433 protein-coding genes, 1 tRNA gene, 3 pseudogenes, 1 riboswitch and 1 other annotated feature (2 of these 439 cut by a window edge) are annotated in these 461,373 nt (G+C 36.8%); of the genes and pseudogenes, 376 read left to right on the top strand and 61 right to left on the bottom strand.

Translation table 11 applies throughout. The features are described from left to right. From KHA96_RS07075 to KHA96_RS07050, 6 genes and pseudogenes are all read left to right on the top strand, one after another. Positions 1 to 812 carry the 3' portion of a DUF4003 family protein gene (locus tag KHA96_RS07075; protein ID WP_213128540.1) on the top strand. It extends 151 nt beyond the left edge of the window, so the window shows 812 of its 963 coding nt (coding positions 152-963); its start codon lies beyond the left edge, outside the window; it ends in the stop codon at positions 810 to 812. A 21-nt stretch (positions 813 to 833) separates the two neighbouring features. Continuing rightward, complete coding sequence (locus tag KHA96_RS07070; RefSeq protein ID WP_213128539.1) at positions 834 to 1,253, top strand: DUF1801 domain-containing protein; 420 nt, start codon at positions 834 to 836, stop codon at positions 1,251 to 1,253. Positions 1,254 to 1,270: 17 nt separating this feature from the next. Next, positions 1,271 to 1,681 carry a metallothiol transferase FosB gene (fosB, locus tag KHA96_RS07065; protein WP_213128538.1) on the top strand — a complete coding sequence of 137 codons (411 nt, stop codon included), beginning with the start codon at positions 1,271 to 1,273 and terminating at the stop codon, positions 1,679 to 1,681. Between the two features lie 15 nt (positions 1,682 to 1,696). Further along, complete coding sequence (locus KHA96_RS07060) at positions 1,697 to 2,149, top strand: GNAT family N-acetyltransferase (protein ID WP_213128537.1); 453 nt, start codon at positions 1,697 to 1,699, stop codon at positions 2,147 to 2,149. Between the two features lie 2 nt (positions 2,150 to 2,151). After that, a pseudogene (locus KHA96_RS07055) lies at positions 2,152 to 3,015 on the top strand (serine/threonine-protein kinase). A 2-nt stretch (positions 3,016 to 3,017) separates the two neighbouring features. After that, entirely contained in the window at positions 3,018 to 3,554 is a 537-nt protein-coding gene (locus KHA96_RS07050) for a GNAT family N-acetyltransferase (RefSeq protein ID WP_213128536.1), read from the top strand. Between the two features lie 67 nt (positions 3,555 to 3,621). On the opposite strand, the gene yhfH is transcribed toward KHA96_RS07050, so the two are convergent. Further along, positions 3,622 to 3,750: a protein YhfH gene (yhfH, locus tag KHA96_RS07045; protein WP_213128535.1), complete on the bottom strand. Its 129-nt coding sequence runs from the start codon at positions 3,748 to 3,750 to the stop codon at positions 3,622 to 3,624. A 146-nt stretch (positions 3,751 to 3,896) separates the two neighbouring features. Here yhfH and KHA96_RS07040 point away from each other — a divergent pair, with 146 nt between their 5' ends. The 6 genes from KHA96_RS07040 to KHA96_RS07015 all read left to right on the top strand — a co-directional run bounded on the left by KHA96_RS07040 (position 3,897) and on the right by KHA96_RS07015 (position 9,304). Continuing rightward, a complete protein-coding gene (locus KHA96_RS07040) occupies positions 3,897 to 4,634 on the top strand; it encodes an MBL fold metallo-hydrolase (RefSeq protein WP_213128534.1) in 738 nt (245 codons plus the stop codon). A gap of 12 nt (positions 4,635 to 4,646) precedes the next feature. Next, entirely contained in the window at positions 4,647 to 5,636 is a 990-nt protein-coding gene (gene lplA / locus KHA96_RS07035; protein WP_213128532.1) for a lipoate--protein ligase, read from the top strand. 118 nt (positions 5,637 to 5,754) lie between these two features. Continuing rightward, positions 5,755 to 6,531 carry an enoyl-CoA hydratase-related protein gene (locus KHA96_RS07030; protein WP_213128531.1) on the top strand — a complete coding sequence of 259 codons (777 nt, stop codon included), beginning with the start codon at positions 5,755 to 5,757 and terminating at the stop codon, positions 6,529 to 6,531. A gap of 280 nt (positions 6,532 to 6,811) precedes the next feature. Beyond that, positions 6,812 to 7,534: an AzlC family ABC transporter permease gene (locus KHA96_RS07025; protein WP_213128530.1), complete on the top strand. Its 723-nt coding sequence runs from the start codon at positions 6,812 to 6,814 to the stop codon at positions 7,532 to 7,534. Continuing rightward, positions 7,531 to 7,842 (top strand): AzlD domain-containing protein, encoded by a 312-nt coding sequence (locus KHA96_RS07020; RefSeq protein ID WP_213128529.1) that lies wholly within the window; start codon positions 7,531 to 7,533, stop codon positions 7,840 to 7,842. The genes KHA96_RS07025 and KHA96_RS07020 overlap by 4 nt, the downstream gene beginning before the upstream one ends. 193 nt (positions 7,843 to 8,035) lie before the next feature. Next, on the top strand, positions 8,036 to 9,304 hold the full coding sequence (locus KHA96_RS07015; protein ID WP_213128528.1) for a M48 family metallopeptidase: 1,269 nt from the start codon (positions 8,036 to 8,038) through the stop codon (positions 9,302 to 9,304). Positions 9,305 to 9,358: 54 nt separating this feature from the next. On the opposite strand, the gene KHA96_RS07010 is transcribed toward KHA96_RS07015, so the two are convergent. Next, a complete protein-coding gene (locus tag KHA96_RS07010) occupies positions 9,359 to 9,586 on the bottom strand; it encodes an IDEAL domain-containing protein (protein WP_213128527.1) in 228 nt (75 codons plus the stop codon). A 205-nt stretch (positions 9,587 to 9,791) separates the two neighbouring features. On the opposite strand from KHA96_RS07010, the gene KHA96_RS07005 reads away from it, so the two are divergent. The 8 genes from KHA96_RS07005 to rbsK all read left to right on the top strand — a co-directional run bounded on the left by KHA96_RS07005 (position 9,792) and on the right by rbsK (position 16,530). Beyond that, positions 9,792 to 10,358 (top strand): competence protein ComK, encoded by a 567-nt coding sequence (locus KHA96_RS07005; protein WP_213128526.1) that lies wholly within the window; start codon positions 9,792 to 9,794, stop codon positions 10,356 to 10,358. 160 nt (positions 10,359 to 10,518) lie between these two features. Further along, the gene (locus tag KHA96_RS07000; RefSeq protein WP_213128525.1) at positions 10,519 to 11,523 is read left to right on the top strand and encodes a LacI family DNA-binding transcriptional regulator; all 1,005 of its coding nucleotides are present in this window, start codon (positions 10,519 to 10,521) and stop codon (positions 11,521 to 11,523) included. Positions 11,524 to 11,560: 37 nt separating this feature from the next. Then, the gene (locus tag KHA96_RS06995; RefSeq protein ID WP_213128524.1) at positions 11,561 to 12,523 is read left to right on the top strand and encodes a nucleoside hydrolase; all 963 of its coding nucleotides are present in this window, start codon (positions 11,561 to 11,563) and stop codon (positions 12,521 to 12,523) included. A gap of 20 nt (positions 12,524 to 12,543) precedes the next feature. After that, positions 12,544 to 13,146: an ECF transporter S component gene (locus KHA96_RS06990; protein WP_249315308.1), complete on the top strand. Its 603-nt coding sequence runs from the start codon at positions 12,544 to 12,546 to the stop codon at positions 13,144 to 13,146. 70 nt (positions 13,147 to 13,216) lie between these two features. Further along, positions 13,217 to 13,960: an energy-coupling factor transporter transmembrane component T family protein gene (locus tag KHA96_RS06985; protein WP_349305695.1), complete on the top strand. Its 744-nt coding sequence runs from the start codon at positions 13,217 to 13,219 to the stop codon at positions 13,958 to 13,960. Continuing rightward, on the top strand, positions 13,957 to 14,823 hold the full coding sequence (locus tag KHA96_RS06980) for an energy-coupling factor ABC transporter ATP-binding protein (protein WP_213128523.1): 867 nt from the start codon (positions 13,957 to 13,959) through the stop codon (positions 14,821 to 14,823). The genes KHA96_RS06985 and KHA96_RS06980 overlap by 4 nt, the downstream gene beginning before the upstream one ends. Beyond that, the gene (locus KHA96_RS06975) at positions 14,816 to 15,637 is read left to right on the top strand and encodes an energy-coupling factor ABC transporter ATP-binding protein (protein WP_213128522.1); all 822 of its coding nucleotides are present in this window, start codon (positions 14,816 to 14,818) and stop codon (positions 15,635 to 15,637) included. The genes KHA96_RS06980 and KHA96_RS06975 overlap by 8 nt, the downstream gene beginning before the upstream one ends. Before the next feature lie 5 nt (positions 15,638 to 15,642). Then, positions 15,643 to 16,530 (top strand): ribokinase, encoded by an 888-nt coding sequence (gene rbsK / locus KHA96_RS06970; protein WP_213128521.1) that lies wholly within the window; start codon positions 15,643 to 15,645, stop codon positions 16,528 to 16,530. Positions 16,531 to 16,704: 174 nt separating this feature from the next. Here rbsK and KHA96_RS06965 read toward each other — a convergent pair whose 3' ends face one another. After that, positions 16,705 to 17,121, bottom strand: a complete 417-nt coding sequence (locus KHA96_RS06965; RefSeq protein WP_213128520.1) for a YhjD family protein — start codon at positions 17,119 to 17,121, stop codon at positions 16,705 to 16,707. A gap of 174 nt (positions 17,122 to 17,295) precedes the next feature. Between KHA96_RS06965 and KHA96_RS06960 the strand changes: the two genes are divergently transcribed. From KHA96_RS06960 to KHA96_RS06945, 4 genes are all read left to right on the top strand, one after another. After that, positions 17,296 to 19,278, top strand: a complete 1,983-nt coding sequence (locus tag KHA96_RS06960) for a S9 family peptidase (protein WP_213128519.1) — start codon at positions 17,296 to 17,298, stop codon at positions 19,276 to 19,278. 158 nt (positions 19,279 to 19,436) lie between these two features. Next, positions 19,437 to 22,085, top strand: coding sequence for an alpha-L-rhamnosidase (locus tag KHA96_RS06955; protein ID WP_213128518.1), 2,649 nt, complete (start codon positions 19,437 to 19,439; stop codon positions 22,083 to 22,085). 319 nt (positions 22,086 to 22,404) lie between these two features. Then, positions 22,405 to 22,581 carry an alpha-L-rhamnosidase-related protein gene (locus tag KHA96_RS06950; RefSeq protein WP_213128516.1) on the top strand — a complete coding sequence of 59 codons (177 nt, stop codon included), beginning with the start codon at positions 22,405 to 22,407 and terminating at the stop codon, positions 22,579 to 22,581. A 159-nt stretch (positions 22,582 to 22,740) separates the two neighbouring features. Beyond that, a complete protein-coding gene (locus KHA96_RS06945; RefSeq protein ID WP_213128514.1) occupies positions 22,741 to 23,151 on the top strand; it encodes a hypothetical protein in 411 nt (136 codons plus the stop codon). An 804-nt stretch (positions 23,152 to 23,955) separates the two neighbouring features. On the opposite strand, the gene KHA96_RS06940 is transcribed toward KHA96_RS06945, so the two are convergent. Beyond that, the gene (locus tag KHA96_RS06940) at positions 23,956 to 24,873 is read right to left on the bottom strand and encodes a LysR family transcriptional regulator (RefSeq protein WP_249315307.1); all 918 of its coding nucleotides are present in this window, start codon (positions 24,871 to 24,873) and stop codon (positions 23,956 to 23,958) included. A gap of 325 nt (positions 24,874 to 25,198) precedes the next feature. On the opposite strand from KHA96_RS06940, the gene KHA96_RS06935 reads away from it, so the two are divergent. The 19 genes from KHA96_RS06935 (at position 25,199) to addA (ending at position 52,586) form a co-directional block, all read left to right on the top strand. Further along, positions 25,199 to 25,981: an alpha/beta hydrolase gene (locus KHA96_RS06935; RefSeq protein WP_213128513.1), complete on the top strand. Its 783-nt coding sequence runs from the start codon at positions 25,199 to 25,201 to the stop codon at positions 25,979 to 25,981. 178 nt (positions 25,982 to 26,159) lie between these two features. After that, positions 26,160 to 27,554: an acyclic terpene utilization AtuA family protein gene (locus KHA96_RS06930; RefSeq protein WP_249315306.1), complete on the top strand. Its 1,395-nt coding sequence runs from the start codon at positions 26,160 to 26,162 to the stop codon at positions 27,552 to 27,554. Beyond that, positions 27,523 to 27,657 (top strand): AtuA-related protein, encoded by a 135-nt coding sequence (locus KHA96_RS23475; RefSeq protein WP_481748213.1) that lies wholly within the window; start codon positions 27,523 to 27,525, stop codon positions 27,655 to 27,657. Before KHA96_RS06930 ends, KHA96_RS23475 begins: the two co-directional genes overlap by 32 nt. A gap of 281 nt (positions 27,658 to 27,938) precedes the next feature. Further along, the gene (locus KHA96_RS06925) at positions 27,939 to 29,423 is read left to right on the top strand and encodes an ABC transporter substrate-binding protein (RefSeq protein ID WP_213128511.1); all 1,485 of its coding nucleotides are present in this window, start codon (positions 27,939 to 27,941) and stop codon (positions 29,421 to 29,423) included. A 287-nt stretch (positions 29,424 to 29,710) separates the two neighbouring features. Further along, positions 29,711 to 30,580 carry an ABC transporter permease gene (locus KHA96_RS06920; protein WP_213128723.1) on the top strand — a complete coding sequence of 290 codons (870 nt, stop codon included), beginning with the start codon at positions 29,711 to 29,713 and terminating at the stop codon, positions 30,578 to 30,580. A gap of 18 nt (positions 30,581 to 30,598) precedes the next feature. Beyond that, complete coding sequence (locus KHA96_RS06915; RefSeq protein WP_213128509.1) at positions 30,599 to 31,486, top strand: carbohydrate ABC transporter permease; 888 nt, start codon at positions 30,599 to 30,601, stop codon at positions 31,484 to 31,486. A gap of 123 nt (positions 31,487 to 31,609) precedes the next feature. Then, positions 31,610 to 33,169, top strand: a complete 1,560-nt coding sequence (locus KHA96_RS06910; RefSeq protein ID WP_213128507.1) for a carboxylesterase/lipase family protein — start codon at positions 31,610 to 31,612, stop codon at positions 33,167 to 33,169. A gap of 96 nt (positions 33,170 to 33,265) precedes the next feature. Beyond that, a complete protein-coding gene (locus KHA96_RS06905) occupies positions 33,266 to 33,574 on the top strand; it encodes an AtuA-related protein (RefSeq protein WP_213128506.1) in 309 nt (102 codons plus the stop codon). Positions 33,575 to 33,613: 39 nt separating this feature from the next. Beyond that, positions 33,614 to 34,792 carry an acetyl-CoA C-acetyltransferase gene (locus KHA96_RS06900; protein WP_213128504.1) on the top strand — a complete coding sequence of 393 codons (1,179 nt, stop codon included), beginning with the start codon at positions 33,614 to 33,616 and terminating at the stop codon, positions 34,790 to 34,792. Positions 34,793 to 34,812: 20 nt separating this feature from the next. Further along, a complete protein-coding gene (locus KHA96_RS06895; protein ID WP_213128502.1) occupies positions 34,813 to 35,502 on the top strand; it encodes a CoA transferase subunit A in 690 nt (229 codons plus the stop codon). Positions 35,503 to 35,537: 35 nt separating this feature from the next. After that, a complete protein-coding gene (locus KHA96_RS06890) occupies positions 35,538 to 36,197 on the top strand; it encodes a CoA transferase subunit B (RefSeq protein ID WP_213128501.1) in 660 nt (219 codons plus the stop codon). Between the two features lie 20 nt (positions 36,198 to 36,217). After that, entirely contained in the window at positions 36,218 to 37,954 is a 1,737-nt protein-coding gene (locus KHA96_RS06885) for a CocE/NonD family hydrolase (protein WP_213128499.1), read from the top strand. A gap of 33 nt (positions 37,955 to 37,987) precedes the next feature. Further along, positions 37,988 to 39,643: a CocE/NonD family hydrolase gene (locus tag KHA96_RS06880; RefSeq protein ID WP_213128497.1), complete on the top strand. Its 1,656-nt coding sequence runs from the start codon at positions 37,988 to 37,990 to the stop codon at positions 39,641 to 39,643. Between the two features lie 374 nt (positions 39,644 to 40,017). Next, the gene (locus KHA96_RS06875; protein ID WP_213128496.1) at positions 40,018 to 41,145 is read left to right on the top strand and encodes a Gfo/Idh/MocA family protein; all 1,128 of its coding nucleotides are present in this window, start codon (positions 40,018 to 40,020) and stop codon (positions 41,143 to 41,145) included. Between the two features lie 23 nt (positions 41,146 to 41,168). Continuing rightward, on the top strand, positions 41,169 to 41,993 hold the full coding sequence (locus KHA96_RS06870; RefSeq protein ID WP_213128495.1) for a sugar phosphate isomerase/epimerase family protein: 825 nt from the start codon (positions 41,169 to 41,171) through the stop codon (positions 41,991 to 41,993). 15 nt (positions 41,994 to 42,008) lie between these two features. Beyond that, entirely contained in the window at positions 42,009 to 44,246 is a 2,238-nt protein-coding gene (locus tag KHA96_RS06865) for a glycoside hydrolase family 3 protein (RefSeq protein WP_213128494.1), read from the top strand. A 207-nt stretch (positions 44,247 to 44,453) separates the two neighbouring features. Continuing rightward, entirely contained in the window at positions 44,454 to 45,062 is a 609-nt protein-coding gene (locus KHA96_RS06860; RefSeq protein ID WP_213128493.1) for a TVP38/TMEM64 family protein, read from the top strand. Positions 45,063 to 45,340: 278 nt separating this feature from the next. Further along, a complete protein-coding gene (gene addB, locus KHA96_RS06855) occupies positions 45,341 to 48,856 on the top strand; it encodes a helicase-exonuclease AddAB subunit AddB (RefSeq protein ID WP_213128492.1) in 3,516 nt (1,171 codons plus the stop codon). Further along, positions 48,834 to 52,586 carry a helicase-exonuclease AddAB subunit AddA gene (gene addA / locus KHA96_RS06850; protein ID WP_213128491.1) on the top strand — a complete coding sequence of 1,251 codons (3,753 nt, stop codon included), beginning with the start codon at positions 48,834 to 48,836 and terminating at the stop codon, positions 52,584 to 52,586. The genes addB and addA overlap by 23 nt, the downstream gene beginning before the upstream one ends. Positions 52,587 to 52,858: 272 nt before the next feature. Here the strand turns inward: addA and KHA96_RS06845 are convergent, their stop codons facing one another. The 6 genes from KHA96_RS06845 to KHA96_RS06820 all read right to left on the bottom strand — a co-directional run bounded on the left by KHA96_RS06845 (position 52,859) and on the right by KHA96_RS06820 (position 54,812). Beyond that, on the bottom strand, positions 52,859 to 53,077 hold the full coding sequence (locus KHA96_RS06845) for a spore germination protein (RefSeq protein WP_213128490.1): 219 nt from the start codon (positions 53,075 to 53,077) through the stop codon (positions 52,859 to 52,861). 5 nt (positions 53,078 to 53,082) lie between these two features. Beyond that, positions 53,083 to 53,490 carry a spore germination protein GerPE gene (locus KHA96_RS06840; RefSeq protein WP_213128489.1) on the bottom strand — a complete coding sequence of 136 codons (408 nt, stop codon included), beginning with the start codon at positions 53,488 to 53,490 and terminating at the stop codon, positions 53,083 to 53,085. A 5-nt stretch (positions 53,491 to 53,495) separates the two neighbouring features. Then, on the bottom strand, positions 53,496 to 53,684 hold the full coding sequence (locus tag KHA96_RS06835; RefSeq protein WP_213128488.1) for a spore gernimation protein GerPD: 189 nt from the start codon (positions 53,682 to 53,684) through the stop codon (positions 53,496 to 53,498). Between the two features lie 5 nt (positions 53,685 to 53,689). After that, positions 53,690 to 54,289 carry a spore germination protein GerPC gene (gene gerPC, locus KHA96_RS06830; protein ID WP_213128487.1) on the bottom strand — a complete coding sequence of 200 codons (600 nt, stop codon included), beginning with the start codon at positions 54,287 to 54,289 and terminating at the stop codon, positions 53,690 to 53,692. Positions 54,290 to 54,309: 20 nt separating this feature from the next. Further along, positions 54,310 to 54,495 carry a spore germination protein GerPB gene (locus KHA96_RS06825; protein ID WP_481748222.1) on the bottom strand — a complete coding sequence of 62 codons (186 nt, stop codon included), beginning with the start codon at positions 54,493 to 54,495 and terminating at the stop codon, positions 54,310 to 54,312. A gap of 95 nt (positions 54,496 to 54,590) precedes the next feature. Then, positions 54,591 to 54,812: a spore germination protein gene (locus tag KHA96_RS06820; RefSeq protein ID WP_213128485.1), complete on the bottom strand. Its 222-nt coding sequence runs from the start codon at positions 54,810 to 54,812 to the stop codon at positions 54,591 to 54,593. Positions 54,813 to 54,913: 101 nt separating this feature from the next. On the opposite strand from KHA96_RS06820, the gene KHA96_RS06815 reads away from it, so the two are divergent. The 5 genes from KHA96_RS06815 to KHA96_RS06795 all read left to right on the top strand — a co-directional run bounded on the left by KHA96_RS06815 (position 54,914) and on the right by KHA96_RS06795 (position 61,115). Next, entirely contained in the window at positions 54,914 to 56,155 is a 1,242-nt protein-coding gene (locus KHA96_RS06815; RefSeq protein ID WP_249315305.1) for a DUF418 domain-containing protein, read from the top strand. Next, a complete protein-coding gene (locus tag KHA96_RS06810) occupies positions 56,136 to 57,029 on the top strand; it encodes a fumarylacetoacetate hydrolase family protein (protein ID WP_213128484.1) in 894 nt (297 codons plus the stop codon). Before KHA96_RS06815 ends, KHA96_RS06810 begins: the two co-directional genes overlap by 20 nt. Before the next feature lie 113 nt (positions 57,030 to 57,142). After that, positions 57,143 to 57,514: a YisL family protein gene (locus KHA96_RS06805; protein ID WP_213128483.1), complete on the top strand. Its 372-nt coding sequence runs from the start codon at positions 57,143 to 57,145 to the stop codon at positions 57,512 to 57,514. Positions 57,515 to 57,655: 141 nt separating this feature from the next. After that, entirely contained in the window at positions 57,656 to 59,689 is a 2,034-nt protein-coding gene (locus KHA96_RS06800; protein WP_213128482.1) for an EAL domain-containing protein, read from the top strand. A 34-nt stretch (positions 59,690 to 59,723) separates the two neighbouring features. After that, complete coding sequence (locus tag KHA96_RS06795) at positions 59,724 to 61,115, top strand: alpha-amylase family glycosyl hydrolase (protein ID WP_213128481.1); 1,392 nt, start codon at positions 59,724 to 59,726, stop codon at positions 61,113 to 61,115. Between the two features lie 190 nt (positions 61,116 to 61,305). On the opposite strand, the gene KHA96_RS06790 is transcribed toward KHA96_RS06795, so the two are convergent. From KHA96_RS06790 to KHA96_RS06775, 4 genes are all read right to left on the bottom strand, one after another. Then, positions 61,306 to 62,166 carry an SDR family oxidoreductase gene (locus KHA96_RS06790; RefSeq protein WP_213128480.1) on the bottom strand — a complete coding sequence of 287 codons (861 nt, stop codon included), beginning with the start codon at positions 62,164 to 62,166 and terminating at the stop codon, positions 61,306 to 61,308. A gap of 201 nt (positions 62,167 to 62,367) precedes the next feature. Beyond that, positions 62,368 to 62,859 carry a YajQ family cyclic di-GMP-binding protein gene (locus tag KHA96_RS06785; RefSeq protein ID WP_213128479.1) on the bottom strand — a complete coding sequence of 164 codons (492 nt, stop codon included), beginning with the start codon at positions 62,857 to 62,859 and terminating at the stop codon, positions 62,368 to 62,370. Positions 62,860 to 62,941: 82 nt separating this feature from the next. Then, positions 62,942 to 63,076, bottom strand: coding sequence for a DUF3941 domain-containing protein (locus KHA96_RS06780; protein WP_213128478.1), 135 nt, complete (start codon positions 63,074 to 63,076; stop codon positions 62,942 to 62,944). Between the two features lie 61 nt (positions 63,077 to 63,137). Beyond that, on the bottom strand, positions 63,138 to 63,998 hold the full coding sequence (locus KHA96_RS06775; protein ID WP_213128477.1) for a DegV family protein: 861 nt from the start codon (positions 63,996 to 63,998) through the stop codon (positions 63,138 to 63,140). Positions 63,999 to 64,137: 139 nt separating this feature from the next. Here KHA96_RS06775 and KHA96_RS06770 point away from each other — a divergent pair, with 139 nt between their 5' ends. After that, positions 64,138 to 64,998, top strand: coding sequence for a YitT family protein (locus tag KHA96_RS06770; protein WP_481748212.1), 861 nt, complete (start codon positions 64,138 to 64,140; stop codon positions 64,996 to 64,998). Between the two features lie 274 nt (positions 64,999 to 65,272). Here KHA96_RS06770 and KHA96_RS06765 read toward each other — a convergent pair whose 3' ends face one another. Together KHA96_RS06765 and KHA96_RS23235 are read right to left on the bottom strand one after the other, a co-directional pair. After that, complete coding sequence (locus tag KHA96_RS06765; RefSeq protein ID WP_213128476.1) at positions 65,273 to 65,473, bottom strand: DUF3813 domain-containing protein; 201 nt, start codon at positions 65,471 to 65,473, stop codon at positions 65,273 to 65,275. Positions 65,474 to 65,486: 13 nt separating this feature from the next. Continuing rightward, on the bottom strand, positions 65,487 to 65,615 hold the full coding sequence (locus KHA96_RS23235; RefSeq protein ID WP_283248440.1) for a hypothetical protein: 129 nt from the start codon (positions 65,613 to 65,615) through the stop codon (positions 65,487 to 65,489). A 181-nt stretch (positions 65,616 to 65,796) separates the two neighbouring features. Here KHA96_RS23235 and yjfP point away from each other — a divergent pair, with 181 nt between their 5' ends. From yjfP to clpB, 3 genes are all read left to right on the top strand, one after another. Further along, positions 65,797 to 66,567, top strand: coding sequence for an esterase (gene yjfP / locus KHA96_RS06760; RefSeq protein WP_213128475.1), 771 nt, complete (start codon positions 65,797 to 65,799; stop codon positions 66,565 to 66,567). A gap of 83 nt (positions 66,568 to 66,650) precedes the next feature. Next, a complete protein-coding gene (locus KHA96_RS06755) occupies positions 66,651 to 66,959 on the top strand; it encodes a metal-sulfur cluster assembly factor (protein WP_213128474.1) in 309 nt (102 codons plus the stop codon). A gap of 108 nt (positions 66,960 to 67,067) precedes the next feature. Then, positions 67,068 to 69,674 carry an ATP-dependent chaperone ClpB gene (gene clpB, locus KHA96_RS06750; RefSeq protein ID WP_213128473.1) on the top strand — a complete coding sequence of 869 codons (2,607 nt, stop codon included), beginning with the start codon at positions 67,068 to 67,070 and terminating at the stop codon, positions 69,672 to 69,674. Positions 69,675 to 69,928: 254 nt separating this feature from the next. On the opposite strand, the gene KHA96_RS06745 is transcribed toward clpB, so the two are convergent. Continuing rightward, entirely contained in the window at positions 69,929 to 70,114 is a 186-nt protein-coding gene (locus KHA96_RS06745; RefSeq protein ID WP_213128472.1) for a YjzD family protein, read from the bottom strand. Positions 70,115 to 70,293: 179 nt separating this feature from the next. Between KHA96_RS06745 and KHA96_RS06740 the strand changes: the two genes are divergently transcribed. From KHA96_RS06740 to KHA96_RS06715, 6 genes are all read left to right on the top strand, one after another. Next, complete coding sequence (locus KHA96_RS06740) at positions 70,294 to 70,896, top strand: hypothetical protein (protein WP_213128471.1); 603 nt, start codon at positions 70,294 to 70,296, stop codon at positions 70,894 to 70,896. 236 nt (positions 70,897 to 71,132) lie between these two features. Beyond that, positions 71,133 to 72,065: a beta-ketoacyl-ACP synthase III gene (locus KHA96_RS06735; RefSeq protein WP_213128470.1), complete on the top strand. Its 933-nt coding sequence runs from the start codon at positions 71,133 to 71,135 to the stop codon at positions 72,063 to 72,065. A gap of 41 nt (positions 72,066 to 72,106) precedes the next feature. After that, positions 72,107 to 73,342: a beta-ketoacyl-ACP synthase II gene (gene fabF, locus KHA96_RS06730; protein WP_213128469.1), complete on the top strand. Its 1,236-nt coding sequence runs from the start codon at positions 72,107 to 72,109 to the stop codon at positions 73,340 to 73,342. A gap of 133 nt (positions 73,343 to 73,475) precedes the next feature. Beyond that, entirely contained in the window at positions 73,476 to 74,270 is a 795-nt protein-coding gene (locus KHA96_RS06725; protein WP_213128468.1) for a DUF2268 domain-containing putative Zn-dependent protease, read from the top strand. Between the two features lie 261 nt (positions 74,271 to 74,531). Further along, complete coding sequence (locus KHA96_RS06720) at positions 74,532 to 74,786, top strand: YuzI family membrane protein (RefSeq protein WP_481748211.1); 255 nt, start codon at positions 74,532 to 74,534, stop codon at positions 74,784 to 74,786. A gap of 56 nt (positions 74,787 to 74,842) precedes the next feature. Then, the gene (locus KHA96_RS06715; protein ID WP_213128466.1) at positions 74,843 to 75,592 is read left to right on the top strand and encodes a YjbA family protein; all 750 of its coding nucleotides are present in this window, start codon (positions 74,843 to 74,845) and stop codon (positions 75,590 to 75,592) included. 90 nt (positions 75,593 to 75,682) lie between these two features. On the opposite strand, the gene trpS is transcribed toward KHA96_RS06715, so the two are convergent. Next, a complete protein-coding gene (gene trpS, locus KHA96_RS06710; RefSeq protein ID WP_213128465.1) occupies positions 75,683 to 76,672 on the bottom strand; it encodes a tryptophan--tRNA ligase in 990 nt (329 codons plus the stop codon). A gap of 279 nt (positions 76,673 to 76,951) precedes the next feature. Between trpS and KHA96_RS06705 the strand changes: the two genes are divergently transcribed. The 5 genes from KHA96_RS06705 to pepF all read left to right on the top strand — a co-directional run bounded on the left by KHA96_RS06705 (position 76,952) and on the right by pepF (position 83,310). Next, entirely contained in the window at positions 76,952 to 78,148 is a 1,197-nt protein-coding gene (locus tag KHA96_RS06705; RefSeq protein WP_213128720.1) for a putative glycoside hydrolase, read from the top strand. A 359-nt stretch (positions 78,149 to 78,507) separates the two neighbouring features. After that, entirely contained in the window at positions 78,508 to 78,903 is a 396-nt protein-coding gene (gene spxA / locus KHA96_RS06700; protein ID WP_213128464.1) for a transcriptional regulator SpxA, read from the top strand. A 495-nt stretch (positions 78,904 to 79,398) separates the two neighbouring features. Then, positions 79,399 to 80,061, top strand: a complete 663-nt coding sequence (gene mecA, locus KHA96_RS06695; protein ID WP_213128463.1) for an adaptor protein MecA — start codon at positions 79,399 to 79,401, stop codon at positions 80,059 to 80,061. Between the two features lie 69 nt (positions 80,062 to 80,130). Continuing rightward, on the top strand, positions 80,131 to 81,423 hold the full coding sequence (locus KHA96_RS06690; RefSeq protein ID WP_213128462.1) for a competence protein CoiA: 1,293 nt from the start codon (positions 80,131 to 80,133) through the stop codon (positions 81,421 to 81,423). 66 nt (positions 81,424 to 81,489) lie between these two features. Then, positions 81,490 to 83,310, top strand: a complete 1,821-nt coding sequence (pepF, locus tag KHA96_RS06685) for an oligoendopeptidase F (protein WP_213128461.1) — start codon at positions 81,490 to 81,492, stop codon at positions 83,308 to 83,310. A gap of 814 nt (positions 83,311 to 84,124) precedes the next feature. On the opposite strand, the gene KHA96_RS06680 is transcribed toward pepF, so the two are convergent. From KHA96_RS06680 to KHA96_RS06670, 3 genes are all read right to left on the bottom strand, one after another. Next, the gene (locus tag KHA96_RS06680; RefSeq protein WP_213128460.1) at positions 84,125 to 84,961 is read right to left on the bottom strand and encodes a ClpXP adapter SpxH family protein; all 837 of its coding nucleotides are present in this window, start codon (positions 84,959 to 84,961) and stop codon (positions 84,125 to 84,127) included. A gap of 484 nt (positions 84,962 to 85,445) precedes the next feature. Beyond that, entirely contained in the window at positions 85,446 to 86,111 is a 666-nt protein-coding gene (locus KHA96_RS23230; protein ID WP_349305694.1) for a lytic transglycosylase domain-containing protein, read from the bottom strand. Then, complete coding sequence (locus KHA96_RS06670) at positions 86,108 to 86,701, bottom strand: CYTH domain-containing protein (RefSeq protein ID WP_213128459.1); 594 nt, start codon at positions 86,699 to 86,701, stop codon at positions 86,108 to 86,110. Before KHA96_RS06670 ends, KHA96_RS23230 begins: the two co-directional genes overlap by 4 nt. A 387-nt stretch (positions 86,702 to 87,088) precedes the next feature. On the opposite strand from KHA96_RS06670, the gene yjbM reads away from it, so the two are divergent. From yjbM to KHA96_RS06655, 3 genes are read left to right on the top strand one after another with little or no spacing between them, the layout of a single operon-like run. Continuing rightward, positions 87,089 to 87,742, top strand: a complete 654-nt coding sequence (yjbM, locus tag KHA96_RS06665; protein ID WP_213128458.1) for a GTP diphosphokinase — start codon at positions 87,089 to 87,091, stop codon at positions 87,740 to 87,742. A 24-nt stretch (positions 87,743 to 87,766) separates the two neighbouring features. Next, positions 87,767 to 88,567 carry an NAD kinase gene (locus KHA96_RS06660; protein ID WP_213128457.1) on the top strand — a complete coding sequence of 267 codons (801 nt, stop codon included), beginning with the start codon at positions 87,767 to 87,769 and terminating at the stop codon, positions 88,565 to 88,567. Further along, on the top strand, positions 88,557 to 89,471 hold the full coding sequence (locus KHA96_RS06655; protein ID WP_249315296.1) for an RluA family pseudouridine synthase: 915 nt from the start codon (positions 88,557 to 88,559) through the stop codon (positions 89,469 to 89,471). Before KHA96_RS06660 ends, KHA96_RS06655 begins: the two co-directional genes overlap by 11 nt. On the opposite strand, the gene prpE is transcribed toward KHA96_RS06655, so the two are convergent. After that, a complete protein-coding gene (prpE, locus tag KHA96_RS06650) occupies positions 89,452 to 90,192 on the bottom strand; it encodes a bis(5'-nucleosyl)-tetraphosphatase PrpE (protein WP_213128456.1) in 741 nt (246 codons plus the stop codon). The two genes, KHA96_RS06655 and prpE, sit on opposite strands and share 20 nt — an antisense overlap. A gap of 124 nt (positions 90,193 to 90,316) precedes the next feature. Here prpE and mgtE point away from each other — a divergent pair, with 124 nt between their 5' ends. The 4 genes from mgtE to KHA96_RS06630 all read left to right on the top strand — a co-directional run bounded on the left by mgtE (position 90,317) and on the right by KHA96_RS06630 (position 95,275). Beyond that, positions 90,317 to 91,690, top strand: a complete 1,374-nt coding sequence (mgtE, locus tag KHA96_RS06645) for a magnesium transporter (protein WP_213128455.1) — start codon at positions 90,317 to 90,319, stop codon at positions 91,688 to 91,690. Between the two features lie 33 nt (positions 91,691 to 91,723). Beyond that, positions 91,724 to 93,577 carry a monovalent cation:proton antiporter family protein gene (locus tag KHA96_RS06640; protein ID WP_213128454.1) on the top strand — a complete coding sequence of 618 codons (1,854 nt, stop codon included), beginning with the start codon at positions 91,724 to 91,726 and terminating at the stop codon, positions 93,575 to 93,577. 246 nt (positions 93,578 to 93,823) lie between these two features. Then, a complete protein-coding gene (gene fabI / locus KHA96_RS06635; protein ID WP_213128453.1) occupies positions 93,824 to 94,606 on the top strand; it encodes an enoyl-ACP reductase FabI in 783 nt (260 codons plus the stop codon). Between the two features lie 123 nt (positions 94,607 to 94,729). Beyond that, entirely contained in the window at positions 94,730 to 95,275 is a 546-nt protein-coding gene (locus tag KHA96_RS06630) for a CotO family spore coat protein (protein WP_213128452.1), read from the top strand. Between the two features lie 39 nt (positions 95,276 to 95,314). Here KHA96_RS06630 and KHA96_RS06625 read toward each other — a convergent pair whose 3' ends face one another. Continuing rightward, a complete protein-coding gene (locus tag KHA96_RS06625; RefSeq protein ID WP_249315387.1) occupies positions 95,315 to 95,818 on the bottom strand; it encodes a CotY/CotZ family spore coat protein in 504 nt (167 codons plus the stop codon). Between the two features lie 78 nt (positions 95,819 to 95,896). Here KHA96_RS06625 and KHA96_RS06620 point away from each other — a divergent pair, with 78 nt between their 5' ends. From KHA96_RS06620 to KHA96_RS06580, 9 genes and pseudogenes are all read left to right on the top strand, one after another. Next, positions 95,897 to 96,310 carry a DUF1360 domain-containing protein gene (locus tag KHA96_RS06620; protein ID WP_249315295.1) on the top strand — a complete coding sequence of 138 codons (414 nt, stop codon included), beginning with the start codon at positions 95,897 to 95,899 and terminating at the stop codon, positions 96,308 to 96,310. Between the two features lie 392 nt (positions 96,311 to 96,702). Beyond that, positions 96,703 to 97,176: a sporulation protein gene (locus KHA96_RS06615; RefSeq protein ID WP_213128450.1), complete on the top strand. Its 474-nt coding sequence runs from the start codon at positions 96,703 to 96,705 to the stop codon at positions 97,174 to 97,176. Position 97,177: 1 nt separating this feature from the next. Further along, the gene (gene spoVAC, locus KHA96_RS06610; protein ID WP_213128449.1) at positions 97,178 to 97,654 is read left to right on the top strand and encodes a stage V sporulation protein AC; all 477 of its coding nucleotides are present in this window, start codon (positions 97,178 to 97,180) and stop codon (positions 97,652 to 97,654) included. Next, a complete protein-coding gene (gene spoVAD, locus KHA96_RS06605) occupies positions 97,654 to 98,670 on the top strand; it encodes a stage V sporulation protein AD (RefSeq protein WP_213128448.1) in 1,017 nt (338 codons plus the stop codon). The genes spoVAC and spoVAD overlap by 1 nt, the downstream gene beginning before the upstream one ends. Before the next feature lie 27 nt (positions 98,671 to 98,697). Continuing rightward, on the top strand, positions 98,698 to 99,054 hold the full coding sequence (spoVAE, locus tag KHA96_RS06600) for a stage V sporulation protein AE (RefSeq protein ID WP_213128447.1): 357 nt from the start codon (positions 98,698 to 98,700) through the stop codon (positions 99,052 to 99,054). A gap of 142 nt (positions 99,055 to 99,196) precedes the next feature. Next, a pseudogene (locus tag KHA96_RS06595) lies at positions 99,197 to 99,295 on the top strand (YjcZ family sporulation protein); the annotation flags it as partial. Between the two features lie 122 nt (positions 99,296 to 99,417). Next, positions 99,418 to 99,669: a sporulation-specific transcription regulator SpoVIF gene (spoVIF, locus tag KHA96_RS06590; RefSeq protein WP_213128445.1), complete on the top strand. Its 252-nt coding sequence runs from the start codon at positions 99,418 to 99,420 to the stop codon at positions 99,667 to 99,669. Between the two features lie 101 nt (positions 99,670 to 99,770). After that, a complete protein-coding gene (locus KHA96_RS06585) occupies positions 99,771 to 99,986 on the top strand; it encodes a hypothetical protein (RefSeq protein WP_213128444.1) in 216 nt (71 codons plus the stop codon). A gap of 28 nt (positions 99,987 to 100,014) precedes the next feature. Then, entirely contained in the window at positions 100,015 to 100,914 is a 900-nt protein-coding gene (locus KHA96_RS06580) for an MBL fold metallo-hydrolase (protein WP_213128443.1), read from the top strand. A gap of 195 nt (positions 100,915 to 101,109) precedes the next feature. Here KHA96_RS06580 and KHA96_RS06575 read toward each other — a convergent pair whose 3' ends face one another. The 3 genes from KHA96_RS06575 to KHA96_RS06565 all read right to left on the bottom strand — a co-directional run bounded on the left by KHA96_RS06575 (position 101,110) and on the right by KHA96_RS06565 (position 102,897). Then, entirely contained in the window at positions 101,110 to 101,535 is a 426-nt protein-coding gene (locus tag KHA96_RS06575; protein ID WP_213128442.1) for a GNAT family N-acetyltransferase, read from the bottom strand. Between the two features lie 2 nt (positions 101,536 to 101,537). Continuing rightward, a complete protein-coding gene (locus tag KHA96_RS06570; RefSeq protein WP_213128441.1) occupies positions 101,538 to 102,053 on the bottom strand; it encodes a YjcG family protein in 516 nt (171 codons plus the stop codon). Between the two features lie 124 nt (positions 102,054 to 102,177). Then, positions 102,178 to 102,897, bottom strand: a complete 720-nt coding sequence (locus tag KHA96_RS06565) for an alpha/beta hydrolase (protein ID WP_213128440.1) — start codon at positions 102,895 to 102,897, stop codon at positions 102,178 to 102,180. Between the two features lie 183 nt (positions 102,898 to 103,080). Between KHA96_RS06565 and KHA96_RS06560 the strand changes: the two genes are divergently transcribed. The 4 genes from KHA96_RS06560 to KHA96_RS06545 all read left to right on the top strand — a co-directional run bounded on the left by KHA96_RS06560 (position 103,081) and on the right by KHA96_RS06545 (position 107,044). Further along, the gene (locus tag KHA96_RS06560) at positions 103,081 to 104,109 is read left to right on the top strand and encodes a TAXI family TRAP transporter solute-binding subunit (protein WP_213128439.1); all 1,029 of its coding nucleotides are present in this window, start codon (positions 103,081 to 103,083) and stop codon (positions 104,107 to 104,109) included. A gap of 99 nt (positions 104,110 to 104,208) precedes the next feature. Beyond that, entirely contained in the window at positions 104,209 to 104,724 is a 516-nt protein-coding gene (locus tag KHA96_RS06555; protein ID WP_213128438.1) for a DUF1850 domain-containing protein, read from the top strand. Continuing rightward, on the top strand, positions 104,708 to 106,654 hold the full coding sequence (locus KHA96_RS06550; protein WP_213128437.1) for a TRAP transporter permease: 1,947 nt from the start codon (positions 104,708 to 104,710) through the stop codon (positions 106,652 to 106,654). Before KHA96_RS06555 ends, KHA96_RS06550 begins: the two co-directional genes overlap by 17 nt. A gap of 318 nt (positions 106,655 to 106,972) precedes the next feature. Beyond that, positions 106,973 to 107,044, top strand: a tRNA-Val gene (locus KHA96_RS06545). Between the two features lie 410 nt (positions 107,045 to 107,454). Here the strand turns inward: KHA96_RS06545 and KHA96_RS06540 are convergent. Further along, positions 107,455 to 107,697 (bottom strand): hypothetical protein, encoded by a 243-nt coding sequence (locus KHA96_RS06540; RefSeq protein WP_213128436.1) that lies wholly within the window; start codon positions 107,695 to 107,697, stop codon positions 107,455 to 107,457. Positions 107,698 to 107,862: 165 nt separating this feature from the next. Then, positions 107,863 to 108,852 carry a prenyltransferase gene (locus KHA96_RS06535; RefSeq protein WP_249315291.1) on the bottom strand — a complete coding sequence of 330 codons (990 nt, stop codon included), beginning with the start codon at positions 108,850 to 108,852 and terminating at the stop codon, positions 107,863 to 107,865. A gap of 135 nt (positions 108,853 to 108,987) precedes the next feature. Between KHA96_RS06535 and KHA96_RS06530 the strand changes: the two genes are divergently transcribed. The 3 genes from KHA96_RS06530 to KHA96_RS06520 all read left to right on the top strand — a co-directional run bounded on the left by KHA96_RS06530 (position 108,988) and on the right by KHA96_RS06520 (position 112,781). Continuing rightward, positions 108,988 to 110,295, top strand: a complete 1,308-nt coding sequence (locus tag KHA96_RS06530) for a uracil/xanthine transporter (RefSeq protein WP_213128435.1) — start codon at positions 108,988 to 108,990, stop codon at positions 110,293 to 110,295. Between the two features lie 11 nt (positions 110,296 to 110,306). After that, the gene (locus KHA96_RS06525; RefSeq protein WP_213128434.1) at positions 110,307 to 111,059 is read left to right on the top strand and encodes a (S)-benzoin forming benzil reductase; all 753 of its coding nucleotides are present in this window, start codon (positions 110,307 to 110,309) and stop codon (positions 111,057 to 111,059) included. Positions 111,060 to 111,323: 264 nt separating this feature from the next. Beyond that, positions 111,324 to 112,781: an RNA-guided endonuclease InsQ/TnpB family protein gene (locus tag KHA96_RS06520; RefSeq protein WP_213128433.1), complete on the top strand. Its 1,458-nt coding sequence runs from the start codon at positions 111,324 to 111,326 to the stop codon at positions 112,779 to 112,781. A 44-nt stretch (positions 112,782 to 112,825) separates the two neighbouring features. Here KHA96_RS06520 and shc read toward each other — a convergent pair whose 3' ends face one another. Continuing rightward, positions 112,826 to 114,676, bottom strand: coding sequence for a squalene--hopene cyclase (gene shc, locus KHA96_RS06515; RefSeq protein ID WP_213128715.1), 1,851 nt, complete (start codon positions 114,674 to 114,676; stop codon positions 112,826 to 112,828). 185 nt (positions 114,677 to 114,861) lie between these two features. On the opposite strand from shc, the gene KHA96_RS06510 reads away from it, so the two are divergent. The 8 genes from KHA96_RS06510 to KHA96_RS06480 all read left to right on the top strand — a co-directional run bounded on the left by KHA96_RS06510 (position 114,862) and on the right by KHA96_RS06480 (position 121,410). Next, positions 114,862 to 115,923 (top strand): DUF2515 family protein, encoded by a 1,062-nt coding sequence (locus KHA96_RS06510; protein WP_213128432.1) that lies wholly within the window; start codon positions 114,862 to 114,864, stop codon positions 115,921 to 115,923. Then, a complete protein-coding gene (locus KHA96_RS23470) occupies positions 115,856 to 116,311 on the top strand; it encodes a CBO0543 family protein (RefSeq protein WP_481748210.1) in 456 nt (151 codons plus the stop codon). The genes KHA96_RS06510 and KHA96_RS23470 overlap by 68 nt, the downstream gene beginning before the upstream one ends. Positions 116,312 to 116,447: 136 nt before the next feature. Further along, entirely contained in the window at positions 116,448 to 117,299 is an 852-nt protein-coding gene (locus KHA96_RS06505) for a basic amino acid ABC transporter substrate-binding protein (protein WP_213128431.1), read from the top strand. A 130-nt stretch (positions 117,300 to 117,429) separates the two neighbouring features. Beyond that, on the top strand, positions 117,430 to 118,089 hold the full coding sequence (locus KHA96_RS06500) for an amino acid ABC transporter permease (RefSeq protein ID WP_213128430.1): 660 nt from the start codon (positions 117,430 to 117,432) through the stop codon (positions 118,087 to 118,089). After that, positions 118,086 to 118,808 carry an amino acid ABC transporter ATP-binding protein gene (locus KHA96_RS06495; protein WP_213128429.1) on the top strand — a complete coding sequence of 241 codons (723 nt, stop codon included), beginning with the start codon at positions 118,086 to 118,088 and terminating at the stop codon, positions 118,806 to 118,808. Before KHA96_RS06500 ends, KHA96_RS06495 begins: the two co-directional genes overlap by 4 nt. Before the next feature lie 93 nt (positions 118,809 to 118,901). After that, positions 118,902 to 119,846, top strand: a complete 945-nt coding sequence (locus tag KHA96_RS06490; protein ID WP_249315289.1) for an AEC family transporter — start codon at positions 118,902 to 118,904, stop codon at positions 119,844 to 119,846. A gap of 191 nt (positions 119,847 to 120,037) precedes the next feature. After that, positions 120,038 to 120,694 carry a hypothetical protein gene (locus KHA96_RS06485; protein ID WP_213128428.1) on the top strand — a complete coding sequence of 219 codons (657 nt, stop codon included), beginning with the start codon at positions 120,038 to 120,040 and terminating at the stop codon, positions 120,692 to 120,694. 14 nt (positions 120,695 to 120,708) lie between these two features. Next, a complete protein-coding gene (locus tag KHA96_RS06480) occupies positions 120,709 to 121,410 on the top strand; it encodes an SDR family oxidoreductase (protein WP_213128427.1) in 702 nt (233 codons plus the stop codon). Positions 121,411 to 121,646: 236 nt separating this feature from the next. Here the strand turns inward: KHA96_RS06480 and KHA96_RS06475 are convergent, their stop codons facing one another. Next, complete coding sequence (locus tag KHA96_RS06475) at positions 121,647 to 122,834, bottom strand: ROK family transcriptional regulator (protein WP_213128426.1); 1,188 nt, start codon at positions 122,832 to 122,834, stop codon at positions 121,647 to 121,649. A gap of 183 nt (positions 122,835 to 123,017) precedes the next feature. Between KHA96_RS06475 and xylA the strand changes: the two genes are divergently transcribed. Further along, positions 123,018 to 124,343 carry a xylose isomerase gene (gene xylA / locus KHA96_RS06470; protein WP_213128425.1) on the top strand — a complete coding sequence of 442 codons (1,326 nt, stop codon included), beginning with the start codon at positions 123,018 to 123,020 and terminating at the stop codon, positions 124,341 to 124,343. A gap of 256 nt (positions 124,344 to 124,599) precedes the next feature. After that, complete coding sequence (xylB, locus tag KHA96_RS06465) at positions 124,600 to 126,099, top strand: xylulokinase (RefSeq protein WP_213128713.1); 1,500 nt, start codon at positions 124,600 to 124,602, stop codon at positions 126,097 to 126,099. 28 nt (positions 126,100 to 126,127) lie between these two features. Here the strand turns inward: xylB and KHA96_RS06460 are convergent, their stop codons facing one another. Further along, a complete protein-coding gene (locus KHA96_RS06460; protein WP_213128424.1) occupies positions 126,128 to 126,559 on the bottom strand; it encodes an OsmC family protein in 432 nt (143 codons plus the stop codon). A gap of 70 nt (positions 126,560 to 126,629) precedes the next feature. Here KHA96_RS06460 and KHA96_RS06455 point away from each other — a divergent pair, with 70 nt between their 5' ends. The 5 genes from KHA96_RS06455 to KHA96_RS06435 all read left to right on the top strand — a co-directional run bounded on the left by KHA96_RS06455 (position 126,630) and on the right by KHA96_RS06435 (position 134,764). Next, positions 126,630 to 127,685 carry a M42 family metallopeptidase gene (locus KHA96_RS06455; protein WP_213128423.1) on the top strand — a complete coding sequence of 352 codons (1,056 nt, stop codon included), beginning with the start codon at positions 126,630 to 126,632 and terminating at the stop codon, positions 127,683 to 127,685. 314 nt (positions 127,686 to 127,999) lie between these two features. Continuing rightward, positions 128,000 to 129,580 (top strand): peptide chain release factor 3, encoded by a 1,581-nt coding sequence (locus KHA96_RS06450; RefSeq protein WP_213128422.1) that lies wholly within the window; start codon positions 128,000 to 128,002, stop codon positions 129,578 to 129,580. Positions 129,581 to 130,092: 512 nt separating this feature from the next. Continuing rightward, positions 130,093 to 130,374: an alpha/beta-type small acid-soluble spore protein gene (locus tag KHA96_RS06445; RefSeq protein WP_213128421.1), complete on the top strand. Its 282-nt coding sequence runs from the start codon at positions 130,093 to 130,095 to the stop codon at positions 130,372 to 130,374. Between the two features lie 246 nt (positions 130,375 to 130,620). Further along, complete coding sequence (locus tag KHA96_RS06440; protein ID WP_213128420.1) at positions 130,621 to 133,710, top strand: efflux RND transporter permease subunit; 3,090 nt, start codon at positions 130,621 to 130,623, stop codon at positions 133,708 to 133,710. 78 nt (positions 133,711 to 133,788) lie between these two features. Continuing rightward, a riboswitch (yybP-ykoY riboswitch) is annotated at positions 133,789 to 133,958 on the top strand. Between the two features lie 32 nt (positions 133,959 to 133,990). Beyond that, complete coding sequence (locus KHA96_RS06435) at positions 133,991 to 134,764, top strand: TerC family protein (protein ID WP_213128419.1); 774 nt, start codon at positions 133,991 to 133,993, stop codon at positions 134,762 to 134,764. A 207-nt stretch (positions 134,765 to 134,971) separates the two neighbouring features. Here the strand turns inward: KHA96_RS06435 and KHA96_RS06430 are convergent, their stop codons facing one another. Continuing rightward, positions 134,972 to 135,172 carry an alpha/beta-type small acid-soluble spore protein gene (locus KHA96_RS06430; RefSeq protein WP_213128418.1) on the bottom strand — a complete coding sequence of 67 codons (201 nt, stop codon included), beginning with the start codon at positions 135,170 to 135,172 and terminating at the stop codon, positions 134,972 to 134,974. A 201-nt stretch (positions 135,173 to 135,373) separates the two neighbouring features. Between KHA96_RS06430 and KHA96_RS06425 the strand changes: the two genes are divergently transcribed. Then, a complete protein-coding gene (locus tag KHA96_RS06425) occupies positions 135,374 to 136,729 on the top strand; it encodes a TrkH family potassium uptake protein (protein ID WP_213128417.1) in 1,356 nt (451 codons plus the stop codon). Between the two features lie 39 nt (positions 136,730 to 136,768). Then, positions 136,769 to 137,755: a diaminopimelate dehydrogenase gene (locus KHA96_RS06420; protein WP_213128416.1), complete on the top strand. Its 987-nt coding sequence runs from the start codon at positions 136,769 to 136,771 to the stop codon at positions 137,753 to 137,755. A gap of 31 nt (positions 137,756 to 137,786) precedes the next feature. On the opposite strand, the gene KHA96_RS06415 is transcribed toward KHA96_RS06420, so the two are convergent. Both KHA96_RS06415 and KHA96_RS06410 read right to left on the bottom strand, forming a co-directional pair. Continuing rightward, the gene (locus KHA96_RS06415) at positions 137,787 to 139,544 is read right to left on the bottom strand and encodes a B12-binding domain-containing radical SAM protein (RefSeq protein WP_213128415.1); all 1,758 of its coding nucleotides are present in this window, start codon (positions 139,542 to 139,544) and stop codon (positions 137,787 to 137,789) included. A gap of 291 nt (positions 139,545 to 139,835) precedes the next feature. After that, positions 139,836 to 140,873, bottom strand: a complete 1,038-nt coding sequence (locus KHA96_RS06410) for an acyltransferase family protein (RefSeq protein WP_213128414.1) — start codon at positions 140,871 to 140,873, stop codon at positions 139,836 to 139,838. A gap of 426 nt (positions 140,874 to 141,299) precedes the next feature. On the opposite strand from KHA96_RS06410, the gene KHA96_RS06405 reads away from it, so the two are divergent. From KHA96_RS06405 to KHA96_RS06390, 4 genes are all read left to right on the top strand, one after another. Further along, positions 141,300 to 141,554, top strand: a complete 255-nt coding sequence (locus tag KHA96_RS06405; RefSeq protein WP_213128413.1) for an aspartyl-phosphate phosphatase Spo0E family protein — start codon at positions 141,300 to 141,302, stop codon at positions 141,552 to 141,554. Between the two features lie 66 nt (positions 141,555 to 141,620). Next, complete coding sequence (locus KHA96_RS06400) at positions 141,621 to 142,397, top strand: sugar phosphate isomerase/epimerase family protein (RefSeq protein ID WP_213128412.1); 777 nt, start codon at positions 141,621 to 141,623, stop codon at positions 142,395 to 142,397. 73 nt (positions 142,398 to 142,470) lie between these two features. Next, a complete protein-coding gene (locus tag KHA96_RS06395) occupies positions 142,471 to 143,349 on the top strand; it encodes an SMP-30/gluconolactonase/LRE family protein (protein ID WP_213128411.1) in 879 nt (292 codons plus the stop codon). Between the two features lie 76 nt (positions 143,350 to 143,425). Next, entirely contained in the window at positions 143,426 to 144,205 is a 780-nt protein-coding gene (locus tag KHA96_RS06390; RefSeq protein ID WP_213128712.1) for an SDR family oxidoreductase, read from the top strand. Between the two features lie 526 nt (positions 144,206 to 144,731). Here KHA96_RS06390 and KHA96_RS06385 read toward each other — a convergent pair. Then, positions 144,732 to 146,855: an ATP-dependent Clp protease ATP-binding subunit gene (locus KHA96_RS06385; RefSeq protein ID WP_213128410.1), complete on the bottom strand. Its 2,124-nt coding sequence runs from the start codon at positions 146,853 to 146,855 to the stop codon at positions 144,732 to 144,734. 218 nt (positions 146,856 to 147,073) lie between these two features. On the opposite strand from KHA96_RS06385, the gene KHA96_RS06380 reads away from it, so the two are divergent. Beyond that, positions 147,074 to 148,123: a YkvI family membrane protein gene (locus KHA96_RS06380; RefSeq protein ID WP_213128409.1), complete on the top strand. Its 1,050-nt coding sequence runs from the start codon at positions 147,074 to 147,076 to the stop codon at positions 148,121 to 148,123. Between the two features lie 19 nt (positions 148,124 to 148,142). On the opposite strand, the gene KHA96_RS06375 is transcribed toward KHA96_RS06380, so the two are convergent. The 3 genes from KHA96_RS06375 to KHA96_RS06365 form a co-directional block, all read right to left on the bottom strand. Further along, positions 148,143 to 148,844, bottom strand: coding sequence for a hypothetical protein (locus tag KHA96_RS06375; protein WP_213128408.1), 702 nt, complete (start codon positions 148,842 to 148,844; stop codon positions 148,143 to 148,145). Positions 148,845 to 148,923: 79 nt separating this feature from the next. Further along, positions 148,924 to 149,535, bottom strand: coding sequence for a CPBP family intramembrane glutamic endopeptidase (locus KHA96_RS06370; protein ID WP_213128407.1), 612 nt, complete (start codon positions 149,533 to 149,535; stop codon positions 148,924 to 148,926). 64 nt (positions 149,536 to 149,599) lie between these two features. Then, entirely contained in the window at positions 149,600 to 149,791 is a 192-nt protein-coding gene (locus KHA96_RS06365) for a YkvS family protein (RefSeq protein ID WP_213128406.1), read from the bottom strand. 317 nt (positions 149,792 to 150,108) lie between these two features. On the opposite strand from KHA96_RS06365, the gene KHA96_RS06360 reads away from it, so the two are divergent. The 11 genes from KHA96_RS06360 to KHA96_RS06310 all read left to right on the top strand — a co-directional run bounded on the left by KHA96_RS06360 (position 150,109) and on the right by KHA96_RS06310 (position 160,864). Continuing rightward, positions 150,109 to 151,050 (top strand): AAA family ATPase, encoded by a 942-nt coding sequence (locus tag KHA96_RS06360; protein ID WP_213128405.1) that lies wholly within the window; start codon positions 150,109 to 150,111, stop codon positions 151,048 to 151,050. Beyond that, the gene (locus tag KHA96_RS06355; RefSeq protein WP_213128404.1) at positions 151,047 to 152,237 is read left to right on the top strand and encodes a DUF58 domain-containing protein; all 1,191 of its coding nucleotides are present in this window, start codon (positions 151,047 to 151,049) and stop codon (positions 152,235 to 152,237) included. The genes KHA96_RS06360 and KHA96_RS06355 overlap by 4 nt, the downstream gene beginning before the upstream one ends. After that, the gene (locus KHA96_RS06350; RefSeq protein WP_213128403.1) at positions 152,210 to 153,472 is read left to right on the top strand and encodes a hypothetical protein; all 1,263 of its coding nucleotides are present in this window, start codon (positions 152,210 to 152,212) and stop codon (positions 153,470 to 153,472) included. Before KHA96_RS06355 ends, KHA96_RS06350 begins: the two co-directional genes overlap by 28 nt. A 132-nt stretch (positions 153,473 to 153,604) precedes the next feature. Next, positions 153,605 to 153,871, top strand: coding sequence for a phosphocarrier protein HPr (locus KHA96_RS06345; protein WP_249315288.1), 267 nt, complete (start codon positions 153,605 to 153,607; stop codon positions 153,869 to 153,871). After that, positions 153,871 to 155,586 carry a phosphoenolpyruvate--protein phosphotransferase gene (gene ptsP, locus KHA96_RS06340; protein ID WP_213128402.1) on the top strand — a complete coding sequence of 572 codons (1,716 nt, stop codon included), beginning with the start codon at positions 153,871 to 153,873 and terminating at the stop codon, positions 155,584 to 155,586. The genes KHA96_RS06345 and ptsP overlap by 1 nt, the downstream gene beginning before the upstream one ends. Positions 155,587 to 155,877: 291 nt before the next feature. Continuing rightward, a complete protein-coding gene (locus KHA96_RS06335; protein ID WP_213128401.1) occupies positions 155,878 to 156,267 on the top strand; it encodes a VOC family protein in 390 nt (129 codons plus the stop codon). A 90-nt stretch (positions 156,268 to 156,357) separates the two neighbouring features. After that, positions 156,358 to 157,032 (top strand): GntR family transcriptional regulator, encoded by a 675-nt coding sequence (locus KHA96_RS06330; RefSeq protein ID WP_481748209.1) that lies wholly within the window; start codon positions 156,358 to 156,360, stop codon positions 157,030 to 157,032. Positions 157,033 to 157,054: 22 nt separating this feature from the next. Further along, complete coding sequence (locus tag KHA96_RS06325; RefSeq protein WP_213128709.1) at positions 157,055 to 157,900, top strand: SDR family oxidoreductase; 846 nt, start codon at positions 157,055 to 157,057, stop codon at positions 157,898 to 157,900. 152 nt (positions 157,901 to 158,052) lie between these two features. Then, complete coding sequence (locus KHA96_RS06320; protein ID WP_213128400.1) at positions 158,053 to 158,838, top strand: SDR family oxidoreductase; 786 nt, start codon at positions 158,053 to 158,055, stop codon at positions 158,836 to 158,838. A 25-nt stretch (positions 158,839 to 158,863) separates the two neighbouring features. Then, positions 158,864 to 159,733, top strand: coding sequence for an NAD(P)-dependent oxidoreductase (locus KHA96_RS06315; RefSeq protein ID WP_283248438.1), 870 nt, complete (start codon positions 158,864 to 158,866; stop codon positions 159,731 to 159,733). A 219-nt stretch (positions 159,734 to 159,952) separates the two neighbouring features. Next, a complete protein-coding gene (locus tag KHA96_RS06310) occupies positions 159,953 to 160,864 on the top strand; it encodes a chemotaxis protein (protein WP_213128399.1) in 912 nt (303 codons plus the stop codon). A gap of 493 nt (positions 160,865 to 161,357) precedes the next feature. Here KHA96_RS06310 and KHA96_RS06305 read toward each other — a convergent pair whose 3' ends face one another. Beyond that, positions 161,358 to 161,810 (bottom strand): YkyB family protein, encoded by a 453-nt coding sequence (locus tag KHA96_RS06305; RefSeq protein ID WP_213128398.1) that lies wholly within the window; start codon positions 161,808 to 161,810, stop codon positions 161,358 to 161,360. Between the two features lie 212 nt (positions 161,811 to 162,022). Between KHA96_RS06305 and KHA96_RS06300 the strand changes: the two genes are divergently transcribed. The 15 genes from KHA96_RS06300 (at position 162,023) to KHA96_RS06230 (ending at position 180,878) form a co-directional block, all read left to right on the top strand. Further along, positions 162,023 to 162,241, top strand: coding sequence for a hypothetical protein (locus KHA96_RS06300; protein WP_213128397.1), 219 nt, complete (start codon positions 162,023 to 162,025; stop codon positions 162,239 to 162,241). Between the two features lie 344 nt (positions 162,242 to 162,585). Then, a complete protein-coding gene (locus KHA96_RS06295; RefSeq protein WP_213128396.1) occupies positions 162,586 to 162,840 on the top strand; it encodes a YkuJ family protein in 255 nt (84 codons plus the stop codon). 120 nt (positions 162,841 to 162,960) lie between these two features. Then, complete coding sequence (cbpB, locus tag KHA96_RS06290; protein WP_213128395.1) at positions 162,961 to 163,407, top strand: cyclic-di-AMP-binding protein CbpB; 447 nt, start codon at positions 162,961 to 162,963, stop codon at positions 163,405 to 163,407. Between the two features lie 83 nt (positions 163,408 to 163,490). Continuing rightward, positions 163,491 to 164,360 carry a LysR family transcriptional regulator gene (locus KHA96_RS06285; protein ID WP_213128394.1) on the top strand — a complete coding sequence of 290 codons (870 nt, stop codon included), beginning with the start codon at positions 163,491 to 163,493 and terminating at the stop codon, positions 164,358 to 164,360. Positions 164,361 to 164,418: 58 nt separating this feature from the next. Continuing rightward, the gene (locus tag KHA96_RS06280) at positions 164,419 to 166,785 is read left to right on the top strand and encodes a hypothetical protein (protein WP_213128393.1); all 2,367 of its coding nucleotides are present in this window, start codon (positions 164,419 to 164,421) and stop codon (positions 166,783 to 166,785) included. Continuing rightward, complete coding sequence (locus KHA96_RS06275) at positions 166,785 to 167,717, top strand: ABC transporter ATP-binding protein (protein ID WP_213128392.1); 933 nt, start codon at positions 166,785 to 166,787, stop codon at positions 167,715 to 167,717. The genes KHA96_RS06280 and KHA96_RS06275 overlap by 1 nt, the downstream gene beginning before the upstream one ends. Continuing rightward, the gene (locus tag KHA96_RS06270) at positions 167,714 to 168,559 is read left to right on the top strand and encodes an ABC transporter permease (protein ID WP_213128391.1); all 846 of its coding nucleotides are present in this window, start codon (positions 167,714 to 167,716) and stop codon (positions 168,557 to 168,559) included. The genes KHA96_RS06275 and KHA96_RS06270 overlap by 4 nt, the downstream gene beginning before the upstream one ends. A 5-nt stretch (positions 168,560 to 168,564) precedes the next feature. Beyond that, positions 168,565 to 170,091 carry a hypothetical protein gene (locus tag KHA96_RS06265; RefSeq protein ID WP_213128390.1) on the top strand — a complete coding sequence of 509 codons (1,527 nt, stop codon included), beginning with the start codon at positions 168,565 to 168,567 and terminating at the stop codon, positions 170,089 to 170,091. A 5-nt stretch (positions 170,092 to 170,096) separates the two neighbouring features. After that, entirely contained in the window at positions 170,097 to 171,098 is a 1,002-nt protein-coding gene (locus KHA96_RS06260; RefSeq protein ID WP_213128389.1) for an AAA family ATPase, read from the top strand. After that, positions 171,095 to 171,964, top strand: a complete 870-nt coding sequence (locus tag KHA96_RS06255) for a DUF58 domain-containing protein (RefSeq protein ID WP_213128388.1) — start codon at positions 171,095 to 171,097, stop codon at positions 171,962 to 171,964. Before KHA96_RS06260 ends, KHA96_RS06255 begins: the two co-directional genes overlap by 4 nt. Before the next feature lie 9 nt (positions 171,965 to 171,973). After that, positions 171,974 to 173,752 (top strand): vWA domain-containing protein, encoded by a 1,779-nt coding sequence (locus KHA96_RS06250; protein WP_213128387.1) that lies wholly within the window; start codon positions 171,974 to 171,976, stop codon positions 173,750 to 173,752. Continuing rightward, positions 173,736 to 176,492, top strand: coding sequence for a VWA domain-containing protein (locus tag KHA96_RS06245; RefSeq protein WP_213128386.1), 2,757 nt, complete (start codon positions 173,736 to 173,738; stop codon positions 176,490 to 176,492). The genes KHA96_RS06250 and KHA96_RS06245 overlap by 17 nt, the downstream gene beginning before the upstream one ends. Positions 176,493 to 176,612: 120 nt before the next feature. Continuing rightward, positions 176,613 to 177,065 (top strand): TlpA family protein disulfide reductase, encoded by a 453-nt coding sequence (locus KHA96_RS06240; RefSeq protein WP_213128385.1) that lies wholly within the window; start codon positions 176,613 to 176,615, stop codon positions 177,063 to 177,065. 224 nt (positions 177,066 to 177,289) lie between these two features. Further along, entirely contained in the window at positions 177,290 to 179,044 is a 1,755-nt protein-coding gene (locus tag KHA96_RS06235; RefSeq protein WP_213128384.1) for an ABC transporter ATP-binding protein, read from the top strand. A gap of 7 nt (positions 179,045 to 179,051) precedes the next feature. Then, positions 179,052 to 180,878, top strand: a complete 1,827-nt coding sequence (locus KHA96_RS06230; protein ID WP_213128383.1) for an ABC transporter ATP-binding protein — start codon at positions 179,052 to 179,054, stop codon at positions 180,876 to 180,878. A gap of 694 nt (positions 180,879 to 181,572) precedes the next feature. On the opposite strand, the gene fdhD is transcribed toward KHA96_RS06230, so the two are convergent. Together fdhD and KHA96_RS06220 are read right to left on the bottom strand one after the other, a co-directional pair. Beyond that, positions 181,573 to 182,394: a formate dehydrogenase accessory sulfurtransferase FdhD gene (gene fdhD, locus KHA96_RS06225; protein ID WP_213128382.1), complete on the bottom strand. Its 822-nt coding sequence runs from the start codon at positions 182,392 to 182,394 to the stop codon at positions 181,573 to 181,575. A gap of 12 nt (positions 182,395 to 182,406) precedes the next feature. Next, entirely contained in the window at positions 182,407 to 184,758 is a 2,352-nt protein-coding gene (locus KHA96_RS06220) for an FdhF/YdeP family oxidoreductase (protein ID WP_213128381.1), read from the bottom strand. Between the two features lie 157 nt (positions 184,759 to 184,915). Here KHA96_RS06220 and KHA96_RS06215 point away from each other — a divergent pair, with 157 nt between their 5' ends. The 8 genes from KHA96_RS06215 (at position 184,916) to KHA96_RS06180 (ending at position 191,561) form a co-directional block, all read left to right on the top strand. Next, on the top strand, positions 184,916 to 186,067 hold the full coding sequence (locus KHA96_RS06215) for an MFS transporter (RefSeq protein WP_213128380.1): 1,152 nt from the start codon (positions 184,916 to 184,918) through the stop codon (positions 186,065 to 186,067). An 88-nt stretch (positions 186,068 to 186,155) separates the two neighbouring features. Further along, the gene (locus KHA96_RS06210; protein ID WP_349305691.1) at positions 186,156 to 187,013 is read left to right on the top strand and encodes a CvfB family protein; all 858 of its coding nucleotides are present in this window, start codon (positions 186,156 to 186,158) and stop codon (positions 187,011 to 187,013) included. Positions 187,014 to 187,362: 349 nt separating this feature from the next. Further along, complete coding sequence (locus tag KHA96_RS06205) at positions 187,363 to 187,710, top strand: lmo0954 family membrane protein (RefSeq protein ID WP_213128378.1); 348 nt, start codon at positions 187,363 to 187,365, stop codon at positions 187,708 to 187,710. A 27-nt stretch (positions 187,711 to 187,737) separates the two neighbouring features. Beyond that, positions 187,738 to 188,400 carry a PspA/IM30 family protein gene (locus KHA96_RS06200; protein WP_213128377.1) on the top strand — a complete coding sequence of 221 codons (663 nt, stop codon included), beginning with the start codon at positions 187,738 to 187,740 and terminating at the stop codon, positions 188,398 to 188,400. A 78-nt stretch (positions 188,401 to 188,478) separates the two neighbouring features. Beyond that, positions 188,479 to 189,195 carry a cell wall-active antibiotics response protein LiaF gene (gene liaF / locus KHA96_RS06195; RefSeq protein ID WP_213128376.1) on the top strand — a complete coding sequence of 239 codons (717 nt, stop codon included), beginning with the start codon at positions 188,479 to 188,481 and terminating at the stop codon, positions 189,193 to 189,195. Further along, positions 189,192 to 190,217, top strand: a complete 1,026-nt coding sequence (locus KHA96_RS06190) for a sensor histidine kinase (protein ID WP_213128375.1) — start codon at positions 189,192 to 189,194, stop codon at positions 190,215 to 190,217. Before liaF ends, KHA96_RS06190 begins: the two co-directional genes overlap by 4 nt. A gap of 16 nt (positions 190,218 to 190,233) precedes the next feature. Further along, positions 190,234 to 190,872 (top strand): response regulator, encoded by a 639-nt coding sequence (locus tag KHA96_RS06185; protein ID WP_213128374.1) that lies wholly within the window; start codon positions 190,234 to 190,236, stop codon positions 190,870 to 190,872. A 29-nt stretch (positions 190,873 to 190,901) separates the two neighbouring features. Then, positions 190,902 to 191,561 (top strand): potassium channel family protein, encoded by a 660-nt coding sequence (locus KHA96_RS06180; RefSeq protein WP_213128373.1) that lies wholly within the window; start codon positions 190,902 to 190,904, stop codon positions 191,559 to 191,561. 468 nt (positions 191,562 to 192,029) lie between these two features. Here KHA96_RS06180 and KHA96_RS06170 read toward each other — a convergent pair. From KHA96_RS06170 to KHA96_RS06160, 3 genes and pseudogenes are all read right to left on the bottom strand, one after another. After that, positions 192,030 to 192,533 (bottom strand): annotated as a pseudogene (locus KHA96_RS06170) (transposase); the annotation flags it as partial. Between the two features lie 377 nt (positions 192,534 to 192,910). Continuing rightward, positions 192,911 to 194,578 carry a ribonuclease J1 gene (gene rnjA, locus KHA96_RS06165; protein ID WP_213128372.1) on the bottom strand — a complete coding sequence of 556 codons (1,668 nt, stop codon included), beginning with the start codon at positions 194,576 to 194,578 and terminating at the stop codon, positions 192,911 to 192,913. Beyond that, the gene (locus KHA96_RS06160) at positions 194,575 to 194,793 is read right to left on the bottom strand and encodes a DNA-dependent RNA polymerase subunit epsilon (RefSeq protein ID WP_213128371.1); all 219 of its coding nucleotides are present in this window, start codon (positions 194,791 to 194,793) and stop codon (positions 194,575 to 194,577) included. The genes rnjA and KHA96_RS06160 overlap by 4 nt, the downstream gene beginning before the upstream one ends. 391 nt (positions 194,794 to 195,184) lie before the next feature. Here KHA96_RS06160 and KHA96_RS06155 point away from each other — a divergent pair, with 391 nt between their 5' ends. Next, entirely contained in the window at positions 195,185 to 195,979 is a 795-nt protein-coding gene (locus KHA96_RS06155; protein WP_213128370.1) for a Cof-type HAD-IIB family hydrolase, read from the top strand. Between the two features lie 38 nt (positions 195,980 to 196,017). Here KHA96_RS06155 and def (KHA96_RS06150) read toward each other — a convergent pair whose 3' ends face one another. After that, a complete protein-coding gene (def, locus tag KHA96_RS06150; protein WP_213128369.1) occupies positions 196,018 to 196,572 on the bottom strand; it encodes a peptide deformylase in 555 nt (184 codons plus the stop codon). 141 nt (positions 196,573 to 196,713) lie between these two features. Between def (KHA96_RS06150) and KHA96_RS06145 the strand changes: the two genes are divergently transcribed. From KHA96_RS06145 to KHA96_RS06115, 7 genes are all read left to right on the top strand, one after another. Next, entirely contained in the window at positions 196,714 to 197,364 is a 651-nt protein-coding gene (locus KHA96_RS06145; protein WP_213128368.1) for a YkyA family protein, read from the top strand. 402 nt (positions 197,365 to 197,766) lie between these two features. Then, a complete protein-coding gene (gene pdhA / locus KHA96_RS06140) occupies positions 197,767 to 198,882 on the top strand; it encodes a pyruvate dehydrogenase (acetyl-transferring) E1 component subunit alpha (protein WP_213128367.1) in 1,116 nt (371 codons plus the stop codon). A 3-nt stretch (positions 198,883 to 198,885) separates the two neighbouring features. Next, positions 198,886 to 199,863, top strand: coding sequence for an alpha-ketoacid dehydrogenase subunit beta (locus tag KHA96_RS06135; RefSeq protein ID WP_213128366.1), 978 nt, complete (start codon positions 198,886 to 198,888; stop codon positions 199,861 to 199,863). Positions 199,864 to 199,912: 49 nt separating this feature from the next. Continuing rightward, positions 199,913 to 201,229 carry a dihydrolipoamide acetyltransferase family protein gene (locus KHA96_RS06130; RefSeq protein ID WP_249315384.1) on the top strand — a complete coding sequence of 439 codons (1,317 nt, stop codon included), beginning with the start codon at positions 199,913 to 199,915 and terminating at the stop codon, positions 201,227 to 201,229. Positions 201,230 to 201,233: 4 nt separating this feature from the next. Continuing rightward, on the top strand, positions 201,234 to 202,646 hold the full coding sequence (lpdA, locus tag KHA96_RS06125) for a dihydrolipoyl dehydrogenase (protein ID WP_213128364.1): 1,413 nt from the start codon (positions 201,234 to 201,236) through the stop codon (positions 202,644 to 202,646). 139 nt (positions 202,647 to 202,785) lie between these two features. Beyond that, positions 202,786 to 203,028, top strand: a complete 243-nt coding sequence (locus tag KHA96_RS06120) for a hypothetical protein (protein WP_213128363.1) — start codon at positions 202,786 to 202,788, stop codon at positions 203,026 to 203,028. Between the two features lie 75 nt (positions 203,029 to 203,103). Continuing rightward, positions 203,104 to 203,940, top strand: coding sequence for a polysaccharide deacetylase family protein (locus KHA96_RS06115; protein ID WP_213128362.1), 837 nt, complete (start codon positions 203,104 to 203,106; stop codon positions 203,938 to 203,940). An 826-nt stretch (positions 203,941 to 204,766) separates the two neighbouring features. On the opposite strand, the gene KHA96_RS06110 is transcribed toward KHA96_RS06115, so the two are convergent. Next, positions 204,767 to 206,239, bottom strand: coding sequence for an aminotransferase class I/II-fold pyridoxal phosphate-dependent enzyme (locus KHA96_RS06110; RefSeq protein ID WP_213128361.1), 1,473 nt, complete (start codon positions 206,237 to 206,239; stop codon positions 204,767 to 204,769). A gap of 141 nt (positions 206,240 to 206,380) precedes the next feature. Here KHA96_RS06110 and KHA96_RS06105 point away from each other — a divergent pair, with 141 nt between their 5' ends. The 3 genes from KHA96_RS06105 to KHA96_RS06095 all read left to right on the top strand — a co-directional run bounded on the left by KHA96_RS06105 (position 206,381) and on the right by KHA96_RS06095 (position 208,004). Next, positions 206,381 to 206,659: a UPF0223 family protein gene (locus KHA96_RS06105; protein WP_213128360.1), complete on the top strand. Its 279-nt coding sequence runs from the start codon at positions 206,381 to 206,383 to the stop codon at positions 206,657 to 206,659. Positions 206,660 to 206,868: 209 nt separating this feature from the next. Then, entirely contained in the window at positions 206,869 to 207,063 is a 195-nt protein-coding gene (locus tag KHA96_RS06100) for a hypothetical protein (protein ID WP_213128359.1), read from the top strand. Between the two features lie 161 nt (positions 207,064 to 207,224). Beyond that, a complete protein-coding gene (locus KHA96_RS06095; protein ID WP_213128358.1) occupies positions 207,225 to 208,004 on the top strand; it encodes an inositol monophosphatase family protein in 780 nt (259 codons plus the stop codon). A 24-nt stretch (positions 208,005 to 208,028) separates the two neighbouring features. On the opposite strand, the gene KHA96_RS06090 is transcribed toward KHA96_RS06095, so the two are convergent. Continuing rightward, on the bottom strand, positions 208,029 to 208,214 hold the full coding sequence (locus KHA96_RS06090; protein WP_213128357.1) for a YlaF family protein: 186 nt from the start codon (positions 208,212 to 208,214) through the stop codon (positions 208,029 to 208,031). Positions 208,215 to 208,331: 117 nt separating this feature from the next. Here KHA96_RS06090 and typA point away from each other — a divergent pair, with 117 nt between their 5' ends. Further along, on the top strand, positions 208,332 to 210,170 hold the full coding sequence (typA, locus tag KHA96_RS06085) for a translational GTPase TypA (protein WP_213128356.1): 1,839 nt from the start codon (positions 208,332 to 208,334) through the stop codon (positions 210,168 to 210,170). Positions 210,171 to 210,261: 91 nt separating this feature from the next. Then, positions 210,262 to 210,636: a YlaH-like family protein gene (locus tag KHA96_RS06080; protein WP_213128355.1), complete on the top strand. Its 375-nt coding sequence runs from the start codon at positions 210,262 to 210,264 to the stop codon at positions 210,634 to 210,636. Positions 210,637 to 210,946: 310 nt separating this feature from the next. Here KHA96_RS06080 and KHA96_RS06075 read toward each other — a convergent pair whose 3' ends face one another. Continuing rightward, the gene (locus KHA96_RS06075; protein WP_213128354.1) at positions 210,947 to 211,147 is read right to left on the bottom strand and encodes a YlaI family protein; all 201 of its coding nucleotides are present in this window, start codon (positions 211,145 to 211,147) and stop codon (positions 210,947 to 210,949) included. A gap of 65 nt (positions 211,148 to 211,212) precedes the next feature. Further along, complete coding sequence (locus KHA96_RS06070) at positions 211,213 to 211,821, bottom strand: YhcN/YlaJ family sporulation lipoprotein (protein ID WP_213128353.1); 609 nt, start codon at positions 211,819 to 211,821, stop codon at positions 211,213 to 211,215. Between the two features lie 181 nt (positions 211,822 to 212,002). Between KHA96_RS06070 and KHA96_RS06065 the strand changes: the two genes are divergently transcribed. Further along, positions 212,003 to 213,331: a PhoH family protein gene (locus tag KHA96_RS06065; RefSeq protein WP_249315287.1), complete on the top strand. Its 1,329-nt coding sequence runs from the start codon at positions 212,003 to 212,005 to the stop codon at positions 213,329 to 213,331. 43 nt (positions 213,332 to 213,374) lie between these two features. Here KHA96_RS06065 and KHA96_RS06060 read toward each other — a convergent pair whose 3' ends face one another. Beyond that, positions 213,375 to 213,869 (bottom strand): peptidyl-prolyl cis-trans isomerase, encoded by a 495-nt coding sequence (locus KHA96_RS06060; protein WP_213128352.1) that lies wholly within the window; start codon positions 213,867 to 213,869, stop codon positions 213,375 to 213,377. A gap of 211 nt (positions 213,870 to 214,080) precedes the next feature. Between KHA96_RS06060 and KHA96_RS06055 the strand changes: the two genes are divergently transcribed. Continuing rightward, a complete protein-coding gene (locus KHA96_RS06055; protein ID WP_249315285.1) occupies positions 214,081 to 214,380 on the top strand; it encodes an Fpa/YlaN family protein in 300 nt (99 codons plus the stop codon). Between the two features lie 113 nt (positions 214,381 to 214,493). After that, positions 214,494 to 215,717 (top strand): FtsW/RodA/SpoVE family cell cycle protein, encoded by a 1,224-nt coding sequence (locus KHA96_RS06050; RefSeq protein WP_213128350.1) that lies wholly within the window; start codon positions 214,494 to 214,496, stop codon positions 215,715 to 215,717. Between the two features lie 415 nt (positions 215,718 to 216,132). Here the strand turns inward: KHA96_RS06050 and KHA96_RS06045 are convergent, their stop codons facing one another. Next, complete coding sequence (locus tag KHA96_RS06045) at positions 216,133 to 217,101, bottom strand: COX15/CtaA family protein (protein ID WP_213128349.1); 969 nt, start codon at positions 217,099 to 217,101, stop codon at positions 216,133 to 216,135. A 453-nt stretch (positions 217,102 to 217,554) separates the two neighbouring features. On the opposite strand from KHA96_RS06045, the gene cyoE reads away from it, so the two are divergent. The 7 genes from cyoE to KHA96_RS06010 all read left to right on the top strand — a co-directional run bounded on the left by cyoE (position 217,555) and on the right by KHA96_RS06010 (position 224,406). After that, entirely contained in the window at positions 217,555 to 218,469 is a 915-nt protein-coding gene (gene cyoE / locus KHA96_RS06040) for a heme o synthase (protein ID WP_213128348.1), read from the top strand. Between the two features lie 90 nt (positions 218,470 to 218,559). Further along, positions 218,560 to 219,645 carry a cytochrome c oxidase subunit II gene (gene coxB, locus KHA96_RS06035; RefSeq protein ID WP_213128347.1) on the top strand — a complete coding sequence of 362 codons (1,086 nt, stop codon included), beginning with the start codon at positions 218,560 to 218,562 and terminating at the stop codon, positions 219,643 to 219,645. 27 nt (positions 219,646 to 219,672) lie between these two features. Continuing rightward, positions 219,673 to 221,541, top strand: coding sequence for a cytochrome c oxidase subunit I (locus tag KHA96_RS06030; RefSeq protein ID WP_213128346.1), 1,869 nt, complete (start codon positions 219,673 to 219,675; stop codon positions 221,539 to 221,541). Further along, a complete protein-coding gene (locus KHA96_RS06025; protein WP_213128345.1) occupies positions 221,541 to 222,167 on the top strand; it encodes a cytochrome (ubi)quinol oxidase subunit III in 627 nt (208 codons plus the stop codon). The genes KHA96_RS06030 and KHA96_RS06025 overlap by 1 nt, the downstream gene beginning before the upstream one ends. 6 nt (positions 222,168 to 222,173) lie before the next feature. Further along, complete coding sequence (ctaF, locus tag KHA96_RS06020) at positions 222,174 to 222,506, top strand: cytochrome c oxidase subunit IVB (protein WP_213128344.1); 333 nt, start codon at positions 222,174 to 222,176, stop codon at positions 222,504 to 222,506. A gap of 463 nt (positions 222,507 to 222,969) precedes the next feature. Further along, positions 222,970 to 223,881 carry a cytochrome c oxidase assembly factor CtaG gene (gene ctaG, locus KHA96_RS06015; protein ID WP_213128343.1) on the top strand — a complete coding sequence of 304 codons (912 nt, stop codon included), beginning with the start codon at positions 222,970 to 222,972 and terminating at the stop codon, positions 223,879 to 223,881. Positions 223,882 to 223,944: 63 nt separating this feature from the next. Then, complete coding sequence (locus KHA96_RS06010) at positions 223,945 to 224,406, top strand: DUF420 domain-containing protein (RefSeq protein WP_213128342.1); 462 nt, start codon at positions 223,945 to 223,947, stop codon at positions 224,404 to 224,406. A gap of 291 nt (positions 224,407 to 224,697) precedes the next feature. Here KHA96_RS06010 and ytvI read toward each other — a convergent pair whose 3' ends face one another. Together ytvI and KHA96_RS06000 are read right to left on the bottom strand one after the other, a co-directional pair. Continuing rightward, complete coding sequence (ytvI, locus tag KHA96_RS06005) at positions 224,698 to 225,756, bottom strand: sporulation integral membrane protein YtvI (RefSeq protein ID WP_249315283.1); 1,059 nt, start codon at positions 225,754 to 225,756, stop codon at positions 224,698 to 224,700. 116 nt (positions 225,757 to 225,872) lie between these two features. Beyond that, positions 225,873 to 226,232, bottom strand: a complete 360-nt coding sequence (locus KHA96_RS06000; RefSeq protein ID WP_213128340.1) for a YugN family protein — start codon at positions 226,230 to 226,232, stop codon at positions 225,873 to 225,875. 253 nt (positions 226,233 to 226,485) lie between these two features. Here KHA96_RS06000 and KHA96_RS05995 point away from each other — a divergent pair, with 253 nt between their 5' ends. The 10 genes from KHA96_RS05995 (at position 226,486) to coaD (ending at position 233,527) form a co-directional block, all read left to right on the top strand. Further along, the gene (locus KHA96_RS05995; RefSeq protein ID WP_213128339.1) at positions 226,486 to 226,920 is read left to right on the top strand and encodes a CBS domain-containing protein; all 435 of its coding nucleotides are present in this window, start codon (positions 226,486 to 226,488) and stop codon (positions 226,918 to 226,920) included. Between the two features lie 37 nt (positions 226,921 to 226,957). Next, complete coding sequence (locus tag KHA96_RS05990; RefSeq protein WP_249315281.1) at positions 226,958 to 228,115, top strand: CAP domain-containing protein; 1,158 nt, start codon at positions 226,958 to 226,960, stop codon at positions 228,113 to 228,115. A gap of 104 nt (positions 228,116 to 228,219) precedes the next feature. Continuing rightward, positions 228,220 to 228,618 carry a YlbD family protein gene (locus tag KHA96_RS05985; protein WP_213128338.1) on the top strand — a complete coding sequence of 133 codons (399 nt, stop codon included), beginning with the start codon at positions 228,220 to 228,222 and terminating at the stop codon, positions 228,616 to 228,618. 96 nt (positions 228,619 to 228,714) lie between these two features. After that, positions 228,715 to 228,951 carry a YlbE-like family protein gene (locus KHA96_RS05980; RefSeq protein WP_213128337.1) on the top strand — a complete coding sequence of 79 codons (237 nt, stop codon included), beginning with the start codon at positions 228,715 to 228,717 and terminating at the stop codon, positions 228,949 to 228,951. A 57-nt stretch (positions 228,952 to 229,008) separates the two neighbouring features. Further along, positions 229,009 to 229,383 (top strand): hypothetical protein, encoded by a 375-nt coding sequence (locus KHA96_RS05975; protein ID WP_213128336.1) that lies wholly within the window; start codon positions 229,009 to 229,011, stop codon positions 229,381 to 229,383. Between the two features lie 53 nt (positions 229,384 to 229,436). Next, positions 229,437 to 229,883 carry a YlbF/YmcA family competence regulator gene (locus KHA96_RS05970; RefSeq protein WP_213128335.1) on the top strand — a complete coding sequence of 149 codons (447 nt, stop codon included), beginning with the start codon at positions 229,437 to 229,439 and terminating at the stop codon, positions 229,881 to 229,883. Positions 229,884 to 229,910: 27 nt separating this feature from the next. After that, a complete protein-coding gene (locus KHA96_RS05965; RefSeq protein ID WP_213128334.1) occupies positions 229,911 to 230,186 on the top strand; it encodes a YlbG family protein in 276 nt (91 codons plus the stop codon). 496 nt (positions 230,187 to 230,682) lie between these two features. Further along, the gene (locus KHA96_RS05960) at positions 230,683 to 232,071 is read left to right on the top strand and encodes a stalk domain-containing protein (protein ID WP_213128333.1); all 1,389 of its coding nucleotides are present in this window, start codon (positions 230,683 to 230,685) and stop codon (positions 232,069 to 232,071) included. Between the two features lie 368 nt (positions 232,072 to 232,439). Beyond that, a complete protein-coding gene (gene rsmD / locus KHA96_RS05955; protein WP_213128704.1) occupies positions 232,440 to 233,045 on the top strand; it encodes a 16S rRNA (guanine(966)-N(2))-methyltransferase RsmD in 606 nt (201 codons plus the stop codon). A 2-nt stretch (positions 233,046 to 233,047) separates the two neighbouring features. Beyond that, positions 233,048 to 233,527: a pantetheine-phosphate adenylyltransferase gene (coaD, locus tag KHA96_RS05950; RefSeq protein ID WP_213128332.1), complete on the top strand. Its 480-nt coding sequence runs from the start codon at positions 233,048 to 233,050 to the stop codon at positions 233,525 to 233,527. Between the two features lie 23 nt (positions 233,528 to 233,550). On the opposite strand, the gene ylbJ is transcribed toward coaD, so the two are convergent. Further along, entirely contained in the window at positions 233,551 to 234,768 is a 1,218-nt protein-coding gene (gene ylbJ, locus KHA96_RS05945; RefSeq protein WP_213128331.1) for a sporulation integral membrane protein YlbJ, read from the bottom strand. Between the two features lie 88 nt (positions 234,769 to 234,856). On the opposite strand from ylbJ, the gene KHA96_RS05940 reads away from it, so the two are divergent. Then, positions 234,857 to 235,642 carry a patatin-like phospholipase family protein gene (locus KHA96_RS05940; RefSeq protein ID WP_213128330.1) on the top strand — a complete coding sequence of 262 codons (786 nt, stop codon included), beginning with the start codon at positions 234,857 to 234,859 and terminating at the stop codon, positions 235,640 to 235,642. Between the two features lie 20 nt (positions 235,643 to 235,662). On the opposite strand, the gene KHA96_RS05935 is transcribed toward KHA96_RS05940, so the two are convergent. Together KHA96_RS05935 and KHA96_RS05930 are read right to left on the bottom strand one after the other, a co-directional pair. Further along, entirely contained in the window at positions 235,663 to 236,871 is a 1,209-nt protein-coding gene (locus KHA96_RS05935) for a nucleotidyltransferase (RefSeq protein ID WP_213128329.1), read from the bottom strand. 113 nt (positions 236,872 to 236,984) lie between these two features. After that, positions 236,985 to 237,227 carry a hypothetical protein gene (locus KHA96_RS05930; RefSeq protein ID WP_213128328.1) on the bottom strand — a complete coding sequence of 81 codons (243 nt, stop codon included), beginning with the start codon at positions 237,225 to 237,227 and terminating at the stop codon, positions 236,985 to 236,987. 233 nt (positions 237,228 to 237,460) lie between these two features. On the opposite strand from KHA96_RS05930, the gene KHA96_RS05925 reads away from it, so the two are divergent. The 3 genes from KHA96_RS05925 (at position 237,461) to KHA96_RS23225 (ending at position 238,905) form a co-directional block, all read left to right on the top strand. Then, positions 237,461 to 238,003 carry a YceD family protein gene (locus tag KHA96_RS05925; RefSeq protein WP_213128327.1) on the top strand — a complete coding sequence of 181 codons (543 nt, stop codon included), beginning with the start codon at positions 237,461 to 237,463 and terminating at the stop codon, positions 238,001 to 238,003. A 32-nt stretch (positions 238,004 to 238,035) separates the two neighbouring features. Continuing rightward, positions 238,036 to 238,209, top strand: coding sequence for a 50S ribosomal protein L32 (gene rpmF / locus KHA96_RS05920; RefSeq protein WP_213128326.1), 174 nt, complete (start codon positions 238,036 to 238,038; stop codon positions 238,207 to 238,209). A 123-nt stretch (positions 238,210 to 238,332) separates the two neighbouring features. After that, positions 238,333 to 238,905 carry an RsfA family transcriptional regulator gene (locus tag KHA96_RS23225; protein ID WP_213128325.1) on the top strand — a complete coding sequence of 191 codons (573 nt, stop codon included), beginning with the start codon at positions 238,333 to 238,335 and terminating at the stop codon, positions 238,903 to 238,905. A gap of 50 nt (positions 238,906 to 238,955) precedes the next feature. Here KHA96_RS23225 and KHA96_RS05910 read toward each other — a convergent pair whose 3' ends face one another. Continuing rightward, the gene (locus tag KHA96_RS05910; RefSeq protein ID WP_213128324.1) at positions 238,956 to 239,399 is read right to left on the bottom strand and encodes a DUF4064 domain-containing protein; all 444 of its coding nucleotides are present in this window, start codon (positions 239,397 to 239,399) and stop codon (positions 238,956 to 238,958) included. Positions 239,400 to 239,507: 108 nt separating this feature from the next. Next, positions 239,508 to 239,981 carry an N-acetyltransferase gene (locus KHA96_RS05905; RefSeq protein ID WP_213128323.1) on the bottom strand — a complete coding sequence of 158 codons (474 nt, stop codon included), beginning with the start codon at positions 239,979 to 239,981 and terminating at the stop codon, positions 239,508 to 239,510. 181 nt (positions 239,982 to 240,162) lie between these two features. Here KHA96_RS05905 and KHA96_RS05900 point away from each other — a divergent pair, with 181 nt between their 5' ends. From KHA96_RS05900 to pyrE, 45 genes are all read left to right on the top strand, one after another. Further along, positions 240,163 to 240,378 carry an acyl-CoA carboxylase biotin carboxyl carrier protein subunit gene (locus KHA96_RS05900; protein ID WP_213128322.1) on the top strand — a complete coding sequence of 72 codons (216 nt, stop codon included), beginning with the start codon at positions 240,163 to 240,165 and terminating at the stop codon, positions 240,376 to 240,378. A gap of 734 nt (positions 240,379 to 241,112) precedes the next feature. Next, entirely contained in the window at positions 241,113 to 242,645 is a 1,533-nt protein-coding gene (locus KHA96_RS05895; protein WP_213128321.1) for an acyl-CoA carboxylase subunit beta, read from the top strand. Positions 242,646 to 242,715: 70 nt separating this feature from the next. Continuing rightward, positions 242,716 to 243,615 carry a 2-dehydropantoate 2-reductase gene (locus KHA96_RS05890; RefSeq protein WP_213128320.1) on the top strand — a complete coding sequence of 300 codons (900 nt, stop codon included), beginning with the start codon at positions 242,716 to 242,718 and terminating at the stop codon, positions 243,613 to 243,615. Beyond that, positions 243,615 to 244,010: a DUF3397 domain-containing protein gene (locus KHA96_RS05885; RefSeq protein ID WP_213128319.1), complete on the top strand. Its 396-nt coding sequence runs from the start codon at positions 243,615 to 243,617 to the stop codon at positions 244,008 to 244,010. Before KHA96_RS05890 ends, KHA96_RS05885 begins: the two co-directional genes overlap by 1 nt. A gap of 84 nt (positions 244,011 to 244,094) precedes the next feature. Further along, on the top strand, positions 244,095 to 245,723 hold the full coding sequence (gene bshC, locus KHA96_RS05880; RefSeq protein WP_213128318.1) for a bacillithiol biosynthesis cysteine-adding enzyme BshC: 1,629 nt from the start codon (positions 244,095 to 244,097) through the stop codon (positions 245,721 to 245,723). A gap of 289 nt (positions 245,724 to 246,012) precedes the next feature. Beyond that, on the top strand, positions 246,013 to 246,444 hold the full coding sequence (gene mraZ, locus KHA96_RS05875) for a division/cell wall cluster transcriptional repressor MraZ (protein ID WP_213128703.1): 432 nt from the start codon (positions 246,013 to 246,015) through the stop codon (positions 246,442 to 246,444). A gap of 33 nt (positions 246,445 to 246,477) precedes the next feature. Then, positions 246,478 to 247,410: a 16S rRNA (cytosine(1402)-N(4))-methyltransferase RsmH gene (rsmH, locus tag KHA96_RS05870; protein WP_213128317.1), complete on the top strand. Its 933-nt coding sequence runs from the start codon at positions 246,478 to 246,480 to the stop codon at positions 247,408 to 247,410. A gap of 38 nt (positions 247,411 to 247,448) precedes the next feature. Further along, complete coding sequence (ftsL, locus tag KHA96_RS05865; RefSeq protein ID WP_213128316.1) at positions 247,449 to 247,811, top strand: cell division protein FtsL; 363 nt, start codon at positions 247,449 to 247,451, stop codon at positions 247,809 to 247,811. Then, on the top strand, positions 247,808 to 250,030 hold the full coding sequence (locus KHA96_RS05860; RefSeq protein WP_213128315.1) for a penicillin-binding transpeptidase domain-containing protein: 2,223 nt from the start codon (positions 247,808 to 247,810) through the stop codon (positions 250,028 to 250,030). Before ftsL ends, KHA96_RS05860 begins: the two co-directional genes overlap by 4 nt. A gap of 668 nt (positions 250,031 to 250,698) precedes the next feature. Further along, entirely contained in the window at positions 250,699 to 251,961 is a 1,263-nt protein-coding gene (gene ltrA / locus KHA96_RS05855) for a group II intron reverse transcriptase/maturase (RefSeq protein WP_213127439.1), read from the top strand. 257 nt (positions 251,962 to 252,218) lie between these two features. Continuing rightward, positions 252,219 to 254,132 (top strand): stage V sporulation protein D, encoded by a 1,914-nt coding sequence (locus KHA96_RS05850; protein ID WP_213128314.1) that lies wholly within the window; start codon positions 252,219 to 252,221, stop codon positions 254,130 to 254,132. 171 nt (positions 254,133 to 254,303) lie between these two features. Continuing rightward, positions 254,304 to 255,755: a UDP-N-acetylmuramoyl-L-alanyl-D-glutamate--2,6-diaminopimelate ligase gene (locus tag KHA96_RS05845; RefSeq protein WP_213128313.1), complete on the top strand. Its 1,452-nt coding sequence runs from the start codon at positions 254,304 to 254,306 to the stop codon at positions 255,753 to 255,755. 4 nt (positions 255,756 to 255,759) lie between these two features. Further along, positions 255,760 to 255,969: a hypothetical protein gene (locus tag KHA96_RS05840; protein ID WP_213128312.1), complete on the top strand. Its 210-nt coding sequence runs from the start codon at positions 255,760 to 255,762 to the stop codon at positions 255,967 to 255,969. Beyond that, on the top strand, positions 255,966 to 256,940 hold the full coding sequence (gene mraY, locus KHA96_RS05835) for a phospho-N-acetylmuramoyl-pentapeptide-transferase (protein ID WP_213128311.1): 975 nt from the start codon (positions 255,966 to 255,968) through the stop codon (positions 256,938 to 256,940). Before KHA96_RS05840 ends, mraY begins: the two co-directional genes overlap by 4 nt. 1 nt (position 256,941) lies before the next feature. After that, entirely contained in the window at positions 256,942 to 258,303 is a 1,362-nt protein-coding gene (murD, locus tag KHA96_RS05830; RefSeq protein ID WP_213128310.1) for a UDP-N-acetylmuramoyl-L-alanine--D-glutamate ligase, read from the top strand. Between the two features lie 79 nt (positions 258,304 to 258,382). Further along, a complete protein-coding gene (spoVE, locus tag KHA96_RS05825; protein WP_213128702.1) occupies positions 258,383 to 259,483 on the top strand; it encodes a stage V sporulation protein E in 1,101 nt (366 codons plus the stop codon). Positions 259,484 to 260,333: 850 nt separating this feature from the next. Next, positions 260,334 to 261,440, top strand: coding sequence for an undecaprenyldiphospho-muramoylpentapeptide beta-N-acetylglucosaminyltransferase (murG, locus tag KHA96_RS05820; protein WP_213128309.1), 1,107 nt, complete (start codon positions 260,334 to 260,336; stop codon positions 261,438 to 261,440). 32 nt (positions 261,441 to 261,472) lie between these two features. Further along, on the top strand, positions 261,473 to 262,249 hold the full coding sequence (locus tag KHA96_RS05815; RefSeq protein ID WP_213128308.1) for a cell division protein FtsQ/DivIB: 777 nt from the start codon (positions 261,473 to 261,475) through the stop codon (positions 262,247 to 262,249). Next, entirely contained in the window at positions 262,227 to 262,937 is a 711-nt protein-coding gene (locus KHA96_RS05810; RefSeq protein WP_213128307.1) for a DUF881 domain-containing protein, read from the top strand. Before KHA96_RS05815 ends, KHA96_RS05810 begins: the two co-directional genes overlap by 23 nt. Further along, positions 262,934 to 263,659 (top strand): DUF881 domain-containing protein, encoded by a 726-nt coding sequence (locus KHA96_RS05805; RefSeq protein WP_213128306.1) that lies wholly within the window; start codon positions 262,934 to 262,936, stop codon positions 263,657 to 263,659. The genes KHA96_RS05810 and KHA96_RS05805 overlap by 4 nt, the downstream gene beginning before the upstream one ends. Position 263,660: 1 nt before the next feature. Continuing rightward, the gene (locus KHA96_RS05800; protein ID WP_213128305.1) at positions 263,661 to 264,017 is read left to right on the top strand and encodes a small basic family protein; all 357 of its coding nucleotides are present in this window, start codon (positions 263,661 to 263,663) and stop codon (positions 264,015 to 264,017) included. 129 nt (positions 264,018 to 264,146) lie between these two features. Beyond that, complete coding sequence (gene ftsA, locus KHA96_RS05795) at positions 264,147 to 265,436, top strand: cell division protein FtsA (protein ID WP_213128304.1); 1,290 nt, start codon at positions 264,147 to 264,149, stop codon at positions 265,434 to 265,436. Positions 265,437 to 265,473: 37 nt separating this feature from the next. Then, on the top strand, positions 265,474 to 266,607 hold the full coding sequence (gene ftsZ / locus KHA96_RS05790) for a cell division protein FtsZ (protein WP_213128303.1): 1,134 nt from the start codon (positions 265,474 to 265,476) through the stop codon (positions 266,605 to 266,607). A 387-nt stretch (positions 266,608 to 266,994) separates the two neighbouring features. Continuing rightward, the gene (gene spoIIGA, locus KHA96_RS05785; RefSeq protein ID WP_213128302.1) at positions 266,995 to 267,921 is read left to right on the top strand and encodes a sigma-E processing peptidase SpoIIGA; all 927 of its coding nucleotides are present in this window, start codon (positions 266,995 to 266,997) and stop codon (positions 267,919 to 267,921) included. 32 nt (positions 267,922 to 267,953) lie between these two features. After that, a complete protein-coding gene (sigE, locus tag KHA96_RS05780) occupies positions 267,954 to 268,679 on the top strand; it encodes an RNA polymerase sporulation sigma factor SigE (protein ID WP_481748208.1) in 726 nt (241 codons plus the stop codon). Positions 268,680 to 268,953: 274 nt separating this feature from the next. Beyond that, positions 268,954 to 269,730, top strand: coding sequence for an RNA polymerase sporulation sigma factor SigG (gene sigG / locus KHA96_RS05775; protein ID WP_213109599.1), 777 nt, complete (start codon positions 268,954 to 268,956; stop codon positions 269,728 to 269,730). A 758-nt stretch (positions 269,731 to 270,488) separates the two neighbouring features. Then, positions 270,489 to 271,751, top strand: coding sequence for a group II intron reverse transcriptase/maturase (gene ltrA, locus KHA96_RS05770; RefSeq protein ID WP_213127439.1), 1,263 nt, complete (start codon positions 270,489 to 270,491; stop codon positions 271,749 to 271,751). A gap of 145 nt (positions 271,752 to 271,896) precedes the next feature. Beyond that, positions 271,897 to 272,172: a YlmC/YmxH family sporulation protein gene (locus tag KHA96_RS05765; RefSeq protein WP_213123140.1), complete on the top strand. Its 276-nt coding sequence runs from the start codon at positions 271,897 to 271,899 to the stop codon at positions 272,170 to 272,172. A gap of 115 nt (positions 272,173 to 272,287) precedes the next feature. Continuing rightward, entirely contained in the window at positions 272,288 to 272,959 is a 672-nt protein-coding gene (locus KHA96_RS05760) for a YggS family pyridoxal phosphate-dependent enzyme (protein ID WP_213128300.1), read from the top strand. Between the two features lie 17 nt (positions 272,960 to 272,976). Beyond that, entirely contained in the window at positions 272,977 to 273,426 is a 450-nt protein-coding gene (locus KHA96_RS05755) for a cell division protein SepF (RefSeq protein WP_213128299.1), read from the top strand. Between the two features lie 5 nt (positions 273,427 to 273,431). Beyond that, entirely contained in the window at positions 273,432 to 273,692 is a 261-nt protein-coding gene (locus KHA96_RS05750; protein WP_213128298.1) for a YggT family protein, read from the top strand. Between the two features lie 18 nt (positions 273,693 to 273,710). Continuing rightward, on the top strand, positions 273,711 to 274,487 hold the full coding sequence (locus KHA96_RS05745) for a YlmH family RNA-binding protein (RefSeq protein ID WP_213128297.1): 777 nt from the start codon (positions 273,711 to 273,713) through the stop codon (positions 274,485 to 274,487). 96 nt (positions 274,488 to 274,583) lie between these two features. Then, positions 274,584 to 275,093, top strand: a complete 510-nt coding sequence (locus tag KHA96_RS05740; protein ID WP_213128296.1) for a DivIVA domain-containing protein — start codon at positions 274,584 to 274,586, stop codon at positions 275,091 to 275,093. 43 nt (positions 275,094 to 275,136) lie between these two features. After that, positions 275,137 to 275,365 (top strand) — a binding site (T-box leader). 162 nt (positions 275,366 to 275,527) lie between these two features. Then, positions 275,528 to 278,287, top strand: coding sequence for an isoleucine--tRNA ligase (ileS, locus tag KHA96_RS05735; RefSeq protein ID WP_213128295.1), 2,760 nt, complete (start codon positions 275,528 to 275,530; stop codon positions 278,285 to 278,287). Between the two features lie 652 nt (positions 278,288 to 278,939). Continuing rightward, positions 278,940 to 279,416: a signal peptidase II gene (lspA, locus tag KHA96_RS05730; protein ID WP_213128294.1), complete on the top strand. Its 477-nt coding sequence runs from the start codon at positions 278,940 to 278,942 to the stop codon at positions 279,414 to 279,416. Next, positions 279,403 to 280,314 carry an RluA family pseudouridine synthase gene (locus KHA96_RS05725; RefSeq protein ID WP_213128293.1) on the top strand — a complete coding sequence of 304 codons (912 nt, stop codon included), beginning with the start codon at positions 279,403 to 279,405 and terminating at the stop codon, positions 280,312 to 280,314. The genes lspA and KHA96_RS05725 overlap by 14 nt, the downstream gene beginning before the upstream one ends. 195 nt (positions 280,315 to 280,509) lie before the next feature. Further along, complete coding sequence (gene pyrR, locus KHA96_RS05720) at positions 280,510 to 281,055, top strand: bifunctional pyr operon transcriptional regulator/uracil phosphoribosyltransferase PyrR (protein ID WP_213128292.1); 546 nt, start codon at positions 280,510 to 280,512, stop codon at positions 281,053 to 281,055. Between the two features lie 139 nt (positions 281,056 to 281,194). Beyond that, positions 281,195 to 282,082, top strand: a complete 888-nt coding sequence (locus KHA96_RS05715; RefSeq protein WP_213128291.1) for an aspartate carbamoyltransferase catalytic subunit — start codon at positions 281,195 to 281,197, stop codon at positions 282,080 to 282,082. A gap of 11 nt (positions 282,083 to 282,093) precedes the next feature. Then, positions 282,094 to 283,374, top strand: a complete 1,281-nt coding sequence (locus KHA96_RS05710; RefSeq protein ID WP_213128290.1) for a dihydroorotase — start codon at positions 282,094 to 282,096, stop codon at positions 283,372 to 283,374. After that, positions 283,371 to 284,471: a carbamoyl phosphate synthase small subunit gene (locus KHA96_RS05705; protein ID WP_213128289.1), complete on the top strand. Its 1,101-nt coding sequence runs from the start codon at positions 283,371 to 283,373 to the stop codon at positions 284,469 to 284,471. Before KHA96_RS05710 ends, KHA96_RS05705 begins: the two co-directional genes overlap by 4 nt. Further along, positions 284,455 to 287,670, top strand: a complete 3,216-nt coding sequence (gene carB / locus KHA96_RS05700) for a carbamoyl-phosphate synthase large subunit (protein WP_213128288.1) — start codon at positions 284,455 to 284,457, stop codon at positions 287,668 to 287,670. The genes KHA96_RS05705 and carB overlap by 17 nt, the downstream gene beginning before the upstream one ends. Beyond that, complete coding sequence (locus KHA96_RS05695) at positions 287,667 to 288,449, top strand: dihydroorotate dehydrogenase electron transfer subunit (protein WP_213128287.1); 783 nt, start codon at positions 287,667 to 287,669, stop codon at positions 288,447 to 288,449. The genes carB and KHA96_RS05695 overlap by 4 nt, the downstream gene beginning before the upstream one ends. Then, positions 288,446 to 289,387, top strand: a complete 942-nt coding sequence (locus KHA96_RS05690) for a dihydroorotate dehydrogenase (protein WP_213128286.1) — start codon at positions 288,446 to 288,448, stop codon at positions 289,385 to 289,387. The genes KHA96_RS05695 and KHA96_RS05690 overlap by 4 nt, the downstream gene beginning before the upstream one ends. Next, a complete protein-coding gene (pyrF, locus tag KHA96_RS05685; protein ID WP_213128285.1) occupies positions 289,359 to 290,069 on the top strand; it encodes an orotidine-5'-phosphate decarboxylase in 711 nt (236 codons plus the stop codon). The genes KHA96_RS05690 and pyrF overlap by 29 nt, the downstream gene beginning before the upstream one ends. A 3-nt stretch (positions 290,070 to 290,072) precedes the next feature. Next, positions 290,073 to 290,696 carry an orotate phosphoribosyltransferase gene (gene pyrE, locus KHA96_RS05680; RefSeq protein WP_213128701.1) on the top strand — a complete coding sequence of 208 codons (624 nt, stop codon included), beginning with the start codon at positions 290,073 to 290,075 and terminating at the stop codon, positions 290,694 to 290,696. A 210-nt stretch (positions 290,697 to 290,906) separates the two neighbouring features. Here the strand turns inward: pyrE and KHA96_RS05675 are convergent, their stop codons facing one another. Further along, positions 290,907 to 292,619: an Rqc2 family fibronectin-binding protein gene (locus tag KHA96_RS05675; protein WP_213128284.1), complete on the bottom strand. Its 1,713-nt coding sequence runs from the start codon at positions 292,617 to 292,619 to the stop codon at positions 290,907 to 290,909. Positions 292,620 to 293,258: 639 nt separating this feature from the next. On the opposite strand from KHA96_RS05675, the gene KHA96_RS05670 reads away from it, so the two are divergent. The 15 genes from KHA96_RS05670 to spoVM all read left to right on the top strand — a co-directional run bounded on the left by KHA96_RS05670 (position 293,259) and on the right by spoVM (position 309,272). Then, positions 293,259 to 295,940, top strand: coding sequence for a cation-translocating P-type ATPase (locus KHA96_RS05670; protein WP_349305686.1), 2,682 nt, complete (start codon positions 293,259 to 293,261; stop codon positions 295,938 to 295,940). Positions 295,941 to 296,271: 331 nt separating this feature from the next. Beyond that, the gene (remA, locus tag KHA96_RS05665) at positions 296,272 to 296,532 is read left to right on the top strand and encodes an extracellular matrix/biofilm regulator RemA (RefSeq protein ID WP_213123159.1); all 261 of its coding nucleotides are present in this window, start codon (positions 296,272 to 296,274) and stop codon (positions 296,530 to 296,532) included. Positions 296,533 to 296,544: 12 nt separating this feature from the next. Beyond that, entirely contained in the window at positions 296,545 to 297,159 is a 615-nt protein-coding gene (gmk, locus tag KHA96_RS05660; RefSeq protein ID WP_213128282.1) for a guanylate kinase, read from the top strand. Next, a complete protein-coding gene (rpoZ, locus tag KHA96_RS05655; protein WP_213128281.1) occupies positions 297,160 to 297,369 on the top strand; it encodes a DNA-directed RNA polymerase subunit omega in 210 nt (69 codons plus the stop codon). Between the two features lie 345 nt (positions 297,370 to 297,714). After that, a complete protein-coding gene (gene coaBC / locus KHA96_RS05650; RefSeq protein ID WP_213128700.1) occupies positions 297,715 to 298,923 on the top strand; it encodes a bifunctional phosphopantothenoylcysteine decarboxylase/phosphopantothenate--cysteine ligase CoaBC in 1,209 nt (402 codons plus the stop codon). Further along, complete coding sequence (gene priA, locus KHA96_RS05645; protein ID WP_213128280.1) at positions 298,920 to 301,325, top strand: primosomal protein N'; 2,406 nt, start codon at positions 298,920 to 298,922, stop codon at positions 301,323 to 301,325. The genes coaBC and priA overlap by 4 nt, the downstream gene beginning before the upstream one ends. Before the next feature lie 23 nt (positions 301,326 to 301,348). Continuing rightward, entirely contained in the window at positions 301,349 to 301,834 is a 486-nt protein-coding gene (gene def / locus KHA96_RS05640) for a peptide deformylase (RefSeq protein ID WP_249315272.1), read from the top strand. After that, on the top strand, positions 301,831 to 302,784 hold the full coding sequence (gene fmt, locus KHA96_RS05635) for a methionyl-tRNA formyltransferase (protein ID WP_213128279.1): 954 nt from the start codon (positions 301,831 to 301,833) through the stop codon (positions 302,782 to 302,784). Before def (KHA96_RS05640) ends, fmt begins: the two co-directional genes overlap by 4 nt. After that, entirely contained in the window at positions 302,777 to 304,138 is a 1,362-nt protein-coding gene (rsmB, locus tag KHA96_RS05630) for a 16S rRNA (cytosine(967)-C(5))-methyltransferase RsmB (RefSeq protein WP_213128278.1), read from the top strand. The genes fmt and rsmB overlap by 8 nt, the downstream gene beginning before the upstream one ends. Beyond that, the gene (locus tag KHA96_RS05625) at positions 304,135 to 304,884 is read left to right on the top strand and encodes a Stp1/IreP family PP2C-type Ser/Thr phosphatase (protein ID WP_213128277.1); all 750 of its coding nucleotides are present in this window, start codon (positions 304,135 to 304,137) and stop codon (positions 304,882 to 304,884) included. The genes rsmB and KHA96_RS05625 overlap by 4 nt, the downstream gene beginning before the upstream one ends. Then, a complete protein-coding gene (pknB, locus tag KHA96_RS05620; protein WP_213128276.1) occupies positions 304,884 to 306,833 on the top strand; it encodes a Stk1 family PASTA domain-containing Ser/Thr kinase in 1,950 nt (649 codons plus the stop codon). Before KHA96_RS05625 ends, pknB begins: the two co-directional genes overlap by 1 nt. Before the next feature lie 57 nt (positions 306,834 to 306,890). Beyond that, positions 306,891 to 307,772, top strand: a complete 882-nt coding sequence (rsgA, locus tag KHA96_RS05615) for a ribosome small subunit-dependent GTPase A (protein WP_213128275.1) — start codon at positions 306,891 to 306,893, stop codon at positions 307,770 to 307,772. A 2-nt stretch (positions 307,773 to 307,774) separates the two neighbouring features. Next, positions 307,775 to 308,431: a ribulose-phosphate 3-epimerase gene (rpe, locus tag KHA96_RS05610; protein WP_213128274.1), complete on the top strand. Its 657-nt coding sequence runs from the start codon at positions 307,775 to 307,777 to the stop codon at positions 308,429 to 308,431. Beyond that, positions 308,432 to 309,091 carry a thiamine diphosphokinase gene (locus KHA96_RS05605; RefSeq protein ID WP_213128273.1) on the top strand — a complete coding sequence of 220 codons (660 nt, stop codon included), beginning with the start codon at positions 308,432 to 308,434 and terminating at the stop codon, positions 309,089 to 309,091. It abuts the gene before it with no gap. Positions 309,092 to 309,191: 100 nt separating this feature from the next. Further along, positions 309,192 to 309,272, top strand: a complete 81-nt coding sequence (gene spoVM, locus KHA96_RS05600; RefSeq protein ID WP_213128698.1) for a stage V sporulation protein SpoVM — start codon at positions 309,192 to 309,194, stop codon at positions 309,270 to 309,272. Positions 309,273 to 309,436: 164 nt separating this feature from the next. Here spoVM and rpmB read toward each other — a convergent pair whose 3' ends face one another. Beyond that, entirely contained in the window at positions 309,437 to 309,625 is a 189-nt protein-coding gene (rpmB, locus tag KHA96_RS05595) for a 50S ribosomal protein L28 (RefSeq protein WP_213123172.1), read from the bottom strand. A gap of 269 nt (positions 309,626 to 309,894) precedes the next feature. Between rpmB and KHA96_RS05590 the strand changes: the two genes are divergently transcribed. From KHA96_RS05590 to cotE, 121 genes are all read left to right on the top strand, one after another. Further along, on the top strand, positions 309,895 to 310,257 hold the full coding sequence (locus tag KHA96_RS05590) for an Asp23/Gls24 family envelope stress response protein (RefSeq protein ID WP_213128272.1): 363 nt from the start codon (positions 309,895 to 309,897) through the stop codon (positions 310,255 to 310,257). 16 nt (positions 310,258 to 310,273) lie between these two features. Then, positions 310,274 to 311,941 carry a DAK2 domain-containing protein gene (locus KHA96_RS05585; protein ID WP_213128271.1) on the top strand — a complete coding sequence of 556 codons (1,668 nt, stop codon included), beginning with the start codon at positions 310,274 to 310,276 and terminating at the stop codon, positions 311,939 to 311,941. Between the two features lie 90 nt (positions 311,942 to 312,031). Next, complete coding sequence (sdaAB, locus tag KHA96_RS05580; RefSeq protein ID WP_213128270.1) at positions 312,032 to 312,694, top strand: L-serine ammonia-lyase, iron-sulfur-dependent subunit beta; 663 nt, start codon at positions 312,032 to 312,034, stop codon at positions 312,692 to 312,694. A 35-nt stretch (positions 312,695 to 312,729) separates the two neighbouring features. Then, the gene (gene sdaAA, locus KHA96_RS05575; protein WP_213128269.1) at positions 312,730 to 313,617 is read left to right on the top strand and encodes an L-serine ammonia-lyase, iron-sulfur-dependent, subunit alpha; all 888 of its coding nucleotides are present in this window, start codon (positions 312,730 to 312,732) and stop codon (positions 313,615 to 313,617) included. Next, on the top strand, positions 313,610 to 315,658 hold the full coding sequence (recG, locus tag KHA96_RS05570; RefSeq protein WP_213128268.1) for an ATP-dependent DNA helicase RecG: 2,049 nt from the start codon (positions 313,610 to 313,612) through the stop codon (positions 315,656 to 315,658). The genes sdaAA and recG overlap by 8 nt, the downstream gene beginning before the upstream one ends. 1,242 nt (positions 315,659 to 316,900) lie before the next feature. Further along, the gene (gene fapR, locus KHA96_RS05565) at positions 316,901 to 317,482 is read left to right on the top strand and encodes a transcription factor FapR (protein ID WP_213128267.1); all 582 of its coding nucleotides are present in this window, start codon (positions 316,901 to 316,903) and stop codon (positions 317,480 to 317,482) included. Beyond that, positions 317,479 to 318,468 carry a phosphate acyltransferase PlsX gene (plsX, locus tag KHA96_RS05560; RefSeq protein WP_213128266.1) on the top strand — a complete coding sequence of 330 codons (990 nt, stop codon included), beginning with the start codon at positions 317,479 to 317,481 and terminating at the stop codon, positions 318,466 to 318,468. The genes fapR and plsX overlap by 4 nt, the downstream gene beginning before the upstream one ends. Before the next feature lie 2 nt (positions 318,469 to 318,470). Continuing rightward, positions 318,471 to 319,418: an ACP S-malonyltransferase gene (fabD, locus tag KHA96_RS05555; RefSeq protein ID WP_213128265.1), complete on the top strand. Its 948-nt coding sequence runs from the start codon at positions 318,471 to 318,473 to the stop codon at positions 319,416 to 319,418. Continuing rightward, a complete protein-coding gene (gene fabG, locus KHA96_RS05550) occupies positions 319,415 to 320,158 on the top strand; it encodes a 3-oxoacyl-[acyl-carrier-protein] reductase (protein ID WP_213128264.1) in 744 nt (247 codons plus the stop codon). The genes fabD and fabG overlap by 4 nt, the downstream gene beginning before the upstream one ends. A gap of 92 nt (positions 320,159 to 320,250) precedes the next feature. Further along, positions 320,251 to 320,484 carry an acyl carrier protein gene (locus KHA96_RS05545; RefSeq protein WP_213123182.1) on the top strand — a complete coding sequence of 78 codons (234 nt, stop codon included), beginning with the start codon at positions 320,251 to 320,253 and terminating at the stop codon, positions 320,482 to 320,484. A gap of 455 nt (positions 320,485 to 320,939) precedes the next feature. After that, positions 320,940 to 321,629 (top strand): ribonuclease III, encoded by a 690-nt coding sequence (gene rnc, locus KHA96_RS05540; RefSeq protein ID WP_249315379.1) that lies wholly within the window; start codon positions 320,940 to 320,942, stop codon positions 321,627 to 321,629. Between the two features lie 32 nt (positions 321,630 to 321,661). After that, positions 321,662 to 325,228 (top strand): chromosome segregation protein SMC, encoded by a 3,567-nt coding sequence (gene smc, locus KHA96_RS05535; protein WP_213128262.1) that lies wholly within the window; start codon positions 321,662 to 321,664, stop codon positions 325,226 to 325,228. 19 nt (positions 325,229 to 325,247) lie between these two features. Then, positions 325,248 to 326,243 carry a signal recognition particle-docking protein FtsY gene (gene ftsY / locus KHA96_RS05530; protein ID WP_213128261.1) on the top strand — a complete coding sequence of 332 codons (996 nt, stop codon included), beginning with the start codon at positions 325,248 to 325,250 and terminating at the stop codon, positions 326,241 to 326,243. Between the two features lie 108 nt (positions 326,244 to 326,351). Next, entirely contained in the window at positions 326,352 to 326,684 is a 333-nt protein-coding gene (locus KHA96_RS05525) for a putative DNA-binding protein (RefSeq protein ID WP_213128697.1), read from the top strand. Between the two features lie 11 nt (positions 326,685 to 326,695). Then, complete coding sequence (gene ffh / locus KHA96_RS05520; RefSeq protein ID WP_213128260.1) at positions 326,696 to 328,042, top strand: signal recognition particle protein; 1,347 nt, start codon at positions 326,696 to 326,698, stop codon at positions 328,040 to 328,042. Positions 328,043 to 328,136: 94 nt separating this feature from the next. Further along, complete coding sequence (gene rpsP, locus KHA96_RS05515) at positions 328,137 to 328,409, top strand: 30S ribosomal protein S16 (protein WP_213128259.1); 273 nt, start codon at positions 328,137 to 328,139, stop codon at positions 328,407 to 328,409. An 11-nt stretch (positions 328,410 to 328,420) separates the two neighbouring features. Further along, positions 328,421 to 328,654, top strand: a complete 234-nt coding sequence (locus tag KHA96_RS05510; RefSeq protein WP_213128258.1) for a KH domain-containing protein — start codon at positions 328,421 to 328,423, stop codon at positions 328,652 to 328,654. Between the two features lie 502 nt (positions 328,655 to 329,156). Continuing rightward, complete coding sequence (locus KHA96_RS05505) at positions 329,157 to 329,549, top strand: YlqD family protein (RefSeq protein WP_213128257.1); 393 nt, start codon at positions 329,157 to 329,159, stop codon at positions 329,547 to 329,549. A 2-nt stretch (positions 329,550 to 329,551) separates the two neighbouring features. Beyond that, positions 329,552 to 330,070 (top strand): ribosome maturation factor RimM, encoded by a 519-nt coding sequence (rimM, locus tag KHA96_RS05500; RefSeq protein WP_213128696.1) that lies wholly within the window; start codon positions 329,552 to 329,554, stop codon positions 330,068 to 330,070. After that, positions 330,070 to 330,789, top strand: coding sequence for a tRNA (guanosine(37)-N1)-methyltransferase TrmD (trmD, locus tag KHA96_RS05495; RefSeq protein ID WP_213128256.1), 720 nt, complete (start codon positions 330,070 to 330,072; stop codon positions 330,787 to 330,789). The genes rimM and trmD overlap by 1 nt, the downstream gene beginning before the upstream one ends. A 918-nt stretch (positions 330,790 to 331,707) precedes the next feature. Next, positions 331,708 to 332,052 (top strand): 50S ribosomal protein L19, encoded by a 345-nt coding sequence (gene rplS / locus KHA96_RS05490; protein WP_213123191.1) that lies wholly within the window; start codon positions 331,708 to 331,710, stop codon positions 332,050 to 332,052. Between the two features lie 143 nt (positions 332,053 to 332,195). Continuing rightward, positions 332,196 to 332,738 (top strand): signal peptidase I, encoded by a 543-nt coding sequence (gene lepB / locus KHA96_RS05485; protein WP_213128255.1) that lies wholly within the window; start codon positions 332,196 to 332,198, stop codon positions 332,736 to 332,738. Between the two features lie 20 nt (positions 332,739 to 332,758). Next, positions 332,759 to 333,616, top strand: coding sequence for a ribosome biogenesis GTPase YlqF (ylqF, locus tag KHA96_RS05480; protein WP_213128254.1), 858 nt, complete (start codon positions 332,759 to 332,761; stop codon positions 333,614 to 333,616). 42 nt (positions 333,617 to 333,658) lie between these two features. Continuing rightward, on the top strand, positions 333,659 to 334,435 hold the full coding sequence (locus KHA96_RS05475) for a ribonuclease HII (RefSeq protein WP_213128253.1): 777 nt from the start codon (positions 333,659 to 333,661) through the stop codon (positions 334,433 to 334,435). 24 nt (positions 334,436 to 334,459) lie between these two features. Further along, positions 334,460 to 335,728, top strand: a complete 1,269-nt coding sequence (locus KHA96_RS05470; RefSeq protein ID WP_213128252.1) for a hypothetical protein — start codon at positions 334,460 to 334,462, stop codon at positions 335,726 to 335,728. After that, entirely contained in the window at positions 335,725 to 336,018 is a 294-nt protein-coding gene (locus KHA96_RS05465; protein WP_213128251.1) for an EscU/YscU/HrcU family type III secretion system export apparatus switch protein, read from the top strand. The genes KHA96_RS05470 and KHA96_RS05465 overlap by 4 nt, the downstream gene beginning before the upstream one ends. Positions 336,019 to 336,094: 76 nt before the next feature. Beyond that, positions 336,095 to 337,255 carry an ADP-forming succinate--CoA ligase subunit beta gene (gene sucC, locus KHA96_RS05460; protein WP_213128250.1) on the top strand — a complete coding sequence of 387 codons (1,161 nt, stop codon included), beginning with the start codon at positions 336,095 to 336,097 and terminating at the stop codon, positions 337,253 to 337,255. Positions 337,256 to 337,291: 36 nt separating this feature from the next. After that, on the top strand, positions 337,292 to 338,194 hold the full coding sequence (gene sucD / locus KHA96_RS05455) for a succinate--CoA ligase subunit alpha (RefSeq protein ID WP_213128249.1): 903 nt from the start codon (positions 337,292 to 337,294) through the stop codon (positions 338,192 to 338,194). A 182-nt stretch (positions 338,195 to 338,376) separates the two neighbouring features. Beyond that, the gene (gene dprA, locus KHA96_RS05450) at positions 338,377 to 339,141 is read left to right on the top strand and encodes a DNA-processing protein DprA (protein ID WP_213128248.1); all 765 of its coding nucleotides are present in this window, start codon (positions 338,377 to 338,379) and stop codon (positions 339,139 to 339,141) included. 425 nt (positions 339,142 to 339,566) lie between these two features. Then, positions 339,567 to 341,642: a type I DNA topoisomerase gene (gene topA, locus KHA96_RS05445; protein WP_213128247.1), complete on the top strand. Its 2,076-nt coding sequence runs from the start codon at positions 339,567 to 339,569 to the stop codon at positions 341,640 to 341,642. A gap of 599 nt (positions 341,643 to 342,241) precedes the next feature. Further along, entirely contained in the window at positions 342,242 to 343,147 is a 906-nt protein-coding gene (gene xerC / locus KHA96_RS05440) for a tyrosine recombinase XerC (RefSeq protein WP_213128246.1), read from the top strand. A 24-nt stretch (positions 343,148 to 343,171) separates the two neighbouring features. After that, positions 343,172 to 343,714, top strand: a complete 543-nt coding sequence (hslV, locus tag KHA96_RS05435) for an ATP-dependent protease subunit HslV (protein ID WP_213128245.1) — start codon at positions 343,172 to 343,174, stop codon at positions 343,712 to 343,714. 68 nt (positions 343,715 to 343,782) lie between these two features. After that, on the top strand, positions 343,783 to 345,171 hold the full coding sequence (gene hslU / locus KHA96_RS05430) for an HslU--HslV peptidase ATPase subunit (RefSeq protein ID WP_213128695.1): 1,389 nt from the start codon (positions 343,783 to 343,785) through the stop codon (positions 345,169 to 345,171). A 105-nt stretch (positions 345,172 to 345,276) separates the two neighbouring features. Then, positions 345,277 to 346,056, top strand: coding sequence for a GTP-sensing pleiotropic transcriptional regulator CodY (codY, locus tag KHA96_RS05425; protein WP_213128244.1), 780 nt, complete (start codon positions 345,277 to 345,279; stop codon positions 346,054 to 346,056). A gap of 196 nt (positions 346,057 to 346,252) precedes the next feature. After that, positions 346,253 to 346,642, top strand: coding sequence for a flagellar basal body rod protein FlgB (flgB, locus tag KHA96_RS05420; RefSeq protein ID WP_213128694.1), 390 nt, complete (start codon positions 346,253 to 346,255; stop codon positions 346,640 to 346,642). Positions 346,643 to 346,649: 7 nt separating this feature from the next. Then, positions 346,650 to 347,099 (top strand): flagellar basal body rod protein FlgC, encoded by a 450-nt coding sequence (flgC, locus tag KHA96_RS05415; protein WP_213128693.1) that lies wholly within the window; start codon positions 346,650 to 346,652, stop codon positions 347,097 to 347,099. 21 nt (positions 347,100 to 347,120) lie between these two features. After that, the gene (gene fliE, locus KHA96_RS05410) at positions 347,121 to 347,429 is read left to right on the top strand and encodes a flagellar hook-basal body complex protein FliE (RefSeq protein WP_213128243.1); all 309 of its coding nucleotides are present in this window, start codon (positions 347,121 to 347,123) and stop codon (positions 347,427 to 347,429) included. A 58-nt stretch (positions 347,430 to 347,487) separates the two neighbouring features. Next, positions 347,488 to 349,068 carry a flagellar basal-body MS-ring/collar protein FliF gene (fliF, locus tag KHA96_RS05405; RefSeq protein WP_213128242.1) on the top strand — a complete coding sequence of 527 codons (1,581 nt, stop codon included), beginning with the start codon at positions 347,488 to 347,490 and terminating at the stop codon, positions 349,066 to 349,068. A gap of 12 nt (positions 349,069 to 349,080) precedes the next feature. Beyond that, the gene (gene fliG / locus KHA96_RS05400) at positions 349,081 to 350,088 is read left to right on the top strand and encodes a flagellar motor switch protein FliG (RefSeq protein ID WP_213128241.1); all 1,008 of its coding nucleotides are present in this window, start codon (positions 349,081 to 349,083) and stop codon (positions 350,086 to 350,088) included. Continuing rightward, on the top strand, positions 350,081 to 350,848 hold the full coding sequence (gene fliH / locus KHA96_RS05395) for a flagellar assembly protein FliH (RefSeq protein ID WP_213128240.1): 768 nt from the start codon (positions 350,081 to 350,083) through the stop codon (positions 350,846 to 350,848). Before fliG ends, fliH begins: the two co-directional genes overlap by 8 nt. After that, positions 350,848 to 352,173, top strand: a complete 1,326-nt coding sequence (fliI, locus tag KHA96_RS05390; RefSeq protein ID WP_213128239.1) for a flagellar protein export ATPase FliI — start codon at positions 350,848 to 350,850, stop codon at positions 352,171 to 352,173. The genes fliH and fliI overlap by 1 nt, the downstream gene beginning before the upstream one ends. After that, positions 352,170 to 352,616, top strand: coding sequence for a flagellar export protein FliJ (gene fliJ, locus KHA96_RS05385; RefSeq protein WP_213128238.1), 447 nt, complete (start codon positions 352,170 to 352,172; stop codon positions 352,614 to 352,616). The genes fliI and fliJ overlap by 4 nt, the downstream gene beginning before the upstream one ends. A gap of 8 nt (positions 352,617 to 352,624) precedes the next feature. Beyond that, positions 352,625 to 353,221: a MotE family protein gene (locus KHA96_RS05380; protein ID WP_349305683.1), complete on the top strand. Its 597-nt coding sequence runs from the start codon at positions 352,625 to 352,627 to the stop codon at positions 353,219 to 353,221. Between the two features lie 29 nt (positions 353,222 to 353,250). After that, on the top strand, positions 353,251 to 354,507 hold the full coding sequence (locus tag KHA96_RS05375) for a flagellar hook-length control protein FliK (protein ID WP_213128237.1): 1,257 nt from the start codon (positions 353,251 to 353,253) through the stop codon (positions 354,505 to 354,507). Between the two features lie 7 nt (positions 354,508 to 354,514). After that, positions 354,515 to 355,144: a flagellar hook assembly protein FlgD gene (flgD, locus tag KHA96_RS05370; protein WP_213128236.1), complete on the top strand. Its 630-nt coding sequence runs from the start codon at positions 354,515 to 354,517 to the stop codon at positions 355,142 to 355,144. Positions 355,145 to 355,161: 17 nt separating this feature from the next. Continuing rightward, complete coding sequence (locus tag KHA96_RS05365; protein WP_213128235.1) at positions 355,162 to 355,551, top strand: TIGR02530 family flagellar biosynthesis protein; 390 nt, start codon at positions 355,162 to 355,164, stop codon at positions 355,549 to 355,551. Positions 355,552 to 355,638: 87 nt separating this feature from the next. Next, on the top strand, positions 355,639 to 357,006 hold the full coding sequence (locus KHA96_RS05360) for a flagellar hook-basal body complex protein (protein WP_213128234.1): 1,368 nt from the start codon (positions 355,639 to 355,641) through the stop codon (positions 357,004 to 357,006). 54 nt (positions 357,007 to 357,060) lie between these two features. Further along, positions 357,061 to 357,267, top strand: coding sequence for a flagellar FlbD family protein (locus tag KHA96_RS05355; RefSeq protein WP_213128233.1), 207 nt, complete (start codon positions 357,061 to 357,063; stop codon positions 357,265 to 357,267). 4 nt (positions 357,268 to 357,271) lie between these two features. Further along, a complete protein-coding gene (gene fliL, locus KHA96_RS05350) occupies positions 357,272 to 357,697 on the top strand; it encodes a flagellar basal body-associated protein FliL (RefSeq protein ID WP_213128232.1) in 426 nt (141 codons plus the stop codon). A gap of 38 nt (positions 357,698 to 357,735) precedes the next feature. Beyond that, positions 357,736 to 358,737, top strand: a complete 1,002-nt coding sequence (fliM, locus tag KHA96_RS05345; RefSeq protein ID WP_213128231.1) for a flagellar motor switch protein FliM — start codon at positions 357,736 to 357,738, stop codon at positions 358,735 to 358,737. Beyond that, positions 358,727 to 359,896, top strand: coding sequence for a flagellar motor switch phosphatase FliY (gene fliY / locus KHA96_RS05340; RefSeq protein WP_213128230.1), 1,170 nt, complete (start codon positions 358,727 to 358,729; stop codon positions 359,894 to 359,896). The genes fliM and fliY overlap by 11 nt, the downstream gene beginning before the upstream one ends. Before the next feature lie 18 nt (positions 359,897 to 359,914). After that, positions 359,915 to 360,277, top strand: coding sequence for a response regulator (locus KHA96_RS05335; RefSeq protein WP_213128229.1), 363 nt, complete (start codon positions 359,915 to 359,917; stop codon positions 360,275 to 360,277). Between the two features lie 9 nt (positions 360,278 to 360,286). Continuing rightward, complete coding sequence (locus tag KHA96_RS05330) at positions 360,287 to 360,967, top strand: flagellar biosynthetic protein FliO (protein WP_213128228.1); 681 nt, start codon at positions 360,287 to 360,289, stop codon at positions 360,965 to 360,967. Further along, positions 360,960 to 361,628: a flagellar type III secretion system pore protein FliP gene (fliP, locus tag KHA96_RS05325; RefSeq protein WP_213128227.1), complete on the top strand. Its 669-nt coding sequence runs from the start codon at positions 360,960 to 360,962 to the stop codon at positions 361,626 to 361,628. Before KHA96_RS05330 ends, fliP begins: the two co-directional genes overlap by 8 nt. A gap of 41 nt (positions 361,629 to 361,669) precedes the next feature. Then, positions 361,670 to 361,939 carry a flagellar biosynthesis protein FliQ gene (gene fliQ / locus KHA96_RS05320; RefSeq protein WP_213128226.1) on the top strand — a complete coding sequence of 90 codons (270 nt, stop codon included), beginning with the start codon at positions 361,670 to 361,672 and terminating at the stop codon, positions 361,937 to 361,939. Between the two features lie 4 nt (positions 361,940 to 361,943). After that, entirely contained in the window at positions 361,944 to 362,720 is a 777-nt protein-coding gene (gene fliR, locus KHA96_RS05315; RefSeq protein ID WP_213128225.1) for a flagellar biosynthetic protein FliR, read from the top strand. Continuing rightward, positions 362,717 to 363,799: a flagellar biosynthesis protein FlhB gene (gene flhB / locus KHA96_RS05310; protein ID WP_213128224.1), complete on the top strand. Its 1,083-nt coding sequence runs from the start codon at positions 362,717 to 362,719 to the stop codon at positions 363,797 to 363,799. The genes fliR and flhB overlap by 4 nt, the downstream gene beginning before the upstream one ends. 87 nt (positions 363,800 to 363,886) lie before the next feature. Then, on the top strand, positions 363,887 to 365,869 hold the full coding sequence (gene flhA, locus KHA96_RS05305) for a flagellar biosynthesis protein FlhA (protein ID WP_249315378.1): 1,983 nt from the start codon (positions 363,887 to 363,889) through the stop codon (positions 365,867 to 365,869). Further along, positions 365,866 to 367,014, top strand: coding sequence for a flagellar biosynthesis GTPase FlhF (flhF, locus tag KHA96_RS05300; protein WP_213128222.1), 1,149 nt, complete (start codon positions 365,866 to 365,868; stop codon positions 367,012 to 367,014). Before flhA ends, flhF begins: the two co-directional genes overlap by 4 nt. Next, positions 367,011 to 367,862 (top strand): MinD/ParA family protein, encoded by an 852-nt coding sequence (locus KHA96_RS05295; protein WP_213128221.1) that lies wholly within the window; start codon positions 367,011 to 367,013, stop codon positions 367,860 to 367,862. Before flhF ends, KHA96_RS05295 begins: the two co-directional genes overlap by 4 nt. Before the next feature lie 27 nt (positions 367,863 to 367,889). After that, entirely contained in the window at positions 367,890 to 368,486 is a 597-nt protein-coding gene (locus KHA96_RS05290; RefSeq protein ID WP_213128220.1) for a chemotaxis protein CheB, read from the top strand. Positions 368,487 to 368,499: 13 nt separating this feature from the next. Then, positions 368,500 to 370,542 (top strand): chemotaxis protein CheA, encoded by a 2,043-nt coding sequence (locus KHA96_RS05285; protein WP_213128219.1) that lies wholly within the window; start codon positions 368,500 to 368,502, stop codon positions 370,540 to 370,542. Positions 370,543 to 370,560: 18 nt separating this feature from the next. Continuing rightward, complete coding sequence (locus KHA96_RS05280; RefSeq protein WP_213128218.1) at positions 370,561 to 371,031, top strand: chemotaxis protein CheW; 471 nt, start codon at positions 370,561 to 370,563, stop codon at positions 371,029 to 371,031. Beyond that, positions 371,021 to 371,659: a chemotaxis protein CheC gene (locus KHA96_RS05275; RefSeq protein ID WP_213128217.1), complete on the top strand. Its 639-nt coding sequence runs from the start codon at positions 371,021 to 371,023 to the stop codon at positions 371,657 to 371,659. Before KHA96_RS05280 ends, KHA96_RS05275 begins: the two co-directional genes overlap by 11 nt. Continuing rightward, positions 371,652 to 372,146, top strand: a complete 495-nt coding sequence (locus tag KHA96_RS05270) for a chemotaxis protein CheD (protein ID WP_213128216.1) — start codon at positions 371,652 to 371,654, stop codon at positions 372,144 to 372,146. Before KHA96_RS05275 ends, KHA96_RS05270 begins: the two co-directional genes overlap by 8 nt. Positions 372,147 to 373,204: 1,058 nt before the next feature. Beyond that, positions 373,205 to 373,960, top strand: a complete 756-nt coding sequence (locus KHA96_RS05265; RefSeq protein ID WP_213128215.1) for a FliA/WhiG family RNA polymerase sigma factor — start codon at positions 373,205 to 373,207, stop codon at positions 373,958 to 373,960. A gap of 15 nt (positions 373,961 to 373,975) precedes the next feature. Continuing rightward, complete coding sequence (locus KHA96_RS05260) at positions 373,976 to 374,287, top strand: hypothetical protein (protein ID WP_213128214.1); 312 nt, start codon at positions 373,976 to 373,978, stop codon at positions 374,285 to 374,287. Between the two features lie 8 nt (positions 374,288 to 374,295). Continuing rightward, positions 374,296 to 374,775: a DUF6115 domain-containing protein gene (locus KHA96_RS05255; RefSeq protein ID WP_213128213.1), complete on the top strand. Its 480-nt coding sequence runs from the start codon at positions 374,296 to 374,298 to the stop codon at positions 374,773 to 374,775. A 145-nt stretch (positions 374,776 to 374,920) separates the two neighbouring features. Beyond that, positions 374,921 to 375,640, top strand: coding sequence for a 30S ribosomal protein S2 (rpsB, locus tag KHA96_RS05250; protein ID WP_213128212.1), 720 nt, complete (start codon positions 374,921 to 374,923; stop codon positions 375,638 to 375,640). Positions 375,641 to 375,758: 118 nt separating this feature from the next. Continuing rightward, positions 375,759 to 376,640 (top strand): translation elongation factor Ts, encoded by an 882-nt coding sequence (tsf, locus tag KHA96_RS05245; RefSeq protein WP_213128211.1) that lies wholly within the window; start codon positions 375,759 to 375,761, stop codon positions 376,638 to 376,640. A 104-nt stretch (positions 376,641 to 376,744) separates the two neighbouring features. Then, positions 376,745 to 377,470 carry a UMP kinase gene (gene pyrH, locus KHA96_RS05240; RefSeq protein WP_213128210.1) on the top strand — a complete coding sequence of 242 codons (726 nt, stop codon included), beginning with the start codon at positions 376,745 to 376,747 and terminating at the stop codon, positions 377,468 to 377,470. Next, a complete protein-coding gene (gene frr, locus KHA96_RS05235; RefSeq protein WP_213128209.1) occupies positions 377,470 to 378,027 on the top strand; it encodes a ribosome recycling factor in 558 nt (185 codons plus the stop codon). The genes pyrH and frr overlap by 1 nt, the downstream gene beginning before the upstream one ends. A 177-nt stretch (positions 378,028 to 378,204) precedes the next feature. Continuing rightward, a complete protein-coding gene (locus KHA96_RS05230; RefSeq protein WP_213128208.1) occupies positions 378,205 to 379,002 on the top strand; it encodes an isoprenyl transferase in 798 nt (265 codons plus the stop codon). After that, positions 378,999 to 379,784, top strand: coding sequence for a phosphatidate cytidylyltransferase (locus tag KHA96_RS05225; protein WP_213128207.1), 786 nt, complete (start codon positions 378,999 to 379,001; stop codon positions 379,782 to 379,784). Before KHA96_RS05230 ends, KHA96_RS05225 begins: the two co-directional genes overlap by 4 nt. Before the next feature lie 28 nt (positions 379,785 to 379,812). Continuing rightward, positions 379,813 to 380,958 carry a 1-deoxy-D-xylulose-5-phosphate reductoisomerase gene (dxr, locus tag KHA96_RS05220; protein ID WP_213128206.1) on the top strand — a complete coding sequence of 382 codons (1,146 nt, stop codon included), beginning with the start codon at positions 379,813 to 379,815 and terminating at the stop codon, positions 380,956 to 380,958. A gap of 53 nt (positions 380,959 to 381,011) precedes the next feature. Further along, positions 381,012 to 382,274: an RIP metalloprotease RseP gene (gene rseP, locus KHA96_RS05215; RefSeq protein WP_213128205.1), complete on the top strand. Its 1,263-nt coding sequence runs from the start codon at positions 381,012 to 381,014 to the stop codon at positions 382,272 to 382,274. Positions 382,275 to 382,501: 227 nt separating this feature from the next. Further along, the gene (locus KHA96_RS05210; protein ID WP_213128691.1) at positions 382,502 to 384,205 is read left to right on the top strand and encodes a proline--tRNA ligase; all 1,704 of its coding nucleotides are present in this window, start codon (positions 382,502 to 382,504) and stop codon (positions 384,203 to 384,205) included. Positions 384,206 to 384,253: 48 nt separating this feature from the next. Next, the gene (locus tag KHA96_RS05205; RefSeq protein ID WP_213128204.1) at positions 384,254 to 388,570 is read left to right on the top strand and encodes a PolC-type DNA polymerase III; all 4,317 of its coding nucleotides are present in this window, start codon (positions 384,254 to 384,256) and stop codon (positions 388,568 to 388,570) included. Between the two features lie 333 nt (positions 388,571 to 388,903). Then, complete coding sequence (gene rimP, locus KHA96_RS05200; protein WP_213128203.1) at positions 388,904 to 389,371, top strand: ribosome maturation factor RimP; 468 nt, start codon at positions 388,904 to 388,906, stop codon at positions 389,369 to 389,371. Between the two features lie 40 nt (positions 389,372 to 389,411). Then, complete coding sequence (gene nusA / locus KHA96_RS05195) at positions 389,412 to 390,539, top strand: transcription termination factor NusA (protein ID WP_213128202.1); 1,128 nt, start codon at positions 389,412 to 389,414, stop codon at positions 390,537 to 390,539. Positions 390,540 to 390,551: 12 nt separating this feature from the next. Beyond that, positions 390,552 to 390,833: an RNase P modulator RnpM gene (gene rnpM, locus KHA96_RS05190; RefSeq protein ID WP_213128201.1), complete on the top strand. Its 282-nt coding sequence runs from the start codon at positions 390,552 to 390,554 to the stop codon at positions 390,831 to 390,833. Between the two features lies 1 nt (position 390,834). Beyond that, on the top strand, positions 390,835 to 391,140 hold the full coding sequence (locus KHA96_RS05185) for a YlxQ family RNA-binding protein (RefSeq protein ID WP_213128200.1): 306 nt from the start codon (positions 390,835 to 390,837) through the stop codon (positions 391,138 to 391,140). A gap of 15 nt (positions 391,141 to 391,155) precedes the next feature. Further along, positions 391,156 to 393,483, top strand: a complete 2,328-nt coding sequence (gene infB / locus KHA96_RS05180) for a translation initiation factor IF-2 (protein WP_213128199.1) — start codon at positions 391,156 to 391,158, stop codon at positions 393,481 to 393,483. Next, positions 393,480 to 393,758 carry a DUF503 domain-containing protein gene (locus KHA96_RS05175; protein WP_213128198.1) on the top strand — a complete coding sequence of 93 codons (279 nt, stop codon included), beginning with the start codon at positions 393,480 to 393,482 and terminating at the stop codon, positions 393,756 to 393,758. Before infB ends, KHA96_RS05175 begins: the two co-directional genes overlap by 4 nt. 15 nt (positions 393,759 to 393,773) lie before the next feature. Next, positions 393,774 to 394,115, top strand: a complete 342-nt coding sequence (rbfA, locus tag KHA96_RS05170; protein ID WP_213128197.1) for a 30S ribosome-binding factor RbfA — start codon at positions 393,774 to 393,776, stop codon at positions 394,113 to 394,115. 120 nt (positions 394,116 to 394,235) lie between these two features. Next, positions 394,236 to 395,141, top strand: a complete 906-nt coding sequence (truB, locus tag KHA96_RS05165) for a tRNA pseudouridine(55) synthase TruB (protein WP_213128196.1) — start codon at positions 394,236 to 394,238, stop codon at positions 395,139 to 395,141. 18 nt (positions 395,142 to 395,159) lie between these two features. Then, on the top strand, positions 395,160 to 396,101 hold the full coding sequence (ribF, locus tag KHA96_RS05160; protein ID WP_213128690.1) for a bifunctional riboflavin kinase/FAD synthetase: 942 nt from the start codon (positions 395,160 to 395,162) through the stop codon (positions 396,099 to 396,101). 117 nt (positions 396,102 to 396,218) lie between these two features. Then, entirely contained in the window at positions 396,219 to 396,488 is a 270-nt protein-coding gene (gene rpsO / locus KHA96_RS05155; protein WP_213128195.1) for a 30S ribosomal protein S15, read from the top strand. 425 nt (positions 396,489 to 396,913) lie between these two features. After that, the gene (gene pnp / locus KHA96_RS05150; RefSeq protein WP_213128194.1) at positions 396,914 to 399,031 is read left to right on the top strand and encodes a polyribonucleotide nucleotidyltransferase; all 2,118 of its coding nucleotides are present in this window, start codon (positions 396,914 to 396,916) and stop codon (positions 399,029 to 399,031) included. Between the two features lie 327 nt (positions 399,032 to 399,358). Next, entirely contained in the window at positions 399,359 to 400,357 is a 999-nt protein-coding gene (locus KHA96_RS05145; RefSeq protein WP_213128193.1) for a polysaccharide deacetylase family protein, read from the top strand. Between the two features lie 56 nt (positions 400,358 to 400,413). Beyond that, a complete protein-coding gene (locus KHA96_RS05140) occupies positions 400,414 to 401,652 on the top strand; it encodes a M16 family metallopeptidase (RefSeq protein WP_213128192.1) in 1,239 nt (412 codons plus the stop codon). Positions 401,653 to 401,745: 93 nt separating this feature from the next. Continuing rightward, the gene (locus KHA96_RS05135) at positions 401,746 to 401,988 is read left to right on the top strand and encodes a YlmC/YmxH family sporulation protein (protein WP_213128191.1); all 243 of its coding nucleotides are present in this window, start codon (positions 401,746 to 401,748) and stop codon (positions 401,986 to 401,988) included. Positions 401,989 to 402,537: 549 nt separating this feature from the next. Next, positions 402,538 to 403,437, top strand: a complete 900-nt coding sequence (gene dpaA / locus KHA96_RS05130; RefSeq protein WP_213128190.1) for a dipicolinic acid synthetase subunit A — start codon at positions 402,538 to 402,540, stop codon at positions 403,435 to 403,437. After that, positions 403,437 to 404,030: a dipicolinate synthase subunit B gene (gene dpaB / locus KHA96_RS05125; RefSeq protein WP_213128189.1), complete on the top strand. Its 594-nt coding sequence runs from the start codon at positions 403,437 to 403,439 to the stop codon at positions 404,028 to 404,030. The genes dpaA and dpaB overlap by 1 nt, the downstream gene beginning before the upstream one ends. 164 nt (positions 404,031 to 404,194) lie before the next feature. Beyond that, positions 404,195 to 405,259, top strand: coding sequence for an aspartate-semialdehyde dehydrogenase (gene asd, locus KHA96_RS05120; RefSeq protein ID WP_213128188.1), 1,065 nt, complete (start codon positions 404,195 to 404,197; stop codon positions 405,257 to 405,259). Beyond that, a complete protein-coding gene (gene dapG, locus KHA96_RS05115) occupies positions 405,256 to 406,491 on the top strand; it encodes an aspartate kinase (protein WP_213128187.1) in 1,236 nt (411 codons plus the stop codon). Before asd ends, dapG begins: the two co-directional genes overlap by 4 nt. A gap of 19 nt (positions 406,492 to 406,510) precedes the next feature. Continuing rightward, positions 406,511 to 407,386, top strand: a complete 876-nt coding sequence (gene dapA, locus KHA96_RS05110) for a 4-hydroxy-tetrahydrodipicolinate synthase (RefSeq protein ID WP_213128186.1) — start codon at positions 406,511 to 406,513, stop codon at positions 407,384 to 407,386. A 131-nt stretch (positions 407,387 to 407,517) separates the two neighbouring features. After that, positions 407,518 to 409,188, top strand: coding sequence for a ribonuclease J (locus KHA96_RS05105; protein ID WP_213128185.1), 1,671 nt, complete (start codon positions 407,518 to 407,520; stop codon positions 409,186 to 409,188). 109 nt (positions 409,189 to 409,297) lie between these two features. Beyond that, positions 409,298 to 410,053 (top strand): ClpP family protease, encoded by a 756-nt coding sequence (locus KHA96_RS05100; RefSeq protein ID WP_481748207.1) that lies wholly within the window; start codon positions 409,298 to 409,300, stop codon positions 410,051 to 410,053. After that, on the top strand, positions 410,050 to 410,262 hold the full coding sequence (locus KHA96_RS05095; protein WP_213128184.1) for a YlzJ-like family protein: 213 nt from the start codon (positions 410,050 to 410,052) through the stop codon (positions 410,260 to 410,262). The genes KHA96_RS05100 and KHA96_RS05095 overlap by 4 nt, the downstream gene beginning before the upstream one ends. A 267-nt stretch (positions 410,263 to 410,529) precedes the next feature. Next, positions 410,530 to 411,876 carry an MATE family efflux transporter gene (locus tag KHA96_RS05090; RefSeq protein WP_213128183.1) on the top strand — a complete coding sequence of 449 codons (1,347 nt, stop codon included), beginning with the start codon at positions 410,530 to 410,532 and terminating at the stop codon, positions 411,874 to 411,876. A gap of 358 nt (positions 411,877 to 412,234) precedes the next feature. Next, entirely contained in the window at positions 412,235 to 414,544 is a 2,310-nt protein-coding gene (locus tag KHA96_RS05085; RefSeq protein ID WP_213128182.1) for an FtsK/SpoIIIE family DNA translocase, read from the top strand. 150 nt (positions 414,545 to 414,694) lie between these two features. Beyond that, entirely contained in the window at positions 414,695 to 415,783 is a 1,089-nt protein-coding gene (locus tag KHA96_RS05080; protein ID WP_213128181.1) for a BMP family lipoprotein, read from the top strand. Positions 415,784 to 415,913: 130 nt separating this feature from the next. Next, positions 415,914 to 417,449: an ABC transporter ATP-binding protein gene (locus KHA96_RS05075; RefSeq protein WP_213128180.1), complete on the top strand. Its 1,536-nt coding sequence runs from the start codon at positions 415,914 to 415,916 to the stop codon at positions 417,447 to 417,449. Continuing rightward, a complete protein-coding gene (locus KHA96_RS05070) occupies positions 417,442 to 418,482 on the top strand; it encodes an ABC transporter permease (protein ID WP_213128179.1) in 1,041 nt (346 codons plus the stop codon). The genes KHA96_RS05075 and KHA96_RS05070 overlap by 8 nt, the downstream gene beginning before the upstream one ends. After that, a complete protein-coding gene (locus tag KHA96_RS05065) occupies positions 418,483 to 419,442 on the top strand; it encodes an ABC transporter permease (RefSeq protein ID WP_213128178.1) in 960 nt (319 codons plus the stop codon). It begins immediately after the preceding gene. Positions 419,443 to 419,601: 159 nt separating this feature from the next. Continuing rightward, the gene (gene yfmF / locus KHA96_RS05060; protein ID WP_213128177.1) at positions 419,602 to 420,882 is read left to right on the top strand and encodes an EF-P 5-aminopentanol modification-associated protein YfmF; all 1,281 of its coding nucleotides are present in this window, start codon (positions 419,602 to 419,604) and stop codon (positions 420,880 to 420,882) included. Continuing rightward, positions 420,879 to 422,168, top strand: coding sequence for an EF-P 5-aminopentanol modification-associated protein YfmH (gene yfmH, locus KHA96_RS05055; RefSeq protein ID WP_213128176.1), 1,290 nt, complete (start codon positions 420,879 to 420,881; stop codon positions 422,166 to 422,168). The genes yfmF and yfmH overlap by 4 nt, the downstream gene beginning before the upstream one ends. 48 nt (positions 422,169 to 422,216) lie before the next feature. Further along, entirely contained in the window at positions 422,217 to 422,939 is a 723-nt protein-coding gene (gene ymfI / locus KHA96_RS05050; RefSeq protein ID WP_213128175.1) for an elongation factor P 5-aminopentanone reductase, read from the top strand. A gap of 83 nt (positions 422,940 to 423,022) precedes the next feature. Then, positions 423,023 to 423,280 carry a DUF3243 domain-containing protein gene (locus KHA96_RS05045; RefSeq protein ID WP_213128174.1) on the top strand — a complete coding sequence of 86 codons (258 nt, stop codon included), beginning with the start codon at positions 423,023 to 423,025 and terminating at the stop codon, positions 423,278 to 423,280. A 206-nt stretch (positions 423,281 to 423,486) separates the two neighbouring features. Beyond that, the gene (locus tag KHA96_RS05040) at positions 423,487 to 424,275 is read left to right on the top strand and encodes a YmfK family protein (RefSeq protein WP_213128173.1); all 789 of its coding nucleotides are present in this window, start codon (positions 423,487 to 423,489) and stop codon (positions 424,273 to 424,275) included. A 9-nt stretch (positions 424,276 to 424,284) separates the two neighbouring features. Beyond that, on the top strand, positions 424,285 to 425,175 hold the full coding sequence (locus tag KHA96_RS05035) for a helix-turn-helix domain-containing protein (protein ID WP_349305680.1): 891 nt from the start codon (positions 424,285 to 424,287) through the stop codon (positions 425,173 to 425,175). A 68-nt stretch (positions 425,176 to 425,243) separates the two neighbouring features. Next, positions 425,244 to 425,822, top strand: a complete 579-nt coding sequence (gene pgsA / locus KHA96_RS05030) for a CDP-diacylglycerol--glycerol-3-phosphate 3-phosphatidyltransferase (protein ID WP_213128171.1) — start codon at positions 425,244 to 425,246, stop codon at positions 425,820 to 425,822. Between the two features lie 26 nt (positions 425,823 to 425,848). After that, on the top strand, positions 425,849 to 427,087 hold the full coding sequence (locus KHA96_RS05025; RefSeq protein ID WP_213128170.1) for a competence/damage-inducible protein A: 1,239 nt from the start codon (positions 425,849 to 425,851) through the stop codon (positions 427,085 to 427,087). A gap of 415 nt (positions 427,088 to 427,502) precedes the next feature. Then, the gene (recA, locus tag KHA96_RS05020; RefSeq protein ID WP_213128169.1) at positions 427,503 to 428,552 is read left to right on the top strand and encodes a recombinase RecA; all 1,050 of its coding nucleotides are present in this window, start codon (positions 427,503 to 427,505) and stop codon (positions 428,550 to 428,552) included. A gap of 247 nt (positions 428,553 to 428,799) precedes the next feature. Next, on the top strand, positions 428,800 to 430,365 hold the full coding sequence (rny, locus tag KHA96_RS05015) for a ribonuclease Y (protein WP_213128168.1): 1,566 nt from the start codon (positions 428,800 to 428,802) through the stop codon (positions 430,363 to 430,365). An 84-nt stretch (positions 430,366 to 430,449) separates the two neighbouring features. Further along, positions 430,450 to 431,244, top strand: a complete 795-nt coding sequence (locus KHA96_RS05010) for a TIGR00282 family metallophosphoesterase (protein ID WP_213128167.1) — start codon at positions 430,450 to 430,452, stop codon at positions 431,242 to 431,244. 574 nt (positions 431,245 to 431,818) lie between these two features. Then, positions 431,819 to 432,079 carry a stage V sporulation protein S gene (gene spoVS, locus KHA96_RS05005; RefSeq protein WP_213123282.1) on the top strand — a complete coding sequence of 87 codons (261 nt, stop codon included), beginning with the start codon at positions 431,819 to 431,821 and terminating at the stop codon, positions 432,077 to 432,079. A gap of 194 nt (positions 432,080 to 432,273) precedes the next feature. Beyond that, complete coding sequence (gene miaB, locus KHA96_RS05000; RefSeq protein ID WP_213128166.1) at positions 432,274 to 433,818, top strand: tRNA (N6-isopentenyl adenosine(37)-C2)-methylthiotransferase MiaB; 1,545 nt, start codon at positions 432,274 to 432,276, stop codon at positions 433,816 to 433,818. A gap of 1 nt (position 433,819) precedes the next feature. After that, complete coding sequence (locus tag KHA96_RS04995) at positions 433,820 to 434,248, top strand: YlbF/YmcA family competence regulator (RefSeq protein WP_213128165.1); 429 nt, start codon at positions 433,820 to 433,822, stop codon at positions 434,246 to 434,248. A 202-nt stretch (positions 434,249 to 434,450) separates the two neighbouring features. Further along, a complete protein-coding gene (cotE, locus tag KHA96_RS04990; protein WP_213128164.1) occupies positions 434,451 to 435,008 on the top strand; it encodes an outer spore coat protein CotE in 558 nt (185 codons plus the stop codon). A 58-nt stretch (positions 435,009 to 435,066) separates the two neighbouring features. On the opposite strand, the gene pulA is transcribed toward cotE, so the two are convergent. Further along, entirely contained in the window at positions 435,067 to 437,145 is a 2,079-nt protein-coding gene (gene pulA, locus KHA96_RS04985; protein ID WP_213128163.1) for a type I pullulanase, read from the bottom strand. A 251-nt stretch (positions 437,146 to 437,396) separates the two neighbouring features. Between pulA and glgB the strand changes: the two genes are divergently transcribed. The 16 genes from glgB to glnA form a co-directional block, all read left to right on the top strand. Then, positions 437,397 to 439,316: a 1,4-alpha-glucan branching protein GlgB gene (gene glgB, locus KHA96_RS04980; protein ID WP_481748221.1), complete on the top strand. Its 1,920-nt coding sequence runs from the start codon at positions 437,397 to 437,399 to the stop codon at positions 439,314 to 439,316. Continuing rightward, complete coding sequence (locus KHA96_RS04975; protein WP_283248435.1) at positions 439,313 to 440,464, top strand: glucose-1-phosphate adenylyltransferase; 1,152 nt, start codon at positions 439,313 to 439,315, stop codon at positions 440,462 to 440,464. The genes glgB and KHA96_RS04975 overlap by 4 nt, the downstream gene beginning before the upstream one ends. 4 nt (positions 440,465 to 440,468) lie before the next feature. Then, positions 440,469 to 441,575 carry a glucose-1-phosphate adenylyltransferase subunit GlgD gene (gene glgD, locus KHA96_RS04970; RefSeq protein ID WP_213128161.1) on the top strand — a complete coding sequence of 369 codons (1,107 nt, stop codon included), beginning with the start codon at positions 440,469 to 440,471 and terminating at the stop codon, positions 441,573 to 441,575. A gap of 30 nt (positions 441,576 to 441,605) precedes the next feature. Next, a complete protein-coding gene (gene glgA / locus KHA96_RS04965) occupies positions 441,606 to 443,030 on the top strand; it encodes a glycogen synthase GlgA (RefSeq protein WP_213128160.1) in 1,425 nt (474 codons plus the stop codon). 16 nt (positions 443,031 to 443,046) lie between these two features. Further along, complete coding sequence (locus KHA96_RS04960) at positions 443,047 to 445,464, top strand: glycogen/starch/alpha-glucan phosphorylase (protein WP_249315265.1); 2,418 nt, start codon at positions 443,047 to 443,049, stop codon at positions 445,462 to 445,464. 412 nt (positions 445,465 to 445,876) lie between these two features. Next, positions 445,877 to 448,438 carry a DNA mismatch repair protein MutS gene (mutS, locus tag KHA96_RS04955; protein WP_213128158.1) on the top strand — a complete coding sequence of 854 codons (2,562 nt, stop codon included), beginning with the start codon at positions 445,877 to 445,879 and terminating at the stop codon, positions 448,436 to 448,438. A gap of 1,070 nt (positions 448,439 to 449,508) precedes the next feature. Next, positions 449,509 to 451,374 carry a DNA mismatch repair endonuclease MutL gene (gene mutL / locus KHA96_RS04950; protein WP_213128157.1) on the top strand — a complete coding sequence of 622 codons (1,866 nt, stop codon included), beginning with the start codon at positions 449,509 to 449,511 and terminating at the stop codon, positions 451,372 to 451,374. A 14-nt stretch (positions 451,375 to 451,388) separates the two neighbouring features. Next, on the top strand, positions 451,389 to 451,643 hold the full coding sequence (locus KHA96_RS04945) for a hypothetical protein (RefSeq protein WP_213128156.1): 255 nt from the start codon (positions 451,389 to 451,391) through the stop codon (positions 451,641 to 451,643). Positions 451,644 to 452,199: 556 nt separating this feature from the next. Next, positions 452,200 to 453,693 (top strand): glycerol kinase GlpK, encoded by a 1,494-nt coding sequence (glpK, locus tag KHA96_RS04940; RefSeq protein ID WP_213128155.1) that lies wholly within the window; start codon positions 452,200 to 452,202, stop codon positions 453,691 to 453,693. A 41-nt stretch (positions 453,694 to 453,734) separates the two neighbouring features. After that, positions 453,735 to 455,375, top strand: a complete 1,641-nt coding sequence (locus tag KHA96_RS04935; protein ID WP_349305678.1) for a glycerol-3-phosphate dehydrogenase/oxidase — start codon at positions 453,735 to 453,737, stop codon at positions 455,373 to 455,375. Between the two features lie 64 nt (positions 455,376 to 455,439). Continuing rightward, positions 455,440 to 456,372, top strand: a complete 933-nt coding sequence (gene miaA / locus KHA96_RS04930) for a tRNA (adenosine(37)-N6)-dimethylallyltransferase MiaA (protein WP_213128154.1) — start codon at positions 455,440 to 455,442, stop codon at positions 456,370 to 456,372. 29 nt (positions 456,373 to 456,401) lie between these two features. Continuing rightward, positions 456,402 to 456,629, top strand: coding sequence for an RNA chaperone Hfq (gene hfq, locus KHA96_RS04925; protein WP_213128153.1), 228 nt, complete (start codon positions 456,402 to 456,404; stop codon positions 456,627 to 456,629). A 317-nt stretch (positions 456,630 to 456,946) separates the two neighbouring features. Beyond that, positions 456,947 to 457,888 carry a stage V sporulation protein K gene (gene spoVK / locus KHA96_RS04920; RefSeq protein WP_213128152.1) on the top strand — a complete coding sequence of 314 codons (942 nt, stop codon included), beginning with the start codon at positions 456,947 to 456,949 and terminating at the stop codon, positions 457,886 to 457,888. A 118-nt stretch (positions 457,889 to 458,006) separates the two neighbouring features. Further along, a complete protein-coding gene (gene hflX / locus KHA96_RS04915; RefSeq protein ID WP_213128151.1) occupies positions 458,007 to 459,257 on the top strand; it encodes a GTPase HflX in 1,251 nt (416 codons plus the stop codon). 15 nt (positions 459,258 to 459,272) lie between these two features. Then, positions 459,273 to 460,544, top strand: coding sequence for a methionine gamma-lyase family protein (locus KHA96_RS04910; RefSeq protein ID WP_213128150.1), 1,272 nt, complete (start codon positions 459,273 to 459,275; stop codon positions 460,542 to 460,544). Between the two features lie 119 nt (positions 460,545 to 460,663). Further along, positions 460,664 to 461,373 carry the 5' portion of a type I glutamate--ammonia ligase gene (gene glnA, locus KHA96_RS04905; RefSeq protein ID WP_213128149.1) on the top strand. Its footprint extends 628 nt past the window's final position, so 710 of the gene's 1,338 nt are visible here — the first part of the coding sequence; its start codon is at positions 460,664 to 460,666; the stop codon falls past the right edge of the window.

Here is a 461,373-nt window from a genome sequence, read left to right as displayed (position 1 = left end):
TTGCTGAAAAAATTAAGAGTCGCGCTGGATACTTTTCCTATATGAGATCCGAATCAAGATATACAGCGGCAGCGATCTTGGAAGTGAATTATGATGATCCTGAAAGCAAAGTCTCCTCTTTATTTGAGCTTTATGAAGAAATGATTAAAGAAAAATTTAATAGAGGAATTTTTACGTATGTCTCTGCTTCAGTATTATTACAAATAGCTGGCGATCATGATTATCATTCACTTATTTTGAAAGCAAGAGAAACCTATGATGCCATGAAAAAAGAACACCCTTTTTTAACTTCCGCTGAAGATTACCCACTTTCGGTTTTGCTTGCTTCGGAAAAAAGTGAAGATATCATTCAACGCAATGAATATTTTTATAATAAACTTAACCAAAATGGATTTTACAAAGGGAATAATTTACAATTCCTAAGCCATATTCTTTCTTTGAACAACGAGGAGCCAGAAACATCCATTTTAAGCAGAGCGATTTTTGTTTTTGATTCCTTTAAGGATAAAGGTATTAAACAAAAAGTAATGTATTATCCGGTTATGGGGATGCTTGCTTTATTGCCTGAAGATGAAATAAATATGGACATCATTACGAGTGTTTTTGATCGTCTTAACCAAGAAAAGCATTTTAAATGGCAAAAAGATATTAATCTTATTCTTGCTGTGAGCTTCTATGTAAAAGATAAGTTGAAACAACCTGGATTGACTGAAACGAGTTTATATACGACGATAGAAACAATATTGCAGGCTCAACAGGCGGCAATGGCGGCCTCAGTAGCAGCTGCGGGAGCCGCGTCTAGCAGTAATTAACTTGAAAAGGATGTGAACTTTATGTATGAATTAAAAACAAAAGAAAATGAGAGCAGTGTTATTGAGTTTATTGAGAATGTTGATAATCCGAAAAAAAGAGAAGATGCGTATAAGTTATTAGATATTTTTACGGAAACGACGGGGTATAAAGCGAAAATGTGGGGACCAAGTATTATTGGGTTTGGCTCTTATCATTATAAATATGAATCAGGACATGAAGGAGATGCACCCCTAGTCGGTTTCTCTCCCCGAAAAGCGAAAATCAGTTTATATTTTGCGACTGGCGATGCAGAAAGGGATGCACTATTAAAGGAATTTGGCAAACATACGTCAGGGAAGGCTTGTGTGTATATAAATAAAGTGGCAGATATCAATGTTGACGTATTGATAGAGTTAATCAAGCAATCAGTTACATTTTTACAAGAAAAATACCCAAATTAATAAGGTGAGGTTTAAAGGTGTTAAATCATTTATTGTTCTCTGTTTCTAATTTAGAAGAATCTATTAAATTCTACGAAAATGTTTTAGGTGCAAAGCTTCTTGTTAAGGGGAGGAGATCTGCTTATTTTGATTTGAATGGGATTTGGTTAGCTCTAAATGAAGAAAAAGACATTCCCCGTAATGAAATTAGTTATTCTTACACTCATATAGCCTTTTCAATAGAAGAGTCCGAGTACGATTGTATATATGAAAAACTAAAAAAATTAAAGGTAAATATTCTTCAAGGACGTAAAAGAGATGAAAAGGATAAAAAATCGATATATTTTACTGATCTAGATGGACATAAGTTCGAGTTTCATACAGGAACATTGGAAGATCGGATGAATTATTATCGACAGGACAAAGCCCATATGGAATTTTTTGTGTAGAGAGTGGAGGGAAACATGGAAATTTCGGAAAAAGTGATCACGATTAATGAACTGGAACTTTGTACAAAACTGTATACTCACGTATTCAATCAAGCTCCATGGTTTGATGAATGGACGGTAGAAAGTGCAAGTGAACGCTTAATGGATATACTGAAACATCACGGTTTCTGGGGAGTAGGTGTAATGGACTCGCACGGTCATCTTCTCGGATTTTTAATGGGATATTCAGAAACGTGGTGGGATGGGAAACATTTTCAAGTTATTGAAATGTGTGTAAAAACGGAAGAGCAAGGAAAAGGGATTGGTTCTCGTTTACTTTCATCACTTGAAAAATATTGCAAAGAATGTGGAATCAACCGGGTATATCTTTTGACTGGCAGCGGAGGGCAGGCGGAGAATTTTTATTTGAAAAATGGTTTTTACGCCAATCCAAGAATGATCATGATGTCAAAAATGTTAGGGGATTGAACATGCCTGTTACTATTCACTTAGGGAAAGTGTCTTTTCAATTACAAGAAAATCATCAATTTGATTGGATTCACGATTTAGGTGAAGTATTTGCTGTTTTTGATCAGCAGGACTCAGGAAATATATGTTTTGGCATCGAAAAAGATAGTCAGAGAAAATTTGTAAAATATGCTGGAGCAAGAACAATGGAATATTCGGGAGATCCTGCTGAGGCTATCAATCGCTTAAAGAAGTCGGTTGTACTTTATAAAGAACTGATCCATCCCAATCTAGTAAAGTTGGAGAATCATATTCCAGTTGACCATGGGTATATGCTAATATTCGAATGGTTTGAAGGAGAATGTCTTCATTCACACTGGTCATTTCCACCACCAGCAAAATATGAACACCCACAATCCCCATTTTATCGTTTCAAACAGCTGACACTGAATGAAAGATGCGCTTCCTTACAGGGAATTTATGATTTCCATGTGTATGTTGAAAGGAAAAGCTTTGTTGCTATTGATTTCTATGATGGGAGTATTATGTATAATTTTAAAACGAATACTACGAAGATTTGTGATATTGATGTTTATGAGCGTAAGCCCTTTACTAATACGATGGGTAGGCTTTGGGGGTCTTAAAGGTTTATGTCACCTGAAGAATTTGAACTCGGTGCAGTGATAGATGAGAGGACGAATGTTTTTAATATGGGAGCGGTTGCCTTTTGTTTACTCGGTGGTGAACTGGATCGTTCTTTCGATAAATGGGAAGCTAGCAAAGGATTATTTGAAGTTGCATCGCGTGCGGTTGAAAAGGATCGAAATAAACGTTACGGATCGGTGGAAGAATTTTTCTTAGCCTGGAATAAGGCGTTAGGGGCGTAAAGATGTTATTTCAAAATAGTGGATTAGTCGTACGAACTATAACATTAGAGGATCACCTTTTATTGGTAAAATGGCTGTCAGACCCTATCATTCTTGAATTCTATGAGGGTCGTGACAATCCTTTTAATGAGGAAAAAATTTTAAAGAAGTTTTATAATCGAAATGACGAAACTTTCCGTTGTATTGTAGAGTATGAAGGAATTCCGATTGGCTATATTCAATATTATCTATTGGATAATGAAGATAAAGAGAATTACGGATTTTTTGAGTCACAACTCATATTTGGCATGGATCAGTTCTTTGGTGAGCCGAATTATTGGAACCGTGGGTTCGGCCAGCTTTTAGTCCGGTCCATGGTGCAGTTTTTAATTGAAGAAAAACAGGCTGAAAAGATTGTAATGGATCCGCAAACATGGAATGAGAGAGCAATTCGCTGCTATGAAAAATGTGGATTCAAAAAAGTAAAGCTCCTTCCAAAGCATGAACTTCATGAAGGAGAATTGAGAGATTGTTGGCTGATTGAATATAATTCAAATTAAGACGTTAAAAGAATTATGAGTAAATAAAACCCCTTGTGAAAACGATCATAAGGGGTTCGTTGTTTTTCTATTTAATTTCGCTGCAATTGTCACACTTCGTACCATAGCATTCATGTTGTTCTGTGATTTTTTCTCCACATTCTGTACATTTTTTAGCAGGAAGGTTTTTAAAAAATTCTACGACGTTTTCTAGCATTCTCTCCACTCTCCCTTGATGTTTGTTGCAGTACTGATTCTTGTTATTAACATTGTATTATAACAGTTTAGTGGGTGTCAATCCTTTTGTTAAATATGAAAAAATAAAGTATAGTTATAAGTAGTTTGGATAAAGGAGATATGCTTATGGAGATAACGGTTATAGGGCATTGGGGCGGTTATCCTAAAGCAGGGGAAGCAAGCTCCGGCTACTTGCTTACCCATGACGGATTTAATCTTCTCATAGATTGTGGAAGTGCTGTACTATCACAGCTGCAATTGTACATAAAGCCTGAGGAGCTAAATGCTGTCATTCTTTCACACTACCATGCTGATCATATTGCAGATATTGGAGTACTCCATCATGCACTGTTAATCAGTAAATATGTGAATGGATATAACAGCAACTTGCCAATATACGGTCATACTTACGATCAGGAAGGGTTAAAAGTCTTAACATATAAAGATATTACGACAGGTATTGCTTACGATAAAAATGATCAAATACATATTGGTCCATTTAAACTAGAATTTTTGAAAACGAAACACCCTGTTCCTTGCTTTGCAATGAGAGTAACTTGCAATGATAAGACACTTGTTTATACTGCTGATAGTGCGTATTTTGAAGAATTGATCGGCTTTTCCAAAGACGCTGATATACTGCTTTCGGAGTCCAATTTTTATAAAGGTATGAATGGAGCAGCCGCAGGTCATATGACGAGTGAGGAAGCCGGAAAGCTTGCTGAAAAAGCAAATGTGAAAACATTAGTCCTCACCCATTTACCGCACTTCGGTGATCTTAACCAATTAAAAGCTGAAGCTGCTGAACAATTTAAACAGGAAATCATACTAGCATCTAAAGGATTGAAATTGTCTTTAAATTGAGGAGGAAAAGTGATGAAGTTTATTGATAATCAGGGGATAACTGATCCAAGGATTAATTTGGCAATTGAAGAACATGCTTTGAAAAATTTGGATGTGAATGAGTCATATTTATTATTTTATATTAATGAACCTTCCATTATTATTGGTAAAAATCAAAATACGATTGAGGAAATAAATACTGAATATGTAGAGGGAAATGGAATTCATGTTGTGCGTAGACTATCCGGCGGTGGTGCAGTTTATCATGATTTAGGAAATTTGAACTTTAGTTTTATTACGAAAGATGAAGGTGACAGCTTCCTAAATTTTAAAAAGTTTACTGAGCCGGTTGTTAAAGCATTGAATAAGTTAGGCGTCCATGCAGAATTAAAAGGACGTAATGATATTCTTGTCGGCGAAAGAAAAATTTCTGGAAATGCGCAATTCTCTACTAGGGGCAGAATGTTTAGCCACGGTACTTTAATGTTTGATTCTGAGATTGAAAATGTTGTTTCAGCTTTGAAAGTGCGTAAAGACAAAATAGAATCAAAAGGGATTAAATCTATTCGCAGCAGGGTGGCAAATATTTCCGAGTTTTTAGAAGAGAAGATGACAATTGAGCAATTTAAAGTGGAATTGCTCAGATCTATATTTGAAGGCGTAGATCCTATACCTGAATACAAATTAACGGATGATGACTGGAAACAAATTCATGAGATCTCAAAGGTACATTATGCAAATTGGGATTGGAATTATGGAAGGTCGCCTCATTTCAACATTCAGCATTCACATCGCTTCCCAGTTGGTCTTATTGAATTCAGACTTGATGTGGATAAAGGGCAAATTCAAGAATGTAAAATATTTGGAGACTTTTTCGGTGTAGGGGATGTTAGTGAAATTGAAAATCGTCTAACAGGTGTACGTTACGAGAAATCAGATATTTTAAATGCATTAGAAGATGTAGACATTCCACACTATTTTGGTAACGTCACTAAAGATGAGATTATCAATTTGATTTATTAAGAAATATATGAAGGATGGAAGGGCCAATTTTTCAGGTCTTCTATCCTTTTTAATTAAGCATTCCGATTTCGGAAATTGCGTATATATTAAAAAATACGCTTTTGAGAGAGGGACTGCCTTGGAAACAGTAAAGTTAGAATGTAATGAACATCTAGCTGTAGTGACATTAAATCGGCCTGAATCATTAAATGCTTTCAATTATGATATGTTGCTAGAATTATCACGTACTGTCGATTTATTAAAAAGCTCTCCAGAAGTGCGCGTAATCATTTTTAAAGGCGCTGGAGAAAAATCGTTCAGCGTTGGGGCAGATTTAAAAGAACGGAAAACTCTTACTGAACATGAGGTGAAACGCAATGTACAAATAATAGGGGACGTATTTCTGGCTATTGAAACTCTTTCACAACCGACAATTTCAGCTATAAGTGGATACGCATTTGGCGGGGGTATGGAATTAGCATTGGCATGCGATTTTCGTTTTGCCGCTGACCACTCAATTATTGGGCTGACTGAAACGAGCTTAGCGATTATTCCTGGAGCTGGTGGAACTCAGCGGCTACCGCGAATAATCGGAGAAACGAGAGCGTTAGAGTTGATTTTAACCGCAAAAAAGTTGACGGCTTTTGAAGCTGAAACATATGGAGTTATATTAAAAGCAATAAAAAAAGAATGCCTTATGGAAGAGGTACAGGAATTTGCATTTGAAATTTTGAAAAACGGTCCGATCGCCGTTCAACAAGCTAAATATTCGATTAAAGCTGGGATGAATACAGATCTTCTATCAGGCCTTGAAATTGAACGTAGAGCATATGAAAATACTATACCTACAGAGGATAGGATAGAAGCGTTACAAGCTTTTAGTGAAAAAAGAAAACCGATTTTTAAGGGGAAATAAAGTTCAAAGAGATATGCTAAATGCATTCTTTTTTTAGTTTGACTTTATTCATTTGGCTAGTAAAGACATATTTAATGTGGGAGTGGGCAATTTGACAGCTTCATTCGAACGGAACTGGCGCATTTCATATTGCCGTGGCCACATTAAATGCTCGAATCATATAAAAGCAAGAATTTTACTAAAGAGACAAAAGCTATTTGCATCCCCTTGATCTTGCCGAAAGAACAAATCATGCTTATAATTGAAAAAATTAACTATAGTAACAGAGGGGGATTTAGGGATGGAAGCTTCGGTGCCAAAAGTGAAATATACAGAATTTCGCCGGGGGCTTCAAGAAGGTATGAGTATTGCTATTGGCTATGCTCCTATTGCATTGACGTATGGCTTGCTCGCAAAAACAACTGGTCTGACATTGTTCGAAACAGTCTTAATGAGTTTGGTTTTATATGCAGGAGCATCTCAATATATTGCGTTAAACATGTTTGCGCTTGGAACTGGTGCTGCAGAAATGATCTTAACGACTTTTATTGTCAATATAAGACATTTCCTCATGTCAGCCTCACTCAATGAAAAAGTTGAAGCAGAGGTCCCATGGAAAAAAGCGATTTATGCATTTGGGGTAACGGATGAAACATTTTCTGTTGCTGCTACTAAAACTGAAACAGTTTCGACCGGCTATATATTAGGTCTTAATTTTATTGCATATACAAGCTGGGTTATATTTTCTGGTTTAGGTTTTGGGGTAGGTGCAGGTCTTCCTCAAGTCTTACAGGAAAGTATGGCTATTGCACTTTATGCAATGTTTATTGGTTTATTGGTACCTTCCTTGAAAAAAAGCATGAAAGTGGCTAGTCTTGCGGTGCTAGCTGCGATTTTTAACAGTATTTTCGTTTTTTCCGAATTGATAAGTAAAGGTTGGTCTATTGTTGCTGCGACCCTTTTATCTGCTATTTTAGTGGAAGCTGTAGAAACCATTAAAAGGAGAGGGCGTGGAGAACTATGAGCAGCTCGATTATCGTTTTAACAATCATTGGAATGGGGTTAGTCACATATATACCGAGAATGGTGCCTTTTGTCATGTTTCAGGGAAAAGAGCTTCCGCCATTTATACAAGGAGTATTAAAAAATGTTCCATATGCAACACTTGGAGCATTAATATTTCCTGCTGTGTTCTTTATTCAGGAAGGTGACATCTTGTTTGGAGTTGTCGGAATGGCGGCAGCGTTTCTGATTGCATTTTTCGGTGTAAATGTCATCGTAGTCGTCCTTGGAGCTATCGCTATACTTAGTGCATATTCTTGGTTTTTCTAATTTCAAATTATAATGGGGCAGCGCCACTTGATTGATCAAGTGGCGTAAATTTATTTTATTTTAAGTGTTACAATAATTAATAATGTAGGGTATCAGATAAATACTACTATTAGGAAAAATATTCTTTCAGTTAGTTCTATTTTAAAGATTTTCTTTCTACATATAATAAGAGATGGACAGGGGGGATATTTCATTGATTAGGAAATGGGCGATACGAGCTATTATAGCCTATCTTTTATTTGGATTAGCTATATTTTTGTATTTATTTTATTGGGCGGACACATCAATTCCAGAAGCTTTGAAAGGAACAAAAGCAGATCCAGCCACTTTCCTAAATGGAAGGGAGTTAGAACTTAGCGAAGAATATTCGAGAATCCGTAATTTAATGTTTTTCTTAGCGACTCCTTATGAATGGCTATTTTATTATCTAATTTTGATATTGGGAGTATCAGCTCTATTTGAAAATTCTGCGAAGCATATATCCAAATTTTCTATAGCTAGGACTGCTATTTACTTGTTTTGGCTTTCCCTTGCATCATTCGTTGTGATGTTCCCACTTAGCTATTTATCTTACACGATATCCAAATCGTATAATATCTCTACACAGCTTTTCCCTGGGTGGATGAAAGATAAATTGATTGATTTTTGGGTGGAATATGCAACAATGCTTATCGTTATTACCGTTTTATATGCATTAATGCGGAAATATAAAAGACGCTGGTGGCTTGCTGCTTGGGTTGTATCCATACCTTTTTCAATATTTATGATGTTTATTCAACCAGTTGTGATTGATCCGCTGTATAATGATTTTTATCCTTTAAAAGACAAGCATCTTGAGGCAAAAATATTGGCAATTGCAAAAGAAGCAGATATACCAGCTGAACATGTGTATGAGGTAGATATGTCTACTAAAACAAATTCTTTGAATGCATATGTGACCGGTGTAGGTTCGAATTCTCGAATCGTTCTATGGGATACTACATTGGAAAGGCTGTCTGACGAGGAAATACTTTTTATTATGGCTCATGAAATGGGGCATTACGTTGAGAAACATATTTATAAAGGAATTGCGGGATACTTACTTCTCTCTTTTGTTGGCTTGTGGTTAACTGCAAAATTAATGGAGAAATGGATTTCTCGACGTGGGAAAGAATGGAAGGTTGAAAAAATAACAAATATTAGTTCACTCCCAGCATTTCTTCTAATTACATCCATGCTACTATTTTTTGCTAGCCCTCTTACAAACTGGGTATCACGATATCAAGAAATGAGGGCAGACACATATGCGATAAAAATGACGCAAGATAAAGGGGCGGGGATTCAAACGTTTCAAAGTTTGACAAAAGCAGGTTTGAGCCAAGTGAATCCTCCCGCTTTAGTTAAAATATTTCGTTACGGCCACCCAACCATGCTTGAAAGAATAAAAATGATCCAAGAATATAAATTAAATGATCCTAAATAGTGAAGAACAGTAGACGAAAAAAATCCCCCTTTTACGAAAGGGGGATTACCATTTTCATTGACCCAAAAGATCAACTAGTTCTTTTGAGAGCTTTATAAAAGTTTCTTTATCATGTAGATCAAGCGCACGGTCAATATCTTCGCGAAGGCGTTTCTCATGCCTTTGCAAAAGTAAACCGTTTAGGAAAAACTCTGCATACCATTCCATCGCATCTGTTTCATTTTTATTCTGGGTCATCGTATACTCTTTAAGCAGTTCCTGATAAGATTTCCTCTTTTCCATCGATGATCACCTCTGAAACTTTTTTTAATTATACCCGTAATGGGCACAAAAATCAACTGAACAGTGTAAATTTTCTGATCAATAACTAATGTTAGTAATTTATAGATTATTTTATATTGTTTTCTGATTTTTTTAAAAAGTAGTGACATTTGAACTAGAATGTGATATGGTTAATTTGTCATATTTTAGGGAGGGAAGTAAAAAAATGTTAAAACAGGAATTATTGATGGAAGAGTATGAAATTAATCCTTACACGATGATGATCAAGCCGTACATAAAGGATAATGAATTACACTCAGAGATTTATGAAGTAGATGATCATTTCATTGTTCCTGAAAAGCCACTGGATATTGTAAAAAAAGGTTGCAAGTATTTCGGAAGCTCTTTTGACGGCAGAAGAGATGGAACGAAATCACTCATAATGGTTACCCACAAAGCGCCTATCATCATTGACCCCTACACCTCAATTTATTTTATTCCAACTACATCACCGACTAGACCAGACTGTATATGGATATCACATGATCATATTTCTTCTAAGCACAAAGGAAAAAATAACAATACTATAGTTAGTTTTCGTAATAATCAAAGTTTTGAAATTCCTGTTTCTTTCAGTTCCTTTTCTAACCAGCTATCTAGGACTGCTCAACTTCGAATTAGTTTTCAACAAAATATTGAAAGAATGGAGATGTATTCACCACGTCCTCCAAAGCCCTTGAAGATGAAAACAGCAGAAATGAAGAAAGTTTATAGAATTAATAGAAAAAAGTAATTTAGGTTTAAGCTTGTTAAGAGCATTATTTCTTAACAAGCTTTTTTTATATATAGAAAAAAATATATTGACATTTGAAAGCGATTGCAATATTCTATTCATTGAGAAAACGTTTTCGTAAAACGTTTTCTCTAGTGATTCAATTGTAGGTGGAGAATAAATGAAAAGATGGACTATTAAAGACATTGCGAAAAAAGCAGGCGTTTCGATTACTACTGTTTCGCGGGTGCTAAATCAAAAAGAGGAGGGAATGTCCACACAGACACGTGAGAAGGTATTGAAAGTAATGAAGGAGGTGGATTTCCAGCCAAATCAATTTGCCCGTGGTCTTGTAACCAAAAGATCTAAAACATTTGGATTAATAGTACCAAATATATCAAATCCATATTTTCCTGAATTATGCCGAGGCGTAGAAGATGAGGCGAATGAAGGGGAATATAGCTTAATTATATGTAATTCCGATGATCAGACGGATAAGGAGAAGCGTTATTTGCGTCTTTTAGAAGAACAGCAGGTTGATGGAATAATATTTTCCGCAAAAGATCATTTAGATGAATCAGATGAAGAGCAATTAGCCCGTGCAAAAATTCCTTTTGTTCTTATAGATAGAGGAAAAGAGGAGAAAAAGCATGTGGGGGTGTTTTTGGATAACGATAAAGGTGGATATTTAGCTGGTAAACATTTAATAGAGCTGGGGCATCGCAGTATTGCATGCATTACTGGTCCAAAGTCTATTACTCTTGCAAATGAACGTCTGCAAGGATTTAAAAGAGCCCTGAATGAAGCTGGGGTTGATCTATTGCCATCGCAAATTATTGAAGCTAATTTCCAAATGGAAATGGCATATCATAAGTCTAAAGAAATTTTGAATAAAAGAGAAGTAACGGCTATATTTGCCAGTAATGATATGATGGCTTGCGGTGTTTACCAAATGGCACATGAGCTTGGGATTCGTATTCCGATTGATTTATCTATTGTAGGCTTTGACGATATACCATTAATATCAGCGTTAATTCCGAAACTAACAACAATTCAGCAGAATACGTATGAAATGGGGAGGGAGGCAGTGAGGGTATTATTCCGAAAAATAGAAAATATGGAAACGAAGTCAGTTATCTTTAGTCCGAATCTGGTAGTACGTGATAGTACTGCACCCATTCAATAATACAACTTGGATGTAATTTACTAGAGGAGTGAATTCGATGAAAAAAGTACCGGTAATCATTGATTGCGACCCAGGAATAGACGATGTTATGGCCTTGCTATTGGCTTTTTCCCGTGAAGAACTGGACATTAGGTTAATAACGACTGAACCAGGTAATCAAACTCAAGCCAAAACGATCTACAACGCTAGGGCTTTTACAAGCTACATGAAACAACACATTGAAATCGCAAGAGGATTGGACCAGCCCTTTTTCCGAGAGCTTGAAGTTGCAGAATATGTTCATGGAGAAAGTGGACTTGGAGATGTAACACTCCCAGAGCCCGACGTATTTGAAAGTGATAGAACCGCAATTAATGCCTTAAAGGATGTCCTTTATGAAAGTGAGGAACCTGTCGTTCTAATAGCTACTGGCCCACTTACAAATATAGGGGCCTTGCTGTTGGCCCATCCAGAAGTAAAAGAAAAAATTAGCTATATCTCATATATGGGTGGTGCTGCTGTTGCCGGGAATATGACTCCTTTTGCCGAATTTAATGTATATGTAGATCCTCATGCAGCTGATATCGTTTTTCGCTCAGGAATACCGATTGTAATGAGTGGGCTAGATGTTACTCATAAAGCATATGTCAATATGGAAGAGTTAGAAAAAATTGAAAGCATGGATACTGATTTATCACAAAAAATTGCTTCGATGCTTCGCTTTTATATACAAACAGCCAAAAACAACGATTTCCAAGAAACGGATTTTGAAAATGGTATTCGTTTACACGATCTTTGTGCTGTATCTTATGTTGTCACTCCGGAGCTTTTTGATGGGGATGATTGTTTTGTAGCCATTGAAACGGAAGGACGCCATACTGCTGGTGCTACTGTTGTGGATTACATGCAGCGATCAGGAAAACCTCATAATGTGAAAGTTTTGCACTCTGTAGATCGTGAAGCTTTCGTAAATCAATTTATGGAAGCGATTGAAAAAATGAGCCGTCATATCGGCCTATAAATATAAAAAGGTGGCGAACAATGATGAAACGTAGTTTTAAAGATGATTTCAATATGATGTCTATGCTCCTTATTCCAATCGGCGTTGCGATAAACATTGTCGGTTTCCAAATTGCAAACGTTTTAAGGCTTCCTATTTTTCTGGATACGATTGGAACGATTCTAATCGGGGTTGTTGCTGGTCCATGGGTTGCGTTGCTTGCTGGATTAATTACTAACCTGATCAATGGTATTTTTAATCCTGTTTATTTTCCTTATGCCATCACATCCGTTGCAATTGGATTAGGGGTAGGATTTTTATCGAAAGCAGGAATGTTTAAAAACATTATAAAAACAATTATTTCAGGTATCATCATAACCTTTATCGCTGTTATTGTTTCTGCTCCTATTACGGTTCTTGTATTTGGTGGAGCTACTGGAAGTACATCAGCCATTCTTACAGCAACACTTCTTGCTTCAGGACAAGAAATTTGGGGGGCAGTATTTGCTTCATCCTTTGTCTTTGAAATTGCAGATAAAATAGTATCAGCTCTCATTGTTTATTTTATAGTAAGAAAAATGTCCGACCGCTACCTATCAAAAATGAATTATGGATTACTTTATATGAAACGCGGCGGAAAATAATTGTTCCATCCATTCTTTCCGTTCTTCTCTTCGGAGCGGAAAGAGCTACTTTTTCTAGGGAGGGTTCACAGTGCAGAAAAATTTCATCCAGCAGCTGCATCCAATGACTAAATTCTTCTTTGCATTGTTTCTATCAGCTGCTGTTCTTATAATTCCGGGGCATTTATTTTCTTTCTTGGGCTTTGTTATCTTGCTTCTTATCGCTGTTGCAGCAGGTGTTGCAAAAGAATTTTTGGGTACAGTCATGAAAGCTTTGCTATTTTTACTGGTCATTATTTTCCTTATGCAGCTCTTTTTCTATCCAGGCGATCATGTGCTTGGACAATGGGGGATTTTTAAGTGGACAGAGGAGGGCTTAAATTACGGTTTAACGCTTAGCTCTAGGATTCTTGCAATGGGTTCAGCATTCATATTATTTTTCCGTTTGACCGAAGTGCGCGACTTCGTAAAATCACTCGAAGACGCAGGTCTACCTCCAATGGGGGCATATGTTGTTTTATCTACTTTGCAAATTATTCCGGAAATGCGACGTCAAGCAAACACAATTATGGATGCCCAAAAAACGCGTGGTGTGGAAACGGAAGGGTCCTTATTGATTAGGGCGAAAGCATTTATCCCAACTCTAACTCCTTTAATATTATCATCTATATCAAGTACGGAAGAACGTGCGATTACTTTAGAATCAAGAGCATTTTCCGCTCCAACTAAGAAGACAAGCTTGCATAAGCTAACGAAAAGTGCAGCCGACCGAATACTACCATTCGTCTACATCATCATCTTGGCTGGATTGATATTATGGAGGATACTCACATGAAATCTATCATTGAAATGAAAAATGTCTCATATCGATATCCGGTCAGCGATGATCAGATTATAAAAAATGCGTCTTTTACAATTGAAAAAGGGCAATTTACAGCCGTTATCGGTAATAATGGTTCCGGTAAAACAACACTTTGTAATATCATACGTGGATTCATTCCACATTTTTACAAAGGGGAGCTTGAAGGAGAAGTTATTGTTGACGGAAAAAATATTGTGGATTACCAATTAGGCCAATTAGGAGGAAAAATTGGCTATGTATTTCAAAACCCATTCATCCAAGTATCCGGGGTAAAAGATACGGTTTTTGATGAGATAGCGTATGGACTCGAAAATTTAGGTGTGGAAGAAAACGAAATTCGAGATCGTGTAAGAGAAATATTACAGCTTGTAAAAATCGAGCATTTGCAGGATAAACATCCGATGGGGCTCTCAGGTGGCCAACGTCAACGTGTTGCTCTAGCCTCAATCATTGTGATGAATCCTGATATTCTTGTGATTGATGAGCCAACATCTCAATTGGACCCAATTGGGACTGAACATGTATTTGATATTATCCGCCTTATGAAAGAAAGAGGAAAAACGATTATTTTAGTAGAACATAAAATGGATTTGATTGCTGAATATGCAGACAATCTTATTGTCCTTCACGAAGGAGAGCTTGTTTTACAAGGGCCAACTAGAGAGGTCTTTGCAGATCCGCGATTTGGAGAATATAACATTCAATATCCTCACGTAACCGAGGTGGCCCTTCATTTACAGAAAAACGGTGTTAAGCTAAATTATGTTCCAATTCTTGATGAAGAATTGCCTGAAAGTATTGGTTTGACAAGTTTGGAGGAGAGTGCTCATGACTGAACTTCAATTGAAAAACGTTAGCTTCGCCTATCCCGATGGAACAAAAGCATTGGAAGACTTAACGCTTACCGTTCCATCAGGTCAACGTCTTGCCATTGTTGGGCAAAATGGAGCAGGAAAAACGACAGCGGTAAAGCTGATGAATGGCTTATTAAAGCCAACAGAAGGAACAGTTCACGTAGGAGACTGGAATACAAAAGACCATACTACTGCTCAAGTATCACGCAAGGTTGGTTATGTATTTCAAAACCCGGATGATCAAATTTTTCATAATGATGTAGAATCGGAAGTTCAGTTTGGACCAAAAAATATGGGCTTTGATCCTGAGCGAGTGGAGAAGTTAACAGATTGGGCCATGAAATTATGCGGGATTAGTAATGTTGCTGATGAAAATCCTTATAATCTGCCATATTCTGTTCGTAAATTTGTTACAATTGCTTCAGTCTTGGCAATGGATTCCGATGTGATCATTTTGGACGAGCCGACTGCTGGACAAGATCGAGTAGGATTAGATTTATTAGGTAAACTCCTCGATGAATTGGAGAAAAAAGGAAAGACCGTAATTACGATTACGCATGATATGGAATTTGTCACGGAATATTTTTCTCGAATTGTTGTAATGGCCAATCGTAAAATTATAGCAGATGATGATTCAGAGCATATCTTTTACAATCCGGCGATATTGGAAGCAAGTATGTTGAAACCACCTGCAGTTGCAAAGATGGCGAACTTATTGGGCTTGGAGAAAGGTATTTTGACAAAAAGCCAATTATTATCCCTAATTAAAGAAAGAGAATTAACGAGAGGACGATAACGGCCATGGATATTTCATTAGTAGGTAGCGTTAATATGGATCTCGTATATCGTGTTCCGTATGTTGTGCGTGCGGGAGAAACACTTCATAGTACGTCATACAATGTTCATTTTGGCGGGAAAGGTGCCAACCAGGCGGTAGCAGCGAGCCAATTAGGAGCTAATGTTCATTTTATCGGAAAAGTTGGCGCAGATGATCTCGGCGATCAAGCGATAAAGAATTTAAAGGATAGAGGCGTTTATATTGACTCCATTCAAAAAGAAGGTGTGACTGGGCAAGCGATTATCCAAGTGACAGATGCAGGAGATAACGCGATCGTTCTGTTTCCTGGAGCAAATTTTCTAGTTACACGTGAACAAATTGAACAAGAAGCTGATATCATTGCATCAAGTAAGGCGCTCCTTCTTCAACTGGAGGTTCCACTGGATACAGTTGAGAAAGCAGTGAATATTGCAGCTCAACACGGAAAAATAGTTATTCTTAACCCAGCACCCTCGCAAAAATTGCCAGATTCATTATTAAAGAATGTTACTGTTTTAACGCCAAATGAAACAGAGCTTGCACAGTTGACTGGTATTGAAGCGACGACGGAGGAAAATTTACGTGCTGCATGCAGCCAATTACTGGACAAAGGTGTCGGAACGGTAGTTGTTACACTTGGATCCAAAGGATCTTTCTATATGAATCGTGAAGAAAGTGGTTGGGTACAAGCCTTGAATGTTGAGGCGGTTGATACAACTGGAGCGGGTGATGCATTTAATGGAGCATTCGCTGTAGGTCTTTGTCAGGGGAATACGCTTCGAAATTCAATTGAGTTTGCTACGAAGGTTTCCGCTTTTGTTGTTACTCAGATGGGGGCACAGCCACTTATCCCACATTCAATTATGGAATAAATCTCATAGATCTTCGTATTTGTTGCGAAGGAGATAAGGATAAAATCCTTATTTAAAAGAAGTCTTTCATTGTCTAGCTCCAGGCGCCCCAGCGACTAGCAAACTTTCAGCTTCTTCCTGCGATAAGGAAGCCAGGCTCTTTCCTCGCCGTGTTTCCTTTATCTCGTCGGATGTTTAAAAAGTTTGTACGTCGCTGAACGGGCGCCTTGCGCTTTTCTTATCGATGTGTATATTTTTAAACCTCCCAAATAAATAATATCGCAACAATTCTTCGGTCTTGTTCTTTAACCTCGGATTAAAGTAATTATGCTCCTCTTCATATCCTTTATAAATAAATACAAACATTGTAAAGGCATCATCTGATTTAAGCCGCTCCACTTTTATATTGTTTTTATGCAAATAGCGCCTTACTTCAACCAAGTCTTTTTGAATCGCCTTCATTGTTTCTTCAATCCACTCTAAATAAGGTTTTTTTAATTTAAAGGAACTTGCATTCACTACCATTAAATCTCGGTTTAACACTGTAAGCAACATAGGAAGATATATTGCCTGTTCAATAATATCCCGATCACCAGTTGGAATTCTCGTCATTTAGATGCCTCCTAAACGGAACGTGTGTTCCCTTATATAATACTAAGAAAAAATTCGTATAGCAAGATGAAAATCGTGACAGTATGAAAATTTTCCCCTTCGCGAGCAGGAAAAATACTTAGGGGGTCGAAATATTGTATAATAATGAGGATTAACAAGAAAGGGCGATAAAAAATGACAAAAGGAATTAAACCAGAAGATTTATATGAGTTAAAATCAGTTGCTGATCCACAGCTATCCCCAAATGGAACCGAAGTTGTGTACGTCAAGACACATATTGATAAAAAGAAAAAGGACTATGTTTCTAACTTATTTTACATAAATTTAAATGAAAAAATACCTCAACAGTGGACATTTGGAGGTGATAAAACAAGTTCACCTGTTTGGTCTCCAGATGGAAGCAAAATAGCGTTTGTCTCTACAAGAAACGGCAAACCACAAATTTTTGTTCTTTCTAAAGCAGGGGGTGAGGCAAAGCAAATCACTGACTGTAAAAATGGTGCTACGTCACCTGTTTGGTCTCCGTGCGGAAAGAAAATTGCTTTTTCTGTAAAACTGGGAAAAGACGAAAACATTTTTGATAAGGTAGAAAAAGATAAGAAAGAAGAAAAAGAACTAAAACCGCTTGAAATAGAAAAAATGAAGCATAAATCTGATGCTGCTGGATTTATGGATATGGAGCAATTTTCTCATATTGCCGTAGTTAATTTAGAATCCGAAGAATTAGAGCTTATTACCGAAGGAAAACATAATTTCCAGCTTGGTACATGGTCACCCGACGGAAAGTATCTTACTTACACTGCTGACTTAACAGAGGATCTGGATTTTTCATTTATGAGTGATATATATTTATTAGATTTAGAAACGAAAGATGCTCGCAAAATTACGGAAGGTTCGGGTATGTTTTATCAAACATCATGGTCGCCAAACAATCGTTATCTTGCTTTTGTTGGAAGCGAAAGAGAATTTGAGAATGCGACACATGCAAAACTCTGGATTTATGATTTGGAGAATGACAGCAAAACATGTGTAACAAGTGATTTTGATGCGCCAGTCGGTGATTTTGTTGTGGGAGATTTCCTTCAAGGTGCAGCAGCTCCGCGCGTACAATGGCTGGAGGATGGTAATAGCTTTTATTTCCAGGTGTCAGATAACGGAAACACCACTATTTATTTCGGAAATCTTTTTGGAGAATTATATCCAGCAATCAACGATAATCAATATGTTTACGGCTTTTCACTTGATGCCAAAAATGATAAAGCGGTAGCAGCTATCAGCACTCCGACAAATCCAGGTGATTTATTTTATGTAAATTTAAAAACTGGCGAAAAGGAACAGCTTACTAATATAAATGAAGAATTTTTAAAAACGAGAGAATTATCTGTTCCAGAAGCTATTGATTTTGAAGGGGCAGATGGCTGGAAAGTAAGCGGCTGGATTATGAAACCAGTTGGATATGAAGAAGGAAAAAAATATCCACTTATTTTAGAAATTCATGGTGGTCCGCATGCTATGTATGCCAACACGTATTTTAATGAATTCCAAATCCTTGCTGCTCAAGGCTTTGCGGTTCTATACACGAATCCTAGAGGAAGCCACGGTTACGGTCAGAAATTTGTCGATGCAGTTCGTGGGGATTATGGCGGCAATGATTATAATGACTTAATGGCTGCTGTCGATTATGCATTAGACCAATATGATTTTATTGATCGAGATCGTCTCGGTGTAACAGGTGGCAGCTATGGCGGCTTCATGACAAACTGGATTGTCGGCCATACGAATCGCTTTAAAGCAGCAGTCACTCAACGTTCCATTTGCAACTGGATTAGTTTCTACGGTGTAAGTGATATCGGCTATTACTTTACGGATTGGCAAATCCTAGCTGACCTAGATGATATTGAAAAGCTTTGGAATCATTCACCACTAAAATATGTGAATAATGTAGTGACTCCACTTTTAATTTTACATGGCGAAAAGGACTACCGCTGTCCGATTGAGCAAGCTGAGCAATTATTCATCGCCTTAAAACATCGTAAAAAGGAAACAAAATTCGTTCGTTTTCCTGAATCCAATCACGAGCTTTCAAGGAGCGGAAAACCAACATTAAGAATTAATAGGTTGGAATATATTAGAGATTGGTTTGTAAAATATTTATAAATATAAAATGATTGGCTTAAGAAGTGAAAATACTTCTTAAGCCATTTTTATTTTACATGTAAAACAAAGATAAAAATACATATACAAAAGTAAACAAAAAATGGTACATTTATATCAGGTGTATTTAAAAGTATCATCAAAATAGGAGGGAGAATACTATGTTTACAATTTCAGATGTTCGCTCTGAGTACAAGATAAATCCAATTGGAATTGATGTGAAAAAACCGCGGATTAGTTGGAAACTACGATCTGATCAAAGAGGAGTTGTGCAATCTTCCTACCAGATTCAAGTTTCAGATGATCAAGATTTCGTCAACCTGCTTTGGGATTCTGGTGAAGTAATGTCCGAAGAGAGCATCCATATTGAATTAAAGGATATACATGTTACACCACGAAAGCGTTACTACTATCGTGTACAAGCTAGTAATAAGCAAGGGGAAAGAACGGGCTGGTCAGAAACTTGTTTTTGGGAAACGGGATTGCTTAATAAGGACGGTTGGATGGCTGATTGGATCAGTGCGCCGAATGATTTGAAATTAGTTGATGATACCCAAAGTCCAATATTGCGCCGAAGCTTTAGTATAAATGCTCCGATCGCTTCTGCACGTATTTATGCAACCGCTTTAGGTATATATCATTTGCATTTAAATGGCCAAAAAGTAGGAGATGCGTATTTCACCCCCGGTTGGACGAATTATCATGAAAGACTGCAATATCAAACTTATGATGTAACCGCTTTACTTAATAGTAGGGAAAATATTATTGAAGCTTTACTAGGAAATGGATGGTATAAGGGAGAACTTGCTTGGTCTGGAGCACATTCTCATTATGGGAGCCGTCTTGCACTTCTATTTCAAATGCACATTACACTCGAAGATGGGACAGAAATGATTATTGCTTCAGACGATCAGTGGGAAGCTGCAGCAAGTCCAATTCTCATGTCTGAGATTTATCATGGTGAAACATATGATGCTCGTCTAGAACTAAAAGAAGAGATTTGGAAACGTGTCGAAGCCATTTCATATACAAAAGATATTATTGTTGCTCAAGAAAACGATGATGTTCGAAAAATAGAAGAAATCAAACCAATAGCACTCATCACGACTCCTAAAGATGAAGTTGTCCTTGATATGGGACAAAATATGGTCGGATGGCTGCGCCTTTCTATACGAGGAGAAGCTGGCCAAGAAGTAAAGTTAGTCCACGCAGAAGTGCTGGATAAAGACGGAAATTTCTATATGGATAATATTCGTACGGCTAAACAAACGAATCATTATATTTTAAAGGGTGGGGAAAAAGAGACATTTGAACCCTATTTTACGTTCCAAGGATTCCGATATGTTCAGTTGATTGGATTTACCGAGGGCCAGCTTAATTTGGATGATTTCACCGGAGTGGTTCTCCATTCTGAAATGGAACCTACTGGCAGCTTTGAATGTTCTGACCCACTGATTAATCAGTTGCAACATAATATTTTGTGGGGATTAAAAGGGAACTTTCTTGATGTGCCTACAGATTGTCCACAGCGTGATGAAAGGCTTGGATGGACAGGTGATGCACAAATGTTTATCCGAACCTCAGCATATTTAATGAATGTTGCTCCTTTTTTCACTAAGTGGCTAAGAGATTTAAAAAGTGATCAAGCTGATGATGGTGGAGTTCCTTTTGTTGTACCGAATGTTCTTGGAAAAAAAGGCAATCAACAATTTCCGCCTCCATTCAGTTCAGCAGCTTGGGGAGATGCAGCTGTCATTTGCCCATGGACTATTTATCTCGTTTATGGGGATCAGAGATTGCTAGAAGAACAGTATGACAGTATGAAAGCTTGGGTTGAATATATACGCAAGCAAGGGGAAAACGAATTTTTATGGAATACCGGCTTTCACTTCGGAGATTGGCTTGCTCTTGATTCAAAGCCAGATAGTTATGTCGGGGCAACAGATCGGGATTATATCGCCACTGCTTTTTATGCATATTCTACTTCCTTGCTTCAAAAAACAGCTCAAATTCTTGGGAAATCTCATGATGCGGAACTATATGCTATGCTTCACGCAAATATAGTAAAAGCTTTTAACGAGGAATTTGTCACACCAGCTGGCCGCCTTTCAGTGCCAACGCAAACTGCGCAATTACTTGCTTTAATGTTTGAATTAGTAGAAGGAAAAGCAAAAGTAAGGGCAGTGGAGAAACTAATGGACTTATTGAAAGAGAGTGATTTCCATTTAACAACAGGCTTTGTAGGAACGCCTTACTTAAACCATGTATTAAGTGAAAATGGCCAAAATGAAGCTGCATATAAACTGTTATTTCAAAAAGATTATCCATCATGGTTATACCAAGTCACAAAAGGTGCGACTACAATTTGGGAGCATTGGGATGGTATTAAAGAAGACGGCAGTTTTTGGAGTGCAGACATGAACTCCTTTAACCATTACGCTTATGGGGCTATTGGAGATTGGTTATATCGCAAAGTAACAGGAATTAATATGGATGAACAGTACCCTGCTTATAAGAAGAGCATCATTAAGCCACTTCCAGGAGAAGGTTTATCGTATGCTAAAGGGAAACTAGAAACAATGTATGGCACGATTTTCTCAAGTTGGAAAAAACATGAGGATGGAACGATGGAAGTGGAAGTGACGATTCCGGCTAATACAGCGGCTGAAATTATTTTGCCTAATGCCTCCCGGAAAGAAATATTTGAAAGTGATCTGCAGTTAGAGCAATCTAAAGAGCTTGCTGCAACAGTAGATAGTGGACAAGTAAAGGTATTAGTTGGATCTGGAAAGTACCGTTTTGCATATTAACTATTGAAGATCCCAAATTGTAATGCACATCGTAACTTGTTAATTTGTCATAATTACGATGCGAAAGAGAGTTTCAATATGTTTTAAAGTAACCTACCAATTATTTTAGGTGTGATTACTTTTTTATAAAAAGAAAACCGTAATCTAGATACGTGGTTCCGGAAACTTTTTTAATCTTATTAACATAGATTTTCGTTGCCATCCGTTCCCATCAGGTACCGTTAAGAATTGTCAGAAGGGCATAGATTTTTTTGAATATTACTATATGAAATTATGTTTTAACTAGGGAGGTATTAATCTTATACAGGTCTAAGACAGATTGGTAGAATTAATTAAGCTGAATAATGATCGAATAGATACTGGAGTTTTATCCGTCCCATATATAATGGATGTTCTTTGTGAAAATGGATATGAACATATTGTCTGTAAGCTTCTCCTGCAAACTGAATGTCCATCTTGGCTATATGAAGTACAACATGGTGCCACAACGATTTAGGAATCATGGGAAGCGGTTAAACCAGATGGTACTGTGGGATCATTTTCTTTTAATCATTATGCATTCGGCTGTATTGGAGATGGGCTCGTTCGCTATATTGGTGGTCTAACTCCGGTGGGGGCGTTTGGGCAGATGTTAGATTTTAATTTAACTTAATGAATGAAATACACGCAGCAAATTGTATTCAAATCGAATATTTCTTTATGGATAATTCCTGAAAATGTCTATAAAATAATGCGAGTGAGTCTTGCTGAACTCGCAGTTAATGTAAAACCTTACAGAGAAATTGGGGCTTGTTTAATTCAAAAAATGAGTGATTTTAACTTTGTGACAGTTCTTATCTCCCATCGGCACCAAGGAGAAGTGTGGTACTCAGGTAACTCACCAATTGTAAGCCTTTTACTTGATGAGCATCAATATGGTTGGGTGATGAAGCCTGCCCCAAGGGAAACTAGCGATATGCGATATGTCCATTACCAAAAAGAGAGAATGGTACGCTGGTATCATTTTGTCGACTCCGCATTTACTTTACAAGATATGTACGCAAAATTAAAACTTCATTATGGATAAAATAAGAAAGTGGTGATTTCCATCTTACGGAAATCATCACTTTTTTGATTCTATAGGTAAATACATGAATTTCTTCACACTAATTCCGTATTCTCAAACATTTTCATTCAATCGTTTTCCTTACTTTCAATACTTTGAATTTTCCTAACAACGGTCATTTCTGCAATTTTTTCCTTTTTTACATCAATTGTCGTCAATTCAAGATGATTGATTTGGGAGTCCTAGATATTATCGAACCAATTGGGAAACATCCTGTGTAGGCGGTAATGTATATTGAAACTTCTTAGTAAGAACTATAACTCGTTCCTTTAATGCTATTTTAAATCCACTCTTCTTATATCAAAATTGTAAAAACGAATGTCTGACTCAACATATCCAATTTTAGTTTTGTCCTCTATCCAACAGGTAATTTGTCGCATTGAAAGCGTGTAGAACATATTCATTACAATAAAATCATATTTTCTGTTTCAAAGCACGTATCGTAACTACTAGATTCGTTTTTTTTCTGCAATACTATTAATTTGGCGGAATGACAAATTGGCGCCAAGTAATATCATTCCTTTAATAGGTTGATCACTTTCTAAGTCCATTTTGATTCAAGTAATTTTTGAAGTAAGAATTTCCCCCGTCTCTTTATCAAACGTTATTGGAGAAATATATCGGTAATTTGTAGATATATATAAGGGAATAGATCGACATGAACCGAGCACGTGTCGATCATGGGTGAGTTTATAGGTTAATGTGAAAAAATCAATGCAAAAAAACTCGAGTGGCGACAGGCACACTTAAATCTTTTATCCTTTTTTAGGAAAATCCTTTATTTTGAATAGCCATTTTCAAAACTTTAATAAATTCTTTAGAAGCCTTGGACATATGTCGATTTTTTAATCGAATCCATCCAAATAAGAGAATTAAATCATTATTTTGTATTTCCAAAGGAATAATGTCGCCAGACTGAACATATGCGTTATTCATGATGGAGAAATTAGGATAAAAACCAATAGCGACTCCCTCGGTAATTAACTTTTTAGTTGTCTCTGTTTGGCCAGTTGTTAACATTATATTGAAATGGTCAGTATTTAACAATTTTTTCAGATATTCATGTTGTCGAAAATTCTCTATAAATGTCACAATCGGTTCTTGAGCGATTATTTCTACCGGCATTGGATTAAAAAGGGGGACAGTAGAGTTCTTGCCAATGCAAACCATATAAGTGCCAGTTAGTAAATGACGAAATTCCACTCTGTTATCTAATTGATCACCAGGCTGAGAGGAGATTAATCCAATATCCACTCGATTAGTAATTACATCTTGCATAATTTGTTTAGAACCGTCCTCATTTACCTCAATACGAACATATGGATGCTTTTTCTTATAAATTGACAGTACATCACTAAGGAATGCGTTGGACATACTGGGAATGGTAGCTATCTTTAAACTCCCATTCAATATATCGGTTTGTGCTTGAGCTTCATCATAGATGTCTTGGATTAGATTAAGGGTACTCTGTGTTTTTTTTAATAGCGTCCGACCTATTTTTGTTAGTTTCACTCCAGAACGTGACCGTTCAAATAACTTCACATTTAATTCATCCTCCAAATTAGAAATGGCTTGGCTAATACTTGGTTGAGAAATATGAAGATTCTTAGCAGCAAGAGAAAATGATTGGTATTTAGCTAGTTCTACAAAGTATTTTAGCTGTTCGATTCTGATAAATATCATCCCCTTTCTATAGGCTGTGCCTATATTAATATTAACATACTGTATTTTACATTTCTATTACCTATATATAAAATCAAATTAAGTTGTTCATACAATACTTAGTTAAAACTTCATTATTCAGAAAAGATTGAAAACCACCAAAACAAATGTATTTAAATTTCCATTTTGAAAGGAGGTAATAATATCCTAGTGTCAGTTAACTAAAGGATCATATGCAAAGAGAGAATTAGTATTATCAATTCTATTATCTTAGGGATGGAAATAACAACGATTTGATAGAAATGTAATTAGTATAATTCTTTTATATTAAAAGGAAATTTAAAAAATGGCTTTAATAAAATGTAATTTTTTCTCGGATGCATTGGGAATGAGCACTTCTATGACTGTAATTTTACCACAACAAACAAATAGTCAAGTGGGGATGAATGGTGTAGCAAAAAGAGACAGTCATCCTACGCTTTGGTTGCTTCACGGGGGATCGGATGATGATTCCATATGGAACCGCAGAACCTCAATTGAAAGATATGTATCTGACCTCGGGTTAGCTGTTGTTATGCCGGATGCACATTTTAGTTTCTATACGAATATGGCTTATGGAGGTAAGTATGGAACTTTCTTGATGGAAGAGCTTCCTAAAATTGCTAGATCCTTGTTTCCATTGTCGGAAGCCAAAGAGGATAACTTTGTAGCTGGATTGTCGATGGGTGGATATGGGGCGTTCAAGTGGGCTTTAAGCAAACCAAATCAATTTGCAGCTGCAGCAGGTCTATCTACGGCTAATTTTTCCTCATCGAAAATCATGCAAGAATGGAATTCACCAGATTTTTTAAGGCTAGTATTTGGAGAAGAACCACAGGAAGGAACTGAAAACGATTTATGCCATCTTATAGAACAATGCGATAAATTATCGGAAAGCAAGCCAAAATTTTACCAAAGCTGCGGAAAGGAAGACCACCTATATAAGTATAATCTTGATCTTAAGGAAGCATTTATGAATACAGATCTTGATTATACTTATACTGAGGAATCTGGAGTCCACGATTGGGCATTCTGGGATAAGACCATTCAGGATGTTGTTCGTTGGCTTCCACTAAAGCAGCTGGATTAATAGTCGGAGAAGAAATAAAAAGAAATCACAATTTGGTTCCAACCATCAACATCCCATTTATATTATGGGAATGTTCCGGTAATGATGGGCCTCAATTAAGGGGAACAAGATAGGGTCGTTCAGTAGCCTGCATTAAAGTTTAAAAATGGATTAGTCAGCTTAGTAGGAGGGCGTATCCTTGAAAAAAATAAGGATTGGATCGGGTGCTGGATATGGTGGAGACCGTATTAAACCAGCAATAGACATAATTGAAAACGGAAATTTGGATTATATTATTTTTGAGTGTTTGGCAGAAAGAACAATAGCGTTGGCACAATTAGAAAAATTAAAAGATCCAAAAAAAGGATATAATGATTGGCTAGAATATAGGTTTTCTAAAATCTTACCTATTTGCCTGGAAAAGAAAGTGAAAATTATTACAAATATGGGTGCAGCTAATCCCAAATCAGCCGCAGAGAAGATCAAAGAAATAGCCGTTCAATTAAACATACCATATGTGAAAATTGCGGTGGTCTTAGGAGATGATGTTTTTCATTTAATTGACCAATATTTGGAACAATCTATTATGGAGACTGGGCAATCCGTTAAATCGATAAAATCCTCTATTATATCAGCAAATGCATATATAGGCGCAGGTGGCATTGTCAAAGCGCTGAAAAGCGATGCAGATATTATTGTTACGGGAAGAGTTGCTGACCCTGCTTTAGTTCTGGGTCCGCTAATGTTTAAGTTTGGCTGGAAAAAAGATGACTATGATCTATTGGGCAAGGGAATTATGGCGGGGCATCTACTGGAATGTGGTTGCCAAGTAACGGGAGGGTATTTTGCAGACCCTGGATTAAAGGATGTTCCAGAAATATGGAACTTAGGGTATCCAATAGCGGAAGTTGATAAAAATGGCAATATAACGATATCGAAACTGAAAGAAACTGGGGGTATTGTTAGTTCAGCTACAGTAAAAGAACAAATCTGTTATGAGATTCATGATCCTGCTAATTATTTAACACCAGATGTTATAGCAGATTTTTCTAAAGTGCAGGTTATGGAGACAAAGAAAGACGAGGTTCTTGTAATAGGAGCCACTGGTAAAAAGAGAACAGATTATTATAAAACAAGTATAGGGTATCGTGATGGTTTTATTGTGGAGTGTGAGATTAGCTACGGGGGATCTGGAGCTTACGAAAGGGCGAAACTAGCAGGTCAAATCATTGATAAAAGACTAACAATGAATGAAATTCCCGTTGAGGAACTAAGGGTAGATTTTATTGGTGTGAATTCCTTATATAGGGATTCCCTTTCAAATAAAATCAATAGTGAGTTTACCTGTCATGAAGCAATGGATGTTCGTCTTAGGATTGCCGGGCGTACAATGTCAGAAATTGATGCACAGCGGATTGGACATGAGTTTGATTCATTAATGACTAATGGCCCTGCTGGGGGAGGTGGAGTGAGGATAAATGTAAGACAAGTGATTGCTATTGGATCAATTCTTATTCCACAGACAGATATTGATATCAATGTCTTATATATTGAGGTGAAAAATGATGAGACTAAGAAATGCAGCTCATTCTAGAACAGGTGATAAAGGCAACATCTCAAACAAATCTCCTATCATGTATGATGCAAGATTACGAATATGTCAGAAAATAAGTAACTGCCATAAAGTAAGAGAATGATTTTCAGGGAATGTGTAAGGTGACGTAATTCTTGAGGAAATATCAACGCTTTGAGCGCATAGTTTCGTAATACATAATGCTTTATCCGGTGTTGTAACACGTTCTTTAAGTTTGGCTGCTCACAAAAAAAGTGTAGTTCGGCTTTATTTGATACCTGAAAAATAGAAGGGGTGATGCTTATTTATAATGGAAATGTAGGGGTTATATCAATAAATAAATTAAGAGGTTAAGGGAATTGATTTTTTTAATTCCAAATCTATTAAATTAACAGGGGGAGAATCATGTTTAATAAATCAAAATATTCTTACTTGTTTCTAACAACCATTTTACTCGTTTCTGTCATTATTGCAGGTTGTTCTGGAAGTGGTAAATCAAAAAGTAGTTCTTCTAAAGGTGGAGATGGAACCTATAAAATTACGATGGCTTACCTCGATACTGGAACACAAGATGATTTAAAGCTAATAGAGGAAGAAATTAGTAAAATTACTAAAGAAAAAATCAATGCAACTGTAGAACTTTTACCGACAGGCTTTGGAGTATGGAATGAGCAAACAAATTTAATGTTGACCTCTGGTGAAAAGCTAGATCTTATTGTCACTGGAAGCGTATTCAACTACAATACTCAAGCAGTTAAAGGACAATTAGTTCCTTTAGACGATTTATTACAATCTTATGGTCAAGGAATATTAGAGGTTTTTCCAGATCATATATTAGATGCAACTAGGGTTAATGGAGAAATATTTGGAATCCCATCAATGAGAGAGTGGTCCGCTGACTTTGGATTCATTATGAGAAAAGATCTTGTGGATAAACATAATATTGATTTGTCCAATGTAAAGACGTTCGAAGATTTAGGAGAAGTCTTTAGAGTTATTAAAGAAAATGAACCTGACATTATTCCTTCTGGAAGTTCTCAAACACCTGTTTCTTTAGCTATAGCCACCAAGTTTGATAACTTCGGTAGCAGTGTAGGTGCTCTTGATTTGACAAAAGAAGGGGATTGGACGGTCATCAATCAGTTTGAACATCCTCTTTATGAAAGTGCTGTCAAAAAAGCTAGGGAATGGTATCAAGCTGGCTATACGCCTAAAGATGCAGCTACCGCTCAAGAACTAGGAGCGCCTCAAGTTAAGAACGGTAAAGCATTTGGGTATATCAATAACACGAAACCAGGTTTTGAAAGGCAAGAATCGATTATCACTGGTTATGAAATGGTTGCAGTGAGGACAACAGATAATTTTCAAGCAACAGGGAATATAACAAGTTTTATGTTATCAATCGCTAAAAATAGCCAAAATCCTGAAAAAGCAATGGAATTTTTAAACTTATTATACACTGATGCAGATATTATGAATTTACTTACCCTTGGAATTGAAGGAAAACACTATCAAGAAACTACAGATGGCTTTGTTAATTTAATTCCAAATTCAGGTTATTCTTTAGATCAGTGGCAGCTTGCCAATAACTTTATTACAAAGATTAAAGAAGGTCAGCCAGCAGATTACTGGGAGCAAATGAGCGCATTTAATGATACAGCTAGGCAATCACCCGCTTTTGGATTTACCTTTAATGCAGATCCTGTTAAGACAGAAATTGCTACTGTGTCTAACGTTATTGAACAATATCAAAAAGCCTTAGAAATGGGAACATTGGATCCTGATAAAAGCTTACCAGAGTTTCATGGAAAGCTAAAAGCTGCCGGCGCGGATAAAATCATTGCAGAAAAACAAAAACAACTGGATGAATGGAAAGCGAATAAGAAGTAGTTTTATAGAGAACTAGTTTTATGCTAGTTCTCTATAATCCCGAATAAGTATTCCGGAGTTTGGATGCGTTCACAGTAATGGAATAGTATACATTAAAAGTCGTTTTTTAGATAGTAGCAAAGTTACAACTTTATAAAAATTCATATTAGTAACAAATATGCATTTATAAGGAGGTTAGAACATTGGCACAAGAAGCTACAATAAAAAAAGTGCAGAGTGATATTAAAGTAATACCACGTGCGAAGAAGAAAAAAGTTAATTTTAAAAAACATCTTCCTATTTTTATTATGATGGCCCCGGGGTTAATCTATCTACTCATTAATAACTATTTACCGATGTTCGGATTAGTCATTGCGTTTAAGGATATTAACTATTCAGTAGGAATATGGGCAAGTGAATGGGTCGGCCTTGATAACTTTAAATATTTATTCACGACTCAAGATGCCTGGATTATTACCCGAAATACAATCCTATACAATGGCGCATTTATTATTATTAATACAGTAGTCGCTGTAGCCGTAGCTATCATGTTAAATGAAATTAAGAATAAGTTTGTTAAAAGTTTTTATCAAAGTGCCATTCTTTTACCTTTTTTAATTTCTATGGTTATTGTAAGTTATTTGGCATTTGCGTTCCTCAGTACAGATGTAGGATTTTTCAATAAAACAATTTTACCAATGTTAGGTTTGGATGAAGTATCTTGGTATACGGAATCAGGGGTATGGCCATATATTTTAACGATTGTAAATATGTGGAAGGGTATAGGGTTTTCGAGTATTATCTTCCTTGCGGCCATTGTCGGTATTGATCATGAGCTTTACGAAGCTGCAACATTAGATGGTGCAAGTAGATGGCACCAAATTCGTCATATTACGATTCCGTTAATTATGCCAATCATCATTATGTTAACATTACTTGGGATTGGAAAAATCTTCTACTCAGATTTCGGTCTCTTTTACCAAGTACCAATGAATTCTGGAGCCATTTATGATACGACTAATGTAATCGATACGTATGTATACCGCGGACTTATGCAATTAGGTGATATTGGGATGTCAGCTGCTGCCGGCATGTACCAATCCATTGTTGGATTTATCCTGGTATTGTTATCAAACTGGCTTGTTCGAATGAAAGATAAAGATAGTGCATTATTTTAAAATCGAGGTGAGATGTTAATGGCAACTTCTGATCGGATAACACAAGTCGTGTCTCATGTGGTCTTAATCATACTTGCTATAGCTAGTATTATTCCTTTTATTATCTTAATCTCTTCTTCGCTTACTAGTGAACAAATGATATTAAAGGAAGGATACAATTTTTGGCCAGCTGAATTTAGTACGGCAGCATATGACTATTTAATGACTAACTTTTCCAGTATTGCACGTGGATATGGAATTACGATTTTTGTAACTATTACTGGAACAGTATCAAGTTTGATTATTACTTCTATGCTTGCGTATGGTCTTTCTAGAAAAGATCTTCCATACCGTAATACGTTATCATTTATCGTCTTCTTTACATTATTATTTAATGGTGGTTTAGTGCCAACTTATCTAGTGTATACACAAATATTTGATGTAAAAAATACAATTTGGGCATTGATTGTACCAGGATTATTAATGAATGGATTTAACGTTCTATTAATGAGGTCATTTTTCATAATGTCAATTCCTGAACCCGTTATTGAATCAGCGAGAATCGATGGTGCAGGGGAATTCCGAACATTTGTTTCAATCGTACTACCACTTTCTTTACCAATTTTGGCAACGATTGGCCTTTTACAAACGATTGTTTACTGGAATGATTGGTTTAATGGTTTGATTTATTTAACAGATCCAAAATTGTTCAGTATTCAAAACATGCTTAACAGGATGATGCAGGATATTCAATTTTTGGCAAGTAGTGATTTAGGATCCAACGCAAGCCAAGCCGCGTCTGAGATTCCAAGTACCGCCGTCCGTATGGCGATTGCGGTTATCGGTATATTGCCCATTATCGTTGCCTATCCATTCTTCCAAAAGTATTTGATAAAAGGGATCCAATTAGGTGCAGTGAAAGGTTGACTATATATTAATTACTTGAATCTTGCATATATTAATAAATTATATTTAAAAATGGACAATAGTTATTCTTACATTTTATGTAAGAATAACTATTGTCAAATAAATTAATGGAGGAATTTAACGATGGTAAAAAAATTTGCATATGATGATGTGGCTCTTGTACAAACAAAATCCGGAAAATTGAAAGGGTATTTATTCGATGACATGTACATTTTTAAAGGCATTCCTTACGCGGAAGCAAAGAGATTCCAAATGCCAACACCAGTCACTCCTTGGGAAGGAGTAAAACAAGCCACTTCATATGGCTTAGTATCTCCATTGCTTACAAGAGACACTCCAACTGGTGAACTTCTAGTACCACACCGATATTGGCCACAGGATGAAAATTGCTTGAATCTAAACGTTTGGACAGAAAGCATAGATACTCATGCTAAAAAACCTGTAATGGTCTGGTTACATGGTGGTGGTTATTCAGCAGGATCTTCTATTGAACAAGTAGCTTATGATGGCTTTAATATGAGTCGTCACGGTGATGTAGTTGTTGTATCGGTCAACCATCGATTAAATGTTTTAGGATATTTGGACCTTTCTCCTTTTGGTGAAAAGTATAAAAACACAGGCAATGCTGGTCATGCCGATCTTGTAGCAGCATTGCAATGGGTTAATGAAAATATTGCAAATTTTGGTGGTGATCCAGAAAATGTTACAATTTTCGGTCAGTCTGGTGGTGGTATGAAAGTCACTGGTTTAATGCAAATTCCGAGTGCAAACGGTTTGTTCCATAAAGCGATTGTGATGAGTGGTGTTTCTGATGGAAAGCTTTTACGTCCAGGTAAAGGTGATGGTACAAAAATCGTCAATGCTTTACTAGAAGAATTAAAAATTTCAAAAAATGAAATAGAAAAACTAGAAACCATTCCATATCATGATTTAGCACAGGCATATAATAAAGTAAGTCCCCAAATAGCACAAGAAGGTGATTATGTTGGTTGTGCACCAATCAAAGATGACTTCTATATGGGTGAACCACTGTTAAGCGGCTATACCGAACATGCAAAAACAATTACACTTATGGTAGGCTCTGTTTATGGTGAGTTTTCTTTCGCACCTTTGCCATTTAATAAACAAGAGTTAACAGACGAGGAAATGAGAACAATTGTCGCTAAAAAATTCGGTGAACGTTCAGAAGAAATAATAGACTTGTTTGTCAAGGCATACCCAGACAAGAAGATAATAGATTTACTGTCATTGGATCGCGTTTTCCGCATCCCGACAAAAGCATTAGCTCAGTTACATGCTACGGATGGAAAAGCACCTGTATACCTATACAATTTCACCTTGGACTTTCCTTATGAACATGGAAAAACTGCTTGGCATTGTGCAGATATCCCATTTGTCTTTCATAATACGGATAAAGTGGAAGTATGTAATATTCCAGGTGTGTCTGATAAATTGGAAAAACAAGTATTCAATGCATTTGTTAGCTTTGCCCGCAATGGTAATCCTAACCATGATAGTCTACCAAATTGGCCAGCCGTCACGGTTGATAATGAGCCAACAATGATCTTTGACCGTAACTGCGAAGTTCGTAACAATTATGATCATGCACTATTTGCTCTATTCGAAGAGGCTTTACCGCCATTTTCTCTTGCAGAGTTGTTTCAGCAAGATATTCAACACTGATCCTTAAAAAATCACACAAAACCAGTCTTTCATTGACTGGATGATTTCCACAACAGTAAATGGATATCAATGTTCTACACGTTGAGGTGAAAAATGATGAAATTAAGAAATGTAGCACATTCTAGAACAGGAGATAAGGGTAACATTTCTAATATATCTCTAATCGTTTATGACATGAAAGACTACGAGTTTGTCAGAAAACAAGTAACTGCCGAAAGAGTGAGAGAATGGTTTTCGGGGATTGTGGAAGGTGAGGTAATTCGTTATGAAATACCATCGATTGGAGCACTTAATTTCGTCATGCATAATGCATTATCCGGTGGTGTAACACGTTCTTTAAGCTTGGATGCTCACGGAAAAAGCCTTAGTTCCGCTTTATTGGATATGGAAATAGAAGAATGTTAAAAAATTGCATATAAAAATAAAGATAAGAGGTTTTTAAAAATGGAGGTTGCAATTGTAAGTGCTGTAAGAACTCCCATTGGTAGTTTTCAAGGTTCACTTAAGGACATCTCTGCCATCCAATTAGGAGCCATTGCCATAAAAGAAGCGATTCAAAGAGGTAACATAAAAGATTCCGAAGTTGATGAAGTTTTGATGGGTAATGCTATTCAAGCCGGTCTTGGACAAAATCCAGCCAGACAATCTAGTGTATTAGCTGGGATTCCATTCAGTGCGGCCGCAACTACCATTAACCAAGTATGTGGTTCCGGTCTTAAGGCTGTACACTTAGCCTGCCAATCGATTATTTGTGGAGATAGTGAGATAGTTGTTGCTGGTGGGATGGAAAATATGAGTCAAGCACCATATTTATTAAAAAATGCCCGCTCTGGATTTAGAATGGGGGATCAGCTTACCGTGGACAGTATGATTAATGATGGATTATGGTGTGCCATTAATGATCAACATATGGGAATCACTGCGGAAAACATTTGTGTAAAATACGGTTTTACTAGGGAAGAATTGGACCAATTTGCATTGGAAAGTCAGAAGAAAGCGGGTATGGCAAATGAACAGGGGCGTTTCAAAGATGAAATAATACCTATCGAGATTCCAACAAGGAAAGGTGATCCGATTCAATTTGATGCAGATGAACATCCCCGTGCTAATGTTACATTTGAAGGGCTAAAACGCCTAAAGCCCGCTTTTAAGACGGATGGATTTGTAACAGCGGGTAATTCTTCGGGGATTAATGATGGTGCTGCGGCATTGGTTCTCATGAGCAGAGAGGCTGCGAAGAAAAGGGGGCTTAAACCATTAGCCATTATTCGTGCTAATGCAACTGCCGGCGTAGATCCAGATATTATGGGGACTGGTCCTATTCCAGCAACTGAAAAAGCATTAAATAAAGCCGGACTACATATGGAAGACGTAGATGTAATAGAGGTCAATGAAGCTTTTGCAGCACAAACTCTCGCTTTTTCAAAACACTTTTACGTGGATCCTTCGAAATTAAATGTAAATGGTGGAGCGATTGCTTTGGGGCATCCGATAGGAGCAAGTGGAGCAAGAGTTCTGACGACCCTTATTTATGAAATGATACATGGAGATGCTAGTCTTGGCTTAGCCACGCTTTGTATTGGGGGCGGCCAGGGAATTACCACTATCATTGAAAGAGTATAAACCTGAAAGGGGTCTTATAGGTGAAGCCGATCTTTCATTCATTTTTAGAGTCAATTGAAGATATTCAGGATGGTTCAACTATTATGGTCGGGGGATTCGGTTTAGTAGGGATCCCAGAAAATTTAATTTTGGCTATGGCTGAAAAAGGAGTAAAGGACCTTACCGTCATTTCAAATAACTGTGGTGTAGATGATTGGGGATTGGGTTTACTTCTTAAGAAACGCCAAATAAAAAGAATAATAGCTTCATATGTTGGTGAAAACAAAGAGTTTGAAAGGCAACTTTTAGCTGGGGAAATAGAGGTAGAACTAATTCCACAGGGCACTCTTGCAGAGAAAATTAGAGCCGGTGGAGCGGGCATTCCAGCTTTTTATACACCGGCTGGTGTGGGAACACCTATAGCCCATGGAAAAGAGATCCGTAACTTCAACGGAAAGGAATATATGTTGGAAGAATCGTTGGTAGCGGATTTTAGTTTGATTAGAGCATATAAGGCAGATCGATACGGGAACCTTCTATTTCATAAAACCGCTCAAAATTTTAATCCAATGATGGCTACAGCAGGAAAAATAACAATTGCTGAAGTAGAGCAGTTGGTAGATATCGGTGAAATTGAGCCGAGCCATGTACATAGTCCAGGGATTTTTACCCAGAGATTGATCGTAGGGAAACAGGAAAAAAGGATAGAAAGGCGAACTTTACGACCATAGATTTTCTGAAATTTATAAGGAAGGACGGGGTCTTAATGGATATTTTATCTCATAGAGAGCGGATTGCCATTCGTGCTGAAAAAGAAATTGAAGATGGCTATTACGTCAACCTAGGTATAGGAATGCCAACGCTTGTTGCAAATTATATTAATGAAAAGAATGTCATGCTTCAATCTGAGAATGGATTGCTTGGAATTGGCCCTTACCCAACTGTGGCGGAAATAGACCCGGATTTAATAAACGCAGGAAAGGAAACAGTTACCACTGTAAATGGGGCTTCGTATTTTTCTAGTGCAGATTCCTTTGCCATGATTCGCGGAGGACATATTGATATAGCCATTCTTGGTGCCATGGAAGTGTCCGAGTCGGGTGATTTAGCAAATTGGATGATTCCTGGAAAAATGGTTAAAGGTATGGGTGGCGCGATGGATTTAGTTCATGGTGCAAAGCGTGTAGTAGTTATTATGGAACATGTCAGTAAAAACGGCTCACCTAAAATAGTGAATCATTGCACATTGCCACTAACCGGTAAAAGAGTCGTGAATAGAATTATTACTGACAGGGCTGTGATTGATGTAACAAGCAACGGTTTGGTTTTGTCCGAGATTGCAAGGGGTTACAGTATTGAGGATATAAAGAAAATAACTGAACCAGAATTACATGTCAATGAAAATATATTATTTAACGCCTTTTAATGTTAGGAAGGGTGAGTTAAATGGAAAAGGAAAATATAAAAAATAATGATTATGTTCAAGATTTAATTTTTCAATTAGAAGTTATAGAATCGGAGCTTGAGACGACACATTCTTTTCACAGTTTAATAGAAACCATGGTAGAAATGCGTGATGGAATTAAATTATTTACAAGGGTTTATTTTCCTAGTGGACAAGGACCATGGCCGGTAATTTTAGAAAGAAGTCCCTACCCTCAACAAAAGGAATTTTTAGCAGTTACAAGTAAGCAATTCACCAAGTATGGATTTGTGGTTGTAAGCCAGGAATGCCGTGGAAAAGGTGATTCGGAAGGTATTTGGACACCATTTGAAAATGAACGGAATGACGGCCTCGATACATTACAATGGATTATCAAGCAAGAATGGATGAACAGTAATATTGCCATGTATGGGCACTCATACGGGGGGTTTGAGCAATGGATTCTTGCCGATCAACTGCCAGAAGAGGTCAAGACACTTTTTATAGGAGTCTTTGGAACTGAACGATATGCTCAAATGTACATGAATGGAATGTTTCGACACGAAATATATACATCTTGGGCTGTAGAAAATTCAGGTGTTTCGATAGAGGGTAAATTGGGTGATATCTATCAAAATGCCTTAAAGATTAGGCCGCATATAGATATGGACATCCAATTATTCGGAGAAAAATTCCAATGGTATAGGGAATGGATAACGAACGTCGGCAAAAATTCCAATTATTGGGAGCAGGGAATTTGGAATTTATTAAGTAAGATTCCGAAAAAGCTTAAGGTTCCGCTATTTTTAGTTGGTGGTTGGTATGACCATCACTTGGACGGTATGGTCAAGGGATATCAAAAATTAAGTGAAGATGTTAAGAATAAAAGTAAGTTTGTTATAGGTCCATGGATACATACTTTAAAGCCAGGCGGGGATTTAGAATATCCTAATTCAAATTATAATAGTTTTAAAGAAGCAATAAAATGGTTCAATCATCACTTGAAAAAAGAAGATTACAGCGAACCAAAAGGGGTGGTAGAGACTTACGTTATAAGGAATGCACAATGGAAGGATTGGGAAGGATGGCTGAAATCATCACACCACCTAAAATTTTATCTGGATGGGGGAAAGTCCTATGGGGCAAATAAATTAGCTTTAACTAATGACTCTCCAGAACCTTCTCATTTATCATTTCAATATGATCCAGAGATGCCAGTGAAAACAAGAGGAGGGGAGGCTCTATTGGCGTGGATTTCCCCGGATTTTAGAGGGTACCCTCCCTCTAGTGTATTACAAGAGCCAATAGGAAAAAGAAATGATATCTTATCTTTTGTTTCAGAGGCTTTGGAAAAAGACATGATTATTTCAGGCTCAGTGAAAGTTCATCTAAGTGCTTCAACGGACGTAGAAGATACTTCCTTTACAGTAAAACTGATGGAAGTGTTTCAAAATGGTGAGGCGTATAACATTCGCGATGGGATTACAAGTATTAGGTACAGAAATGGATCTGAAAAGCCTCAAGGTTATCAACCGGATAGCATCGTTGAATTGGAGATTGAGCTATGGGCGATTACATGGGCCGTGAAGAAGGGATCAAGGTTACGTTTAGATATTTCCTCTTCAAACTTCCCTGCTTATCATATTCATCCAAATAAAAAGGGAGAATGGGCAGAAGAAGGGGCGACGATAATTGCAAATCAAAAAATATATGTTGGTAAGGGATTTCACTCTTATGTAGAAATACCAATTACTAATTAAAATTAAATAAAGTAGCTAAAATGGGGTGCATTTATGATATTTGAGACTTGGAAACATTTCTTTATTCCAGTGAGAGATGGGATTAAATTGTCTACCTATGTTCAGTTTCCAAAAGGGCACGGTCCATGGCCAGTAATTCTAAGTCGAACCCCTTATTCAAATATATTGCCAGTATGGAAGGATATTCAAAACAAATGGGCAGAGCATGGGTATGTATTTATCGTTCAGGAATGTAGAGGAACAGGCAAATCAGAAGGTGAATGGACACCATTTATTTATGAAAAAAATGATGGATTAGATACGATAGACTGGATTATTAAACAAGATTGGATGGACGGAAATATTGCAACGTATGGCGCTTCTTATTCAGGGGTTGTCCAATGGATGATGGCGGAGGATCTTCCGACCGAAGTTAAGACAATGTTTATTTCTGTAACTGGTATTGAAAGATATCGACAAAATTATATGAATGGAATGTTTAGGCATGATATTTATACCGTCTGGGCAATCGGAAACTCAGGAATACAACCAAAATATCCGCATAAAAACCTTTATGATGAAGCATTAAAAATAAAACCGCATATTGAAATGGATTATCAATTATTTGGTAAACAGCTTCCGTGGTATCGCGATTGGGTAACGAATATTGACTCCCAAAGTTCGTATTGGTCAACGGGACTTTGGGCTGAATTAAAAGAAATACCAAGGAAAACAAATATCCCTATTATGATGGTTGCCGGATGGTTCGATCATAATTTAGATGCTTCCATTCAAAGCTATAAAAAGCTACCACAATCAATAAGGGATGACAGCATTTTTATTATAGGGCCTTGGGTTCATACTGAAGGTGTGTCGGGAGATTTGTCATATCCAAATCATGATAAATTTGGAGAGCAACAGTTTGATGCAGCTTTGCAATGGTTTAATCACCATTTAAAAGAAAAAGAATTTGAAATGGCCAAAGAAAGATTAATCACTTATACAATCGGGGAAGGAAACTGGCGGTCGTGGAGTGGATGGATGAAAGAGGAGAATTCTGTCTGTTTCTACCTTAAAGAAATTAATGGTAAAGTAGGAGAACTAACTCTTAATAGTAAATTAAGCGCTGGAAAAGTTACTTATTATTATAATCCCGACAATCCAGTTCCTACTAAGGGTGGGGCTGCAATCATGTCTTATTTAACAGGTAATCCAAATGCCGCGCCCCCAGCGAGTGTAATACAAGATAAAATGGGTACAAGGGGCGATGTAATTTCATTTATATCAGAGCCACTTGACGAAGATTTAGAAATTGCAGGTAAAATTCGTGCAAATCTATTCGTTAGTTCCAACGCAGAGGATACATCCTTCACAATAGCAGTAATGGAAATGTTTCCGGATGGAACATCGTATAATATAAGGGATGGAATTACTTGTCTGCGATACAGAAATAATAAACATTATCACTATAATCCTGAGGACATAGTTATGGTGGAAATAGATTGTTGGCCCATTACATGGACAGTAAAAAAATGCTCACGCTTAAGAGTGGATATTTCATCATCAAATTTTCCAGCATATCACGCACATCCGAATATAGCAGATGTATGGGCTTGTCAAAAAGAAACAAAGATAGCTAAACAAGTCATTCATTTTGGGGTTAACTATCCTTCATGTATAGAAATCCCTGTTACACATAGTGGACTGTAGATGTTAGTCGAACAAATCAGTATCCTTTGCTGATTATCTGTTACCTGTAAGGTCTGTTTTACTTTTTTAGTTAGATATTCCAAGAGGTCTCGATTTGCCATTCTCTTCAATTTTTTAAAAGGTATTCCGTATTGCTAATTTTTTGCTAGAATTTCAGTTTCAACTTAAGACAAGGTATTGGATCGACCAGATCTCCTTGTCCTATATTTACGCAAAAGATGTAACTTTAAAAAAATCTTCGAAAAAGTAGGAAATGTGGAAACGTTCGTTCGTAATAGGGAAAAACTTTGCTAAAAATAAATAGAATATTTAGAGTATAATTGGTACAATTACATTACAGAAATAGTATTTTAATATAAAAATGGAGGTATCATATGAATAAAGTCAAAGTCGGTGTCATCGGCTGTGGTATGATCAGCGCGATATATCTTAAAAATTGTACACAAGTGTTCAACAATATTTTAGAAGTTGTAGCAGTAGCAGATTTAGTTCCAGAACTTGCAGAAAAACGAGCAGAGGAGTTTAATGTTCCTATTTCCTGCACAGTGGAAGAATTACTGGCTAATCCAGAAGTTGAAATTGTGATTAATTTAACAGCTCCAGCAGCGCATGCTTCGGTTAACATGCAAACGCTTAACTCAGGTAAGCATGTATATACAGAAAAGCCATTTGCACTTAATCGTGATGACGCGGATGAAGTTCTAAATCTAGCAAAATCAAAAGGTTTGCTTGTAGGCTGCGCGCCAGACACTTTCTTAGGTGCTAGCGTTCAAACTTGTATCAAGCTTATTGAAGATGGGGAAATTGGACAACCATACGCCGCAAATGCATCTATTATTATGGGAAGTGCCGCTGATGGTATGCATCCTAATTTCCAAAATTTCTTGAAGCTCGGCGGAGATCCAATTATGGATATGGGACCGTATTATTTGACCGCTTTAGTAGCGATGCTGGGACCTGTAAAAAGAGTAACCGGATCTGCACAAAAACTTCATGAAGAGGTGACCATTACGAATGAAAAATCTCCTCGTTTTGGAGAAACATTCCCAGTAGAAGCACCTACAAATGTTGCGGCTACTTTGGATTTTCATAGTGGCGCGGTTGCCAATGTTCAAGCTGCAAAGGAAAGCTTTGGCTATCGTCCAAGGTTGGAAATCTTTGGAACGAAAGGTAATTTGACTGTTCCTGATCCAAACTTTTTTGGTCCGATTCCAGGTTTCATTGGGGATGTAACCATTCAGTACTCAAATTTTGAAACGAAAACAATTCCGCTAACGCATGGTTTTAGTGAGGATAGTAGGGGAATTGGAGTTGCTGATATGGCCTATGCCATTCAATCAGGTAGAAAACATCGGGCAAGTGGAGAGTTGGCTAGACATATATTAGATATTTCATTGAGTATTTTTGAAGCGTCCGAGAGCGAAAAACATATTTCTATTCAATCTACGATTGACCGTCCAGCTGCATTGCCAATTGGTCTTAAAGATAACGTATTAGATTAATAATTTGAGAGGATGATCATTGTATGAAAAAGTTTCCTATAGGCGTTCAACCTTACACGATTCGTGAGGCAATGAGTAATGATTATGTAGGTTCTATTAAAAAGGTAGCTGAAATTGGCTACAAAGGGATTGAACTTGGTCCCCCGCCAGAAGGTATGTCAGTTGCAGAACAGAAATCACTATTAGATGGATTAGGACTTAAAGTCGTCGGTACTCATGCAGGTTTTGATACATTAGATTTTGAAGTAGATAAAATTGCAGACTATCTTGAAGAAATGAATGCCGAAAAATTTGTTACGATATCGATGATTTTTAAATCCAAAGAAGATGTCTTAGAAAAAGCGGAAAAAATGAATGAGGTCGGAGAACAGTTCCGTAAGCGAGGAGTCACTTTCCTATATCATAATCACCATTGGGAATTCTTTAAAGTTGATGGAGAATATGTATTAGATATCTTGCTTCGTGAAACAGATCCAGCGCTCGTGCAAACCGAATTGGATACATACTGGATAAGAAGAGGGGGAGAAGATCCCGTTCAATATCTCCGCAGATTAAAGAACCGTGCACCGTTGCTCCATATTAAGGATATGAAAGCTGGAGGAGAACAAATCTCTACAGGGTTTGGTGAAGGAATCTTAGATTTAAAAGAATTATTTGCTCAAGGAGTGAAGGAACCATTTGCTGAAATCGGGGAAGGTATTCTTGATTTTAAAGCAATAGCTAACGTTGCAGAGGAAATAGGCACGAAGTGGTTAATTGTTGAACAAGATGAAAGCGATAGAGATCCATTTGAAAGCTTAAAAATGAGCTATGAAAATCTAGTTAATTTAGGATTAATAGAATCATAAGAATGGAGAAATCTTATGGCGATAAAATATGTTAAAAATGAAGGCGGACCGACTCTAGGATATTCAACGGAGTCGGGTGTCCACATTTTAGAGGTGGATGGCAAGTATTTTAAAGATTTAAGCAAAGATGGAAAGCTTGATAAATATGAGGATTGGCGTCTTTCAGCTGAAGAACGGGCAAAAGACCTTGCTTCCAAAATGACAATTGAACAAATTGCTGGGTTAATGCTTTATAGCAGTCATCAAGCCATTCCTGCATCGAAAGGCTTTTTCCCTGGAACATTTTGTGGGAAATCATTTGATGAAAGCGGTGCTAATTCTTCCGATTTATCCGATCAACAAAAAGATTTTCTTATTAACGATGATTTGCGACATGTATTGATTACAACTGTGGAAAGTCCAGAAGTCGCAGCTAAATGGAATAATAACGCGCAATCTCTTGTTGAAGGTATTGGATTAGGCATCCCAATAAATAATAGTTCGGACCCTCGTCATGCTTCCATTGCAAGCGCTGAATTTAATGCAGGTGCTGGCGGCGCCATTTCAATGTGGCCGGAAACACTTGGATTAGCGGCAACCTTTAATCCGGATGTAGTTAAGGAGTTTGGGGAAGTTGCTTCCAAGGAATATCGAGCTCTTGGAATCACAACTGCATTATCTCCTCAAATCGATCTTGCAACAGATCCAAGATGGATGCGGTTCAATGGAACATTCGGAGAAGATCCAAAACTTACTACTGATTTAGCACGTTCTTATGTAGATGGTTTTCAAACATCCGAAAAGGAGAACGAAACTGCTGATGGATGGGGCTATGATAGTGTAAATGCTATGGTGAAACATTGGCCGGGAGGGGGCTCCGGGGAAGGCGGCAGAGATGCCCACTGGGGCTTTGGAAAATATGCTGTTTATCCAGGGGATAATTTCGATGAACATTTAATCCCTTTTACTGAAGGGGCATTCAAATTATCTGGAAAAACGAAGATGGCATCAGCAGTTATGCCTTATTACACAATTTCATATGAACAAGATCACGAAGCAAAAGAAAATGTTGGGAACTCGTATAATAAATACATCGTTCAAACTCTACTTCGTGAAAAATACGGTTATGAAGGAGTCGTTTGCACGGATTGGATGATCACAGCAGATGAACCACCAACAGTTGATACTTTTTCCGGAAAGCCTTGGGGTGTAGAACACTTAAGTGTAGCTGAACGTCATTATAAAGTATTAATGGCGGGCGTCGATCAGTTTGGTGGAAATAATGAGGCTGGGCCGATTATTGAAGCGTACAAAATGGGTGTAAAAGAATATGGCAGCGAGTTTATGCGTAAACGTTTCGAACAGTCTGCTGTTCGACTCCTATTAAATATTTTTCGGTTAGGCTTATTTGAAAATCCGTATTTACTACCGGAAAAGAGTGCTGAGATTGTTGGAAATGCAGAATTTATGAAAAAAGGCTATGATGCTCAATTAAAATCTTTAGTTTTATTAAAAAATCACGAAAATGTGTTACCACTTCAAAAAGGCAAGACCGTTTACATTCCAAAACGTTATATTGCTGAAGGCAGAAGCTGGTTTGGTCATGTTATACCTGAAAGGCTGGAGTATCCAATTAATTTGGAAATCGTGAAAAATTATTATAATGTTACGGATAATCCAGATGAAGCAGACTTTGCTATTGTTGCAATCTCAAATCCTGAAGGCGCTGGCTACAGCAAGGAGGATTTTGAAACTGGGGGGACTGGCTATGTTCCAATCAGCCTGCAATATAAGCCTTATAAAGCGGTATATGCACGGGAGAAAAGTATTATAGGCGATCCGAGGGAGGTTCTAGATCGAAATTATCGTAATAAGTCGTTCACACCACCTAATACAACGGATCTTGATTTAATATTGGAAACAAAAAAAGCGATGAAGGGAAAGCCAGTCATTGTTTCGCTTCTACTTTCAAAACCTGCTGTTGTTGAAGAGTTTGAAAAAGAGGTTGACGTGATTCTTGCTAATTTTGGCGTTCAAGATCAAGCGCTGCTAGACATCATCAGTGGGAAGAGTGAACCATCGGGGCTTCTGCCATTGCAAATGCCAGCCAACATGAAAACGGTTGAAGAACAATTTGAAGATGTTCCACATGATATGGATTGCCATACCGACTCCGAGGGAAATATATATGAGTTTGCCTTCGGTCTCAATTGGCAAGGAATCATAAATGATGGACGCACAGAAAAATATAAGAAGGAAAAAATAGAAAAATAGATAAGTCTACGAAAGGTGCATTTCTTTTATGAAGGAAAAATTAAAAGAGGTGCATCTTTTAATGCTTTCCATCTAGTTGTTTATGACCGATTATAAATGGGTATTCTGTAACAATGGATGAAGAATTACCCCTATATATTGTGATATAATTTACATGATTCAAATAGGTTTATTCTTTATCCCGATAGTGCGAATTGAGGAATGCTCATGGATTTTTTTTCATTTAAAGAATGGTTTACACTGGAGAACATAGTTGATTTAATTGATAAATACCGCTCGTTTGGTCCCCTCCCAAGTATTGCTTTACCATTATTGGAAGCTTTTCTACCATTTTTGCCTTTATTTCTATTTGTCATGGCTACTGCTAATGCTTTTGGGTTAGGATGGGGTTTCTTCTTTTCTTGGTTGGGAGCTTCAATCGGTGCTTTACTAGTTTTTTTACTTGTACGGAGATATGGAGACGCCCGTGTTTTTCAATTTTTGCAAAAGAACAAGAAAGTCCATAGCTTAACAGTATGGGTAGAAAGACGAGGATTCGGTCCATTATTTCTATTATTATGTTTTCCCTTTACACCGTCAGCGATTGTTAATATTGTTGCCGGGCTTTCGAAAATCAATATTTATCAGTATATGCTTGCCGTTATTGGCGGTAAAGCTGTAATGATCTTTACATTAAGCTTTATTGGATATGACGTTGTTTCATTGATTAAACAGCCAATTCGAACAGGGATTGTTTTACTCATAATCTTTATTCTTTGGTATGCCGGAAAGCATATTGAGGGCAGAATGAAAAGTAAAGCCCATACTCGAGGATGAAAAGTTGCCTATCTTATTGGGTGGCTTTTTTTATTTTTAATGTCTTTGAAGGAAATTTCTTATTCGCTTGCCAGGGTCGCTTATGAGGCTCCTCTTATTTCCTTTATCCCAGACAAAGGTCGAAAAAGGCATACACGCACTTTCTTATATTTTGTCGCTGATGTCGCTTCCTGCGGATCATTACCTCGAAGACTAAAAGCTTTCGTTTTCCTTGGGATCGTATGTTCGATATGGTATAATAGGTATAGATTGTATCTACTAAAAAGGGGTTGGAAAAATTGTCGCTTCGTTTCGTCATTGGGCGATCTGGAACAGGGAAAACCACTTTGTTCTTAGATGAAATCAAAGATAAACTGATTAACCAGCCTGATGGTCACCCTGTTCTTTATATTGTTCCAGAACAAATGACGTTTTTATCGGAATACCGCTTAGTGAATACACCTGGATTGTCAGGGATGATTCGGACACAGGTGTTTAGTTTTACGCGGCTAGCTTGGAAAATCCTCCAAGAAACAGGTGGAGCAAGTAGAAATCATATATCCAGTATTGGTTTAAATATGTTAATTCGAAAAATCATCGAAGATAATAAAGATGAGCTAAAACTTTTTAAAAAAGCTGCAGATAAAAAAGGTTTTATAGAGCATATTGAAAGGATGCTTACGGAATTTAAGCATTATTGTATTTTACCTGAGGATCTTCATAGATCCTGGGCAGAGCTTTCTTTTAAATCATCCACTCGAGCACTAGCAGATAAGCTGCATGATCTTGAACTAATCTATGGTAAGTTCGAAGAAACGCTAATTGGCAAATACACAAATTCAAATGATTATTTACATTTACTTGCCGATTCTATTAAAAATTCAAGTTATTTAAAGGATGCAGAAATTTATATAGATGGATTCCATAATTTCACCCCGCAGGAAAAAAGAGTTATTGAACAACTGTTGAAACATTGTAAAAGAATATCCGTCGCTCTTGTTTTGGATCGTCCCTATAAACATGGTGCAAAGCCGGATGAACTTAATTTGTTCAGATTAACTGGGGAAACGTATTCCGATTTATTTGAAATGGCTCGTGAAAGCAGCATCACGTTGGAAGATGATGTATTTCTTGCCGATACACCAAGATTTCAAGATGAGGGTTTACAGTATTTGCAAGCTAGGTTTGATAAACGTCCGATTAAATCCTTGCATCACAAGCCGGCAATTGAAATAAGAGCAGCGGCAAATAGACGTGCAGAAGTAGAAAGTATTGCAAGAGAAATCCGCAGACTTGTAAGGGATGAAGAATATCGTTATAACGATATTGCCGTTTTAACGAGAAATGGACAAGAATATCAGGAAACGATGGAAACCGTTTTTCATGATTATGAGATCCCTTTTTTCATTGATCAAAAACGCCCGATGTTAAATCATCCACTCATTGAATTAATTCGCAGTTCACTTGATATTATAAAAACGAACTGGAGATACGAGCCAGTATTTCGAGCGATAAAAACAGATTTGCTTTTTCCATTAGGTTTCGATATAGAAATGCAAAGGGAAAAAATGGATAGGCTCGAAAATTACGTACTTGCCCACGGAATAAAAGGTGATAAATGGATTGATAAAAAATCATGGCGCTATAAACGATTTTTCGGTCTTGAGCTTGAAGGTTCCGCGCAAACAGATGCTGAAAAGAAGATGGAAGCAGAAATAAATGAATCTCGAAATCTAGTCGTAGTACCTTTATTACGATTGTCTCGAAGGATAAAAAAAGCAAAAAATGGTCGTGAACTATGTGAAGCCGTATATTTAGCGTTGGAAGAATTAGATATTCCAAACAAACTAGCAGAAAAAAGTAATATTGCCGAGGAAAGAGGGCAATTGGTCGTTTCAAGAGAGCATGATCAAGCTTGGGATGCTGTTATAGATTTACTTGATCAATTCGTTGATGTGATGGGTAACGAGTCAATCTCAATTGAAACGTTCATTGATATTCTCGATTCTGGTTTGGAAACTGCAAAATTTTCATTGATACCGCCCGCAATCGATCAAGTGTTTGTTGCCGATTTAGAATTATCACGACTTTCCAATGTCAAAGCTGCCTTTGTCATTGGCCTAAATGAAGGAGTCATACCAGCTAAACAAATGGACGAAGGTACACTATCAGATGAAGATCGCAGTGAATTAAATGGAATAGGACTACTGCTTGCTCCAGGTGCTAAAAAGAAACTATTAGATGAAGATTTTGTCGCCTACAGGGCTTTTACAATTCAAGAACGGCGCCTTTATTTGTCATATCCACTTGCAAATGAAGAGGGAAAAGGATTGTTGCCCTCATCTTATATTAAAAGAATAAAAGAGATCTTTCCGGAAATAAATGAAATCAATGAAGTAAATGAACCAAGCGAACTTTTAATGGATGAGCAATTTTCATATGTTTCACATCCAAACACAGCAATAGCCTATTTAACGACACAATTGCAATTAATAACACGTGGATATCCTATCGCTGATTTTTGGTGGGATGTTTACAATTTTTATATGGAAAAACCAACTCAAAAGCAAAAAGCTAAAAGGATTTTGTCTAGCTTATTTTATACAAATGAAACGAAAACACTATCAGAAAACACAAGCAAAGAATTATATGGAGATGAAATGCTCGCCAGTGTATCAAGAATGGAGCTTTTTCATGGCTGTCCATTTTCTCATTTTACCTCACATGGACTTCGCTTGCGTGAAAGGGAGATTTATCGGCTGGATGCACCACATATTGGCGATTTGTTCCATGCTGCCCTTAAGTGGATTGCTGAAGAAGTAGATAGAAAAGAACTTTCATGGTCTAGACTTACAAAAGAGCAATGTGAATGGCTTGCCAAGAAGGCTGTGGAACAATTTGCACCAAAACTGCAAAATCAAATTCTGCTTAGCTCAAATCGACATTTTTATATAAAAAGGAAGCTGGAGCAAATTATCGGGAGAGCATCCTATACACTAAGCAGCCACGCGAAAGTAAGTGGATTTTCACCAGTTGGTCTAGAGCTTGATTTCGGACCGTTTAAACAGTTGCCCCCACTCGCATTTACGTTGAAAAACGGGGCAAAAATGCAGCTTCAAGGTCGAATCGATCGAGTGGATAAAGCGGAAGACGAAAATGGAGTATATTTGCGCGTCATTGATTATAAGTCCAGCTCAAGGGATTTAGATTTGAATGAGGTTTATCATGGTCTTGCATTACAAATGCTCACATATTTAGATATTATAATTACGCATTCAAATAAATTGATCGGTACAGAAGCAACACCAGCTGGAGTTTTATATTTCCATGTCCATAATCCAATGATTACGAGTGAGAAATTACTGACATTGGAGGATATTGAAAATGAAATTTTGAAGGAATTTAAAATGAAAGGTCTATTGTTAGGCGACCCCGATATTATTCGTCTAATGGATAATTCATTGGAAACAGGAACTTCAAACATTATATCGGCAAGTATAAATAAAGATGGAAGTTTGTCAGCAAAATCGCAAGGAAGTTCAGCTAGTGAAGAAGATTTTAATACATTAAGAAGATTTGTTCGTACTCTTTATCAAGAATCTGGGAATCGAATTATTCAAGGTGATGTTAATATCGATCCGTATAAGCTTGGAGACCGAACTCCTTGTCAATTCTGTTCGTATAAATCTGTTTGTCAGTTTGATCAATCATTAGAAAATAATCGTTTTCGCATTATTCCTCAGCAAAACTCTCAAGATGTATTTGCTAGGATTCGAGAGGAGGGAATTAACTTTGAAAACAGTCATTCCGATTAAGCCAGAGCATGTAACATGGACAGATGATCAGTGGAAAGCTATTATGGCCAAAGATCAAGATATTTTAGTGGCAGCCGCGGCGGGATCAGGAAAAACGGCCGTTCTCGTAGAACGGATCATTCAAAAAATATTGGCCAATGAAAATCCTCTAAATATTGACCAATTGCTTGTAGTGACGTTTACGAACGCATCTGCTGCAGAGATGAGGCATCGAATTGGTGAGGCACTTGAAAAGGCTATAGATCAAGATCCATTATCTACCCATTTACGTAGGCAGCTCAGTCTGTTGAACAGTGCTGCAATCTCCACTTTGCATTCATTTTGCCTTAATGTTGTAAGAAAATATTATTATATGATTGATATTGATCCTGGTTTCAGAATTGCTGATCAAACGGAAGCGGACCTGCTTCGTGATGAAGTTCTCGATGAACTATTCGAAACCGAATACGGAAAACAAGGAAATGAACCATTCTATCAGCTTGTTGATACATTTTCGAATGACAGAAACGATAGTGCATTACAAGAGTTAGTTCTTAAGCTTTATGACTTTTCAAGATCACATCCAGAACCCTTTTTGTGGCTCGATCAAATAGTGGAAATGTATGATGTGACGGAAAATACGAATATAGAAAGCCTTCCTTTTATCGATATATTAAAATTCGATATGCAGCTTCAATTATCCGGTGCGAAAGAATTGCTTGAACAAGCGTTAAATATATCGAAAACTCCAGGAGGACCTGCTCCACGGGCAGAAAACTATGTAGCAGATCTAACAATTGTAGAGAGGATGGAGCATGCAGCGCTTCAAAGTTGGGATAATCTATATGAAACAATGAATAACTGGAGTTTTTCGAGAGCCAAAGCATGCAAAGGTGATGAATACGACCCAGACTTAATAAAAGAGGCTGACGATTTAAGGAAAGCTGCCCGGGGAATACTGGACAAGCTGTCCAAGGAACTATTCTCTAAAACGCCTAAAAAGTTTTTAAAAGATATGCAGGAAATGAAACAAGTTCTTGCTGCATTAGTTGATGTCGTGAAAAAGTTTTCACATATTTTTGAGGTAGGAAAAGCCGAAAAAGGACTAGTCGATTTTTCAGATCTTGAACACTTATGTCTTGAGATTCTAATAAAAAAAGAAGAAGGGACGAAAGAAATTGTCCCATCTGAAATAGCATTGAGCTATAGAAATCAATTTAAAGAAGTTCTTGTAGACGAATATCAAGATACGAACATGGTTCAAGAAACTATTATTAAGTTAGTATCTACTGATAGTGAGTTTGATGGTAATCTTTTTATGGTTGGAGATGTGAAACAATCGATTTACCGCTTTCGTCTTGCTGAACCAAATTTATTTCTCGGTAAATATTTGCGTTTTACGAGTGAAGGAGAAAATACAGGTCTCAGGATTGACCTTTCCCGCAACTTCCGCAGTCGAGCAGAAGTGCTGGATGGTGTGAACTTTTTATTTAAGCAAATCATGGGAACCAAAGTTGGGGAAATTGAATATAATCGCGATGCCGAGCTCGTAAAAGGCTCTGGATATCCAAATGATGAGCCATTTCCAATCGAAGTTGCCATCATTGATCAATCAGAAGAGGAATCATTACAAGAGGAAGACACAGCAGAGAACGTTTTGAGTCAAAACGAATTAGAGCAAACGAAATTGGAAGCTCGCTATATGGCGGATACAATTAGGAAAATGATCGATGAAGAGAATCCTATTTACGAGTTAAAAACAAAGAGTGAACGCCCAATTCGTTATAAGGATATTGTAATATTAGTTCGTTCCCTTAGTTGGGCGCCTGATATTATAGAAGAATTCAAGCACGCAGGAATACCAGTACATGTTAATTTATCCACTGGATATTTTGATGCGACTGAAGTAGCGATTATGATGTCCTTGCTAAAAATTATTGATAATCCTGATCAAGATATACCCCTTGCTGCAGTGCTTAGATCTCCAATCATAGGCTTATCAGAAGATGAGCTGGCTCATATCCGATTGCAATCTAGGAAAGGCAGCTATTATGAAGCAGTAAAAGTATTTATATCAAACATTCCTGATCATGAATTTAGTGAGGCTTGGGAACAAGTTTCTGATTTATTTAATAAACTGCATGAATGGCGCAGCATGGCGCGAAGTGGAGCCTTATCAGAGCTGATTTGGCAACTGTATCGCGATACTGGATTTTATGAATTTGTTGGCGGGCTTCCAGGTGGAAAACAGAGACAAGCTAATTTAAGAGCCTTTTACGATCGAGCTCGTCAATATGAAAATACTTCTTTTAGAGGGCTATTTCGTTTTCTAAGATTTGTTGAAAGAATGCGAGATAGAGGAAATGATTTAGGAGCGGCGCGGGCTCTTGGAGAACAAGAAGATGTCGTTCGGATTATGACGATTCACTCAAGCAAAGGTTTGGAATTCCCAGTTGTTTTTGTTGCGGGTACTGCAAGAAAGTTTAATATGAGAGACTTATACAGCAGCTTTATGTTTGATAAGGAGTTTGGATTTGCTTGTAAATATGTGAATCCTCAAAAACGTATTTCATATTCATCACTTCCACAGCTCGCTTTTAGAAGGAAGAAAAAGATGGAGCTGCTTTCCGAAGAAATGCGTGTACTTTATGTTGCATTGACAAGGGCAAAAGAGAAGCTCTTTTTAGTAGCTTCAGTTAAAAATATAGAAAAAGAAAAGAAAAAATGGATAAAAGCGGTGAATCAATCAGGCTGGCTTTTATCAGACCATGATCGAGCACAAGCAAATTCGTACCTTGACTGGATCGGTATGGCACTTATAAGACATGAGGATGGAGCCATTATTCGTGGAACGCGAGAGGGACAGTTGAATAAAGAATTTGCAGATCATCTATCACGATGGAAAGTTGAAGTGTTAACAAAATTCCAATTCGATGAAGATATAGAGAATGACCATAATGAAAGTGATAGTTGGCGGGAAAACATTAAGAATGGAAATACAATCGAGAGTGAATCTCCCCTTAAAGACGAAGTAAATTCACGACTTTCATGGGAATACGAATATCCATTGTCTACAAAAAGGATGTCAAAGCAATCCGTATCCGAGATTAAAAGAATGTTTGAAACAAGAGATGAAGCAAGTGCTACTCAATTAATGAAAAGTGATAGTAAATTTCAATATGATCGGCCAAAGTTTATGAGTGAAAAAGGCGTCCTCTCATCTGCGGAACGAGGAACTGCAATGCATACGGTTATGCAGCATATTCCGTTAGGTGAGCATCCGACATTAATATCGATAGAAATGTTATTAGAAGATTTGATTCATAAGGAAATTATAACTCCCGAACAGGCCGAAGTAATTTCAAGTGAACAAATCGTTCAGTTTTTTGAAAGTGAAATTGGGCAAAAAACAATTTCAGCTAAAAAAGTTCATCGTGAAGTTCCATTTACAATGGGGATTTTAGCGCGAGAAGTTTATGCTGATTGGGATGGACTTGATGAAAAAGTGCTTGTCCAAGGAATCATCGATTGTATTATTGAAGAACAACATGGGGTTATTTTACTCGATTATAAAACAGATGCGATCCAAGGCAGGTTCCCTAATGGCTTTTCACAGGCAAAAAAGATTCTTTCAAGACGTTATGAAACACAATTGAATTTTTACGAGCAAGCCATTGCTGAAATATGGAAGAAGCCAGTAATTGGAAAATATTTATATTTCTTTGATGCTGGTGAATTTTTGAAATTATAAAAGAAAAGCGAATTCGTCTTGAGTATAAACGTACTGCCTTGAAGAAAGCGGGTATTCTCTTTCCTTTTTAGGCTTTTGACTTTGATAATGAAAACATGATGTGACCAATAAGTCGAATCTTGCTTCCTTAGCAATGGGAAAGGACAAGAAGGTAAAAGTCGTCGATAGCGTTGGAATCGGACAGCGTAAGTCTAATTTCGAAAATAGCTGGTGAATAACTCATTGTATTTTTTCTTTTAAGAAAAGCTGAGTCCAATCAAATGGACTCAGCTTTAATTATTACCGAGTGTTGGTTGATCAACTAAGTTTGAATCGACAACTGGATTTACGCTAGCTCCATTTAAGGTAATAATAAACCCACCTGTATTTCCCGAACCTGATCCTTCACTAGTCTTAGAAGCACTTTTTGGAGAAATCACTGCTGTATCCCCAAAATGAACTACTCCACCGCCAACATTAATAATTTGAAGTGGTCCTATTATAGCCGGCATTAAAATCAGTCCCTTCGTACTTCTACTTTCGTTTTAGGGCGCATCGCCTGACCAGTAAGCTGACGTATATGGTCTACCCTTGACTCTTTATGGACGTGTTCTGTATTTCCGATTTGCACAACGCTTGCTGTGGATATCCCCTTTATGGAAATCCTTCCGACATATATATTAGGATTTTCGTGATATTTCCTAATATAAGGCGGGGGTATCGGAAGTGGAGGGATTGGAATTTGCTCAAACCAAACGCGAGGCTTGTAATCTGCTTCCTTCCCAAAATAAAGTTCTTGCTGACGTTGAACCGCAAGGGCTTTTGTTGATGACCGTATTAGAACAGAATCACCTATTTCCAATACTGCGTCTGAAAGAATGCTATAAACAAGTATATGCTGAACTACAGAATTTCGTCCCCACATTTATATCACCCCGATGTAATAGGGACTGAAATGGGTTGGAATGGTCCTATGATAAGGGATTCTGCTGGCGTGTCAAATGTAGAGGCTAGTTGAATTGTGTTTGCATCGCCAACTAAAAGTAACGAGGAGGTCGTTACCCCGATAACGTGAATTTCTCCAACTTTCAATTCCCGGTTAATGACATTGAGTTCCATAGCGATTATTTTTCTTCCTTTCTATTATGAGGCATCTGTGCTATGAAGGTGTAAACACCATTGTTTATATCAGCAACAATTGTTTTGTACATTTTTTCAAAGAGTTGTTCTTTCGTTAGTTCTTCATCCGTCCTTGTAGTGAAAAAGTGAAGATAATGTTCGGCGCGAGTCGGTAATTGTTTAAGTATGTCTTCTTTTATTAAATTGAAATAGGGCTGCTCCAACTGAATGCCGATTTGGCTTTCTGAATCGTGAATAATTCTTTCGAGTTGCTGATTAACATATTGATTCAACTTTTCAAGGACTTCTTTTTTCATCTGATCGTCCTCATCTGTTTTTTTATTCCTCATATTCGGTACTACAGAAAAATCATCGATATTATTTAAATCTGCCGGATTCAACCCAATATTTAATGTACCCTCCAATGTTTCCACTTTTAATTGATCAAATTTGTATTCCAGTCTTTCAACTGTAACAGAAGGCTTTTCTTGTAATTTTTTTATGTCTGCGGATAATTGAGCCATGGTTGTTTGCAAGCGATTGATTTCCTGCTGTTGCCAAACGACATACTCATGTAATTGTTTAAGAAATAATGTAAGATCCATGTCATCTCCGCCTTATGATTTTATAGTGGTACTAGGATTGGGTGTTCAATTGCTTCGCCAAGCGCTGTTTCTTTTTCTTCTGCAATGGTAGAAGGAGCAGCGCCTGTGAAACCACCTGTATTAAATAAATTAGAAGCCTCTGTAATAACTCCTGTTGTTCCGATTTGCAGAACAGAGGAGTTTGTAATACCGCCAATTTTTATCATATTGATATGAATCGATTGTTGAACATTTATAACCAATGATGATCCCTCCTATTGGAAGTATCTTTTGCTGACATTACTGTCGGCCCATTTACCTTTTATAATGTAAACCCTATTCCTTGATCCACCAAATCTGCGTCAAATGTATTTGTGGATGATAATTCATTAATGACTTTAACTTGATCCGCTGTATTAAACGATCCTGCTCCAGCAAAGACCTTTGTGGAAGATATAGGGTGGATTTGAAATACATCTCCTATGTTAAAGACACCTGAAGAAGAGATGCTCACAACCTGAACGGCTCCTACAAATGCTGGCATAGCCGTTCACATCCTTTGTTTAAAAATATTATGGAGCCAATCATACTTTATCTTATGAAAAGCAAAAGGATTTGTGATTAAATAGCCTAGAAGTTACAATAATGAAGGGAAACAAAAGGGACGTAGGGGAGAAGGAAGTTATGAAACAATCATTTGGGCCAATTCGCCCGGAAGAACGGATTCACACATTAGATGTACTTAGAGGATTTTCCTTGCTGGGGATATTACTAATTAACATGATAAGTTTTCATTCACCATTTAGTTATTACAATCCGTATGAATGGTGGCAATACGAGGACGCGACTGTATATATGTGGCTGGATATATTCGTTCAAGCTAGCTTCTATCCTATATTTGCGATGATGTTTGGCTACGGAATGGTCATCATGCAAGATAGAATAAAGGAAAAAGGTTATTCCTTTTGGAAAATTAGTGTTAGACGATTAATTGTATTGCTGTTTTTTGGGGCTTTTCATGCTTTTTTAATTTGGTATGGTGACATTTTAATAACATACGCGACAATGGGACTTATTTTACTTTTATTCTTAAGATTATCAGGGCCGATGTTATTGGGACTGGGGGCAATTCTTTATTTATTGCCGCAGCTGTTTTTTGGTGCTTTAATTATGCTTGCCACTTTATTTGGTTCTGACTCTCTTGCTGATTTTGTCGACATCGTGAATTTACAGCAGTCTTCTGAAATTTATGCGAATGGGTCTTTTTGGGAGATTACGAGACAACGCATCGCTGATTGGTCAATGGGTAATGGACCAGGAGAATTTTTTCTATACATATTTATGATACTGCCTTTAATACTGCTTGGCGCTGGGGCAGCTAAATTGAAATGGTTGCAGAAGTCGAAAGATCAAAGAAAAAAATGGATGATCATTCTAGCTATAAGCTTGCCAATTGCATTAATTGTAAAATTACTGCCGTTTTTGATTGAGCCTTCTATAAGCATTCAATATATTCAGGACATGATTGGAGGACCTTTATTAGGCATAGCATACATAGCCATCATCGTCCTGCTTATGACGTATAACCCTATAGTAAAATTATTAAAACCATTAGCGTCTGCTGGTAGAATGTCCATCACCATCTACGTAAGCCAGTCTATTATCGGAACACTGATCTTTTACAATTATGGACTCGGTTTATATGGTCAAATATCGATGGCGACGGGTACTTTGCTTGCTTTTGCTATTTATGTCATACAAGTGATTATTGCGGAAATATGGTTAGCAAAGTTCAAGTATGGCCCAGTAGAAAAATTGTGGAGATTTTTAACATACGGAAGACAAAAGAAAGAATGGAGTGATAAAAATGAAATTCGTAACGTTTGAAATAAATAACGAGGAAAGATTTGGCGTAGTTGATGGCAACTCGAATGTATTGGACCTTATTTCTATTTCTAAGGGTAGTAGCATACCATGTCCAAAATCTTTACTTGATGGGATTGTTGAAGGTGAACAATTTATTCAAAGTGTTGAAAAATTAATGGAATGGGGAAAAAGTGCAGGAAATGAATCGTATTCCATCCCTTTTTCTGAAATAACGTGGTTGGCCCCAATTCCAAAACCGATAAAGAATATTATGTGTGTCGGTAAAAATTATCGGGAACACGCTATTGAAATGGGCAGTGAAGCGGACATACCAGAACATGTCATGGTATTCACAAAGGCGCCGACAACTGTTATCGGCCATAACGATTTTATCGATGCCCATTCAGAAATTACGGATCAATTGGATTATGAAGGTGAATTAGCTATAATCATTGGCAAAAAAGGCAAGAGCATTTCACAAGAAAATGCACTGGATTATGTTTTTGGTTATACCATTTTAAACGATGTGACCGCAAGAGACATCCAACAGCGCCATAAACAATTTTTTATAGGAAAAAGTCTTGATTCATCGTGTCCAATAGGCCCTTGGATTGTTTACAAAGACGAAATTACTAACCCGAACCACTTACATATTACAACAAAAGTGAATGGAGAAATTCGTCAAGACTCCAATACTGAGCATTTTATTTTCCCTGTAGAAGATGTGATTTCCGTTCTTTCACAAGGTATGACGCTTGAGCCTGGAGATATTATTGCAACTGGAACTCCAGCAGGGGTTGGAAAAGGCTTTAGGCCGCCACGATTTTTAAAACAAGGGGATGAAATAGAAATAGAAATAGAGAGTATAGGCAAATTGAACAATATTGTGAAATAGCAACATTATAGCTGTGGACTTTAAGAAAAATATGGTAAGATGAGAGAAATATTGTTGACTGAATAAAAAAGAGTAAGCATTGGATTCAGAGATTAAATAAGGAGGAAGATTATATGTTTGATAATACTCATGCACATATAACAACATGGGCAATTGCCATCATATTATTCATTGTTGCAGTCTTTTTGCACAAAGCAGGCAATAAAAAAGCAACGAATATAGTGCAAATGATATTACGCGTCTTTTATTTATTAATTATTGCTACTGGTATAACATTATTTGCAAGACATAGTAGCTATGATCCCGCTTTATATGGAGTAAAGTTTCTTTTTGGAGTTATTGTGATTGCTATGATGGAAATGGTTTTAATCCGTTTGAAGCTAGATAAAAAAACTGGATTATTCTGGTCTATATTAATTATTTCATTTGTGATTACATTCTATTTAGGTGCAAAGCTACCGCTTAACTGGAACTGGTTTGCTTAATAAAATGTATTAAAAAATGTAAAAGCCAACTAATTGGTTTTTACATTTTTCTTTTGATGACATTAATGCGTTTCTTCATTAAAATAAACAATAGGGTCATGCCTGATTATGTCGAAAATGATAGCGGTGGTGAAAGGCAATTTGATTAAATCATATACCTACACATATAAAGACAAAAATGATTTACTTAGTTTTATGAATATGAATAATTTCGCAAGCAATGAATTATTCGTTATTAAAGCTCATTTACCAGATTGGCCACGTACAGAAATCAATCAATTGAAAAAGTTTCTTCTAAATTTTTTACCAAATTCCGTTTTTATCATAGTAAATTCAATAAACAAAGAAGAAGCTTCATTGACATTTAATCATTATGGTTCGATTGCTGGGTCTATTAATAATGATAAAGTCGATCATTCCGAAAATGACTCGCAAATGGCTGACTTACTTAATCTAGCAACCAATCAATATATACATTTATCAAAAAAATATGATGAAATAAAAGAATACTTTTATTCAATTGTTGAAAATATCCCTGATATTATTTTCACTACCGATTTAAATGGATGCTTTACAAGTGTAAACGATGCCTTTAAGAATACATTCGCATTAGGAATGGATGAATTAAAGGATGAAACGGCACTTACATACGTCTCATCCAAAGAAATTCCGATAAAAAGATATTTTATACGCGCAATTAGAGGAATTCCTGTTCAATTTGAGCTGAATCTTAAAGTGAAAACAGGTGATTTGGCAACTTTTATTATGCATATGATTCCAATCACTGTTCGGAATAAGACAGTGGAGATTTTTGTTATCGGGCGAAATATTACAAAACAGCGAAAAATAGAAAAAAAGATGGAGAGAATTGCCTATTATGATGGTGATACTGGCCTTCCCAATCGTCTAAAATTTGATGAGACGCTTCAAAAAAAAGTAAAAAAGGCAAAAAAAGGGAATGAGCAATTTTTAATTATGTTTTTAGATTTAGATCGTTTTAAAACAGTTAATGATATGCTCGGGCATAAATCGGGAGATAAAGTATTAAAAGTTATCGCTAAGCGGATTTCTTCCGCTATACCAAAATCCGCCTATTTAGGAAGATTTAGTGGCGATAAATTTTCGATCGTTTTACCGGAAGGTACAAAATCCGAAGTGGCGATGGGGATCGGACAAGATATATTGCAATCAATTCAAATGCCTTTGCATTTTGAAAATCAAGAGCTGTATGTTTCAGCAAGTATTGGAATTAGCTCATATCCATCAGATGGCAGTGATAATGTAGAATTACTGAAAAATGCGGATGCAGCATTGAATCGAGCAAAACAACAAGGCGGGAGTTCCATTGTTTTTTTTGCAGGAGAAATGAATAAAGAGACATGGCAAAGAATAGAGATTGAGCGCAGTTTACGAAAAGCACTTGAAAATAATGAGTTTTTTATTGCGTATCAGCCAATTATCGATGCAAAAACAGGCAAATTATCAACCTGTGAAGCATTGCTCAGATGGGACCATTCCGAATATGGATTAATTCCGCCCATGCAATTTATTCCTATCGCTGAAGAAATAGGTTTGATTCACTCATTTGGAAACTGGGTTTTAAAAAATGCTTGCAAGCAAACAAAAAAGTGGCAGGAAATGGGTATGAAAAGTTTAAGCGTCTCTGTCAATGTTTCAGCATTTCAATTCCAAAATAGACATTTTATCGATGAAGTTAAGTCAACACTTGTTTATTCAGGACTTGAAGCAAAATATCTGCACTTGGAATTAACAGAAAGTGCCATGCTAAACCATACGATGGAAGCAATTAATACGATGCATATATTAAATGAATTAGGTGTTAATATTTCGATCGATGATTTCGGAACAGGATATTCTTCTTTAAGCTATTTAAAACAATTGCCCATTCATCGCTTGAAAATTGATCGCTCTTTTATTAATCATATTACAACTGACTCACCAGAATATGCGATAGTGAATGCTATCATGACGATGGGGCACGGTTTAGGGTTGAATGTCGTGGCCGAAGGAGTCGAAACAAAAGAACAATTGCACTTATTGAAACAGCTAAAATGTGATTATATACAAGGATATTTAATTGAAAAACCGATGCCGCCAAATAAATTTGAAGAATGGTATTATCAATCGGATTTATTGTCAAAGCTATATCATTAATCTTGTTTTTCTTATTGTCAGGAGGCAAAAAAAATTGTTTAAAAAAGCATTATGCTTATTATTTATTTCGTTTTTTCTACTTTCCACCATTACTGTACATGCTAATGAACAAGAAACGCGATCATGGAAAGATGAAAATATATATTCTTTGATGGTTGATCGCTTTTATAATGGTGATTATGAAAATGATTCTAGTGTGAATTTGAAGGATCCCCTTAGTTATCAAGGAGGAGATTTTAAAGGAATTATAGATAAGCTAGATTATTTACAGGAAATGAATTTTACGACCATACAGCTTTCGCCTATTTTTAAAAATAAAGAGGATGGCTATCATGGTGAATGGGTTAGTGATTACTATAAAACAAATGAACATTTTGGATCAATTGAAGAATTTAAACAATTAGTTGATCGTTTTCATAAAAAAGATATGCGCGTTGTTTTGGAATTCCCTATTCAAAAAGAATTAAACGCTAAAGATATTGTCGATATAGCAGATTGGTGGATTTCTGAAACGAACATAGATGGATTTAAAATGACAAATATTGATGCAAAGCCATTAGAAATTTGGAAAGAAGTCACTTCTGCTATTTTGAACTTGAAGGATGATTTTTACTTAGCGGGAGCGGCTCTTAACTTAAGTGCTGAAGAGATGAACGAATATTTTCAAGCTGGATTTATAAGTATGTCAAATGTTTCCTTAGTTGAGCCTCTTAGAAATGCGATTTCTAAACCTGATGTTTCATCTGCCTCATTATTTGAAACACTTGAACAAGATAGCAGCAATGGACTTAAAGAAGCTTTTTTTGACAATCAAAATACTGATAGATTTACTCAAGAAATGGTTAATAATAACACATATCCTGTTACAAGATGGAAGCTAGCCCTTGCGTTTTTATATACACAACCTGAAATTCCGGTAGTTTATTATGCGACAGAAATTGCAGTAAACGGCGGGAAATCTCCAGACAATACACCAATGATGAATTTCAGAACTGAAAAGGACATTATTGATTATATATCCGATTTGGGAGGAGTCAGAAATCATCAAAAGGCTCTTACGAGAGGGACGATAGAGGTATTGTATGAAGAAGATGGCATGACGGTTTTTAAACGTCAATATAACTCAGAAATAGTAGTGGTAGCTATAAACAATACTAGTACAGATCAAAAAGTGACCATTCCTGAGGATAAAATTGAAAAAAATAAAGAACTTCGCGGATTACTTGATACAGATCTCGTTCGAGTTAATGAAAATGGTGATTACCATATTGTGTTAGAACGAGAAACCGCAGAAATTTATAAAGTAACAGAAAAAAGCGGTTATAATATTCCATTTATTTTATCGATTTTCGCAGTGTTTGGGATATTCGTTCTTTTTATGTATATAACGTGGAAGCGCGGAAGAAAACTAAACCCGCAAAAATAAAAAAATGAAACCGGCCATTGCTATGGCGGTTTCATTTTTTTCGTCTAGCTCCAGCGCCTATCGACTAGCAAATTTCTTGTCCTTCTCTTTTGCGTAAGTCACCATTGGCTCGTTCCTCGCCGTGTTTCCTTAATCTCAGTCGAAGCCTTGAAGTTTGCACTTCGATGAACAAGCGCTTCCGCTTTTGTTGCTATCCATTAATGACTTCTCCCCCATTAATATGAAGAATTTGTCCAGTGACATAACTTGAATCGTCGGATGCTAGATAAACATATCCAGGCCCTAGTTCGGAAGGTTGGCCAGGTCGACCTAATGGCTGGGTTCCGCCAAACTTGCTGACCTTTTCTGCTTCAAACGTAGCAGGAATGAGTGGTGTCCAAATAGGACCTGGTGCTACACCATTGACTCGAATGCGCTGCGCAGCAAGTGATTTTGATAAAGATCTAGTAAAGGAGACAATCGCTCCTTTTGTCGCTGAATAATCCAACAACTCAGGGCTTCCTGCATAAGCTGTAATCGAAGCTGTATTAATGATGGAACTTCCAGCTTGCAAATGCGGTAGGGCTGCTTTAGTTAAAAAGAAAAAGGCATATATATTCGTACGAAATGTTTTCTCAAGCTGCTCTTCGCTAATATCAAGAAGGCTCTTTTGAGGATGTTGTTCGCCTGCATTGTTAACAAGTATATCGATCTTATTGAAATTACCCATTACTTGTTCAACTACATCAATGCAATGCTGTTCTTGTCCAAGATCCCCGCGTATTAATAAACATTTTTTGCCTTCATTTTCGATTAGCTGTTTCGTATTTTCCGCGTCTTCATCTTCTTCAAGATAACAAATGGCAACGTCGGCTCCTTCTTTTGCAAAATGCAGGGCGACTGATTTTCCAATACCGCTATCTCCACCTGTAATGATGGCCACTTTACCTTCTAGCTTTCCACACCCTTTATAAGTGGATTTAATCGCTTCTGGCTCGGGATTCATTAATGTTTCCAAACCCGGCTGCTGTACTTGTTTTTGCTTTGGCATCGTTTGTTTTTCATTACTCATGTGATCACTCCTTTAGAAAAAAATAAAACGGGCATATCATTGATATACCCGTTCACTTATATTTTATTCTTTTTTAAAATCGATAATCAGGAACTCCGGGGATCACTCCTTCTAGCTCCAGTGCCTATTGACTAGCAGACTTTTGTCCTTTTCTTTTGCGTAAGGGGGTCATACTCGTCCCACACGTCTGCTTTTGATTTTTTATCGATAGTTTACAAATTGAACTTCTATTGGGAGCTCTGCGGAACGTATCACACTGATAATTTGCTGCAAATCATCGCGATTCTTTCCTGTAACCCTAATTTGATCTTCTTGAACTTGGCTTTTTACTTTCAGACCGCTGTTTTTTATAAGAGTATTAATTTTTTTAGCATTCTCTTTATCGATCCCTTGAACAATTTTTGCTCGTTGGCGGACTGTACCGCCAAATGCATTTTCCATCTTACCGTAATCGAGGTTTTTAACAGGAACTTCTCGTCTAATTAATTTGCCGATAAACACATCTTTTAGTTGGGACATTTTAAATTCATCATCGGAAATTAATACAACTTCTTCATTTTCCAATTTAATATCACTCTTACTGCCTTTAAAATCATAGCGTGTTTGAATTTCTTTTAAAGCAATATTGATCGCATTATTTACTTCTGATAAATCAACTTTTGAAACAATATCGAAAGAATTTTCTTTAGCCATTTTTACCTCCATTGCACCATTTTTTCTCATTATAGTTGATTTGCAACGTTCCAACAAGGTTAGAGAAAATGGCAAAAAGAAATTAAAGATGATCGGTTTTCTTTGAAAATTTATATTTTCCAGCTTGCAGATTTTTTTCTCTCAAAATGTTCTTTTCTTCTCGTGAAGCTTGTTTATCACTTGGCTTCTTATCATTATCAGATGTATTGTATCGCATATTTTTTCTCCTTTCTAAATAGGGGTTACTGAATAGTATCCCCGCTTCGGGAGAAAAAATATTATACCTGTTTCTCATTTAAGAAAAAAATGGCTAGCGTCCCTGGTCCAGCATGAGCTGCAATGACAGAACCGATAATATTAATGTAAAAGCTTTTAGTCCCAAATCTTTCTTCTATCATTTTTTTTACTTCTAAAGCCAGCTCTTCATCATCACCGTGACTTATTCCAATCGTTTGGCTGCTAAGATCGGCCCCCCGTTCCTCCATTACTTCAAGAATTCTTTTAATTAGTTTTTTCTTTCCACGAATTTTTTCGATTGGTACGAGTTTTCCTGCTTCTACATGTAGAAGGGGCTTAATATTAAGCAAACCACCAAGAAAAGCAGATGCTTTAGAAAGACGTCCGCCTCTTGCGAGGAAATCCAAATCCTCCACTGTAAATAAATGTTCCATATGTTGGCATTGGAATGTAATGCTTTGAATTAATTCTTCTTTTGAAACACCATTTTTCACTTGTTCGACTGCAGATAATATAGTTAGACCATAACCTAAAGAAGCACATTTAGAATCAATGATTGTTAAGTCAAAATCAGGGTATTCTTCTAGTACTTGTTCACGTATCATGGCAGCTGTTTGGTAAGTACCTGATAGTTCAGACGAAAAAGCAATATAAAGTCCTGATTCACCTAACTTCGCCAAATTTGTAAAAGCTTCCTCAAATTGTTGCGGTGATGCTTGTGATGTTTTTGGCATTTTTCCAGCACGTATTTCTTCATACACTTTTTTTGGCTGAATGGTTAATAAATCTTTATACTCATCATGATCGATATGTACTTGGAGAGGAATTAATTGAACGTCATTTTCTTGAAAAAAAGATAACGGTAAGTCTGAAGCACTATCAGCAAAAAGTTTAATTGACATAAAAATCACCTTTCGTGGGAAAATAATGTAAAATTCATGCGACCAAAGATTATTCAGAAAATTGTCCTATATTTTAAGTGTACCGGCTTTATAAAAAAAGCACAATCTTCTATTGCAGTAAAAAGGAGGGAGAGGAATAATGATGAATAAACAATTCTCTATTATGACTCATACTAAAATAACTATAACTGTTTTAATTGGGGCATTTTTGAACGCTGTAGCATTAAATTATTTTTTAATCCCTGCAGGTGTATATGCAAGTGGGGTTACGGGAGCAGCCCAGCTAGTATCCAATATTTTAACGGATTTTACACCTCTACATATTTCAACAGGGATTCTCATCCTATTATTCAATATTCCGGTAGTTATATTAGGTTGGCTAAAAGTAGGAAAATCCTTTACAATGTACAGTTTTATTTCAGTCTTATTTATGACGATTTTTTTAGAGGTTTTTCCAATAAAAGATGAAACAAATGATATTTTGCTTTATGCCGTTTTTGGTGGTGTGATAGCAGCGGTTGGAATTGGAATTACGTTAAGGGTAGGGGCTTCAACTGGTGGATTAGACATTATTGCCATGGTGCTTTCACGTATGAAAGATAAACCGGTAGGTATTTATTTCTTTATTATTAATGCTGTCATTATTGTGACTGCAGGAGCTATTTATGGGTGGGATAAAGCACTTTATACACTAGTTTCTTTATATGCTTCTACAAGAGTGATTGATGCCATTCATACGCGTCATCAGAAATTGACAGCCATGATTGTAACAAAAAAATCACGTGAACTAAAAGAAGCTATTCACGCAAGAATGGTAAGGGGAATAACGTTAGTTCCTGCGAAGGGAGCTTTTTCCAATGAGGAAAAAGAGATGATGATGATCGTCATTACACGTTATGAATTATACGAACTCGAACTAATTGTGAAGAATGTTGATCCAAAGGCTTTTACCAATATAGTAGAAACTTCTGCCGTATTTGGATTTTTTAGAAAGGAATAAAACCAAAAACGGAACGCCTTTCATCGAATAAGACTGGCGATATGAAAAAAAGGTGAGAAAAGGGGGATGTCTGACATACAGTAATCCTTGTATGTCACAAACCCTCGTGGAGAGTATTGTGAGGGCCAACTATAAGCTAATAAACAGAGACTATAAAAATCCTGCTTTTTGTTCACATTACCATTAGAATATGACCTAGAGGGCTAGAGCCTGCAACTGGACAGAAACATAAATAAATTAAAAACGGGAGCATAAACACTCCCGTTTCGATTGTTTATTTTAATCGATCCAGCACAGCTTGGTATTCACGAAGCTGCTCTTGCTCGGCGAACGTCGTATTGGCATAAGCAGAGGAAAGGGCGTTTTTCGCTACTTGCAGTGCCTTTTCTTTTTCTTCTGTTGAACCTCCAGTAAGGAAGAGTTCTTCAGCGTGTTCAACAAAATCCCTTGCTTCTTGGAAGAGTCTGTTTCCCACTACTCAAAACCTCCTAGAGTTCATCATTTCTTTTCATTTCCGCTTCTTCAAAGGTCGAACGATATGGAAAACGTTCTGCATGTTTTTCTATCGAGTTTTTACCATGTTGGACAAAACGTTTGGATTTACTTTTTTTACCCACACGTATCACCCCAAATTTAGAATTGGAAAGGAACGTCGTCTTTACGTTCAAAGTTATTGTTTGTCAAAGACCCGTGAAAAACACGTGAAAGAATTGGAAGCTCAATCCGGAATTTTGAAATTCGCCAAAAAAGAGTGCTAAAATATAGGAAGAAATAAAAAGAGGAAAAGGGGTTAGCATCATGATAGAAATAAGGAAAGAAAAAGTAAATGATATTCCGTTATTACATGTCGTAAAAAGCGGAAACGAAGAAAAGATGCTGCCGCTTATTTTTTTTGTCCATGGATTTACTTCTGCTAAAGAGCATAATCTTCATTATGCATACCTTTTAGCTGAATCAGGTTTCCGTGTCGTACTTCCGGAAGCAAAGTTTCATGGGGAAAGAGATGCTGGACATAGTGAAGAAGAAATAATGCTTCATTTTTGGGATATCGTCATCAATACGATAACTGAATTAGAAATAATAAAAGATGACTTTATTAATAAGGGAAGAGTGGATTCCAAAAAAATTGGACTAGCCGGTACGTCAATGGGAGGGATTGTTACATTAGGGGCACTCACTCAATATGAATGGGTTAAGGCTGCAGTTTCTTTAATGGGAAGTCCACATTACGAATCATTTGCACGTGCTCAAATAGACCATCTAAAAAAAGCGGATCCGAATTTGTCTCTTCCAAATGAAAAATTGGAAGAAATGTACACGGCTTTACAGAAATATGATTTAAGCCATCAATCGGAAAAGCTTAGAGGAAGACCGCTTTTGTTTTGGCATGGAAGAAAGGATCCAGTTGTCCCATTTCAGCCTACATATAACTTTTATGAAAAAATTAAGAAAGAATATGAGCAGCATCCATCTGATTTAAAATTTATCGTTGATGAAAAGGCCGATCATAAAGTGAGCAGAGAAGGTTTATTGGAAACGGTGGAATGGTTCAAAAAACATTTGCTTTAAAATAAATCATTTCAGTTTGTTTTTTTTCCTTGTTTGGTATGATAGTAAGAGAAGCAATTTATTTTGAAAAGGAGTGTGTTCAAATGGATGAGGCTTTGAAAGAGAATATTTATGGTGCTCTTGAACAAGTGATTGACCCCGAATTGGGGATTGACATAGTAAATCTTGGTTTAGTCTATGATGTTGATCTTAATGATGAAGGCGTAGCGAAAGTTACGATGACGTTAACATCTATGGGCTGCCCACTTGCACCTGTTATTGTTGATCAAGTTCAGGCTGCTCTCGCGGATTTGCCTGAAGTAAAACAAACTGAAGTTGACATTGTTTGGAATCCACCTTGGACAAAGGACAAAATGTCACGATATGCGAAAATTGCCTTAGGCGTAACATGATAAAGGAACGCAGTTATTTGATTATAATTTAGGGAAAATACATAGCGGAATGCTCCTTGAAATAAAGAAGCCTTCCGCTATTTTTAATAGTAATAAGGAGGCGTGTCAATGGATTTAAGTAAAATGACTATGACCATGCAGGAAGCATTTGCTGAAGCTCAGCAAACTGCAATAAGGCTTAATCATCCTGAAATTGATATTATTCATATTTGGAAAACATTATCAGATCGAAATGATAGTCTCCTTAATAATTTATATGAACATTTTGGGTTGGGAAAAAGTGCTCTTCAATACGAAATAAACCACTTGATAGAAAAAAAACCACAAGTGACGGGAGCAGGAGTTAAAGGTGGACAATACCTTAGTTCAGATGTGCAAAACCTCATAAATAATGCAGAGAAAGAAAAAGGATCCTTTCATGATGAATATTTATCTGTAGAGCATTTTGTTCTTGCATTAATGGATCAAAATAGTAATGAACTTGCGATGTTTTTAGTTCAACACGGGTTGACAAAAGAGAAATTACGTGCCGAAGTTGAAAAAGTTAGAGGGGGACAGCGTGTGGTATCGCAAAATCCGGAAGCTACATATGAAGTACTAGAAAAATACGGTAGAGATTTAGTTGCGGAAGTAAAATCCGGTAAACTTGATCCGGTCATTGGAAGGGATAATGAAATAAGAAATGTAATAAGAATATTATCCCGGAAAACTAAAAATAACCCTGTGTTAATTGGTGAACCGGGGGTAGGGAAAACAGCCATTGTTGAAGGCCTTGCACAAAGAATTGTTAGAAAGGACGTCCCCGAAGGATTAAAGGACAAAACTATTTTTGCATTGGATATGGGCGCTTTAATTGCTGGTGCTAAATTCAGAGGAGAATTTGAAGAAAGGCTGAAAGCTGTTTTACAAGAAATAAAGAAGAGCGAAGGAAAAATACTTCTATTTATTGATGAAATCCATACAATTGTAGGAGCTGGAAAAGCAGAAGGGTCCATGGATGCAGGCAATATGTTAAAGCCGATGCTTGCACGGGGAGAGCTTCATTGTATCGGTGCAACTACACTTGATGAATACCGATTATATATTGAAAAGGATCCTGCACTCGAAAGAAGATTTCAAAAAGTATTAGTGCCTGAGCCGACTGTGGAAGATACAATCTCCATATTACGTGGATTGAAGGAAAGATTTGAAATTCACCATGGAGTAAATATTCATGATAGAGCACTTGTCGCCTCTGCCACTTTGTCAGATCGCTATATAACAGATCGATTTTTACCTGATAAAGCAATTGACCTTGTTGATGAGGCTTGCGCAAATATTCGAGTTGAAATTGATTCTATGCCAAGTGAATTGGACGAAATAACGAGAAGAGTCATGCAACTCGAGATTGAAGAGGCTGCACTTCAAAAAGAAGATGATGAGGCGAGTAAAGCTAGGCTTGAAATTCTTCAAAAGGATTTAGCTGATTTAAAAGAAAAAGCGAATGAGATGAAGTCTAAATGGCAGTCGGAGAAAGATGAAATTTTAAAAATAAAAGAGAAGCGGGAAGAATTGGAGAAACTGCGCCGAGAATTGGAGGATGCAGAAAATCAGTATGATTTAAACCGGGCTGCTGAGCTTCGTCACGGAAAAATTCCAGCAGTTGAAAAAGACTTGAAGAAGCTTGAAGAAAACTTACAAAAGCATCAAGAAGATGAAAATCGTTTAGTAAAAGAGGAAGTAACCGAGGATGAAATAGCAGATATTGTTTCTCGTTGGACAGGGATTCCCGTCATGAAGCTAGTTGAAGGGGAACGTGAAAAGCTTTTACGGCTTGAAAGTATTTTGCACAAACGGGTAATTGGCCAAGATGAAGCAGTAGAACTTGTTAGCAACGCAGTGCTTCGTGCAAGAGCGGGTATAAAAGATCCTAACCGTCCTATCGGTTCATTTATTTTCCTCGGTCCTACAGGTGTCGGGAAAACGGAACTTGCAAAAGCATTAGCAGAAACATTATTTGATAGCGAAGAACATATGATCAGGATTGACATGTCTGAATATATGGAAAAACACACTGTATCTAGGCTAATTGGTGCCCCCCCTGGATATGTAGGATATGAAGAGGGTGGACAGCTTACAGAAGCTGTACGAAGAAAACCGTACTCTGTCATTTTGCTTGATGAAATTGAAAAAGCTCATCCCGAAGTGTTCAATATTTTACTGCAAGTACTGGATGACGGTAGAATTACAGATTCCCAAGGAAGGCGAATTGACTTTAAAAATTCAGTTATCATAATGACATCTAATATCGGTTCTGCCTTTTTATTGGAACGTGAAAAAAGTGAAGAACATATTGATGAACAAACAAAAGAGCTTGTAATGGCTCAATTAAGAGCGGCGTTCAAACCAGAATTTTTAAATAGAGTGGATGATATAATACTGTTTAAGCCTCTTACTATTGAAAATATCAAAGGCATAGTAGGGAAGCTGGCAGAGGAATTACAGCATCGATTAATAGAACAAAATATTCATTTGACGATATCAGACGAGGCAAATGAATTTGTTGCTCAGGCGGCTTATGATCCAGTATACGGTGCTCGTCCGTTAAAAAGATATTTACAAAGCCATATAGAAACAAAACTGGCGAAGGAAATTATTGCTGGTCAAGTTCATCCGAATGATACGATTATCATTAGTGAGGAAAATGGAGAACTCTCTATTTCAGTACAAAAGTAAAATAAAAATGGGAAAGGTGCTAATGTACCTCTCCCATTTCTCATTGATAAGGAAATTATAAATTTGGAAACTTTGTGGATAACTTTCTAAGAAATTAGTTATCGTCTAGCCCGAGCACCTATCGACTAGCAAACCTTCTGTCCTTTTCGCATGCGTAGTCAACATCGCCACATTCATCGCCTTGTATCCTTTATCGCAAGTCTTATGCCCTGAAGTTTGTACGTCGATGAACAGGCGCCTCTGCTTATGTTCTTTTAATGTTCTTCACTAATAGTAACTGTAGGTAAAACAGCAGTTACAATAACCATTAATATAAATGCGCCAATTCCTAATATGCTACCGGTCTTAAAATCATAAGGAACGGATAACATGGAACCTGCCACATACGTCAACATATGGATAAGAAGAAAAGTCCAAATAAATCCCCATACATATCTCATAAATTGTTCACCCCAATTCAATATGAAGTTTATGTAAAAGTAATTCACTTCATGTATATACCTATCAAATCATACCATACAAATTAGTAATGTAAAAGTGATAATTCTGTGATTTTGGTAATACTCTAAGGCACTTGCATAGGATGTAAGTAAGGGATTTTAGAAAGGAGATGGACGATTTGAAATCCGCGGTAGTATTCGGGGCAAGACAGCTTCTTGGTTATGAATTTTGCGTTCAGCTGCTTGAGAAAGGATATAAAGTATTGGCGAAAGACTTTGCTAAATGGCAGAACAAGGAACAGGAAGAAAAATGGTTATTTATAGGTAGAAATGCCAATTTGCAATACGAACAAATAGAAGAAAATTCCCTTGGTAAAATATATGAGCCTGTACACTATTTTTTTATTCCACTTCCTGACTTTTACTCCAAAGATTTTCCTGATATTCATCATCATTTTATTCACATAATAAAAACACTTACTCTAGATGAATTATTTACCCAATCAATATTTGTTATGATACAACCATCGGCCATAGATAAAGGAAATTCAAACTTTTGTTCCAATATAGAAAAGCTTAAAACTGACATAAGGGAAAGAGGAAATAAGCTAATCGAATATTGTATGCTTAATAATAATGTAAATAAGAAAGAAACTCGTCTTTTTTTTAATTCTAGCACGAATGATAAATGGAGGGGGTTGGATAATGAATTTTCCTCCGTCTCCATCACTAAAGAGATAATTGAGCATATTGAGAAAAAAATGGATGAATTGTATATATAAAAATATAGGTTATAATTGTTATACTTTTCAGTCATTGAGTCTTAGGTTAAAATGTAAGTAATGTTTGGAAGGGGAGGATGTATGGACAAGTACTTTCTACATACATAATGATGGAAATCAATCCAACGAAAATAAATCAATCCCGATTTACAAGAATTCTCCCTGATGTTATAATTAGCACCAAGTCTTAATATATGATAATAATTTTTTATTCTATGAAAGTAGGGATAAGCTGCATGAGTGCTGGAATAATCGGGGTTGGAAAATATGTTCCTGAAAAAATCTTAACGAATCTAGACTTGGAAAAAATGGTGGATACTTCTGACGAATGGATCAGGACACGTACAGGCATCGAAGAAAGAAGAATCGCATCCGATGATGTAGATACATCTGATATGGCGTATGCAGCTGCAAAAAATGCGATAGAGAATGCAGGATTATCACCTGAAGATATTGATATGATATTGGTTGCAACAGTTACTCCTGATCAGCCATTTCCTACTGTATCGTGTATGCTGCAAGCGAAATTGGGCTGTACGAAAGCTTCTGCAATGGACCTAAGTGCTGCGTGTGCAGGCTTCATGTATGGAATGGCTACAGCAAAACAATTTATTGATAATGGTGCTTATAAAAATATTTTAATTGTTGGCGCTGAAAAGCTGTCAAAAATTACAGATTGGAATGACCGCAACACTGCCGTATTGTTTGGTGATGGTGCAGGAGCTGTTGTAATGGGGAAAGTTTCGGATGGTAGAGGTGTTCTTTCATTTGAATTAGGTGCAGATGGATCTGGTGGAAACTATCTTTATCAAGAACAATTCATTATGATGAATGGTAGAGAGGTTTTTAAATTTGCAGTAAGACAAATGGGAGAGTCTTCCGTAAATGTTTTAGAAAAGGCAGGGCTTTCAAAAGATGATGTTGACTTTTTAATCCCACACCAAGCTAACATCAGAATTATGGAAGCTGCTAGACAGCGATTAGATCTTCCTGAGGAAAAGATGTCTAAAACAATTCATAAATATGGAAATACTTCATCTGCCTCCATTCCTATAGCACTTGCAGATGAATTAGAAGCTGGAAAAATTAAAGATGATGATATAATTGTTATGGTTGGCTTTGGCGGTGGACTAACATGGGGTGCCATTGCTATGAAATGGGGACTATAATTGTTAAACCTTCTTTTTTTATTTAAAGGAGCTGATAAAGCATGAAAAAAAGAGTTGTAATAACAGGAATCGGTGCTGTATCACCACTTGGTAATGACGCGGCTACAACATGGAAAAATGTATTAGCAGGAAAATCAGGAGTAGGACCATTAACAAGATTAAACCCTGAAGAATATTCAGCTAAAGTAGCTGCAGAAGTAAAAGACTTTGATATTGAAAACTATATCGAAAGAAAAGAAGCGCGGAAAATGGATCGCTTTACCCATTATGCCGTAGCTGCTGCTATGATGGCAGTTAAAGATGCTGAATTGAAAATAGACGATACAAATGCGGATCGAATCGGAGTTTGGATAGGCTCAGGTATTGGCGGTTTGGAAACATTCGAAAATCAGTTTGAAATCTTTCAAAAAAGAGGATATCGACGTGTAAGTCCATTTTTTGTTCCAATGATGATCCCAGACATGGCAACGGGGCAAGTTTCCATCTATCTTGGTGCAAAAGGCGTCAACTCTTGTACAGTAACTGCATGTGCAACTGGCACGAATTCAATTGGAGATGCATTTAAAGTTATCCAGCGCGGAGATGCTACGGCAATGATAGCTGGTGGAGCTGAGGCGCCGATCACTCGCATGTCTGTTGCAGGTTTCTGTGCAAATACGGCTTTATCCACAAATCCTGATCCGGAAACTGCAAGTAGACCATTTGACTTGAATCGTGATGGTTTCGTTATTGGTGAAGGAGCCGGAATCGTTGTTCTTGAAGAACTAGAGCACGCTTTAAGCCGCGGAGCACATATTTATGCAGAAATTGTTGGCTATGGATCAACTGGTGACGCTCACCATATTACTGCACCTGCACCAGGTGGTGAAGGTGGAGTGCGTGCTATGAAAATCGCCATTAAAGATGGCGGACTTGAACCAAAGGATATTGACTACATTAATGCACATGGTACAAGTACTCCATATAATGATAAATATGAAACAATGGCTGTGAAAGAAGTTTTCGGAGATCATGCTTATAAATTAGCGATGAGTTCCACTAAATCGATGACTGGACATTTACTAGGAGCAGCGGGTGGAGTTGAAGCTATTTTCTCTGTAATGGCGTTAAAAGAAGGGATACTTCCTCCAACGATGAATTATGTAACACCAGACCCAGACTGTGATCTTGATTACGTTGTCAATGAAGCAAGAAAAGCTGATATAAAGGCAGTACTAAGCAACTCACTTGGGTTCGGCGGACATAACGCTACAATTGCATTTAAAAAATATGAGTAATTACAAAGACGCTGAAGCTAGACGGAGCGGAAAGAAGACACGATCTTAATGATCGTGTTTTCTTTTTTTACCTTTAAAAATCATGTACCTCCCTCTTTATTGTTTAATAACATAACAAAAGGAGGCGGTAATTATGGGGGTAATTGAAACCGATAAATGGCTTGAGAATTACTTTAATCAGCCTTGGGAAATGGGAAGGATGGCAAAACCGGAAGTGCAGGATGCAGAAGACTTTTATGAGTATTTAACACAATTCGGTATGTACAGACCATCACGTAATGCATTTCACATATTAAATAGGCTTAAGGAAGAGGAAGTTTGGAAGAAAATAAACAATATATACTTAAAGTATCGAAGAAAATGGAAAGGTCCAGCAGTGGATGTATATATATTTCCAATCAATCAACAAAATTCTTTGTTTAGACGGAGAAATAATGGTCGTTCAGGGTTGGCATTCCATAATAAATTGTTTCTTTTCATTTCTGAAGGGCTAGATGAAAATGAATTAGAAGCACTTTTTGTTCATGAATATCATCATTCCGCTAGATTAAGCAAACTTAAAAAGAACGAAAGTGATTATACTTTGCTCGATTCAATCCTGTTTGAAGGGTTTGCTGAACTGGCTGTACTCAACTGTTGTGGATCAGAATACTTAGCGCCATGGACAAAGCTGTATACGAAAGAGAAATTGAGAAGTGATATAAATCGAATATATGAACCAAATTTTCATCTAACACGCAAAGACCGTGAACATGATGAACTGCTATTTGGGAGAAGAGGAGTGCCTTTCATGTTAGGCTACGCCGTTGGATATGAATTGGCGAAAGGTTATGTAAAGAGAAACAATGTAACAATGTTTGATACATTTACTGTTCCGTCCAAAAAAGTTTTATTCAATAATGAATTTTTTGAACTGCCTTCCAGTTAACGGGAGGCTTTTTTAAAGCATGTCCTATTGGAGTTATACATATAATCAATAAAGACTGTATTCGTAAAATTGTTGTTCTTGTAAAAGCGCTGGAGCCGGCTTTTACCCTGTTGCGTTAGTTTAGTGCTACTAAGAATGAAGTATGTAGCTCTTTTCTCAACAGTATACGAAATTTTAGGTTGTTGAATCCATTTTTTATTATTAAAAACTGTATAAAATAGCGAAATGGTTGAGAGTTTCTATAAAAAGGCGAGCTAATGAATGATAAGGATGTGCCAATCTATGTTGTTTAGGGGTTTCATGCTAATGCTCGGATTTGGCTTTGCCGTATCAGGTGGTGTGAGCTTAATCGGATATTTAAATTTAGTTACAATGGGAAGAAGCTTTAGTGATTATGTCTTCTTTATATTAAGAAGACCAGAATGTTATTTACTGCCGATAGGATTAATGATGATAGCGGGAGCTATTTTTTATAGTAACGAGAAAATAAACAGTCACAATGATAAAGAGGAATAAATTGACTGCACCCTGCCTATACTGATTGACAAAAGGTTATGAAGTGAGGGATTAGGATGCTATATCTTCATGATGTATGGGTCAATTGGTTTGAAGGGGAGGAGAACGGCTATAATGTGTGTCATTTTCATGAATGGCGAAGAGGAGAAGATGTAATCGAACTCCTTGATCAAGTTCCACTATTGTTGATAGAGCCGGTCCTCTTCCACTACATAGAAAATAATTTGGCTGAACTGCCGCAGACCCTATTAAATGATGTTTATAAAAAAGCATACTTAAGAAAAAATCATGAGCGGGTACAATTAGAGTATTGTTTTGTCGTAACAGATGGAAAAGGAATTATGGCGGTTGATACAATAGGCTATTCTATACCACTTCGCAAAAGTAGATTAATTCCGCGTCAAGAACAGTTGGTTTATGAAATGACGATGAAAAATGAACCGTTTCCTTATAAGTTTAACAAAGAAAATATGGATAAAGAACACCATATATTGTCGCCAGAACCGGAATTAATGTATGGCTTGACAAGAAAAGAACGTCAATTAAAACACTTAATGTTTATGGCCTTAGACCAGCTTTACACTTCGAAAAATACTCCTGAAATACGTTATTGGTACACTGAATGGGCACCTAACAAATACAATGTGATCCAGACGATGGAATTTGAAGAAGTATGGAACTATCTATACGAGGAAACAAAGATTGGCTGGTCGGAAAAACATTTAATGCTGTGCGAGAATCTAATAAAGGGTCAGCCATTTTTTGAAAAGCTTTGGGAAATGGAATACGATTCAAAAGTGAATTAGATTTTGGAAAAGAGCAAGATCCCGCTTCATAATTGAAGGGGTTCTTGCTCTTTTAATGTATTTATTTCTGCTGTCATTCCACTTATATTATTACTTCCTTTTCCTACCCAATCCCATAGCGTTTTCCATTTTCTTCAACATTTTATTAGCTTTTCTAGAGGCTTTCTCTGCACCTGCATCAAGTATGTCGTCAAGTTCCTTAGAATCAAGCAATTCCTTGTAGCGTTCTTGTATAGGAGACAGAGCATTAATAACAACAGCAGCCAAATCCGCTTTGAAATCCCCGTACCCTTTTCCTTCGTAGTATTGTTCCAGCTCAGGAATTGGCTTATTTTCTAAAATCGAATAAATCGAAAGTAAGTTTGATACCCCTGGTTTATTCTCTTTGTCATGTTTCACAATTCCATCGGAATCAGTGACAGCACTTTTAATTTTCTTTTCAATTTGATTAGGTTCATCCAGCAAAGTAATAAATGCCCTCTGGTTTGCATCGGATTTACTCATTTTTTTCGTTGGTTCTTGCAATGACATGACCCTTGCTCCGACTTTTGGGATTCTCACTTCAGGAACTGTGAAAATATCATTATAACGATTATTAAATCGTTCAGCTAAATCTCTCGTAAGTTCTAAATGTTGCTTTTGATCTTCCCCAACAGGAACTAGATCGGCTCCGTATAATAGGATATCGGCAGCCATTAAAGGAGGATATGTTAATAATCCTGCTGAAACTGCATCTTTTCCAGATGACTTGTCTTTAAATTGAGTCATACGCTCTAATTCACCAATGTACGCAATACATTGAAGCATCCACGCAGCCTGTGAGTGTGCAGGAACTTCTGATTGAATAAAAAGAGTTGCTTTTTCAGGATCTAGTCCAGCAGCAATATAAAGTGCGGCCAACCTTTTAATATTTTTTCTTAATTCCAGTCGATCTTGGGGAACTGTAATAGCGTGTTGGTCAACAACACAAAAATAACAATCGTAATCATGCTGCAATTCAATAAACTGCTTAATGGCTCCTATGTAGTTTCCAAGGGTAATAACTCCACTTGGCTGGATACCCGAAAATATCGTTTTCATGGCGAAAGCCTCCTTTATAAATAAAAAACCATTCGTCCCAAAATAGGATGAATGCTAAATTGAGATAAGATGAATTACGAAAATGACTTCAACTAATTATAACCGCACAAAATATGACAATCAAGCCGGGTCGAAAGAATCAACTTTATAATAAATCCAAGAACATGCGATAAAACATTATCAATTAATATTAATCCTTGTTAAAATAAAGGAGGACAAAAATACTTATATTATGACAAGAACCGCATAAGGGAGAGAGATACGTTGAAATGGTTTAAAATGATGACAGTTGCGGGACTTGCAGCTTCGTTATTATGGCAGCTTCCTTCAAGTGCTGCATTTGCAGATGATCTTGAAAAAGTACATCCTCATATTGCTAGACAGCTGTCTGTTGAGAAAAAGACATTGCAAGATATTCTACCGCGTTTTACCTTTAATTCAGGACGCCATTTCGAATATCCTGATGCAGTTAGAGGAATATATGTGACGGGTCATTCCGCAGGTGGAAGCAAGTTTAATGATTTGGTCAAATTAATTGATTCTACGGATCTAAATGCAATGGTTATTGACGTGAAGGACGATTGGGGTCAAATTACATATAAACTTCCAAAAGACTCTCCATTCGCTCATCTTGGTCAGAATTATATTCATGATCCGAAAGAAATGCTGGATGTATTGGAGGAAAAACAAATATATCCAATCGCTAGAATAGTAGTTTTTAAAGATTCTACATTACCAAAAACGAGGCCAGATCTATCCTTTAAAGATGGTAAAAAAATTTGGGTAAATGGAAGAGGAGAATCATTTGTCAACCCATTTTTGAAAGAAGTATGGGATTATAACGTTGACATTGCTATTGAAGCAGCTAAACTAGGCTTCCAAGAAATTCAATTTGATTATGTGCGTTTCCCAGAAGGATTTGAAAATCGAGATACTCAGTTGAAATATGGACTTGGTCACTATAAAGATTCAAAGGAAGACAATGTACAGAAACGTGTTCACGCTGTAACAGATTTTGTGGCATACGCTAAAGAGAAATTGGCACAGTACGGAGTAAAGGTATCAGTTGATATTTTTGGATACACTGCTACTTTGCCGGAAGCTCCTGGAATCGGACAAAACTTCTCTAAAATATCAGAAAATGTTGATGTCATTTCTTCAATGATTTATCCAAGCCATTGGACATCCTATTTTGGTATAACTAAACCAGATTTAGAACCATATAAGCTCGTACGCGAATATGCGAAATTAGAAAATGCAAAGCTAAAAGAATTGAAAAGCCCTCCCGTTTCACGTCCTTGGCTCCAAGATTTCACGGCTTCTTATTTAGGTGCTGGAAATTATCAAGTTTACGGAAAAGAACAAGTAGAGGCACAAATTAAGGCTTTATACGACGAAGGAATTGATGAATACTTGCTTTGGAACGCGGGTAATAAGTACTCACCAAACGTTGATTATACTCCTGAAAAAAAATAAAGCCGAATTGATTTCGGCATTTTTTTTTCTATTTAGGGAACGATAATACGAGGACTGCAAGAACAAATAAAAAAGAATTCAATTTTTTTGTTTAAATTTTGTTCGGTGGTGGTATAAGAAATTATATAAAAAGAGGGACTATAACAGCATTACATATTTCATAGTAACAGATTTAGAATTTCCTTAAAAAACCTATTCATTCTGCTAGTAATAGTGTATAATACATTAGAAGGGTTGTTTCTATATAATCATTTTTTTAGAATGAAAACCGATAAATATTGAAACATGATTCTAAATTCTGTTATATAAGGGCACTTTATAAAGAATTTAATTCTTAAAAAAGGAGTGTGATTTGTATTATGGTAACATTGTACACATCACCTAGTTGCACATCATGTAGGAAAGCAAGAATCTGGCTCGAGGAACAAAGCATTCCATATAAAGAGAGAAACATTTTCTCAGAACCGCTAAGCTTGGAAGAAATAAAGGAAATCTTAAGAATGACAGAAGATGGGACAGATGAAATCATTTCAACTCGCTCTAAGATATTCCAAAAGTTGAATATTGACTTGGATTCACTTCCACTTCAACAATTATATGATTTGATCCAAAAAAACCCTGGACTCTTAAGAAGACCAATTATATTAGATGAAAAACGCCTTCAAGTTGGATACAATGAAGATGAAATTAGACGTTTCCTTCCTAGGAAGGTAAGAACATATCAGTTGCGTGAAGCACAGAAAATGGTAAATTAAGCCTGCTGCATATATACTTATATGGAAAAGTGGCTGTTCCTAAAGCCTGCAAGGCAAAGGGACAGCCTTTTTTCTGTATCCTTTCTAAATTATCGAATATCGACAAGAGAACTACCAAACATCTTCCCTAAGATAGGCCTATTACGATTCGTCCTAACGGACTCATCGTGTTTCCTTTATCTCAGGCAGAGTCCCGGTAGTTCGTACTTTGATTGGAAAGGTGCCTGTGCTTTTCTTTGTCCAGCTTCAGCGCCTTCGTATTTCATACAAAAATTTAGAAAATTGGCTTGATTTTAATGTGTATGTTAGATAAAATAATCGAAACATTAATAAAAGCGCATTGGGTATATGACTATTTTTTAATTGGGAATATCTTTTGTTTCCAATTTAGCAGAACTTATCATAAAATATGAGTACAAGGAGAAAAGCACTAAGTACTTTGAGTACGGGATGATGATCCCTTCACCACCCAAAAACAGAAGGGAGAGTTGATGTATGGAAATAGAACGTATTAACGAGCATACAGTAAAGTTTTACATTTCATATGTTGATATAGAAGAGCGTGGCTTTGATCGGGAAGAAATATGGTACAATCGCGAAAGAGGCGAAGAACTATTTTGGGAAATGATGGACGAAATTCATCAAGAGGATGATTTTGTACCCGATGGGCCTCTTTGGATTCAAATACAAGCATTAGATAAAGGACTGGAAGTTATCGTAACAAAGGCCCAGCTATCAAAAGATGGACAAAAATTGGAGCTTCCTATACCGACAGATAAAGGTGACATGCACGTAAATGAAAAAATAGAAGAATTTTTAGATCAGCATTTTCACATCAAACATTATGAGGAAAAAGCAGATGAGGAGACTGAACTGGAATTCGTTCTATTATTTAAGGATTTTGAGCATTTATTAGCGCTATCCAAAGTGCAGGACGTTACTGATATGGAAACAAAACTTTTCGCTTATGAAAATAATTATTATCTATATGTAAAATTCCCTGAGGATATATTTGATGAAGAACAAATTGAAGATATATTAAGTGTTCTCCTTGAATATGGTACGGAAAGCAATTACACCATTTATCGTATTGCTGAATATGGTAAAAACATTATTGATCATGATGTTTTTAGCACACTTCGTCAATATTTTCAATAAGGTGACTGATTTCATTATTAGGAATCAGTCTTTTTTTGTTTTTTATTTATTAAAAGGATTTTTCCTTGTATGTATAGAAGTAGTACTGTGAAAGGAAGTGGTGTATTGTTAACAGCTTTAAATCAAGAAGGGAAATATATTACCCTTGTTCAATCTTTTTATAACAAAGAGTTTTTAGAAAGATTGCGCAGCCACGTTTATTTTTGTCCTCAATGCCATGAACCTCTTATTCTCAAAGCAGGTAATATTCGCATTCCCCATTTTTCGCATAAGAAGTATTCAGTATGTACAAGCTCCCAGAGTGAGCCAGAAAGCATCCAACATTTACAAGGAAAAAAATATTTGTACAATTTTCTATTACAGCAAGGGCTCAGTGTTAAGATAGAGCATTATGTATCAGACATTAAACAGCGTGCTGATCTTTTCGTACAAACTCATTCACAATCTTATGCAATTGAATACCAATGTTCTCCTATAGAAAGAAGTTTATTGAATAAGCGAACGAAAGGGTACGAAAGTATAGGGATTATTCCAATATGGATTATTGGGGGAAAACCATATCAAAAAATGCAAAAAGGACTTTTTACTCTAACTGATTTTCATTGGTCGATGGTTAGGCAGAAGATAGGATATGGACATAATTTATTCAGTTTTGATTCAGAAAGACAAAAATTTTATCTCCTCTCACAAATTACCTCTATTACATCCAGAATAGTTTCTGCCACATTAAGATCTCGCACAATCAATACTTCCAGTCTTCCATTACATTTTCCACATTCCCAAAAAAGAATGAATCAATTGTCATGGATGAAGCAAAAAAGAAAATGGCTTCAAAAAAAAGTTCAATACGGAAACCTTGTACATGATCATTTTCTTAAAAATATTTATACATCTGGATACAATCCATTTTTGCTGCCCCCTATATGCGGACTTCCAGTTCCTTTTATGGAATGCTTTTATTCTCATCCACTTGAATGGCAGTTTTTAATTTTTGAAGATTGTTTAAGTAAATTACAAACGGGCACACGCATTTCCTTAAAATATATAAAACAAAAGGTAGAGGCGAGGATAAATTCGGGGTTGCTATATACTAGATTTTTTCCTTTAGATCGCACTATTTCTTGGGAAAACGCTGTCGAACATTATTTTTTGCTTTTAACAGAATTGGAATATTTCACGAAATTAGGCGAAGACTTATTTAAGGTGGAGAAGCAAGTCAAAATTCCAGTTTCTATAGAAGAGGCAATGCAGTGGGAGGAAATAATCTTTGGAGTCATAGGCGATTTTAATTCGAGTGTATCGAAAATAGATGAATCTTGTTTCTTTTTTGAAGGTCTGGCAGGATTCACCAAAATTAAGTAGAATATGTATTAAGGGCTTACCTTTCGTTTAACGAAAGAAATAGTTGAATATGAATGGAGGATGGCAATGGCCAATGAAACAGCAGTAAAAACACTTCCTAATCGGTCTGATATAGCAGAGGAAATGACATGGAGACTGGAAGATATTTTTCCATCAGATGATTCTTGGGAAAAAGAATATGATGATATTAAAGAAATGATAAAAGAAGCCGACCAATATAAAGGCAAGTTAAGTGATAGTGCGGATCAATTATTTGAAGCACTTCAATTTCAATCTAGAGTATCGGAACGGATGGGAAGACTTTATACATATGCACATATGCGTTATGACCAAGATACTGGAGATTCTCATTATCAAGGATTTAATGCACGTGCTGAAAGTCTTTATTCTGTTCTAGCGAGCGAATTTTCTTACATTGTACCTGAAATTTTAGATATGGAAGAAAGCAAAGTTACTCAGTTCTTAGAGGAAAATACAGACCTTGCTTTATACAAAAAGGCTTTGGAAGAAATCAATCTGCAAAGGGGCCATGTATTAACAGCTGAACAGGAGGCATTACTTGCTCAGGCTTCTGAGGTGCTAGGAGCTTCTAGTACTACATTTGGAATGCTAAATAATGCTGATATAGAGTTTCCTGTTATTAAAGATGAGGATGGGCAAGAGGTTCAAATTTCTCACGGAAACTATATTCGTTTTTTGGAAAGCTCCGATAGAAGAGTTCGTGAAGATGCCTTTAAAAAGGTATATGAAACTTACGGAAAGTTCAGTAATACATTTTCAAGTACATTAAGTGGGGCAGTAAAGAAAGATAATTTTTATGCGAAAGCTCGAAATTATCAATCTGCGAGACATGCCGCACTATCAGCTAATAATATTCCGGAAAGTGTGTATGACAATTTAGTCAATACAATCAATAAGAATTTACATTTATTGCATCGTTATGTGAAACTACGCAAAAAAATACTTGGTGTTGATCAGCTGCACATGTATGATCTGTATACACCTTTAGTAAAAGATGTAAAAATGGAGATTCCTTACGATGAGGCAAAACAATTGGTTATTGACGGTCTTGCTCCGCTTGGAGAAGAGTATGCCAATATATTAAGAGAAGGTTTCAAAAATCGATGGGTGGATGTATTAGAAAATAAAGGGAAACGCAGTGGCGCTTATTCATCAGGTGCTTACGGCACAAATCCGTATATTCTAATGAATTGGCAAGACAATGTGAATAATTTGTATACACTTGCCCACGAGTTTGGCCATAGTGTCCATAGCTACTATACAAGAAAAACGCAGCCTTATCCGTATGGTGATTATTCTATTTTCGTAGCTGAAGTAGCCTCTACATGTAATGAAGCGTTACTCGGCGACTATATGCTGAAACGGACAGACGACAAGCAGGAACAGCTCTATTTGCTAAATCATTATTTAGAAGGCTTCCGCGGTACTGTCTTTCGCCAAACAATGTTTGCTGAATTTGAACATCTTATTCATCAAAAAGCTCAAAATGGCGAAGCATTAACTGCAGATATGCTTACAAAAGAATATTATGCATTAAATAAAAAGTACTTCGGAGAAGAAGACATTCATATTGATGAGGAGATTGGATTAGAATGGTCGCGAATCCCTCATTTCTATTACAATTACTATGTATATCAATATGCTACAGGCTTTAGTGCGGCTGCTGCGCTATCCAGTCAAATTCTTGATGAAGGGGAACCTGCCGTTTCAAGGTATTTAGATTTCTTAAAAGCTGGAAGCTCTGACTATCCTATTGAAGTATTGAAAAAAGCCGGAGTCGATATGACGACTGCTGCACCAATTGAAGCAGCCTGCAAAGTATTTGAAGAAAAGCTTGCTGAAATGGAGCATTTATTAGCTGAATAAAAAGCCAAATAAGAAGCTGCCCTCTTTTATTAGGAGCAGCTTCTTATAGTTTCTATCTAGGTACACGTGTATGGACTAGTAAACCTTTTGTCCTTTTTTCTTACGTTATCAACTTAACTTGTTTTGTCTAACTAACTATTTTTCCAACGATGCTCTGTTTTTAATGAAAGCCTCGAAATTTGTTTCTGCCATTTAAAAACATCAATAATGTAAGCAATGCCAAAAAAAGTAAGGGAGAGGTGATGTATATTGGGATTAAATTCATTAAACCAAGAATATTAAAGAAAAAGCAGACAACGATAAAAGCTACCAACAAGAAAATGACAATTTTTCTCAAGGCCCCACCATCTCCTTTCCCGCAGGATTTATTAACTTATATGCAAATAACTAATATAACATTCTCATTTGTTACCAAAAGTTAGAAGTGCCTGTAAAGGGAAATACACACTTTTAAGCGAACAAACGAGATATAGGAAACATAGTGAAAGTAGAAGGCGCGTGAAGGAAGAGAAGGAAGAAAAAGGGAGCAACATACTGTTATTTCGCCAGCTTTAACACATCCATATATGTCGCCAAGCTTTCCTTACCGGACTAGGACACTCTAAATAATAAGTCGCCGCCTTTTGGCTTTTGGTTTCTAGCTCTAAAGGCTGTTCTAGAATCTTTGGCATATGAAGCTTGACGAAATTGATCTATCGTAGAAAGAAATTGAAAGTTTGATAATCGCTGGAGGGAAACAATTTCTTTAAAAGTGACCCGCAAAGATATTTTCTAAGAAAAAATACCAGGCGCGTAACCTGGCATTTTACGTATTCTACAGACCGCCCGAAGTATATTTCCAAAAGGGTCCATTTTTCGCATGAATTTTTTGGACTTTTTGCTGCAATTGTAATTTCTTCAATTGCTTTTCTATTTGTTGGACGGGTACATCATAAATCATGGCTAAGTCTTTTGATGCCATAATTGGATGAGTAGACAAAAATATCTCTAATGGGGGTTTTTCAGCTGGTTTAGGATGACGTTCCAACATTTCTGTTAAAAGTTGGACGTAAATATCATATGAGTACAAACCAGTAATCTTTAGTCCTTCATCTTCAATATTCTCATTGAAAAATACCATTGCTGGCATTTCATTAATTTCCATTTCAGAAGAAATTTTTAAATCACATTGAAAAGCTTTAGCTGAACTATGTGAATATACATCACGAATAAATTCCTCTAAATCTATACCAACATATTTTGCACATTGCTGAATTACATTTATATCTGTAATATCCGCATTTTCCACAAAGAGTAGTTCCTGCAGCCTACGAATAAATCGAATCCCAGCTCTTTTCCCTTGTAGTTCTGCTGCCTTAATGCTAATAGCAGCTAAATGAGGTGTATAGTAATGCTGTTGATTTTTATTTTGCTGGATATTTTTCTTTTCGCCTAGTTTTCCAAGATTCTTATTCCATATTGCGAGATTTCCAGACAATACGTATTTCATTGTGAAATAATCGCCGTATTCAATTTGAAGCTTGTTGATGATAGGTGACAGTGACCAGCATTCCGCACAAAAAGGATCGATAAACAAATAAATTTCCATGGGCTTATTATCCATATAATGCGTGTTTGGTTTATGTGCTAACCTTTGTTTATTCAAGGCCATTCACCTGTAGGTATTAAGTCAGGAAGACATTTGAAGGGCTCTGTAATTTTTATACGTTTATTAGCAATAAATGCGTCATACGGCTTAATACGATTCCCAACCATATGAATCGCTCCTTTTTCTAAAATTGTATGTTTATTGTAGCAACCACTGCATAATAACTCAAACAAATAGCACTACAAAACAAAAGCGTAAACAACTGTCATCGACATACAGAGCTACACGATGCGGTCCGTCGCCGAAGACATAAGGACGTGGCAATTTTAATCGACGTTCCTCTTTTGTCTAAGCCCTGCGATAAAGGAAAAAACAGCAAGGGACGAGCCGATGTTGACGACGCAAGCGAAAAGGACAAGAAGTTTGCTAGTCGATAGGTGCTGCGGCTGGACGAAATTATCTCAAAAAGAATATTTCAAGGGTTCCAATTAATGTGCATTTAACAATAAAAAAACTGCCCTACAATAGTGGGCAGTTAGCATATTCATCAAGTATAAAATGTGTTAGTAACCTTTTTTACATAATTTTGTGTTTCTTGAAAAGGTGGAATGCCTCCGTATTTATCGACATTTCCCGGTCCAGCATTATAGGCCGCTAGTGCCAGGACAAGATTCCCGTCATACTTGTCGAGCATATTGCGTAAATACTTGCTTCCACCCATTACATTTTGGAGAGGATCAAAAATATCGGTAACACCAAGACCTTTTGCCGTTTGTGGCATGAGCTGCATCAATCCTGAAGCTCCTGCATGGCTGACCGTTCTAGGATTAAAATTAGACTCGTGCTTAATGATCGACTTTATTAGTTTGGCAGGGAGGTTGTACACTTCTGAAGCTTTCTGAATGATCGACTCTATACTGTCTGGAATAGCTGTATTATTTTGAAGAATGGGCGGATTCGAATTTATAGCCATCTGAAAATCATTTTGATTAACGATAGATTGATTATTCAATTGCATTTGAAAGATTGAACCTAGAGTATTCGTATTAACCGTTTGTGATGAGGAAGAATGAACAGAGTTCATGACTGTTTGTTGCAATAGCTCCGCAAATGAACTACTTTCATCGCTTAGTTGGTTAGTATTTCTTTCCCCTGAAAAACCTTTTAATAATTGAATATCAAGGATTGTTTTTAAATGGCCTAACGTATTCACGGAGATACATCCTTCTTTCCTTGTAATACTTTATATAGCCTGCTTATTTTATTATCGGCATGACGAATCTGAATGTTTAACTTTTTAAGTAGCTCGTTAAATATTCTTTCACCTATTTCCCGATTCATTGTTTCGTACTCCAACTCGAAATCTTCATTTCCTAGATAGAAACTATGATCGAATACGAGAACCCCACTTTCATATTCCGTTTCCGCTCGATCCGTTCGAAGGGAGCCAAAGAGATGAAATTCATTAATAGGGATATTCATATTAAGTAGTTCATCTTTCACTTCACCATTTGGCAATACAAGATTAGCCATTAGCATATGAGCTTCTGCTTGACTTAGTCTGTCGGTTATTTCTAAAAGTCCATTATTAGTGGGCTTTTTAAGTGTTAACTCATATTTTTCGGGTAATTCCCGGATTCGTATGGCGGCACCTAATTGCTTTAAAGCAAATACCTTTGTATCAAAATAATGATTTGTTTGTGAGAAAAATTGATTTTGGGCAATATGAAAGGTTCGTAAAAGAAGTCGGAATTCATCTTCCGTAACGATGTTTTTAAATTCAATTTCGATGTTTCTAGACAATTTTCTAACCCCTTCCACATTTAACTAATCTTATTTTACCTTATTAAGGATCTATTTCAATAAAATTCAATAAAGTATAAAATTGCAGACAGTCAAACTTTAAGAAATTATTGTTTATGCTAAAATAAGGAGGGAATTCTTTCTAAAAGTGTTTTGCGCAAGCAGCCGTCGACCAGCAAACTTTTCGCTTTTTATGCTCGCGTAGTCAACATGATTTGTCGTCACGGACTCATTATGTTTAATTGATCGCAAGTCATAAGCTGAAAGAGGAATGTCGCTTAAAAGCCGCGTCCTTATGTTCCGTAGAGGACTCTGGATTCTACGTGCTGGAGGTCCAATGCTCAAGGCGCTTACGCTTTTCTAATTTGCCATAGAGGTGACGATACAATGAATCACTGGGACCAGTTTTTAGCTCCTTATAAACAAGCGATAGATGAATTAAAAATTAAGTTAAAAGGCATGAGAAGCCAATTTGAGCAGGAACATATACATTCTCCAATTGAATTCGTAACTGGGCGCGTAAAGCCAATCGCAAGCATCCTAGATAAAGCTCAACAAAAGGGGATACCGTTGGATAAAATAGAGGCCGAAATGCAAGATATAGCTGGACTAAGGATGATGTGCCAATTTGTCGATGATATTGAAACCGTTGTTAAATTGCTGAGACAGCGCAATGATTTCCAGGTTGTTGAGGAAAGAAATTATATATCAAATAAAAAACCAAGCGGGTACCGTTCTTATCATGTTGTAATTGAATATCCCGTTCAAACTATTCACGGCGAGAAAAAAATACTTGCAGAAATCCAAATTCGTACACTTGCGATGAACTTTTGGGCAACGATTGAACATTCTCTAAACTATAAATACAAGGGACAGTTTCCTGAAGAAATTAATAAAAGGCTGCAAGGTGCAGCGGAGGCAGCTTTTCGTTTAGATGAAGAAATGTCACAAATTAAAGAAGAAATTCAAGAAGCCCAAGTCTACTTTTCGAAAAATAAAGAAGCTGTTAAAAAGTTAGAAAAAAAATCCGATTATCGTTAATTAAGGAAAGAAAGGATGAGAATAGTGAAATTTGCGATCACGTCGAAAGGGAATCCAACTTCTAATGCTTTAATGCATAAAATGCGATTGTATTTACAGGATTTTGAAATGATCTATGATGAAGATCAACCAGATATCGTCATATCTGTAGGAGGAGATGGAACTTTACTTTATGCGTTTCACCGATATAGTTCCCGTTTAGATAAAACAGCTTTCGTAGGTGTACATACAGGACATCTCGGTTTTTATGCAGACTGGGTGCCGAGCGAGATTGAAAAGCTTGTCATTGCGATTGCAAAAACTCCTTATCAAATTGTAGAATACCCTTTGCTTGAGGTTTTGATTCGCTATCGCCACGGCGGCAAAGAAACTCGTTATTTAGGTTTAAATGAGTCTACTGTTAAAAGTATTGTCGGTACACTTGTCATGGATGTGGAAATCCGTGGTGACCATTTTGAACGTTTCAGGGGCGATGGCTTATGTGTTTCAACCCCATCCGGAAGTACAGCTTATAATAAAGCGTTAGGGGGGGCGATTATCCATCCGTCCCTTCATTCCATACAGCTTGCTGAAATGGCGTCGATTAATAATAAAGTTTTTCGAACCGTTGGCTCACCGCTCATATTGCCCGATCATCATACTCTTGTTCTTAAGCCAGTCAAAACATTCGATTTTCATGTGACTGTAGATCATCTGACCGTCATGCATCGTGATGTTAAGTCTATTCAATTCCGAGTGGCAGAGGAAAAAATCAGATTTGCAAGATTTCGTCCATTCCCTTTCTGGAAAAGAGTTCACGATTCATTTATTTCTGATGGTAATTAATCATATGAATGCTTATTCGTTAAGATGGACGATTGATAAAAAAGATGAAGGAAAATCAATAAAAGAATATTTACACATAAAAGGAATCTCAAGAAGGGCATTATCGGATATTAAATTTACAGGCGGCTCGATAAAGGTAAACGGACAAGTACGCAATGTTCGTCATCTTTTGAAGGAAACCGATTTACTCGTCATTGAATTTCCTCCTGAAGAAATAAATGAAAGGTTGAAGAGTGAGGATATACGTCTTTCAATATGTTATGAAGATCATGACATTATTGTCGTTGAAAAGCCGCCTTTTATGAATACCATTCCTTCACGTGAACATCCAACGGGAAGCCTTGCGAATGCGCTAGTCTATCATTATGAAAAGACTGGCAATGCATCTGCCATTCATATTGTGACACGCTTGGACCGAAATACATCCGGTTTAGTGCTGATTGCAAAACATCGCCATGCACATCATTTATTGGGTTTGCAGCAGCAACAAGGGAAAATTCACCGATATTATGAAGCTTTTGCAGAAAATGCCTTCACTGAAATTCAAGGATGCATCGATGCTCCAATTGGAAGAAAACCAGCGAGTATTATAGAAAGGGAAGTGAGGATGGACGGACAACGCGCTGTTACTCATTTCAAACTAATTAGTAATTATCCTAATTTTTCACATATTAAATTGGAGCTTGAAACTGGCAGGACACATCAAATTAGAGTTCATATGTCTCATATAGGGCATCCTTTGCTTGGCGATGATTTATATGGTGGTAATCAAAAAATTATTGCACGCCAAGCACTTCATTGCAAAGAAATACAATTCAGGCACCCATTAAAACAAAATGAACTTATCTTTACTTCTTCGCTTCCGCAAGATATGGAAACGATCATTACGAAGGAAAGCTTTTAAATTTTTCAGTAACAAGAGGCATGCTTGATGGTACGGAGACAGTCTTCATCTCAGGATAGCGCAGTGCCGTTAGTTTTCCTCCAAAGACGGCACCTGTGTCTATATTCATCGTGTTACCGACTAAACGCGGTTCTTGGACAGGTGTATGTCCATATACAATGAATGGCTTCCCGTTATAGGCTTTAGCCCAATCGCGGCGAATCGGCATTCCATTTGGCAGGAATTCTCCCGTTACATCTCCATATAATACAAAAGCTTTAACACTTTTATTGTGCTTCCCAATATAATCAGCTTTAATCCCAGCGTGGGCAATAACGAGTTTCCCATCATTGAGGACATAATAAAGTGGTGAGCCATCATATAAGTCTGTAAACATTTTCTTATAATGATTAAATTCCTTTAGTGAAAGATTGTTTAATTCTTCAACTGTTGTTTCCAGACCATGGGTGATTTGCACGTTCCTGCCCTGAAAATATCTATACAATTTATTACAATGGTTGCCTGGAACATAATAAGCGGACTTTTTTTTCCAAAGATTCCAAACGGTTTTGATCATTTTTAAAGAGTGTGGACCACGATCCGTAATATCACCGACGAAAGCTAATCTTCTTTGACGTGCATGGACAGGAATCCCGTCTTTCCATGTATAATCCATTTTTTCTGTCAAGGCGACAAATTCATCGTAACAGCCGTGTACATCTCCGATTATATCAATATTCAATTCATTCACCTCGTACCATATAAAATTTTACATTGAGCTATGAATATTTTTCTTTTAACATTTTAGCGACAAATGGAAATAGATTTGTTAGGATAGTGTAGACAAAAGGGAAGGAGGAGTCAACATGGATAACACATTTGAAACAAATGGCCAAATTAATGAAGAACTTCTCAATCAATCAATAGATGAAGACAATATGCTTGGATTTCGAGAGGAATTCATGACTCTTCACCCATATGATCAAGCACAGTATTTTTTCAAGCTAGCACCAAAAGAAAGAATAAAAGTGTACCATTATTTATCACCAAAAGAGCTGGCTGATTTTTTTGAAATGCTTGAAATAGAGGATAATGAATATAAAAATATTTTAGCGGAAATGGAACCGAAATATGCAGCAGATATGCTTGCAAATATGTTTGCTGATAATGCCGTCGACGTTTTAAATAATCTGGATAAAGATCAAACTGCCAGTTATTTATCGATTATGGATCACACATCTGCACAAGAAATTAAAGGCTTGCTTCATTATGAAGAATATACAGCTGGAAGTATTATGACAACGGAATTTATTGCAATTTCAGCAAATCAAACTGTCCGTTCAGCTATGTATATTTTAAAGAAAGAAGCACCAAAAGCCGAGACTATTTATTACGTGTATGTGATAGATGAGGATGGGAGATTAGTCGGCGTAATTTCTCTTCGTGATTTAATTATTAGTAATGATGACACGATGATTTATGATATTATGTTTGATCGCATTGTCTCTATTTCTGTTAGTGCAGACCAGGAAGAAGCGGCAAAACAAATGAGGGATTATGACTTACTTGCCCTGCCTGTTGTTGATTTTCAAAATCATTTACTTGGAATTATTACGGTCGACGATATTATTGACGTTATCGATGAGGAAGCATCTGACGACTATTCCAAGCTTGCGGGTGTTTCTGATATGGATACGATCGACAAAAATCCTTTTGCTGCAGCGAAGAAAAGACTTCCTTGGCTAATTATTTTGCTGTTTTTAGGAATGTTTACCGCAAGTTTAATTGGAAGATTTGAAGATACTTTAAGTCAAGTACCGATTGTAGCAGTTTTTATTCCACTTATTGCCGGAATGGCTGGAAATACAGGTACTCAAAGCTTGGCTGTTGCGGTTCGTGGAATTGCCACGGGGGAACTAGAAGAAATGAGTAAAATTAAACTTATTATTAGGGAATCAGGGACAGGACTAATCACGGGGACGATTTGCGGAGTATTAGTATCTATTATCGTATATGTATGGAAAGGTGAACTCCTGCTTGGCTTTCTAGTCGGGATTTCCATTCTTGCATCATTATTTGTTGCAACTCTGGCAGGCTCTTTAGTTCCTTTAATCATGCATAAATTTAAAATTGATCCAGCTGTAGCATCAGGGCCATTCATTACGACAATGAATGATATTACTTCCATTCTTATTTACTTTGGATTAGCAACTATGTTTATGAGTTATTTAATTCATTAATTTAGCAACCTTATTGAAAGTTGGTACAACGTTATGGAACAAGAATCTTCTTTGCTTTCTCTTGTAATTGTTTTAGTAGTTGCATTTATTACTCCATTTGTATTACATCGTTTTAGGCTTACATTTATGCCAGTTGTCATTGCCGAAATTATTATGGGTTTAATCATCGGGAAAAGTGGTTTGGATTTAATCCAAGACGGTTCTTGGTTAAATACACTCTCGACCCTCGGATTCATATTCCTAATGTTTTTAAGTGGGCTTGAAATAGATTTCTCAGCCTTTAAACCGACTAAAAAGAAAACAATATTGCCAAATGGGAAAATCGAGCCGAATCGATTAATCGTTTCAATTGTTATTTTCACTGGGATTTTTATATTATCGATTGGATTATCTTTTCTGTTTGTAAAAATGGGATTGATCGATAATGTATTTTTAATGACATTAATTATCTCGACGATCTCATTAGGGGTTGTAGTTCCTACCCTTAAAGAAGGAAATGTGTTAAAAACGGGGATTGGTCAAATTATTTTACTAATTGCCGTCATTGCCGATCTTGTCACGATGATTTTACTTGCTGTCTTTGTTTCTGTTTCGAGTGAAACTAAAGGAAATATGTGGCTATTACTTATACTATTCGCTGCTGGCTTAGTTCTTTATTTCATTGGAAATCGGCTTAAAAATCGTCCAATCATTGAGAGATTGTCAACGGGCACTGTTCAAATCGGTACAAGAGCTATTTTTACATTAATCATCGTATTGGTTGCCTTATCCGAATCGGTAGGTGCAGAAAATATACTTGGCGCATTTTTGGCAGGAACATTAGTTTCTTTATTAAATCCGAAACAAGAGATGGTCCAGCAACTAGATTCATTTGGATACGGCTTTTTAATTCCGATCTTTTTCGTAATGGTAGGAGTGGATCTTGATTTATGGTCACTTTTGAGTGATAAAAAATTACTCCTTTTAATCCCGTTATTATTAGTAGCATTATTAGCTTCAAAAATCTTTCCGGTCTTCATTTTAAGAAGATGGTATGATACAAAAACTGTTGTTGCTTCAGCTTTCTTGCTTACGTCGACTTTGTCTCTTGTGATAGCTGCTGCAAAAATAGCAGAGCGAATTGAAGTAATTACTCCCGAGATGAGCGGGACATTTATATTAGTTGCAGTGGTCTCATGTATCATTACGCCGATTTTCTTTAAAAAATGGTTTCCGAAAGAAAATAGCTATGAACGAAAACTCAAACTTGCTTTCATTGGAGCTAATCAACTGAGCCTTCCCGTTTCAAAAGAATTAAGCGGAGAGCAATTTGAATCAACCGTATATCATAAAAAAATGGAAAAGTTGGAATCACAAAACACCGAATCAGTATTTAATATAGTCGAAATTCACGATTATCAATATGCAGAGATAGAAAAAGCAGGCATATTTGAGTCAGATATTATGTTTATTTCCACTGGTGATGAGAAACAAAATGCAGCATTAGCTACTGAAGCTAAGAATCGAGGCATTGAGAGAGTCATTGCAAGAATTGAAAGCCCAGAACTAGCAAAGCACCTTAAAGAAAATGAAATCGAAGTGTTTTCAACTATTCTTTCAACAACGGCTTTACTGAAAGCTTTAATAGAGTCACCGAAGGTTGCGCAAATTATGACAAATGGGGAAACTTCGCTATATGAAATAGAAATGTTAAATACTCAATATACACATATGACACTAAGAGAATTTCCATTTATGGGTGATATAATTGTCGTTAGAATATTTAGGGAAAACGATTCTCTTGTTCCTCACGGTGATACGGAATTAAAAATGGGAGATCGCTTAATTGTGACTGGCACGAAGGAATATGTTGACCACTTAATGAAGGAGCTCCAATATTCTCATTAATAGCTATTTATTTTTGAGTTATTAGTTAATGTGCTGAACGATTAGCCATCATTTAGTTCTTTTTCTTACGGATCGAAGCTAGATTCGTCTTGTTTGACTCATGAATTACCTTTAACTTAAGTAAGGGACGTCGAGGTTAATATGTGGATAAGCAAGGCGTCTCCACTTTTCCTTTACAACATCGAAACTTCTCGTGTATGATTAGGACTAGGTACTAATAACTTGTATAATAAGGGGATGACCGAATTGAATCTTTCTTTAAACGGAAAAACATTTGTTGTAATGGGAGTAGCGAATAAACGTAGCATCGCTTGGGGGATTGCTCGTTCTCTTCATAGCGCTGGAGCCAAATTGATTTTTACATATGCAGGTGAACGTCTCGAAAAAAGCGTTCGTGAGCTTGCTGATTCATTAGAGGGAGAAAAATCACTTGTTCTTCCTTGTGATATTACAAAAGATGAAGATATCGAACAGTGCTTTAGTCAAATAAAAGAGGCTACCGGTTCAATTCATGGTATCGCACATTGTATCGCATTTGCTAACAAGGAAGAGTTAACTGGCGACTATTTAAATGTAACAAGAGATGGATTTTTACTAGCTCATAATATTAGTGCTTATTCACTGACAGCTGTTGCGAAGACAGTACAAAAGCTAGACGTCATGTCTGAAGGCGGAAGTATTGTTACTTTAACTTATCTAGGTGGTGAGCGCGTCGTTACGAACTATAATGTAATGGGTGTAGCAAAAGCTTCTCTTGATGCAAGTGTTATGTATTTAGCAAGTGATCTTGGAAAACATGGAATTAGAGTCAATTCTATCTCAGCAGGACCAATTAGAACACTTTCTGCTAAAGGTATTAGTGACTTTAATAGTATCTTGAAAGACATTGAAGAAAAAGCACCGCTGCGTAGAACAACAACTCCGGAAGAAGTTGGCGATACTGCCCTATTCCTATTTAGTGATCTATCCCGCGGCATTACTGGAGAAAACATTCATGTAGATTCAGGATTCCATATTTTAGCTATATAATTTATAAGCATAATTTATAAGCAGCTGTCATTGTGGCAGTTGCTTATTTGTATTTGAAAGGAAACCTTAGGCTCTTTTTGGCATACATATAGAACGAAGTATGATAAACGGAGGTGCCCCTTCATGGAAAATAATAATGAAGGAAATAAAGAGGAGCCTTTATTATATATCCACCAGCCGAATTTCCAAAAGCCTGCAAGAAAAATGCAAGATTCCTTTTTATCCGAGGATGTAGCGGAAATCGTTCAAAAGGAAAACATTGTTCCACAGGAAGTAAAGCAAAAGCAATCTTTTACTATTCCTCCTTTAGGCAGTGAGAATATGATAGAGGTTGAACAAGAAATTTCAGACGAAACGCAAGAAGAGATAAAAAAGCCAGTATCTGCAGCAGATTACTTCCGACGAAATACGGGAACTTCGTCAAGAAAAAGTTGGAATTTAACTCCTGTAAAATCATTTAGAGACATGTCCATTCCGGAAAAACTACAATACTTATCTGGATTTCCAAGCAGTCAACAACCATACTCATGTGAATTTATTACGGAAAATCAGCGATATAGTGGTACATTGAGTAAATATGAACCCGATCGAATTATTGTTAAAAGCTCACAAGGCGACACGAACGCAGTAGATGTGAAAGATCTTCAAGCAATAAGAATAATGATATAACAGAAAGATAAAATGGGGCTTAAAGGCCCCATTTTACAATCATACTTCACAAATTCCGAGATTTACATCGGCAATACATTGTACGGCGCAGAAGCAATGTAAATCAACTGTAATGCAGCTGTTGCTTGAAGCCCAGTTGTTTACTGAACAAAGTGCTTCGTAGTTAAGTTTTCCGTTAGGGAATAGGTTAACGACCGTCTGATCTCTTAAAGGAATTAGTACGCGTAATGTAGCACAGCAATTATCGAATACGTCTTCGACTCTAAAATATACTGATACACACTTTCCGGCAGTACCTTTGAATAATCCTTTAAATAAGTCTCCGTTTTTATTAGTTAACGTAAAAACACGAGTATCCGAACGTTGGCGAGCAGGGAGTGCTAAATCACCAAGAGGCTCTACAAAACAATTGGAAGTACAAGTGAGACATTCTTCTTCGACTGCTTCGTCCTGTATATCCTTAATAGCGCGGACTACTTGACAAACACAGTTCAATTGACATCCGCAACCAGAACTAGTGCCTAGCACTTCACTTGATTCCATCTCTTCAAAACTCATGGATTATGTCCTCCTTCTTTAAATTGATTCATTTACACTACTAACATATTAGGTAGGAGCCAAATGAGTTACGGACAAACGCCCCATTTTGGGAAAATAGGCAGGTTAGGAGCCATGGAAATGGATATTACTTGGTTAAAATTTTTGTTGATGAGCCTTGCGATATTTCGTATTACAAGACTGATTGTATTTGACCAAATCACTGCTTTCATAAGAGCACCTTTTTTAATGGAATATGAAGAAACAAATATTTTAGGGCAAAAAGAAACATATTTATTAGCTCGTGAAGGCGGATTGCGTGGTTGGATCGGAAAGTTGATAAGTTGCTATTGGTGTACAGGAATATGGGTGGCACTAGGAACGTTTATTTTGTATATGTATTTTCCAATTATTATGGACCCCATTATTCTCATTTTTGCTTTAGCTGGAATGGCGGCTTTTATCGAAACGATTATTCAAAAGCTGACATTAGACTAAATTGGCCTTTTATAAAAACAAATTATCTATAGACTTCATAAAATATATAAGGTTAGATTCAAAAAAAGTAGGAAGTGATGATGATGCAAAGACCACCGAGAAGGCCAAGACCAATTGGAACAACCAAACCAAAGAAATCCGGTTGTGGATGTGGAAGACCCACAAAAAAACCTCGAAGTTATTAAAGAAGACAGGAATACAATTAAAAAAGAAAAGGGATGGCCTTCAAAATGAGGTCATCCCTTTTCTTTTTTAATGATTAGCATTCATAATTTATCAAATGTGGTGAAAAATATTGATAACCTAACTTTATTTTCTGCGCTTTCATTATATCCTGTAGACTTGCATCGTATAGCTAATATGCACTTAATGCTAACAACTGGGAGGAATCCATGGTTAAAAAAATGATTGTCACCGCAATAGTATGTGCCATATGCTTCACGAGCGGATGTTCGAATAACTCTCATGAACAAAAAAGTAAAACATCGTTGGTGAAAAAAACGCAGCCTGCCCCAATTGAAATCAATTATAAGGAAAAGGAAAATTCTATCGCTTTCCAAGTAAGGGAAGAAATTAAAAAAATCGATAAAATTTATGATGTCGCTATTATTGAAGGAAATAAGGATATCCTTGTCTCTTATAAAGTGAAGCATCTCCATCGATTTGGCATGAAAAAAATCGAAAAAGATTTAAATAAGGCTTTAAAAGAAAAATTTCCTAAACATACATTCGTTGTTTCGAGTGACTATAAAATTTTCCTTGAAGCCATTCGCTTAAAAGAAGATGTAGAATACCACAATCTCTCTAATAAAGAAGCGAAAAAGCGATTATATAAAATCATAAAATTAAAGAAGGAAATGACATAATATGGCCCAAAAAAATAAAACGAAAACTCCTGAACAAATTCAATATGATCAAATGCAAAAAAAGCATGAACTTAAAAGACCGATATTAAAAAACTGTATTCGTGCATTTTTTGTTGGTGGCACGATTTGTTTAATTGGCCAGGCGATTACTTATTTTTATATTTATTACTTTGATTTTACAGAAAAAACAGCAGGAAATCCTACCGTTGCCACGATGGTTTTTATTGCGATGATCCTAACGGGGTTCGGGCTCTATGATCGACTCGGTCAATTTGCAGGAGCTGGAAGTGCCGTTCCTGTGACAGGATTTGGCAATGCAGTCATTTCCTCCGCTATAGAGCACCGAACAGAGGGCTTAGTATTAGGAGTGGGAGGAAATATTTTTAAGTTAGCAGGCTCGGTCATTGTGTTTGGTGTTTTTTCAGCTTTTGTAGTTGCTCTTATTAAGACCTTCTTCATGCAGTGGGGGGGATTCTAATGCTTCAGGGCTCACAATCATGGGTTTTTCAAAATCAACCCGTCATTCTTTCTACGGGAGTTGTTGGTGGTCCTTTTGAAAAAGAATGTAGAGTAGCGATTGATTTCGATAAATTTCATGATGACCTATGGATGGGCCAGGATTCATATGAAAAAGCCCAACGGGTTCTATTGGAGGATGCCGTACAAATTGCATTAAGGAAAAAAGGATTAAAAGAAGATGCGGTTCAATTTTTTCTCGCGGGGGATTTAATCAATCAAATTACTCCTACAAGTTTTGCAGCAAGAACAAATCAAATTCCTCATTTAGGGCTATTCAGTGCATGTGCCGTATCAACGCAGGGACTCGCTTTGGCCGCAATGATCATAAATAATGGAGGAGCAAAGCGCATTCTAACTGGAGCCGCAAGTCATAATGCTTCAGCGGAAAAGCAATTTCGCTATCCGACTGAGTATGGAGGGCAAAAACCACCAACTGCACAATGGACAGCTACTGGTGCAGGTGTTGCATTAGTGAGTGCGAACGAAAATCTACAACATCCCCATCCAAGAGTCGTCGCTGCCACTATTGGAAAGGTGGTCGACCTAGGACTTTCGGATCCATTTAATATGGGTGGCGCAATGGCACCAGCAGCCGTAGATACAATCCAGCGTCATTTTTTTGATTTGAAAATTGATCCATCTTATTATGATTTAATCATTACAGGCGATCTCGCGGAAATAGGAAGAAATACAGCATTAGAGCTATTTAATGAAAAGGGATTATCAATCGATGAACGTTTATTCCAAGATTGTGGTCTTCTGCTTTATACCCCGGAACAGCAAGTATTTGCTGGTGCGAGCGGCCCCGGGTGTTCTGCTACAGTCATGTATGGCCATTTACTAAATCAAATGGCCAAAGGGGTGTACAAACGAATTTTAGTCGTAGCAACAGGAGCATTATTATCTCCATTATCTTTTCAACAAAAAGAAACCATACCATGTATTGCTCATGCAGTAGCAATTGAATATAGTTAGGCATCTTATATAGGAAGGGTGAAGTGTATGCTTGCCATGTTTTTGTGGGCATTTATTATTGGTGGCTTAATTTGTGTAGTTGGACAATTAATGTTTGATGCCGCAAAATTAACACCGGCGCACACGTTAAGCATTTTAGTTTGTATGGGTGCTGTTTTGGCCGGATTTGGGCTTTATGAGCCACTAATTGACTTTGCAGGGGCGGGTGCAACAATTCCGATTACAAGCTTTGGAAATTCATTAGTGAACGGAGCTATGTTAGAAGCTGAAAAACACGGAATCATTGGTGTAATGACAGGTATGTTTGAAGTAACTTCTTCAGGAATATCAGCCGCTATTATTTTCGGTTTTATCGGAGCTCTTGTATTTAAACCAAAAGGCTAATCAGAGTTAAAGTTTTAATTTTCATGTATATGCCCATACAGATTACACTTTTGCCACATAAATTATTATGGATACAACAAAAGTGAGGTGAAAGTGTATGTTTGGATATGGCGGTTTCGGTGGCTGTGGTGGTGGCTGTGGTTATGGTGGCTATGCCGGCGGCTTCGGTGGTGGAAGTGCATTTGTATTGATTGTTGTACTATTCATCTTGCTGATCATAGTTGGGGCCAGCTTTTGCTAATGTAAAAACGTAAAAAGATGGAATACATCAATATGAGTATTCCATCTTTTTTTTCTATCTATTTCACTAATTGATATGTACCTTCATATCATATAAAGATGAAAGGGAGGGAGCGGCTAGTAATGGAAAATCAATTTTTTAAAAACATTGAAAAGAAAACAGGAGTTAACATGAATGATATTTTTGAATTAGCCAATTCATTGCAAAATGCTAATTTCAAGGATGAAAAAACAGTAAGAGGAATAATTAAAAGAGTATCCCAATTGGCAAATAAGCCTGTCCCGAAAGAACTTGAAGATAAAATGGTGCAAACCATCATCCAAGATGGAAATAAGCTTGATTTAGGTTCAATTAGTAAAATGATCAATAAATAAAATCATTTAGCTGCCCCTTCAAATGGGGTAGTTATTTTTAATATTATAAATGTTTATAATAAATAAAATAGGGAATAAGATGAGAAAGGGGTGAAGTAAAAATGGGATATATTGCACCGATAACACAATATCAATACATACAATATCATGATCGTGTAAGGGCAAAAGAAAGTAAATTAGATCCTTATCCAATAACTACGGTTCCAAAAGTAAACTTGTACACAAACAACCAATACCATAAAGTCGGTAGTGAAAAAAACGAATTGGTAATGGAAAAAATAACAGGAAAAGGAAGGCATTTCAGCGAATATGTATAAAAGCATATTTGAAAGGAATGTCTTTTTTATGTTGACAAAAATATCTGATACTTGTTTTTATATAAAAGGTCATGTAAACATAGGCTACGCAACAATAGATGGAAAGGGCTTACTAATCGACAGCGGGTTGGATAAAGGGGCTGCCAAAAAAATTATAAAAATACTAAAGCAACATGATCTGCCTATAAACTTTTGCATCATTACTCATGGGCATGTAGATCATTACGGAGGTGCCGCTTATTTACAAAGGGAGTGGGGGGTGAAGCTTTTCGCTTCCAAGATAGAATCTGCATTTGTTCAAAACCCAATCCTTGAGCCGATTTATTTGTGGAATGGGGCTATGCCAATTGGGGAGTTGAGAAATAAGTTTTTAGAAGGAGAAGAAGCCCATATAAATAACATTTTAAATGAAGGAATTCAAACAATGGGTCCATTCTTATTTGAAGTGCTTCCATTTCCAGGGCATAGTTATGGACAAATTGGAATAATATTTGATGGTGTGTTGTATGCTGGGGATTCATATTTCGGGAGAAAAGTATTGGATAAGCATAAAGTTCCGTTTATTGTTGATGCGAAAGCGACGATAAATACGTTAGAAAAAATTAGTTTCATTTCATGCCACGGTGCTATTCCAGGGCATGGCGATTTTGAGGTAGAGTTTCAAAAAACAATCGTAGAAAATATTAAGTGTCATGAAGATATTAAATCGTTTTTATTGACGAGTTTAAAAAATGCAAAGAATGGTATTTCAATGGATGACCTACAAACACAGTTATTCCTTCAATATGAATTAACCCCTGCCAATATTGGGTCGTGGCTATTGTATAGAACATCTTACACTGCTTACATTTCATCTTTAATTGAAGACGGTTTCGTGTCTGTTTCAATCAAAGACCAGAAACTCTTTTTAAACTTTGAACAAAATTAAAGCCTCGGTCATATATATTAGGGACTAGCTTCAGCGACAATCAACTAGCAAATTTCTTGTCCTTGTTCCTACGATCAGGAGGTCAGAATCGCCTTGACAGGCTCATCATATTCCCGATATCGCAAGTCCTAAGTAGTGAAATTTGTACGTGAATTGTGTAAGGCGCCTACGCTTTTAATGGACCAAGGCTTGTTCTTAAGTAATATTTTTTTCCATCGTTTTATGTGGAATTCCTGCATCTAGAAACTCTTCTGACACGACACGATATCCTAATTTCTCATAAAATGGAATAGCGTATGTTTGTGCATTAAGTTTAAGAATTTTAATACCACTCTTTTTTGCGTAATGTTCAATCTCAGTCATGATTTTATTACCTGCGCCAGTACCACGTTCGTCTGACAATACACAAATACGCTCTATTTTTCCTTTTCCGTTCAGCACCCTAAATCTACCGGCACCGATTGGAATGTCTTTAGAATATAGGACAAAGTGGTCTGAACTATTTTCAAATTCATCTATTTCAAGTTCTAAAGGTACTTTCTGTTCTTCAACAAATACGGTCTTTCTTATGTTAAAAGCATCTTGAAGCTGAGCTTCCGAATGGGCTTTGACTACTATCATATTTACTGTGGATCCCTTCCTAATCGAAATGTTTCATACACTGTCCAAGAGTCATTTTCTAATTGATAAACTAAATGGAAGCGGTCAATGATTTCTTCATGATTAATTCCAAGCATACGTAAGGAACCATATACATCAGAATGCTCATCATTCGATAATTTTTGAGCAATCGTTACGTGGGGAACAAAAGGATGTTCAGGTTTTCCTCCAGGGAGGTGCTCATAGCAATCTTCATTCAGCCCTTGTAGCTCGCCATGGTTCTCAGCTTTAAAATAGATGGTATTCGTGATAGGTTGGAATGAACTTACTTTATGGATTTTTAAATTAAAAGGCTCATACTTTTTAGCGATTTCCTCAAGCTTATCAGTCAATTTTTCGGCATCCAAATCAGTATTAAAAGCAGCTTTTAACGTTAAATGCGGTGGAATTAAGGCATAGTGAGGATCATACCGCTTTCGATAAGAGTTTGCCAAATCCTGTAATTTTTTGGATGGGAAAATAACGATGCCGTATTTCATTTTCTTTGCCTCCTTTTTTCATACTAATGTTATGTTTTGGCAATTATAACATTCAATATCACTATATCAAATATTTAAAAAACTTTATATAGGATGCAAGTAGTTTATTTTGTGACAAAAAGATTTAAGTAAACATTCTCAACAAAGCTCTTTTAACATCTGGCTGCCAATATTTCCAAGAATGACCTCCATCAAATTCATCATAAAATGTATTATATCCTTTTTCTTTAAAAAGCTCATGAAGCTCCCTATTTGGTGTTAAGAAATCACGATTATTCGATATTTTGACAACAGTTTCCTCTTTTCCAATAACATGGTAAATGTCAAGATGTGAGTAGGTTTGATGATTTTCAACAGTTTTGAGTACAGTATCATTTACAAATGGTGAGTGTAAAATAACATTCCCAAATATATTTGGATATTTTAAAGCTGCCATTAACGAAACAGTCCCCGCCAGGCTGTCTCCCATAAGTGTTCTACCTTTACCCATTCCCGTCGTTGGATACTCCTTGTCGGCCCAAGGTACAAGCTCGTGAGCTAAAAATCGGATATATGCTTGATTTTGTTCGCCGGATGGATGGTATTTATTTCTTCTATCCGTGACACTTTTATAATGTACCCCAACAATAATAATATTTTCCATTTTATTTTCTGCAATTAGTTCATCAGCAAAACGGGCTAAACGACCCATTTGGAAGTAATCTTTTCCATCTTGGACGATTAGTAAAGAATATTTGTATAGCGGTGAAAAGTTTGCAGGCAAATACACTAATAAAGATAAAGTTTCATCAAGTACATTGCTCTTAAAATCAATGTCATGAATAGTTCCTTGTGGGAATGACATCTACATTCCTCCCTATAAAACGTATTGGTGAACATTTTATCATATATATCATTAAGTCATAGTAATAGATGCATGCGCTGTTCTTGATATAGGTACAAAGTCTTGAAATAAGCGTTTTTTGTTCATTTAAAAGAAATGTATGATAAAATTGTGAACAGAATTAACATAAAAGGAGGAGAACATATGAAAAGGAAAAGTCTTTTTTTAGGCGCAGCACTATTGATCATGTTGTCCATCTTCTTAACTGCATGTGGAAGCAGTGATAAGGAAGGCGAAAAAAATAATACTGGCGGAAATAAAGAGTCAGAAAACACAAGTGAAGGGAAAAAAGATTACGGTATTAAATTCCTAAGTATCGCGACCGGTGGTACAGGAGGTACGTATTATCCACTTGGCGGTAATTTCGCAAGTTTTATTCAAGATGCTACTGGAATTGATTCCAATGCGGTAACTTCCAATGCGTCTGCGGAAAATATGGCGCTTATTAAGAAGGAAGAAGTAGAGGTTGCTTTTACGCAGACGGATATTGCTACATATGCAAGTGAAGGTACGATGATGTTTAATGGCGATAAAGTTGAGAATGTAAGAGGGCTTGGAACATTGTATCCAGAGACCATTCAAATTGTTACTACTGCAAAAACTGGTATTAAATCGGTGGAAGATTTAAAAGGAAAGTCTGTTTCTGTTGGCGAAGCTGGCTCAGGTACAAGGGCTAATGCCGAACAAATTTTAGAAATGTATGGAATGACAGTTGATGATGTGAAAGCGCGTAATTTGTCCTTTGATGATTCTACCACTGGTATCCAAGATGGAACAATCGAGGCTGCTTTTATTACAGCTGGAACTCCAACAGGTGCCGTTGAAGGATTAGCTGCTACCGAAGATGTAGTCATAGTCCCGCTTGATAGTGATAAGATTGATGCCTTAATTGAAAAGTATCCATATTATGCTAAAGATACAATTGCTGAAGGGACCTATGGTTCAAAAGCTGAAATTGAAACAGTTGCGGTTCAGGCAATGCTCGTTGTCCGCAGTGATTTGACTGATGATCTAGTATACGATATTACAAAATCAATTTTTGAGAATACAGATAAAATTGGCCACGCAAAAGGGAAGTTGATAAAAACTGAAAATGCACTGAATGGTATGGGAATTGAACTGCATCCCGGTGCTAAAAAATATTTTGATGAAAAAGGTGTTTCAGCAAAATAATTAGGTGGAATAAAGGAATAGGCCGTTTCTCACCATCCGGCCTATTCTTTCTACTTTCATTTTTTGGAACAGCCACACGTTATAGTGGGAGAACTGATTGTGAAATATGTAAAAATTAGCCTTTTCGCCATTATTATTTTTTTACTATTTTGTATACCTTTCCAAAAATCTCTATGTTTAGAAAAAGGAAACTCAGGGAAGGTCCTCGCTTATTTTCCAATACAAAAAACTAACAAAACCTTTAACATACTATATACGCATTCCATTCATCTTTCTGATGTGAAAGAGACGTACATAATTTTAAATAACGATACGATACGTCAAAGTGAATTAATGTATGAAGATACGTCAATTGGCATGCCTTCCAATGCTGAGGAAGGTGAGATTTTTGAGGTTAAGGATGGGAAATATATTATTCGTAATATGAAAAGAGAGTTTAGCAGTATTGATATGCGTGTTGCTCAGGTCGTAGGTGATCATGTACTAATGGTGGATGGGCACCAAATGAAGTTTAGTTCCATTGCGGAACCAGGATCACATATCAAGGTAAATGTAAGGCGATTATCTTTGTGGCAGTTATGGAGAGGAGTGAACATAGTTGGTAAATCAACATGAAACATTATCAGCTGAACAACAGCAGGAAATATTAGAGAAGTATGACCCTGAATCGGCGACTAGAAAATTAAAAGGAACAATGGGGATCATTGTTTTTATAGGCTTGCTTGCATTTTCAACTTTTCAACTATACGCATCCATTGCACAAACAGTGCCAAGGCAAATATTATTATCCGTACATTTAGGCTTTGCTTTATCTCTCATATTTCTTTTATTTCCAGCAAGTAGGAAAACAAGAAAAAAAGACTCGGTCGCTTGGTATGATTACATACTAGCCTTACTTGCCGTTGGAGTCGGAGCTTATTGGCCATTGATGTTGGATACAATCGTTAATCGAGTAGGTGTATTGACAACTCTTGATTTAACGGTTGGAACAATTGGCATCTTATTAACTTTAGAGGCCACGAGACGTGCAGTCGGGCTGCCAATTACGATCATCGCCACTTTATTTATGGCATATGCCTATTTTGGACAGTCTATGCCTGGATTTTTGGCTCATCGTGGGTTGAACTTCGAAGGACTAGTAAACACGATGTTTTTTACATCTCAAGGAATTCTTGGAACACCATTATACGTATCTGCTACTTTTATATTCCTATTTTTGCTGTTTGGAGCATTTCTTGTCAAAACGGGTGTTGGACAATATTTTAATGATCTGGCGCTATCCATTGCTGGGAGAAGAATCGGTGGTCCTGCAAAGGTAGCCATTTTTTCAAGTGCCCTTCAAGGTACAATAAGTGGAAGCTCTGTTGCAAATGTTGTAACATCTGGTTCTTTTACGATTCCTATGATGAAAAGGCTTGGTTATAGGAAGGAATTCGCAGGAGCTGTTGAGGCCGCTGCATCTACTGGAGGGCAAATCATGCCTCCTGTTATGGGAGCTGCAGCTTTTTTAATGGTAGAGTTTATTGGAGGAATTAGTTATTGGGATATCGCGAAAGCAGCAGCCATTCCGGCGATTCTTTATTTCTCTGGAATATGGATTATGACTCACTTCGAAGCGAAAAGAGTGGGGCTTAAAGGACTGCCAAAAGAACAACTACCAAATCGAAAAGAAGTTTTATCAAAAATATACCTTCTTATCCCTATTTTAATGGTCATTATTCTTTTAATGAGTGGAGTAAGTGTTATGAGGGCCGCTCTTTGGTCTATCGTTGGAACGATCGTAGTGAGCTCCATCCGCAAAGATACACGAATTGGTTTTACAAAAATGATTGAAGCATTGGTCGATGGGGCCCGAACAGCATTATCAGTAGCTGCAGCAACCGCCTCTGCAGGGATTATCGTAGGGGTCGTTACCAAAACAGGACTCGGATTAAAACTTGCCAATGGTCTTGTCGGGCTTGCGAATGAACAATTACTATTAACTTTATTTTTTACGATGTTAACTTCGATCGTATTAGGAATGGGATCCCCGACGACAGCTAACTATGTTATAACATCGACGATTGCGGCTCCAGCTATTATTTTGCTTGGAGTACCAGCACTTTCTGCTCATCTTTTCGTATTCTATTTTGGGATTGTCGCTGACATCACACCACCAGTGGCGCTAGCTGCTTTTGCCGCAGCCGGGGTGGCAGGTGGAGAACCAATTCGAACAGGGGTGAATGCATCAAAACTGGCAATTGCTGCATTCGTCATACCATACATGTTTGTACTATCACCAGAACTATTAATGATAGATACATCGATCCCCTATTTATTATGGGTTGTGTTCACTGCTTTTACAGGTATGATTGGAATCGGAGCAGGGATCATCGGATATTGGTATAGAAAACTATATTGGTTTGAGCGGATTATTGCAGTAGCAGCGGGGCTGATGCTCATGTATCCAGAGGGATTGTCTGATACCATAGGCATGATTCTATTCGTTATTTTAGTTGCAAGCCAAATTATGACGAAAAATAAAGGAAAGTATAAGTTGGCATAATATCATTCGTGGGATGCGATAGGACCTGTCAAAGACAACTATTAATTAATAGAAAAGATTACGGACTCTAATTTGAAAAAAAAGATTTGAGTCCGAATTTAAGTGTGATTCGAACTGAAAATAGAAAAACTTAAGATTTGGGTCCGATTAGGGTTTGATTCGGACCCAAAATTGAATAATGAACAGAATTCATGTGTAAGGAAATTTTAATTCTTTCTTAATATGACAATCTAATAGATAATCATGAAATATGTAAAAATACGTTGACTGATTGCTTAGTTCATTGTATATTATTAAGTGTCCACTACCATTACATACGATCCGATAGTTCAGTGGGAGAATACATCCTTGACAGGGATGGGGTCGGGGGTTCGAATCCCTCTCGGATCATCAGAGAAGAAAAGGCGCATTCCATTTTGGAGTGCGTCTTTTTGTATAATTAGGGGTAGTACAATAAAAAAGCAAGTTCTCAATCTTTAATTAATATTATTACTGTATATTCTGCGAAATACAGTATTCCATCCAAATTTTAATCGAGTTAGTAAACAAGCTTCTCTAACGATAGTTAGGAGGAGAAATGATATAAATATACAGGAATAATCTGCATCTTTTCTGCGCTAACAAAATATGTATACGATGGATAGTGGAAAGGTCTAATAATCAATAAAAATCCTCTATGTCTTTTCGCAACAATGATAAAACTTGCTGTAAATGCAAATAGATTTTCGTTCTAGGAACATCTTCATCCCGTTACTTTTCAGGGATTAAAAAGGCAGTCACAAAAGTGCTGCCCTGCATCCTTACCACCAAAAGAAATTGAAGAAACCAAATCCGAAAGGAACAAAGAATGGTGCTCCGAAAAATGGACGACGTCCGAAAAATCCAAATCCGTAGCCTCCATAAGAATTTGAACTAAGTTCAGATATTTCCAGTCCATCCTCTCTAACCTTAACGACTTTTCCTATTCTCCATTCACCGTTTCCATTTCGAAATCGAATCATCTGTCCCTCAAAATGAGATTGTTTTTCGTGATTATTTTCCATAATGGAAACCCTCCTCTCATAAGAGACTTTTAATAAGATATGAAAGGAATTTAGAAATGAAAGGGCATGTAACTAAATCTTGTCCGTTATTATAAAGAAAATGATGAGGAAATTATAATCAAGTATCTAGAGTGTAAAAAGCTCTTTTCAGGGCTTTTTACAGGTTTAAATGGTAAAAGTCAAAATAGACGCGATCGTCATTACAATACCAGTAATGATATAAATTTGTATTGTTTTTTGATTGGCTTCTAATAGTTTTGGAATATCATTCATATGTTTTTTTGTTATTGCAATCGTTTTAATGGCAAGCGGCAAACTAATCAAGCCTAATAGCCATATAGGATTTTTCAACAAAATACCAAGCAAAGCTAGACTTATATAAGCACCACCGTATAAAACTGCATAAATGATAAGCCCATTTTCTTTTCCCATTCTAACAAGCCAATTACGCTTGCCGCCTTTTAAATCAGCTTCATAATCTGGATATTGATTGATCCAAAGAATAGCTGTTATGAGAAATGCAATTGGCAGACCAGCTATAATCACTTCCCAGTTCCATGTACCTGTAAGTAATAGGAATGTACCGCACATGATTAATGGTCCAAATGCTAATCCGACAGCTAGCTCACCCATGCCTCGATAATTTAATTTAAAAGGGGGGAGACTATAAAAGACTGCTAGAGACAATCCGATGATTCCTATCCAAAAGATAGAAGGTTCTTTTAATATAGCAATTAAGATGCCAATAATGAATGCCCCTAATAAGGTGAGAACTGCAATGACCATCGTTTCATTAATGGTTAACTTTCCATCTACAATTGTTTTTTTGCCTCCGCTAAATGGATTTCTTTTATCTTCCGTAATAAAGCGATCCACCCCAGTTTGGAAGTCGACAAATTCATTAACAGCATTTTTTCCGATTTCAATTAAGTAGATTCCTAATAAAGCGAGTACAAACCATCCAAAATCAAATGTTTTCGTATAACCATAAGATAAAGCTGCTGCCACAAACATTGGGATAGTTGACGCAATCCAAATTTTCGGATCAGATAATTGCCAAAACCCTTGCCAAATTCTTTCCATCATGGCCACCTTCATTCTAATAAAATTACTTTCATTAGATATTGTGAAATTATTCACAATATCTAATTTCATTGTAGCATATTTTTCTTAAAATGGAGCAATTTTTATTATTTTTTGTGAATAAATAAAGAGAATTTTATTTTGAGATATCAATCCGTTTTTTTGTTAAAATGAAATTTGTGACTTATCTTAGAAAGTGGGGAATTCATGCGTAATCAATCTTTTTCATTAACAACAATGTTTGCTTCGGTGCAATGGCTATTCTTTATATTTGCTAATATTGTCGTAGTACCTGTTTCGATTGGCTTTGCGTTTGAGCTTTCTTCTGCCGATATTGCATCATTACTTAGAACGTCATTGATTGTAACTGGAATTGCATGTATGCTGCAGGGGTTATGGGGCCATCGTTTTCCTGTAATGGAAGGTCCGTCAGGCGTTATCTGGGGGATGTTATTAAACTTAAGCCTATCCGCTCCAGTGTTAGGATTAAGTTTATCGGAAGTTGGAGGAGGCATAGCAACGGGGATGCTGCTTGCTGGTACAGTGACCATTTTGCTTGTTGTTTTCAATCTCATTCCATTTATTCAAAAAGTATTTAGCCCAATGGTGTTAAGTGTGTATTTATTCCTTTTAACTTTTCAGCTCGTATTTGTATTTTTTAAAGGAATGCTAAAGGTAGATACTGATGGTACGTTGAATCTACCTATAACATTATTTTCATTTTGTGTTGCCATCTTCGTTGCACTTTTAAAAATTAAAGGCAATAAAATGATTGGTAATTTTTCAATTTTAATTGGAATAATCGCTGGCTGGATTATATATCGATTTCTATTTCCAGCTGAACAGCAAATAAGTACGGGATCGGCTCATCTTTTTTCATTATTTCCTCTAGGAAAGCCTAATTTAGAATTTGGAATTATTGCTATTACCTTTTTAGGATGCCTCATTAATTTGATCAATATAATAACATCTATCAATGCAGCCTCTAAATTAATGAACGAAAAAGCAGAAATGGGTCGATATCGAAATTCATATTTATTATCAAGTTTATATACCTTTGCTGCATCTTTGTTTGGGCTAGTTTCATATGCACCATTTACATCATCTATTGGCTTTTTGGAGAGTACACAAATCTTTAAGATAAGACCTTTTATCATTGGTGGGGCGCTTATTTCTTTACTTGGGATCATTCCGTACTTTTCTTTATTACTTGCAACACTGCCAATATCAGTAGGAAATGCAGTTCTTTTTGTAGCTTACCTTCAGCTTTTTGGAACCTCACTAAAAAGTTTGGGAGGATATTCTTTTAATTCCATAACCATTTACCGAATTGCTGCCCCCGTTCTCATTGGTGTTTGTTTAATGACAGTTGGAACTGAACTGTTTAGAGATTTCCCTGCTGTTCTTCAGCCTCTCATTAGCAATGGGTTTATTATGGGTGTACTTATATCTATTTTTCTTGAATCGGTAATAAATTGGGATACGACAGTCGTGGAGAAAAAATCAGTAGAATAGGAGAGGAAAGTATGCACATTTATATTATCACTGGTGCATCAAAAGGTATTGGCCAAGCATTATGTAAGCAGTTATTACAAGAAAATCACTTAATTATTTGTGTAGCTCGAACGAAAAGTGAAGAACTTATTCAGCTTGCTAATGAAAAAAACGATAAACTAGTTTTTCTTGAATATGATTTAGCTAAAAGTTACGGATTAGAGGCATTAATGGGAGAAATATGTAGACATTTTCCTGAACAACTGCAATCCATTACTTTGATAAACAATGCTGGAGTGATCGATCCTATAGGACGGACAGAAAATAATGATTCAGATGCCATTATAAAGAGCATTGCCGTAAATTTAACAGCACCTATGATATTAACATCAGCGTTTATAAAGCAATTTCATAAATATCAGATACCTAAGAAAGTCATCAACATTTCTTCCGGTGCGGGTCGAAATCCATATACCGGCTGGAGCAGTTACTGCGCTAGTAAAGCGGGGCTTGATCATTATTCAAGAGTAGTTTCTGAGGAACAGAAAAATGTAAAAAATAGAGTCAAAATAATTTCCATTGCCCCAGGAATTATAGATACCGGCATGCAAGGAAGAATACGTGCAAGCAATAAGAAAGATTTTGAATTGATTGACCGTTTTGTAGAATATAAAAATAAAGGCATGCTAAGTTCACCGGAAAATACTGCTATGAAGCTTATTCAAGTTATTGAAAGTGATGATTTTTATGAACTCGAGCCTGTTGTGGATTTAAGGGATTTTTAAATAGTAATTAGAAGTTCCTTCATACAACGGTTAGAAGTTTCAATCATTAAAAAACTATGAAAAATGGTTCGGTTCACTTTATGACAAGCTCTTATTCAAAACGTTCGGCAATCAGAAGGAAGTAATGATGAAATAGCATGTATAAGTCAAGAATACCCGTGGCTTCAGTCGTGGGATGAATGGGCTTTTTCTTTTTAGACCGCACCTCGTTGACGAACATTTGTTCCTGTGTTAGGGTATTCTTGAATGGAGGTGTGGACAGTAATGATAAATAAAATTCTTAAAAGAGATTACAGAACCTATCAAATAAACATTATGAAAGGCCATCGACTACACCCTTATTTCAATGAACTTTTCTTCCAGAGCAATAATTTGTATAACGCTTCAAATTTTTACATAAGACAAGTATATACAGCTTTGCATAGTAGCAAAAAATTGCAACCACTTCAACAAGAAGTGATGAACACGCTTAAAAATAATATGGAAAAAATGAATGAACGTCAAATCAATTCGCACCACAAAAGATTGGCCAAAGAAAAATTAAAGCCTATGGCAGAACAAAAAGAATGGAAGCCAAACTTGTTTGAACTCCCTTCCAAAGACAACTCTTTTTTAGGATCCCATTTTCTAGATTGCTTATTTAAAGTAATCAAGCAACCAGACTACTATTCCCTTCCGGGTCAAATGAATCAACAAGTCATTCGAAATGTCATTCAGAACTGGAAAAGTTTTTTCAAAAGTTTAAAAACATACAAAGCAAATCCTGAAAAATTCAAAGGAGCACCCTCTATTCCGGGCTACCTGCCAAAAGGCGGGAGAAAAGAAGCCATTCTTTCCAATCAGATTTGTAAAATTCAAGATGGAAAATTTCTTCGTTTTCCAAAAACAAAAATGAGGCTGAATATTGGTAAACTGGCCCTGCAGAATGCTGCCTTTCAACAGGTCAGAATCATTACAAAGTATGACGGTTTTACCGTTGAAGTCATCTTTCTAGTCGGATTTAAGAAAGAAGTTCCCGTTAAAAAAGAACGTTGTATGAGCATGGATCTAGGCATTGATAATATCTCTGCAATCGCGTTTAATACAAAAAATGCGCCCGTTCTTTTCAAAGGCGGCGTAATAAAATCAACCAGCCAATGGTACAACAAAATGCGTGCCTTTCATTACGCGGCACTCCGCAATGGACAAAAGCCAAAAGAAGGGCCATTTCATTCTAAAAAACTATCGACATTACATGCTAAACGGCATCGGAAAATGAAAGACTTTTTCCATAAAGTCAGTTTTCATATCTTGAAAATAGCCGTGGAAAACAATGTAGACACCATCATCATTGGAAAAAATAAAGATTGGAAACAAAACAGTAATATGGGCAAACGCAACAACCAGCATTTTGTTCAAATCCCTCATGCGTTGTTCATTGAGCTTATTACCTATAAAGCCAACGAGAAAGGCATAGCCGTCATCCTAACGGAAGAAAGCTACACGTCACGGGCCAGTTTTCTAGATGGCGATCTTATTCCGACCTACAAATTGGGGAATCAGACGAACCATCCATTCAGCGGAAAAAGGGTGAAACGTGGGCTTTACCGTACGAAAAACAACACAATCATAAATGCCGATATTAATGCAGCAGCAAATATCTTAAGAAAAGTAGTGCCGAATGCATTCGCAAACGGCATAGCGGCTGTGTGTTCCCAGCCACGAGTGGTCAATGTGCATTAGCACCAACCCTGAAACCCGCGATTTTAATCGTGGGAGGTTCATAATCAGTACTTTTTATCATAATTAGCCAAAGTCAATAACGGAAAAATATATTTATAACTATGATAATGAATGTAGAATGCGTCACCCATTCCTTGACCGACCGGGTAATCGACAGTCCAGTTATTCTTTAGAATGGCATCTTTCAGATACATAATTCCAGATTGAATTTCTTGAGTAGGTTTATTGTGAACTGCAATCAATGTATCTACTGCCCAGGCCGTTTGGGTGATATTACTCGCACGAAGAGGAATATACGTATGATTGAAATCACTTTGGCACGATTCACCCCAGCCGCCGTCCTTATTTTGTATACTTTTCAACCAATTAATGGCTTTTTGAATGTTGGCGTCCTTTGGCTCGCCTCCCGATGCCATAAGACCTGTAATAGCAGCCCATGTCCCGTAAATATAACAAATTCCCCAGCGGCCATACCATGATCCATCTTTTTTTTGGTCTTTTAAAAGCCAGTCTTTCCCGCTCTCTATCATTTTCGTATTCTTCGGTAGATTTGTATAGTGACCAAGAAATTCAAGCGTTCTGCCTGTTAAGTCCGCGCTGCTTGGATCTCCCAATAAAAACCTCGCACCTTCAATGGGCATTAAGTTAAATATTTTTTTGTCTACATTCCTTTCGAATGCTGGCCAGCCACCATCTGAATTTTGCATGGAAGTGACCCAATATACGCCTTTATCCCATGAATCGCGATATTGTGCATCTTGTTGAACGAGGGGAGAAATGGCACGCAACGATGCTGTCGTATCATCAACATCGGGCTCCATCGTATCAATATCTGAAAAGCCCCAGCCACCTGGTGGAATCCCCGGAGCGTGAATTGCCCAATCTCCATATTTATATTGTTGTCTACTAAGTAAATAATCATTTGCTTTTGTAATCATCGGATCATCAGAAGAGATTCCTGCCTTTTGGAGTGTAAAGCTTATTAAAGATGTGTTCCAAACATTCGCGGTTGTATATTGCATATGTGTATGCCCATTAATTTTACTTTTCATCGCTTTTAACCCCTCGACTGCTTTCACAATAAAAGGGTCTTTTCGTTTATGCCCTAAAGACAATAAAGCAAATATCATTAAAAATGTAGCACTGAAATAATTGTAAAAAGTACCATCTGGTTCTATACGATCAAGCATATATTGTTTTGCCCTTTGGATGGCTAGTGAGTGGATGTGTTGTGGCAAACCAATTATACTTTTGATCCCTTGCTCAATCGTTGAAAAAATACTTCTTGATTCACGTGTTTCCGTCCAATTGAAAAATTCATCGGATCTAGAAAGATATAAATCTGATAAATCCGGACTTTTTTTTGTTTTTTTACTATACTTATTAGCAGCTAAAATCATTAGAGGAGCTAAATTTGCCCTTCCAAAAGATGAAATATCAAAGAAATTTAATGGAAAGGAGGACGGTAAAAGTATGAATTCTACTGGTACTGGAAAGTGGATTTTTTGTGGAGTTTGTCCGGTTAATGCCAGCATTATTTTCGTAAACATATGTGCTTTTTCGATACCGCCATGGGCTAATATATACTTTTTCGCATTTCTTAGTGGTTCGTCGCTTTTTTTATAATAGCCTGAATATAGAAGTGAATAATAGGCCTCTACAGCAGGGGTAACATTTCCTTCTTCTTCATCGTAATATAATTTCCATGACCCATTTTTCTCCTGTTTGCTCAAAATACTCTCCGTTAATTCCAAAATTAACTCTTCATCATTTATTCCCAAAGTCCTTAATAAAATAATCATGTAAGCATCTGTGGATATCCCAGTATCAAACGCATAATCCCAAGACCCATCAGCCAATTGATCTTTTTTAAGTGTATTAATCAAACTTTTCATATGTTGTTTTACATGATGCTTTTCCACAAAAACAACTCTCCTTTAGGTTTATATCCATATACATATTCTTGAATAAAATAAAGGATTCATCATGGAGGTGATCAATCATTTTATTTCAGAAAAAAATAAAAAGAAAGAATAGGCTGCCTGAAAAGTTAACTATCTTAAAGTCTGAGTTAATAAAAATGCGGCGGAGAATTCCGATAAGTGAGAAGTTCTTGACTATGGAAGAAAAACAAATTCTTAATAGTATACGCTCACAAACTGCTCGATGGAATGTAAATAATATAACAAGAACGAAGGCATATCTTGATTTTTTTTGCAGCTATCCTGAGATTCATTGGGCATTTTTAGGACATATGGTTTCAAGAAATGGCGGTTGGAATATGACCGATTTGAAAGGGGACCTTGTTTCTAAACTAATGAGTGTTGAAACAAAAAATGTATTTTTTTCTTTCTTGGAGCGTGGAAATTGGCTGATTTTTCAAGATGCATTTCCGCAGTTTTTATTGTATGCAGAGTGCCGGAAAAGAAATAAAGGTCTATTTTATCTTTTGCCATATTTAAATGTATCGGTTTTTATGCAAGCCAATTGGGAGCATTATTGGCATTATAATGATTGTTACGTGCTTGCGATTGCACAAATCATTAATGAACAAAGCTATTTGGAGCACCGTATTATTCGTAATCCCAAGTATAAAGATAAAGTGCTAAATTCGCTTCAGTTTTTTTTACAAGATATTTTATCGTTCAATCATATTCTATTTCCTTTTTATAAAGGCAAAAAAATTACCTTATTAGGGCAGACCCTCCATCAATTTGATTCGTTGCATGAGAGAATTATGCTCGGCAAAAGATTATATTATATTCTTTTTAATAGTGGAGAACAGTTCGGAAAATTTTTTCATTGGGCTATTTCCAACCCTCATACTGGCTCACGAAAAGATTATTGGAAGGATGTATTTAATGATATTAATGAAGGGGTGCCTGGTAAACTGTCTCGTCGTTTAAATAAATGCAAAGTGAAAAAAGGTGAGGCAAAATTATATAGTCCTATTTTGAGAATGGCATGGAATAATGTCCAGCATCCTGCTGCAGAAATAGGTGATTGGTTTGTTCAATCGGATGTAATCCAATATTTGCTGAAAGATGATTTAGAAATCAAAGGAGAAATAGAAGGTGACTATTGTGAAGCATTGGAAAAACTCGAACTCGCGGCAATGGCAAAAAATATTATTTTCAAATAGACGTATTCCATATTTTATTACTATTGCTACAGCTGCTTTACTTGGGACTTTTTTAGATTTCTTTTATGTGAGCAACGGTTATTATGAGTTTCCGATTCGTCCATTTCCTAATATCTTTTCAATAAATATTGCTTTTACATTTTGCATCCTTCCAATGCTGACATGGTTATATTTATTATCCATGATGAAAATAAACAAGTTAGAAAGATTCATAGTCATATTAATGATTTGTTTTATTGTTCCTATAGGTGAAATGATTTCGGAAGAATTGGGACTTTTCAGGCATGGTGACTCATGGAATCACAGCATCTCTTTCATAGGATATTTTCTTTATCTGATTATTATATGGAAGCTATTTCAATCGTTGAATAGAGCCAATAGTTTTTGAAATGATGTAACGACTTTCCTATCTAATTATGAATAAATATACAAAAATTATAAATAAAAATATAGAAAAGCACTTGTAAACTCCTTAAATACAAGCTATTATACTTATATTGAATACATTACAAGGGGTTGGCACGATGAAAGTCTCATTCAAAAAATCATTATTTGCGCTTGCCGCCAGTTCTGCATTATTGTTAGCAGCTTGTGGCACATCGCAAGACGATTCTAATAAAAATGGCAGTAAGGATGAAAAGAAAATACTACATGTTGGGACAGAAGCAACATTCCCTCCTTTTGAATTAGTTGAAAAGGGAGAACTTACAGGATTTGATGTTGAGTTAATCCATGCTCTTGGTGAAGAAGCAGGATATAAAATTGATATGAAAAATACAGGCTGGGATTCAATGCTAGCAGGTCTCGATACGAAAGATTTGGATATCGGTATGTCAGGAATTACGATTAAAAAGGATCGTTTGCAATCATATGATTTTTCCATTCCATATTATGAGTCTGAAGGGTTCTTAATTTTATTTAAAGATAATATAGAAGTTAAAAACGCCGAAGATTTAAAAAATCTAAAGGTCGGTGTCCAAAACGGAACGACTGGTGCTGAGGCAGCAGAATCTGTTGTAGGACAAAACGCCAAAAACATTTCTAAATATGAATCTTCAGGTCTAATGTTCCAAGCGCTGCTAAGTGGAACTGTGGACGCCGCTGTAACAGACAAGCCTGTTGCCGAGGAATATATTAAACAAAACCCTGATAGCAATATTCAGTCAGTCGAAGATAAAGAACGCTTTAAGCCTGAATACTACGGGATTGCATTCCAAAAAGGCAGCCCTTATAAAGAAGATTTTGATAAAGCTTTAAATACATTGTTTGATAATGGAAAGTATACAGAAATTTACAAAAAGTGGTTTGATGAAGAACCAAATCTTGAATCTTTAAAAGATGCAAAAAATTATATAGAGACATTAAAAGAAGATTGATTAAATAGTAATTAGATTCTATTATTAATGTAGTGGCTGTCCTACGGCTCTTTGCCAGTAGACAGCCGCTTTTCATGAGATGACATTATTCAGAAAAATATATAAAAATAAGTAGAAAGGAGCTGCCATCATGGGAAATATTAGATTTGATATCATTATCGATTATTTACCGTTATTTATAAAAGGAACATTATTAACCCTGGGCTTTACAATTGCCGGTATTTCTTTAGGTCTCATATTAGGATTGATCATTGGATTAGGGAAAATGTCCAATAAACCATTTATTCGTTTTCCTTTTGTATGGTATATTAATTTTTTTAGGGGTACACCGTTCCTCGTGCAAATTCTGTTAATGCATTTTGCTATTGTTCCACTATTTATGTCTCCAGCCAACCCAATTGTATCTGCTATTATTGCACTGGCTTTAAATTCAGCAGCCTATATATCTGAGATATTTCGTGCAGGCATTCAGTCCATTGATAAAGGGCAAACAGAAGCAGCTCGTTCTCTAGGGATGACGCATGCTCAAGCAATGAGGCATGTTATTTTACCACAGGCAATTAAACGAATGATTCCACCACTTGGAAATGAATTCATTACGTTATTAAAAGAAACATCTCTTGCAGCTATCATCGCCGCACCAGAATTAATGTATTGGGGACGTGTAGCCGGTTCTCAATATATGAGGGTGTGGGAGCCTTATATATTTGTTTCCCTTATTTATTTAGTATTAACGCTGTCACTTACTTATTTAATGGATCATATTGAAAGGAGACTGAAGACCGAATGATCTCCGTAAAACATTTAAAGAAATCTTTTGGAAATAATGAAGTTTTAAAAGATATCTCTCTTGAAGTAAAGCCACAGGAAGTAGTCGTCGTTATTGGCCCTTCAGGATCTGGAAAATCTACTTTTATCCGTTGTTTGAATTTGCTCGAATCTGTTTCAGGCGGGCAAGTTGTTGTAACAGGCAAGGACTTAACAGATAAGAAGACAGACATAAATGAAATTCGAAAAAATGTTGGAATGGTTTTTCAGCATTTTAACTTATTTCCGCATAAAACAATTCTTCAAAACATTACACTTGCACCGATAAATGTTAAAGGAATGAAGAAAGAGGAAGCTGAAAAAAAAGCAAAGGAACTTTTAGCGAAAGTTGGCTTATCTGATAAAGCGGATGCCTATCCAGATTCTCTTTCGGGGGGGCAAAAACAACGTGTTGCCATCGCTAGAGCATTGGCAATGGAACCAAAGATTATGCTGTTTGATGAACCAACTTCTGCATTAGATCCTGAGATGGTTGGAGAAGTGCTTGAGGTTATGAAGCAGCTTGCAAAGGAAGGCATGACAATGATTGTCGTAACACATGAAATGGGCTTTGCACGTGAAGTCGGTGACCGTGTTATTTTTATGGATAATGGCTATATAGTGGAGGAAAATGTACCGAATGAGCTATTCTCCAATCCACAGCATGAACGAACACAATCATTTTTAAGTAAAGTGCTTTAAATTTGAAAGGCGTCTATTTCAATGGACGTCTTTTTTTTAGCAGGAATTACAAGGAATTTGTCGAATTAGATTTTAGTAGAATACGTTTGTATAATGGAAGAAGAGATAACCGGAATGGCACATTTATTTTTTATATTTGTTGATATCATTTTACCTGTATTTATTTTGATTGCTGTTGGAATCATTATGCAGCGAATTTTTCAGCTTGATCTTTATACACTTGCAAAAATAAATATATATTTTTTGAGCCCAGCTCTTATTTTTATTAAACTATATGAAAGCTCTTTCTCTTTATCGTTATTTTTGCAAGTAATCATGTTCAGTTTTGCATTTGTTGTGATATTGTATGTATTAAGTATGGCTACAGCGAAGCTATGTAAATTAAGCGATAAAATGAGACTATCTTTTTCAAACAGCATTATATTTTATAATTCCGGGAACTATGGCATTCCTGTTAACGATTTAGTTTTTAAACAAGATCCTTTTGCAATGTCGATCCAAATTGCTGTCATGGCCTTTCAAAATACACTAACTTTTTCTTACGGGGTCGTTGCTCTTAAGTCAGTGCATGGTGGAAAATTAAAAGCTGTTTTAGGCTATTTTAAAATGCCTTTGTTTTACGCCATGTTTATCGGAATTTTGTTTAATGTGTTAAATGTTCCCTTGCCAAATTTTATCCTTACACCTATATCATATATTTCAAATGCATTAATCGCTATGGCGTTGCTTACGGTAGGGGCGCAAATTGCTCATATTAATATATCTTTTACATATATTCCACTTTATTTAAATATTTTTTATCGTTTAGTAGTGGGACCAGTAATTGCTCTTATTGGTTTACTTTTGCTTGGATTGGACGGAGTTATTGCCCAAGCCTTGCTCATCTCAACCGCAATGCCTACATCAGTAAATAGTGCCATCATAGCGCAGGAGTATAATAATGAACCCGAATTTGCTTCTCAAACAGTTATCGCGACAACATTATTAAGTTCTTTTACGTTAACTTTAGTCATTTTTGTTGCCATGCATATTTTCTAAAGCTACTTTCTTTAAGTTTGTTGTTTGTAAAAGCGCAAGGACCGGCTTTTTGAAACGGTTCTTATTAAGCCAGTAGCTTTTTTAGCATTTTTCAGTTACAAGGATGAAGCTTTTCTCATTAATTAGGAATACAGCAATTAACAACAATGCTTCGGAAAAGGGCCTTTTCTAATAACAGCAGGAAGAAAGAAGTGAAGAATATGAAAAAACCTCTTAAAGAAATACTTTCAGGTATGAGTACATCTGAAAAAGCGAAATATATTTGGGAATATTATAAATTTTTTATTATCGGCGGTATCGTGCTTGTCATTATAGTCGCCTCTATGGCTCATAGTATTGTAACGAAGAAGGAAGTTGTACTGAATGTTGTTATGATGACGGGAATATATGATCCTGAGTATATTGATACGTTTCAGGATACGCTTTACCAAGACTTTTTGACAGATAAAGAAAGAGACAAATCGAATATCGTTATACAGACGATGAAGTCCTCTAGTGATGCATTAGATATGCAGGTAGGAATTGATATGCAAAAAATGGCGGCAGAACTTTCTGCCGGATATATTGATTTCTTTATCGTTGACAAAGATTTTTATGATAATATGAACGATCAAAATCAGTTAATGTCTTTTCAACAAACAAGTGGAATTACAGATTGGCCAGTACAAGAAGACCAATTGCATTATTCTAAAGAAAATAAAGAAGATATTACAGGGATTAATATATCCGCTTTCCCTATACTGAGTGGTCTCGTTCCGAATGAAGAAAAAGTAATTTGTGTACCTGCCAACGCGAAAAACACTGAATATATTTCTCGTTTTCTGCAATATTTAAATAAGAATATATAGAGAGGCGGATGTATATGAAAATATTGGTTACTGGTGCAAACCGAGGACTTGGATTCTTTCTTTCCAAGGCTGCGGCAGAAAGAGGACATACTGTTTTCGCTTGCGCACGGAATGGGGATCAACCAGCAGGAGGTTTGAAAGAACTTATTGATCAATTTCCTAATCAAATTTTTCCCTTATCCCTTGACGTGACAGATGAAAAAATCGTATCGGCTGCCGCCGCGCAAGTTCAAGGAGAATGGGGAGCCATTGACGCTATTATAAACAATGCCGGTGTTTTATACGCACGTGACTCGAAAATTGAGGAACTTGATTTTTCTTTGCTAGAACTGACGATGGATGTGAACTTGTATGGCCCTATGCGAGTAGTTAAACACTTCTTACCGTTGCTTTTTAAAGGGGCTAATCAAACGATCATCAACATTTCATCTGATGCAGGAAGCATGACAAATGCATATGGCGGTGATTATCCGTATGCCATTTCTAAAGCAGCATTAAATATGTTCACGAAACAGATTAAAAGCTATGTACAGAATAGAAATATCAATGTATATGCCGTTCATCCAGGCTGGATTAAAACTGATATGGGTGGGGAAAAGGCGCCCGGATCCCCTGAAGAAACCGCGAATAATTTGATGGATATAATAGAAAAGAAAAAGATAATTGAAGATAGCTTATTTTTTATAAAACATGATGGAGAATCTATGAAAATATGAGAAATAAAGCGGAAGCGCCTGTTCATTGGAGTACGGGGACGCAAGAAGCGGATTCGTCGACGATGACATAAAAACGTGGCAGTCTTAGTCGACTTCTTTTTTTCAATAAAGGAAATAATGGTGAAAATCAGCCGATGTTGCTTCGCATGCGAAAGGACAAGAAATTTGCTCTAGGCACAGGAGATAGAAGGAAAACAAAGTTAAATTTTTACCTTATTATTAAAAATCAATCCCATTTATGTATTGGGATTGATTTTTTCTAATGATCTATTAAGAAATTGTTCGACTGAAAAAGCAGCCACTCCTAATGCTGTTGCAGGAAATGAAGGGTCGGAAAATTGTACTTTTACTTCAGATTGATGGGATGTCATCGCATGATTTTTAACGTATTCTTGAACCGTTTTTTCCATCCAAGATTTTGCACCCGATAATCGATTGCCTACAATGATTTTTTGGGGATTCAGAGCGTGAACGATATTCACAATACCTATTCCGAGATGAACGGCTGTTTTTTGTAACAGATCAATAGCGTGCTCATTCCCATTTTGAGCAAGTTCAATAATTTGTTCTATACTTGCATTCTCGCACGTAACTAATTGAAGCTTTAATGCTTTTTGAATGACGTATTGTTCAGAAGCATATAGCTCCCAACAGCCAGTATTTCCACATCTGCAAGTCTCCCCGTTCATATTGATCGTCATATGGCCAAACTCTCCCGAAAAACCAGTAGCACCTCTATACAGTTTTTCGTGCATGATAATTCCTGTCCCAATGCCTATTCCTGTACTTATATAAACGAGATTATCGACATTTGTACCGAGTCCAAACTTTTTTTCTCCATAGGCACCAGCGTTTGCTTCGTTTTCAATTACAACAGGTATTTGAAAGATCTCTTCAATTTCTTCCTTTATGGAAGAGTTTTTCCAACCTAAATTAGGCGCTAGAACTACTGAACTATTATTATCAACAATTCCTGGAGCACCAATGCCAATTCCAATGATTCCATATGGTGTGTGTGGTGCTTTAGCCATTAAATCTCGAATATCATTATGTATTTGCTGTAATGTTTGTTCTATCGATTGGGGGATGAAATTATGCCTATTTTTTTCGATAATGTTTCCTTGTAAATCTGTTAAAATCCCTAAAATATAATTGACTCCTAAATCAATTCCGATTGTACAACCTGCATTTTCATTAAACACTAACATGACTGGCCGCCTGCCGCCGCTTGAAACACCTGGACCCGTCTCAAGAATTAATTGCTCATCAATTAATTCCGCAACGAGTGTCGAGACTGTTCCTTTATTCAAACCAGATTTAATCGCAATATCAGCACGGGAGATAGGTGCTTGTTGAATGATCAGTTGAAGTACAATCGTTTTATTCTCTTTTTTTATTAACTGTTGATTCCACGTTGGATTCATATAGAAGTTCTCCTTTAATACATGCAAACTAAAATATAAAATATATATTATCATAAAAACTTTGTTTAATGAATAGACAAAGAAGAAAAGAAGATGATATACTATTGGAAATAAGTGATGGACATAAATACATATACCAAAATGTAAACGCCGTCATAAAAAGATTATTTGGAGGGAAGAAATATGGCATATTTTGAGGAAATTAACAAAATCCAGTACGAAGGTTCATCATCTCAGAATCCATTTGCATTTAAGTATTATAATCCTGAGCAATCGATTAATGGAAAGACAATGGAGGAAATATTACGTTTCTCCGTAGCTTATTGGCACACTTTCACAGCCGATGGAACAGATCCGTTCGGAGTAGGTACTGCCATTCGTCCGTGGGACCATTTGAAAGGACTTGATCTTGCAAAAGCACGTGTTGAAGCTGCATTTGAATTGTTCGAAAAATTGAATGTTCCTTTCTTCTGTTTTCACGATTCCGATATTGCACCGGAAGCCGATACATTAAAGGAAACATATGAAAATCTCGATGTGATCACAGCAATGATTAAAGATTACATGAAAGACAGCAAAGTTAAATTACTTTGGAACACAGCAAATATGTTTACCCATCCGAGATATGTGCACGGGGCAGCAACTTCCAGTAATGCGGACGTTTTTGCTTTCGCTGCTGCAAAAGTAAAGAAAGGCTTAGAGGTTGGTAAAGAGCTTGGTGCTGAAAACTATGTATTCTGGGGTGGCCGAGAAGGGTATGAGACGCTCTTAAATACAGATATGAAACTTGAGCTTGATAACTTGGCACGTTTCTTCCATATGGCTGTTGACTATGCCAAAGAAATCGGTTTTAATGGTCAATTTTTAATTGAGCCTAAACCAAAAGAGCCCACAAAGCATCAATATGATTTTGATGTTGCAACAGGTCACGCTTTTTTACAAAAATATGATTTGGATCAATATTTTAAATTTAATGTTGAAGCTAACCATGCTACTCTTGCCGGACATACATTTGAACATGAGTTAAGAGTTGCACGTATTAACGGCATGCTTGGTTCTGTTGATGCGAACCAAGGTGATACATTAATCGGCTGGGATACAGATGAATTCCCTACAGACTTGTATTCTACAACTCTAGCTATGTATGAAATCCTACAAAATGGCGGATTAGGAAAAGGTGGACTAAATTTCGACGCAAAAGTACGCAGAGGTTCTTTTGAGCCAGAAGACTTATTCCACGCACATATCGCAGGAATGGATAGTTTTGCTATCGGTTTAAAAGTTGCTGCGAAACTTTTAGAAGATCGTGTATTGGAAGACTTCGTCGCTGATCGTTACAGCAGCTACACTGAAGGAATTGGATTGGAAATTGTAGAAGGAAAAGCAGACTTCCATAAACTTGAAGAATATGCACTTCAATTAGGAAATATTCAAAACCGTTCAGGGAGACAAGAGAGACTAAGGGCAATAGTAAATCAATACTTGCTTGAAACGCTTGCTGGAAAATAAGTGAAACTTGTGCTGGAATTGAAAAATTCCAGCACTTTTTGAAAGAAAGAAAACTATAAAATTTTTTTAGTTTGAACAAAGTGAATTGTTGTCTAGCACGAGCCCTATCGACTAGAAAACTTCCTATCCTACTTCCTACGATAAATCAACATCGGCTTGTTTTTCACCGTGTTTCCTTTCTCTCAGTCGTAGGCTTGGATGCTTGTACGTCGATGCTCAAGGGAATTGCATTTTTCTAATACGAGAGGTGAGAATGTTGAAGTATATCATTGGTGTTGACTTAGGAACAAGTGCAGTAAAAATACTGCTTATGAATCAAGACGGGGAAGTTTGCCAAGAAATATCGAAGTCGTATCCATTGATTCAAGAAAAATCAGGATATAGCGAACAGGATCCGGAAGAATGGATAGAAAAAACAATTGAAGGCTTGGCGGAAACGGTTAAGAATTTTAACGGGGATTTAGAAGACATTGAAGGTCTTAGCTTTTCCGGACAAATGCACGGACTCGTCTTATTGGATAAAGACTTCAATGTACTAAGAAATGCCATTCTTTGGAATGATACAAGAACAACTGCCCAATGTAGAAAGATAGAGGAGATAGTCGGCAAAAAAAGACTTCTGGACATAACAAAAAATCCTGCACTTGAGGGCTTTACACTGCCAAAAATTTTATGGGTTAAAGAACATGAATCAACTATTTTTGAAAATGCAGCTGTTTTCCTACTTCCGAAAGATTATTTGCGCTATAGACTAACGGGGCAAGTACATAGTGAATATTCAGACGCAGCTGGAACATTACTATTGGATGTCCAAGAGAAAAAGTGGAGTAATGAAATTTGCGACCTGCTAGGAATTAACAGTTCTCTTTGTCCACCGCTTGTAGCATCTCATGAACAAACTGGCAACATTACAAGTGAAGTAGCTGAAAAAACAGGCTTATCAACAGGTGTAAAAGTATTTGCTGGTGGTGCAGATAATGCTTGTGGAGCTATCGGTTCTGGCATTTTATCAGAAGGCAAAACATTATGCAGTATTGGAACATCGGGAGTCGTTTTATCGTATGAACATAGGAAAGACCTTGATTTCGGCGGAAAGGTTCATTATTTTAACCATGGAGAAGAAAATGCCTTTTACACAATGGGAGTAACTCTTGCAGCCGGATATAGCTTAAGCTGGTTTAAAGATGTCTTTGCTAGTGAGGTTGATTTTGAAGAACTGTTAAACGGTATAGACGAAGTTCCGATCGGATCGAATGGTTTACTTTTTACTCCGTACATTGCTGGGGAAAGAACTCCGCATGCTGATTCAGTCATTAGAGGAAGCTTCATTGGCATGGATGCATCCCATGAAAGAAAAGATTTTGTCCGAGCTGTCCTTGAAGGTATCACCTTTTCCTTACATGAATCAATCGAGATTTTTAGGGAGAATGGCAAAAAGATTGATAGCGTCATCTCCATTGGAGGAGGAGCTAAAAATAAACATTGGCTGCAAATGCAAGCCGATATTTTCAATGTAGTAATTACGAAGATTGCAAGCGAGCAAGGTCCTGGAATGGGAGCAGCTATGCTAGCCGCCTATGGTTGTGGATGGTTTTCTTCACTTAAAGAGTGCGCCGATACGTTTGTCCAAGCAAGTGAATCATTTACACCAAAAAAGGAGAATGTAGAAGCTTATACAAAATTATTTAAGCTTTATCAGGATGTTTATCCAAACACTAGAACATTAAATGAAGGATTACAAGAATTTAGGAAATAATAAAAATGACCGTCTTTTTAAAAGGCGGTCATTTTATGTCGGCTTCAAGCTTAATCTCCACATTGCCTTTTAAAGCTCGTGAAATCATACAGCTTTTTTCGGCTTTTTCAGCAAGCTTTTGAGCTAATTCAATCTGTTCATCGTTAGCTAAATTAACAGTAGGCCTGTGGATGATTGTTTTATACGTGATGACGCCTTTTTCAACTTCAACAATACCTTCAGACTCCATTGTAAGTTTTGAAACTCGTATAGAAGCGCGTTCCAACATGGCGGCTAATGTGATGATATAGCATGTAGCTGCCGCTCCTAAGAGCATTTCATCAGGGTTTGTTCCAACTCCAGGTCCATCCATTTCTGGTGGAATCGAAACTTCTGTTTTCAAGTTTCCAGCATCAATCGTCCCGACACTATTGCGTCCGCCTGGCCAATCCGCATTTAATAAAAATGAATGTAGAGCCACTTTAATATCCTCCGTTTCATGAAACTCGTGTTATGATTATAACATCTTACTACATAAAGGAGCATGCAATATGAGTGAATTTCCTCAAGTAAAAGATACAGTCCAATTAATTAAGGAATTAGTTTCGATTCCTAGCCCTTCCGGTAATACACGAAAAGTAATCGATTTTTGTGAAACATATTTAACAGGTCTCGAACTTGAAATGAAAAGGAATCGAAAAGGCGGCTTGCTTATTACAATTCAAGGAAAAAATACCGATCAACATCGGATGTTGACGGCACATGTCGACACACTTGGAGCAATGGTAAAAGAAATTAAATCAAATGGTAGATTGAAACTGACGATGATCGGTGGATACCGCTGGAATTCAGTCGAAGGTGAATATTGTGAAATCGAAACCGATTCTGGAAAAACGTATACAGGCACGATTTTGATGAAGCAAACTTCTGTCCATGTATACAAGGATGCAGGAGAAGCAAAAAGGAATGAGCAAAATATCGAAGTTCGAATTGATGAATTGACGAACAGTGAAGAAGACACGAGAAAACTTGGCATCAATGTCGGCGATTTCGTTTCATTTGATCCTCGTGTTCAAGTAACACCGAGCGGTTTTATTAAATCAAGACATTTGGATGATAAGGCAAGTACGGCTATTTTATTACAGCTTATTAAGCATATTCGATCAGTAAATATTGAATTACCTTATACAACTCATTTTCTAATTTCTAATAATGAAGAAATCGGCTATGGTGGAAACGCCAATATCTCTCCTGAAACAGTCGAATATTTAGCGGTAGACATGGGCGCACTAGGTGAAGGGCAAGCATCTGATGAATATACTGTTTCCATCTGTGCTAAAGATTCGAGCGGTCCTTACCATTACGGTTTAAGAAAGCATCTCGTTCAATTAGCGAAGGACAATAATATTGATTATAAAGTAGATATTTATCCATATTATGGATCTGATGCGTCGGCTGCAATTAATGCTGGCCATGATATTGTCCACGGCTTAGTGGGGCCAGGAATTGAATCATCTCATGCATTTGAAAGAACACATGAAACTTCACTTATTAATACAGAAAAACTTTTATTGGCCTATATGTTGTCGCCGATAACGGAAATATGATTATTTTCTAGAAAGCGTCCGGAAAAATGTCCGGATGCCTTTTTTAAAAGGTGTCGAAAAAACATTAAAACGAAATTTTCAGAAGATGAATTGAAGGAACTTTTTCAAATTATTCTTTAGGAAATACATACACTCCGAGACATTTATAAATATTAAATGAAAAAAGAGAAAATTGACTGTCTCAATCAAATAGAAAGAATTTTAAATGAAAAACTTTTCGAGTAAGTAAATAGCTTTTTTAAAACTTACCGTTGAAATTCATTCTTGCAAAGAATAAGATAGAAAAAGACTGAACAACGGAAGGAATTATGTATATGGCAAAAACATTAAAAGCAGAAGTGGAATCGCGAAAAACTTTTGCAATCATCTCTCACCCAGATGCCGGAAAAACAACGATGACTGAGAAGCTTCTATATTTTGGAGGAGCCATACGGGATGCTGGAACTGTAAAAGGTAAAAAAACAGGGAAATATGCCACATCTGACTGGATGGAAATTGAAAAACAAAGAGGAATTTCCGTAACTTCTTCTGTCATGCAATTTGATTATGACGGCTTTCGAATTAATATATTGGACACTCCTGGGCATCAGGACTTCAGTGAAGATACGTATCGAACGCTAATGGCGGTGGATAGCGCTGTTATGATCATCGATTCCGCCAAAGGGATTGAAGAACAAACACTAAAATTATTTAAAGTATGTAGAATGCGGGGAATCCCAATTTTTACATTTATTAATAAATTAGATCGACAAGGGAGAACTCCCCTTGAACTGCTAGCAGAACTAGAAGAAGTACTTGGAATCGAATCTTATCCGATGAATTGGCCAATTGGAATGGGAAAAGAATTTTACGGTATTTATGACCGCTACAATAACCGAATTGAGCAATTTCGTGTTGATGAAGATCAAAGATTTTTAGAATTGGATGAAGATGGAGAAATACTTGGAAATCATCCTTTGAAGGAATCGGGCTTATATACACAGGCATTGGAAGAAATAATGTTACTGGACGAAGCAGGAAATGATTTTTCAGTAGAAAAAATAAATGACGGTACATTATCTCCTGTATTTTTCGGGAGTGCATTAACTAATTTTGGCGTTCAAACATTTTTAGAAACATATTTGAAATTTGCCCCGTCTCCACAACCAAGGATGACAAATGAAGGGAAAATTGATCCTGCTTCAGAAGGTTTTTCGGGGTTTATTTTTAAAATTCAAGCGAATATGAACCCTGCTCACCGTGATCGCATAGCTTTTGTCAGAATATGCTCTGGTCAATTTGAACGAGGCATGAATGTAACTCTTGCACGAACGGGAAAACAATTCAAACTATCCCAATCAACACAGTTTCTTGCAGATGATAGAAGTACAGTGAATGCAGCTGTAAGCGGTGATATTATTGGTTTATACGATACTGGGACTTATCAAATTGGCGATACAATTTCTGAAAGTAAAAGAAATATACATTACGAAAAATTACCTCAATTTACGCCTGAATTATTTGTAAGAGTTACAGCTAAAAATGTGATGAAACAAAAAAGCTTTCATAAGGGTGTTGAACAGCTTGTCCAAGAAGGTGCGATTCAGCTTTATAAAACATATCGAATGGAAGACTACATTCTCGGTGCCGTCGGCCAACTTCAATTTGAGGTTTTTGAACATCGCATGAAAAATGAATATAATTCAGATGTGATTATGGAATCCATCGGTTCAAAAATTGCGAGATGGATAGAGAATGATAAAATTGACGAATCTCTTTCTAGTCAAAGGAGTCTTCTTGTAAAAGATCGATACGACAAACCATTATTCCTTTTTGAGAATGATTTTGCATTGCGCTGGTTCCAAGATAAGAATCCAGAGGTTAAACTATTTAATCCGATGGATGAACATGATTAAGGGAAAAAACTTATCTTTATATAGATATAAGATGATTGGTGCCCTAAGCTATGAATAAATCATGGCTAAAGGTCACCAATCCGTCTATTGATGACCAAAGTCAATCGCAAATTGAAGCTAGAGGTCACCAATCCGTCTATTGATGACCAAAGTCAATCGCAAATTGAAGCTAAAGGTCACCAATCCGTCTATTGATGACCAAAGTCAATCGCAAATAGAAGCTAGAGGTCACCAATCCGTCTATTGATGACCAAAGTCAATCGCAAATTGAAGCTAAAGGTCACCAATCCGTCTATTGATGACCAAAGTCAATCGCAAATTGAAGTTAAAGGTCATCAATCCATCAATTGCCGATCCTAAACTATGCATAAATTGCAGCTCATAGTTCTCAATCTTGTTATTCACGCTTACAAGCCTAGTTATTATAGTAAAATATTCCTCAATCCTTTCAATATTCGGAATGAGGTTTTTTCTATTTTAAGGACATACTACCTCTAAAGGGAGGTATGCTTATGGCTAGAAGAAATAGGACGCTTGTTCCAGGGGCAAGAGCTGCCTTAGATGATTTTAAGGGAAAAGTGATGTCAGAAAAAGGATATCATGTAAATCCTGATAACCCGAACGATGTAAAATATGAAATAGCGAAAGAGCAAGGTGTTCCGCTTAAAAAAGGCTATAATGGCCACTTGTCCGCTGAAGAAGCGGGAAAGGTTGGAGGACCCATCGGGGGCAATATGGTTAAAGAGATGATTCGACTAGCACAAGAACAGTTAAATAAAAATCCACAGCAATAAAAAATGCCGCACAGTCGGCATTTTTTTGCTTAAATAATCTAATGGAAACTTTGCTTGTCCCTGTCTGGCTCTTGTTCTTACTCATAGCAACGACTCATCATGTTGTTAGCATCATATAAGGTTTTACATCGTCAAACAGGCGCTTCACTTTAGTTCATGTCAAAAAGAATCCATCATTTCAATATAATTCCAACCAGCAAATTGTTATAATAAAAGCGTCAAGGGAGTACGAAAGGGGTATACATAGTGAATTTAAGTAAATTTTCCATAAAGAGACCCGTGTTTACAATTGTAACAATGTTTCTTGTCATTATTTTAGGGGTTGTTTCACTTTTAAAAATACCACTTAAGCTAATACCAGAAATCAATCCTCCTGTAGCCGTTGTCGTAACTTCCTACCAGGGTGCAAGTCCCGTAGAAGTCGTTGAAAAAATAACAAAGCCAATGGAAGCTAGCCTTGCAACTTTGCCAGGGATCAAAAATATTCAATCGATTTCAAAGGAAGGTTCAAATTTAATCTTGTTAGAATTTTCATGGTCTACTTCCATTGATGAAATCGAAAATGATGTACTTCAAAGAATCGATCAAACTCCAATCCCATCAGATGCGGGAAAACCACGATTTTTAAAATTTGATCCTGCTCAATTCCCTGTCATTCAACTTTCACTTAAAACAGATCAAGATGAGAAAAGTCTAAGAAATTTGGCGGATACGTTAACGAACGAGCTTACGAAAGTAAAAGGAATCGCGAATGTTAATGTTACAGGTAATTTAGTAGAAGAGATCAATGTAACACTCCATCAAGATGATTTAAAAAAATATCGATTATCCCAAGCAGAAGTAGTGAATATTATTCAAGCAAATAATATTTCTACTCCAGGGGAAACAGTCTTCACCGAAGGAAAAGAACTTACTACTCGAATTATGAGCATGGTGCATTCAGCAGATGAAATCGCGAATCTTGCCATAACGGTAAATCCAATAAATGGAGAAAAAGTTAGAATTAAAGATGTTGCTACGGTTAAACAGCAGGAGCAAACGGCAGAAAGCATTACACGAACGAACGAGAAGCCTTCCGTACTACTAAGTGTGCTTCAAGAGACAGACGCTAATACAGCAGAAGTTTCAAAGGACTTTCAACAAGAATTAAAATCACTTCTAAAGAATGAACAATATAAGGGAATGGAGTCAGATATTCTATTTGATCAAGGTGATTACGTAAGAATGGCGATTGGGAATATTGCCAGCTCCTTAATTATTGGTGGAGCATTGGCAATGCTCGTGTTATTTTTCTTTTTAAGAAATATTAAAAGTCCACTCATTATTGGAATTGCTATTCCTTATTCCGTCATCGTCACGTTTGTTTTAATGTTTTTTGCTGATTTTGCTTTAAACATCATGACGCTTGGTGGACTTGCATTAGGTATTGGAATGCTAGTCGACAATGCTATAGTCGTAATCGAAAATATATATCGACATTTATCCATGGGAAAAGATCCTAAAGAAGCAGCATTGGAAGGAGCAAAGGAAGTAGCTGGTGCTATTACAGCTTCCACTCTTACAACCGTCGCTGTATTTTTGCCAGTCGTTTTCATCAGTGGTTTATTAGGTCAATTATTTAAAGAATTTGCCTTTACGATTTCCTTTAGTTTATTTGCTTCCTTATTTGTTGCCTTGACCGTTATTCCAATGCTAGCCAGCAGGTTATTAAAAAAGCCATATGGTGATTATGAGGCAATAAGGCGTAGATCGAAACCAATGAATTTACTTGATCGATCTATCCGTTGGTCTCTGCGTCACCGCTTCCTTGTATTATTTACTGCTTTAGTATTATTTGCAGGTGGAATTTTTGGCTTGACAACAGTTGGAATGCAATTTCTTCCACCGACTGATGAAGGTTTCTTTAGTGTTAATATAAAACTAGAAGATGGAGCTGCTCTTTCCGAAACAGAAAAAGTCATTACTGTTATGGAAAACGAACTAAAGAAGGAAAAAGACGTAGATGTTTATGTAAGCTTAATTGGTTCGACTCAGGAATCGACATTTCAAGGCGGGGGCATGGCAAATAGTGCAGAAGTATATGTAAAGTTAAAACCTCTTGCTAATAGAGATAGATCTTTATTTAAAATTATTGATCATATAAAGCCAAAAATAGAAAAAGAAGTAGAGAAGGTAAATAAGGAAGCAGCCATCCGATTTAATGTCCAAGCTGCATCCGGTATGGCTCCGCAAACGATGTCATTTAATGTATCAGACTCAAATAAACAAAGGCTTGAAAAAAGTACAGATCAAATATTTAATTCATTAAGCAATTTAGAAAATGTAACAGATTTATCTACAACAACAGCGAATACAGTTGAAGAAGTCCATATTACGATTGACCGGGATCAAGCATTCGAGGCTGGACTTGCCCCTAGCCAAATCGCAATGATTTTCAATGATGCAACCCGTGGAGTACAAGCTACGCAAATTATTACCGATAATATGGACGTATACGGCGTATATGTGGAGTATGATAAGAGCATCACAAGAAATATTGATAAATTAAAATCCTTATTAATAAGAAAATCCGACGGTTCTTATGCCGAGTTAGGGGACTTGGCAAAGATTGAAGTAGGTACAGGGCCCGTTGAAATACAGCGTATTAACCAATTAGATTCAGTAGAATTCACATTAAAATATAGTTCAGAGACGAATTTAGGAACAATGTCAAAAGCAGTAGAGTCAGAGCTAGCCGCATTGAAGCTTCCCAGTGATACAGAGATCACGTATAGTGGTGAAAAGGAATTACTTGAAGACTCAATCGATGATATGATTATGGCATTCGTTTTAGCCATTGTTCTTATTTATATCGTTATGGCTGCCCAATTTGAATCTTTTAAGTATCCATTTGTTATTATGTTTACGGTACCTCTCATGGTTATTGGTGTCGCCATTGCCTTAATTTCAAGTAAGATGCCAATTAGTGTACCTGCTTTTATCGGGATCATCATTTTAGCTGGAATTGTAGTGAACAATGCGATTGTCATTGTTGACTATATTAATCAGCGAAAACAAGCTGGATTATCAAGCTATGATGCACTTATAGAGTCTGTTAAAGATCGTGCAAGACCTATTTTAATGACAGCTTTGACTACAATTCTTGGATTAGTGCCACTTGCATTAGGTATAGGAGAGGGAACAGAAATGAATCAACCAATGGGCGTAACCGTTATTGGTGGATTGATAAGCAGCACCTTTTTAACATTATTTGTCATTCCAGTTGTATATAGTTTATTTGACCCTGAAACTAGAAGAATGAATCGGAAAAGGAAAAGATGGAAGATGAAAAACTAGAATCTAGTTAAAAAATATAAGTGAATATTGCTTTACTAGACTTCATATATTATAATAACAATAAATTAATACATTTGACGTAAAGTCAAAGGGGAGTAGCGTTAGGTAGAATTAGAGATTCTGCCTAAAACAAAGTCGTCATTTCGTGAAGGAATTCACCGGCTTTGTTGGCATAAACATGTCCAGCAAGACCTTTGCCCATATGGCAGAGGTCTTTTTGTTTTTATTAAAAGCAAAATTTCCTGCCTAAGGGGATGTAAAAAATAAGGGAGGAAATTTGATGGAATTATCGATGATCTTGGAATATGGATGGGTATTTTTAGTACTTATAGGCTTAGAAGGGATTCTTGCTGCGGATAATGCAGTCGTCATGGCGGTAATGGTTAAACATTTACCTGAAAAGCTGCGGAAAAAAGCTTTGTTTTATGGATTGTTAGGAGCATTTATTTTCCGCTTTGCAGCCCTTTTTGCCATTACTTTTCTTGTCAACGTATGGCAAATTCAAGCAATTGGTGCAGCTTATTTAATTTACCTATCTGTTCATCACATTGTTAAGAAAAAAGAGAAGTCTAATAAATCTATGGAAAATAAAAAGGGTCAATCATTTTGGATGACTGTTTTAAAGGTAGAGATTGCTGATATTGCATTTGCAATTGATTCAATGCTTGCAGCTGTTGCGTTAGCTGTAACGTTAAGACCGACTGGATGGTTCCAAGTTGGAGGAATCGATGGTGGACAATTTACGATCATGCTTTTAGGTGGCCTTGTCGGAGTTGTCATTATGCGTTTTGCCGCCACTACATTTGTCAAGCTGCTCTCGAAATATCCAACTCTTGAAACGGCTGCTTTCTTAATTGTTGGTTGGGTTGGGGTAAAACTAAGCGTATTTACATTAGCCCACCCAAATGTAAGTATTATAAATGAACATTTCCCAGAATCTCTTGTTTGGAAACTAATATTTTGGATTGTGTTGATAGGTATTGCAGTAGGGGGATACTTAATATCAAAGAAGAAGGCTGTTCACAATAATCAATCAGTCAATTTATATAATTAAGCAAAAAGGAAGCTGATCCATGCACAGCTTCCTTTTTATTATCTTGCTTCAGTACGAATCAGCTTGCAAACAATTTGCTTTTTTTCTCGAATAAATCAACATCAACTCATTCTTCGTCTTGTTTCATTTTCGCTAGTCTTAGGATTAAAAATGAAATTGGACTAAAAACTGCTGCATCCAATCAAGCAGCTGCTGTTTTTTTCTGTCTTACTGTTGTTTTCCACTTAATTCGGCTTGTGCTTGCTGTACCAATCTTTTCGTAATTTCTCCACCTACTGAACCATTAGCTCTTGAAGCTGTATCTGAACCAAGAGTCACTCCGAATTCTTGGGCAATTTCATACTTTACCTGATCCAAATATTGTTCTATACCTGGGACAATCAATTTATTGCTGCTTTGATTAGCCATATGATTTCTCTCCTTTTAATTAAATTTACATCGTAATCCTAGTATGGACTTAAATTAAAAAAGCATAACTGGTAAATCCATCTCGATTATCTGGAAAATGTATATGATGGAAAATGAATAAAATGGATGTTTTTCTTTTCATTACATCGTTTTTTCATTAATATAGAAGAATGGATGTTACATTGGAGGATTATAATAGGCATGAAACACTTAAAGAAACATAAATTGACTAGGCTTACGCCATTTCGGATCCTAGTTACATATTACGTCTTAACCGTTGCTTTTTCAGCAATCCTCTTAAGTTTGCCGTTTGCCCGTAAACCTGGTGCAGAGTGGTCAATCATGGATGCGATATTTACAGCAGCAAGTTCAGTAAGTGTTACAGGATTGTCAACTATTAACATTTCTGAGACATTTACAGTGCCTGGTATTTTTCTTCTTATGTTTGTTTTGCAAATTGGTGGGATTGGAATCATGACGATCAGCACTTTTTTTTGGCTCCTATTAGGGAAAAAAGTTGGCTTGATGCATAGGCAATTGATTCAAACCGATCAAAATCAAATCAATCTCTCTGGTTTAGTAGCGCTCATGAAACAAATTATTTATATTATTTTGCTGATCGAATTTTTTGGTGCACTCGTTCTTGGAACATATTATATTAAATATTTTCCAACCTGGCAGGAGGCATTATTACAAGGGTTATTTGCTTCCATTAGTGCAACAACAAATGCAGGGTTTGATATTACTGGGCAATCACTAATTCCATTTGCACGTGATTATTTTGTTCAATTTGTCACGATGATATTGATTATTTTAGGAGCGATTGGTTTTCCAGTTTGGATTGAAATAAAAAGGTTTTTACTTCATAAAGATGATAAAATAAGATTTCGTTTTAGTTTATTTACTAAAATTACGACCACTACATATTTTTTACTATTAATAGTAGGAACTGTAGTTATTGTTGCGATTGAATTTAATCATTTTTTTGTTGGGAAGTCTTGGCATGAATCATTTTTCTATGCATTATTTCAATCGACGACAATGAGGAGTGCTGGGCTGCTTACATTAGATGTTAATCAATTAACGGTATCCACTGTTCTCTTTTTGTCATTTCTAATGTTTATTGGGGCTTCACCAAGCTCGGTAGGTGGAGGAATTCGGACGACAACATTTGCTCTAAACATCCTATTTCTTTTTCATTTTGCAAGAGGTCGTTCCACTATTAAAGTTTTTCAAAGAGAAATTCATCAAAATGATGTTATAAAATCTTTGGTAGTGTTAATGCTTGCAGTTATATTGACGGGTTTATCGATCTTGTTATTATCTATTACCGAGGATGCTAGCTTGATATCCATTATTTTTGAAGTGGCATCGGCCTTTGGTACTTGTGGAGCTTCAATGGGGATTACACCATCTTTGTCAGGTTTTGGGAAAACAATTTTGATTTTGTTAATGTTTATTGGAAGAATTGGTATATTGTCCTTTTTATTCATCATGGCAAACAATGAAAAAGAGCCAGACTTCCATTATCCTAAGGAAAGAGTCATTATTGGATAATAAGAATGATCATCATTTTAGTCAACAGGAGGGTTTTAAGTGGAGAACAAAATTAAAATTGGAATTACTGGTTATGGAAATTTAGGAAGAGGGGTAGAAGCAGCGATAAAACAAAATTCTGATTTGGAGCTTGTAGCTGTATTCTCTAGACGGGACCCTTCAAGCGTCATAGTCGCGGATCCAAATGTAAAGGTACTTCCAATTGCATCAGCTGAAGAATATAAAAATGAAATTGATGTAATGATTTTATGCGGCGGCTCAGCGACAGATTTACCTGAACAAGGGCCAGCATTTGCTGAGCATTTTAATACGATTGATAGCTTTGATACACATGCCAAAATACCGGAATATTTTGCTGCTATGGATAAGGTTGCAAAATCTTCCGGAAAAATTAGTATTATTTCAGTAGGATGGGATCCAGGAATGTTCTCATTAAATCGACTGCTAGGCGAAGCAATTTTGCCAGTGGGGGAGACTTATACTTTTTGGGGAAAAGGCTTGAGCCAAGGACACTCTGATGCTGTGAGAAGAATAGAAGGAGTAAAAGCGGCTGTCCAATATACAATCCCGATTGAAGAAGCAGTTAATCGCGTTAGAAATGGTGAAAATCCTACCTTATCGACGAAAGAAAAGCATTTAAGGGAGTGCTTTGTTGTAGCTGAAGAAGGGGCAGATCTATCCGTTATTGAAAAAACGATTAAAGAAATGCCGCATTATTTTTCAGATTATCATACAGTTGTAAATTTTATTTCGGAAGAAGAACTTCAAGCCAACCATTCAAAAATGATGCACGGTGGATTTGTCATTAGAAGTGGTGAAACGGGAGAAGGCAATAAAGAGATCATGGAGTTTTCATTAAAGCTTGATAGCAACCCTGAATATACAGCTAGTGTATTAACGGCGTATGCAAGAGCTGCATATAAGATGAGTGCAGAAGGACAGGCAGGAGCAAAAACGGTTTATGACGTTCCAGTCGGAATGCTTTCTCCTAAGTCACCTGAACAAATAAGAAAAGAACTTTTATAAAAAAGAAAAACTGGCATGAGGGAAGTGTCCCTTAACTGCCGGTTTTTTTGTGGATTTCTGTAGTTTGCAACGGATAAATTGTTGCACTTCCATCAGTCGGTTCATAATAAATTAAACCGTAGGATGATTCGGAAACAATATTTGCATCTTGTAAGAATGTTTGAAGAGAAAAAGGGAACTTTTCAATTTGTGTATGTTTATAAAGCTCTCTTTCGTTTACATTCAATTCCGTCATCAAATTTTCTTCTTTAATGATAGCTCCATATAGTTCTGATCGTGTCTTTTTATCAAGAATATCATCCCACCAAGCTTTTCGAGGTTTATAGCGTCTATTTAATAAATAATCATATTTCATTAAGCCCTCAGCCAAAGCAGAATGTTTAATATTTTTTTCAGAAAGAAATTGTTTAAGTCGTGTGAATAAATCCTCAAGTTGATGGCCAATCCGTGACCAGTTTTGTTCTTCCCAGTATGTTCCAAATTCTTGAAAAAAATCAAATGGGGTTTCAAAGCTATGTGAAGTTAAAAATTTGACTGAACGATCCATTCTGTGATCATTCCAGTATTTTTCCAACACATCTTCCACTTGCTTGATTCTAATAATATCATCGAAATCAATGACATTGTTGCCCAATATTTCGTATGGCGCATGATCCATATATGTGTAGCCAAAGTGTTTTGCCGAAATTCTTAATCCTGTGCCTCGAAGCATTTTCAAAAATCCTAATTGCAATTCCTCAGGCTCAAGCTCGAATACATCATTAAACGTTTTTCGAAAAGAATCATAATTTTCTTCTGGGAGTCCAGCAATTAAATCAAGATGTTGCAAAATCTTTCCGCCTTCTTTAACCATTTTGACAGTTCTCGTTAATTTCTCAAAGTTTTGCCTTCTTTTCACGAGTTCATTTGTCAAGTCATTAGTCGATTGTACTCCAATTTCAAATCGAAAAAGTCCTGCAGGGGCTTCTTTATTTAAAAAGTCGATCACTTCAGGCCTCATAATATCCCCCGTAATTTCAAATTGAAACACGGAATCAGACCGGCGTTCATCGATTAAAAATTGGAACATTTCCATCGCATAGCTTCTACTAATATTAAAAGTCCTGTCGACAAACTTAATTGTTTTTGCACCGTTGTCCAACAAATATTTAATATCTTCTTTAATTTTTTCACGATTAAAATACCTGACACCAACCTCTATTGAAGAAAGGCAAAACTGACAGTTAAATGGACAGCCTCTACTTGTTTCAATGTAAATCACTCTCTTAGACAAGTGGGGGATATCTTCAGGAAATCTAAATGGTGAAGGCATTTCACGTAAATCAATTTTATTGCGAACAGGGTTGATGACCGGTTTCCCGTCCTTCATAAAGCCAATTCCAAATACCTTATCCATCTCCATATTGCCATTTAATGCATCTAAAAGCTGTTTGAACGTTTCTTCACCTTCTCCAATTACGATATAATCAATCTCGGGAAGTCTCTTTAACCAGTGAATAACGTCATACGAAACCTCAGGCCCACCGAGAACAAATTTTACATGTGGCATGATTTTATGTAAGATCTCAATGACCTTTATCGTTTCTTCGATATTCCATATATAGCAGCTGAAACCAATCACATCAGGTTTTTTATCGTATAAATCAGTCACAATATTAAGTGTCGGATCTTTAATCGTATATTCCGCAAGCTCTATTGTATAATCTGGTGCTGCGTAGGCTTTTAAGCAACGAATAGCCAAGTTAGTATGAATATATTTAGCATTCAATGTACTTGCAATGATTTTCATTTAAAATGATTACTCCTTTTTTTCCATCTAGCACAAGCAGTTATCGACTAACAAAATTCCAGACCTAATTCTTACGTTAAGGAATCCAAATTCTCCTAAAAGCTCAATGTGTTTCCTTTCCCAAGCCTTAAGCCAAAAAAGGATCGCTGATTAAAAACGCCGCGACTAATTGTGTAAAGACGGACCCGTCATAGGCCTTTTCATAAGGATGGGCGCTTCTGCTTTTGCCGTGTTATCCTAACTATTTTACAGGACTTATTCCAAAACCTCAATAAATGAAAAAACGGGCAGTTATTCATTCTGCCCGCGTGGTTCACTGAAATTTTCTTTAAAACGATTGAATGATTTTTGCAAGCCTGACGATTTCAATTCGATGATGGGTTGAGTTGCGATTTTCACAAGTTTACTAGATAAAATTACTGTGAGTAAAAGAGAAAGGAATAATATGATAAAGAGGGTTTTTGAATCATATACGTATGACTCAATTGAACTACCTCTGAATGCCCGAACAATAAATCCATGAAGCAAATAGACATAAAGTGTATTCCTGCCCAACTTCGTAAAAAAGAAATGTCTTTTTGGAACAAAGGCAAAAAATCCAGCGACCATTAAGAAATTCATTGTATAAACGCCCATTCTTTTAATCAGGGCAATAGCGGAAATGCTTTCCAAATAACTATAAGGTTTTGAACCTAATAACCACTTCTCATCCAATTCTGGAATAACAAAGATAAGTAAAGCAACGATTAATACCGTACCTGCCATCAACACTTTTGTTCTTGATCGCGATAATAGCTGGAAATGTTCCTTTTTCAAATAATATCCTACTATGAAAAAAGGGAAAAATACAAAGGTTCTCGAAAGACTAAGATAATTGGAGATCCAATCGATATAACCAACGAGCAGGCCGATAAGTAATGCTAAACTAACTGCGTACATAGGCTTTAACTTATTAAAACCAATGAGCATAATATTCCAACAAAACAAACTGATTAAAAACCAAAGGGACCAGTGAGGATTTAAGATATCAATTTTTATCATTGATTTACTATATAAAATAAAGTAAAAAATGGAGTATATGATTTGAAAGATTATATATGGGATGATTAACTTTTTAGTGATTTTCTTCAAATAGCCTTTTTCGTAAATACCTTTTGCAAAAAAACCTGATATAAGAATAAAGGCCGGCATATGAAAGGTATAGAGTAATTTGTACAGTGAGGAAAAAAAGGAATTAGAATCTATATATGATTGGATTAAATGTCCGAAAACGACTAAAAATATCAAGATAAACTTTGCATTGTCAAAATAGTAATTTCTTTTCTCCATAATAATCACCAGTTTCATAGTTGTATAGTTCAGCACCAACCGACTAGAAAGTTTCTGTCCCTATTTCTACGATAAGGAAGTAAGACGCGTCCTCATAGTTAAAGATCAAAGCAGGAATGTCGAGTAAAATCCTCACTTCCTTATGTCTTTGTCGACGAAGCCTCTTCTTTGGGGACTATACTTCGATAAATAGGTGCTTACGCTTTTATTGTTATTTCGATTAATTTTACCCTTAATTAAGCCAAAGTAACATTACGGTTCAATATCGATTCAATGACGTTTGCTAAATATACTGGTCAATTGTTAAGAATTAGTGACAAGTTATAAAAAGATTGTCTAATTTTGCGAATCCATTTACAATTACAAATATTGTTGAGATAATGGCATAGTTGAGTTTTTAGGTCAATATATGGGGGAGAACAGAAAATGTATGGTGGAAGTAAAGAAAAAGCTCTATTTTTAATTAGAATTCAGGAAAAACGTGAGAAAATGTGTTTATTTGGAAAACTTTATGGATTAAATTCACCCAAGACCATTCAATGCAGCCAAGAACTTGATACTCTATTGAACGAATATTATCAACTGTTTCAGAATACTAAAAATAAATATTCTGTTCCAACACATCGAATTACTGTTACGAACAGTTATGTAAGACAGTATTCACTTCCTTATGCTAAATAATGAAACGATAAGAAAGGGTTATTGTAATCAGAGGTCGAATAAGTATTTTTAAGGGAAAAATAAAATATGAGAGGAATGTTGCAAATGGGAAATGCAGCCTTACAATTGTATTCAGTAAGGGAAGCAGCTGAAAAAGATTTCCTAGGAACAGTAAGAAAAGTGGCTGATATGGGGTATGATGCCATTCAATTTGCCGGTTATTTTAATACTCCAGCCCACGAATTAAAGACTGTTCTCGATGAGAAAGGCATTACGGTAGCAGGCAGCCATATTATGTTTGATGCTTTTAAAGATGTGCAGTTAATTGAAACGTTTAAATATAATCGGGAAATTGGAAATGACTTGTTAATTGTTCCGGCCATAGCTCCGCAATATCGCGACAGCGAGGATGCATGGAAAAGAACAGCAGAAGAATTTAATAAAATTGGACAAGCATGTAAAGAAGAAGGCTTTACATTTGCGTATCATAACCATAGCTTCGAATTCGAAAAGTTTGGCGATGCAACGGGTTTTGATATATTATTTGGAAATTCTGATCCAGAATTAGTAAAAATTGAACTTGATTGCTACTGGGCAACTTTTGCTGATCTAGATCCGATGGACATTATTAATAAACACGGTGATCGAATTGTATCCCTTCATTTAAAAGATATGACAGTGGAAAATGATGAAAAGAGAAGCATTGAGATTGGTTCAGGAAGTTTGGATATTGAAAGCTTGCTGAATGTCGGCACAAAAAACAATGTAAAATGGTTCATCATAGAACAAGAAAAGTTTGATGGGGATCCAATGGAAAGTTCAAAAATAAATATTGCGAACTTAAAAAAGCTGATGAATAAATAAGCGCAACGAAAACAACTCCGATTATTATTTAGTCGGAGCTTTTTCGTAAAAAAGTGAGAAAGGGTGTAGGGGAATGAGCTATGAAGTTGAATTAATTGTAGATGCAAAAGCTGAACTAGGAGAAGGGCCATCCTGGGATGCGGAATCTAAAGTTTTATATTGGGTTGATATTCTTGGTAAACGAATTCATACATACGAGCCCGCAAGCGGCAAGATCGAAATGATTCAATTGGAAGAGCATATTGGAGCTGTCGTGCCCAAAAAAGGGGGAGGTCTTGCAGCCGTATTACAAAGTGGTTTTTATGAAATCGATTTACCTTCTGGAAAACTGACAGCGATTGTAGACCCTGAGCAGCATTTACCAAATAATCGCTTTAATGACGGGAAATGTGACCCTAAAGGAAGGTTTTGGGCAGGGACAATGCCTTATGATGGCGAAAAGGGGAAAGGGAATTTTTATTGCCTAGACCAAAATGGGCAAGTGAAAAAAGTAGTGGATAATATAACTTGTTCCAATGGAATCGCCTGGAATCCTGATTTTACGACGATGTATTATATTGATACTCCAACGATGCAAGTGACGGCATTCGACTACGATCTTGAAACGGGTGAGATATGTAATAGCCGTGTGGCAGTGCAAATTCCCAAAGGAATAGGTGCCCCAGACGGGATGACATCTGACGTGGAAGGTAATATTTGGGTAGCACATTGGGGAGGTTATCGAGTTACAAAATGGAATCCGTTTACGGGTGAAATGTTGGACTCTATTCCTGTGCCTGCACCACATGTAACTTCATGTGTTTTTGGCGGTGAGAATATGGATGAATTATTTATTACTACCGCGAGAACAGGAATAGATGAAGATATCTTAAATAAGTATCCTCATACAGGTGGTTTATTTAGAGTAAAAACTAATATTCAAGGCGCGGCCACATATAAGTACGGAAATTAACAGGACTAGAATGGTCGAAAATGGGTAAACTGTCCAAAGAAAAAAGAGGAGGGTTTACCTTATGGAAGATCATTTAATGTCCTTAAAAAATAAAGTAGCCATCGTAACAGGTGCCGCATCAGGCATTGGTGCTGCTTCCGCAATTAGACTGGCAAAGTCTGGTGCGTCTGTTGGTCTTCTTGACCTTAAAGAAAAGAAAGCAGAAAAAGTAAAACAAGAAATTGAGCAGTTTGGCGGAAAATCGATTATATTGGATGTTGACTTATCTGATCCTGAGCGGGTTGAAAACGCCATTAATCACGTAGTATCGGAATTTGGACGACTTGATGTAGTGTTTGCGAACGCTGGTATAAATGGAGTAGTCACGCCAATCGAAGATTTTTCGCCAGAAGACTGGGACAAGACAATTTCTACAAATTTAAAAAGTACATTTTTAACTGTAAAGTATTCTATCCCTTATTTGAAAGAGGCTGGCGGCAGTATCATTATTACGAGTTCGATCAATGGAAATCGCAAATTTTCTGGAATAGGTATGTCGGCGTATAGCAGTTCAAAAGCTGGGCAAATGGCCTTTGGAAAAATGGCAGCATTAGAGCTGGCCAAATATAAAATACGAGTGAATATTATTTGCCCAGGAGCAATAGAAACAAATATCGGGGAAAATACACATCCGAATGAAGAAAAACTTAGAAAGGTGCAAATTCCAGTGGAATATCCTGAAGGGAGCCATCCACTTGAAGAAGGACCTGGTCAACCAGAACAAGTAGCCAATCTTATACACTTTTTGGCATCCGACGCTTCCAATCATATATCAGGATCTGAAATTTACATTGACGGAGCGGAAACATTACTGTAGGAAAAAAATAGTCTTTTCAATCGAATGTGAATCAATTCGTCACCTGTTGAGGGACAAAACGCATACAGAAAAAAAGAATTTGACCATCAAAAGAGTCATGATGGACAAAAAACATAAGCATAAGGAATTTGTCTATCGAACACGTCTTGATAGACGAACATCATAAAGAATGAGGAAATTTGTCCTTCAAAAGAGTCATGATGGACAAAAAACATGTAAGCATAAGGAATTTGTCTATCGAACACGTCTTGATGGACGAACCTCATAAAGAATGAGGAAATTTGTCCATCAAAAGAGTTATGATGGACAAAAAACATGCAAGCATAAGGAATTTGTCTATCGAACACGTCTTGATGGACAAACCTCATAAAGAATGAGGAAATTTGTCCCAATCGACCTTCAATTGACAAAAGAAAAGGATATCAGTAAAAGATCCGTCCCGAACCATGGTAGATAAGACCTTAAATGAATATATACGAAAAAGTAGTCCCGATTAATATTGAATCGGGACTACTTACTGTTATTTCTAATGTGAAATGGAGACTAATCTAATATTGTTATCTATTAACACCGCTTGTAAATTCTTTTCCTCTGGATGATCAAGTATGAAGTCTGCAATTTTATCTTCCAACTGTTCTTGGATGACTCTGCGAAGGGCACGGGCACCAAAATTAGGATGATAGCCTAGTTCTACTAACTTGTCTTTAACTTCATCAGTAACTTCGAGTTTAATTTCTTGTCCATTTACATTTTGGTCAAGCTCATTTAGTAGAAGCTGAACTATAGATAGTAAATGACTTTTTTCTAGTGTATTAAATTCTATAATATTGTCGAAGCGATTCAGAAACTCAGGTTTAAAGAAAGAACCGAGTGAATCAAGAATATTTGTTTCTTTCACAATATCACTTTGATTGAAACCTACATGGATTTGCTTTGCACCGCTAGTACCAGCATTACTTGTCATAATGATAACTGTATCTTTAAAGCTTACCGTTCTTCCTTGACTGTCAGTAAGTCGTCCATCTTCAAGAATTTGCAGGAACATATGCTGAACATCAGGATGTGCTTTTTCGATCTCATCTAAAAGAATAATACTATAAGGATTTCTGCGTACTCTTTCTGTTAATTGTCCAGCTTCTTCGTGTCCAACATACCCAGGAGGGGAGCCAATTAATTTGGAAACACTATGTTTTTCCATATATTCACTCATATCAAGGCGAATTAACGCTTCCTTTGTACCAAATAATTCTTCGGCAAGGCTTTTCGTTAATTCTGTCTTACCGACTCCAGTAGGACCGACAAATAGGAAGGATCCGATCGGACGATTTTTTGCTTTAATCCCTGCTCTGCTGCGACGTATGGCTTTCGCCACTTTCGTTACAGCCTCTTTCTGACCAATAACTTTTTTAGCTAGGTTTTCCTCAAGATGTTTCATTTTTTGCTGTTCTTCGTCTTGAAGCTTTCCGACAGGAATTCCTGTTTTAAATTCTATAATTTCTTGTATATGGCTAACCTCAACGATAGGCTTGTCATTATTTGAATGATCACTTAATAACTGTTCAAGACTTACCTCTTCGTCACGAAGCTTAGCAGCAAGTTCATAGTTTTCTTCCGATAGGGCTTTTTGTTTTTCTTGTTCAATTTCTGCAATACGTTGCTGAACATTTTCATGTTTCGGTGATTTCATTGTCAAGTTTAACTTCGATCCTGCTTCATCCATTAAATCAATCGCTTTATCCGGAAGATATCGATCTTGGATATATCTGCTCGAAAGTTCAACACATGCTTTAATGGCGGCATCACTGTACTTGACTTGATGAAAGTTTTCATACTTTTCTTTCAGGCCTTGTATGATTTTAACCGCTTTTTCACTCGAAGGTTCTCCAACTTGAACAGGTTGAAAACGTCTTTCGAGGGCAGCGTCTTTTTCAATTTGTCTATACTCCTTTAGAGTAGTCGCCCCAATGACTTGGAGCTCACCTCTTGCAAGGGCTGGTTTTAAGATATTGCCGGCATCCATTGATCCTTCTGCTGAACCAGCACCAACAATGAGATGTATTTCATCGATAAATAATATTGTATTTTTGCGTTCTTGCAACTCTGTAATAAGCTGCTTCATTCTTTCCTCGAATTGTCCCCGAATCCCAGTATTGGCAACAAGTGAAGCGACATCGAGCAAGTAGACCTCTTTATTCTTTAATTTTGCAGGAACATCTTTTTCAATAATTTTTAAGGCAAGTCCTTCAGCAATGGCTGTTTTACCAACACCAGGCTCACCAATTAATACTGGATTATTTTTATTCCTGCGATTTAAAATTTCGATGATCCTGTCGATTTCTTTTTCTCGCCCAATGACAGGATCGATGAGTCCTGCTTTTGCAGCATCATTAAGATTTCGGCCAAATTGATCAAGAAATCCATTGTTTTTATTCGGTATTTTAGTTTTTACTTTATTATTGATTTGACTCTCAGGCATAGAAAAACCTTTGAATAAATCTTCAAATCCACTTGGGCCTTGCATTGAAGCATTTAGTTTATCTTTTTCCATTGCGTAGCATTTAGAACATAAAGGCAACGATTGTTTATGACCATTAATATTTAAGTGGAGTTGAATGTTAGCATGGTTTGTTTGACATTTACTACATAACATGAATATCAATCCTCCAATTTGATTTTGACTAACTTTGACCAAAAGATTAAAAAATAAAAGGGGAAATAGGAGAAATTAATTGACCTATTTTGACCTTCTATTGACATTATACACTGACCTATTTTGACTTTCAAGCTTTATTATCATTTTTTTGGATTTTTTTTCGTTCCAGCACATATGGTTTAAAAGGATGAAAAAAGAAGAAGAGGAGCGATGTCTTGAAAAAGTGGACAGGCGCTTTACAAGTGGCTGCAGTATACGTTGGTACTGTTATTGGTGCAGGGTTTGCTACCGGGAGAGAAATCGTTGAATTTTTTACTCAGTATGAATTTTGGGGGTTAGTCTCTATACTTTTAGCTGGATTTTTATTTATTTTTCTAGGAACAAAAATAATGATAAAAGCAATTGATATTCAAGCTACATCTTTTGAAGAATTTAATGAATATTTATTTGGTAAGATATTCTCTAAAATTATGAATGTATTTACTATGGTTATGTTGATAGGGGTATGTGCGGTCATGCTTTCAGGGGCAGAAGCTTTATTTAAAGAACAGCTTGGTTTTTCTCATACGATAGGATCTGTCATCACAATAGCATTAGCATTATTGGTCATGGCAGTTGGCGTAAAAGGATTATTTGCAGTTAATACATTTGTTGTTCCAATGTTAATCTTTTTTAATTTGATCTTATTATTAAGATCTTTTGAAAGTGAAAATTTATTTATTTCTATACTAACTATTCCGGAAGTTTCCATTAGTATAAAAGCGATTATAGCTGCTTTTTCATATGCAGCCTTTAATTTAGCACTTGCTCAAGCTGTCCTAGTGCCAATTGCAGTGGAAATTAACGAGAAATCAATTGTAAAGCTTGGAGGCTTCATTGGAGGGTTAATTTTAACGATGATATTGATCTCGAGTCATATCATTTTAAAGTCAATTCCAAATCCAATTTTATTTGATATACCAATGGCTGTCATTGTAAAAGGGGCGGCAAGCGGCATTTACTTCATTTATTTACTTATTATTTATGGGGAAATTTTCACTTCATTAATTGGAAATATGTATGGATTGGAACGTCAAATTCGTCGCTACGCAGCTATTCAAAGTTTTTGGATTCATGGATGCGTCATTTTTTGTGTTTATATTATAAGCAGGGTAGAGTACGGTAAGCTGCTTGGCATGTTGTATCCTACTTTTGGTTATATTAGTTTGCTTTTTTTGTTAATCCTTTGGATGAAACCTGAATCTTCTAATGAAAAAGACGGCTAAACGAATAGCCGTCTTGATCTTATTTCTTTTCAATTGTTTCCGCCATTTTTAAAAATGGATCAATATAATTATCTTCAATTTTAGTAAAGATTGATAATTTCAAAATAAAGTCACCCTTATTAATTATATAAGCTGTTACACGTTCTTCATTATTTTCAGCTTGAAAAATATGCGCATTTTCTAGCCACTTTTGTGAATCTTCCGCTTTCAGCTGCTTAACATTTGAATTTACAGCCGTCAATTGATCTTTAATCGTTTGAACAGCTTCATCTATATTCGATTCATTTGGAAGTAATTCAATTCTCATAAAATGACGATCATTTTCTTTTAAATAAAGAACATCTTTATTTGGTTCTTCACCAGTTAGTTCAAATTCTGGTAGTACGTAAAGGGAATAATCTTGATTATCGCTTGAGCGTAAGAAAGCTGTATCTTCCTTAGTTTTTTCATTTATTGAGTATGTCAAATTCATTTCAAACAATCGGATTTTTTGTGAAGTGTCTTCTTCTTCAACACTATCATCGGATTCCGCTTCAGGTTCCTCTTTCTCTATTTCGTCAGCTGCTTTCTCTTCTTTTTTAGGGGCGTCATTCTTTTCTTGGTTTCCGCCAGCCCCGCTTCCATTCGTTAAATTTGCTTCTTCACGACCTGTTGTTCCACATGCGACTAGCAGCAGCATTGCTAAAAAACAGGCTGAAAGTATTTTTATCGTTTTTATCATCTTATTTCCTCCTTATATAACCCTTCTGTTTGGTTAGACGATGTTGAAAGGAAAATGTTACAATGTATATTTTTCTATATTAAGATAGCGGAAAGATGATCAATAAAAGTAGATCAAAGACTAAATGAGATACAATTAATAGAGGCATGCTTCGTTTCCAAGCATACAATATTCCCCATACAAGCCCACTTATAAACGCAGCAATAATTAAAATAAAATACCCAGATAAAGAAAAAGCAATGGCGTTAAATAGTGCTGAAGCCAATATAGCATTTCCGATCCTCATTTTTCTCATCAGTCTTTTTAATATAAATCCTCTCCAAAATATTTCTTCACCAGGGATAATAATAAAAAACAATACAAAATAATGCCATATCCATTCAAGTGAGAAACGGGTGTATAATTTTGATACTTGTATGCTAAAGGTTTTCGGGAAATAAGAAATAATCCAATCACCTGCTGCAAAAAGTAAAAAGAGAGCAATTCCTGAAAGGACACCAATAGAAATATATTGCTTTGTTGAGGCTTCATCGTCCAGTTTTTCATTAATGATGGCAAAGCTTATAAGAAACAACATTGTCGCAGTATATAAATACCAAAATACTTGTTTGCTTTCAAATGTTAAATAGATGAATACAAATGCTAAAATAAATCCGCTCACTAACTTCCAGTCTAAAAAATATTTCTTCATCATGTCTTCCTTTCCTATCTAAATCCAATTTTCAAAAAACAAAATGCAAGCGGCATCGCTTGCATTAAACGTTTACAGATTCGTGAATTATTTTGTAATTTTTATGATTGACAACCGTTTTTTCTTCTAAATCGAAATCGCGGTAATTTTCCATATACGTTAAATCTACAATGACAGAATTCTCATTTATTTTTTCGACAATACCTTGAAGACCGTCTTTAAATTCAATAATATTACCAACTTCTGCGATTTTCAATATTGATCTCTCCCTTGTTTTTCATCTATCTCTAGTATTATTTCAAGGTGTAATTTTCTTTTGCTGCGTTTAGCTCCAGCGCCATCCACTTTCCTTCTCTTTTCTTGACCACTGTGTTTCCTTAACAGCCACAACCTAAAAAATGTACTTCGCTAATCGGGCGCCTTACGCTTTTGCTACTATATTGCACTATTCTTAATAAAAGTGCAAGATGAAATACAAATTGTTTACTAAAAAATGTATGATATAGAAGATACTAAAAATGGACAAATTTTGCAATTAAGTTGTGATGTAGTTGTCGTGTAGGAGGAAGGAATATGCTTAAAAAGTTAAACATACTAAAAGATGAAATTTCCAAAGTACTTATCGGGAGAGATACAGAAATGGATTTCTTGATTATTTCCCTGCTTCAAGGGGGGCATGTATTATTAGAAAGTGTCCCTGGTACAGGAAAAACTTTATTAGGAAAGACATTTGCAAAAAGTATAAATGGCGAGTTTAAAAGAGTTCAATTTACTCCAGATGTACTGCCAAGTGATGTGAGTGGAATACAATATTTCAATCCTAAGACGAAGGATTTTGAACTAAGACCAGGCCCTGTCATGACGAATATATTATTGGCAGATGAAATTAACCGGGCTACACCAAGGACGCAATCGAGCTTATTGGAAGTAATGGAGGAAAAACAGGTTACCATTGATGGTGAAACACTAATATTACCTGATCCGTTTATGGTGATTGCGACTCAAAATCCAGTTGAAACACAGCAAGGAACATTTCCTCTGCCTGCAGCGCAATTAGATCGGTTTTTTATAAAGCTACAAATACAATATCCTAGTTTTGAAGAAGAATTGAATATGATTAGAAGGTTTCGAGAAACTAATCCTTTTACTGACATTAAAGCGGTTATATCCTCTGCAGATATTTCAACTATGCGTGTAGCTGTTAAAATGGTCAAAGTTGATGAGGATATTGAAAAATACATAATAGCGATTATTCGTCAAACAAGAGAACATGCAGATATTGAACTAGGTGCAAGTCCTAGAGCTGCATTGGCATTAATTAGAGCCAGTCAAGGAGCAGCCTTTCTTAAGGAAAGGGATTATGTAATTCCTGATGATGTTTTATTAGTTGCTGAAGCTGTTCTAGCTCACAGGCTTCATTTAACCATCGAAGCTTCGCTTACAAAAACGGTAGAAGAGATTTTCACCGAAATTATACAGAGTGTAGCAGTACCTGTAGAGGCAGAAACAAAATGAAACAATGGTTCCGTTTACCTAATTCCGCTAATAGATCTTTATACTACACCACTCGTATTTTATTTCTTTTTGTCATCATCGCTTTTATTGTAAATCAATTGCTTACGATGTTTATTTTTGTTTCTTGCCTAGTTATCTTACTCTTACACTCATATTATTTAAAGGTTGCAGGAAATCAATTACATGTTGTGAGTATAAAGGAAAAAAACTTTCTTATTATTGATGATGAAGATAGGTGGAAAATAATCTTAATAAACAAAGGGATGCCGATCTTTAGAGCTTCTTTAAAAATAACTTTTGAAGCATCAGTTATTCCATCAGGTATTCCATATAAAATAAATAACGGGCTTGTAGAAGCAACGGTCCCTATTTCTATATGGAAGGACCAAGAAAAGGAGATTTTTATTCCTGTTACGGCGCATAAAAGAGGGAAATCGCAAATAAGAGAATTGATAGTTAGAATTCCTCATTTATTTGGGAGTGGGCATATTGACCTAATGTACCAAAATCAAATGCATACTCACATTTTTGTTTATCCCGAAAGGATTTCCGTTTACATCCCCGATCTAGATTTCAAGAACAAACAAGGGTTACAAGATGTCAAAACATCATTATTCAATGATACGATGAATCCAATCGGAATAAGAAATTATATTGCGGGAGATCCGTTCCAACATATCCATTGGAAAGCAAGCGCAAAAATGCAAAGCTTACAATCAAAAGAATTTTCGAGGGTTGCTTCACGAGGGTGGATGATTATCATGAATATTTCCGAACACTACTCCGTAAATGCCAGACTAGAAGAGATGATTGCTCAAACAGCATTTATGATTGATTACGCTCTTAAAAAAGAAATCCCTTTTTCATTAGCTGTAAATATAAGGACCTCTGGAAAAACTCCTTATTATTATTTGAATGAGGGCCAAGGCCAAAAACACAGACAAGCAGCTCTTGAGTTGCTTACTATACTAAGTTTCTCATCTCTTTCGTTTCCTACCGTACAAATGTTAAGTCATTTAAAAAACGAAGACTTACCAACTGTCATTATTTATTCAGGCTCGAAAAATATGGGTATACAACATCAACTTATGAATTTATCCATAACAGGAAGATCGATTTATGAAGTGGAGAATATTCATGGCAAGGGAGTCTTAAGGCAATGGAAGCAAAAGAAAATGGCGCTATGATGACTGAGAGATATTTCAAGTGGGAGAACATAAGAAGTTTCTTAATGAAATCAATATTAGTAAGCTTAATTATTTCGCCAATCCATTTAAGTGGATTAACTTTTAATACCATTGCTTGGCCATTCATCCTGTTAGTGAGCTTAGGGTGTTTATTTGTGTTTGTTTTTCATTGTATTAATGGAAAAGGATATGTTTTTAATTATGTAATATTTGCTTTACCACCGATCTTTCTAGTAAGCTTTATATTTCGTGTCCCTTTGTTGGTTGTTCTTTTTGCTGCGTTATTTCTTTTCTTTATTTTAAAAAAGGAACTAGAGAATAATATACATGACGAGATCGTCGATGGTGAAGGGGTATTAATATTTACAGTATTATCAGCACTGATGATTTGGATAGTTGCTGCAATATTCTCTTTACCATTTTTGTATTGGGTGCTTTTGCTCGTCTTACTTCAGTTTCTAATTTTTTCAACAGGGACTTTTATTGGCAGATATTTTGAAATTGGACATGAAAAAGGTAAGAAGTTAATTTTCATTACTTTTTTTGTCGGAACGAGTGGAATGTTGATTGGCGCTTTTTTCATTGTGTATGTATTTTCCCATTATGTTCGTCAACTACTTGATCAGATTTTATCCATATTTGCAAAACTATTGATGTTTATTAGTGAACCTATTATCGGATTATTTACAAAATCAATCTTGAATCAGGAAGTAGAACATAAGAATATTTCTCCTGGAGAGACGCATGGTAAATTGGATGCAGATATTGTATTAAAACTTGAATCGACAAAAGCCTTTAATAATATTGCCATAGCGATCATTTTAATTATTTTAAGCATAGTGGCAATATATGCTTTTAAAAAGCTTAAAAATCGACGCCCGCAGCTTGTTGATTCTCATATACCAACAAATCCTTTTTATACAAATGCTGCACCACTTAAAAATGTAACAACCATACGTCCACTGTACAGCGAAATAGATAATGACATTCGCAGGGAAATAAAATCCCTTGAGAAATTTGCAGCAAAAAAGAATCTAGGGAGATATCCATATGAATCTTTTAGGGAGTGGTTTGACAGAATAGGTATACAAGTATCCAACAACTCCATTAATATTTATGAAGGGGTTCGATATGGGAGTTTACATGCAACAAATGACGAGATCAAAAATTTTATGGCAGAAATAAATAATGTAAAAGAAAATTTGCAAAATATTTACAAAAATTGGAAGGAATAAAGTCGAAAAAGAAGGGTATATATTTTTTTACCTTGATTTTGTTGCTCAACCATTGACGAAACGCCAAAAATTGGCTACTTTTGTATTAGTAAGCTCAATAAATTTTGCTTTGAGAAAAGGAGACGATTAGAAATGATTGAAAAACAATTTACTGTAACATCCGACACAGGTATCCACGCAAGGCCAGCAACAATGCTAGTACAAACTGCAAGCAGATTTGCTTCAGATATTCAACTAGAATATAAAGATAAAAAAGTAAATTTAAAATCAATTATGGGTGTCATGTCACTTGGAATTGGAAAAGGTGTAAACATTACAATCAGTGCAGATGGCAGTGATGAAGAAGAAGCAATGGCTGGCATTCAAGAATTATTCCAAAAAGAAGGACTTGCGGAGTAATGTCCACAATTTTAAAAGGGATAGCCGCATCTAGTGGAATTGCCATCGGAAAAGCATATCGGCTTGTAGAGCCGGATCTTTCATTTAGTAAAACTGCTATCTCAAATGTCGAGGATGAAATCAACAGACTTCACTCGGCAATAAATACTGCCAAAGCGGACCTTGAAGTAATTCGGGAGAAAGCTTTGGCGGATCTTGGAGAAGATAAAGCAGCAATATTCGATGCTCATCTTCTTGTACTAAGCGACCCAGAATTAATGTCATCCATAGAAGATAAAATAAAGATGGAAATGACAAATTCAGAAAGCGCTTTAAAAGAAACGACTGATATGTTCGTATCCATATTTGAGCAAATGGAAAATGAATATATGAAAGAAAGAGCAGCAGATATAAAAGACGTCTCAAAACGTGTTCTAGCACATTTGCTAGGGGTGAAAATACCGAACCCTGGTTTAATCGCGGAGGAAGTTGTCATCATTGCGGAAGATTTAACGCCATCTGATACTGCCCAGTTGAATAAAGAGTTTGTCAAGGGTTTTACGACTGATATAGGCGGGCGCACATCCCATTCGGCTATTATGGCTCGTTCTATGGAAATTCCTGCTGTAGTAGGAACAAAAAGCGCATCGAAAAGCATCGAAAATGGTGATGTTGTAATCGTTGATGGTCTCCACGGTGAAGTACATATTAATCCGACACCTGAAATCATTAATAAATATGAAGAAGAATTAAGAAATTTTGAATTGCAAAAAGCCGAATGGGCACTTCTAAAGGATGAATCTACATTAACCCGAGATGGCAAGCATGTTGAAATAGCGGCGAATATTGGATCTCCGCAAGATGTTGATAATGTTCTTGCTAATGGCGGTGAAGGTGTAGGACTTTACCGCACTGAATTTCTTTATATGGAAAGAAATCAGCTGCCAACAGAAGATGAACAATTTGAAGCTTATAAAACGGTGCTTGAAAAAATGGATGGGAAGCCTGTCGTTGTCCGCACACTAGATATTGGTGGAGATAAACAGCTGCCATACTTAAATTTACCAGAAGAAATGAATCCATTTCTAGGATTTAGAGCGATACGCTTATGTCTTGAGGAACAAGAGATCTTTCGCACCCAGCTGCGTGCTTTATTAAGGGCAAGTGCATATGGAAATTTAAAAATCATGTTTCCGATGATAGCAACACTGGATGAATTTAGGTCTGCCAAAACATTGTTAATGGAAGAAAAGGAAGCACTTTTAAGCAGTGGCGTTTTAGTTGCGGATAAGATTGAACTTGGAATCATGGTTGAAATTCCATCTACTGCAGTTTTAGCGGATCAATTTGCGAAGGAAGTTGATTTTTTTAGTATAGGCACAAATGACTTAATTCAATATACAATGGCTGCTGATCGAATGAATGAACGCGTTTCATATTTATATCAACCATATAATCCTGCTATTTTACGTTTAGTCAAAATGGTTATAGATGCAGCACATAATGAAGGCAAATGGGCTGGTATGTGCGGAGAAATGGCTGGAGATGAAATCGCGATTCCGATTCTTTTAGGCCTTGGGTTGGACGAATTCTCAATGAGTGCATCATCGATTTTGAAAGCAAGAAGTATTATGAAAAAACTTGATCGAAATGAAATGCAGCAATTAGCTGAAGATGCACTATCACTACAAACGTCTCATGAAGTAATGGATTTAGTAAAAAATAATGTAATATAAATGTAATACTTTTTATGTGTATATTTTTAAAAAGGGTGGTATAGAATAATAATCATGATTGATATGACGATCTCCTAGTCATTTCATTCTCATTTTTCCCCCTTTTTTGCCGGACATATTGTCTGGCTTTTTTTATTTTAGTTATTTCATTAAGCGTTTGGAATTTATTTAGAATAATTTCCAAAATTAACAATTATTAATTCTATAATATGTGATAATATTCAGTAAAGGGAAAAGTGCTAGCCCATATTTAAATAATGACTTCAAATATTAGGAGGGGCAGTTAGAAAAATGGTGACGTTTGATATTATTGGATTGCATCATATAAGTTTATCCGTAACAAATCTAGAAGAATGTAAACATTTTTATGGCATTATTCTTGGTTTAAAGGAAATAGAGAGACCAAATTTTAATTTCAACGGTGCTTGGTATGAAATAGGAGACCAACAACTTCATTTAATCGTTCATCCAGAATCAAATACATTGAGAAAAAAAGAAAATGTTGATACGAAGGATGGACATTTAGCCATTAGAGTTAAAGATTACGAGGCAGCTGTTAGGCATTTAAAGAAGCATGATGTTCCTTTACTGGAAAACCTCGGCAGTAAAAGTGGATTCGTTCAAGTCTTTTGTTTAGATCCAAGTAATAATCTTATTGAGTTAAATATTGAAAGTAACTAAAGTCGTAAATCTTTCGACTTGCTTTTTTAAAGATTATTGTATACTAGTATTGTAAATATAGTGTTTGAGTTGTGATTGGAGGATATTAAGGTGATTAATAAAGAAACACACCGTGGTTCAACGAGGGATTATTCGTATAAAAAGCTAAAGATGAAAATTCTTAATTTAGAACTTGAACCGGGAACAAAAATTTCCGAAAAAGAAATTGCGGATGAATTTCATGTAAGCAGAACGCCAGTTCGAGAAGCTTTTATGAAACTAGCCCAGGAAGAGTTATTGGATATCATCCCTCAAAGCGGAACTATCGTTTCACGGATCAATCTAGATTATGTTGAAGAAGGAAGATTCATTAGAGAAAAAATTGAAAAGGAAATGGTTGTTTTGGCCTGTAAGAATTTTCCGGAAGATGATCTTTTTCGCCTTGAAACAAATCTCGCGTTGCAAGAGCTTTGTATCGGCAAAAATAACTTTTATCAGTTGTATGAGTTGGATGAAGAATTTCACCGAATATTATTTAATGGGGTAGGTAAAGCCCGGACATGGAAGATGTTGCAACTATTGAACAGTCATTTTAATAGACTAAGACTATTAAGATTGTCCAAAGTTTCAAACTGGGATAGCATCATTTCACAGCATAAATCCATTTATCAGTTTATCGTTGACAAAAATGCAGAAGAAGCGAGCCAAATGATGGAACGGCACCTGCAAATGGCAGTCGTTGAGAAGGAAATAATGATGAAGAAATATCCGCATTATTTTATATAGGGGTAGAGAAAGGGTGGAAAGAATGCTTCCAATACATGATCGTTTACGAGGGAAAATTGCAGTCGTAACAGGAGGTGGCGGAGTTCTCGGCAGTTATATGGCAAAGGAACTTGCCAGACAAGGGATGAAGGTGGCAATTTTAAATCGAACGCAGGAAAAAGGTCAAATAGTTGTCGATGAAATTATGAGCCAAGGTGGTCAAGCGGTTGCGATTCAATGCGATGTAGTAAACTTGGAAAGTGTTAGAAAGGCGGAACAAGAAGTCTATCAAGCTCTTGGTACATGCGATATTTTAATTAATGCTGCAGGCGGTAATCATCCAGAAGGTATAACGACAAATGAAATATTTAATATAAGCGATTTAGAAGATAAGGAAGTTAAGACTTTTTTTGATTTAACTTTAAACGGTTTTGAATATGTTTTCAATTTAAACATTATTGGTACATTGCTTCCGACACAAGTGTTTTCTAAAAGAATAGTTGAAAACAGCGGAAATATAATTAATATATCATCTATGAGTGCATACAGTCCGATGACGAAAGTGCCGGCATACAGTGCAGCAAAGGCAGGCATTGAGAATATTACGAAATGGCTTGCCGTACATATGGCTGAGACGGGTATCCGTGTTAATGCTATTGCTCCAGGATTTTTTCTGACGACCCAGAATCAAGCATTATTAAAAAATCCAAATGGGACAAACACAGACCGTACAGAAAAAATATTAGCTCATACACCAATGCGGCGATTAGGAAAGCCGGAAGATCTGCTTGGGACTTTGCTATGGTTAGTTGATGATGAGGCAAGCGGATTTGTGACTGGTATAAGCGTACCTGTTGATGGTGGATTTATGGCGTACTCTGGCGTGTAACAATGGAAATAGAAAAGAAAATGACCTGAAATCGTTAAAAAGAAATAAGGGCTATTCTAAACTATAGGTTTGGGATAGCCTTATTTTAGTAAAATAATAAAATGATAATGGTATAATAAGTATAAATTTATGAGCGATTGGGGGATATTTAAATGGAACTTGGGCTAAAAGGAAAAAATGCATTGATCGTCGCTTCCAGTCAAGGATTGGGAAGAGCCATTGCCGAGCAGTTTGTAAAGGAAGGCTCAAATGTAATGATTGCGAGTAGAAATGAAGAGCAATTAGAATCTGTACACACAGAATTGGAAAGCTTGAATAGTGGAAATGTAAGCTGGATTAGATGTGATATAACGAATCCGCTGGAAATTAGCGAAATGGTAAAAAAAACGGCTGAGGTTTTTGGCAGTATTGATATTTTGGTCAATAATGCTGGAGGTCCTCCGGCAGGTGGGTTTGAAGACATGGATGATGAGGCATGGCAAAAATCCTTCGAATTGAATCTACTATCTTATATAAGAATTATAAGAGAAGCCCTCCCTTATTTAAAAAACAAGGGTGGAAAGATTATTAATATAGCATCTTCTTCCATCCGTGAACCGATTCCGGGGTTAATTCTGTCTAACACTTTTAGAATGGGCATCGCTGGATTATCTAAAACGTTGGCAGATGAATTTGCTCCATTTAATATATTAGTGAACACAGTAGCACCGGGAAGAATTTACACGGATAGAATTAAACAGTTGGATCAGTCTAACGCCAAGAAGAAAGGTGTTTCAGTTGAAGATGTTGCTAAAAAAGCCCAAGAAAGCATTCCTCTAGGAAGAGATGGAAAGCCGGATGAATTTGCTAAGGTGGTTGTGTTTTTAGCATCAGAAGGAAATACATATATGACAGGAAGCAGCTTTTTTGTAGATGGTGGTAAGTTAAGGTCAATTTAATCTTTTTGTTGAAGGAGTGGATAATTTGAGTACACAAAAAACAATTGGTTTCATAGGTATCGGTGTTATGGGGAAAAGCATGGCAAATCATTTGCTTTCGGAAGGATACAGGCTTTTTGTTTATAGTAGAACAAAAGAAAAGGCAGAAGATTTACTTGTAAATGGTGCAGAGTGGAAGGATACCCCTAAAGAAATCGCAGAAAATGCCGACATAATCATTACAATGGTTGGCTACCCACACGACGTAGAGGAAGTTTATTTTGGAGAAAAAGGATTATTTGCAGGTGCCAATAATCCGAAGATATTCATTGATATGACTACGTCCACACCAACTCTGGCTAAAAAAATATACGAAAAAGGAAATAAGGTTGGAGTACATACTCTCGATGCTCCCGTTTCCGGAGGCGACATTGGAGCGAAAAACGGAACACTATCAATCATGATAGGAGGAGATGTCAACACATTCGAAGAAATGATGCCAATATTTAATATCCTTGGTGGAAACATCGTTTATCAAGGAGAAGCAGGTGCTGGTCAACATACAAAAATGTGCAATCAAATTGCCATAGCCTCAAATATGATTGGTGTATCTGAAGCGATTGTGTATGCGAGAAGGGCCGGGTTGGACCCTGAAACTGTACTAAAATCCATTAGTAGTGGTGCAGCGGGAAGTTGGTCGATGTCCAATTTAATTCCACGAGTTCTTAAAGAAGATTATTCACCTGGATTTTTTATTAAGCATTTTATTAAGGATATGGGGATTGCATTAGAAGAAGCTGAAAAAATGAATCTTCAATTACCAGGGCTTGATTTGGCAAAAAAAATGTATGATTCACTTGCAGATCAAGGCGAAGAAAATAACGGCACGCAAAGCTTAATAAAATATTGGGATTAATATCATAAGGCTCTTTTCAAAAACATTGTTGCTGTTTGACGTGAATCTAAATAACGAGAAATAGACTAGTCTTAGGAACGGATATTAAAAGGGGAAGAGCTATCAGCTTAATGTTAAACACTCTTATTAAGTCGCAATAGCCGGCTCTTGGACTTTTGCCAAAAACAAACGCTTAAGAATATAGCGTATGATAACAGCCATTGAAAGGTAGGAAGAAATATGGAGGATCGTTCTGGAATACTTTTAGAAAGCGGAACGAATGAGCTGGAAATTATTGAATTTGAGATAAATAATCATAAGTTTGGAATCAATGTATTAAAAGTAAAAGAAATTATTAATCCTTTACCTATCACCCCCATTCCCCATGCTCACCCTAATATTTTAGGAGTTATACAGCTTCGCGGGGAAGTAATGCCAGTCGTAAGTTTAGAGAAGGCGTTAGGTTTAGAAACCAACGATAATAGAAATATATTAAATGAAAAATTTATAGTTGCGGAATATAACTTACTGAAAGTTGTCTTCCATGTACATCATGTATCACAAATCCATCGGATTTCATGGAATAAAATAGAAAAGCCATCAGAGCTTTATGACGTAGATTCTTCACAAGTAATAGGGGTAATAAATGAATCTGAAAACATGATTTTATTGTTAGATTTTGAAAAAATCATCGTCGATATTAATCCAGATGCTGGAATTCATGTGGGGCAAATAAAAAAACTTGGGAAAAGGGAACGTTCAAGCAAGAAAATTGTGGCTGCAGAAGATTCGCCATTATTAAGAAAGCTTCTGAATGAAACTTTATCCTTGGCTGGTTATGAAAATGTTGAGTTCTTTGAAAATGGAAAAGATGCATTATCCTATATGGAATCTTTATTAAATGAAGGTAAAAACATTTATGACGAGGTACAGCTTGTTATTACAGATATTGAGATGCCACAAATGGATGGCCATCATCTGACTAAAAGAATTAAAGAGAATCATAGAATCTCTAAACTGCCAGTTATTATTTTCTCTTCTTTGATAACTGATGATCTACGACATAAAGGACAACAAGTTGGAGCGGCAGAGCAAGTGAGTAAACCTGAGATTAGTGAGTTAGTATTAAAAATGGATCAATATATTTTGTGATATTAAAACCCAGACATATTGAAATAGTCTGGGTTTTTGGTAATAAACAAATTTAAAATTGAACTCTTTGTACATAACTTTAATTAGTTTTTTCCTTACTCAAAAGTCTAACACTATTAAATATCTTGTCTTACTTTTTTGAATAGTCACTATCGGCTTCACTAGTCTAGTCCTAAGCATCTTTTCTTCAAGATCATAAACAAGCCTCTATAAAAGTAAAATATGGACTTTCTTTCAGCTTGACGTAGGATCGCTGAATACTAGTCAGGAAGGCATTAAGTCGGATATGAAAAAACAAAGCGAGGGGACGTTGCGCACTGTACGTTCCTTCTTCTTCAATTGACTTCCATTTTTTCAATCGTGCTGCGTTTCCTTTCGAAGATTGAAAATGGAATATCAATAAAAAAACGCTACGTCCAGTTTCATCGACTACCACATTTTAATGGCATGTATGTTAGTTGATGAACAAGCACACGTGCTTTTGTTTTTAGGATCAAAAGAAACTGTCACCAAGTTTCTTAAATACTGGCTGTTGAACGATTGTTTTGTTATTTTTTTGATTTTCCTTCATGCCGGTATAATTGATGAGAAGTTGTTTTGCCAAATTAAGTGACATGCGGGTTTTTGGGTTGCGGGAATGTTGATCAAGATGTCCAAGATGAGGCAAATATTCAAAATCTTCTTTTGTCGGTGGGATATGAAAAGTATACTCGCCACATTTTACTAATACGTCTGATTGTTGCTGGCTGAATTTAGGGTTTCTAGAAAAATGAAGTCCAATTTTTTCAGCTTTTTTTTCCTGAATCATTTTATTTAAAGCATTTTTTTTAAGGGAGTATAAAAATTTGGGGTTTATAGCTGTTTTAGCATGACGATTTACTGTGAAAATTGCTTGGGAAAGATTTTGTATAGTTGGCTCTAGATAGTTGTTGGTTGGATTCTCCATGCATGGGACCCCTTTCCATTGAATATAAATGTCTGAATAATTAATATTGTATCATTGAAATGCCTGAAAGGGAAGATGGTTGCCATAATGAACTTATGAAATGATATCAGCTTCTTTATCATCATTCTTTTGATGCTTGTATTAAACATATCATCAATGTTATATTTATCTATGCCCATTTTTAAGCTCTGCAAAGGATTGGAGATGATAAGATGAGGAAGAACAATAGATTTGAAGTGATATTCATTCCTGCTAATTCTGGGATGATTAAAATATATATTTATGGTTTCAAACCTTACGGATCTTGGGGAAGAGTATTTGCTGCCATGAATGATATTTCTATAAATGTCAAAGGCTATAATCGTAAACGAACGATTATTAAAGCCCTTGCTCAGTTAAATGAATCTTTATTAAACATGAAAGAAGAATAAAGGAAGAATTCGTAAGAATCTTCCTGTTATTTTGCAGTCAGATTGTCAACAAAAGGCACCGAGAGTCCTTCTCGGTGTCCTTTTTTGATTTGAAAGAACGCTCCAGTCGTCCAGATCGGGCCGATCAACCAGCAAGAATCCTTATGGAAGGCAAAATTGTCTTGACTAGCTGAGGAAACTTTCTATTTTCTAAATTATTTCGTATTTCTTTTATAGAAAATCTCACATGCTAAAGTTTGTAAGTTAAAGGAAAAAGATACTACCACTTTTGCATTATAATTTGATTTCTCCCTCCATTGTCGTTTATAATTTTTTTGTCTTTCCAAAAGAAAGGAGACTAAAAAATGTCACAGTTATTGAGTATTATTCAACGGCTTCAATCAATGCAGAATGCAGAGGGTCATGAAGAAATTCCACAAAGGCTTTTTGAAGTTAATGGAAAAACATTATGTCAAGTAAAGTATTTTCCATCAACTAAAACATTTGAAGTGGAAGAATATGATAGGGACTCAAATAAACAAAAATATCAATTTGATGATATCGATATTACTGCAATTGAAATTTATGAAATTGTCCAAGAAGAAAAGAATCCCTCTTAAGCAGTATATAGAAAATCATTTTGCATTTTAACATTAAATCATGCAAGAAGGGCATTTTCTCTTCACTATTTATGTTAAAATGGAAATGAGAAGATAATAATGAGATGAGGGAGTTTGCTTATGATTTCCTTACAAAGTCATGAATTTATGGATCCAAAAATTATTGACTATATAATCCCTTCCGAAAAAGTGGCTCATGTTCAAATAGGAAATAGTCTTGAACACGCACTGCTTGTCTTAACAAAAAGTGGTTATTCTGCTATACCGGTATTGGATGCTCGTTTTAAACTACATGGTTTAATCAGCTCCCCTATGATAACAGAAGCATTGCTTGGTTTGGAACGGATTGAATTTGAGAAATTAACGGACAAAAAAGTAGAAGATGTAATGGCCGTTAAAATTCCAAAAGTAGGGCTTCACGACAAATTTGAAAAAGCTTTAGCTTTGCTGATTGATCATCCTTTTCTATGTGTTGCGGATGAGGACGGATATTTTGAAGGAATCTTTACGAGAAGAGCTCTTTTAAAAGAACTTAATCATTATATTAGAAAAATAAATCATGTATAGAATACGCAAGAAGTTTTATTAAAAAACGGCTCCCTTATTGGGGGCCGAATTTTTTAAATACATAAAGGGGAATACGAAGTCATATGTCACTTTCAGATTACCAATTGCTCGTTGTTCTTGCTAAAGAATCGAATATGAGGAAAGCCGCGGAAAAGTTATTTGTCTCACAGCCTGCCTTGTCACAAAGACTGCAAAATATTGAGAAACAGTGGGGAGCTAAATTATTTATTCGCACGCAAAAAGGCGTTATCTTGACCCCTTCTGGTGAAATGGTAGTGAATTTTGCCGAATCAATGTTGGAGGAAGAGGAACGTATTTATGAAGAAATACAGGAGCTTAATACGAAAGTTCATGGGACTTTAAAGATAGCTTGCGCCTCTATAGTTGGTCAAAACTGGTTGCCAAAAGTGTTAAAACAATTTGTAAGCGCTCATCCTCACGCGAAAATTTCATTAATTACTGGTTGGAGCAGCGAGATATTGAAAAATCTATATGAAGGGGAAGTTCATGTAGGAATTATTAGGGGGGCGACTGATTGGAAAGGGGAGAAAATCCATCTTTTCGAAGACAGCCTTTATTTAGTTGATCGGGAAATAAGTAGAATAGAAGATGTTATGGAAACAGATCGCCCATTCATTCAATTCAAGAGCGATTCTAATTATTATCAAGAGATTCAAAACTGGTGGCATAGGCAATTCCAAACTGTTCCAAAACGAACGATTATAGTAGACCAAATCGAAACATGTAAACAAATGACTTACAATGGAATTGGATATGCAATATTACCTGCAATCACGTTAACTGGCTCGGAAAAAGATGTATATAAAATCCCTCTTCTGGATGAAAAAAATCACCCTATAAAGCGAGATACTTGGTTATTGGGTTATGAATCCGCATTTGAATTAAAGCAAGTTAAAGCTTTTTTAGAAATTGTACAAAAGTATTTAAAATAAGAACTTTTTTCTGCTTTATTCGTCTACTTTATATAGGGGTTTTTCAGGGGGGACAATTATGGGCAATATTAAAAAAATATTAATATCTGTATTATTTTTATTTCTAGTTTGGCAATTTTTCCTCTTACCTTCAGCTTCGGCCGCAAAAGCATCGATCGAATTATCAGTAGAAGAGGGCTATGAAGGGATGGTTAAAAGTGGGAGAGGATACCCTGTCAACATTAAATTGAAAAATAATGGTCCGGATTTTAGTGGAGATCTGTTAATCTCTTTTTCCAGTGACTATAATCTTGGTGGTTCGAAAGCCATTAAGATTGATCTCCCAAAAAATGGTGAAAAGTCTTATGAAATTGTTTTACCAGGCACTTCAATATATAACTCAAATTTCAATAAAGAAAATTTAGCGTTATACGAAGGCAGCTGGAAAAAAGGAAATAAGGTTTCAATAATAGGTAATGGCAAATTGACATACCGGACAGTTGATGATAATCAAGCAACGATTGGGTTAATGACTGAAAATCCAGACCGTTTAAAGGCATTGCAGCTTATAAAAATAAATGGAAAGCAACCGAAGATTATTCAATTAACGAAAAAGAATATACCTAATGACAAAATTGGTTTGCAGTTTTTTGACTATTTAGTTATTGACGATTATTCTGTATCAGGATTATCGGAAAAGCAGCAAAATGCAGTAGCGGGTTGGATAAATGGAGGAGGTGCACTTATTACAGGGGCATCTGCCAAAGCTCAGCATGCCTGGGGAGAGCTTCAACAGCTTCTCCCAATGCAGCCATCTAATAAAGAAAAAATAAGCAACTTGTCATTTCTGCAAATAAAAGATGAAAAGCCAACTTTTAACTCGCTTGATATTCAAACTGGTAATGTTTCAAAAGATGCTGAACTCATAATAGCAACGAATGATATCCCTATAATCATGATGAGAAAAATAGATGAAGGCGAAATTTATCAAGCAGCCTTTTCATTAGGTGAGGAACCATTATCATCATGGAAGGGGTATGTAGATTGGTTGCAATACATCTTTTCAACTATGGATTCTAAATACAATCGAAATTATAATCCAGAAGGAATCTACCAACAAATATACAGCAACCTTACTTCGACGAATGAATTGTTTTCTGCATCTATTTTTTCAATTGGGACAGTCGTTTTGATTATGCTTGGTTACATGATCATAATTATTCCAATTTTATATGTCGTATTGAAGAAAATCGATAGACGGGAACATAGTTGGTGGATTATTCCGACATGCGCCATTATTATGTCTGCATGTATTTTTGGAGTAGGTGCAAAAGATCGAATCAAAAGCTCACAGCTTTCTGAGATGGGGGTATTTAAGGCAAATTCGAACGGTGAAATTAGTGGTATGTATACGGCTACGATTTTTTCAAATCGGAGTGGAGATTTTCAACTTACTGTTCCTAAAGAGGAGTTTTATGGGATCCCTGTAAACGGTAGTGAGGGGTTTGTAGGGGAGCGTGATTTAGGTAAGGCCGTAATGACTGAAACTAGAAACCAATTACATTTTGATTTTGCTAATGTGGAATATTGGTCTGCTAGATCCATTGTAGGTCAAGCTACAAAACAGGTAACTGGCCAATTCGATATAGATCTAGAAATAAAAGGACAGACATTAAACGGGAAAATCGTAAATCAATATCCTTATGATTTTGATGAATTATATATATGGTCTGGAAACTATGCGTATAAATTAGGTTCTGCCAAACAAGGGGAGATTATTGATGTAGACCTCAAATTAAAAGAAACCATTTTATCAACACCTCTTGATTATGGAATATATAATTACCGAAATAATCGGGAACTAGAAGATATGAAAAAGGATGATCTTAAAATGGCAATCCTTTCTAATACAGCTTCGATTGAAAATTTCCCTATTGTTTTTGGTTATACAAATAACAAAATAATTGATATAGGAGTTACAAATAAAAAAGAGAAAAATACGCGTTCCACTATTATCTATCAGCCTTTTTCTGCAACTGGAAAGATAATAGGTCCTTTTGTCTTACAGAATAATCAGTTATCGGTTGATATTACTCCAATAGAAGGTAATATTTACGATAGATTTGGGCAGTATGAAATGGGATTGGAAGATGGAACATACCAGGTAGTATTAACACTTCCCCAACAAATTGATTTGAAAAATACAGTCCTTGATTCTATTCAATATAATATGAACGGATATGGTTCTGTTAAGCTTTCAATTTTAAATGTTAAAACAGGTGAGTATGCGGCGATTGAAGAGGGGCAAGCAAAATCGGCGAATGATGATCTTGGACAGTTTGTTTCCGAGAATGGACAAATTAAAATTAAATTGGAAAAATTCAATTCGCAAAATGAACCATATATTTCGTTGCCAGAGTTTATTGTTAAAGGAGCTGTAAAATAATGATAGAGATAAACGGATTAACAAAAAAGTACGGCTCTTTTACTGCTCTGGATTCATTAACAATCAATATAGATAAAGGGATCGTTTTCGGAGTTGTCGGTCATAACGGGGCTGGTAAATCGACTGCCTTTTCAATATTGGCTACTTTACTTTCCCCAACATCAGGTACAGCTGTTATTAACGGTGCTAGTGTTACTCAAGAACCTGAGAAGGTTAGGAAGCAAATAGGATATATGCCTGATTTCTTCGGTGTATATGATCAATTGCGAGTATGTGAATATTTGGATTTTTACGGAGCAAGTTATTCGATTTCTGCAAGAGATCGAGCCATCCTTATCCCACAGTTATTAGACTTAGTTAATTTAGCTGAAAAGGAAAATTCTTATGTAGATGTGCTTTCACGAGGGATGAAGCAGAGACTTTGCCTTGCCAGGTCACTTATACATGATCCCGATGTGTTGATTCTTGATGAACCAGCTTCAGGCCTAGATCCACGAGCCCGTGTAGAAATGCGTGAAATTTTAAAGGAATTGAAAAACATGGGAAAAACGATCCTAATTTCGTCTCATATTTTGCCTGAGCTATCGGAAATGTGTGATGAAATTGGCGTGATCAATAAAGGACAATTAGTTGCGCATGGTACTGTAGCAGATATACAACAGCAGCTCCAAGCAGATAAAGTTATTGTTGTCACACTCAATGATCAAGTGGAGAAAGCCATTTCGTTTTTTGAAGATGATCCATCAGTCTCGAGAATTTCCCGATTAGAAAAGAACGCGATTCAATTTCAATATTCAGGAGACGAAAAATCACAAGTGAATTTGTTAAGAAAAGCTGTTTTAGCGGAACTAGCTATTTTGAGCTTCAAACAGGTAGAGTCCAATCTTGAAGATGTGTTTATGGAAATTACGAAAGGAGTTGAGCTAAGTTGAAGAGTTTATTCATCAATCCTGTTTTAAATAAAGAATTTAAGCTTAGATTTCGCTCTTTTCGTACTTTCATAGGGCTGTTTTCTTACTTGGTTGCTATTGGCATAGTCGTAATAGGATATATGCTTCTCGAAACTTCAATTGGAGGGGGATCCCAATTTATCCGTCCTACACAAAGTAGAACGATGTTTATGGTGCTTGCTTATTTGCAGCTAGGACTGATTTTATTTATAACTCCGGGATTAACATCCGGTGTCATAAGTGGGGAACGAGAGCGGCAAACATTGAATATTTTACTAACAACTGCTCAAAGCTCTACAAGTATTATTTTAAGTAAATTGATTTCATCCATTTCTTATTTATTGCTTTTATTAGCTGCAAGCCTTCCATTTTATTCATTAGTATTTCTTTTTGGGGGCGTTTCACCGGCAACAATAGTGAAAGTGATGGGCTTTTACTTGTTTACTATATTTGTATTTGGAAGCTTTGGAATATTATTTTCAACATTAATTAGAAGAACCATTGTTTCGATGATTTCAACATATGGCATAACACTTTTTCTATCAGGCGGCGCAGCTCTATTATTTGCCATATCAATAAGTTATTATGATTATGCTAATTTTAAACCCCCATTAGTGCTTCCGTATATTTTTGCGGCATTTAATCCTCCGATTGTATTCAGCGGATTGTTTGAAGAAGGGATTAATCAAGCGTTTATAGATAAGACTGGGATTTCCTTTCCCCTTATTTGGAGTTATTTCATCATCTATACAATTTTGGCCTTCCTTTCACTTTGGGTAAGCATTAAAAAGTTGAGGCCGAATATGAATCCGAAAAAAGGATGATTTCTATGGATGTTCAAAAAACATTTTATTCGCTGCTTAAAAAGGTGAAGTTGCAATTACAAGTTGAGCATAGCGCTAAAGAATTTCAATATTTACTCTTAGCTTGCAGTGCTTTTATTCTATGTCTGTTCATATTTGCTCGTTTCTACGTCATAATCGATACGAATATGTTTATCTCATCATTCGTATCGATTACAGTCATATTTTTTTTCGTACGGTTTTGGAAAACAAAGTCGGGATTTAAACAAGCAGCTCAATTTTATGATCAATATTGTGGAGAAGATAGAGCTTCAACAGCGTTAGCCTTTATGGATGATAAAGAAATGGTGCATGAATTACAAAGAAAAGATGCATTAGTCCATATGAAAAAAGCGGAAATCAGCGTTTTAAAAAGAAAGAAAAAATATATATATCCATTACCTCTATATTTATCGATTTTTTTCATCATATTAACTTCACTAATCATTTTATATCCTAATGAAAAGATGGCGGAAGCAAAGCAACAAAAAAAAGAAAGGGCTATTGTTCAGGAAACAGTTAAAGAACTAGAAAAACTCTTTAAGGAAAAAACAAACCCAATTGTGAAAAAAACGATCGAAACAGCGATGGTTGATTTAAAGGGTATGAAAAATGCAGATGAAGCATTGAAAAAACTTAATAAACAGAGTAGCGAATTAATGCTAAAGAAAACTCAGTCAGATGAAAATAATGCTGAACTAACGAGAGCAATTAAACAATTAGAAGCAGGGAAATTTCACGAATTGGCAAAAGCACTGCACGAGAATAATAAAGATCTGATGGAAAGTGAACTGGAAAAATTACGTGAACAATTATCGCAATTAACAAATGAACAAAAGGAATCACTTGCTCAATTAATTCAAAGTGAGTTGGGCGATTTAAGTTCAGAGCATATTAACTTATTAAAGGATCAGTTATCTAATATGCTGGATAAGGCTTCCCAGTCCACTCAATTGGCGGATTCGCAAAAAATCATGCAAACTGCCAGCGAGTCTCTGTTGGAAAAAATGCTTGAGAATAATATACAACCTTCTACAACGATTGCTCAGAACCAAAATAATGAAAAAGGTAATTCTCCAAAAGGTGATGAAACGAACAGTGGTTCTCAAACTGGTCAACAAAACGGTTCTTCCATTGGAAATGGAAATGAAGGCCAAGGGGAGAGTGGCAATTCTAAAGGAAATGGTAATAGCAGTAATTCTAGTTCAAATGGTAGTTCCACACCTGGCAACGGAGCTGGACTTGGCATGGGTTCTCGAGAGTTAACCATTCCTGAAACAGTTGATGGAAAAGTCAATATAGAAAAAGATTCGGGGGAAATGGGAGAAGGAAAGCCTACAGAACACGGGGAAGGTAATGGACCCGTATTGAAAGGATCGATTCGCCCATATGAAGAAGTATACAATCAATATGAGAAGGCCTCTCGAGAAAGCACAAACCGATTGCAGTTGCCATCCGAATTAGAATCTATTGTAAAAAATTATTTTTCTGAGATTAATCCAGATCGGGAGTGAATAGAGTGACCAATGTTAGTGAACAGGATTTTATACAAGCTGCGGAGCAACTTATTAGTATAAAAAGTGAAATCCAAGAATTTATTGTTGGCCAGGATGAGGTAATTGATCAATTACTTTGGACGATTTTTTCAGGTGGCCATGCATTACTTGAGGGTTTGCCTGGGCTTGGAAAGACGATGCTCGTGAAGACAATATCAGAAGTATTGGATTTATCCTTTTCAAGAATTCAATTTACTCCTGATTTAATGCCATCTGATATTACTGGAACAATGATGATTCAACCAGATGAAGAAGGTAAACAACGGTTTGATTTTTTTAAGGGACCTATTTTTTCAAATATTGTCCTTGCAGATGAAATTAATAGAGCAACTCCGAAAACGCAAAGCGCGCTTTTAGAAGCAATGGGTGAAAAAACGGTGACGATCATGGGGGATACAAAGAAAATGGCGACTCCGTTTTTTGTCCTTGCTACCCAAAATCCAATCGAAATGGAAGGTACTTATCCATTACCAGAAGCACAGCTCGACCGTTTCACTTGTAAAATCAACGTTTCCTATCCGAATAAGCAAAATTTAAAAGAAATTATTCACCGGACAACAGGGGTAGAAAAACCAAATCTAAAGAAACTTTTGTCAGGTAATGATGTAAGCAAAATTCAAATGCTTACAAAACATATCATCATTTCGGATGAAATTTTGGATCTTGCTGTCAACATTGTAGCTGCGACACATCCGAATGAGGATGCTGCTTGCCCTTCAGTGAAATCTTATGTTCAATACGGTTCAGGTCCAAGAGGATTACAAAGCATGATTAATCTTGCAAAAGCTCGTGCCCTTTTTGCTGGAAGATTTCATGTTTCAATCGGGGATATTAAACAAGTTGCACATCCAGTTCTCCGCCATCGAATCTTACTAAACTTTGAAGGAGAGGCTGCAGGCGTTGCGCCTGATCATTTAATTAACGAAACAATTGAATGGGTACAACATGATGGTGTACTGAAATGACGATGTTTTCACATGAATTTCTTGGACGTCTAAGGAAATTGCGTCTTGTTGTAGATTCAAAACGAACCGGAATCCATAAAGGAATACGACGGTCGCACAAATTTGGATCTTCTTTGGAATTCTCAGATTTTCGTACATACCAACCAGGGGATGATGTAAGACTTGTTGATTGGAATGTTTATGGACGTACGAAACGCCATTACATAAAAAGATATTTAGATGAAGAGGAAATAAAAATTGCCATATATTTAGACTGTACTTCTTCGATGAGAATAGTAGAAACGAAATGGATAATAGCAAAAAAGATAGCTGCTGCTTTAAGTTATATGGCTTTAGTTAATGAAGATAGATTATCATTTATTCCTATTTCTGCTACTGACACTCGAAGTGTAGAAAGAAAAGGAAGTAATTATGCAAAACAAGTTCTTTCTGACATCATTCAGATTCAAATTAAAGGGACCACTTCATCTTTTATTAAGGAAATGGAAAAGAAACTTCAAAAAGGGAAGCAACTAACTATTATCATTACAGATGGAATGGAATCGATTGATGATTATGAAAAACTGCTTTTAAAAGCTGCTTCAGCCAAAGCGCAAATTTTATTTATTCACATTTTAAGCAAGGAAGAAATAAATCCTGACTATACTGGAGATGCAAAACTAATAGACAGTGAGATGGAAACAGAAGTAAATGTAAGTATTAGTTCAAAGTTAGTTTCCGTCTATCAGTTAAGGCTAAAGGATCATAATGAAAAACTAGAACTTATTTGCCGGAAGCTTGGGATTCAATACATTTTTTTTAGCGATGAAAAGACCGTTGAAGAATTGTTCATATCAACTTTTATTTCTCGCGGAATTGTACAATGAGGTGACATGATGGGGTTACTAAATCCAATCTTTTTATTATTAGCGTTTCTTATCGCCGCTGTGTTCGTTTTTTATATGTTTAGAAAACGCTATGAAAATAAAAAAATCCCTTCTAACATTCTTTGGGAACAAGTGATGAATGAATGGCAAGCCTCACCATGGATTGATAAACTGCAGCGAAATTTATTATTGTTTCTCCAACTATTGATTTTATTTTTATTAATGCTGGCTTTAGTTCGTCCTTACTGGATGGCGAAAGGAATTGTTGGAGATCACATAATCATTGTCATTGACACCTCCGCTTCAATGTCTGCTCTTCATGACGGGTTATCACGATTTGATGAAGCTAAGAGGGAAATCTCCACAATCATAAAGGATATTGGAAATCAGGAAGTAACAATCATCGCAGCTGGAAGTGCTCCAACTTTATTGATTAATAAGGAAACCAATATAGAAAAGATCCATAATGTAGTAGACGAAATAAATTTGTCCTATGAATATAGTGATATGGATAAAGCGATTAGACTTGCAAACTCACTGGCAGTGAATGAAGAGTCAAGTCTATTTATTTTTTCTGATTCCGTAAAAAAAGAAGATCTTAAAGATATTTCAGAAACAACGCCAATATCGGTTTTTAATATGGGAAAAGATGGCGAAAATGTTTCACTAAAGTCATTCGGCATAGGTGAGAAAGACCATATTATCACAGGGATATCTGTTATAGAAAACCAAAGCAATGAGCAAAAAACAGCTATTTTACAAATTAATTCAAATGAAAACATTTTGTTTGAAGAAAAAGTGGAATTGGCGCCTGGTGAACAAAAATTTGTCCGAATTCCTAAACTTCCAGCAATTGATTACTATAAAGCTATTATTTACGTGGAAGATGACTATTCAGTGGATAATGCGTTAATTGCTATTAATCAACCTTCATTATCTAAAGTTTATTTAGTTGGTGATATAAGTCCTTTTATAATGAAAGGCTTGGAAAATATAGGTTATGAGACAATCCAAATAAAGGAAGCGGATATTAATACAGATTTATCTGATGGAATAGTTGTAGTGGAAAATTTGCCGATGAAAAAATGGCCGAAAAGACCTTTGCTCGCCATCACTCCAAATAAGGTTAAGGAAATACGAATACAAAGTGAAATAAAAACGGAAAAAGATCCCGTATTTCAATACGTAAACTTTAATAATACATATGTTCAATCAGCATTTACGGGAAATGAAAATAATATTCCAGTGATCGCTAGCAGTGCTGATATCCCACTTATTCAAAAAGGAACGGCGAATGGATTTTCTGCTATAGTCATTCAATTTTCAATTGAGAAATCAGACTGGCCATTGCAAACAGGCTTTCCTATCTTCTTATACCAATCTTTTCAATGGCTTGCGTCTAATGAAGATTTTTTTGGATTTTTCCTTCCAGGTGAAAAGCGTTGGCTTAACATAGATGCCGAAAATAAAAATTGGAAAGTTTTTAATGAAAAGGGGAAATTCATTGACTCTTTCAATTTACTTGAAGAAAGTTTTACTGCTCCACACAGACCTGGTCTTTACCAAACGGTCGTAAATGAAAAGACTACTTATTTTGCAGTGAACTTGGATGATCGGGAAAAAATGATTCCATACTCATCGCCTTTTAGCATAAACCAGCCTAAACAACACAGTGATCATAATAGTGTAAATCGTATATATGACGGGCTATGGTTTTGGTTCGTTTTTATTGCCTTGATTATTTTGTTCATCGAGTGGGAGGTGATGAGGCGTGGGACTCGAGTTTAACTATCCGCTTTTACTATTCTTATTCATACCAGCAGCAGTTGTCATATATCTCTTTATCAACCAAACTAAGGGTAATAAAAATGTTGAAAATTTGTGGATTATATGTGTCAGAAGCTTAGTGTTTACGCTTATTATTTTGAGTTTAGCTACACCTCAGCTTGTTTTCAAGACGGATGAAAGAAATGTAGTATTTCTAGTAGATTATTCCGCTAGCATGACAGGTACAGAGGACGGTATATTATCTTGGATTGAAAAAAGTATTCAATCAAAAAAGGAAAAAGACCAATTTGCTGTTTTATCAGTAGGAAAAAATGCTGCAGTGGAACAGTCTCTTCAATCTAATAATGAAATGGTGCAAGAATTTGCTAGTAATATTAATCGGTACGATACAAATATTGAACAAGGGATTCAATTGGCAAGTTCTATTTTTCCAAGGAATTCAAATGGGCGAATTGTATTATTTTCGGATGGTAATCAAACTGCAGGGAATGTTTTAGATGCTGCACGCTTGCTGAAACAAAGAGGCATTGTATTGGATTATGTCCCTGTGTCTAGCCTATATCGGCAAGACATGGCAATAACGGAATTTTCCGTACCATCGTCTTTGTATGAGGGAGAAAACGTAAAATTAACAGTGAAAATAGAAAGTAATTATGCAGCAACCTCTACTGTGAGAATTACGTTGAATGACGAGGAAATCATTGAAGAAAATGTTGAAATAAAAGAAGGTGCAAATTTATTTACGTTTTCACATGAAGCAAATGAAACGGGATTATACGTTTATAAAGGTGAAATAGCAGCGAAAGGTGATGCTTTTGCTGAAAATAATCATCTACAAACCGTTTCGAATGTAAAAGGAACGCCGAAGGTATTAATTGTACAAACAGATCAAAATGAAAGTATAAGACAAGCTTTAGCTTCTTCGGGAGTGATGATTGATCAAATCACCCCTCAGCAACTGCCCACCACACTTTCTAGCTATTTACGATATCAGTCTATTCTTTTTAATAATATTGCAGCAACTGAAATAGGCGAAAAGAAAATGAGGATAATTTCTCAGGCAGTAAAAGATTTTGGAGTAGGATTTGTGATGGCAGGTGGAGAAAATAGTTTCGGCCTTGGAGGTTATTTTAAAACACCTATAGAAGAATTGTTGCCTGTTGAAATGGAAGTGAAAGGAAAGCAGGAGCTTCCGTCACTTGGACTTATCATTGTTTTAGATAGATCGGGCAGCATGGAAGGTGAAAAGCTCTCTCTTGCTAAGGAAGCAGCAGCAAGATCTGTAGAGCTGCTCCGTGAAAAAGATACATTAGGCTTTATTGCGTTTGATGATCGCCCATGGGAAATAATTGAAACAGCACCTATTCATAATAAAGAAAATGCAATTGAAAAAATCCGTTCCGTAACAGTAGGAGGAGGAACGGAAATATATCCAGCTCTGGAGGAGGCCTTTAATAGCCTTATCCCATTAAAACTCCAGCGAAAACACATCATATTGCTTACGGACGGACAATCAACTACAAATAAGGATTATCACGCCCTTATTGACAGTGGAAAAGATACGAATATTACATTATCAACCGTTGCTTTAGGGCAAGATGCAGATAAACATCTATTAGAAGATTTAGCTGAATACGGATCCGGGAGATTTTACGATGTTGTAGATGATTCCGTTATTCCAAGTATTTTATCTAGGGAAACAGCTGTCCTCACAAGAACATATATTGTGGATGAGCCATTTTATCCTATTGTTCACTCAAACGTCGATTGGGATCCTTTATTTAAGGATGGAGTCCCCGAAATGAATGCCTATATTGCAGTAACGCCTAAAGCAACTTCACAAGTAGTTTTATCAAGTGAAAAAGAAGATCCTGTCCTTGCAGAATGGCAATTTGGGCTTGGTAGAACGATAGCCTATACTTCAGATGTTAGCGGGAAATGGGCTGGAAATTGGGCGAAATGGGAGAAATGGCCCGACTTTATGAATCACCTAATTAGTAGAACCCTACCTACTTATAATAGTGAGCCATTCGCTGTGCATGTAGAATCTAGAAATGGTCAGACAGTAATCCAATTACAGTCTTCTAGCAACGATATAGGTACAATCGAAACGGCAGTCGTATCTCAATCGGGGGAGCCAATCGATGCCAGTATGAAAATTTCAGCACCAGGTAAATATGAGCTCGTTATGAATCATGATCCAGGAATGTATTTCCTTCGAATAAAGCAATATACAGAAGAAGGGGAAGGAAAACTATATAAGACCGGTTTTACAGTCCCATACTCTGATGAGTTACTCATAAAAGGAAATAACTTTTCACTTCTTAAGGAAGCTGCAAGCATAACAGGGGGAAAACAATTAAAAAATGAAAAGATGGCTTTTGATTCACTTCCGGAAAACCCAGTTAAAAAGCAGCCTATATCATTTTTATTGATATTTATTGCATTTCTTCTTTTTTTTATAGAAATAGCCATTAGAAGATTTGGTTTACAACCCTTAAAAATATTCGCCAAAAAGTATGTAAAACAAAGACAAAAAGAGAATAAGAAAATTATATTGCCAAAAATTAAAAAATCTATAGAAACCGAAAAATCCTCCGTGAAAGCTAGCCCTATGACCGTAAGTAATGAAGAAGCAGGGGATAAAAAAGAAAGAGCTGAGAATGAAGAGGTAAATGTCAAAAGTCCGCATGAAAACATGAAAAGGCTCCTTGATGCAAAAAAACGCAGAAACAGGTAACTCTTCGCTTAAATCGTGTCATTTTATTATTATTATGAATGATTTGGTAAATTATGATGAGAACGGGCAATCAAATGTTTGTTCTTATCATTGAAGTTATGTATGAGGGGAGATTCTTTTATGAAACTCAGAGAACCAATGCCTGATCTTGCTGGTGCAACAGAATGGCTGAATGGTCAAGTGACAAAAGAGGAACTGATCGGGGAAAAGCCAACATTATTTCACTTTTGGTCTATTAGCTGTCATCTCTGCATAGAAGCAATGCCACAAGTAAATCAATTTCGCGATGACGTTAATGATAAGTTAAATGTAGTCGCTGTCCACATGCCTCGTTCTGAAAATGATCTTGATATTGAAGAAATAAAAAAGGTCGCAGCAGAACATGGGATTACTCAACCAATCTTAGTAGATAATACGTTGAAATTTGCTGCTTCTCTTGAGAATCAATATGTTCCAGCTTATTATTTATTTGATAAAGAGGGGAAGCTTCGGCATTTTCAAGCGGGGGGCGGTGGCATGGAAATGCTTGAAAAAAGAGTTAATCGTGTTTTGAATGAAGTTGAAAAATCATAATATTTTTTATATTTAAAATGACGTCCATATTACTTGTGGGTCGTTTTTTTTGCGTTATAATGTTGTATGTGAAGAAATAATATAAGTATCATCTTCAGACTTTTGGAGTAGAATGTTTCCGAAATTGGGAGGAAGGGTGAAAAAGTTTGAAAAAATAGTGGAAAAATATTTCGGAAGCCGATATATTAGTTATTACGGCCAATTGCCACAGGGGAGGGAATTGTATGGAAACATTAAAGAAGTTAAGGCAATATTACTGGCCATACAAACAATACTTTTTCATTTCAATGTTCTTTTTGCTATTTGTGACGGCAATAACAGTTATTTATCCGATCATTCTTCAGCTAACGATTGATGAAGTAGTATTGAAAGGTCAGTACAGCTGGATAGTACCATTAACATTTAGTTTTTTAGGGATTATGATTATTAAAGGAATTGTAACCTTTATCCAACAATATACTGGAGAAATATTTGGGATTAAATCCGTATACAGTTTACGTAACGCATTATATGAGAAATTGCAGTTTTTGCCTTTTCGTTATTATGATAATGCAAAAACGGGTGATCTAATGTCACGTTTAACTGCAGACGTTGAATCGTTCCGCTTCTTTTTATCGTTTGGATTTTCAGAATTATTCCGCTTTATTTTAATGTTAACGGTTGCTTTTGGGGTCATGTTCTATTATTCTGTTCCACTTACACTTGCAACGATGATATCTCTGCCTTTTTTGTTTTTTGTAGTATATAAGTTTGATAGGGCAGTTCATCCAGCTTTTCGTGGAATTCGAAAATCATTTGGTAAACTAAATACAAATGTTCAAGAAAATATTTCAGGTATTAACACGGTAAAATCATTGTCTAGGGAAGAGTTTCAAACAGGAAAGTTTAACAATTCCAATGCAGATTACAAAGATAACATGATTTCTACTTCTAATATTTGGGCTAAGTATTTCCCTTTGATGGAGTTTCTTGGAAACGTTTGTGTTGTCGCTTTGCTTTCTTTTGGGGGTTATCTAGTCATAGAAGGGTCACTTAAACCTGGTGAACTTGTAGCTTTTTATAGTTTAGTAGGATATATTTTATGGCCGATTATGAGTCTAGGATTTACAATTAATATGTTTTCGCAATCGAAGGCTTCTGGGGAAAGGCTACTAGAGATTTTAGAAGCAAAAGAAGATATTGTTGATAAAGAAAATGCTTTTGCTCCTAGCCGTTTAAAAGGTGAAGTCGAATTTAAAAATGTAACCCTTAGATATGCAGGTGATGATAATTCTGCATTGAAGGATATTAGCTTTAAAGCTGAACCTGGAAAGATAATTGGTCTTGTAGGTTCTACGGGTTCGGGTAAAACAAGTATTACACAATTGATTACTAGATTTTATGAGCCGGAGTCTGGTGAAGTATTAATCGACGGCAAAAATGTAAATGAGTACGCTTTAAAATCACTTCGCAGCAATATTGGATTTGTAATGCAAGAAAGCTTTCTTTTCTCTTCCACAATCAAAGCGAATATTGCATATGGAAGACCTGATGCAACGATGGATGAAATCATTGATGCTGCCAAAAGGGCGGATGCACATAGTTTTATTACAGAGTTGCCTGATGGATATGATACGGTACTAGGTGAACGTGGGATGGGATTATCCGGTGGACAGAAGCAAAGAATTGCCATTGCAAGGTCTATTTGTCTTGATCCCAGCATTTTAATTCTCGATGATGCGACTAGTGCTGTAGACATGGAAACGGAATTTAAAATCCAAGGTGCGATGAGAGAAGTAATGAAGGGGAGAACAACCTTTATTATTGCCCACCGTATTTCTTCATTGAAGCATGCGGATGAAATTCTTGTATTGGAAGATGGTAAAATTGTAGAAAGAGGCACTCATGATCAATTAATTCATAATGGCGGTCAATACGAGCGCGTCTACAAAATCCAATTCCAAGACCAAAGGGCAATTTTGCAAGGCCAGAGAGGGTGAGTCTAGGATGGAAAAAACAAAAAAAATTAATCCACTCGTATTAGAACGTTTTCGCTATTCATCTGAACAATTAATTGATAAACCATTTAACTGGAAGCAAATGGGGAGGCTCTTTGAATATTTAAAGCCATATTCAAAGAACTTATTGCCTGCATCTATTGTTACTGTGCTAATTACAACTGCTGTAAGGTTAATTATTCCGATTTTAATTGGGGTATATGCTCTCGATAAAGCGATTAAACAGGAAAAAAATCTTTCATACTTAATGTGGATTGTCGCGATTATTGCCTTCCTTTTCGTATTATCATACGTTGCTAATATTTATCGGATAAAGTGGAGCAATGAATTAGGTCAAAAAGTAATATATGATTTGCGTAAACATGTGTTTACTCACGTACAAGGACTGTCCCATTCATTTTTTGATCAAAGATCAGCGGGTTCGATTCTTGTAAGGATCATGAATGATACGAATTCATTGCAGGATTTGTTTACGAATGGTGTTATCAATATATTTATGGATATGTTAATGCTTGCAGGCGTTATCGTCATTTTATTTACATTAAGTCCGCAACTGACATTGGCAGTATTGGTTATTTTGCCGTTAATGTTCTTAATTTCTACGACTTTGCGTAAAAGCATTCGTAGATCATGGCAGTTTATGAGAATCAAGCAATCAAAATTGAATTCGCATTTGAATGAAAGTATTCAAGGAATTCGAGTTACACAAAGCTTTACCCAAGAAAAAGAAAATATGGCATTTTTTGATGGCGTCAATTATGAGAATTACGAGGCTTGGCAAATTGCTACGAAAAAAAGTGCCTTTTTCCGTCCTTTAGTTGAATTGACGAACGCAATTGGTACGGGTGTGCTAATTTGGTACGGTGCACATTTAATCCAAGCTGATTCATTATCACTAGGACAATTCGTTTCTTTTGCTTTTTACTTAGGAATGTTTTGGGAGCCTATTTCAAGGATTGGGCAATTGTACAATCAACTTTTAATGGCGATGGCTTCATCTGAACGTATTTTTGAATATTTGGATGAACGTCCAATCGTCCATGAGAAGAAAAATCCAATTGAGCTTAAGGATATTGCTGGACACATTGAATTTGACAATGTTGAATTTTCCTATGACGATAAGAGAAAAGCATTAAAAGGAATTTCATTAGAAATGCTACCAGGACAAACAATCGCTTTAGTTGGTCATACGGGTTCAGGAAAATCTACTATTGCAAACTTGATTACACGTTTCTATGATCCAACTGGTGGATCAGTGAAAATTGATGGACATGATTTGAAAAATGTTTCATTACAAAGTTTACGTCATCAAATAAGTGTGGTTCTTCAAGATACATTTATCTTCTCAGGAACCATTATTGAGAATATTCGTTTTGGAAATCCTTCAGCTACGGATGAACAAGTAAAAGCGGCAGCGCGTGCTATTGGCGCAGATAAATTTATTGAAAACCTCCCAATGGGTTTTGACACGGAAGTTGAAGAACGTGGAAATATTTTATCTGTTGGGGAAAGACAGCTTCTTTCATTTGCAAGAGCTTTGCTTGCGGACCCTCGAATCATTATTCTCGATGAGGCTACTGCAAGTATTGATACGGAAACAGAAATTCAAATTCAACATGCTTTAAAGACATTGCTAAAAGGAAGAACATCCATCATTATTGCCCATAGGTTATCTACTATTCGAGATGCTGATAAAATATTTGTTTTGGAACAAGGAAATATCATTGAAGAAGGTAACCATGATCAGCTAATAGCTCATAGAGGCGAGTACTATCGTCTAATTGAAGCACAATTTAAAGTAATGGATGCAATTTAATAAAATAGGAAGTGCACTGAAAAAGAGTGTTAAAACTTAGCAGTTGATTTACTTTCCAGGCGGCTTCGCTTTTCGCGGGCGTGCCGGGGAGCCTCCTCGGCGCCTTAGCCCTGTGGGGTCTCCCCATACCAGTACTCCCGCAGGAGTCTTCGCCGCCTTCCACTCCAATCAACAGATTTCTTTCCTTGGGCTGCCAAATTTTAAAAGGTATAATTCCTTGTTATAAAGGGAACTATACCTTTTTTTGCTGTACAACTATATTATTCATATTAAAACGGGTGCGAAATATAATTCATAATCAACAGTCAATGATTTTTAATCCGTATGTGGCAATTTCCAATTTAGTATCCTTCTTTTTTTGGGTAGTAAAAGTCCCTAGTCATACACTAAGGGACTTTTACCACAATGTATATTATACAAAACAGCTAAGAAACATAAGTTTTATATTTAATTTTAAGTTGTATGCAGGAAGATTTATTATAATTTTTAGCAGACGTCCGTTGATTGTAGCGGAAGGCGGCGACTCTTGGGGGATTAGGATTAGCGTGACAGGTGTGAGATCCCGCAGGAGCGTAGCGACGAGAAAGCTCACCGCACGCCCCCCGGAAAGCGTCCGCCTGAAGCGGAAATCAACAGTATCCAATGAAAATCCTTTCTTATAAGGATTTTTTTTGATCCTACATATGAGGCATTTTTATTCTTTCATTTCTGTACATGAAAGATTTTCTGCTTCAATTATCCGCTCTGGGTGGGAATAAATATTAAGCTTTTGCTTTCTGACAAATCCAATGACCGTTATTCCGAGATCGTTTGCCAATTCAATTCCAAGAGTGGTTGGGGCCGACTTTGATATTAAAATTCCTACACCGATTTTCGAAATTTTTAATACAACTTCTGAGGAAATTCTCCCGCTAAAAATAATAACCTTATCTTTTACAGAAAACTTATTTTGTAAAATATGACCATATAGCTTATCAAGTGCATTATGTCTTCCGATATCAGAATAGCTAAACAGGATATTGTCATTTGTACAAAGGGCTGCATTATGAACCCCGCCTGTTTGTTGGAAATCGATTGAATCTTCCTGTAATTGATTCATTAATTTAAAGCAGTCATGAATAGACATCAGATGGTTAGTCAAAATAGTTTTAGCTGTATTGGCATCATTGTAAAAATAAAATTGCCTGCTTTTTCCACAACATGAACCGATCATTCGCTTTGAGAAAAATTCTTTATTGGTCGATTGTTTTATTTTTAGATGCACATAGGCAAACCCACGATTTTCATCAATATCGATGGAAAGAATTTGACCTGGATGTCTTATCATTCCTTCTGAAGCAAGAAAGCCAATAACAAGTTCTTGCAAATTCGTAGGACTGCAAACAATCGTAGCGAACTCTTCATCATCTACATAAATAGTAATCGGATATTCCATAGCTGCTATATCGATGGTTTCGAATAAATTATCGCTATCATATTTTATTATTTTTAGCTGGCCCTTCATATGATTGTTCATCGAATCGCCTTCTTAACTAATGTCCTGTTCAAGGTCTTCAATCCTTTTTTCCACATACTTTGTATCTTTTTGTGAAAGGTATAAATCAGCTTTTTCAACTGTTACACTAGCATTATATTCGGGGATTCCTGCGTATTTTTCATAAACTCCCTTTGGAATTAAGACATTCCCTTCTGGCCAGTAAACTGAAATATTACCTCTTTTAGTATCAGCGTATTTTGCCTTCCCTTGAAATGTGCCGTATTTGTTATGAAGCACAATGGCCTCTTTATCTATTATTCCAAGAGCTCTTGCATCTTCAGGATGTATGAGCACATCAAAACGATCTGCATCATTAAAAGGATCTGTTTCACTGTAAATCATTGAATTAAACTGTTTTCCGCGTCTAGTCGTCAAATAAAATTGACCTTCAGGCTTTCTTACATCAGGCAATTCAATTGGAATTAAATTTGCTTTTCCGTCGGCAGTAGGGCATATCCCATCTTCACAAAGCCAAGCACCGCCCCATTGAAAAACATCGCCGCGATCTTTTAAATGTTGGATTCCATCATAATTAGGATTAGCACCGGCAATTTCAGAACGAATTTGTTCAGCGTTATTAAAATTAAATAAATGTTTTTGTTCAGGTTTTACGAGTCCCGCTAATTCTACATAAATCTCCCATTCAGAGCGTGCTTCCTCGATACGAGGACCTTTTATTTCTGGTGAAAAGTAAACCATACGTTCAGTTGAAGTGGAAGTGCCGCCACCGCGCTGTTCATATCTCGTCATAGCAGGGAGAACAATAACTTCTTCTTTTGCATCTACAAGGGTAGAACTATTCAGGATAATATCTTGATGAATACGAACATCTATATTCTGTAAACATTTTTCAATAAAATGGGGGTCAGGCATTGTTTCTAAAAAATTTCCTCCTGAAGTGTAAAAGACTTTCATTTTGCGTTCATGATCTTCTGGGAGCATGGCATTCTCTAAGGAAACTCCTACTATATCCCCTTGCCATTTGGGAATTTCAAAGTGCCATAGCTTTTCAAGACGATCAATATTGACTTGATCAAATTCTCCTCCTGGAAGGGAAAAGGGATCTGCTCCCATTTCACCAGAGCCTTGAACTCCAGAATGTCCACGGATCGGCATGACTCCACAATATTTCCGCCCGATAAATCCTCTTAAAATAGCTAAATTAGCTACTTGCGAAATATTATCGGTTCCAAAGCGATGCTGGGTTAGTCCCATTGACCAAACAAATACACCACTCTTGGCATTAGCAAGAAGAGTTGCAAACTCCAACATTCTTTCTGTTGAAATTCCGGAAGATTCTTCAAGGTCTTTCCAATTTAATTTTTCTACATGCTCTCGTAAACTATTTAAGCCATTAGCATGGTTACGAATAAAATCATTGTCTACCGCTGACCCAGGTCGTTCTTTTTCCATTTCAAACCAATGTTTAATGACACCATTCATGAAAGCAATATCTCCACCAATATTTACTTGGTAGAAATCATCAGCAATTCTTGTGCCAAATAAAGCGGAATCTGGGATGGAAGGGACCCAATAACCATCCATTGCCGGCTCTCTGTATGGATTAATACAAATGATTTTAGTTCCCTTTCTTTTTGCCGCGTACATATACTTTGTGGAGACAGGCTGGTTATTTGCTGCAACTGAACCCCAAAAAATGAGGACGTCTGTTCCAATCCAATCTTGGTAATTGCAGCTGGAAGCGCCAATCCCAAGGGATCTTTTTAAGGCAGTTTTACTCGGTGAATGGCAAATTCGGGAAGCGTTGTCAATATTGTTCGTACCTAAAAATCTAGCCAGTTTTCCGCCAGTATAAAAAACCTCATTTGTAATTCCTCTTGCGGTCAAGAAAAAAGCTAATTGCTTAGGATCAATCATTTGGATCTTACTTGCGATTTTATTTAGCGCTTCATCCCATGTAATTCTTTGAAACTTTCTTTCCCCTGGTTTCCTGGACAAGGGATACGGTATTCTTCCTAATTTTCGCAAGTCTTTACTCTTCATTTTCCGCAGCTCATTAATATCACTATGCAAAATTTCTTCATCTATGGCAGGCATCGTGTTTAAACGCAAGACGTTAAGCCTTGTCGTACAAAGATGAGGTCCTTTTAACGTTTGGTCATTTAGTCCAGAAACACCAAGGGCGCAGCCATCGCAAACGCCTTGTGTAAGAATGCGATACGCATAAGGGAGATTATCACGATTTTCCATTACGACTTTCATTGTGTCGCGAATATGTTTTGGCTTAACCTTGCCAAGACCAAATGGGATCGGACTGACCCAATGTTTTGGATCTGGAGTTTTAGGTAGTTTCATAGGTCCAGGATGCTTAGTTTTCCCCATTAAAATCATCCTTTCATTTTTGTAGCTAATTTTCAAAAGATTGTATATTATCATTTTATCATAGTCATACGAAAACCATCACCTTATTATTTAAGGCTAAGTTATATCGTGATAGAATTAATAGTAAAAAGTCTATAACTTCTTGGGGGATGCTCGAATGCTGCAATTGTCAATGTTTAACTTTTTTTTCTATTGGGCAATGTCGATTATTAATGCTTTTTTTCCGTTGTTATTTCGCTATAAGGGGTTGAGCCCGGGGGAAATTGGGATTGTATTGGCTGTCGGACCTGTCGTAGCAATCTTTTCACAGCCTCTTTGGGGAATTATTTCAGATAAAAAGAAAACAGTAAAAAATATCATTCTTCTTTTATTGGCAGCTACTTTGATCATCGGTTTGGCTATATTTTTTAGTCCAACTATGTTACTTTTAATTATTTGTATGCTCGTATTCCATTTTTTTATGTCGCCTATTCAACCATTACTTGATAGTTTGTCAACGACGTTTGCAAAAGAAAATGGGATCAGCTATGGATCCATCCGTGTATGGGGTTCCATAGGCTTTGCAACTGCATCGTTTATTATCGGGTATATCATTGGGAAAATTGGCATTCAATATTTATGGATTATATACACGATAATTATAGTTGGTATTTTTTTCATAGCGTTAAAGCTTTCAGATTCAAAGGCTCCTAGAAAAGCAGTTACAAAAGAAGGCTTTTCAAAAGCATTTCGAAATCCACAGTTTCTGATTTTTTTAATTGCTGTTTTATTTATTGCGATACCCCATCGAATGAATGATGGTATGTTGGCTTTATATCTGAAATCGTTGGGGGCGCCTGAAGGACTGATAGGCTTAGCTTGGACTTTTTCTGCTTTAAGCGAAGCACCGGTCGTAGGCATCATGTATATATTAATGAGAAAAATTCCTCTTTTAGTACTTATTAGCATAGCGGGGTGTTTTTACACCGTTCGCTGGTTTTTATATAGCCTGCTTTCAGAGCCAATCTTGCTCGTATCTTCACAGGCGATGCATAGTGTGACATTCGCTATTTTTATGGTTGCGTCCCTTCAATATATTGCTTCGATCATCCCGAGGGAAATGATTGCAACTGGCCAAACAGCTTATTTTGCGACCTTTAATGGTCTTGCTCCTATCATAGGAAGTTCAGTTGGCGGTTACATAATGGAACATTTTGGTGGAGACTATATGTATAGAATGGGTTCATTTTCGGCTTTAATTGGAACATTCATCGTGGCTGTTTTATTTTTGAAGGAGAGGAAAGCTCAAAATGAAAAGCAATATGCATAATCATGGAGTAATTCTTTTGTTTTGTCCCTTTTAAATGATATAATTTTTTCCATTACTATAGGATTCATTGAAAGCAGGGGATTATAAGGTGGAAGCCGGAACAGTAGTGACACTTCGAGTCGCTAGGGAAGTGCCATTTGGATTTTTTTTAACAGATGGAGAAGAAGATGTTTTATTGCATCTTACAGAAGTAAAAGAATCAATAACCGTTGACGAGGAAATTGAAGTATTTTTATATCAGGACCATGAAGGAAGGCTATCTGCAACATTAACGATCCCAACTGTGCAAATGGGGCAGTATGATTGGGTAGAGGTTGTTGAAGTAAAAAAGAACTTAGGTGTTTTCGTAAATATCGGATTAAAGAAGGATATTCTTGTTTCAATGGATGATTTACCCGCTCTTTTTTCATTATGGCCAACAGTTGGGGACAAGCTTTATTGTTCATTAAAAGTAGATAATAAGCAGCGATTGTACGGAAAGCTTGGAACGGAAGAGGTAATGAGACAATTAGCCATTCCAGCTGATCCTAGTGTTTTTAATAAAAATGTGAAAGGGACAGTGTACAGGTTGCTTCTTGCAGGGTCTTTTATTATCACGGAAGAAGAGTATATGGGCTTTATCCATGAAAGTGAAAGAAAGGAAGAACCGCGTCTTGGCCAAGAAGTAGAGGGGCGGATCATCGACGTTAAAGAAGATGGCACAATCAACGTCTCTTTACTACCTAGAACACATGAACAAATCGATGATGACGCGAATATAATCTTTGAGTATTTACAAGGACGCGGAGGTTCTATGCCATACTGGGACAAAAGTTTACCTGAAGATATTCAAAAACGATTCAATATGAGCAAAGGTGCTTTTAAAAGAGCCCTTGGAAAACTAATGAAAGAAGAAAAGATCGTTCAAGAGGACGGCTGGACACATTTTAAAAATAAGGAAAAATGATGGATGCGAATTGACGCATCCTATTTTTTTATTAATTTAAAGGTTGATCTTTAAAGCTGTCACTAAGTTGATTGGAGCGAAAGGTGCGAGACTCCTGGTCGATTAAAGTCAACCACGTTCTGTGGCCAACGTCGACACTAGGACGTCCTGTCCGTTGCGGGGAGTTTCCGGAAGCTCCCGAACTCCCTGCGGAAAGAGAGCGCCTGGAGCGGAAAGCAACGTTCATATAGAAAGGTTATTTCATAAAATCAGCCTCTAGACCGAGAAAAAAATCAAGCTCTAGCTGGTTAATGGTTCTTTAATTTTCCATTAAAGTTAAGTCATAGAGAACGGAAGGAGGAAAAAAGTAATGAAAAAGTTTTTATTAATTACAGCTGCTGTTATATTGGCGATTATCGCACTATCCAGCATAGGTCACATTGTGGGGTTGGCAATCAGCTTATTTATAGTTTACTTTTCTTATAAGCAATTTATGGAAACAAATTCAACTGTAGGAAAAGTCATTTGGGCCGTAATTGGATTGATTGGTTTTTCAGGTCTATTAGGAAGTCTTCCAGCTTTAGCGGGAATTGCTGCGGTTTATATCCTTTATACAGGATATAAAAATTGGGATAGAAAAAAAGAATCGGCTCCCATCGTAAACGATGAAGATCCATTCGTGGGCTTTGAACGCGAATGGGAAAAATTAAAAAAATAAAAATAAATGAAGTGAGGGAACAAGATCATGACAAACTTTTTTGAAAAAATGAAACAGTCCATTGTAGAGGATTTCCAAGGTGTAGCAGAAATAAAAGTTAAGCAAAACCCGATTGCACTTCTAAACAAATATGTTCGTGACAGTGAAAAAGAAGTTGAGAAGGCAGGGAAATTAGTAGAGAGACAAAGATTGCTAAAGAATGAGTTTTATAAAGAATGGCAGCTTGCAAATACACTTGCAAATAAACGTAAAGAACAAAGAGATCTTGCAATTCAAGCTGGTGAAGAGACATTGGCAGAGACTGCACTTCTTTACCAAGCACAGGCAGAACAGCAAGCAGAACGACTAGAACTTGCATATGAAACAGCTATTATGCAATTGTCTGAATTAGAGCAGAAATACGAGGAAATGAAATTAAAGGTAAAGGATATGCATATTAAAAGACTAGAACTAATGGGTAAGGAAAATGTCCTTTCGATGAAAGAGAAAATGAATAAGTTATTAAGTGAATCTGAATTTGGAAATGCAGCTGAAAATTTTGAAACTGTAGAATCCGACATGAAGCAAAAAGAAACAAATTTTGATGATGAATATGAAATTACGATTTTCGATGCAAAGATTCAAAAGCTAGCAAAAGAACTAAATAATGCAGAAAAACAAAAACAGATACAAGAAAACGTGGTACAATAACAGTGTTTAAGAAAGGCGTTGTATGTCGCCTTTCTTTCCACTTTCATAATGGGTTTTAGAGAAAGGAGGAGGAATAAAATGAAAAAAATGAGCAAAACGAGTCTAATTGGCTGGTTTATGTTAATTTCTGCCATTGGGATGGGATTTGAAATTCTCTTTAATTGGCAGCTTTTTATCCCTCTAGTAATTGGCTGTTTTCTATTATATACAGCAAGGAATTCTCGTAAAAAAAGCAATGTTCGTTTGATTTTTGGTTTATTTTTAATTGCAATTCCGATTCTTTCTTCTACTTTTCTGAAATTTTTTATATTCGTAATCGCCATCTATGGATTAATTGAGTACTCAAAAACTAAAAAGCAAGCTCACAAAATAGTTGTTCAAACAATTGAACCAGAGCCTAAATCGTCAATATTAAAGAAAAAACAGCCCTTTATTAAAAACATATTTCTAGGAAGTCAAAAAATAGTGAATGAAGTTTTTGAATGGGATGATATAAATATTCAATGCGGACTTGGTGATACAATAGTCGATTTAGGAATGACAATGCTCCCACCAGGTGAAAGCACAGTCGTGATCAGAAGCTTTATTGGAAATGTCCAATTGCTTATTCCTTTTGATGCTTCTGTCGTTGTGAATCATTCAGCCATAAGTGGAAAATTGAAAGTGTTTAACGAAGAGACGGACATTTTTAATTCTAATATCATTTATCACCCAGATAGTAATGAAAAAGCCGTTCGTACAATAAAGATCATCACGAATGTTGTGATAGGCAATGTTGAGGTGAGGCGAATATGAGAATACAAATCACATTCTCAATTTACTTTGCTTCAGCTGCCTTTATCACATCTATTTTTGTTGGTTTATCGCTCATTTTTTTAATTGAGGCCGATTGGTATTCTGCGCTGCTCAAAGAAAGTATATTTTTATTGCCTAATGGAATATTTATTTTACTCATATGTATTATATTTGGAGCAGTAACGGGGTGGATCATTGGATATTCTGTGCATCAGAAAAGTGATGAGGTTGCCGCTAGTTTATTAGAAATTGAACAGGGGAATTACGAGCTCAAACATGAAAAAAGAAAGCAACATGATGATTTTTTAATTATATGGCATAGAATAGAAGGAATTTCACGTCGTCTAAAGGAACAAGCAATTGTACAACAAAAATTGGCTAACGAAAAAGTGGAATGGAATAACCAATTAAAAGAAGAAGTATTGACTAAGGAAAGAAATAGACTTGCACGTGAATTACATGATTCTGTAAGTCAACAATTATTTGCCGCGACTATGCTTTTATCGGCAATTAATCAAAATCCGGATCCAACGAGCGAGACAGCCGTAAAACAGCGAAAACTTGTCGAAGGAATTATTAATGAAGCTCAATCTGAAATGAGAGCTTTGCTTCTACATCTTAGACCAGTTCAACTTGATGGGAAAAGCTTGAAATCCGGAATAGAAGAGCTTCTTTCCGAACTAACTTCTAAGTTGCCTTTAGAGGTAATTTGGAATATTCAAGATGTAGCATTGGATAAAGGTGTGGAAGATCATTTATTCCGGATTGTTCAAGAAGCTGTTTCGAATACTTTGCGACATGCAAAGGCAAGCTTGCTGGAAGTGAATTTAAAACAAATTAATCAAGTCGTATTTTTAAAAGTAATGGATAATGGCAAAGGATTTGATGTGGATAATACCAAATCAGGTTCATATGGTTTAACGAATATTAAAGAAAGAGCTGCAGAAATTGGTGGAAGTGTAAAAATGATTAGTATTCTTGGAAAAGGGTCTAATATTGAAGTGAAAATACCAATTTATTAAAAAGAGGATGAGGAGTATGATTAAGGTACTACTTGTGGATGATCATGAAATGGTCCGCATTGGAGTTTCAGCTTATCTTTCGATTCAAACGGATATCGAGGTAATAGGGGAAGCTGAGAATGGTTCAAAAGGAGCGGAAATGGCATTAGCATTGCGGCCGGATATCATCCTGATGGACCTCGTAATGGATGTAATGGACGGGATAGAAGCAACTCAAGCGATTATTAAGGAATGGCCGGATGCAAAAATTATTGTTGTTACTAGCTTTTTAGATGATGAAAAGGTGTATCCTGCATTAGAAGCTGGAGCGACAAGTTACATATTAAAAACATCGACTGCCAGTGAAATAGCAGATGCAGTAAGAGCAACTTATAAAGGCCAATCTGTTCTTGAACCTGAAGTGACAGGAAAAATGATGGCAAAAATGAAGGAAAGAAATAAGCCTCAGCTCCATGAAAATTTAACGAATCGAGAATATGAAATATTACTGCTAATTGCAGAAGGCAAAACGAATCAAGAAATTGCTGAAGAATTATTTATTGGATTAAAAACTGTTAAAACTCATGTAAGCAATATTTTAAGCAAGCTTGAAATACAGGATCGAACACAAGCTGCGATTTATGCTTTTAAAAATCAACTCGTTAATCAATCATGATCATCATTTAAATAAACGGAGGAATTACGTTGAAAAAACAATTTGCTGTTATCGGACTTGGACGCTTTGGAGGGAGCATATGCCGTGAACTTGCGGAGCAAGGAATGGAAGTTCTGGCAATGGATAAAAATGAAGATCGCGTCAATGAATTTGCCTCCATTGCTACTCATGCCGTCATTGCAGATACAACAGATGAAAATATATTAAAGAGCCTGGGCATACGAAACTTTGATCATGTTATTGTGGCAATTGGTGAAGATATCCAATCGAGCATTTTAACTACGCTTATGCTGAAAGAAATAGGAGTAAATCATATTACGGTTAAAGCTCAAAACGATTATCACGAAAAAGTGCTTTTGAAAATTGGGGCAGATTATGTTGTCCATCCTGAAAGGGATATGGGAAGACGTATTGCTCATTATATCGTCTCCAATAATATTTTGGATTACCTAGAATTATCAGATGAATATAGTATAGTGGAAATAAAAGTAAATGATCTGCTTGCCGGCCATTCATTAGTTGAACTTGACGTAAGGGCAAAATACGGCCTAAATATCGTTGCCATTAAAAGAGGACCTGAGATCATTGTTTCTCCACAAGCAGACGATCCACTTAAAAAAGATGATATCCTTATCGTAATTGGTGCAGACAGTGATATTAACCGCTTTGAAAAGAAAGTGATGGAATAAACAAAAGCGGAAGCGCCTGTTTAGCGACGTACAAACTTTTATAGTAAAGGAAACGCTGTGTGCCAGAAAGGCAAAAAGGCATCTATAGCTGGACGAAGAAATATAACATGAAAGAAATTATACATAGTATTAATATTTTTCAAATCAGAGTAATAAAAAAGGACCGGGGAAATTTGTGAGGGCACTGAAAAACCTTCGGTTTTTCGAGAATTTCTAAAACACTACAAAAAAAGACGACTTTAAAATTCTTAAAAATGAATTTTAAGTCGTCTTTTTTATTCATTGAGGCTATTTTTCACCCCTATTTTTGATCTATTAGTTTCAATATTCTTTTTAAATTTACAGTGAATATTGCCATTGCACCTTGCAATTGCATACCAACTAGACCCGAGGAATTTGCAACATTGTACCCGTGTCTGTGTTTTAATTCGCTATTTTTCGCTTCTATTTTATATCGTTTTTTCGAAACTTGTTTTTCATAGATTCATCTATCTGATAAATAGCTTTTCTTAACTTTTTAGAACGGTCCATCAGTATTTCTTTTGGTGTCATTTGATTGTAGCGAGCTTTCGTATGGGTAGCATCCACGATAATAGATTTACTCTTGATGATTTCCTTTTCAATGGCAATTTCAACAGTTTTATTGATAAGTAGATCCAGAAGGTTTACATCTTTTAAACGGAGTTTTCGAAACTTGGTTAAAGAACTTGGCTCGATTACTGGCTCCTCCGGAGTCATGTGAAGGAAATACTTAAAAGACATATCGTATTTCGAACGGTCAACAATATCAACTTCAGACAAGTCATGGATAGTCTTTAACAATAAGTATTTAAACATGCGAATAGGGTCGATTGCATTCCGACCATTATCATGACAATATTTATCTTTAAGTTCATCATAAACAAAAGAGAAATCAACCAGATCGTTAAGTTTACGTAGTAGATTATCCTTCGGAACAACTAAATCATAAATACCAAATTAAGGACTGAGAGTCATTGATTGTTGTTTTTGAATCATAGTACCCACCCATTTGAAATTGATACTATAATTATACAGCAAAAAAGGCATAATCCCCTTAATAGTTGGGGATTATGCCTTTTTTAAAATTATCCAAAGTAAAGGACTCAGTTGATTGGAGTGGAAGGCGGCGCAGACTCCTGTGGGAGTACGGGACAGGGGAGACCCCGCAGGCGCTTCAGCGCCGAGGAGGCTCTCCGAACCGCCCGCGGAAAGCGAAGCCGCCTGGAACGGAAATCAACAGCTAAGTTTTAACACAATCCTAAATTTAGGGGGCTTTTTCAGTGCCCTCGAAATTTGTACCGGTCTTTTTACATTTATTACTCTCTATTTCACACTTCCATAATGATCGGCAAAATCATCGGTTTGCGTTTTGTTTTTTCATATAAAAATGGGGTTAATGTATCAGTGATTTCATTCTTTATTTCTGACCATTGTGTTGTTTTTCGATCCATGATTTTATTTAAATGCTTACTAATCATTCTTTGGGCTTCATTAATCAAATCTCCAGATTCGCGCATATATACAAATCCTCGCGAAATGATATCCGGCCCTGCAGCAATTGTATGATTTTCCATATCTATTGAAACAACAACGATGACTAAACCTTCTTCAGAAAGAATTCTTCTATCACGCAATACAATATTTCCAATATCTCCAATTCCACTTCCATCAATGTACACATTTCCAGAAGGAATCTTTCCTGCAATTTCTGCAGTTTGATCAGTTAACGCAAGTACATCGCCATTATCCATAATAAAGCAATTTTCTTCAAGGACATCACACTCAATGGCTAGCTGAGCATGTGTCTTTTGCATACGAAATTCACCGTGAATCGGCATGAAAAATTTAGGTTTCATTAGCCTAAGCATTAATTTTTGTTCTTGCTGTCCACCGTGGCCGGACGTATGAATATCGTTTAAGGATCCTGAAATAACATCGGCACCAGCACGGTACAATAAATTGATTGTACGATTAACGCTGATTGTATTTCCTGGGATCGGAGATGAAGAGAAAACGACCGTATCACCTGGTTGTATTTGGATTTGGCGATGAGTCCCATTCGCAATTCTTGATAATGCTGCCATCGGTTCACCTTGACTCCCTGTACAAAGAATAGTCACTTTATTGGCAGGAAGACGGTTCAACTGTTGGGTTGATATAAATGTATCTTTTGGAGCGCGAATATATCCTAGTTCTTGTCCAATTTCAATTGCGGCATCCATACTGCGGCCGAATACAGCTATTTTTCTTCCATTTGCTACTGCTGCATCCGTTACTTGCTGAAGACGATGAATATTTGATGCGAAGGTAGCAAATATGACTCGTCCATCTACTTTGCGGAAAATATCATGAATGCTATCTCCTACACGTCTTTCAGACATGGTAAAATGAGGAACTTCCGCATTTGTACTATCTGATAACAGACAAAGAACACCTTCTTTTCCTATTTCCGCCATTTTCGTCAAGTTGGCAGGTTCTCCAACTGGGGTAAAATCAAATTTAAAATCACCTGTATGAACAATGTTTCCAGGTGGTGTTTTTACGACAATGCCGTATGAATCGGGAATACTATGAGTCGTACGGAAAAAAGAAACGGATGTTTTTCTAAATTTAATAACATCATCTTCTTTTATTTCAAAAAACTTTGTTTGTCGCAAAAGACCATGCTCTTCCAACTTGTTTTTAATAAGGCCTGTCGCCAATTTTCCCGCATAAATAGGAATATTTACTTGGCGAAGCAAATAAGGGATGCCGCCAATGTGATCTTCATGTCCATGTGTGACAAATAGACCTTTTATTTTATCAGCATTTTTAACAATATAAGTATAATCCGGAATAACATAATCAATCCCAAGCAGTTCATCCTCTGGGAATTTGATGCCAGCGTCAATCAAGATGATCTCATCTTGAAATTGAACAGCGTATGTGTTTTTTCCTATTTCGCCTAGTCCGCCGAGAGCAAATACTGCAGTTTGGTCATTTTTTACAAATTTCATAGTGGTACATTCTCCTGTAGTTTAAAATGCTCACTTTGCTTCTCATAATCAAGATATGAGCCTTCCAGCAATTGAACAAATTCAATGTTGATTTGTTGCTCTTTAAGTAATTTGCGAATGGCGCGTTCATTGTCCGCTTCGATATACATGGATTTCGTTTTTTCGCGAACTGGTATTTCATTTTTGCTATCTTGATAATAAACTTTAAAAATCATCATAATCTCTCCTTAACTCCGTTGTCATAATTTATAATAAAAAAACATTAGCTTTTTTAGACACAATAAACTTTTTTAATGAATTCAAGAACCTTCAATTGAAAATAGCCTATTATAAAGAATAAGCCCTCCGAAAAAAACAGAGGGATCTTAATTGTTGATTAAGCAATTGTTTTTTTTCTAAGTAAATCTTTCCACCGTTTCAAAAGCTTTTTTCTCAGCTTATTAAACATTGTGGATCACTCCTTAATTTCTATTTTAACCGATACTGGTCCAAAGTAAAAGCAACTTGCAAATAGAAAATGTAAATTTGTGCATATTAATCGGTTTTATTATATGCTTTTTATGTACTCTCTATCATGAATAGAAGAATCAGACGAGGAGATATGATATGAAAAAAATAGTTTTCTTTGATATTGATGGAACATTGCTAGACGATAAAAAAAATCTTCCGGCTTCTACTAAAGCAGCTATAAAGACGTTGCAAGAGAAAGGAGTTTATACAGCTCTTGCTACAGGAAGGGCGCCATTTATGGTCACTACATTGTTAAAAGAATTGGATATGGAATCATATGTAAGTTTTAATGGTCAATATGTTGTATTTGGAAATGAAGTAGTGTATACAAATCCTTTGGACTCCCTTAAATTAAAAAAATTAATACAGGTAGCAGAAAAACATCAACATCACTTAGTATTTTTGAATGAGTCTACATTAAAATCCAATGTAGAATTTGATAGCCGAGTGAAAGAAAGTCTCGGCACACTTAAAATGGTCCATCCTGAATATGATCCGAATTTCTTCGAAAAAACGAATATTTATCAAGCTCTTCTTTTCGCAAAAGAAGGTGAAGATGGTTATTTAATAGACTTTGAAAATAACCTTACTTTTATTAGATGGCATGAGGAGTCATTAGATGTTGTTCCAAAAGGAGGATCAAAGGCTGAAGGAATAAAGAAGTTGATTGCAAGGCTAGGGTTTGAATTGCAGAATACATATGCATTTGGTGATGGCTTGAATGATATCGAGATGCTGCAAACAGTAGGAACGGGAATAGCAATGGGAAATGCGCATGAGGCTGTTAAAATGCACGCCGATTTTATAACAACAAGCGTTGATAACGATGGAATTGTAAATGGATTGATAGAAGTAGGACTGTTGGAAGAAGATTTTGAAACAATAAAATAAAAGGCTGTCAAGATTTGATTTTTCTTGACAGCAAATAATTATCTTTCAACAGGAATGGCCCCTTCTGGAACAAAAAACGGATTACTCCCATCAATATAATCATAAAACATAACGCCGTTTAAATGATCAAGCTCATGTTGGAAAACGATGGCAGGCAGGCCTTTTAATCGTAGTTTTAACTCTTTTCCTTCAATATCGAATCCTTTAAGCGTAATTCTAGCATGGCGTAATACAAATCCAGGGACATTTCGATCTACAGATAAGCAGCCTTCGCCTGAAGTCAAATAAGCTTTTTCTACAGAATGGCTAATAATTTTTGGATTTATCAATGAATAATGATATTTTTTACCGTTTTCATCTTCTACACGTACAGCGAACATTCTTTTTAGGATGTTGATCTGGGGTGCTGCAAGACCTACGCCGCCGCGCAAACTATATTTTTCACTTATTTCGGGGTCTTGGCTGTTTTTTAAGTATTCTTGCATGCTATTTAAAATGTCTACATCCTCTTTTGAAGGAGGTAATGCAACTTCTTTTGCGATTTTCCGTAATATTGGATTATCTTCGCGAACAATATCTTTCATTAGTATCATTTTCATCACTCCTATTTCTAGCAAGCATCTATTTATAAGTAATATAATTTAGCATCAAAATCATCTTATTTTATTTTTTGCATTATTGTCAAATAGACTATATCCCGTTATAGTTAGGATGGAACAGTTAGGAGGATTAAGATGAAAAAAGTACATACGATTGTTTTTATTTTATTATTATCTGTCATTTTATCGGCATGTTCGTCGACAGAAAAGAATATTTATCAAACATTGGAAGAAACAGCTGCTAAGGAAGCCGATTTTGAAAAACAACAAGAGCCACTAAAGAAACTTGAAGCAAACGAAAAAGAATTATTTGATCAAATTATGGACTTAGGTATGAAGGAATTTGATCAAATTTCTAAATTAGCCGATGACGCCCTCACTAATTTGGATCAAAGAGAAGAACATATGAAAAAAGAAAAACAATCACTTGAAGAATCCAAAAAGGAATTTCAGCTTGCATCTGAAGAATTTGATAAAATCAAGGATGAAAAGCTTCAAAAACAAGCTGATGAATTACAAGAATTAATGAATAATCGCTATGAATCGTATGATAAATTATTTTCATCTTATATGAATGGACTCGCCGAAGATAAAAAAATTTATGAAATGATTAAGAATGAGGATTTAAAAATTGAAGATTTACAGGCTCAAATAGAAGCTTCCAATGAAGCTTATGAGAGTGTTTTTGAAGCAAATAGCCAATTTAATGAGCAAACAAAAAAATTCAACGAGGCGAAACTTAAATTCTACAAAGATTCTGGATTAAATATAGAAACAAGTAATTAATTTAGATAAAACAGAGACGGAATTTCCGTTTCTGTTTTTTTATCTTTCTACATCTAATGTATAACAGTTTAGATAAAATTTATTTTTTATAAAACAGATACTTTGTTTAATATGATACAGTTTATTTTTATAGATACAGATATATTCCCGCTCAATGTTAATTCATTGACGAACAAACTGTTTTCATGTACTCTAAATGTGGTGAAACTTTGTATTAATATTTTTTCGAAAAAGATTGGTACAGTTTATTTATTAAGATGGGAAAGTTTTTCTGTTTTTCTTCATGAGAAATGTGGAAAACCTATACTAGTATGTAATCCGGAACATGAATAATCTCCCGCGTTAGGGCAATTTATTATGTCCGACATCAAATATTATGATTAGAAAGGATAGGTGGCTTCAATGGCTTCTAAAACAAAGAAGACACAATTCGATGCTGTGAAAACACTCGAAAATATTGAAGGTCAATTTGAAATGGTTCAGATCTTGAATGAAAAGGGAGAGATCGTGGATGACTCACTTGTTCCCGAACTATCCGATGAGCAACTTACTGAATTAATGCGCCGTATGGTTTATACAAGAATTTTGGACCAGCGCAGTATTTCATTGAATCGACAAGGTCGTCTCGGTTTCTATGCACCAACTGCGGGTCAAGAAGCTTCACAGCTTGCATCACATTTTGCTCTTGAAAAAGAGGATTTTATTTTGCCGGGATATAGAGATGTTCCTCAAATTATTTGGCATGGACTTCCACTATATAAAGCATTTTTATTTTCTCGAGGACATTTTGTAGGAAATCAAATCCCTGAGGGAGTAAATGTAATTCCACCACAAATTATTATCGGTGCACAATATGTTCAAGCTGCAGGTGTAGCTCTTGGATTTAAAAAGAGAGGCAAACAAGCAGTTGCTGTTACATATACCGGTGATGGCGGATCTTCTCAAGGAGATTTTTACGAAGGAATCAACTTTGCGGGTGCCTATAGTGCTCCGGCAATCTTTATCGTGCAAAACAATCAGTTTGCGATATCAACTCCTCGTGAAAAACAAACTGCAGCTACAACGATCGCTCAAAAAGCGATTGCGGCTGGTATTCCGGGAGTACTTGTAGATGGTATGGATCCACTTGCAGTATATACAGTCGTAAAAGAAGCACGTGAAAGAGCAATTAATGGCGGAGGTCCAACATTAATTGAAACAATGTGTTATCGCTATGGTCCCCATACAATGGCTGGAGATGATCCTACTCGTTACCGTACATCTGATACTGATAGCGAATGGGAGAAAAAAGATCCACTTGTGAGATTCCGCAATTACTTAGTAAATAAAGGGATTTGGAATGAAGAAAAAGAAAATGAAATAATTGAGCAAGCGAAAGAGGATATTAAAGAAGCGATTAAAAAAGCTGATGATACACCTAAGCAAAAAGTTACTGATTTAATTTCCAATATGTATGAAGAGCTTCCTAACAATTTGCAGGAACAGTATGAAATTTATAAAGAGAAGGAGTCGAAGTAAGCCATGGCGCAAATGACTATGATTCAAGCTATCACGGATGCGCTTCGCACTGAATTGCGCAACGATGAAAATGTTCTCGTGTTTGGAGAAGACGTCGGGGTCAATGGAGGGGTTTTCCGTGCTACAGAAGGACTGCAGAAAGAATTCGGTGAAGACCGCGTTTTTGATACGCCTCTTGCTGAGTCAGGAATCGGTGGTTTGGCCATTGGATTAACTACACAAGGCTTCCGTCCGGTACCGGAAATTCAGTTCTTCGGATTTTTATTTGAAGTAATGGATTCTGTAAGTGGACAAATGGCTCGTTGGAGATACCGTACAGGTGGAGCGTTCCATGCGCCAATCACTATTCGTTCACCATTTGGAGGAGGAGTTCATACTCCGGAAATGCATGCCGATAGTCTTGAAGGACTAATGGCTCAACAACCGGGTTTAAAAGTGGTAATTCCTTCTACACCATATGATGCTAAAGGACTTTTAATTTCTGCCATTAGAGATAATGACCCTGTTATTTTCCTTGAACATATGAAATTATATCGTTCCTTCCGTCAAGAAGTACCTGAAGAAGAATATACAATTCCTTTAGGAAAAGCGGAGGTTAAGCGTGAAGGTTCGGATTTGACTATCGTTGCCTACGGTGCAATGGTTCATGATTCCCTAAAAGCGGCTGAAGAGCTTGAAAAAGAGGGCCATTCTGTAGAAGTAATTGATCTTCGTACAATAAGCCCGCTTGATATTGATACAATCATTGCATCTGTTGAAAAAACAAATAGAGCAATCGTTGTTCAAGAGGCACAGAAACAAGCAGGGATAGCTGCTCAAGTTGTTGCAGAAATTAATGACCGTGCCATTCTTAGCTTAGAGGCGCCAGTACTCCGAGTTGCAGCGCCGGATACAGTATATCCATTCTCTCAAGCAGAACCTGTGTGGTTGCCTAACCATAAAGATATAATCGAAACTGCAAAGAAAGTATTACAATTTTAAACACTATTATCTTATAGGAGGGTGAATACCAGTGTCATTTCAATTTAGAATGCCAGATATCGGTGAGGGTATCCACGAAGGCGATATAGTAAAGTGGTTTGTAAAACCTGGTGACAAAGTGGCAGAAGATGATGTACTTTGTGAAGTTCAAAATGACAAAGCTGTTGTTGAAATTCCGTCTCCTGTTGCTGGTACTGTTGAGGAAATCCTCGTAGAAGAAGGTACAACAGCTACTGTTGGAGATGTATTGATAAAATTCGACGCACCTGGATATGAAGATCTCCAATTTAAGGGTGATCACGGGGAAGAAAAGACTGAAGCGAATGTCCAATCGACTGCAGAAACTGGACAAGAGATTAAAAAAGAGGAAGTAAAAGCTGAGGAGTCTCAAGAAGCAACAGTGGAAACTACAGGTGCTGGTGCACAGCCTGAATCAGAGCTTGATCCAAATCGCCGTGTAATCGCTATGCCTTCTGTTCGAAAATATGCGAGAGAAAAAGGTGTAGATATTCGCCTAGTATCCGGAACTGGAAAAAATGATCGGATCATGAAAGAAGACATCGACGCGTTCTTAAGCGGTCCATCTGTATCTGAAACAGCTGAAACTAAAACATCTGTACAAGAAGAAACTAAAGCAGCTGCACCAGTGATTCCAGAAGGAGAATATCCTGAAACTCGCGAGAAAATGAGTGGAATCCGTAAAGCAATCGCAAAAGCAATGGTAAATTCAAAACATACAGCTCCACATGTAACATTAATGGATGAAGTAGATGTGGAAAAACTAGTAGCGCATCGCAAAAAGTTCAAGGAAGTAGCAGCAGAAAAAAATATCAAGTTAACTTTCTTGCCTTATGTTGTAAAAGCATTAGTAAGTGCTCTGCGAGAATTCCCAGCACTCAACACATCTATCGATGATGCGAAAGATGTAATCATTCAGAAGCATTATTATAATATCGGAATTGCAGCGGATACTGATAAAGGCTTGTTAGTTCCTGTCGTAAAACGCGCAGATACAAAATCCGTTTTCGCTATTTCTAAGGAAATCAACGAGCTTGCTGATAAAGCACGTAACGGAAAACTTGCACCGAATGAAATGAAAGGTGCTTCATGTACAATTACTAATATTGGATCTGCAGGCGGTCAATGGTTTACACCTGTTATTAATCATCCTGAAGTAGCTATTTTAGGAATTGGCCGTATTGCTGAAAAGCCTGTAGTTCGTAATGGTGAAATAGTAGCTGCACCTGTGTTGGCATTGTCATTAAGCTTTGACCATAGAATTATTGATGGTGCTACCGCACAACATGCACTTAACCAAATTAAACGACTACTTAACGACCCTGAACTTTTATTAATGGAGGCGTAAAACAATGGTAGTAGGAGATTTCCCTATTGAAACAGATACAATCGTCATCGGTGCCGGTCCTGGAGGATACGTTGCCGCCATTCGTGCTGCTCAGCTTGGACAGAAGGTAACAATTGTTGAAAAAGCTGAATTAGGTGGGGTTTGCCTTAATGTCGGTTGTATCCCTTCCAAAGCGCTAATCACAGCTAGCCATCGCTATGAAACAGCAAAACATTCGGACGATATTGGTATTTCTGCTGAAAATGTAACAGTTGATTTTTCTAAAGTACAAAACTGGAAAGGTCAAGTTGTTAACAAACTTACATCAGGTGTTGCTGGATTATTAAAAGGAAATAAAGTAGATATCGTAAAAGGTGAAGCGTATTTTGTTGATGCAAATACATTACGTGTAATGGATGAAACATCTGCCCAAACATATACATTCAAACATGCTATTATCGCAACTGGATCTCGTCCGATTGAGATCCCAACATTCAAATTCTCAGATCGTATTATCAGTTCAACTGGTGCATTAAACCTTCCTGAGATTCCTAAAAAATTAGTGATCATCGGTGGTGGGGTAATTGGTGTGGAACTTGGTACGGCATATGCTAACTTTGGAACTGAAGTAACAATCCTCGAAGGAAGCGGAGAATTATTTGCCGGGGCATTCGAAAAACAAATGTCTTCTGTCGTTGTCCGTAATCTTAAAAACAAGGGTGCGGAAATTGTGACAAATGCAATGGCAAAAGGTGCGGTAGAGAATGAAAACAGTGTTGTTGTCACATACGAAGCGAAAGGTGAAGAACAAACTGTAGAAGCTGATTATGTATTAGTAACAGTTGGTCGTCGTTCAAATACAGATGAATTAGGATTAGAACAGGTCGGCGTTGACATGACAGACCGTGGAGTAATTAAAACGGATAAACAATGTCGTACAAACATTCCTAGCATCTTTGCGATCGGTGATGTTATTGCAGGCCCTCAACTTGCACATAAAGCATCATATGAAGGAAAGATTGCAGCGGAAGCTATTTCTGGTGAACCGTCTGAAATTGATTATTTAGGGATTCCAGCTGTTGTATTCTCGGAACCTGAACTAGCGACTGTTGGATACACTGAGAAGCAAGCAAAAGAAGAAGGCTTAGAAGTTGTGGCGGCTAAATTTCCGTTTGCAGCTAACGGGCGTGCACTTGCGTTAAATAATACAGATGGTTTCTTGAAATTGATTACACGTAAAGAAGATGGATTAGTGGTTGGCGGCCAAATTGCCGGGGCTAGTGCATCTGATATGATTGCGGAAATTGGCCTAGCCATTGAAGCAGGAATGACTGCTGAAGATATTGCGATGACCATCCATGCACATCCAACTTTAGGTGAAATTACGATGGAAGCTGCGGACGTAGCATTAGGAACACCGATTCATATTGTAAAATAATTTTGACAAGAGGCTGTCTCAATGGAAGTTTGACTTACTTTCAAAGGGACGGCCTTTCATTTTCGGTAATGCAAATGCATAAAATCAGTAATACCCATATGGTTTATGTAAAAACATTCCTGAAATGACGGTGATTCAAATGGTAAAAAAATATGTTGCCCTCCTACTGCAGTTAATGATTTGGAGCGGTTTTACTCTTGCTGAGTGGTTTTCAGGCAGAGATCATCTAATATCAAAAGTCTTTTTATTTATTGTGTTTAGCTATCTTGCCATTTTATTAGCAAGCAAAATAGTTGAGTCGAATAAAGATACGTTCATTATTACCATCACAAGTTTATTCACATATGGTTTACTGCATGCAATGCTCTATTTTCTCGTGTGATATACACTTTTTTGGACACTATGATTATTAGAAACTATAATATTTTATGAATCTTAGAATTTGAAAGGGGAACCAATGAGACTACTAATCATCATGTTCGCTGCTGTAATAATCTTATCTGCATGTGGCGGCCAGTCAACAAAGAAAGAAGAATCGAAGAGTAAAGAGCAAATAGTGGCAGAGGAGCCAAATTCAAATTCTGCAGAGAATGAAAACGAAAACGAAAACGAACAGATTCTTGAAGAGGAAAAGGTGGAGGAAACACAAGCCGAAGAGATTGTTCCTGAATATAAAATGAACGACGCTTTCGCACTTGAGCCGATTGATCATGCGAATCCAAAAGTAATTTTATTTACAATTGATGATGCTCCAGATAAATATGCGCTTGAGATGGCAAAAACGTTGAAAAAATTAAATGCGCCGGCTATTTTTTTCGTTAATGGCCATTTTATTAATAACGATGAAAAAGAGGAAATGCTGAAAGAAATATACGATCTCGGTTTCGTTATAGGCAACCATACGTTTTCTCATGCTGATTTGACTACTTTATCTCCAGAGGAACAAAAGGAAGAAATCCTTTCTGTTAATGATAAAGTTGAAGAAATAACGGGAGAGCGTCCTAAGTTCTTTCGTGCTCCATTTGGTGCAAATACGGATATAAGTAGACAAATTGCCGCTGAGGAAAATATGCTCGTTATGAACTGGTCCTACGGGTATGATTGGGAAAAGGATTATATGTCCAAAGATGCAATTGCAGATATTATGGTAAACACTAATCTATTGATGAACGGCGCAAATTTGCTTATGCATGATCGAGAATGGACAAATGCTGGTTTAGAACAAATTGTGAAAGGTTTAAGAGATAAGGGATTTGAAACTTTGGATCCAAATTTAATCGAAACCCCTCAATAAGAAAAGAAGAGAGGTCCTTTATTTGCAAGTCATTGCAAAAGTCCTTTTACGAAAGTATTTCCATGGGATACTGTTGATTTCCGCTCCAGGCGGACGCTTTCCGGGGGGAGTGCGGTGAGCTTCCTTGTCGCTCCGCTCCTGGGGGATTTTACCTGTCACGCTAATCTTCCGACGGACAGGACGTCCTAGTGTCCGCGTTGGCCACAGGACGTGGCCGTATTTAGCTGACCAGGAGTCGCCGCCTTCCACTACAATCAACGGGAACTGCTAAAAAAATATGATAATTCTTCTCGCATACAATCTATAATTAAATATTAAGCTGAAGTTTCTTGGTTGTTTTTGTATAACATACACATTGAGATATCAAGCCCTTTAGTTTATTACTAGGGAATTTTACTATCAACAAAGAAGTCCACTAAATTGGATATTGTACGCAATAAATTGTCTTTGGAACAACTAAATCGTAAATTGCCACATAGGAACAGAAAATCATTGACTGTCGATTATGAATCATATAGACACTTATTTGAAATTAATACTTATGCAGCAAAAAAGGTATAATCCCCCTAAATAATTAAGGAATTATACTTTTTTACATTTAGCCGTAGTAAAGGACTCCGTTGATTGGAGTGGAAGGCGGTGAAGACTCCTGTGGGAGTACAGGGCTAGGGTGACCCCACAGGCGCTAAGGCGCCGAGGAGGCTCCCCGGCACGCCCGCGGAAAGCGAAGCCGCCTGGAACGGAAATCAAAAGCTAAGTTTAACACATTACTAAATTTAAGAGATTTTCTGTTGCCACCCTTATTTGCCCTCTCTTTTTTAAGGATTTATTTGATTGCTTCGACTTCTTTAATCACTCTAATTGTGCGTAACGTTTCATCTTCAAGCCCTTGGACTGGCAGGCCGGCTTCTATGTTTTTTCTTATATACAAGAGATTATCTTCTGATATGATTTCTCCAGGGATGAAAATAGGGATGCCAGGTGGATAAACCATAATAAATTCTGCACTAATTCGTCCTGCGGATTCGTCTAATGTAATGATTTCGGTATCAGAATAAAACGCATCCCGAGGGCTCATGGCTAACAGAGGTATATCAGGCAAGATTACATGATGATGGTTTAATTGATCATCTGCTTTTCCAAATTGCTCAGATAATTTTTCCAATGCTTCAATAAGAATGGCTGCCTCTCGTTCAGAGTCTCCAGGTGTGATAATACATAAAATATTATATAAATCAGATAGCTCAACTTCTATTTGAAATTCATCCCGAAGCCATTTTTCGGCATCATATCCGTTTATTCCAAGGTCTTTTACAGAAATAATAAGTTTCGTTGGATCGTAATCAAAAGCAGCATCAGACTCTAGCATTTCTTTTCCAGGACATGCGAGATGAGGAATTTTATTAACTTTTCGGCGAATGGATTCAGCAATAGAAATGGCTCCTCCTATAAGGTCTCTACCCTCTGTGGCTAGTCTTTTTCTCGCTGTGTCAAGTGAAGCAAGTAATATATATGATGTTGATGTTGTTGTAAGCATGCTAATAATCGACTGTACTCGCTGAGGAGAAACAAGGCCTTCACGTACATTCAAAACTGAACTTTGTGTTAAGGAGCCTCCCAGCTTATGCACGCTTGTTGCTGCCATATCAGCACCTGCTTCCATAGCAGAAAGAGGCAATCCTTCATGGAAATGAATATGCACTCCATGTGCTTCATCAACAAGAACTGGTACGTGATATGAATGGGCGATGTCTACAATTTTCTTTAAGTCAGCAGTAATTCCAAAATAAGTTGGATTAATGACTAGCAAACCTTTTGCATCAGGATGAATATGCAATGCTTTTTCAACAGAATCAGTTGTAATTCCATGTGAAATACCTAGATTCGGATCAATTTCCGGATGAATAAAAATAGGGGTTGCACCAGAAAATACAATGGCTGACATGACAGACTTGTGTACGTTGCGAGGTACGATTATTTTATCCCCAGGTCCACAAACTGACATTACCATTGTCATAATTGCGCCGCTCGTCCCTTGAACTGAAAAAAAAGTATGGTCTGCTCCAAAGGCTTCAGCTGCTAATTTTTGTGCCTCTTTAATCATTCCTTTTGGATAATGTAAATCATCCAAAGGCGCAATATTAATTAAATCTATAGATAAGGCATTTTCTCCAATAAAATTTCTAAATTCGGGATCCATGCCTGCACCTTTTTTATGACCAGGAATATGAAACTGAACTGGATTCAATTTGGCATGCTGGATCAGCCCTGTAAATAATGGCGTTTCATATTGGGACAATGAAATCACATCCTTTTTAACGATAGAAAGTACTTAAAACAAAAACAAATTATATCACCAATATTTTGTTTTTAAAAGGGGTTTGTATACAACCCAATATGTAAACTAATAATATATATAAGATATAAAGGAGCGGTTATTATGGAATATCAATACCCTTTTTCACTAGATTGGAAAACAGATGAAATAGTTGATGTCGTTCATTTTTATCAAGCGATCGAAAAAGCGCATGAAACAGGAATTGAAAAAACAGAATTAATGAATAAGTATAGAAGATTTAAGGAAATCGTCACGAGTAAAGCAGAAGAAAAAAAGTTTGACAAAGAATTTGAGGAAGTGAGTGGATACTCTTCTTATAAAACGATAAAAAAAGCAAAAGAATCCGAAATAAATTCTTTGATTAAAATGAGAAACTCATAATATCCGCTAATTGAAAGGGCAATGAAGTTTATGAAAGAAGCTAAACGGGTACAAAAAAGCAAAGCAATCATTACACATTTATTCATGCTTTTAGAGGCGATAGGTGAACACACAATTTTGTTACCGGCTATATTGCGGCAACATACAATATAATAAGTAAACCCGAAAGTTGAATAAATCTACAACCATTTCGGAAGGGGTGTTTTTCCATGAAACAAGTAATGAATGCATACAGGAAAAAAAGTTTGGATAAACAAAAGCTTGCAGTACTGCGTTTAGAATTAAATTATGAATTAGCTGTTCTTTTCGACGCTTTACAAGAAAATAATGAAGAGATGAAAATGAAATCTAAGCGTAAACTGGAAAGAATTCGCACAGAATTAATAAAACTTGAAGCGTTGTGAGTTATAGAAAATGAAGATAGTAATATTTATGAAAAAATGAAACGGACTCCCAGAATTGAGTTAGTTGGGTAGTTCGTTTTTATTCGTATCCTACGAGAAGCTTGAAAATACATATTGTTTTCACTAAGCTAGTTGTTAGGAAATGTAATGGAGGAATTAATATGGTCAACGTCGATACAGCAGCTAAGGAATGGCTGAGGGAAGCAGGTAGAAACATTATTGATTCGTTTAAAACAGCTTTGCAAATTGATACTAAAGCTGATGCAAATGATTTAGTTACTAATATTGATAAAGAGATTGAACAATTTTTCACAAATCACATTCGAAAAAAATTTCCGACTCATAAAATATTGGGAGAGGAAGGCTTTGGTGACGAAGTTAAAAATATGGATGGAGTCATCTGGATCATTGACCCTATTGATGGAACAATGAATTTTGTGCATCAGCAAAGGAATTTTTTTATTTCAATTGGTATTTTTGAAAATGGAGTAGGAATGCTCGGTTATTTATATGATGTAGTGCATAATGAATTATATTATGCAAAATCAGGTGAAGGTGCTTATTGGGATGACATGAAACTCCCCATGCTTGAAAATGTGAAAGTAAGTGAAGCAGTAATAGGGTTTAGTGCTACTTGGTTAACGTCGGACAATCCAAAAAATTCACTTCTATCACTTGTGAAAGATGTTAGAGGTACAAGATCTTACGGTTCTGCAGCACTTGAGTTTGCCTATGTCGCAACTGGTCGTCTTGATGCTTATATAAGCATGAAGCTTTCTCCATGGGATTTTGCAGGAGGAAAAATAATTGTAGAAGAAGTCGGCGGCATTGTTACAAATTTAAATGGGGAACCAATAAATATATTGGAAAAAAGCCCAATATTAGTATCAAAACCGGGGCTACATGAATCACTTGTAAAAGAATATTTTCGGGTGAACTAAAGTTAAACTTTAGCTCACCTTTTCTTAAATTTCGCCATTGTCTCTCATTTTTTTCTTCGTTTTAAACCCATATCCCATGATTGCAACAAATAAAATAAAACAAACAATCATACCCGTATAGCTATTAGCGCCAATAGAAATCCCCATCCCTATGATCGAGAATACTCCTAAAGTGGCCAATAATAAAAGATTCCACTTAATTCCGCTCATTACATTCTGCCTCCTTAAAGGTCTATTGTACAAAAAAAATACCAAAACTTCTACAGCATGTGATATAATATTTCAGTTAATCATAATAACAAAGGCTATTTAAATGGAGGAAACACTTTGAAACTTAGAGAAGACATCCGTAATATTGCCATTATTGCTCACGTTGACCATGGAAAAACAACATTGGTTGACCAGCTATTAAGACAATCAGGAACATTTAGAACAAATGAACAAGTGGCAGAACGTGCTATGGATTCTAATGATATTGAAAGAGAACGCGGTATCACGATCTTAGCAAAAAATACTGCCATTCAATATAAAGATACTAAAATAAATATATTGGATACCCCTGGACATGCTGACTTCGGAGGAGAAGTAGAGCGGATTTTAAAAATGGTCGATGGAGTATTGTTGGTTGTTGACGCTTATGAGGGTTGTATGCCGCAAACGCGTTTTGTATTAAAAAAGGCACTTGAACAAAAATTGACACCGATTGTTGTAGTTAACAAAATTGACCGTGATTTTGCTCGTCCTGAGGAAGTAGTCGATGAAGTGCTAGAACTCTTTATAGAATTGGATGCTAATGATGAACAATTGGAATTCCCTGTCATATATGCATCAGGTATTAAAGGTACTGCAAGTAGAGAGATTGAACAAGAAGAAAGTATGGAAGCATTATACGAAACGATTATTGACTTTATTCCTGCTCCGGTAGATAACAAAGAAGAACCTTTACAATTCCAAGTTTCACTACTCGATTATAATGATTACGTAGGAAGAATTGGAATCGGAAGAATTTTTAGAGGGACAATGAAAGTCGGACAGCAAGTTGCGATCCTGAAACAGGATGGAACAACAAAACAATTTCGTGTAACGAAAATGTTTGGCTTTTTTGGCTTAAAAAGGGTTGAGATTAACGAAGCGTTTGCTGGAGATTTAATTGCTGTTTCTGGAATGGAAAATATTGATGTAGGAGATACGATTTGTCCGATTGAACATCAAGAAGCGCTTCCATTATTAAGAATTGATGAACCAACTTTACAGATGACCTTCCTAGTGAATAACAGTCCTTTTGCTGGAAGAGAGGGCAAATATTTGACCTCTAGAAAAGTAGAGGAACGTCTTCGCAGCCAACTTGAGACAGATGTCAGTCTTCGAGTAGATAATACGGATTCTCCTGATGCTTGGATTGTTTCCGGCAGGGGAGAGCTTCATCTTTCAATCCTTATTGAAAACATGAGGCGGGAAGGCTTTGAATTACAAGTATCCAAACCACAAGTAATTGTTAAAGAAATAGATGGTGTGAAATGTGAACCAATCGAAAGGGTTCAAATAGATATACCTGAAGAACATACAGGAAGTATTATTGAATCACTTGGAACACGTAAGGGCGAAATGCTAGATATGATTAATAATGGCAACGGCCAAGTACGTCTAGTTTTTCACGTGCCTGCACGAGGTTTAATTGGATATACTACAGAATTTATGACACTAACGAGAGGGTATGGAATATTAAATCATACCTTTGATAGCTATCAGCCAATGCAACAAGGAAAAGTTGGGGGCAGGAGACAAGGGGTTCTTGTTTCAATGGAAACTGGAAAATCGACTACTTATGGTATCCTACAAGTGGAAGATCGTGGGACGATTTTTGTAGAACCTGGAACAGAAATATACGAAGGCATGATCGTTGGAGAGCATACGAGAGAAAATGATATTACTGTAAATATAACGAAAACAAAGCATGCAACAAATGTAAGGTCCGCAACAAAGGATCAAACAGCGGTTATCAAAAAACCTCGTATCATGTCTCTCGAGGAAGCTCTTGAATATTTAAATGATGATGAATACTGTGAGGTAACTCCTGAATCCATTCGATTACGTAAACAAATATTAGATAAGAGTGAACGTGAACGGGTTGCCAAAAAGAAAAAGTTTGCAGAAATGGAACAATAGATGAAACAAGTAGTAAATATATGCTATGCTATACTCGACCTAGTTAAACGGGTCGAGTTTTTCATATGGTTGAGAGAGAGGAAAAGATTAAATGAACATATTTAATAATTTAGATTTTGTAGTCGCGCTTACTCGTTCAGATCTTTGGGCGATTGATCATTTTTCTCCTACATTGCGATTTTTTTATGAACTTACAAATAATGCTCAGACAGCAAATTGGTTGCTGTGGTTGACGATTACTGGACTCGCCATCCTAGTATATAAGCTTGGTTTTGCCAAGAAATTGCCAATATTGAAATCGGCTCTAATTTATCTATTTTTAATTGTTGGATGTTTGTTTTTTACATTTTTAGCGATATTTTTGCCAATTACAGAAGGACTTATGGTCGCGGCGCTTATTTTAATTATTTACAAAGTTAGATTAAATCGCGAGAGAAAATCAGGAGCGTTAAATAAAAGCAACTAATTGAAAGGCACTGAAAAGACCTCTTTTACACTCAGTTGTTGATTTTCGCTCCAGGCGTTTCGCTTTCCGCAGGCATTGAAAAGCGGAGAGCGCGACGAGACTACTGGTAGGCTAAAGACGGCCACGTACTGTGACCAACGTCGACACTAAGTCGTCCATTCAGTTGAGGGATTACTGTAACACCCGCAGCCGTAACCGCACCCATTTGGAAACCGTCCACCTGTAGCGCAAATCAACTTGGAGAATGGCTTTTACGGGACCTATTAAAAAACCCGATGTTTCTTAACGATCAGAAACATCGGGTTTTCATTTAGAAATCATCATCCTGTGTATTATAGCTGTATAGCTGAAAAGAACCACTTGCAAGTCTGGCTTCTGTTTTGGCCTTTATTCTGTCATGGCAGCTTGGACACATATACGTGTGAATTGGTCTATTGCGTAACTTTTTCGCCAATGAAGAATCATCTTCCAATTGTGATAGTTGATCACATAGGACACATTGTACTCTCAATGTAAAACACCTCTGAAGAATACTACAATTAATTCTTCTTAGTATATCATGTTATGAATTGTAAATTAACTATTTTTTTCATTGGATTGTTTTTTCTGCTCATTTTCTAATTCTCTGTCGTTTTGATTATTCATTTGATTTTTCGGTTTTTTTACTGCTTTTTCAGGATTTTTGCCCATTTCTGGAGTCGGTGCATCAGGTACTATTCGACCAACAATATCTGATAATTCATTCATAATACCTTGAACTGGTTTACCTGCCCTCATATCACTTCGTATTTCTTTTAGCCTTGCATTCAAATCGGGATCTGCCACCACAACGGCTCCTGCCCCATGAGGATCATGTTTAAGACTTTCGGCAACTGAATATTTAATAGTTCCCACCTTGGCTCTATCTACATTAGCATCCACATCAATCCCGACTACAGCGATATTACCAAGTACTACAGCAGTTGCTCCATGTACATTTGGAATTCCAGCAGCAAGATTGGCTAGGTAATTTGCTCGCTCCTCATCAGTGAAGTTATTGTTTTTATTAATGTCAATATGGCTATTTTTAACAGAAACCCCTTGCGGCATAACATCAGAATTATTATTATAGTTTGATTTTCCATTATTGTTGCTGCATGCAGAAATAAGCAACATGAGAAATACAATAAAAATCGCTTTGCGCATCAATATCCCTCCAAAATAACTTACATCTAGACTTCTTGACTTATTTTGCTTTTATCTTCTATCTTTATTCAAGCTTTCATATATTTCATAAAATAGATTAATCTCTTGTAACATTGTTTCTCCTGACACCGGGCAAAGAAAATGAACATAAGATATTAAAAAGGAGCAGGAGGCATCAATTTTGACAAAAATTTACGTGTTAGATACGAATGTCTTGCTTCAGGATCCGCATTCAATCTTTTCTTTCGAGGAAAATGACGTCGTGATTCCTGCTGTTGTTCTTGAAGAAGTAGATTCAAAAAAACGATATATGAATGAAATCGGCAGAAATGCAAGGCATATTGCGAAATTGATCGACAGCTTTAGAGAAAAGGGCAAGCTCCATGAACAAATACAACTTGAGAACGGGGGGACTCTGAGGATCGAATTAAATCATCGTTCCTTCCAGCAGCTCCAAGAAATATTTATTGAAAAAACGAATGATAATCGTATATTAGCAGTAGCTAAAAATATAGCACTTGAGGAAGAAACAAAGGTTGATGGCAAAAAAGTGATTCTTGTTAGCAAAGATGCGCTTTTAAGAGTTAAAGCAGATGCGTTAGGGCTGTATGCCGAAGATTTCCTGAATGATCGTGTGGTTGAGCTCGATCATATTTATACGGGTCTCACGGAACATTATGTAGGACTGGATAAAATAGGCATCTTTTATGAAAAAGGAGAATTATTATTACAGGAACTTCGTGATAAGAAGTTTTATCCTAATCAATTTTTAATTATTAGGGATGAACTTGGAAGTTCGGCTTCCGGAATCGGAATTATTGATGCCTCCGGAACAGTTCTAAAAAAACTGTTAAATCAAAGTGATCCGACTTGGGGAATAAAACCGAGGAATGCTCAGCAGACGATGGCACTTGAATTACTTATAAGAACTGATATTCAACTCGTAACATTGACAGGGAAAGCAGGTACTGGAAAAACTTTACTGGCACTTGCTGCAGGATTAATGCAAACTGAGGATTTGCGTATATATAAAAAATTGCTTGTAGCTCGTCCGATCGTACCAGTTGGAAAAGATATCGGTTATTTACCAGGAGAGAAAAAAGAAAAACTTAGACCTTGGATGCAACCTATTTACGATAATCTTGAATTTTTATTTAATACAAAGAAGCCAGGTGAAATCGATGCGATTTTGGCTGGGATGAGTTCAATCGAGGTTGAAGCACTCACGTATATTAGGGGACGCAGTATTCCTGAACAGTTTATAATAATCGATGAAGCACAAAACTTAACGAAACATGAGGCGAAAACAATTTTAACTAGAGTAGGAGAAGGCAGTAAGATTGTATTCATGGGAGACCCTGAACAAATTGATCATCCATATTTAGATGAATATAATAATGGCCTAACATATGTTTTAGAGAGCTTTAAAGAAGAGTCTGCGGCTGGACATGTAAAACTAGTAAAAGGAGAGAGGTCAAGTCTCGCACAGCTGGCAGCGGATCTATTATAAATAAACAGATCCATCACTGTTGAAGCAGTGATGGACCACTTTTTTATTCTACCCGAAAGGCTTTTACATTTTTTATCGGGTTATTTTGATTTGACCCGTCGGGATATAAAATATGTACAGGTCCATCTTCCCGTAATGGCTTACCTTCCTTCGAATATTGAAGGATAAGGCTATAACCTTCCTCAAGAGGGATTGAAATATCTCCTGTATTTGTTTCGATTACGAGAGAACTTGCTTCCTCTAATGGTTCAGCGTTTTTTAAAAAAGGATCAAACATGATTCCGAACGTTCCGGTTAAAACCTTTACTTTTTCAAATTGTCGTTCCGATTTCAACGTGGGGGGAGAAACTGCTCCCTCTTTGATTACACGATCCCAGTGCTTTGAAACAACAGTAAATTCTTCCTCATCAACTTCTTCATGTTTTTCTTGAACGAAATATGTATTTAAGTCAATGCGACGATCGTCAAATATCCAAACGCCTGCATCAAGAGTTATTGGAAACTTTACCTTTCCTTTAATTGACATTATGCTGTCCATTATGAAAACCCCTTTCTGATATTTGTAAGTATAACTTGAAACATTTGAAAATAAAAGTAATACTCTCTTTGTCGGAGATACAAAACTACTCGTTCTACTTGCATTTTGGACATATTAGATGTAGAATTTACAGATAGTATTGTCTATTTGATTAAAGTAAAGCGACGAATAGATAAGTAGCCTTGAATATTTTCGTACACGCGCTGTTCTAATGATAAGGGGGATTAATGTGGTGTCTGATATTCAAATTGATCATAGGGAAAAAGCCTATGCACTGCTTAAGGCGGACGCTGATAAGATTTTGCGTCTCATACAGGTGCAAATGGACAATTTAACAATGCCGCAATGCCCTTTATACGAGGAAGTGCTGGACACACAAATGTTTGGTTTATCTCGTGAAATAGATTTTGCTGTACGTCTTGGTTTGGTGGATCAAAAGGATGGAAAAGAATTAATGGGGTCATTAGAAAGACAACTTTCCACCCTTCATGAAGCATCCTTGAAAAAATAAGGGTAATATACAGCAACTGAAACGTATCTAAAACTCAAACAGTTTACTTCAATTGTTTGGGTTTGTTTTATAATACTGATGTTTTATCTTTAATCAAAGATTGGACGAGTCTTATGTTTAAAAAAATCATAAAATCCTATGACTATTCCATTATTGCCGTATACATATTACTTTGTTTATTTGGACTTGTGATGGTTTATAGCTCAAGTATGGTGAGAGCCGTACAATGGTATGAATATCCGGCCGATTTTTTTTATCAAAAACAAAAAATAAATTTACTTATCGGCTTTATTGTTTTTTTGTTCTTTGCCGTTTTTCCATACAAAGCATACCGAAATAAAACATTTCTTATGGTGATGACCGGGTTGGCAGTGCTGGGACTATTTGCCGTAGCGGTGATTGGACATACTACGAATAATGCACAAAGCTGGATTAATGTAGGTGCTCGCAAAATCCAACCATCCGAATTTGTTAAAATAAGTGTAATCATTTACCTTTCAGCTGTGTATGCAAACAAACAACGTTATATAGATCATTTCAATAAAGGTGTCTTTCCACCTATTTTTTTCCTTTTGTTTGTCTGTTTTTTAATAAAAATTGAGCCGGACAATGGAACAGCCTTCATTACTCTTTTAATAGGTGTATCCATCATTCTTTGCTCCGGGATGAGTTTTCGTTCTATATCAAAGCTTATATTGATATGTATAACGATAGGCCTAGTATTTTCGCCTTTTATTGTAATGAAATTTGATGATATTTTTACAGCGGGAAATAAGGGGCGTATTGTTGGATACTTAGATCCTTTCGGAACGTATCAAGATGAAGGGAACCAACTCGTTAATTCTTATTTGGCCATCGGTTCCGGGGGTATAAAAGGGCTCGGTTTAGGTCAAAGTGTTCAAAAACTAGGGTATTTGCCAGAGCCGCATACTGATTTTATTATGGCGATCATAGCTGAAGAACTTGGTGTGTTTGGTGTCGGTTTTGTATTGTTGGGAATTGGATATCTAGTATTAAGAGGAATATTTATTGGTATTCGAAGTCGGGATCCGTTTGGCAGTATGCTTGCGATTGGAATTGCTTCAATGATAGGGATTCAATCATTTATTAATCTTGGTGGGGTTTCGGGTCTAATCCCAATTACAGGTGTAACACTTCCTTTTATTAGTTACGGAGGCTCCTCAATACTTGTATTATCGATTGCAATGGGCATTCTAACGAATGTTGCAATGTTCAAAAACTACGAAGAAAAGTTTGGGAAGAGTAAAAATAACCCGGATCAAATTTCTCAACCTGTTCATCCGGCATTTCAACAAAAATACAATTTTAGGAATTAGCATATAAAAACTTGCATCACTCTTTTGTAATGCAAGTCTCAGACTGTAGACAAACTCGATTTCAGTGAGTTTGTCTACAGTCTTTTTGATTAAATATAGTAATGATATAAAGTCGAGGAAGAATTGATTACTATTTCTTACTATGAGAAGTGTTTCTATACGGAAAAGGAGGCTCGTCTAACGTGTGGCAAAGTGCAGGCACCTAGAGTGGAACATACTGCCATTACTCTTTCAAAAATCATAAAAGACACCGAGAGAAGTACTCACGATGCCTTTTGCCGACAATCTGAATTGCTTAGCACTTTTTGTTTTACTGAAAAAGCAAGTTCGACTAGCAAACTACTTGTCCTTTTTCCAATCTCGCCGAGTTTCTTTAGCCAGGTGGTAGGACGATGAGCTAACTTTGCTGCATATCCTAATGTATAATCGCTTCTGATGATTGTACTGCGGAATTGGATGTATTTTCAATTGTATCTTCAGCTGTATTAAGATTATTTCGTGTAAGCAGCATAAGGAAATAGCTTAATAACCCAAATAAAAAAGATATAAATAATGCATGTGCAAGTGCAAAATATATATTTAAACTTGTCATTACGACAATCGCACCTGCTGCAACTTGAAGTGTAACAGTCACAAATGCTATTATCCAACCCCAGTATATAACTTTTTGATGTTTATAATGTTTTATAGACAACATCATTAGATAACCAATCCAAATAAAAATAATTCCCGCAGCTAGCCGATGGCCCATTTGTATCCACTCATACATATTATTAGGAAGAGAAAAGCTTCCATTTATACACATTGGCCAATCCCTGCATACTAGACTTGCTTCTGTATGTCTTACTAGTGCCCCAGTATATACGACAGCATAGCTATATATAGTAAGGCCAATTATATGTTTTTTCATTCTCTTATCTATGACAAGGCTCTTTGTATCGAATCTTTGATCAACTTCAAAAATAAGCAGTGTCAATAAAAAAACTGCTGCAAATGATATGAGAGATATTCCAAAATGTAGCGCCAATACAAATTTTGATTGTGGCCATAAAACAGCTGCTGCTCCAATTAAAGCTTGGAGCATTAAAAATGTAATGGAAAGAATAGCAAGAGTTTTAGTTTCTTTTTTATGTCCAATGACCCTCCATGACCAAATCGCTAGAGTCAGAACAAGAATTGCTGCGCTTCCTGATACGAGGCGATGAGCCAATTCAATAATTAATTCAGATGATATATCTTTTGGGAACCATTCTCCGTTACATAGAGGCCATGACCTGCCGCATCCCATTCCTGAATCCGTTTTGGTCACTAATGCACCACCTAGTAAGACGGCTAACATGACTAAAGTGGTGATGACTGAAAACCATTTTAATTTACGGTGCAATTTTTCACCTTCTTACTTTAATGTAATCATTTATAAATAGTAATTCCAATAACGATACTACATAAACATAAATGAAAAAACAACTGACAATATTGTTACAATCGATTTTAGCTATCTTGATTAGTTGATTAATAAGAAATTATTTGCTAAAAATGGATACATATACACTACTTGTCAATATATTGTCATTGTTTGGACATACTCTAATCACGAGGAACATACCAAATCCTTGTAAATTGTGATTTAATATTAAATTGGAACGTGATATTTATCATTGTATCAGTACATTATTTTTGCCAATATATGCTACAATATAAAGGTTAGTCATAAGACTTCATACATAATGCTAATAGTGAACAAATACTGAAATTTCTGCGAAAAGTGAGAAAAGCAATGATAAATGCATTATAGTTATGTATGAACTTATATTTTTAAATGAAAGGAGGAATAAGAATGGGAAACAGTCGTATTCTGACAACTATGGATGATACATCGAGCCCTCCAAAAATTGGCTTGAAAGATTTTACTGCACTTATTAAAATTGGAATTGTCAATTCTAATTTAATTACTACATTTACTGGTTTGTGGCTGGCCTTTTTATTTACTGGGAATCATTTTCTTCAGTCAATAGATATAGTCATATATACTTTACTGGGCTCAACTCTCATTATTGCAGGCTCTTGTGCAATGAATAATTACATAGATCGAGATATCGATCCAATCATGAAGCGTACTCAAAATCGCCCAACAGTAACCGGTAAAATTAGTGGATCAAAAGTATTGGCACTAAGCTTTACGTTTGTAGGCTCGGGGTTACTACTACTATTTATGACGAATATCACAACAGGTATCATTGGCATCATTGGCGTTTTTAGCTATGTTGTATTATATAGCCTTTGGTCTAAAAGACTATATGTAAGCAATACTGTCATAGGTAGTATATCCGGCGCAGTTCCTCCTTTAATAGGTTGGGCAGCGGTTGATCCTTCTTTACCACCAATGGCATGGATGCTTTTTCTGCTTATGTTTGTTTGGCAACCCCCTCATTTTTACGCATTGGCAATGAGAAGGGTAGATGAATATAGAGCTGCCTCTATTCCAATGCTGCCAGTAGTAAAAGGTTTTGATACAACAAAGAGACATATCCTTATTTGGGTGGCAATGCTTTTGCCTATTCCTTTTTTCATGTCTTCGTTAGGTATACCTTTTATTATCCTTGCTACAATTTTGAATATAGGCTGGCTTGTGATAGGGATTAACGGGTATAAAAATAGGGATGATAAAAAATGGGCTACTCGTATGTTTGTATATTCGATAAACTATTTGACGATTCTGTTTACAGCTATGGTAATATTGTCCGTTTTTTAAGGGAATTCTTTCTTAATTAGAAATCCAAATACTGAAGACTTGGTCGTGTGACCATGAAGACATTTTATGAAAGAGGGGTTTAAATTAACTATGAAACAATGGTTGCAAAAAGGGCGTCTATTGTCAGTTTTTGCGATATTGGCGCTTGTTCTTTCTGGTTGCGGAAAGCCGTACTTGTCTGCTCTGACACCAGCTGGTGAAGTTGCGAAAGAACAATATGATCTCATCATGTTCAGCTTAGGCATTATGACATTAGTTATTATTGTAGTGTGTGTGATTTTTGTCTACGTACTCGTTCGCTTTCGCCGTACAAAAGAAAATGAACATAAAATTCCTAAACAAGTTGAAGGAAGCCACGTATTAGAAATCGTATGGACGGTTATTCCTATCATTTTGCTAATCGTTCTTGCTGTTCCGACTGTCGCTATTACCTTTAAACAAGGGGATGTTTCCGCGATTGATAGGAAGGATGCAGATGGCAACCCAGAAGTATTAGTTGTGGATGTTCGTGCACATCTATACTGGTGGGAATTTGAATATCCTGATTTAGGAATTGTGACGAGCCAGGATCTAGTAATACCTACAGATGAAAAAGTTTATTTTAGATTAACATCCGCTGATATTAAACACTCATTCTGGATTCCTCCTTTAGGTGGAAAGCTTGACACGAATCCTGATAACATTAATAAATTTTATCTTTCTGTAGATCAAGATAAAGCTACTGAGGTCGGTGAGATATTTTATGGTAAATGTGCCGAGCTTTGCGGACCATCCCATGCTTACATGGATTTCAAAGTAAAGGCTGTGCCAAAAGGTGAATTTGACCAATGGGTTGCTGATATGAAAGGTGCTAAAGCACCTGCTCCAACAACTGATTTAGCTAGAAAAGGTGAAGAGGTATTTAACAACAGCTGTCTCTCTTGCCACGCAATTGATCCAAGTAATGAAGCTCCAGCAGCAGGGAGAATTGCGCCAAATCTTGCAAACTTCGGAGAAAGAGAAAGAATTGCTGGTATTTTAGATCATAATGAAGAAGAACTGAAAAGATGGATTAGAGAATCCGATACGATTAAACCAGGAAATAAAATGCCTGTCTTTAATGAAGGGCAAATTAGTAACGATGATTTGGATGCTCTCGCAGCATATTTAATGGAGCTAAAGGTACAAAATAAATAATTGCTCCAAAACGAAGGAGGTTTAAATGTGAGTAGTATTGCTCAAAAAAGAGGCTTCGGTGCCACAGTATGGGATTTTATGACGACTGTGGACCATAAGAAGATTGCGATATTATATATTGCAGCAGGTGGATTTTTCTTCTTGCTAGGTGGAATCGAAGCGATGATTATTCGTATTCAACTAGCAGTTCCGGATAGTGGTTTTGTTAGTGCTGGACTCTTTAACGAAATGCTTACTATGCATGGTGTAACAATGATTTTCCTTGCTGCCATGCCGATATTAATAGGTTTTATGAACTTGATCATGCCGCTTCAGATAGGTGCACGTGACGTTGCTTTCCCATTTCTGAACTCATTAGGTTTTTGGTTATTCTTCTTTGGAGGATTACTTTTAAACGTTTCATGGTTCTTAGGTGGAGCGCCTGATGCAGGCTGGACATCCTATGCATCCTTGTCACTTGAATCAAAAACCCACGGGATTGACTTCTATGCACTAGGAATACAAATATCTGGATTTGGTACGTTAATGGGTGGTATTAACTTCCTTGTAACCATTATTAATATGCGTGCTCCAGGTATGACTTATATGCGTATGCCAATGTTCTCATGGACAACTTTTGTTGCATCTGCATTAATTCTTTTTGCTTTCCCTCCACTTACTGTTGGTTTATTCCTTCTCACATTCGATAGAATGTTTGGAGCAAACTTCTTTAATGTGGCAGCAGGTGGGAACACAATTATTTGGGAACATTTTTTCTGGATTTTTGGTCACCCTGAAGTTTATATTTTGGTATTGCCTGCTTTTGGTATTTTCTCTGAAATTTTCTCTACTTTTTCAAGAAAACGATTATTCGGATATTCTTCAATGGTGTTCGCTACTGTATTGATCGGTTTCCTTGGATTTATGGTTTGGGCTCACCATATGCTAACAGTTGGTATGGGAAATATTGCAAATGCCATTTTTGCTGTAGCATCGTTTGCGATTGGAGTACCAACGGGTATTAAAATTTTTAACTGGTTATTTACGATGTGGGGTGGAAGTCTTAAATTTACAACCCCAATGCTTTACGCTGCTGCATTTATCCCATCATTCGTAATGGGTGGAGTTACAGGTATCATGGTTGCTACGGCCCCGGCTGACTATCAATTCCATGACACATATTTTGTTGTAGCCCACTTTCACTATGTTATTGTTGGGGGAGTTGTTTTTGCGATATTGGCGGGTACTCATTTCTATTGGCCAAAAGCATTTGGCACAATGCTTAATGAGACGCTTGGAAAGATTACATGGGCACTTTTCGTCGTTGGATTCCATTTAACTTTCTTTATCCAGCATTTCTTGGGATTAATGGGAATGCCTCGTAGAATCGCAACATATCTCCCAGGACAAGGATTAGATATAGGGAACCTTGTTAGTTCCATTGGTGCCGGATTTATGGCATTAGGTGTTATTGTCCTTCTGTATAATATTGTTATTACCTCAGTAAAAAATGTAAAAGTCGGCAACGATCCTTGGGAAGATGGAAGAACACTCGAATGGGCACTTCCTTCACCACCGCCGTTTTATAACTTTAAACAATTACCATTTGTTCGTGGTGTAGACACATATTGGATTGAAAAGATGGAAGGCAAAAAAGAAATTACACCTGCTGAACCAGTGGGAGATATTCATATGCCGAATGGTTCTATTCTTCCAGTATTTATTTCATTAGGATTCTTTATCGCTTCATTTGGCTGTATTTATCGTGTCGAAAAGCCATGGGGACTTGCAGTCTTAATCATCGGGCTAGTAGTAGCGTTTGGTTCTATGCTACTTAGATCTTTAAAAGATGATCATGGATTCCATATTCCAAAGTCGGAATTAATGAATGATAAAGATAAGGGGGTTAGGGCATAATGCATGTTGAAGAACAATTCACACCAAAAACATGGCCTGAGGCACCCGAAAAAGCAACCTTAGAAGGTAAAAACAAATTTTTGGGTTTCTGGTTCTTCCTTGGAGGAGAGACTGTTTTATTCGCATCCTTCTTTGCCACTTATCTTGCACTTAAAGATAAAGTACCAAAGCAAGGGGATCTTGTTTCAACAGATTTATTCGAGCTGCCATTAGCTTTTATTATGACGATGGTTCTTTTAACAAGCTCAATCACTAGCGTTTATGCAATGTATCATATGAAAAACTACCACTTTAAAAAAATGCAGGCGTGGTTGTTAATTACAGTTTTACTAGGTTTAACTTTCCTTGGATTTGAGATATATGAATTTTATCATTATACTCATGGACTAGGGTTTGGCTACACTCATAGTGCATTTAGTTCGGCTTTTTATACGCTTGTTGGATTCCATGGTGGACACGTAGTTTTCGGACTTAGTTGGATCATCGCTCTAATGGTGCGAAATTCCAAAAGGGGATTAAGCCTTTATAATGCACCGAAGTTTTATGTCGCTAGTCTTTACTGGCACTTTATCGACGTTGTATGGGTATTTATTTTCACTGTCGTATATTTAATGGGGATGGTGTGATAAAAAATGGAAAACCAACAAATTAATTCTGGTAATGCCAGAGTAGATTATGAATATCGTCGGAGAAGAAATAGAGAGGAAATGCGTCACCAAGTCATTTCTTTTGCAATCTCTATATTCTTGACATTAGTAGCATTTGGCGCTGTTTTAGCTGACTTTGGCAAATGGTTCGTCGTTCCCGTTATATTATTGCTAGCGATAGTACAAGTAATTTTCCAACTGTATTATTTCATGCATATGAGCAATAAAGGTCACGAGGCACCACAGTTATTTATATACGGAGGCGTTATTATTGGTTTTGCCACAATACTAGCCTTCATGACAATTGTCTGGATTTAAAAAAGTATTAAAAGAGGCTGACCCAATAGATCGTTAAAAACGACTTTTAGGGTTCAGCCCTTTTCTTTTGAATGATTTATCGAGAGAATTCCTCGCCTTAATATGAGGGAACTGAAAAAGCTTTATTTTAAACTTTGTTGTTGATTTGCGCGCCTAGCCTTCGGTGCAGAACCTCCTCTGTGCAAGCTGCCTGTAGGATCTACCGAGTTCCGTGCTCCCGCAGGAGTAGCAGCGCCTTTTTGCTATAAAAATTTACATAAGCTCTTAACACCATTATACAAAAAAAGGTATAATCCCTCGTATTCGATGTCTCAATTTATGATATTTTTGAGAGACTCTCCCTATGTTTTCATTATAATACCAATATTGTTCATGAACTTGTCATTTGCCTTCGTTGAAGTATGTATGGTAAAAAAGTATAATAATAAGTAGGATTTAATCCAATTAATGAGGTGAAGGAATTATGCCTTTAAGTATTTTTGGATTCCGGGCACTGTGGAGTCCTTATTTTATTGTATTTATATTATTACTAACAGTGGGCTATTTTTTTATTGCGGTAAAGCTGCGCCATAAAATTAAAGATAGTGAACCCCTTAAAACTAGTCAGGCAATTCTTTTTCTACTTGCAATGGCTCTTCTTTATACGACAAAAGGATCGCCCGTAGATTTGCTTGCTCATATTATGTTTACATTCCATATGGTGCAAATGGCTTTTTTATATTTGATTATTCCTCCAATTCTTATTCTGAGTATTCCAAACTGGATATGGGTAAGAATTATCGATTTGCCATTTATTAAAGGAATCTTTAAATTTTTTACTAAGCCCTTAATTGCGTTAGTCTTATTTAATGGATTGTTTTCGGTTTATCACATTCCTTTAGTTATGGATGCTGTGAAAATGAATATCTTCATACATGCTGTCTATACGATTATATTATTTATTTTCGCCATATTCCTATGGTGGCCGCTAATAAATAAATTGCCAGGACATCATCAGCTTCATGGCTTAAAGAAACTTGGTTATATAATCGGAGATGGAGTATTGTTAACTCCTGCATGTGGACTCATCATCTTTGCTCCTGTTGCGATGTACGCGACATATACTGATGGTGAAATGTGGATGAAAGCAATGGCTCTCTGCGTGCCGGGAAGTACATTATCGGGATTATCTATAAGCGGTCCCGAATTATTTACAAATATGCCTGCAAGAGAGGACCAGCAGCTCGGTGGAGTGCTTATGAAAATTATTCAAGAGATTGTATTAGGTACTATTCTTATAAAAGTACTGTTTGAATGGTTTAAAAAGGAACAAGAGGATGCGGAAAAAATTGATGAGGCTCCATTGCTTCAAAATAACCCACACCCTGTAGACTAATACGGCTATCTAATGCTTTTAGATAGCAAATACATAAAAATTTTAGGGGATTGATTTTATAATATGATAGTTCCAATTTTGCCGACTATAAGTACGGTTTGTATAGTTATTAGTGCTATACTCGTAGCAATAGGATGGAGTAAAATAAGAAAACGTGATATTGAAGGTCATCAAAAGGTTATGACACTAGCTGGGTTATTTGCATTAATCTTTTTCATCATTTATTCCAGTAGAACCATTTTTATCGGAAACACTTCTTTTGGTGGGCCAGATGAGTATAAACTATTTTATACGATATTTTTAATTTTTCACGTTACGCTTGCTACCATTGGTGCGGTATTAGGCATTATTTCTTTAGTAACAGGATATAAAAATAAACTTTCTATCCACAAAAAGCTTGGACCTTTTACAAGTGTTATTTGGTTCTTTACAGGCTTCACAGGTGTCATTGTTTATTTATTGCTTTATGTGATTTATAAAGGTGGAACTACAACTTCACTTATAAAAGCAATTCTAGGGATATGAAATATAAAAAGGGCGGTCTGGAAAGTCAGTGATATCTGACGTTCTGAGACTGCCCTCTTCCTTTTGTATATAGGTATAAAATAGATCGACAAACCCGACCAAAGATGTGAAGAATATAATATGTTGCTCCGAACGGGAATCATTTTCCTTGCTCACTGCAACCCATATGCCAGTAAATGGCTTACGTCTATATAGCCGCAACATGAAAAATGAGAATGAAAAAAACAAGAGGAGAAAAACATGAGTTTTTCTCCTTTCAACTTTTGGGGGTTCTATAAAAATACAGCCTATTCAAATTTTAAAATTCAGCTTAATTAAGCCAGCTTCCTTCGCCGATTTAAATACTATGAGTATGGTAGGGCCAATAATTAATCCAAGTACCCCGACCAATTTCAGTCCAAGGAACATAGAAATCAACGTTGCGAGCGGAGATAGACCCATATGCTGTCCCATCACCTTAGGCTCTACAGTTCTTCTAATAACGAGTAATATTACGGCTAAAATAGCAAGCTTAGATCCAAATGCGATGTCGCCTGTGAAAAAATGATATAATGACCACGGTGCTAAAATGACAATTGATCCAATAATGGGGATAAGATCAATGATCCAAATGATTAGTGTCATAATGATGGCTACCTTAGGGGCAATAAGTATAAGCCCGATAAAGGCAGCAACCATAATAATTAAGCTTACTAGAAACTGAGCTTTAAAAAAACCAAAGAAAACGGACGAGAGGCGGGATGTCATAAATTTTACTTTTTCTGATGTTTTATCAGTCATATACTTGTAAATTCCTGCTCTAAGTTTAGGTAAATCAATCATGAACATAAATAATGCTATCAAATAAACTAAAAAGCTTACTAAATAATTTGGAATATACGATAAGAATGCACTTATATTTTCAATCTTAAAATGCTCTTTCAAACTCGTTATAAAGGATCCTAGAAAATTATTTACTTCATCTGTAATAGCGGTTACAATTTCCTCCGGGAAGTCACGTGCGGCGTTGCTGAAATATTCTTCATAATGATTCCACATAACTGCTAATTCCTGTATATATCCAGGAGCTTCTTCTACTAATTTGATACCTTGGGAAATTGCTTTCGTAATAATAAAAAATATGGCAAAAGCTAATATGAGTGTAAAGAGAGTAAAGACGATAATAATGGATAATTGTCTTTTAAGTTTTAATTTATATTGAACCAATTTAACAAGGGGCTCTAACATTAATGCAGTAATAATTGCAATAATTAGGGGGATGGATATTGGCAGTATGTAATAAAAAAATAAGGCTATGAAAACTAGAAGTATCATACCGATAATAATTATTCTCTTTGAAATACCTGACAAATTGAAGCTCCTCTCAAATAAATCTATTTCATACATTATAATGGGTTCTTACATAAATGAACAACTAATCAATATAAAAAAAGACACGAACTTGACGCCCGTGCCCTTAGTATAAATTACTCAGCGAATACCTTCGCCTCTTCATATATTTGAGTTATCATTTTTTTGCATTGCTTTACTAAATGCTCCGGAAAATATTCATCCTCTCCATATTCAACCCCATGAGGATAATAATGTTTCCCAAGAATTGGCGTCATTAGTTTAATATAAGCGTCATAAGCGCCTACATCTCCTTCAACCGCAAAACCTGGTATTCGCAAATAGTAAATTCCTTCTTTTATTTGGAATTTGTAATCATATGTAACACGCTCATAATCCCATTGACCTGCCCGGATCATTCCGTTATGTTCCATTACTTCATCCAAGCGATTTAAATCGAGGGTCAATGTTTCAATACCTGTATTTTCAAAATTCACTTGTTCTTACCTCCCACTTTATTATAGGTCGATGAACGACACTATTCACTAATTTTCATAAAATTCCTCACGTATAATAATAGTCGAAAAATCACTATGTTGCAACGAAATGAAGTTATAGTTTAACGCACTCAATACGGTTATTTTCTCAATCAAAAATAAATAAAATGCATAGTCTTTCCTTGGTTTGGTGATTATACAAATGGTGCAAGGGTCCCGTTTATTATAATAAATTGATCGGAGGATTATAAAAATGACACAAATTCGTGATATTATGACGACGGATGTTCAAACATGTACCTTACAAGACAATGTATATGAAGTTGCTGTGAAAATGAAAGATGACGATGTAGGTGTTATACCGATCGTCAATAATGATAAACTTGTAGGTGTAATAACGGATAGAGATATTGTCCTTCGATGTATAGCAGAGAAAAATCCTCCCTCATCAAAGGTAGAAGAAATAATGAGCAGTCATCTTGTAACAGTTACTCCAGAAACAACTACACAAGAAGCAGCAGGCATCATGGCTAAGGAACAAATTCGCAGGCTGCCTGTAGTTGAAAATGGGAAATTAGTTGGGATTGTAGCATTAGCCGATTTTGCAGTAAGAGATTTAACAGATAATCAAGCGAAGGTTGCCTTATCCGAAATATCGGAACCTGATGAACCCCAAGCATACCATTAACATTTGAAACCCTGAATATTCAGGGTTTTTTTATATCATGACTGTGGTACTCAAAAGATTAAATGTTATAATGATGAAAAGTGGTGAATCATACAGAACCGCTATTATAGACAAAAAAGTTGCGAAAGGAGGAATAGTACTGCGAACGTTATTTCGTGCAATGGTTATTTCTGCAATTATTTTTTTTATAATGATATATTTTTATTCGGATTCAGGAACGAACGAACCTTTAAAAGATTATAATAATGCAACTCCTCCGAAGGTAGACCATTTAATAAATGATGAAATAATGGACGACACAAATCGACCCAAAGAAGGACTTTCGGTATACATCGGAAAGTCGGCAAAGGATTTCATTGAAGATTACGGTGAACCCCAAAGAAAAGATCCATCTGCATATGGATATGAATGGTGGATATATAAAAATTTTACTGGAACGTATATGCAGGCTGGAGTCGAAAAAGGTACTGTTGTTACTATATATGCTATCGGGAATCAGTTAAATGTGGCACCTTACTTGATTGGAGAGACGATTGAAGATATTTACCGCACTACGTTGCTGGAAACAGAAATTATGGTATCTGAAGATAAAGGTACGTATCGATTTGAGCTTTCTGAAGAAGATTTGAATATTCGACCTTTAATACAACTAGGGGATATATTTGCACAGTTATCTATTGATAAATATACAGGTACTCTTTCAAGCATTCGATTTTTTGATAAAAAAACTTTAATTACTCAGCGTCCGTATGAATTAGCATACCGCGGAGACTTGATTACACCTTCTGAAATTGAGGAAGCTGAATGGAGAGAGATCGAAAAAGGAAATGAGCTTCAAATATTTGACATTACGAATGTTATTCGGAATCGTTTTGGCTTAGAAGAGCTAGAATGGGATGAGCAAGTAGGGCAAGTGGCATTTGAGCATAGTAAAGATATGTATGAAAATGATTATTTTTCACATGATTCTCCTACTTTCGGTACACTTGAAGAACGATTAAAGGCAGGTAATATCGAATATCACTCTGCTGGAGAAAATATAGCTTCTGAATATATAGATGGTCCGGCAGCGGTGGAAGGATGGTTAAATTCTGAAGGCCATCGAAAAGCACTTTTAGATGGGAGTTTTTCTAGATTAGGTGTCGGCGTTTATCAAAAATTTTACACACAAAACTTTATACAAACTTCTGAATAAAAAGACCTTGCTAAGGTCTTTTTCTAATGTGAGATAATCACAAATTACACGCTTTACCCATATTCTGCATATAAGGATAAATGAATAAATGAGGTGACATAGCTATGGAGAGTACAAGTCTGCATCCGTCCGTAGAACAATTTAAGGCTTTCGTTAAAGAGCACCCAAAACTTTTACAGTCTGTTAGGAAAGAGGAATATACGTGGCAAGAATTATACGAAGATTGGTTTTTGCTAGGAGCGGATGATCCAAAATGGTCAAAATTTAAAGATGATAATGAAGAACCAATTGCTGCAAAACAAGAAACAGAAAAAAAATGGATGAATCAAATAACAGGAATGATAAAAAATATGGATGCAAATCAAGTGCAGCATCATATAAATCAACTGAGTCAAGCGATAGGGGCAATACAAGGAGTGCTTGCTCAATTTCAAGGAAGCAATCCTCCTCCAACAAATCAACCAACCACTAACCTAAATCCATTTTCCTTTAAAAAAGACTAAAGTCTTTTCGTCTTAAAAAAAGACTAAAGTCTTTTCGAAGTTCAAAAAGACCAAAGTCTTTTCGAATCTCAAAAATCCTATAGGAGGTTGAATATATTGAGACAAGAGATATTGCAATATATCTATTCAAAAAATGAATTAAAACAATTTATTCGCGAACAACCTTATTGGTATCGAAAACTTGCAAGGGAACCCGAAACGCTAGAACAATTTGAAATTGCTTCTTTACATTATTTTAAGAAAACCATACCTCATCAAGTTGAAAAGGTGTCAAATGGTCTTCAAATGGCTTCTATGATGATGAGTATGCTGCAATCTTTAAATGCGAACTAAATTTTTTTCGTATGAACCTCTTTCTTTAGTGGAAACTAAAGAAGAGGAGTGATTTTGTTGAAAAAAATGATGGTTTGCTTATTTCTTTTTGTTCTCTTAACTGGCTGCAGGCATAAACTGCCCGAGCCTGAATCACTGATAGCAGAAGCTTCGGATCACAGTAAAAGTCCGCAAATAATGGATATTCGATATGTCGTAGAAGGGAGAAACGTTAAGGTCGAATGTATTATAGCCGGAGTTTCTTTTGTAAACGGCAAGGAGCAAGGGAAGGTATTGCTATATGTTGATGGACAACAATATGGTGAATACGATACTGCAGCCTTTGTAGTAAAAAATTTAGCTCCTGGAACACATAGGTTAAAAATTGATGTCGTAAAACAAAATAACAAATCGTTTGGAATTAATCACCAATTTATGGTTACAATCAAATAATAATGTCGCGCCAATATTAAAAACATGATAAAATAACGATTGGAGGTGGGCTTATGCTTGCTACAATCGAAAGTGTCAAAATAATTGAAAAAGCTGAACGGATTGGTGAGCTTGTAATTGCATCAGAAATTGCTGACAAGTACAGGTTTTTTTATAATAAATTAAAGAACGACAAAGACACAAGCAGGAAAATTGTTGAATTTAACAAGATGAAAGAATTATATGAAGATGTCCAAAGATTTGGCCGTTATCATCCTGATTATAAAGAAATAATGATTAAAACACGTGAGAGAAAAAGAGATATGGATCTAGATGAAAATGTAGCAAATTTCAGGAGAGCAGAAAATGAGCTGCAGACTTTATTAGATGAAATTAGCCTTCTTATCGGCAGATCAGTATCAGACCATATAAAAGTACCGACGGGAAATCCGTTTTTCGATTCAGGTTCTTCTTGCAGTGGAGGCTGTGGAAGTGGAGGAGCCTGCGGATGCTCGGCATAATGAAGGAATCTATAAAGGGGAAAGATTATGCTTAATGGAAGACAAGGCTTGATTGTTTGGCTATTTAGTTTAAAAAATGCTAAAGCACTTAGACGGTTTGGAAATGTTCACTATATTTCCAAACGAATGAAATATGTAGTGATTTATTGTGCCCAAGATGAGGCTGTTTCCTTATCTGAAAAGCTGGCAGCAATGCCATTTGTTAAAAAAGTAGAGCTGTCATATAAACCTTATTTAAAAACAGAGTTTGAAAATGCCAAGCCAGATAAAGCAAAAGAATATGATTATCGGATAGGGATATAAGAAAAGTGGAAGCGCCTGTCCATCAATATACCTTTCCTGGCAGTGAGCCTGTCGACAAATAATTGGGATGTGGGATTTTTAGTCGATATTTCTTTTTCAGTTAAGACTTGTAATAAAGAAAACATGACGAGGTTGGAAAGGAAGATAGGTATTTGAGAGGCTGGAGCGCTAAAAGTGTAACGGACCTCGATTCGACTAGAATAGCACTTCCTTGAATGCCACAACACTTTTCTGACCTACATCCTGTGACCATCCAGCAAAGTATATATTCTGAATCAATTAAGTCCGTATTTTGACTTATATTGACTCAGGCTATTTGACTGTGAAGAAGTATTTTCACTGCAGCTAGACAAGATGAGGCTGGCATCCTTATCGTAGTAAATAGGACAAGAACTGCTAGCCTCTGAACTGCTCAATAAAGAATAGTAACCAAAGGCTGCCTTACAGCTTTTAAGGCGGCTTTTTATCATTAATGTACATAGTAGGAGTAAAACAATTGAAAAGAATCATTTTCTTTTTTGTTATATTAATCTGTCTAGTTGGAGGATTGCTTTATTATCAATGGGCAGGATATTCTTCGCAAACAGATGAAATAGCAAAAAATATTCACCAAACGATTAAACTAAACATGTTAAAGGACAAAATTCAAGTTGAACAAACTATAACTGGAATTAAAGGGAAGCTATACAAAGTTAAGGTTCCTGAAGAAGCTGTTAATATAAAGTGTATCAGTAATAAAGAGCACAAATGTACTATACAAAGTACAAATCAAGTAATGTTAGAGCATGAAACAGTTACTTTCTCTTTTGATCTCCCTTTTGACAAAAATGTAAAAAGATTGCTTTTACAAAATTACGGTGTGCAGCTTCATAATATTGTCATCGATAAAACTACAGTACAACTAATTGATTCTGTATGGTTAAATGCTAATTGGATAAGTACCTCTGAAACTATGAATGTACGAAAAATGGACTTAGTCGATTACTATGTAATGAAGAATAAAGGTAAAGAACCTGTCTTATATTGGCAGCGGGAGCCGCTTCATATAACCGAAGTTGATAAGAATCTCGTTATTTATTCTAATTCAAAAATAAACAAAGAAATATATATCAATAAAGAACAACTACCAGCAACCGGAAAAAAAGTTCATGTACTGCTTACAAATCAACAAGAGGGATTAGTAAAAGATAACTTTTTAATTATAAACGCAAAAAGATCGCCACGAGAAGTAAAAGAAAAATTTACATTAGCCTTTATTCAATCAGCATATAATTTTCCGGAAAACGAGCAATGGTTAACTAATCTTATTTCATCTTTCATTCTAAATAAACCTATTGGTGATTCAAAATCGAAGAAAATGTACAAGGAAATGAATGATAAGTTATCGAAAGAGCAGCTCGTACAATGGAAAAATAAAGTATTAACGTCTGATAAGAAAATAAGTCATAAGCAGCTCGATCAATTGTTGGAAGAGGTTACTGGTTATAGTACTTTGTTTTTCACTGACAATGCTTCTACTGATGAGATGTTAAAACCTTTAGTATTTTTAGATTCCCGTGATTTAATAATTAAGGGGAGTAAAGTAGATGGTGTGAAAATCGTAAGCGAAAATGGAAATACTATGATTGATTTTGTTCCACTTTTAAAAGCATTACAATATGAGGTAAACATATTGGAAAATGAAATATTAAAAGCAGATAAAGGTGCGATTAACTATCGATTTTATATTAATAAACGAATTTTCGAACTGAATGGACAAAGATATGGTATGACTCATGCGCCTGTTGTTGTCATCGAAAATCAACCTTTTATTCAATTGAATTTAGTAAATACATTATTAAATGTTCAAGTAACGGAAAATAATACTCAGATCGTGATTAACTAAAAGATATATAAAATGCGCAATTGTTTTGCTCATCGACGTATAAAACTTCAGGGCCTTTGACTGAGATAAAGGAAACGAGCTGACGTTGACATATCTAGTTTGCTAGTCGACAGGTGTTGGCGCAGGACATTAAAAAAACCCTGCATCTCTATGCAGGGCCCTTCAAATTCCGATAAAATACGGATAGAAGGCAAAGGGAGAGGAGAAACCGGAGGAAGAACTTAAGGGGAACGTAAGTCTTCTCCGCGGTTGGCAACAACATCACTTGATGCTGTTATCGTCATTATCGCCTTAAAACTCTTTTTTATACACTTACATGTTTAAGCAACATTCATTTTATTTGGTATGCCAATTTGAACTATGATAGGATGTATAGGAAAAATCTATTACAATTTGGTGAAAATATGAGAGTAATTTCAGGATCCTGTAAAGGCAGGCCGTTAAAATCTGTTCGTGGAAATGATACGAGACCTACTACTGATAAGATAAAGGAAACAATATTTAATGTAATAGGACCATACTTTTCCGGAGGATTAGGATTAGATCTATTTGCTGGAAGTGGAGGACTAGGGATTGAGGCGTTAAGCCGGGGGCTGGATCATGTAATCTTTGTAGACAGAGATTCAAATGCAATCCAAACAATCCACCAAAACATAGGTCTTTGTAAGATGGCAGCAAAATCCGAAGTATTTCGGAATGATGCTGAACGGGCATTGAAAGCATTATTAAAAAGGGATTTACAATTTGATTATATATTTTTAGATCCCCCGTATCGGAAACAAAGGTTGGAAGAATTGCTCATTTTTATTGAAGGCAATCAACTGATTGCATCCCATGGAACAGTTATTTGTGAACATAGTACGGATATTATTCTCCCTCAAAAAATTGGTCATCTGGAACAGACAAAAAAGGGTGACTACGGAAGCATCGGTATAACGATTTATCATCTTAAAGAGAGTGAAAAGGGGTTCTAAGTATGGCTAATATAGCGGTATGCCCAGGCAGTTTCGATCCTGTGACATTAGGACATATGGATATTATCCGTAGAGGTGCGAATGTTTTTGATGAAGTATTTATCGTTGTATTAAATAATTCATCTAAAAAGCCTTTATTCAGCGTTGAGGAAAGAATGAACTTACTTAAAGAAGTGACGAAGGATATGCATAATGTGAAGGTCGATTCTTTTGGAGGATTGCTCGTGGATTATGCTGAAAGTGTGAATGCAAAAGCAATTATACGGGGCTTAAGAGCAGTGTCAGATTTTGAATATGAAATGCAAATTACTTCTATGAATAGAGTTTTAAACGAAAAGATTGAGACATTTTTTATCATGACGAATAACCAATATTCCTTTTTAAGTTCAAGCATCGTTAAAGAGGTAGCGAAGTACCATGGAAATATATCGGAACTTGTCCCGAAAGAAGTAGAGCGGGCTTTGTTAAAAAAATTTACATAAGAGGAATGGATGGATTCTACATTTTATTTTGTAGAATCCATATTTCTAATAAAAAAGTATATATAGACCAATAAAGAAATAATGGTAATGATTGGCCCTACCTTAACAAAAAGATGCAACGTACTTTCCCACCATAAGTCATGCTCCTGCAAGATCACAGGTATTGCATTATTTCCGGAAACAATATGAAATTTTTCAGCAAATGGCTTCCAAAAAACATAAGTAATTACGGCAGCAAGGAAACCGTGAAGAATTCGTGCCATAAAAAAAGGTTTAAATTTAATATCTGTTTCTGCTATGATACTTGCAACTTGAGCTTGGACACTAAATCCGCTGAAGCCTAAAATAAAACTTGTAATCATCGCTTGCTGCATCAATGAAGCTGCACTTACTTGACTCGTCATTTGACTTCCTAATGTAATTTCAAATATTCCTGCGATAATAGGAACACCTAACTGTTTGGGCAAATTGAATAACATTAAAATATATTCCGTAGCATGGGCAAGAAGGAGAGTAATATTTAATTGATATAGTAGTTTGTTTATGACTGAAAACAAAATGATAAAACCGCCTATCATCAGCAAAGTATGGATGGACGAGATAACAGCATCTCCTAATAATTTACCGATCGGCTTTTTGTTTATAAGTCTAGTTCTGTGAAGACTGGATATTGCTTGATGAAAAATCATCCATAAAGACTTTTTTTGCTTATATTTCCTTGTCTCTTTTTTTCCGTAAAATCTCATACAAAGCCCTACAAAAAAGTTTCCTAAATAATGAGCAATTGCTAATAAAATTCCTAATCGAGGGTTATGAAAAAAACCGACAGAAACTGCACCGAAGATAAAAAGCGGACTGGATGAGTTTGTAAAGGAAACTAATCGCTCCGCTTCCACCTTAGTTAGTTGTTTTTCCTGCCTTAATCTTGTGCTTAACTTAGCCCCAGCTGGGAAACCTGTAGCCATTCCCATCGCCCATGCAAAACCACCGACACCAGGGACTCTAAACAAAGGTCTCATTAAGGGCTCCAAAAGCACCCCCATAAACTTGACTACTCCAAATCCTATCAACAACTCGGAAATGACAAAAAATGGAAATAAGGAAGGGAATACAATTTCCCACCACATATTCAATCCGCGTATCGAGGCATTAAAAGATTCTTCGGGGAAAAGAATCATGGAGAATGCCATTATCGTAACTCCTAAAGCAAGTAAGATGGTTTTGATTTTTGATAAATTCAATGATTCGCCCCCCTGTCCAACATCCACATAATCAATATACTCATAGAATAGTCTTTTAGACCATAAAATGTGGTAGGGGGAGATATGTGTGAAAGCACCGAAAATTGGGCTAGCTTTAGGTTCAGGTGGAGCGAGAGGCTTCGCACATTTAGGGGTATTAAAAGCGCTCAAAGACCATTCCATACCCATCCATATGATTGCGGGAAGCAGTATGGGGGCCCTTGTTGGCTGCTTCTATGCATTTGGTCATGATTTAGATCAATTAATAAAGCTCTCCACAGCATTTAAACGTAAATATTATCTGGATTTTACCGTTCCTAAGATGGGCTTTATTACTGGCAATAGGGTAAAAAATCTTATTGATTTATTTATGCACGGTAAAAATTTAGAAGATTTACAAATACCTGTTTGCGTAGTTGCTACTGATTTAAAAACAGGTGAAAAAATTGAATTTAATAAAGGACATATTGCTTCAATCGTAAGAGCGAGTATTGCCATACCAGGAATTTTTATTCCCGAAAAGCTAAATGGCAGACTTTTAGTCGATGGTGGAGTTGCCGACAGAGTACCAGTATCATCCGTGAAAAAAATGGGTGCTGACCTCGTTATAAGTTCTGACGTTGCTGGAGTTAATGCTGAAGCTGAAATTTCCACTGTGTATGATGTGATTATGCAGAGCTTGGATATTTTACAAATGGAAATTGGAATAGCAAGAGAATTTGAATCAGACATTATGATTCATCCACCAGTAGAGCTTTTCAATGCCCGTGCTTTTAAAAATATTGAAGAGATTATCAACATTGGGGAGGCGGAAACACTCAAAAAAATTCCTGAAATCAAAAAAGTGATTCAGGAATTTCAATTAAAAGATTAATGAGAAGTGTTATTTTTTGTTTAAAGTAATATTGGTGGTTGTGCAAATTCCATTTTAAGCAGCTTAGATCGTTCAGGTTCCGATAAGGCAAATGCATAAATATTTGAAGCTTTCAAATCAAGTGAGAGCATGTCGTTTTGAAATCCGGATACTTTTGAAATGAGCGGCACATGCAGCTCTTTTTTTATTTCTCTAATATATTGCCTGCCTTGCTCATTCATCCCAAGTAATCTTATATATTGCGGTTTTTTACTTAAAGAATGTATCATTTCTTTTTTCATATTCGAAAGAATATGTACACATGTTCTTTGCAGTCTTGTCCATGTATATCTTTTTGTTTTTACAGATTTCATAAACTCTTCAAAGCTAGTAGCTGTTTGTGCGGCTTTGATGAGACGATTTTCTAGCCCTTCGCTCACATCATAAATATCTTTTAATGCCGTTTTTTCCATGGAAAGAATTTTATATTGTAAAAATGGCCAGTAATGCTCCCAAGAATGAAACTGACCATATTGGGTAATATAATTGAGTAGCTCGATATAAGTCCCTGTTGGAACATAATCTTGTATTTTTTGTAAATCATTATGTAAATGAATTGATTTTCGAATGGATGTCGCACTCGCAATGAAGCTGCCGCTTAGGGATTCATCATGATGTTCAGCGTTTTTTCTTTGGACTGTATGAAAAGAAATACGTGAATTTATTTTTTTTCCTGCGGCCATATAATGAAATCCAAGTATATTATTAGGCTGAGTTAAATCGATTGTAGTACTGCCGGGTTCTAACTCTTTAAAAGCAGCTGATAAAGCAGAAGGATAGCTTATTCCCTTTTTAATATATTTTCGTATATTCTCCTCATATTTGGCTTTGTTTTGATTGATAAACTGAACTGTTTCATCAAATTGATGAATATCCCCAGATTCACTGCCGAAGCAAATACTTCTACAACCAATCGAATTTAATAATAATACAGCTCCATATGCAAATATCTCTGCATTTTGAACTGCATAAGCATATGGCAACTCTATGACAATATCTACTCCTGCTTGCAAAGCCATTTTTGTCCGAGCCCATTTGTTGACTATAGCAGGCTCTCCTCTTTGCAGAAAGTTACCGCTCATTACAGCAATCGCAATATCAGATTGCGACAGCTTTTTTGCAGATTGGACTTGGAATTGGTGCCCGTTATGAAATGGGTTATACTCAGCTACTATTCCTACACTATTCATTTAATAATCCTCCAATAGCTACTATGAACTGTAGTTGATACATTCCATCATACCTGAGATGATAAAAATTTAAAATAGCAAGGAAATAGAAATAGGGGCACTTGCCCCTATATTCAAAATGATGATTCACGATGACCATGATGATGGCCATTATGATGGCTATTATGATGTCCGTGATGATCATGATTCCAATGGTGCCCGTGGTGCCCATGATAACCATGATGTCCATAATAGCCAGAATGATATACAGGATTAAACCCAACATTAATAGGGTACCCTGGATATCCGTAGCTTGGATAAACGGGATATCCCACCGGAGTAGGCATAACGATAGGGATTTGTCTTGAACTCTTCATATTTTCACCCCCATGTACAATTCGTCTACTTAGTGTATGCAGACGAAATGTTCAAGTATAGATACCCGCCCGAATCATTATTGAAGTATTAGAATTGAAAATACGTATAATATAAAGGAGAGATTAAGGAATACGGGAAAAAAGTGAATAAATTATTTCCCACATTTGCGTAATTTATTGACAAACATATAAGTGAAAGCTATAATTACTTTTGTTGCCTAGAGGTGATCATGATGAGATGGACGGTTTTACAACTGCAAAAATTTCGTGATGTTGAACTAAAAATAGACGAAAAAGTCGATGTTTCAAATGATCTCAGACAAAGGGATCTTGAAATTAGGGATGCATCGCCTATACATGTGAAAGGTACAGCACGTATTGATTCACAGAAGGCTGTGTTTCATCTTCATTTAACTGGAAATTTAATATTGCCATGTTCCCGTACGCTTGTAGATGTTACATATCCAATCGATATTTTTTCAACGGAAACTTTTATATTAAAACCACTTGGATTTGAATATTCCTCTGATGAGGAACAGGAGATTCATGAGGCAAATGAAGGTGTTGTAGATTTAATTCCCGTTATTGAAGAACTGATATTATTAGAAATTCCAATGCAAGTAATTTCTGAAGATGCAAAAAATAAGGAAACACTTCAATCAGGGCAAGATTGGGAAGTTATGACGGAAGATCAGTTTAAACTAGAACAGCAAAAACCAAAGATTGATCCTCGTCTTGCTGGTCTCGCAGCATTATTGAAAGATAAAAAAGAGTAAGCAATATTTAGTCTTTTAAGGAGGTGGGAAGAATGGCCGTACCAGCTAGAAGAACATCCAAAACTGTGAAAAGAAAACGCCGCACTCATTTTAAATTACAGGTCCCAGGAATGGTAGCTTGCCCGAACTGTGGAGAAATGAAACTTGCACACCGTGTTTGCAAAGAGTGTGGAACGTATAAAGGAAAAGAAGTAGTAAGCAACTAAATAAATCCCTATAAAAGCGTGAAGAGTTAGAATCTCTTCACGCTTTTTGCTATTAATTTACTAGAGCCGGATTCTATCTACCCTTATATCTGCATATACTTAGAAAAAAATAGGGGTGATACAATGACAGCTGCACGGCAGGATGCTTGGACTTCTGATGAGGATTTAGTGCTTGCGGAATTGGTGCTTGCCTATATAAGAGAAGGAAGCACGCAACTCCAGGCTTTTGAGGAAGCAGGAAAAAAACTGAAAAGAACAGCTGCAGCATGTGGTTTTCGCTGGAATTCCAACATTCGAAAAAAATATAAAGAAGGAATAGAACTAGCAAAGAAACAAAGGAATGAGAATAAAAAAGAAAAAAGTGTTGAAGCGCAAGAAGTTGTTCAAGAAGATTCTAAAGGCAAAAATATAAGTATGAATGACTCGGTTATTCTTTCAGATGCCATACTTTTTTTTCAGAAGCTTGAGAATGAGCTTGCCGCTATAGAAAAATATAAACATGAGAACGATCGACTTATTAATGAGAGTATGCTGCACAAAATAGAAAAGGAAGAAGCAGTGAAGGCCTTAGAAGAGTTGACAAAGGAATTTAACCAATTGAAGGGTGAATATCGTTCTCTCATCACTCTTATAGATAAAGCTAGGAAAATGGCGGGGGAATTGTCAGATGGGGAGAAAATCAAAGTACCTTTTTAGTTTAAGAGAAAGAGCCGTGTATGTCACGGCTCTTTGAATTTAGAATCGGCTTAAAAACTTTCCAATTGTTCATCACTCGGTGAAGGCAGTGATGGCTTTCTGGCGAAACACATAATTCCAGCAATTAAGTAGAGTATAGCGGGCAAGAATCCAAAGCCAAAGGAAATGACACCAACTAAAACAGTACCAATAATGAACATTGCCCCAGCAAGTTTAGGTTTTTTATTTCCTTTAATGGCTATAACTCCAATTATGCCTAGAATGACGCCGAGGATTGCAGCGATAATTAACGCCCATCCGCCGCCGCCCATAAAATTAAGGACTAATTCAATATCCTCCGGAGTAACTGTTGGATCATTTAACGACTCCTCAAAAACGAATGATTTAATTTCTTCCGATTTACTAATCCACATAAAGAACATTCCAACTAAAGCGGTTAGCACACTTAAAATGATCCCGATTATACCTAATGTAATTTCTCCTGTTCGTTTCAAACAAAAACCTCCTGATGTAAAAATAATAATTGCTACATATCATTATACGGGTATATAGAAAAATAGATTCAACTTTTTTAAAGTGATTCATAGGAAAAAAGATCTATTTTAATGTTTTTGCTCCGTAACTCCTTCTGGGTACCAGACAAGCGGATTTTCTCCCAAGTCTCGGTCCACTTCATAAGTTACCGGCTTAAATCCTAGATTTTCAAAAAACTTCCGAGAATTCATACGTGGATTCGTTTTGATTGGCATATTATAGCTTTTTGCATAATTAATTAGTTTCTGTCCATATTTCTTATTTTGATATCCTGGCAGTACTTCCAGCTTCCATATTTCTAAATAATCTTGAGGTGGCTCGAAATATTGATCGAAACGAGAATCCCTACGATATAGGCTCATTCGCGCGACAAGCTTATCTCCAAAATATATGCCATAAAAAGGTGAAAGGGAATCATCCTCAATCATATTCGCCTCTAAATCCTCCAGCATAGAAAGTTCCTGTACACCATATTCTTTAAACTTTTTAAATTCTTCCATTGTTTTATAGTTAATTTTTAACTTTTCAACCTTAGCAGTCATGTTAAGTTCCCCCTTACGTATTATTGAGTGACATAAGATCATTAGAAACTCTGAAAGCAACTATGTTGTTAGAAAAAATACAACAATCATGTTGTATGACCTTAATCAATATTATATAACAAAGCACAAATTTATTCAGGGTTGAAATGAAGAGACAATTGTAATAGGGAGGGATTGCTGAATGAACACAATTGAATCACCAATCACAGGTATTGTTTTAAGGGTTACATCAGCAGTTGGTGAGGAAGTAACGAAAGGACAGGTGGTAATTGTTCTTGAATCAATGAAAATGGAGATTCCGATTGAAACAATGGAACCTGGAAAAATTAAGGAATTAAGAGTGAAGGCAGATGATTTTGTAAATGAAGGGGATGTACTTATAGTATTGGAATCTTGATATAGACTATCAGAAATGATGATTATGTATTTTTGTATTGATTTTCAATGTTTTTTCAAAAAAAGCTGCTTTTACTACAAAGATAGTGCGTGGTTGGTTTCCGCTACAGTTGCTAGTTTTCCACGGGGCGGGCGGTTTGTCTAGCTGCAGCGCCTGGCCCCTCGAGGTCATAAGTCATATTACTACGTGGCTAAAAGGCAAGCCGCTGCGCTTATGCTTGTCGGGGCTCGTCAAGGCGCTTACGCATTTCCATGAGCCTCCTCGGCGTAAACGCCTGTGTGGTCTTACCTGTCCCGCTGGTCCTGCAACAGACAGGACGTCTTAGTGTCGGGAGTGGTCACAGGACGTGGCCGCCTTTAGCTGAGCAGGAGTCTCGCATTTTCGCTTCAACCAACCATAACAGACTTTGTTTTAAATTGTTGATTTTCGTGTAGAGTATGAGAATTCATAGGCGGAGAATTTCCTGCTAATGCATATAGTGGAGCTTAAAAGACAGATTTAAGAGGAGATATTCCGATTAACAGCTCTAAATAAGACAAAATCTAGAGATTTGCATTGTATAAACGGAAAAACCTCCTTTATTTTTAAGAAAATGTGAGTATTTCCCAATTTAAACGGAATTTATCCGTTTATTTTTCAAATACTGTGAAATCAACGGTTGCGGGCACACGCGTTTTATGTAGATTATTTATTTCATTAAATACAGAATAGGATCATAAAAAGGAGGTCATCCATTGTCTTCTTATTTTGAAAAACTAGAAGAGAAGCGAAGGTCGGTTCTTAAAGGTGGCAAAGAGAAATATCATGAAAAATTAAAGGTTCAAAATAAGCTGTTTGTAAGAGAACGGCTTTCCCTTCTTTTTGATGATGGAGAGTATGAAGAAGATGGACTGTTTGCTAATTTTAATTCAAAAGATCTTCCAGCAGATGGTGTTGTAACGGCAATCGGCAAAATAAACGGTCAAATAGTTTGTGTAATGGCTAATGATTCTACAGTCAAAGCGGGATCTTGGGGTGAAAGAACAGTAGAAAAAATTATTCGCATCCAAGAAACTGCAGAAAAATTAAAGGTGCCTCTTTTATATTTAGTGGATTCTGCAGGGGCAAGGATAACCGATCAACTTAATATGTTTCCTAATCGACGTGGAGCAGGCAGGATTTTTCATAATCAAGTAAAATTATCAGGGATGATCCCTCAAGTTTGTATTTTATTTGGTCCATCTGCAGCAGGTGGTGCCTATATTCCGGCATTTTGCGACTGCGTTATCATGGTTGAAAATAATGCCTCAATGTATTTAGGCTCACCGAGAATGGCTGAAAAGGTCATTGGTGAAAAAGTTTCTTTAGAAGAAATGGGCGGGGCTCGAATGCATTGTTCTATCAGTGGTTGTGGTGATATATTGGTAGAAACAGAGGAAGAAGCTATTGCAGCAGTTAAGACATATCTTTCTTATTTTCCGCCAAATTATGAAGGAAGGACTAAGAAAGAGAAAGTTAAAGAACCTATCAATGTAAGATCACTTGAATCTATTATTCCTATAAATCAGAACCTTCCTTTTGACATGTATGAAGGAATTAGCACAATAATTGATGGGGGAAGTTTTTTTGAAATAAAGAAGCTTTTTGCGCCTGAACTGATTACTGGCTTTGCAAGAATAGGCGGCAGAGTCATTGGTATCATTGCCAATCAACCAAAAATAAAAGGAGGAGTACTCTTTATTGACTCCGCGGATAAAGGGGCAAGGTTTATTCAATTATGTGACGCATTTCATATTCCTCTCCTTTTTCTTGCTGATGTGCCGGGGTTTATGATAGGTACGAAAGTGGAGCGCTCGGGAATCATTAGGCATGGAGCCAAGTTTATTGCAGCAATGAGCTCAGCAACAGTACCTAAAATATCTGTCATTATTAGGAAGGCTTATGGAGCAGGCCTATATGCGATGGCAGGTCCTGCATTTGAGCCTGATTGCTGTATTGCGTTACCGACTGCCCAAATAGCGGTAATGGGGCCGGAAGCAGCAGTTAATGCGGTGTATTCTAATAAGATTCTTGAAATGGAAAATCCGATTGAACGAGCAGAATTTATTAGAAAAAGACAAGAAGAATATAAGGAACATATTGATATTTATAAATTGGCGTCTGAATTAATCATAGATGAAATTGTAGCACCTAATGAATTAAGGGAAACACTCATTACTAGGTTTTCTTTCTATGAAACGAAAGAAATTCCCAAAAGCAGGCGCAAACATCCAGTTTTTCCTGTCTGATTATTTTAAATACCCAGATTGCAAGAACTTTGTTACAATAGTCCTATATGAATGAATACTAGGTGATGAAGTGAAAATTGGAGTAATTGGCGGCGGTGCTGTGGGTCTTCTTTTTGGAGCTTATCTTAGCTCTGATCGTGATGTAACAATCTTTACTAAAACGAATAAACAGGCAATTATTTTAAATAATCAAGGTGTTACATTAATACGCGAAAATACTAAAATAAGATGTGCAATAAAAGGAAACGGAAATTATGAAAATATTACAGATCAGGATTTTATTGTTGTATCTGTAAAACAATATGATTTAAGTTCATTGGAACAAGTACTTCATATGATTCCTAAACATATTCCACTTCTTTTTATCCAAAACGGCATGGGGCATTTGCGGCTGCTTGATGCTTTGCCTCATACTTCCATTTATGCTGGGACTGTAGAGCATGGAGTGCTAAGAATTGATTATGGGACTATAAATCATACAGGGGTAGGAAAAACGAATATTGCTGCTTTTCGAGGACTACCTCATGATTTCGATAACTTTCCAAATACGAATAATCAATATTTTCCTTTTCAATTTCAAAAAAATTATAAAAAAATGCTTCATTCTAAACTAATTGTCAATGCATTAATTAATTCCTTGACGGCCATTTTTAATGTCAACAATGGTAAGATCATTGAAAATCCGTACTATTATGAATTGTTCTTAATGCTTTTTAATGAAATCCTGCCACTTTTCCCTGAAATGAATAAAGAAGATTCATTGCAAGAAGTGGAATCGATCTGCTTAAAAACAAAACATAATATTTCTTCGACGCTAAAGGATTTAAAAGAAGGAAGAAAAACCGAAATAGACGCAATTTTAGGATACATCATTGAGCAAGGAAATAAAAAAGGACATGCTTTACCCTTCGCAAACTTAGTTTTCAACATGATAAAAGGGAAGGAATTAGAAGGGGGATTTAGGGAATAATGCTAGTTTTTTTATCCTCATTGGCAGCGATTTTTATCATTTTGCCCGTGCTTCTCTATGCTCTTGTATTTTTTATTGTGAAACAATGGACTAAGAGTCATCTAAAAGCTAAAAGCTCTGCCATCAACGTCACAACATTCATATTAATATTTTCGGTGCATTATTTAATATTGGCGATTTGGTCCAAATCTTTCCTTTGGATGATCATTCTATTTATTTTATTGACAGCGATAGTATTTACATATATTTATTGGAAGATAAAGGAAGAAGTTAATTATGGAAAGGTTTTTCAAGGATTTTGGAGGCTAAATTTCTTATTGTTTTCAGCTGTATACATAGGATTGCTTTTGTACGGAGCAGCTTCACGGGCAATTGAAGCTGTAATGTTCGATTAAATAGATTTTAAAACAACATAATATCTTTTCTCATAAGTTTTTGCTATACTAACGCTTAGAAAATATAGAAAGGAAGTACGGCTTATGGAACTTGAAAGCATAGTCATTCCAGCGACGAACGACTTTGCTTCTCTTTATATAGAACAAAAAGAGCCTGTAAAAGGTTTTTTTCATTACGATATAACGGAGAACACTGTTTATGAAAAGCGATATCGTGATCTCATGTCAAGAAATATAGATCGAGCTGGAATAGTAAGAGTAATTGAGAATTATATGATGAAATTTCCTCAAACCGATAAAACAAAAAAATCATTAGATAAGCTTCAAGATGAACGTTCAGTAGTTGTTATTGGTGGACAGCAAGCTGGTTTATTAACTGGACCTCTTTATACAATACATAAAATTATCTCGATTATAAAGCTTGCTGAGGAGCAGGAAAAAAAGCTTAATAGACCAGTCATTCCTGTTTTTTGGATTGCAGGGGAAGACCATGATTTCCTAGAAATCAATCATATCTATGCAGAAGCAGGACAGTCTCTAAAAAAGATTTCTTTTTCCGGCAATAATGACGAAAAAAGAATGAGCTCGCATATTTATTTCAATAAAGACGATATGCATAATTGGGTCGATTCAGTTTTCATGCATTTTGGAGAAAAGGAAAATACGAAGGATTTATTATCAGAATTACATACAGCAATCGCGGAATATGACTCTATAACTGATCTTTTTTCTTTTATCGTTATGTCCCTTTTTAAAGATTATGGTTTGCTCATTATAGATTCTGCTGACCCTGGCTTAAGACGTCTGGAAGAACCATTCTTTTCTAATATGATCGATCAAAATGTAGATATAACACAAGCTGTTTTAAAACAACAAAAAGAGATAGAGAATCATGGTTTTAAAAAGGCCATTGAAATGGAAAAAGATGCAGCTAATTTATTTTACTACTTACATAATGAGCGAATTTTATTGGACTACGATCCTGTAGGCAATTGCTTTTTTTCAAAAAAAGCAGAACTTCGGATACATAAGGAAGAATTAAGTGAATTATTAAGGCGGAATCCCGAGAAGTTTAGCAATAATGTCGTATCAAGGCCCTTAATGCAGGAGTGGTTATTTCCAACACTGGCTTTCATAGCTGGACCAGGTGAAATCGCTTACTGGGGCGAATTAAAACAAGCTTTCGCCATTTTAGGGATTAAGATGCCCCCGATTATTCCAAGAATGAATATGACATTTCTTGATGCTGCTATAGAACGAGACATAAACGATTTGGAACTGTCTATTGAAGATATCCTTAAAAATGGAGTTACACGAAATAAAGCTTTATTCTTAGAAAATATGGCAGATAAAAAGTTGCATCATATTCTTGATAATCTCAAAACATTTATGGAAAAACAGTATCATTCCATTTTCAAAAGATTAGAAGAAAGTGATCGTGGATTATTGCCTTTAGCGAGAAAAAATCTCACTATACATTTGAATCAAATTAATTTTATAGAGCAAAAATCAAGTTTATCGATTGAAATGAAGCATCAAACTATTTTGGACAAATATAATAGGATTGAACGCCATTTACGACCAAATGGCATCCCCCAAGAGCGTATATGGAATATTTATTATTACTTAAATGAAATGGGCGAAAGCTTTATACATCAATTAATGGATGAACAATATGTATTTGATGGAACACATAAATTAATTAAAATATGAATTGTAACGACTATCTTATTATTGAAGCATGTCTTCAATAGTAAGATAGTTTTTTTTTGAGAAAAGTAAGGAATTGTATAGGAACAGCGCCTATCTACTAAGCCTGATGCTATAAGGAAGTTTGATTTGACCGCTAGGAGGAATCATGATTCCTTATCTCTGCCTGAGGTCCCGACGTTTGTATGTAGTCAATCGCTATGCTCTCGCATTTTCTTTATTTCATATTAAAAAATGGTGGTAGAAAGTGGGGGGATGTGGTACAGTAAAGTTAGAAAGTGGGGACAAGTCTATGTTCATGGGAGAATATCAACATAACATTGATACGAAGGGCCGTTTAATCGTCCCTGCTAAATTTCGTGAACATCTCGGTGAGAATTTTGTCATTACCCGTGGACTTGATCAATGTTTATTTGGATATCCACTCGAAGAATGGCGACTTTTGGAGGAAAAATTAAAAACGCTCCCTATGACTAAGAAGGATGCTAGAGCATTTACGAGATTTTTTTTCTCCGGTGCCGTTGAATGCGAATTGGATAAACAAGGCAGAATAAATTTGCCAACACCACTACTTGGCTATGCTAAACTAATAAAAGAATGTGTGATTTTAGGGGTATCAAACAGAATAGAGATTTGGAGCAAGGATATTTGGGAAGACTATTTTGCAAAGTCAGAAGAATCTTTTGCCGAAATTGCAGAGAACATGATTGATTTTGACATTTAGTCGATTTTTGGAAAGGCTGAAAGGTGACATCTAATGTTTAATCATACTACCGTTTTATTGAATGAAACTGTCGAAGGATTGAATATTCATCCAGATGGGATTTATGTGGATTGTACACTCGGGGGTGGGGGTCACTCTGAACTAATCCTTTCCAAGTTATCTACAGAAGGTAGATTGATCGCTTTTGATCAAGATGAGACAGCTATCCTTCATGCGAAAGAAAAACTTTCGAAGTACGAAGAAAACTTGATTTTTGTAAAAAGCAATTTTAAATATATAGAAGAAAAAATTAACAGCGTCGGTATACATAAAGTGGATGGGATATTATATGATTTGGGGGTTTCTTCCCCACAATTGGATACTCCGGAAAGAGGATTCAGTTATCACCACGATGCACCACTTGATATGAGGATGGATCTTCAAGGAAAAGTTTCAGCCTATGATGTAATTAACGGGTGGTCTTACGAGGATATGGTTCGTATTTTTTTCCATTACGGCGAAGAGAAATTTTCTAAGCAAATTGCTAGAAAGATTGAAGCGGCAAGAGAAAAAAAACCGATCGAAACGACAGGTGAATTAGTTGAATTAATTAAAGATGGGATACCAGCACCAGCTAGAAGAAAAGGTGGGCATCCCGCAAAACGTATTTTTCAAGCAATTCGTATCGCTGTAAATGATGAACTGCATGCATTTGAAAGTTCTTTAAAACAAGCAATCGATCTGCTTAACCCTTCTGGAAGAATTAGTGTTATTACTTTTCACTCTTTAGAAGATAGAATATGTAAATCCGTATTTAAAGAAGCAAGCAACGGTCCCGCATTGCCTCCTGGAATGCCTGTCATACCTGAAGGCTATGAACCGACGTTAAAGCTTGTTAATCGAAAACCAATTATTCCTTCTGAACTGGAATTAAAAGAAAACAATCGATCACGTTCAGCAAAATTAAGAATTGCAGAAAAGATATAAAATTCATTTTAGGCAATTTGATGTAGGGGGAAGACATTTTGAGTAATTTAGCTCGAAAACATTATCAACAACATATTGAAACTCAACAACCAACACAAGTCCAAGTAAAAACCATTAGACGTCATGCAAAAATAACTCCTGGAGAAAAATTTCTTTCCATACTACTCGTTGCTTTTGTTATAGTCATGGCGGTTCAAATTATTTCCGCTCAAACGAAAATATATGAAGTGAATAAAAATATTGAAGATGTGAAATCTGCTATTTTTGAACAGCAAAAAATAAATGGCGATTTGGAGTCACAAGTAAAAGAATTAAGCAGCAATGAAAGAGTAATGAAAATAGCGAGAAAATCAGGGTTAGACTTGGATGAAAATAACGTCAGGGTTGTTGAGAATAAATGAAAAACACTAAAAAGAATATGAACATAGGAGCAGCGTTTTTCTTTATTTTCTTCAGCCTGCTCTTTTTTGTCTTGATTATAAGATTTGTTACCATTCAGTATACTGGTGAAGCAGAAGGGAAGGTACTTTCAGCAAAGGCTGCCCAACTATATTTGCGTCAAGAAAAAATCCCTGCGAAAAGAGGGGCGATTTACGACCATACTGGTGAGGTTATAGCCGAAGATTCTGCATCGTATACATTAGTCGCTATCCTTGATAAGGATTTAACGACCGACCCTGAACACCCTAGACACGTTGTGGATCCGCAAATGACTGCATCCAAATTAGCTAATGAAATTGATATGAGCGAAAAGGAGCTTTATGAGAGACTAACGAAAGAAGCGAGAAAACAGGTAGAGTTTGGGGTAGCTGGAAAAGATTTATCCCATAGTGTGAAGAAAAAAATAGAATCGTTAAAGTTGCCTGGAATATCCTTTATTAAAGAGTCTAAACGCTTTTATCCAAATGGAATCTTTTCTTCCCATTTAATTGGTTATGCTCAAAAAGAAGTAAATAAAAAAAATAAAACATCTGAAATAGTTGGACAGACGGGTCTCGAAAAAAGCTATAATGATTTATTAAAGGGGACAGATGGTTCTATTCAATATGAGGGAGATATTTGGAATTACATCATTCCGAATAAAAGTAAACATGTTATTGAACCTGTAAATGGACACGAAATCTATTTAACACTTGATAAAAAAATTCAAACTTTTCTAGAAGATGCAATGAATAAAGTGGATAAACAATATAAACCAAAAAGAATTATGGCAGTAGTCGCTGATCCGAAAACCGGCAAAGTCCTTGCTATGGGTCAACGACCGACATATCATCCTACGACAAGGGTAGGGATTGACAAGTCGTGGCATAACGAAATCATTGAAACTTCTTTTGAACCGGGCTCCACAATGAAAATCTTTTCATTAGCAGCAGCGATTGAAAAGAAAGCATTTAATCCAAATGGGACATTTCCTTCTGGTAGATATTATGTTAACAAAAGTGACTATATTGGAGATCATAACGGTGGAAGAGGTTGGGGACCCATTACATATTTGGAAGGGGTACAGCGTTCTTCAAACGTAGGCTTTGCCTACTTGCTTGAAAAAATGGGCACTGAAGCTTGGCGGGAGTATATGGATAAATTTAAATTTGGAACACCAACTGGTATCGATCTCCCAAATGAGGTTCCAGGGAAAATTTTATATGATTGGCCTATTGAAAAGGTTACAAGTGTTTTTGGGCAAGGTACAACTGTAACAGCTATGCAAATGGTTCAAGCTATGACTGCTATTGCAAATGATGGGAAAATGATGAAACCTTATGTTGTAGAGAAAATAGTCAATCCTAATGATGGCACAGAAGAGAAGACAAAACCCGAAATAGTTGGCCAACCAATCAGTAAGGAAACTGCAAACGAAGTAGGAAGTATTCTGGAAACCGTTCTTACCTCTGAACATGGAACTGGGGGAAGATATAAAATTGATGGCTATAAGGTAGCTGGAAAAACTGGAACAGCTCAAATTCCTGGTCCTGATGGAAAGTACTTAAAAGGGTATGATGATTATGTGTTTTCGTTCCTTGGAATGGCTCCTGCTGATGATCCGAAATTAATTATGTATGTTGCTGTTGAACAACCGAATTTAAAAGAAGATGAGAATGGTAACTTAGAAAATGGAAGTGTTCCCGTTTCAATGATTTTTAATACTGTAATGAAAAGCAGTTTACAGTATTTGAATATTCAACCTGAGGAAATTCCAGATACTAAAATTGCAAGTCTTCCTGATTTTTCAAAAATGAAAACTAATGAAGCGATCGATTATGTAAAGGATAATGCATTGGTTCCGATTATTATAGGAGAAGGAGAAAAGATAATTGACCAATCTCCAAATGCGGGAGTTTCCTTAATTGAAGGAGAAAAGATTGTTCTTAAAACAGATGGAAATCTTACGTTGCCTAATATGACCGGATGGTCGAAACGTGATGTGCTAACTGTCGCGAAGTTGGCTAATTTAAACGTGAATATAGTAGGGGACGGATTTGCTGCAAAACAAAATATTAAAGCTGACACACCAATTGGCGAAGGTGATCATCTAGTCGTAAACTTTGAAACACCTAAGCAAAAAATTGACCGAGAGAAATCAGAAAAAAATAAAGAAGATGAAGATAAACCATTAAATTAATTGAAAAGCAGCGGCTTCGGCCGCTGCTTTTCAAATTGGCTCCATCGTCTATTGAATAGAAAACTTATTATCCTCTTCCCTACAATCGATTCGTTCTATAGGACGAATCGATTTACTGTGCGCCCAGCATGGGCGTAGTCTATAGGGTGCAAGTCCCGAACTGCGAAGGCAGAAGTAGCAGTTAGCTTAACGCAAGGGTGTCCACGGTGACGTGGAATCTGAAGGAAGCGAGCGGCAAACCTCCGGTCTGAGGAACACGAACTTCATATTAGGCTATTTACGATTGGGTGAGTTTGCAGTACAGAACAAAGCCCTTTCTGCCGAAGGTTGTATGTAGTAAATGAAGCAGATAGGTGGAGGGAAAGACTACGTTCTTACCTGGGGAGGTCTGATTGGAACGCCAAGTTCACTTGGTAACCTATCCAGTGATGGATAGCTGAACAATCAGAAGTCAGCAGAGGCCATAGTACCATTCGAACTCGAGAAGAATGGGAAGGGCTGAACAATTAAGAGAGAGCAACATCTTGGCATTCAGTAACCTGCGATGAACACAGATAACCGATAAGGCATGCTTGAAGGAGGATATGGTGAATCCCATGGGGGACTTCAAGATGGTGGAGCAGAACTGGCATAAGTGGAATCGTTGTTCACGGAAAGAGGCGTAACCAATGTTAATGGAACGAATACTGTCACGGGAAAACCTCCTTTCCGCCCTGAAAAGGGTGGAACGAAATAAAGGAAGTCATGGTGTGGATGGGATGTCCGTACAAAACCTACGAGAGCATATCAAGAAACACTGGGAATCCATGAAAATGGAACTTCTTGAGGGTACCTATACACCGCAACCCGTCCGCAGGGTCGAAATCCCGAAACCTGACGGTGGGGTGCGATTATTAGGTATCCCTACCGTAACAGACCGTCTCATTCAACAAGCAATTGCCCAAGTTTTAACGACTATATATGACCCGATGTTCTCAGACCATAGTTATGGATTTCGACCAGGTCGAAGCGCCCATGATGCGGTTAGGAAAGCAAAAGGTTATATACAGGAAGGTTATCGTTGGGTGGTTGATATCGACTTGGAGAAGTTCTTCGACAGAGTAAACCATGACAAATTAATGGGGACACTAGCGAAACGAATCGAAGATAAACGCCTGCTTAAGTTAATCCGTAAATATCTAGAATCGGGAATCATGATAAATGGCATTGTGACAACCAGTGAGGAAGGAACTCCACAAGGAGGACCTCTCAGTCCTTTACTCTCTAACATTGTCCTTGACGAATTTGACAAGAAGTTAGAGGAAAGAGGTCACAAATTTGTACGATACGCCGATGATGCTAATATCTATGTGAAAACAATGAAAGCAGGAAACCGGGTGATGGATTCCATCACCTTGTTTATAGAAGGAAAGCTTAAGCTGAAAGTTAATTTGAAAAAGTCAGCTGTAGACCGTCCTTGGAAGAGGAAATTTCTTGGATTCAGTTTTACCTTTCATAAAGAACCCAAAGTTCGGATTGCCAAAGAAAGCGTGAAACGGATGAAGAATAAAATCCGAGAAATTACCTCAAGAAAGAAACCTTATCCCATGGAATATCGAATAGAGAAACTAAACCAATATCTAATGGGATGGTGCGGATACTTCGCCCTGGCAGATACGCCAAGTGTATTCAGGGAGTTTGATTCATGGATTAGAAGAAGACTTCGGATGTGTATGTGGAAGAATTGGAAGAAACCAAGCACGAAGGTGAGGAACCTCATTAGACTTGGCGTTCCGAAAGGAAAGGCTTATGAATGGGGAAACTCACGTAGAAGTTATTGGAGAATCTCCAAAAGTCCGATACTACACAGAACCCTTGGAAACTCCTACTGGAATTCCCAAGGGCTCAAAAGTCTATTATCTCGTTACGAAACTTTGCGTCACCAATCTTAGTTGAACCGCCGTATACCGAACGGTATGTACGGTGGTGTGAGAGGTCGGGGGTTAATCACTCCCTCCTACTCGATTTATTCAAGACAGTCAAGAGGAACTTCGACTAAAACTGCCGCCTCCCGTGGAAACTTCAACTGACCCGCAACCTTAGGAACTGTAGGTCGATAGGTAAGGGGTGCCTTCGCTTTTGTTTTCGTTCTACTAACAAAGGACAAGGCATAAGCTTAAACGAACGAGAAAATGAGGGGGTCCTTATTTTGAAGCGTGTTTCAACAGTTACAGTAAGAAAAAGACTATCATTCATTCTAGCAGCAGGTTTATTCATCTTTTTTATTATTGATGTAAGATTAGGATATGTTCAATTTGGAATGAGCAATGTATTAACTGAGAGAGCAAGGGATTCGTGGAGCAGAAATATCCCTTTTGAACCTGAACGAGGAAAAATAGTAGATCGTAATGGAGTAGCGATTGCAACGAATCAAAGTGCTCCTACTGTTTTTGTAATACCAAGACAAATTGAAGACCCTGCAGTAGCGGCAGAAAAACTTGCTGCTGCATTAAATATGTCAAAAGAAACGCTATATAAACAAATGGTGAAGAATTCGTCAATCGAAAGAATACGTGAAGGAAGAAAGATCTCTTTTGAAAAGGCAATGGAAGTACGTGAATTAAATTTAAAAGGTGTTTATATTGCAGAAGATTCAAAACGTCATTATCCCTTTGGCAGTTATCTTTCACACGTTCTTGGATTTACTGGAATAGATAATCAAGGATTGATGGGACTTGAACTATATTACGATAAAGAATTGAGTGGAAAGAAAGGTTCTGTACAATTTTTCTCGGATGCAAAAGGAAGAAGAATGCCTGATATGTCAGATGAATATGATCCACCTATTGATGGCTATGATCTGAAATTGACAATAGACACAAAAATCCAATCAATTGTCGAAAGAGAACTAGATAATGCTGAAGCTTTATATAATCCTGATGGAATCGTCACAATTGCCATGAATCCAAAAAATGGCGAGATATTAGCAATGTCGAGTAGACCTTCGTTTAATCCAGCAGACTTTAGGGAAGTTCCCCAAGAAGTATATAATCGTAATTTACCAATTTGGAGTACATACGAGCCTGGGTCTACTTTTAAAATCATTACACTGGCGGCTGCTCTGGAAGAAGGCAAGGTTGATCTAGAGAACGATCATTTCCATGATCCTGGTTTTGTTAAAGTTGGTGGAGCTACACTAAAATGTTGGAAAAGAGGAGGGCATGGAAGTGAAACATTTCTTGAGGTAGTTGAAAATTCATGCAACCCAGGATTTGTTGAACTTGGTAATAGAGTTGGTAAAGAAAAGCTATTCAAATATATAAAGGATTTTGGCTTTGGGCAAAAGACGGGCATTGACCTTGCAGGTGAAGGAACAGGAATTCTTTTTAAAATGGATCAAGTAGGACCAGTTGAACTAGCTACAACTGCATTTGGCCAAGGGGTTTCTGTCACTCCAATTCAACAAGTCGCTGCAGTAGCTGCAGCAGTGAACGGTGGTATACTTTATCAGCCTTTTATTGCTAAAGAATTGATCGATCCGATTACTGGAGAAGTTGCTATGAGAAAGACTCCAGTCGCAAAGCGCAGGGTCATTTCTGAATCAACTTCAAAGGAAATCCGACATGCTCTTGAGAGTGTGGTAGCTCAAGGTACGGGAGGAAATGCCTTTATTGAATCTTATCGCGTAGGAGGAAAAACTGGGACTGCACAGAAGGCAAAGGACGGGAGATATTTGGAAAACAATCATATCGTTTCATTTATCGGTTTTGCTCCAGCAGATGACCCGCAAATCGTCGTATATACAGCAGTCGATAATCCGAAGGGAATCGTCCAATTTGGAGGAACAGTGGCAGCTCCTATCGTTGGTAAAATGATGGAGGATTCTTTACGGGCAATGGGTGTAGAGCCTAGAAAAAATCAGATTGAAAAAGAAAGAAAATGGAATGATCCAGTGATGGTGAGTGTTCCTGACTTAAAGGGTATGACAATCAAAGAAATTCAACAGCAAATGTACAATCTGCAGCTTAAAACGAGTGGTGAAGGGTCAGAAGTAGTTCAACAAGTTCCTGAACCAGGTGTTAAGGTGGAAGAAGGTTCCGTTATACGGATTTACATGAAATAGCTTCCGCAGGCGGCATGAGACTCTCATGGCCGCCTATTGTATGAATAAAATCAAAAAAAATACAAACGATGATGGCTTCATTTACAATAATTTTGTAGAATAGAAAAGAATGCTTTTATTGAAGTGAATATATCATCTCTATAGAGAAGCGCCCGAAAGGACTGATTTAACTTGAAATTACATACACTGTTACACTCGATTCCTTTTATAAAAATGCCGGATGATAATCCTGAAATCACTAGTATTGTAAATAACAATAAACAAGTGAAGCCTGGATCATTATTTATTTGTGTTACTGGTCTCGTTTTTGATGGCCATACCTTTGCAAGGGAAGCTGTTGAAAATGGAGCTGCAGCCATCTTAGCGGAAAAAAAATTAGATCTAAATGTTCCAGTCATTGTTGTAAAAGACACAAAGAGGGCAATGGCGATCCTCGCAGATTTTTTTTATGGGCACCCAACCAAACACTTACATTTGATCGGTATTACCGGTACAAATGGAAAGACTACGACAAGCCATTTGATTGAATCTATATTCCGTGAATATGAGAAGGTTACTGGATTAATCGGAACCATTAATATGAAAATAGGGAACAAAACAATCGAAACGAAAAATACCACTCCAGATAGTCTTGTTCTTCAATCTGTTTTTCATAACATGGTAAATGAAAAAGTTGATGTTGCTATTATGGAAGTTTCGTCTCATGCTTTAGTGCAAGGCAGGGTTAATGGCTGCGATTATGATGTAGCTATTTTTACAAATTTAACACAGGATCATCTTGATTATCACCATACAATGGAGGAGTATAGACTTGCAAAGAGCCTTTTATTTTCAAAACTTGGAAACTCCTATGATGAAAATAAAAAGTTTGCTGTATTAAATGCAGATGATGAAGCTAGCAAGAAATTTATGGTCGAAACATCGGCTCATATTGTAACATATGGGATTGATTTACCGTCAGATTTTATGGCAAGTAATATTGCTCTCGAAAATGGCGGTACGAGTTTTTTGCTGCGTACACCTGAAGGGGAAATGAAAGTTACACTTAAGCTAATGGGCAAGTTTAATATATACAATGCGCTTGCTTCTATAGCAGCAGCATACGTATCGGGTATACCTCTAGAAATCATCGTTCAAGCGATAGAAAAGACAACTGGTGTACCAGGAAGATTTGAATCAGTAAACGGCGGTCAGGATTTCTCAGTCATCGTAGATTATGCGCATACCCCTGATAGCTTAGAAAATGTATTAAAAACCATTCAGCAATTTGCGAAAAAACGAATATTTGCAATCGTAGGCTGCGGTGGTGACAGAGATCCTTCCAAGCGCCCGTTGATGGCTGAAATTGCCTGTAAATATTCAACAGATCCTATTTTCACTTCAGATAATCCAAGGAGTGAAGATCCTTTATCAATATTAGATGACATGGAAAAAGGGGCGACAGGGGATTATCAAATTATTTCTGATCGTGCGAAAGCAATTAAGACAGCAATTAAAACAGCAAGTGAAGGGGATATTGTATTAATCGCTGGAAAAGGACATGAAACATATCAAATTATTGGTGATCACGTATTTGACTTTGATGATAGGCTTATCGCGTTAAAAGCAATTAAGGAGCGATAATTATATGCCTACGTATTATGTGGATGATTCAATGGAAGCAATGGTAAAGCTAGTCCGCAAATATACAGAAAAAATTACTTTAAATAAATGTGGAGAAAGAGCGATAATGATGTTTTCTGAACAAGAATTACGAAAAGACAACACGAATTTTGAAATTTATAGTTTATTGAAGGAAAGTGAAGTAAGCAAGGAAATGAGGAATGAGGGTCAATGATGGAAAAGGTTATTTTGTTTGCACTAATAATGGGTTTTTTGATTACAGTTTTGCTATCTCCCCTCTTTATCCCGTTTCTTAGAAGGTTAAAATTTGGTCAAAGTATTCGGATAGAAGGTCCTAAATCCCATCAAAAAAAGAGCGGTACACCGACAATGGGTGGTATTTTAATTGTAATATCTGTTATTATTACCTCACTAGTGATGACTTTGAAATACTCTGAGCCTGGTTTGGAAATTTATTTGCTTTTATTTGTTTTAATCGGTTATGGTTTACTAGGTTTTCTAGATGACTTTATAAAAATTGCCCTTAAAAGAAATCTAGGATTGACTTCGAAACAAAAACTATTAGGGCAAATTGTTATTGCTCTAGTTTTTTATATTGTTTTGAAAATAAATGATTTCTCTACAGCAATTTCTATTCCTTTTACGGACTTCTCATTGGAACTAGGGTGGCTTTATCCGTTATTTGTCATTTTTTGGCTAGTTGGATTTTCAAATGCAGTCAATTTAACGGATGGACTTGATGGTTTACTTTCCGGCACAGCGGCAATTGCTTTTGGTGCTTTCGCCATTTTAGCATGGAGCACGTCGCAATATGATATATCTGTATTTGCAGTATCGGTAGTTGGTGCGGTTTTAGGTTTTCTTGTTTTTAATGCACATCCGGCAAAGGTTTTTATGGGGGATACAGGTTCTCTAGCCCTTGGAGGTGCTATAGCAGCGATTGCTATTTTGATAAAAATGGAATTGATACTCATTATTATTGGTGGGATATTTGTTATTGAAACATTATCGGTTATTTTACAGGTAGCTTCCTTTAAAACCACCGGTAAACGAATATTTAAAATGAGTCCTTTGCATCACCATTATGAACTGTCTGGTTGGTCTGAATGGCGAGTTGTCGTCACATTTTGGACAGTAGGCCTTCTTTGTTCAATTTTAGGAATTTATATTGAGGTGTGGATGTAGCATGTTAAATGTAAATGATTATCATTATAAAAAGGTACTTGTACTAGGGCTTGCGAAAAGTGGAGTCGTAGCTGCATCTCTTCTTCATCAACTTGGAGCTTTTGTGACCGTGAATGACTATAAGCCTTTTGAAGAGAATCCCGATGCTCAAGGGTTGCTTGAGCAAGGGATAAAGGTTGTTTGCGGCAGTCATCCAGTTGAACTGCTTGATGAAGGATTTGAATTAATTGTTAAAAATCCAGGGATCCCTTATTCGAATCCACTTGTTCAAGGTGCAGTGGAACTCGGAATTCCGATACTGACAGAAGTTGAATTGGCTTATCAAATCTCTGAAGCTGACATCATTGGGATTACCGGAACAAATGGTAAAACAACAACAACAACTTTAATTTATGAAATGCTGGACAAAGCGAGTCGTAATCCTTTAATTGCTGGAAATATTGGCACCGTTGCTTCAGAAGTAGCCCAAAAAGCGACTCCTGAAAATACGATGGTCGTTGAGCTATCATCCTTTCAATTAATGGGGATTAAATCGTTTAGACCTCATATAGCCATTGTCACAAATTTATATGAAGCACATCTAGACTATCATGATAGTTGGAGTGAGTATACTGGCGCTAAAATGAACATTACTAAAAATCAACTTGAAACTGATTTTGTCATCGTAAACGCTGATCAAAATGAACTAATGGAATTAATTCGCTTCACGAAAGCAAAAATCATCCCATTTTCAACAAAGAACTATTTGCAAGAAGGAGCTTCCATAAGGAACGGAATGCTTACCTTTATGGGGGAAGAAATTATAAGTTTGGATGAAATCATTTTGCCTGGTGCTCATAATTTAGAAAATATCTTATCTGCAACAGCGGCAGTTAAACTGTTAGGTGTGGATAATGAGTCTATCCGCAAAGTATTAACTACGTTTACAGGTGTTAAACATAGAACCCAATATGTTGAAGAAATCAATGGAAGAAAATTTTATAATGATTCAAAGGCAACTAATATATTAGCAGCATCAAGTGCCTTAAATGCATTTGATAAGCCTGTTATTCTCCTTGCTGGGGGACTTGATCGCGGAAATACATTTGATGAATTAATCCCTGCATTAGATGGTGTAAAAGCGCTTATCCTTTTTGGTGAAACAGCAGAAAAAATTGAACAGGCTGGAAGAACGGCGGGAATAGAAACAATTCTTCGTGTCAACAATGTAGAAGATGCAGTTCCTGCCGCATATGAAATATCAAATTCTGGGGATGTTATTTTGCTTTCGCCTGCTTGTGCAAGCTGGGATCAATATAAAACATTTGAAGTTCGGGGTGATATTTTTATCGAGGCAGTGCATAAACTTAAAAAGAGCAGTTAATTTCGAGAGCATGCACATTGGACAAACACCGAGAATGCTCAAATAACGCTCAAATATTGAGTATGCAGAGGTGTTCAAGTTGCCCGTAAAAAAAACAGCTCCTGACTTTATATTGATTTTCTCTACAATGTTATTATTAGCTATTGGACTTATCATGGTTTATAGTGCAAGTGCCATATGGGCAAATTATAAATTCGCCGACTCCTTTTTCTTTGCGAAACGGCAGCTACTCTTTGCTGGTCTTGGGTTTGCAGCGATGTTTATGGTGATGAATATAGACTATTGGGTTATTAAAAAATGGGCCAAGCCATTATTGATCATCTGTTTTATATTATTGGTTGCTGTATTAATTCCAGGAATAGGGGTCGAAAGAAATGGATCGCAAAGCTGGATTGGTGTCGGGGCTTTTTCTATACAGCCTTCTGAATTTATCAAACTTGCTATGATCGCTTTTCTAGCTAAGTTTCTTTCTGAACATCAACGAAATATTACAACAGTAAAGAAAGGATTATTCCCTACATTAGGTTTGGTTTTCTTAGCTTTTGGAATGATCATGCTTCAACCAGATTTAGGAACAGGAACGGTTATGGTTGGAACATGTGTTATTATGATATTTATTGCGGGGGCGAGAATAGCCCATTTTGTTGTTCTCGGTTTTTTTGGCATAGCAGGCTTTGTTGCTCTTGTTATATCTGCTCCGTACAGAATTGCGAGAATTACATCATTCCTTGATCCGTGGCAGGACCCGCAAAATACTGGTTTTCAAATTATCCAATCCTTATATGCAATAGGTCCAGGCGGATTATTTGGATTGGGACTTGGAGAGAGCAGGCAGAAATTCTTCTATTTGCCGGAACCTCAGACCGATTTTATTTTTGCTATCCTTGCGGAAGAACTTGGATTTATAGGTGGTAGCCTTGTCCTGTTTTTATTTGCTCTCCTTTTATGGAGAGGAGTTAGAATCGCACTTGGTGCCCCTGATCTTTTTGGCAGTTTTCTCGCTGTCGGGATTATTTCAATGATTGCAATACAAGTGATGATTAATATCGGGGTTGTAACGGGACTAATGCCAGTCACCGGAATAACATTGCCATTTCTCAGCTATGGCGGATCTTCGCTCACCTTAATGCTAATGGCTGTAGGAATTCTCCTAAACATAAGCCGATATTCAAAAATATAAATGCTTACAGAACCTTATAATGAGGTTCTTTTTTTTGACTTAATCAATAACACTCTTTTGAAAAACGAAAAGCTTGAAATTCATTTTTGAAAATTCTCAGTATCTGTAATTACCATGCTACCCTCAGTCTGAATACACTTCTCTTTCTTCGGGTGAGGAGTAAGCCTCCTCGGGCACTCCCTGAGGGATTCTCGCCTTTCACACACTTCCCGTAGGAGTCTGTGTGTATTCGGGATTGCTCAACGTATCAACTTTTGCTTCCTCTTTAGCACAAGAAGTTGAAAAAGGCATTATTAGTGGTCCGTTAATGGGGTCATACCCATTCTTGGATTGACATTCTCACATAACTTAAGTTTAGTCACCTGTTAATTGTAAAGATCCTTTCATCTAATTCCTCATCATAAGTCATCTGTTTTTTTTAAAAAAAATGATGGTCATCAACTGTTGCTTTTTGTTTTCCAAATGGGAAGGCTTTCCTATTTTATTCGGACAAAATTCCAAACTATTATATTTTGCTGAGTTGATTGTAGTGGAAGGCTCGCCGACTCCTGCGGGGAAAGCGAACAAGTGGGACCCTGCAGGAGCTTTAGCGACGAGGAGGCTCGCCGTTTGCCCCGCGAAGCGTCTGGAGCGGAAATCAACAGAATAGTTTAAGGAATGATACAAAAGGTCTGACCTAAAAAGTTATACTATTGGTACACCTTTTGCTTTATTTTAATATCACCGATAAACAAGGCGCTTGCGCTTTTTTTATTACAATTACGTTAAGAACCGTTTTTTCTTATGAAAAATATAGTAAGATAATAATTAAGTTAATTTATTGTAGATTACTGCTGATTGAGGTGGCAAAATGAAGGTCGTTGTAAGCGGCGGCGGTACAGGGGGGCATATTTATCCTGCACTTGCCTTGATAAAGACGATAAAAAAACAAAATCCAAATGTTGAATTTTTATATATTGGTACAGAAAAAGGTCTAGAAGCGAAAATTATTAAACGTGAGAACATTGCTTTTAAGGCGATTAATATTACAGGTTTTCGCCGTGCCTTATCGTTTGAAAATGTAAAAACAATCTTTCGATTTTTAAAAGGTGTAAGTGATAGTAAAAAAATCTTGAAAAATTTTGAACCTGATGTTGTCATAGGGACGGGAGGATACGTTTGTGGTCCTGTTGTTTACGCAGCAGCAAAAAGAAAAATACCAACAGTCATACATGAACAAAATAGCGTTCCAGGCTTGACCAATAGGTTTTTAAGCCGATATGTAAATAAAGTAGCAATTTGTTTTGAAGAAGTTCGTCAGTTTTTTCCAGCAGATAAAGTAGTAATGACTGGAAATCCAAGAGCCTCTGAAGTGCTCGTTTCTCAATCACCCAATATCTTACAATTTTTTGGTTTAAAAGAAAATATAAATACTGCCCTCGTTGTAGGTGGGAGCAGAGGTGCAAGACCAATTAATGAGGTTTTAATCAAATCACTATCTCGACTATCAAATAAACCGTATCAAATAATTTATGTAACAGGCGAAGTTCATTATGAAGAAGTCTCGAAGGAAGCAAATTTATTAGGAACAAATGAAAATGTTGCTATTGTTCCGTTTATCCACAATATGGAAGACGTTCTTGCGTCGATTGATGTTGTTGTTGGACGTGCAGGAGCGACATCTCTCGCAGAAATAACTGCACTCGGAATACCTTCCATATTGATACCAAGCCCTTACGTTACAAATAACCATCAAGTAAAAAATGCAACAGCACTTGTCAATAATGGTGCAGCAGTGATGCTAGAAGAAAGTGAATTGTCCTGTGATAAACTTATCGAAGCATTAGACTCAATTTTATTAGACGATAATAAAAAACTAACAATGGGGGAAGCAGCAAAGAAACTTGGAATTCCGGATTCCGCTGATAAAGTATTCGCCGTATTGCTAGAACTCGTAAACAATGACCAGAAATTGTAAAGATATATAAGGGTATAAAAGGGGTAGTGTGTATGGAGAAAGGGAAAGTCCTATCCCTAGAAGATAGGATTCCTAAAATAAAAGAGCATAGAAGACGAAAGGCAAATAGGCGGTTAATTTTTTTACTTGCTTTATTTTTTCTTCTTATTGTTTGCGTAATATATATTCAATCCCCACTTAGTCAAATTAATAGCATTGATGTGAACGGAATTGAACTAGTAACAAAAGAGAAAGCTATCGGCAGCTCCGAATTGAAAAAGGGTCAAAATATATGGAAAATAAATAAGAAGTTAGCAGCGAAAAACTTATTGTCTATTCCAGAGATTAAGCATGCTGAGGTTCTTACGAAATTTCCTAATAATATTGTGATCAACATTAAGGAATATTCTCCAATTGCTCTCCTAATGTCGGAAAAAGATTTCCATCCAGTTTTGGAAAATGGCACAATTCTTGAGGAAAATAGTAAGCTTGCTGACGCACCTATATTAATTAATTTCAAAGAAGGGGCAATTTTAGAAGACCTAGCAGCACAATTAAAAAAATTTCCGTCTGAAATATTAAATGCTGTTTCTGAAATTCATTATGATCCGAAAGAAACGGACAAGTATCATGTATATTTATTTATGAATGATGGTTTTGAAGTTAATGCAACAATCCCAACTCTTGCGACAAAAATGATCCATTATCCTTCGATTGTCAGTCAATTAGATCCGAAAGTGAAGGGTGTCATAGATTTAGAGGTTGGTTCTTTTTTCAAAGCGTATGATCTTGAAGAGGAGGAAATAAATGAAGGGGAAGAAGAAAGGTAAATATGTTGTTTTTTCTTTAGTCTTCTTAGTTTTTGGCTTCATTATTGCCTTCTCCTATAGTCAATCTAGCAAAGAAGATCCTATCTCCCATAAAATAACGGATAGACAATATGTAATGCAGAATAATTTGCGGAAGCAAATCATTGTTGCGCAAGACAAAAATAGAAAACTCCAAAAAGATTTATTTAAAAAACAAGAATCTGTTCGCAAATACGAAAAAGATTTATCAAATGAAGAAGAAATGTTTTCTGGCTTGGCGGAGGATGCAGAAAAATACCGGATGTTTCTTGGTAAGATGAAGGTGAAAGGCTCTGGAGTTGAAATTAGTCTTGAGGATGGAGAATACAATCAAAGCGAAGATGCAAATAACTATATAGTTCATGAGCACCATGTTTTCAAGGTTGTAAATGAGTTATATATAGCGGGGGCATCCGCTATATCTATCAACGGGCAACGACTTAATCATAATTCATATATTTATTGTAACGGTCCCGTCATTACAGTTGATGGTAATCCTTATCCGGCGCCATTTAAAATTGTGGCTATTGGAGATGTCAATACTCTAATATCTGCACTTAATATTACGGGCGGTGTTCGTGATCAGATTGTGAATGATAACATTATCTTTTCAATAGAAAAGAAAAAACAAATCATACTTGAACCGGTATTAGGAGAATCTTCATCATGAGCAATCAAGCTAAAATATACATAACAGTCATAACCGTTATTATAGGCTTTATGGTTGCTGTACAATTTAAAACGGTCCATGAACCTGCGACTAGAGATACGAGGGATATATGGGAGCTTCGGGAAACTCTATCCAATGAAATGAAGCTGCAGTCTAGGTTACTGGAAGAAATACGTCTCCATGATAAAAGGATAAATGATTATGCATCTGAAATTGAAGGAAGCAAAGAACAGGCATTGAAACAAACATTGGAGCAATTAAAGAAAGAAACAGGGCTGACAGAAGTAGAAGGGCCTGGAATTGTATTGACCATTGACTCCATTGATAAAGCGTTGCTTTTAGGGCAAAGGGTGAATTCAGTTTCACCTATGAATTTAAAACGTCTAATTAATGAATTAAATATGTATGGGGCCAAGGATATTTCGATAGATGGTGAAAGACTAATTAATACAACTGTAATACGAGATATTAACGGAGAAACAAAGGTCGGCACTCATTCTTTAAAAACACTTCCCTTTCATATTCATATTATTACAGAAAATTTGGGAGTAGCTGAAAAAATGTACAATAGAATGCAGATTTCCACTATTAAGGATGACTTTTTTATTGATAATTTAAAAGTTGATATATCTAAACCCAATAAATCGGTTGTTATTCCCGCTTATGTCGATCCAATTAAAATTCATAGTTTATATCCAGTCGAAGAAAAAGGGGATAGCTAATATGTGGCTGCCCATTGTAGGATTATTAGTAGGAGTTTTATTAGGATTAATGACAGATGTTACAGTTCCGGAAGAATATGCTAATTATTTATCCATTGCAGTATTAGCTGCCTTAGATACATTATTTGGTGGAATTAGAGCATATTTGCAAAATGTTTATGATAATCGTGTATTTGTTTCCGGATTTTTCTTTAATATCATACTTGCTGCAAGTTTAGCTTTTCTAGGTGTTCATCTTGGTGTAGACTTGTACTTAGCAGCTGTATTCGCATTCGGGGTTAGATTATTTCAAAATATAGCTGTCATCCGAAGAATTTTAATAAGTAAATGGGCTAATACTAGAGAAAATTCTAAATAAATATTATTATTAAACAGGAAAATAAAATTAGATGACGAATAATTCTTAATAAGTAAACTCAAGGATGATATGAATGGAAATTATACGAATAAGGATAAGTAATAGCAAGGTAAAGGGGGGTGCCAAAGAATGAACAACAACGAAGTATATGTCAGCTTAGATATAGGTACGTCCACTGTTAAAGTAATCATTGGTGAAATGTCCAATCATTCGCTGAATATTATTGGAGTAGGAACTTCCAAAGCGGAAGGTATTAGAAGAGGTGCAATCGTCGATATTGACGAGACCGTTCATTCTATTAAAAAGGCAGTAGAGCAAGCTGAAAGAATGATTGGTATGCAAATAAGGCAATGTATTGTCGGAATTGCAGGGAATCATATAGGATTGCAGCCATGCCATGGTGTCGTAGCTGTTTCAAGTGAGAATAGAGAAATAAACGATGATGACGTTGCTAGAGTAATTGATGCTGCGGAAGTTATATCTATTCCACCAGATAGAGAAATTATTAATATTATACCGCTTCAGTTTATTGTTGATGGTCTCGAAGAAATTACAGACCCTAGAGGGATGATTGGTGTTCGACTTGAAATGGAAGGTATTCTCATTACCGGATCAAAAACGGTCTTACATAACACGCTTCGTTGTGTGGAGCGAGCGGGACTTGAAATTGTCGACATTGTTCTTCAGCCATTGGCATCCGCTTCCTGTGCCCTTTCAAAAGATGAACAAAATCTAGGTACTGCTTTGATTGATATGGGCGGCGGATCCACTACATTAACAGTTTTTGACCAAGGACACATACTTGACACAGTTGTCATACCAGTAGGCGGGGATCATATCACGAAAGATTTGTCGATAGGGCTTCGTACTGCAACTGAAGATGCTGAGAAAATTAAGCTTAAATATGGACATGCATATTATGATCATGCATCAGAAGATGAAGTTTTCAGTGTCCCAATAATTGGGAGTGATCAACATCAACAGTTTAATCAGGTAGAGTTATCTGATATTATTGAAGCTAGAATGGAAGAAATATTTGAACTCATTCAAAAAGAATTAAGGAGAATGGGAGTATCCGATTTACCAGGGGGTTTTGTATTAACAGGAGGAGTTTCCAACATGCCTGGAGTGATGGAATTAGCGCAGGTTCTTTTTCAAAATAGAGTGCGTGTTGCGATTCCTGATTATATTGGAGTCAGGGAACCTCAATATACAACAGCTATTGGACTTATAAAACATTCATATAAGAATGCTAGATTACAAGGACGAAATGTAAGTGCTGTGCCATATCAGTATTCTGATGAACCAAATGAAAAACGCCTAGTCAAGGCATCATCTCAAAGTCAAAGAAAAGAGAAACATCCGGATGAAAAAATTTCCTCAAAAGTTAAGAAGTTTTTTGGATATTTTTTCGAGTAAAGCATCCCGGTAATTAAACAAAATAGGAGGACTTGCCATGTTGGATTTTGATACAAATTTAGATTCATTAGCAACGATTAAAGTAATAGGCGTTGGTGGTGGCGGTAATAATGCAGTAAACAGAATGATAGAGCATGACGTGCAAGGTGTAGAATTTATTGCTGTCAATACAGATGCACAAGCACTAAATCTTTCAAAAGCTGAAATTAAAATGCAAATTGGAGCCAAACTTACAAGAGGGCTTGGTGCTGGAGCAAATCCTGAAGTTGGAAAAAAAGCCGCGGAAGAAAGCAAGGAGCAAATAGAAGAAGCACTTAGAGGTGCGGATATGGTATTTGTAACAGCGGGTATGGGCGGCGGAACTGGTACGGGAGCAGCCCCTGTTATCGCTCAAATTGCTAAGGATTTAGGCGCATTAACAGTAGGAATTGTAACAAGACCATTTACGTTTGAAGGCCGCAAACGTGCAAATCAGGCAAGCGGCGGAATCGGTGCAATGAAAGAAGCTGTCGACACGCTTATCGTTATTCCAAATGATAGATTGCTGGAAATTGTCGATAAGAGCACGCCGATGCTTGAAGCATTCCGTGAAGCTGATAATGTTCTTAGACAAGGTGTCCAAGGTATTTCTGAATTAATTGCCGTTCCAGGACTTATCAACCTTGACTTTGCTGACGTTAAAACGATCATGACCAATAAAGGATCTGCATTGATGGGGATTGGTGTTGCTACTGGAGAAAACCGTGCAGCTGAAGCGGCTAAAAAAGCCATATCCTCTCCATTACTTGAGACATCTATCGATGGAGCTCAAGGTGTTCTTATGAATATTTCTGGGGGCACTAATATTAGTTTGTATGAAGTTCAAGAAGCTGCTGATATTGTAGCGTCCGCTTCGGATCAAGAAGTAAATATGATATTTGGATCTGTCATAAATGAAAATTTAAAAGATGAAATTATTGTTACAGTAATTGCAACAGGCTTTAATGAAGCTACTCCTCAACCTGTACCACAAAGATCAGCTTTAGGGCAAAGTAAACAAAATGCTCAGGCGCAGACTGTATCTCGTGAACCAAGGAGAGAAGAGGTTCAAGAACCAACTAGATCAAATCAATCTGTTGAAGATACGTTAGACATACCAACATTTCTACGAAATAGAAATAGAAGAAGATAATAAAAGAGCAAAAAAGTACCCCGTGAGCGCAAAGCTTACGGGGTATTTTTTTGACAAGGCTATTTTCTCAAATATTGTTGCTGTATTATACAGGTTTTAATAATAATCAATGGATTCGAACATCCAAATTTCGTAATTCCGCCGAAAAAAGAGCTACCGCTCCATTAGTAGCACTAACTTTCATATTAGGTGTAAAAGCCGGTTTTTGGGCTTTTACAACAATTTTTACGAAAAACAGCCTTTGACAATTATCGAATTAATTAGTGAAAACTTCTATTTATTCCATTACAGAAACTGACACATTCCAAAAGATAACTAATTTATACTTTTTATTAAAGCACTTATCTTATATTTTTCACGCAAATTGGTTTGCTGGAGGAGGTATGATTGTTTGTATATTTAGATATTATTATGATGTTAAATCTGCTTATAGATAGCCTTTTACTCTGGACTACGTCCATTTTTTTAAAAAGAACCACACATCCTGTTCGAATTATTTTAGGTGGATTAATGGGTTCCTTGCTAATTTTAATGATCATCACTCCATTATCATCAATGGCAGCCCATCCTCTAGTTAAAATGGCAGTTTCAGTTGGAATGATATTAATAACATTTGGCTATAAAAAGTTTTCCATTTTTTTTTCCTGTCTATTAACCTTTTATTTTGCAACTTTTTTAATGGGTGGTATTTTGATAGGAGCACATTATTTTCTCACATTTGATTTTGATCTTAATTCCACAGTGTCAATTCAAAGTTTACGTGGATACGGCGATCCAGTAAGTTGGCTTTTTTTATTGATAGCTTTCCCGATAGCTTGGCATTTCTCTAAAAGAAGAATAAATGCAATGACCATTTCAAATATCCAATATGATGTACTTATAGATGTTACGATTAAAATTAATGGAATAATTTTACATTTAAAAGGGTTAATTGATAGCGGCAATCAATTATACGATCCACTTACAAAAACACCAGTTATGATCGTTTCTATTCACTCCATTAAACATGAGCTGCCGCAAGAAATTATATGTGTGGCAGAGGAAAAAAAGCATTTTTATGAATCTGCTTCGTCCCTTCCCTCTGAATGGAGCAGTATTATGAGGTTAATACCTGCTAAGTCTCTTGGCAAAAACAATCAACTTCTTTGCGCCTTTAAACCAGAAGAAATAGAATTCCATAGGGAAAACGGGAATTCATTTATTAGAAAAGCACTCGTTGTTTTTGCAAACCAAACATTATCAAAGGATGATAGTTTTCAATGTATTATTCATCCTTATATGGTAGCTGGAGCGGTGGATCATCCAGCATCTTGATTCAATCATCATCTTAGTGTGAAGGGAGGACAATGTTTTTGAAATTATTTCGATTGCGCATACAATATTTTTGGTATCGATTTCTTAATAAAATTGGGTTGAAATCAGATGAAATTTACTATATTGGTGGAAGTGAAGCTCTACCTCCTCCACTATCCAAAGATGAGGAAGAAGTCCTCTTAAAAAAACTGCCTAACGGAGATAAAACGGCAAGGTCATTACTTATCGAAAGAAATTTACGATTAGTCGTTTATATTGCTAGGAAATTTGAAAATACGGGCATTAATATAGAGGATTTAATAAGTATTGGAACAATTGGCTTAATTAAAGCCGTAAACACATTTAATCCAGAGAAAAAAATAAAACTTGCTACATATGCATCAAGATGTATAGAAAATGAAATTCTTATGTATTTGCGCAGAAATAATAAAACGAGGTCCGAAGTATCATTTGATGAACCATTAAATATTGATTGGGATGGAAATGAGCTATTATTATCCGATGTATTAGGAACGGATGATGATATCATTACAAAAAACCTTGAAGCAAACGTAGATAAAAAATTACTATTTACTGCCCTTCATAAGCTATCAGATCGCGAAAAACAAATAATGGAACTGAGATTCGGCCTTACAGGCGGGGAAGAAAAAACACAAAAAGATGTGGCAGATATGCTTGGAATTTCTCAATCCTATATTTCTCGGCTTGAAAAACGGATTATTAAAAGACTTCGAAAAGAATTTAATAAAATGGTATAAGAAAACGACGAGGCTCCTGTTCATAGCCCATATGTCTGTAGGATGCGGGTCCGTACATAAGACATTAGGGCATGGCAGTCTTCGTCGATGTTCACTCATAAGCTGAAGAAGTTTGCTAGTTGATAGAAGAAAAAATATTTTTTAAAGGAAAAAGCCAATATAATATTGGCTTTTTTCTTATTTTCAACTCTTTCTTTAAAAATGCAAATGCATAGATTTTCCTCCTTCGGAAATACTTAATTTTGTACATCAGCTCCTGCAAGGAGGGAAAAAGTTGAAGCGAAATAAAGTTGAAATATGCGGTGTGGATACTTCTAAGCTCCCTGTCCTAAAAAATGAAGAAATGCGGGAACTTTTAAGGCAAATGCATCAAGGAGATCGATCTGCAAGAGAAAAGTTAGTAAATGGAAATTTAAGACTTGTATTAAGTGTAATACAGAGGTTTAATAATCGCGGTGAATATGTCGATGATCTTTTTCAAGTAGGTTGTATTGGGTTAATGAAATCAATCGACAACTTTGACCTTAGCCAAAATGTACGATTTTCAACTTATGCAGTCCCGATGATAATTGGAGAAATTCGCCGATATTTGAGAGATAATAATCCTATCAGAGTTTCGCGGTCATTAAGGGATATAGCATATAAAGCATTACATGTCAGGGAGCGCTTGATGGCGAAAACATCTAGGGAGCCAACATCGGAAGAAATTGCAAAAGAATTGGATATCCCTCATGAAGAGGTTGTATTTGCTTTAGATGCGATTCAAGACCCGGTATCATTATTTGAACCGATTTATAATGATGGTGGAGATCCGATTTTTGTCATGGATCAATTAAGTGATGAACGGAGCCGCGATAGTCAATGGATTGAAGAAATCGCACTGCATGATGGCCTGCAACGATTAAATGAAAGGGAAAAAATGATCATTCGCAAACGATTTTTTCAAGGTAAAACACAAATGGAAGTTGCTGAGGAAATCGGCATCTCCCAAGCTCAAGTATCAAGGTTAGAAAAAGCAGCTATAAAACAAATGAATAAGAACATTCAATAAATAGGAAAAACGGAGGGCTCCTTTACATGCTGGCCACAGAATGTTCGTTAGTCGGCCTCGATATAGGACTGTCAATGTCCCTACCCAACGACTTTCGAAAAAAGGAGCACGATGACGGACGAATTAATGTTGGCTGCACGAGTTGATAGGCGTTGGAGCTAGAAAGAAAGAGCATGATTCTCTATATATGGGAATCATGCTCTTATTGTGCGCCCAGCATGGGCGTAGTCTATAGGGTGCAAGTCCCGAACTGCGAAGGCAGAAGTAGCAGTTAGCTTAACGCAAGGGTGTCCACGGTGACGTGGAATCTGAAGGAAGCGAGCGGCAAACCTCCGGTCTGAGGAACACGAACTTCATATTAGGCTATTTACGATTGGGTGAGTTTGCAGTACAGAACAAAGCCCTTTCTGCCGAAGGTTGTATGTAGTAAATGAAGCAGATAGGTGGAGGGAAAGACTACGTTCTTACCTGGGGAGGTCTGATTGGAACGCCAAGTTCACTTGGTAACCTATCCAGTGATGGATAGCTGAACAATCAGAAGTCAGCAGAGGCCATAGTACCATTCGAACTCGAGAAGAATGGGAAGGGCTGAACAATTAAGAGAGAGCAACATCTTGGCATTCAGTAACCTGCGATGAACACAGATAACCGATAAGGCATGCTTGAAGGAGGATATGGTGAATCCCATGGGGGACTTCAAGATGGTGGAGCAGAACTGGCATAAGTGGAATCGTTGTTCACGGAAAGAGGCGTAACCAATGTTAATGGAACGAATACTGTCACGGGAAAACCTCCTTTCCGCCCTGAAAAGGGTGGAACGAAATAAAGGAAGTCATGGTGTGGATGGGATGTCCGTACAAAACCTACGAGAGCATATCAAGAAACACTGGGAATCCATGAAAATGGAACTTCTTGAGGGTACCTATACACCGCAACCCGTCCGCAGGGTCGAAATCCCGAAACCTGACGGTGGGGTGCGATTATTAGGTATCCCTACCGTAACAGACCGTCTCATTCAACAAGCAATTGCCCAAGTTTTAACGACTATATATGACCCGATGTTCTCAGACCATAGTTATGGATTTCGACCAGGTCGAAGCGCCCATGATGCGGTTAGGAAAGCAAAAGGTTATATACAGGAAGGTTATCGTTGGGTGGTTGATATCGACTTGGAGAAGTTCTTCGACAGAGTAAACCATGACAAATTAATGGGGACACTAGCGAAACGAATCGAAGATAAACGCCTGCTTAAGTTAATCCGTAAATATCTAGAATCGGGAATCATGATAAATGGCATTGTGACAACCAGTGAGGAAGGAACTCCACAAGGAGGACCTCTCAGTCCTTTACTCTCTAACATTGTCCTTGACGAATTTGACAAGAAGTTAGAGGAAAGAGGTCACAAATTTGTACGATACGCCGATGATGCTAATATCTATGTGAAAACAATGAAAGCAGGAAACCGGGTGATGGATTCCATCACCTTGTTTATAGAAGGAAAGCTTAAGCTGAAAGTTAATTTGAAAAAGTCAGCTGTAGACCGTCCTTGGAAGAGGAAATTTCTTGGATTCAGTTTTACCTTTCATAAAGAACCCAAAGTTCGGATTGCCAAAGAAAGCGTGAAACGGATGAAGAATAAAATCCGAGAAATTACCTCAAGAAAGAAACCTTATCCCATGGAATATCGAATAGAGAAACTAAACCAATATCTAATGGGATGGTGCGGATACTTCGCCCTGGCAGATACGCCAAGTGTATTCAGGGAGTTTGATTCATGGATTAGAAGAAGACTTCGGATGTGTATGTGGAAGAATTGGAAGAAACCAAGCACGAAGGTGAGGAACCTCATTAGACTTGGCGTTCCGAAAGGAAAGGCTTATGAATGGGGAAACTCACGTAGAAGTTATTGGAGAATCTCCAAAAGTCCGATACTACACAGAACCCTTGGAAACTCCTACTGGAATTCCCAAGGGCTCAAAAGTCTATTATCTCGTTACGAAACTTTGCGTCACCAATCTTAGTTGAACCGCCGTATACCGAACGGTATGTACGGTGGTGTGAGAGGTCGGGGGTTAATCACTCCCTCCTACTCGATTATTTTATCCATTGTAAAAAAGATATCCCTCGCATACATATAGAATAAATGAAAGAAGGCGAGGAATCGATATGGTTAGAATATCTGAATTTCAAACTAAAGACGTTGTAAATATTTCTGACGGGCGCAAACTTGGAAATATTGGAGATATTGAAATCAATCTAGAGACAGGAAAAATTGAAACTATTATTATTGGTTATTCAGGAAAGTTACTCGGATTTTTTGGTAAAGACGAAGAAATTATTATTCCTTGGAATCATATCGTAAAAGTTGGAGAAGATGTTATTCTTGTTAGACATCAGAATCAACAATATGTTCAACAACAATTAGAAGTACCGAAAAATTGATATTTCATTATCCGACAGACCTCTTTTATGGTACACTAAAGGAAAATATCTTTTCGTGAATTTTTGACAAGATTAATATCATTGATCAGAAACGAAAAAGTAGGAGCTATCGTTCATGAAAGTGGAAGAAAAGTTTGCTCTTATTAAAGAAAATATTGAATCAGCATGTAAAAGAGCGAATAGAAAACCTGAAGAGGTTATAGTTGTGGCAGTTACAAAGTATGCATCACCCGAGAGAGCCCTTGAAGCATTTAATGCGGGGTTAATAAACTTCGGAGAAAATAGAGATGATGGCCTGACTTCCAAGTGGGAGGTTTTGGAAGACAGGCCAATATGGCATTTTATTGGGACTCTTCAAACGCGTAAAGTAAAAAATATTATTGATAAAGTTACATATATCCACTCGCTGGACAGGCTATCTTTAGCTAAAGAAATCGAAAAGCGAGCCAAAACTCGAATTAATTGCTTTGTACAAGTTAATGTTTCGGGTGAAGATACAAAACATGGGATACATCCAGAAAATGTTATTCCATTTATACGTGAATTAGAATCTTACACAAATATTCAAATTGTTGGGCTTATGACGATGGCCCCTAATACTAGTGATGATTCTGAGCTTCGCAGCTGCTTTCGCCGTTTGAAGGAAATACAAGCAGATGTTCAGAAAATAAATATTAAAAATGCTCCCTGTAATGAATTGTCTATGGGGATGTCGAATGATTATATGATAGCAATAGAGGAAGGGGCCACATTCGTTAGAATTGGAACCGCCCTAGTTGGTGAATAAAGAAGGAGGTTTAAATCGTGGGAATAAAATCAAAATTCAAAAACTTTTTTCTGCTTGAAGATGAATATGACTATATTGAAGAAGAAAAAATTGTAAAGGAGAATCCGAAGGTGCCTGAACAGGAAATAAGCTCTCCAAAAACACGGAAGCAAAATGTTGTAAGCCTTCAAAGTGTACAAAACTCTTCTAAAATGATTCTTATTGAGCCAAGAGTTTATGCGGAAGCTCAGGAAGTGGCAGACCACCTTGTGAATCGACGGGCTGTCGTTGTAAACTTGCAGCGTATTCAACATGATCAAGCAGTTAGAATTGTCGACTTTCTTAGTGGTGCAGTATATTCCATAGGTGGAGATATTCAAAGAGTGGGTAAAGATATATTTTTATGTACTCCTGATAATGTTGAAGTTTCCGGAAATATATCAGAGCTGCTTGAAGAAAAAGATTATCATGATACGAGGTGGACATAAATAAAATGAATTTGATAATTGAAATCATTGGTACAGCTATTTCTTTATATTCATGGGTTTTAATAATTTATATATTGATGAGTTGGTTTCCAAACTCACGCGAAACATCGTTTGGACAGCTTTTAGCAAAAGTATGTGAACCTTATCTTGAACCTTTTAGAAGGTTTGTTCCTCCAATCGGAATGATTGATATTTCACCACTTGTAGCTTTTTTTGTTTTGAACCTTGCATCGAGAGGGTTAATTCAAATAAGCGGGTGGTTTTAAAATTACGGAGTGTGAACAATGTCTGTTATTTACCAGCATTTTAGACCCGAAGAAAAGGAATTCATTGATCAAGTTGTAAGCATGCAACAATATGTTGAAAATACATATGCAGAGAAACTAACTGACTTTCTTGATCCGCGCCAGCAATATATCCTTAAATCAATTATTGGGGAGAACAATGAAGTTAAGTACCTTTTTTTCGGAGGCACTGAAAATAGTGAAAGAAAAAGAGCATTAATCTTCCCTGATTATTTGCATCCTAACAGTGAGAATTTCTTTATTACTTTATTTGAGGTTGATTACCCGAAAAAGTTTGTAAAGCTTGACCACCGCATGGTCTTAGGCACGCTTATGTCTCTCGGTTTAAAAAGGGAGAAATTTGGTGACATTAATATTAATGGGGATCGTATTCAGTTTTTTATAGCAAATGAAGTGGAGAATTTTGTTATCCATCAGCTGAATTCAATTGGAAAGGCCAAAGTAAGCATAATAAAACAAGATCTGCAAAATGCAATTAAATCTGAAGAAAGCTGGAAAGAAAAAGAAACAACAGCAAGCTCCTTGCGCTTAGATGTAATTTTGGCTGCTTCTTTTAATATTTCCAGACAAAAAGCTCAAGGATTAATTCAGCAAGGCCACACAAAGGTAAATTGGGAAACGGTGGAGCGAACCGCTTTTGAATGTGGTGAAGGAGATGTCCTTTCTGCAAGAGGATATGGAAGATGTAGTTTACTATCCATTCAAGGAAAGACGAAAAAAGACAAATTGCGCTTAAAAATTGGACTTTTAAATTAAATTTTTAAAAAATGAAAAGATTATAGCCATATATAGTCGGAATTTTGTATAATATAAATAAATACTTGGAAGATAGACCGTCGTGGAGGTGGCATAATGTCGTTAACGCCAGTTGATATACATAATAAAGAGTTCGGTAGAGGTTTTCGCGGTTATGATGAAGATGAAGTAAATGAGTTTTTAGATCAAGTCATTAAAGAATTTGAACTCATTATTCGTGAGAAAAAAGAATTGGAAGATAAACTAGCTTCCATGAATGAACGGTTAGGGCATTTCAGCACAATTGAAGACACTTTACATAAGTCAATTGTAGTAGCTCAGGAAGCAGCTGAAGAAGTAAGAGGAAATGCACAAAAAGAGGCAAAGCTTATCATTCGTGAAGCAGAAAAAAACGCTGATAGAATTGTTAATGAATCCTTGTCAAAAGCACGTAAAATTGCGTTGGAAATTGAGGATTTAAAAAAGCAATCTAAAGTGTTTAGAACAAGATTTAAATTATTGATCGAGGCTCAACTTGATCTTCTTGGAAGTGATGACTGGGAACATTTAATGGAGTATGAAATTGATGCTTCAGAATTAAAATCTCTTCAAGAAGTTGAAGATTGACTTCCGATTTGCTGTGGAATATAATAATGTATACTTATTTTATATATAAACGATGACAGGGATAGTACGTTTCTTGTAAACCTATAACAAGCGATTCAGGGGTAGTGCAAGCCTGGAATAGGAAGGAAATGGAAAATCACCCTCGAGTTCTTAATTCGAAAGCAAAATGCTAGTAGATGAAAGCGGCTTTTCCACGATACGGAAATTTGAGTGGGCAATATCATTTGCTTATTTGGGTGGTACCGCGGGAAATATACCTTCTCGTCCCTTTATTGGGATGAGAAGGTTTTTTATTTTCTCCAATTTCAGTTCCTGTCGACTAGAAAGTGTCTTTCCATCATCTATATACGATAAGTCAACAATGTCTAGACTTTCTAGCTTCAGCCTGATGGTAAGTGGAAGCCGTATTTATTTTTAAATTGGAGGTTTTAAATATGGATTATAAAGATACGTTATTAATGCCGAAAACAGAATTTCCGATGCGAGGGAACTTGCCGAAAAAAGAGCCGGAAATTCAAGCTCGTTGGGAAGAATTGAATATATATCGCAAAGTTCAAGAACGTACGAAAGGCAGACCTCTTTATGTTTTACATGATGGCCCTCCATATGCAAATGGAGATCTTCATATGGGGCATGCTTTGAATAAAACGTTAAAGGATTTTATCGTTCGTTATAAATCAATGAGCGGATATTGCGCACCGTATGTACCAGGTTGGGATACTCACGGATTGCCAATTGAACAGGCATTAACGAATAAAGGCGTCAAGCGCAAGGAAATGACTGTAGCAGAATTCAGAGAGCTCTGTACGAAATATGCGTATGAACAAATTGATAACCAAAGGCGGGAGTTCAAGCGTCTTGGTGTAAGAGGAGATTGGGAAAATCCTTATATTACATTGAAACCGGAATATGAAGCCCAGCAAATTCAAGTGTTTGGGGAGATGGCTAAAAAAGGCTATATCTATAAAGGGAAAAAGCCAGTGTACTGGTCTCCTTCCAGTGAATCAGCTCTCGCGGAAGCAGAAATCGAGTATAACGATAAACGTTCCCCTTCCATTTACGTTTCTTTTGAAGTTGTTGATGGAAAAAATGCAGTACCTAAAGGATCAAAATTTATTATTTGGACGACAACACCTTGGACAATTCCGGCAAATCTAGGTGTTGCTGTCCATCCGGATTTAGAGTATGTCGTTGTACAAGTAAATACGGATCAATATATTGTTGCTAAAGATCTTTTAGAATCTGTAAATTCTGTCTTAGGATGGGAAAATGCAGAAACGCTTCAAACCGTTAAAGGATCCGAATTGGATAGAGTGGTTGCTAAACATCCGTTTTACGATAGAGAATCTCTTGTCGTATTAGGTGAGCACGTTACGACAGATTCCGGAACTGGATGTGTCCACACGGCTCCCGGGCATGGGGAAGATGACTTTTATGTTGGACAAAAATATAATCTAGATGTGCTTTGCCCAGTGGACGATAAAGGCCATATGACGGAAGAGGCACCTGGTTTTGAAGGCTTGTTTTATGATGCCGCCAATAAGCCAATAACTGAAAAACTTGAAGAGGTTGGAGCGCTTCTTAAATTAGAATTTATTACTCACTCCTATCCACATGATTGGAGAACTAAAAAACCTGTTATTTTCCGAGCAACTTCCCAATGGTTTGCTTCTATTAAGGATTTCCGTCCAGAATTACTAGACGCTATTAAAGAAGTAAAATGGGTTCCAAATTGGGGAGAAACAAGACTTTATAATATGGTTAGAGATCGCGGCGATTGGTGTATTTCTAGACAACGCGTATGGGGAGTTCCAATTCCTGTGTTTTATGCCGAAAATGGTGACATCATCATCACAGATGAAACGATTTCACATGTTTCATCATTATTTAGAGAACATGGATCAAACATTTGGTTTGAAAAAGAAGCGGTCGATCTTTTACCTAAAGGTTTTACACATCCAGGAAGTCCAAATGGTGTTTTCACTAAAGAAACGGATATTATGGACGTTTGGTTTGACTCAGGCTCTTCACATCAAAGCGTACTAGTAGAGAGGGAAGAACTACAGCGCCCGGCTGATTTATATTTGGAAGGTTCTGACCAATATAGAGGCTGGTTTAACTCATCCCTTACAACTTCTGTTGCTGTAACAGGCAAAGCTCCTTATAAAGGTGTTTTAAGCCATGGATTTGTTCTTGATGGTGAAGGCAGAAAAATGAGTAAATCACTTGGAAATGTCATTGTACCAGCGAAGGTTACGAATCAGCTTGGAGCCGAAATTGTTCGTCTTTGGGTTTCATCTGTTGATTATCAAGCGGATGTTCGCGTATCTGATGCGATCTTGAAACAAGTAAGTGAGGTTTACCGTAAAATTCGCAACACCTTCCGTTTTTTACTTGGGAATCTTGCAGATTTTACTCCTGAAGTGGATGCGATTGAATATAGTAAGCTAAGAGAAGTGGATCAATTTATTTTAGTAAGATTGAATAACTTAATTAAAGAAGTGCGAAATTCTTATGAAGAATATGAATTCATGAATATTTACCATGCTGTGAATAATTACTGTACATTGGATTTAAGCTCTTTTTATATGGACTTCGCAAAAGATGTTTTATATATCGAATCAAAAAACCATTATGAGCGTAGAGCGATGCAAACGGTAATGTATGAAAGTGTAGTAGTTTTAACTAAATTACTTTCACCAATTTTGCCTCACACGGCTGATGAAGTTTGGACATTTATCCCAGGTGCCAATGAAGATAGCGTACAGCTAACAGATATGCCTGAGTTTAAAGAACTAGATGGTGCGGATAAAATTGAAGATAAATGGTCACAGTTTTTAAAGCTTCGTGATGATGTTTTAAAAGCATTGGAAGAAGCACGAAATGAGAAGGTAATTGGGAAATCTTTAACGGCTAAAGTTACTCTGTATGTAAATGATGATGTTAAAGATTTATTAAATAGTCTTTCAGAGAGCATGAATCAATTGTTTATCGTTTCCGGTTTTGAAGTAGCAGGCTCCATGGAAGAAGCCCCAAGTAATGCGTTAAAACTTAAGTCTGCAGCAATTATTGTTGAAAAAGCTGAAGGGGAAACATGTGAAAGATGTTGGGTTGTTACACCTGATATTGGTAAAGACAGCGATCATCCGACACTTTGCGAGCGCTGTGCAGCAGTTGTAAAAGCAGATTATTAAACGAAAAGCGCAAGCGCCTGCTCATCGCCGTTCAGGCCCGCAGGAAGCGGGTCCGTCGGCGTTGCCACAGGAAGTGGCGGTTTTAGTCGACGTTCCTTTTTCGGTTTTCGACTGAGATAAATGAAACACGGCGAGGTTGGAAAAGCGGAAGTAGCCTGAGGAGGAAGGAAGGCTAAGGGCGCAACGTCCTGTTGCAGGCTCAGGCAGCGACGTCCTGTCGCTTCGCCTGCACTAGTACATCCGTGTACGTCGCAACGCCTTCCTGACCCGCATCCAGCGGGCCTCCGACAAGCAAATGTTCTAAGGCAAAAAAGTCAGGTCTTTGACTTTTATTGCCTCAGGTTATTTGACCTCGAGGGGCTGGCGACTGCAGCTAGACAAGACGAGCAAGTGAAATTGGCACTTCAAATTTCACCAAGTGAAATTGGCACTTCAAATTTCACCAAGTGAAATTGGCACTTCAAATTTCATCTGATGTTGACTTATCGTAGGGAGAAAGGCAAGAAGTTAGCTAATCGATAGGCGCTGTAGCTAGACAGATAAAATTTAAAAGCCTTCCGTTATTTGGCGGAAGGTTTTTAAATCTGTTTTTAATACTTGATTTATGCTAAAATTCACAAAGGGAATCTTACTAGAAATCGGGGGAATTATAATGATATATTATGCTATCGCATTATTAGTGATCGCTTTTGATCAGCTTACTAAGTGGATTATCGTACATAATATGGATTTGGGCCAAAGAATAACAGTCATAGAAAACTTTTTTTACATTACTTCACATCGAAATCAAGGGGCTGCATGGGGAATCCTGCAAGGTCAAATGTGGTTATTTTACATAATAACAATTATTGTTATTGCAGCAGTTATTTATTATTTAGAAAAACACGCGAAAGGCAAACCATTATTTCAGCTAAGCTTAGCATTTATTTTGGGTGGAGCTATCGGGAACTTTTTGGACCGTTTATTTAGAAAAGAAGTAGTCGATTTTCTTGATACGTATATTTTTACTTATGATTTTCCAATTTTCAATATAGCGGATTCGGCGTTAACGATAGGTGTAGCATTAATATTCATTCAGATGATAAAAGAGGGACGGGAAGAAAAGGTGAAACCTCATGAACAAAATTGAACATACGATACTTGATACTGAAAAAGGTGAGCGCCTTGATAAGGTCATTACAGGACTAAACTCTGAATGGTCACGCTCACAGGTTCAGCAATGGATTCGTGATGGTCATATAGAAGTTAACAAAAATCGAGAAAAAGCAAATTATAAATGTGATGTAAATGATTATATTGAAATTACTATTCCTGAACCTGAGCCTTTAAATATTGAACCGGAACAAATGGATTTAGATATTTATTTTGAAGATTCTGATGTGCTTGTCGTCAATAAGCCTAAAGGAATGGTTGTCCATCCTGCTCCAGGTCATTTTACAGGGACGCTTGTAAATGGAATAATGGCACATTGCCATGATCTATCCGGAATAAATGGGATTATGCGTCCAGGGATTGTACATCGAATTGATAAAGATACTTCAGGACTATTAATGGTCGCAAAAAATGATGCTGCGCATGTAAGTCTTGTCAATCAACTTGTAGAAAAATCAGTTACACGGAAATACTTTGCTCTTGTGCATGGAGTGATTCCGCATGATCATGGTACGATTGATGCACCAATTGGAAGAGATAAGGAAGATCGTCAAAGTATGACTGTCATTGAAGGTGGAAAGCATGCCGTCACTCATTTTAGCGTGCTGGAGAGATTTGGCGATTTTTCATATGTTGAATGTGTATTGGAGACTGGAAGAACACACCAAATTCGTGTCCATATGAAATACATTGGTTACCCCTTAGTAGGAGATCCAAAATATGGACCTAGAAAAACAATGAATATGAATGGTCAAGTTTTGCATGCCGGCATCCTTGGATTTGTTCACCCTCGGACAAAGGAATATATGGAATTTTCCGCACCTATACCAGAATATTTTAGTGATCTTCTTGAAAATTTGCGAGATCAGAATTGACAAAACTGCGTAGAAGTAATATAGTGTTTATAGTTTAATAAAGCACCTTTAATTTAGTCCAGAGAGGCTGAGAAGGATACGACCTAATGTGCCGGTTATTTTTAACCGCGACACAATCATGATTTGGGATTAGTATACCCTCTTGCCTTTTGGCAAGAGGGTTTTTTACTTTGAACAATTAAGAGGTGAAGTGAAATGGTACAAAAAACAATTGTCCTAGACGAAAAATCAATTCAAAGAGCACTCACTCGAATTGCACATGAAATTATTGAACGAAATAAAGGGATCAATGATTGCATTCTCGTTGGAATAAAAACAAGGGGAATTTATATCGCTGATCGACTTGCAAAAAGGATTGAACAAATTGAAGGAATGCCTATTTCAGTCGGGGAACTGGATATTACATTATATCGAGATGATCTGACACCAAAAACAAAAGATGCTGAGCCTGAAGTAAAAGGATCCCATCTTCCAACCAATATCAATAATAAAAAAGTCATTTTAGTAGATGATGTTTTGTATACGGGCAGAACTGTCCGGGCTGCAATGGATGCTCTTGTGGACGTTGGTAGACCATCTGCCATCCAACTTGCTGTCTTAGTAGACCGCGGTCATAGGGAACTGCCGATACGTGCTGATTTTATCGGGAAAAACATTCCCACAGCAAGTATTGAAAGAATTGTTGTTGAACTTGCGGAATCAGATGGAAGCGATCAAGTAAGTATATATAAAAATGAATAATTCCCTTTTAAAAACGGTCCTGTGAGGCTGGCAAAGGGAGGATGGATGGAAGCTAAGTTAAGCTTCTTCTTTACTGAACCCCTCTTTGTCGAATATGGACTGGAGGGGTTTTTTTATAAAAGAGATGGAGGCAGAACGAATGAAAAATCATCTTGTAACAATGAATGATTTATCCACTGATGAAATAATGGAAATATTAGATTTGGCTGAGTCATTTTCAAACGGCGATCAATGGTCTCCAAATAAGAAAACATTTGCTGCGAATTTATTTTTTGAACCTAGTACAAGAACAAAAACTAGCTTTGATGTAGCGGAACGAAAACTTGGTTTGGATGTTATCCCTTTTGAAACGAATTGTTCCAGTCTGTTAAAGGGTGAGACCTTATACGATACCGTCAAAACACTAGAATCGATAGGAATTGATGTTGCGGTTATCAGACATGAAAAAGATCATTATTACGATGAATTAATAAATAAAGTTAATGTTAAAATCATAAACGGTGGAGATGGTTGTGGCCAACACCCGACTCAATCCCTATTGGATCTGTATACGATCAAGCAGGAATTTGGCACTTTCAAAGATTTGAAGGTTGGAATAGTAGGAGATTTAAGCCACAGCAGAGTAGCGAAATCAAACAGAGACGCACTAACAGCCCTAGGTGCAGATGTTATTTTTTCTGGGCCATCAGAATGGTTTATCGATTCAGAAACAGATATTAAATGTAATTTTAATATAGATGAAGTAGTGGAAACAGTTGATGTCCTCATGCTTCTTAGAATCCAATATGAACGCCATTTGAGCTATACAACCATTACAGCTGATGAGTATCATCAAAAATTTGGTCTAACAGAAGCAAGAGAGAAAAGGATGAAAAAATCAAGTATTATAATGCACCCTGCCCCTGTCAATAGAAATGTAGAAATTGCTGATAGTCTTGTTGAATGTGAGAGATCAAGAATCTTCAAGCAAATGGAAAATGGTGTGTATATTCGAATGGCAGTATTAAGAAAATTATTAGAACAATAGGGGGTTACATAATGAATTGGCTTATTAAAAACGCACGTACTATTAAAGGAAATTCAGAAACAATCGATCTTAGAATAAATGACGGGAAAATTGCTGAAATCGGAGAAAATCTAGTAAATCTAGGTGAAGAAGAATTCGATGCAACTGGATTAACGCTAGCTCCTGGATTTGTCGATCTTCATATCCATTTACGTGAACCGGGCGGCGAACATAAAGAAACGATTGAAACAGGGACGCTTGCTGCTGCAAAAGGCGGGTTTACGACTGTAGCGGCAATGCCTAATACAAAGCCAGTACCTGATAACGCAGAACAAATGAGATGGCTTGTAGATGAATGTAAAAAACGGGGGTCTGTAACAGTATTGCCTTATGCAGCTATTACGAAAAATCAAGAAGGAAAAGAACTTGTTGATTTTGCGGCGCTTAAAGAAGCAGGGGCATTTGCTTTTACAGATGATGGCGTCGGCATTCAAACTGCGGGTATGATGTATGAAGCAATGAAAAAAGCAGCTGAAGTAAATATGGCCATCGTCGCTCATTGTGAAGATAATTCATTAATTTACGGTGGAGCCATTCATGAAGGTGAATATTCAAAGCAATCGGGTATACCTGGAATCCCATCCATTTGTGAGTCGGTTCATATTGCTCGGGATGTCCTTCTCGCTGAAGCAGCAGGCTGCCATTACCATGTATGCCATATAAGTACAAAGGAATCGGTAAGAGCGGTTAGAGATGCAAAGAGAGCTGGTATACGAGTAACTGCAGAAGTATCACCTCATCATTTACTTCTATCTGATCAAGATATTGCAGGTGATGATACTAACTTTAAAATGAATCCACCGTTAAGGGGAATAGATGACCGTAAAGCCTTAATTGAAGGACTGCTTGATGGAACAATCGACTTTATCGCAACTGATCATGCGCCGCATGCAGCCGAGGAAAAAGCAAAAGGAATGAAATTAGCACCATTCGGCATCGTGGGTTTAGAAACAGCATTCCCGCTGTTAAACACACATTTTGTTGAAAAAGGCATCTGTACTTTGGAGCAGCTTGTCGATTGGCTGACGGGCATACCAGCAAAAACCTTTGGTTTGAAAAGTGGAACATTGGAAATTGGGCAAGACGCAGATATTACATTGCTTGACTTAGAGCTTGAAAAAGAAATTACCCCTGAGAACTTTGCTTCAAAAGGCAAAAATACGCCATTTGGTGGATGGAATTGTAAAGGATGGCCAGCAGCAACTTTTGTAAATGGCAAATTAATTTGGTCTGAAGGGATTGAAGGACAATGAAAAGGAAACTAGTACTTGAAGATGGAACAATCTTTATAGGAAAAGCTTTCGGCAGTGAGGTAGATACAATTGGTGAAGTTGTATTCCATACAGGAATGACAGGTTATCAAGAAGTAATCTCAGATCCTTCGAACTATGGGCAAATTATTACTTTTAGCTATCCATTAATCGGAAATTATGGCATCAATCGTGATGATTTTGAAAGCATTCAACCTGTCATAAAAGGAGTAGTTGTAAAAGAAGCAAGTGAGTTCCCTTCAAATTGGCGCAGCAATATGTCATTAGATGAATTTTTAAAGTTAAAAAACATTCCTGGTATTGCTGGAATTGATACAAGGATGCTAACAAGATTAATTAGAGATAAAGGGACATTAAAAGGCGCTATATGTGGATTTGAAGAGGATACAGCTACCATCGTTTCACAGATGCAAGCCGATGTACACTGCCATGAAGCAGTTAAAAAAGTATCAGTAACAAAACCATTCCCAAGTCCAGGACGTGGAAATAGTGTCGTCGTAGTAGATTTCGGAGTTAAACATGGAATACTGCGTGAGCTAACAGAGCGTGGCTGCGATATAAAAGTAGTTCCATATCATACGACTGCAGAAGAAATCATTTCCCTTAAACCTGATGGAGTATTGCTTTCTAATGGTCCAGGCAACCCAGATGATATTCATGAAGTTTGGGAAATTATTAATGAGATACAACAACATTTTCCACTTTTCGGAATTGGCCTAGGACATCAATTATTTGCACTTGCCAATGGCTGTAAAACCGAGAAGATGGCTACTGGCCATAGAGGATCAAGTTATCCTATTAAGGAGCTGGAATCAGGTAAAATCATCTTCACTTCTCAAAATCATGGGTACGAAGTAGTCGAATCATCTGTTGATTCCACAATTCTTACAATTACTCACAAAGCTTTAAACGGCGGCTCAATTGAGGGAATCAAGCATAATCAATTCCCAGCATTTTCAGTACAATATGAACCAGAAGCATCACCAGGATCAGAGGATGGAAAAAAAGCATTTGATCAATTCTTCAAAATCATGAATGAACAAAATGGAAGGGTGGAACAGCATGCCAAAACGTACTGATATAGAAAGTATTTTAGTCATTGGTTCAGGCCCAATCGTCATAGGACAAGCAGCGGAATTTGATTACGCAGGAACTCAGGCATGTCTTGCTTTGAAAGAAGAAGGTTATCGAGTAATCTTAATCAATTCAAATCCGGCAACAATAATGACTGATACTGAAATTGCAGATGCTGTATATATAGAGCCGATTACATTGGAGTTTGTATCAAGGATCATCCGTAAAGAAAGACCGGATGCCATCCTCCCTACATTAGGTGGACAAACAGGATTAAATATGGCAATGCAACTTGCAAAAGCAGGCGTTTTAGAGGAATGCAACGTGGAAATCCTCGGTACAAGACTATCCGCCATTGAACAAGCTGAAGACCGAGACCAATTTAGGGAACTAATGAATACACTGAATGAGCCTGTACCTGACAGTGATATTGTTCATACGCTTGAAGAAGCGATTGCCTTTACTGAACAATTTGGATTCCCGATTATCGTACGCCCCGCTTATACACTAGGTGGAACAGGCGGCGGTATTTGTGAGAATCTTGAAGAATTAAAAGAAATAGTGACAAGTGGATTAAAAAATAGCCCTGTCGGACAATGTTTAATAGAAAAAAGTATTGCAGGATATAAAGAAATAGAATTCGAGGTAATGCGCGACAGCAATGATAATGCGATCGTTGTATGCAATATGGAAAACGTTGATCCAGTCGGGATCCATACTGGTGATTCCATTGTAGTAGCTCCATGTCAAACATTGAGTGATAGAGAAGTTCAGATGATGAGAAATGCATCATTAAAAATCATTCGAGCGCTTGGAATTGAAGGTGGATGCAACGTACAGCTCGCGCTTGATCCTTATAGCTTTAATTATTATCTAATTGAAGTAAATCCGCGTGTGAGCCGGTCATCTGCACTTGCTTCAAAAGCTACAGGATTTCCAATTGCAAAGCTAGCAGCAAAAATTGCCGCTGGTTATACATTAGATGAAATTATGAACCCAGTAACGGAGAAAACATGTGCTTGCTTTGAACCGGGAATTGACTATGTTGTATGTAAAATTCCGAGATGGCCATTTGATAAATTTGAATCGGCGAATCGTAGACTTGGAACGCAAATGAAGGCAACAGGCGAAGTAATGGCGATTGGACGCACTTTTGAGGAATCATTATTAAAAGCAGTCAGGTCCCTAGAAAGCAATGTTTACCATTTGGCACATCCAGACGGAAGTCAGTATGATCGAGATTTCTTACAAACACAGATTGTAAAAGCAACAGATGAACGCTTATTTTATATAGGTGATGCGTTAAGACAAGGAATTTCCATCGAAGAAGTTCATGAGTGGAGTAAGATTGATCTTTTCTTCTTATATAAAATGGAGAAAATCGTAAAACTGGAAGAAAGTTTAAGAGAACAACCATTCAATGTTGAACTTGGAAGAATAGCAAAAGAATTGGGTTTTTCGGATAAAACGGTAGCCAAATTATGGGAAGCTGATGAAAAAACGGTATATGAATGGCGCAATGCGAATGGAATTATTCCAGTTTATAAAAAAGTGGACACATGCGCAGGTGAATTTGAATCAGATACTCCCTATTTTTACGGGACATATGAAACTGAAAATGAATCGATCAAAACAGATAAAAAGAGTGTTGTAGTAATAGGATCTGGTCCAATAAGGATTGGGCAAGGAATTGAATTTGATTATGCGACTGTTCATAGCGTATGGGCGATCCAAGAAGCTGGATATGAAGCGATTATTATCAACAGCAACCCTGAGACTGTATCTACGGACTTCAGTATTTCCGATAAGCTATACTTCGAGCCGCTCACGATTGAAGATGTTATGCATATTATCGATTTGGAGCAGCCAGAAGGTGTTGTTGTCCAGTTCGGTGGTCAAACAGCTATTAACCTAGCAGGTGCACTCGAAGAAAGAGGAGTAAAAATACTCGGTACATCGCTTGAAAGCTTAGATCGAGCCGAGAATAGAGATAAGTTTGAACAGGCATTATCAGATTTAGAAATACCACAGCCAAAAGGAAAAACAGCATTCTCTGTCGAAGAAGCAGTGAAAATTGCGACAGATATTGGTTATCCAGTATTAGTTAGACCTTCTTATGTACTCGGTGGTCGGGCGATGGAAATCGTCTATGAAGAGCATGAACTACTTCATTATATGGACAACGCCGTAAAAGTGAACCCCGACCAGCCAGTGCTCGTCGATCGCTATTTAGTCGGTAAAGAAATTGAAGTAGATGCGATTTCAGATGGAGAAAATGTACTTATCCCTGGGATAATGGAGCATATTGAAAGAGCAGGTGTCCATTCAGGAGATTCGATCGCAGTTTATCCACCACAAAATATTAGTGAAGAAATGAAAGGGAAAATTGTTGACTATACAATTAGGTTAGCAAAAGGTCTTGAGATTGTAGGACTTTTAAATATCCAATATGTCATTTCGCAAAATGAATTATATGTGATCGAAGTAAACCCTAGATCAAGCCGAACTGTACCATTTTTAAGCAAAATAACCGGGATTCCAATGGCGAATGTAGCTACAAAAGTGATTCTTGGTGAATCTTTACAGTCATTAGGTTATGAAACGGGAATTGCTCCAGAACAAAAAGGTGTTTATGTGAAAGTACCGGTTTTCTCTTTTGCCAAACTAAGAAGAGTGGATATTACGCTCGGACCTGAAATGAAATCAACAGGTGAAGTAATGGGTAAAGATAAAACGATGGAAAAAGCTCTTTATAAGGGTCTCGTTGCATCAGGTATGAACATTAGGACATACGGTACTGTTTTAATAACAGTCGCTGATAAAGATAAAAATGAAGCGCTAGAGCTTGCTAAAAGATTTTCCGCGATAGGCTATCGTATTATCGCGACGAGCGGAACGGCAGCTATCATTGAAAAAGCAGAAATAAAAGTCGAAGTTGTTGATAAAATTGGCTCAACTGGCCCAACGCTCATAGATGTGATCAGACAAGGAAAAGCACAAATTGTCATCAATACTTTAACAAAAGGTAAGCAACCAGAACGAGATGGATTTAGAATTAGACGTGAGTCCGTTGAAAATGGTGTAGCTTGTTTAACATCACTTGATACGGCTGAGGCGATCCTTGGGGTATTAGAATCTATGGTCTTTTCCGCTGAGGCAATGGGAAAAGGGGAAGTAGAGCTGAAAGAGGCGATGTATAAATGATTCATCAAGAAAAAATGCTAGTCATCTCCCAAAACCAAATAGCGAAAGACATTTTCGAGTTGACATTACAAGGGGATCTAGTAAAGGAAATGGATGAGCCAGGGCAATTTGTTCATATTAGAACAAACCCTGGGCTTGACCCGCTTTTACGTAGACCAATTAGTATTGCTTCGATTGAAAAGGAAAAGAATCAGTTCTCTGTCATATATCGAGCGGAAGGAAAAGGAACGAAACTTCTTTCTCTCAATGTGGAAGGCAGCCGATTGGATGTTTTAGGTCCGCTTGGTAATGGTTTTCCAATTGAAGAAATTACATCAGGTGAAACAGCCCTGCTTGTTGGGGGAGGTATTGGGGTTCCGCCATTATACGAACTTGCAAAACAGTTAAACAAACAAGGAACGAAAACTATTCATATACTTGGTTTTGAAACTGCTGGGAAGTCATTTTATGATGATAAATTCTCTGAACTAGGAGAAACATTTATAGCAACAGTAGATGGATCTCTTGGTACTAGAGGTTTTGTAACGAACGTCATTGATGAAAACAAAATTGACTTTGATGTTCTTTATTCTTGTGGCCCAACGCCAATGCTTAAGGCATTAGAAGAACGATTTAAAGGAAGAAAAGCCTACCTATCACTTGAACAGAGAATGGGATGCGGAATCGGAGCATGTTTTGCTTGTGTCTGTCATCTTGCTGATGATCCAACTGGTTCAAAATATGTAAAAATATGCAGTGATGGTCCTGTTTTTCCGATCGGGAAGGTGGTTTTAACATGAATCGACTACAAATAGAATTACCAGGGTTATCACTGAAAAACCCAGTTATGCCTGCTTCAGGCTGTTTCGGTTTTGGAAAAGAGTATAGCCAATTTTACGATTTATCCATTCTTGGAGCTATCATGATCAAGGCAACTACGTTAGAACCAAGATACGGAAACCCGACACCTCGAGTAGCAGAGACGTCAGCAGGTATGTTAAATGCCATAGGCTTACAAAACCCTGGGCTAGAAGGAGTCTTGGTAAATGAGCTTCCATGGCTTGAACAATTTGATGTTCCAATTATCGCGAATGTAGCTGGATCAGAAACTGAGGATTATGTGGAAGTCGCAGAAAAAATTTCTGCAGCGCGAAATGTGAAAGCTTTGGAATTAAACATTTCTTGCCCAAATGTGAAAAAAGGCGGAATTGCTTTTGGAACGATCCCTGAAGTAGCAGCAGAGTTAACAAAAAGAGTGAAGGAAGTATCTTCTGTTCCTGTTTATGTAAAATTGTCACCTAATGTTTCAGATATTGTTGGGATGGCTCAAGCTGTTGAAGAAGCTGGGGCAGATGGTCTTACAATGATTAATACTTTACTTGGCATGCGCCTCGATATTAAAACAGGAAAGCCTATATTAGCTAATAAGAGCGGTGGTTTATCCGGTCCTGCGATTAAACCTGTTGCGATAAGAATGATTTACGAAGTGAGCCAGAAAGTGAATATTCCAATTATCGGTATGGGTGGAATAGAATCTACAGATGATGTCATTGAGTATTTTTATGCTGGTGCAAGTGCAGTAGCTGTTGGAACAATGAATTTTACAGACCCATTTATTTGTCCACGCATTATTGAAGAACTTCCTAGTAAACTTGATGAACTTAACGTTACGCATATTAGTGAATTAACCGGAAGGAGTTGGAAAATGTATGGTGCAAAAGCCAATCATTGCTCTTGATTTTCCGGACCGAGTCTATGCCGAGCAATTTTTATATCAATTTCAAGGTGAACAGTTATTTGTTAAGGTAGGCATGGAATTATTCTATAATGAAGGCGCATCTTTCATTAATTGGTTAAAATCAGAAGGACATCAGATCTTTCTTGATTTAAAATTGCACGATATTCCAAATACCGTCTATAGTGCGATGAAAGTAATGGCGGGTCTCGGTGTAGATATGGTCAACGTTCATGCTGCGGGCGGTTCCAAAATGATGGAATATGCACTTAAGGGGTTAGAAGAAGGAACGCCAAAAGAAATGGAAAGACCGAAACTTATTGCCGTCACTCAATTGACAAGTACGAGTGAGGTACAAATGCAGACAGAACAATTGATAGATAGAAAATTAGAGGATTCAGTTATACATTATGCAAAACTTGCTTTTGAAGCGGGTCTTGATGGAGTTGTTTGTTCTGCTCTTGAAGCTGGAGAAATCTCGGATGCTACTAATAAAGCATTTTTAAAAGTTACTCCGGGAATTCGAATGATAGGTGATAACTCTCATGATCAGTCAAGGATCGTAACGCCATCTGGCGCTAGAAAACGGGGGGCTACCCATATTGTAGTAGGCAGGTCCATTACTCAAGCTGAAAATCCTTTGAAAGCTTATGAACGGGTGAAATATGAATGGGAGTTGAATTAAATGATTTCAGAAAAAATTGCTGAACAACTATTAGAAATAGAAGCAGTATTCTTACGTCCAAATGATCCATTCACTTGGTCCTCCGGATTAAAATCTCCAATCTACTGTGATAATCGAATGACACTTTCATATCCAACATTAAGAAAAGAAATTGCAAAAGGACTAGTAGAATTAATTAAAGCAGAATTTCCAAATGTCGAGTTAATTGCTGGAACGGCTACAGCTGGAATTCCTCATGCAGCATGGGTAAGTGATCTTTTAGAATTGCCTATGTGCTATGTCAGATCATCAGCGAAAAGCCATGGAAAAGGAAATCAAATCGAAGGGAAGTTTATTGAGGGGCAACAAGCAGTTCTAATCGAGGATCTGATTTCTACGGGAGGAAGTGCTATTGCAGCGGCAGAAGCACTCCGCTCAGCAGGTGTTGAAGTTCTGGGAATTGTGTCTATTTTTACATATGAGCTGGACAAAGGAAAACAACGATTGGAAGAAGCGGAAATAAAAACAGTTTCATTGACTGACTACAGCAGTTTAATTAATGCGGCATTGAAAAAAGGCATTATTGCAGAAAAGGATGTAGCTTTATTGGAAAGTTTTAGAGAAAATCCTGAAGGTTGGGGTAAGTAGGGGTCATATCCAATCTATTAGTTTCTGTAAAATATCATTCGATGCTAATTCTCGATGAAAGCCAGCAAATATCGACTTTCGTCGAGAATTAAGCATCCAATCTTATGGAATCTAGTTAATGGAGAAGCACCAACATTTTATTTTCTCAATAGAAACAACATTAAACTGTATATTTTCAAGCAGGACATTCCAATAGACTTGCTTGTTTTTTTATGTTCTTTGCATGTTCTTCACTCTATCTTCATCAGGAGTAACATATACTGTCTGTTGATTATCGTATATAACAAATCCGGGTTTTGAGCCATTTGGCTTTTTCACATGTCTTATTTTAGTAAAATCGACTGGCACGGATGCTGAGTTCTTGGCTTTGCTGAAGTACGCAGCTAACATAGCGGCTTCGAAAATGGTTTCTTCAGTTGGCTCTTTACTGCGGATGACAACATGCGAGCCAGGGATATCTTTCGTATGGAACCAGATTTCATCTCGGCCAGCTAGTTTATTCGTTAAGAAATCATTTTGTTTATTATTTTTCCCAACGAGTATTTCGGTGCCATCTGACGCTTCGAAGCGATCAATGATTGGTTTGGCGTTCGGATTTTTTCTTTGTCCTCTTTTATGCCTTAATCTTAAGTAGCCTTGTTCTGCCAATTCCTCACGAATTTCTTCGATGTCTCTAGTCGACGCCGATGTAAGTTGTTGCAGCAACCCGTCAAAGTAAGAAATTTCATCATCGGCCTTGCTAATTTGCTCCTCTACTACTTGTACGGAATTTTTAGCTTTTTGGTATTTCGTATAATAGCTTTGAGCGTTTTCTGATGGACTTTTTCTCGGGTCTAGCACTATATTCATTTGTCCACCGTTTTCATCATAATAATTGATAACAGTTATTTCCTTCATCCCTCTTTTAACGAGATGCATATTTGCAGTAAGTAATTCTCCAAGTAATTGATACTCATCTGCTTTTTCAGCGGCTTCTAATGTAGCCTGAAGTTTTTTCACTTTCGATTCATTTTTATTTTTTTCATTTTTCATTAATCGCTCAAGATCAAAAGCCTGCTGCTTTACGCGATCCCGATCTGCCTTGCCAAAATAAAAGCGGTCGAGCATCTCGCTTAATGAAGCAAACTTTTTATGCTCACCATTTAAATGAGTAAAAGGGAATAAATAAAACTGCTCTTTATCATTTGCAATTGTAATAGCAGGATCATAAAGATGATTTTTTATTTCATCCATTAGGGAAACAAACGTCTTTGGGACGGTTTCTCTATTCGCAAGCCCAGCTTTAAAAATCAATTCTTTAGCACAAATAGGTGAAAAACCAGAAAAATGCTCGACTATTTGTTTGTCTAGCTTTCCACTATTAAAATCTACTTTTTTAAGGATATCCTGTTCTGATGCAGAAAACGGATTTGATTTATTCTGAGCAGGAGGAGAAATAAAAGTTGAACCAGGCAAAATCGTCCGGTAACTATTTAGTGCTGCAGGAATATGCTTAATGCTATCGATGATCTTTTCCTTTTCTTTATCAACTAAAATAATATTGCTATGTCTCCCCATAATTTCAACAATTAATTGTTTATAAGACTCATCACCGAGCTCATCGCGCCCACGCAACTCGAAAATAATAATCCGATCCATCTCCGCTTGTTTAATATCTTGTATAATGGCGCCTTCTAAATGCTTTCTTAACATCATACAAAACATTGGCGGTTCATTTGGATTATCAAAACTATCCTCTGTTATTTGCACTCTTGCGTAGGTTGGATGAGCGGATAAGAGAAGCTTATGATTCTGTCTTCCGGCTCTTATAACCATTACTAATTCATTTTTATATGGCTGGTGTATTTTTCCAATCCTTCCCCTTGACAGGGCAGCTTTCAATTCATGCACCATAGCCCGTGTGAAAAAACCATCAAATGGCATATAAAACATCCTCTTTCTAATTTCTCTTCTTGTCTAGCTCCAGCGCCTATCGACTAGCAAACTTCTTGCCCTTCTCTTTTGCGTAAGTCAACATTAGGTTAAATTTGAAGTGCCAATTTCACTAGGTGAAATTTGAAGTGCCAATTTCACTAGGTGAAATTTGAAGTGCCAATTTCACTAACTCGTCTTTTCTAGCTGCACTCGCCAGCCCCTCGAGGTCAATAACCCGAGTCAATATAAGTCAAAATCCAGACTTTTTTTGCCACAGAACACTTGCTTGTCGGAGGCCCACAGGATGTGGGGCAAGAAGGCGTTGCGACGTACACGGATGTCCTAGTGCAGGCAAAGCGACAGGACGTCGATGCCTGAGCCTGCAACAGGACGTTGCGCATTTAGCCTTCCTTCCTCTTCAGGCGACTTCCACTTTTCCAACCTCGTCGTGTTTCTTTTATCTCAGTCAGAGGCCGAAAAAAGGAACGTCGCCTAAATTTGCCATGTCCTCTGGGCATGTACGTCGATTGGCAAGGCACTTCCGCTTTTCTTTTGAAAATTATATCATGAAATACGGAAACACTGAATAAACTTCCTACTATAATAGGACAACTTCTGTTTGTCGGGGAGGAAGAGAGTGATGGCCGCGTGTTGTATCATGGGATGAAAGAATCCGAAGTAGAACAATCTTTAAATACAAATATTAAAAAAGGATTATCAGAAAAAGCAGTCGATGCGCGCAGAAAAAGATTCGGGTGGAATGAATTATCAGAAGGCGAGAAGCAATCAGCTATCCTTCTTTTCTTTAGCCAATTTAAGGATTTTATGGTGCTTGTTTTATTAGGGGCTACCCTTCTTTCAGGTCTTCTTGGTGAATATGTTGATGCCATCGCTATAATGGCGATCGTCCTTATTAATGGGTTGTTAGGTTTTTTTCAAGAAAGAAAAGCGGAAAGATCATTACAGGCATTAAAAAACTTATCGGCGCCGCAAGTAAACGCACTACGCGATGGAAAGTGGATGAAAATCAATTCCCGTGAAGTCGTACCAGGGGATATTTTGAAATTTACAAGTGGAGACCGAATGGGGGCAGATGTTAGAATCATCATTGCCAATAATCTAGAAATAGAGGAGTCAGCGTTAACGGGAGAATCGATTCCTACAGCAAAACATACGTATCCAATCGAAGATGAATCTCCTAATCTAGGAGACATGAATAATATGGGGTTCATGGGCACTCTTATCACTCGTGGAAACGGAATTGGTATCGTCACATCGACTGGAATGTCTACGGCAATGGGGAGAATTGCCGATATGATACAGTCAACTATTTCTATAATGACACCATTACAAAGACGATTAGAGCAGCTCGGAAAAATATTGATTACAGTAGCTTTATTCTTAACATTACTAGTCGTTGCTGCAGGAATCATTCATGGACATGATGTTTATACAATGTTCCTCGCTGGAGTATCCCTGGCAGTAGCCGCTATACCTGAAGGCTTGCCAGCCATTGTTACAGTCGCTTTATCATTAGGGGTACAGAGGATGATCAAAAAGAATGCGATTGTCCGCAAGCTTCCAGCGGTTGAGACCTTAGGCTGCGCTTCGGTCATTTGTTCAGACAAAACGGGAACGATGACTTTAAATAAAATGACCGTTACTCATCTTTGGAGCGGTGGTAAAACTTGGTTTGTAAAAGATGATGATCATGAAACAACAGCTGGGAAGTTTTTTGAAAAGGAAAAATTAGTGGATCCTCTTAAAGAAAAGTCAATTTCCCAGCTGCTTTCCTTTGGGGTGCTGTGCAATGATACTGAATTGGTTTACCAAAAAGATACTATTGCTATAGATGGTGATCCAACTGAAGGTGCTCTGCTTTTCTCTGCTATGAAGGCGGGAATGCATAAGGATAAACTGACTAAACAATTTACAATAGAAAAAGAGTTTCCTTTTGATTCATCTAGAAAAATGATGAGTGTAATCGTAAAGGATGAGAATGGAAAAAGATTTTCGATTACGAAAGGTGCACCAGATGTATTAATTGAAAAATGTGAATCGATTTTATGGGAAGGAAAGCAACGGTTATTAAGTGGTCAATTAGTAAAAGAAGCGAAAGTAGCGGTGGACAATCTTGCAGCTCAAGCTTTGCGTACAATAGCCATTGCTTTTAAGCCAATACACTCAAACCACATACCGCAAAAGGAAGAAGAAGTGGAAAAAGGATTAACGTTTATCGGGTTGCAAGGGATGATTGATCCCCCTCGCCCCGAAGTGAGAGCTGCAGTAGCCGAATGTAAAACGGCAGGGATCAAAACAGTCATGATTACTGGAGACCATAAAGCGACAGCCTGTGCCATCGCTGAACAGCTTGGAATTCTCGGTTCAAAAGACCAAGTGATGGATGGCCAGCTGCTAAATGAGTTATCAGTTGAAGAATTAGAAAATGTCGTAGAAAATGTCGCCGTTTTTGCTAGGGTCACACCAGAACATAAATTAAAAATTGTGAAAGCTTTTCAAAACCGAGGTCATGTCGTTGCGATGACTGGGGATGGCATTAACGATGCACCTGCTATTAAAGCAGCTGATATCGGGATTGCCATGGGGATCACAGGAACGGATGTAGCAAAAGAAGCTTCCTCTCTCATTCTACTTGATGATAATTTCGCTACGATAAAAGCAGCTATAAAAGAAGGGCGAAATATTTACGAAAATATTCGGAAGTTTATCCGTTATTTACTAGCTTCAAACGTCGGAGAAATTTTAGTAATGCTTTTTGCGATGCTTATGTCACTGCCGCTGCCACTCGTTCCAATTCAAATACTTTGGGTGAACCTAGTGACGGATGGCTTACCAGCGATGGCATTAGGTTTAGATCAGCCGGAAGAAAATGTAATGAAAAGAAAACCGCGCCATGTTAAAGAAGGTGTTTTCGCTCGAAAACTAGGCTGGAAAATTATTTCAAGAGGCTTTCTAATCGGGATTGCCACCTTGATAGCCTTCATCGCCATCTACAATAGAAATCCTAATGACTTGCCTTATGCGCAGACAGTTGCATTTGCTACACTTGTTATGGCTCAGCTTATTCATGTATTTGATTGCAGAAGTGAAATATCTGTCTTTTCAAGAAATCCATTTGAAAATAAATACTTAGTATGGTCGGTCATCTCCTCAGCCGCACTCATGGTTGCGGTTATATATGTACCAATGCTGCAACCGATTTTTCATACTGTATCTATTAAAGCGATTGACTGGTTATTAATAATAGGGATGAGCGCATTACCAACTTTTTTACTAGCAGGATCATTTTTTATAAGAAAAAAGAAATGACTTATGATATAATTCTAAAGGTGATAGAGGATTCTCTATTGCCTTTTATTTATTTTTAATTAATACATTATAAATTGGATACTTTGTGAATAACTTTCTAGGAAAAAGTTTCAGTCAAGCTCTCGCGCCAAGCTACTAGCAAATTTTCGTTTACTGTTTGCATAAGTTAACATCGGCTCGTTCCTCGCCGTGTTTCCTTTATCTTGTCAGAACGTTAAAATCTTGTACGTTTCTAAACAGGTGCTTGCGCTTTTGATTTGACCAGTCAAAAGATTTTTAACATGAGTATAGAAATAAAGAAAAAAACCGATAGTTAGATTGGGGGAGCAATATGTCAATTAAGCTCTTAAACATAGGTTTTGGTAATATCGTTTCAGCAAATCGTATTATATCAATAGTAAGACCTGAATCTGCACCTATCAAAAGGATCATTCAAGACGCGCGTGATCGTGCTACATTAATAGATGCTACATATGGAAGACGGACGAGGGCAGTTATTATTATGGATAGTGAACATGTCATACTTTCAGCAGTACAGCCAGAAACGGTGGCACAGCGATTATTTGGGAAAGATGACAATGAAGAAGGGTAGGAATAAAGCACAATGAAAGAAAAAGGATTGCTGATTGTACTTTCCGGACCTTCTGGTGTAGGAAAAGGAACAGTGAGGCAGGCGGTATTTTCTCGTCCGGATGCCAAATTTGAATACTCCATTTCTATGACGACGAGAAAACCACGAGAAGGGGAAGTTGACGGAGTTGATTACTTCTTCAGAAGTCGTGAAGAATTTGAACAATTAATTAAAGAAGGCAAATTATTGGAGTACGCCGAATATGTCGGGAATTATTATGGGACACCACTTGAATATGTAAATGGAACACTTGCGTCGGGGAAAGACGTCTTTCTGGAAATAGAAGTGCAAGGTGCTAGGCAAGTTCGTGAAAAAGTTCCCGATGGATTATTTATTTTTCTCATGCCGCCTAGTCTCAATGAACTTGAAAGTAGAATTGTTGGAAGAGGAACAGAATCTATGGAATTAATACATAATCGTATGGAAGCAGCAAAAAGGGAAATAGAATTAATGAGCCTATACGATTATATTGTTGTAAATGACCATGTAGATTCAGCAGTTGACCGCATAAATGCAATTGTCCTTGCTGAGCATTGCCGTAGTGAGAGGGCAGCTTCGAAATACATAAAAATGCTGGAGGGAAAATAAATGCTATACCCATCAATTGATAAATTAATGAACGTTATTGACTCTAAATATTCACTTGTAACCATTTCCGCTCGCCGGGCCCGTAATTTTCAAGAAGAAGAAAATCCAAAGATGGAAAAATATCGCTCACATAAATATGTAGGTAAGGCGCTTGAAGAAATTTATGGCGGTATAATAAAACTAAAAAAGACAGAAGAAGACAAAGCATAGTACAATTTTGATGGCAACCTATTATTGGTTGTCTTTTCTTTTATTTTGAGTCAATAATAATAGAAAAGGATGTTCAAAAAGTCCGAGAAAAATGACACATTGAATTTCTTCATTGGCTTGTTTCTCCACTGCTCACAAATCAGGATGATAAAATCGCCTATATTTTATGGCGACGAAAAAAAATTCAGACATCCTATGCAAGTCAGATGCTCGAACTGCGCCGCCTTGAACTTACTAGTTTCGACGTTGCTGACAGTGTTCCAGCGAAGTTATTCGATATGTTCCTTTTTATTCTCCTTTTTGAATACACGTTTTTAATGAAACTGTTTAGAGATAGGAGTTAATATAATGAACGGGAAAAATATCTTATTATGCGTAAGTGGAGGAATTGCAGTTTATAAGGCTTGTACACTTACAAGCAAGCTCGTACAAAGTGGCTTTAATGTGAAGGTCATCATGAGTGATTCAGCCGTAAAATTCGTATCTCCTCTCACTTTCCAAGCTTTGTCCAGAAATGAAGTATATACTGATACGTTTATTGAAAATAACCCAAAAGTCATTGCTCATATTGACCTCGCTGATTGGGCAGATCTTATTTTAGTCGCTCCTGCGACAGCAAACATGATCGGAAAATTAGCAAATGGTATAGCGGATGATATGATTTCAACCACTTTACTTGCGGCAACAGCACCTGTTTGGATCGCTCCAGCTATGAATGTTCATATGTATAATCATCCTGCATTACAAAAAAACATTAATACTCTGTTTAATTTCGGACACCGATTCATTGAGCCGAGTGAAGGATATTTAGCTTGCGGCTATGTTGGAAAGGGAAGACTGGAAGAACCGGAAGCAATAGTAGAGTTAATCCATTCACATTTCGGACCGCAGTTCTTACCATTAAAAGGAAAGAACATTTTGATAACAGCAGGTCCTACGAAAGAAAAAATCGATCCTGTACGATATCTAACAAATCATTCTAGTGGAAAAATGGGCTATGCTCTTGCTGAGGAAGCAGTAAAAATGGGCGCTGCTGTTGTCTTAGTCTCAGGAGCTGATAACCTTCAGACTCCAAATGGTGTAACTTTTGTTAAAATTGAAAGTGCAGAAGATATGTACAAAGCTGTAATGAAATATTATCAAAACGTCGATATCGTTATTAAAAGCGCCGCTGTAGCAGATTACAGGCCGAGTAAAGTTTCTGATAAGAAAGTGAAAAAAAAGGATGGAAACTTAATGATAGAATTTGAGAGAACAAATGACATTTTACAGGAATTAGGTAAAAATAAAGTCCATCAATTTCTAGTTGGGTTCGCTGCAGAGACACATGATATGGAACAGTACGCACTAAATAAGCTTGAAAGAAAAAATTTAGATATGATTGTTGCCAATAATGTTCTAGAATCTGGAGCGGGATTTTCAGGTGATACTAATATCGTTACAATATTTCATAAGGATCATTCAATCAAAAAGCTTCCTATGTTAAGCAAGCATGAAACAGCGAAAGAGATTTTAGAAGAAATTATATCGAAAAATGGAGACTTTAAACAATGAACATAGCTACAGTCATTGTAGATGTGCCCACTCTTGGAACAGATAAAGAATTTGATTATCTTGTTCCTGAGAAATGGCTTGGGATCATAGAACCAGGGATGAGGGTGGCGGTTCCATTTGGACCAAGAACGATTCAAGGATTTGTTACTGGATTAAAAAGTAACAGCCCTTTTATAAAAAAGTTAAAAGAGTTAAAAGAGCCGCTTGATTTAACACCTGTCCTGAACGAGGAATTGCTTGCACTTGGAGATTGGTTGGCGACTGACACACTTTCTTTTAAAATTTCATGTTTTCAAGCAATGCTGCCAGCAGCTATGAAAGCAAAATATGAAAAAAGATTTCGGCGATTGAATATGGAAGATAATCCATTTCTGGACGAACTGTTTGTCGGGCAAACAGAAATATCTTGGAGAATGGCGGAGGAACAAAATTCCCTTCCAGCTATTCGTGAAGAAATAACGAAAGGTAATGCCGAAGTAATATACGATGTTAAAAGTCGCGCTAGAAAAAAAATAGTTAAAGTCTATCAAACTATAATGGAAAATGAGGATATTTTAGCTTTATTGAATTCTCTGCCATCAAACGCTAGCAATCAAAAGAGGATTTTAGAATACGTTTTAAAGCGACAGGCTATTCAATATACTGCCAAAGAGCTAACTGAAACAGAGGTGCCACATTCATCTATTCAAGCGTTGGTGAAAAAAGGTGTTTTTTTTGAAAAAAATGAGGAAGTTTATCGTGATCCGTTTGAACATAAACAATTTGCGCGTACTCAGCCTCTCCAACTAACGAAAGAGCAGAATGATGCAATTACGCCAATTTTATCTACGATTGAATCAGGATTATATGAAACATTTCTTTTATACGGTGTAACCGGTAGTGGTAAAACTGAAATTTATTTACAATCCATTCAAAAAGTATTAAATAAAGGGCAGGAAGCAATTGTTCTTGTGCCTGAAATCTCTCTTACTCCACAAATGGTTGATCGATTTAAAAGTAGATTCGGCGATGATGTAGCAGTCTTGCATAGCGGACTTTCGATTGGAGAGAAATATGATGAGTGGAGAAAAGTGCAAAGAAAAGAAGCAAAAGTTGTAGTTGGAGCACGTTCCGCAGTGTTCGCTCCTTTTGAAAACTTAGGTATCATTATTATCGATGAAGAACATGAAACTAGTTATAAACAGGAGGAATTACCGCGATATCATGCAAGAGATGTTGCAATCTATAGAGCTAAGCACTATCAATGCCCAGTCATTCTTGGGAGTGCAACCCCTTCTCTCGAAACTTTTGCAAGAGCTCAAAAAAAAGTGTATCACCAGTTAACATTATCAAAAAGGATGAATAATAGAGAACTTCCACCTGTTTCAATCGTCGATATGCGTGAGGAAATGAGAGATGGAAATCGATCTATGTTTTCAAGAGAATTGCATGAAAAACTTGAAGAACGCTTAAATAAAAAAGAACAAACCATTTTATTCCTAAATAAAAGGGGACACTCATCATTTATGATGTGCAGGGACTGTGGCTATGTCATGCAATGTCCTCATTGTGATATCTCTTTAACCTATCATCAATATACGAATGAAATGAAATGTCATTACTGCGGATATAATACGATCGTCCCAAACACTTGCCCTGAATGCTCAAGCAATCATATTAGGTATTTTGGAACGGGTACTCAGAAAGTGGAAGAAGAATTATATAAAATTTTTCCTGGGTCTAGAGTCGTTCGTATGGACGTCGACACAACAGGACGAAAAGGAGCACATGAAAAACTTTTAGAACATTTTCAATCTGGAAATGCGGATATTTTGCTCGGGACGCAAATGATTGCAAAAGGGCTGGATTTTCCAAATATTACTCTAGTTGGAGTTCTAAGTGCAGATACAATGCTTCATTTACCTGATTTTAGAGCAAGTGAAAAAACATTTCAGCTCCTTACCCAAGTGAGTGGCAGGGCAGGCCGCCATGAGTTGAAAGGGGAAGTAGTTATCCAAACATATACTCCGGAACATTACAGTATTGAGTATGCCGGAAAGCAGGATTATAATCGCTTTTATCATCAAGAAATGCTCATGCGCAAGGTCGGGTCGTATCCACCATTTTACTATTTAACTCTTATTACGATCAGCCACGAAGATTTAATGAAAACAGTTTCGACGACTGAAAAAATTACAAAATATGTCCAGTCTAGAATTTCTGAAGAAGCGATTATTCTCGGTCCGGTTGCATCGCCGATTCCACGCATCAATAATAGATATCGATATCAATGTTTGATAAAATACAAACATGAACCAGAATTAAAACCAACATTACAAAAAGTATTGGAACATTATCAACAACAGTTCATTAAAGAAGGTTTGGCTATCTCAATAGATGTAAATCCTTATATGATGATGTAACCGTATAGAAAAGAGTGAATAGATTGGCGATTCTCACCATTGTTGAACATCCAGCTCATATATTAGAGCAAAAATGCAAGCAAGTAACTCATTTTGGAGTCGAGTTGCATCAATTATTAGATAATATGTATGATACGATGATAGAAGCAGATGGAGTTGGTCTTGCCGCACCACAAATAGGCATCAGTGAAAAAATAGCGGTAATAGAACTTGATGAAGAAGATGGAAGGCTTGAGCTGATCAACCCAAAAATCACGGAGCGAAGCGGCGAACAAACGGATATTGAGGGATGTTTAAGTTTTCCTGGCCTTTATGGCACTGTATCACGGTCTTATACAATTACTCTTAAAGCAAAAGATCGATATGGCCGTAATTTTACTTTAATAGCGGAAGATTATTTAGCTAGAGTAATTCAGCATGAACTCGATCATTTAGAAGGTGTATTATTCACTTCAAAAGTAATAGAGTATGTGAACGAAGAAGATTTAGAAAGTAGTGAAGATGAATGACAAAAATCGTATTTATGGGTACGCCGGATTTTTCTGTACCAGTACTAAGAAGCTTAATAGAAAATGGTTATAACATTTTAGCGGTTGTCACCCAACCTGATCGGCCGGTAGGACGGAAAAAAGTATTGACTCCGCCACCTGTAAAAGTTGAGGCAGAACGATACGGCATCCGTGTACTGCAACCAGAAAAAATTCGTGAAGCACAATCTACAAAAGAAGTTTTGGATTTAAAACCGGACTTGATTGTTACTGCTGCATATGGACAAATATTGCCTACTTCAATTCTTGTGGCACCTAAATACGGCTGTATTAACGTTCACGCTTCACTACTGCCTGAATTAAGAGGTGGGGCCCCGATTCATTATGCTATTTTACAAGGAAAAGAAAAAACGGGGATCACGATCATGTATATGGTGGATAAGCTTGACGCTGGAGATATTATAAGCCAAGTTGAGGTACCTATTAGCGAAGATGATAATGTTGGTACACTGCATAATAAGTTAAGCATTGCGGGTTCGGATTTACTTATAAATACGATTCCTAAATTAATTTCGGGTGAAATCAAGGCAAAAGCACAAGATCATGATAAAGCTACATTTGCCTATAATATTAAACGAGAAGAAGAAAAAGTTAATTGGCAAGATGACGGAGAAAAAATTTATAATCAAATAAGAGGCTTATGTCCATGGCCAGTTGCTTATACAACATTTAAAGGGCAAGTGTGGAAATTGTGGAAAGCGGAGAAAATAACTATAGCTGGAAAACAGCCCCCAGGTGAAATCATCTTAATGGATCAGGATGGTTTTGTTGTAGCTACTGGTAATGATATCGGCATTAAAATTTTCGAACTTCAGCCAGCGGGTAAGAAAAAAATGTCTGCGAAACAGTTTTTACACGGTGCTGGAAACGAAATCCATATAGGCTCCAGATTGGACAGTCACGATGAATAAACAGAAAAAAACTGTAAGAGAAGCGGCGCTGGATGTTTTGGAAGCCATCGATAAACACCAATCATACAGTAATTTACTTTTAAATCAAGTTATTAAAAAATATCAAATTACAGGTCCGGATACTGGATTATTGACTGAAATTGTGTACGGAACGATTCAACGGAAAATGACTTTAGATTTTTATTTGCAGCCTTTCATAAAGAAAAAAATGGAGCATTGGGTACTCATTTTGCTTCGTCTTTCCTTATATCAAATGATTTATTTAGATAAAGTTCCGGATCGAGCCATTATATTTGAGGCAGTAGAAATTGCAAAAAAGCGTGGTCATAAAGGAATTGTTGGTCTTGTGAACGGGATTCTAAGGTCTATCCAAAGGGAAGGAATCCGATCACTGGATATTATTTCGGATCCGGTAGAAAGACTTGCGATTGAGACAAGCCATCCACTTTGGCTTGTACAGAGATGGGCGGAGCAATTTAGTTTTGATAAGACAAAAGCAATGTGTGAAGAAAATCTCATGGCACCCGTTCAAACTGTGAGAATTAATGTAACGAAGACTACTAGAGAAGAAGTGTGTATGTTGCTTCAAGCGGAAGGTTTCTCTGTTGAAGCGAGTCCTATTATTCCTGAATCAATCCGAATATTAAAAGGTAATGCAGCAAATTCGGATCTTTATAAAAAAGGATATTTTAGTATTCAAGATGAAAGCTCAATGGTAGTTGCCTATGCGTTACAACTTTTTCCAAATATGAATGTATTGGATGCTTGTGCAGCACCAGGGGGAAAGACTGGACATATTGGTGAATTACTTAATGGTGCGGGTAAAGTAACGGCGCTTGACCTTCATGCACATAAAATTAAGCTTATTAAAGAAAATGCATCTCGGCTTAGCCTAAATAATATTGACGCATTCGTTATGGATAGCCGGCATTCAAGCGAATCATTTAATCTAGAATCATTTGATCGTGTGCTCATTGATGCACCATGTTCAGGTCTGGGTGTGTTAAGAAAAAAACCGGATATAAAATACACAAAAACAGAACAAGATATCCAATCATTAAGGGAAGTTCAGCTTCGAATATTAAATGAAACGGCTTCTTTGTTAAAAAAGGGTGGACTTCTGGTGTATAGTACTTGTACAGTTGATTTAGAGGAAAACTTTGGTACTGCTGCAGCATTTCTTGAACAACATGAAGATTTTGAGCCTTATCCGCTTACGTTACCGGAAGCACTTTCACATTTAGTTCAAAAAGGCTCGAACATCATTCAAATATTTCCGCAAGATTTTGGCGGAGATGGGTTTTTTATTTCTTGTTTTAGAAAGAAGCAGCATAAAGAGGGGACGATAGTATGATAGCTTTTTTTAAAACAGATAAAGGCATGGTCCGGCATCATAATGAAGATAACGGCGGGATTTTTCATAATAAAACTGGGAACCTTCTTGCTATTGTAGCGGATGGAATGGGCGGTCATCAAGCTGGAGAAGTGGCTAGTCAAATAGCGGTCAAAAAACTTCAAGAATTATGGGCCAACGTAGATGAGATACTTACGCCTGAATTTGCTAAAAGTTGGTTTCTTGAAAAGGTAGCAATAGTGAATAAGGAAATATATGATCATTCAAGAGAGAATAAAGAATGTGAAGGTATGGGTACAACCTTAGTTGCAGCCATCTGTACTGCTACTTTTGCTACAATCGTGAATATTGGAGATAGTCGCTGCTATCTTTTAAATGAAAATGGATTTAAGCAGTTGACAGAAGATCATTCCCTTGTGAATGAATTGATAAAGGCTGGCCAAATATCCCCAGAGGATGCCGAAATTCATCCTCGGAAAAATGTATTATTAAATGCGATGGGGACGGAAGCTGATATTGAAATGGACATTACCTCAATTACTTTTGAAGAAGGAAATAAACTTCTCTTATGTTCAGACGGGTTATCCAATAAAGTTTCAAGCGATGAAATGCTAACAATTTTAACTGATGAAACAGATTTGAATGAAAAGGCTGATACATTAATACAACTCGCAAATCATTATGGTGGAGAGGATAATATATCACTTGCCATTGTTACTGCATGTCCTGAAAGCGGGTGCGATTAATGTTATTGGGAAGAAGAATAAGCGGTCGCTATAAATTGCTGCAAATGATTGGCGGCGGTGGTATGGCCAACGTCTATCTGGCACATGATATGATTTTGGATCGTGATGTAGCGATTAAAATTTTGCGGTTGGATTTTGCACATGAGGACGAATTTATCCGCCGTTTTCAAAGAGAGGCCCAATCAGCGACTAGCTTGACCCACGAAAATATCGTAAGCATTTACGATGTAGGGGAAGAAAAAGATATTTATTATATCGTAATGGAATATGTCAACGGGATGACGTTAAAACAATACATACAGTATTATCACCCAATTCCGATTGAGCACACAATTGATATAATGAAGCAATTAACATCAGCCATTTCTCATGCCCATCAAAATCATATTGTACATCGTGATGTTAAACCACAAAATATATTAATTGATCACCATGGACATGTAATGATAACCGATTTTGGCATAGCAATGGCTTTATCTGCCACATCAATAACGCAAACCAATGCAGTTCTTGGCTCCGTTCATTATTTATCGCCTGAGCAAGCTAGAGGTGGAATGGCAACAAAAAAATCTGATATATACTCTTTAGGAATTGTCATGTTTGAACTTCTGACGGGAAGGCTGCCTTTTTCGGGAGAATCAGCTGTATCGATTGCATTAAAACATTTGCAATCCGACACACCTTCACCGAGGCGCTGGAACCCTGATATTCCTCAAAGTGTTGAAAATATCGTCTTAAAATCGACTGCTAAAGATCCGTTTGTTCGATACGAAAGCACCGATGAAATGGCAAGAGATCTGGACACAGCATTGGACGCTGATAGAATGAACGAGGCAAAGTTTACGATTCCCGAAGACATCGATGCAACAAAAGCGATTCCGATTATTACTGCTGATAACGATCCAAGTATTAGCGACAAAACTGTACTCCATAAAAAGGAAAAAGATAAAAAATCAAAGCATCCTGATAAAAAACCGAAGCGCAAGAAAAAATGGCCATGGGTCATTGGCATATTTTTAACATTGATGTTGTTATCCCTTATGTTTGTCATGTACGGTTTGCCTGCGCTCCAAAATGCGAAAAATGTAAAAATACCTGATGTCAGTGGGGAAGAATATGACGATGCAGTCTTCATTCTCATCGACGCAGGTCTAAAAATCGGAGAGAAAATCCCAACTTCAAGTGAAGAGGTTCCAGAAGGGGAAGTTATTAAAACAAGCCCGAAGGCAAACAGGGAAGTTAAAAAAGGCTATACTGTGGATATATATATTAGTACCGGTAAGGATAAATTCACAATACAGGACTATACAGGCAGACAATTTTCGGATATTGAGAAGGTATTAACAGATGAAGGATTTAAGGTAATACCTGAAACAAAACATGATGAAGCTCCCGAGGGAGAAATTATAGAACAATCCATAAGCCCAAATTCAGATGTGGTTCCGGAGGAAACTCCGATTACTTTTGTCGTAAGCCTTGGAGAAGAAAAAATTACATTGAAAGATTTGCGGGGGTTGAATAGTAAAGGCTTGGAAAATTACGAAGAATCGACAGGATTATATATTGATGTGGCACAGGAACAATACTCGAATGATATTCCTGAAGGACTTGTAATCTCACAGAATCCTGCTCAAGGAGCGGAGCTTTCTAAAGGTGACAGGGTAACGGTCATTATTTCTAAAGGCCCGGAGGAAATCCAACCTCAAATTACGACTAAAAAAGTAACGATTCCTTATGAACCGACTGAAGAAGGGAAACCACAACTAATCATCATTCGAATCGAGGATTTCAATCAGACCTACTCCGTGCCGGCGGATAACTTTGAGATTACTGAGACTGTCGAGAAAGAATTGCAATTCACGATTGAAAAAGGAAAAACCGCAAAATATCAAATTTTAAGAGATAATGAGGTTATAGAAGAAGATGAGGTTCCGTATCCAGGTGATTAATTATTACCTGGGTATGGAATCATATATTATTGTAAAAGATTCGAAAGGAACGGTGCTATGACTGAAGGAAAAATAATTAAGGCATTGAGTGGATTTTACTACGTTTTATCGGATGGGAAGATGATTCAATGTAGAGGGAGAGGCGTTTTTCGCAAGAACAAAATAACTCCACTTGTTGGAGATAATGTTATTTTTCAAGCTGAAAATGATAAAGAAGGATATGTAATGGAAATAAAACCTCGCAAAAATGAGCTTATAAGACCTCCAATAGCGAACATCGACCAAGCGATATTAATTTTTTCTTCTGTAGAACCAGATTTTAGTCCATTATTACTTGACCGTTTTCTAGTCATTGTCGAATCAAGTGATATACACCCAATTATTTGTGTAACAAAAGCCGATTTATTATCGGAAAATAAGAGGTTAGAAGTAAATAATTATTTGGATTATTATCGTTCAATTGGATATGAAGTATTATTATTATCTTCAAAAACAGATGAGGGGATAAAAGAATTATATCCTTTGTTGGCTGATACAACGAGTGTTTTTGCAGGACAATCAGGTGTTGGGAAATCTTCCCTTATTAATGCTTTAAATCCTTCCTTGCAGTTAAAAACGGATGAGATATCTAGCCATCTTGGAAGGGGTAAACATACAACGAGGCATGTAGAACTAATTGATGTATGTGGCGGACTGGTAGCAGATACACCGGGATTTAGTTCACTTGATTTTACTGATATTGAAGCTGAAGATTTAGTTCATACTTTCCCAGAAATCTCAAATAAAGGTGAAGAATGCAAATTTCGCGGCTGCCTTCACGTAAATGAACCGAAGTGCGCGGTTAAACATGCAGTTGAAAATGAAGAAATTTCCAAAGAACGATATGATCATTATCTTCAATTTTTACAGGAAATAAAAGAGAGAAAGCCGAGGTATTGAGTATGATAAAAATTGCTCCATCCATACTGGCTGCTGACTTTTCCAAATTGGCCGAGGAGGTCAAAGATGTTGAAAAAGCGGGAGCAGATTATATTCATATTGATGTTATGGATGGTCATTTTGTCCCAAATATTTCGATGGGACCATTCATTGTAGAGGCTGTTAGAAAGATAACCGATTTGCCGCTTGATGTTCACCTCATGATTGAAAATCCAGATCAATATATAAAAGCTTTTGCAGATGCTGGAGCAGATATTATTACGGTCCATGTGGAAGCAACCCGTCATTTACATCGTACATTGCAATTTATACGAAGTCTAGGTGTGAAATCGGGAGTTGTTTTAAATCCGGCCACTCCAGTTTCTACTATTGAACATATATTGGAAGTTACTGACATGGTCTTATTAATGACAGTTAACCCGGGCTTTGGAGGTCAAGCCTTTATTGATGCAGTCTTGCCAAAAATCAAGGAAGTGCGATCGTTGATAAATGCCAAAGGTTTATCTATTGATATTGAGGTGGATGGCGGCATCCATGAAGGCACGATAAAAGGATGTCAGGAAGCCGGAGCAAATATATTTGTTGCCGGGTCGGCCATTTTCAGCACAAAGGATCGGCAAGCGGCGATTCAAGAAATTCGTTCTAAGCTGGAAAAGTAAATGGATGAACAGAAAAAGATCATTAATATAATGGCGGGGGGACCTCTTGAACTTATCCCCGATCTAACACGATTTTCTGAGAAGGCGATTTGGATTGGCGTTGATAGAGGAGTTTTTTATTTATTGGAGAATGGAATTATACCGGATTTCTCGGTAGGAGATTTTGATTCTGTTTCCGATGAAGAATGGTCGATTATCGATGAGAAAGTACCTAATATTAAAAGATTTCTGCCTGAAAAAGATGAAACGGATATGGAATTAGCTATGATGTGGGCAGTGGATCAACATCCAGATCTTATTTGTATTTTTGGTGCAACTGGTGGAAGACTGGACCATTTTATGGCCAATGCTCTTATGCTTTCACATTATCAAAATAAAAATTCTTTCATGACAATAAAAATGATAGACAAACAAAATTCCTTATCCCTTTTCTATCCAGGTGAATATCGGATTGAAAAGGATAGCACAAAAAAATACATATCATTTATTCCACTTACGAATGAAGTTGTAAACCTCTCATTAAATGGATTTAAATACCCTTTAAGTCATCAGACAGTAAATTTTGGATCATCGTTATGTATAAGTAATGAACTTATCAAACAATCTGGTAATTTTTCGTTTGAAAAAGGCATATTAATGATGATAAGAAGTACTGATTAACAATCGGCCCATTTTTCTTCCGGGCGCGTACTTATCCATACATGACGAATATAATAAAACTGGGTGAATGGCGGGTATTTTAGATTAGGAGGGAATTTTAATGAGATTTTATACAATTAAACTCCCTAGATTTTTGGGAGGAATCGTAAGAGCGATGTTAGGTACATTTAAAAAAGATTAATTTCAAAATGGAAAAGGCACCTTATTTCAGGCGCCTTTTTGTTTGTTCATTATTTACGTCTAGCTCCAGCGCCTATCGACTAGCTAACTTCCTGACCTTTTCCCTACGATAAGTCAAAGGTCCTGAAGTTTGTACGTCGATGAACTGGTACTTCTGCTTTTGGATTATACGCGTTCAACTTTTCCAGATTTAAGTGCTCTAGCAGATACCCATGCACGTTTTGGTTTGCCGTCAACGAGAATGCGTACCTTTTGAAGATTAGCTCCCCAAGTACGTTTATTTGCGTTCATCGCATGTGAACGTTTGTTCCCAGTACTTGTTTTGCGGCCGGTGATAACACATTGTTTTGCCATATTAAATTCCCTCCCGTCGCTGAAGTAATACTATGAGTTCGTTCATCACTTCAATATTCCCTTAGTAAAAATCTACCTTTAATAATTTATCATACATGCCTTTATATTGCAATACTACACGTATGCGAGCAGTCAATAAAAAGTACATATGAAGTAAAACTTTTAAAAAAATATATATTATAGTAAAATATCCTTATCTATGTTGTGAAGGCGATAACATTTGCATTACATATTTTCATGGATATTTCGACCAATAAGGAGGAAATTACATGTCTATTGAAATGAAAACAAGGTTTGGCCAGATTGATATATCCAATGAAGTTATTGCAACTATTGCAGGTGGTGCTGCAATCGATTGCTATGGCATCGTAGGAATGGCTTCGAAAAATCAAATAAAAGATGGATTAACTGATATATTGCGCAAGGAAAACTTTACACGAGGCATTATAATCCGGCAGGAAGAACAAGCGTTGCACATAGACATGTATATTATTGTGAGCTACGGTACAAAAATTTCGGAGGTTGCCCATAATGTGCAATCCAAGGTAAAATACACACTTGAACAGACAATTGGTATATCTGCCGATACCGTAAATATTTTTGTTCAAGGGGTTCGAGTAACGAATCCGTAATGAGGAGGAAAAGTACGTGTCTATTACATCATTAGATGGAAATCGATTCGCAGAAATGATCATAATAGGAGCCAATCATTTATCAGCAAATGCAAAAATGGTTGATGCATTAAATGTATTCCCAGTACCAGATGGTGATACGGGAACAAATATGAATCTTTCAATGACTTCGGGCTCTAAAGAAGTAAAAAACAATAAACAAGATCATATAGGTAAGGTCGCTGCCGCATTATCAAAAGGATTATTAATGGGTGCGCGAGGTAATTCAGGTGTTATTTTATCTCAGCTTTTCCGTGGATTTGCAAAAGATATTGAATCAAAGCCATTCCTTTCTGCTGAAGAGTTTGCTCATGCTCTTGAAGCAGGTGTAAATACAGCTTATAAGGCCGTTATGAAGCCTGTGGAAGGTACGATTTTGACGGTTGCAAAGGATTCTGCAAAGAGCGCCGTTGAAATAGCGAAAAATGAGTCGGATATCGTCGTGGTTATGGAAAAAACATTGCAAGAGGCAAAGGCCTCCCTACAAAGAACTCCTGATTTGCTTCCTGTCTTAAAAGAGGTTGGAGTTGTTGATAGTGGCGGGCAAGGATTAGTTTGTGTATATGAAGGCTTTTTAGCTGTATTAAAAGGAGAGAAGCTTCCTGACACTCCCGCATTTGCACCTTCTATGGACGAATTAGTGAGCGCCCAGCACCATCAAAGTGTTCAAAGCTTTATGAATACAGAAGATATTGTATTTGGCTATTGTACTGAATTTATGGTGAAATTTGAAAAGGATAAAAAGGTATTCTCAGAAACGGATTTTCAAAATGATTTGAGTGAGTTTGGGGATTCTTTACTCGTTATTTCTGATGAAGATGTCGTGAAGGTTCATATACACGCTGAGCATCCAGGTGATGTTTTATCGTATGGCCAACAATATGGAAGCTTAATTAATATGAAAATCGAGAATATGAGAGAACAGCATAGTTCTATTGTAGATCAAGATCATAATCATGTTGCTGCTAAAACGAGTTCTAAAGAAAAACAAGAATACTCAATTATCGCCGTTTCAATGGGTTCAGGAATCGCGAGCCTCTTCAAAAGCATCGGTGCAACAGAGGTGATTGAAGGCGGGCAAACAATGAATCCGAGTACGGAAGATATTATGAAAGCAATAAAGTCTTCACATGCTAATAAGGTCATTATCCTTCCTAATAATAAAAATATTATTATGGCTGCTGAACAAGCTGCCGAAATTGCAGAAGAAGAAGTAGTAGTAGTGCCGACAAAAACGGTCCCTCAAGGTTTAGCAGCTGTTTTGGCATTTAATCCGACACAAACTCTTGAAGAAAATGGACAAGGTATGAAAGAAGCCATTTCTGCAATTAAAACAGGACAGGTGACCTTTGCGGTTCGTGATACTAATATTGATGGACTTCAAATAGCTAAAGATGATTATATGGGCATAAATGATGGGAAAATTGTTGGGACAAATAAAGATTTAGTAAAGGCTGCATATAATCTATTAACCAAAATGATTGATGAAGACTCGGAAATTCTTACGGTTATTTATGGCGAAGATACAAAGCAGAATGAACTGAACCAGCTTTTGGACTTAATTAAAGAACAATATGAAGACATTGAAGTAGAAGTTCATAATGGTAAACAACCTTTATATAACTTTATTTTTTCAATTGAATAATATAAAAAGTGAATAGAAGGGGTAAACCCTTCTATTTGCTTGTGTTGAGCAAGGCGCTTACTCTTTTCTAATGAAAGTGAGGAGATATCAATGAAATATAAAAGTGTCTTTGATATCATAGGTCCCATTATGATTGGACCTTCAAGCTCCCATACAGCAGGTGCTGCCAGGATTGGCAGGGTAGCGCGAAGTTTGTTTGGGAGAGAGCCAGAGTGGGCCAAAATTTATTTTTATGAATCTTTTGCCAAAACATATAAAGGACATGGAACAGATGTAGCAATCGTTGGCGGCCTTCTGGATTTTGATACGGATGATCAGCGGATTATAAACGCACTCGAAATTGCCAAGGATCGCAATATTCATATTGAATTTAGCGAAGAATCAGCAAATGCGGAACACCCAAATACAGCGCGTATTCAAATTGGCGATGAAAAAGGTGAACTTGAGCTTGTAGGAATATCCATAGGTGGTGGTAAAATAGAAATTACCGAGCTTAATGGTTTTCACTTAAAATTATCCGGTCATCATCCTGCTATTCTTGTTGTACATGACGATCGTTTTGGAGCGATTGCAGCTGTGTCTAATATTCTCGGGTCCCATGAAATTAATATTGGTCATATGGAAGTTTCCAGAAAGGAAAAAGGCAAAATGGCTCTTATGACTATAGAAGTGGATCAGAATATTAATGAGTCGATTATCGCAGAAATCAGCAAACTTCCAAATATTACACAAGTGGCTAGAGTAGTCGACTAGATAACAACAAAGAGCTTTTTAGGGAGGCTGCGAACATGTTTAAAAACGTTGCTGAATTAGTCCATTTAGCGGAATCACAAAATAAACAAATATCGGAAATCATGATTGAACAAGAAATCGAAGTTACGAATCGGACTCGTGATAACATTTTGGCGCAAATGGATAAAAGTCTGACGGTGATGGAAGAAGCGGTAGAACGGGGAATAAAGGGAGTTACATCTCATTCAGGACTTACCGGAGGAGATGCCGTTCTTTTACAAAATTATATTAAAAAAGGCATATTTTTATCGGGAGAAACAATTCTTGACGCTGTGAGTAAGGCTGTTGCAACGAATGAAGTGAATGCTGCCATGGGAACCATTTGTGCAACGCCAACAGCGGGATCTGCAGGTGTAGTTCCAGGAACATTATTTGCTGTGCGAGATAAATTAAAGCCGACAAGAGAGCAAATGGTTAAGTTTTTATTTACTTCAGGAGCTTTCGGGTTTGTGGTCGCTAATAATGCATCCATTTCAGGTGCAGCTGGTGGCTGTCAAGCTGAAGTAGGTTCAGCTGCGGGGATGGCCGCGGCAGCAATTGTAGAAATGGCCGGTGGTACTCCTTCTCAATGTGCAGAGGCGATGGCCATTACATTAAAAAATATGTTAGGGCTTGTTTGTGATCCTGTCGCTGGTCTTGTAGAAGTACCATGCATAAAAAGAAATGCGATGGGTGCTGCCAATGCGATGGTTGCGGCTGATATGGCTCTTGCTGGCATTACAAGCCGAATCCCTTGTGATGAAGTTATAGACGCAATGTATCGAATCGGCCAACAAATGCCAAGATCTTTACGAGAAACTGCTGAGGGAGGGTTGGCGGCTACTCCAACGGGAAAAATGCTAGAAGCTAAAATCTTTGGGGTCCCGCGTGTAAAACTTGACTAACTCATTGAAACTGCCTACAACTATTTTAAAAGGTGTAGGTGAAGAAACTGCTGAATATCTTATTACTATGGGTATTAATAATATTAATGATTTGCTGCTATACCTTCCGTTTCGATATGAGGATGTAAGGCTACGTGATTTAGCCGATGTCTCTCACGACGAAAAAATTACTGTAGAAGGACAAGTCCACAGTGAACCTTCAGTTATGTATTATGGCAGGAAGAAAAATAGAATTACCATCCATCTTTTAGTTGACCGCTATTTAATCAAAGTCACTTTCTTTAATAGGGCTTATTTAAAAGGGCAATTATCCCCCCAAGATGTAATCACCGTTACTGGAAAATGGGACAAGCACCGGCAAACGATCACGGGGCAGGATATAAAAATTGGTCCCCAATCACAATCTTCTGATTATGAACCAGTCTATCCTGTAAAATCCCCTATTACTGTAAAGGCCCTTCGTAGATACATTGTTCAAGCTTTTAATGAATATGGTGATGAAATTGAAGAAACATTACCATCTCATCTTCTTCAGCAATATAAATTACCAGATAAAAAAGAAGCGTTAAGGATTATGCATTTCCCTCATTCACCAGACGAAGTGAAACAGGCTAGGCGCAGATTTGTGTATGAGGAGTTTCTTTATTTCCAGCTGAAAATGCAAGCTTTTCGTAAAATAGAAAGAGAGCAGTCTAAAGGAGTATCACAACATTACGATTTGGCGAAAATTAAATACTTTATTTCTTCTCTTCCATTTCAACTGACGAATGCCCAAAAAAAGGTTGTAAATGAAATTTGTGCGGATTTGAAGTCACCTATAAGAATGAATCGACTCCTTCAAGGTGATGTAGGCTCAGGGAAAACTGCTGTGGCAGCCATTTCCCTATATGCCACTGTGACTGCAGGATACCAAGGCGCGCTAATGGTGCCAACTGAAATTCTTGCAGAACAACATTTTCAATCATTGAACAATTTATTATCACAAACAGATGTGAAAATTGAACTGCTTACAAGCTCTGTTAAAGGTAAAAAACGTCAACATATTGTAGAACGACTAAAAAAAGGTGAGATTAACATATTAATAGGAACGCACGCATTGATCCAAGATGAGGTTGATTTTCGTAAATTAGGACTTGTCATAACGGATGAACAGCATCGATTTGGTGTGGAACAGAGAAGGATTCTCCGGGAAAAAGGAGAAAAGCCTGATGTGCTTTTTATGACTGCTACCCCGATTCCTCGGACTTTAGCCATTACAGTGTTTGGTGAAATGGATGTATCCATTATTGATGAAATGCCTTTAGGACGAAAGACGATTGAAACGCATTGGGCAAAGCATAATATGCTTGATAGAATATTAGATTTTGTTGAAAAGGAATTAAGTAAAGGAAGACAAGCTTACATCATTTGTCCATTAATAGAGGAATCAGATAAACTTGACGTTCAAAACGCCTTAGATGTGTATGATCTACTATCTAATTACTTCCACGGAAAATTTAAAATCGGGCTTATGCATGGTAGGCTGCCTGCATCTGAAAAAGAAGAAATAATGCGTGAATTTAGTGAAAATCAAATTCAGCTCCTCGTGTCCACGACAGTGGTAGAGGTTGGAGTAAATGTTCCGAATGCTACTGTTATGATTGTGTATGATGCTGAAAGGTTTGGTCTATCTCAGCTACATCAGCTACGGGGACGGGTAGGCCGCGGCAGTGAACAATCTTATTGTATTTTACTAGCTGATCCTAAAACAGATATAGGGAAAGAAAGAATGCGCATCATGACAGAGACGAATGACGGTTTTGTTTTAAGCGAAAGGGATCTTGAGCTCCGAGGACCAGGAGATTTTTTTGGCAAGAAACAAAGTGGGCTGCCAGAGTTCAGAGTCGCAGATATGGTTCATGACTATCGTGCCCTCGAAACAGCAAGAAATGATGCGATAAAATTAATTGAACAGAAAGAGTTTTGGAATGACAAAGAATATTCGCATATGCGAATATATCTTCAAGAATCCGGAGCATTATCCGGCGAAAAATTGGATTGATATCCTTTAGATATATTTATTTTTTAAAAGGCTGTTTTTGTAAACATTGTTCTTTACCAAGGTAGTGCATGGTTGATTTCCGCTACAGTTGCTCGCTTTCCGCAGGGCGGGCGGTTTGTCTAGCTGCAGCGCCTAGCCCCTCGATGTCATAAGTCATATTACTACGTGGCTAAAAGGCAAGCCACTGCGTAATTTGTCTTATGCTTGTCGGGGCTCGTCAAGGCGCTTACGCATTTCCATGAGCCTCCTCGGCGTAAACGCCTGTGAGGTCTCACCTGTCCCGCTGATCCCGCGACGGACAGGATGTCCTAGTGTCGGCGTTGGCCACAGGACGTGGCCGTCTTTAGCCGACCAGGAGTCTCGCACTTTCGCTCCAATCCAATCTTCAAAAGATTTTGTTTCAAAGCAATATTACCAAAAAGGATTATTAAAAACTTTGAATGATCTTATTTAATAGCCAAAATTGTAAATTCCCCCAAGGTATATTTTCATCTTCCAATTCCTAAGCGTTTTTCTTGATGATACTTTGTTCATTCATTTCCAACACCCTTTCTCATAATTGAAATATTGAATCTACCCTTTGGAACAATTCTAAGCTGTTAGTCGCGTATAATTTTTTAATTTTAATTACTTTCCTCACAAAAAACATAATCCAATATCGTCAGTTGTGAAAGCACATTATGTAATGTTTATCGTCAATATTATGATTTCCTGCTTATGGTAAGTCGATTTCTTCACAATATCTTACCAAATTGAATGATTACTCTGTTGCTGCACAATCGTGATTGTGGCAAAAAGTTTAAAGGAGTAGTAATCGCCATCTTTTTTCTTCCATGAGCAAAAGAATATCACAGTTGATCTACGTTCCAGGCGGCGACTCCTGGGGGGTTAGCGTGAAAGGTTAGACCCCGCAAGGCGCAAAGCGACTGAGGAGGCTCACCGCACGCCCCCCGTAACGCGTCCGCCTGGAACGGAAATCAAAGTGGTGAAGGATACAATTGTATGTAGATCGTTCATCTCATTCAATATAGAATGCTATTTAAAGTAACTACCCCTATCTTAAAAAGTAGGTGAAGACATAAGAAAATGGCTCAAAAAAATCCGGCATCATCTTTCCAAACTTTGTGAATGCCTAGAATCTAATTACAGGGAAGGAGTGGCGTTATTTGTTGCGTTAAACTCCTTATTTTTATATACTACTGTTAATACCTAGTCTTAATATCGAGAATGGTGATGATGAAAATGAGACCGTCAAAAAAAGATCGCCAAAAAATGTTGAGCCAAACAATAAATGAAAATCCTTTTATAACAGACGATGAATTGGCAGAAAAATTTTCAGTCAGTGTTCAAACAATTCGGCTTGACCGTATGGAATTGGCGATACCAGAATTAAGAGAAAGAATCAAAAATGTTGCGGAAAAACATGTAGCTGATGAAGTAAAGGCTTTGCCAATAGATGAAGTGATTGGTGAAATTATCGATATCGAGCTTGACCAAACAGCGATATCGATATTGGATGTTCAGCAAGAACATGTGTTTAAACGAAATTCAATTGCTAGAGGGCATCATTTATTTGCTCAAGCTAATTCCCTGGCAGTAGCTGTCATTGATGATGAACTTGCACTTACTGTAAAAGTAAATATACATTTTACTCGACCTGTTAAAGCCGGGGAAAGGGTGGTAGCGAAAGCTAAGGTGCGAGATCATGCTTGGCCGTCTGACAGGACGATCGTAGAAGTCATGAGCTATGTTGGAAAAGAATTAGTGTTTAAGGGAGAATTTGAAATGTTTCGATCAAGTCTTAAAGAAGGTGGGACTAAATGAAAATCGCAATCGATGCAATGGGCGGCGATCAAGCACCAAAAGAAATCATACTTGGAATAAATAGGGCGGTACAAGACTTTTCCGATACCGAATTTTTATTATACGGTGATGAAGAACAAATAAACAAATACTTATCCACTAAAAATAATGTTCAGATTATACATACTACTGAAAAAATAGAGGCTACCGATGAACCTGTAAAAGCTATCCGTAGAAAGAAAGATGCTTCTATGGTTATGATGGCGCAGGCTGTTAAAAATAAAGAAGCGGATGCATGTATATCTGCTGGGAATACTGGTGCGCTAATGGCAGCGGGTTTATTCATTGTTGGGAGAATAAAAGGGATCGATAGACCCGCTTTAGCCCCGACATTACCTACTTTGGATGGAAAAGGCTTTGTTATGCTTGACTTGGGAGCAAATGCAGATGCGAAACCAGAACATTTACTGCAATATGCGATTATGGGAAGTATATATGCAGAGAAAGTAAGAGGAATAAAATTCCCTAAAGTAGCTTTGTTGAATATTGGCTCTGAAGAAAACAAAGGAAATGATCTTACAAAGAAGGCATTTGAATTATTAAAATCCGGTGATTTGAATTTTATTGGGAATATAGAATCCCGCGAATTATTGGATGGACATGCTGATGTCGTTGTAACCGACGGTTTTACTGGAAATGTAGTTTTAAAATCAATCGAAGGAACGGCATCAGCGGTTTTTTCCATGCTTAAAAATGTGTTGACGGGAAGCCTTAAAAATAAGCTTGCTGCAAGTTTAATTATGTCCGATCTTAAAGGCTTAAAAAGCATGATGGATTATACAGAATACGGCGGTGCTTGTTTATTTGGTCTAGATTCGCCTGTGATCAAAGCTCACGGTTCGTCCAATTCGAATGCTATTTATCATGCAATACGCCAAACTCGAGAAATGGTAAAGCATCAAATATCTGAAACGATTAAGAACGCTGTAGACGAGGAGAGATCATAAATATGGGGAAAATAGCATTTGTTTTTCCAGGGCAAGGTTCGCAAAAGGTGGGAATGGGTTTAGACGCTGCAGACGAAAGTGCAAAGTCGAAGGAAATATTTGAAATAGCTGATGAACGTTTAGGGAGAGAGCTTTCCTCGATTATTTTTTCGGGTTCACAAGATTTGCTCACGAAGACAGTGAATGCACAGCCAGCACTTTTAACGACGAGTATTGCTTTATTGGAATATTTGAAAGAAGCGGGAATAACACCTGATTATACTGCCGGCCATAGTCTTGGAGAATATACTGCACTAGTAGCAAGCGGCGCTATAGATTTTACTGATGCTGTTTATGCTGTTGCAAAACGCGGTGAATTCATGGAGGAAGCCGTCCCAAATGGTGAAGGTACAATGGCAGCCGTATTAGGGTTGGATAGAAATGTTTTAAAAGAAATTACCGATTCAGTTACGAAGGACGGAAATTCTGTTCAATTGGCGAATTTAAATTGCCCTGGACAAATTGTCATATCTGGAACAGTAGCTGGGGTGGAAAAAGCCGGTAAGCTAGCGAAGGAAAATGGTGCAAAGAGAGTATTGCCACTAAGCGTAAGTGGTCCTTTTCATTCAGAATTAATGAAGCCAGCTGCAGAGAAATTCACTTCAATTTTAAATGAAATAACAATAAAAGATGCTTCGATTCCTGTGATTGCAAACGTTACGGCAAGCCCAATAAATAAAAAAAATGATATAAAGATAAAATTAATAGAGCAGCTCTATTCTCCGGTACTATGGGAGGATTCAGTCGAGAAAATGATTGAACTTGGAGTAGATACTTTTATTGAAATTGGTCCAGGAAAAGTATTATCCGGACTTATCAAAAAAATAAATAAAAATGTACGTATTTTTTCAGTACAGGATCCGGAAAGCTGTAGAGCTGCTTTAGATGCAATAGGAGGTGCGGGGGAATGAAATTAGAAGGTAAATCAGCAATCGTGACAGGCGCCTCACGGGGCATCGGTAAGGAAATTGCAATCGCATTTGCTAGAGAAGGAGCAGACGTTGTTGTTAATTATGCTGGTAGTGAAGAAAAGGCGAAGGAAACAGTAAACGAAATTCTCAACTTAGGGAGAAAAGCTTTTGCCTATCAATGTAACATATCGAATAATGAATCCGTTCAAGATATGGTAAAAGAAACGATTCAACAATTTGGGAAATTGGACATCCTAGTTAATAATGCCGGCATCACCCGAGATAATCTACTTATGAGAATGAAGGAAGATGAATGGGATGATGTTATTAATACAAACTTGAAGGGTGTATTTCTTTCCACGAAAGCCGTTTCTCGGCAAATGATGAAACAACGAGCCGGAAGAATTATTAATGTATCCTCCATTGTCGGTGTCAGCGGCAATCCTGGACAGGCTAATTATGTTGCGGCAAAAGCAGGCGTTATCGGCTTGACGAAAACAACCGCAATGGAACTTGCTCCAAGAGGCATTACTGTAAATGCTATAGCCCCAGGATTCATTACGACAGATATGACAGATCAGCTTCCGGACGATGTAAAAGAATCGATGCTTAAGCAAATCCCACTTGGACGTTTCGGCGAAGCAGAGGATATTGCAAAACTGGCGATCTACCTCGCGTCAGATGACTCGAAATATATGACTGGTCAGACGCTGCATGTAAATGGCGGAATGTTTATGTAAGCACCATAAACTATTTTACTGGAATTTTTCTCACAGGCTTGTTTATCTTTATTTAGATATCCTTTATAATGTTTTGAGGGGAGGTGAATCAAATGGCAGATACACTAGAACGCGTAACAAAGATTATTGTTGACCGTTTAGGCGTCGAAGAATCTAAAGTAACGCTTGAAGCTTCTTTTAAAGATGACTTAGGAGCAGATTCCCTAGATGTTGTAGAACTTGTCATGGAATTTGAAGACGAATTTGATATGGAAATTTCCGATGATGATGCAGAAAAAATTGCAACAGTAGGCGATGCTGTCAATTACATAGAAAGTAATAACTAGTCGCTTGAGTTAGAGTGTCCCGCCTGTAAGCAGACGGGGCATTTCTACTTTAAGATGATGTTCAAAAAGTTGTCAAATTATATGCGGCGAATCTCTTCGTTGGCTTGTTCTCCGCTCCTTGGAAAAGAAAACCCACCTTTCCTTCGTGCGATGCGGATTCAAGGAAGCTTCCTTGTGCTCAGTATAAAATGCATACATTCCGCTGGTCGAAACTACGCCGCCTGGATCTTCCGACACACAGGACGTGCTAGTGTCAGCGAATTTAGCCGACTTGCTTCTACTTTTGGCACCTTTTTGATCTAACATTTTAAGGCTTTTTTCTTAAATTTTGTTGTTTTCTACTTTTGGCATATTATAAAAATAACAATTTTTGCGAAAAAAGCTTTCAATAATTTATCTAGCAAGGTGGATAACAGATGCGGAAATCATATCGTGAAAAAAACCCAAAGAATAAAATGAATCGTAACTTTAAGGAATTCCAAACAAAAAACAACCTGCATTTCAACAATGAAAAGTTATTAATGCAGGCATTTACACATTCATCATATGTGAATGAGCATCGAAAAAAACCATATGAGGATAATGAAAGATTGGAATTTTTGGGTGACGCAGTATTAGAACTATCAGTTTCACAATTTTTATATAGAAAATTTCCAATGATGAGTGAAGGAGAAATGACCAAACTTCGAGCGGCTATTGTTTGTGAACCTGCACTCGTTGGATTTGCAAATGAGCTTCATTTTGGTGAATTTGTTTTACTCGGAAAAGGAGAAGAAATGACTGGTGGTCGGTCGAGGCCGGCCCTTCTTGCTGATGCATTTGAGGCGTTCATAGGAGCCTTATTCCTTGACCAGGGATTGGAAACAGTTATTTCATTATTAGATAAAGTTATTTTTCCAAAGGTAGATTTAGGAGCTTTTTCTCATGTGATGGATTTTAAGAGTCAATTGCAAGAATACGTGCAAAGAGATGGTTCGGGTGCTTTGGAGTATACAATTCTCCAGGAGGAGGGCCCAGCTCATAACCGTATTTTTGTATCGCAAGTCTCCCTTAACAATGAGGTACTAGGCGAAGGTTCTGGACGCTCTAAAAAAGAAGCTGAACAGCATGCTGCCCAAATGGCTTTGGGAAAATTAGAAGAATAAGGATCTAATGAGTTTCTTAGGGAGTGATGCTAATGTACCTTAAACAACTAGATATTATAGGATTTAAATCGTTTGCAGAAAAAGTGACGATTGAATTTGTTCCTGGCGTCACGGCAGTTGTCGGTCCAAACGGAAGTGGTAAAAGTAATATAACGGATGCCATTCGCTGGGTTCTTGGTGAGCAATCGGCAAAATCATTGCGTGGCGGCAAAATGGAAGATGTTATTTTTGCTGGCAGTGATTCTAGAAAAAAGCTTAATTTTGCAGAAGTTGCTTTAACATTAAATAATGAGGATGAAGCTTTACCGATCGATTTTAATGAAGTTTGTGTAGCTAGACGAGTATTTAGATCTGGAGATAGTGAGTACTCATTAAATGGACAAAGCTGCAGATTAAAAGATATTATCGACCTTTTCATGGATTCCGGGCTTGGTAAGGAAGCTTTTTCTATTATTAGCCAAGGAAAAGTTGAAGAAATCTTAAATAGTAAGCCGGAAGAAAGAAGAACTATTTTCGAAGAAGCGGCTGGCGTATTAAAATATAAGACCCGCAAAAAGAAGGCAGAAGTAAAGCTTGCGGAGACAAGAGAAAATCTTAATCGTGTTAATGACATTCTCCATGAACTCGAAAGTCAAATTGAGCCGCTAAAAATTCAAGCTTCTATCGCAAAAGAATATATTGAAAAGAAAAAAGAACTCGAACATCATGAGGTGGCGCTAACTGTTCATGAGATTGGTGTATTGCATGGGAATTGGGAAACCTCAAAGCAAGAATTAAAAAAATTGCTTAGCCAAGAAGCAGAACTGTCAAATAATATCCAGGGGTATGAATCGAAACTGGAAAATGAAAGAAATGATCTTTCTTTATATGACGAAAGAATTGCTAACTTACAATCGGAGTTGCTAAATGCAACTAAAGACTTGGAGAAACTTGAAGGAAGACGTGAAGTTTTAAAAGAAAGAAAACGGAATGCATCACAAAATACTGAACAATTGAAAAAAAACATTGAGGATGCATTTTCAAAAGTTGACCAAATTACAGAAAAACTCAATAAAACTAAAAATGAAGTGAGTCAAAAAGAAGCAGAAGTTCAGAAATTACAAAAAGAACTTAATGAGAGAAGAAAAAAACTAAATGAATTAGATGACACCATTGAAGATACAATCGAATCTTTAAAAAGTGATTATATTGAAGTACTAAATGAGCAGGCATCTGCTAAAAATGAAATGCAATATCTAGAACAACAGCTAACTCAGCAAATAGCACGCAGTAATCGTTTAGATGGAGAAAATGAGAAATATATTGCGGAAAGAAGTAATATTGCAGGGCAGCTAAAAGCTAAGATGGAAGAAGTTCAACTAATTGAAAAAAATATTTCAGATCAATTAATTCAATTTAAAGAGGCGAAGAGTAACATCGATTCTTTAACACAGCATTTGGAAAAACAAACTGCTATGCTGAATCAAGCAAATCAGTTTATCCAAAAATCGCAATCACGCAAAGAAGCCTTGGAAGAAATGGAAGATGAGTATACAGGGTTTTTCCAAGGTGTTAAAGAAGTTCTAAAAGCGAAAGACAATACTCTTCAAGGGATTGAAGGAGCTATTTTGGAATTAATTCAAGTTCCGAAAGAATACGCTAAAGCAATTGAAACTTCACTTGGGGGCTCGATGCAAAATATCGTAGTAAAAAATGAGAAAGATGCAAGGGAAGCGATTCAGTTTCTTAAGAGGAAACAATATGGAAGGGCAACTTTTTTACCTTTAAATACGATTAAAGAAAAAAGTGTGCAGCCAAGCCAAGAAGCCATCATCGCTTCTCAGCCTTCATTCATTGGGATTGCAGCTAACCTTGTGAAATTTAAAAGTGAGCATTCTCCTGCTGTAAAAAGCCTTCTTGGGAATATTATTATTGCCGAGGATTTAGCTGGTGCTAATAAACTTGCTAAATTACTTCAATATCGATTTAGAATCGTTAGTTTAGATGGTGATGTTGTCAATCCTGGGGGATCGATGACAGGAGGCGCATCAAAACAATCGGCAAGTTCATTACTCGGGCGTAAAAGTGAGCTGGACGATTTAAGGAATAAGCTAGATGATATGAAAGAAAAAACTGCTATCCTTCAAGATTCTTGGGAACTTGCGAGAAACAATCTGACGAACGAGGAAAAGTTGCTTGAATCAATTAGGGCAAAAGGTGAGGAGCTTCGGATCAAGCAAAGAGAAGCTGAGTCTTCCCTAGTTCAGATCGAAATGAATAAAAAGAACGTAGATGATCGCCTAGCTGTTTACGATCTTGAAACTTCGGAATTGAAAACTGAAAAAGACAAGATTAACGAAAGAATAAAGGCACTTTCTGAGATCATTTCCACTTGTGAGGGAAAAATCCATTCTTTAAACGAGAGAATCGAGCGGTTAACTGCACAGCGAAATAATGAAAGGCAATCTAAAGATTCGTTGGCAAAAGAAATTACTGATCTATCTTCTTTGCTTGCGGTTTCAAAGGAACAATTATCTTCAACCCGCAACTATTTCCATACATTAAATAATGAATTAACTGAATGGGAAGCACAAAAGAATACTTTAATAGACGACCTTCATTGGCTTGAAAATGAGATGACTGGCCACCATTCAAATGAAGATGAGCTTGTGGAGGAGTCGGAAAAGAAAAAAGCAGAAAAAGAAAATGTTGAAAAAAAATTAACGGTTCAACGTGAAGAAAGACTGCAATTACAAATTTCCATTGAACAAAGGGAAGCGGAACTGAAAGAGTTTAAAAGAATATATAGCGGAATCAATGTCGTGCTAAAAAATGAAGAGGTTAAGAGCAATCGTCTTGATGTTGAACTCGATAATCTTCTGAATAAATTAAGAGAAGAGTATTCATTATCTTATGAAGGCGCGAAAGAAAAATATCAATTATCTTTGCCAGCTGAAGAAACTCGAACAAAAGTAAAGCTCATAAAAATTGAAATTGCTGAATTAGGTACTGTCAATATGGGGGCAATTGAAGAATATGAGCGGGTTTATGAAAGATATCATTTTCTACGGGAGCAACAAACTGATTTATCAAGTGCTAAGGATCATTTATTCCAAGTCATGGACGAAATGGATAATGAAATGGAAAAAAGGTTCAGTACGACTTTCTACGATATTCAAAGTGAATTCGAAGGTGTATTTCAAGCATTATTTGGTGGTGGAAGGGCTGAATTAACACTCACAAATCCAAATGATATGTTAAATACAGGTGTAGATATCGTTGCACAGCCACCCGGGAAAAAACTGCAAAATTTAAGTCTTCTATCAGGAGGCGAGCGTTCCTTAACAGCAATTGCCTTGTTATTTTCGATTTTAAAGATTCGTCCCGTTCCTTTCTGTGTGCTTGACGAGGTGGAAGCAGCATTAGATGAAGCAAATGTTCAAAGGTTTAGCCACTACCTCCAAGAATTCAGCAAGGAAACACAGTTTATTGTCATTACCCATAGACAAGGGACAATGCAGGGTGCAGATGTTTTATACGGAGTTACGATGCAAGAATCTGGTGTTTCCAAAATTGTTTCAGTCAAGCTGGAAAATTCAAAGGAAATAGTGCAAATATAACGAATCGAGGTTGTGTATTGTGAGTTTTTTTAAGAAATTAAAAGAGAAATTCACTTCATCGACTGATCAAGTCTCTAACAAATTTAAAGACGGGTTGGCAAAAACGAGAAGTCAGTTCTCTGGAAAAATAAATGATCTTGTTTCACGTTATCGAAAAGTGGATGAGGATTTTTTTGAGGAGCTTGAAGAAATTTTAATTCAGGCTGATGTTGGATTTGAAACGGTCATGGAAATTATCGAACAATTGAAGATTGAGGTTAAGAAAAGAAATATTAAAGATCCTGTAGAAGTTCAATCCGTCATTTCCGAAAAATTAGTCGAAATGTATGAATCTGGCGATGAACAATCAAATTCATTAAATTTACAAGATGAGGGATTAACGGTTATTTTAGTTGTTGGAGTAAATGGTGTAGGAAAAACAACAACGATTGGAAAACTCGCACATAAACTTAAGCAGGATGGCAGAAAAGTTATGCTTGCTGCAGGTGATACATTTCGTGCTGGCGCTATCGAGCAACTAGAGGTATGGGGAGAGCGTGTAGGAGTAGATGTTATTAAACAAGCTGAAGGCTCCGATCCAGCTGCTGTTATGTATGATGCGCTGCAAGCTGCAAAATCACGAAATATCGATGTGCTGCTTTGTGATACTGCTGGTAGACTACAAAATAAAGTCAATTTAATGAAAGAATTAGAGAAGGTTAAGCGTGTGATCGAACGAGAAGTCCCAGGAGCTCCTCACGAAGTGCTGTTGGTACTAGATGCTACGACAGGCCAAAATGCTTTAATTCAAGCTAAAACATTCAAAGAGGCTGTTCGTGTTAGTGGGATCGTTTTATCTAAGCTTGATGGTACTGCAAAGGGAGGGATTGTTCTTGCCATTCGCAATGGATTGAACATTCCTGTTAAGTTTGTGGGATTAGGTGAGAAAATGGATGATCTTCAACAATTCGATGCAGAAAAATATGTATATGGTCTCTTTTCAGATGCAATTGAATCATCGGAAAATCTTGATTGACTATATGTGAGTTTTGTTTAATATCGCAAGGATGTTGACTTTTTTAATTGATATATGTATGATTTGTGTGTAAAGGATTTTAACTTAACAAGGGGGATTAATATGACAATGCTGGAGAAAACAACTCGTATGAATTATTTATACGATTTTTATCAAGCGTTGTTGACTCCTAAGCAACGTAGTTATATGTCCCTATACTATCTTGATGATCTTTCACTTGGTGAAATTGCGGAGGAATATGAAGTAAGTAGACAAGCGGTCTACGATAATATTAAACGCACAGAAGCCATGCTGGAGGAATATGAAGATAAATTACGGTTGTTTCAAAAGTTTCTAGAGCGCGGTCATATTATCGAGCAGATCGAAGAATGTATGGCAGTTGGGAAATTGGACAATCCCAAGCTAAAACAATACTTAGTATTGCTTAAGGAATTGGATTAGGGGGCGGCAATATGGCATTTGAAGGATTAGCCGACCGGTTGCAGGCGACAATGCAAAAAATCCGGGGTAAGGGAAAAGTGACGGAAGCTGACGTGAAAGCAATGATGCGTGAAGTTCGTCTAGCGTTGCTTGAAGCGGATGTTAATTTCAAGGTCGTTAAGCAATTTATCTCAAAAGTAAGTGAAAGAGCAGTCGGCCAAGAGGTAATGAAGAGCCTTACTCCTGGCCAGCAAGTCATAAAGGTCGTAAAGGAAGAACTGACAGAATTGATGGGTGGCGAACAAAGCAAAATTGCGGTAGCAAATCGTCCACCAACCGTCATTATGATGTCGGGTCTTCAAGGTGCCGGTAAAACAACAACAACTGGCAAATTAGCCAATTTATTGAGAAAAAAGTTCAATAGAAAGCCACTTCTCGTTGCCGCTGATATTTATCGCCCGGCGGCGATTAAACAATTGGAGACAATTGGAAAGCAATTGGACTTACCTGTTTTTTCATTAGGGGATAAAGTTAGTCCGGTAGAAATTGCTCGTCAGGCTATCGAGAAGGCAAAGGAAGACCACCATGATTATGTTCTCATAGATACAGCAGGAAGACTTCATATTGATGAAGAACTCATGGATGAACTTAAAGAAATTAAGGAAGTTGCAAAACCTGATGAGATTTTCCTTGTAGTTGATGCCATGACAGGACAAGATGCAGTTAATGTTGCACAAAGCTTTAATGAGATACTAGAAATTACCGGAGTTGTTTTAACAAAGCTTGATGGTGACACTCGAGGTGGTGCGGCATTATCGATTCGTTCCGTTGCTGAAAAACCGATTAAGTTTGTAGGGATGGGCGAGAAAATGGATGCATTAGAGCCTTTCCATCCTGAGCGCATGGCTTCAAGGATACTGGGAATGGGTGATATGCTTTCCTTAATAGAAAAAGCGCAAGCGAATGTAGATGAGGAAAAAGCGAAAGAACTGGAACAAAAGTTTCGTACTGCATCATTTACGCTGGATGATTTTCTTGATCAATTAGGGCAAGTAAAAAATATGGGGCCACTTGACGAATTATTAAAAATGATGCCTGGGGCCAATAAAATTAAAGGCATGAACAATCTGCAAGTAGATGAAAAGCAGATTGGCCATGTCGAAGCCATCATTCGTTCGATGACTACAAAAGAAAAAGAACAACCAGAAATCATTAATGCTGGAAGACGCCGCCGCATTGCAAAAGGCAGCGGTACAACTGTACAGGAAGTAAATCGTCTTCTAAAGCAATTTGATGAAATGAAAAAAATGATGAAACAAATGACAGGGATGCAACAAAAAGGAAAAAAGAGAGGCGGCTTTAAGCTACCTTTTATGTAAAAAAATTAAGATGTAAAGAAAAAACACTTTACAAACAAAACAAACATTTGATATTATACTATCTTGTGTGAAACTATTCGGAGGTGCTATTAAAATGGCAGTAAAAATTCGTTTAAAACGTATGGGAGCAAAAAAATCTCCTTTCTATCGTATCGTCGTAGCTGATGCTCGTTCACCACGTGATGGACGTATCATTGAAGAAATTGGAACATACAATCCAATCTCTCAACCAGCTCAAGTAGCAATTAATGAAGAAACAGCTTTAAAATGGCTTCAAGATGGTGCAAAACCATCTGACACTGTTCGTAACTTATTTTCTAAGCAAGGCATCATGGAAAAATTCCATAACGCAAAGAATAGTAAGTAATAGTGATCGTCATGAAAAATCTAATTTTGTCGATTGTAACGCCGATTGTTGATTATCCCGATGAGGTTCGGGTACGTGAAGTAGAAGAAGATCAACGTATAACTTATCATCTTTCCGTTCATGAAAGAGATATAGGAAAAGTGATTGGAAGACATGGTAGAGTTGCAAAAGCCATTAGGACAGTAGTCTATGCCGCAGCAGGATTAAAACAACATAAGAAGGTTTACATGGAAATCGACGAATAGGGGGGCGTAATTACCTCCCTTTTTTGTTTATCAATACATAAATCTCTCGTAATAACGAGGCTGCTGAAAAAGAAGTCCTTAAACTTGGTTTTTGCTTACGCTCCTGATGCTACGCTTTCCGCGGGCATCGAAAAGCGTCTCGAGGGTCTCAGACAAGCATATGTTCTGAGGAAAAAAGTCGCTTTTTGACTTTTATTGACTCAGGTTATTTGACCTCGAGGGGCTAGCGCCTACAACTAGACAAGGTACGGGTTTGTCTAGCTATGATTTCTATTGGCTAGCAAACTTTCAGCTTCTTCCTACGATAAGTCAACAACGATTCCCTTTATCAGGTTCACCGCACGCGCCCCGGAACGCGTTCGCCTAGAACGGAAATCAACGGCAGAAGGCCGTTGCATATGGATTATTTATATCATTCAATAAAAAGTGATATAAGAAAACCTTGTATCATTAGACTCGGTTAATGCCAAGAGCCTATTACATAATGAGGAGGATGGCAATCATGAGAATTCTCCAATCTGTATCTGTTAAACAGGTTTTAACAGAAATGAGTAAGTATAAACTACTAAAAAAATATAAAAATAATAAGCAGCAGTTGAAAAAAGAATGCGATCAACTCCTCTTTGAGATGAAAAAGCTGGAAAGAACCCGTAAGTATACTTCCGGGGGGCTAAAAACACAATTTGATAAAGAAATTGATATGCGCAAGGAAAAAATTAAGCTCATTGACTTTCAAATCGACCAGCTTGATATGCTGCCAATCGGCAGTGAACTTCATGATCAAGATATACAAGCAGTTATTGACGTTAAAGTCGGAGATAATTGGGAAGAATTAACAAAGGGAAAGACCATTATCATTAAAGACGGCATCATCACAGAAATACGGGAGAGGTGAAGATAATGAACTGGTTTAATGTAGGAAAGATCGTAAATACACACGGAATAAAAGGTGAGGTAAGGGTCATTTCTAAAACGGATTTTCCCGAAGAACGGTACTCCCCTGGAAGTCTACTTTATCTATTTTTACCTAGATCTAAAGATCCTATTAAACTTATTGTAAAAAGCCATCGTACACATAAAAATTTTGATTTACTAACGTTTGAAAACTATTCAAATATAAGTGACGTTGAAATATGGAAAGAAGGCATATTAAAAGTTTCCGAAGAACAATTAAATGATTTATCTGAAGGAGAATATTATTTTCACGAAATAATTGGCTGTACAGTAGTTACAGTCGATGATGAGGAAATTGGAATTGTGAAAGAAATCCTTACTCCTGGTGCAAATGATGTTTGGGTCGTTAAACGAAAGGATGACAAGGAATTTCTGATTCCGTATATTGAAGATGTAGTCATAAACATTTCAAAAGAAGATAAGAGAATTATCATTAATCCAATTGAAGGGTTACTAGAATAATGAAAATCGATATTTTAACTTTATTTCCGGAGATGTTCTCTGGGGTCTTTGGTTCTTCCATTTTGAAAAAAGCGGCAGAAAAAAAAGCTGTTTCTTATAATGTTGTAAATTTTCGAGAGTTTTCAAATGATAAGCATAAGACCGTCGATGATTATCCTTATGGCGGAGGAGCGGGAATGGTTTTAAAACCGCAGCCAATTTTCGACGCAGTCGATTATTTGAAAAAAGATCGTAATGTAGACCCGCGCATCATTTTACTCTGTCCTCAAGGTGAAACGTATACTCAGAAAAAAGCAGAAGAATTAGCTAAGGAAGATCATTTAATTTTTATATGCGGCCATTATGAGGGATACGATGAGAGAATAAGGGAATACCTCGTTTCGGATGAAATATCGATTGGCGACTATGTTTTGACTGGCGGTGAGCTTGGCGCCATGGTTGTCATAGATTCCGTCGTTCGCTTACTTCCAGGTGTGCTTGGAAATGAAGACTCACCTATATATGATTCCTTTTCCTCAGGGTTATTGGAACATCCTCACTATACACGACCAGCTGAATATAAAGGAATGAAAGTCCCGGATATTCTTTTATCTGGGAATCATAAGAAAATTTATGAGTGGCGTGAAGCTGAATCATTGAAAAGAACAAAAAATAGACGGCCTGATTTACTGGAAAAATATTTACTTGAAAAAGAAGGAAAAGTGGATTCTTCTGATTAAGAATTCTATAAAAGCTTAAATTTTCATCACTGCTTTTTCTAAAATCCTTTTGTAATTCTAAGTATCTATTGTTACCATGTGTCACGCAGTCCGAATACACTTCGCTTTCCTCGGGTGAGTGGCAAGCCTTCTCGGGTTATGCCCTGCGGAGTCTTGCTTATCTCACACTTCCCACAGGAGTCTAAGTGTATTCGGACTGCTCAGCGATAACTATTGCTTCTTTTTTTAAAATAACTGTTCCAAAAGAATTAAGACAGCTTGTTTCGATTTATTTTTGCATTCGATCGATCAGTACATAAACTTGAGGCATGATAAAGTAGAATCACTAATTCGAAGTGAATGTTTTGCTTTTTACCATGAAAAAATCGAGCGTTATCTGGTCGGAAGTATTCTTTAAATAATCATTTTCACGCTCACCAACTGTATGCTGTTTACATAACTCATTTCATGCCTTAGATCCTCTGGATAGTGCCTCTTGTCAAGCCTTGTTCAGAAAAGTCGAAAGCACATAAATATTTGTGCTCTGGGTGTGAATGGATCAATTGAATATTTATAGATTATATTCATGCTTTTTGGTGATTTCGAACACGTTGATTGTAGCAGAAGACCCGAGACTCTTTGTCGACTAAAGTCGGCCACTTCCTGAGGCCAACATCGACACTAGAACGTCCTGTCCGTCAAGTCCAACTGCACTTGGCAAGCGAGTGTCTGTAGCGGAAAGCAACAACTTAGGAACGTCGAAAAACTGTCTGTCAATAAGAAAATCAGTAATCTAAAAAAGTTAATTGCAATCAATATATGTTATATGTTAATATAGTTTTTGTGGCTAAGGCTGATAAGCCTCTTAAGCCTGTAACAACGTTGTTCCGCTGCATTGGTATTGTTTGCAAGAGCATCGGTTGGAAGGAGATGAATACGATGCACAAAATTATTGAAGAAATCACAAAAGAACAACTTCGCAATGATCTTCCGGCATTTCGCCCTGGTGATACTGTACGTGTCCATGTAAAGGTAGTTGAGGGTACACGTGAAAGAATCCAGCTTTTCGAAGGGTTAGTTATTAAGCGCCGTGGAGGCGGAATCAGTGAAACTTTCACTGTCCGTAAAATCTCTTATGGAGTTGGAGTTGAGCGTACATTCCCTGTACACACTCCAAGAATTGCGAAACTTGAAGTCGTGCGTCGCGGTAAAGTTCGCCGTGCGAAACTTTACTATCTACGTAAACTACGTGGAAAAGCAGCTCGTATCAAAGAAATTCGATAATTTATGTTTGAACGTTAAAAGGAGCTTGATTACAAGCTCCTTTTATTTAATTGAGGTAATTCTATAGGAAAATGTTTATTTTTCCTTTACAATAGTGTATACATAGATAAAAGCTGTATTGACCTTTATTGGATGGTGAAACGATGACTAAAGAAAAAAACGAACTATGGGAATGGACAAAGGCTTTACTAATTGCAATAGGCTTGGCGGCAGTGATTAGATATTTTCTATTTGCGCCTATTGTCGTCGATGGGTATTCTATGATGCCTACTCTACATAATGGGGATCGAATGATCGTAAATAAACTCGGAAAACCAGAGCGGTTCGATATCATCGTTTTCCATGCACCTGAACAAAAAGATTATATAAAGAGGGTAATTGGTTTACCGGGAGACACTGTTGAATATCGGGACGATACCTTATATATAAATGGTAAACCTTATGCAGAGCCGTATTTGGACAGCTATAAGAGCCAGATTGTTGAAGGCCCATTAACGGAAGATTTTACATTAGAAGAAACCCCAGTAGGGCAAAAAACTGTTCCTGAGGGCGAATTATTTGTGATGGGGGACAATCGAAGGTCGAGTAAAGATAGTAGACATATTGGCTCAATTTCGATTAAAAAAGTAATTGGGGATACTAATATGGTATATTGGCCTTTTAAGGATATAAGGTATGTTAAGTAGATAGCTGGAGGAACAGATTCATGACAATTCAATGGTTTCCAGGACATATGGCAAAAGCGCGCAGGGAAATAACAGAAAAACTTAAATTAGTTGATATCATTTTTGAACTGGTTGATGCTCGCATTCCTGAATCATCTTCGAATCCTATGCTAAAGGAAATCATTCAACAAAAACCACGTCTTATTTTATTAAATAAAGCAGATATGGCAGATCGTGCGATAACAAATAAATGGATTGACTATTATGCGGAGCAAGGTTTAACAGCTTTGTCCATTAATTCACAGGCTGGAACGGGCTTGAAGGAAATTGTAAAATCTGCCGAAAAGCTCCTGCATGAAAAAATAGAGCGCCAAAAGGCAAAAGGATTAAAGCCAAGGGCTATAAGAGCAATGATTATTGGTATTCCAAATGTAGGTAAATCAACTTTAATAAATCGATTAGCGAAACGAAATATTGCAAAAACTGGGAATACTCCTGGTGTTACAAGAGCTCAACAATGGATAAAAGTAGGTAAAGAGCTGGAGCTATTGGATACACCTGGAATATTATGGCCAAAGTTTGAAGATCAAGAAACGGGTTATAAGCTTGCCTTAACAGGTGCAATCAAAGATACTTTATTGAACATGCAGGATATCGCAGTATTCGCTCTTACTTTTTTGCAAACATATTATGAAGAACGCTTGTTAGAGCGGTATCAGTTAAACGAGATCCCGGAGGAAATATCCGTATTATTTGATAAGATTGGTCAGCTTAGAGGCTGTCTTGCTTCTGGGGGAGAAGTGGATTATGATAAGACCGCGGAAATCGTAATACGAGATCTTAGAATGCAAAAGTTTGGCAACCTTACTCTTGATTTACCAAAACAAAAACCAGAATAAGATCCCGTTATGGGGTCTTACATTTTTTTATGGAGTTATAAAATGAAAAAAACATCGATTCAAGAAATTAGAAAATTAATTGAACATATTCAGAATGAAGAGGATCCTATCTTAATTCAGTTAGCTAGTGATTCTAGAAAGGGTGTGCAAGATTTACTTGAAAAGTGGCATCATACGAAAAAAAAGGAGCAAGCAGATCTAGAAAATTATCGGCAAATGAAAGCATTTGAAAGGGAAGGCAGAAAACAAGGGTTTAATTTCATTGCTGGTATTGATGAAGTAGGGCGAGGTCCTCTTGCCGGCCCAGTAGTTTCGGCTGCTGTAATACTTAAGGAAGATTCATATATACGAGGACTTAATGATTCCAAAAAGTTAACAGAAAAAAAACGTGAGGAATTATACACACAAATTATGAATGCAGCAATAGCAGTGGGGATTGGTATTATATCTGCTAAAGAAATTGATAAAATAAATATATATGAAGCGACAAAAAAGTCGATGTTGGCCGCAATTCAAAATTTAAGTACTCAGCCAGATTATTTACTAATAGATGCAATGAAAATAAATAGTATCTACCCCGAAACATCTATCGTAAAGGGTGATGCCAAAAGTGTGTCAATTGCAGCAGCATCAGTAATAGCAAAGGTAACGCGAGATCGCATTATGAAGGAGTACCATAACAAATATCCTCAATACGGTTTCCACTTACATATGGGCTATGGAACAAAACTTCATCTTGAAGGTCTTAATGAACATGGACCATGTTCGATACACCGAAAAACATTTGCTCCAATAAAAACACTGTTTGATTGGAAGTGACATTGTATGGTCATACAAGCAATCATGAACGATTTGCTACAAAATCAAGAAACTCTTCCGAGAAACAGTCTCCAATTTCGATTTGGTCAGATTTTTTATGGGACAGTACAAAAGCTGTTCCCTAACCAACATGCAGAAATTAAATTAGGAGCCCATAAAATAATTGCTAAGCTTGAAGTACCGTTATCCACTGGAAAAGGGTACTGGCTTCAAGTAAATTCGAATGATGGCGCTCCCAAATTAAAACTGCTCAATCCGTCGACTCAATATGGCATAGCTGAAAAAAATTCATCAGCTAAAATTTTGCATCATTTAGGACTGCAAAATGAAAAAGTAAACCAATCATTGATCAATCATATTATGAACCATTCTTTTTCTTTAACAAAGGAAGAGATTATTCGTGCTAGCCAGCTTCTCAATCAATCAAATAATCATGAAGAGGGACTGCAAATCATTAAATTAATGTCTCAAAAAAATCTTCCTTTCAATGAAGGAATCTTTAAGTCATTATTAGCTGCTGGAAGTAGTGAATCCACTACTCAGTTAGTAAAAGCCCTACATGCCTCCTTGCTTACGGAACAAGGTCTTAATGATTCGGGAAAAGATCTATTAAGATTATTGCAATCATTGGAATCCGATCATGTGGAATCTTTGCTAAATAGACGGGAAGATACATTAAATCATTTAAAACAATCGATCCATCGAACAGGAATTTTTTATGAAAATACAATACTTGATCGTGAGATTAATAATGCATTGATGAAAGATTCGATAAAACCATTATTAGTCGCATATTTGCAAGAGCATTCACAATCAATCCAAAGCGATGCAAAAAACATTGCAGAGCAATTATTATTTAGAATGAATGGGTTTCAATTAATATCATCGGAAAACGGTCCCGTTCACCATCTATTATTTGAAATTCCAATTAAACTAGGGTCTTATCAATCTGAAATTGTTATGCAATGGTCTGGAAAACGATCAGATGACGGAAAAATCAACTCTGATTTTTGCCGAATCATTTTTTATCTGGATTTGGAGCATTTAAAAGAAACCATGGTGGATATGCAAATACAAAACCGAATTGTTACTGTAAATATCTTAAATTCAAGTAATGAACTACAAAAACTTTCTGTCGGTCTGCTGCCTGCTGTTACAGCGGGATTAAAGGAATTGGGCTATCATCTATCATCCCTACATTTTAAGTTGCCAGAAGACCTAAAGAAACAAAATGTAAATAGACATAATTATCATTCCAATCAATCCTATACAGGGGTGGATATTAGGATATGAAAAATAATAGAAGAGATAGACCGCTGAAAGAGGCAGTGGCTCTCCACTATCAGAGTGAGGTGCACGATGCGCCTATTGTTGTTGCTAAGGGAAAAGGAATCATTGCGGAAAATATTATGGCAAAGGGAAAAGAACATAATATACCTGTTCAACAAGATTCCACACTCGTAGAGTTATTGAGTCAATTAAATATTAACGAAACAATTCCAGAAGATTTATATAATGCTGTTGCGGAAATATTTGCATTTATTTACAAATTAGATAAACGTATAGGAAACGAACGGCAATAATATTGGACATCCGATAAGCGTTTTTATACAATATATAAGGCAATCTATTTTTGACAGAGTGATTGGAGGATGGAAAATGAATATCCACGAATATCAAGGTAAAGAAATCCTCAGAAAATATGGGGTTACTGTACCTAATGGGAAAGTTGCTTTCACCGTTGAAGAGGCAGTTGAAGCGGCAAAAGAGCTTGGTTCCGATGTATGTGTTGTAAAAGCTCAAATTCATGCTGGTGGTCGAGGTAAAGCTGGCGGTGTAAAGGTAGCAAAAAACTTAGAAGAAGTGCGTACATATGCCGATGAAATTTTAGGGAAAACGCTTGTGACCCATCAAACAGGACCGGCTGGAAAAGAAGTTAAGCGCCTTTTGATTGAAGAAGGATGCGATATTAAAAAAGAATATTATGTAGGACTTGTTGTTGACCGTGCGACAGATCGAGTTGTATTAATGGCTTCTGAAGAAGGCGGTACCGAAATTGAAGAAGTAGCGGAGAAAACTCCTGAAAAAATCTTCTATGAAGTAGTAGATCCAGTAGTCGGTTTAACAGGATTCCAAGCACGCAGGATTGCTTTTAATATTAATATTCCGAAGGAACTTGTCGGTAAGGCAGCGAAATTTATGCTTAGTCTGTACCGAGCATTTGTGGATAATGATTGCTCAATTGCGGAAATCAACCCTCTAGTAGTTACGGGTGATGGAAATGTAATGGCTCTTGACGCTAAATTGAACTTTGATGCAAATGCATTATTTAAACATAAGGACATCGTTGAGTACAGAGACCTTGATGAAGAAGATGAAAAAGAAATCGAGGCATCAAAATACGACCTTAGCTATATTTCACTAGATGGAAATATCGGCTGCATGGTTAATGGAGCCGGACTTGCCATGGCTACAATGGACATCATTAAACATTATGGTGGAGATCCAGCCAACTTCCTTGATGTTGGGGGCGGTGCTACAGCGGAGAAAGTAACAGAAGCATTTAAAATAATCCTATCTGATCAAAATGTAAAAGGTATTTTCGTCAATATTTTCGGAGGAATTATGAAATGTGACGTTATTGCAACTGGTGTTGTAGAAGCAGCTAAACAAGTAGGTCTTGAGGTTCCGCTTGTAGTTAGACTAGAAGGTACAAATGTCGATTTAGGCAAGAAAATATTAAATGAATCTGATATCAACATCATTGCTGCAGAATCAATGGCAGACGGTGCGCAAAAAATTGTTAAATTAGTAGGATAAACGTCTGCACGAAAGAACAGAAAGGTAGGGAAAATAATGAGTGTTTTTGTCAATAAAGATACGAAAGTAATCGTGCAAGGTATTACGGGATCTACCGCTCTTTTCCATACGAAACAAATGCTCGAATATGGCACAAAAATCGTTGGCGGCGTAACACCAGGCAAAGGTGGAACTGAAGTAGAAGGAGTTCCTGTATTCAATACAGTAGATGAAGCAGTTAAAGCTACTGGAGCTAATGCTTCTGTCATATATGTACCTGCACCTTTTGCAGCAGATGCTATTTTAGAGGCAGTAGACTCTGAGTTGGATCTTGTCATTTGTATAACAGAGCATATTCCTGTTCTTGATATGGTAAATGTAAAGCGCTATATGGAAGGCAAGAAAACGCGTCTTGTTGGTCCTAACTGCCCTGGAGTTATTACTCCTGATGAATGTAAAATTGGTATTATGCCTGGATACATTCATACGAAGGGCCATGTTGGAGTTGTTTCCCGTTCCGGAACATTGACGTATGAAGCTGTTCATCAATTGACTCAAGCAGGAGTCGGCCAATCTACTGCAGTTGGAATCGGCGGAGACCCAGTCAACGGTACAAACTTTATTGATACGTTGAAAGCATTTAATGAAGATCCTGAAACAGAAGCTGTTATCATGATCGGTGAAATTGGCGGGACAGCTGAAGAAGAAGCAGCAAGATGGGTAAAAGCTAATATGACAAAGCCGGTTGTAGGGTTTATAGGCGGTCGCACAGCACCCCCTGGGAAACGCATGGGACATGCTGGTGCTATCATCTCTGGTGGTAAAGGTACGGCAGATGAAAAAATCCGTGTCATGAATGAGTGTGGTATTCAAGTTGCAGAAACACCATCAGTCATTGGAGAAACACTTATTAATGTGTTAAAAGAAAAAGGTCTTTACGAAAAGTGTAAAACACACTAAACAAATATTCATGAAAATAGCCTCTCCTAAAAAGAGGGGCTATTCTACAATAAAATAAGAAAAGGGGTTTGGTTAATATCTTTAATGAAAAATTATTTCACCTCGTTCACTCCAAGTATGTGACGAATACGTCCATAAGAAACCTTCTAAAACATGATCCCCAATTACGCCATCTTTATGATATGCCCACGTCCAAATTACAACAAATCTTTAAAATCAATTCCCATACAATGGAGAAGTTTAAAAACGAATTCCTTTCCATTAATGTGCATAAACTTATTAAACTATATAACTCTAAAAACATATCTTATATTACTTTTAATGATCCTGAATATCCTAAAGCTCTAAAAGAAATTCACGACCCTCCATTAATACTATTTTTGATGGGAGACAAATCATTGTTATCGAAACATGCGATTGCTGTAGTTGGGGCCAGGGCGGCTAATCATTATGCACGTACAGCTCTGGATTTTATTTTACCGGAATTAATAAGGAATCATATTGTCATTATAAGCGGTCTTGCCAAAGGGACCGATACGTACGCACATGAAAAAACGATTGAATATGGAGGGGAAACGATAGCTGTTCTCGGGGGAGGATTCTTTCATTTATATCCCTCTGAAAATAAAGCGCTTGCAGCAAAAATAGTGAAAAACCATTTGCTATTATCAGAGTATCCCCCTATAATCAAACCAGAAAAATGGCATTTTCCGATGAGGAATCGCATTATAAGTGGACTTTCGAAAGGAACTGTTGTGGTCCAAGCAAAAAAGAGAAGTGGCTCGTTAATCACAGCAGATATGGCACTTGAAGCAGGCAGAGAAGTTTTTGCTTTACCTGGTCCAATCGACGACTCACTGTCAGAGGGAACGAATCATCTTATTCAGCAAGGAGCAAAGCTAATTGTTTCTGGACAGGATATTTTGGAGGAGTTATTTCTAGATTAACGTATAAATTGGAGTTTTAAAAAATAAAAAGCTTGCAATTACTTATATTGTAGGATAGATTTTTCATAAACATTTTATAGAAAATGAAAGTACATTATGTCCAGCTTCAGGGTCCGTCGTATAGCAAAATTCTTGGCCTTCTCTTTTGCTTAAATCAACATCGGCTCGTCCTGTCTAGCTACATTCGACAGCCACTCGAGGCCAAATAACCATCAATAAAAGTCAAATACGGACTTTTTTTACTAAGAACATTTGCTTGTCGGGGCTAATCAAGCGACTTCGGCTTTTCCAATCTTGCATATGTTTCCTTTATTCAGTCGAAGGCCTGAAATTTGTACGTCGTTGGGAGAGACGCTTAGCATTTCTATTTGACAAAATGATCTTTCCCATATAGTATTTACTCTGATTTATAGGGAGGTTTATGCATGTCGGATTACTTAGTGATTGTTGAATCGCCTGCAAAGGCAAAAACAATAGAACGTTATCTTGGAAAAAAATATAAAGTAAAAGCGTCCATGGGACATATAAGAGATCTTCCAAGAAGCCAAATGGGTGTAAACGTAGATGAAAATTACGAACCAAAATATATAACTATTAGAGGAAAAGGACCAGTTCTGAAAGATTTGAAAACTGCAGCCAAAAAAGCAAAAAAAGTATTTCTAGCTGCCGACCCCGACAGAGAAGGAGAGGCAATTGCTTGGCATTTAGCGCATAGCTTAGATGTAGACGTATCATCTGATTGTCGTGTCGTGTTTAATGAAATTACAAAAGATGCAATCAAGGAATCTTTTAAACATCCTCGTCCAATCAATATGGACCTTGTTGATGCACAACAGGCGAGAAGAATCTTGGATAGGCTTGTAGGATATAATATTAGCCCTCTTCTTTGGAAAAAGGTAAAAAAGGGACTTAGTGCTGGAAGGGTACAATCTGTCGCAGTACGTTTAATAATAGATAGGGAAAATGAAATTAAGAAATTTATTCCTGAAGAATATTGGTCGATAGTAGGAAATTTTAAAAAGGATAAAGAAAATTTTCAAGCGTCATTTTTCGGATTAAAAAACAAAAAAACGAAGCTTAGTACTAAAGATGACGTCGATGCTATCATGAATAAATTAAATGGTGATAAGTACGATGTAGAATCAGTGGAGAAAAAAGAGAGAAAAAGGAACCCAGCATTACCTTTTACGACATCTTCTTTACAACAAGAAGCTGCGCGTAAATTAAATTTCCGTGCTAAAAAGACGATGATGCTTGCGCAGCAGTTATATGAAGGTATAGCCATAGGGAAAGAAGGTACGGTCGGTTTAATCACATATATGAGGACTGATTCTACGAGGGTTTCTGAAGTGGCACAGAAAGAAACAGCCGAATATATTGAAGCTCAATTTGGGAAAAACTTTTTAAAATATTCTAATCAAAAGGATAAAAAACAAACAAATGCTCAGGATGCCCACGAAGCAATTAGACCTACAAGTACTTTAAGGGATCCGAATTCCGTAAAAGCCTACTTAAGCAGGGATCAGCATCGCTTATATAAACTTATATGGGATCGGTTTGTTGCTAGTCAAATGGCTCCTGCTATCATGGATACTATGGCTGTCACATTAAAAAATGGAGAAGTTTATTTTCGGGCCAACGGCTCTAAAATAAAATTTCAAGGCTTTATGAAAGTGTATGTTGAAGGATCCGATGATCAACAAGAAGAAAAAGAAAACATGCTTCCGGATTTGGCCGTGGGGGATATAGTCAAAGTTGAAAAAATAGATCCGAAACAACATTTTACACAACCACCTCCGCGATATACGGAAGCTAGATTAGTAAAAACCTTGGAAGAACTCGGAATTGGAAGACCTTCGACATATGCTCCTACCCTTGATACGATTCAAAAACGTGGATATGTCGCGCTTGATAATAAACGATTCATTCCGACTGAACTTGGGGAAATCGTTCTTGATTTAATTATGGAGTTTTTCCCTGAAGTAATTGATGTAGAATTTACCGCAAAAATGGAAAATGAATTAGATGAAGTGGAAGATGGTAATATCCAGTGGGTTTCAATCATTGATGAATTTTATAAAGGCTTTGAGATAAATTTAAAAAAAGCAGAAATAGAAATGCAGGAAGTAGAAATAAAAGATGAATATGCAGGCGAGGATTGCGAAAATTGTGGAAACCCAATGGTAATAAAAATGGGGCGCTTTGGTAAATTTATGGCCTGCAGTAACTTTCCGGATTGTCGCAATACGAAACCAATTGTGAAGCAAATTGGTGTAAAATGTCCAAAGTGCAAAGAAGGAAATATCATTGAGCGAAAAAGCAAGAAAAAAAGAATTTTTTATGGATGTGATCGCTACCCATCTTGCGATTTTGTCTCATGGGATAAACCTCTTGAACGTCCATGCCCTAAATGCAACAATGTTTTAGTTGAGAAGAAGCTTAAAAAAGGCATTCAAGTACAATGTACAGAATGTGATTATAAAGAAAAACCTGTCCAATAATAACAAATAAAAAGCTATCTCCAAATAAGGGATGGCTTTTTATTTTTCACAAAAGAAGTATTTATAAAATTAACTCATGAAAGTATTAGCTATTTATAAGTCTATATTTTCTAATGTTGACTTTTGCCTGCAAGCTTTAGCCGTCATAGGAATAAACAAATATCAATTGTTGCAAAATAACAACTCTTTTCCGGAACACTTGCTAGTGGAGTGCATGAAGATTGGAGGGAAGGGGTCGTGGCGGTATTAAGTGGTGACGTGAGGCATGGAGGAGGATGTTAAGCTCATAGCCTTCTCTTCTATATGGAGCCTACCGATCGCCCTTCTTGTTTTCTATATCTCTCCTTACAGCCTAGGACTGGAAAACTTGTGAGTCAATGAGCAAAGAGTTCACGCTTTTAGTTGCTTAAAAATTTTCTTTATGTGACGAATGGTGTAAAATGCAATAAGAATAAGTTAGCTTGAAAATTCGATTTAAAAAGATTCTTTAAATATGGCATTTATTGTGAACAATTCGAAACTTTGTGAAAAATGTGTAACATTCATTGCATAGAAAGTTAAATTGTGTTAATATTTAGTAGCCTTTGAGAGGTGAAGCGATGATTAAGTTTTCAGATGAATCAGTTTACTCTTTTATTGAATACTTGCAAATAGAACGTAATTATTCTGAGTACACAATTGACTTTTATAAAAAGGATATTGAGCAATTTAGTTTGTTCATGAATGCACAAGGAATAAAGTCGTTTTCAGATGTTGAATATTTTGATGCCCGACTTTATGTAACGGAACTTTATAATCAAAAATTAGCCCGGGCAAGTGCATCTAGAAAAATTTCAAGCCTTCGAAGTTTTTATAAGTTTCTTTTGAGAGAAGAATTGGTCAAAGAAAACCCTTTTACTTTAATTATTCAACCTAAAGCTGGGACTAAGATCCCAAGTTTTTTCTATGAAGAAGAAATCAATATACTGTTTGAAGCGTGTATGGGATCAACACCCTTAAGCAAAAGAAATCTTGCATTGCTTGAATTGCTGTATGCTACAGGTATAAGGGTTAGTGAGTGTGCAAATATTCAACTAAAAGACCTTGATTTTGATTTTTCGACCATCCTTGTAAAAGGGAAGGGCCGAAAAGAACGATATGTTCCTTTCGGAAGTTTCGCATTTGAAGCATTACAAACATACATACACGACGGGGCAAGAAATATATTATTAGATGGCAGAGATGATCACTCATATTTATTTGTTAACTCAAGAGGTGGACCGCTTACTGCAAGAGGAATCCGTCATATTTTGAAAACGGTGATAGAATCAGCATCATTAACTGGGAAGATTCACCCGCATATGATTCGTCATTCTTTTGCAACCCACTTGCTTAACAATGGTGCTGATATGAGAACTGTCCAAGAGCTACTAGGTCATTCCCATTTATCGTCCACCCAAGTGTATACACATGTAACGAAAGAGCATTTGCGAAAGACGTATATGAATCATCATCCAAGAGCATAAGCAAAGTTAAGGGAGGAAAAGGATATGAACCAATTTCATGCTACTACCATATTTGCCGTCCAGCATAAAGGGCAATGCGCAATGGCTGGAGACGGTCAGGTAACATTTGGGAATGCAGTTGTGATGAAACATACGGCAAGAAAGGTCCGTAAGCTTTTTAATGGAAAAGTCTTGGCTGGATTTGCAGGTTCTGTAGCAGATGCCTTCACTTTATTTGAAAAATTCGAGAGTAAGCTCCAAGAATACAATGGGAATCTTCAACGTGCTGCGGTTGAGCTGGCGAAAGAGTGGAGAAGCGATAAAGTATTGCGAAAACTCGAAGCTATGCTGATTGTAATGGATAATGAAAATCTTTTACTCGTTTCCGGAACAGGAGAAGTCATTGAACCAGATGATGGGATACTTGCCATTGGATCAGGTGGTCACTACGCATTAGCTGCGGGCAGAGCCTTGAAAAATTATGGGGCTGATCACTTAACAGCTAAAGAAATGGCACAAGCAGCTTTAGAAATAGCGGCAGATATTTGTGTGTATACGAATAGAAATATTATTGTGGAAGAACTGTAACACAAAAAACTTATTACATCGCTTTTAAAGGAGGGTACGGCTTGGCAGCTGAAAAAAAAGGGTTTAATATGACCCCGAGAGAAATCGTTGAAAAGCTTGACCAATACATCATTGGTCAAAAAGATGCGAAAAGGGCTGTTGCGGTTGCACTTAGAAACCGATATCGAAGAGGATTGTTAAGTCCTGAAATGAGAGATGAAATCATTCCGAAAAATATTTTGATGATCGGTCCTACTGGAGTAGGAAAAACTGAAATTGCACGAAGGATGGCAAGGCTAGTTGGTGCGCCTTTTATTAAAGTAGAAGCAACTAAGTTCACTGAAGTAGGTTATGTCGGCCGGGATGTTGAATCGATGGTTCGTGATTTAATGGAGACCTCTATCAGAATTGTTAAAGAAGAAAAAGTAGAAGAAGTAAAAGATCAAGCCGAGAAGCAAGCAAATCATCGGTTAGTAGAGTTGCTCGTACCTGCAAAGAAAAAAACTGAGGGATTTAAAAATCCATTTGAAATGATTTTTGGAGGCGGGCAGCAAGAATCAGAAGATCCGACGGAAAAACAAGAGGAAATGAGCATCCGGGAGAAAAGAAAGATCATCGCTCAGAAGTTAGCAAACGGTGAACTGGAAAACGAGATGGTTCAAGTGGAAGTGGATGAACAACAGCCATCGATGTTTGATATGCTTCAAGGATCCGGTATGGAACAAATGGGGATGAATATGCAAGATGCATTAAGCAGTCTCATGCCAAAGAAGAAGAAAAAACGAACCTTACCAGTGAAGGATGCACGTATTGTTTTAACAAATGACGAAGCACAAAAGCTAATTGACATGGATGAGGTTTCTCAAACTGCCATTAGTAGAGCCGAACAAACAGGGATCATTTTTATTGATGAAATCGATAAAATTGCTAGCAAAGGAAATTCTGCTTCTAATGCGGATGTTTCGCGAGAAGGGGTACAGCGTGATATTCTGCCAATTGTAGAAGGTTCGACCGTTGTAACAAAATATGGTCCTGTTAAAACAGATTATATTTTATTCATCGGCGCGGGAGCATTCCATATTTCCAAGCCGTCTGATTTAATCCCTGAGCTGCAAGGTCGTTTTCCAATTCGTGTAGAACTCGGAAAACTCTCTGTTGAAGATTTTGTAAGCATCCTTACAGAGCCAGATAATGCATTAATTAAACAATATATTGCATTACTGGAAACAGAAGGTATACAAATCGAATTTTCTGACGATGCTATTTACAGGCTTGCTGAGATTGCATTTAATGTTAATCAAGAAACAGACAATATCGGCGCGAGGCGTCTCCATACAATTATGGAGAAACTCCTTGAAGATTTATCTTTTGAAGCTCCAGAAGTAGCAATGGGAACAATTAAGATTACTAAACATTATGTAGATGAAAAGCTTGCAGTCATATCTAAAGATAAGGACTTAAGTCAGTTTATCCTTTAAAAGTTTTACGAAACATCCGCGCGGGAATGTTATGGATAATGGCTATATATTCGCAACAGTGAATTAATATTAGAAATGGCAATATATATTTAGGAGGAGAATCCATTGGAATTATTATCTAGAACAAGAACTATAAATGCTATGCTGCAAAAAGCAGCAGGAAAACCTGTGAATTTTAAAGAAATGTCAGAAACACTAAGTACAGTTATTCAGGCAAACATTTTTGTATTGAGTCGCAGAGGAAAACTATTAGGTTATGCGATCAATCAAACGATCGAAAACGAGAGAATGAAAAAAATGCTTGAAGATAGACAATTCCCAGAAGAGTATACCAAAAGTTTATTCAACATCGTAGAGACTTCTTCTAACCTAGACGTAGAAAGTGAATACACTGCTTTCCCTGTTGAAAATAAAGATCTTTTTGGAAATGGTTTAACGACTATTGTACCGATTATCGGTGGAGGAGAGCGTCTTGGCACATTAATCCTTGCCCGTTTGGAAGAAGAGTTTCAGGATGATGATTTAATTTTAGCTGAATATGGTGCGACTGTTGTAGGTATGGAAATATTAAGAGAAAAATCAGAAGAAATTGAAGAAGAAGCAAGAAGCAAAGCAGTCGTTCAAATGGCAATCAGTTCCTTGTCATACAGTGAGCTTGAAGCAATAGAACATATTTTTGAAGAACTAAATGGAAATGAAGGCTTACTCGTAGCATCCAAGATTGCGGATCGCGTTGGAATTACTCGTTCAGTGATTGTAAATGCACTCCGGAAGCTTGAAAGTGCAGGTGTAATTGAATCTCGTTCACTAGGAATGAAAGGAACATATATAAAAGTATTAAATTCTAAATTCCTTAAAGAACTAGAAAAAATTAAATCTAATTAATTATATATTACAAAAAAGCTACTAGATAAAAAAATCTAGTAGCTTTTTTTGCGGGTCTAAAGAACCATTTTGTCTAAAATTGGCGTATTTTACCTTAAAATTGTAGTGCCAAGTATAGACGTAATATGACAAAAACATTACAATATAGTTGTTGTAATACAATTTAATTACATAAAGATAGAAAGCGGTGTCGAAGTTGCAATTATTTTCTGGAAATTTTCAAACGCTTGAAAAAGCCTTAAACTATTCGTCACTTAAGCATAAAACAATTGCTCAAAATATAGCAAATGTCGATGTACCTAATTATAAAGCAAAAGCCGTTAGTTTTAAGGAAGTTCTGGCAGACTCTTCCAGTCATATTGAAGTAAATAGAAGCGATTACCGCCATTTTCAATTTGCTATTGGAAATGGTTATCCGCAGGTTTATACAAAAATGAATACGGAATACAATCACAATGGAAATAATGTAGATATTGATAATGAAATGTCCGACATGGCAGAAAACCAAATTTATTACCAAGCTTTAATCGAAAGATTAAATGGGAAATTTTCTACCCTGCAAAATGTAATAAAAGGAGGAAGGTAATTTGTCAATGTTTCAAAGTATGGGAATAACGTCCTCTGCTCTTTCAGCACAACGATTAAGGATGGATGTATTATCCTCAAATATGGCAAATGTCGATACAACGCGTGGTAAATTAGTAGATGGAGTTTGGCAGCCCTATACTAGGAAAATGGTCGTAATGCAGCCAAAGGAATCGTCATTTTCATCTATTTATAATAATGCTATTCATAATGGTAGCAATACGAATATGAATGGTGTAAAGGTTACAAAAATTGTAGAGGATGATTCACCTTACCGTGTAGTATACGATCCTGATCATCCTGATGCTAATGAAGAAGGGTACGTTCAGATGCCAAACGTTGATCCGTTAAAAGAAATGGTGGATTTAATGAGCGCCACTCGTTCATATGAAGCAAACGTCACAGTTTTTAATGCATCCAAATCAATGCATATGAAAGCATTAGAGTTAGGAAAGTAAATTTAGGAGGCAATATGCATAATGCCGATCAACAATATTAACTTTGCCAATATCCAACTTAATCCTGTGAAAAATAATATTAAAAATGTAGAACTTCCAGGACAAAACAGTACAAGTTTTAAAGATTTGTTAAAAACGGCTATCCAAGAGGTTAACCATGCACAAGTGCAGTCCGATATGGCTACTGAAAAATTGGCAAGAGGAGAAAATATTGAATTGCATGAAGTGATGATTACTGCTCAAAAAGCATCGATTACCATGCAAGCAGCGATTGAAATACGTAATAAGGCAGTAGAAGCATATCAAGAAATGATGAGAATGCAAGTTTAAATGTAGGGCTTTTGTTAGTGACTGCCTTTTTAGATTTGCTTTAGTAAGGGGCTTATAAATGAAAGAGACATTAAACAAGAAAATAGCTAGTTTAAAAGAATACTGGACAAACAGAACTGGCAATCAAAAATTCATCATACTTGGTTCTATTCTAACTGCCCTTATTTTAGTGGCTGGCATCTTCTATTTTGCCTCTAAGACCACATTAGTCCCATTGTATACTAATTTAAAACCTTCTGAGACAGGCTCAATTAAGGAAAGTCTTGATGCAAAAGGAATTAAATCTGAAATTGTAGATGGTGGAACGACAATAAAGGTTCCTGAGGAACAAGTTGATACATTATTAGTAGAATTGGCCGCAGAAGGGATTCCTAAATCAGGAAATATTGATTACTCCTTTTTTGGCCAGAATGCCGGTTTTGGTATGACAGACAATGAATTTAATGTACTGAAGCTAGACGCAACCCAAACAGAGTTAGCTGAACTTATTAAAAGTATTGAAGGAATCGATCAAGCAAAAGTAATGATTAATCTTCCCGAAAAAGGAATTTTTGTAAGTGATTCAAGTGATGAGGCTTCTGCTTCGATTATTTTGCAAACCAAACCAGGCCATGAATTCAGTGAAAAGCAAATTAAATCACTTTATCATCTAGTTTCAAAAAGTATTCCAAATCTTCCTGTTGAAAATATTGTTATTCGGAATCAGTTCCTCGAGTATTTCGATTTGAATAATGAACAATATGCTGATAACGGTTATACTCAGCAAATGCAAATAAAAAGTCAAATCGAAAGAGATATACAGCGTCAAGTACAAAATATGCTTGGAACATTAATGGGTTTTGATAAAGTCGTCTCATCAGTAACTGCTGATATTGACTTTACCCAAGAAAACAGAGAAGAAAACCTCGTTACACCAGTTGATGAGGAAAATATGCGCGGCATCGCCATCAGTGCACATCGAATTACAGAAACTTTTACTGGTAATGGCGAACAGGCAGGTGGTACACCTGTAGATCAGACTGATACAAATACTGGATACGAAAGCATTACTAATTCAAACGGTGACTATGAAAAAACGGAAGAAACAATCAATAACGAAATTAATAGAATTCGAAAAGAAATAGTAGAAAGTCCTTATAAAATTCGAGACCTTGGTATACAAGTTATGGTGGAACCGCCAAATCCTGAAGATACAAATTCTTTTCCAGAAGATAGGAAGCAGGATATTCGGGAATTATTGTCTACTATTGTCAGAACATCCATCGATAAGAATTCGGGGACGGATATTTCTGACGATGCTATTCAAGATAAAGTTGTAGTATCTGTTCAGCCGTTTAATGGAAAAGTAGATATTCAAGATATACCAAATCAAAAACTCCCTTGGTGGATTTATGTAATAGGCGGAATTTTACTTGTTGTTATCGGGGTTCTATTATTCTTTATGTTGCGTGCTAGAAGAAATGAAGCAGAAGAAGATGAAGGATTTGAAGAAACGATCGATGAGCCGATTGAAATTCCTGATTTAAATGAAGAAGTTTTGACAGAAACTGGATTACGTAAGAAACAGCTTGAAAAATTAGCGAAGGAAAAACCAGACGAATTCGCTAAACTTTTACGTACATGGTTAGCAGAGGATTAGGAGGAGTTACGATTGTCTAGAAAAGGATTGACTGGAAAGCAGAAGGCAGCCATTCTTTTAATATCACTTGGACCTGATGTTGCATCATCTGTGTATAAGCATTTAACAGAAGAAGAAATGGAAAAGTTAACATTGGAAATTTCAAGTGTCAGAAAAGTAGACTCCTCCGCAAAAGAAGATGTAATGGATGAATTCCATAATATCGCAATTGCTCAAGACTATATTACCCAGGGTGGAATTGGCTACGCAAAGACAGTTTTAGAAAAGGCGCTTGGACCTGATCAAGCGATGGCCATCATAAATCGGCTGACTTCTTCTTTGCAAGTGCGGCCATTTGATTTTGCGAGAAAAGCAGATGCTGGTCAGATCTTAAACTTCATACAGAATGAACATCCGCAAACAATAGCACTAATTTTATCTTATTTAGATCCTGAAAAAGCGGGCCAAATCTTATCAGAGCTTCCGCAGGATAAGCAAACAGATATCGCTAAGAGAATTGCAGTTATGGATCGTACCTCACCCGAAGTTATCAGCGAGATTGAGAGTATCCTTGAACGAAAGTTATCAGCAACAGTGACACAGGATTATACGCAAACTGGTGGAATTGAAGCTGTTGTCGACGTGTTAAATGGGGTTGATCGCGCAACGGAAAAAACAATACTAGATGCGTTAGAAATCGAGGATCCGGGACTAGCTGAAGAAATTAAAAAGCGAATGTTTGTATTTGAAGATATTGTCACGCTTGATAGCAGGTCAATTCAAAGGATTATTCGTGAATGTGAAAATGAAGATTTATTGCTTTCACTTAAAATATCTAGTGATGAAGTAAAAGAAGTTATTTATCGTAATATGTCTACAAGAATGGTTGAAACGATTAAAGAAGAAATGGAATTTATGGGCCCTGTCAGATTAAGGGATGTAGAGGAAGCACAATCAAAAATCGTTGGTATTATCCGAAGACTTGAAGAGTTAGGTGAGATCATCATTGCGCGCGGTGGAGGAGATGATATCATTGTCTAGGCTTATAAAACAGGTTTCTCAACCACTAAGTCAAAATGATTCAAAGGTAATAAAGGTTAGAAACATTCAAGTACTGGACCAAGAAGATGAAGGACCTTTAAATAAATCATTGTTATTTGCTGAAAGAGACGAAATCATACGTATTGCAGAAATAGAAGCTCAAAAACTTCTTGATGGAGCAAAAGCGGAGGCAAATCAAATATTAGAGCAAGTAGAGATTAGGCGATCTGAATGGGAGCAAGAAGAACAAAGACTCATTCATGAAGCATATGAAAAAGGTATGCAAATGGGGATAGAAGAGGGAAGGCATAATGGTTTAACTGAATATAATAGCTTAATAAAAAAAGCAAAGACGATTGTCGATTCTTCTAAGGAAGCCTTTCAAAACCATCTTGACAGTTCCGAAACGACGATTGTCGAAATTGCCATCCAATCCGCAGAACGAATTATTCATACGAGCTTAATAGACGAACAAGAAAGATTCCTCCCCCTCGTTAAAAGGGTGCTCAAAGAGGCAAAGGATTTTAAAGAAGTTCAGATTCATGTACATCCGTTGCAGTATGAGCTTTTAATATCTGAAAAGAATGAATTGGACGCTATTTTTCCACATGGAATACAATGTTTTATTTATCCAGACGAGGATTTAGAGGAATACTCATGTTATATAGAATCAGAGAATGGCAGAATTGATGCGACCATATCAAGCCAGCTTGTAGAGTTAAAAAAGAACTTGTTGGAACTACTTAAGGAAGATGATTAATGGATGCAAAAGAACTAATTCCATATATAAAAAACATTCCGACATTCAAGCGATTTGGACGCGTTAGCAGAGTTGTAGGGCTAATGATTGAATCGCAAGGTCCTGAAAGCTCCATCGGAGATGTATGCTTGATTCATATAGGCGGGAAAGCCAAAAAAAGAAAAATAATGGCAGAGGTTGTTGGTTTTAAGGAGCAACATATCATATTGATGCCATATACAAATATACAAGAAATTTCACCAGGAAGTCTTGTTGAAGCAACATCTAAACCATTGCAAATTAAAGTTGGCCAGGAATTAATTGGCCGAGTTGTCGATTCATTAGGAAATCCGATGGATGAATTTCAAATGCCAATCCAGATGAAAACAATCCCGACAGATCGGACGCCGCCAAATCCGTTGAGAAGACCGCCAGTCTCTGAAAAATTGGAAGTAGGGGTTAGGTCAATTGATAGTCTCCTCACAGTGGGAAAAGGTCAAAGAATGGGAATTTTTGCGGGTAGTGGGGTAGGGAAAAGTACATTGCTTGGAATGATAGCAAGGAATACGACTGCTGATATTAATGTCATTGCTCTAATCGGAGAACGAGGGAGAGAGGTCAGGGAGTTTATCGAACGCGATCTTGGACCTGAAGGGCTGAAAAAGTCAATTATCGTCGCAGCCACTTCTGATATGCCGGCACTCATGAGAATAAAAGGTGCATTTACAGCAACGGCGATAGCTGAATATTTTCGTGATAAAGGTAATGATGTCATGTTCATGATGGATTCCGTCACGAGGGTAGCGATGGGCCAAAGGGAAGTTGGACTTGCAGTTGGCGAACCGCCTGCTACGAAAGGATACACTCCTTCAGTATTTTCGATACTACCCCGACTCTTAGAACGGACGGGGACAAATGAACATGGATCTATAACTGCCTTTTACACTGTTTTAGTAGATGGCGATGATATGAATGAACCGATTGCGGATGCAGTAAGAGGTATCTTAGATGGTCATATTGTATTAGATCGTGAATTAGCGAATAAAGGTCAATATCCCGCCATTAATGTTTTGAAAAGTGTAAGTCGACTCATGAATCATCTATCTAGTAAAGAACATCGTCGTGCAGCTGAAAAACTAAGAGACTTATTAAGCATTTATTCAAACTCAGAAGATTTAATCAATATAGGGGCATACAAACGTGGTGCTTCTAAAGAAATTGATGAAGCGATATTAGCTTATCCAAATATCATCTCATTTCTTAAGCAGGAAACAGATGAACAACTTACTATTCAAGAAAGTATTGATTCTATGATTGACCTGATGAAGATAGGTGAACTGAATTGAGATACGAGTACAAATTTCAAAAAATCTTAAATTTAAAAGAACGTGAAAAGGAAGAAGCATTGTCCTTATATCAAGATTCTGTTAAGAAATTTGAAGTAGTTGCTGAACAGCTTTTTGATTTGTTGAAAAAAAAGGAAAATCTTGAAGAATATCAACTTCATGAACTTACAAGCGGATTATCCATACATAAAATCCGCCATTACCAACAATTTATCAGCAATTTAGAAAAGACGATCAGCCATGTACAAAGACTTGTGATGAATGCGCGAAATACTATGAATTGGTATGAGGAAAAACTGAAAGAAAGTAATATTGAAGTGAAAAAATACGAAAAGCTAAAAGAAAAAACATATCAATATTATTTGAAAATGCTTGATCAAACAGAAAATATACACCTTGATGAATATTCTTCCGTACAATATTTTCATCGGGGCGGAAATTAGGTGGGAAAGTGGAAAAAACCTTAAAAAATCAAAATTTGGATAAAAAGCCGGGCATATTTCATCGGTTTATCTTTTGGGTTTTAATTCCGCTTCTATTTGCACTCTTTTTAGGTTTACTGATTGCTTCAGTAGCTGGGGTAAATATATTCCAAAAAGCTAAAGAAATCAGCGAAAAAGTTCCGGTTATTGCAAATATGATCGATGGCAAGGAAAAAGTGAATGTACTTGATTACGAGGAAAAGATCATCAGTTTAGACGCTGAAATTCAAAATAAAAATGCACAAATCGATCAACTAAAATCACAGCTTGAAAAGAATGAATTTGAAAAAGAACGTTTTTCACTTGAAAAAGAAAGACTTGAAAATACGATTGAAGAATTAAGGCAAATGCAAGACCAAAATAAACGTGCTTTCAAAGAAATCGTTTCAACCTACGAGGCAATGACGCCTAAAAGTGCAGCTCCGATTATTATAGAAATGAGCGATGATGAAGCTGTGAAAATTTTATCTAATATTAGTACCGAATCACTAGCCAAGATAATGGAAAAAATGCCTCCGGAGAGAGCGGCAAAATATTTAGAAAAGCTTTCAGCCAAAACGGAATAAAACTACGTCATTGAAAGGGGGTGATAAAATTGAAAATTGGTGGACTTGAATCAACTATGATACAAGGGCAAATGATGTTCAATAGTCCTCTGCCATCGGATAATACAAATTTTCAAATGATTTTAGGCTCAGCTCTAGCTAATAATGGACAACTTCCAGCTGAGACTAATTCCGTTCAAGAGGTGGATCCTCTTATGAATCTAATAGAAATTTTATTAGGAGATCCTGAAACTGAAGAAACAGAATTCTATCAAGACATTCAAACAATTTCGGAAGAGATTGATCCTAGCTGGGATGAAACGATTCATGAAATACTTGATTGGATAGAGAATAATGTGGCTCCCAATCAGATGCCAGAATCAATAAAGCAAGATGAGCCAATTCCAGGGGAGTTTTTAGCTGCAGCTGTTGTATTATTCCAAGTTATTAATGGATTAAATGATGAAACATTGAAAAGTATGCCTTTTAACCAAATTTCTTCTTATATTAAATCCGTTAAAGAGTTTCTTTTTAAATCTAAGGATAATATAGTCAACCTTTCAGAAATGCAACAGTTTGAAGAAGTAGAAGTCTCTATGGAACATTTGCTGAGAAGACTCCAGGAAATGACTAGAGATACAAAATACCAAAATATAAGAAATTCATTAGATAATGCTTTTTTTAGAGGTAGCGAAACCAATGATTTCCGATCACTTAGTAACAGCTCGAATTTATTGCAATCATTATTAGGAAAATCATCAAAGCATGATCAATTTTTAAATAAGCAGATGATTGTTAATGACCATATATCAGATTCGAATCCTGTTGTACGAACCGAATCTTTTCATTTGATTGTAAGTGAATCGGCAAACGAAGAAACTGTGATGCGCGGAATGATCAAGGAATTTTCCAATATTTTGGCCAGATCCAGTCTCACACAAGGATTAAATACAACTAAATTATTAATTAGGCTGCACCCAGAAGAATTAGGATCATTAAGAGTAGAGCTTTTACAAAAAGATGGGCAATTAACAGCTCGAATCTTAGCGTCAACTCACAAAGCAAAGGAAATGCTAGATTTTCAACTTAATAGTTTAAGACAAGCTTTTGCACAACAAAATATTTCTGTGGATCGAATAGAGGTTACATACAGTCAAGGCGATCTGCAAAGATATACGAATCAGGATAGCCGAAGTAGTAGTCAACAGCATCATGAACAAAATCCTGATCAAGGACAATCCCAAAATGAAACGAATGACAATTTTAAAGAGGCTTTAAGTAATATTTTATTTGAAACGGAGGTGTAAAGATAAGATGTCAATTTCAATCGACTCTGATTTACTCTATTCATCTGTCCAGAAGAGGGAGGCTAAAACGGGCAATGATATTTTAGGGAAAGATGATTTTCTTAAACTATTAATGGTGCAGCTGCAAAATCAGGACCCGATGAACCCGATGCAGGACAAAGAATTTATTGCACAAATGGCAACTTTTTCTTCGCTTGAACAAATGACGAATATGAGCAAATCAATTGAAAAATTAGTCCAATTTGAGTCACAGTCTAGCTTAATTGCCCTTAGCCAATTTGTTGGGAAAGAAGTAACATGGCATAAAATCGACGAAGATTCTAATACTGCAGAAGAAACTTTTACGAACGGAAAAGGAATTGTTAGTTCGGTTCAATTTGTTGGTGATACCGTCAAGTTTACATTGGAGGACGGTACAGAATTAACGCCTGCTAATATCTCTCAAGTTAATAACATAGCTGCCGAGACCCCTCTTATTTATGCAACAACCATGATTGGAAAAACAATTACTTGGATGGAGGACGAAGAGGAACAGAGTGGCAATGTTCAGTCAGTATCAATGAAGAGAAACGTCGTATTTCTTCATACAGAGGATGGAAAATCAATCAAAACAGATGAGGTAATAAAAATAAGCTAGTGAAGGACGTGATTAATATGAAAAATCATACGATTCACAAGCTTCCTGTACAGCCAATTGCTGTAAACACCAATAATAGATCAAGCAAAACAGAAAAATTGAGCAATCATTCATTTTCCCGGTTTTTGGAACAAGCAACTGCAAAACAGTCTCGATTAACGATAAGTAAACATGCAGAGTTAAGAATGAAGCAACGGGAAATTTCTATAGGTCCTGAAGTATGGGAACAGATTGGTTTAAAAGTGGCTGAAGCAAAACAAAAAGGTGTTACAGATTCACTTGTTTTGTTGAAAGATGCTGCATTAATCATAAGCGCAAAAAATAATACTGTTGTAACAGTAATGGACAGGCAGGAAGCAGCAAGTCAAATATTTACGAATATTGATGGAACTATTATTTTAAGTTAAGCCAATTAAAAACAATATCAGCTGGACCTTATAGGAAGCTGAGAACCGCCGACTGATAGACGTGGTTCAGAAGGGAGATCATTTTAAATGATTCGTTCTATGTATTCTGGTATAAGCGGAATGAAAAACTTTCAAACAAAACTAGATGTAATAGGTAATAACATAGCGAACGTCAACACATATGGTTTTAAAAAAGGACGTGTTACGTTTAAAGATATGGTTAATCAAACGATATCAGGGGCAAGTGCTCCTTCTGAAGGGAGAGGTGGAACTAATCCTAAACAAGTCGGATTAGGCTCACAGCTTGCATCAATTGATACAATTGATACTCAAGGCAGTTTGCAAACAACAGGCAGGGTCCTCGATCTGGCTATCCAAGGAGATGGCTATATTACAGTGGCGGAAGGGACTCCTAGTGGAGATACTTTCTTCGCAACTTCCACTTACTATACGAGAGCCGGTAATCTTTATTTAAATAATGAAGGTTATGTAGTTACTGGAACGGGACACTATGTATTAGCTACTGATCCAAATAGTGATGAATTACAGCCAATACGGATTAATGGCGGTAAAATCCAAGAAATCGAAAGCTTCAGTATTTCGGAAAATGGAAAGATTAGTTTTATTAAAAGTGCAAATCAAACATCAGTTGATAAAGCTCTTGAGGTTGTTGGGAAATTAGCAGGTACTGCAAAAAATCTTGTTGAAAATCCTACTTCAAAGAAATATCTTGATTCCTTAGTGAAAATGACTGATGAACTTGACGAATTAATATTGGAAGCAGAAAAAGAAGCTCAATTATTGAAGGTAGAAGCAAATAATCTGGTGGCCAAAGCTGCCGGTGGTGATCCACGGGCGATAGCAGCTGCTGCAGATGCAAAGCAAAAAGCCGATAATGCAGCAACCCAAGTAACAAACATTAAAACTTTTACAAATACACTTAAAACCTCGGTAAATAATGTAGATACAGCATTTAATACGTATCAAGCTAATAAAACCGATGCAAATAAGACAGCTATTGAAAATGCTGCGACTACAGCATTAACGAATGCTAATAACACATCAGCCCAAATTACTATAGCATCTGATGGAACGGCAGCTGCTACCGACGCAATTGATTACATCCATGCAACAGAGCTTGGTCTAACGAAAGACGGAGATTTATATACTACGAATTTTTCAATAACCCTTGCTCGTTTTTCTAATAGCGGTGGACTTCAGAAGGTTGGGGAAAATATGTTCTCTCAAACTGCTGCATCAGGAATAGCCACATACACTGTACCTGGCAGCGATGGTTCCGGAACTCTCGTATCTGGTTCACTCGAAATGTCCAACGTTGATCTTTCAGAAGAATTTACGGAAATGATCGTTGCTCAGCGTGGGTTCCAAGCAAATACGAGAATCATCACAACATCGGATGAAATTTTACAGGAACTCGTTAATTTAAAACGATAATGTAAGGGGGGGAGAAGAGCCGGGTGCCACTTACTATCCGGCTCTGATCAATCATTGATCACGATAACTAGATTAAATGGAAAGACCTTTCAACTTAATGCTTTATATATCGAAAAAATAGAGTCATTTCCTGATACAACTATTACCCTCACAAATGGACGTAAATATGTAGCAGCAGAATCAGAGGAGGTTATAAATAGACGTATCTTGGAATTCTATCAATCCATTAATCTCCTCGGCCGCAAAGAATTGGAGGATTAGAAAGATGAATAAAAGATTATTTCCAACTATGATGGTTCTTTTAACGGCAATATTGCTGCTTGCTACATTAGCCTTAATCATCATTATGAATCTAGGGGACAAAGATAAAAAAAATGAACCTACGATTGATGAAGTCATCAAAGTATCTGTCGATGTCCCAGAGATTATGACAAATATAAAAAATGGTGACTACGTAAAAATATCGTTTAAGGTGCAAACAAATGGGAAAAAGGCGAAAGATGAGTTCCAAAAAAGAGATTTTCAAATAAAAAATCTAATCATATCCGAGCTGTCTGAAATGGAGCCTACTGATTTAGATGGTAAGGACGGAAAACAAAAGCTGGAAGAAACGATGAAAGATAAAATAAACGAGCTTATGCAAGATGGAAAAGTGGTCAGAATTTATATCACCTCCTATGTCATCTCTTAAAAAGTACTAGAATACTAATTTGAAACGGAGGTGTAGCCATGCCAGAAGATGTATTATCCCAGAGTGAGATAGATGCTTTGCTCTCCGCTATATCTACGGGTGAAATGTCAGCTGATGATTTTAAACGAGATGAAGATGTAAAAAAAGTTAAATTATATGATTTTAAACGAGCGCTTAGATTTTCTAAGGATCAAGTGAGAAGCTTGACAAGAATTTACGATAATTTTGCCCGCTTGTTAACAACCTATTTTTCAGCTCAACTTAGGACGTATGTCAATATTACGGTAGCGACAGCGGATCAAATTCCATATGAAGAGTATGTTCGTTCTGTACCTAATATGACCATTTTGAATGTGATCGAAGTGCCTCCTTTAGAAGGGAGAATGATCATGGAAATACATCCGAATATCGCTTATGCGATGATCGACAGAATACTAGGTGGAAAAGGAACATCTTTAAATAAAATAGATAATTTAACTGAAATTGAAACGCGGCTTATGACAAATTTATTTGAGAATACATTGGAACATTTACAAGAAGCTTGGTCAGGCATCGCGGAAATAGATCCGATATTAACTGAACTTGAAGTGAATCCACAATTTTTGCAAATTGCGACTCCCAATGAAACAGTTGTAGTTATATCGATGAATGCTAGTGTAGGAGATAGCAGTGGGATGATTAATATTTGTATTCCGCATGTTCTGTTAGAGCCAATCATTCCCAAACTTTCAGCGCATTATTGGATGGAAACAAATACAAAGATGAGAAAGCCTGAAGAGGTTGCGTTGCTTGAAGAGAAAATAAAAGAAGCCCATATTGAGTTAACCGTTGAATTGGGATTATCTACTATAACAATTCATGACTTCCTTTCCTTAAGCTTAGGAGATGTCATTGAATTAAACAGTCGTATTGATGAACCTCTTACAATTAAACTTGGTGAAAAACCAAAGTTTATTGGACAACCTGGCAAACGCAATAAAAAAATGGCTGTACAAATAATAGATAACATAAAGGAGGGTGAAGGAGACAATGAATGGTGAAATGCTCTCACAAGATGAGATTGACGCGTTATTACGCGGAGAACCTATAACCGAGGAATCAAATAAACAAGAAGATGTTCATGATATATCAGATTTTTTAAATGAATTGCAACAGGATGCTATAGGGGAGCTTGGGAATATTTCGATAGGTAGTTCAGCAACTGCTTTATCTACATTACTGAATCAAAAAGTAGAAATTACAACTCCATCCGTTTCCATTATTGATAATGCAAAACTCGAAGAAGAGTTTCCACATCCATATGTTGCCATACAAGTTAAATATACATCAGGTTTTTCAGGAGTAAATATTCTTGTTATTAAACAAAGTGATGCTGCTATAATAGCAGATTTAATGCTCGGTGGCGATGGGACTTCGCCTGCGGAATTGTTAGATGAAATTCATTTAAGTGCTGTTCAAGAAGCTATGAATCAAATGATGGGTTCAGCTGCTACTTCGATGTCATCTATTTTCGAGAAAAAAGTTGATATTTCACCACCTTCAATTGAACTATTGAATATTTCCGAAGGGGAAGGAAGAGATACGATACCTCAACAAAACCTTCTTGTTAAGATATCTTTTCGTCTTGCTATCGGAAATTTAATAGATTCTGATATTATGCAGGTACTTCCAATTGAATTTGCCAAAAAGCTTGTAGAAGATTTATTGTCAAAAAACGGAAGTGACCCTTCTGAGGTAAAACCTGCATCTAGTCCAAATTCAAATATGGCTCGAACATTAGTAAGCGATGAGAATGCACAAAACCAATCTTTAAGAAATACAAGAAATGATGAACCGAAAAGAGAAAATGGCAAAGTTGCCGATGAAGAGAAAATCCCATTAAATGTCCAATCAGCTAGCTTTTTAGAGTTTAATCAATCTAATGTTCCTGCTCCCGAAACAAAAAACCTTGATATGCTACTTGATATTCCATTGCAAGTTACAGTAGAGCTTGGAAGAACAAAAAAATCAGTCAAGGATATTCTTGAACTCGGTGCAGGGTCCATTATTGAATTGGATAAATTGGCAGGTGAACCAGTTGAAATACTTGTTAATAGCCGCTTAATTGCTAAAGGCGAAGTAGTTGTTATTGATGAAAACTTTGGTGTAAGAGTAACTGACATCGTAAGCCAATCAGACAGATTAAAAAAATTGAACTAAGTTTTAGGAGGAATTAGCATGGCTAATAGAATTTTGATTGTAGATGATGCCGCATTTATGAGAATGATGATTAAAGATATTTTAGTGAAAAATGGTTTTGAAGTAGTTGGAGAAGCAGTGGATGGCATGCAAGCTGTTGAAAAATATAATGAATTAAAACCTGACTTAGTTACAATGGATATTACTATGCCTGAAATGGATGGAATTACTGCTTTAAAAGAAATCAGATCTGTTGACCCGGCTGCAAAAATTATTATGTGTTCAGCAATGGGGCAGCAAGCAATGGTTATTGACGCCATTCAAGCTGGCGCAAAGGATTTTATTGTTAAGCCGTTCCAAGCGGATAGGGTGATAGAAGCTATCCAAAAAACTTTAGGTTAATTCTCGAATATGAAATTGATTATTAAACGTTCGCTATTTGTTTTCACCATCATGTTTTTACTTCTTAGCCAAGCGGATCAATCGATTGTTTTTGCTGACAACAATCCGCCTGGTGGAATGGTGGATGATTGTTATCCAAAGAAATGTGATGATGCGGAAGATAAATCGAAAGTAACCGACCAAACAATAAAATCACAAACAGATGGTGTAGATGGTATAGGAATAGCGGATATCGTAAAAATGGTTTTTGCACTTATATTTGTCATAGCAATATTATATTTTTTATTGAAATTCATTAATAAAAGAAGTCAATCTTATCAGCAAAATCGACTTGTTCAAAATATAGGTGGTACGCCATTGGGCGGTAACCGTTCAATACAAATAGTCAAGGTAGGTAATCGCCTCCTTATTCTTGGGGTTGGGGAAGATGTTCAGCTTTTAAAAGAAATAACGGATGGCGAAGATTATGAGAATTATATGCGGCAATATGAAGAGCAATTAGAACAAAGCCTTCAGCCTGTCGATATGATGACGAAATGGATAAAAAGAATGAAAAAGACAAATGAAACGAATGAAATGTCTCACCAGCCATTTCATACACATTTGAAAAGGCAGCTTGATGAAATTAAAAGGGAGCGCAAGCAGACAATGAATAAGCTTGATAACAAGAGGTCAAATACCGATGAATGAGTTTATGGAGTTTTTTAATAATAGTTCATCCGAAACTGTTTCTACTTCAGTCAAGCTATTATTATTACTGACTGTTTTATCCATTGCTCCAAGTATTTTAATTTTGATGACATCCTTTACTAGAATTATTATTGTTCTTTCTTTTGTCAGAACTTCTCTTGCTACACAACAGATGCCGCCTAACCAGGTTTTGGTGGGACTAGCTTTATTTTTAACCTTTTTTATAATGGCGCCTACATTTAGTCAAGTGAATGAACAAGCTTTAACACCACTATTTAATGATGAAATTAACTTAGAAGAAGCTTATGAAAAAGCAGCTGTACCTTTTAGAGATTTTATGAGTAAACATACTAGACAAAAAGATTTAGAGTTATTTTTAACATATTCAAAAACGGAAAGACCGGCAACAATACAAGATATTCCGTTGACTGTGTTTGTACCCGCTTATGCATTAAGCGAACTAAAAACGGCTTTTCAAATTGGATTTATGATTTTTATTCCGTTTCTAGTGATTGATATGGTTGTTGCGAGTATTTTAATGTCGATGGGAATGATGATGCTGCCGCCAGTTATGATATCACTCCCTTTTAAAATATTGCTGTTTGTACTCGTTGATGGTTGGTATTTGGTCGTTAAATCGCTGCTGCAAAGTTTTTCATAAGAATAGATTTTATAAAGTTGTAGATTAATGGAGTGATCATCATGAGTGCAGAAGCTGTCATTTCTCTGGCGGAAAAAGGAGTTTATACGATATTAATTGTAGCAGGCCCATTGCTTGTGATTGCTTTGGCCATTGGGCTGGCTGTTAGTATTTTTCAAGCCACGACGCAAATTCAAGAGCAAACATTGGCTTTTATCCCAAAAATTGTAGCTGTATTAGTAGGTGCCGTTATTTTGGGGCCATGGATGTTAAGTAGGCTTCTATCATATGCTACTGAAATTTTTCAAAATTTAACGCGATTTGTAGGTTGAGTAAATGGAATTGCTGCCCAATATATCAGTTTTCATGTTAGTATTTATGAGGGTTTCGACATTTTTTGTTACTCTGCCTTTGTTTTCATATAGAACACTTCCAGCGACATATAGAATTGGCTTTGCCTTCTTTTTATCATTATTGATGTATTACACAATTGATGTGCAATCAATTGAAATTACAGGAGAGTATTTCTTACTTATTCTTAAAGAAGCTGGTGTTGGGCTTCTTATCGGCTTTACAGCGTATATGATACTATCAGCTATACAAATTGCTGGAGGATTTATTGATTTTCAAATGGGGTTTGCCATAGCTAATGTGATTGATCCGCAGACCGGAACACAGAGTCCACTCATCGGTCAATACTTATACATGTTTTCTTTGCTATTTTTACTTGCTATTAATGGTCATCATTTAATATTGGATGGGATTTTCTATAGTTATCAATTTATTCCGATTGACCAGGTCTTTATCCCTTTTGGAGATAGTTCATTGACCGAATATATTATTAAATCATTCAGTATGATGTTCATGATTGCTTTTCAAATGGCGATACCAGTTGTAGCTTCATTGTTTCTCGTAGATGTCGCTCTAGGAATTGTGGCAAGAACGGTGCCACAGTTGAATATTTTTGTCGTTGGGTTTCCAATTAAAATAGCAGTTAGTTTCATTATTTTATTTATCGTGCTTGGAGTTATGTTTGGCGTTGTGCAAAATTTATTTGAAACGATGCTGCATGTAATGAGAAATGTGATGAGACTTATAGGAGGAACGGGATGAAACAACTCAATCTTGATCTCCAATTCTTTGCAGGTGAAAAGACGGAAAAGGCAACTCCGAAAAAGCGACTGGATGCCCGAAAAAAAGGGCAAACGGCAAAAAGCCAAGATGTTAATACTGCCATTGGGTTATTAGCAGTCTTTTTATTTCTACTTTTCTTTTCATCTAACATGGGAAAGATAGCAGTAGACACATTTCGCCATTCCTTTAACGAGTTTTTATTAATGGAAGTTTCAGAAGCTAATATTCAACTAATTTTACTGGATATATTGAAAGAAATTGCTTTTTTACTCGGCCCGGTAATGTTGATTGCACTTATTGCGGGTATTGCTTCTAATCTAATGCAAGTCGGATTTATGGTAACAGGTGAACCATTACAGCCGAAATTGGAAAAACTTGATCCAATTAAAGGGATGAAGCGTATTTTTTCGATTAGGGCAATTGTGGAATTATTGAAATCTATTTTAAAGATAGGCTTTGTAGGGAGCATTACCTTTTTTGTTCTATGGATTCGAATCGACGAAGTTCTTATATTATCACATAAATCTATTGGCTCAGCATTGAAAACGGTTGGCAGCCTTACGATGCAAATGGGGATCGCCGCATCACTCGCTCTTTTATTTTTATCATTATTTGATTACTTGTATCAAAAATATGATTATGAGAAGAATATTCGAATGTCGAAACAGGATATTAAAGACGAGTTTAAAAATACTGAAGGGGATCCTTTAATCAAGTCCAAGGTAAAACAAAAGCAGCGTGAAATGGCAATGTCGCGGATGATGCAGGAAGTTCCTAAAGCTGATGTCATCATCACAAACCCTACACATTATGCAATTGCTTTAAAATACGATGAGGAAATAGATGATGCTCCTGTCATCATTGCGAAAGGCGTAGATTTTATGGCGCAGAAAATCAAGTATATTGCTAGTGAACATAATATTATTATGGTTGAAAATCGTCCTTTGGCGCGTTCCTTATATGATCAAATCGATATAGGACAAAAAGTTCCTGATGATTTTTTCAAGGCAGTTGCAGAGATACTTGCTTATGTATATAGAATTAAACATAAAATCTAAAGTGTTTTTTATCTAGTTTTTTTGGGAGAGATTGTTGTGAAAGTGAAAGATCTTGCAATTCTATTAAGTGTAATATTAATTGTTGCCATGCTGGTTATACCTTTTCCACCATGGTTATTAAGCTTGCTTATAATAGTCAATATTTCACTTGCGCTTCTAGTACTATTGACATCTATGAATATGCAAGAACCTCTCCAATTTTCAATATTCCCATCATTACTTTTACTGTTGACACTTTTTAGATTGGGCCTGAATGTTTCAACGACAAGATCGATCCTTTCAAAAGGTGATGCTGGCGGTGTCGTTGAAACGTTCGGGACTTTTGTTGTCGGTGGAAACGTGCTGGTTGGTTTAGTTGTGTTCTTCATATTGGTCATTATTCAATTTGTAGTAATTACAAAAGGGGCAGAACGTGTATCAGAGGTTGCAGCGCGGTTTACATTAGACGCGATGCCTGGTAAACAAATGAGTATAGATGCTGATTTAAATGCAGGGGTCATTTCGGAGCATGAAGCACGGGAACGAAGGGAAAAGGTTTCGCGAGAATCAGATTTTTATGGATCAATGGATGGAGCAAGTAAATTTGTTAAAGGTGACGCAATAGCAGGGATCATTATTGTCATTATCAACCTATTATTTGGAATTATTATTGGTATGCTTCAACAAGGACTTCCGATTGGTGAAGCAGCAGTGAAATACTCCATGCTAACTGTGGGCGATGGCATAGTGAGCCAAATTCCCGCGTTGCTTATTTCAACCGCCACTGGAATAGTAGTTACGAGGGCAGCTTCTGAAGGCAATCTTGGGTCTGATATTATTGGTCAGCTATTTGCATTTCCCAAAATGTTGTACGTAGCTGCAGGTACCATCTTTCTATTAGGTTTAGCAACACCAATCAATGATATTATAACAATTCCAATTGCTGCTTCACTTGCTATTGGTGGTATCTCTTTGTCTAGAGTTCCAGCTAAGCAGGAGGCTGATTTATTAGAGCATTTTGAAGATCCTGAATCAGATGATTTAAAGAGTCCTGAAAGTGTAATCAATCTACTAAATGTTGATGCTATAGAATTTGAGTTTGGTTATGGACTTATTCCTCTTGCAGACGTAAATCAAGGTGGCGATTTACTTGATCGCATCGTCATGATCAGAAGGCAGCTAGCATTGGAACTAGGTATTGTCATTCCAGTTGTGAGAATTAGAGATAATATTCAACTTGAACCAAATGCGTATCGTTTAAAAATAAAAGGCAGTGAAATGGCAAGAGGGGAGCTGCTATTGGATCATTATTTAGCGATGAGTCCAGGTGGAGAAGATATGCTGGAAGGAATTGATACGATTGAACCTTCATTTGGTCTTCCAGCAAAGTGGATAACGGAGGAAGTAAAAGAACAAGCCGAAATATTAGGATATACAGTTGTGGATCCTCCATCTGTCGTTTCTACTCATATTACTGAAGTATTAAAAACGAATGCGCATGAGCTTTTAGGTAGACAAGAAACGAAGCAGCTTATTGATCATCTAAAAGAATCATTTCCAATTTTAATAGAAGAAGTAACTCCAAATCCGCTTACAATTGGTGAAGTTCAAAAGGTTTTGGCAAAACTACTGAAAGAGAATGTATCGATACGAAATTTACCAGTTATTTTTGAAACCTTGGCAGACTATGGGAAAATGAGCACAGACACGGATTTACTTGCTGAATACGTAAGGCAAGGATTGGCAAGGCAAATAACAAATCAATATGCTGATGAAAATTCGCTATTAAAAGTGATTACTGTGTCAGGTAAAGTGGAAAAGTTAATTGCAGACAGTGTACAGCAAACGGAACATGGTAATTATTTATCAATGGATCCCGATGATTCCCATTCAATTCTTGAAGCAACAGCCTCACAAATTGAACAGCAATCATTAATGCAGCAGGCTCCTATTTTACTATGTTCCCCTGCAGTTCGGATGTATGTAAGACAATTGACAGAAAGATATTTTCCACAAGTTCCTGTCCTTTCATATAATGAATTAGAAGCGAATGTGGAAGTTCAAAGCACTGGGATGGTGAGTGTTGAATGAATATAAAAAAAATTATTGCCCCGACTATGCCGGAAGCAATGAAAAAAGTTAAGCAAGAGCTAGGTGAAAATGCCGTCATATTAAATTCAAAGGTAATTTTTAGTGGCGGTTTCCTCGGGTTATTTCGTAAGAAAAACATTGAAGTTATAGCTGCTTTAGATGAACAACCCATTCATCAAGCATTAACAAGAAAAAATAAAAACAGAAAGAATCCAATTGAAAATAAAACAAAAACATCTACTTATATCAATCCATCTATACAAAGGGAACCAACCATATTATCAGAAATCGCCGAGTTAAAATCTGAACTTAAAGCAATAAAGAATAGTAATTATTCAAGTTACAATCAGTATCCGGAAATCATCCAAAAATCGTTGAATAAGCTTCAAGAGGAAGAGGTAGAAGAGGGATTTTTATTGAATGTTGGCGATGCCTTACTAGAGAAATGGCGAAATTCTGAAAATGAACCTACTGAATCCGAGATTGATCAATGGTGTACAACACAAATGATAAATCAATTAAAGCTTTTTAACTTTGATGAAATTTCATATGAAAAGAAGTTTATCAATTTTGTTGGCCCTACCGGTGTGGGAAAAACAACAACAATTGCTAAATTAGCCGCGGAAGCAGTTCTGGAACATCATAAAAAAGTTGCCCTTATAACAACAGATACGTACAGAATTGCGGCTATTGATCAATTAAAAACATACGCACAATTACTAAATATTCCAGTTGAAGTTATTTATGAAGAAAAAGACTTTCGTTCGGCTATTAATAAGTACTCGGAATACGATATTGTTCTTATTGATACGGCAGGTCGCAATTATCAAGAAAAACAGTATATAGATGACTTGCTGAGACTGTTTGGCGATGAAGAAAATATAGAAACCTACTTAGTATTATCAATTTCAATGAAAGAAAAAGATATTGAAAGAATTGTTGACAATTTTTTAGAGATGAATTTCAACCAATTTATCTTTACTAAAGCTGATGAGACGAGAACCTTTGGTGTAATGTATAACTTAGTATGCAAATACAAAAAAGGAGTTGCTTACATTACAACTGGACAAGACGTACCTGACGATATTATAGCGGCTACTCCTGAAGTTATTACTGAATATGTTCTTAAGGATGAATCATCATGAAAGACCAAGCCGAAAACTTGCGATTGAAAATGACAAACATATCTAAAGGCAATGCAAAAACGATTGCCGTAGTCAGTGGAAAAGGAGGAGTTGGGAAATCCAATATTTCCATTAATATTGCTTTAATATTAAATAAGAAGAACAAACGAGTTTTATTATTTGATTTCGATATAGGCATGGGTAATGTAAATATTATTCTTGGGAAACAAGCGCGTCTGAGTCTTTCTGACTTTTTACTTGAAGAGACCACAATAAAAGATATTGTAAATGATACTCATGAGGGCTTTTCATATATTGCTGCCGGAAATGGTTTAAATGAAACTATTCAATTTAACGAAAGAATGTTGGATAGACTGCTCGACGGATTAAGGGAGCTGCAGCAACAGTATGACTATATTATTTTTGATATGGGAGCTGGTGCAAATTCGGCTTCATTAAAAGTATTGCTTGCAGTTGACGATATTATGATCATTTCTACTCCTGAACCTACAGCTATAACAGATGCGTATTCAATGATGAAATTTATTTGCTTAGAAGGTGCTTTAGGGAACTTTTTCTTAATTTGCAATCGTGCTGATACCGAAAAGCAAGGAAGAGAAACGCTCGCACGATTAAAACAAACAGTATTAAAGTTTCTACATAAAGATGCAGTAATGCTCGGAGTTTTGCCAGAAGACAAGCATGTAAGGAAAGCCGTCATTAACCAAACTGCCTTTTCACATGCTTATCCAAACTCCAATATTTCAGTGAAATTGAAAACAATCGTTCAATCATATTTAAACGAAAACAATTCGGATTATAAAGAAACAGATTCATTTATTAATAGACTTCGACGATTGTTCTTTTAGCAAAATTTAGAGGAGTAGTAGTAAATTATGACACCACGTAAAAATCCGGATAAAAAAAAGATCATTTGTATCGGAACTTCAACTGGCGGCCCCAGAGCATTGCAAGTAGTATTATCGCAGTTACCGAAAGAGTTGGATGCAACAATAGTTATTGTTCAGCATATGCCGCCAAAATTTACTAAGTCCTTGGCTGATAGATTAAACACAATATGTGATATAGAAGTTAAAGAAGCTGAAGATGGCGAATCATTAAAGGAAGGTACGGCTTATATCGCTCCAGGGGGCAGACATATGACGATTGTTCAAACAGGTGGCAGAGCAAAAGTGAAAATATTAGATAGTCCAACTGTTAACGGACATCGCCCTTCTGTTGATGTCTTGTTCAATTCAATTCATAATCTATCAAATTTCGATAAAATAGCTGTAATTATGACAGGAATGGGTGCAGACGGCGCAGCTGGTTTGGTAGAATTAAAGAAAGAAAGTAGTGTCTACGCGATAGCGGAATCTAAAGAAACTTGCATCGTTTATGGTATGCCAAACGCTGCTATTGCAACTAATCAAGTCGACTCCATAGCAAAACTGGATGATATAGCTGAAACGATCTTGAAATATATTAGATAAAGGACGTGGGCTTATGGATATGAATCAATATTTGGAAGTGTTCATTGATGAAAGTAAAGAGCATTTATTATCTTTGAATCAAAATCTTCTTGAATTGGAAAAGGATCCTCATAATCTTGAAATCGTAAACAATATTTTTAGAGCGGCACATACGCTGAAAGGTATGTCAGCCACAATGGGGTATTCGGACTTAGCCAATCTGACGCATATAATGGAAAATGTGCTGGATGGTATTAGAAATGAGAAAATGCAAGTGACCACGGATTTATTAGATATTGTGTTTCTTGCAGTGGACGATTTGGAAGCAATGGTAGAATCCATCGCATCAGGTGGAGATGGAACTCGAGATGTAAGCGTGGCTATTACTAAGCTCGAACAAATAGAGCAAGGAAATATACCGGCAATAAATGAAAAAGCTGAAGATGAAGCAGCCGCTGCACTAGCTTCTATTACATATCCAAAAAATAAATATGATCAATACGAAAGAACAGTTATCGAGCAATCAAAGGAACAAGGCTTTGATTGCTATGAACTAACAATTTCGTTGCGTGCTGATTGTTTATTAAAAACAGCGCGTGTGTTTATGGTATTTGAGGTATTGGAGAAATGTGGGGAAGTCATAAAATCTTCACCTTCTGTTGAACAATTGGAAGAAGAGCAGTTTGACTCCGAGTTTACGGTTACATTAATTACACAAGAATCTGGTGAAGACTTACGTAAAAAAATCATGAAAATTTCGGAAATTGAATCAGTCGAAACAAATTTATTCGATACGTTATCAATCGATGAAAAAAGTGAAGAAGCTACGTCTGACAATTTAGATAAAAGCGAAAAGGAAAAAATAGAGGATACCTTGCCTTCACCTTCCAGAAAGCCAGAAACGAATGAAAAGAGACAAAGTAAAGCTGCAAATAAAACGATTAGGGTAAATATTGAGCGTCTCGATATGTTGATGAATCTTTTTGAAGAGCTTGTCATTGACAGGGGCCGTTTAGAGCAAATATCACAAGATATTGAGAACTCTGATTTAGCTGAAACAGTAGAAAGAATGACGCGTATTTCAGGTGATTTACAAAGTATTATTTTGAATATGAGAATGGTGCCTGTTGACAATGTATTTAATCGATTTCCAAGAATGGTTAGACAGCTGGCAAAAGATTTGGACAAGCTTCTTGAACTGGAAATTATCGGAGCAGAAACAGAGTTAGATCGAACAGTAATAGATGAGATCGGTGATCCTATTGTTCATTTATTAAGAAATGCTATTGATCATGGTATCGAAAATCCTGAAGTCAGAAGGGCAAATGGAAAATCTGAAACAGGAAACATTCAATTAAAGGCATATCATAGTGGGAATCATGTGTTTATAGAGATCGAAGATGATGGTGCAGGTATAAATCGAAATAAAATTATTGAAAAAGCCATTTCAAAAGGAATTATTTCTCAAAATGAAGCAGCCGAATTAACAGATTCAGAAGCATTTGAATTGATTATGGCGCCTGGATTTTCAACAGCGGAAAAAATCTCCGATATCTCAGGACGTGGAGTAGGTTTAGATGTAGTAAAATCCAAAATTTTATCATTGGGTGGAACAGTATCCATTGATTCAGTTGAAGGAAAAGGATCCGTTTTTTCCATTCAATTACCATTAACTTTATCGATTATTTCAGCAATGTTGATTGAAATTGGACCAGAAAAATATGCTTTGCCGTTATCCTCCATTATTGAAACAGCTATCATTAAAAAATCAGAAATACTATTGGCGCATGATCAACAGGTGATTGATTTCAGAGGTAAAGTCGTACCTTTAATATCACTGAAGGAAATTTTTGGCCTTCATGCTGATCATGAATTAGATGAATTTATTTCGATTGTAATCGTTCGTAAAGGTGATAAAATGGCAGCCCTTATTGTTGATTCTTTTATAGGGCAGCAAGAAATTGTTCTTAAATCACTCGGGTCTTATTTGACAGAGGTATTCGCTATTTCTGGTGCCACTATTTTAGGTGATGGACAGGTTGCACTCATCATCGACTGCAATGCTTTAATTAAATAATTGTTAGGAGCTGATACAATGATTAATTCAACCGAAGCCTCTGAACAAAAAGTTATCGTTTTAAAACTTAACGATAAGGAGTATTCCATTTCAGTTAAGCATGTCACGGCAATTGAAAAAATGCTTCATATAACAAGAGTGCCAAATGTCCCTGCCTTTATAAAAGGAGTGACGAATTTACGCGGGGTTATTATTCCGATCGTTGATTTGAAAAATCGTTTTGGTATTGGAAATGCTGATTATACAGATCGCACAAGGATCATTATTGTTTCCTATAAGAATATGACAGTTGGAATGATCGTTGATGAAGCAAATGATGTTTTGGATATACCGGAGTCTCTTATTGAGCCATGCCCGGACGTAGCAGGAGCGGCGCCTCCTGAATTCATTGAGGGAGTCGCAAACTTAGAAAAAAGACTTGTTCTATTGTTAAATCTTGAAAATATCGTTACCCCTCTTTCTTTAAGGGATGGAATGTATGGAGCTTAAAAAAATTATTACACCTTTTCAATTAGATGTTTTAAAAGAAATCGGCAATATTGGTGCTGGAAATGCAGCTACTGCACTTTCCGTATTAGTAGGTAAAAATATTGACATGAAAGTTCCTTCCGTTAGAATTGTTACTTTTGATGAAATGCTGGAAATGGCTGGCGGTCACGATACAATTGTAACTGCAGTATTTTTGAGAGTAGAAGGTGATGCCTCAGGCAGTATGTTTTTTATTCTCCCTATTGAACAGGCTACTAAATATGTACAAAAATTAACTGGAGATATGTCCTTTTCTTTTGAAAATCCACCCTATTCCGAAATGGGACTTTCTGCAATGCAGGAATTGGGAAATATTTTATCAGGTTCTTATTTATCATCCTTATCTGATTTTACAGGGCTGGACCTTTATCCTTCTGTTCCATCAATTAGTGTTGATATGGCAGGTGCTATAATAAGTTACGGGTTGATTGAATTATCGCATTCGCAAGACTATGCAATCGTAATTGATACGGCATTAAATGAGGAAAATACTAATTCCGTAAGTGTAAATGGTCATTTTTTCCTTCTTCCTGATCCAAACTCGTTTTCAGTCATATTTAATACGCTGGGAGTCGAAATGAATGATTGATACGGTAGTAAGGGTCGGAATTGCAGATATGAAAATAGTAAAATCACCCGAAAAGATAAGAACTTCAGGACTAGGTTCATGTGTCGGAGTAGTCGTTTATGATAAACAGATTAGTATAGCAGGACTTGCACATATAATGTTGCCTGATTCAGCCCTTGCAAGAGGGGACAAGGAAATAAATAAGGCGAAATTTGCTGATACTGCTTTGAGAGAGCTAATTCATGAACTTATCTCCCTTGGAGCAAATCAGTCAAGGCTTAAGGCGAAAATTGCCGGAGGAGCACAAATGTTTCATTTTTCTTCAAAAAATGATCAAATGAGAATAGGTCCCCGTAATATTGAGGCGGTAAAGCAAGAGTTAAAATCAATGAAAATTCAACTTGTCGCTGAGGATACCGGGGGGCATAGTGGCAGGACGATAGAATTCGATACTGAAACTTGCATGTTACAAATAAAAACAGTTTACCAAGAAATGATTGAAATCTGATCAACATGCGAAAATCGCTTGTAACTAGATTTTCGGAATTTTAAAGCATTAATCTGCGAAAAAGGCATCACATATTTATTTTTTTAAAAGGCTATTTTGATAATCAATGTTTCCTTTACTACGGTAGTGCGTGATTGATTTTCGCTCCAGCTGCTCTCTTTCCGCGGGGCGGGCGGTTTGTCTAGCTGCAGCGCCTATCCCCTCGAGGTCATAAGTCATATTACTACGTGGCTAAAAGGCAAGCCACTGCACAATTTGTCTTATGCTTGTCGGGGCTCGTCAAGGCGCATACGCATTTCCATGAGCCTCCTCGGCGTAAACGCCTGTGGGGTCTCAGTCTCACTTATGCCGCTGATTCCGCTACGGACAAGTACATCCTAGTGTCGGCGGAGGCTACAGGACGTGGCCGTCTTTAGCCGACCAGGAGTCTCACACTTTCGCTCCAATTAACATACAACAGATTTTGTTTTGAAATCATTTGGGAAAGAACCTTTAAAAATGATTTATGCCATTGAAGAGAATAGAAGATAATTAAGGAACGATAAGTTCATCTTTTTGATAAGGATACGAAGTTTTGATAATCTTCAAGTGGAACGACAGTAGGTTTCTATTTTAACGCCTCAATCACAGTAATTAAGGAAATAAACCACTTCTTCGGCAATTTTTGGTGTTTCAAAAAAGTCGAGCCTTTCCGACAAAAGGCAATAAAATTTCCTTGTATAAATAACTAGCTTAAGCCTTATAAAAAGGAAGAGATTAAGAGTCCCCTACTATGAGCGAAAGAATATCTCAGTCAATCTACATTCCAGACGGCGACTCCTGGAGGCTCACCGCACGTGCACCGGAAAGCTACCGCCTGAAACGGAATTCAACGGTGGCAGGCTCTCTCGTAGTAAGTAGATTATTTTCTCGTACAGTATAGAGTGGGCAATTTTATAAATAAAAAGTGAAATACCCCCTATTTAATGCAGGAGGAGAATAAAAAAATAGTACAGAAAGCCTTGTACCGTCAGACTTGGTGAATGCAGAGAGTCTATGTAATTGTGAGGAGGGATTATATGTCAAACTCACCACCGATGGAAGAGAAGAAATATTGGGAGCTTTGGACTCATTCCCGTGATGCTAATGCAGGAGATATGCTTGTAGAAAAATACATGCCTTTAGTTTCTTATCATGTTCAACGCATATCAGTAGGATTACCTAAAAATGTTAGTCGGGAAGAGCTTAAAAGTTTAGGACTATTGGGCCTTCTGGATGCTTTAAATAAATATGATATTTCTAGGGATCTTAAATTCGATACATATGCTTCATTTCGAATTAGGGGTGCAATTATTGACGGATTAAGAAAAGAAGATTGGCTTCCAAGAAGCACAAGAGAAAAGGTTAAGAAAATAGAAGTTGCTACACAAATGCTCGAACAAGAATTGATGCGTCACGCTTCGGTAGAAGAAATTGCATCAGTGAGCGGATTTTCAGAAGATGAAGTTTGCAAAACGTTAAATGAGCACATTTTTGCAAGTGTCTTATCCATTGATGAGCATATTTATGATCAAGAGGACGAAAGTCAAAGCCATAATATTAAAGATGAAGAAACACTAACTCCAGAAGAACAGTTAGTTAAAAATGAGTGGCTTAAAGATCTTGAGCTGGCACTATTGGATTTGAATGAAAAAGAGCAACTAGTATTAAGTTTATTTTATAAAGAAGAATTAACGTTTACAGAAATCGGAGAAATATTACAATTATCCACTTCAAGAATTTCCCAAATCCATTCTAAGACGATTGTTAAATTAAAGAGTGTACTTCTAAAATAACGGGGGTATAAATAGGTGAGTCTTAAATCGATCGAAATGCAAGTTGCCCTTCCGAGAACTATTGAAGCGGGGAAAATCTCCGAGCAGCTTCAGCAAAGAGGACAAGTCATCTTAGATCATGCGGCAAAGGAAATGGAAGAAAAAGTTGAGCGTGAGCGAAACGGGATCATTGAAACGGATCGAAAAGATAAATTACTATTAAAAGATGAACGATCACCTCATAAAAATAGTGATGAAAATCAGCCCAAAAAAAGAAAAACAAAAAAACGAATAAACATGGAGGGGACTCACCCTTATAAAGGCACAACAATAGATTACAATGGGTAGGGATAATATTGATCGGTATACTAATTTTTTTCTTATTTATGTTGAATCTTTTCCTGATTTTGGCTGTCGTTGTTTTATATCAACGTCAAAATCGTTTCATAGAAATTGAAAGGAATCAACGGAAAATTCAAGAAGAATCTGAAGAAATGTTAGCAGCATTTCTGTTGGAGCTAAAAGAAGAAAATAAATCATTTATCACACAATTTCAGCATTCACCAAAAAGCAACAAACAATCGGATGACATGCAGAATGAACCTAATGCCATAGTAGAACAGGAATCTCCTATAACTGCAGAAACATATTCAAGAATGCTGGCAGCGGAAGTATATGAAAATAAACAAAGTGAAGTAGAAACTCCAAAAACCTTCACTCAACAAGTAGAAGATTTATCTCAAAAAGGATTAACTAGCAGCGAAATAGCAAAACAATTAAAAAAAGGAAAAACCGAAGTGGAGTTGCTTCTTAAGTTCCATGAAAATCGGAAGTAATACTTGATAGCATACTTTTTTTATGCTATATTGATTGATGGTGTTAATACACACGTTCCGTGATTTTGTTGCATGGTGCTGTTTATATACAGAATGCGCAAAAAATGAGCGGAACGGAGGAAGAAAACCAAGGAGGAAAAACACTATGTCAGTAATTTCAATGAAGCAATTGCTTGAAGCTGGTGTTCATTTTGGACATCAAACACGCCGTTGGAACCCAAAAATGAAAAAATACATTTTTACGGAACGTAACGGTATTTATATCATCGACCTTCAAAAAACGGTAAAAAAGGTCGAAGAAGCTTATAACTTTATGAGAGAGCTTGCTGATAACAATGGTAAAGTTCTATTCGTAGGAACAAAAAAACAAGCTCAAGAATCTGTTAAAGAAGAAGCAGAGCGTGCGGGACATTACTATGTAAATCATCGCTGGCTTGGCGGAACTTTAACTAACTTTGAAACTATTCAAAAAAGAATCGAACGCTTAAAAGCAATCGAAAAAATGGAAGAAGATGGAACTTTCGAAGTATTGCCTAAAAAAGAAGTCGTTATGTTGAAGAAAGAATATGATCGCCTCGTTAAATTTTTAGGCGGCATCAAAGACATGAAAACTCTTCCGGATGCTATGTTCATTATAGACCCTCGCAAAGAAAGAATTGCTGTTGCGGAGGCGCGTAAATTAAATATTCCTATCGTCGGAATCGTTGATACAAACTGTGACCCGGATGAAATCGATCATGTAATTCCTGCTAACGATGATGCAATCCGTGCAGTAAAACTTTTGACTGCTAAAATGGCTGATGCATTGCTCGAATCTAAACAAGATGAAGAAGCAGAAGAAGCAGCTGAAACTGCAAACGTCTAACATATTAAAAAGCTATAGCGCTGCAAATTGACAGAGCTGTATCATTGCGATAAAAGGTGATAAGAGTGATAGACACTTATCACCTTTTTTCAAACTATTATTTAGGAGGGCAAAACAAATGGCAATTACTGCACAAATGGTAAAAGAATTACGTGAAAAAACTGGCGCAGGTATGATGGATTGTAAAAAAGCGCTGACTGAAACAAACGGAAATATGGAAGAAGCTATTGATTTTCTACGTGAGAAAGGGATTGCTTCTGCTGCGAAAAAGGCCGACCGTATTGCTGCAGAAGGAACAACTTTTATATTAAGTAAAGGTAATGACGCAGTTATTCTTGAAGTAAATGCTGAAACAGACTTCGTTGCTAAAAACGAAAACTTCCAAAGCTTAGTTAAAGAATTGGCTGAGCATTTGCTTGAAAATAAACCTGCATCTGTGGAAGAAGCGTTAGAGCAAAAAATGGATAATGGTCAAATAGTTAGTGAATACGTGAATGCGGCTATTGCAAAAATTGGAGAAAAAATCACTTTACGCCGTTTTGAAGTAAAAACAAAAGCGGACAACGGTGCATTTGGTGAATACTTGCATATGGGCGGCCGCATTGCAGTTCTAACTGTATTAGAAGGAACTACAGATGAAGCAGTAGCAAAAGACGTAGCGATGCACATCGCTGCTATTAATCCTAAATATATTTCTCGCGATCAAGTATCAGAAGAAGAAACAGAGCATGAACGCCAAGTACTTACACAACAGGCATTAAATGAAGGTAAACCTGAAAACATAGTTGCGAAAATGGTAGAAGGCCGCCTACGTAAATTCTTCGAAGATATTTGCTTGCTAGATCAAACATTCGTTAAGAATCCAGATCAAAAGGTTCGTCAATTTGTAGAATCAAATGGTGGAAAAGTAGTAGAATTTATCCGTTTTGAAGTTGGAGAAGGTCTAGAAAAGCGCCAAGAGAATTTTGCAGAAGAAGTTATGAGTCAAATTAAGAAATAATATTGAAGGGAACATTTCTGTGTTCCCTTTTTTTCGAAGAAAAGAAAACTTCGAAAAACATTGCTCTCTTACGAAAAAATACATAACTACATACGGAGGTTTTTATGAGCAATCCTAAATATAAACGAGTTGTACTTAAACTCAGTGGTGAAGCACTAGCTGGAGATGAAGGCTTTGGCATTAAACCAACCGTTATCAAATCAATTGCTGAACAAGTAAAAGAAGTAGCTGAATTAGGTGTTGAGATAGCTGTAGTAGTTGGCGGAGGAAATATTTGGCGAGGAAAAGTAGGCAGTGAAATGGGAATGGATAGAGCAACAGCTGACTATATGGGCATGCTTGCGACTGTCATGAACTCATTAGCCTTGCAGGATAGCTTAGAACAATTAGGAATCGAGACGCGTGTTCAAACTTCAATTGATATGCGCCAAGTTGCAGAGCCTTACATACGTAGAAGGGCAATCCGTCATTTAGAAAAAAATCGTGTCGTCATATTTGCAGCAGGCACTGGGAATCCGTATTTCTCAACAGATACTACTGCTGCACTTAGAGCTGCTGAAATAGAGGCCGAAGTTATTCTTATGGCTAAAAACAATGTTGATGGTGTCTATAACGATGATCCGAAAATTAATAAAGATGCAGTAAAATACGATCAGCTTTCTTACTTGGATGTTTTAAAAGAAGGATTGGGGGTAATGGATTCTACTGCTTCTTCGTTATGTATGGACAATGATATACCATTGATTGTCTTTTCATTCACTGAAAAAGGAAATGTAAAACGTGCTGTTATGGGTGAACAAATAGGAACTTTAGTGAGGGGGAAAGAATAATGACAAAACAAGTACTATCTGAAACGCAAAGCAAAATGGAGAAAGCTATCCAAGTTTATACTCGTGAACTTGCAAGCATTCGTGCTGGTAGAGCGAGCGCATCGCTTCTTGATAAGCTTACTATTGATTACTACGGAGCTCCCACACCTGTGAATCAAATGGCTTCTATTTCCGTACCAGAGGCAAGATTGCTTGTCATTCAACCCTATGATAAATCTATTCTCGGTGATATCGAAAAAGCTATTTTAAAATCAGATCTTGGTCTTATGCCTTCAAACGATGGCTCTCTAATTAGACTATCCATTCCACAACTTACAGAAGAACGTAGAAAAGAACTTGTGAAAGTTGTAAGGAAAGAAGGCGAAGATGCAAAAATTGCTATTCGTAATATCCGCCGTGATGGAAATGACGATCTGAAAAAGCTGGAAAAAAGCGGGGATATAACTGAAGACGATTTACGTGGTTATTCCGACGATATTCAAAAATTAACAGATAATCACATAAAGAAAATCGATGATATTACAAAAGAAAAAGAGCAGGAAATATTGGCTGTATAAAAGGACTCATTGAAAAGAGTATTCTCCCTTTATAATGAAGGGAGTTTTTTTATGTTAGAATATGTCAATAATTATTTCTTTCTGTATCATTCTCTATCCAAATAGTAATATTTTCTTTATAATAGGGATTATGGCTCTTTCGAATATAAGGAAACAACTCTGATGGAGGATCCTTTCATGTTAAATAAAATTAAATTATGGAAAAGCTCACAAAAAGCTCTTACGTTAGATGAAAGAGTAGAACAGGTGTTAAAACTGCCAATTCCAAATCATATTGCTATCATCATGGATGGCAATGGCAGGTGGGCAAAAAGACGGGCTCTTCCTAGAATAGCCGGTCATCATGAAGGAATGAGAGTAGTACGAAAAATTACAATGTTGGCGAATAAGCTTCATATTGATACTTTGACGCTTTATGCATTTTCAACAGAGAATTGGAAACGTCCAAAGCATGAAGTTGACTATTTAATGGGCTTGCCTGAAGAATTTCTTGGTAACTTTCTACCTGAATTGATTGAAGAAAATGTAAAAGTTTGTATGATCGGCAATGAAAATAGAATTCCAGATCATACTAGGCGAGCAGTTGAAAAAGCAATAGAGGAAACTTCCTCAAATACAGGACTTAAATTAAATTTTGCATTAAATTACGGGGGAAGGGCAGAAATTATTGAAGCAGTCCGGGAAATTTCCAATGATGTAAAAAATGGAAAATTACAACATATGGATATTGATGATGATTGCTTTTCAAAATATTTAATGACTCACCATCTGTCTGATCCTGACCTGTTAATTCGGACGAGTGGAGAGCTTCGCATCAGCAATTTTATGCTATGGCAAATCGCTTATTCGGAATTATGGTTTACAGACGTTTTATGGCCCGATTTTACGGAAAAACATTTACTCGATGCAGTTGAGGCATACCAGCGTCGTACTAGACGATTTGGAGGAATACATAGCGAGGAGTCAAAAAAATGAAACAACGAATCATAACAGCATCCATTTTGATTGCCATATTTTTGCCGGTTGCAATTATGGGTGGAATTCCTTTCTTGTTTTTAGCTTACATAATGGCTTCTATCGGATTATATGAGCTTTTTCATATGAGAAAACTATCTATTTTTTCATTTCACGGGTTAATAGCAATTGTTTTACTATGGACCTTTTTATTGCCAAACCATTATTTTAATATGATTAATATGACCGAACTGTCCAAAATTGAAATTGCCTTTGCAGCCGTTTTAATATTTTTATCTTATACAGTGATAGTAAAAAATCAGTTTACATTTGATGATGTTGGATTTATCCTATTATCTGTTTTATATATTGGCATTGGTTTTTTCTATTTTGTACAGATTCGCGAAGAAGGACTTGTTTATCTTTTTTATGCATTATTTGTCGTATGGGTAACAGATTCAGGAGCATATTTCGTTGGTAGGAAATTTGGCAAACATAAATTATGGCCGGAAATTAGTCCTAATAAAACGGTTGAAGGGTTTTTTGGTGGGATTGCTTCCGGTTTGATTGTAGCCATTTTATTTATTTTCTTTTCCAATATTCAAATTCCTCTTTTCCAATTATTAATTGTGACGATCGTCATTTCTATTTTTGGACAAATGGGTGATCTAGCTGAGTCAGCATTAAAACGTCATTATGGAGTAAAAGATTCAGGAAATCTATTTCCGGGCCATGGAGGTATTCTTGACCGCTGTGACAGCTGGTTATTTGTATTACCCCTTCTTCATTTCTTAATTTTTTAATTGATTTTATCTTCAAGGAGCGAAAAGAATGAAATATATAAGTTTGCTTGGAGCAACAGGTTCAATTGGTATACAAACCTTAGATGTTATTCGGAAAAACCCCGAACATTTTAAGCTATTGGCGATTTCAGCAGGAAAAAATATTGAACTTGTCAGAAAAATTATTGCTGAGTTTAATCCTGAGTATGTTTCTATTCAAAATAAAGCGGATTATGAATCCTTAAGAACAGAGTATCCGCAAGGAATAACATTTGGATATGGATCTGACGGATTAATGGAGGCTGCAGTTTATTCTAAAGCAAACTTACTATTAAACGCGGTAATTGGAAGTGTAGGTCTTTTGCCAACACTTCAGGCAATTAAAGAAAAAAAGACAATTGCTCTTGCTAATAAAGAAACATTGGTAACAGCGGGACATCTCGTCATGTCTTTAGCGAAGGAAAATAATGTTCCTATCATACCAGTTGATAGTGAGCATTCGGCGATTTTTCAATGTTTGCAAGGAGAAAATTTATCAAGTGTTAGAAGGCTTATTTTAACAGCCTCTGGTGGAAGCTTTAGGGAATATAGCCGTGCAGAGTTGGAAAATGTTACGCTAGAACAAGCGCTGAATCATCCTAATTGGTCAATGGGCTCCAAAATTACAATTGATTCTGCTACAATGATGAACAAAGGACTAGAAGTGATAGAAGCTCATTGGCTATTTGAGAAATCATATGAAAATATTGAAGTTCTTTTACATCGAGAAAGCATTATCCATTCTATGGTTGAATATGATGACAGCAGTATAATAGCACAGTTGGGTAGCCCTGATATGAGAGTGCCAATTCAATATGCACTCACATATCCTAAGAGATTTGATTTTAAAACTGAAAATCGTCTCGATCTAGCGAAAATTGGTCAACTGCAATTTGAAGAAATGAGCTTTGAAAGGTTTAGATGTCTAAAATTTGCATATGAAGCCGGAAAAATAGGGGGTACAATGCCTACTGTTCTCAATGCTGCTAATGAAGAAGCTGTAAATGCTTTTCTATTAGGAAAGATATCTTTTCTTACAATTGAAGATTTGATTGAAAAGGCGCTTGAACGCCATAATATTATTAATGACCCTGATCTTGCTTCTATTCGAGAAGTTGATACAGAAACAAGGGTATTTGTGAACTCACTTATTTAATACGGACTAGGTTCAATTAAGAAAACCGTTTTACATGGAAGGAGTTGTATGATTTGAATACTGTTATATCCTTTATTATTATATTTGGGGCTCTCGTATTTTTTCACGAGTTTGGACATTTTATATTTGCTAAACGTGCAGGAATACTTGTAAGAGAGTTTGCAATTGGATTTGGTCCGAAAATTTTTTCGTATAAAAAAGGAGAAACGATCTATACAATTCGCCTTTTGCCAATTGGCGGCTTTGTAAGAATGGCAGGGGAAGATCCGGATCAGCCAGAGATTAAACCAGGACATCGAATTGCTATTTTATTTGATCAAAGCAATAAAGTTAGCAAAATAATTTTGAATGGTAAAAATCGTTATCCGAACGCAAAAATGATTGAAGTTGAGAAGGCCGATTTGGAACAACGACTCGTCATTCAAGGATATGAAGAAGGTGAAGATGAGCTTCTTCAATCTTTTGAGGTTTCTCGTGAAGCAGTAGTTGTTGAGGATCAAGTAGAAACTCAGATTGCGCCTTGGGATCGACAATTTGCTTCAAAAAAATTAAGTTCCAGAGCTATGACGATATTTGCGGGTCCATTATTTAATTTCATCTTGGCAATTGTCGCTTTTACGATAATTGGTATTATTCAAGGTGTGCCAGTAGATGAGGCTAAGCTTGGTAATGTGCTTTCGGACGGAGCTGCTCAAGAAGCCGGCTTAAAACAAGGGGATCTAGTACTAAGTATTGATGGTTCAGAAGTTAATACTTTTACGGATATGACAACAATCGTAAGAGCTCATCCAGAAGAGGAACTTGTCTTTACCATTGATCGCGACGGCCAAACATTTGACATTCCAATAACTCCTAAACGGATTGTTGAGGATGAAGGAGAAATAGGGTTAATTGGTGTTCAATCCTATTTAGATAAATCATTCTCTAAAGTTGCACTAAGCGGCTTTATCGAAACATACCATTGGACTATTAAAATTGTACAATTACTTGGACAATTAGTGATTGGCCAGTTTTCTATTGATATGCTTTCTGGACCAGTAGGAATATATAAGTCAACGGAAGAAGTCGCTAAAGCGGGTATTCTTTATTTAATGAAATGGACTGGGCTTTTGAGCATTAATTTAGGTATTATGAACCTATTGCCAATACCGGCGCTTGACGGTGGGCGACTATTATTTTTCGGAGTAGAAGCTGTTAGAGGTAAGCCAATTGATCGTCATAAAGAAGGTATGGTGCATTTTATTGGATTTGCGCTATTAATGGTCTTAATGATAGTCGTTACATGGAATGATATTCAGCGATTCTTTATTAATTAGACTGCATTCGTTAAACGTTGATGTTTCTGTAAAGGCCCAAAAGACGGCTTTTACATTAAATTAAAGGTTGTATGGATCTTATATGTAGTTCCAGCTCTTTTCTCAGTTATATTATTCATTTAATAACAGAATCCAATTTTCATCATTTATATTCATCGTCATTAGCAATAATGTACGAGAAAGTGCCATTATTTAAATGTGTAGTTTTAAAAGACGGGGTGCGTGTAATGAGACAAAGTATGACATTAATCCCTACCCTTCGTGAAGTTCCTGCTGATGCAGATATTAAAAGTCATCAGCTCCTTCTAAGGGCAGGTTTCATAAGGCAAACAGCAAGTGGAGTATATACATATATGCCACTTGCCAAAAGAACGTTAGATAAGATAGAAAAAATAATTCGTGAAGAAATGGAAAATGCAGGTGCAGCTGAATTGCTGATGCCTGCATTGCAGCCAGCTGAGTTATGGCAGGAATCCGGCCGCTGGTATACGTATGGTGATGAATTAATGCGTATGCATGATAGGCATGGAAGGGACTTCGCTTTAGGGGCGACGCATGAGGAAGTCATTACGAGTCTTATAAACAATGAAGTTCAATCGTATAAGCGCCTCCCACTTACACTTTTCCAAATCCAGACAAAGTTTAGGGATGAACAACGACCAAGATTCGGATTATTGCGCGGACGAGAGTTTATCATGAAGGATGCATATTCCTTCCATACGTCGCCCGAAAGCTTAGATGAAGTGTATGATAAAATGTACACAGCATACATGAATATTTTCACTAGATGTGGTCTTGATTTCCGGGCAGTATTAGCTGACTCAGGAGCGATTGGCGGTAAAGACACTCAAGAATTTATGGTTTTATCTGAAATTGGTGAAGATACAATTGCTTACTCTGATTCTTCTGATTATGCAGCTAATATTGAAATGGCTGAATGTGTGGTCGAATATGAGAGTCCAAAGGAAGACGAAAAAGAATTAGAAAAAATTCAAACTCCAAACCAAAAAACAATTGCGGAAGTGTCGTCATTTTTTAATGTAGAACCTAAAAAGTGCATAAAATCGTTAGTATTCAAAATAGATGAAGAACCAGTTATGATATTAGTTCGCGGGGATCATGAAGTCAATGATATTAAAGTAAAAAATACACTGAATGCAAAATCAGTTGAACTTTGCGATCATGAAGAAACGGAAAAAATTTTAGGATGCCCTACTGGTTCATTAGGGCCAGTCGGTGTGGCAGGAAAAATGAAGGTATATGCGGATCATGCTGTAAAAGCTATAGTAAATGCCGTTTGTGGTGCCAATGATGATGGGTTCCATTTCATTAATGCTAATCCTAGAAGAGACTTTAAGGTTGAAAACTATGCTGATTTCAGATCTATTATGGAAGGCGATCCATCTCCAGATGGAAATGGGACAATCCGCTTTGCACGCGGCATAGAGGTTGGTCATATTTTCAAGCTGGGAACGACGTACAGTGAAGCAATGGATGCAAATTATTTAGATGAAAACGGACGTGCTCAAAACTATATTATGGGCTGCTACGGTATTGGAGTTTCTCGTACACTGTCGGCGATTGCGGAGCAATTTAATGATGAGGACGGACTTGTTTGGCCAAATCATATAGCTCCATATCACATACATGTCATTCCGGTGAATATGAAGAATCAAGATCAGGTTGGGCTCGCTGAAGAATTGTATAATTTATTTAAAGCAAATCGATATGAAGTTTTACTAGATGATCGTTCCGAAAGACCTGGTGTTAAATTCAATGATTCAGATTTAATTGGTCTGCCGATCCGTATTACAGTTGGAAAAAGAGCGAGTGAAGGAATTGTTGAAGTAAAGGTAAGAAAAACGGGCGAATCAATTGAAGTGGAATCAACACAGTTACTACCATTAGTTCATCAATTACTTAATAAATAATGAGAAGGTACCTATATAAGGTACCTTCCTTCATGGAGGGCTGAGGCAATGAATTCCGTCGATAAAAAAGAGAGATTTCAGTTGCTTCTTCAACAACTTAATTTAACTGAAGATGCATTTGCACAATATTTATATAATGCGGAAATTTCTAAGCTGACAATTGATCGAATTAAGAAACAATGGCATTTTTCCTTCTTATTTGAAAAAATCATTCCGCATAATGTGTTTTCTACATTTTCTAATCATCTTCAAAAATCTTTTCAACATATTGCTTCTATAAGTTTTGGAGTTGAAACAAAGGATTCGACTCCATCGGAACAACTTATACTAGATTATTGGAATGGGTGTATAAAGGAAATAGATGGTATATCTCCTATGCTGCTAACCTTATTAAATGAACAAACTCCTAAAATTATCAGAAATAAAATTATTATTCGCACCCGGAATCATACAGAAGCAGAGACATTGAAAACAAAATACGGCAGTTTGATTCTTGATATTTATAAAAGTTTCGGCTTTCCTTTACTCCAATTTGATGCTGAGGTTAGCGACGAGCAACAATCAGAGGAAGTACAGAAAATCATTGAGGCTAACCGAAAAGAAGATGAGGAAAGGGCAAGACAAGCAGTAGTTGAAATGCAGCGAACTGATTCAGAAAAAGACCAAAATAATGGGACTCAGGCTGGTCCTCTTACAATTGGTATATCAATTAAAAATGATGAAGAAATTAAGAGACTTGAGGAAATTATTGACGAGGAAAGAAGAATCACAGTAGAAGGCTTTATTTTTGATGCTGAAGTGAGAGAGCTTAGAAGCGGACGCTCATTATTAACGTTTAAAATGACAGATTATACGGATTCGATTTTAATTAAAATGTTTTCAAGAGATAAAGAAGACGCGGAAATGTTAAAGATGGTTAAAAAGGGAATGTGGGCCAAAGTGAGAGGGAGCGTACAAAATGATACGTTTGTTCGCGATTTGGTCATGATGGCTCACGATATAAACGAAGTAAAACCAAAAATGCGCCGTGATTTAGCTGAAGAAGGGAATAAGCGTGTTGAATTGCATCTTCATTCTCCAATGAGTCAAATGGATGCTGTAACTTCAATTTCCAGTTATGTTGGACAAGCGAAAAAATGGGGACATAAAGCCATTGCGATAACGGATCATGCAATTGTGCAATCTTTTCCTGAAGCCTTCAGTGCAGGCAAAAAAAATGAGATTAAAATTCTATACGGCTTAGAAGCGAACTTAATTAATGATGGTGTTCCGATTGCCTATAATAGTGTTCATCGTTTACTGGAAGATGCTGAATATATTGTTTTTGACGTGGAAACAACGGGTCTTTCAGCCATTTACGATACAATTATAGAGCTTGCTGCAGTTAAAATTCGAAATGGAGAAGTGATTGATAAATTTGAAAGCTTTGCGAATCCACATCATCCTCTTTCTGCGACTACGATTGAATTGACTGGAATTACTGATGATATGGTGAATGATGCTCCCGAAGTAGAAGAAATGCTGCAGAAATTTTACGAATGGTCGGAAGATGCCATATATGTTGCACATAATGCTACCTTTGATATGGGCTTTTTAAATACAGGATTCCAGAGAATCGGTATTGGCAAATCAAAAAACCCCGTTATAGATACGTTAGAACTTGCCAGGTTTTTATATCCTGAATTTAAAAATCATCGTTTAAACACACTTGCCAAAAAGTTCGATATTGAATTGACTCAGCATCATAGGGCAATATATGATGCCGAGGCTACCGGTTATTTGTTTTTAAAAATGTTAAAGGATGCCGGGGAAAAAGGGATAGAATATCATGATCAGTTGAATGACTATATGGGTAAGGGTGATGCATATAAACGTGCAAGACCGAGCCATTGTACGTTGCTTGCTAAAAATGAGATTGGCCTAAAAAACCTATTTAAACTTGTATCTATTTCTCACTTAAACTACTTTTATCGAGTTCCACGAATTCCAAAATCACTTCTAGAAAAATATCGAGAAGGCATTCTTGTAGGATCTGGCTGCGATAAAGGAGAAGTCTTTGAAGCAATGATGCAAAAAGGGCGAGCCGAAGCTGAGAAGGCAGCAGCATTTTACGATTATCTTGAAGTTCATCCGAAACCTGTTTATGCCCCTTTAATAGAAATGGAACTTGTTAGAGATGAAAAAGATTTAGAAGATATTATTAGGAATATAGTAGATATGGGTGAGAAACTAAATTTACCTGTTGCTGCAACTGGTAATGTACATTATTTAAATGAAGAAGATAAAATTTATCGTAAAATTTTGATTAACTCTCAAGGTGGGGCAAATCCGTTAAATAGACATGAATTACCTGATGTTCATTTTAGAACGACAAATGAAATGCTTTCTGAATTTGCTTTTTTAGGAAAAGAACAAGCGATGAAAATAGTTGTAGAAAATTCCAATGCTATCGCCGATATGATTGAAGAGATCAAACCGATTAAAGATGATCTTTATACACCTAAAATTGAAGGTGCTGAAGAAGAGATACGGACGATGAGCTATGAAATGGCTAGAAGCATCTACGGCGACCCGCTTCCAGAAATAATAGAAGCAAGACTAGAGAAAGAATTGAAAAGCATTATCGGCCATGGTTTTGCCGTTATATATCTGATTTCTCATAAGCTCGTTAAAAAATCTTTGGATGATGGCTATTTAGTTGGTTCTCGAGGATCGGTCGGATCTTCATTTGTAGCTACGATGACTGAAATTACTGAAGTAAATCCAATGCCGCCACATTATGTATGCCCTAATTGCAAGCACTCTGAGTTTTTTGATGATGGATCCGTTGGTTCTGGATTTGATTTACCGGATAAAGATTGTCCAAAATGTGATACTGTATACAAAAAAGATGGTCACGATATCCCGTTTGAAACATTTCTTGGTTTCAAAGGTGATAAAGTACCAGATATTGATCTTAACTTTTCTGGAGAATATCAGCCTCATGCACATAATTATACAAAAGTTCTATTCGGAGAAGATTATGTTTATCGGGCAGGAACAATTGGTACTGTAGCAGAAAAAACAGCTTTTGGTTATGTAAAAGGGTATGCCCAAGATAACAACCTTCATTTGAGAAATGCTGAAGTTGATCGATTAGTTCAAGGCTGTACAGGTGTTAAAAGGACAACTGGCCAGCATCCAGGTGGAATTATTGTAGTACCAGATGATATGGAAATTTTTGATTTCAGCCCAATTCAATTCCCTGCGGATGATAGTGATTCAGAATGGAAAACGACTCATTTTGATTTTCATTCTATCCATGATAATTTACTAAAACTTGATATTCTTGGACATGATGATCCGACAGTTATCAGAATGCTTCAGGATTTAAGCGGTATTGATCCAAAAACGATCCCTACCGACGATCCTGAGGTAATGAAGATTTTTAGCGGGACGGAGTCACTTGGTGTTACAGAAGAGCAAATAATGTGTAAAACTGGGACGTTGGGAATACCAGAATTCGGAACCCGGTTTGTCCGTCAGATGTTAGAAGATACAAAACCAACTACATTTTCGGAATTGGTACAAATCTCAGGATTATCTCACGGTACAGATGTATGGCTTGGAAACGCTCAGGAACTAATTCACAATAAAATATGTACATTGCCTGAAGTAATTGGCTGTCGTGACGACATTATGGTTTATTTGATCTACCAAGGACTTGAACCATCACTTGCATTTAAAATAATGGAATCAGTTCGTAAAGGGAAGGGCCTTGCTCCTGAATGGGAAGATGATATGAGGAAAAACAATGTTCCCGAATGGTATATTGACTCATGTAAAAAAATAAAGTATATGTTTCCTAAAGCTCATGCAGCTGCTTATGTATTAATGGCTGTGAGAATTGCTTACTTTAAAGTGCATCATCCACTTTATTATTACGCGGCTTATTTTACGGTAAGGGCAGAAGATTTTGATCTAGAAGCAATGGTAAGAGGATCACAAACGATCCGTGCGAAAATTGAAGAAATAAATATAAAAGGTCTAGACGCCTCGCCGAAGGAAAAAAGCTTGCTGACAGTATTAGAGCTTGCACTTGAAATGTGTGAAAGGAATTTTAAATTTCAACGTGTCGATCTTTATCGTTCTAGCGCGACAAAGTTTATCATTGATGGAGATTCATTAATACCTCCATTCAATTCGATACCCGGACTAGGAACAAATGCGGCATTGAATATCGTCAAGGCCCGGGAAAATGGTGAATTCTTATCAAAAGAGGACTTGCAGCAGAGAGGTAAAGTTTCTAAAACAATTATTGAATACTTGGATAAGCATGGATGTCTTGAGTCACTGCCTGAACAAAATCAGCTATCACTGTTTTAGATGAGTTTCTTTTTTCAAAGTCGAGCTGCAACGCCTAGCCCCTCGAGGTCAAATAACCTGAAGCAATAAAAGTCAAAGAGCAGACTTTTTTTGCTTCAGAACATTTGCTTGTCGGGGCTACCTAGGCGCTTCCGCTCTTCTAATTTGCATAAAAATGATGGATATGGTATATTTTTAATGGAAATACTGTGAATAACTCTCTGTTGACAAAAGAGTGGGCGCCCCCCACTCTTTCGTATTGTTCAAAAGAATAGCGGAAGCTAGACAAATCGTAAGAGCCAGACACAAAATTAACTTGAAAACACTATTGAAACTCTCATCATGGAGGTCATTATGAGTAAAGTTACTGAAATCGTTGAAGAACTCGTAACTCCCATTTTAGAAGATATGAAACTCGACCTTGTTGATACTGAATATGTTAAAGAAGGAAAAAATTGGTTTCTCCGAATCTTTATTGACAAGGAACATGGTGTGGATATTGAAGAATGCGGTATAGTAAGCGAAAGATTAAGCGCAATACTAGATGAAGTGGATCCAATTCCTCATAACTATTTTTTAGAAGTATCTTCACCAGGTGCCGAACGTCCCTTAAAAAAAGAGACTGATTTTGAATCTTCAATTGGTAAAAACATTCATATTAAAACATACGAGCCTATTGATGGTGAAAAAACATTCGAAGGTAAGCTGATTCATTTTAATGAAGGAATCATAACACTTGAAGTGAAAATTAAAACACGGGTAAAAACGATTGAAATTCCATATGAAAAAGTTGCAAAAGCTAGATTGGCCATAGTTTTTTAACAAAGGTAAAAGAGACGAAATAAAGGGGATGACCGTTAAAATGAGCTCGGAACTATTGGATGCTCTCATTATTCTGGAAAGAGAAAAAGGAATAAGTCGTGACGTATTGATTGAAGCAATTGAAGCGGCTCTTGTTTCAGCTTATAAGCGAAATTTTAATCAAGCACAAAATGTTCGTGTTGATTTGAATTTGGCAACAGGCACAATGCGAGTGTTTGCCCGCAAGGAAATCGTTAATGAAGTGTTTGATTCAAGACTTGAAATATCTCTTGATCAGGCAAAAAATATTAATCCTGCATATGACACTGGTGATATCGTTGAGTTGGAAGTAACTCCGAAAGATTTCGGAAGAATAGCAGCACAAACGGCGAAACAAGTTGTAACACAACGTGTCCGCGAAGCAGAGAGAGGTATTATCTACTCGGAATTTATTGACAGAGAAGATGATATTATGACAGGAATTGTACAGAGGCAAGATCCAAGATTTATTTATGTCAGCCTTGGGAAAATTGAAGCCTTACTGCCGCAAAGTGAGCAAATGCAGAATGAAACATACAGACCGCATGATCGTATTAAGGTCTATATTACCAAGGTTGAAAAGACGACAAAAGGTCCACAAATATATGTTTCTCGGACGCATCCTGGCTTGCTTAAAAGATTATTTGAAATTGAAGTTCCTGAGATTTATGACGGTACTGTAGAAATTAAATCGGTAGCCCGCGAAGCTGGAGATCGTTCCAAAATATCTGTAAGTACTGATAATCCTGAAGTGGATCCAGTAGGTTCTTGTGTAGGGCCAAAAGGTTCTCGCGTTCAAGCAATTGTTAATGAATTAAAAGGTGAAAAGATTGATATTGTAGAATGGTCTTCCGATCCAATCGTTTTCGTAGCAAATGCATTGAGTCCTTCAAAAGTATTAGACGTGGAAATTCATGAGGAAGAAAAAGCAACGACTGTTATCGTACCGGATTATCAATTGTCATTAGCAATCGGTAAACGAGGACAAAACGCTAGACTTGCAGCGAAGTTAACAGGTTGGAAAATTGATATAAAAAGTGAAACTGATGCTCGTGCTCAAGGAATTTATCCACGCGAAGAGGCCCTTCTCTTTTTTGATGAAGATGAATCAAGTGACACATTCGATTTAAATGATGAAGAAATCGAATAGGGGTGAATTAATTTGGCAGTTCGAAAAAAAATACCAATGAGAAAATGTTTAGCTACGGGTGAAATGAAACCTAAAAAAGAAATGATTAGAATTGTCCGTTCTAAGGATGGAGAAGTATCTGTCGATATAACAGGTAAAAAACCTGGCAGAGGTGCTTATGTCTCTTTAGACCGTGAAGCTATAGTAGCGGCGAAAAAGAAAAACATCTTTGCTAGCCAGTTAAATGCTGAAGTGGATGATTCTGTATACGAAGAACTCATTGCATTACTTGATAAAGAAAGCAAGCCTCAATAAAATGAAACAGGAAAAATGGATGTCACTGCTTGGATTGGCAAATCGAGCAAGAAAAATTATTTCTGGAGAAGAATTGGTCGTAAAGGAAATCAAAAATGGAAGGGCTAAGCTTGTATTAATTTCCAAAGATGCCTCTTCTAATACTTCAAAAAAAATTCAGGATAAATGCACTTATTACGATGTTCCTTTTCGATTTGTAGAATCAAGAGAAAAACTAGGTCATGCTATTGGGAAGGACGAAAGAGTAGTAGTAGCAATTCTAGAAGATGGCTTTGCAAAAAAGCTTACTTCAATGCTCGATGAATAAAACGGGGGTGAACCTATGAGTAAATTACGTGTATATGAATACGCAAAAAAACAAAACACATCTAGTAAAGAAGTAATTTCAAAACTGAAAAGTTTGAATATAGAAGTTTCCAATCATATGTCTATGATCGATGAAGCAACTTCCCGTAAACTAGATTCTATTTATAGCAGCAAAGAAACACCAAGCAAAAACAATGCAACAAAATCAAATCCACAGCGTAAAGTCCAACCAAATGGTGAACATGGACAGAAATCTCGCAATAACCAACCGAGAAGTCCACAGGCGAAAGATCATAAAGCTACACAATCTAAAAATACGAATGAGCAGCAAAGCCGCTCTGAAAACAATCATGCCAAAACGGCGCCTAACCATAGACCAGCTGGAAATGGAACTAAACGTAATAATGAGATGGGGCAAAATAATTTTAATATGAAAAATAGTACGGGAAATAATCAGAATAAAAATCAACAGCAAAAAGGCGGCAACAAAGGTTTCAATAAGAATCGCAAAGGCAGTGTGAATAATAAAAACACAAAGCAAAGGCAAAAGCCGCAGCAACATCAGCCAGCACCTCAAAAGCAAAAAGAACTCCCTGAAAAGATTACGTTCAGCGGATCTCTTACAGTTGGAGAATTAGCGAAGAAACTCCATCGTGAGCCATCTGAACTTATCAAAAAGTTATTCCTTTTAGGAGTTATTGCAACCATTAATCAGGAATTGGATAAGGATGCAATTGAATTAATCTGTACAGATTACGGAGTAGAGGTTGAAGAAGAAATTCAAATAGATACTACAGACCTTGAAGTGTATTTTACAGAAGATAATGAGGAAAACTTAACTGAACGTCCTTCAGTTGTTACGATAATGGGTCATGTTGACCACGGAAAAACAACTTTATTGGATTCCCTTCGCAACACTAAGGTAACAGCTGGAGAAGCTGGGGGCATCACGCAACATATTGGGGCGTATCAAATCGTTGCCAATGGTAAAAAAATAACTTTCCTTGATACACCTGGACACGCGGCCTTTACGACAATGCGTGCTCGCGGTGCTAAGGTAACTGATATTACTATTCTTGTCGTTGCTGCAGATGATGGGGTTATGCCACAAACAATTGAAGCCATTAATCACGCAAAAGCAGCGGAAGTACCAATTATTGTTGCTGTCAATAAAATGGATAAACCAACAGCCAATCCTGATCGCGTTATGCAGGAATTGACTGAGCATGGTTTAGTTCCTGAAGATTGGGGCGGAGATACGATATTTGTTCCGATTTCTGCACTTAAAGGAGAAGGAATCGACAGCTTGCTTGAGATGGTTTTACTCGTAAGTGAAGTTGAAGAATTTAAAGCTAACCCAAACCGAAATGCAATCGGAACTGTTATTGAAGCACAGCTTGATAAAGGGCGCGGATCTGTTGCTACCTTGCTCGTACAAAATGGTACGTTGAAAATTGGCGACCCAATTGTAGTAGGCAGTACGTATGGTCGAGTCCGAGCAATGGTCAATGATGTCGGAAGAAGAGTTAAGGAAGCAGCGCCATCGACTCCTGTAGAAATAACAGGCTTAAACGATGTACCTCAAGCTGGGGATAGATTTGTTGTATTTGATGACGAAAAAACCGCTCGCCAAATTGGAGAGGTTCGTGCACAAGAGGCATTGCTCGCTTCAAGAAATGAAAGTTCACGAGTTAGCCTTGACACTTTATTTGAACAAATGAAACAAGGCGAAATGAAGGATTTAAATGTAATCGTAAAGGCAGATGTGCAAGGTTCAGTAGAGGCACTAGCTGCAGCATTAAGGCAAATTAATGTCGAAGGTGTTAATATTAAAATCATTCACACAGCAGTAGGTGCCATCAATGAATCAGATATCACACTAGCTGCGGCTTCTAATGCAATTGTAATTGGATTTAACGTTCGACCAGATGTGAACGCGAAACGTGCAGCGGAATCTGAAAGTGTTGAAGTTCGTCTCCATCGCGTTATATATAAAGCAATTGAAGAAATTGAAGCAGCGATGAAAGGAATGCTTGATCCAGAGTTTGAGGAAAAAATTATTGGTCAGGCAGAAGTCCGTCAAACATTTAAAGTTTCAAAGATCGGTACGATTGCAGGATCATATGTAACAGATGGGAAAATTACACGTGATAGCGGTGTACGTCTTATCAGAAATGGTATCGTCATTTATGAAGGTGTCATTGATGATCTTAAACGATATAAAGATGATGTAAAAGAAGTTAGCCAAGGATATGAGTGTGGTATTACTATTAAGAACTTTAATGATGTAAAGGAAGAAGACATTATTGAGGCATACTTAATGGAAGAAATTGAGCGTCCTTGATAGGCTTCGTCGAATGTGAATACATGATTTTTCATTCCCATTCATTAAAAGAAAAAAGGGCAGTCCTACAGCGGACCTTGACGAGACTTAGACAAAAGTTCAACGTTTCAGCTGCTGAAGTTGATCATCAAGATTCATGGCAGTTAACAACAGTTGCGATGACTAGTGTATCATCTTCAAGACAGGCCGCTGAGAGAGAACTAAATCATGCCCTTAGTTTTCTGGATTCATTTCCTGAGTGGGAAAGAGTAAGCACAACTTTTGAATGGCTGTAATGAGAGGTGTTAGTTATGAGTTTACGTGCCAATCGTGTTGGAGAACAGATGAAAAAAGAGCTTGGTGAAATAATCAGTAGAAAAATTAAAGATCCTCGTATTGGTTTTGTTACAATAACTGACGTACATGTTACGGGGGATCTACAACAGGCCACTGTTTATATTTCCGTTCTTGGGGATGAAGAGCAAAAAGTTAATACATTAAAAGGACTTGCTAAAGCAAAAGGATTCATCCGATCAGAAATTGGTCAAAGAATCCGTCTTCGTAAAACTCCGGAAATCTCTTTTGAATTCGATGAATCCATTGGTTATGGAAATAGAATTGAATCATTATTGAAACAAATAAAAGATGACTAGCAGCATAACTTAAGGCCGTTCCCATATATGCTTTGTTCCATTCACTTATAGATACTCGTGAATGGTCTTTGCACCTCTAATGGGACGGCTTTTTCATCGTGGAAAGGAGATGAATATTTCATGGATGGTATATTGCCTTTGTGGAAACCAAAAGGAATGACTTCCCATGATTGTGTCTTTAAAGTACGAAAAATTTTAAAAATGAAAAAGGTTGGACATACTGGCACACTCGATCCAGATGTGGACGGCGTTTTACCTATTTGTTTGGGAAGAGCAACTAAAATTGCCGAGTACATTACGGATGCCGGTAAAGTATATGAAGGAGAAGTCACTCTTGGCTATTCAACAACGACCGAAGATTCTTCTGGTGAGATCGTTGAAGAAAAAAAAGTAGACCGAAATATAAGTATGGAGGATATAGAAACTGTACTGCAATCTTTTAAAGGGATAATCAAGCAGACGCCTCCAATGTTTTCTGCTGTAAAGGTTAAAGGAAAGCGGCTATATGAATATGCCCGTGCAGGAATAACGATTGACCGCCCTTCAAGGAATGTGCATATTTATGATATAAAATTGCTAGATGAATCGAAAGAAGAGAAGGATGGGTATGCTTCTTTTCGTTTTCGCGTCCATTGCAGCAAAGGTACGTATATACGAACATTAGCTGTCATGATTGGGGAAGAACTAGGATATCCAGCGCATATGTCTTTGTTAACGAGGACAGCTTCTGCTTCAATAACAGCAAGTGATTGTATTACATTTGAGCAATTGGAAGAGCTTGTACAAAATGGAGAAGTCATACATAATATTTATCCATTAGAAACAGGGATTTCTCACTTGTCCTTTTTTCCATTAGATAGTAATTTAGTAATGAAGATAAAAAATGGCGCAGTCCTCCCTAAGCCAAATAATTGGCCTGAAGGACAGGTTGTAATGGCATTCAATGGAGTGGCCTATGCAATTTATCAAATTCATCCTGAGAATGAAACACTGATTAAACCAGTGAAAGTTTTAAGAAATGAGTAGGTGAAAAAATTGAAAGTAATGATGATCAATCATCCACATCAATTTAGTCAAAATGATTTCCCGCCGCTGGCATTAGCATTAGGTTTTTTTGATGGCGTACATAAAGGACATCAAAAGGTTATTTCAACAGCACAGCATATCGCGGATGAAAATGAAGTGAAAAGTGCTGTCATGACATTTGATCCTCATCCCTCAGTCGTATTAGGTAAAAAAAGAAAGACTGTCCAATATATTACCCCGTTGGAAGATAAAATTGATTTAATTTCTTCCCTTGGAATAGATTTTTTATTTGTTGTTCGTTTTACCTCTGCATTTTCAAGTTTAGAACCTGAAGCTTTTGTTAAGGAATACCTAATTAATCTAAATGTTAAGCATGTTGTGGCAGGTTTTGACTATACGTACGGAAAATTTGGAAAAGGTACGATGGAAACATTATCACAACATGGAAAAGGAAATTTCGACGTCACGACTGTTGCAAAATTGGAAGAAGATAATGAGAAAGTTAGCTCCACTAAAATAAGAGAGCTTATACATGCTGGCGAAATGATCCAAGCGAAAGATTTATTAGGAAGATTTTTTGTTACAAAAGGGACAGTTGTTCACGGGGAAAAGCGTGGACGAGAATTGGGATTCCCAACCGCCAATATTCAATTAGAAAATGATTATCTCATTCCGAAAATAGGAATTTATGCTGTACGCTTCCATGTTGCAGGAAGGTGGTATAATGGTGTTTGTAGTGTAGGATATAATCCTACATTTAAAGCACCGGGTGAAACTATGCTTTCTATCGAAGTACATATATTAGATTTTGACGAAACGATTTATGGAGAAGAAGTACAGGTTGAGTGGCATATTTACTTGAGGAATGAAAAAAAATTCAATGGAATTGAAGAACTAATATTACAAATTTCGAAAGATGTACAAACGACAATCGAATACTTTGATGGGTTGGACAAATAAACTTGATTTTTGTCTAGGAAAGATGTATTCTAATACAGTATCAAGAACCTTTGCTTGGCAAGGCGACTCACCAACGTTTGCTAGGTAACTGGGGATAGAAAATAGGAGGTGAACAGGATGGCGATTTCTCAAGAACGTAAAAATGAAATCATCAACCAATATAAGATTCATGAAAATGATACCGGATCTCCGGAAGTTCAAATTGCTGTTTTAACAGAAGAAATCAACAAATTGAACGATCATCTTCGCATGCATAAAAAAGATCATCATTCACGTCGTGGATTGCTTAAAATGGTAGGGCGACGCCGTAACCTTTTAACGTATCTTCGCAACAAAGATGTGCAGCGTTATCGTGAATTAATTAACAGCCTAGGCTTACGTAGATAATATCCGTATAGCCTTTAAAAAGCGGGATTTTTTCCCGCTTTTTTATTAGGTATTTAGAAAGTGGTTTCATTAGGGATTCATTGCTGCTAACCGAGGCAATACTGCTTAGGACTGTCATGTAATACGTGGCAGAACTGAACATTGGACATGTGTACGAAATGGTTCATTTTCGTCCAGCTGCAGTCGCCAGCCCCTCGAGGTCAAATAACCTGAGTCAATAAAAGTCAAAAAACGGACTTTTTTGCCTCAGAACATTTGCTTGTCGGGGCTGACCAGGCGACTTCCGCTTTTGTTCGCGCCCATGTCTAATGTTCAGTAATCGGTCTGCACTCTGATTCCAACTAATGACAAAAACTTTTCTTATGTTGCTAGTCCGCAATATATTTGACAGACGATTCAATCGTATGAAAGTGAGGAAAGAATGCATGGAACAAATAAAAAAAACATTTAGTATCGATTGGGCGGGAAGACCGCTGACAGTTGAAATTGGCCAATTAGCGAAGCAAGCTAGTGGGGCTGCATTAATTCGATATGGGGATACTGCAGTCTTAAGTTCTGCCACAGCATCTAAAGAAGCAAAAGCGGTGGACTTTTTCCCTTTAACCGTTAATTACGAAGAAAGATTATATGCAGTAGGAAAAATTCCTGGTGGATTCATTAAAAGGGAAGGACGTCCAAGTGAAAAAGCTATTTTAGCAAGTCGATTAATTGATCGTCCAATCCGTCCACTTTTCGCAGATGGTTTCAGAAATGAAGTCCAAGTTGTCAGTATCGTTATGAGTGTCGATCAAAATTGTTCTTCTGAAATGGCGGCAATGTTTGGGTCTTCACTTGCACTGAGTGTATCTGATATTCCTTTTGAAGGTCCGATTGCTGGGGTAGTAGTAGGTAGAATTGATGGTCATTTCGTTATTAATCCTACAGTAGAACAAATGGAGAACAGTGATATTAATTTAACTGTTGCAGGAACGAAAGATGCTATCAATATGGTTGAAGCAGGTGCCGATGAAGTAACTGAAGAAATCATGCTGGAAGCGATCATGTTTGGTCATGAGGAAATTAAAAAGCTCATTCAATTCCAAGAAGAAATTGTAAAGGAAGTTGGAAAGGCCAAAAGAGAAGTAGTGCTTTATGAGGTAGACGCTGATCTAGATCAAGAAGTACGTAATATATGTGAAAAAGATCTTATTCAAGCAATTCAAGTAGAAGAAAAACATGCCCGTGAAGAAGCAATTCAATCTGTTAAAGATAAAGTGATTGCAGACTTTTCTGAACGTGAAAATATAGAAGACGCTACAGTTAAACAAGTGAAACAAATTTTAAGTGATCTTGTAAAAGAAGAAGTACGTCGTTTAATTACAGTGGAAAAAGTACGTCCAGATGGAAGAAAGCCGGACGAAATTCGCCCTCTTTCATCGGAAATCAGACTTTTAGCGAGAACACATGGTTCAGGTTTGTTTACTCGTGGACAAACACAAGCATTAAGTATTTGTACATTAGGAGCTCTTGGGGATGTACAAATATTAGATGGACTTGGAATAGAAGAATCCAAACGTTTTATGCATCATTATAATTTTCCTCATTTTAGTGTTGGTGAAACGGGTCCTATCCGTGGGCCGGGTCGACGTGAAATTGGACATGGTGCGCTCGGCGAACGTGCATTAGAGCCTGTCATACCGAATGAAGCCGATTTTCCATATACGATTCGTCTTGTGTCGGAAGTTTTGGAATCGAATGGATCAACCTCACAAGCAAGTATATGTGCGAGCACGCTTGCGATGATGGATGCGGGTGTCCCTATTAAAGCTCCAGTAGCAGGAATTGCAATGGGTCTTGTTAAATCAGGTGAACATTATACTGTATTAACAGACATTCAAGGTATGGAAGATCATCTTGGAGACATGGACTTTAAAGTAGCTGGTACAGCAAAAGGTGTAACAGCGCTGCAAATGGATATTAAAATCGATGGGCTATCACGTGAAATTCTTGAGGAAGCATTAATGCAAGCGAAACACGGACGTATTCACATATTGGATTCCATGATGGAAACCATTAAAGAACCAAGAAAACAACTTTCTGAATATGCTCCTAAAATTCTTACTTTACAAATTAATCCAGATAAAATTAGAGATGTCATTGGTCCAAGCGGTAAACAAATCAATAAAATTATCGAAGAAACCGGCGTAAAAATCGACATTGAACAAGATGGTAAAGTATTTATTGCTTCTGCGAATGAAGAGATGAATGTGAAAGCGAAGAAAATCATTGAAGATCTGGTTCGAGAAGTGGAAATTGGGCAGATTTATTTAGGGAAAGTAAAACGCATAGAAAAATTTGGTGCTTTCGTTGAATTATTCCCTGGTAAAGATGGATTGGTTCATATTTCACAACTTGCTGAGGAGCGAGTGAACAAAGTGGAAGATGTTGTATCCATAGGTGATGAAATTCTTGTAAAAGTAATCGAAATCGATAACCAAGGCAGAGTGAACATCTCAAGAAAAGCTGTCTTAAAAGAGCAAAAAGAACAACAAAATAAGGAATAATAAAAATCAAAGCCAAGGCAACTTGGCTTTATTTTTTTCAGAATGTTGTTATTGTCTAGATATAGCGCGTACTAACCGCTAGCAAACGTCTTGCCCTTTTCTTTTGTATAGTCAGCATCAGCTCGTCTTGTATAGCTCCAGTTGCTATGAGCCTTACACTCTCCAATCCCCTGGTATTCCTTTATACAAATCTTGGCCCGAAGAAGAACTTTCGAGAGAAACAGTCGCTTCATCTAGGCCTTTACGTCGATAAGCAGGGCGCTTTCGCTTTTCTATTGGTCTAACGAATCCTCCTCATTCATATTTTAAAATGAAGGAGGTAAGGACATGCTTAGTTCAAAAAACTTGATAGCCTTTAGTCTGATTGCTATTCTATCATTATCTGCCATATTTAATCCTTATACGAATAAATACTTAAAACAGTTACAAGGAGATAGTACTTTTGTAAGTAAACAAAATGGAGAATTATATAATTTAATCGTAAAAGCTGCAGATTATTATCAAATTGAACCTCAAAATGCTAAAATAGATCGAGTCTGGAAAGCAATGCCTGGCTATAATGGGATAAAGGTAGATATCGAAGCATCTTATCAAAACATGAAAAAAGATAAAAAGTATGATGAGAAGAAACTAGTTTTCGTTCAAATCCCACCAGAAGTGCATCTATCGGATTTATCGCCCTCTCCAATATATAGGGGCCATCCCGAAAAACCAATGGTCAGTTTTTTAATAAATGTTGCTTGGGGAAATGAATTTCTCCCATCTATGCTGGCTACTCTTAAAAAAAATAAAGTGCACGCCACTTTCTTCTTGGAAGGAAGGTGGGCGAAGGAAAATCCCGATTTGACGAAAATGATTGCAGATGGTGGACATGAAATTGGGAATCATTCGTACAGCCACCCGAATATGCAGCTATTAAGCGCAGCTGAGACGAGAGAAGAGCTTACGAAAACAAATGAAATCATTGAAGCAACTATTGGAAAAAAAGTAACTTGGTTTGGCCCTCCTGCTGGAGCTTTTCGAAAAGAAACAATAGACATTGCTCATTCACTTCAGCTAGGGACTGTATTGTGGACGGTTGATACAATTGATTGGCAAAAACCGCAGACAGCTGTTTTAATCGAACGGGTTACATCAAAGGTACACCCAGGTGCCATGATATTAATGCATCCTACAAAACCTACCGACGAAGCTTTACAAACATTGATCACAGAAATTAAATCTCGAAATCTTAGAATAGGAACTGTTTCCAAACTAATGGATGAAGAAAGAATTATAAAATTGTATGGGCCACAAAACATGGAACAAGATAAAAAGAATCCATAAGCCTATTTGATTATGGTCGCTTGGCATGTTTTTGCACCATGTTAGGAGGAATTGCATTGATGAAAAAATATATATGCCAAAATGGAGTAAGAGTTGTCCTAGAAACGATTCCAACCGTACGATCGGTAGCGATAGGAATTTGGATTGGTACAGGTTCACGTGACGAAAATCAACGTAATAACGGTATCTCTCATTTTTTAGAACATATGTATTTCAAAGGTACTGAAACTAGGACCGCAAGGGAGATCGCCGAATCTTTTGATTCTATTGGGGGTCAAGTGAATGCTTTTACATCAAAAGAATATACTTGCTATTATGCAAAAGTACTTGATAACCATGCATCATATGCTTTAGATACTTTAGCAGATATGTTTTTTAATTCCACCTTTGATAGAGACGAGTTAAATAAAGAAAAAAATGTTGTATTAGAAGAAATTAAAATGTACGAAGATACGCCAGATGATATCGTTCATGATTTATTAAGCAAAGCTGCATTTGAAACACATCCTCTTGGGTTCCCAATCCTTGGTACGGAAGAAACACTAGAGACATTTACGAGTGAATTACTTAGAGAGTATATTCACGACATGTATACCCCTGAAAATGTTGTGATTTCCATAGCAGGTAATGTAAAGGAAGATTTCATTCATATTATTGAACGATATTTCGGATCTTTTGAAAGAGGAAAGAAACAAGTTTTTGAATCTAATCCTACATTTTATGCTAATAAATATTCAAGACAAAAGGATACTGAACAAGCCCATTTATGTATAGGATTTAAAGGATTGCCAATAGGTCATAAGGATATTTACGATTTAATCGTGATGAATAACATATTCGGTGGCAGCATGTCTTCAAGACTATTTCAAGAAGTTCGTGAAGAAAAAGGATTAGCTTATTCCGTATTTTCATATCATTCTTCATTTAAGGATAGCGGATTAGTTACCATTTATGGAGGAACCGGAGCAAATCAAATGGATGAGCTATATAGTACAATTCATTCAACTCTTGATTTATTAAAGCGAGATGGCATTACATCAAAAGAATTGCATAATAGTAAAGAACAATTAAAAGGTAATTTAATGCTTAGTTTGGAAAGTACAAATAGCAGAATGAGCAGAAATGGTAAAAATGAATTGCTTTTAGGAAAACATAGAACACTGGATGAAATGATTGACGAGATTGATCAAGTAACCGAAGAAAGTGTAAATAAAATAGCAAATCAAATTTTCACAGATAATTACACAATTGCGTTAATTAGTCCTGATAATCGGATACCAGCAAGACTTCACTAACCCTTGTCGAAAAAGATAAGGGTTTTTTTGATTCTAAAATGCGTACAGGCAACTTATATATGATTAATAACGGCTAGTTTTAGGAGGGGAATTATGCGCCTTAGTGAATTGGGAGGTAAAGAAATTGTAGATTACAAAAAGGCTCAACGGTTAGGAGTACTTGGACAAACGGATTTGGAGATCAATTCAAAAACAGGGGAAATAAATCATTTGATCATCCCATCAGGAAAATGGATGGGGATGAAAAAAGGTGCAAATGAAATTAAAGTGCCTTGGCATTATATTAGAACAATCGGGACGGATATGATCATTCTTGAAGTCCCAGAAAATAAATAGACATTAAAAGGCGATGATATCGCCTTATTTTTTTTTCTCATTTCTGTGTTCATGCACAGGGGAATTTATCCTACATACAATAATGGTGCGGTGTTGTTCTACATGCATAACAAAAGCTTTAGCGCCTGTTTAGCGTTCTACAAACTTTTTAAAGGTTCTGACAGATGAGAGGAAACATGGTGAGCCAAGAAAAGCGGGAGGAGCCCGGGAGAGGGAATGCTAATGGGATTGAGGAAGAACCATGTCGTAATTCCTGTACTAATACGTCGCAGCGACTTTCTTACACACATTCCATGAATCCCATCAAGCAAATAATATGATGCAAAAACAACTTTTGATTTTTATTAAGATTGGTTTATGTCCTCGTGGGCTGGCACTAGAAGATGGACATAAAAGGCGAGCTAAATGTCGGACTTATCATCGAAAGTAACCAAAAGTTTGCTAGTCGCTGAGAGCAAGAGCTAGAAGTAAACTATTTCCTAGAAAGCTATCCACAAAATTTCTTATTTATAACTTCCTAAGCAATAACAAAGAAGGTGAAGAAATGTGATGTTGACTGATATGCACATAGCCGTATTAGGTGGGGATGCAAGGCAATTGGAAATCATTCGAAAACTCACGGAACTGGATGCGAAATTATATTTAATTGGTTTCGAACAATTGGCTCAATCTTTTACAGGAGCGGTTAAAGAAAAAATAAAAGATGTTGATTTTTCTATTTTAGATGCCATTATTCTTCCTGTCCCTGGAACGAGCCTTGAAGGAGAAATTGAAACGATATTTTCTAGTGAAAAAGTTATTTTGACAGAACAAATTCTTAATAATACGCCTTCTTACTGTAAAATATACTCCGGCATAAGCAATAGCTATCTAGATCAAATATCGAATCTTTCAAAAAGGACTTTAGTGCAGCTATTTGAACGGGATGACGTAGCCATTTACAACTCTATACCAACAGTAGAGGGAACTATCATGATGGCCATTCAAAACACTGATATTACTATTCATCAATCATCCATAGCGGTTCTTGGACTTGGACGGGTCGGTATGAGCGTCGCCAGAACCTTCGCTCTACTCGGAGCAAAAGTAAAAGTGGGAGCTAGAAAGAGTGCTGATTTAGCAAGAATTACTGAAATGGGCATGCAGCCTTTTCATTTTAACGAACTGAAAAATGAGGTTAAAGACCTTGATATATGTATTAATACAGTACCAAATATGATATTAAATGCGGGTGTCATCGCCAATATGCCTACGAATACTTTGATTATTGACTTGGCATCTAAACCTGGTGGTACAGATTTCCGATATGCTGAAAAACGCGGAATCAAGGCATTGCTTGCACCTGGGTTGCCCGGAATTGTAGCGCCAAAAACAGCTGGGCAAATTTTGGCCAATGTACTATCTCAGCTTCTTGCTGATGATCTCGAAAAACGGAAGGAGAATTCATAATGAGTTTAGCGGGAAAAAGAATAGGTTTTGGAATGACTGGATCCCATTGCACTTATGATGCTGTTGTCCCAGAAATTGAAAGATTAATGGAGCAAGGAGCAGAGGTTATCCCGGTCGTCACATTTACATTAAAGAATACAAATACAAAATTTGGCGACGGAGAAGATTGGGTAGGGAAAATTGAAGAAATCACTGGGCGTAAAGTAATTGATTCGATCGTCGATGCTGAGCCACTAGGACCAAAGATGCCTCTAGATTGTATGGTAATTGCACCTTTAACAGGGAATTCAATGAGCAAATTTGCCAACGCCTTGACAGATAGCCCAGTCCTAATGGCCGCAAAAGCGACATTAAGGAATCGAAATCCTGTCGTGTTAGGAATTTCTACAAATGATGCACTTGGGTTAAATGGAATGAATCTAATGAAACTAATGTCTGCTAAAAATATATATTTCATCCCCTTTGGGCAGGATGATCCCGTAAATAAACCTACATCGATGGTTGCAAAAATGGAATACCTCTCCGAAGCTGTTGAAGCAGCAATAGACGGTTATCAATTGCAGCCTGTCATTAGGGAACATGGCAAAGAATAAAACAGTAGATCAGGTAGGGGAAAACTTTACCTGATTTCTTTTCATAGCCTTTTTTAATAAATTTATACCGGTAGCAAAGCTTTATGTGATAATATGATAGTATAAATGAATGTAATTATAAAACAACAAAGATTGACTTTCTTTGGCTGGAAGGGGTTCTATAAATGTCAAATAAAGACGGTTTTCATGTAGCAGTAATGGGTGCTACCGGTGCAGTTGGTCAACAAATCATCAAAACTTTGGAGAAAAGAAATTTTCCAATCCGGAAATTAACTTTACTTTCATCCGCCCGCTCTGCTGGTAAAGAAATTACGTTTAATAATGAAGTTATTACAGTAGAAGAAGCGGTTCCTGAATCATTTGAAGGTGTTGAAATTGCTCTTTTTAGTGCAGGTGGAAGTATATCAGAAAAATTTGCACCTGAAGCAGTGAAACGTGGGGCAATTGTCATTGATAATACGAGTGCCTTTAGAATGAATCCTGAAGTCCCGCTTGTTGTTCCTGAGGTTAATGAAGATGTTCTTCATGAACATAATGGAATCATAGCGAATCCAAATTGTTCCACAATTCAAATGGTGGCTGCGCTCGAACCTATCAAGGCAGCTTATGGATTAAATAAGGTTGTTGTATCCACGTATCAAGCAGTTTCCGGTGCGGGTTCTGCAGCAATCAATGAACTTAATGAACAAACAAATGCTATTATAAATAAAAAAGATGTAAAACCTGCAGTTTTACCGGTAAGCAGTATGGATAAGCATTATCAAATTGCCTTCAATGTTATTCCACAAATTGACAAATTCACTGAAAATGGATTTACATTTGAAGAAATGAAGATGATAAATGAAACAAAAAAAATTATGGGAATGCCTGAATTAAAGGTAGCTGCAACATGTGTACGCCTTCCTGTTGAAACCGGACATTCTGAATCTGTCTATATAGAACTAGACTCAAAGAATGTAAAAGTGGAGGATATTAAACAATTACTTGCAAAGGCGCCTGGAATTACCCTTGAAGATGAACCGGAGAAACAAGTATATCCAATGCCTGCTATGGCAGTTGGAAAAGATGACGTTTTTGTTGGAAGAATTCGTAAAGACTTAGATGAGGATACAGGTTTCCATTTGTGGATTGTTTCAGATAATTTGTTAAAAGGTGCTGCTCTTAACACGATTCAAATTGCTGAAAGCTTAATTAAATTAGGCTTAGTTTCTAATCGGGTGGGAGCATGAAAATCATTGTTCAAAAATTTGGAGGAACCTCCGTTCAAGGCATAGAAACAAGACAACAAGCGGGAGCGCATATTAAGAAGGCGATTGATGAAGGATATAAGGTTGTTGTCGTTGTTTCGGCAATTGGAAGAAAAGGTTCTCCATATGCCACAGATACGTTACTGTCATTAATCGGAGGCGAAAAAACATTATTGACTCAAAGAGAGCAAGATGTTCTGCTAGCCTGCGGAGAGACCATTTCCAGTGTTGTATTCACTCAAGAATTATTAGGAAAAGGTATTAATGCAATATCAATGACTGGATCTCAGGCTGGATTTGTCACTAACAATGATCATACAAATGCAAAAATCTTAGAAATGAAATGCAATAGATTATTAACTGAATTGGAATCGCATGATGTGATCGTAGTAGCGGGTTTTCAAGGAGCCGCTAAAAACGGAGATATTACAACAATCGGCAGAGGTGGAAGTGATACGTCTGCTGCGGCACTTGGGGCCGCCCTTAAAGCTGAGTGGATTGATATTTTTACTGATGTTGATGGAATGATGACAGCTGATCCGCGCATTGTCAAAAAAGCTCGCCCTTTATCTGTTGTAACTTATAATGAAGTATGTAATATGGCATACCAAGGAGCGAAAGTCATCCATCCCCGTGCGGTAGAAATTGCAATGCAGGCTAAAATTCCGATTAGAATAAGATCAACTTATACAAACTCGCCCGGAACTTTAGTTACAACCTTCACTAAAGAAAACGCAACAGCGGATATTAAAGAGAGACTTGTAACTGGAATTGCCTATGTACCTAATGTTTCACAAATAAAAGTGACTGCGGGAAAAGATCAATACAATCTTCAATCGGAAGTTTTTAAAGCAATGGCAAACGAAAACATTAGCGTTGATTTTATTAATATTTCTCCAAGCGGGGTCGTCTATACTGTTCCCGATTCTACTATTGAGAAAGCAATTGCTATATTAGAAAGTATAGGATATGAGCCATCTGTCATTAGAAACTGTGCGAAAGTTTCGGTTGTTGGGGCTGGGATTGCCGGGGTTCCAGGTGTAACATCCAAAATTGTTACTGCGCTATCTGAAAAAGACATCAGAATCCTACAATCTGCTGACAGTCATACAACGATTTGGGTTTTGGTTGACGGAAACGATTTAGAATTGGCCGTCAATGCATTACATGATACATTTGAATTACATTATGATATTTTGGAATATGATCGATAAGATTTGAGGTGCTATATAAATGGTCCGTTTTGGCCGAGTTTCAACTGCAATGGTTACACCATTTGACAGTAAAGGGAATATTGATTTCCAAAAAACATCAAAGCTCGTCAACCATTTGATTAATAATGGTTCGGATTCCTTAGTCGTTTCAGGAACGACAGGAGAATCTCCGACTTTGTCAACTGAAGAAAAATTAGCCTTATTTAGACATATTTTGCATGCAGCAGATGGAAAGGTTCCTGTAATAGCTGGTACGGGGAGCAACAACACGTACGCATCTATTGAGCTGACTAAAAAAGCTGAAGAAATAGGTGTGGATGCAATTATGTTAGTTGCACCTTACTATAATAAACCGAGTCAAAGTGGATTGTATCAACACTTCGTTTCCATAGCCAGATCTACTTCCTTGCCTGTCATGATTTATAATATACCAGGTAGATCTTCTGTGAATATTGCTCCGGAAACGATGATTGAACTTTCTAAAGTTGATAATATTGTAGCTGCTAAAGAAGCAAGTGGAGATCTGAATGCAATGGCTGATATTATTTCTAGTACTGATGATGATTTCCTTCTTTATAGCGGTGATGATAGCTTGGCGCTGCCTGTAATGGCTATTGGTGGTTATGGGGTTGTATCGGTGGCTAGCCACATTATTGGTCCAGAATTACAGGAAATGATTCGATTGTTTGAAGCAGGGAATCATCAAGAAGCTGCTTTTATGCATAGGCGTTTACTGCCATTAATGCGCGGGCTATTTACTGCACCAAGTCCAACGCCAGTAAAGACTGCTCTCCAAATGACAGGATTTGATGTAGGTTCAGTTAGGCTTCCATTAATCCCACTTACAGAACAAGAAAGATTCGTTTTAGCTAATTTAATTGATGAAATAAAATAGATAGAACTTTTTCGAAACAAGAAGCTGGTTCCCATTTCGGAATCAGCTTCTTTATTGTGTTAAAGATGCATATTCAAGTATAATGAGACTGACTGATGTAGATCGGGAATAAATAATAGGAGGAACTAGATTTGACAAAAAAGAAAAATGAAGTCATAAGAATTATTCCACTTGGAGGGGTGGGTGAGATTGGGAAGAACATGTATGTTATCGAAGTAGATTCGGATATTTTTATTATCGATGCTGGACTCATGTTCCCGGAAACTGAAATGCTTGGAATAGACATCGTCATTCCAGATATTTCATGGTTAGAAGAACAAAAAGATCGGATTAAAGCCATATTTTTAACTCATGGACATGAAGATGCAATTGGAGCATTACCTTATATATTTCGGAAAATAAAAGCTCCTGTATATGGATCAAAATTAACAGTTGCCTTAGCTAAAGAAAAAATGAAAGAGCATAACATGAAATCGGAAGTGCAATTTCATACTGTAAGATCGAATTCAAAAATAAACTTTGACTATGCCTCTGTAACCTTTTTCCATACGACTCACAGTATCCCAGATTCATTGGGTGTTTGTATTCATACATCTGAAGGGAAAATTGTGCACACAGGTGATTTTAAATTTGATCAGGCGGCAACAGGATTGTATCAATCGGAAATTGGTAAAATGGCGAGCATTGGGGATTCGGGCGTACTTTGTCTTTTATCAGACAGTACTGAAGCAGAGCATCCTGGATTCACAACATCCGAATCAGTCACTGCGCGTGAAATTTCCAATGCTTTTCATACAGCGCCAGGCCGTATGATTGTAGCTTGTTTCGCTTCAAATTTTATTAGAATTCAACAAGCCCTTGATGCTGCATATGAAAATGGAAGAAAAGTAACTGTAGTTGGAAAAAGTATCGAGAAAAGTTTTGAAATTGCCCTTAAATTAGGTTTTATATCGGTTGCAGATCCAGAATTAATTATCCCTATCCAAGACGTCGGAAAATATGAAGATCAGCAAATTGCTATCATATCAACTGGAATCATGGGGGAGCCAATTGAGGTCCTTCAAAAAATGGCTAGAGGTAATCATAAACAAATTAACATAAAAAAAGGCGATACTGTTTTAATTACAGCAACTCCATCTGCTGGACTTGAGACTAGTCTGTACAAAACAATGGACATGCTATATCGTGCTGGAGCAGTTGTGAGTTCCGCTAATCGTAAAGTCCATGTTTCTGGTCATGGAAGTCAGGAAGATTTAAAATTAATGTTAAACTTAATGAAGCCTAAATATTTTATTCCAATTCAAGGCGAGTATAGAATGCTCTTTTCTCACGCAAAAGTGGCGCAAGAGGTTGGTCTAAGAAAAGACCAAATATTTATTTCGGGAAATGGCGAAGTGATAGAATACAAGGATGGAAAAATGACGACGGGAAACCGTGTTCCTGCTGGAAATATTTTAATAGATGGAAGCGGAGTGGGAGATGTTGGAAATATCGTTCTTCGTGACCGCAAGCTCCTATCACAAGATGGAATATTTACGATTGTAGTGACGATTAATAAGAAACAGAAAAAAATAGCATCAGGTCCAGAAATTATTTCTCGCGGATTTGTTTACGTTAGGGAATCAGAACAATTGCTTGAAGAAGCGAGTGATATCGTTCGTTCGATTGCTGAGGAGGCAATCGCAGGAAACTCATTCGATTGGTCTAGTTTTAAGCAAGATATACGTGATCGCCTCAATTATTTTTTATACGAAAAAACGAAAAGAAGACCGATGATCCTGCCAATTATTATGGAAATATAATTGTAGATAAAGGAATGCAGTCCAAGTTTTGGATTGCTTCTTTTTTTTGGAATGAAAAGTGCCGGGCAGCTCATACTATGGATATCTTATTCAGATGTAGGAGGCCATTATGCGAAATCATAACATGTCTAAAACTGACATCGAAGATGATTCAAATGAAACAAAAGAAGGAAAACCAGAAGGCATTATAGAGAAAATTCAGCAGCTTGGACAAACGTCTGTGCCCCAATTGTCACAAGATACTAATGTTCATTGTTTAACGATTATTGGTCAGATTGAAGGACATATGCAATTACCTCCACAAAATAAAACGACGAAATACGAGCATATTATCCCACAACTAGTGGCAATTGAACAAAATCCAAAAATTGAGGGGCTTCTTGTTGTTCTGAATACAGTTGGGGGAGATGTGGAGGCGGGACTAGCTATTTCCGAAATGATTTCTACATTATCTAAGCCAACAGTTTCAATAGTCTTAGGAGGTGGGCATTCGATTGGCGTTCCAATAGCTGTTTCTTGCTCATATTCATTTATTGCTGAAACAGCAACGATGACAATACACCCGATTAGATTAACAGGGCTCGTTATAGGAGTACCACAGTCCTTTGAGTATATGGATAAGATGCAGGAACGAGTAGTGAAGTTTGTAACAAAAAACTCTGATATCACCGAAGAAGTGTTTAAAGACTTAATGTTTGCTAAAGGAAATTTAACAAGGGATATTGGGACAAATGTTATAGGTCCAGACGCTGTAAAGTATGGGCTAATTGATGAAGTAGGCGGAATCGGGCATGCATTAAGAAAATTAAATGAATTAATAGTCGAAAGAGGAAAAGACAGAATGGAAGAAGGGTTGATACAATGATCCTACACACAATCGTTCCTCCCGAACTGATTTTTCAAGACAAAGAGGCTGTTTTTTCTGGGCAAATTCCAATTACTAGAAATGGAATACCGATGATTGTAGAACAAGATGGACAGATGTATAAGGTTATTCGCATTATGAGCAGCAATCCCGCCGATTACCTTAATGCTGAATTATCTCCAGGTACTTCTATTCCGATGTATGAATAATAAAATGAAGGGTGTCCCAAAAAGTAAATCTTTTTAGGGGCACCTCTTTTCTTTACTTTTAACCTAGTCCCTCGTTTCCCTCGAATGAATCAGAACATCCTATTTTATCTAGGTGGAATCCTTATTAAAAGACTTTTTCAATCGCCATCGTAAATGGTATTTTTTTATGTATAAAAATATTTTTTTGTATCTATTCTTTTCGGCTGATATGTGATTAAATTATATAATCTGAAAAGAAATAGATAGGAAGAAATAGGGGTATTTAGTATGAAAAATTGGAAAAAAATACTAACGCTTGCCATTCCATCGATTGCTTCGTTTGCGTCCATGACTTTAACTGGAATGATTAACTTAATTATGATAGGTAATCTAGGGGCGCTCGCCATTGCAATTGTTGGTGTTTCCAATGTCATTATGTATAATGCTTGGGCAATGTTTTCTGGGATTGGAAGTACAGTCAATTATTTAGTAGCTCAAAACTATGGTTCCAACACTATGAAAAAAGGATTAGATCGGACCTTCTTGGCGCTGATATTTGGTTCTGTTGCTGGGATTTTTACGATGTTGGTTGGATTTTTCGGAGCAGAAGGAATTTTAAGGGTGATGGGTAGCCCGGAAAATATGGTGAAAGAAGGAACTTTATATTTACAAATTCGATTTTATGCAATGCTTTTCTCCATATTGACCTTCACGTTATTTAGCTTTTTTAGAGGCATTGGCGATACGAAAACACCAATGTATGCATCAATAATTGGGAACGGCGTCATGATCTTTTTTACGTATTCATTGACATACGGAAATCTTGGCTTTCCTGAACTTGGGTTAAAGGGTGCAGGAATTGCTCTGTTTTTAGGGGAACTATCTGCCTTCATACTTATTATGTATGCTTTTTTCAAAAATCTCAAAGAAAAGTTTTTTATTCGTTTTAATCCTGTCTTTGATTTCTTGGAAATGAAGCTTATTTTTAATGAAAGTTTTAAGCTAGGAACTCAAGAATTTTCTAAAAGTATGGCGATGCTTGTTTATACGGCGTTTGTTACAAGACTAGGGACAAATGCACTTGCTGCAAATGAAATATCCTTAAGCGTCATGAATTTAGGGTTTATGCCAGCTGCTGCATTTGGATCAACAGCTACAATTTTAGTAGGGCAAGAAATTGGCAGGAATAAACCGCATTTAGCAAAGAAACTCGGAATCGAAACGGCTAAAATTGGTGCCATCTTCATTTTAATTCTTGGTACCTTCGAATTTATTTTCGCGGAATCGATATCAAAAATCTATACGGATGTCCCAGAAGTTTTCGCACTTTCAGCCAATTTAATTATGATTTCAGCTTTTCTGCAATTATTTGATGCCACAGCAGGCTTTTTCGCAGGGGGGTTACGCGGAATAGGCGATACGACCTTCTTGCTAAGGGCTTCCTTGATTCATGCTTGGGGTATATTTGTTCCCCTTTCCTATTTATTAGTATTCGTATTTGATTTCGGTAGCTACGGCGCATGGATAGCCTTATATGGATATTTGACAGTATTCGGAACAACCATGATGATACGATACTTGCGGAAAGATTTTTCTAAGGTTAGTGTGAAAAAAACCTTCAAAAAAACAGCATGAAGATCTTGAGCAGAAGCGCCTGTTCAATAAAGTATAAATTTTATAGGGTTCTAACGTGATAAAGAAAACACGGTGAGCCACGAAAGGCAGAAGTGCCCGTTCAGCTGCGACAATCAAATGTTCTGAGCAAAAAAGTCGCTCTTTAACTTATTGTAGCTGGGTTTGCAGAGGGGCTGGCGCCTGCAGTTAGACAATTGGGAAGAAATCGTAAGTTTGTTAGCCGCTAGTCACTGTAGCTAGACGAATATATTTTAAAAAAACAGGCTGCTGAATTTTCGGCAGCCTTTTGACTTCTTTTAGGGGGAAGACGCTAAATATGGTATAATGTACTAATAAAAAGCGTGGACAAGGTGATTGAATGGTTAAGAAAAAACGGAGAAGGCGCACTTCTAAAAAAATGAATCGAATCCTAAAATTTGAAATATCAGGAATCGCATTAGTAGCTTTATGTTTAATTATAATAGTAAATGGTGACAAGCTGTCGCTATTAAATTCTCCTTTTTATTTTTTATTTGGTGAGTGGCATATCGTTGGTCCATTAACGATTTTAGTGATTGCTATGTATATGATTATAAAACGAGAGGTACCACAAGTTTTAGGACAAAGAATTGTCGGTATCTATTTGTTCATAGCGTGTTTTTTATTACTAGCACATATTAAATTTTTTGATTTAAAAATAGAAAATGAAAAAATAAAAGGATTTAGTATCATTGCCAACACGTATAGCGACTTTTTTCAAATTATGAAAGGAAATACATCAACAAAGGAACTAGGCGGTGGAATGATCGGGGCATTATTGACAACTGTTACATATTTTGTCTTCGGTTCTGTCGGAACAAAAATATTCAGTTTCTTCCTTATGCTTATATCTTTGATTCTTATTACTGGTAAATCAATAGGGGCTGTATTAGGAAGTATTGGGAAGTGGATTGGGAATTTCTTTAAATCGCAATGGCAAGTATTTAGGACCGATTTAAAAGAGTGGAAGGAAGAAAGAAAAGAAAAGAAAAGTAAGGAAAAATTAAAGGTTAGTAAAAAAACTCAAGAACCAATTCCTGCCCCATTAATAAACCCAACATATGATGATGATCAGGAAAATGTCATTGAACCAATCATATCAAGTTTTACAGAAAGAGCCTTTCCTGTTGAGGATGATGGTGAAGAAATAGAAAATGATAATGAAAATTTAGATGATGAAGTAGAGATAGCCGCTCCGATTGTATTTACTGAACATGAAAATAAAGATTATAAGTTACCGCCCTTAACATTGTTGACAAAGCCTGGGCTGACAGATCAAAGCAGTGAATATAAGATGATTCATGAGAATACGGCAAAACTAAATAAAACCTTTCAAAGCTTTAATGTTAAAGCAAGGGTGGCTCAAGTTCATCTCGGTCCCGCTGTTACAAAATATGAAATACTTCCTGAGGCAGGAGTTAAGGTTAGTAGAATTGTCAGTTTAAGTGATGACATCGCTTTGGCGCTTGCAGCTAAAGGAATACGTATTGAAGCCCCAATCCCTGGGAAATCTGCTATTGGGATAGAAGTACCTAATACAGAAGTAGCAGTTGTATCACTTAGACAAGTATTAGAGTCAAAAGAACATGATAAACCAGAGGCAAAACTTCAAATTGGGCTTGGCAGAGATATTACTGGACAAGCTGTAGTCGCTGAATTAAATAAGATGCCGCATTTACTCGTAGCAGGAGCAACCGGAAGTGGAAAAAGTGTCTGCATTAATGGTATTATTACGAGTATTTTGATGAGAGCTAAGCCACACGAAGTAAAAATGATGATGATCGATCCAAAAATGGTCGAATTAAATGTATACAATGGGATTCCTCATTTATTGGCCCCTGTTGTAACTGATCCAAAGAAAGCATCACAAGCTTTGAAAAAAGTTGTAAGTGAGATGGAAAGAAGATATGAGCTTTTCTCGCATACTGGGACGAGAAATATTGAAGGCTATAATGAACATATGAGAAGGTACAATTTAGAGTCAGGGGAAATCAAGCCATTACTTCCTTATATCGTCGTCATTGTGGATGAATTAGCCGATTTAATGATGGTTGCTTCAAATGATGTAGAGGATTCAATTACAAGACTTGCACAAATGGCTAGGGCTGCTGGAATACATTTAATTATAGCGACCCAAAGACCTTCTGTTGATGTAATTACGGGAGTCATAAAGGCTAATATCCCTTCTAGAATTGCATTTGCAGTCTCATCTTCAACGGATTCGAGAACAATTTTAGATTCGGGTGGAGCAGAAAAACTGCTTGGAAGAGGAGATATGCTCTTTTTACCAGTAGGTGCTTCCAAGCCAGTGAGAGTCCAAGGCGCATTTTTATCTGATGACGAGGTCGAAAACATTGTAGACTTTGTGATTGCACAGCAAAAGGCTCATTATCAGGAAGAAATGATTCCGGAGGATATTCCAGAAGTACAATCAGAAGTCGAAGATGAATTATATGAGGAAGCAGTACAATTGATTGCTGAAATGCAAACAGCCTCTGTTTCCATGCTTCAGCGCAGATTTAGAATTGGTTATACAAGAGCTGCACGATTAATTGATGAAATGGAAGCAAGAGGTGTTGTCGGACCATATGAAGGCAGTAAGCCCCGGGCAGTCCTTGTGCCGAAACCTGCCGAAGAACATACTTCATAAAACTATTAGGTATCCCATAGGATGCCTCTTTTTTTTTATATAAAAAAATCTGTAGTATTTTTTTAGTAAATAAAAATGTTTATTATGGACAATTGGTAGGAATGATAAAGATATGTGTATGTAAATCCAAAATTATAAGGAGGGTCCCTAGTGAAAATACGGAAAACAGGATTAGTGCTATCACTAATTTTAGCAGCAGGCATGATATTGGGGGCGTGTGGATCTAGTAATAAGGACAATGGCGACAAGAATAATGAAGGGGCTAACGGCACAGAGGATAAAAATTTTACTGCTGCTATGGTTACAGATGAAGGTGGAGTGGATGATAAATCGTTTAATCAATCCGCTTGGGAAGGTCTTGTAGCATATGGTGAAGATAATAATTTAGAAAAAGGAAAAAATGGTTATAACTATTATCAATCAAAAAATGAAGCAGACTTCTCTACAAACCTAAATGCAGCAGTAAGAGATAAATTCGATATCATTTATGGTGTAGGATTTAAATTGACTGATGCTATTGCTAAAATAGCAGATCAACGGAAAAATAGCCATTTCGTCATTGTAGACGCTGTTGTTCCGGAAAAGGATAATGTTGCAAGTATTACGTTTAAGGAGCATGAAGGATCTTATTTGGTTGGTGTAGTTGCAGGATTGACAACTAAATCGAATAAAATTGGGTTTATTGGTGGAATTGAAAGTGATTTGATTAATAAGTTTGCTGCTGGATTTCAAGCAGGTGTGAAAGAGATAAATCCGAATGCTGTGGTAGAAATTCAATTCGCAGGAACATTTACAGATTCTTCAAAAGCTCAAGCAATTGCTGCGGCACAATACAGCTCAGGTGTAGACATTATTTATCATGCTGCTGGTGGAGCAGGATTAGGTGTATTCACCGAAGCGAAAAATCTTAAACAGAAGGATCCAAAACGTGATATTTGGGTAGTTGGTGTAGACCGAGATCAACATCCTGAAGGGGATGTTAAAATCGGAGATAAGACCGAAAACGTCACATTAACATCAATGGTTAAACGGGTCGATGTTGCTGTTAAGGATGTTACAACGAAAGCAAAAGATGGGAATTTTCCTGGTGGAGAAATACTTGAATACGGTATGGAGGAAAATGGAATCAAGATTTCCGATTCACAAGAGCATTTAACGGATGATGTATTGGCAAAGGTGAAGGAATATGAAGGAAAAATAAAGAACGGCGATGTAACAGTTCCAGATAAATTAAAATAATATATTTACAATTGACGGGCTTGGCTTTTTTTTGGCCAGCCCGTGATTCATTAATAAAAGGATTCATAAGGAAGAAAAAATGGTATTTAATCCGGAAGTAAACCTTTTGTCTGAAGGAGGGAGGATTAGGATGGATTATGTTATAGAGATGTTAAACATTCGTAAGGAGTTTCCGGGGATTGTAGCAAATGATAATGTAACATTGCAAGTGAAAAAAGGCGAAATTCATGCTTTGCTTGGTGAAAATGGTGCAGGGAAATCAACATTAATGAATGTTTTATTTGGATTATATCAACCGGAACGCGGCGAAATTAGAGTGAATGGAAAAAAAGTAGAGATTACGAGCCCAATCATTGCAAATGATTTAGGTATTGGAATGGTCCATCAGCACTTTATGTTAGTAGAGCCATTTACAGTTACTGAAAATATTATACTCGGAAAAGAGCCTAGGAAAGGTTTATCAATTGATATTAAAAAAGCCGAAAAGCAAGTAAAAGAAATCTCAGAAAAATATGGTCTATCAGTTAATCCAAGAGCAAAAATTGCCGATATCTCCGTCGGTATGCAGCAAAGAGTAGAGATCTTAAAAACGTTGTATAGAGGGGCAGATATTTTAATTTTCGATGAGCCTACAGCTGTCCTTACCCCACAAGAAATCAAAGAATTAAGTCAAATTATGAAAACGTTAATTAAAGAAGGCAAGTCCATTATTTTAATTACACATAAGCTAAAAGAAATAATGGAAATTTGTGATAGAGTAACTGTCATTCGAAAAGGTGAAGGTATCGGTACTGTTGACGTAAAAGATACTAATACGAATGAACTCGCTAATTTAATGGTCGGCCGAGATGTTTTATTTACGACCGAAAAGACGAAAGCAAATCCTAAGGAAACGGTTCTTGAAATTAATGATTTATATGTAAAAGATAATCGAGGTGTTTCCGCGGTCAATGGTCTAAATTTAACGTTAAGGTCAGGTGAAATAATTGGAATTGCAGGTGTAGATGGCAATGGTCAAACGGAACTTATTGAAGCGATAACTGGATTGCGTAAAGGTGAGAGCGGATCAATTAAATTAAATGGAAAAAATATATTGAACCTTAAACCACGTAAAATTACCGAATCTGGCATAGGGCATATTCCCCAGGATCGTCATAAGCATGGACTTGTTCTTGACTTTTCAATCGGTGAAAACATGATTTTGCAAACTTATTATCGGGAACCTTTTTCAAAATTAGGAGTTCTAAATTTTAAAGAAATATACAAGAAAGCGAACACTCTTATTTCTGAATATGATGTTCGTACACCGAGTGCTTTTACCCATGCACGTGCCTTATCAGGCGGAAATCAACAAAAAGCTATAATTGGAAGAGAAGTTGATCGAGATCCAGATCTTTTGCTCGCGGCACAACCGACAAGAGGTCTTGATGTAGGAGCAATCGAATTTATTCATAAACGACTCATAGAGCAGCGTGATAGTGGGAAAGCTGTATTACTTATTTCGTTTGAACTTGATGAGATTCTAAATGTCAGTGATCGAATCGCTGTCATATTTGAAGGGGAAATTATTAAAATCGTAAATGCTGATGAAACTTCAGAACAAGAACTAGGGCTGTTAATGGCTGGTATGAGGCGAGAAGCAGTAGGGGGAGATACTTATGTCTAATCGTTTAACAAATATTTTAGTACCAGTCATTGCGGTTATTTTTGGACTAATTACAGGGGCCATTATTATGTTGGTGAGTGGCTATAATCCAATTGCTGGATATTCCGCTTTATGGAATGGAATATTTGGTGAATCTTATTTGATCGGTGAAACATTAAGGCAAATGACTCCATATATTTTTGCTGGTCTTGCAGTTGCTTTTGCTTTTAGGACAGGCTTGTTTAATATTGGAGTCGAAGGTCAACTTCTAGTTGGTTGGGTTGCCTCTATTTGGGTCGGATTATCTTTCGATCTGCCAAAATTGATCCATTTACCTTTGGCGATTATTGTCGCAGCATTAGCTGGTGCAGTATGGGGGTTTATTCCTGGCCTATTAAAAGCCCGGCTTAGGGTTCATGAAGTAATTGTAACCATTATGATGAATTATATTGCGCTATATGTAACAAATTATATGATTCGTTATGTGTTATCCGATCAAAAGGATTCTACAGCGATCATCCCCAACTCAGCATCACTTCATTCACCTTTTTTTGAAAGAATAACGGATTATTCAACATTGCATAATGGGATGTATCTCGCATTTATTGCTGCCTTCATCATGTGGTTTCTTTTAGAAAAAACAAAAACAGGTTTTGAACTTCGTGCAGTTGGATTTAATCATAACGCAGCAGAGTATGCAGGAATGAGCGTGAATCGAAACATCATTTCCTCAATGGTGATATCGGGGGCTTTCGCGGGACTTGCTGGGGCGATGGAAGGATTAGGGACGTTTGGAAATGCTTTTATTCATACAGGTTTTTCAGGTGTAGGATTTGATGGGATTGCTGTTGCCCTGCTCGGAGGAAACTCCGGAATTGGAGTTGTACTCGCAGCCTTTTTGTTTGGCGGCTTAAAAGTCGGGGCATTGCAAATGCCAAATGCGAATGTTCCTGAAGAGTTAGTAGAAATCGTCATTGCATTTATCATTTTCTTTGTAGCATCAAGTTATATGATCAAATGGCTGATAGCACGTTTCCGAAGGAGTGTGAAATAAGTGGAAATTACTACACTATTATCTCTTATCATCTCCTCATCGATTTTAGCAGCTGCACCACTCATTCTCACTGCTCTTGGCGGAGTTTTTTCAGAACGTTCGGGTGTTGTAAATATCGGCTTGGAAGGTTTAATGGTTATTGGTGCATTTAGCGGTATACTTTTTAATTTCTATACTGCTAATATATTTGGCGCTGCCACCCCTTGGGTCTCCATTCTAATTGCAATGATAGTTGGAGGACTATTTTCCTTATTACATGCGCTAGCATCCATTACTTTCAGGGCAGATCAGGTGGTCAGTGGGGTTGCTATTAATTTCTTAGCACTGGGGCTAGCGATCTTTCTCGTTAAAAAGATTTTCGGAAAAGGACAAACCGATATGATTGTAGAAAATATAAGAAAGGTAGATATTCCTTTTCTAAGTGATATACCAATCATCGGGAAAATACTTTTTTCGAATGTTTCGTACGTTGCGTATGCAACGATTCTAGTTTCATTTGTAGTATGGTACGTCATCTATAAAACGCCATTTGGTCTAAGAATCCGTACAGTAGGTGAACATCCAATGGCTGCGGATACGATGGGGATAAATGTGACGCGATTACGATATATCGGAGTATTTTTATCTGGTGTGCTGGGAGGTGCTGGTGGTGCTGTCTACGCTCAATCCTTTACAGGTAATTTTAGTCATACAACGATTACTGGTCAGGGATTTATGGCGTTGGCGGCGATGATATTTGGAAAGTGGCATCCACTGGGTGCCATGGGCGGAGCATTATTTTTTGGCTTTGCTCAAAGCCTTAGTATAGTGGGATCTCGAATACCCATACTTCAAAATGTGCCTTCAGTATTTTTATTTATAGCTCCATATGTATTAACCATTTTGGCTTTAGCAGGGTTTATTGGACGTGCAGATGCGCCGAAGGCTTCGGGAACACCTTATATTAAAGGAAAGAGATAGGTTATACTCCTATTGAATAAAGGATATAGTGTAGTCATAAACTATAAAGAGACATTGAATAGAACCATAATAATATTATGTAAAGTGGGGCAGGGTACAAAACATTTGTCTCACTTTCATATCAATTTTTGAAATATCGTGAGTATTGGAGGATCCCATATGGAACTTGTTAAGGAGCATTTAGTGGAAAAGTCTGGATTCACTCTTCATATCATTCCAACTGAAAAGTATAAAACAAATACAATTGTATGGAAAATGAAAGCACCTCTTGAAAATGAAACTGCTACATATCGGGCACTGCTGCCCAATGTTCTTCAAAGTAATTCGAAAAAATATAGTACTACAAGCGCATTTCGTTCATATTTGGATGAGCTTTATGGTGCTTCATTTTATACAGATGTAAGTAAAAAAGGCGAGTTCCATATTATATCTTTTACAATAGAAGTGGCCAACGAAAAATTCCTACAAGACAAGACACCACTTTTGCAAAGAGCAATTGAATTTTTAAGTGAAGTCCTACAAAATCCTAATGTAACAAATCATGAATTTGATGAAGCTACTATGCAGAAAGAAAAAAGAAGTTTAAAAAGACGGATTCAATCTTTATATGATGATAAAATGCGTTATGCCAGCGTCAGGCTAGTGGAAGAAATGTGTAAAGATGAACCTTATTCAATTCAAGCATCCGGCGAAGAAGATAAAGTTGATGAAATAACTGGTGCTGCTTTATTTGAATATTACAAACGTGCTTTTAAGGAAGATAAAATGGATCTTTACATTATTGGAGATATTGGGCTTAATGAAGTGGAAAATTTCTGTTCTGTATTTCAATATGAGGAACGTACGAATCCATCACATAAGAATTCACCGGAAAAAAATGTAACAAAGGTTAAGGAAGTAAGGGAAACTCAAGATCTTAATCAAGGAAAATTAAACATCGGTTGTCGAACAAATATCTCTTATGGAGATTCTGATTATTTCGCATTACAATTGTTTAATGGGATATTCGGTGGATTTCCACATTCAAAGTTGTTTATTAATGTACGTGAAAAAGAAAGTCTTGCTTATTATGCTGCTAGCAGAGTTGAGAGCCATAAAGGCTTATTAATGATTATGTCAGGAATAGAATCCGGAAATTATGAGAAAGCAGTTTCGATCATTAAAGAACAGTTAAAACTAATGAAAGAAGGCAGTTTCTCTGAAGAGGAAATATCTCAAACGAAGGCTGTCATTCAAAATCAATTTTTAGAAACAATTGATTCTGCAAGGGGTGTCATTGAAGTTTTTTATCATAACATCGTTGCCGGCACAGAAGTAGAATTTACTGATTGGATTGATAAAACGAACTCAACTACACGGGATGAAATTATCGCCGTTGCAAACAAAGTTACACTTGATACCATTTATTTTCTTTCCGGAATGGAAGGTGAGAATGTATGAAAACAATCGAATTTGATCAACTTCAAGAAACTCTCTATTATGAAAAATTGGATAATGGATTACAAGTATATATTCTACCGAAAATGGGTTTCAATAAAACATTCGCTACGTTTACGACTAACTATGGTTCCATAGATCATCAATTTAAGCCATTGAATAAAGACGAGTATATTCGGGTTCCGGATGGTATTGCCCATTTTTTAGAGCATAAAATGTTTGAAAAAGAACAAGGGGATGTGTTCCAGCAGTTTAGCAAACAAGGAGCATCTGCGAATGCATTTACTTCCTTTACGAGGACAGCTTATTTATTTTCAAGTACGAATGAAGTGGAAAAAAATTTAATTACATTGATGAATATGGTGCAAGAGCCTTATTTTACGGAAAAGTCAGTAGAAAAAGAGAAAGGCATTATCGGTCAGGAAATTAGAATGTATGATGATAATCCAGACTGGAGGCTATTTTTCGGGACAATCGAAAACATGTATCATTCTCACCCAGTAAAAATCGATATTGCTGGAACGGTTGAATCGATTTCACAAATCACGGCTGATCTTCTTTATGAATGCTATAATACGTTTTATCACCCGAGCAATATGTTGATGTTTTTAGTTGGGCCAGTGAATCCGGATGAAATGATAAACCTTATCCGTGAGAATCAATCAAAGAAACAATATAACGCTGCCTCAACAATACAACGATTTTTTGAGGAAGAACCAGAATCGGTTTATAATAAAAAGCAAGAATTAAAAATGAATGTGCAAACCCCTAAATGTTATGTAGGTGTGAAAGGGAAAAAAGTCGATCAAACGGGCAGAGATATGCTAAAACATGAACTTGCAATTAATATTATTTTTGAATTGCTATTCGGAAAAAGTTCGGATAACTATGAGGAACTAATTACGAGTGGTTTAATAGATGATACTTTTCAATATGACTATACGTTGGAGCGGGGATTTGGGTTTGCTTATGTCGGAAGTGATACGAAGGATCCAGATGTGCTTTCGGAGCGTTTGCAAACCATTTTATTAGAAGCTAAAGACGGCAAATATTTATCGGATGATGCATTACAACGGGCAAAGAAAAAGCGAATTGGTGGCTTTTTGCGCTCCATGAATTCTCCAGAGTTTATTGCAAATCAATTTACAAGATATGCATTTAATGGCATGGATCTATTTGATACAGTAGCGGTATTAGAAGAATTACACTTTGATTATATAAAGGATGCTGTCAAACAGTTCATTGCGGAAGATCGATTGACTGTTTGCCAAGTTGTTCCGAAAAAATAAAGAAGAAGGCCCGGAAAATACCGGGCTGTTTTTATGGGAGAAGAAAAAATGAAAAAGTATGCATTAATCACTGGAGCTAGCGGGGGAATAGGTGCAGCAACAGCGAGACGTTTAGCCCGCGCGGGATGGAATTTATATTTACACTATTATCAGAATGAAGAAAGAATAAATGATTTACTGACGGAACTTAAATCATTTGATATAGAGATGATTCCCATTTGCGCAGATCTTACGACCGAAAATGGTGTACATATAGTTTGTAATTCGATATTCAATCTTAATGCCATTGTGTATACAAGCGGTATTGCTCCATACGGATTATTTGTTGATTTAAGTGAACAAACGATTGATGAAATGTTGCAGATTCACGTAAAGAGCCCCTTAGTCATGGTACAGAAGCTACTGCCACAATTAATGAAAACACCTGAATCATCCATCGTACTAATTAGCTCTATTTGGGGGCAAACTGGCGCTGCATGCGAAGTAATGTATTCAACTGTTAAAGGTGCACAAATTGCCTTTATGAAAGCAATCGGCAAGGAAATAGCAAGATCAGGAACAAGAGTAAATTGTGTTGCTCCCGGTGCTGTAAAAACAAATATGCTAAGCGGCTTTTCGCAAGAAGAATTAGACATGCTTGAATCGGAAATACCTGTAGGGAGATTAGCTGAACCTGAAGAAATTTCAGATGTTATTTCCTTCTTGCTATCAAAGGAATCTTCGTATATTACAGGACAAGTGATTGGAGTAAATGGTGGCTGGTATACATAAAGGCCATACTAAAAATCCTGTATAATGTCAGTTTTCCAAGTGCATAATAACATCGAACGTTATATTCCAAAGGAGGAAATGGCATGTCAGTACTTGAAAATTGGGATCAGTGGAAAAATTTCCTTGGCGATCGTTTGGATAATGCCCAAGACCAAGGAATGTCACAGAAAGTAATCAACCAACTGGCACACCAAGTAGGCGATTATCTTGCAAATCAAGTAGACCCAAAAAACGAGCAAGAAAGAGTACTTTCTGACTTATGGTCTGTCGCTTCTGAAGAAGAGCAAAAAGCGATCGCAAGCATCATGGTGAAACTTGTCGAAAATAATAGTACACATTAGATAAATGTTTTGGGACTGTCTATTAAGCGGCTCGAATCCTAACTTAAATTGGATTTGCCCTTAATAATGGGACAGTCCTTTTCTATGCTTAAAAAAGACTTTTATATATACGTTTTTCTTTCATGTTTAATTAATTTCAGCTATGATATAATCGAGACAACTTTGATGAATATTATAAAATCGGCTATCTTCAAGGGGATGTTTGAATGGACAGAAAAGAATGGTATTTGGAATATGAAATTACAATCGATCGTCCAGGCTTACTTGGAGATATTTCGTCCTTATTGGGGATGCTCTCGATCAATATTGTAAGCATTAATGGAATTGATAGTGGGAGACGTGGCCTTTTAATACGTGCGAGTAGTAAAAATCAAATTTTACGCCTCGAATCTATATTAAAGACCGTAGAAACAATAAAAGTAACTAAAATTCGCGAACCGAAGCTTAGGGACCGTCTTGCAGTAAGGCATGGAAGATATATTCAACGGGATATGGATGATAAAAAAACATTTCGTTTTGTTCGTGATGAACTTGGACTTTTAGTCGATTTTATGGCTGAATTATTTAAACAAGAAGGTCATAAGCTTATCGGTATTAGAGGCATGCCGCGAGTAGGAAAAACAGAATCAGTCGTTGCATCAAGTGTTTGTGCCAATAAAAAGTGGCTTTTTGTATCATCTACTTTATTAAAGCAAACAATACGTAAAGAACTAATAAAAGATGAATACAATGCTGATAATATATTCATCCTCGATGGGATTGTGTCCAGAAGAAGAGCTGATGAACGCCATTGGCAATTAGTTAGGGAAATTATGAAACTTCCCGCAGTTAAAGTTATCGAACATCCCGACATTTTTGTCCAGCATTCTGAATTTTCGATGGAGGACTTCGATTATATTATCGAACTAAGAAATAATGATGAGGAAGAAATTACATATGAAATAGTGCAAGATCATAGTTTATTTACGGAACCAGACTTTGGTTTTGATTTTTAGGATTGGCAGGTGTTTTCATTGACAGAATTAGGGAGCCGACTTCGGATGGCTCGTGAAGAAAAAAGCATTACTTTAGATGAACTGCAAAACATTACGAGGATTCAAAAAAGATATCTTCTCGCTATAGAAGAAGGAAAATATGATATTATGCCCGGTAAATTTTATGCAAGGGCCTTTATCAAGCAATATGCAGAGGCTGTAGGACTAGAACCAGAGCTTCTATTTGAAGAACATAAAAACGAAATTCCTCTCGCATACGAAGAAAATTTAACTGAGCAGCTTTCCCGAACTCAAACTAGAAGATCAGTATCACCGAGCAGTTCCAAAGCTATGGAACTTTTTCCGAAAATAATTACAGCTATTTTTGTCCTCGCCTTACTAGTATTAATCTGGTTTTTAGTTACTAAATATATCGACTTTGGCGATAAATCAGGGGTAAATACCAATAATAATGGGGCTGTTGATATTAAAGAATCAGGTGAAGTTACGCAGCCAGCAAACGAGAAAGAGGATGAAACGCCACCTGCAGATGAAGGAAAAGAAGAGTCTGTTCCTGATGAAACAGTACAGCAGGAACTTACTATGGAAACTGTTAATGGTAATACGACTACGTATAACTTACTAAATGCGGATAAGTTTGAAGTGGAAGTGAAGGCTGCCTCTGATGGTGCAACGTGGGTAGAAATCACCAATAGCAAAAACGTTGTACTTTTCTCAGGTGAGCTAAAAGATGGAATAGGTCAAAAATTTGATCTTACTGATGATTCAAATGTATTCATTAGAGCTGGGAATACAACAAAAACCGAAATTTATGTAAATGAAGAATTATTAGAGTACGAATTGTCTCCAACAGAAAATATTGTACAAAATATCATTATTCAATTCCAAAAAAATGAATGAAGTATATACCGCCTTAAAGGCGGTTTTTTAAAAGATATATGTTCTATATGCTTGAGGAGGATTTTTTAATGAATTTACCGAATAAAATCACTGTAGCAAGAGTAATCTTAATCCCTATTTTTTTAATTTTAATGTTAGTTCCCTTTAACTGGGGAAAGGTGAGCATGCCTGGAACTGAGCTTGAATTGTCTCATTTAATCGGAGCTATTATTTTTATCATAGCTTCTGTGACTGATTGGATTGATGGATTTTACGCACGTAAGCTTAATTTAGTTACGAATCTAGGGAAATTTCTAGATCCACTTGCAGATAAGCTTCTTGTATCTGCCGCCTTCATTGTCCTAGTTGAAATGCAACTCGCACCATCATGGATCGTGATTGTTATTATCAGCAGGGAATTTGCTGTTACGGGACTAAGAATGATTTTATCAGGCCAAGGAGAAGTTGTTGCTGCGAATATGCTTGGAAAAATCAAAACTTGGACTCAAATTATTGCGATCTCACTTTTACTACTACATAATGTTTTTTTTGAAGCGATTGGAATTCCACTAGATACAATTGCTTTGTGGGTGGCCTTATTTTTTACAGTATGGTCAGGGTACGAATATTTTTATAAGAATCGGGCAATATTCAAACATTCAAAATAGAATTTAAGAGGGAAGGATTTGCATATATGAATGCAGAAATCATAGCGGTTGGAACAGAATTGTTATTAGGACAAATCGTAAACACAAACGCAAAGTTTCTTTCAGAACAGCTTGCTGAAATAGGGGTAAACGTTTATTATCATACCGTTGTAGGAGATAACCCTGTTCGGCTTGAAAAAGCTATTTTACATGCCGAAGAAAGAGCAGACTTAATTATTTTTACTGGGGGATTAGGTCCTACAAAGGATGATCTTACGAAGGAAACAATAGCTAAACATATTGGGACACATCTTGTCCTTGATGAAGATGCTATGCAAACCATTCTCTCATACTTTCAAAAAACAGGTCGCACGATGACAGAAAACAATAAAAAGCAAGCACTTGTCCTTGACGGAGCTAAGGTGCTTCCAAATGAACATGGAATGGCGCCGGGAATGTTTTTACATAATAAACCATACTCTTATATGCTTCTACCTGGACCGCCTCATGAAATGCAGCCGATGTTCCGTAAGTATGGCCGTTTAGCTATATTAGATCAATTAGAATCGCGTGAGAGAATAGAGTCTCGAGTTTTACGCTATTTTGGAATCGGAGAATCACAGCTTGAAGTAGAAATAGAAGATATTCTCGACTCACAAACAAACCCAACGGTAGCGCCACTTGCGGGAGATAATGAAGTAACATTACGAATAACCGCCAGGCATCATTCCGAGAGCGAAGCTCATAAAATGATTGATGCAATGGAACAAAAAGTAAATGATAGAGTTGGACAGTATTTTTATGGATATGACCAAACATCAATTATGAAAGAACTTCTGAAGATACTAGAAGAAAAGAAACTTACGATTGCATGCGCAGAAAGTTTGACCGGTGGACTCTTTCAATCTGAAATGACTTCGATAGTCGGTGTAAGTACAATGTTAATTGGAGGCATTGTCTGCTATTCTAATAATGCAAAAATAAAGTTATGTAATGTAAAAAAAGAAACGCTAGATCAATTTGGCGCGGTAAGTAAAGAATGCGCCATCGAATTAGCCGAAAATGTTAGAGGCATGTTAGGAACAAATATAGGCATTAGCTTTACTGGAGTGGCAGGTCCTGATTCATTAGAAGGCCATCCAGCAGGTACGGTATGGATTGGAATATCATTTGATAATAAACCAGCTAATGCTTATCTTCTTAACTTAGCAGGTTCTAGGAATGGCAATCAGAAGAGATCTGTTATGTATGGGTGTCATTATTTGCTGCAAGAATTTAAAAAATAGATCTTCCTTAAGAGGATGTCCTAAAAGTCTAACTTTTGGGACATCCTCTTTTTTGTATTATTCTTTAAACGCTTCCGCGGCGCAAACGGTGAGCCTCCTCGCTCCTGCGGGGTCTCACCTGTTCGCTTTCCCCGCAATAGTCCACGCTTTTCACTACAATCAACTCAGCGAAAAATAATAGTTTGAAATTTCATCCAAAAATAATAAAAAGTAGATTTTTAACGACAAGCCACTCAGAAAACAGTTTATTTCATTTACTAATTATATAAAATGGGCTATTTTTCCGTTTGAAAAATATCGAATAAATGTTCGCTTTTTGCTTGGCAAACTAAATAAAAACTTGTATACTTAAGTTAGCTTTTGATATGAACCACACTTTATTTAATAGAATATAAGTGTATAAGGAGGAAACTAAGTGAGTGATCGTCAGAAAGCATTAGATATGGCGTTAAAACAAATTGAAAAGCAGTTCGGTAAAGGATCTATTATGAAGCTTGGAGAGCAGACTGACCGGAGAATATCCACTGTTCCAAGCGGCTCATTAGCACTTGATGTAGCGTTAGGAGTTGGCGGCTATCCGCGTGGACGTGTAATAGAAATTTATGGACCGGAAAGCTCTGGTAAAACAACGGTAGCCCTTCATGCAATTGCAGAAGTGCAAGCAAACGGCGGCCAAGCTGCTTTTATCGACGCGGAGCATGCGCTCGATCCAGTTTATGCACAAAAATTGGGCGTTAACATTGATGAGTTGTTGCTTTCTCAGCCTGATACGGGTGAGCAGGCGCTTGAAATTGCGGAAGCACTTGTCCGAAGCGGTGCAATTGAAATAATCGTTATTGACTCAGTTGCAGCGTTAGTGCCCAAAGCTGAAATAGAAGGAGAAATGGGAGATTCACATGTAGGATTGCAGGCGCGCTTAATGTCCCAAGCTCTTCGTAAACTTTCAGGTGCGATCAACAAATCGAATACAATTGCTATTTTCATTAATCAAATTCGTGAAAAGGTTGGAGTTATGTTTGGAAATCCCGAGACAACTCCAGGAGGACGTGCATTGAAATTCTATTCCTCCGTACGTCTTGAAGTTCGCCGTGCTGAACAGCTAAAGCTAGGTCAAGATATTGTTGGGAATAAGACGAAAGTAAAAGTAGTCAAAAATAAAGTAGCTCCGCCATTCCGAGTGGCTGAAGTAGATATTATGTACGGTGAAGGTATATCCCGCGAGGGCGAAATCATTGATATGGGATCTGAACTTGATATTGTTCAAAAGAGTGGTTCTTGGTACTCCTATAATGAAGAGCGCCTTGGGCAAGGACGGGAAAATGCAAAGCAATTCTTAAAAGAAAACCCTGAAATTCGAAATGAAATTATGTTCAAAATTCGTGAGCACTACGGATTGGATAAAGAAAAAATTGCCCCAGAAGAAGAGGTAGACCCGCAGGAAGAATTTAGTTTATTAAATGATTAATAAGTTTAAAAAGCAGAGCCATGGTGCTTTGCTTTTTTCTCTTAATTTCAAGATATTCAAAAAGCTATTCATAAAATGAACATCCCTTGACAATGAAACGCCACAACTATAAAATTAACATGTATATTTTACATTTTTTTCGCATGAAAATTTTGAGCTTGGCTCAGTATATTGAAACCTATGTAACAATGTACCAGCCGACATGTTAAAAACATGATACAAGTTAATAGCAAGAGGGGGTGAATTTATGGGTACTACGATCATAATCATCATCTCCACTTTGCTTAGCCTTATCGTCGGTGTAGTTGTTGGCTATTTCATCTTTAAAACATTTGCTCAAGCAAAAATAACAGGTGCTAGAGGTTCTGCGGAGTTAATATTGGAAGACGCAAAGCGTGAAGCGGAATCTATGAAAAAAGAAGCTCTGTTAGAAGCGAAGGATGAAAATCATAAACTTCGAACTGAAACTGAACGTGAACTTCGGGATAGAAGAACCGAATTGCAAAAACAAGAAAACCGCTTATTGCAAAAGGAGGAGAACCTCGACCGGAAAGACGAAACCCTTGACAAGCGCGAAAACGTGCTTGAAAAGAAAGAGGAATCTCTTAATGAAAGACAACAACATATTGAAGAGATGGAAAGCAAAGTGGATGAGATGATCCGCAAGCAGAAAAGTGAGCTAGAACGCATTTCAGGCTTGACTCGTGATGAGGCAAAATCAATCATTTTATCAGGTGTTGAAAAGGAATTAGCACATGAATCGGCACTTATGATAAAAGAAAGTGAAATGCGAGCAAAGGAAGAAGCGGATAAGAAAGCTAAGAATATTCTATCTCTTGCCATTCAACGTTGTGCAGCGGAGCATGTAGCTGAAACAACAGTATCCGTCGTCAATCTGCCTAACGATGAAATGAAAGGTCGGATTATTGGTCGTGAAGGCCGAAATATTCGGACGCTTGAAACATTGACAGGGATAGATCTCATCATAGATGATACACCAGAAGCGGTCATACTTTCCGGTTTTGATCCAATCAGGAGGGAAACTGCTCGGATTGCGTTGGAGAAACTTGTTCAAGATGGTCGGATCCATCCAGCACGCATTGAAGAGATGGTTGATAAAGCAAGACGGGAAGTGGATGAACACATTCGTGAGATTGGTGAACAAACGACATTCGAAGTGGGAGTTCACGGATTGCATCCTGACTTAATCAAAATTCTTGGGCGACTGAAATACCGGACAAGCTATGGGCAAAATGTTCTCAAACATTCCATGGAAGTTGCCTTTCTATCAGGTCTCTTAGCGGCAGAGTTGGGAGAGGATGAAACTCTCGCCCGCCGTGCAGGTCTGCTTCATGATATTGGAAAAGCCATTGACCATGAAGTGGAAGGAAGCCACGTTGAAATTGGTATTGAGCTTGCTACTAAGTATAAAGAGCATGCCGTTGTCATTAATAGTATTGCTTCTCACCATGGAGACACAGAGCCTACATCTGTTATTTCAGTTCTAGTAGCTGCTGCAGATGCTCTATCAGCCGCACGACCAGGGGCTAGAAGTGAAACGCTAGAAAATTATATAAGGCGCCTTGAAAAATTGGAGGAAATTTCCGAGTCGTATGATGGGGTAGAGAAGTCATTTGCGATCCAAGCCGGTAGAGAAGTTCGTATAATAGTAAAACCAGAACAAATCAATGACTTGGAAGCACATAGACTAGCTCGTGATATCCGTAAGAGAATTGAGGATGACCTCGATTATCCAGGACATATCAAAGTAACCGTCATTCGTGAAACAAGGGCTGTTGAATATGCAAAATAAGCAGTGTGATCTCACACTGCTTTTTTGTGTCTATAATGATAAAATATATAAATAGATGGAACTTAACTGTAGAAAGGGATATATATGGACATTTTATTCGTTGGCGATGTAGTAGGATCGCCTGGTAGGGAAATGATTAAAGAACATCTTCCCGCATTAAAAAGAAAATACCATCCTCAACTAACCATAGTGAATGGAGAAAATGCTGCTGGTGGAAGAGGGATAACTGAACAAATTTATAAGCAATTTTTAGAAGCAGGCGCAAATGCTGTAACTCTCGGAAATCATGCTTGGGACAACAAAGATATCTTTGAGTTTATTGATACTGCAAAATACTTAGTAAGGCCAGCTAACTTCCCAGATAATACACCTGGAAATGGTTTGGTTTTTATTAGAATGAATTCTCTTGAGGTTGCAATCATTAACCTGCAAGGGAGGACTTTTATGCCTCCTCTTGATTGCCCTTTTAAAAAGGTGGATGAACTCATAGCAATCGCAAAAAAACGAACAAATATTATTTTTGTTGATTTCCATGCAGAAGCGACAAGTGAGAAACAAGCAATGGGTTGGTATGTAGATGGGAAAGTATCAGCGGTAATCGGTACACATACACATGTGCAAACAGCGGATCACCGCATTCTCCCAAATGGAACAGCGTATATGACGGATGTCGGGATGACAGGACCATATGACGGAATCTTAGGGATGGAGAGAGAAGCGGTGATAAAAAAATTCATAACAGCTCTGCCTTCCCGCTTTGAGGTGCCAAAGACCGGAAGAAAACAGCTTAGTGCATGTTTGATCAATGTCGATAATCAATCTGGAAAAGCATTAAATATAAAAACAATTCTAATCAATGATGATCAGCCAATGTTTTAAGAATAAATAAAATCCATATTTTTGTAGATAAAAAAATATTAATTTTATTTAGGTCTGTATATTGAAGTTTAACCTTGAATGTCTAGCTCCAGCATCAGCCCCCCCTCAATGTTATAAACGAGTGGCAATAAAGTCAAAATGCAGATTTTTTTCCTCAGAACATTTGCTTGTCGCGGGCCCCCAGAACGCAGATAGGAAGGAGTTGCGACTTAAAGGGAAGTACTAGTGCAGGCGAAGCGACAGGACGGTCGCTTCCGCTGAGCCTGCAACAGGTGGTTGCGTCATTAACCTTCCTTATATTTCGGGCACCTTCTGCTTTTCCGCTCTTGCCATGTTTCCTTTATCACAAGACTTGGGCCAATAAGGAATGTCGACTAATTGCCGCCACATCCTTGGCGAAGTCGACAGACCTACATCCTATAGGGCCTGTACGTCAATGAGCATTTCTCCTTTCTAGTTTTGGACAATCCGGAATAGTTCATAAATTACCTGAATATAGTAACAATGGAAAGGTTAACTGCGATTGAGAATGACAAGACAATCGCTATGGGGAAATGACAAGGAGGAACAAGAAATGGAAATATTAAAAGTTTCAGCAAAATCCAACCCAAATTCCGTGGCGGGCGCGCTGGCAGGTGTTCTCCGAGAAAGAGGCGGTGCAGAAATTCAAGCAATCGGGGCTGGGGCATTGAATCAAGCAGTGAAAGCGGTAGCGATTGCGAGGGGATTTGTCGCCCCAGGTGGTGTTGACTTAATTTGTATACCTGCTTTTACAGATATTATTATTGATGGTGAAGAAAGAACAGCCATCAAGCTTATTGTTGAGCCGAGATAAATAATCGAAAATGTATAAGGGTGTTTAATTAGGACTTGGTTGCTCAAATGCAATCAAGTCTTTTCGAATTTTATTTAACAAAATGGGCCTTATGTTGTATTCAAAAATAAAAGGCTATATACTAATAGAATGGATACATTTAAATATAAACATTTTCGTTCATCGACGGTGTGATGATAAGAAAGGGGATTTTCATGAACGAGAAACAACGTTTAGAAAGTCAACAAGTTAATCAATCTACTACTCCTAGCCTGAAAAAGGAAAAGGATTATAGTCAATATTTTCAAACAGTGTACGTTCCTCCATCCATGAAGGATGCTAGAAGGCGTGGAAGAGAGGAGATTGCGTATCATAATGATTTCGAAATAGATGAAAAATATCAAGGAATGGGCATGGGCCGTAAATTTTATATACGCACTTATGGTTGCCAAATGAATGAACATGATACAGAAGTCATGGCTGGAATCTTTATTGACTTAGGTTATGAGGCTACAGATACAGTTGAAGATGCAGATGTGATTTTACTTAATACTTGTGCAATCAGAGAAAATGCTGAAAACAAAGTGTTTGGCGAACTAGGTCATTTGAAATCTTTGAAATTAGAAAAACCCGATTTATTACTAGGTGTTTGTGGATGTATGTCACAACAAGAATCTGTCGTTAACAGAATCCTAGAGAAACACCATTTCGTTGATATGATTTTTGGTACACATAATATTCATCGTCTTCCAGACATTTTACATGAAGCATATATGTCGAAGGAAATGGTAGTTGAAGTATGGTCAAAAGAAGGCGACGTCATTGAAAACCTCCCGAAAGTTCGTAGAGGGAATATTAAAGCTTGGGTAAATATCATGTACGGCTGCGATAAATTTTGCACATATTGCATCGTTCCTTTTACAAGAGGGAAAGAGCGAAGCAGGCGTCCAGAAGAAATTATCCAGGAAGTACGCCAGCTGGCAGCGCATGGTTATCAAGAAATCACGTTGCTTGGACAAAATGTCAATGCATATGGTAAAGATTTCGAAGATCTCGATTATCGTTTAGGTGACTTAATGGACGATTTAAGAAAAATCAATATCCCTAGAATTCGCTTTACAACTAGTCATCCACGTGATTTTGATGATCATTTGATTGAGGTGCTTGCCAAAAAAGGAAATATGGTTGAACATATTCATCTGCCAGTTCAGTCCGGCTCAAGTGATATATTAAAAATAATGGGACGTAAGTATACGAGAGAACAATATCTTGAACTTGTAAGAAAAATTAAGGCAGCCATTCCTGATGTTTCACTTTCTACAGATATCATTGTTGGTTTTCCAAACGAAACGGACGAGCAATTTGAAGAAACGATGTCTCTTTATAAAGAAGTTGGTTTTGAGATTGCCTATACATTTATTTACTCGCCTAGGGAAGGGACTCCTGCTGCGAAAATGAAGGACAATGTCTCTATGGAAGTGAAGAAAGCACGTTTGCAACGTTTAAATGATCTTGTAAATGAAATGTCCCGTGAAGCAATGAAAAAATTTAAAGGTCAAATTGTTGAAGTGCTTGTTGAAGGCGAAAGTAAAAATAATCCTGAAATCCTTTCTGGGTATACAAGAAAAAATAAGCTTGTAAACTTTAAGGGGCCAAAAACAGCTATTGGTCAATTAGTAAATGTAAAAATAAAAGAAGCAAAAACATGGACCTTAGATGGCGAGATGGTTGAAGAACTAGAATCGGTAGAGGTGATATAATATGGTGAAATATACGAAAGAGGATATATTAAATCAAGCACATGAATTAGCAAAAATGATAGCAGAGACTGAAGAGGTTGATTTTTTTAAACGTGCCGAAGCTCAAATTAATGAAAATCAATCAGTCCGAGAAATGATAGCGAGTATTAAAAGCTTACAAAAACAAGCAGTTAATTTTCAACACTATGGTAAAGATAGAGCATTACAATTAACAGAAGAAAAACTTGAAAAGCTAGAAGCTGAACTTGATGAAATTCCTATTGTACAAGAATTTAAGCAGTCACAAATCGACGTAAATGATTTACTGCAAATGGTTGCATCCGCCATATCTAATAAAGTGACAGATGAAATCTTAATCTCAACTGGTGGCGACTTGCTTTCAGGTGAAACAGGTTCTAAAATTAAATATAGCGAGTCCAGCTGTTCGTAAAGGCAAAGCCATTATTCAATTGTGAATAATGGCTTTTTCTTGAGCCCAATTCATCGAAATCAAGGGTAGATCTTAAACAAAATCCATTGTTTTACATACAATATCGTAGATAGACCTAGTGAATTAGCCTTCACGTAATAAGCACATTCGTCTAGAGAGATGCATACGATGAAGGGAAAATGAATGAGGAGGGTTCGCTCGAATGGCAGAATATAGAGAAATAATAACAAAAGCGGTCGTGGCGAAAGGGAAAAAATATACAAATTCCAACAATGCGATCAGTCCGCAACATCATCCTTCGAGCATTTTAGGCTGCTGGATTATCAATCATAAATATGAAGCGCGCAAAGTCGGCAAAAAAGTCGAGGTAAGCGGTTCTTTTGATATGAATGTTTGGTATTCCCACCATGATAACACGAAAACATCAGTAGCAACGGAGAGAGTGGATTATAAAGATGTCATCGCACTTCATTATCAAGACCCTGATTGCTTAGATGATAAAATAGTATCTGCACGAGTTCTCCAACAGCCTAATTGTTTAGAAGCAGTGATTTCCAAAAAGGGCAATAAGATTCTAGTAAGCACTGAAAGAGAGTTTCTAGTGGAAGTCATAGGTGAAACGAAAGTCTGTGTTGCTGTACACCCAGGCGAATGTCCATGTGATGATGAAGAAGATGATGATTGGACTGAAGAATTAACTGACAGCGAATTGGCTGAGGAGATTAATCCAGATTTCCTTGTCGCAAATGAAGCAGAATAAATGCCGGGAAGAAATTCTTCCCGGTTTTTTCTTTTTTATCAATTTAATATTGATTAGCCTATCTTTTCTTTTTTAACACAACTAACTCATAGGGGCCAACATCTATAAATTCTCCTTCAATTTCATGACGAGCATTTTTAACATCATTTGTTGCCTCTACTTGCCATAAACCTGAGGACGGTAATTGCAAATTATAGTTTTCTTTAGTCGGATTAATATAAATAGTAAAATCTTCACCATTACCGAATAATGTGTAAGCGAATAAAGGATTGGGAGTATTTAAAACGTGCACTCTCCTTCTAATTTCTTCTTCTGTCTTTAAACGAAAGACGTCATACTTTTTTCGCAATGTAATGAGCTTCTGAACAAACTTAATGTTTTCTTCCTCTATCTCCCTTTTCGTCCAATCTAATTGATTTATTCCATCTCCAGAAATATAACTATTTTCGATCCCTTCCTTTGTTCTAAACCATTCTTGCCCAGCATGTATAAATGGAACGCCCTGGCTTAATAAAGTCAGACCGGTAGCGAGTTGATGTATTTTCTTTCTTACAACTTCACTTTCATGATTGTTTGTTAAGATCAATCTATCCCATAAAGTATGATTATCATGGCATTCTACATAGTTAATTGTTTGCACGCAGCTTAATTTTTCAAGATTTGACCCCATCACAATGTTAGGCAGCCGTTCCACAAATTTACCTTCACCATTTACATAGCCAGTATCAGCTGCATTAAATAAATTTCCTTTCAGAGTATCCCGAAAAGAATCGTTGAAAAATCGAATGCCTTGTAATTGATCTGAATTTACATTTGTTGACCTTTTATTTGGCTCCAACGCCGTTGCTAGATCCCAACCTTCTCCAAGCAACATAATTGGGATGGATTCTTTTTCACAGCGGCGAATGATTTCTTTCATAGTCTCGATATCCATCACACCCATTAAGTCAAATCTGAAACCAGACGCTTGATACTCCGTTAAAAATAAATCAATCGTATCTAAAATGAGTTTTCGAACCATTATTCGCTCGGTAGCTAGATCGTTGCCGACACCGGTTCCATTACTGATGCTGCCATCCTCGTTATAGCGAAAGTAGTATCCGGGAACAATCTTTTCAAACGGTGATTCCTCCATTATAAATACATGATTAAAAACAACATCCAATATGACAGAAAGATTTTCTTGATGAAATGTATGAATCATTTTTTTAAATTCATCAATTCTAGATATCGGATCATTAGGAGAGATAGCATAACTTCCTTCTAGTACTTGAAAATATAATGGATCATATCCCCAATTATATTGCTCCTTTGGCTCAAGTTCGTTCACACGAGCAAAATCGTTGATTGGTAAAAGCTGAATATGTGTACAGCCCAATTCTTTAATATAGGAGAATCCAGTGGAAAAACCATTTTTCGTAGTTGTTCCCATCTCACTTAAACCAAGAAAAGTTCCTTTATTTTTGATGCCGCTATCTGGATGAATGGTTGCGTCCCTAACGTGTAATTCATAAATAATGGCATCCTGTAAACTTTCTATAATAGGTCTTTTTGCAGTGATTTGCTCTGTTTTGGAGAAATCAATAACCACACCTTTTTTACTATTGGCAAGCATTGATTTTGCGTAAGGATCATTAATACGCATCGTTTTTCCGTTGACAGTAATTTCATATTCGTAAGCAAAACCATGCCAATTCCCATCTACATGGCAGACCCATATACCTTTTTTTTGTCGATTTAACTTTTTTGCCATATTATTCAAATATAATATTACCGATGTGGCAATTGGTGCCCAAATTGAAAAATATGTGATGTCATTTATACAATACGCCCCTAACTTTTCGTCAATCGCAGAATAAGTTTCATCAAACCATTTTGTACGAACAACTGTCCTTGGGTAGACTGGAAAAGTCTCATCACCCCATATTAATTCTAATATTTCACCCATTGGAAGCAAATCAGGAAATTCAATATTAACAGCTGATGAACCGGTTACATTTTTTATTTTTCCGATAAAATATATGTTTTTTTTTGGCCAATAAATTTTGGGAGAATTTTCATGAATTAGAGAAGAAATATTATTCGGTTTTAATGTTACGCGATGAATATCATCAATCCACGCTACTTGTGTATCCACATTTGCCACTCCTTTTTAAAACTAAATGAGGCTAAGTAATTGCAGTATATGTTTTCACCCTTGTTCACGTAAGCAATACCTAAAAAGTATCTATTTATGCATTAAAAGACAGAGCTATATTTAAATAATTTAATCGACAAACCTATACATAATGCCTTAAACCTATAAAAGATGTGTCGAAGGAAACTTAGATAAAATCCCACCATTGTCTCCTATAATAGGAATTGTTATCGTCCGTGAAAGGAGTCAACATATTGTATTTTAACATTTCCGAGCAGGACATATTTTTGTTCCACCAAGGTACTCACTATCATAGCCAGCAAATATTAGGTTGTCACCATATGAAATGGAAGGGGAAAAATGGTTCAAGATTTTCAGTATGGGCACCCAATGCGAAAAAAATTTATGTTGTTGGTGATTTTAATAAATGGACCGGAGATGCGTACGCTTTAACTCGAATTTCAAATGAAGGTTTATGGGTAGGCTTTTTTACAAATATTTCAGTAGGATCACCTTATAAATATAAAATTATTGCAGCGAACGATGAAGTTCTTTTAAAGGCAGATCCATATGCTATTCAATCCGAGATTCGTCCGGCGACTGCATCACTAGTTCCAGAACCTTCAATCTACAAATGGAAGGATCAGTATTTTCAGGAAAAAAAGAGGCAATTTAACCCATATACCTCACCTATTTCGGTATATGAAGTTCATTTAGGGTCTTGGAAAAAGAAAAGTGATGGGGAATTTTATACATATTGCGAGCTTGCCGATGAGTTGGTTCCTTATGTTAAATCTTTAGGTTATACCCATATTGAATTACTTCCACTTGCAGAACATCCTTTAGATCTTTCATGGGGATACCAAATTACTGGATATTTTGCTGTAACTTCCCGATATGGTTCACGGGAGGATTTTAAATACTTCGTTGATGTATGTCATCAAAACGAGTTAGGTGTGATTATGGATTGGGTGCCTGGTCACTTTTGCAAAGATGATTTTGGATTAAGAAACTTTGATGGTAATCCAATTTATGAATATAAAGATTCCCTTAAAGCAGAAAAACGATCATGGGGAACGTTGACTTTTGATTTTGGCAGACCCGAGGTTCAAAGCTTTTTAATATCCAATGCATTATTTTGGTTTGAAGAATACCACATAGATGGTATCCGCGTAGATGCTGTAGCGAGTATGCTCGATCTTAATTTTGATCGACATGCCGGTGAGAAGAGAATTTATAATTCATTCGGCGGTGATGAAAATCTAGAGGCATATGCTTTTTTGCGTAAATTGAATGAAGTTGTATATTCATTTCATCCAAATGTATTAATGATGGCCGAAGATAGCTCGGACGTACCTCTAGTAACAGCACCTACCTATATGGGTGGTCTCGGATTTAATTATAAATGGAATATGGGTTGGATGAACGACCTGCTCGACTATATGAAAAAAGATCCCGTGTATCGAAAATGGCATCATAATTCACTGACATTTTCATTTATGTATATTCATTCTGAAAATTACTTGCTCCCTTTATCACATGATGAGGTTGTCCACGGAAAAAAATCATTATTAGATAAAATGCCTGGGGATCAGTGGCAGCAATTTGCCAATTTACGATTACTTTATGGCTATATGATTGCTCACCCTGGAAAAAAGCTAATGTTTATGGGGGGGGAGCTGGCGCAATACGCTGAGTGGAAGGATAAAGCTCAGCTGGATTGGCATTTACTTGATTATCCCATGCATAAAGGGATATTTAATTTCGTAAAAGCCTTAAATCATTTTTACAAGAAAAACGCTTCACTTTTTGAATTGGATCATGAATCAAGAGGATTCGAATGGATAGATCCTCATAATATCGATCAAAGCATCATTGTATTTAGAAGACGCGGTGTACACCCTCATGATGAATTAATTATTATTTGTAATTTTACTCCAAATGTTTCTTATGACTACAAGATTGGTGTTCCAGAAAGTGGTAAATATAAAGAAATATTTAGCTCAGATGCAAAGGAATTCGGCGGCTCGGGTCAATTAAATGTGGGGGACCATTTTAGTTTTCCGAAAAAATGGCATGGATTGCCTCAACATATAAAAATAAAGGTACCACCTTTAGCTATTTCGATTTTTAAACGTGAAATAACAACTATTGAGGAGGACGTAAATTGAAGGAATGTGTAGGTATGCTGTTAGCTGGTGGAGAAGGTAAACGGTTAGGAACATTAACAAAAGAGGTAGCAAAGCCAGCAGTACACTTTGGAGGGAAATATCGAATTATCGATTTTACCTTAAGTAATTGTACGAATTCAGGAATTCACACTTTAGGCGTAATGACTCAATATTCACCGCTTGAATTAAATAAACATATTGGCAACGGAAAGCCGTGGGATCTGCATCGGCAAGATGGAGGAGTGACCATTTTATCTCCATATACTGCTCAAAGCGGCGGGAGCTGGTATTCGGGAACGGCCGATGCCATTTACCAAAATATTCATTTTATTGATTTGCATGATCCTGAGTACGTTCTAGTCATTTCAGGCGACCATATTTATCAAATGGATTATAACGCCCTCCTTGAAGAACATAAACGATCAAAAGCAGATGTTACGATATCTGTTATAACGGTTCCTTGGGAGGAAGCATCGCGATTCGGGATATTAAATACAACAGATAATTTAAGAATATATGAATTTGATGAAAAGCCGAAAGAGCCAAAAAGCAATTTAGCTTCAATGGGAATTTATATGTTCACATGGAAAACATTAAAGACCTATTTATTGAACGATGCCAATAATAAGCATTCAAGTCATGATTTTGGAAAAGATATTATCCCGGCAATGCTAGCTGACGATCTCAAGCTATATGCGTTTCGTTTTAATGGATATTGGAAAGATGTCGGCACCGTACAAAGTTACTGGGAAGCAAATATGGACTTACTTGATGAGGATTGGCGTTTATCATTAACGAATAAAAATAAGAAACTATATTCATATGACTCTGACTTTCCACCACAGTTTATTTCCGAGACTGGGATCGTAAAGCATTCGCTAATAAATTCAGGCTGCTGGGTATTTGGAACGGTTGAAAACTCTATTTTATTTCAACATGTCATAATCGAAGAAGGAAGTTATGTGCATCAATCAATCTTACATCCCGGAGTAAAAGTAGGGAAAAATTCTATATTAGAACGAGTAATTGTGATGGAAAATACGGAAATTCCTGAAGGAACTTATATTCGAATCAGAAATGGTGAAGAACCACTTGTTATTGATCAAGACAAATTATGTGAAATATTGCATGAAATAAAGGAGGCCTAAATTAATGAACACGATGATGGGATTAATCAACTTAGAGCATGAGCACCATTTTTTTCATGAATTAACCTATTTTCGCAATGGCGCCTCCGTTCCATTTGCAGGGCGCTATCGCTTAATTGATTTTGCTCTTTCTAATATGGTGAATTCAAATATTGAAGAAGTGGCTGTATTTACACGTAGTAAATATAGATCTTTAATGGATCATCTTGGAACAGGTGAAAATTGGGAATTGGACAGGAGAAATGGTGGTTTATTTATCCTACCGCCAGACTGGAACGATCCATCCGATATTTCGAAAGGTGATTTACAATTTTTTCACAATAATCGTGATTATTTTGAAAGAGGAAAGTCATCGTATGTTTTAATCAGTGGAAGTTTATTTCTAGCAAATATGGATTATAAGGATGTTTTTGCTTATCACATAGAACGGAAAGCTGATGTGACGCTTATTTCTACAAGAATTGAAACTGAGCAGCCAGAACACGAACGTTGTTTGCGGATTGAAGCAGATGATTTAGGATGGGTAAAAGATATAACGAATGTTAGATCGAATCCACTATTGTATACAGGTATTTATATTATCAATAAAGATTTGTTGATGTCATTAATTGATCATTGTATTGCACATCATAAAGATAACTTTTTTAATCACGGTATAAAGGATATTCTTGCCGACTTAAAGATTCAAACGTTTGAGTATAAGGGATATAGTGCATTTATCAATTCAGTTGAAAGTTATTATCGGCATAATATGAATCTATTAAGTGAGGAAAACTATAAAGCTTTATTTTATAAAAAGCCTTTCGTGAGAACGAAGGTTGGCAGTTCCCCACCAGCAACTTATCGCTCGTCCGCAAATGTAAAAAAGACCCTTCTTGCTAATGGGTGTGTGATTGATGGAAATGTGGAGGGAAGTATTCTTTTCAGAGGTGTGACAATAAAAGAAGGGGCTACGATTAAGGATTCAATTATTATGCAGCGCTGTACGATTGAACCTGGAGTATATTTGGAAAATGTCATTTTAGACAAGGATGTTCATGTAAAAGCAAACCAAAAATTTATAGGGTCAAAAGATAAACCATATGTTATTGCTAAAAGAAAAGAAATGTAAGTTCGTAGAGTCTGCGGAAGGAGGAAGTATATGAAAAATGTTTTATTTGTCGCTTCAGAATGTACACCTTTTATAAAAACAGGTGGATTAGCTGATGTCGTTGGTTCGTTGCCCCAGGCACTAAAGGAAAATGAACAAATTGATGTTCAAGTCATCCTTCCTCTTTATGATGAGATATCGGAAAAATGGAAAAGTCAGATGCATTTATTTGCTTCAATCGATGTTCCGCTAGGTTGGCGTAATCAAGAGGCAAGTATATATAAGTTAATTTACAATAAAATTACTTATTACTTCATTTCCAATGATTTCTATTTCACCCGCAAAGGTGTTTATGGCTATTATGATGATGGTGAACGATTTGTCTTTTTTAGTAGAGCGGTGATAGAAGCATTAAGTCACCTTGAATGTAAACCACATATTCTTCATGCTCATGATTGGCAGGCTGGAATGGCAGTTGCTCTTGCTAAAATTATGCAGCCCATTAAGGATTTAAAAACTGTTTTCACCATTCATAATATTAAATATCAAGGCGTAATGCCCATAGAAATATTTGAAGACTTTTTTGAATTGCCAGTCGAACATATTGGAGGCATGGAGTGGGACGGCATGTTAAATTGTTTAAAAAGCGCCCTCTTTCATGCAGATAAAATTACGACTGTCAGTCCAACGTATGCTGATGAAATTAAAGATCCTTATTATGGTGAAGGACTTTCTCCAATTCTTATAGAAAGAGCGGGTGATTTGGTCGGAATAGTAAATGGGATCGATATAAAGGACTACAATCCATTGACAGATCCTGCTCTTCCGGTAAAATACCGTTCTTCCAGAGCTAGAAAAAAAGAAAATAAAATAATGATTCAAGAAAAATTAGGTTTGCAAGTAAATGGCGATAAGCCTTTATATACAATTATTTCGCGTCTTGTAGAGCAAAAAGGACTCCATCTTATCCAGCATATTTTTGAGGAATTCCTTAAAGAGGATGTTCAATGCATCGTTTTGGGAACAGGTGATGATGAGTTTGAATCATATTTTTCCGAAATGGCTTATCGTTATCCCGATAAGGTAGCTGCCATTTTGGATTTTGATGAAGATCTGGCGAGAAAACTATATGCAAGCGCTGATTTTTTTATGATGCCATCCAAGTTTGAGCCTTGTGGATTGGCGCAACTTATAGCATTGCAATATAAAGCAGTTCCTATTGTACGTGAAACTGGGGGATTAAAAGATACAGTGCTGCCTTTTAATGAAGTAACAGGAGAAGGGAATGGATTTAGCTTCACTCATTATAATGCTCATGATTTATTAGCAGTTTTACGCTATTCGTTAACCATATTTCATACTCCTGAACTATGGAATATTATCATTAGGAATGTGAATAAAAGTCAGTTTAGCTGGAAAAAATCTGCACTAGAGTATGAAAACTTATATGAAGAATTGACAGTCCAGTATGCATGAGGAGGTGAGGGGGCGCTTGCCTGAAATTACCGTAGAACAATTGGCAGAGAGAATAAAACATAAATTATGGACGGATAAAGGCAAAGAAGTAGAGGCCGCCGAAATGATCGAGGTGTATGCGACCTTAGCTGCTATTGTCAAGGGCGAAATCATTTCGAATTGGCAAACGACGGAAAAGACATACAAGGAAAAGAAATGTAAACAGGTTTATTATTTGTCAATGGAATTTTTAATCGGTAGTTTGCTTGAAAGTAACCTTCTTAATGTTGGATTATTGGATATTTCAAATGAAGCTCTTAAAAGTTTAGGATTTAATCCAAAGCACATTTATGCACAAGAGCGTGATCCTGGTCTAGGTAATGGAGGATTGGGCAGGTTGGCAGCTTGCTTCCTTGACTCCATGGCTTCCCTAAGATATGCAGGACACGGTTTTGGGATAAGATATCGGTATGGTCTATTTGAACAACGGTTTATTCAAGGAAATCAAATTGAGCTTCCTGATTACTGGTTAAATGATGGTTATGCTTGGGAAATGAGGAAAGAAGAGGAGTCTGTTTGTATTCATTTCAATGGCATTGTTCATATGTTTAAAAAAAACGATGGAAATCTCGAGTTTAAGTATGAAAATACGGATAAGGTGATGGCTGTCCCTTATGATATTCCGATAATTGGATATCAAAACAATGTAATTAATACATTGCGTCTTTGGAGTGCAGAACCATTCTTGAAAGCAAAAAATAACGAATCAAATCATTATCACACCCTTGATCATGATCATTCAATCGAGCAAATTTCGGGTTTCTTATATCCTGATGATTCTAGTCATGATGGAAAAGTGCTGCGCTTAAAGCAACAATACTTTCTTGTTTCTTCAAGCATCCAAAATATTATTCTAAATTTTAAACAAAATCATTCATTAACGTTAAAACATTTACACGAGAAGGTTGCCATTCAGATTAATGATACACATCCAAGCTTAGCCATTCCTGAACTCATGAGAATCCTAATGGACCATGAAGGATATGGCTGGGAAGATGCGTGGAATATAACAACAAAGGTTATTGCTTATACGAATCATACAACGTTAAGTGAAGCACTTGAAACATGGCCGAAAGAAATGCTGCAACATCTCCTTCCCCGTATATATATGATTATTGATGAAATAAACGAACGGTTTTGTAAATATATTTGGTTTAACCATCATGAACTTAGAGAGCATATACCGGAAATGGCTATAATTGCATATGAAAGGGTACATATGGCCAGACTTGCGGTAATCGGCAGCCATAGTGTAAACGGAGTTGCTAGAATTCACACAGAAATTTTAAAAAATAAAGAAATGAAATTTTACTATTCATTATTTCCAGACCGTTTTAATAACAAAACAAATGGGATTACACACCGAAGATGGTTATTAAAAGTAAATCCTGAATTATCCAATCTAATTACAGAGATTATCGGTCCTCAGTGGATAAAACGCCCTAAACAGCTGATTAGCCTTTTAAAATATACAAGGGACAGTTCTTTCTTACAAAAATTCGATCAAGTTAAACAGAAAAACAAGCAAATATTAGCGGATTTTATTCATGAGCGTACGGGAATTTTAGTTGATCGCCAATCCATTTATGATGTGCAGATAAAACGGCTGCACGAATACAAGCGTCAACTGCTCAATGTTTTTCGCATTATTTCTGTTTATAATGAAATAAAAAATAATCCGAATATAGATATGACTCCTCGTACTTTTATTTTCGGAGCAAAAGCTGCGCCTAGCTATCATTTGGCAAAAGAGGTCATTAAGCTGATCAATAAGGTTGCAACTATGGTCAATTATGATCCTGACATCCGTGGAAAATTAAAAGTCATTTTCTTAGAAAATTATAATGTTAGTCTTGCAGAAAAAATCATTCCAGCTGCGGATATTAGTGAACAAATTTCAACCGCAAGTAAGGAAGCATCAGGTACTGGAAACATGAAAATGATGATGAATGGTGCTTTAACTGTCGGCACATTAGATGGAGCCAATATTGAAATAAAAGATTTAGTCGGGGATGAAAATATCTTTATTTTTGGGCTAAAGGCTGAAGAGGTTATTAACTATCATCGCTATGGTGGATATAATGCGATGGATATTTATAATACAGATGATAGAGTGAAACAAATTTTAGAGCAATTACATTACGGTGAATTTGGTACCCATGAAATTGAATTCAAAGATATATATTACAATATTCTTTCACAGAATGACCCATATTTTGTATTGAAGGATTTTGATCCTTTTATAGAAATCCATGAGCTGGTAGAACAAGCATACCGTGATCGTTTGTCTTGGTTAAAGATGAGTGTTACAAATATTGCCTACTCAGGTAAATTTTCAAGTGATCGAACGATTCAAGAATACGCTTCTGAAATATGGAAAATAAAACCTGTTTAAAGGAGAGGGCTCCCAAAAGTTGTAGTAATTAACGTTTGGGAACTCTTTCCTTTTTTATTTGTGACTGTTAACCAAGGCTGTTGATTTCCTCTGCAAGTGTTCTCTTCCTTGGGCCGCCTAAGCACCTTGGGGTCTCCCCCTGCCCCGGATTCCCGCCCCTTCCGCTACAATCAACAATGTGCTTTTTAGTGAGAAAATGCCCCGTATTAATCGTTGTACTTATAAATTCCGCTCTTTATGGGTTCTTTTGAAATTTAAAAGGATTACAATTGGGGTATTAAACCTTTTTCCACTCTTGTTTTATTTCAGGGATTTATTAGACAAATCCTTTTATATATTTTAAATAAATGTCATCTATGAATATGTTATACTAATCACGATAAGCTTTTGAACGGAAAGGAATTAAGTACAGATGAGTCAATATACGCCAATGATTCAACAATATTTGCGAGTAAAGGCAAATTATGAAGATGCCTTTTTATTTTTTCGCCTTGGAGATTTTTATGAAATGTTTTTTGAAGATGCTTTAAAGGCATCACAAGAATTAGAGATTACTTTAACTAGTAGGGAAGGTGGAACGAAAGAGCGCATTCCGATGTGCGGAGTTCCTTACCATGCGGCTGCTGGATACATAGAAGTTTTGATTCAAAAAGGTTATAAAGTTGCCATTTGCGAACAAACAGAAGACCCGAAGCAAGCAAAAGGAGTTGTCAGGCGAGAAGTTGTACAACTTATTACTCCTGGAACTGTCATGGAGGGGAAAGGGCTACTCGAGAAAGAGAATAATTATATTACTTCTATTACGATGTTTGATGAGAGTACATTCGGTATTGCATTTAATGATTTGTCGACTGGAGAAAGCAAAGCGACTATTCTAACAGGCTCGCATGAAGTACTATTAAATGAATTGAGTACAATCGGGACGAAAGAGGTTGTAGTAGATTCAAATTTTGACGGGGAACTTAAGAAGAAAATAACAGAACGAATGAGTGCGATTATTTCCATTGAAGAAAATACAGACAACGATAAAGAATTCATCAATATTTTAGCCAAACTCTCGAAAGAAAAGCTGCAAACTGCGGCGATTCGTCTGCTTCATTATTTAAAGAAAACGCAAAAGCGGAGTTTAGATCACTTGCAGCCTTTTGCCGAATATGAAGTAAATCAGTATATGAAACTCGATTATTACTCAAAAAGAAATCTTGAACTAACAGAATCAATAAGAGGAAAAGGAAGTAAAGGGACATTATTATGGCTATTAGATGAAACGGTAACAGCAATGGGTGGAAGAATGTTAAAACAATACATCGATCGCCCCCTAATCAACGAAGCTGATATTGTAAAAAGAGTGGATCTAGTAGAAACGACTTTACATCATTATTTTGAACGCCAAGAGCTTCGTGAATTATTAAAAGGAGTTTATGATCTTGAAAGACTTTCAGGGCGCGTCGCATTCGGAAATGCTAATGCCCGTGATTTTATTCAACTAAAAAAATCCCTTATGCAAATTCCAGCAATTATATCATTAGTTAATCGGCTGGATCATAATGAAGCAAAAAGTTTGGCTGACAAATTAGACCCATGTGAGGAATTAACGAACCTTCTGGAAAAATCAATTATTGACCATCCTCCGCTGACCATAAAAGAAGGTGGTATCATCAAGGATGGCTTTCATGAGGAATTGGATACTTATAAAGACGCAAGTAGGAACGGTAAACAATGGATAGCTGAACTTGAGAAAGAAGAAAGACAAAAAACAGGAATCAAATCATTAAAGGTCGGCTATAACCGCATTTTTGGTTATTATATTGAAGTTACTCGCGCAAATGTCCATTTACTCGAAGAAGGACGTTATGAACGTAAACAAACATTAGCGAATGCAGAGCGGTATATTACACCTGAGCTGAAAGAAAAAGAGACACTTATTCTTCAAGCAGAGGAAAAATGTATTGATTTAGAGTATTCCTTATTTATGGAAATTCGTGAAACAGTCAAATCATATATACCAAGAATCCAACAATCGGCTAAAATCATTAGTGAGTTAGATGTTTACCAAAGCTTCGCGACTGTCAGTGAATCACGGCATTACGTCAGACCATCTTTTAACAGTAATCGTCAGATTCAAATTACAAATGGTCGTCATCCTGTTGTCGAAAAGGTTATGGGTTCGCAAGAATATGTCCCGAATGATTGTTTGATGGATACCGAATGCGAAATGTTCCTTATTACAGGTCCAAATATGTCTGGAAAAAGTACATTTATGAGACAAGTAGCGTTAACAGCGATTATGGCTCAAATTGGATGCTTTGTCCCTGCAGAAAATGCAAATATACCTATTTTTGACCAAGTATTTACAAGAATTGGCGCTGCAGATGATTTGATTTCTGGGCAAAGTACCTTCATGGTTGAAATGTTAGAGGCAAAAAATGCAATTACCAATGCGACTGAAAATAGTTTAATATTATTCGACGAAATTGGTCGGGGGACATCCACATATGATGGTATGGCACTAGCACAAGCGATCATCGAATATATACATGATAGAATTGGCGCTAAAACCCTATTTTCTACCCATTATCATGAGTTGACTGCACTTGCAGAAAGATTAGTTCACCTGAAAAACATACATGTAAGTGCAGTGGAACAACAAGGAAAATTAGTTTTTCTTCATAAAGTTAAAGCTGGTCCTGCTGATAAAAGCTATGGTATTCACGTTGCCGAGCTTGCAGAGCTTCCTAAAGTCCTTATTGATCGAGCTACAGAAATCTTGAATGAGTTAGAAAATGAAACTAGACATCCAAAAAGGCAAGAACATGTTAACGAACAGCTTGCATTCTTTTCGGAGCCTGCCCAGAACCAAATTCCAGACAATGAACGCAATGTACTTTCTGAGCTTCGGAGTCTAAACATAATGGAAATGAATCCAATGCAAGCGATGAATAGTCTTTTTGAAATGCAAAAGAAATTAAAATAATAAATGCAAGCTCTCGGAATTTCAAGTCATAAATCCGCCGAATTTTCAAAACCCTATCAAAAAAAGATGTGTCAAAGAAGCTACATATTTATCTCTTTAAAACTTTCTTTGTAAACGTTGTTGCATTATGGAGATAGTGCATGGTTGATTTCCGCTGCAGTTGCTCGCTTTCCGCGGGGCGGGCGGTTTGTCTAGCTGCAGCGCCTAGCCCCTTGAGATCATAAGTCATATTACTACGTGGCTAAAAGGCAAGCCACTGCGTAATTTGTCTTATGCTTGTCGGGGCTCGTCAAGGCGCTTACGCATTTCCATGAGCCTCTTCGGCGTAAACGTCTGTGAGGTCTGTCCCGCTGATCCCGCGACGGACAGGATGTCCTAGTGTCGGCGTTGGCCACAGGACGTGGCCGTCTTTAGCCGACCAGGAGTCTCGCACTTTCGATCCAATCAATCTTCAAAAGATTTTGTATTAAAAGGAATAATCCCTTGGGAAAAAGCCTTTAAAAAGAATAAACTACTAAAGGGAGAATATGGCCGTTAAGGAATGATAGTTCATCTTGTTGATGGTCATACACTGCTTAAAAGTGTTTGCACATCAGGCAAGCATATGTCCTTTTGTACCACATTTTGTGGAGCGATACCTCACAGATTTGTTTATCTTTTTTTATTCCTTTTGTTTGAATATTCTCTGGATGTATGTGGTAGAATCATGCCGAGAAGCAGGAAAAGGCTTGGATACAACGATATATTGTATCGACTCTCGCAAGTGGTTATCATATAAAGGACATTCATTGAAGTCCTTTTCCCGTGAGTAAAATGAATAACTCAGTTGATCTACGTTCCAGGCGGCGACTCCTGGGGGATTAGCGTGACAGGTGAGACCCCGCAAGGCGCGAAGCGACTGCGAAGGCTCACCGCACGCCCCCCGGAAAGCGTCCGCCTGGAACGTAAATCAACGGTAGTATGCTGACGCGGTGTATGCAGTTAATTTATTGCATGCATATAGATTCGGCAATTCTACTAATAAAAAGCTGAATGTTAAGAGCCAAGAAAAACGTAAGGAGGCAAGGGGCATGCACGAAATTATCGAATTAAATGAATCTCTATCAAATAAAATCGCGGCTGGCGAAGTAGTGGAGCGCCCAGCCTCTGTCGTAAAAGAATTACTAGAAAACTCAATTGACGCAAAGAGCTCTGTGATCGAAATAGATATAGAGGAAGCAGGATTAAGTAAAATTCGGGTAATCGATAATGGAAATGGAATTGGTGAAGAGGATGCACTCCTTGCCTTTAAGAGGCATGCAACAAGTAAAATAAAAGATGAGAATGATCTTTTTCGAATTAGAACACTTGGCTTTAGAGGAGAGGCTCTGCCTAGTATTGCATCTGTTTCAAATTTACAATTAGTGTCAGCGAAGTCTGGCCAAGATGGTACAAGGGTGATTCTTGAAGGCGGTAAATTGATTTGTCATGAGAAGGCTGCTGCTAGAAAAGGGACAGATATTTCAGTAACTAATTTATTTTTTAATACTCCTGCCCGCTTGAAATATTTAAAAACGATTCATACTGAAATTGGTCATATATCAGATATCGTAAACCGTATTGCTCTTGCCCATCCGGAAGTCTCAATCAGATTACGACATAATGAACGTCTTTTGCTTCATACGACAGGAAATGGCGATGTACGTCAAGTACTAGCTGCTATATATGGAGTCCCAATAGCTAAAAAAATGGTTCCAATTCAATCCGAATCTCTTGATTTTAAAGTATCTGGGTTTATTTCACTTCCCGAAGTAACAAGAGCATCCAGAAATTACTTATCTACAATGATTAATGGAAGATTCATTAAAAATTATGCTCTTATCAAGGCGGTTTTAGAAGGCTATCATACTCTTTTGCCTATCAATCGCTACCCTATCGTTTTATTATCAATCGAGATGGACCCTATTATTGTAGATGTGAATGTTCACCCTGCGAAAATGGAAGTGCGAATAAGTAAAGAATTAGAACTGAATGAACTAATTACCTCAACGATAAAAGCTGCATTTAAAACGAGGGAGCTTATACCGTCAAGTAATGTTCAAGCAAAAAAAAGACAAATAAACATATCAGAGCAAACCGCAATGGAATTGGATAGCAACCAAGCTGTTCACAAAAATCCATTCAAAGATCAATATAATAGTAGACAAATTAACAAACAAAAAGAGCCGCTTTTGCCTACCGAGGAAATGAAAAAATTATATGAGCCGGCAGAAAAGAAAATTTCCCCTGGATTTATTGCCAATGAAGCGCAAGTGGATGATCGTTTCACAATAGAAGAACCCATTTATAAGAATGATCCTCCTAAGGAAAATAATAGGATTCCGCCCTTATATCCAATCGGACAAATGCATGGCACCTATATTTTTGCACAAAATGATCAAGGTTTTTATATGATTGATCAGCATGCTGCTCAGGAGAGAATTAAGTATGAATATTACCGTGAAAAAGTAGGGGAAGTTGATAAAGAGGTGCAGGAAATGCTTGTTCCCTTACACTTGGAGTTCTCTCGCGATGAATTTATCAAAATAGAAGAATACAAAGAAGATTTAGAACGGATTGGTATTTTTCTAGAAGATTTCGGGATGAGTAGTTATATGATCAGATCCCATCCAAGCTGGTTTCCTAAAGGGCAGGAAAAAGAGATTATTGAAGAGATGATCGAACAATTGCTAACGATGAAGAAAATAGATATTAAAAAGATTATGGAAGAGGCAGCGATCATGATGAGCTGTAAAGCTTCTATTAAAGCGAATCAATATTTGCGAAATGATGAAATCCAAGCATTGCTAAATGAATTACGCAGAACTGAAGATCCGTTTACTTGCCCGCATGGACGACCTATTATCATTCATTTTTCAACTAATGAAATAGAAAAAATGTTTAAGAGAATTATGTAAAAGGTGGAGAAGAGTTGACAACGTTTTTAATCATTGCAGCAGTCATTACATGTATTGTTGCTTTAATTGGAACATTGCTCGTCGGAAAAGACATCAATGCTCAAATGAAAGAATATGAGGCAGAAGGAGACACGATTGAGAATGAGATTGCAAGATCTCATGAATATGAAACAAAATCAATTAGTGTGAATGTAAAATCTCTTACATGGATTTATGTAGTACTTATTCTTGTTGTAGTTTTTGTTAGTATAGGGATTATTTTATATTAAGAATAAAAATCATTTGATAAGGTCTTTTTAGACTGTATATAAACTTAATTTCATCGAGTTTATATACAGTCTTTTTTGATTTGGTGTAGATTCATAAACTTTCTGATAAGACTTATGGCATTTCTCCCATGTCATGACAATATTTTGATTTAACTCGACATATTAAACGTTTTGTTCTGTATGTGGTCTTTTGAACAAAAAAACTAATACGCAGGTGCTGAGCAGCCAGAGAAGGCTTGCCATTCGCCCTCGGAAAGAGAAGTATGGCTGCGGGCTTAATCAAACACAATAAACGGAAAATAATTTACTATATAAATTAGTGACATTTAACATCAGCAACAAGAAGACTCGTCGAACATCTCCGGAAATCATTGCTTCTATAAAAGACATCGAGAGAGTTAATCTCAATGTCTTTTGTCGATAATCTAAAAGGACTTGATAAGATCGTTAGTTGTCTATAGTTATATTATGTAAACTAAAAGTGAATTTTTAACAAATATTCCCTCATTTTGTTATACTTATAATATTCTAAGCGATTATGAGGAGTGGGTGCCTAGTGGAAAAATACATATTGTCACTTGATCAAGGGACGACAAGTACAAGGGCGATTTTGTTTACGAAAGAGGGAAAAGTAAAACATATTTCTCAAAAAGAATTTACTCAATATTTTCCACATCCAGGTTGGGTAGAGCATGATGCGAACGAAATTTGGGGTTCTGTTTTATCGGTTATCGCAACTTGTCTTACAGAAGCTGGAGTAAAACCATCTCAAATAGCGGGAATTGGAATTACGAATCAGCGGGAAACCGCTGTAATCTGGGATAAAGAAACTGGAAAACCGATATACCGTGCCATCGTGTGGCAATCTAGACAAACTGAAAAAATTTGTAAAGATTTAAAAGAAAAAAACTTAGACAATATATTTAGAAGCAAAACCGGACTCCTCATTGATCCTTATTTTTCAGGGACAAAAGTGAAATGGATTCTCGACCATATTGAAGGAGCAAGGGAAAAAGCGAAACAAGGAAAGCTTTTATTTGGCACGATTGATACATGGATGATTTGGAAGTTGTCCGGTGGTAAAGCTCATGTGACAGATTATTCAAATGCTAGTAGAACGTTGATGTATAATATTTTTGATCTTAAATGGGATGAGGAATTATTGGGATTATTAGATGTCTCTAAAGCCATGCTTCCTGACGTGCGACCATCATCCGAAATTTATGCTCACACAGCAACATATCACTTTTTCGGGCAAAAAATTCCTATCGCAGGTATTGCAGGTGACCAACAGTCAGCATTATTTGGTCAAGCCTGTTTTGAAAAAGGAATGGCAAAAAATACATATGGAACAGGTTGTTTCATGCTGATGAACACAGGTGAAGAACCAGTCATTTCGGAAAATGGATTATTGACAACGATCGCTTGGGGATTGGATGGAAAAGTCGAATATGCTTTAGAAGGTAGTATTTTCGTTGCTGGTTCAGCGATACAATGGCTGCGAGATGGATTAAGGATGATCCGAGATGCTAAGGAGAGCGAACAATATGCTTTGAATGTCGACTCTTCGGATGGTGTATATGTTGTCCCTGCCTTTGTAGGACTTGGTACACCGTATTGGGATAGTGATGTACGGGGAGCAGTTTTTGGGTTGACACGAGGCACTACTAAAGAGCATTTTATTAGAGCCACACTCGAAGCCTTAGCTTATCAAACAAAAGATGTTTTAATGGCCATGGAAGCGGATTCGGGTATATCGTTGAAAACATTGCGAGTTGATGGAGGAGCAGTATCGAATGACTTTTTAATGCAATTCCAAAGCGATGTTTTGCGAGCAATAGTAGAACGACCACAAATCAATGAGACAACCGCTCTTGGTTCAGCTTATTTAGCAGGTTTGGCGGTTGGCTTTTGGAAAAGCAAGGAAGAGATTACTACAAGATGGGAATTGAATCAGCGCTTTGAACCTAAGATGGCTGTTGAATCTTCAAATGATTTATACTCAGGTTGGAAAATAGCTGTTCAAGCAGCAACTCATTTTAAACGATAGGTAATTCTTTCATCCACCTCTATTTGAAAGGAAGGAAGAATGTGAAAAAATTATCTGGAATAAACCGGGAAAGTCAAATAGATCAACAATCAAAGACGGAATATGATGTGTTAGTGATTGGCGGAGGCATAACAGGAGCAGGAATTGCTTTAGATGCTGTGACGAGGGGGATGAAAACAGCCCTTGTTGAAATGCAGGATTTTGCAGCTGGAACATCTAGTCGGTCAACAAAGCTTGTTCATGGAGGATTACGCTATTTAAAACAATTGGAAATAAAAGAAGTTGCAGATCTCGGAAAAGAGCGCGCCATTGTGTATGAAAATGGCCCGCATGTAACGACTCCGGAATGGATGCTCCTCCCTTTTTATGAAAAAGGAACGTTTGGGAAATATACCACTTCTATTGGACTTAAAGTATACGATTTTTTAGCAAGGGTTAAAAAAGAAGAACGGCGGAAAATACTATCGAAGGAAGAAACAATAGTAAAGGAACCGTTAATCAAGAAAGATGGATTATTAGGTGGAGGATACTACGTTGAATATCGTACGGATGACGCAAGACTAACAATCGAAGTCATGAAGTCTGCGCGTGCGCATGGTGCAGATATAGTAAATTACACAAAAGTAGAGAAGCTGCTTTACGATGAACGTGGAAAAGTAATTGGCGCCGTAATAAAGGATATGATTTCTGGCGATGAATATACCATCCATGCAGCTGTCATCATTAATGCAACAGGGCCTTGGGTTGATGATCTCCGTTCAATGGACCATTCAAAAGAGGGGAAGCACCTGCAGCTGTCAAAAGGGGTTCATTTAGTTTTTGATCAATCAAAGTTTCCTTTAACGCAATCTGTTTATTTCGATGCTCCTGATGGTCGGATGATCTTTGCTATTCCAAGAGCAGGGAAAACATATGTAGGCACAACGGATACATTTTATGATGGAGATGTACAATACCCAGAACCATTACAAGAGGATATTAAATATTTGTTGGAATGCATACAGTATATGTTTCCAACTCTGCAACTAAATAGCATCGATATTGAATCGAGTTGGGCAGGTCTCAGACCGCTTATTTTTGAAGATGGAAAAAATCCCTCGGAAATTTCACGAAAAGATGAAATATGGGTTTCGAAAAGTGGATTAATAACGATTGCAGGCGGAAAATTGACGGGCTATAGAAAAATGGCCGAGACGACTGTAAATTTAATTGTTACACAACTAAGCAAAAACAATTCTAATCAATATGGACCATCGAAAACGAAAAACTTGCCTATATCAGGAGGGGAGATCGGCGGCTCAGAAAAACTAGACGCATTTATTAATGACCAAAAAGAAAAAGCAAAAGCGCTTGGTCTTTCTAAAGACGATGCGGCTCAGCTTGCTTACTTTTACGGTTCGAATGTTCAAGATGTTTATCCTTTTATTGAAGAAGAAAAGCCTTTGCCTCCCACGATATATGCCCAATTAATGTATGCTATTCACTATGAGATGACGATAAAACCGATTGACTTCTTTATCCGAAGAACGGGATGGCTATACTTTAATTTCCAAGAGGTAGAAAGGTGGAAACTTCCTGTACTAGCAATCATGGCCGAATTGTATAATTGGAACGATAATCAAATCGAAGAATATGAAAAAGAGTTAAATTCGGCAATGGAGGTTGCTCGCTTTCAAGTTTAAATGGTAATTGGTAAGATATAGACTATAACGAAAATAATAAGTGATAGTAAAGAGGTCAAAACAAATGCAAAAGGTAATCGTTATAGTTGGGCCTACCGCAGTGGGTAAAACAAATTTAAGCATAGAAGTTGCGAAACGTTTTAACGGGGAAATTATAAGTGGAGATTCCATGCAAGTATATCGAGGAATGGATATTGGGACAGCAAAAATCACAACTGACGAGATGAAGGGGATCCCGCACCATCTCATCGATATAAAGGAACCTGATGAAACATTTTCTGTTGCGGAGTTTCAAAAGTTAGTCAGAGAAAAAATAACCGAAATTGCAGGCCGCCAAGCTGTTCCTATCATTGCAGGTGGTACTGGCCTCTATATCCAAGCGGTTTTGTATGATTATCAATTTTCCGAGAGTGCAAGTGCACATCCCCAGTTAGAGCTGCACGATAAGGATCATTTAGAACTTCATAGGCAGCTCGAATCCATAGATCCAGAAAGTGCTAAAAAAATTCACCCTAATAATGTTAGAAGGGTAATTAGGGCACTCGAGATTTATGAAAATACTGGCAAAACAATGTCAGAAATGCAAAATGAACAACAAAGCACTTATTTGTATGATACGGCTCTTGTTGGACTTACAATGGATAGGGAATTATTATATAGTCGAATCAATAAAAGAGTGGACATCATGCTAGAAGAAGGGCTTTTAAATGAGGTTGAAAACCTTTATAAAGGGGGAATATCTAGGGATTCCCAATCTGTAAAGGCCATTGGTTACAAAGAAATATACGATTTTTTGGATGGGGAAATTTCTTTTGAAGAAGCGATTGTTCAATTGAAAAAAAATTCACGTAATTATGCCAAGAGACAGCTTACATGGTTCCGAAATAAAATGGATGTTGCATGGTTTGATATGACGGAAGAAAGGGAACACTTGAAAAAAACAACAGATATTATTGATTTTATTGCAGGAAAGCTGCAAATAAAATCGAATACATAAGTATAGAGATAAACTAGGAGGCCATTTATATGAAACAACCAGTTAATATTCAAGATCAATTTCTAAATCAACTAAGAAAGGAATCAGTACCTGTCACTGTTTTCCTATTGAACGGTTTTCAACTGCGAGGAAATGTTAAAGGCTTTGATAACTTTACTGTATTGTTTGAAAGTGAAGGAAAACAACAGCTTGTTTTCAAGCACGCAATCTCTACTTTTTCCCCTCAACGGAATGTTCAAATTAATTTTGAGGAATAATATGAAAAACAGAAGTGTTTTGTTCATCGACTTTCCTATTTCGGCCTCTATGAAGTAAAGGAGCCTCGCTGGGGTGAATTTGGCTTCATTATCGCAGGGAGAAGGTATTGACTAGGCGATAAGCAATGTAGCTGAACAAATAAAAAAACCGTCCTATTAAACTTGAGATATTCCTTCAAGTGAATAGGACGGTTTATTTCATTTCCTTGAAGCGTTATGAATATAATGTAGAACGTGTAGTTTGGGCTCATTTTTTAAAAAATGGAACCAATCTCATTTCTGGGCGTATACTGGTTTTGAAATGTGAGGTGATGGGGATGAGTGAGCCAATACGAATGAAAAATAATGGGCAAATCAGCATTATGTTAAATGTGAACAAAAGAGAAAAAATAAAAGTTCAAAGTAAAGGGATATCTTCTAAACCATTATCACATGAACATGCTGTTTTAAATGAAATAGAAAATGAAATGAATGCACTCGTTGGAATGGATCAAATCAAAAAAATGATGAAAGAAGTTTATGCATGGATATATATTAATAAAAAGCGAGAAGAAGCAGGCTTAAAAGCAGGCCAGCAAGTCCTTCATATGATGTTTAAAGGGAATCCTGGTACAGGCAAAACAACAGTCGCTCGTTTAATCGGCAAGCTGTTTCAAAAAATGGAGGTACTTCCTAAAGGACATTTAATTGAAGCAGAAAGAGCAGATCTAGTCGGTGAATATATTGGCCATACAGCCCAAAAAACGCGCGATTTGATTAAAAAAGCATCCGGAGGCATTCTTTTTGTCGATGAGGCTTACTCTTTAGGTCGAGGCGGGGAAAAAGATTTTGGGAAAGAAGCGATAGATACATTAGTTAAGCATATGGAAGACAAACAAAATGAATTTATATTAATTCTTGCTGGTTATTCAAGAGAAATGGAATATTTCCTAAGTTTAAATCCTGGGCTGCAATCCCGTTTTCCGCTCGTTTTCCATTTTCCCGATTATACAGTAAATGAGCTAATGGAAATAGGGAAAAGAATGCTTGATGAAAAAGAATATACGATAAATAAAGATGCGGAAACAAAATTAAAAGACCATCTCTTATATGTAAGAGGAATAAAAGGGGATAGTTTTTCTAATGGTCGATATGTACGGAATGTTATTGAGAAAGCAATTCGCTCTCAAGCAATGCGGTTATTAAACGAACATCATTTAGAACGAACGGTTTTATCATCTTTAATTAGTGAAGACTTTATATTTCCTGAGACAACATAATATGAAAGCGACTGTTCCTCATTATTCGGGACAGTCCTTCATGTTTATTTTGATTCGTTTTACTTGAAAAATTTTGATATGATGGGGCTATGGCATTTGAAAGAAAGTAGGGATTTTCTTGCAGGATAAAAATAAGGAAAAAGCAATCCTTGTCGGCTGTCAACTTCAAGATAAAGATGATCGATTTGAATATTCGATGACGGAACTAGATTCTTTAGTTTCCACTGCTAAAGGTGAGACAATTGCAACCCTAACACAAAAACAAGAAAGATTGCATCCAGCAACATACATAGGAAAGGGAAAGTTGGAAGAACTTCACCAATTAGAAGAGGAGTTTGAGGCTGATCTCATCATTTTTAATGATGAATTGACTCCTAGTCAGTTGAGGAATATACAAAATAGCTTGAATGCGAGAGTTTTAGATCGAACCCAACTTATATTGGATATATTTGCACAGCGAGCAAGGTCGAAGGAAGGAAAACTACAGGTTGAATATGCTCAACTACAGTATTTATTGCCGCGCCTTGCTGGTCAAGGTATTGCACTTTCGAGACTTGGCGGCGGAATTGGTACGAGAGGTCCGGGTGAAACACAGCTTGAAACTGATCGTCGCCATATTCGCAGGAGAATAAATGAAATCAAAAAACAATTACAGCTAGTTGTTGAACAAAGAGAGCGTTATAGGGAAAGAAGAAAACGCAATAAAGCTTTCCAAATAGCTATTGTCGGTTATACGAATGCCGGAAAATCAACCTTATTTAATCGCCTTTCTACTGCGGATACTCTTGAAGAAAACCAATTATTTGCCACACTAGATCCGATGACAAGAAAACTCGTTCTACCTAGCGGCTATTCTACGATCATTACGGATACCGTCGGGTTTATACAAGATTTGCCTACTTCATTAATTACAGCCTTCAGGTCGACGTTAGAAGAAGTAAAAGATGCCGATTTAATTTTGCACGTAGTAGACAGCTCGAATCCGGATTACGTAAACCATGAAAAAACAGTTCAGAAGCTTTTAAAGGAATTAGACATGGATCAATTACCGCAACTAACTGTATATAATAAGGCTGATGAAACACATTCTGATTTTGTTCCAAGTTCCGGTGAATATTTTATTATGAGTGCATTTGATGAAACGGATCGAAATCAATTAAAGAAAAAAATTGAAGAAATGGCTGTTTTAAGTATGCATTATTATCAAGTTGTCATTCCCTCAAACGAAGGAAGGCTGCTTTCAGTATTAAAAAATGACACGATATTACGCGAACTTATTTTTATTGAAGACGATCAGGCATATAAGTGTAAGGGCTATGTACATAGAGATCATCCAGTTATGGGATCTTTGAAAATATATGAGATTTAAAGGGAGTATGGCAGCATGAATCTTGATTTGCAATACAGTAAGCATCTACAGACTATTATCGAAGAAGTGGAGAATCAAATTTCTCCTATACATAAGGAAATTGATCGAATGATCGAGATTAACCAATACCGAGTTTTAAAAAGCTTTCAAGATCATCGAGTAAGTGATACTTATTTTACTCCTTCAACTGGGTATGGATATGGTGATATTGGAAGAGATGAATTAGAAAAAATATACGCAGATGTATTTGGTGCCGAAGCGGGACTAGTTAGGCCGCAAATTATTTCGGGGACTCATGCCATCTCGATTGCACTATTTGGAGTATTACGCCCGGGAGATGAACTTTTATATATTACGGGTAAACCTTATGATACATTAGAAGAAGTTATCGGGATTCGAGGCGAAAACAGTGGATCGTTAAAGGATTTCGGAATCAGCTATAACTGTGTGGAGCTTACGGAGGAAGGAGCAGTCGATTTTACTGCTGTTCAAAATTTGATGAAGCCAAACACAAAAGTAATTGGCATCCAGCGATCAAAAGGCTACGCAGAGAGACCATCTTTTACAATTGAAAACATTAAAGAAATGGTTCGTTTTGTCAAAGAAATGAATCCTGAAGTGGTTATTTTTGTTGATAATTGCTATGGGGAATTTGTAGAGGATATGGAGCCGTGCCATGTTGGGGCTGATTTAATGGCTGGATCACTCATTAAAAACCCTGGCGGAGGAATTGTGAAAACGGGTGGATATATTGTTGGCAGAAAGAAATGGGTGGAAGCTTGTTCATATCGAATGACTTCTCCTGGGATAGGATCGGAAGCAGGAGCTTCTTTATATAGTTTACTGGAAATGTATCAAGGTTTTTTCCTAGCCCCTCATATAACTGGGCAAGCATTAAAGGGCGCTGTTTTCACTTCTGCTTTGTTAGAGCGTGTTGGACTCAATACAATGCCTAAATGGAATGCAAAAAGAACGGATCTTATACAATCTGTCCAATTTAATAATGAACAAATGATGATTGAATTTTGCCAAGCCATTCAATACGCATCTCCCGTAGATTCCTATGTCACACCATACCCAAGTTATATGCCTGGCTATGAAGATGATGTGATTATGGCGGCAGGAGCATTTATTCAAGGGGCGAGCATCGAATTATCGGCCGATGGACCGATCAGACCACCTTATACAGCTTATGTTCAAGGCGGATTAACATATGCGCATGTAAAAATTGCCATTACAATGGCACTCAATCGTTTGATTGAAAAAGGTTTAATTGAATTAAATTAAGGAATATATATTAAAGACAGCAAAAAAATAGCTGTCTTTTTTCACATTTTTTTTGTAAAATTTTAAAGTACATTTTGTGAAGTAGAGACGTCTATTTAAACGGGAGGACATAGGGAAAAATGAGCATGTATACAAAGGAAAGTATTTTACAACTTTCAGAAGAACAGAACGTGAAATTCATTAGACTCCAATTTACTGATATTTTAGGAACAGTGAAAAACGTGGAAATTCCGATCAGTCAGTTGGAAAAAGCATTAGATAATAAAATGATGTTTGACGGCTCTTCGATTGAAGGATTCGTCAGAATTGAAGAATCAGATATGTATCTCTATCCTGATTTAGATACTTGGGTTATCTTTCCATGGATTGCAGAAAAAGGTGGAAAAGTGGCTCGATTGATTTGTGACGTATATGGTTCCGATTTAAAGCCATTTCCTGGTGATCCTCGCAGTAACTTAAAAAGAGTATTGAAAGAAATGGAAAAGTTCGGTTTTTCGAATTTTAATCTTGGACCTGAACCGGAGTTCTTTTTATTCAAGTTAGATGAAAATGGAGACCCTACATTAGACTTGAATGATAACGGCGGTTATTTTGACCTAGCTCCAACGGATCTTGGTGAAAACTGTCGCCGTGACATCGTGTTGGAATTAGAAGAAATGGGATTTGAAATTGAAGCATCCCACCATGAAGAGGCACCGGGACAGCATGAAATTGATTTTAAATATGCGGATGCTGTAAAAGCTTGTGACCAAATCCAAACGTTCAAGCTTGTCGTTAAAACGATTGCAAGAAAGCATGGCTTACATGCTACCTTTATGCCGAAACCATT

It is taken from the genome of Bacillus sp. FJAT-49711, assembly GCF_018343715.1.
In the GTDB taxonomy this organism is placed as follows: domain Bacteria; phylum Bacillota; class Bacilli; order Bacillales; family Bacillaceae_C; genus Lederbergia.
This window is presented reverse-complemented; position numbering and strand designations above follow the sequence as displayed.

Coding starts and splice junctions, on each gene's coding strand:
- KHA96_RS07070 (WP_213128539.1), top strand. CDS start 834: ATGTATGAATTAAAAACAAAAGAAAATGAGAGCAGTGTTATTGAGTTT.
- KHA96_RS07060 (WP_213128537.1), top strand. CDS start 1,697: ATGGAAATTTCGGAAAAAGTGATCACGATTAATGAACTGGAACTTTGT.
- KHA96_RS07050 (WP_213128536.1), top strand. CDS start 3,018: ATGTTATTTCAAAATAGTGGATTAGTCGTACGAACTATAACATTAGAG.
- yhfH (WP_213128535.1), bottom strand. CDS start 3,750: ATGCTAGAAAACGTCGTAGAATTTTTTAAAAACCTTCCTGCTAAAAAA.
- KHA96_RS07040 (WP_213128534.1), top strand. CDS start 3,897: ATGGAGATAACGGTTATAGGGCATTGGGGCGGTTATCCTAAAGCAGGG.
- lplA (WP_213128532.1), top strand. CDS start 4,647: ATGAAGTTTATTGATAATCAGGGGATAACTGATCCAAGGATTAATTTG.
- KHA96_RS07025 (WP_213128530.1), top strand. CDS start 6,812: ATGGAAGCTTCGGTGCCAAAAGTGAAATATACAGAATTTCGCCGGGGG.
- KHA96_RS07020 (WP_213128529.1), top strand. CDS start 7,531: ATGAGCAGCTCGATTATCGTTTTAACAATCATTGGAATGGGGTTAGTC.
- KHA96_RS07010 (WP_213128527.1), bottom strand. CDS start 9,586: ATGGAAAAGAGGAAATCTTATCAGGAACTGCTTAAAGAGTATACGATG.
- KHA96_RS07005 (WP_213128526.1), top strand. CDS start 9,792: ATGTTAAAACAGGAATTATTGATGGAAGAGTATGAAATTAATCCTTAC.
- KHA96_RS07000 (WP_213128525.1), top strand. CDS start 10,519: ATGAAAAGATGGACTATTAAAGACATTGCGAAAAAAGCAGGCGTTTCG.
- KHA96_RS06995 (WP_213128524.1), top strand. CDS start 11,561: ATGAAAAAAGTACCGGTAATCATTGATTGCGACCCAGGAATAGACGAT.
- KHA96_RS06990 (WP_249315308.1), top strand. CDS start 12,544: ATGATGAAACGTAGTTTTAAAGATGATTTCAATATGATGTCTATGCTC.
- KHA96_RS06980 (WP_213128523.1), top strand. CDS start 13,957: ATGAAATCTATCATTGAAATGAAAAATGTCTCATATCGATATCCGGTC.
- KHA96_RS06975 (WP_213128522.1), top strand. CDS start 14,816: ATGACTGAACTTCAATTGAAAAACGTTAGCTTCGCCTATCCCGATGGA.
- rbsK (WP_213128521.1), top strand. CDS start 15,643: ATGGATATTTCATTAGTAGGTAGCGTTAATATGGATCTCGTATATCGT.
- KHA96_RS06965 (WP_213128520.1), bottom strand. CDS start 17,121: ATGACGAGAATTCCAACTGGTGATCGGGATATTATTGAACAGGCAATA.
- KHA96_RS06960 (WP_213128519.1), top strand. CDS start 17,296: ATGACAAAAGGAATTAAACCAGAAGATTTATATGAGTTAAAATCAGTT.
- KHA96_RS06955 (WP_213128518.1), top strand. CDS start 19,437: ATGTTTACAATTTCAGATGTTCGCTCTGAGTACAAGATAAATCCAATT.
- KHA96_RS06945 (WP_213128514.1), top strand. CDS start 22,741: ATGAAATACACGCAGCAAATTGTATTCAAATCGAATATTTCTTTATGG.
- KHA96_RS06940 (WP_249315307.1), bottom strand. CDS start 24,873: ATGATATTTATCAGAATCGAACAGCTAAAATACTTTGTAGAACTAGCT.
- KHA96_RS06935 (WP_213128513.1), top strand. CDS start 25,199: ATGGCTTTAATAAAATGTAATTTTTTCTCGGATGCATTGGGAATGAGC.
- KHA96_RS23475 (WP_481748213.1), top strand. CDS start 27,523: ATGATGAGACTAAGAAATGCAGCTCATTCTAGAACAGGTGATAAAGGC.
- KHA96_RS06925 (WP_213128511.1), top strand. CDS start 27,939: ATGTTTAATAAATCAAAATATTCTTACTTGTTTCTAACAACCATTTTA.
- KHA96_RS06920 (WP_213128723.1), top strand. CDS start 29,711: ATGATGGCCCCGGGGTTAATCTATCTACTCATTAATAACTATTTACCG.
- KHA96_RS06915 (WP_213128509.1), top strand. CDS start 30,599: ATGGCAACTTCTGATCGGATAACACAAGTCGTGTCTCATGTGGTCTTA.
- KHA96_RS06910 (WP_213128507.1), top strand. CDS start 31,610: ATGGTAAAAAAATTTGCATATGATGATGTGGCTCTTGTACAAACAAAA.
- KHA96_RS06905 (WP_213128506.1), top strand. CDS start 33,266: ATGAAATTAAGAAATGTAGCACATTCTAGAACAGGAGATAAGGGTAAC.
- KHA96_RS06900 (WP_213128504.1), top strand. CDS start 33,614: ATGGAGGTTGCAATTGTAAGTGCTGTAAGAACTCCCATTGGTAGTTTT.
- KHA96_RS06890 (WP_213128501.1), top strand. CDS start 35,538: ATGGATATTTTATCTCATAGAGAGCGGATTGCCATTCGTGCTGAAAAA.
- KHA96_RS06885 (WP_213128499.1), top strand. CDS start 36,218: ATGGAAAAGGAAAATATAAAAAATAATGATTATGTTCAAGATTTAATT.
- KHA96_RS06880 (WP_213128497.1), top strand. CDS start 37,988: ATGATATTTGAGACTTGGAAACATTTCTTTATTCCAGTGAGAGATGGG.
- KHA96_RS06875 (WP_213128496.1), top strand. CDS start 40,018: ATGAATAAAGTCAAAGTCGGTGTCATCGGCTGTGGTATGATCAGCGCG.
- KHA96_RS06870 (WP_213128495.1), top strand. CDS start 41,169: ATGAAAAAGTTTCCTATAGGCGTTCAACCTTACACGATTCGTGAGGCA.
- KHA96_RS06865 (WP_213128494.1), top strand. CDS start 42,009: ATGGCGATAAAATATGTTAAAAATGAAGGCGGACCGACTCTAGGATAT.
- KHA96_RS06860 (WP_213128493.1), top strand. CDS start 44,454: ATGGATTTTTTTTCATTTAAAGAATGGTTTACACTGGAGAACATAGTT.
- KHA96_RS06845 (WP_213128490.1), bottom strand. CDS start 53,077: ATGCCGGCTATAATAGGACCACTTCAAATTATTAATGTTGGCGGTGGA.
- KHA96_RS06840 (WP_213128489.1), bottom strand. CDS start 53,490: ATGTGGGGACGAAATTCTGTAGTTCAGCATATACTTGTTTATAGCATT.
- KHA96_RS06835 (WP_213128488.1), bottom strand. CDS start 53,684: ATGGAACTCAATGTCATTAACCGGGAATTGAAAGTTGGAGAAATTCAC.
- gerPC (WP_213128487.1), bottom strand. CDS start 54,289: ATGGATCTTACATTATTTCTTAAACAATTACATGAGTATGTCGTTTGG.
- KHA96_RS06825 (WP_481748222.1), bottom strand. CDS start 54,495: ATGATAAAAATTGGCGGTATTACAAACTCCTCTGTTCTGCAAATCGGA.
- KHA96_RS06820 (WP_213128485.1), bottom strand. CDS start 54,812: ATGCCAGCATTTGTAGGAGCCGTTCAGGTTGTGAGCATCTCTTCTTCA.
- KHA96_RS06815 (WP_249315305.1), top strand. CDS start 54,914: ATGAAGGGAAACAAAAGGGACGTAGGGGAGAAGGAAGTTATGAAACAA.
- KHA96_RS06810 (WP_213128484.1), top strand. CDS start 56,136: ATGAAATTCGTAACGTTTGAAATAAATAACGAGGAAAGATTTGGCGTA.
- KHA96_RS06805 (WP_213128483.1), top strand. CDS start 57,143: ATGTTTGATAATACTCATGCACATATAACAACATGGGCAATTGCCATC.
- KHA96_RS06790 (WP_213128480.1), bottom strand. CDS start 62,166: ATGAGTAATGAAAAACAAACGATGCCAAAGCAAAAACAAGTACAGCAG.
- KHA96_RS06785 (WP_213128479.1), bottom strand. CDS start 62,859: ATGGCTAAAGAAAATTCTTTCGATATTGTTTCAAAAGTTGATTTATCA.
- KHA96_RS06780 (WP_213128478.1), bottom strand. CDS start 63,076: ATGCGATACAATACATCTGATAATGATAAGAAGCCAAGTGATAAACAA.
- KHA96_RS06775 (WP_213128477.1), bottom strand. CDS start 63,998: ATGTCAATTAAACTTTTTGCTGATAGTGCTTCAGACTTACCGTTATCT.
- KHA96_RS06770 (WP_481748212.1), top strand. CDS start 64,138: ATGATGAATAAACAATTCTCTATTATGACTCATACTAAAATAACTATA.
- yjfP (WP_213128475.1), top strand. CDS start 65,797: ATGATAGAAATAAGGAAAGAAAAAGTAAATGATATTCCGTTATTACAT.
- KHA96_RS06755 (WP_213128474.1), top strand. CDS start 66,651: ATGGATGAGGCTTTGAAAGAGAATATTTATGGTGCTCTTGAACAAGTG.
- clpB (WP_213128473.1), top strand. CDS start 67,068: ATGGATTTAAGTAAAATGACTATGACCATGCAGGAAGCATTTGCTGAA.
- KHA96_RS06745 (WP_213128472.1), bottom strand. CDS start 70,114: ATGAGATATGTATGGGGATTTATTTGGACTTTTCTTCTTATCCATATG.
- KHA96_RS06735 (WP_213128470.1), top strand. CDS start 71,133: ATGAGTGCTGGAATAATCGGGGTTGGAAAATATGTTCCTGAAAAAATC.
- fabF (WP_213128469.1), top strand. CDS start 72,107: ATGAAAAAAAGAGTTGTAATAACAGGAATCGGTGCTGTATCACCACTT.
- KHA96_RS06725 (WP_213128468.1), top strand. CDS start 73,476: ATGGGGGTAATTGAAACCGATAAATGGCTTGAGAATTACTTTAATCAG.
- KHA96_RS06720 (WP_481748211.1), top strand. CDS start 74,532: ATGATAAGGATGTGCCAATCTATGTTGTTTAGGGGTTTCATGCTAATG.
- KHA96_RS06715 (WP_213128466.1), top strand. CDS start 74,843: ATGCTATATCTTCATGATGTATGGGTCAATTGGTTTGAAGGGGAGGAG.
- trpS (WP_213128465.1), bottom strand. CDS start 76,672: ATGAAAACGATATTTTCGGGTATCCAGCCAAGTGGAGTTATTACCCTT.
- KHA96_RS06705 (WP_213128720.1), top strand. CDS start 76,952: ATGATGACAGTTGCGGGACTTGCAGCTTCGTTATTATGGCAGCTTCCT.
- spxA (WP_213128464.1), top strand. CDS start 78,508: ATGGTAACATTGTACACATCACCTAGTTGCACATCATGTAGGAAAGCA.
- mecA (WP_213128463.1), top strand. CDS start 79,399: ATGGAAATAGAACGTATTAACGAGCATACAGTAAAGTTTTACATTTCA.
- KHA96_RS06690 (WP_213128462.1), top strand. CDS start 80,131: ATGTATAGAAGTAGTACTGTGAAAGGAAGTGGTGTATTGTTAACAGCT.
- pepF (WP_213128461.1), top strand. CDS start 81,490: ATGGCCAATGAAACAGCAGTAAAAACACTTCCTAATCGGTCTGATATA.
- KHA96_RS06680 (WP_213128460.1), bottom strand. CDS start 84,961: ATGGCCTTGAATAAACAAAGGTTAGCACATAAACCAAACACGCATTAT.
- yjbM (WP_213128458.1), top strand. CDS start 87,089: ATGAATCACTGGGACCAGTTTTTAGCTCCTTATAAACAAGCGATAGAT.
- KHA96_RS06655 (WP_249315296.1), top strand. CDS start 88,557: ATGGTAATTAATCATATGAATGCTTATTCGTTAAGATGGACGATTGAT.
- mgtE (WP_213128455.1), top strand. CDS start 90,317: ATGGATAACACATTTGAAACAAATGGCCAAATTAATGAAGAACTTCTC.
- KHA96_RS06640 (WP_213128454.1), top strand. CDS start 91,724: ATGGAACAAGAATCTTCTTTGCTTTCTCTTGTAATTGTTTTAGTAGTT.
- KHA96_RS06630 (WP_213128452.1), top strand. CDS start 94,730: ATGGAAAATAATAATGAAGGAAATAAAGAGGAGCCTTTATTATATATC.
- KHA96_RS06625 (WP_249315387.1), bottom strand. CDS start 95,818: ATGGAATCAAGTGAAGTGCTAGGCACTAGTTCTGGTTGCGGATGTCAA.
- KHA96_RS06620 (WP_249315295.1), top strand. CDS start 95,897: ATGAGTTACGGACAAACGCCCCATTTTGGGAAAATAGGCAGGTTAGGA.
- KHA96_RS06615 (WP_213128450.1), top strand. CDS start 96,703: ATGGTTAAAAAAATGATTGTCACCGCAATAGTATGTGCCATATGCTTC.
- spoVAC (WP_213128449.1), top strand. CDS start 97,178: ATGGCCCAAAAAAATAAAACGAAAACTCCTGAACAAATTCAATATGAT.
- spoVAD (WP_213128448.1), top strand. CDS start 97,654: ATGCTTCAGGGCTCACAATCATGGGTTTTTCAAAATCAACCCGTCATT.
- spoVAE (WP_213128447.1), top strand. CDS start 98,698: ATGCTTGCCATGTTTTTGTGGGCATTTATTATTGGTGGCTTAATTTGT.
- spoVIF (WP_213128445.1), top strand. CDS start 99,418: ATGGAAAATCAATTTTTTAAAAACATTGAAAAGAAAACAGGAGTTAAC.
- KHA96_RS06585 (WP_213128444.1), top strand. CDS start 99,771: ATGGGATATATTGCACCGATAACACAATATCAATACATACAATATCAT.
- KHA96_RS06580 (WP_213128443.1), top strand. CDS start 100,015: ATGTTGACAAAAATATCTGATACTTGTTTTTATATAAAAGGTCATGTA.
- KHA96_RS06575 (WP_213128442.1), bottom strand. CDS start 101,535: ATGATAGTAGTCAAAGCCCATTCGGAAGCTCAGCTTCAAGATGCTTTT.
- KHA96_RS06570 (WP_213128441.1), bottom strand. CDS start 102,053: ATGAAATACGGCATCGTTATTTTCCCATCCAAAAAATTACAGGATTTG.
- KHA96_RS06565 (WP_213128440.1), bottom strand. CDS start 102,897: ATGTCATTCCCACAAGGAACTATTCATGACATTGATTTTAAGAGCAAT.
- KHA96_RS06560 (WP_213128439.1), top strand. CDS start 103,081: ATGAAAAGGAAAAGTCTTTTTTTAGGCGCAGCACTATTGATCATGTTG.
- KHA96_RS06540 (WP_213128436.1), bottom strand. CDS start 107,697: ATGGAAAATAATCACGAAAAACAATCTCATTTTGAGGGACAGATGATT.
- KHA96_RS06535 (WP_249315291.1), bottom strand. CDS start 108,852: ATGAAATTAGATATTGTGAATAATTTCACAATATCTAATGAAAGTAAT.
- KHA96_RS06530 (WP_213128435.1), top strand. CDS start 108,988: ATGCGTAATCAATCTTTTTCATTAACAACAATGTTTGCTTCGGTGCAA.
- KHA96_RS06525 (WP_213128434.1), top strand. CDS start 110,307: ATGCACATTTATATTATCACTGGTGCATCAAAAGGTATTGGCCAAGCA.
- KHA96_RS06520 (WP_213128433.1), top strand. CDS start 111,324: ATGATAAATAAAATTCTTAAAAGAGATTACAGAACCTATCAAATAAAC.
- shc (WP_213128715.1), bottom strand. CDS start 114,676: ATGAAAAGTTTGATTAATACACTTAAAAAAGATCAATTGGCTGATGGG.
- KHA96_RS06510 (WP_213128432.1), top strand. CDS start 114,862: ATGCGGCGGAGAATTCCGATAAGTGAGAAGTTCTTGACTATGGAAGAA.
- KHA96_RS06505 (WP_213128431.1), top strand. CDS start 116,448: ATGAAAGTCTCATTCAAAAAATCATTATTTGCGCTTGCCGCCAGTTCT.
- KHA96_RS06500 (WP_213128430.1), top strand. CDS start 117,430: ATGGGAAATATTAGATTTGATATCATTATCGATTATTTACCGTTATTT.
- KHA96_RS06495 (WP_213128429.1), top strand. CDS start 118,086: ATGATCTCCGTAAAACATTTAAAGAAATCTTTTGGAAATAATGAAGTT.
- KHA96_RS06490 (WP_249315289.1), top strand. CDS start 118,902: ATGGAAGAAGAGATAACCGGAATGGCACATTTATTTTTTATATTTGTT.
- KHA96_RS06480 (WP_213128427.1), top strand. CDS start 120,709: ATGAAAATATTGGTTACTGGTGCAAACCGAGGACTTGGATTCTTTCTT.
- KHA96_RS06475 (WP_213128426.1), bottom strand. CDS start 122,834: ATGAATCCAACGTGGAATCAACAGTTAATAAAAAAAGAGAATAAAACG.
- xylA (WP_213128425.1), top strand. CDS start 123,018: ATGGCATATTTTGAGGAAATTAACAAAATCCAGTACGAAGGTTCATCA.
- KHA96_RS06455 (WP_213128423.1), top strand. CDS start 126,630: ATGAGTGAATTTCCTCAAGTAAAAGATACAGTCCAATTAATTAAGGAA.
- KHA96_RS06450 (WP_213128422.1), top strand. CDS start 128,000: ATGGCAAAAACATTAAAAGCAGAAGTGGAATCGCGAAAAACTTTTGCA.
- KHA96_RS06445 (WP_213128421.1), top strand. CDS start 130,093: ATGGCTAGAAGAAATAGGACGCTTGTTCCAGGGGCAAGAGCTGCCTTA.
- KHA96_RS06435 (WP_213128419.1), top strand. CDS start 133,991: ATGGAATTATCGATGATCTTGGAATATGGATGGGTATTTTTAGTACTT.
- KHA96_RS06430 (WP_213128418.1), bottom strand. CDS start 135,172: ATGGCTAATCAAAGCAGCAATAAATTGATTGTCCCAGGTATAGAACAA.
- KHA96_RS06425 (WP_213128417.1), top strand. CDS start 135,374: ATGAAACACTTAAAGAAACATAAATTGACTAGGCTTACGCCATTTCGG.
- KHA96_RS06415 (WP_213128415.1), bottom strand. CDS start 139,544: ATGAAAATCATTGCAAGTACATTGAATGCTAAATATATTCATACTAAC.
- KHA96_RS06410 (WP_213128414.1), bottom strand. CDS start 140,873: ATGGAGAAAAGAAATTACTATTTTGACAATGCAAAGTTTATCTTGATA.
- KHA96_RS06405 (WP_213128413.1), top strand. CDS start 141,300: ATGTATGGTGGAAGTAAAGAAAAAGCTCTATTTTTAATTAGAATTCAG.
- KHA96_RS06400 (WP_213128412.1), top strand. CDS start 141,621: ATGAGAGGAATGTTGCAAATGGGAAATGCAGCCTTACAATTGTATTCA.
- KHA96_RS06395 (WP_213128411.1), top strand. CDS start 142,471: ATGAGCTATGAAGTTGAATTAATTGTAGATGCAAAAGCTGAACTAGGA.
- KHA96_RS06390 (WP_213128712.1), top strand. CDS start 143,426: ATGTCCTTAAAAAATAAAGTAGCCATCGTAACAGGTGCCGCATCAGGC.
- KHA96_RS06385 (WP_213128410.1), bottom strand. CDS start 146,855: ATGTTATGTAGTAAATGTCAAACAAACCATGCTAACATTCAACTCCAC.
- KHA96_RS06375 (WP_213128408.1), bottom strand. CDS start 148,844: ATGATAAAAACGATAAAAATACTTTCAGCCTGTTTTTTAGCAATGCTG.
- KHA96_RS06370 (WP_213128407.1), bottom strand. CDS start 149,535: ATGAAGAAATATTTTTTAGACTGGAAGTTAGTGAGCGGATTTATTTTA.
- KHA96_RS06360 (WP_213128405.1), top strand. CDS start 150,109: ATGCTTAAAAAGTTAAACATACTAAAAGATGAAATTTCCAAAGTACTT.
- KHA96_RS06355 (WP_213128404.1), top strand. CDS start 151,047: ATGAAACAATGGTTCCGTTTACCTAATTCCGCTAATAGATCTTTATAC.
- KHA96_RS06350 (WP_213128403.1), top strand. CDS start 152,210: ATGGAAGCAAAAGAAAATGGCGCTATGATGACTGAGAGATATTTCAAG.
- KHA96_RS06345 (WP_249315288.1), top strand. CDS start 153,605: ATGATTGAAAAACAATTTACTGTAACATCCGACACAGGTATCCACGCA.
- ptsP (WP_213128402.1), top strand. CDS start 153,871: ATGTCCACAATTTTAAAAGGGATAGCCGCATCTAGTGGAATTGCCATC.
- KHA96_RS06335 (WP_213128401.1), top strand. CDS start 155,878: ATGGTGACGTTTGATATTATTGGATTGCATCATATAAGTTTATCCGTA.
- KHA96_RS06325 (WP_213128709.1), top strand. CDS start 157,055: ATGCTTCCAATACATGATCGTTTACGAGGGAAAATTGCAGTCGTAACA.
- KHA96_RS06320 (WP_213128400.1), top strand. CDS start 158,053: ATGGAACTTGGGCTAAAAGGAAAAAATGCATTGATCGTCGCTTCCAGT.
- KHA96_RS06310 (WP_213128399.1), top strand. CDS start 159,953: ATGGAGGATCGTTCTGGAATACTTTTAGAAAGCGGAACGAATGAGCTG.
- KHA96_RS06305 (WP_213128398.1), bottom strand. CDS start 161,810: ATGGAGAATCCAACCAACAACTATCTAGAGCCAACTATACAAAATCTT.
- KHA96_RS06300 (WP_213128397.1), top strand. CDS start 162,023: ATGAGGAAGAACAATAGATTTGAAGTGATATTCATTCCTGCTAATTCT.
- KHA96_RS06295 (WP_213128396.1), top strand. CDS start 162,586: ATGTCACAGTTATTGAGTATTATTCAACGGCTTCAATCAATGCAGAAT.
- cbpB (WP_213128395.1), top strand. CDS start 162,961: ATGATTTCCTTACAAAGTCATGAATTTATGGATCCAAAAATTATTGAC.
- KHA96_RS06285 (WP_213128394.1), top strand. CDS start 163,491: ATGTCACTTTCAGATTACCAATTGCTCGTTGTTCTTGCTAAAGAATCG.
- KHA96_RS06280 (WP_213128393.1), top strand. CDS start 164,419: ATGGGCAATATTAAAAAAATATTAATATCTGTATTATTTTTATTTCTA.
- KHA96_RS06275 (WP_213128392.1), top strand. CDS start 166,785: ATGATAGAGATAAACGGATTAACAAAAAAGTACGGCTCTTTTACTGCT.
- KHA96_RS06265 (WP_213128390.1), top strand. CDS start 168,565: ATGGATGTTCAAAAAACATTTTATTCGCTGCTTAAAAAGGTGAAGTTG.
- KHA96_RS06255 (WP_213128388.1), top strand. CDS start 171,095: ATGACGATGTTTTCACATGAATTTCTTGGACGTCTAAGGAAATTGCGT.
- KHA96_RS06250 (WP_213128387.1), top strand. CDS start 171,974: ATGGGGTTACTAAATCCAATCTTTTTATTATTAGCGTTTCTTATCGCC.
- KHA96_RS06240 (WP_213128385.1), top strand. CDS start 176,613: ATGAAACTCAGAGAACCAATGCCTGATCTTGCTGGTGCAACAGAATGG.
- KHA96_RS06235 (WP_213128384.1), top strand. CDS start 177,290: ATGGAAACATTAAAGAAGTTAAGGCAATATTACTGGCCATACAAACAA.
- KHA96_RS06230 (WP_213128383.1), top strand. CDS start 179,052: ATGGAAAAAACAAAAAAAATTAATCCACTCGTATTAGAACGTTTTCGC.
- fdhD (WP_213128382.1), bottom strand. CDS start 182,394: ATGAACAATCATATGAAGGGCCAGCTAAAAATAATAAAATATGATAGC.
- KHA96_RS06220 (WP_213128381.1), bottom strand. CDS start 184,758: ATGGGGAAAACTAAGCATCCTGGACCTATGAAACTACCTAAAACTCCA.
- KHA96_RS06215 (WP_213128380.1), top strand. CDS start 184,916: ATGCTGCAATTGTCAATGTTTAACTTTTTTTTCTATTGGGCAATGTCG.
- KHA96_RS06205 (WP_213128378.1), top strand. CDS start 187,363: ATGAAAAAGTTTTTATTAATTACAGCTGCTGTTATATTGGCGATTATC.
- KHA96_RS06200 (WP_213128377.1), top strand. CDS start 187,738: ATGACAAACTTTTTTGAAAAAATGAAACAGTCCATTGTAGAGGATTTC.
- liaF (WP_213128376.1), top strand. CDS start 188,479: ATGAAAAAAATGAGCAAAACGAGTCTAATTGGCTGGTTTATGTTAATT.
- KHA96_RS06190 (WP_213128375.1), top strand. CDS start 189,192: ATGAGAATACAAATCACATTCTCAATTTACTTTGCTTCAGCTGCCTTT.
- KHA96_RS06185 (WP_213128374.1), top strand. CDS start 190,234: ATGATTAAGGTACTACTTGTGGATGATCATGAAATGGTCCGCATTGGA.
- rnjA (WP_213128372.1), bottom strand. CDS start 194,578: ATGAAATTTGTAAAAAATGACCAAACTGCAGTATTTGCTCTCGGCGGA.
- KHA96_RS06160 (WP_213128371.1), bottom strand. CDS start 194,793: ATGATTTTTAAAGTTTATTATCAAGATAGCAAAAATGAAATACCAGTT.
- KHA96_RS06155 (WP_213128370.1), top strand. CDS start 195,185: ATGAAAAAAATAGTTTTCTTTGATATTGATGGAACATTGCTAGACGAT.
- def (WP_213128369.1), bottom strand. CDS start 196,572: ATGATACTAATGAAAGATATTGTTCGCGAAGATAATCCAATATTACGG.
- KHA96_RS06145 (WP_213128368.1), top strand. CDS start 196,714: ATGAAAAAAGTACATACGATTGTTTTTATTTTATTATTATCTGTCATT.
- pdhA (WP_213128367.1), top strand. CDS start 197,767: ATGGCTTCTAAAACAAAGAAGACACAATTCGATGCTGTGAAAACACTC.
- KHA96_RS06135 (WP_213128366.1), top strand. CDS start 198,886: ATGGCGCAAATGACTATGATTCAAGCTATCACGGATGCGCTTCGCACT.
- KHA96_RS06130 (WP_249315384.1), top strand. CDS start 199,913: ATGCCAGATATCGGTGAGGGTATCCACGAAGGCGATATAGTAAAGTGG.
- lpdA (WP_213128364.1), top strand. CDS start 201,234: ATGGTAGTAGGAGATTTCCCTATTGAAACAGATACAATCGTCATCGGT.
- KHA96_RS06120 (WP_213128363.1), top strand. CDS start 202,786: ATGGTAAAAAAATATGTTGCCCTCCTACTGCAGTTAATGATTTGGAGC.
- KHA96_RS06115 (WP_213128362.1), top strand. CDS start 203,104: ATGAGACTACTAATCATCATGTTCGCTGCTGTAATAATCTTATCTGCA.
- KHA96_RS06105 (WP_213128360.1), top strand. CDS start 206,381: ATGGAATATCAATACCCTTTTTCACTAGATTGGAAAACAGATGAAATA.
- KHA96_RS06100 (WP_213128359.1), top strand. CDS start 206,869: ATGAAACAAGTAATGAATGCATACAGGAAAAAAAGTTTGGATAAACAA.
- KHA96_RS06095 (WP_213128358.1), top strand. CDS start 207,225: ATGGTCAACGTCGATACAGCAGCTAAGGAATGGCTGAGGGAAGCAGGT.
- KHA96_RS06090 (WP_213128357.1), bottom strand. CDS start 208,214: ATGAGCGGAATTAAGTGGAATCTTTTATTATTGGCCACTTTAGGAGTA.
- KHA96_RS06080 (WP_213128355.1), top strand. CDS start 210,262: ATGAACATATTTAATAATTTAGATTTTGTAGTCGCGCTTACTCGTTCA.
- KHA96_RS06070 (WP_213128353.1), bottom strand. CDS start 211,821: ATGCGCAAAGCGATTTTTATTGTATTTCTCATGTTGCTTATTTCTGCA.
- KHA96_RS06060 (WP_213128352.1), bottom strand. CDS start 213,869: ATGGACAGCATAATGTCAATTAAAGGAAAGGTAAAGTTTCCAATAACT.
- KHA96_RS06055 (WP_249315285.1), top strand. CDS start 214,081: ATGATAAGGGGGATTAATGTGGTGTCTGATATTCAAATTGATCATAGG.
- KHA96_RS06050 (WP_213128350.1), top strand. CDS start 214,494: ATGTTTAAAAAAATCATAAAATCCTATGACTATTCCATTATTGCCGTA.
- cyoE (WP_213128348.1), top strand. CDS start 217,555: ATGGGAAACAGTCGTATTCTGACAACTATGGATGATACATCGAGCCCT.
- coxB (WP_213128347.1), top strand. CDS start 218,560: ATGAAACAATGGTTGCAAAAAGGGCGTCTATTGTCAGTTTTTGCGATA.
- KHA96_RS06025 (WP_213128345.1), top strand. CDS start 221,541: ATGCATGTTGAAGAACAATTCACACCAAAAACATGGCCTGAGGCACCC.
- ctaF (WP_213128344.1), top strand. CDS start 222,174: ATGGAAAACCAACAAATTAATTCTGGTAATGCCAGAGTAGATTATGAA.
- ctaG (WP_213128343.1), top strand. CDS start 222,970: ATGCCTTTAAGTATTTTTGGATTCCGGGCACTGTGGAGTCCTTATTTT.
- KHA96_RS06010 (WP_213128342.1), top strand. CDS start 223,945: ATGATAGTTCCAATTTTGCCGACTATAAGTACGGTTTGTATAGTTATT.
- KHA96_RS05995 (WP_213128339.1), top strand. CDS start 226,486: ATGACACAAATTCGTGATATTATGACGACGGATGTTCAAACATGTACC.
- KHA96_RS05990 (WP_249315281.1), top strand. CDS start 226,958: ATGACTGTGGTACTCAAAAGATTAAATGTTATAATGATGAAAAGTGGT.
- KHA96_RS05985 (WP_213128338.1), top strand. CDS start 228,220: ATGGAGAGTACAAGTCTGCATCCGTCCGTAGAACAATTTAAGGCTTTC.
- KHA96_RS05970 (WP_213128335.1), top strand. CDS start 229,437: ATGCTTGCTACAATCGAAAGTGTCAAAATAATTGAAAAAGCTGAACGG.
- KHA96_RS05965 (WP_213128334.1), top strand. CDS start 229,911: ATGCTTAATGGAAGACAAGGCTTGATTGTTTGGCTATTTAGTTTAAAA.
- rsmD (WP_213128704.1), top strand. CDS start 232,440: ATGTATAGGAAAAATCTATTACAATTTGGTGAAAATATGAGAGTAATT.
- coaD (WP_213128332.1), top strand. CDS start 233,048: ATGGCTAATATAGCGGTATGCCCAGGCAGTTTCGATCCTGTGACATTA.
- KHA96_RS05935 (WP_213128329.1), bottom strand. CDS start 236,871: ATGAATAGTGTAGGAATAGTAGCTGAGTATAACCCATTTCATAACGGG.
- KHA96_RS05930 (WP_213128328.1), bottom strand. CDS start 237,227: ATGAAGAGTTCAAGACAAATCCCTATCGTTATGCCTACTCCGGTGGGA.
- KHA96_RS05925 (WP_213128327.1), top strand. CDS start 237,461: ATGAGATGGACGGTTTTACAACTGCAAAAATTTCGTGATGTTGAACTA.
- rpmF (WP_213128326.1), top strand. CDS start 238,036: ATGGCCGTACCAGCTAGAAGAACATCCAAAACTGTGAAAAGAAAACGC.
- KHA96_RS23225 (WP_213128325.1), top strand. CDS start 238,333: ATGACAGCTGCACGGCAGGATGCTTGGACTTCTGATGAGGATTTAGTG.
- KHA96_RS05905 (WP_213128323.1), bottom strand. CDS start 239,981: ATGACTGCTAAGGTTGAAAAGTTAAAAATTAACTATAAAACAATGGAA.
- KHA96_RS05900 (WP_213128322.1), top strand. CDS start 240,163: ATGAACACAATTGAATCACCAATCACAGGTATTGTTTTAAGGGTTACA.
- KHA96_RS05885 (WP_213128319.1), top strand. CDS start 243,615: ATGCTAGTTTTTTTATCCTCATTGGCAGCGATTTTTATCATTTTGCCC.
- bshC (WP_213128318.1), top strand. CDS start 244,095: ATGGAACTTGAAAGCATAGTCATTCCAGCGACGAACGACTTTGCTTCT.
- mraZ (WP_213128703.1), top strand. CDS start 246,013: ATGTTCATGGGAGAATATCAACATAACATTGATACGAAGGGCCGTTTA.
- rsmH (WP_213128317.1), top strand. CDS start 246,478: ATGTTTAATCATACTACCGTTTTATTGAATGAAACTGTCGAAGGATTG.
- KHA96_RS05860 (WP_213128315.1), top strand. CDS start 247,808: ATGAAAAACACTAAAAAGAATATGAACATAGGAGCAGCGTTTTTCTTT.
- ltrA (WP_213127439.1), top strand. CDS start 250,699: ATGTTAATGGAACGAATACTGTCACGGGAAAACCTCCTTTCCGCCCTG.
- KHA96_RS05840 (WP_213128312.1), top strand. CDS start 255,760: ATGCCTACGTATTATGTGGATGATTCAATGGAAGCAATGGTAAAGCTA.
- mraY (WP_213128311.1), top strand. CDS start 255,966: ATGATGGAAAAGGTTATTTTGTTTGCACTAATAATGGGTTTTTTGATT.
- murD (WP_213128310.1), top strand. CDS start 256,942: ATGTTAAATGTAAATGATTATCATTATAAAAAGGTACTTGTACTAGGG.
- murG (WP_213128309.1), top strand. CDS start 260,334: ATGAAGGTCGTTGTAAGCGGCGGCGGTACAGGGGGGCATATTTATCCT.
- KHA96_RS05815 (WP_213128308.1), top strand. CDS start 261,473: ATGGAGAAAGGGAAAGTCCTATCCCTAGAAGATAGGATTCCTAAAATA.
- KHA96_RS05810 (WP_213128307.1), top strand. CDS start 262,227: ATGAAGGGGAAGAAGAAAGGTAAATATGTTGTTTTTTCTTTAGTCTTC.
- KHA96_RS05805 (WP_213128306.1), top strand. CDS start 262,934: ATGAGCAATCAAGCTAAAATATACATAACAGTCATAACCGTTATTATA.
- KHA96_RS05800 (WP_213128305.1), top strand. CDS start 263,661: ATGTGGCTGCCCATTGTAGGATTATTAGTAGGAGTTTTATTAGGATTA.
- ftsA (WP_213128304.1), top strand. CDS start 264,147: ATGAACAACAACGAAGTATATGTCAGCTTAGATATAGGTACGTCCACT.
- ftsZ (WP_213128303.1), top strand. CDS start 265,474: ATGTTGGATTTTGATACAAATTTAGATTCATTAGCAACGATTAAAGTA.
- sigE (WP_481748208.1), top strand. CDS start 267,954: ATGTTTTTGAAATTATTTCGATTGCGCATACAATATTTTTGGTATCGA.
- ltrA (WP_213127439.1), top strand. CDS start 270,489: ATGTTAATGGAACGAATACTGTCACGGGAAAACCTCCTTTCCGCCCTG.
- KHA96_RS05765 (WP_213123140.1), top strand. CDS start 271,897: ATGGTTAGAATATCTGAATTTCAAACTAAAGACGTTGTAAATATTTCT.
- KHA96_RS05760 (WP_213128300.1), top strand. CDS start 272,288: ATGAAAGTGGAAGAAAAGTTTGCTCTTATTAAAGAAAATATTGAATCA.
- KHA96_RS05750 (WP_213128298.1), top strand. CDS start 273,432: ATGAATTTGATAATTGAAATCATTGGTACAGCTATTTCTTTATATTCA.
- KHA96_RS05745 (WP_213128297.1), top strand. CDS start 273,711: ATGTCTGTTATTTACCAGCATTTTAGACCCGAAGAAAAGGAATTCATT.
- KHA96_RS05740 (WP_213128296.1), top strand. CDS start 274,584: ATGTCGTTAACGCCAGTTGATATACATAATAAAGAGTTCGGTAGAGGT.
- ileS (WP_213128295.1), top strand. CDS start 275,528: ATGGATTATAAAGATACGTTATTAATGCCGAAAACAGAATTTCCGATG.
- lspA (WP_213128294.1), top strand. CDS start 278,940: ATGATATATTATGCTATCGCATTATTAGTGATCGCTTTTGATCAGCTT.
- KHA96_RS05725 (WP_213128293.1), top strand. CDS start 279,403: ATGAACAAAATTGAACATACGATACTTGATACTGAAAAAGGTGAGCGC.
- pyrR (WP_213128292.1), top strand. CDS start 280,510: ATGGTACAAAAAACAATTGTCCTAGACGAAAAATCAATTCAAAGAGCA.
- KHA96_RS05715 (WP_213128291.1), top strand. CDS start 281,195: ATGAAAAATCATCTTGTAACAATGAATGATTTATCCACTGATGAAATA.
- KHA96_RS05710 (WP_213128290.1), top strand. CDS start 282,094: ATGAATTGGCTTATTAAAAACGCACGTACTATTAAAGGAAATTCAGAA.
- KHA96_RS05705 (WP_213128289.1), top strand. CDS start 283,371: ATGAAAAGGAAACTAGTACTTGAAGATGGAACAATCTTTATAGGAAAA.
- carB (WP_213128288.1), top strand. CDS start 284,455: ATGCCAAAACGTACTGATATAGAAAGTATTTTAGTCATTGGTTCAGGC.
- KHA96_RS05695 (WP_213128287.1), top strand. CDS start 287,667: ATGATTCATCAAGAAAAAATGCTAGTCATCTCCCAAAACCAAATAGCG.
- KHA96_RS05690 (WP_213128286.1), top strand. CDS start 288,446: ATGAATCGACTACAAATAGAATTACCAGGGTTATCACTGAAAAACCCA.
- pyrF (WP_213128285.1), top strand. CDS start 289,359: ATGGTGCAAAAGCCAATCATTGCTCTTGATTTTCCGGACCGAGTCTAT.
- KHA96_RS05675 (WP_213128284.1), bottom strand. CDS start 292,619: ATGCCATTTGATGGTTTTTTCACACGGGCTATGGTGCATGAATTGAAA.
- remA (WP_213123159.1), top strand. CDS start 296,272: ATGTCAATTAAGCTCTTAAACATAGGTTTTGGTAATATCGTTTCAGCA.
- gmk (WP_213128282.1), top strand. CDS start 296,545: ATGAAAGAAAAAGGATTGCTGATTGTACTTTCCGGACCTTCTGGTGTA.
- rpoZ (WP_213128281.1), top strand. CDS start 297,160: ATGCTATACCCATCAATTGATAAATTAATGAACGTTATTGACTCTAAA.
- priA (WP_213128280.1), top strand. CDS start 298,920: ATGAACATAGCTACAGTCATTGTAGATGTGCCCACTCTTGGAACAGAT.
- fmt (WP_213128279.1), top strand. CDS start 301,831: ATGACAAAAATCGTATTTATGGGTACGCCGGATTTTTCTGTACCAGTA.
- rsmB (WP_213128278.1), top strand. CDS start 302,777: ATGAATAAACAGAAAAAAACTGTAAGAGAAGCGGCGCTGGATGTTTTG.
- KHA96_RS05625 (WP_213128277.1), top strand. CDS start 304,135: ATGATAGCTTTTTTTAAAACAGATAAAGGCATGGTCCGGCATCATAAT.
- pknB (WP_213128276.1), top strand. CDS start 304,884: ATGTTATTGGGAAGAAGAATAAGCGGTCGCTATAAATTGCTGCAAATG.
- rsgA (WP_213128275.1), top strand. CDS start 306,891: ATGACTGAAGGAAAAATAATTAAGGCATTGAGTGGATTTTACTACGTT.
- rpe (WP_213128274.1), top strand. CDS start 307,775: ATGATAAAAATTGCTCCATCCATACTGGCTGCTGACTTTTCCAAATTG.
- KHA96_RS05605 (WP_213128273.1), top strand. CDS start 308,432: ATGGATGAACAGAAAAAGATCATTAATATAATGGCGGGGGGACCTCTT.
- spoVM (WP_213128698.1), top strand. CDS start 309,192: ATGAGATTTTATACAATTAAACTCCCTAGATTTTTGGGAGGAATCGTA.
- rpmB (WP_213123172.1), bottom strand. CDS start 309,625: ATGGCAAAACAATGTGTTATCACCGGCCGCAAAACAAGTACTGGGAAC.
- KHA96_RS05590 (WP_213128272.1), top strand. CDS start 309,895: ATGTCTATTGAAATGAAAACAAGGTTTGGCCAGATTGATATATCCAAT.
- sdaAB (WP_213128270.1), top strand. CDS start 312,032: ATGAAATATAAAAGTGTCTTTGATATCATAGGTCCCATTATGATTGGA.
- sdaAA (WP_213128269.1), top strand. CDS start 312,730: ATGTTTAAAAACGTTGCTGAATTAGTCCATTTAGCGGAATCACAAAAT.
- fapR (WP_213128267.1), top strand. CDS start 316,901: ATGAGACCGTCAAAAAAAGATCGCCAAAAAATGTTGAGCCAAACAATA.
- plsX (WP_213128266.1), top strand. CDS start 317,479: ATGAAAATCGCAATCGATGCAATGGGCGGCGATCAAGCACCAAAAGAA.
- fabD (WP_213128265.1), top strand. CDS start 318,471: ATGGGGAAAATAGCATTTGTTTTTCCAGGGCAAGGTTCGCAAAAGGTG.
- fabG (WP_213128264.1), top strand. CDS start 319,415: ATGAAATTAGAAGGTAAATCAGCAATCGTGACAGGCGCCTCACGGGGC.
- KHA96_RS05545 (WP_213123182.1), top strand. CDS start 320,251: ATGGCAGATACACTAGAACGCGTAACAAAGATTATTGTTGACCGTTTA.
- rnc (WP_249315379.1), top strand. CDS start 320,940: ATGAATCGTAACTTTAAGGAATTCCAAACAAAAAACAACCTGCATTTC.
- smc (WP_213128262.1), top strand. CDS start 321,662: ATGTACCTTAAACAACTAGATATTATAGGATTTAAATCGTTTGCAGAA.
- KHA96_RS05525 (WP_213128697.1), top strand. CDS start 326,352: ATGCTGGAGAAAACAACTCGTATGAATTATTTATACGATTTTTATCAA.
- ffh (WP_213128260.1), top strand. CDS start 326,696: ATGGCATTTGAAGGATTAGCCGACCGGTTGCAGGCGACAATGCAAAAA.
- rpsP (WP_213128259.1), top strand. CDS start 328,137: ATGGCAGTAAAAATTCGTTTAAAACGTATGGGAGCAAAAAAATCTCCT.
- KHA96_RS05510 (WP_213128258.1), top strand. CDS start 328,421: ATGAAAAATCTAATTTTGTCGATTGTAACGCCGATTGTTGATTATCCC.
- KHA96_RS05505 (WP_213128257.1), top strand. CDS start 329,157: ATGAGAATTCTCCAATCTGTATCTGTTAAACAGGTTTTAACAGAAATG.
- trmD (WP_213128256.1), top strand. CDS start 330,070: ATGAAAATCGATATTTTAACTTTATTTCCGGAGATGTTCTCTGGGGTC.
- rplS (WP_213123191.1), top strand. CDS start 331,708: ATGCACAAAATTATTGAAGAAATCACAAAAGAACAACTTCGCAATGAT.
- lepB (WP_213128255.1), top strand. CDS start 332,196: ATGACTAAAGAAAAAAACGAACTATGGGAATGGACAAAGGCTTTACTA.
- ylqF (WP_213128254.1), top strand. CDS start 332,759: ATGACAATTCAATGGTTTCCAGGACATATGGCAAAAGCGCGCAGGGAA.
- KHA96_RS05475 (WP_213128253.1), top strand. CDS start 333,659: ATGAAAAAAACATCGATTCAAGAAATTAGAAAATTAATTGAACATATT.
- KHA96_RS05470 (WP_213128252.1), top strand. CDS start 334,460: ATGAACGATTTGCTACAAAATCAAGAAACTCTTCCGAGAAACAGTCTC.
- KHA96_RS05465 (WP_213128251.1), top strand. CDS start 335,725: ATGAAAAATAATAGAAGAGATAGACCGCTGAAAGAGGCAGTGGCTCTC.
- sucC (WP_213128250.1), top strand. CDS start 336,095: ATGAATATCCACGAATATCAAGGTAAAGAAATCCTCAGAAAATATGGG.
- sucD (WP_213128249.1), top strand. CDS start 337,292: ATGAGTGTTTTTGTCAATAAAGATACGAAAGTAATCGTGCAAGGTATT.
- dprA (WP_213128248.1), top strand. CDS start 338,377: ATGCCCACGTCCAAATTACAACAAATCTTTAAAATCAATTCCCATACA.
- topA (WP_213128247.1), top strand. CDS start 339,567: ATGTCGGATTACTTAGTGATTGTTGAATCGCCTGCAAAGGCAAAAACA.
- xerC (WP_213128246.1), top strand. CDS start 342,242: ATGATTAAGTTTTCAGATGAATCAGTTTACTCTTTTATTGAATACTTG.
- hslV (WP_213128245.1), top strand. CDS start 343,172: ATGAACCAATTTCATGCTACTACCATATTTGCCGTCCAGCATAAAGGG.
- hslU (WP_213128695.1), top strand. CDS start 343,783: ATGACCCCGAGAGAAATCGTTGAAAAGCTTGACCAATACATCATTGGT.
- flgC (WP_213128693.1), top strand. CDS start 346,650: ATGTTTCAAAGTATGGGAATAACGTCCTCTGCTCTTTCAGCACAACGA.
- fliE (WP_213128243.1), top strand. CDS start 347,121: ATGCCGATCAACAATATTAACTTTGCCAATATCCAACTTAATCCTGTG.
- fliF (WP_213128242.1), top strand. CDS start 347,488: ATGAAAGAGACATTAAACAAGAAAATAGCTAGTTTAAAAGAATACTGG.
- fliI (WP_213128239.1), top strand. CDS start 350,848: ATGGATGCAAAAGAACTAATTCCATATATAAAAAACATTCCGACATTC.
- flgD (WP_213128236.1), top strand. CDS start 354,515: ATGTCAATTTCAATCGACTCTGATTTACTCTATTCATCTGTCCAGAAG.
- KHA96_RS05365 (WP_213128235.1), top strand. CDS start 355,162: ATGAAAAATCATACGATTCACAAGCTTCCTGTACAGCCAATTGCTGTA.
- KHA96_RS05360 (WP_213128234.1), top strand. CDS start 355,639: ATGATTCGTTCTATGTATTCTGGTATAAGCGGAATGAAAAACTTTCAA.
- fliL (WP_213128232.1), top strand. CDS start 357,272: ATGAATAAAAGATTATTTCCAACTATGATGGTTCTTTTAACGGCAATA.
- fliM (WP_213128231.1), top strand. CDS start 357,736: ATGCCAGAAGATGTATTATCCCAGAGTGAGATAGATGCTTTGCTCTCC.
- fliY (WP_213128230.1), top strand. CDS start 358,727: ATGAATGGTGAAATGCTCTCACAAGATGAGATTGACGCGTTATTACGC.
- KHA96_RS05335 (WP_213128229.1), top strand. CDS start 359,915: ATGGCTAATAGAATTTTGATTGTAGATGATGCCGCATTTATGAGAATG.
- KHA96_RS05330 (WP_213128228.1), top strand. CDS start 360,287: ATGAAATTGATTATTAAACGTTCGCTATTTGTTTTCACCATCATGTTT.
- fliP (WP_213128227.1), top strand. CDS start 360,960: ATGAATGAGTTTATGGAGTTTTTTAATAATAGTTCATCCGAAACTGTT.
- fliQ (WP_213128226.1), top strand. CDS start 361,670: ATGAGTGCAGAAGCTGTCATTTCTCTGGCGGAAAAAGGAGTTTATACG.
- fliR (WP_213128225.1), top strand. CDS start 361,944: ATGGAATTGCTGCCCAATATATCAGTTTTCATGTTAGTATTTATGAGG.
- flhB (WP_213128224.1), top strand. CDS start 362,717: ATGAAACAACTCAATCTTGATCTCCAATTCTTTGCAGGTGAAAAGACG.
- flhA (WP_249315378.1), top strand. CDS start 363,887: ATGCTGGTTATACCTTTTCCACCATGGTTATTAAGCTTGCTTATAATA.
- flhF (WP_213128222.1), top strand. CDS start 365,866: ATGAATATAAAAAAAATTATTGCCCCGACTATGCCGGAAGCAATGAAA.
- KHA96_RS05295 (WP_213128221.1), top strand. CDS start 367,011: ATGAAAGACCAAGCCGAAAACTTGCGATTGAAAATGACAAACATATCT.
- KHA96_RS05290 (WP_213128220.1), top strand. CDS start 367,890: ATGACACCACGTAAAAATCCGGATAAAAAAAAGATCATTTGTATCGGA.
- KHA96_RS05285 (WP_213128219.1), top strand. CDS start 368,500: ATGGATATGAATCAATATTTGGAAGTGTTCATTGATGAAAGTAAAGAG.
- KHA96_RS05280 (WP_213128218.1), top strand. CDS start 370,561: ATGATTAATTCAACCGAAGCCTCTGAACAAAAAGTTATCGTTTTAAAA.
- KHA96_RS05275 (WP_213128217.1), top strand. CDS start 371,021: ATGGAGCTTAAAAAAATTATTACACCTTTTCAATTAGATGTTTTAAAA.
- KHA96_RS05270 (WP_213128216.1), top strand. CDS start 371,652: ATGATTGATACGGTAGTAAGGGTCGGAATTGCAGATATGAAAATAGTA.
- KHA96_RS05265 (WP_213128215.1), top strand. CDS start 373,205: ATGTCAAACTCACCACCGATGGAAGAGAAGAAATATTGGGAGCTTTGG.
- rpsB (WP_213128212.1), top strand. CDS start 374,921: ATGTCAGTAATTTCAATGAAGCAATTGCTTGAAGCTGGTGTTCATTTT.
- tsf (WP_213128211.1), top strand. CDS start 375,759: ATGGCAATTACTGCACAAATGGTAAAAGAATTACGTGAAAAAACTGGC.
- pyrH (WP_213128210.1), top strand. CDS start 376,745: ATGAGCAATCCTAAATATAAACGAGTTGTACTTAAACTCAGTGGTGAA.
- frr (WP_213128209.1), top strand. CDS start 377,470: ATGACAAAACAAGTACTATCTGAAACGCAAAGCAAAATGGAGAAAGCT.
- KHA96_RS05230 (WP_213128208.1), top strand. CDS start 378,205: ATGTTAAATAAAATTAAATTATGGAAAAGCTCACAAAAAGCTCTTACG.
- KHA96_RS05225 (WP_213128207.1), top strand. CDS start 378,999: ATGAAACAACGAATCATAACAGCATCCATTTTGATTGCCATATTTTTG.
- dxr (WP_213128206.1), top strand. CDS start 379,813: ATGAAATATATAAGTTTGCTTGGAGCAACAGGTTCAATTGGTATACAA.
- KHA96_RS05210 (WP_213128691.1), top strand. CDS start 382,502: ATGAGACAAAGTATGACATTAATCCCTACCCTTCGTGAAGTTCCTGCT.
- KHA96_RS05205 (WP_213128204.1), top strand. CDS start 384,254: ATGAATTCCGTCGATAAAAAAGAGAGATTTCAGTTGCTTCTTCAACAA.
- rimP (WP_213128203.1), top strand. CDS start 388,904: ATGAGTAAAGTTACTGAAATCGTTGAAGAACTCGTAACTCCCATTTTA.
- nusA (WP_213128202.1), top strand. CDS start 389,412: ATGAGCTCGGAACTATTGGATGCTCTCATTATTCTGGAAAGAGAAAAA.
- KHA96_RS05185 (WP_213128200.1), top strand. CDS start 390,835: ATGAAACAGGAAAAATGGATGTCACTGCTTGGATTGGCAAATCGAGCA.
- infB (WP_213128199.1), top strand. CDS start 391,156: ATGAGTAAATTACGTGTATATGAATACGCAAAAAAACAAAACACATCT.
- rbfA (WP_213128197.1), top strand. CDS start 393,774: ATGAGTTTACGTGCCAATCGTGTTGGAGAACAGATGAAAAAAGAGCTT.
- truB (WP_213128196.1), top strand. CDS start 394,236: ATGGATGGTATATTGCCTTTGTGGAAACCAAAAGGAATGACTTCCCAT.
- ribF (WP_213128690.1), top strand. CDS start 395,160: ATGATGATCAATCATCCACATCAATTTAGTCAAAATGATTTCCCGCCG.
- rpsO (WP_213128195.1), top strand. CDS start 396,219: ATGGCGATTTCTCAAGAACGTAAAAATGAAATCATCAACCAATATAAG.
- pnp (WP_213128194.1), top strand. CDS start 396,914: ATGGAACAAATAAAAAAAACATTTAGTATCGATTGGGCGGGAAGACCG.
- KHA96_RS05145 (WP_213128193.1), top strand. CDS start 399,359: ATGCTTAGTTCAAAAAACTTGATAGCCTTTAGTCTGATTGCTATTCTA.
- KHA96_RS05135 (WP_213128191.1), top strand. CDS start 401,746: ATGCGCCTTAGTGAATTGGGAGGTAAAGAAATTGTAGATTACAAAAAG.
- dpaA (WP_213128190.1), top strand. CDS start 402,538: ATGTTGACTGATATGCACATAGCCGTATTAGGTGGGGATGCAAGGCAA.
- dpaB (WP_213128189.1), top strand. CDS start 403,437: ATGAGTTTAGCGGGAAAAAGAATAGGTTTTGGAATGACTGGATCCCAT.
- asd (WP_213128188.1), top strand. CDS start 404,195: ATGTCAAATAAAGACGGTTTTCATGTAGCAGTAATGGGTGCTACCGGT.
- dapG (WP_213128187.1), top strand. CDS start 405,256: ATGAAAATCATTGTTCAAAAATTTGGAGGAACCTCCGTTCAAGGCATA.
- dapA (WP_213128186.1), top strand. CDS start 406,511: ATGGTCCGTTTTGGCCGAGTTTCAACTGCAATGGTTACACCATTTGAC.
- KHA96_RS05100 (WP_481748207.1), top strand. CDS start 409,298: ATGCGAAATCATAACATGTCTAAAACTGACATCGAAGATGATTCAAAT.
- KHA96_RS05095 (WP_213128184.1), top strand. CDS start 410,050: ATGATCCTACACACAATCGTTCCTCCCGAACTGATTTTTCAAGACAAA.
- KHA96_RS05090 (WP_213128183.1), top strand. CDS start 410,530: ATGAAAAATTGGAAAAAAATACTAACGCTTGCCATTCCATCGATTGCT.
- KHA96_RS05085 (WP_213128182.1), top strand. CDS start 412,235: ATGGTTAAGAAAAAACGGAGAAGGCGCACTTCTAAAAAAATGAATCGA.
- KHA96_RS05075 (WP_213128180.1), top strand. CDS start 415,914: ATGGATTATGTTATAGAGATGTTAAACATTCGTAAGGAGTTTCCGGGG.
- KHA96_RS05070 (WP_213128179.1), top strand. CDS start 417,442: ATGTCTAATCGTTTAACAAATATTTTAGTACCAGTCATTGCGGTTATT.
- yfmF (WP_213128177.1), top strand. CDS start 419,602: ATGGAACTTGTTAAGGAGCATTTAGTGGAAAAGTCTGGATTCACTCTT.
- yfmH (WP_213128176.1), top strand. CDS start 420,879: ATGAAAACAATCGAATTTGATCAACTTCAAGAAACTCTCTATTATGAA.
- ymfI (WP_213128175.1), top strand. CDS start 422,217: ATGAAAAAGTATGCATTAATCACTGGAGCTAGCGGGGGAATAGGTGCA.
- KHA96_RS05045 (WP_213128174.1), top strand. CDS start 423,023: ATGTCAGTACTTGAAAATTGGGATCAGTGGAAAAATTTCCTTGGCGAT.
- KHA96_RS05040 (WP_213128173.1), top strand. CDS start 423,487: ATGGACAGAAAAGAATGGTATTTGGAATATGAAATTACAATCGATCGT.
- pgsA (WP_213128171.1), top strand. CDS start 425,244: ATGAATTTACCGAATAAAATCACTGTAGCAAGAGTAATCTTAATCCCT.
- KHA96_RS05025 (WP_213128170.1), top strand. CDS start 425,849: ATGAATGCAGAAATCATAGCGGTTGGAACAGAATTGTTATTAGGACAA.
- rny (WP_213128168.1), top strand. CDS start 428,800: ATGGGTACTACGATCATAATCATCATCTCCACTTTGCTTAGCCTTATC.
- KHA96_RS05010 (WP_213128167.1), top strand. CDS start 430,450: ATGGACATTTTATTCGTTGGCGATGTAGTAGGATCGCCTGGTAGGGAA.
- spoVS (WP_213123282.1), top strand. CDS start 431,819: ATGGAAATATTAAAAGTTTCAGCAAAATCCAACCCAAATTCCGTGGCG.
- miaB (WP_213128166.1), top strand. CDS start 432,274: ATGAACGAGAAACAACGTTTAGAAAGTCAACAAGTTAATCAATCTACT.
- KHA96_RS04995 (WP_213128165.1), top strand. CDS start 433,820: ATGGTGAAATATACGAAAGAGGATATATTAAATCAAGCACATGAATTA.
- cotE (WP_213128164.1), top strand. CDS start 434,451: ATGGCAGAATATAGAGAAATAATAACAAAAGCGGTCGTGGCGAAAGGG.
- glgD (WP_213128161.1), top strand. CDS start 440,469: ATGAACACGATGATGGGATTAATCAACTTAGAGCATGAGCACCATTTT.
- glgA (WP_213128160.1), top strand. CDS start 441,606: ATGAAAAATGTTTTATTTGTCGCTTCAGAATGTACACCTTTTATAAAA.
- mutS (WP_213128158.1), top strand. CDS start 445,877: ATGAGTCAATATACGCCAATGATTCAACAATATTTGCGAGTAAAGGCA.
- mutL (WP_213128157.1), top strand. CDS start 449,509: ATGCACGAAATTATCGAATTAAATGAATCTCTATCAAATAAAATCGCG.
- miaA (WP_213128154.1), top strand. CDS start 455,440: ATGCAAAAGGTAATCGTTATAGTTGGGCCTACCGCAGTGGGTAAAACA.
- hfq (WP_213128153.1), top strand. CDS start 456,402: ATGAAACAACCAGTTAATATTCAAGATCAATTTCTAAATCAACTAAGA.
- spoVK (WP_213128152.1), top strand. CDS start 456,947: ATGAGTGAGCCAATACGAATGAAAAATAATGGGCAAATCAGCATTATG.
- KHA96_RS04910 (WP_213128150.1), top strand. CDS start 459,273: ATGAATCTTGATTTGCAATACAGTAAGCATCTACAGACTATTATCGAA.